This is a genomic window from Streptomyces mirabilis (assembly GCF_018310535.1).
GTDB lineage: Bacteria > Actinomycetota > Actinomycetes > Streptomycetales > Streptomycetaceae > Streptomyces.
In genome coordinates this window covers 7,506,652-7,961,326 of record NZ_CP074102.1, presented here as the reverse complement: position 1 = coordinate 7,961,326, position 454,675 = coordinate 7,506,652, and the positions used below count along the sequence as shown (strand labels likewise).

The following is a 454,675-nucleotide window of genomic DNA, read 5'->3' as shown; positions in this document are numbered from 1 at the left end:
GCTTGATTCATGGACATTGACGCAAGAGGGCCGCGGTTCGGTGCGGCCGTGACGACCGTCGTACTGGCGGCCGTTCTGATCACCGGCAGCACCTGGCTGTTGGCCTGGCAGGTACTGGCGTTCGCACTGGGCGCCTCGGGCGGCGTGGCGCGCTCTCCTTACGGCTGGCTGTTCCGGAAGGTCGTACGCCCCCGACTCGGGCCGCCGGCACAGTTCGAGTCGCCTCAGCCGCCGCAGTTCGCGCAGGCCGTCGGGCTCGTGTTCGCCGTGGTCGGGCTGATCGGTTTCACGGCAGGGCCCGACTGGCTGGGGTTCGCCGCGACCGGCTGCGCGCTGGCGGCCGCGTTCCTCAACGCGGCGTTCGGGTACTGCCTGGGCTGCGAGATGTACCTGCTCGTACGTCGGGTGACGGTACGCGCCCAGTGACGGTGAGTTAGAAGTCCGAGGTCGATCAGGGGACACGTGACGAGGATCTCGCCGCATCGCGGCACCAGGACTGGCCACTCGTCCGTTCTTCGGGCACGATCTGCGCAATGCCGTAAACCTACGGCTGCGTAACTTTCCCGCCGGGAGACCCCTTCCCGAGCAGAGAGAAAGGGTCCACCCCGTCCATGGCAGAGCTTGTCTACCGTCCTGTCGTCGGTCTCGCCCAAGTGTTGTTCAAGGCCTGGGACCTCAAGATCGACTGCAAGGGATCGGAGAACATTCCGCGCTCGGGCGGCGCCGTGCTGGTCAGTAACCACATCAGTTATCTGGACTTCATCTTCGACGGTCTGGCCACCCTGCCGCAGAAGCGCCTGGTGCGTTTCATGGCGAAGGAGTCGGTCTTCCGGCACAAGATCTCCGGTCCGCTGATGCGGGGCATGAAGCACATCCCGGTGGACCGCAAGCAGGGTGAGACGGCGTATCAACACGCGCTGGATTCACTGCGGTCCGGCGAGATCGTCGGCGTCTTTCCCGAAGCGACCATCTCCCAGTCCTTCACCCTGAAGAGCTTCAAGTCGGGTGCCGCGCGCATGGCCCAGGAGGCCGGCGTGCCGCTGATCCCGATGGCCCTGTGGGGCACCCAGCGGCTGTGGACCAAGGGCCACCCGCGCAACTTCAAGCGCAGCCACACCCCGATCACCATCCGGGTCGGCGAACCGGTGGAGGCGCCGCAGGACCAGTACGCGGGCGCCATCACCCGGCGGCTGCGCGAGCGCGTCCAGGAGCTCCTGGAGGCCGCGCAGCGCGCCTATCCGGTCCGCCCCAAGGGCCCGGACGACACCTGGTGGATGCCCGCGCACCTCGGCGGCACGGCGCCGACCCCCGAAGAGGTCAAGGCGGCCGAGGCCCGCTGAATCGTCACGCCGGGGCGTGGACGCTGTTCCACGCCCCGGGGCTGAACGTCTCCAGGAGTTCGGCCCCGTCGCACCGCACCGCCCCACCCGCGTCCGGGTGATGGGTGACGGTTCTCAGAGTGCGCTGGGGAGCGTCTTCCAGAGGTACGGCCGGTCAGGGGCGGCCTTGAGGACGCTCAGCACGACCGAGTGAGGTTCGGCGTACAGGTCCGGATAGTCCAACTCATCGAATTCGGGATCGGGCGTGAAGGCCAGCCGCTCGCCGTCCAGGGAGAACTGGGCGTCCACGCCCGGCTTGTTGCCGCGAGGGTCCTGCCGGTGCCAGGCACCGTTGAACCGTACGGCGACCAGACCGTGCACCTCGTCGAACTTCTGGTAGCAGAACGCCGTCGGGATGTCCTCGGCCCGCAACAGCGCGGCCAGGGCGTGGGCCTTGGCGTAGCAGATGCCGGTGCGCCGCTCCAGCACGTCGGAGGCACGCCAGGTGACCCGAAGATCGCCGGAGTCCTGCGAGTGCGGGATGGTGTCGCGCACGAATTCGAAAGCCGCCCGCGCATAGGCATACGAGTCCACGGCCCCCTCGGCCAGCCGCGCGGCCGTCTCCCGTACGAGCGGATGGTGATGGTCGATGACCTCGTCGGCGGCCAAGTAGGCAGACAGGTCGGCAGCGTTCTGGATCAGCTCCATGCCCGGAGAGCATAGGAATGCGGTCACCCGAGAGTCAATGACTTTTCAGGCGACCGCATATCTATGCAGGCACTGGCGCTCGGGTTACGAGTGAGCCATCTCCTCCTTGAGCGCCGCCACGAACCCGTCGACGTCGTCCTCGGTCGTGTCGAAGGAGCACATCCAGCGGACGTCGCCCGCCGCCTCGTCCCAGAAGTAGAAGCGGTAGTGCTTCTGGAGCCGCTCGCTCACGCCGTGCGGGAGGCGCGCGAAGACGGCGTTGGCCTGGACCGGGTGGAGGATCTCCACGCCGTGCACCGCGCGCACGCCCTCGGCCAGCCGCTGGGCCATCTGGTTGGAGTGGCGGGCGTTGCGCAGCCACAGGTCCTTGGCGAGCAGCGCCTCCAACTGCACGGAGACGAAGCGCATCTTGGAGGCGAGCTGCATGGACAGCTTGCGCAGGTGCTTCATGTGACTGACCGCGTCCTGGTTGAGGACGACGACGGCCTCGCCGTACAGCGCGCCGTTCTTCGTCCCGCCGAGACTCAGGAGGTCGACGCCGACCGCGTTGGTGAACGTGCGCATGGGCACGTCCAGGGAGGCGGCCGCGTTGGCTATCCGGGACCCGTCCAGGTGCACCTTCATGCCGTGCGCGTGGGCGTGGTCGCAGATCGCGCGGATCTCGTCGGGCGTGTAGAGGGTGCCCAGTTCGGTGCTCTGGGTGATCGAGACGACCTGCGGCATCGCACGGTGCTCGTCGTCCCAGCCGTAGGCCTGACGGTCGATCAGCTCGGGGGTGAGCTTGCCGTCGGGCGTGGGCACGGTGAGCAGCTTGAGGCCGCCCATGCGCTCGGGGGCGCCGCCCTCGTCGACGTTGATGTGCGCGCTCTCCGCGCAGATCACCGCGCCCCAGCGGTCGGTGACCGCCTGGAGCGCGACCACGTTCGCGCCGGTCCCGTTGAAGACCGGGAAGGCCTCGGCGGTGGCGCCGAAGTGGCTGCGGATGATCTGCTGGAGGTTCGCCGTGTAGGCGTCCTCGCCGTACGCGACCTGGTGCCCGCCGTTGGCCAGGGCCACGGCGGCGAGCACCTCGGGGTGGGCCCCCGCGTAGTTGTCGCTGGCGAAGCCGCGGACGGACGGGTCGTGGTGACGCCGGGCGTCGGTCTTCGCAGGGTTCACGGCTTCTCGGTCAGCCACAGACGGTTTCCGTTCACTTCACCGGCGGGCTGCGACCAGACGCCGGCGATGGCCTCGGCCAGATCCTCGACGTCCGTGAAGCCCGCGAACTTCGCGTTCGGGCGCTCGGCGCGCATCGCGTCGTGCACCAGTGCCTTGACCACCAGGATGGCAGCCGCGGAAGTCGGACCCTGCTCGCCCCCGGCCTTGCGGAAGTAGTCCGCCATGGCCAGCGTCCACGCCTCGGCGGCGGCCTTGGCGGCGGAGTAGGCGGCGTTGCCCGCGGTGGGCTTGCTCGCGCCCGCGGCGCTGATCAGGAGGTAGCGGCCACGGTCGCTGCGCTGCAACGCCTCGTGGAACGCGAGGGAGGTGTTCTGCACCGTGCGGATGAGCAGCAGCTCCAGGAAGTCCCAGTCGTCGAGGCTCGTCCTGGTGAAGGTCTCGCTGCCCCGCCAGCCGCCGACCAGGTGGACCAGGCCGTCGACGTGGCCGAAGTCCTTCTCGACGCGGATGGCCCAGTCGCGGGTCGACTGGAGGTCGAGCAGGTCGACCGTGTCGCCGATGACGGTGGCACCGCCGTGCCCATAGCGGGCCGCGTCCACGGCCTCCGCGAGCCGCTCGGGATCGTTGTCCGATCCGATGACGGTCGCGCCCGCGTCGGCGAGCCGGGCCAGCGTCGCGCGCCCGGCGGGTCCACCCGCTCCGGCGACCGCGATCACCGCGCCGCTGAGAGGTCCGTTGCCGTTTCCGTGTGACATCGCCTTCGCCTCCTGAACATCCCCGGTACGAGCGCTCACGCGGCGGCCCGCTCGGCGCTCGTCGCGGTGATGCCCTTGGTGGAGGCGATCACGTTCTTCAGTTTCTTGGAGAGCGCCTCATAGAACATGCTCAGCGGAAACTCGTCCGGAAGCACGTCGTCGACGAGCTTACGGGGCGGCTGGGTCAGATCGAGGGCGTCCGGGCCCTTGGCCCAGCGGGACCCGGGGTGCGGGGCGAGATAGGTGGAGACGAGCTCGTACGCCTTGAACCAGTGGACGAGCTTGGGGCGGTCGATGCCGGCCCGGTAGAGGTCCTCGATCTCGGCGCACAGCTGGTTGGTGATCTGCGGGGCGCGCTGCCAGTCGATGTGCAGCTTGTTGTCGGTCCAGCGGACGACGTCGTGCTGGTGCAGGTAGGCGAAGAGGAGCTGGCCACCGAGACCGTCGTAGTTGCGGACGCGGTCGCCGGTGACGGGGAAGCGGAACATCCGGTCGAAGAGCACCGCGTACTGCACGTCACGACCGTGCTGGTGACCCTCGGCCTCCAGCTTCACGGCCTCCTTGAACGCGGTGAGGTCGCAGCGCAGCTCCTCGAGGCCGTACATCCAGAACGGCTGGCGCTGCTTGATCATGAACGGGTCGAACGGCAGGTCGCCGTGGCTGTGGGTGCGGTCGTGGACCATGTCCCACAGCACGAAGGCCTGCTCGCAGCGCTCCTGGTCGTGGACCATCGCCGCGATGTCCTCGGGCAGCTGAAGGCCCAGGACGTCCACGGCGGCGTCGGTGACGGCGCGGAAGCGGGCGGCCTCGCGGTCGCAGAAGATGCCGCCCCAGGAGAATCGTTCCGGCGCCTCGCGCACGGCGATCGTCTCCGGGAAGAGGACGGCCGAGTTGGTGTCGTAGCCCGCCGTGAAGTCCTCGAAGGTGATGCCGCAGAACAGCGGGTTGTCGTAGCGGGTGCGCTCCAGCTCGGCCAGCCAGTCCGGCCAGACCATGCGCAGCACGACCGCCTCGAAGTTGCGGTCCGGGTTGCCGTTCTGCGTGTACATCGGGAAGACGACCAGGTGCTGGAGGCCGTTCTCGCGGTGCGCGGCGGGCTGGAAGGCCAGCAGCGAGTCCAGGAAGTCGGGCACCTGGAAGCCACCGTCGGCCCAGCGGCGCAGGTCCTTCACGAGCGCCTCGTGGTACTCGGCGTCGTGCGGCAGCAGCGGGGCGAGCTGCTCGATGGCGTCTATGGCACGGCGTACGGCCAGATCGGCATCGGCCGTGTCCGGGGCGCCCTCGGCCTCGAAGTCGATCGACCCGTCCGTGGACTGCCAGGGCCGGATCTCCTCCACGGCATCCTTGAGCACGGGCCAAGCCGGGTGCTCCACCACCCTGCCCACGGGAGGAACCTGCTCCTCCACACCCACTGGCACAAGAATTTCCGTCATCTCTCACCCTCCACGGGAGAACCTCGCGTAAGCACACCGTATGTATATGAGGTTCCTTCCCGCAAGGGGAGACTCGATAGATTATCCTGCACCACCCCAACTTCACCGCTCTTTTTCCTGCTGGATGCCGCGAAGGCGAACACTTCCGCTATGTGGCGCCGGACACACGGGCATCCGCGGGAAGCGCGGGAAGTGGCAGGAGCAACGAACCGGGGGCGCTCGGGGTCAACCGCCAGAAGACTCGCCCACGCCCGGGTGGCGCGCCCCGGCGGCAACGGCCCGCTCTCCCCTTGCGGCAGACACGCCCTGCCTGGCGTACGAGCGGGTACATCACGCGGCGGGACGATTAGGCTGCGGCCTTGCCGCGTGGGTGCCGCCGAGACCACGCGCGAGCCGAGCCGCCGTCGACGGAAGCGAGTCGAATCTTGAACTTCCTCACCATCGGTCATCGCGGAGTGATGGGTGTAGAACCCGAGAACACCCTCCGTTCCTTCATCGCCGCCCAGCACGCGGGCCTCGACCTGATCGAACTCGATCTGCATCTGAGCAAGGACGGCGCGCTGGTCGTCATGCACGACGCGGACGTGGACCGTACGACCGACGGTTCGGGGCCGATCACCGAGATGACCCTCGCCGAGCTGCGCGCCCTGGACGCCGGGCACGGTGAGCGCGTGCCCGTCTTCGAAGAGGTCCTGGACGCCGTCAGGGCGCCACTGCAGGCCGAGATCAAGGACACGGCGGCGGCGCGGGCGCTCGCCGAGGTGATGCACCGGCGTGATCTGGTGGGGCGGGTCGAGGTGTCGTCGTTCCACGACGAGGCGATCGCCGAGATCACCCGGCTCGTGCCGGGCGTCCGCACGGCGCTCATCGCGAGCCGCTACGGCGTCGATGTCGTGGACCGCGCCGTGGAGGCCGGCGCCGCCACCGTCTGCCTCAACATCCGCCGGCTGACCCTGGAGGTCGTCGAGCACGCCCGCAAGGCCGATCTGCGGATCATCGGCTGGGTGGTGAACACCCAGGACCACCTGCGGCTGGTGCGCGCGCTGGAGCTGGACGGTGCGACCACCGACTACCCCCAGATCAAACGCACCGGCCGCTTCACGGCCTGATGATCACTTCGCCGGCCGCGCCAGGGGCTTGACCAGCAGCTCGAACTGCAGGTCGTCGCGCTGCGGAATGCCGAAGCGCTCGTCGCCGTACGGGAAGGGGGTCATCCTTCCCGTACGGCGGTAGCCGCGCCGCTCGTACCAGGCGATGAGGTCCTCGCGTACGGAGATCACGGTCATGTGCATCTCCGCGACGCCCCAGGTCTCGTGGGCGTGCCGCTCCGCCTCGGCGATGATCACCTTGCCCAGGCCACCGCCCTGGAGTGCGGGACTGACCGCGAACATGCCGAAGTAGGCGTGGTCGCCACGGTGTTCGAGCTGGCAGCAGGCGACGACGGTGCCGTCCCGCTCCACGGTCAGGAGGCGGCTGTCCGGCGACTTGATGACGGCGAGCACGCCCTCGGGGTCGGTCCGCTGTCCTTCGAGGATGTCCGCCTCCGTGGTCCAACCGGTCCGGCTGGAGTCACCGCGGTAGGCCGACTCGATCAGCACGACGAGGGCGTCCACATCGGCGTCGGTGGCATCGCGGAAGGTCAGTCCGGTGGCGGCGGCGGTGTCCATGGAACGGTTCTCCGAAATCTCTGGCGCGGCTCGGGCACCGCTGAGCGTAACGCCCCTGTTGTCGGCGCCCTAGGCTCCGGGGCATGGTGCATGTACTGAGCAGTCGGATCCTTCTGCGGCCCACCGACCCGGAGCGCTCCCGCGCCTTCTACGGCGAGCGGCTGGGCCTCGCCGTCCACCGGGAGTTCGGGACGGGCCCCGAGCACGGCACGGTCTACTTCCTCGGCGGCGGCTTCCTGGAGGTCTCGGGCCGCTCCGAGGCCCCGCCCTCGCCCGCGCTCAGGCTGTGGCTCCAGGTGGCCGACGCCGACGCGGCGTACGAGGAGCTCTCGGCGGCCGGGGTCGACATCCTGCGCCCGCCGGTGAAGGAGCCGTGGGGGCTGATCGAGATGTGGATCGCCGATCCGGACGGTGTCGAGATCGTGCTCGTGGAGATCCCTGCGGATCATCCGCTGCGCTACCGCCCCGGCATCTGAGCGCACGACGCCCTGCGCCGGATGGCCACGGCCCGGGCACGGGCATAGCGTGCTGGAGGGGCCTTCTGGCGGAAGGGCGGAGGAACGTCATGAAGCTCGACAAGCCGGTGACCGGCGGTCCGTGCTGGACCGAGCTCGGGACCAGTGATCTGGAGGCGGCCAAGCGCTTCTACGCCGATCTGCTCGGCTGGCGTCCGGAGACCGACCCGCGCCAGGAGGCGGGCGGCTACACGGTCGCACACCTCGGCGACGCGCCGGTCGCGGCGCTCTCCCCGCTGTACCAGGAGTCGCAGCCCGTCGCCTGGAACGTGTCGTTCGCGGTGGCCGACGCCGACACCGCCGTGGACGCGGTGCAGGCCGCGGGCGGCACGGTCGTCCTCGGCCCGATGGACGTGTTCGACGTCGGGCGTTTCGCGGTGGCGTTCGACCCGACCGGCGCGGCCTTCCAGCTGTGGCAGGCGCGGGCCTTCCCGGGCGCGGGACTGTTCAACGCGCCGGGCGCGCTCGGCTGGGTGGAGCTGCTGACGCGCGCCCCGGACCGGGCCGTCGAGTTCTACACCACGGTGTTCGGCTGGACCGTGAACACCTCCGAGCACTACACGCAGTGGGGCATCGACGGAGCCGACTTCGGCGGCATGGTGACGATGGACGACAACTTCCCGCACGCGCTGCCGCCGCACTGGCTGCCGTACTTCGCGGTCGAGGACGTGGACGCCACCGCGAACGCCGCCGTCGGGGCGGGCGGCAGCATTCTCATGGAGCCCACGTCCGTGCCGGAGGGGCCCCGGATCGCCGTCCTGCGGGACCCGCAGGGGGCGTTCTTCGGGGTTCATGTGGCGGGCGAGGAGGGCTAGGTCCTGTCTGGACGCTCGGCCGGAACTCATGCCAGGGGAGTCACCGCCACCTGGTCGATGACCGGCGCGTACGCGGAGCGCTGTCGGTGGGCGTTGGTGGTGTCGCCGTCGAAGTCGGGCCGCTCGTCGGCGGTGAAGGTGAGGGTGTTGGTGCCCGCGTTCAGGGTGACGGGGACGGTGAGGTCCCAGAAGTTGTTGAAGTGGAAGGTGGTGGGGAAGAGGATCCGGTGCGCCGGCGCCCCGTTCACGGACAGCTCCGCGTGGCGGCAGACCGGGTCGGGATTGTAGTGGGTGGCCGGGGGCTGCTCGCCGTTGGAGTAGCGGACGGTCACGGCATGACGTCCGGTGCGTGTCGCCGTGACGGTCAGAGTGAGGGCGTTGTCCGGCCCCCGGCCGATTCCCTCGACCGCCTTCCCGCCGGTGGCGAAGGTGTGGGCGCCCGTCACCGTGGCCTCGCCCGTCACCGTGCCCTCCTCGGCGGGGTACACGGTGGTCCCGAGGCGTCCGGTTCCCGGTCCCACGCACAGCCGGTCGAGGACGAGGTGCTGCGAAGTGCCGGTCACCGTCAGCTTGTTGATGCCGCCGGCCAGGAACAGCGGGATCCCGTCCCGGTCGAGACCCCCCACCTCCACCCCGTTGACCGTCAACAGGCCTTCTCCCGAATCGAGTTGATCAACCGTCACCAGCGCCTCGCCGTCAGCGGCCGCGTGCACCCAGAACGTGGCGGTGCCTCCGCGCGGCAGGAGCACGGCACCCGGCCCGCAGGCGCCGCGGTGCTCGTACGTCACGCGGGCACCGGCGCCGAGGCCCGCGTACTCGGCCTCGTACAGCGCGGGCGCCCTCACGTGCGCGTCCCGCAGGACGAGGTCGATCCGGTCGATGATCGCGTCGCCCTTGGTGGCGCCGAGGTCGGGGTCCCGTGCGGACAGGGTGAGCGTGTGCGCGCCCGCTGTCAGCTCCACCCGGGTGTCGGTGCGCCCCCAGACGACCGGCTTGTAGCCGAGGGGGAGGCGCAGCTCCTGGGGGTCCGTGCCGTCGACACGCAGGAAGACGTTGGTGGGGCCCTGCTCCTGCACGAGTTCGTGGAGGTTGTGGGAGTTGGCGAAGACGCTCAGGTCGTACGTCCCGTCCTGCGGGACCGCGACGGAGAAGGCGACGACGAGGTCGGAGCCGGTGCGTAGTCCGCCGACGTGGTAGGTGCCCGAGGTGGCGAACCTGTCGACGTCGGAGGGGCTTCCCTCGGGCCCGTTCCTCGAGTGACCCTCGCCCGTGCAGGTCGCGTTCTGCGCGTCGTACGACCGGCGCCAGCCGATCGAGGGCGGTGCGAGGACCCCGTCGCCGCCGGGCGAGAGGATGACCTCGTAGGCGGACATCGCGTCGAGGCCGGCGAGGGGGAGGACCACCCTGCCTTCGCCGACCGGCAGTTCGAGGTCCTTGAGGCGCAACGGCTGTGCCGAGGCGCCGACCTGGCCGGTCCACGGGATCTCGTGGAGCCTGGCGTGGACCGTGCCGCCGAAGATCTCGGCGGAGACGTTCTCGAAGACGAGATCCGCGGTGCCGCCGCTGCCGCCGAACAGGGCGCGGGCCTGGCGCTTGTCCCGGTCGAGCGTGGCGACGCCCTGGAGGGTGTACTGGACGTTGGGGTGCGGCGCCCGCACCTGGACCGTGCGGCCGGTCATCCGGCCGTAGGTGTGGAACAGCCACCACTGACCGTTGCCCTTGTTCGCCTCGACCGCCGAGTCGTTGAGGTTGCCGTCGATGTTCCAGTACGCCATGTCGGCGTCGATCTTCGACTCCTCGATGGCGGAGATCCACTGGATCATCTGCCCGGGCACGGACAGGTGGTAGTTGTGCGCGTACTCGTTGATGTTGACGGGGAGGGGCCCGATCCCCAAGTCCCTTTCCATGTCACGGTACTTGGCGACGTTCGTACGGATCGCGGCGGGCGTCGACAGCTCGTGCCAGGTCACCACGTCCGGGAGGACGCCGTGGGCCTTGGCGAACTCCAGGAAGCCCCGCACCTCCTCGTACAGGACGCAGGTGTTGGGACCCGCGATGCGCGCGTGCGGGTCGAGGCCCTTGATGAGGCGGTGGAGGTCCTTCCAGGCGGCGAAGTAGTGCCGCGGGTCGGTGTGCCAGGAGGTCTTGTCGTAGCTCCACTCCCCCGTGCCGAACATGTTGCCTTCGGGTTCGTTGAACGGTACGTAGACGATGTGGGACTTGCGAGCACCCGTCGCCAGGACCTGCCTGACCTGCTTCTCCACCCTGGCCCGGTAGTCGGCGAGGCGTTCCTCGCCGGTGGTGCCGGGCCACTGGTAGGGGAAACCCCGGTAGATGTCGGTCATGTAGAGGTAGACGTCCCTGCCGCCGCAGTCCACGAAGGAGGGCAGGATTTCGAGGGCGTCGGCGCCGGGGTGCTGGAGGCCGTCCTGGGCCTTGGTCGACACCGTGCGGACGTACATGCCCTCGACCACGTTGCGGCTGGGCACTCCGTCGCCGTACAGGCCGTAGAGCGTGCCGCTCGCCCCGCCGTGGAAGGCGCCGGTGTCGGTGCCGAGGTCGATGGTGAGCGTCTCGGTGTCTGCTGCCACTGCGCCTCCGCGGTCACGCTGCTTGTTCGACATCCCGTACGTCAGCCGGAACCCCGAACCGGGCGAGCCTGAACGTAGGAGCGCCGCGCGGCTCGTGTCAACGGCGAGTGACCACGAAGCATGTGGGCCCCCGGCCCGGCTCAGACCCGCGGCACCCCGAGACGGCCTTCGAGCTGACCGAGCAACTCACCAAGCATGTCGGCGAGTTCACGTTGGCGGGCGAGGTCGATGCCGGACAGGGCCGTCGTCTCGTAGGCGAGCTGCTGGGGCAGGATGCCGTCGACGAGGTCGCGCCCCGCGTCGGTGAGCCGCACGTGCGCGACCCGGCGGTCACGGGTGTCACCGCGGCGCTCGACCAGGCCGCGCTCGGTCAGTTGCTTCAGGCGTTTGGTGACGGCGGCACCGGAGGAGAACGTCTCGCGGGCGAGCTCACTGGGGGTCAGTTCGTGACCGGTGCGGCGCAGGGTCCCGAGGACGTCGAACTCCGGACGGGTGAGCCCGGCCCGGCGCAACGGGGCGTCCTCGGCCTGCTGGAGCAGCGCGGCCGAGCGGTTGATCCGGCCGATGATCTCCATCGGCCCGGTGTCGATCCCGGGATGCACGGCCTGCCACTGCCGCACCACGGCGGCCATGGTGTCGACCGGGGGCGGGGTGCCGGGGGGTGCTGTGGCGGGGGTACCTGAGGGGACCTGGGTACCTGAGAGGACCTGGGTACCTGAGGGGACCTGGGTACCTGAGGCGGCTGGGGTGCCCGAGGGGACCTGGGTGCCAGTGGGAGCCGGGGTGCCCGAGGGAGCCCGGGGAGCGGTCTCAGCGCCCGTCGCGGCGCCGGGCCGAACGGCGGGCGTGCCCGCCCCGGCCGCCGGTGCGGACCCGGCGCCCGGCTCCGCCGACGCCGACCGACCGGCCTCCGCATGCGCTGGCGCGGGCCCCCCTGCCGGGGTACCCGCGTCGGCCGTTTCCCCGACCCCCTTGTCCGTCGACGCCACTCCTCCGAGCGGAGCACTCGCCGAGAGCCCCCGTCCGGCCGAGCGGCCTGACGGTTCGCTCCCACCGGCGCGCGCATCCGCCGACGCCGACCGCCGGGCCGCCGGACCGTCCGCACCGGCAGCACCACCGACCACGGCACCCACCGAACCCGACCGCCCAGCCGGAGGCTCGCTCATCCGCCTCGGCTGCCCCTGTGCCGCCGCGTGCCGAGGTGTCGCCGGGGTCGGAGTGCCGCTCTGGCCGAGTGCCGCGTCCGTCGCGCGCCCATCCGCTGCCGTCATGCCTGTGCGCCCTCCAAGGAGTGCAGTCCCTGCCGTCGTACCGTCGCCGCGAGCGTACGGTGTCCGGACTGCTCGGCCCGCATCACCCGCTCCTCCGGCAGGGCGCGTTGCCACCATTCGCCGGCGGCGGCGTCGGCGGTGGCGCGCAGCTCGACGACGGCGCTGGACAGCGCGCGGCGGGCGGACTCCAGGGCGCCGGGTTCGGGACGCTCGGCGTTGAGCAGGCCCGCGGCGCGTTCGCGGGCCCGCTCGACGGCGTCGAGGGCGTCCTCGATACGGTCGCCGGCCCGCCGGTTGGTGACCGCGGCCGCCGCGGCGAAGCCGACCAGCGCACCCACCAGGGTGTCCGCGACCCGGTCGGTCATCAGCTCACCGGGTTGCTGGACGCGGGCGAACTCGGTGATGAGCAGTGCCATGGGGGTCACGCAGATGCTGCCGAGCCAGTAGTTGCGGCCGATCAGGGCCTCGGCGCCGAAGTTGAGGGCGAGGCAGAGCAGGACGAGGACCGCCTGGCTGAGATGGGCCAGCGGGGCGAGCACGGCGAAGAAGAGGACACCGATCAGGTTGCCGACGACGCGCTGCACTCCCCGGCTCCAGGTCAGGGTGACGTTGGCCTGGTAGAGCGAGGCTGCGGTGACCAGCGCCCAGTAGGGGCGGCCCACGCCGAGGGCGAGCGAGGCGTATCCGGCGAGGGCACAGCCGAGCGCGGTGCGCAGGGCGATCGGGGCGAGTGGGCCCAGGCGACGGAACAAAGGGTTCGGGGGGACGGCGAGTTCGACTTCCACGCCCAGGAGTTCTTCGACGGCTCCCCCGAGGTCGTCCGGACGAGGTACGGGCCCGGCGCCCCGTACCTCGCGCGCCCACGCCCGCAGCCGCTCGGGCTCCGTGTCGGCGGGTGCGGTGATCGCCACCTCGGCGCGCACGACGAGCCGTTCCAGGGCGCGCCGGGGCGCGCTGCGGGCGCCGGAGGAGAGCAGCGACTGCCAGGCCCCGTGCACGGCGGCGGCCGCGGCGGCGCGGGCCCGTGCGGCCCCGTCACCGCTGCCCGCCGTCTCGGCGTAGGTGGCCGCGACGTTCAGCGCGTGCGCCGTCGCGCGGCGCTCGGGCCCGTGTGGGCGGACGAGCCCGGGTGCCATGCCGACGATCCACGCCCAGCCGCCCGCGGCGGCGCCCAGCGCGAGGTGGCCGGGAACCTGGCCGAGCGTCTGCGGCACGAACAGGGACGCGGAGCTGATGAAGGCCAGGACCACGTGACCGGGCGGCCCGATGCGCGTGGCGTCGCACAGCGCCTTCTGCACGGCGGCCAGCAGCGCGCCGACGGTGACCAGCACGACGGCGTTCGTCGTGAGCGAGGCCGCGGTCAGCGCGACGGCGAGGCCGCCGAGCATGCCGAGGACGACCCAGGCGAGCGCGCGGGCGCGGGCGGCGTACGGACGGTTGTGGGCGTAGAGCGCGCAGAGCGACCCGGCCATGGTGTACATCGCCAGGTCCAGCCGGCCGAGCGCGAGAAGCGTCAGATTCGGCGGGGCGACCGAGGCGACCACGCTCAGCGCGGGCTTGAACCAGATGTCGGCGGGGCGGCCGAGCCGCAGCACACCGGCCAGCGGGAGACGAGGTCCATGGAGGCGGCGGCGTACACGGGGGATCTGGGGGGTCGCACTACTCATACCTTTAATATTAGCAGGTGTTTTACTCATGAAATATATTCTCCCGCCACCACCCATCTGCGCCCACGCCTACGCCCACCCGCGCCCACCTGCGACGCACCCCCGCACGCTCCCCTGTGTGCACCTTTGCGCTCGCTTGCGCACCGCCCCGTCCGGGCATGCCCTGACCGACTGTCCGACATCAACGACTGTCCGACTCCGTCGAGCGGGGAGGTACGCGGTGCACGGACCGGCGTCACCCGGCTGGCTGCTCGTAGCGCTGTGCGCGGCGAGCGGGGCCTACTGCCTGTTGCGGATGCGCAGCGCCGTCGAGGAGCAGCGCCGCACCGCGGGCGCCGAGGCGCTCATGGGATTCGGCATGGCCGCGATGGCCGTGCCCGCGGCGGCGGCCACTCCGCCGCGCTGGACCTGGTTCGCCTACGCCGCGGTGTTCGGCGCCGCCGCCCTGCGCACGCTGTGGTCGGTCCGCAGCAGCCCGCACCATCTGCACCATCTGGTCGGGGCCTGCGCCATGGTCTACATGGCCGCCGCGATGGCCGCCTCCCCCGGGCACCACGGGCACGGCGGCGGTTCCGGGATCCCTCTGGTCACGGGGGCGCTCCTGGTCTACTTCGTCGGGTACGTGCTGCGCTCCGGGGCCCGGCTGTTGCCGGTCGCGGCGGTGGCCGGCGACTCGGGGACGCTCGGCGGCACCCCCCGGGCCCTCGGCTGGGGAGACCGCCCCGAGCTGTCACAGGCGTGCCGTCTGTCCATGGGGATCGCGATGCTGGCCATGCTGGTCACGCTCTGAGAACCGCTCCGGCCCCGGCCATGTGAAACCGTGGCGTACGTCACTTTGTCGTCGCGGGCCGTATCCCCCGGCGACGCTCCGCTCATAGGCTTCACCCCATGATGGTCCCCGCGGCACTGTTGCTGCTCGGCGCCCTGGCCGCCGTGGTCGCTCCACGACTGCTCGCCCGGGCGGACTGGCCGGACCATGAACCCGTGGTCGCCCTGTGGGCGTGGCAGTGCGTGGTGGCGGCCGTTCTGCTGTGCTGCGTCCTGTCGATGACGCTCAGCGCGGCCGCCGCGTGGGTGGCGGTGCGCGGCCATGTCTTCGCCCCCGCTCCGCACTCCGTCGTGGACGCCTACGCGTTGGGCAGGGGGAGCCCGTGGGCCGCGACGACCGCCGTGGCGCTCGCGTGCGGCGGTGCCTGGACCGCGGCGATGCTGGTTCGCGAGGTGCTGCGGGCCCGGGCCCACCGTCGCCAGAGCCGTGACGAACTCCTCCTGCGAGCACCGCTGTTGCCCGGCGAGGAGCCGGGCAGTGACCGGCTGGTGGTGCTGGAGGGCGAGCGTCCGGACGCCTGGTGGCTGCCCGGGACCGCTCCCCAACTGGTCGTCACCACAGCCGCGTTGCGCCGTCTCAAAGGGCGTCAGCTGGATGCCGTGCTCGCCCACGAGCAGGGACACGCGCGGGCCCGGCACGACTGGCTGCTGCACTGCTCGGCCGCGCTCGCCGTCGGTTTTCCGCAGGTGCCCGTGTTCGCCGCGTTCCGCGACGAGATGCACCGTCTGGTCGAACTCGCCGCCGACGACATGGCCTCCCGCCGCTTCGGCCGCCTCACGATCGCCCTCGCGCTGGTGGAACTGAACGAGGACCGGGGCGTGTTCGGCCCCTGTCCGACTCCGCAGGCCCACGTCCCGCAGCGGGTGCACCGCCTGCTCACTCCCCCGGACCGGCTGACGCCGTCGCGGCGGCTGCGACTGACGGCGGCGGCCACGCTGGTGCCGGTGATCCCCCTGCTGGTGGCGTTCGTACCGGGCCTGCGGGCGCTCGGCTAGCCGCAACAGCGGCGGTTCGGCGCCACGGGGTTGGCCTCCGGCCCCGTACGTCGGCGAGGATCACCGTATGCGCTCCCCGCCCGTCGACTCACCGCTCCGCACCTCCACCCCACGGACCGCGGCACTCACCGCGGCGGTGCTCGCCGTTCCGTCCGTGCTGCTCCTCCTGCTGGTCGCGTTCTCCTGGCGACCGCTGCTGGCCGTCGACGGCGACATCGCGCGCACCACGCACCGCTGGGCGGTCGGCGAACCCGGTGTCACCCATGTGTTCCGCGTTCTGACGGACTGGGTGTGGGACCCGTGGACGATGCGCGCGCTGGGTGCGCTGGTCGTGGTCCGGCTGGTGTGGCGGCGCTCGACGTGGTGGCCGGCGCCGTGGGTGGCGGCCGCCTGTGTGCTGGGCACGGTGGTGCAGCAGTCGCTGAAGGCGGCGGTCGGCCGGGCGCGCCCCGTCTGGCCCGACCCCGTGGACTCCGCGCACTACGCGGCCTTCCCCTCGGGCCACGCCATGACCGCGACGGTGGTGTGCGGGCTGCTGTTGTGGCTGCTCCGGCTGTACGGCGCCGGGCGCGCGCTGCGGCGCACGGCACTGGCACTGGCCTTGATCTCCGTCATGGGTGTCGGGCTGACCCGAGTCTGGCTGGGCGTCCACTGGGCCTCGGACGTCCTGGGCGGCTGGCTGCTCGGCGCGCTGGTGGTCGCCCTGACGGTGGTGGCCCATGAGCGCCGCTTCGGCCCGGAGCGTGGTTGACCGGGACGGAGCGTGGTTGACCGGCACGGAACGCGCCCCGAAGGATGCCCCTCATGACGATCAAAGGCGTGCTCTTCGACTTCTCCGGAACTCTGTTCCGTGCCGAACCGACCGAGTCCTGGCTGCGCGCGGTGCTCAGGGACGCCGATCTCACCCTGCCGGAGCGGGAGTTGACCGAGGCGGCGGACGCCCTGGAGGCGGTGGGCGCGCTGCCCGGCGGTGGCGTCGCGCCCCGACTGCCGGAGGGCTCGGAGGACTTGTGGCGCAGGCGGGACGAGAGCGCCGAGCGGCATCGGGCCATGTACACGGCGATCTCCCGCCAGGTACGGCTGCCCGATGCCCGGCTGCACGACGCTCTGTACGACCGTCACATGCTCCCGGCGGCGTGGGGACCCTATCCCGACACCGCCGAGGTGCTCGACGCCTTGTGCGGGCGCGGGGTCGCGGTCGGGGTGGTCAGCAACATCGGCTGGGATCTGCGGCCCGTCTTCCGTGAGCACGGCCTCGACCGGTACGTGGGCGCGTACGTGCTGTCGTACGAGCACGGCGTCCAGAAGCCGGACACCCGGCTGTTCGCGACCGCCTGCGACGCGCTGGGCATCGCCCCCGAGGACACGCTGATGGTCGGGGACGACCGTCGCGCGGACGGGGGTGCGGCGGCGCTGGGCTGTGCGGTGCACTTCGTGGACCACCTGCCCGCGACGCAGCGCCCGGAGGGACTGCGGCCGGTGCTGGACCTGGTCGGCTGACCCCCGCCGCTTCCAGGGCGCGCCCCTGGGCCCGACAGCCGTCGATGTCGGGCCCAAGAGCCCCTCACTCTCAGCTCTGATAGCCCTCGACCTGCGAAGACGGTCGTACGCGCGCCTCGTCCGGGTTCTCCCCGAACTCGGACTTCGCGCGTCGCTGGCGCAGCAGGTCCCAGCACTGGTCGAGCTCGCGCTCCAGTTGTCCGAGCCGCTCGTGTTCCGTGGCGCTGTCGATCTGCCCTGATGTGACGGCGTCGCGCAGCCGTCGCTCGTCGTCCACCATCGCCGTGATCTTGGCCAGGATCTGCTCTTGATCCATCTCCACCCGCCTCCTCGGCACTCCCGCCCACTCTAAGGAGGCCACGGCGGCCGTGCGACTCGCTCGGGAATCCTGCCCGCCGGGAATTCCGCTCGCCCTGCGCCCGTCCGCCTGAGACGATCCCCCGCGTCGCCCCAGGCGGACGGCAGCCCGAAGCCTCCCCCGCGGTGAGTCATGGCCCGGACGCTCTGAGTATAGTTGGCTGGCAGCCAGTCAACACAGGAGTTCCAGCATGTCCCCGCGCAGCCCGTCGGTCAATGAAGAGTTGCGGCGGCGTTCCCGGGAGCGTCTGCTGCAGGCCGCGGTGGAGCTGGTGAACGAGCGCGGCTACGAGGCGACGACGCTCGGGGACATCGCGGATCGCGCGGGATCGGCGCGCGGACTGGTGTCGTACTACTTCCCCGGCAAACGCCAGCTCCTGCAGAGTGCCGTGCACCGGATGATGCACCGCACTCTGGAGGAAGGGCTGGAGCGCGAGCCGCGTACCGAGGACGGCCGGGAGCGGCTGGCCCGGGCCATCGACGCGATCCTGGGCCTGGCGAGGGACCGGCCCGTGCTGATGCGTCAGCACATGGCGGGGATATTGCAGGGCGAGGGGTTCGTGCAGTGTCCGGAGCAGCAGCGCCTCGCGCAGCTGCTCCGGGAGACCGTCGCCGGGTACGGCTCCCAGAACGCCGACACCGACTACCCGATGCTGCGGGCGGTGCTCATGGGTGCTGTGTACGCGGCCCTGGTGCCGGGTGTGCCGATGCCCGTCCCGAGGCTGCGGGCCGAGCTGTTCGAGCGCTACGACCTCGACTGGGAGATGGGTGTCCCGCCGGACACCGAGGTGCCCGGCGGGACGTGCGACAGCGATCTGTCACGGTTCTTCACGACCGGCGGGCGACCGGACGAGCAGCCGCCTGACGATCAGTCGAAGTAGTCCGGCTGCGTCTGGACGTTGAGCTCGCGCAGGTGGACCCGCTTGGCCGGGTCGGTGCGCCGGTCGCTGAGCTTGAGGACGTCGAAGCCCTTGGTGATGTCGTTCGAGTAGATGTAGCCGTTGTAGTAGTACGCCGACCAGGAGCCGCCGACCGTGAGCTTGTCGGTGGTCAGCGGTCCGCGCTCGAAGTAGGCGATCTCCTTCGGGTTCGAGGAGTCGGTGAAGTCCCAGACGGAGACGCCGCCCTGATACCAGGCCTGGACCATGAGGTCCTTGCCCTTGACGGGGATCAGCGAGCCGTTGTGGGCCACGCAGTTCTCGGTGTCGGCCTGGTGGCGGGGGATCTTGAAGTAGTTCTTGAAGACGAGCTTGCGCTTGTCGCCCTTGCCGACGATGTCGTAGATGCCGTCGGCGCCGCGGTTCGGACCGATGGCCGCGTTGCAGGTTGCCGCCCCGCCGCCGCCCAACTCGTCGGTGAAGACGACCTTGTTCGCCTTCTGGTTGAAGGTCGCCGAGTGCCAGAACGCGAAGTTGACGTTGTCCTCGACCTGGTCGATGACCTTCGGGTGCTCCGGGTCCTTGATGGAGAACAGGATGCCGTCGCCCATGCAGGCACCGGCGGCCAGGTCCTTGGAGGGCAGGACCGTGATGTCGTGGCAGCCGGTGGTCTTGGAGACGCCCGGGTTGGTGGGCGCGCCCGGGTTGCCGCCGCCGTCCGGTCCCTCGCCCGGGAACAGCACCGGGAAGTTCACCACGGCCGCCTTCTCAGGGGCGTTGCGAGGCACCTTGATGACCGAGATGCCGTCGTGCGGGGGCTGGCAGTCGGGGAAGGTGGCGCTCGGCGAGTACGAGGCGACGTAGATGTAGACGTTCTTGCGCTCGGGCACCAGCGTGTGGGTGTGCGAGCCGCAGGCGGTCTCGACGGCGGCGACGTACTTCGGGTTCGCCTTGTCGGTGATGTCGAAGACCTTCATGCCCTCCCACGAGGACTTCTCGGTCGCGGGCTGCGTGGTGCTGGTGCAGGAGTTGTCGCTGCGCGAGGAGTCGGTGGACAGGAAGAGCAGGTTGCCGGAGACGGACACGTCGTTCTGCGAGCCCGGGCAGAGCACCTGCGACACCGTCCTGGGCGCCTTCGGGTTGCTGATGTCGAGGATGCGGAAGCCGTCGTAGTTGCCGGCGAAGGCGTACTCGCCCTGGAAGGCGAGGTCGGAATTGGTTCCGGGCAGCGCGTCCTTGGGGATGTTGGTGAGGTGCTCGATGTTGTCGGAGTGGACGATCTCGTCCTGTCCGGGTATCTCGCCGTTCGCGATCGCCGTCCTGGTCTCGGCGGCGTCGCCGCGGGACACCTTCTCCGGCGCGGCGGGGCCGTCCCCGGGATCGGGGGTCGCGGCCGCCGGGCCGGCCGTGAGCAGCGCGGCCAGGAGTCCGGCCGCGGCAGCGGCAACTCCCAGGCGTCTGCGCCGCGTTCGGGGATCGATCAACAGGGTCACTGCGTCCTCCCTTGTAGCCGTTCGCAGTTGAACGGTTCACGGACCCCAGAAGTATCGTCCGCCCCATGCACTGATCAATAGATGGCAACGCACTCGTAATGAAAGTTTTTGATCAGTAACGTTCACCTGCGTGCTAGGACGGTCATGAAACACCCGTGAGGTGTCTGGCGATTCATGTGCCCCTGGAGGTCGATGTGTTGCTCCGTCGTACGTCTCGCGCGTCCCGTGCGCTCCTGGGCGCGGCGTCGCTGACGGTCGCCCTGCTCGCACTGGGGGGCTGCGACTCCGGCTCGGCTTCCACGCCCAAGTCCACTGGGCCGGGCGGGCCTTCGGTGATCGCCCCCGGCAAGCCGGGCGAGGCGGCCGAGACCCTCTCCGTCGCGGACGCCGCGAAACAGCGCAGCGAGGACGACTCCCCCAATGCGGCGGACTTCGCCTACGCGCGGATGATGATCGAACATCACACCCAGGCCCTGGAGATGACCGGACTCGCCCCGAAGCAGGCCGCGTCGGGCCAGGTGAAGCGGCTCGCCGCGCGGATCGCGGCCGCGCAGGGGCCGGAGATCACCACGATGAAAGGCTGGCTCACGGCCCACGACGGCGACAAGCGGCCCACGGAACACCGGCACGAGGAGATGCCCGGCATGGCGACCGAGGCACAGCTGAAGCAGTTGCGCGCGGCGCGGGGCAAGGCCTTCGACGCGCTCTTCCTCAAGCTGATGATCACACATCACGACGGGGCGATCTCCATGGCCACGGAGGTGAAGGCCCAGGGCAACAACATCCAGGTCGAGGAGATGGCCGACGACGTGATCGCCCAGCAGTCGAGCGAGATCAGCAGGATGCGCGAGATGCGGTGACGCTCGACAACACTGGGTGACACCGTCGGCGACCACCTGAGCGCTCACGGCACGTACTCATGCCATGACTTCCCGTACGGATGAACACGCCCACGTGTGCCGCGCGCCGCCCCCTGTCAGCGGAGCGTCGGTGGTGCGATGCTGGAGCCATCAGCGATCTCCTATGGCTGTTCTGGTTTCGGATTGGGAGTTCCGCCGTGTTGTATGTCGCCGTCGTCGGCTCGGGGCCCAGCGGGGTCTACACCGCCCAGAGCCTCGTCCAGAGCGAGCTGTCCGAGGTCCGGGTGGACGTCCTGGACCGACTGCCGTGCCCGTACGGCCTGGTGCGCTACGGCGTGGCGCCGGACCACGAGAAGATCAAGTCCCTGCAGAACAATCTGCGGACGGTCCTGGAGGACGAGCGGGTGCGGTTCCTGGGCGGCGTCCAGGTCGGCCCGGGCGGGGTGCCCGTGACCCGGCTGCGGGAGCTGTACCACGCGGTGGTCTACTGCGTGGGCGCCGCCACCGACCGCCATCTCGGAGTGCCGGGCGAGGAGCTGTCGGGCAGCTGGTCGGCGACCGAGTTCGTGTCCTGGTACAGCGCGCACCCCGATTCCGTCACCGACGGCTTCGTGCTCGGCGCGCGCTCGGCGGTGGTCGTCGGCGTCGGGAACGTCGCCGTCGACGTGACCCGGATGCTGGCCCGCGGCGCGTCCGAGCTGAGCCCCACGGACGTGCCGCAGGCGGCGCTCAGCGCGCTGGCCGCGAGCAAGGTGACCGAGATCAGCATGATCGGGCGGCGCGGTCCCTCGCAGGCCCGGTTCACCACCAAGGAGCTGCGCGAGCTCGGCTCACTGCCGGACACCGAAGTCGTGGTGGACCCCGAGGAGTTGGCGCTCGATCCGCAGTACGCCGACCCGTCGGACCTGCCCGCCGCACAGCGCCGCAACGTGGAGGTGCTGCGGGGGTGGGCCGCCGCGCCGCCGCAGAACCGGGCCCGCCGGATCCGGCTGCGCTTCTTCCTGCGCCCGGTCGAGCTGCTTCCCGACGAGGGCGACGGCACCCGGGTGGGCGCGGTGCGCTTCGAGCGTACGGCGCCCGACGGGCACGGCGGGGTGACGGGCACGGGACGGTACGAGGACATCGAGGCGCAGTTGGTGCTGCGCTCGGTCGGCTATCGGGGCGTCCCGCTCGAAGGGCTGCCCTTCGACACGGACCACGGCACGGTGCCGCACCGCGCGGGCCGGGTGCTGCGGGACGGAGTGGTCGCGCCGGGCGAATATGTGGCGGGCTGGATCAAGCGGGGCCCGACCGGTGTCATCGGCACCAACCGGCCGTGCGCCAAGGAGACGGTGACCTCGCTCGTCGAGGACGCCCCCGAACTCGTACGGCGGGAGCTGGCCGAGGATCCCCTCGCGGCGCTGCGGGCGGCCGGGGCGGCACCGGTTCCGTGGGCCGGATGGGAGGCGATCGAGCGGGCGGAGGCGGAGCTCGGGGCCTCGCTCGGACGGGGTGTGGTCAAGCTGCCCGACTGGACGTCACTGCTGGCGGCGGCGCGGACGGCGACTTCGCACTAGAACCTCTCCGGCGGGTCGGGCGCGACTCGGTGGGCATGACACATAGCGGCAACGGGCCGGAAATCAACAAACTGTTCAAGCCCCATACGGTCTCGTGCTGTTCGGACGTTCCTCGCGCCGTCCGGCCGTCCCCGTCCCCACCCGCCGCTCCTGGAGTGCCCATGGCGACCACCGCACCCGTGCATCCCGTCGACGAGGTCCCGCCCGTACGCCACCTGGCCGCCTTCGGGCTCCAGCACGTGCTCGCGATGTACGCGGGCGCGGTGGCCGTGCCGCTGATCGTGGGCGGGGCGATGAAGCTCTCGCCCGCCGATCTCGCGTATCTGATCACCGCGGACCTGCTGGTGTGCGGTATCGCGACCCTCATCCAGTGCGTGGGCTTCTGGCGGTTCGGTGTACGACTGCCGATCATGCAGGGCTGCACCTTCGCGGCGGTCTCGCCGATGGTCCTGATCGGGACGACGGGCGGCGGACTGCCCGCGATCTACGGATCGGTGATCGTCGCGGGGCTCGCGATCATGCTGCTGGCGCCGGTCTTCGGCAGACTGCTGCGCTTCTTCCCGCCGCTGGTCACGGGCACCGTCATCCTGATCATCGGGGTCTCACTGCTGCCGGTGGCGGGCAACTGGGCGGCCGGCGGCGTGGGAGCGAAGGACTTCGGGGAACCGAAGAACCTGGCGCTCGCGGGCTTCGTCCTGGTCGTGGTGCTGGGTGTGCAGCGGTTCGCGCCGGCCTTCCTGAGCCGGATCGCGGTGCTGGTCGGCATCGCGGTGGGCCTCGCCGTGGCGGTGCCCTTCGGGTTCACGGACTTCGGCGGGGTCGGGGACGCCGACTGGGTCGGGATCAGCACGCCGTTCCACTTCGGCACGCCGACGTTCCACGCCTCCGCGATCGTGTCGATGCTGGTCGTGGCGCTGGTGACGATGACGGAGACAACCGGTGACCTCATCGCGGTCGGCGAGATGACCGACCGGAAGGTCGAGCCGCGCACGCTGGCCGACGGTCTGCGCGCCGACGGCCTCTCCACGGTGCTCGGCGGTGTGTTCAACACCTTCCCCTACACGGCGTTCGCGCAGAACGTGGGTCTGGTCGGCATGACCCGGGTGCGCAGCCGCTGGGTGGTGGCGACCGCGGGCGGCATCCTCGTCCTGCTCGGTCTGCTGCCCAAGCTGGGCGCGGTGGTCGCGGCGGTGCCGGCGCCGGTGCTTGGCGGCGCGGGTCTGGTGATGTTCGGGACGGTCGCCGCGAGCGGGCTGCGGACGCTGGCCGAGGTGGACTTCAAGGGCAACAACAACCTGACGGTGGTGGCCGTCTCGCTCGCCGTGGGCATGCTGCCGGTCGGCGTGCCGACGGTCTACGCGAAGTTCCCCGACTGGTTCCAGACGGTGATGAACAGCGGGATCAGCGCCGGGTGCCTGACGGCGATCGTCCTGAACCTGCTCTTCAACCACCTGCCGGGGAAGGCGGGTTCGGCCGGGGTCGCCGCCGAACGGGAGGCCGCCTCGACCTGAGCCCCGCCGGGCGCTCAGCCGGTCAGTCGTTCGCTCAGCGGGGCAGTCGTTCGCCCAGCCGCTCGCCCTGCCGCTCGATCGCGGCGAGGACGCTGTCGAGAAGCCCGGGGAACAGGACGTTCAGGTCGGCTGTGCGCAAGGCGCTCATCTTGGCCGTTCCCCGGTAGACCTGCTGGATCATCCCGCTCTCGCGGAGCACCCGGAAGTGATGCGTGGTGGTGGATTTGGTGACCGGCAGGTCGAAATGCGAACAGGAGAGCTCGTCGCCGACGGCGGCGAGCTCTCGCACGATCCGCAGCCGCATGGGATCGGAGAGCGCGTGCAGCACCGACTCCAGACGGATCTCCTCACGCAGGGGGTGCGGCAGGTCACGGCTGCTGCCGGCGGGGTCGGCGGTCGTCACGGTGGCTCCACTTCGTCCAGGAACCTCATTCTCGTCCAGGAACCTCAGTGTACGAGGATTGTTCGACGCCTCTCGTAGTTTGACACTTACCGTACTACGGCGCTTATCGTATGAGGTGCAGTTCGGCCCCTCGACGAACGGAGTCCGCCGTGAGCACGCTCTTCGAGCCCTTCACCCTGCGCGAGGTGACCGTCCCGAACCGGGTGTGGATGCCCCCGATGTGCCAGTACTCGGCCGCGTCTGAGGGACCCTCGACCGGCGCGCCGAACGACTGGCACTTCGCCCACTACGCCGCCCGCGCCACCGGCGGCACGGGGCTGATCGTCGTCGAGGCCACCGCCGTCTCCCCCGAGGGCCGGATCAGCCCCTACGACCTGGGCATCTGGAACGACACCCAGGTCGAGGCCTTCCGCAGGATCACCCGCTTCCTCAGGAGCCAGGGCACCGTGCCCGCGATCCAGCTCGCGCACAGCGGCCGCAAGGCCTCCACCGACCGTCCCTGGAAGGGCGGCGCGCCGGTCGGCGAGGACGCGTACGGCTGGCAGCCGCTCGCCCCGAGCGCGCTGGCCTTCGACGAGCGGCACCCGGTGCCGACCGAGCTGACCGTGGCCGGGATCCGGGAGATCGTGGGCCAGTTCGCGGACGCGGCGCGGCGCGCCCTGGACGCCGGTTTCGAGATCGCCGAGATCCACGGCGCCCACGGCTACCTCGTCAACGAGTTCCTCTCCCCGCACTCCAACCGCCGCACCGACGAGTACGGCGGCTCGTACGAGAACCGTGTCCGCTTCGCCCTCGAGGTTGTGGACGCCGTGCGGGAGGTCTGGCCCGACGACAAGCCGCTGTTCTTCCGGATCTCCGCCACCGACTGGCTGGAAGAGGGCGGCTGGAGCGCCGACGACACCGTCCGCTTCGCGGGCGAGCTGCGCGCGCACGGCATCGACCTGCTCGACGTCTCCACCGGCGGCAACGTCTCGGGGGTACGCATCCCGGTCGGGCCGGGGTACCAGGTCCCCTTCGCCGCCCGGGTCAAGGCGGAGACCTCGCTGTCCGTCGCCGCCGTCGGTCTCATCACCGACGCCGAGCAGGCCGCGAAGATCCTCGCCAACGACGAGGCCGACGCCGTGCTGCTGGGGCGCGAGCTGCTGCGCAACCCCTCGTTCGCGCGCCTGGCGGCCCATGAACTGGGCGCGGAGGTCCAGGTTTACGTCCCCGACCAGTACCACCGCTCCGTGTAGCACCTGCGCTCCGTGGCACTCGTTACCACCGCTGCGCGGACCGTCCCTGGAGCGCGCGCTAGCGTGCCGCGTTCCGGTGCAACCGTCGCAGGACCAGCGCCAGTTGGAGGCGGAGCCGGCCATGCGGGTCGTGGACCGGCCAGTCGAGCCGGTGCTCGGCCTGGGCGAGGCGGTCCTGGAGTGTGGAGTGGTGCACGTTCAGCTCCGCCGCGGCGGCGCGCAGACTCGTGCTGAAGGCGATCGCGTTCAGCGTGCTCGCCGCCCAGGGGGCCGTCGCGACGGCGTGTTCCAGGGCGCGGACGTCCGGGAGGGGTTCGGTGGTCGGGCCGACCGTGTCCGCGAGCAGTGCGAGGCCGCCCAGCTCGTCCGCGTACACCGTGCGGGGGCCGGGGTCCTGGTCGGTGCCCTCCGCGGTGAACCGCAGGGCGGTGCGGGCGGCTGCCCACGACGCCGGAAGGTCCCGTACGGGCACCGCGGGGCCGATGCCCGCGCGACGGCCTCCGGTGGTGGGCGTGCTGTCGCCGGTGGCGGGCACCGCTTCGACGTGCGGCCCGCCCTCGGCGGTCGCCACCACACGGGCGGCGGCCACGTCCCGCAGGCCGAGCCGGACGGCCGCCTGATGCCGGGCATGCTCGGTGGCGGAGGCGTCCAGGAGCACCTCGACCGAGGCGGGGTCGGCCTCGCGGGCCTCCGCCGGAGCCCGCCCGCGCGTCCGGTCGAGCACCACCCGGGCGGCGGCCGCGGCGCGCTCGAGGACCATCGCGTGGACCCCGTCGGAGACTCCCGTGCGCTCCAGCCAGACGGCAGGCGGTCCTTCCGGCGTCAATGGGGCCGAGGGCCAGGCCGGGTCGACGGGGCTGCCGTCGTCCCGGCGCATCCCGTCGGCCTCGACCCGGACGCGGACCCCACGCTCCTCGTCGACGAGCCGGGCCGGGCAGCCGGACAGCACGGCCGCGCCGCGCACCAGGGCTTCCAGACCCGCCCGGCCCTCGATCAGCCGGTCGAAGTAGGAGATCACCTGGAGTGCGGCACCCGCGTCGGGGTCGAGTGCCGCGAGCCTGCCCGCCAGCTCCTTCACCGAACTCACTCACCTCGCACGGACCCACCGGAAAGCGTCGCCCCTCATGCTCCGTCTTCCGGCGCCCGGTGCCAAGCCGTCACCGGCAAGAACGCCTGGTGGACGGGGTCAGTTCTCCAGGAGCCGGCGCAGCCAGCGCAGACGTGCTGCCTTGGTGTCCTGGGACAGGGCCGCCTGCGGCGCCATCAGGTCGTATCCGTGGAAGCCACCCGGCCACACGTGGAGTTCGGCCCGGCCGCCCGCCTGCCACAGCCGGCTCGCGTAGGCGACGGCCTCGTCCCGGAAAGTCTCGGCCGAGCCGACGTCGATGAAGGCCGGGGGCAGTCCGGAGAGGTCGTCGGCGCGGGCCGGGGCGGCGTAGGGAGAGACGTCCGGGCCGCCGCGGGCGTCACCGAGCAGGGCCGTCCACCCCATCTGGTTCGCCGCACGGTCCCACACGCCGAGACCGGCCATCTGACGGCTGGAGGGGGTGTCGTTGCGGTCGTCGAGCATCGGGCACAGCAGCACCTGTCCCAGGAGCGCCGGTGCGCCGCGGTCCCGGGCGAGCAGGGCGACCGCCGCGCTCAGACCGCCCCCGGCGCTCGCGCCCGCGACGATGATCCGCTCGGGGTCGAACCCCAGTTCCCCGGCATGTTCGGCCGTCCACTTCAGTCCGGCGTAGCAGTCCTCGACGAGGGCCGGATGCGGGTGTTCAGGCGCGAGGCGGTACTCCACCGACACCACAGCCGTGCCCAACTCCTCGGCCCAGTCCAGCATTTCCCCGACGCCGGTGCGGTTGTCGCCGATCACCATGCCGCCGCCGTGCACGTTGTAGACGACGGGCACGGCCGCGGCGGCCCGGGTCGGCCGACAGATGAGCAGGGAGATGTCCGGTGCGCCCTGCGGCCCGGGCACCGTGCGCTCCTCCACCTCGAAGGCGCCGTCCCGGGTCAGGTCCAGGTCCTCCCCTTCGGACAGTGCCATGCCCTCGCGCAGCGCCGGGATCATCTCGATGCTGAACGAGGACGGCAGCTGTTCGCGGATGATTTCGAGGGCGGCGGCGAGCTCCGGGTCGAACGGCGGGGGCGGCCCGACCCGGGAGCCCTGCGCCTCGGCGGAAGCATTGGTGGTCATCGGCTCTCCCTGCGTCCGGGCCACGTCCCTGTGACCACTGGATGTCATCGTGCCTCGCCCCCGCGGTCCCACGGCAGCGCCGGACGGCGGAGAAGTCCCGCCGAACGGCGGGATGCACCTCGCCGCCCGATCCCCGTCGCCGCTCGATTCCCGTAGCCGTTCAGTTCCCGTAGCCGTTCAGTTCCCGTCTCCGTTCAGTCCCCGACCTGTACCAGCCCGCTCTCGTAGGCGAAGATCACCGCGTGGATACGGTCCCGGAGGCCGAGCTTGGTCAGGATGCGGCCGAGGTGGGTCTTGACGGTCGTCTCCCCGACGAAGAGGCGGCCCGCGATCTCGCCGTTGGGCAGTCCCCGGGCGACCAGGGCGAGGACTTCCCGTTCCCGCTCGGTGAGGGCGGCTAGGCGGTTGCGCTGGGCGGGCGTGGACGCGGACGCGGGCGCGTGCAGGACGAAGCGTTCGACCAGGCGCCGGGTGAGCGAGGGCGCCACCATGACCTCTCCCCGCAGCACCGCCCGCACGGTCACCAGGATCTCCTCGGCCGGGGCGTCCTTGACGAGGAAGCCGTTCGCGCCGGCCCGCAGGGCCGCGTAGGCGTACTCGTCGAGGTCGAAGGTGGTGACGACGAGGATCCGGGGCCCGTGGGGCTGCGCGCAGAGGTGCTCGGTGGCGGCGAGTCCGTCCAGACCGGGCATGCGTACGTCCATCAGGACGAGGTCCGGCTCCAGGGCGGCGACGCCCTCGATCGCCGCGTCGCCGTCGGCGGCCTCGCCCACCACGGTGAGGTCCGGCTGGCTGTCGACGACCATGCGCAGCCCCATCCGGATCAGCTCCTGGTCGTCGCAGATCAGCACGCGGGACGGGGACGGGGTTGGGGACGGACCGGTCATGGAGTCGCCCCGGTGGGCTCGGGCTCGGCGACGCGCAGGGTGGCGGCGACCCGGTAGCCGCCGTCGAGTGTGGGCCCGGCGTCGACACTCCCGCCGTACAGGGCGGTGCGTTCGCGCATGCCGGTGAGACCGCGACCGGACGAGGGCAGCGGGGCGGGGAGCTCGGCGGCGGTCACGGCTCCGGCTCCTCCTGCGGATCCGGCTCCGGCTCCTCCTGCGAATCCGGCTCCGGCTCCGGCTGAGTTCTCCACCCGGACGCGGACCAGCCGCCCGGGCCCCGGGGCGCCCGTGTCGACCCGTACGTGGATCGAGGCGTCCGGCGGCGCGTGCTTGACGATGTTGGTGAGCGCTTCCTGCACGATGCGGTACGTCTGCGCGGTGAGGTCCGCCGGGAGGCCGCCCCGCTCACCGCGCAGGTCCAGCCGGGCGCGCGTGCCGCTCGTGTTGAGGCGTCCGATCAGCCGGCGTAGATCGGCCGAGAGGGGCTCGGGAGCCGCATCGGCGCCGGAGTCGGGGTCGGCCGAGGCGTCCGCGTCGGGCGTACGCAGCACCTCCAGCAGCCGGCGCAGTTCGCCCAGGGCCTCGCGGCCGGTCGCGCTGATGACGCCGAGGGTGCGGTCGACGACGGCGGGGTCGACATGCCGCATCAGTCTGCCGCCCTCGGCGTTCACCACCATCACGCTCACGCTGTGCGCGAGGACGTCGTGGATCTCGCGGGCGATGCGCGCCCGTTCCTCGGCGACGGCGACCCGGGCCAGGGCGAGGCGCTCCGACTCGACGAGTGCGGCCCGCCGCTCGAACTCGGCGAGGTAGGCGCGCCGGGCACGGACGTACTCGCCGAACACCCAGGCCCCGGCCAGCAGCAGCCCCACGGCGAGCGGGGTGAGCCAGGCTCCGCGGGCGCCCGGACCCACGTACTCCCGCTGCCACGCGGGAATCCACAGCAGTACGCAGCCGGCGGCACAGACCACCGTCAGCGCGGCGGCGCGGCGCAGCCCGCGCACGGTGAGGGTGGCCAGGACCGCGGCCAGGGCGACGGCGCCGCGCCCCGGTTCCTGTCCCCACACCTGTCCGAGGTACTGCGCCCAGAACGCCGCCGTCACCAGGGCCGCGACGAGCACCGGCCGCCGGCGGCGCCACAGCAGGGGCAGCACCAGGGCGACGTACACGCCCACCTGCACCCAGACCGGCCGCCAGCCCGGCTCCGGGCGGATGACCGGGGGCACGGCCACCAGCACGACCAGCAGGACGTCCGTCAGCCACGGGCGGCCGCGCCGCCGACGGGCCAGGGTCTCGATCAGCCGATGCACCGCCTCACGCTATGACCGGGGACCGCTCCGCCGCATCGTCCTGCGGGGCGTCACGGGGTCCTCCCGCGGTCGTACGCGCACCGGCCGGGGATACGACGTGCGGCCACCCGGCGCGCTTCCAGCATGGCCGCCATGTCGATCACCAGCGAGTTCCTCAGACGGCCCCTCATGACCGGCGCCGTGACGGCCAGTTCACGTCGGCTGGCCCACGCGATGACCGAGGGCATCGGTCTGGAGCGGGCCCGGCTCGTTGCCGAACTGGGTCCGGGGACCGGGGTGTTCACCGACGCGATCCTGGCCCGGCTCGCGCCCGACGCGCGGCTCGTCGCGGTCGAGCTCAATCCGGTGCTCGCGGCACGGTTGTCGGCCGCACGGCGCGACGAACGGCTGACCGTGGTGCGGGGTTCGGCCGCCGACCTGGCCGCCGCGGTGAGCGGACCGGTCGACGCGGTGGTCTCCGGGCTGCCGTGGACGGTCATGTCGCGGGAGCGGCGCGGGCACATCCTGGACGCCGTGAGCGAAGCCCTGGCGCCCGGCGGCCGGTTCACCACCTTCGCGTATCTGCACGCGGCCTGGACTCCGCCCGCCCGTCACTTCACCGCCGAACTGGCCTGCCGCTTCGACCGGTTGGAGCGCTCGCCGGTGGTGTGGCCGAACCTCCCGCCCGCCTTCGTGCACCGGGCCACCAGGAGGCCGTGACGCTCGGCGCAGGACGACGTATCCCGTGCCGAAGCGCCTGCGAAGATCCCGCGACGCGATGGAGACCCGACACCGAAGCGGTTGGCGAGCGGAAACCCTACATACTGTAGGGTTTGCCTCATCGTGAGCCTCTTACGTCTCGGGGGACCCCCAAATGAAGGAACGTGACGACGGTCCGGCGGCGCCGAGTGACGGCACCTTCGAGCGGATCCTGGACCGGGCTCTCCACTCCCCCGAGATCATGGCAGCCGTGGAACGCGTCGGCGTGGCGGACACGCGCGAGCGCCTGCGCGCCGAAGCCCTTCAGGCGTGCCCCTCGCTCTCCCGGACCGCCGCGGTCGAGTACGACCGGTACCTCCGGCTGCGGGCGTCCCGACGGCATGACGGACCCTCAAAGGCCTCCGTACGTGTGGGGGATGGCTCCGTGTCCGTCTCGGCGCTGCTCGTGCCGAGTCTTGGTGTCGTCGCCGCGGGTGTGTACGTCCTGAGCGGCTTCGACCTGCACGCCCTCGACGTGCGCCCGCATCTGAACGACGGGCTGATCATGGTGGTGGTGATCCTGGCCGCGGTGACGGCGGGGGCGGCGCTGGGCGACCTTCTCTGGTCGCTGGCGACGCGCGACCGCCCCACCCCGGAGGACCGCGATCCAGAGGTGAGCCGGGCCCATGAGGAGTGGCAACTGGCCCTGCTGGAACGGGGAGTGATGCCGTTTCTGCTCGGCACGCTGGACGGGACGGCCTCGGGTCCGGCCCCACTGCCGGCCCCGGCCCAACCCCCTCTTCACCCTGCGCTTCAGCCCTCGACGAGGGAGCGGCCCAGCCAGTCGGACTTGTCCTTCACCCCGGGCAGCGCGAAGAAGTAGCCGCCCCCGGTGGGGCTGATGTAGTCGACGAGCGGCTCGTCGATCAGACGCGTCTGGGTCGCCTCGAACTGACGGACCACGTCCTGCTGGTAGGAGCAGAAGGCCAGGCCCATGTCGAAGTTGCCCGCCTTGTCGACGCCCCGGTCGTAGTTGTAGCCGCGGCGCAGGATCCGGGTGGTGTCGCTCTTCGCCGTACGGGGGTTGGCCAGCCGGATGTGTGCGTCCAGCGGGATCGCCTCGCCCTTGGGGTCCTTGGCGTAGCGCGGGAGGTCGGTCTCCTGGGCGCCGTCCAGCGGTGCGCCGGTGTCACGGCGGCGGCCGATCATCTTCTCCTGCTCGGTGAGCGAGACCCGGTCCCAGAACTCGACCAGCATGCGGATGATCCGGATGACCTGGTAGCTGCCGCCGACCGCCCAGGCCGGTTCGCCGTCGGCCGCGGTGACCCAGACCAGCTTGTCCATCTCGCGGGACGAGGTCGTGTCGGGATTGGCGATGCCGTCCTTGAACCCGAGGAAGTTGCGCTGCGCGCCGGTCGGACGGGACGGGTTCTGGAAGCCGTCGATGCGCCACTTGATCTGCATCGCGCCGCGCGTGTGCCGGGTGATGTCGCGCAGGGCGTGCAGCACCGTGTCGGAGTGGGCGGCGCACAGCTGCAACGACAGGTCGCCGTGGCACTCGGCGGCGTCGAGGTTGTCGTTGGGGAAGGTGCGCATCGGCTTCAGGTGGCGCGGCATGCGGTCGGCGAGGCCATAGCGGTCGTCGAAGAGCGAGGCGCCGACGCCCACGGTGACGGTGAGGTCGTCCGCGGGCAGGTCCGGTCCCAGCAGACCGCTGTCGGAGGGCGGTGCGCCCACGCCGAGGTCGACCGGGGTGCCACCGGTGGTCAGGAAGCGGGCCCGTTCGGTGATCGTGCGCAGCAGGGCGGCCAGTTCGGTCCGGTCCTCGGCGATGACGTCGAAGGAGACGAAGACGGCGGCCGTGGGCGCGGGGGTGGTGATGCCGGCCTGGTGGGCGCCGTGGAAGGCCACCTTGCCGCTGCCCGAGTCGGCCGCCGCGGCGGGAGTGCTGCCCGCGGCCACCTGGGCCCCGACGAGCCCGGCGCCCGCCAGGGCGGCTCCGGCCGCGCCGACGCCGAGGGCGGTCTTGGTGAACGTACGGCGGCCGAAGGGGCAGGCGCCCGGCGCGGCCTGGTCGTCCTGGCTCGGGGTCGTCATCGGGGGAGGTCCTCTCCTGTGGGCACATGGTCCCGGTACTGCGGGGGCGGTGGTTCGGCGCGGGTGGGCCGACGGTCTCGGGTCGGCGCCGCTGGGCTGCTCACGCGGCCCTGGGGTTGCTCAGGCGGACTTTCGGCCGCTCACGCGGCCTTGCGGATCTCCAGGAGGTCCGGGATCGGGGCGAGCTCTTCCAGCAACTGGCCGACCGAGCCGTCGAGGCGCTGCCGGTCGGTGTCGGACAGCTTGTCCAGCGGCGTCCAGGTACCGTCCTCGGCCCGCTGGGCGAGCACCAGTTGCTCGGTGCGCCGCATCCATGTCTCGACGGCCGGGATCACCTTGGCATTGCGCCTGTCGATCAGCGGGCGGAGCAGGGTGAGCAGTTCGCGGGTGCCGTCGAGGTTGGCCTCGGTGGTGGCGAGTTCGGTGCCGCTGCCGTAGTCGGCGTTGCCGCTCAGTTCACGGTGCAGGGTGTTCTCGAGGATCTCGTGGGTGCGCAGCGGAAGGTCGGCCGGTTCGAAGTCCTGCTTCGGGAAGTCCTTGCGCAGGGCGTCCACATCGGCGGCGAGTTGCTTGGCGTACGGCGCGAGGGTGGCGGCGGACTGGCCGTGCCACAGGCCGTACTCGATGCGGTGGAAGCCGGTGAAGGCCGGGTCCTCGACCCCGCCCGCGAGTCCGGCCGTACGGCCGTTGATCTTGGCGTCGAAGTCGGCGAACGTTCCGTAGGCGGCGCCGAGCGAGGCGTACTGCGTGTGCGCGGGCAGCCAGTCCTTGCGGGCCTGGTCGAGCTTGTCGGCGTCGAGGTCGCTCTGGAGGCTGCGCGTCTTGGTCTGCAGGTCGGCCAGACCCTGGTCGACGTACGTACGGTAGGCGGCCAGCGGTGCGGCGAGGTCCTTCTCGGAGACCGGCAGTACGGCCTGGACCGAGCCGCCGCCCGCGCTGACGCGTACGGCCGCCGAGGTGACGGCCTTGCCGCCGTTGGGCACACAGCGCCAGGCGTACGAGCCCGTCCCGACGGTGGCTATCAGGGCGCGGGTGGTGCCGGGGGCGATGCCCTCGACCTCGCCGTAGACGGCGTTGCTGACCGGGTCGATCAGATAGATCTCGGAGGTACGGGAGCCGGTGTTGCGCACCTGGAAGGTCTGCCGACCCGGCTTGGGCGCGGTGAAGCCCTTGCCGCAGTCGGCCACGGACACCTCGACGACGGGCGTCCCGGACGCGGGCTTTCCGCTGCTGGCCGCGATGGTGATCCCCGCGATGAGCGCGGGCGCGGCGACGAGAGCGGCGGGGACCGTCCAGCGGGGGAAGCGACGGGGGGTGGACGGCGTGACCGCGGCGCCCTCGGCGGGAGCGGACGGCTGGTCGGGGCCGGAGGCCGCAGGCTCGGCGGACTTCTCGCCTGCGGCGGCGGGCTCGTGTTCGGAGGCGGCCCCGCCTTCGGAGGGGACCTCACCTGCGGAGACGGGCGCGGTGGACCGCTCGGCCTCGACGGCGGTCGACGCGACGGCAATCCCGGTGCCGGGGTCGGCGGGCGTCCCGGCTGCCTGCGCGACGGCGGCCGCGGACGCCGAGGTCGTCGACTCGGCGGGCTTGTCGGCCGTCGCGACAGCGACCCCCGCGGGCGCGGCGCCGTCCGGCGTCCCGGCCTGCGCGGCGGCGGACGCCACCGGCGCCGGCTTCGCCGGGGTCGCCCCGCGGACGCCGCGCACGAACAGCGTCATCACGATCGCCAGGTACGCGCCGTAGACGCCGACCTGGAGCCAGGTCATCTGCGGGGTGAGGTTGAGCGTGCCCTGGACGACGGTGACGTACCAGGAGGCCGGGTCGAGATGCGCCGACAGATCGAAGGCGTACGACGTGCCGCCCGGGATCACCGTGGCTTCCTGGAGGTCGCGCATGCCGTAGCCGAGAACGCCCGCGGCGATGACGATGAGCACGGCGCCGGTGATGCTGAAGAACCGCGTGAGGTTGATGTGCAGGACCCGCCGGTACAGGCCCCAGCACAGCGCCGCGGCGATCAGCAGCCCGACCGCCGCTCCGGCCAGCGGACCCGAGGAACTGCCCGCGGCCTGCGCGGTGGTCCACAGGAACAGCGCGGTCTCCAGGCCCTCGCGGCCGACGGCGAGGAACGACGTGGCGATCAGTACGCTCGCGCCCATGCCCAGCGCGGCGGTGACCTTCTGCTTGATCTCGCCGGAGAACGTACGGGCCGAGCGCCGCATCCAGAACACCATGGCGGTGACGAACACGACCGCGACCAGACTGAGCGTGCCGCCGAACCCCTCCTGCGACTTCCCGGGCAGGTTCGCCGCCGTGAACGTCAGCACCGCACCGAAGCTCATCGACAACCCGATGGCGGCGGCAACTCCCGTCCACACATGGGGCAGTCGGGCACGCTGGTCGGACCGTACGAGCGTGGCGACCAGAACCGAGACGATCAGTCCCGCTTCCAGCCCCTCACGCAGACCGATCAGAAAGCTGGGAAACGCGTCGTCCCACACCTCGGGCCTCTCTCCGATGCAGCAAATACCAGGCCGGACGGCCAAGGGCGGGGCTTAGTGTAGGCATGCCTAACTAACGGTCAAGAGAGCGCGCAAATCGCGACACAGCGGACGCGGACCGCACACCGGGCCCGGGTCGGCAGCATCGAGGGCGGATCGGCCGATCAGTCGGCGCGGGGGCCACGCGAGGCAGGCATCACGCCCCTGAGCTGCGGTAACGCGAGAGCGGAAGGCAAGAGCCCAGGCGTCCGCGTCGATTCGCGGGGCGCACGGCGACGGCCCGTCGGCGCGGCCGCGCCCCCGCCACGGACATTCTGTCCGTGCTTCGATTCTTACCAGCCCCTTACCCCGCGACACCGCCGGGACCAGGCAGTCTTTCCCCGCAACACCACTGACCGCCGCTCGTTAAGACCCTCGGCGGCAATCCTCACCGTGACCACAACTCACCTTTTCCTTACAGCATGTAGGGTTTCCCCGCCCTGCCCTTCTCAGGGAACACACAGAGTTCCCCGCCCCCGCTCCCGCAGCTCTCCCCCACCGCCCTCTCCCCAAGGTGATGCTCCACGGTGTCTGCACAACAGCCAGTACTCGTCCCGGAACAGAGGAACTCGAAGTCGCGCCGGCCGGACCCGAGCGGACGGTCGGCCATCGGCGCCCGGCTGCGACCACGGGCGGCCGCGGCCACTGTCTGGTACCTGCGACTGCTCGCGCTGCTCAACGTGGTGGCGGTCACGTCGCTGCCGTTCCGGGAAGAGGTGCACGAGCACAACGGAGGTGAGTTCTTCACCCCGTACCTGGCCACCGCCGGGCTGGTCTCGGCGGCGCTGGCGCTGTTCCTGGCCCTGGTGATGCGGCGCCGCAAACGGGCCGCGTGGATCTTCAACATGCTGCTGGCGGGACCGCTCTTCGGGCTGTACGTCCTGGCCCTCACGCAGGAGCAGTTCCGACGGCACGGCTTCAACTGGTTCTCGACCCTGTTCACCGGGCTCTTCGTCGTCGCGCTGCTGGTGGGGCGAAGGGAGTTCCAGGCCGTCGGGGACCGCTCCAACCCCCGGCTGGCGCTGGCCGTCGGCGCCGGTGGCTTCCTGGTCAGTGGCACCCTCGGAACACTGCTGGTGAGCGCCACCAACAAGGTGTCCGGGGCGCCGCTGAGCGACCGGATCGCGTACACGCTGCTGCGTGGGGTCAGCGTCGGCCCGCTCGCCGACCGCCTCGACTCGGTGGTCGCGCCCCGCTGGGTGGACGTGATCGTCAACATCCTGATCGCGGCGTCCTTCCTGCTCGTGCTCTATGCCTGCTTCCGTGCGCCGCGCGGGCGGGAGCTCCTCGGCGAGGACGACGAGCGACGTCTGCGCGACCTTCTCGCCAAACACGGTGAACGGGACTCGCTGGGCTACTTCGCGCTGCGCCGCGACAAGGCCGTCATGTGGTCCCCGAGCGGCAAGGCGGCGATCACCTACCGGGTGGTCGGCGGAGTGACCCTGGCCTCCGGCGACCCGATCGGCGACCCCGAGGCCTGGCCCGGCGCGATCGAGGCATGGCTGCACGAGGCGCGACGGCACGCCTGGACGCCCGCTGTGACGGGCGCCGGCGAGGAGGCAGGCACCATCTACGCCCGGCACGGCCTCGACGCCCTCGAACTCGGCGACGAAGCCATCGTGGATCTCGCCGACTTCACCCTCGAAGGGCGCGCGATGCGCGGAGTGCGCCAGGCGCACAACCGCATCCGCCGGGCCGGGTACACCGTCGGCATCCGCCGCCACGGCGACATCTCCGAGGCCGACATGGCCACCCTCATCGACAAGGCGGACCACTGGCGGGACGGCGAGACCGAGCGTGGGTTCTCCATGGCGCTCGGCCGGCTCGGCGACCCGGGCGACGGCCGGTGCGTGATGCTGGAGTGCCGCGACAGCCAGGACGAACCACGGGCCGTACTGAGCTTCGTACCGTGGGGCGACAAGGGGCTGTCGCTCGACCTGATGCGCCGGGACCGCGACTCCGAGAACGGCCTCATGGAGTTCATGGTCATCGAACTCCTGCTGCGCGCCGAGGAGATCGGGGTGCAGCGGGTCTCGCTGAACTTCGCCATGTTCCGTTCCGTCTTCGAGCGCGGCTCCCGGCTGGGGGCCGGACCCGTGCTGCGTCTGTGGTGCGCGGTGCTGACGTTCCTCTCCCGCTGGTGGCAACTCGAGTCCCTCTACCGGGCCAACGCCAAGTACCGGCCCGTCTGGGAACCCCGTTACCTCCTGTTCGAGAAGAGCAGCGACCTCCCCCGCATCGGGATCGCCGCCGCCCGCGCGGAGGGCTTCCTCACCCCGCCCGCCCTGCCCGCGCTCGGCCGACGCCCACTCCTGCGCAGGCCGGGAGGACGCTCACAACCCCCGCACGGGAGCGGGCAGGTTCCCGGACAGCAGAGGGGTTCTTCGACCAACGCCTCGTCAACCAGGTAACCCGTCGGGTCAGTTCGAGGTACGGGCGCCGGGGCACGCGCACCCGGCGCCCGCCATGTCACAGCCACCCGACGTTCACGTCGTCCGGAAACGATGCGGCCGATCACCGAGCCCGCCCCCGGACGAATCGACGCCCTCATGAAACGCATCGCGGCCGCCCCCGCCCTGGCCCTCACCCTCTCCGCGCTCTCCGTCCTCCTCCTGTCCCCGCTCCCGGCGCGGGCGGCGGGCGGTGCGTCGGGCAGTTACGGGACGAAGGCGCCGTACGCGCCGCAGCAGGACGCCCGTACGTACCAGCGGGCACCGAAGGGGTTCGTCCCGGTGTTCACCGAGAACGTGTCCCGGCACGGTTCACGCGCGGCGACGAGCGGCGAGGACGGCGAACTGACCCTCCAGCTGTGGGAAAAGGCCGAGAGCGAAGGTGAACTCACCCGCGCCGGTGCGGAGTTCGGCCCGCAGGTGCGCTCGCTGCTGGCGGCGATGGAGAAGGTCGGATACGGCAACCTCAGCGGCCGGGGAAAGCGGGAGATCCAGGGCACGGCGGCCCGCATGGCGCAGCGGCTGCCCGGACTGTTCACACGGATCGCCAAGGACTCCGAGCCGATCGACGTGGTCAGCTCGGGCCAGGGCCGCGCCGTCGACAGCGGCGCCCTCTTCGCCTCGGCCCTCGCCGACGCCGACCCGGCCCTCGGTCCCCTCATCGGCCCGGCGCGCACCGACCCCGACCTGCTCTACTTCCACAAGTCCCCGGGCGGCGCCGCCTACCGCGACTACATCGCCCACGACCAGCGGCTGGCCACCACCCTCAAGAGCATCACCGAGCAGCCGGCCACCCACCGCGCGGCCCGCGACATCCTGAGGAGGATCTTCACCCCGGCCTTCGTCCGGCGGATCTCGGCCGGGGAGTTCGCCTCCATCGGCAGCGAGGTGGACGCGGCCCAGGCGGTCTACAACCTGTACAGCATCGCCCCGGCCATGGCCGACGAGGGCAGCCGGCACCTGGAGCGCTACCTCGCCCCGCGCGACGCCGCCTGGTTCGCCTATCTCAGCGACGCCGAGGACTTCTACGAGAAGGGACCGGGTTTCACGGACAGTGACATCACGTACAAGATGGCGGACGTCCTGCTCGACGACTTCTTCAAGAAGGCCGAGGCCAAGCGCGACAAAACCAGCGACCTCGGCGCGGAGCTGCGTTTCACCCACGCCGAGGAGATCATTCCGCTCGCCGCTCTCATGCGGCTGCCGGGCAGCACGAAGCCGGTGACGACGACTCAGCCGTACACCTATGCGGACAACCCCTGGCGGGGCGGCTCGGTGGCTCCGATGGCCGCGAACATCCAGTGGGACGTGTTCCGCAAGGGCGACACCTACCTGGTGCGGATGCTCTACAACGAGAAGGAGACCGCGTTCAAGGCGGGCTGCGCGCCCGTGGCGAAGGGCAGCGCGTTCTACGACCTGGCCGAGCTGGAGCGCTGCTTCGGGCGCACGAGGTCGTGAAAGATGCCTCCATCCAGGTGACTTGGGAACTTCTTTACCGATGCCGTCAGTTCTGACAACACCGGTTCGGGGCTCGCTCCGAGCCGGTTCGAAACGATGAGTGCGATCAGTGAAGGAGCCACACCGACATGGTGTTCAAACGGCTGCTCGGGGCGATGGGTGCAGGCGGCCCCTCGGTGGACACGGTTCTCGACGGCGGCGCGGTGGCGCCCGGCGGGGTGCTGTCCGGGCAGGTTCATCTCCAGGGTGGCAGCGCGGACGTGGAGATCGAGCACATCGGGCTCGAGTTGATCGCCCGGGTGGAGGCCGAGCACGAGGACGGGGAGAGCGAGGGCGCCGTCGTCTTCGAGCGGTTCACGGTCGGCGGCGGTTTCCGCCTCGCCGAGGAGGAGCGGTACAGCGTTCCGTTCCGGGTGTCCCTGCCGTGGGAGACACCGGTCAGCGAGCTGTACGGGCAGCCGCTGGGCATCGTCCTCGGCGTGCGCACCGAGCTCGCGGTGGCCGGTGCGAGGGACAAGGGTGACCTGGATCCGCTCGCGGTGCGTCCGCTGCCGGTCCAGGAAGCGGTCCTGGAGGCGCTGGGGCAGCTGGGCTTCGGCTTCAAGTCCGCCGATCTCGAATACGGCCACATCGGGGGCACGGGGCAGCAGTTGCCCTTCTACCAGGAGATCGAGCTGACGCCCGCACCGCAGTACGCGCACGTGGTCAACGAGATCGAGCTGACCTTCCTCGCCACCCCGGCCGGCATCGAGATCGTCCTGGAGGCCGACAAGCGCGGCGGGCTCTTCGAGTCCGGGCAGGACGCCCTCACCCGCTTCACGGTGGGCCATCACGATGTCGAAGCCCGCGACTGGAACAGCGAAGTCGACGGCTGGATCAGGCAGTTGGTCGAACACCGGGCGTCGTACGGCTCCCACGCCACGTACGGCCACGCCGATCCGTATGCCGCCGCAAGCGCGTACGGGCATCACTCGGCCCATGGGTCCGGCCATGAGTCGGGCCATGAGGGCCACCGCTCCGGGCCCGGCGTCGGTACCGCGGTCGCGGCCGGCGCGGCGGGACTCGCGGTGGGAGTGGCCGGCGGCCTGGTCGCGGCCGAAGTCGTCGACGAGGTGGGCGACTTCTTCGAGGGCGACGACGACGAAGGCGGCGAAGAGGACTGAGTGCTCAGGCGCGTCCGTGTCCGGAGGCGGTGTGCGCCGCCCCCGGACACGGACCCCGTGGGCTCAGTGCGCGGCGCTCGGAGCCTCGGTCGTCGCGCGCGGGGCGGTCTGCTCGGCGGAGTTCTTGATGATCGCCGTGGGGGTCACCGGAGCGGTGCCCTGTTCGGCGGTGGCGGCGGACGCGGGGTTCTCGTCCTTCATCGCCTTGGTCTCGCTCTTGAGGATGCGCATCGACTTGCCCAGCGCACGGGCGGTGTCCGGCAGCTTCTTCGAGCCGAACAGCACGATGAGCACGATCGCCACGATCAGCAGGTGCCAGGGTTCCAGTCCGTTGCGGAGCATCGTGCGCCCGCCTTTCTTCGCTTCGGTCGAGGGCGCGCACCACTGGTCGTCACCCACTTGAAGATTGCCGCTTTGCGCAACAGTACAACCATGGGCTCGGATCGGACGGCTCCCGGTTCCCCCTTCCGTCCCCCTTCCGTTCCTGTTCCCCTCCTGTTCCGCCGCTATTCCGTGCGCAGGGCGACGGCACCGCGGGTCCGGGCGGTCCAGCCCGCCGGCAGCAGCGCGCCCAGGACGGCGATCAGCAGCCCGCCGAGGGCGAGCAGGATCAGTTCGGTCGTGCGGTAGACGGCGATGACGGACTCGGGCAGGTTCAGCCTTGCGCTGTGCCCCATGGCCGGCACGATCCAGCCGTTCAGGGCGACGCCGAGCGGCACTCCGACACCGCCGCCGATGAGTCCGGTCATGGCGACCGAGGTGACGACCATGACGACGGTCTGCCGCGGCGTCGTCCTCATGGCCGACGGCATCGACGTGGTCGCGGTGGCGGCCGACGGCGCCGAAGCCGTGGAGGCGGTCCGCCGCGCCCGCCCCCACCTGGTGCTGATGGACATCTTGGATGCCGGGACTGGACGGCCTGGAGGCCACCCGCCGCATCCTGACCGGCACGTCCGACCCGCCCCGCGTGATCATCCTCACGACTTTCGACCTCGACGACCTGGTGTACGCGGCGCTGTCCGCCGGGGCCAGCGGGTTCCTCCTCAAGGACGTCACCCCCGAACACCTGCTCTCCGCCGTCCGCCTGGTCCGCTCCGGTGACGCCCTCCTGGCCCCGACGATCACCCGTCGCCTGGTCGAGCGTCATGCCCGCCGGTCTCCCGAGACGGCCGTGCTCCATCGTGACCTGGCCCCGTTGACCCCGCGCGAGCTCGAAGTCCTGCGTCTGCTCGCACAGGGGTTGAGCAACGCCGAACTCGCCGCCCACCTCCACCTGGCCGAGGCGACGGTCAAGACCCATGTGGCCCCCATCCTCGCCGAACCCGGCCTGCGCGACCGCGTCCAGGCGGTCGTCACGGCGTACGAAACGGGCCTGGTCACGCCCGGCACCGCGGCGAGCAGCACCTGGGACCGACGAGTTTCGGCTGGCAACTCCCGCTCTATTTCTACAGTGATGTAGTTTTTTGGTGTCGATCCATCCAGTGCCGGGCGTCCACTCGCCCGGCCGACGGCAGCACGGAGGAGAGCAGCGTGGGAGTTTCCCTGTCCAAAGGCGGCAATGTCTCGCTCAGCAAGGAGGCGCCGGGCCTGACCGCGGTCCTCGTCGGTCTGGGCTGGGACGTGCGGACCACGACGGGCACCGACTACGACCTCGACGCGTCCGCGCTGCTGGTCGACGAGTCGGGCAAGGTCCTCTCGGACCAGCACTTCGTCTTCTACAACAACCTGAAGAGCCCGGACGGTTCGGTCGAGCACACCGGCGACAACCTGACCGGTGAGGGCGAGGGCGACGACGAGTCCATCAAGGTGAACCTGGCCGGCGTACCGGCCGAGGTCGCCAAGATCGTGTTCCCGGTCTCGATCCATGACGCCGACGCGCGCGGACAGAGCTTCGGCCAGGTCCGCAACGCGTTCATCCGCGTCGTCAACCAGGCCGGCGGCACCGAACTCGCGCGCTACGACCTGTCGGAGGACGCCGCGTCCGAAACCGCGATGATCTTCGGCGAGTTGTACCGCAACGGCGCGGAGTGGAAGTTCCGCGCGGTGGGCCAGGGGTACGCCTCGGGTCTGTCCGGGATCGCCTCCGACTTCGGCGTCGGAGTCTGACGCGTCCCACCGGTCCCCCGCCGTCCGCGCCTCGATGCGAATCCCCTGGGCGTGGGCGGCGGCCCCGTTCCACCCTCGTCGCCGGAACACGCCCCCAAAGGCACACGTGACTGTCAGTGCCTTGGTGCACACTCACGATGAGTTGCCGTACACCTGGGGAGGATGCCGTGTTCACGGGGATGGACGAGGTCGGCTGGGCCTCGATGAAACATGCCTATGGAAGCGCCGAGGACGTCCCGGAGTTGCTCCGGGGACTGGCCTCCGCCTGCCCGCAGGAGCGTGAGAGAGCGCTCGACGGGATGTACGGGGCCGTGCACCACCAGGGCGATGTCTACGACTCGACGCTCGCGTGCATCCCGTTCCTGTTCGAACTCGTCGGGCACTCGGAAATCCGCGACCGGGGCGGCGTCGTGGAGTTGCTCGTCAGCATCGGCGGTGGGGACGCCTTCGACGAAGGGCCGCTCGAGGACGGGGCGGGCGCCGAGGGCAACTACGCCATGGCCCGGACGGCGATACGGTCGGGCGCCGCGGCCTTCATCGGCCTGCTCGCGGACCGGGACCCGGAGGTGCGCCGGGCGGCACCGACGGCGCTCGTGCGGTTCCTCGGCCAACCGGAGCGCGTCCTCGGGCTGTTGACGGGACGGCTCGAGGAGGAAGAGGAGGAACAGGTCCGGCCGGCCCTGGCCGAGGGCCTGGGACTGTTCGCGCGCCTGCACACCGCGTCCGCCGCTCCCGCGGTGGAGTACCTGGTCGAACTCGGGGCCGCTCCGCACGACCCCGGGCTGCGGCTCGCCGCCCTCGGCCAACTCGCCGGCTGCGCACCCGATCGCCTGCCCGCCGACCTCGTGCCCACCGTCGTCGCGCTGCTCCGGGCCAGATCACGACGCACCCGGGTACCGGACCAGCCTGAGCGGCCCGACACCGACACCCTCATCGGCCATCTGCGACGCCTGCGCCCCGCCGACGAGGAGGGGGGTCATCTCCTGCGGACCCTGCACACCGCGCTCGGCGGCCGGACCGTCGACCGGATCGCCCTGCTCAAGGGGCAGTTGAGCAGCGACGAGCCGGCCGACCGGTGCAATGCCGTGTGGATGTCGGCGGGGCTCTTCCGTGAATGGCGGGGCTCGTACGAAGAGCTGGTCGCGTTGATCGGCGAGCAGGTCGTCACCGAGGAGCAGCGGTTGCGCGATGCCGCGGCCTCCGTCCTGGAGTCCCTCTTCGGTCTGGCCGCCCCGGCCGGCGACCATTTGGCCGCCCTGGTGGCGATGGGCCCCGAGCACCGAATACGCCAGTGGGAGCGCGGGGTACCGACCCTCGGCGCCCCGCTCAAGGCGCTGGCCAGGGCCGGGGACCCGCGCGCGGTGGCGGCGCTCGCCGAGGTGCTGGACGGTCCGGTCGTGCCGCCCGAAACCGGTTACGAGGTCCAGCACTTGGGCCCGGCGGCGGCCCCGCTCGCTCCACTGCTGCGCGAGCGGCTCGGCGAGGTTCCCCTCGACGCGCTCGATACGTACGACCGTGCCGTACCGCTGCTGTTCGCGCTCGGCAGGCTGGGACACGCCCCGGCGGTACCGGAGATGCTGCGGCTGCTGCACGGTGCGCCGGAGGGGCTGCGGAGCCGGGGGTGGCTCGTGCGGGCGATCGCCGACGCGCTCGGCAGATGCGGCCCGGACGCGCGGGAGGCGATACCGGCCCTGCGCAAGCTGCTGGACGGGGGATCCGCGGTGGCGGCGGCCGGTGCGCTCTGGTCGGTGGAGGGCGACGCGGAGGCCGTACTGCTGACGCTGCGAAGAGAATTGGTGGAGGAGCCGCTCCACGCACGCAACGCGGCCGAGGCCCTGGCCCGGCTGGGTCCCGCGGCCCGACCCGCCCTGCCGGCACTGCGCCGCATGGCCGACTCCGGGAAGGTGTGGCCGCGCGCGATCGCCGCGGGCGCCCTGTGGGACATCGCGGGGGATCCCAAGCCGGTCCTCCCCGCGCTCCGCTCCGCCTGGGAGCAGAACGCGCACACCCGCACCGTCCTCGCCGACTGTCTGATACGGATGGGTCCGGCGGGCTCGCCCGCCCACGATCTGCTCCGTACGGAACTCGCCACACCACGGCGGCACCAGGCTCGGGCCGGCGGATACGGCAGCCATGACATCACCGAGGACGAACAGCTGCTGCGTGCCTGCCGCGCCGCCCTGGACGCCGCGTAGAAACCGCAGCTCAAAGCCGCTTGAGCACAGCCCATCGGGGCATTGTCAGACCCCTCCCCTACTGTGATCACCATCGCCGGCAGGTGGGTTCGGGAGGGGTCCTGTCATGGGTTGGATCGAGACATCCAGTGGGTACGCCGTCACGTTGGACGGCGTACAGGTGCGGTGCCGCAACGCGGCGGGGCGCACGCTGAAGCAGGTGCCCGCGAAGCTGCGGGACGACGTGGAGGTCGTCCGGCTGCGGCAGTTGGCCGAGTGGCTGGAGCGGCATGAGCAGGAGTGCCGCTCCCAGGTGGACACCTGGATCGTCCGCTCCCTGCCCGTGCCGACGGATCTGCTGGCCCGGGTGTGGCCCGATGCCGCCTGGCAGGAGGCGCTGCGGGATCTGGTGGTGGCGCCGGTGGACGCGGACGGCACGGTCGCGCTGGAGCGCGCCGGATTCCTGCGGGACGCGGATCCGGAGCAGGGCCTCGGCGTGGTGGACCTCGACGGCGACTCGGTCCGGCTCGCCGCGCGGACGGTGGTGATACCGCATCCGGTGCTCCTCGAAGACCTGGAGGAGCTGCGGGAGTTCGCGGCGGAGCTCGGTGTCGAGCAGGGCGCGGGCCAGTTGTTCCGGGAGGTCTGGCCGCGGCCGGACGAGAGGGACGGCGCCGCCTTCGAGTGGAGCGCCTACGCGGGCGGGAAGTTCGAGGAACTGCGGCACGCGACCGCGCGGGCGGGTTCGTACGGCTATCGGGTGCGCGGCGGGTACGCGGTGTGCCCGCTGATCGAGAACGGGGTCGCGGTGGAGGCGGCCTACTGGATCGGCGCCGACTACCCGGAGTCCGAGACCCGTACCGGCGGCCTGGAGTGGCGGGCCGCGGGCGGGCGCCGGCTGCCGCTGCGGGAAGTGGGACCGGTGGCCTGGTCGGAGGGGGTTCGGATGGCGGCTTTGGTGTACGCGGGGCGTGTGGTGAACGGCGAGGACGAGGAGGGGGAGCTGTGAGCGGGGATCAGCTGCTGGAGTCGGGAGCGGTACTGCCGCTGGGCAAGGGTGCCGGCGATGTGCTGACGGCGCGGACGTACGGGCATCCCGTACTGGAGGGGCGCACGGTGGTGCGGCTGGTGCCCGAGGCGATCGGGCCCGCCGAGGACCTCGCCCTGGAGTACCTGGGCTTCGGCACCGCCGACTCGGCGCCGGTGGGCCGGGTGAGGCGCCAGTCGCTGGGGTTCCCCGCCTGGGCGCTGGTCAACGACCCGGTGAACGGGCACCATGCGCTCGCCGTGGTCAAGGAGATGGAGCGGCTCACCCGGATGGTGTCGAGCAAGCCGGGCCACGCCAAGGACGGCTTCGACGAGATCGGCACCCGGCTGGACCGCTCGGTGCCGCACTTCCTGCCGACGTACTACGAGCAGGTGGCCCGGTTGTTCCTGGCGGCGGAGTCGCGCCAGCACGCCGCGTCGTTCTTCGGCAAGGCCCGGGCGGCCGAGCAGCGGCACGCCCTGGACGTGGACGAGGACCGGCTGCGGGAGGTGTTCCTGGAGTTCGCCGGGGCGGGCGCGTTGAGCGGCAAGGCGCTGCGCGACCACGCCAAGGGGCTGGCGGCACGACTGTCCGGGGCAGCCGCTTACGAGCAGTTCAGGACACTGTCCTCGCAGCGCTGCGCGGCCGGGATCGCTCCCTACGCGGGCATGCTGGAGGATCTGCGGCGGCTGGCGAAGGGGGCGGGGCTCGATCCGCGTGCCGAGGAGGGTGCGCTGCTCGCCGAGATCCTCCCCTCGGGGGCCATGAACCGCGCGGCCGGGAGCTTCTGGAAGTCCGCGCTGCCCGCTCTGGCGGAGCTGGCGCACGAGGATCCGGCGGTACGGGAGCGGTTGTTGACGCTGATGCCGTCCACGGGCGGTGATCAGCGCGAGGAGTTCGACGCGGCGTGGCTGGCGCTGCTCGACGCCTGCGGGGCGATCGGTCTGCTGGTCGACGGCACGGTCGACGCGGCCGACTGGCTGAGCTCCTGGGACCGGCACCGTCAGCGTGGCTGGCGGCAGCGCAAGCGGCTCGTCGAGGAACTCGCCCTGGTGGAGCGGCTGGCGCCCCGGCTGATCGCCGACGGCAAGCCGGTGCGGCTGCTGCGCGAGCAGGGCTGGAACTCCTACGTGGATCTCGACCTGCTGGACACCGCCCTGGCGGCGGGTGTGCCGGTCGCCGACCCCTCGCCGGGGACCGAGGGCCTGGAACTGCGCTACTGGACGGACGACGAGCGCCCGGGCCGCCGGGATCTGGCCGCGGTCGCCGCCGACCCGCGCTTCGCTCCTCTGTTGCGCAGGGCGGTGGAGAGCCTCTCGCTCGTGGACGCACCCGCGTCCGGACCCTCGGCCCGCGTGCGGCGGCTCGCGGACCATCCGTCGCTGCGCACGGCCGTGGCGGGCTGGCTTCGGGACCGGGCCGACGAACTGGCCGAGCCGGTCGGCCTGCCGGGGCTCAAGGAGCTGCTGACCAAGGTCTCCCGCTTCTCGGCACCCGCCGCACTGGCGACGGCACCTCAGGCCGTCCGGCGGATCGTCGGCTTCGATCCCGCACCGGTCCTGGGCCGCACCCTGCGCACGGGCATCTTCGACGAACTGGGCTGGCCCGCCCTGGAAAAGGCCCTGGACACCCTCGGCAAGGTCGCCCCGCCGACGAGCGGACAACACCCGTGGCCGCACCAGCACGGCCGGTCGTACCAGTACGCGGACGCCTGGCCCGCGCTGATCGTCCGTGTCGAGACCCAGGTCGTGCTGGCCGGCCCCGACGCCCTGCTCGACTCGCGCACGCTCACCCTGCCGTCCCAGGGGCGCCAGTACGGCGAGCCGACGGTGCGTCACGTGGACGGCCAGTGGCTCATCGCGTCCGGGTACGGGAACGAACAGCGGGCCGTCTGGTCCGGACGCCCCGCCGACGTGTTCAAGCCGACGGGCCTTCCGGGCGGCTGGTACGGCGGCCACCCGGTGTCGCTCGCGCTGCCCGACGGTGGCCGCTGCTTCGGCGGCCGGCCCGTGCACGCCGGGGACACCACGTTCGCCGAGCAGCGCCGCGAGATCGCCTCGGACGGCATCTCGTACTGGGTGCTGCACGAGAACCACTGGCACGAGTACGACCCCGCCACCGCCAAGCGCGGCCGGGCGTCGGTGCCTGCGTTCTTCGACTCGGCGCTCGCCGACGCCCGCCCGGGCGTCGCCCTCACACAGTCGGACTGCCGGCTGCTACCCGTCCAGCCGGGTCTGGAGGGTTCACCGTTCGGCAGCAAGGACGGGCTGCTCGGCTGGTGGGTGACGCACGACCGGAACTCCGGTGCCTGGACGGCCTGTTCGGTCGACGGGAGCCGTAGTCCGGCGACCACCAAGGGCATTCCCGCCCCGCCCCTGCGCCTGCCGGGCGGCGCCGTCCTGCACCCCGTACAGGAGGGCTGGAACCGCACGATCGTCGAGCTGTGCGACGCGGACGGCCTGTCGATGGCCCGCGTCCAGCTGGGCGACCGCGGCAGCGTACACGCGGCGGGCACCCGCTTCCTGCCGCCGCTGTGGTACTGGCACGCCCTGCGCCCCCGCGACGAGCACGGCTCGGCCGCGCTGCGGGCCGTGACCGACACGGACGCCGCCGTCCTGCTGGCCGCCGTCCGGAACGGCGAGAGCCCGCGGGAGGCCGTGGCCCGGCTGCTGCCCGCCGTCACCGACGAGCGGCTCGCGCTCGGGGTGGCCGGATTGGTCGAGGAGACGGCCCGCTGCGCCAAGCGGATCGCCACGCTCGCCGAACGGGCCGCGCGGCCGGTCGCCGCGCCCCAGGACAAGGAGGAGGAAGTCCGGCACGCGTACGACCACGTCCTGCGCGAGGCGCTGCGGGAGCTCACCGCTCCCGGACACTTCTACGGTTACTACGGCAACGAACAGCACGCGACCACCGCCGTCGACCAACTCAGGGCGTTGCGCGAGCTGTTGGCCCCGGGCACAGCGCCCGCGAAGTTCCCGTTCGTCGGCACCGGCGTCGCCTGGCTCTCGCTGACCGGTCCCGGCACGGCGGCGGCAGCCCTGCGCGCCGCCGCGCCCACCACGCCGGAGGACCAGCGCGCCGGGCTGCTGGAATTCCTCGACGTCGTCCTGTCGGTCGGCGACGGCGTGCTCGTCGATCCCCGCGGACGACTGCGGGTCGTACAGCTCAAGGCCTCCCGGTCGGAGCGGCCGGAGCGCGTCGGGGAAGTACTGGCCTCGGGCGACCGGCGGCTGCTGATCCTGTCCTGTCAGAAGGTCGACGCGGACGACGCGTACTGGAACGCCGTCGAGTACGACCCGGCGGGCGAGTTCGGCCCCTGGGAGGGCTTCGCCCTCGTCGAGTCCGAGATCCGGGGCACGTCCGGCGACGAAGCCCTGGCGCCCGCCGTACGGCGGTTGGTGGTACTCGTGAGGGAGCGGGGACCGCTGCCCTACCGGCCGGAGCAGGCACGGGAGTTCGCCGAGCGGGTGGGGGTGAGCGCGGTGGCCGGAGCGCTGCTGCTCCTCGGCCTGCCCGGGCTCAACTCGTACGGCAAGGACGGACTTCTGCCCGCGGAGCAGCTTCAGCCGCTCGGCGCCAAGACCTCGGAGGCACAGGCCGCCCGGAGCGCACTTGGCGAACTCTCCGTCGCCGAAAGGCAGTTGTTCACCGCCGCGCTGCTCCCCGCGGACCCCGGACACATGGAGCGGCTGTGGACCGACGGTTTCGACCTGGAGCCCGTCGTACGGATCTGGATCGAGCGGCGGGGGCAGCGGCGGGCGGCGCCGCCCGAGCTGATCGCGCGGATGGTGAGCGAGATCGGTCCGGGCCGGATGCTCGACGCCGTCCTCAACCCCCAGGCTCGCCCCGAGCTGACCCGTCGCACCGAGCAGCGGATGCGGGGCAACGGACTCGAACCGCTGGACGCCGAGGCCCTGTTCACCGGATCCACCCTTGCCGCGTACGTCAGCATGCTGCGCTGGCTCGCCTATCGGCTGCCGTACGGCGATCCGCTGCGCGCGACGCTGCCCGAGACCCTGCGCATGCTCCGCGAGCGCCTCACCGACCCCGGGCTGCTGCTCGACCTCGGGGTGACCTGGGGGCATGACGGCAACACGGTGTCGACCCGGGTACGGGAGACGTTCGGGCTGCCCGCCCAGGGGGGCGGGGACGCGGAGGGCCTGCTGCGGGCGGGCCCGGCGATCGTGCTGGCGCCGATGCGGCACCGCTCGGAGTGGGACACCGTATGGCTGCGGCCGTCGGCCGTGCTGCCGCAGGCGGGCGAGGAGGGCGGACCCGATCACCCGGCCCTGAAGCTACTCGCGGGGCTGAGCCGGGACATCGGTCAACTGCAGCCGCTGCGCACGCTGTTGAGCGAGGAGTTCACCGCCCTGATCACGGCGGACGGCACACCCGGAGCCGCGCAGCACCCGGCCCACAGCGTGCCGGAGCTGGTGGCCGAGGCGGCGCAGAGGTGCGGGCTCTCCGAGGACGCGGCCGGGCTCTATCTGATGCTGCTCGCGCTCCCGGACCCGACGGACCGCAACCAGGCGGCCTGGACCGGCTGGAAGCCCACGCGGCTGAAGCGGGCCCGAGCCGAACTGGCCGCCGCCGGGTTGGTGGTGGAGGCGAAGCGGTCCCGGGCCGGGCGAGCGCAGTTCCTGCCCGGCGGCTGGCTGGAGCACAAGGCGCCGCGGCTGCCCGTCGAGAGCTGGAAGACCCCACTGCTGCCGGAGACGACTCACGGTTTCATGGTGCCGGACTGTCCGGTGCCGGAGTTGTTCGCGCGGGCCTGGCAGAGGGTCGTCGAGGGTGACGTGCCCGGGTTCGAGGAGTTCGCCGGGCGCGGTGGCCGGGGCGGCAGAGGCGGCCGGAGCGGAGGCAGGGCATGAGCGACGGACAGACCACGGCGAGCGGGGTGACGGCAGCGGGTGCGACGACCAGGACGGACGTGACAGAAGCGGTGGGCGTAACCGGTGTAACCGGCGTGTCGAGCGTGACGGGTGCGCGACAGATCGAGCTGCCCGAGGACCGTTACGCCGAGGAGTTGGCGTTTCTCGCGGCGTACGACGAGGGGCCGCGACCGCCGGGCTGGCACCTGACCCCGCGTGCCGTGGTGACGTTCGTGTGCGGTTCGGACGGCGAGACGCTGAGCGGCGCGGACGGGCGACGGCTCGTCGTGTCACGGAAGTTCGTGGGCGACCGGGGACTCGTCGAGCGGTGTGTGGTGACGCTCGCGGGCGAGCGGGGTCTCCTGCTGGTCGGCGAGCCCGGCACCGCCAAGTCGATGCTCTCCGAACTGCTGGCCGCCGCCGTGTGCGGCACCAGCGCGCTCACCGTGCAGGGCACCGCGGGCACCACGGAGGACCAGCTCAGATACGGCTGGAACTACGCGATGCTGCTCGCCGCGGGGCCGAGCCGCGCGGCCATGGTGCCCTCACCCGTGCTCACGGCGATGACCCGGGGAGCCGTCGCCCGGATCGAGGAGGTCACACGCTGTCTGCCCGAGGTGCAGGACGCCCTGGTGTCTTTGCTGTCCGAACGGCGCATCGCGGTACCGGAGTTGGCCGGTGGCCCGGACGGGGACGGCACGGTGCACGCCGTGCCGGGGTTCACGCTGATCGCGACGGCCAACCTCCGTGACCGCGGTGTCTCCGAGATGTCGGCCGCCCTCAAGCGCCGCTTCAACTTCGAGACCGTCGGACCGATCGACGACCTCGACGCGGAGACGGAGCTGGTCCGTGGCCAGGCCACGGCGGCGCTCGCCCGCTCGGGTGCCCGTTTCTGCGTGGACGACGCGGTGCTGGAGGCACTGGTCACGGCCTTCCGGGATCTGCGCTCGGGCCGCAGCGCGGAGGGCTGGGAGGTCGAGCGGCCCACCACGGTGATGTCGACGGCGGAGGCGGTGCAGGTCGCCACGTCGATGGGCCTGGGCGCCGCGTATCTCGGGGACGGCAGGGATGTCGTGCGCACCCTGCCCGGCCATCTGCTCGGCACGGTGCGCAAGGACGACCCGGCCGATCACGCACGGCTGCTGGGCTACTGGGACGGTCCGGTGCGGCGGCGCGCGGAGCAGGGCGCCGCGCTGTGGCGGACGCTGTGGGAGCTGCGCGATGACCTCGTGTGAGGCGGCGGCCGACTCGGCAGCGTCGCCCGAGGCGGCTCTGGAGGCGCTGGCCGAGTGTCGGGAGCCGTTCCTGATCGGCGTGCGGCACCATTCGCCCGCGCTCGCGGCGGCCGTCCCGGGGATGCTGTCGGCGGCGGCACCGGAGGTGCTCCTCATCGAGCTTCCGGAGGAGTTCGCGCCGTGGCTGGAACACCTGGCGGATCCGGCGACGGTGCCACCGGTGGCGCTGGCGGGGAGCCGGGAGCACGGCGGGGTGGTCTTTCTGCCCTTCGCCGAGTTCTCCCCGGAGCTGGCGGCGATTCGGTGGGCTAGGGAGGCGGGAGTGCCGGTCGTGCCGTTCGACCTGCCTCTGGCCGCACGGGACGCGGACGAGCGGGCGCGGGTGGTGACGGAGGAGCCGGACGCGGGCGGTGCGGGCGGCGGCCGTGGGCGGTTGGCGGCCGCCCTGCGAGCGCTCGCCGGGGGCCGGACGGAGGACGACCTGTGGGCCCGGCTGGTGGAGTCGGGCGCGCCGGGCGCCGGGGCGGAGGAGTTGCGGCGCGCCGCGCTGCTCGTCGGCTGGGCGTTGCGGGCGGACACAGGCGAGGACGCCGTGGACCCGTACGACCTGCGGCGTGAGGCCAATATGCGGGGACGGCTGGCCGAGTACTCGGGACGGCGCACGGCAGCAGTGATCGGGGCGTTTCACGCGCCGGCGCTGCTGCGGGCTGGTTCCGGTCCGGTGGGTTCTGGTGTCAGGCCGGTGGGTTCAGTTGCCGGGCCGGTGCGTTCGGGTGCCGGACCGGTGCGTTCGGGTGCCGGATCCGCGGAGGACGTCCCCTCGGTCATCACCTCCCTCGTGCCCTACTCGTACCCGCTGCTCGACGAGCGGTCGGGGTATCCGGCCGGCATCCGTGATCCGGAGTGGCAGCGGGGGGTGTTCCGGGCGGCCGGGGAGCCGGGGCGGCTGGACGAGTTGCTGACGGCGACGGCCGTGCGGATCTGCGCCGCCGTCCGCGAGACGGGGCATCCCAGCGGCCCCGCGGACGCCCGGGAGGTGGTGCGGGTGGCGCGGGACCTGGCCACGCTGCGCGGGCTGCCCGCCGCGGGCCGCGGGGAGCTGGTCGAGGCGGTGCAGACCGTGCTCACGCAGGGCCAGTTGCTGGGTCGGGGACGGGTGGTGGCCGCGGCCATGGAGCGGGTGCTCGTCGGTGACCGGCAGGGGAGGCTCGCCCCCGGCACGCCACGCTCCGGGCTCGCCCCGGCGGTCGAGGGCCTCCTCGCGGAACTCTCACTGCCGTCCCCCACCGCTCCCGCCCGTCGTGAGCTGCGGCTCGACGCGCTGCGGTCCGAGCTCGACCGCCGGCGCGAGATCTCTCTGCGCAGGATGGCGATCTGCCGTGTTCCCTACGGCGAGGAGGCCGGCGTCACAGGGGTCGGCGACGGCACCGCGCTCACCACACGCTGGACGGTGACCTGGACTCCCTCGACCGCTGCGATGCTGGATGTGACCGGCGTTCACGGAGTGACGCTGGAGCAGGCGGCCGGCGGCGTACTGGCGCGGCGACGGGCAGCGGAGCGGCGTGACGGCGGTCCGACCGCGGCCCAGGTGCTCGCCGGGCTCGAGGACGCGGCCCGCTGCGCCCTTCCGGGGCTCGCCTCGAAGCGCCTCGCGGAAGTCGCCGAACTGCTGCCCGCGTCCGCCTCCCTGCCCGAACTCCTCGGCGGGCTCGACCTGTTGAGCCGGATCGACGCGGGGCATGTGCCGGGGCTGCCCGCCTCTTGGGAGAAGGAGCGGATCGAGGCGGCGTACGAGGAGCTGGGCTCCGCCGGTGTCCGCGCGCTCGACGGGCTGACCGGTTCCACCGACACCGCCGACGCCCGCGCTCTGGTGGACCTCGCCACCCGGGTGGACGGCGCGGGCGGCGGGCTCCGGCTCGCGGACGCCCTCGCCCGTTTGGACGAGGACGGTACGCCGCTGATCCGCGGCGCCGCGGGAGCCGCCCGGGTGCTGCTCGGGCTGCGGGAGGCGACGGACTTCGGCACCCGGCTGGCCTCCCGTGTCGACGGTGCGGTGACTCCCGAACTCCGTTCCGACCTCGCCTCGTTCCTGCGCGGCACACTGCTCGCCGCCGGTCCGCTGCTCGAGACGGGCGAGGCCGTGGACCCGCTCCTGGAGCGCGTCGAGTCCCTCACCGACCGGGCCTTCCTCGACCGTCTTCCGGCCCTGCGCGCCGGCTTCGACGTCCTGGCGCCGGCGGCCCGGTCCCGCATGCTCGCCGCGGTGGAGGACCGCACCGGCCGCGCGGTGGGCGAGTTGCCGGACGCGGTGGCGGAACCGGGGTTCCTGGCCCGGATGGCGGCGGCGGATCTGGCGGGACGGACTGCGTTGGCGACGGCGGGGTTGGACCCCTTGGGCACGGAGCCGTCGCCGACCTCGCATCAGACCCCTCACGACAACCCCGCCGTGCCCAAGAGCCCCGCTGTACCCAATAGTCCCGCCGTACCCAATAGTCCCGCTGTACCCGGCAGCCCTACCGTACCCAGCGGCCCTGACGTGCCCGACAGTCCCGCCGTGCCCGACAGTCTCGGCCCCGGTGATCGCTGGCGGCTCCTGCTGGGCAGGGCGCGGGAGTTGACGGGGCGGCCCGGCCGGATCGCGCGCGCACTCGACGAGTTGTACGGGAGCGGGCGCGGCGAGGGGGTCGGAGAGCCCGGCGACGCCGGTGCCGGCGGCGGGAGCGAGGCGTCCTTCCCGGATGTGCGGAGCTGGTCCGAGGAGCTCGCGGCGCTCTTCGGACCCGGGGTACGGGAAGAGGTGCTGGCCGCGGCCGCCGACTCCGGACGCGTCGACGCCCTGCAGGAACTCGACCCCGCCTCGGCCCGCCCCTCGGTCGAGCTCCTGCGGACGGTCCTCTCTTACGCGGGAGGCATGCCCGAGCAGCAACTCGCGCGGCTTCGTCCGCTGGTGGCCCGGCTGGTCAAGGAGCTCACGGACGCCCTCGCCCACAGACTGCGGCCCGCCCTCGCCGGTCTCGCGCATCCGCGGCCCACCCGCAGACCGGGCGGTCCCCTGGATCTCGCCCGCACCGTGCGCGCGAATCTCGCGACGGCGCGCCGCGATCCGGCGACGGGAGCGGTGACGGTGCTGCCCGAGCGGCCGGTGTTCCGTACCCGGGCCCGCAAGGCGGCGGACTGGCGGCTCGTGCTGGTCGTCGATGTGTCCGGGTCCATGGAGGCGTCGACGATCTGGGCGGCGCTCACCGCGTCCGTGGTCGCCGGGGTCCCTGCGCTGAGCACGCACTTCGTAGCGTTCTCGACGGAGGTCATGGACCTCACCGACCAGGTGGACGATCCCCTCGGGCTGCTCCTCGAGGTGCGGGTCGGCGGCGGGACGAGCATCGCCCGGGGCCTGCGGCACGCGCGCTCACTGGTGACGGTTCCCTCCCGCACGCTGGTCGTGCTGATCAGCGACTTCGAGGAGGGGGGTCCGGTGGGCCCGCTGCTGTCCGAGGTGCGGGCACTCGTCGACTCGGGCTGCCATGTCCTCGGCTGCGCCTCGCTGGACGACGCCGGCCGACCGCGCTACTCGACCGGTGTGGCGGGGCAGTTGGTGGCCGCGGGCATGCCGGTGGCGGCCCTCAGCCCGCTGGAACTCGCCCGCTGGGTGGGCGAACGCATGGGAGGTACGCACCGATGACCTCGCTTCCCCCGGTGACGGCCGAAGTGGCGGCCGCCGCGCTGGAGTCGCTCCCGACCCGTCTGCGCAAACGAGCCGACTCGGCCGCGGCCAAGGCGGCCAACTGGCCTGTCACCGCTACGGACGCGACGGTCGTGGTGCGGGTCGACGACGCGACGACGGTCACCCTCACCACCACGGCCGGGGTGGTGACATCCGCCGAAGACGCCGTGTGCAGCTGTCTGCTCGCGCCCGCGTGTCTGCATCGCGCGGCGGTCCTGACGCTGGCACCGCTGGCGGAGGAGACGGACGGCCCGGAAACAACGGCTGTCGTTCCGTCGGACGCCGACGACTCCACCCCTGTCCCTCCCCCTGTCCCCCCGGAGACCGGGGCCCTCCGCCTCACTCTCCCGCAGTCCGCGGCGGTGCACGCCCTCCGGGCGGCCGCGACCGCCGTACTGGCTGCCGGAGTGTCCGGATCCGGTGCCGTGCACCGCGCCACGCTCCTCCATGGCGCCCACTCGGCGCGCGTCGCCGGACTCCACCGTGCCGCGGCCGCGGCCGTCCGGGTGGCACGACGGCTCTCCGAGGCGGGCACCGGGGACCCCGCGTTCCGGCTGCCCGAACTGGCCTCGGAGCTGGCGGAGTTGCTGACCGTCGCCGACGGGCTGGGCCGCGCACCGGACCCGGATCTGATCGGCACCGCACGTCGGGCCTATGTGGCGAACGGTTCGCTGCGGCTGCGCGGTCTGTTCACCGAGCCGGTGGTGACCGCTTCGGGGTACGCCGGGGCGGTCACGTACGCCCTCGCGCAGGACGGTCGGCTCCGCTCGCTGTCCGACGTGGCGCCGGGCGACGCCGACCGCGCACGGCAGGCCGCGGGCTCCGCGGTCCCCGGCGGCAGCGCCCTCACCCTGCGGGAACTGGGCGACCACGGCGGGGCGATCCTCACCGACCCGACCGTCTCGCCGGACGGGCGGATCGGCGGTGGCGGCGCGGTCCGTTCCGTACAGGCGTCGGGGGCCCGTTGGCACGAAGAGCCGCTCGACACGCTCTGGCGGCGTTCCCCGGCCGACCAGGTGGCCGCCGCGCTGAGGTGGTCGGCGGAGCCCGCCGAGGAGCGGGACGCGGGTGGTGACCTGCTCTTCCTCACCGGGACGATCACCGGCGGAGGGTTCGCCGTGGACGGCGGTCCCACGGTGCGCCTCCTGGCGCCGGACGAGCGTCCCGAACTCCCCTACGTCGAGAACCTCCGGCTTCTGGCAGGGGCCCACGGTCTGTCCATGCGCCTCGTCGCGCGGCTCGCGGCGGACCGGCCGAGCGGTGTACGCGCCCTCGCCGCGGCCTGGCAGGGCGCGGACGGTGACCCGATCCGCGCGGACCTCGGCCTGCGCCGCCTCAACCGCACCCACCTGCCCAGGGCAGGAAGAGCCGTCATCCCGTCCACGCCCGCCCCCACGCTTCCCACGGAACTCGACCTCCTGCGGCGGGCCGTGGACCGCGCGGTCGCGGGTGGGCGCGCCGTCACCGCCGCCGTGGCCGACGGCGAACTCCCCCGTCGGCTCGCCACGGTGGGTCTGACCACGGGGGCCGCGTGCGCACGGGCCCTGGTGGACACCGCGTCGGACCGGCGCCATGACGCCCTGGGCCGGCTGCGGCCGGCCGACCCGGAGGCGTACGCCCGCGCCTGGCTCGCGTCGTCCACATACGCCTCGGCCGCCACGGCATCCCTCCTCACGGCCGCATGGGCACCGGAGGGGGACCGCGATCCGGCCTGACCCCGGGGGCCTCCTCAGCCCGTCTTCCGCCCCCACAGGGGCCCGACCCGTTGCCAGTCCTCGTCCCACTGCGCCATGCGCCGCCGTTCCATGCGCCCGCGTACCAGCCGTCCGCCGATGAACGGCACACCCGCGACACTCACCCCCACCAGGACGCCCACCAGCGCGGCGCGCAGTTGGGCCTGGGAGGGCGTGGGGGGCTTGGTCACGAGGCGGCCCTCGGCGTCCGTCCATACGGTCACCGGGGTGCCCGCGGAGCTGCCGACGGACACCCGGGCCTGGCCGGCGTGCGGCGAGCCGTCCGCCGCGGTCCAGTGGACCTTCGCCCAGACCATGTCGGCGTCGTTCGCCGACGCGGTCGACTTCGGCACGTCGTCGTTGAGCAACGCCAGAACGGAGTGCCACTCGGCCCGCTGCCGGGACAGGCCGTTCTCCACGGACTGCGTCGCCAGCAGACCGGTGAGCACCCCGCCGAGCGCGGTGAGCGCCCAGGCGACGAGCACGATCCAGGCCTCCAGCGCGTCACTGCGACGCCGCAGCGGATTGCGCCGCCATCGCCACAGCCACACCTTCGGAGCCTTCGGACCACGGAATGCCGCCATCGATGGCATCCTCCTCACGACCGCACGGACATGCCACATCGCCCTCCCATACGGGATCGGTCCCTCCGATGCTCACAACGAGTCCCACGACCCGTGCGTTCCAGGAATCCGGCCATCCCTCGCCCGTGGCCGCGTCGGCCGGGACGAGACGTCGCCGATGTCCGACGCCACCCCACTGACCTGCGAAAATGCGGCGTACAGGGGAGACTGTCAGTGCCGGGGTGCAGACTGGCCGATGTCTGAGACGACGTCGTCGCGGAGGTGATCGACATGGCCGAAGTACTGCTCACCGTCGGTACACGTAAAGGGCTGTTCATCGGGCGGCGGCGCGGCGCCGCCTGGGAGTTCGACGAGAGTCCGTACTTCAACGCGCAGGCCGTGTACTCGGTCGCGATCGACACCCGCGGCGAGACGCCACGGCTGCTGGCCGGAGGGGACAGCGCGCACTGGGGTCCGTCCGTCTTCCACTCCGACGACCTGGGGCGGACGTGGACCGAACCGGCTCAGCCGGCCGTCAAGTTCCCCCAGGACACCGGGGCTTCCCTGGAGCGGGTGTGGCAGTTGCACCCGGCGGCGGCCGAGCCGGACGTGGTGTACGCGGGCACGGAGCCGGCCGCGCTGTACCGCTCCGAGGACAGAGGCGAGTCCTTCGAGCTGGTCCGGCCCCTGTGGGAGCACCCCACCCGGTCGCGGTGGGTGCCGGGCGGCGGTGGCGAGGGGCTGCACACCGTCCTCACCGACCAGCGCGACCCAGGGGCCGTCACGGTCGCCGTGTCCACGGCGGGGGTGTTCCGTACACACGACGGCGGGGCGAGCTGGGAGCCGTCCAACTCCGGTGTCTCCGCGGTGTTCCTGCCGGATCCGAACCCGGAGTTCGGTCAGTGCGTGCACAAGATCGCACAGGACGCGTCGACCCCGGACCGGCTCTACCTCCAGAACCACTGGGGTGTGTACCGCAGCGACAACGCGGGCGGCGAGTGGACCGACATCGGCGCGGACCTGCCGTCCACCTTCGGGTTCGCGGTGGCCGCGCATCCGCACCGCGGCAACACGGCGTACGTCTTCCCGATCAACGCGGACGCGGACCGCGTCCCGGCCGACCGGCGCTGTCGTGTCTTCCGCACGCAGGACGCGGGCAAGACCTGGGATCCGCTGACCGCGGGGCTGCCCACGGAGGACCACTACGGCACGGTGCTGCGCGACGCGCTCTGCACGGACGGCGCGGACCCGGCGGGCGTGTACTTCGGCAATCGCAATGGCGAGGTGTACGCGTCGGCGGACGACGGGGACAGCTGGCGGCAACTGGTCTCGCATCTGCCGGACGTTCTGTGCGTACGCGCCGCGGTCGTCGGCTGAGACCCGGAGGCCGCCTCTCGGACGACATCCGGCGTCGGTCACCCGCCGTGGTGGTGCCGACCCGACCGGTAGCGAATTCACCGTGTCGAACGGTCCCTTGCGCCGCTGGCGCGCCGATGCGGGAGGCGCGAGCATGGAGGTATGGGGATGGCGGTGAAGACGTGACGCCTGCGACTCCGGAATCAGGCAAAGGTCCCGGCGCAGAGCCCTATATCGGTACGGAAGAAGCAGCCTCGGACGCGGCGGCGATCGTCACCCTGGCCGGCACGGTGATCGGCTGGACCAGAAGCGCGGAAGAACTCCTCGGCCGTTCGGCCCGCGAGGTCGTAGGAGGCTCCGTCGGCCGTCTGGTCGACATGCCCGAAGACCCCGGCCGCGTAGCGGCGATCATGGAACGCTGCCGTGGGGGCCAGCCCTGGAGCGGAGTGGTCACGCTGTCGCATCGCGACGGCCGTCGTGTCGAAGTGAATCTGCGCGTTTCCGCGTCGTTCCAGGTCGGCGACGACGAGTGTTTTCTCGTATCGGCACGGGAGCGCATGACGCGCTGGGCCATGGGTCAGTCCGTGCTGGACGGGTTCCTGACCCGTTCGCCCGTGGGAATGGCCATCGTGGACATGGACCTGCACTGCATCTGGCTCAACAACACCCTGGAGAGCATCGGCGGCATACCCCGTGACCAGCGTCTGGGCCGGCGCCTGAGCGACCTGCTCCCGGGCCTGGAGGCGGAGACCATCGAGGGCGTGATGCGCAAGGTACTGCGGACCGGCGAGCCTGTCAGCGACTTCGAGTACCTCGGCTGGAGCTGGGCCGACCCGCGTCGGCAGCACGCCTACTCCACGTCGTTCTTCCCCCTGGTGGACGTCGAGGGCGCCGTCACGGGCATCTGCTACATGGTTCTCGACGTCACCGACCGGTGGAACGCCCGCCAACTGATCTCCCTGGTCAATGAAGCCGGCGCCTGTGTGGGCAGCACCCTGGACGTCATGGAGACGGCCCAGGAGCTGGCCGACTTCGCCGTACCCCGGTTCGCCGACTTCGCCATCGTGGATCTGCTGGAGCCGGTCCTCAGCACCGAGGGGCACGGAACCTGGCTGTCCGACGCGGGTCCGGCGACGACGGGGCTGGTGATGCGGCGGGCGGGCATGAGTTCCGTCCGGGAGGGGTGCCCGGAGGCGGTCGCCCAGGTAGGCGAACCGGTGGACTTCATCCCTCCCCCGCACGATCTCGGCCTCCTCGTGAACGGCGAGCCCGTTCTCATACCGGTGCTGAACCCCGACAACCCGCAATGGGTCGTCGAACAACCGTCCAGGACCTCGAGCATGCGCGAGTTCGGACTGCACTCACTCATCTCCGTGCCGATGCGGGCGCGGGACACCGTCCTCGGCCTCACCACCTTCGTCCGCTCGCGGAACCCGGCTCCCTTCACCCCGGACGACGTACTGCTCGCCCGGGAACTCGTCGCACGGGCGGCCGTCTGCGTCGACAACGCCCGCCGCTACACACGGGAACACCACGCCACACTCACGCTCCAGCACAGCCTTCTGCCCCATACGCTGGAGGGCGGCATGGCCGTGGACGTGGCCTCCATGTATCTGCCCGCGGACGCCAAGGACGGTGTGGGCGGGGACTGGTTCGACGTCATCCCGTTGTCCGGAGCCCGAGTCGGCCTCGTCGTGGGCGATGTGGTCGGCCACGGTCTGAGTGCCGCCGCCACGATGGGCCGGCTGCGTACCGCGGTGCAGACGCTCGCCGACATGGATCTGCCGCCCGACGAGCTCCTGGCCCACCTCGACGACCTGGTGCTCCGCCTCAGCGAGGAGGAGTCCCATGACGCGTCGGCCGACCTGATCCGGACCACGGTGATGGGCGCCACCTGCCTGTACGCCATCTACGACCCGGTCACGCGGAACTGCACGCTGGCCCGGGCCGGCCATCCGCCGCCGGTCCTCGTCACTCCGGAGGGCCGGGTCAGCTTCCCGGAACTGCCGGCCGGTCCCCCGCTGGGGCTGGGCGGACTCCCGTTCGAGGCAGTCGACATCGAGCTCGCCGAGAACAGCCTGATCGGCCTCTACACCGACGGCCTCATCGAAGATGACGAGCGGGACGTCGAGGTCGGAATGGCCCACCTCGGGGACGCCCTGTGCCCTTGCGATCTCCCGCTGGAGACGCTCTGCGCCAACGTACGGAGCCTGACCTCCACGCCGCAGTCCGACGACGTCGCGTTCCTCGTGGCGCGCACGCACGCGCTCAGCGCCGACCACGTCGCCTCGTGGGACGTGGCCTCGGATCCCGCCGCCGTGGCCGGGGCGCGCGCCCTCGCCACCCGCCAACTCCGCGAGTGGGGAATGGAAGCACTGACCATGCAGACCGAACTCGTCGTCAGCGAGTTGGTCACCAACGCGGTGCGCTACGCCCCGGGCCCTGTGCGACTGCGGCTGCTGCGCGCATCCCGCCTGATCTGCGAGGTCACCGACACCAGCAACAGCTCCCCTCGGCTGCGGCACGCCCGGACCACCGACGAAGGGGGGCGCGGCCTCTTCCTCGTCGCCCAGCTCGCGCACCGCTGGGGCACCCGGTACACACACGAGGGAAAGATCATCTGGGCGGAACTGGACTCGTAGGTGCCCGCAGCGCGGTGGTGATGTCAGCGAGGTGGTCCTCGACGGGGCCCAGGGTGATCAGGCCGCTGCCCGCGCCCGCGAGCTCCTCGGCGGCCGGCAGCAGGCGGGTACGGGCCCGCTCCAGCACGTCCCGGTCGCCGACCTCCAGCGCGACCACGGCCTCCAGGCAGCAGCACGCCTCGTACATCAGGTCGCGCGGCGGCTCCGGGAGCGCGCGCAGTGCCGCCCGTGCCTCGGCTCGGCGACCGGACGCCAGCAAGGCGAAGGGTGCGGCCCAAGGGCGGTACGGGCCCCAGTCCGCCCCCAGGTCGATCTCGACCGGCCCTGGACCGGTAGACCCCGGACCCGTAGACCCCGGACCGGTAGACCCTGGACCGATGTCGGACCACGTCCTCCTGTGCTCCACCCGCAGGCACAACAGGGCGAGCGGGAGAAGCCCACGCCCCAGGCCCGGCATCCCGGCGCCGTCCAGCCGTGCGGCGGCATCCCGGTAGGCGCTCTCGGCCCCCGCCGGTTGCCCGGACGCGGCCAGCCGCAATGCCCGGTACCACTGGGTGAAGACGCCCGCGAGCGGCAGCTCGTGGCGCTCTGCCAGCCGGTCCACGGCGGCGGCATGGCGGTCGGCCGCGGCGAAGTCGGCGAGCGCGCCGCGTGCCTGGAGCCGGATGAGGTGACCGAGTACCTCATAGGTCACCAGGCCGTGCCGGGCGGCCAGTTCGACCAGCTCCGCGCCGATCTCGTCACGCCGTGGGGCCAGGCCGGCGCGGGTGAAGGACTGCATGAATGCCCCGTTCAGCGCGAACGCCAGCAGCGCGGGATCGTCGAGACGACGGGCGATCTCCTCCGCCTCGCGGGCGGCCTGCGGGCCGCGTGGCGCTCGGCTGCCGCGCGTCTCCAGGGCGATCGTGGCCAGCAGGCGGCACCGCGAGGCCTCGTGCGCGTCGCCCGCCAAGGCGGTGAGGGCGCGCTCGGCGGCCTCGACGATCCGTCGGGCCAGCTCCGGATCGTCGCTGCGGGTCCAGATCGCGGGGACGTCGTAGGCGCCGATCACCCGGGCGGTCAGGTCCGGGTCGCCGAACTCCTCCGCCGCCGCGATGGCCTCCATGCGGTGCTGCCCGGCGGCCGCGAGTCCACCGCCCCCGGTGACCGCGAGGTTGCGGATCAGGCTCACCGTCGTCTCCAAACGGGCCCGGGCACCGGCGGCGACCGTCCGGTCGTAGGCCGCCGCCGTCCGTGTCCACAGCCGGGCCGCGGTCGCCGTCGGCCCGGCCGGAGGATCGAGCCCGGGTTCCTGGGCGAGGATGTCCGCCTCCAGACGGCGCAGCCGGGGCCCGGGGTCCACCCCCAGCTGGTCGGCCAGGACCGCCCGGGCTCTGCGCAGCACACCCAGCGCATCCCCCTGACGGTCCTGCCGGTACAGCGCCAGCGCCAGCAGCCGCCAGGCGTCCTCGCGCCAGGGGTGAGCGGCGAGATGTACGTCCAGGTCGGGTACCACCTCGGCGGCCAGGCCGAGGGCCAACTGCGTCCGGGCCCGCTGCTCCACCGCCTGGAGCCGCAGCTCGGCGAGGCGGGAGCGCTCGCCCCTGGCCCAGTCCTCCTCCTCGAACTCGGCGTAGGCGGGCCCGCGCCACAGTGACAGCGCCTCCTCCAGTCGCGGCAGCGCCTCCGTGGCCGGCAGCCGCGCGGCGCCGCCGACGGCTGTCTCGAAGCGCCAGGCGTCCACGGCGTCCCGCTCCGGGCGCAGCGCGTACCCGGGGCCGTCCGTGACCAGCAGACGGGCGGGGGTCCGGGGCGGACGGTCCGGCTCCAGGACGCGTCGCAGCGCGGCGACAAAGGTCTGTACGGCACCCACGGCGCCGGGCGGGGGATCCGTCCACAGGTCGTCGACCAGGTGGGTGACAGGGACGACCCGTCGGCGGGCCACCACCAGCCGCGCCAGCACGGCCCGGTGCCTGGGTCCCTTCAGCGCGAGCGCGCGGCCGTCGCTCTCGGCCACGGTCGGTCCGAGCACACCGAACGCGACCCCCACCCTTCTCACCTCTCCCGGCTCGCTTCTCCCGACGCCCTCGCCACGGTACTGCGCCAACGACGTGCGGACCGCTTGCCGATCGCCTGCCGATCATCTGCTGATCACCTGCTGATTCGCGCCCGGCAGGCTCGTCGTACCCCTCACCTTCCGCTTCCGCCTTCCAGAAAGGGCGAACCATGGCACCGACCATCCCCGGCTTCGACTACCGGCGCGTCCCCGTCGCCGACCATGTCGCGCTCAGCGTCGCCGTCGCCGGATCCGGCAGCCCGATCGTGCTGCTGCACGGTTTCCCGCAGACCCACCTGATGTGGCGGCACGTGGCCGCCGACCTCGCGGCCGACCACACCGTCATCTGTCCCGACCTTCGGGGCTACGGTGCCAGCGACAAGCCCGTCGACACCAGCGCCGACGGGAACGCGTACGCCAAGCGCACCATGGCCGACGACGTCGTCTCGCTCGCCCGCGCTCTGGGCCACGAGCATTTCGCGCTGGCGGGACACGACCGGGGCGCGCTGGTCGCCATCCGCGCCGGCCTCGACCACCCCGAGGCGATCACCCATCTCGCCTCGCTCGACGTGCTGCCCACGCTGGACATGTGGGACGTGATGCACGGCACCGGCGCGGCCGTCGGCTTCCACCTCTACCTGATGGCCCAGCCGCCGGGCCTGCCCGAGCGGATGATCCACGCCGCCGCGGACGTCTTCTTCGGTCATTTCCTCGACATCTGGACGCAGGACCCGAGGGCGATCCCGGACGAGATCCGTGCCGCCTACCTGGCGGCCTCCCGCGCGGCGGTCCCTTCCATCGTCGCGGACTACCGTGCCTCGGCCGGCATCGACGTCGAGCACGACCGGGCCGACCGCGCCGCCGGGAACCGGCTGCGGATGCCCGTGGCCGTTCTCCAGCAGGACTGGGGCGCGGCTCTCGGCTTCGACGCCGCCGCGCGGTGGCGCGCCTGGGCACCCGACCTGCGGCACACGACCGTCTCCTGCGGTCACTTCATGGCCGAGGAGGCCCCCGCCGATGTCGTCAAGGCCATCCGGGACCTCCTCGCCGACCACTGAGTGGTTCCGCTGCCCCGGCACCTGAGCGGATCCCCTTCCCCGGCACCTGAGCCGATCTCCTTCCCCGGCATCGTTTCGCCGCGTGCCGGACCACGCGCCGGGCGAGAATCAGGGGGTGACTGTGCCAGCTGAGACCTCGCCCCTGTCGGGGCAGACCGTGTGCGGCAAGGACACGCGCAGTCCGCTGCGCTCCTTCCTGCAGACCGAGACCGGCAGTGCCGCGGTCCTGCTGGCCGCCACGCTCGCGGCCCTCGTCTGGGCCAACATGGGGCCGGGCACGTACGAGGACTTCTGGCGCACCGCGCTGTCGGTCCGCCTCGGGGCGGGCGAAGTCTCCCTGGACCTGCGGGAGTGGGTGAACAGCGGTCTGATGACGTTGTTCTTCTTCGTCGTGGGACTCGAGGCGCGCCGGGAGTTCGACCTGGGCGAGCTGCGGGAACGCAGGAGAGTGACGCTGCCGCTGCTCGCCGGGCTCAGCGGCATGGTCGTGCCGATCGCGATCTACCTGGCCCTCAACGCGGGCCATGGCTCCCTGCACGGCTGGGGCGCCGCCATGTCGACGGACACGGCCTTCGCCCTGGGCATGCTCGCTCTCTTCGGGGCACGGCTGCCCGACAGTCTCCGGGTCTTCATCCTCACCATCTCCGTCGTGGACGACTTCCTGGCGCTGGCCGTGATCGCCGTCGCCTACAGCGGCCCCCTGGCCCTGCCCGCGCTGCTGACGTCGCTCGGCCTCTTCGCGGCCGTCGTTCTGGTGCGGCGCACACTCGGAATGCGGCTTCCCGCCCTGTACGCGGTGCTGGGCGCGGCGGTGTGGGTCGCGCTGCTCAAGTCGGGGGTGGACCCGGTCGTGACCGGGCTCGCGATGGGCCTGCTCACCTACGCCTACCCGGCCGAGCGCGTCGACCTGGAACGAGCCAGCCGTCTGTTCCGGCGCTTCCGCGAGCAGCCGACCCCGGAACTGGAGCGCTCCGTACGGCGCGGAATCGCCTCGACGCTCTCGCCCAACGACCGGCTCACGCGGATGTTCCACCCCTGGACGAGCTATGTGATCGTGCCGCTGTTCGCCCTCGCCAACGCCGGCATCACCGTCAGCGGCAGCCAGTTCGCCCATGCCTTCGCCTCGCCGATCGCCCTCGGCATCCTCCTCGGCTACGTGCTCGGCAAGCCGCTCGGCATCGTCGGCGCCACCTGGCTCACCACACGCGCCAGCCGTGGGCGTCTGCACCCGCCGGTCGGCTGGGGCGCGATCACCGCGGGCGGCACCCTGGCGGGGGTGGGGTTCACCGTGTCCCTGCTGATCGCGACGCTCGCTTTCGACGGGGCCCGGCTGGCGGAGGCGAAGATCGGCATCCTCGCCGCCGTGGTCTGCTCGTTCGTCCTCACCTGGCTGGTCACCTCGGTGATCGGCGCCCTTCCCAAGCGTTCCCGTATCCGGGCCCTGCTCGGCACGGGCACCACCATCGTCGACCTCAGCGACCCGGTGGACGTGGACCGCGACCACGTACGCGGCCCGCTGGAGGCGCCCGTGACGCTCGTCGAGTACGGGGACTTCGAGTGCTCGTACTGCGGCCTGGCCGAGCCCGTGGTGCGTGAGCTGCTCGCCGACTTCGGCGACGTGCGCTACGTGTGGCGGCACCTGCCGCTGACCGACGTCCATCCGAACGCCCAGCTCGCCGCGGAGGCCGCCGAGGCCGCGGCCCACCAGGGCGGGTACTGGAAGATGCACGATCTGCTGATGCAGCACCAGGGTGACCTGCGGCCGAAGGACCTGCTCCGCTACGCCGAGGAGATCGGCCTCGACACCGAACGCTTCCGCAAGGATCTCCGCGAAGGTACGGGAACGGCCCGGGTCGCGGCGGACGTGGAGTCCGCCGACCTCAGCGGTGTCTCGGGCACCCCGACGTTCTTCGTCAACGGCCGCCGCCACCACGGCGCGTACGACATCGCCTCGCTGTCGGCGGCGGTGCGTGCCGCGCGGCAACGGGCGGCGCTTCAAGGGGTCGGACGGCAGGACTGAGCCCCGGTCAGGGCGAGGCCGTACGGTTCAGGGCGTCTCGCGGGCGCCCTCGAACAGATCGCTCTCCCGTGTGCCGCCGGTCCACGGCGGGTGGGCCCGCAGGTACTCCTCGACCCGGCCCTCGTCCCCGGGCACGCTGAAGAGCCTCAGCAGGGCCGCGGCGTCCGCCTGGCTGGCGTGGGCCGCCAGGGCCCGCAGCTTGTGCGGCCAGAATTCGGAGACATCCACGGCCGCGGTCACGGTGTCGACGGCGACGTAGAGCGGGGTGATCCAGGCGTCGGGTCCCAGGGCGGCCTCCGCCAGCGCCCGGACCGCTTTCAGGCTCGAGAGCGACACGGCGATGTAGTACAGCTTCGGCAGGCTCCGCGGGTGCGGGCCGCCCTCCTCGTTCTGATCGCTGTGATCGTTGTGAGGGTGAAGTCCGCCGGACCGCTTGATCCGCTCGAAGGCGGCGACGGTCAGCTCGTGCGTACGGACATGATCGGGATGGTTCGAGAACCCGTTGGGCGGATACGTCACGATCACATCCGGCCGGTACTCCCGCATCAGCGCCTCGAGCCGCCGGACGACCGGTTCGCCCTCCATCCTGCTGAACGCGTGAGGATCGATGTCGTCCGCCGAGTCGGGCACGCCGGAGTCGGGGTGGTCCAGCCGGACCAGGTCACTGATGCCGAGCGCGGCCCCCGACTCGGCGAGCTCGCGGGAGCGCCGTGCGGCGACCTGCGCCGGTTCGTGGTCGCGGTCGCCGGGCTTGCTGCTGTCGGCTCCGTCGCCCTGCGCACCGTCGGTGCAGGTGACGACAACCGTGCGAACCCCGGCGGCCGCGTATCGGGCGAGCGTGCCGCCCGTCTGACTGGCCTCGTCGTCCGGATGCGCGTGGACGACCATCAGGGTAGGCCGACGGGTCTTCGGTGCGGTCATGACATAGACCCTTCCGTCGGCGGCCCACCCCACCCAAGGCCGCCTCCCCCGGGTCGGCCGCTGTGCCGCTCAAGACGCGTCCCTCGGCCCGCGGGTCAGGGCCCCGTCGAGGGGTCGGCGGAGTCCTGGGAGGTTCGCCCGCCCGCTTCGATACTTCCTTTGATGCCGAGTTTTCTGCGTGCTCGCTGGTAGAACGTCGTACCGCCCAGGCGCACGACATGAGCCGCCGCGGGGCACGCCGTCACGGTGATCCAATCGCCCGCGTCGAGATAGCCGAGCACCTCGCCGTCGACCTCGACCGCCAATCGTCCGGTCGTGGGGAGCAGTTCGAGCGTGACGTCCTCGTCCGCGGGCAGGGCGAGCGCCCGGTCGAACGACGAGTGCGCGCTGGCGGGAACGACCAGGATGGCTTCGACCCGGGGGGAGAGGATCGGGCCGCCCGCGGCGAAGCTGTACGCCGTCGATCCGGTCGACGTGGAGACGACGACGGCGTCGGCGGCGTAGCGGATGAACTCCTCGCCCTGGAGCCGGATCGCGATGGCGGCCATGCCGCTGCCGGGTACCCGTACGAGGGCGATGTCGTTGAACGCACGGACCTCGCGCCCGTCCGGGAGGCGCGTTCGTACGGCCATCCGGGCCTCGGTGGTGAACTGACCGCTGTCGATCCGGTCCAGCGCCGGCTGGAGCTCGTCGACATCGATCTCCGCGAGGAAGCCCAGCCGGCCCAGGTTGACGCCGAGCACCGGAGTGGCGCTTCCGGACAGCAGCCTCATGGAACGGAGCATGGTCCCGTCCCCGCCGAGACTGACGATCAGATCGGCCCGGGCGACGAGGTCCTGAGCCAGTACGGCCACGGCGCTGCAGTCGATACGGCCCACCTCGTCCGGCAGCCCCAGCACCTCGGCCTCGTTCTTGCGGGCCCACTGCACGACCGACTCGATGACCGGTCCCGGATTGCGCCGGGGATGCAGGATCAGGCCGATCGATCCGATCAGACCCATGAGGGTTCCCTTCCGTCGAGACGCCATGTCCAAGTAGTTCATCATTGTCCCGCGAGGGCAATTTCCGACCGATACGGCACGGAATACAGCCTGGACGACTCATACGGAAGGGTCGGCGGCGGACCGGCACCGTCCGCGGGGAGCGCGGCGCCGTCGACGTACCGCCGCGCCGGTCCCCGCCCCCGGCTCAGGCCTGGTACGGCTGCTGGGGCTGCTGCGGCTGGCCGTACTGCTGGGCGGCGTGGGCGCTCGCGGCCTGCGCCTGCAGCTGCTCCGCCTGCTCCTTGGTCGCCTTCTGCTCCGCGCCGCAGAAAGTGCACTGCGTCGCGTACTTCGACGAGATCGGGAACAGCGGCACGAAGAACAGCGTGAACTTCGTGACACGCTTCCGGAGCGTGTGCGCGGAGGGGTTGCCGCAGTGGCCACACACCAGCGTCAGTATCGCGAGCTGGTACAGGTATCCCCTGGTGCCAAAAATGATCATGCTGTTGGTCCCTCCCGGGTCGGTGCGGACGAGCTGCGGGATGCACTCGCGGAGCACAGTCTCGTGCACGTCGACGCGCTCGGCGATGGCGGGGTTGCACGATGCCGCCCGAAAATCCGACGGGAGCTCGGGCGACCGCCGGTCCCGGGACAGGGTCGCGGTGACGTCGAGCGGGGCGGTTGACGCTCCGTCACGGCCTCGCCGACGACGGTCGGATCGGGTTCGGCGTCCACGACGGTGGCGAGTCCCGCGCCTTCCGGCGGGCACCACCGCGCACCGGTGCCCGCCCCGCCCCTGCCCACAGAACCCGTACGGGACCCAAAACCCGCGCGGGTGGTACGAGATCCGGTGACCGCTCTACGGCAGGCGCCAGTCCACCGGCTGCACGCCCTGCCTCACCAACAGCTCGTTGGCCCGGCTGAACGGACGCGAGCCGAAGAAACCGCGATCGGCCGACATCGGTGAGGGGTGCGCGGACTCGATCGCCGGGAGATCCCCGAGCAGCGGCCGCAGATTGCGGGCGTCACGCCCCCACAGGATCGACACCAGCGGCTTCTCCCGCGCGACCAGCGCCCGGATCGCCTGCTCCGTGACCTCTTCCCAGCCCTTGCCCCGGTGCGCCGCGGGTTTGCGGGGCGCCGTCGTCAGCGCCCTGTTGAGCAGCAGCACCCCCTGCTCGGTCCAGGGCGTCAGATCGCCGTTGGACGGCCTGGGCAGCCCCAGGTCCGTGTGCAGTTCCCGGAAGATGTTCTCCAGGCTGCCCGGCAGCGAACGCACCTCGGGCGACACGGCGAAACTCAGCCCGATGGCCATCCCCGGCGTGGGGTAGGGATCCTGGCCGACGATCAGCACGCGGACGTCGTCGAAAGGCTGCTGGAAGGCCCGCAGGACATTCGCCCCGGCCGGGAGATAGGTCCGGCCCGCCGCTATCTCGGCCCGGAGGAAGTCCCCCATGGCGGCGATACGTTCGGCCGCAGGTTCCAGAGCCTTCGCCCAGCCTGCTTCGATGAGTTCATGCAAGGGTCGTGGTGCCACGACGTGCCACTCTACTGGCACACGCCGTGACGCATTCATACGGACGAGCGCCGCGCGCGGACCCGCCTCCCGGCGCTAGTCTTCCTCCTCGCCGAGATCATCGAGCCGGTCCGGTCGATCGCCCAACGATCGCCCGGCCGGCCGGTCAGCAGAGAGGAGGGGAGCCTGTTGCGTCCCTCCCACACGTCGGCCGGTGTGCTGGCGGTGGACTCGGGCGGCTCGGGGCTGCGGGCGGCGCTGGCCGTGCACGGGCGTGTCGTCGGCGTTCCACTGACCTCCAAGGAACCGGTCCGAACGGGCCCGCGCGGTATCGACGCCGGACATCTGCTGGAGCAACTGCTCCCGATGGCCCGGCAGTTGATGGCCGCCACCGGGACGGAGGAACTCGGGGCCGCCGCCGTCGGAGCGGCGGGTCTCGCCACCCTCGGCGACGCGCTGCGTGCCGAGCTGCCCTGCGCACTGGAGCGCGAACTCGGCGTGCGGCGGCTCGCGTTGGCCGCCGACGCGGTGACCGCGTACGTGGGCGCGCTCGGCCCCCGGTCGGGCGCGGTGATCGCAGCGGGCACCGGCATGATCGCGGTCGGCACCGATCTGGGGAGCTGGCGCAGGGCGGACGGCTGGGGCCACCTGCTCGGCGACTGCGGCGGTGGGGCGTGGATCGGCCGCGCCGGGCTCGAGGCGGCCCTGCGGGCCTTCGACGGGCGCCCCGGTGGGTCGGCGGAGCTGCTGGCGCGGGCCGAGGAGATGTTCGGGCCGGTGGCCGGGTTGCCGGGCAAGCTGTATCCGCGCACCGACCGGCCCGCCGTACTCGCCTCCTTCGCGCCCGAAGTGGCCGCGTGCGCCGCGTCCGCCATCGGCGACCCCGTCGCGCGCGACGTGCTGTGCGCCGCCGCCCGGCACCTGGCCGACTCCGCCGCCGCCGTCTGCCCGGACACCGGCGAGGACCGAGTCGCCCTCACCGGGGGCCTGTTCAAGATGGGCGACCCGCTCCTCGTACCACTGCGCGCGGAGCTGACGGAGCGGTTGCCACACGCCCGGCAGGTAGCGGCCGCGGGCACCCCGCTGGACGGCGCCGTACGTATCGCCGTCGACCTGGCGAGCGACCGGCTCACGCTCCCCCGCGACGAACACATGCTGTACGTGAGGACCGAAAAGGGCACAACCTCGCCATCCATGCCCCGAAAGGGGGATTCATCCGCCCTGTCGGACAAGTGAAGTTGCCTCCCGCGCCGGTCGACACAGGAGCACCACAGCGCCGGCGAGTCCAGTCACGCCGATCATTTCTGATCCACGCGTAACTCATCAGACAAAAGGGGACGGATACCGCTCACCTGCACCCTCCCCGAACAGGGGAGCCCAAGAAGCCAGTAACATGCGTCGCCATGAGCTCCCCCACTGGGCCCGCGTCCGGCCTGCCAGTACGAATGCCGCGACCTCGCCAGCCCGGGCGGCACCGCCGACCCGAGCCGCTGGCGGCTCCCGAGGGCGCGCCTGCGCTCGTCCTCGCGGTGCCGGGCACCTCCAGCGCGGCCACGCGCAGCCTCGCCGAGGAGGTCGTGAGCATCGCGCGCTCCGAGCTGCCCGGCCTCGACGCCCGGATCGGGTACCTCGACGGGGACGACGCCGAGTTCCCCACGCTGCAGTCCGTGCTCACGCGTGCCGCCGAGGAGCGCACCGCCCGCTATGAGCAGGCCCGTGCCGCCGGTGCGGACGTGACCGAGCCCGACGGCCCCGTCGCCGTCGTGGTGCCCCTGCTCGCCGGCCCCGACAACGCGCTGCTGCGCCGGGTCCGCCAGGCCGTCATGGAGAGCCGGATCGCGGCCGACCTGACCGACGTTCTCGGCCCCCACCCGCTGCTCGCGGAGGCGCTGCACGTGCGTCTGTCCGAGGCGGGTCTGGCGCGCGCCGACCGTGCCCGGCTGTTCACCGTGGCGACGGCCGCCGACGGCATCATCCTCGCCTCCGTGGGCGGCGAGGAGGCCGTACAGGCGGCCGGGATCACCGGCATGCTGCTCGCCGCGCGCCTCGCCGTGCCGGTGATGGCGGCGGCGCTCGACGAGGAGGGCGCGATCGCGGCCACCGCCGAGCAGTTGCGCGGCTCGGGTTCCCAGCAGCTCGCCCTGGCTCCGTACCTGATCGGCCCGGAGATCGACGCCGGTCTGCTGGACGCGGCCGCCAAGGAGGCGGGCTGCTCCGCCGCCGAGGCGCTCGGCCCGTACCCGGCGATCGGCAAGCTCGCGCTGGCCAAGTACACGACGGCGCTGGGCATCGCCCCGCAACAGCCGCAGGGCGCGCCGGCCCGCTGACCGCCCAGGCACCACCCCTCGCACGCCGAAGGGCCCGCTCCTCTCACAGGAGCGGGCCCTTCTCTCGTCGGCTCTCTCGTACGTCGGCGGCTCGCGGGGCGGCGGCGAGCCACCGCCGGGCGGGTCAGCCGAGGACCACGCAGGAGGCCGCCGGGACCTCCACCGAGCCGCCCCGTCGCGGCACCCCCGTGTCCGGGTCGACCGCGAACCACGTCACGTCCCCCGAGCGCTCGTTGGAGGCGTACAGGAAGCGCCCCGAGGGGTCGAGGGCCAGCGCGCGCGGCCAGGTGCCGCCGCAGGGCACCGTGGCGACCAGCCGCAGCCCTTCGCCCACCGCGTCGGGCGTGAGCACGGAGAGGACGTCCTGGCCGCGGGTGGCGGTCCACACGAAGCGCCCGTCGGGCGACACCACGATGCCCGAGGGGTACGCGTCACCGTCCGGGACCCCCGAGAGCACCGGCGTCTCCCCGACGGGCCGCAGAGAGCCTTCCAGGGCGCTCCAGCGGCAGACGGTGACCGTGGGCGCGAGTTCGTTGAGCACGTACGCGTGTTCGCCGCGCGGGTGGAAGGCCAGGTGGCGGGGCCCGGAGCCGGGGCGCAGCGCGATCTCGCGGTGCAGCGTGAGCCGGCCGCCGTCCAGCGCGCACACCCGCACGGAGTCCGTGCCGAGGTCGACGCTGACGGCCCAGCGCCCGCTCGGGTCGGGCTGTACCTGGTGGGCGTGCGGGCTCTGCTGGCGCCGGGTGTGCGGGCCGCGGCCCTTGTGCTGGAGCACGCTGGAGGCGGCGCCGACGAGCGTGCCGTCGTCGCGCACGGGCAGGGCGGTGACGCTGCCGGAGCCGTAGTTGGCGGTCAGGACGTGTCCCGCGAACACGCTGAGGTGCGTGGGGCCGCTGCCTCCGACGGAGACCAACGGCCCGGCGGGCTTCGGTTCGTCGCCGTCCACGCGGTACGCGGCCACCGCGCCGTCGGCCGTCTCGCTGACCGCGTAGAGCATGTCGTGGGCGGGCGACAGGGCGAGGTAGGAGGGATCGGGTACGCCGTCCACCGCGCTCAGGAGGGTCAGCGCGCCGCTGCCGCGGTCCACGGCCGCGGTGAGGACGCCGGGGCCTCCCGCCGCCGTGAACGAGCCGATGAACGCCCGCTGTTCCCGCGTGCCGCCGTCTGCCACTGCCGTTCCCCTCTCGGTCCCGCGCTCTCCGGGGCCGACGGTAGCAGTCGACGACCAACGGTCTAGACCAAGGTCCCGCCCGTCTCCCCGAGCGCCCGTGCGCGCGCCTCCGGGTGGTGGACGTACGCGGGATGCCGTTCCACGGTCTCGTAGGTGCGGTGGAAGACGGGTGTGGCGCTGCCGGAGATGGGCGGCACGATCCACGACCAGTCCGCGCCGACCCGGCGGCCCTTGCGCTCCTCGCGGCCGAGGTGGGTCAGGAAGCGCCGGGACTCGGTGTGGTGGTCGGTGACGGTGACGCCCGCGTGGTCGAAGGAGTGCAGGACGGAGCGGTTGAGTTCGACGAGCGCGCGGTCCTTCCACAGCGAGCGGTCGGTGCGGGTGTCGAGGCCCAGGCGGTCCGCGAGGTACGGCAGGAGGTTGTAGCGGTCGGTGTCGGCGAGGTTGCGGGCGCCTATCTCGGTACCCATGTACCAGCCGTTGAACGGGGCCGCCGGGTAGCAGACGCCGCCGATCTCCAGGCACATGTTGGCGAGCGCGGGCACGGCGTGCCAGCGCAGTCCGAGCGAGCGCCACCAGGTGTACTCGGGGTGGGCGAGCTCCACTTCGAGCACCGCGTCCTGCGGCAGCGTGAACCACCGGGGTTCGTCGTCGGGCTTGCCGTCGGCGCCCTGGATCACCAGCGGCAGGACGTCGAACGGGGTTCCTGGGCCGCCGGGCCAGCCGAGCCGCCGGGCCAGCGCGGTGAGGCCCGCGTTGCGCGGGTCGCCGGTCACGCCGCCGTCCGGGCGGGCGTATCCGGCGTACCGGATGAGTTGTTCGTTCCAGATCCGTGGCCCGGGGCGGCCCGGCCGGTCGGGCGCGAAGACGGTGATGAGCGCCCTGATGCGGCCCTCGCCCGCGGCCTCCCGCAGATGGTCCGCCGACGCCTCGGCGACGTCCTCGGGCGTCCGCACGTCCCTGCGGTCGCGGACGCACAGGGAGCGCCAGTACAGGCGCCCGATGCAGCGGTTGGCGTTGCGCCAGGCGACGCGGGCACCGAAGGCGAGTTCCTCGGTGGTGTGGCGGTACGTGCCGGTCTCCGCGATCTCCGCCCGCGCGGCGGCGATGCGCCGGGCCGGGTCGCCGAGGCGCTCCTCGGTGTGGCGGAGCGTGAGGAACTCGGCGGCGGCGCGCAGGAGTGCGTACGGCGGGGAGTCGCCGTGCGACGTCGGGGCGGCGGGACGGCCCGGCACGGGTATCAGGCGTCCCGCGAGACCCGGGACGGACAGCTCCGCCCGCCGGGGACCGATCGCGTACGGCAGTGCGGTCGGGGTCGCGCCGTGCGCCCTGCGACCTGCCGGAACACGGTCCAGCCAGCCGCCCGGCCCCTCGGCCCACGGCGTCGGGTACCGCGCGCTCCCGTCGTCGCCGAAGCGCTCTGCCTGTCCGGTTCCTCGCGGGAAGTCCCGCATGGTGCCACCCCCAAGCGGTTTCGCCCGCGGACCGCTCCCGCACGGTCCGCGGGTTCCGTGCGTCTGATAGCCGCGGGGTTACCCCGCCCGGGCGGTGATCCACCCTCTACGTGGTCCGTGCATCCGCCTCGCGCGTGTCAGACGCGAACGGCCCTCGAAGCACGGGGGTGCAGGAGGGGCGCGGCGAGTTCGGCGAGCGCCCGCTCGAGCCCGTGCAGGTGTGCTAGTACCGGCTCTTCCAGGGAAGGTGCGTCGGCCTGGACCGAGATGCGCCGCGGTCCGGGTGAGGTGAGTGCCTCGACGGCCCTCTCGACGCGCTCGCACGCGACGGTGAGACGGTCGTCGCTGGAGGCCACGGGGTCCGACGCGATGGCGGCGAGGCCCCGTACCTCCCGCGCGCAGGTGTTCAGCGCCGCGAGTACCTGGCGCGCCCTCCGACCACGGGCGCGCAGGGGGTTGAGCGGGTGCAGAAGGGGCGTGAGTGAGAGCCGCACCTTGTTCAGCACCGTCTCCAGCTCCGCGACGCGTGCCGCGGGGTCGGCGATGGCGGAGCCGTTCAGCCGGGCCGCGGCCTCGGTCGTGCAGGCGTGGACGCACTGGATCGCCCGCACGATCCAGGCGTCCGTCGTGGCGTGCGTGGTGATCGGCAGCACGAGCAGCACCGCCAGCGCGGCGCCGATCGCCCCGATGCCGGTCTCCGCCAGACGCAGGACGACCAGATGCTGGTCCAGCACGCCGAACATCCCGTAGAGCAGCTCGGCCATCACCGTCACCGCAAGCATCATCCAGGTGTACGAGACCGCGGCACTGTAGAAGATGACGAACACACACACGGCGAGCAGGGCCACGGTCGGTACGGGCGCACCGTGCAGTGGGACGACGGCCGAGGCCCCGAGGGCGATGCCGATCACCGTTCCGAGGACCCGGCGGTAGCCGCGGATCAGGGTCTCGCCGCGCGAGGTGGTGTTGACGAAGATCCACCAGGCGGCGCCGACGGCCCAGTACCAGCGCTCCTGGGACAGCAGGCTTCCCACGCCCAGGGCGAAGGCGGCGGCCACGACGGCCTGGACCGCCTGGCGGGTGGTGGGACGGGCGAGGCCTCGGCCGTCCGAAGGGGCGAGCGCCCCGGCGGGCTGCATCCGGCGCTCGTAGCACCACAGTCCGAATCGGACCGCCGAGGACGCGAGGAGGGCGAGCAGTACGGCGACGTACAGCTCGGGCAGTCGCGCCGGCACGGTGTGCAGGAACTGCGCCATGAAGAAGGCCATGAACCCGAAGACGCCGAGGGCATGGCCGCGCGCGCCCCAGCGCCGGGCGTACACACCGGCGCCGACGACGGCGAGGAAGGCCGCGCCCCGCGCCGTCGGGTGGTCGTGCAGGATGGCCGCGAGAGCCAGGACAGGAAGGCCCACCACGGGCAGCAGCGCCGTCGTCGCCAGCTGTCCGCGCACCGTGGCGTCGGTGACCGCGAAGAGGGCGAGCAGCGCCGCGAGTCCTCCCGCGACCGCGCCCGCGAGGGAGACACCGGTGACGCCGCACAGGGCCACCGCCAGGCCGATGCCGAGGACGGCCCGGATGGCGCCGCGCAGCCGCAGTCGGCCCGGGTCCGGTGCCACGAACACCCTCTTCAGCACTGTTTCCCCGCCCCTTGAGCTCAGCCTGTACGTCAGGCATGCAAAAGGCGCCGCGGGGGTCCCGCAGCGCCATCGACCTGTCCATCACAGCATCATCGGAGCTGTTGGCTCAAGTGGCCTCCGGAGCACTGAGCCATTGGCACAGCCACCGAGCGGAGAGGGGAGCCATGTGGATGCCATTGGCATCACTCCGTGTCGATCGGGTGCGGGGGCAGCTCGAAGCGCAGCAGGGCCCCGGTCAGGTGCGTACGCAGGTCCGTCTCCATCTCGATGTGGCGGACCTCCCCGCTGTCCTCGATGACGGTCTTCACCAGTTCCTCGATGACGTCGGGGACCTCGCGCAGGGCGTCTCCGCAGAGCAGGCACTGCTCCCCCGTGCGGGCGAGCAGCCCGTCGCGGTCGCAGACGACTCCCGGGGCCACGGCCTCCGTGTCCACGGCCAGCGTCCGGATCGCGGCCAGCGACCCCGCCCACAGGGTGTCGTCGAGTCCGACCGTCGCGTGATGCTTGGTCGCGACGGCCTCGAGGATCTCGCCGACCAGCCGCTCCTGCTCCTGGTACGCGCGGTCGGTGACAAGAACCCGTACCTTGTCCCGGATGTCGGCGGCGGTCGTGGTGTCGCGGTCGACGGTGAAGCGACCGACGAGCCGGTCGTGCAGGTCACGAGGGAGGAACTCGATGAAGGCCGGTACCTGATAAGGGTGCCCGCCGACGGCCAGCAGATCGAAGCCCCCCTCCTTGAACAGGCGCTTGAGCTCGCCGATGAGTCGCCGGTAGTGCCTTTTGCTCAGCTCGTCGGCCATGTCGCGGACCGGGTCCTCGTCGAGCCTCGCGGCGTGCTCGGGCCCCCGCAGCGTACGGTCGCGGATCGCCTCCAGCTCCCGGACCTCGTCGAGGTGGTACTCCCAGATCTGGGCGGTGGCCTCGTCCACGACGACCGCGCAGATGCGGTGGTACTCGTCGAGCACCGCCAGCATCGGACGGACGAAGGGGGCCTCGTCCACCACGACGCGTTCGTGGGTGGCGCGCGGCAGCCACACTTCCTCGTAGACGCCGTTGCCGCCGCAGGAGAAGACGACGACGGTCCCGGGCCGCTGGGGTTCCTCGCCGAGCCTCTGCTCGATCTTCGCGATGTCCTCGCTCAGCGAGAGCCGTGCGGCGTGCTCCAGCGAGTGGTCGTCCGCGAGCGGCCTGATGCGGTCCAGCAGGCCGGCCAGCCGGGCCCGGTGCGCACGACGGCCAGGCTGGTCAGGTTCCACCGGAAGGTAGAGGGAGACCAACGGGAGCCCGTTCCCCTCGAGCCGGAGAATTCGGTCGACCTGCTCCTGCGTGATCATCGTCGCTCCTCGCCGCTCCTCGAGCCTTGCGCCACCCCTCCAGGTAACGCGGTGGGCGCCGCACCGGCAAACGCGGCGCGGCGGACAAGGTGAGCACGAGGGGTGAACCTTCCCAGCGGACTCGCGGCGGGCTGAGCCATTGGTACGGTCGACGAAGATCACCCCAGGCGGCAGGGAGGCCGGCGGATCATGGCCGTGGACGAACTCGACACCCGCATCCTGCGGCTGCTGTTGGAGCAGCCGCGTACCAGCGTGCGCGAGTACGCCCGCATGCTCGGTGTCGCCCGCGGCACGCTCCAGGCCCGCCTCGACCGGCTGGAACGGGAGGGAGTGATCACCGGCACGGGCCCCTCACTGTCCCCCGCGGCGCTCGGTCACCCCGTCCTCGCCTTCGTGCACATCGAGGTCACGCAGGGGCACCTCGACGAGGTCGGCGACGCGCTGGCCGCCGTACCGGAGATCATCGAGGCCTTCTCGATCACGGGCGGCGGCGATCTGCTCACCCGCGTCGTGGCGCGCGACAACGCTCACCTGGAGGACGTGATCCAGGCGCTCATCAGCATGCCCGGCGTCGTCCGCACCCGCACCGAGGTGGCACTGCGCGAGCGCGTTCCGCACCGGGTGCTGCCCCTGGTGGAGTCGATCGGGCGAGCAACCAGAAGCTGACCGGTGACACACGGGTGATCGACCGCGCTCGGCCCCCGCTTGGCATCCTGGATCCCATGAGCACTCTCGGCCGCACTTCGGTCATCTTCGATCTCGACGGCACACTCGTGGACAGCGAGCCGAACTATTTCGAAGCCGGGCGCCAGACGCTCGCCGAACAGGGCATCACCGGCTTCACCTGGGCCGAGCACGAGCGGTACGTCGGCATCAGCACCCGGGAGACGGTGGCGCTCTGGAAGGAACGCTACGACTTGCGGCCCCCGCTCGACGCCCTGCTCGCCGACATGAACCGCCGCTATCTGGAGCTGGCCCGCTCCGCCACACACGTGTACCCGGAGATGCGGAAGTTCGTGGAACTGCTGACCGCCGAGGGCACCTCGATGGCCGTGGCCTCGGGTTCCTCACCCGCCGCCATCGAGGCGATCCTGACGGGCACCGGCCTGGCCGCCCACCTGACGACCGTCGTCTCCGCCGACGAGGTCGCGCACGGCAAGCCCGCCCCGGACGTCTTCCTCGAAGCGGCGCACCGTCTGGGGGCCGGCCCGGCGGACTGCGTGGTCCTGGAGGACGCCGCCCCGGGCGCCGCCGCCGCGCACGCGGCCGGGATGCGCTGCATCGCCGTCCCGTACGTCGCCGCGCAGGCCGACGACCCGGCGTTCGCCACGGCGGGGCTGCTGCTGCGCGGCGGTCAGGGCGAGTTCACCGCGCAGGCCGCGTACGACTGGCTCGCGCGCTCGGCCTCGGATTCCTGAGTCGCGGGCCGCCTCCCGATGTCTTCCTGAACCGCGGTCACGCCTCGACAACTTGCCGTGTCCGGCGTCGGCTCGGGAGGCATGCGGCACGATCTTGCCCCGGCGGTGGCGGCGCACCGCGTGCGCACCCCTCTCAGGCAGCAGCCTCCCTCGCCCCCTCCGCACCGGTCCCCCGCCCGCCCCCGTCACGGTGGATCGGTGTACCGGAGCCGGTGAGAGGAGCGCCTGTCCCGCCCTCCCGGGCCGCGACGATCTCCGCCGCGATGGACAGCGCGGTCTCCTCGGGCGTACGGGCCCCGAGGTCGAGCCCGATCGGGGATCTCAGGCGGGCCAACTCCCGCTCGCCGAGACCGACTTCGCGCAGCCGCCGCGCACGGTCCTCGTGCGTGCGGCGCGACCCCATGGCGCCGACGAACGCCACCGGCATCCGCAGGGCCACCTCCAGCAGCGGTACGTCGAACTTGGCGTCGTGGGTGAGCACGCACAGGACCGTGCGGTCGTCGGTCACGGTGCGCCGCAGGTAGCGGTGCGGCCAGTCGACCACGATCTCGTCGGCGTCGGGGAAGCGGACCCGGGTGGCGAAGACCGGGCGGGCGTCGCACACGGTCACGTGATAGCCGAGGAACCTGCCCACCCGTACCAGCGCCGTCGCGAAGTCCACGGCGCCGAAGACGATCATTCGGGGCGGCGGCACGCTCGACTCGACGAGCAGGGTCACGCCACCCGGGCAGCGCGCGCCGTCCTCCGACAGTTCGAGGGTGCCGGTGCGGCCCGCCGCCAGCAGGGCACGGGCCTCGGCCACCGCCGTGCGGTCCAGCTCCGGACGACCGCCGAGGCCCCCCTCGTGGGAGACGCCCGAGCCTCCCACGTACGACGTGGACGCCCCGGAGGAGCCGGACGAGCCGTCGGGGCGGACGAGCAGCACCCTCCCCAGCAGTTCTACCGGCCCCCTGGCCACCCGGGCCACGGCCGCCGCCTCGCCCCGGGACGCGACCGCCAGCGCCGCCGCGTACACCGGCCGCTCAGGCGCGTCCGCGCGCACCGGGGTGACCAGGACCTCGATGACCCCGCCGCAGGTCAACCCCACCGCGAAGGCATCCTCGTCGCTGTAGCCGAACCGCTCCAGCACCGTCCGGCCGTCCTGGAGCGCCTGGACGCACAGGTCGTACACGGCGCCTTCCACACAGCCGCCGGAGACCGAGCCGACGGCCGTGCCGCCGCTGTCGACCGCGAGGGCGGCGCCGGGGCCGCGCGGGGCGCTGCCGCCGACGCTCACGACGGTGGCGACGGCGAAGTCCCGGCCCTCCTCGGCCCACCGGTTCAGCTCGTCGGCGATGTCAAGCATCCCGGTCCCCTCCCGTGCCCGCCAGCAGCACCCGGTCCGGGCGGATCGGCAGATTCCGGTGACGTACACCCGTCGCGTGCCAGACCGCGTTGGCGATCGCCGCCGCCGCTCCGACGACCCCGATCTCGCCGATGCCCTTGATGCCGACCGGGTCCCCGGGGTCGGGATCGTCCACCCAGTCCGCCTCGATGTCGGGTACGTCGGCGTGCGCGGAGAAGTGGTAGCCGGCGAGGTCGGCGCCGACATGGCCGCCGCTTGCCCGGTCCCGGTGAGCCTCCTCGTGCAGGGCCATGGACAGGCCCCAGATCATGCCTCCGACGAACTGCCCGCGCGCGGTCAGCGGGTTGACGATCCGGCCGGCCGCGAAGATGCCGAGCATCCGCCGCACCCGCACCTCCCCGCTGGTGACATCGACGGCGACCTCGGCGAACTGCGCCCCGAAGGAGTGCCGTTCCTTCTGCTCCAGCGCGCCGACCGCCTGTGAGGTGTCCGAGCGTGCCGTGATCCCCTCGGGCGGAATGCCGCCGCCCAGGGCCAGCCGCTCGCGCAGCTCGTCCGCCGCGACCCTGATCGCCCAGGCCCAGGAGCGGGTGCCCATCGAGCCGCCGGCGATCATCGCGAAGCCGAAGTCGCTGTCCGCGATGCGCATCCGGATGCGCTCGGGCGCCACCTCCAGCGCGTCCGCGGCGATCAGGGTGAGCGCGGTCCGGGCCCCGGTCCCGATGTCGGACGCGGTGATCCGTACGGTGAAGCTGCCGTCCGGCTCGGCCGTCACGGCCGCCGTGGACGGGGCGGACAGCACGGGGAACGTGGAGGCGGCGGTGCCGGTCCCGAGCAACCAGCGGCCCTCGCGGCGAACGCCGGGACGCGGGTCACGGTCCGCCCAGCCGAACCGGCGGGCCCCCTCCTCGAAGCACGCGAGCAGGTTGCGGCCGCTGAACGGCAACCCGGAGACGGGGCCGACGGCCGGTTCGTTGCGGGCGCGCAGCGCGATCGGGTCGAGTCCGCACTTCTCGGCGAGTTCGTCGAGCGCGGACTCCAGCGCGAACGAGCCCGGTGCCTCGCCCGGAGCCCGCATCCAGCTCGGGGTCGGCACGTCGAGCCGTACGACACGGCTCTGCGAGTAGTGCGCGTCGGAGTCGTACATCGCACGTCCGAACTCGGAGCACCGCTCGACGAACTCGTGGACGGTCGAGGTGAGGCTCTCGGCCCGGTGGTCGAACGCGCGCAGCCGGCCGTCCTCGTCGGCGCCGAGCCTGACCCGCTGGGCCGTGGGGCTGCGGTAGCCGACCAGCGAGAACATCTGACGGCGGGTCAGTACGACGCGGACGGGACGCTGCAGGACGGTCGCGGCCATCGCGGCGGCGACCGAGTGCGGGCGGGTGCCCTTGGAGCCGAAGCCGCCTCCGACGTGTTCCGAACGCACCCGCACCGACTGGGGGTCGAGCGAGAACAGCTTCGCGAGCTCGTCCGCCACGAACCTGCTGCCCTGGTTGGAGTCGACGACCTCGAGCCGGCCGCCGTCCCAGCGCGCGATCGCCGCGTGCGGCTCCATGGGGCTGTGGTGCTCCTCCGGAGTGCTGTACTCGGCGTCCACGACGACGGCGGACGCGGCGAGTTCGGCCTCGAGGTCACCCTTCGTCGCGGCGGGGGCGCTCTCCGGCGCGTACACCCCGGGAAGCCCGGCGGTGAACACGACGTCGTGCGGCTCCTCGTCGTACACGACGACAAGGGACTCGGCGGCCTCCCTGGCCTGTTCGGACGTCTCGGCGACCACCAGAGCCACCGGCCAGCCCGCGAACGGGACCCGGTCGTGCTGGAATATCTGGGCGATCGGGTCGGGCACCCCGAAGGCGTTCGTGTAGTCGCCGTTGAGACGCGGGGCGTTCTCGTGGTGCAGGACGGCGACGACGCCCGGCATCGCCAGGACGGGCGCGGACTCCACCGCACGGATCCGGCCACGGGCCACGGTGGACAACACCAGCCAGCCGTGGGCGAGTTCGGGATACGGGACCTCGCCCGCGTAGCGCGCCGCCCCGGTGACCTTGGCCACGCCCTCGACGCGGGTGTGCGCGGCGCCGACGGCCCCGAACGTCGCGGTCGCCGCCGTCGTCGCGGTCGTGGTCGCGGTCGTACCGGTCATCGGGCCGCCTCCTCGGTGAGTTCGGTCAGCATCGCCACGACGAGATTGCGCATCAGGGGCACCTTGTATCCGTTGTGGGGCAGTGTCCGGGCGGCCGCGAGCTCGGCGTCCGCTGCGGCGGCGAAGGCCTCGGCGCTCGCCGGTCCCCCGGTCAGCTCCCGCTCGGCCGCTCGGGCCCGCCACGGCCGGGAGGCCACCGCCCCGAAGGCGAGGCGCACTTCGCGTACGACACCGTCGTGGACGTCGAGTGCGGCGGCGATCGAGCCGATCGCGAACGCGTACGAGGCGCGCTCGCGCACCTTGCGGTAGCGGGATCGGGCGGCGACCGGGGCGGCCGGCAGGGTGACGCCGGTGATCAGCGCGCCGGGCGGCAGAGCGGTCTCCAGGTGCGGGGTGTCACCCACCGGCAGATAGAACTCCGCGAGCGGCAACTCCCCCGGCCCGTCCGCCGTTTCGTACGAGACGACGGCGTCGAAGGCGGTGAGGGCCACGGCCATGTCCGAGGGGTGCGTGGCCACGCAGTGCGTGGAGGCGCCGAGGATGGCGTGGTTGTGGTGCTCGCCCTCGACGGCCGGGCAACCGCTGCCGGGGACCCGCTTGTTGCAGGGCTTCGCCAGGTCGGTGAAGTAGCCGCAGCGGGTGCGCTGGAGCAGGTTTCCGCCGACCGTGGCCATGTTGCGCAGCTGACCGGAGGCCCCGGCCAGCACTGCCTGGGTCAACGCCGGGTAGTGGCGCCGCACGTCGGGATGGGCGGCGAGGTCGCTGTTGGTCACGGTCGCGCCGATGCGCAGCCCGCCGCTCTTTGTGAACTGAATTCGGCCAAGGGGGAGTTCACGCACGTCGACGAGCCGGGCGGGCCGCTCCACCCCGCTCTTCATCAGGTCGACGAGATTGGTACCTCCGCCGAGATAGCGCGCGTCGGGGTCGGCGCCCAGCAGAGCGACCGCGCCGGTGACGTCGAAGGCGCGCTCGTAGTCGAACTCCCTCATGCTGCCGCCTCCTTGGTCTCGGACGACCGCGTATCGGACGACTGCGCCGCCCGCGCGACCGCCTGGACGATCGACACATACGCGCCGCACCGGCACAGGTTGCCGCTCATCCGCTCACGGATCTCCTCGGGCGTGAGCTGCGGGACCCCCGCTTCGGGCCGCACGTCGGCGGTCACGGCGCTCGGCCAGCCCGCCGCGTGCTCCTCGATCACCGCGAGGGCCGAACAGATCTGGCCGGGCGTGCAGTAGCCGCACTGGTAGCCGTCGAGGTCGAGGAAGGCCTGTTGCACGGGATGCAGCCGCTCACCGTCCGCCACCCCTTCGATGGTGGTGATCTCGCGTCCCTCGGCGGCGACGGCGAGTTGCAGACAGGAGACGGCCCGGCGTCCGTCGAGCAGCACGGTGCAGGCGCCGCACTGGCCCTGATCACAGCCTTTCTTGGTACCGGTGAGATCGAGACGCTCACGCAGCGCGTCGAGCAGGGTGGTGCGATGGTCGACGGGCAGCGTGTACTTCTCGCCGTTGACGTGCAGGGTGATGGCGCTGGACGTCGAGGTCGTGGCGCCGGACGTCGTGGGGGCCATGATCAGCCTTCTTTCGCCTGTCTGAGGAGGAAAGGAAGTCGCGAGAGGGCCGGGAAAAGGGAACACCGATGGTCCGCACTGGCCGGATCCGGCGGTATGGTGAACCTAAGCGGACAGCTGTCCGTTAATCCTGAACCTATCGGACAGCTGTCCGCTTAGCAAGGCACCCGCCGGGCAGGGCGGAGGACGAAGGAGGCCCGAGTGCAGCAGAAGAAGGCGACCCCGCTGCGCTCGGACGCGCAACGCAATCGCGAGCGCATCCTCGATGTGGCCCTGGCCGAGCTGACGCGGTCGGCGGACACCCCGCTCAGCGCGATCGCCAAGAAGGCGGGGGTCGGGCAAGGGACGTTCTACCGCAACTTCCCCAATCGCGAGGCACTCCTCCTGGAGATCTACCGCCACGAGGTGCAGCAGGTCGCCGACGCCGCGGCCCAGCTGCTCGAGTCGCGTGCGCCGGACCGGGCCCTGCGGGAGTGGATGGACCGCCTGGCCCAGTTCGCCATGACCAAGGTCGGCCTGGCCGAGGCCCTGCGCGCGACCACCCTCGCGCACGGCACCCTGACCCGGCTGGGACACGGCGCGATGTCCTCGGCCACCGCGCTGCTCCTGGCGGCGAACGACAAGGCGGGCACCATCCGCCCCGGAGTGACGCCCGAGGACTTCTTCCTCTTCATCGCCGGTCTCTGGCAGATCGACGCGGACGGCGACTGGCAGCCGCGCGCCACCCGCCTTCTGGACCTCGTGATGGACGGTCTACGGGTGGGCGCGCCGGGTTCCGCGCCGCCGGAGTGAACCGATCCGCGGCCGGCGAGCAGCCGCTCGTCCCTGCCCAGCAGCTTCCCTGCGCGCACGACGAAGCCGTCCGCCTGTTCTCCCCCGTGGCGGACGGCTCGTGTCGCGGTGTTCAGAGATCGGGTTCGGTGTCGGCGACGTAAGTGACCTGGGCCGCTGGACGACACCCGCCGGGGCGGGCGGCGGGATTCGAACCCGCGTCTCTCTCTTGACAGGAGAAGTAGCCGAAACCTTCGCACCTGAACGAGTTCACCGTAGTGGTGGACGCCGTCGCGGTCACCTGGTTTCCGGCGTGCGGCAGACGCGTGCCGGGGCGTTGTCAGTGGTGGCGTGCAGGATGGCGTGTATGACAACACCAGCCGCAGTGATCGTGGATGCCGCCGCCTACGCGCAGGCGGTCGAGGACGCCGTGAAGGCTTCGGCCGCCTACTACGCGGGCGGCACGTCAGTACTGGACGACGACACCTACGACCGGCTCGTGCGGGGCATCGCGGCGTGGGAGTCCGCTCATCCCGAGGAGGTGCTGCCCGACTCACCGACCGGGAAGGTCGCCGGTGGCGCCGTGGAGGGCGATGTCCCGCACACGGTACCCATGCTGAGCCTGGACAACGTGTTCTCGCCGGAGGAGTTCACCGCCTGGACCGCGTCGCTGGCCCGGCGGATCGGCCATGACGTCACACGGTTCGGCGTCGAGCCGAAACTCGACGGGCTCGCGATCGCCGCCCGGTACACCCATGGTCGCCTCACCCGGCTGATCACCCGTGGCGACGGGACGGCCGGGGAGGACGTCTCGCACGCCATCGGCACCGTCGAAGGCCTCCCGGCCGAACTCGCCGAGCCGGTCACGGCGGAGGTGCGCGGCGAAGTCCTGATGACCACCGCCCAGTTCGAACACGCCAACGAGGTGCGCACCGCGCACGGCGGGCAGCCGTTCGCGAACCCGCGCAACGCCGCGGCGGGCACCCTGCGCGCCAAGGACCGCGCCTACACCGTGCCGATGACCTTCTTCGGCTACGCCCTGCTGCCGCTGCCCGGCACCGAGAAGGCCCTCGCGGCGCGGCTGGGTGAGGGCGCGCACAGCGAGCTGATGGCGCGGTGCGGCGAGCTCGGCGTGAACACCACCGCCGCCACCGCCGTGCCCGGGACCACGGCGGAGACCGCCGAGCAGGTCCTGGCCCGGGTGAAGGAGATCGCCGCGCTGCGGGCGGAGTTGCCGTTCGGGATCGACGGGATCGTCATCAAGGCCGACCTCGCCGCCGATCAGGAGGCCGCCGGATCCGGTTCGCGCGCACCGCGCTGGGCAATCGCCTACAAGCTGCCGGCCGTGGAGAAGATCACCCGACTGCTGGAGGTGGAGTGGAACGTGGGCCGCACCGGCATCATCGCTCCGCGCGCGGTCCTCGAACCGGTCGAGATCGACGGCTCCACCATCACCTACGCCACCCTCCACAACCCTGCCGACATCACCCGCCGCGACCTGCGTCTGGGCGACCATGTGATGGTCCACCGCGCCGGGGACGTGATTCCCCGCGTCGAGGCTCCCGTCGCCCATCTGCGCACCGGCGAGGAGCGGCCGATCGTCTTCCCCGAGGTGTGCCCGCGGTGCGGCTCCGCCATCGACACCAGCGAGCAGCGCTGGCGCTGCGAGAACGGCCGCGACTGCCACCTGGTCGCCGCTCTCTCGTACGCCGCCGGCCGCGACCAGCTCGACATCGAGGGCCTGGGCCACACCCGTGTCGTCCAGCTCGTCGAGGCGGGCCTGGTCGCCGATCTCGCCGACGTGTTCGCCCTCACCCGCGACCAGCTCCTCGGCCTGGAACGGATGGGTGAGACCAGCACCGACAATCTCCTCGCGGCGATCGGCGCGGCCAAGGGGCAGCCGTTGTCGCGGGTGCTGTGCGCGCTCGGCGTCCGCGGTACGGGCCGCTCCATGTCCCGTCGTATCGCGCGGTACTTCGCCACCATGGACCACATACGTGCCGCCGACGCCGAAGCGGTGCAGCGAGTCGAGGGCATCGGCACGGAGAAGGCCCCGTCCATCGTGGCCGAACTCGCCGAACTCGCCCCGCTCATCGACAAGCTCGCCGCGGCAGGGGTCAACATGACCGAGCCCGGCGCCACTGCGCCCGTCATCGCCGACGACACCGACGCCGGTACCCAGGGCGCGGAGCCGGCGGGAGGGCCGCTGACCGGGATGGCGGTCGTCGTCACCGGAGGCATGACCGGCCCGCTGGAGAAGCTCAGCCGCAACGAGATGAACGAACTCATCGAGCGCGCCGGCGGCCGCTCCTCCTCCAGCGTCTCCAAGAAGACCACGCTGGTCGTCGCCGGCGAAGGCGCCGGATCCAAGCGCGCCAAGGCCGAGGACCTCGGCATCCGGCTGGTCACCCCCGACGAGTTCGCGACGCTGGTCGCCGACTACGTCGACCGGCCCCTGACGGCCGACGTGACCTGACGTGACATGGCGTGGCGTGGCGTGACAGCGTGCGGTCGCCGTCGAGGGCGACCGCACGCCGGGGCCTATGCGCCGCTCGCGTCGAGCATGTCCTCGCGCTCGACGATCTTCACGCGTTCCCGGCCCTGCGGTTCGCCCAGCGCCTTCTCCGCGGCGTCCAGGCGGTACCAGCCCTCCCAGGTGGTGAAGCGGACGTCCCGCTCGCCGAGGAACGCGTCCACGGCCTCCGGGTCGGGCGACCCGGGCGTGTGCAGACGTCCGTTCGCGTGGTCGTCGAGCAGGCTGGCGACGGTCTCGTTGGCGTCGCCCTTGGTGTGGCCGATCAGGCCCACAGGGCCGCGTCGGATCCAGCCGGTGACGTACGTCGACTGCAGGTGCTCGCCGGTCTCCTCGATCACGCGGCCGCCCTGGTCCGGGACCGTGCCCGAATCGGCGTCCCAGGGGAGCTTGGGCAGTTCGTCGGACAGGTAGCCCACGGCGCGGTAGACCGCACCGAGGTCCCAGTCCTTGAACTCGCCGGTTCCCTTGACGTTGCCGGTGCCGTCGAGGGCGGTGCGCTCGGTGCGCAGGCCGACGACCTGGCCGTTCTCGCCGAGGATCTCGGTCGGGGACTCGAAGAAGTGCAGGAAAAGCTTGTGCGGGCGCTCACCGATGTCGCGGATGGCCCAGTTCTCCAGGGTCTTGGCGACCATGTCGGCCTGCTTGTTGCCGCGCCGGGTCGCGATCGAGCCCTCGTCGTAGTCGATGTCCTCGGGGTCGACGATGACCTCGATGTTCGGGGAGTGGTCCAGCTCCCGCAGCTCCATCGGGCTGAACTTCGCCTGCGCCGGGCCGCGGCGGCCGAAGACGTGGACCTCCAGAGCCTTGTTGGCCTTGAGGCCGTCGTAGACGTTCTGCGGGATCTCGGTCGGCAGCAGTTCGTCGGCGGTCTTGGCGAGGATGCGGGCGACGTCGAGCGCGACGTTGCCGACGCCGAGGACGGCGACCTTCTCCGCTTCGAGCGGCCAGGTCCGCGCCACGTCCGGGTGGCCGTCGTACCAGGAGACGAAGTCCGCGGCGCCGTACGAGCCGTCGAGGCCGATGCCAGGTATGTCGAGGGCCCGGTCGGCCGTCGCCCCCGTGGAGAAGATCACGGCGTCGTAGAAGGTGCGCAGGTCGTCGAGGTTGATGTCCCCCGGGTAGTCGACATTGCCGAAGAGACGTATCTGAGGCTTGTCGAGCACCTGGTGCAGGGCCGTGATGATGCCCTTGATCCGGGGGTGGTCGGGGGCCACGCCGTAGCGGATGAGACCGAAGGGGGCCGGCATCCGTTCGAAGAGGTCGATGGACACACCGGGCTCGACCGCAACTGCGGACTTCAGCAGCGCGTCGGCAGCGTAGATCCCGGCGGGGCCGGCTCCGACAATGGCTACCCGCAGAGGGCGAGGCATGATCAGGTTCCCTTCGAACGGTGGCAGGGTGGCTCGTCGGGAAGCCTAAACTAAGGCAAACCTTAGTCAGTAGGCGGGCTGGATCTATGACCCCATAAGCCGATCTTATGACTCGCCGCCCGGGGAGCACAGGCCTCGAAATCGGGGGCAAAATGGGAAATGTGGGTGTCCGGCGTGTGTCAGTGGACCGCCTCGTGGAGCAGCCGTCGGGCCGCGGACTGGTGGCAATCCCACTCGCGCTGATCGTAGTGATCACCGTGGTGGACCTCCACTCCCCGACCGATGTCCACCTGGGTCCGTTGCTGGTCATCGCCCCCGCCCTCACCGCCTCCCTGGCCGGGCCACGGCTGACCGCGGTGGTCGGGGTGCTGGCCGTGGCCGCCCAGGTCTTCATCGCGGTGTTCCACGGCGGGCTGACCACCGCCAACCACATCGCGCAGATCATCGCCCTGACCGTGCTCTCCGCGCTGGTGGTCTTCGTCTGCCATGTACGCGAGCGGCGCGCCCGAGAGCTGAGCCGGGCGCGGTCGGTGGCCGAGACGGCGCAGCGGGTCCTGCTTCGACCGCCGCCCCGCCGGATCGGGCCCCTGCGCGTGGCCTGGCTGTATCTGGCCGCCGAGGACGAGACGCAGATCGGCGGCGACCTGTTCGCGGTCGCCCGCTCCGCCCAGTCCTCCACGCGGGTGATCATCGGGGACGTACGCGGCAAGGGGCTGGCCTCCATCGGCGAGGCCTCGGTGGTGCTGGGATCGTTCCGTGAGGGCGCTCACCGGTACGCCAGCCTGCCCGAGCTCACGGCGGCACTGGAGGTCAGCGTGTGCCGCGACCTGGAGGACGTGGCCGACACCGAGCACGACCCGGGCGAGCACTTCACCACCGCGCTCGTGCTGGACATCCCCGACGAGGGGTCGGAGGCCTGGATGATCAACTGCGGTCATCCACCGCCTCTCCTGCTGCGCGACCGCGAGGTCACGGTCCTGTACGCGCGCCACCCCGTCCCCCCGCTGGGCATGTGCGAGCTGCCCGCCGCGAGCCACCGCCCCGACCCGTTCACCTTCGAAACCGGTGACGTCCTCCTGCTCTACACCGACGGCGTCATCGAAGCCCGCTCACCGTCGGGCGCCTTCTACCCGCTCGCCGAGAGGGTCGCCTCCTTTCCCGCCGCCGGCCCCGACGCCCTGCTGCGGCACATCCACGACGACCTCCTCGCGCACGTCGGCGACCACCCCGGCGACGACGCCGCCCTCCTGATCATCGAACGCACCGCCTCCCATCACCCGCATCGACCGCACTTCACCACCCGCCCCGCCGACGGCCACCACCGGCTCCACGCCGGCGGATCGCCGCCCCCGTCGGCGGAACGCTGACCTCACTCCCGGGCCATGTCCGACTCCGCCGCGCTCGCCGCGGAATCGGCGCCGTCGACGAGTTTCCGCAGGTGACCGAGGTCCGCGGAGGAAGTGGGTGCGGGCTGCCGAGTGGTCTGCGTGCCCTGTGCGGTCCCCGTGCCCTGCGTGCTCTGTGCACTCTGCGCGCTCCCGCCGTGGCCGCATCCGGCCAGGAACAGCAGGGCGGCCAGTACCGCCGGCACGGTGTGGCGCGCGCGCATCAGTTCGTACGACCGTTGTCGTGGGCGCCGCACCACTTCTCGACGTCGGCCAGGTCCTTCTGGCGGGTCTCCAGGGTGGGGACCAGGGAACGCCGGAAGGTGAGCCGGTCGTTCAGGTAGGTCTCGATCTGGGTGTGCCCCGCGGACTTGGCGTTCGCCACCCGCTGCTCGAGACGGGCGATGGAGCCACGCTGGGAAGCGTCCGCGCGCAGCCGGGTGAGGATCCGGTCGATCCGCCGGTCGATCTTCGGCGCGCGCTTGCAGAGCGCCGCCGCGCCGTCGCCCGTGGGGGTGCCGGACGGCGCGGGAGTCGCGGCGTCGGCCGTGGCCGCGCCGGCGGCGCCGAACAGCGACCCGGCGGCGACCAACGAGACGACCGAGATCATGGTCTTCCTGGTGCTTGGCATGACGAACTCCTCCGCGTTCACGGGCGACTGCCCTCTCGCCCGGAAAACTAGGAGCCGTCTTTGTGGAATTCTTGTGGCCGGTCGGCGGTCGTGATCATCCAGTTGCGCGGGAGCGGAAGCGTGGCCCCCGCGTCCGCGGAGCCGTCGCTCAGCGGCAGGGTGACCTCGACGCGGGTGCCCGGACCCGTGGGCCGGTCCAGTACCCGGATCCCGCCCCGGTGCAGGGCGATCTGCTGGGCGACCAGGGTCAGTCCGAGGCCGGAGCCGGGGCTGTCCGGTCGGCGGCGGAAACGTTCGAAGACCTCGGTGCGCAGCGCGGGCGGGATACCCGGGCCCCGGTCGTCTACGACGAGGAGCGCGTCGGCGCCGCTCGCGCGCAAGGTCACCTCGACCTGCGGAGGCTGCCCGTCCGTGTGTCCGTGGACCAGGGCGTTGACGAGCAGGTTGTCCACCAGGCTCCGCAGTCCCGCCTCCCAGCCGTGCACACGCAGCCCCGGTGCGCAGTGGCCGGCCACCCGTGCGTGCGGATGGCGTCGCCGCTGTTCCTCCGTGCTCGCTTCGACGAGGTCGGCGAGGTCGACCGGGCCGAAGGCGTCCGCCTCGACGAGGTCTGCGCGGCCGAGGTCGCGCAGCATGACGAGGACCCCGAGGAGGCGTGCGTGTTCGCGGCTCAGGTCGTGCAGCACTTCGTCACGGTCGGGTCCGGCGAGTTCCGGATGCTCGGTGAGGATCTCCAGGTTGGTCTGCATGCTCATCAACGGGGTGCGCAGTTCGTGCGAGGCCGCCGAGGCGAAGGAGCGGGCGGTGGCCAGAGCCTCGGCGGTCCTGGCCGCCTGCTCGTCGTAGCGGGCCAGGACGGTCTGCAGGGTGCGCGCGAGGTCGTCGACCTCGGCGATCCGCGTCGGGGTGTGGTCCAGGCGGGTGGAACTTGAACGGGGGTCGAGGCCGCTCGCCCGGCGTTGCAGATGGCGCAGCGGTGTGCTCGCCCGGGTGGCGACGGCCCAGGCGAGCAGCCCGGACAGCGGTGCGGCGAGCAGGGCGACGGTCACCGCGCGCCGTCGGACCAGGCGTACCTGGGTGTCGGCGGCGGTGTCGGACGCGAACAGCCACAGGGTGCCGCGCACACCCGGGCGCGACCCGGTCACCCGGGTCGACAGGATCCGCCAGCTCCTGCCGTCGGCACGGAGGGTGACCGGGACGGGAGCCCTGACGGGCAGCGCCACGTCGGCCGCCGGTTGCGGGCCGCCCGTGAAGGTCCCCTCGGGGCCGGTCAGCCGTACGCCCACGTCCAGGGCCGAGGTGAAAAGCCGGCGTTCGCGGGCCTGCTCCACCGCCGCCGAGCGGTCGGCGGCGCTCGCGCGCAGCAGCCCCCGGGCGTCCTTGGCTACGGCCACCGCGCGCTCGCGCAGATGCGTGTCCTGCTGGTCGTGCAGATCAGCGGCGACCAGCCGCAGCAGCAGCCAGCCGGTGGCCAGAACCAGTACGGGCACGGTGGCGCCGACGGCCAGGGCGATCCGCGTGGACAGTCTCACGGCCGCTCCCCCGGGTCGTCGTCGCGCAGGACGAAGCCCACGCCTCGTACGGTGTGGATGATCCGGGAGCGCCCCGACGTCTCCAGTTTGCGGCGCAGATAGCTGACGAAGGTGTCCACCGCGTCGGTGCGCACCTCGAAGTCGTAGCCCCATACGCGATCGAGGAGCTGGTCCCGGCTGAGCACGATGCCTGCGTTGCGGGCGAGGAAGTGGAGCAGCTCGAACTCGCGTCGGGTCAGTTCCACCGGCCGCCCGTCGAGGCTCACCCCCCGGGCGGCGGGATCCAGGAGCAGCCCGCCGACCCGTACGGTGCCGCTGTCCCGTGGCGGCCTGCGCCGCAGCAGTGCCTCCAGGCGCAGGACCAGTTCCTGCAGGGCGAAGGGCTTGACGAGGTAGTCGTCCCCGCCCGCCTGCAGCCCGGCGATCCGGTCGGCGGTCTCGTCGAGTGCGGAGAGCATCAGCACGGGTACGTCGTTGTCCTCGTCCCGCAGTGTCCTGCACACCTCGATGCCGCTGAGGTCGGGCATCGAGATGTCCAGCACGATCACGTCCGGCGGTGTCCGCCGGGCCACCGCCAGGGCCGGCCGCCCCCCGTCGGCCAGGTCCACGGTGAATCCGCCGAGCCTCAGTCCGCGCTCCAGCGAGCGGCGGATCGCCGCGTCGTCGTCCACGACCAGAACACGGCCGCGCTGCCCACTCATCACCACTGCCCCTCCCCGCCACACCCCGGCGCACCGCCGGGGCTCGCCGCCGCCCATCGTGCATCAGCCTCGACGGTCCCGGCCCCGAGGGGTCGGCCAAGGGATCGGTGAGAATCGCCCGGGCCGGCCCCGGTTGGCGTGTGCCCTCGCAGAGCGCGGCGGTTGCGCGGGGCCTGACCCGGCGGTTGCATACGACTGTGTCGATGGGTGTGGATGCGAGCGGGCGGGTCGGCCACGGGAAACGGTGGGCGGCCAGGGCCGCGCTGGTCACGGCGGCGCTGGCGGTCCTGCTGCCGCTCGCTTACGGAGGCGTGGACGGCGTACTGCTGCTCCTGGCCGTGCTCCTCGGCGTGGCCGTCACGGCGGCGGCGCTGTGGTGGGCGCTGACCCGGCGCGGCCCGCTCCGCTGGGTGGCGGCCGTGCTGGCGGCCGTCGCGCCCGGCGCCGTGCTCACCCTGTTCGCCGTGGCCGGCCTGCTCTGGGCCGTCCCCGTGTCCCTGGCGCTGTGGACCGTGGCCGTCTGGAGCGGCCGGTACGCCCTGCGGGGCGACCGGACGCGCGCCCCGCGCCCGAAGGAACGCAGGGCACCACCGCCGCGGCGCCCCTTCCTCCTCATGAACCCGCACTCCGGAGGCGGCAAGGTGGCGAGGTTCGGACTGCGGGAGAAGGCGGAGCGGCTCGGCGCGCAGGTCGTGCTCCTCGACCCGGAGAAGCACCAGGACGTCACCGCGCTGGCCCGGGCCGCCGTCGCGGACGGCGCGGATCTGCTGGGCGTCGCCGGCGGTGACGGTACCCAGGCGCTGGTCGCGGCCGTCGCCGCCGAACACGGTCTGCCGTTCCTGGTGGTCTGCGCCGGCACCCGCAATCACTTCGCCATGGACCTCGGCCTCGACCGCGACGACCCGGCGTCCTGCCTGGACGCCCTCACCGACGGCGTCGAACTCCGCGTGGACCTCGGCTTCGCCGGCGGCCACCCGTTCGTCAACAACGCCTCCTTCGGCGCGTACGCGGCGGTCGTGCAGAGTCCCGCGTACCGCGACGACAAGATCGGCACCATCCTGGACCTCCTGCCCGACCTGCTCACCCGCCAGCGCGGGCCGCGACTGACCGCCCGCGCCGGCGACACGACGCTCGACGCCCCGCAGGCCGTGCTGGTGAGCAACAACCCCTACCGGACCAACGATCCGGCCGGTCTCGGCCGCCGCGAACGGCTCGACTCCGGGCTGCTCGGTGTCCTCGGCATCACGGTGGACAGCGCGGCCGAGGCCGCCGCGCTCGTACTGGACCCCGCGCCGGACGGACTCGCGGTCCTGACCACCCGTGAGGTGGTCATCGACGCCGACCGCGCGGAAGTCGAGGCCGGCATCGACGGCGAGGCCCTGGTCCTGCCCGCCCCAGTCCACTGCCGCGTCGAACCCGGCGCCCTGCGCGTCCGCGTCCCCAAGGAACGGCCCGGCGTACCGGAGGTCCAACCCCCTTTGGACTGGCGCCGGTTGCGCACGCTCGCGGCGACCGTGGGGCGCACGGCGGTCGTACGACATCCTGGTCGTGGCCGGGACACGTAGACGAAGGTCACAATTACATATCGGACAGTTCGCGCTCCAATCTTCACACCAGGCACACAAATTGGCTAAGTTGGCGGCAGGCCGCACGACTCCCTCCGGCGAACCTCGCCGGGTCGCGCGACCTCCGCCGAATCCGATGCCCCCGCGGCAACCGGAACCGGGACCCAACCGACCTTGGGGTGAATCGGCCCAACTGCCCTCTCGGGCAGGGGCCGTAGGGCATGCCTTCCGGAATCTTCCGCCCGAACCCGACGGCCGACCCGGTAGGCGGAGTACGGAAGGAGTACGGCTCCCATGGCGCCGGAACGAACCCCGCGCCCTGGAGGCGGCAGCCTCCCTGGCATGCCCGACTCCGCACGCGCGACGGCCGCCCTCAGTGGCGCGGACGGTCCGAGCCGCGAGGAGGTGCAGCAGCGGATCAGCTCCCTCTACGACCAGGCCGAGAACGCCGTCGGGTTCGTCAACGGGACCCGCGCGATGACCACAGGGAGCCGAGGCCGCGTCAACCCGGCGCCGGAAACCGCGCGCAGGCGCCGCGACCCCGCCCTCGACGACATCACCAAGACCTGGTTCGACGCGGCGCGCACGCAGCTGGGTCCGTCCGCGCCGGCCAGGCTGCCGGCCGACCGGATGCCGAACCGCCCGGCCGAGGCGCGGCCCACGGGCCCGGCGAAGCGGCCGGAGGACGGGCTCACCAACCGTGGGCGGGAGTTGACCGCCCGCCCCGTTCTGGAGTTGACCGCAGGCCCCTCCGCCGAGGCGGCCGCCGGGCCCGTGGCCGAGTTGACGGCCAGGGCCGTCGCCGCGCTGCCGGCCGCGCCGGAGCCCGCGCCGCAACCTGCACAGGAGGCCGCCACGGCCCTGCTGCCCGCGCTGCCCGCCGCGCCGGGGCAGTCCGCGTTGAAGACGTCCAAGGAGAAGATCCAGCGGAAACTGGCGCTGGCTCGTGAGTTGGTGTCCAAGCACGCCGCACAGTGGAACCCCGGGCCCGCGGCGATCGAGTCACGTCCGGCCGAGGGCGTCTGGCCCACCCCGGAGGATCAGGCTCGCAACCAGGCAGCGGCGGAGTGGCAGCGACAGCAGTCGACCCCGCTCGGCCCGGACATGTCCCTCGGCACCGGAATGCCGCTCGGCACGAACGTGCCCATGGGTGCGGGGATGCCTCTCGGCACGGACACGTCCATGGGTGCGGGGATGCCTCTCGGCACGGACACGTCCATGGGTATGGGAATGACGCTCGGCCCGGACATGCCCCTCGGCACCGGGATGCCCCTGGCCGCGGGGATACCTCTCGGCACGGACATGTCCATGGGTACGGGGATGCCGCTCGGCGCGGACATGTCCCTCGGCGTGGGGATGCCGCTGGCCGCGGGTGTGCCCGTCGGCACCGGCACGGTAAGCCCCGTCGGCGCCGCGGAGTCGGCGTACGGCGGGAAGGCCGCCAAGGCCCTTGCCTTCGCCCGTACGCAGATCGGCAAGCCGTGTGTCTGGGGCGCGACAGGACCGGACTCGTACGACTCCGCCAGCCTCGTCCAGGCCGCCTGGAGGGCCGCCGGGGTCGCACTCCCGCGCACCGTGCACGGGCAGGCGACCGCCGGTGCGGCGATTCCCCTGACCGACATCCAGTTCGGCGACCTGATCTTCTTCTACGACAACGTCAGCCACGTCGGCTTCTACACCGGGAACGGCATGATGATCCACGCCCCCAGCCCCGGTGCCTCGATACGCGAAGAGTCCATCTTCTTCGCCGGACAGAAGGCGATCCACAGCGCGCTGCGCCCGGCGTGACGGACGGCGCCACATCAACCAAGGCCCCAAAGCACACATAAGGCACCGGAACGGCCGAAGTTTCGCAATAGCGGATGTACGTGATCCGCGCGGACCTCGCCGCCCGGCTCGCCACCCGCGCTGACCATACTGGGTGCGCACGCCGCCTCCCACCGCAAAGTGACTCATGCCCAAGCCCTCCACCGCCCGCGCCACCGCTCCGGAAACCGTCTGGCTGGCCGGCGGGCGCCATGTCGGGCCCGCCCCGCAGGAGATCCTCAGGGAGAACCTGCGGAGGCTGAAGGCCGACGAGACGATCCACGACTTCCTGGAGGCAGAGAACTCCTCGGACTCCGAGGGGCATGTCTTCGAGGCGCGCTGGCAGGTCGACGACGCCGTCACGGTTCGCGCACGGCTCACGACGGACGGGCGCGATCACGCCGCCGAGGGAAGCCGCTGGACGCTGGTGGCCGAGGCGGAACGGCCCTGGGACCTCGCGTGGCCCTCTCCCGCGACCATGTTCTGGCCCGAGGGACACCAGATCCCCTGGGACCACGACATCGTGGCCGGGCTCCGCCTGCGGGACATCAACCCGCTGCCACAGGACGACAAGGCACTGCGCCGCCTGCTCAAGGAGGCCGCGCAGCACAGCTGGAGCATCAACGTCGTCATCCACGAGGCGATGACCACCGACGAACGCGGTCGCCTGCCGCTGGCCCGGCTGCTCCCGCCCGGTCTGCGTCACCGGGTCGTGGAACACCGCGCCGCGCCCGAGCAGTTCCAGACGGTCAACTGGGCGCTGTACGACCTGGGCGTACGGGTACCGCGCGGTGGCGCCGTGATCCTGCCCGGTTCCCCCGCCCGGCCCGGGTACGGCGAGCAGGACTCCACGGTACGAAGTGTGTTCCTCGACGGCTCGGAGCCGACGGAGCTCCTGGAGAAGGTCGTACGGTACGCGGCACTGCCCCGGCCGCTGCCGGAAGCGGCGGAGGACGCCCTCACCAGCCTCCGGGAGGACTGGAAGCTGCTGACGCTGGAGGAGGCACGGGCGCTGGTGGCTGTGTACGCCGAGGCACTCGACGCCATGACGAAGTCGCGCGACCAGTACCGCGAGGCGACCGAACTCGCGCATGCGGCGCTGGCCGACCTCCGAGACCTCCGGACGACGGCGTCCGGTGCACACGAGGCGACCGCCGGCCAGGAGGGGAACCCGCTGCACCAGCTGACACGGACGTTCCAGCGGGTCGCGGGCACCGTACGGGCACGGCGCGCGGCCCGCGACGACGCGCCGGACCGGGACACCGCCAGGGGCACTGACACCGGAACCGGCACCGGCACCCGCACGCCCGAGAACCAGCCCGGCAAGGGCGAATGATCGCTACCGGAAACCGGCGCCGGACCGAGGCCACCCGCTGAAACCGGCGTGGCACGGCGCGCCCGCTCGCGTCACGCGCCTCGCCAGAGGTTGGCGAACGCCGCGCTCTCGATGGACCGGCGCTGGCGTACCGCTTCCAGTTCCATGACCGCGTCGTTGACGGCGGCCAGCACGGTCGTCACCGCGTCGTCGGTCACGACCGGACCGTCGGCGCCCTGCTCGGCCGGAATCCCGACGGCCGCCGCGAGGGAGACGAGGACAGGCTCGTCGGCGGCCCAGCGGTGCAGTGCCCGGCGTCGGGCGGGCGAATCGACCACAACCATCCGGACGGCTCCGAAAAGCAGTCGGCGTTGGCGTTGCCGGGTCAGCTGGCCGTCCGCCTCCAGGGCGGCCAGATGGACCGCGGCCAGGCCGCGCCCCCTGCGCCACAGCCAGTCCTCGACCGGCTCGTAGGGCACCTGGCGTACGAGCGAGGACGCCGCCTCGGCCAGGAGTCGGTCTTCCGTCGTCGGCTCGGGCGCCGGCACGAGGCGGTCGCCGTCCAAGTGGACGGCGTCAGCGGCGAGGAGGTCGATCACCTCGGCTCCGGCGAGTGCGAGGGACAGGTCGCCCTGCCCCACGGGGCGGTCCGGGTCCACGTCCATGGCGGTGATCAAGAGGTCCCTGGCCGTGGTCATAGATGGCTCCCCCACACAGTCTCCGGAGGGGAAAGCCTACGATCTTCGGCGGGGAAAGCCTACGATCCTCGACCGCTCGGCGCAGCTGCCCGGAGAGCGGAGCAGGGGGCCCGTCGCTCCATGCGACGAGCCCCCTGCTCTGCGTACGCCATCCGCCCCATGAGCGGCCGGGCGTCAGCCGCGGAAGATGTCCTTGGTCTTCTCCTTCGCCTGGCGCGCGTCGCCCTTGGCCTTCTCCACACGCCCCTCGGCCGTCATGCGCTCGTTACCCACGGCACGCCCCGTGGTCTCCTTGATCTTGCCCTTGGCCTGCTCGGCCTTCGCCTTGGCTTTCTGGTCGCGAGCCATGGAACTCACCTCTCGGTGCTCTCGGCGTCAGGTGCTCACTGACCCGTGTGACCCTGGACAAGTTTTGTAAACATGCCCTGACCATGGAGTCCGGAGACCATGGAGATCGCGCACCACGCAGGAGCTACGGCCGCAGGAACTACAGCCGCCGGAGCACCGCCCCGGCCATGGCCGCCTCGCCCTTGGCGTTGGGGTGTGCGGGGGCGGCGGGTGAAGCAGGCTGCAGCGGCTCGATCCACCGGTCGGCGGGTGCCTTGCACATGTCGTGTCCGACGGTGGGTTTGTATGTGTCGACGTATTCGGCACGACTGAACCGGGCCACCGTGCGCATCATCAGGTTGAGCCGCTTCCCGACGTCACGCAGGTAGGCGAAGTCCTTGGCGGCGAACGGGACGGACGGATAGCAGCCGCTGCCGTCGTCGGGCAGGAGGTCCGGATAGCCGACCACGAGCACGCGGGCGTGCGGCGCCCTGTCGTGCACGGCGCGCAGCACCCGCGCGATCTTGGGAGCCGTCTCGATGATGTTCAGCGTCAGCTGGTCGAAGCCCGAGGAGTTGTAGTACTGCTGGCAGGGGTTGCCCGACGGGTCCTTGGAACTCAGCGCGGCACAGGTGCCGATGATGGAGCCGAAGCCGATGTCGTTGCCGCCTATCTGCACGGTCACCAGATCCGTGGAGCGCTCGACGGCGTTCAGTTGGGGTCCGTTGGTTCCCTGCGCCTTCCACATGTTGTCGGTCGTCGCGCCGGCGCAGCTCACGTCCGTGAACGTTCTGGTCGACCGCCGCGTCGCGACGAGCGAGGGGTAGTTCTGGTCGGAGCGGGCGCAGTTGGCGTCCACCTGACGAGGGATCAGAGGCCCGGAGGTGTACGAGTCGCCGAGCGCCACGTAGTCGGTTCCCCGGTGGGAGTGCGGTCCGCTCGCGACGGCGGGAGACGCGGAGGCGACACCCAGGAGAAGGACACCGCAACCGAGGGCGGCTCCCAGCGCGGAGGCGTGTCGTCGTCTTCGGGTGACATCGCCCCGGACCACGTGATGGTTCATCATCTCTCCTCCGTCGACACTGACGCGGCGTTCCTTGCACGCTCAACATCGCTTGTATACCGGCCGGTAGGTCGCTGGAGAAGAGATCTGTCACATATGCGGGAGACCCGTTCCGGTAGGGCAACCGGGCGGCGGCCGTCAGCGCGCGTCGGCGGTCTTCGCAGCGGGCTCGGGCTCGGCCTCAGTGGTCACCGGTGCCGTCGCGGTGGTCGCCGGCCGCCTGCGCAGGCCGACCGCGCTGAGCACCGCGCCGATCGCGAGGGCCACCACGGCACAGAGCAGGGCCGCGCGCAGCCCGGACAGGAAGTGGTCGGAGGCGGCCTGGCCGACGAGGAGGCCCATCACCGCGACCCCTATGAGGCCGCCCAGCTGACGCGAGGCGTTGAGGACGCCGGAGGCGATACCGGCGTTGGCCGGGTCCACGGAGCCGAGCATGGCGTTCGTCATGGACGGGACGACCAGGCCGAGGCCGAATCCGGCGACGACGAACTGCGCGATCATCTGCGTATACGCCCCCGAGTCGACGACCGGGACCGTGGCCAGGTAGCCGACGACGGCCAGGCTGTTTCCGGTGATCATCACGGTCCGGGCGCCGTAGCGCTTGACCAGCGGACCGCACGACAGGTTCGCGATCATGATGGCTGCCGTCATCGGGAGGAACGCGAGTCCGGCGCCGATGGGCGAGTAGTCCCAGACCTGCTGGAAGAAGAGGCTGAAGACGAAGATCAGGCCGTAGAAGGCGAAGTTCAGGAGTGCGCCGATGAGGGAGGTGGAGCTGAACGCGCCCCTGCTGAACAGGTGGAGGGGCAGCATCGGGTCGCCGCTGCGGCGCTCCACCGCGAGGAAGCCGATCAGCGCGACCAGGCAGACGGCCAGGCAGGTCAGCACGGTGACCGAGGACCAGCCCTGCGCGTTGGCCTCCACGATCGCTCCCGTGAACGCGCCCAGGCCGACGACGGCGAGCAGTTGACCGGGCAGGTCCAGCGAGCGGCGGACCGAGGCGTCGCGGGCGGGGGCGGGCCGGGCGTAGGCCCGGACGAGCACGATGCCGACGGCGGCGATGGGGACGTTGACGTAGAAGATCGAGCGCCATCCGAGCGAGTCCACCAGCAGGCCGCCGACGACCGGGCCGAGCGCGAGGGCGAGTCCGCCGGCCGCGGCCCAGAGGCTCACGGCGCGGGTGCGTTCCGCCGGGCCGGGGAAGTTGGTGTTCACGATCGACAGGGAGGACGGCACGATCATCGCGGCGCCGACGCCCTGGACCACGCGGGCCGTGACGAGGGCGACCAGCGAGAAAGCGGCGCCGCAGGCCAGGGATGTCACGGCGAACAGCGCGAAGCCCGTCATGAAGATCCGCCTGGGGTCGTACCGGTCGCCCATGGCGCCGGCGGTCAGGAGGAAGGCGGCGAAGGTGAGCGTGTAGCCGTTGATCACCCATTCCAGACCGGACAGACTGCCGCCGAAGTCCGCGCCGAGCGCCTTGATGGCGACGTTCACGACGCTGACATCCAGGATGACGACCACAAAACCGAGGCAGGCCGCGAACAGCGTCAGTCCCGGCCGGGCCTTGTGGGGTTGGGTCTGAGGCACGGATTTCCTTCCGACGTGCCGGAGGGCGGTGGGGGCGCGGAGCCGGGCGGTACACAGCGGACTCCGGTAGACTGTTCGTCTACGAGCGAACAATTTGAGTGTACGCAGATCATCGAACACTCTGCAATCCGTGTACGGCACGCGTCACGGACCAAGCGAGTCGGGACGGAGCGACCAGCCATGGCGGCACAGAGCCGAGAGTCGACCGCACGGGGCGGACGGGCGACCGTGGACAGCGGACAGCCGACCGCGGCCGCGAGTCACCGGACGCCACCGGTCCACACTCCTCCGCGCGACGTACCGCTGGAGGCGGCGCTGCTCGCCCTCGCCGACCCCGTCCGCCAGACCCTGGTAAGGGAGTTGGCCGGGGCCGCCGACTGGGAACGGGCGTGCGGGAGCTTCGACGTGCCCGTCACCAAGGCGACCCTCAGCCGCCACTTCGCCGTACTGCGCGAGGCCGGCCTCCTGGAACAGCGCGACGCCGGACCCAAGAGGCTCAACCGGCTGCGCCGCGCCGAGTTCGACGAGTGCTTCCCGGGTCTCCTCGACCTGGTCCTGCGCGCCGAGGGCAGGGCCTGAGCGCCGCGCGGGAAGCCCCCGCCGGTGTCACCCAGGGATCGCCCGCGGCATCCGGCGTCCTGTCCCGGACCCGCACCTCGAACGCGCCCCTTCGGAACCGCTGACGGCACAGGCCGCAACGAGCGAACCCCGCCTCCGGAGCACCGGGGACGGGGTTCTGTGGAGCGCCGGGCAGGCCTTGCACCTGCATCTCCCCACAGGAAGCGGGGCGTCTTCCTTGGACCACCAACGCGAGGCCTACCGCCGAGACTTCCAGCGGTCTGCTCAAGATCGATCATAGCGTATTCCAAGCCGCCGACGGCGCACGCGTCAGGCGGCCGACGGCCGGGCGTACTGGAGAAGGTGGTCGGCGAGCAGGTGCAGAACCGCCTGGCTGTGTTCGCTGTTGCGGTCGACGAGCCAGGTCATGTTGAGGCCGTCGATCACCGAGTGCACGTACCGAGCGAGGATCGGCACGGGCTGCGTCCACTCGATCCCGGCGTTGTCGGCGGCCAGTTCGAGCAGGGAGGCGAAGGCGGCCAGGAAGATCTCGTACTGCCTCCTGGCGATGTTCTCGAAGCCGGGATTGCGCAGCGCGTACTGGGTGAGCTCGTAACTGATCTGGTGCTCACCGGGGTTGGCCTCGAACCCCTTCCAGAACGCGTGCAGACTGTCGAGGACGCTGTCGCGGATGTCCTTGTGCGGCGCGAACAGGCCCCGGACCTCGGCGACATACCGCTCGGTGAGGGTCTCGGTGACGCGTTCGAGAAGCTGCGCCCTGGAGTCGAAGCAGTAGTGGAACGCCCCGAGGGTCATACCGGCCTCGTTGACGATCGCACGGGTGGTGGCCTTGGCCACGCCGTCACGCGTCATGACCCGGATCGCGGCCTCGAGGAGCTCGGCCCTCCGGTCGCTCGCCGCCATACGGGACACACGATCTCCCCTCTTCACCTGCGGGTTCGTCCGTCAGGATAGCCAGACCCACGGGCCGCGCGTCAGCTCGGAGCGCGGATCCGCCCGAGAAGTAAGTCAATCGTCCAAGACTCTTGACTTACTTCTTCGCGGTGGGCGACCGTATCGGCACCTGACATCTGGCGCGAGTCCCCTCTGGAGGCGGAAGTGCGACCGCAAGCCACTGTCGTTCTGGACGGATTCGGCACACTGGAGTCTCTGCGCTGGCACGACGGCGCGCTGTGGTTCTGCGACTTCGCCCACGGGACGGTGCACCGCTGGGACACCCTCGGGAAGCCGGAGACCGTGGTGGAGGTCCCCGGCCGGGCCGGCGGCCTCGGCTGGCTGCCCGACGGGCGAATGCTGGTCGTCTCGATGGACGGACACCGCGTCCACCGGCTGGAGCCGGACGGCTCCCTGGTCGTGCACGCGGACCTCGGGGACATCGCCGGCGGCCCGGTCAACGACATGCTCGTCGACGGGCAGGGCCGCGCCTACGTGGGCAACTTCGGCTTCGACTACCACGGCTTCGTCCGACAGCAGCCCAACGCCATGCTCTACGCACCGCCGGGACCGCCCAGGGCCCCGCTCGCCTGTCTGTCGCCGGAGGGCGAACTACTGGGCCTGAGCGAGCCGTTGGTGTTCCCCAACGGCTGCATCCTCATCGACGAGGGGCGGACCCTGCTGGTCGCCGAGACACTGGCGATGCGGCTCACCGCACTGCCCGTGCTGCCGGACGGACGGCTCGGCCCGCCACGCCCCTGGGCTCCGCTGGTCCCGGCCTGGCTATGGAAGTCCCTCAACCGTCCCGGGCTGCGCGGCCGGATCACCCGGCGTGTCTCCTCCCTGCTGGACCACCAGGCGATCGCCGACCGCTCCGACACCCCCATCGCCCCGGACGGCATCGCACCGGGCAAGGACGGCACGGCCTGGGTCGCCAACGCGCTGCGCGGCGAATGCGTCCGGGTCGGCCCCGGCGGCACGATCCTGGACCGCGTCGCCACTAGCCAACGCACGCTCAGCTGCCTGGTCGCGGGCCCGCGCGGCGACACCCTGTACGCCGCCACCGTCCCCACCGACGACCCGGAGCGCGCCGCACAGCTCGACGGCGCACGGCTGGAGGCGTACGTCCTGCCGTCGTGACCGCGGGCGCACGGGCCTCCCCCGACAGCGGGGCCGCCCTTCCGCTCGCGGACACACGCACTCCGTCCACGGGCCCATCCTCCGCCCGCCTCCTGGGAGTTCTCATGCACGGACATCGAACGGGCACCGGCGTCCACGACACCTCGTTCGGCAGCGGCGGCACCCACGAGGGGAGGCCGCGATGAGCGTGGTCCTGGTGACCGGCGCGGCCAGTGGCATCGGCGCCGCCACCGCGCGCGAGGCGGTGCGACGCGGCCACCGGGTCGCCCTCGCCGACATCGACCTGGCCGGGGCCACCCGCCTCGCCGACCGACTCGGCCCCGACGCCTGCGCTGTCTCCCTCGACATCCGTGACGGGGACGCCTGGGAGGAGGCCTTCGACGCCGTCGCGACCCGGCTCGGCCCTGTCGAGGTTCTCGTCAACAACGCCGGGATCATCCACACGGGATACGCACGCCAGTTGTCCCTGGAGCAGCACCGCCACATGGTCGAGGTCAACCTGCTCGGCCCGATGACCGGGACGCTGACCGCGCTGCCCCGGATGCGCGCCCAGGGGCACGGGCACATCATCACGGTCTGCAGCATGAGCTCGTTCCTGCCGCTGTCCGGTTACACCACCTACGGCGCGACCAAGCACGGGCTGCGCGCCTTCCACCACAGCGTGGCGATCGAGGAACGGGGCGGACCGGTGACGTTCAGCATCATCCACCCGCCCGGCACCCGGACGCCGATGCTGGAGCAGGAGATGGCCGACCCGAGCGCGGTGATCACCTTCGCCGAGAAGCCGCTCACCCCCGAGAAGGTCGCCTCGGTCATCGTCGACGCGATCGTGAAGAAGCCGGTCGAAGTCGTCCACCCCGCCGTCGGCGGACGCGTTCAGCGGGTCGCCGGGGTGTTCCCCCGGCTGATGTGCTTCGTGATCCCCAAGGTGGCGGCCATGGCGGAACGCCGTAGTAGGAGCACCACCGCGGCCGCGGCCGTGGTGCGCGAGCGAGGAGACAGCCGATGACCACCGACACCGCCACCACCCCGGACCGGTCCGCCCCCGCGGAACAGGGGCGCTTCGACCGGTTGCGGGCGGCGACCGCCGGCCTGGAGCCGCCCTTCGGCGTCATCGATCTGGACGCCTTCGACGCCAACGCCGTCGACCTCGAACGCCGCGCGGGCGGCAAACCGATACGGCTCGCGAGCAAGTCGCTGCGGTCGCGCGCCCTCATCCGCCGGGCTCTCGCCCGCCCCGGGTTCCAGGGCATCCTCGGCTTCACGCTGCCCGAAGCCCTGTGGCTGGCCGAGGAGTTCGAGGACATCGTCGTCGGCTACCCGACCACCGACGCCACCGCGCTGCGCCGGCTGGCCGCCGACGAACGGCTCGCCTCCCGGATCACCCTGATGGTGGACTCCGTCGAGCACCTGGACCTCGTGGACGCCGCGACCGGCCCCAGGCAGACCCGTGTCCGCGTCTGCCTGGAGCTGGACGCCGCCCTGCGACTGGCGGGCGGCCGACTCCACCTCGGGCCGCGCAGGTCCCCGGTGCACACCCCGCGGGAGGCGGCCGCGTTCGCCCGCGAGGTCGCGGCCCGTCCCGGCTTCGAACTGACCGGGATCATGGGGTACGAGGGCCAGGTCGCCGGCCTCGGCGACAACCAGCCCGGTTCCCTGCTCAAGCGGGCCGTCGTGCGCGCGATGCAGCGTTCGTCCGTCGAGGAACTGCGCCGCCGACGGGAGGCCGCGGTCGCCGCCGTACGTGCCGTCGCCCCGCTGCGGTTCGTCAACGGCGGCGGCACCGGCAGCCTGGAGACCACCACGCGGGAGGACGCCGTCACCGAACTCGCGGCGGGCTCCGGCCTGTACGGTCCCGGGCTGTTCGACTTCTACCGGTCCTTCCGGCCGGTCCCCGCCGCGTACTTCGTGCTGCCCGTCGTACGCCGGCCCTCCCCGAAGATCGCGACGCTCCTGGGCGGCGGATGGATCGCCTCCGGCCCGCCCGGCAAGGACCGGCTGCCCACCCTGGCCTGGCCCCCCGGCCTGCGCGTCACCGCCACCGAAGCGGCGGGCGAGGTGCAGACCCCGCTGCTCGGCAAGCCCGCGCAGGTCCTGCGCATCGGTGACCGGGTGTGGCTGCGGCATGCCAAGGCAGGCGAACTGTGCGAGCGGGTCGGCGAACTCCATCTGGTCAGCGGCGGCGAGGTGGTCGACACCGTACCGACGTACCGGGGTGAGGGCCGGCACTTCCTGTGACGGCCTGTCCTGCGGACAAGGTGACACCATGACCCGCGTCACCGGCCGAACCGTCCTGATCGTCGGCGCCTCCTCGGGCATCGGCGCGGAGGTGGCACGCCAACTCGCGCGCAGCGGCAACCAGCTGGTCATCACGGCACGGCGCGCCCCCGAACTCGCCTCCGTGGCCCAGGAGATCCGAGCCGCGGGCAGCGCCTGCCTGGACATCGCCGCCGACGCCCTGGACCCGGGGGCGGCCTCCGCGGTGGTGGCCGCGTGCGTCGCGGAGTACGGATCCGTCGACATCGCGCTCCTCAATGCAGGCCAGGGACCGGACATGTCCATGGACCAGGTCACCGTGGCCGACATCGCACGGATCACGGCCCTGAACTACGACGTCGTCGTCCACTATCTCGTCCCGCTGATCGCACAGATGAAAACCCAGCGCAACGGAGGCCTGATCGCTCACACCAACTCACTGGCCGGCCTGATGGGCATCCCCCGCCAGGGTCCGTACTCGGCAGCGAAGGCCGCCGCACGCACCCTCATCGACACCGCACGCGTCGAACTCGCGCCCCGCGGCATCCGGTTCACCAGCATCCACCCGGGCTTCGTCGCAACCGACCGCGTCGGCACCGACGGTCTCCCCAAGCCCTTCCAGATCAGCCAGAACCGCGCGGCACGACACGTCGTACGCGCCCTGGAAAGAGAACCGGCACAGGCGTACTTCCCCTGGACCACGACAACCCTGGTCCGCACCCTGCGCACCCTGCCCACGCCGCTCTCCGCCCTGATACTTCGAAAACTGGCCTCGCTCCAGTAGCTGGAATCGGTTCAGGGTTCGATGACGAGGCGTTCCACGAGGTCGCCGCGGAGCGTGAACCGGTAGCGCAGATCGACGGTTCCGCCGGGGAAGTCGCCTTCGAGGTGGTGCGTGGCGGTGTAGTGCGTCGCGTCGGTGCGCTCGGCCCCGGTGAGATCGATGGTGTACGTGAACTCGGTCGCCGACCGGTTCAGCCACCGCTCGATGGCGGCGGTGCCCTGGTAGGTGTTGCCGTCGTCGATCACCGTGGCGTCCTGGGTGAACGTGGCGATGGCCACGGCGGTGTCGTGGGCGCGGTGCGCCGTGAGGTAGCGGGTGATCACCTCGGGCAGGGTTTCCGGAGGGATGACTTGGGGCTGGTCGTGCTGCATGGCGGGCCTCTCGGTGGTGGCGTCTTTCAGGTGCTGTCGGTAAGGGCGGTGCACACCGTGGTCACGCCGCGCTCCGTTCCCGGGTGCGGGCATGCCGAACACCGCCGCCTCGTTACTGCTAAAATAGAACCTACTAACTTCGACTTTAGCAGTAACTGAAGGGCGGTCGCCGTGGCGAGCCGGATCAGGCTGGAGGACCGGGAGTGCCCGCTGTCCACGACGGTGGAACACGTGGGCGAGTGGTGGACGCTGCTGATCCTCCACGACGCCTTCGACGGCTACACCCGCTTCGACCAGTTCCAGGAGAACCTGGGAATCTCCTCCAGCATGCTCACGGCCCGGCTCAAGAGCCTCGTCGCGGACGGACTGCTGGAGCGTCGGCCGTACCAGACCAACCCCGTACGCCACGAGTACGTCCTGACGGAGCTCGGTCGCTCACTCCGCCCGGTGATAGTCGCCCTGGCCGCCTGGGGCAACTCCCGGCTGGCACCGCAGGACCGCAGCATGATCCTCGTCGACGCGGACAGCGGCGAGGAGGTCGAGCCCGTCGTCGTCGATGCCAGGACCGGCCGTCGGCTCGACGACAGCGACGCCTTCGTCTTCATGGCGGGCCCGGCGGCGAGCCCCGCCATGCGTGCCCGCTACACGAACGGGTCGACGACGGCGAGGTGAGCGGCCCCGACGGCTGAGCGCCGCCCCGGCGACCGCTCAGCCGGGCGGAGGGGGGCGATGGCGGCGAGGCACGTCCCGTGAGGGCAGCTCGCGTCCCAGTCGGGCGAGTGGGGACAGGGCCATCAGCGCCGGGGACAGCGTCAGGCCGGCGGCCGTCACCAGGAGGCTGGTGCGCAGTCCCCACTCCCCCGCGAGGAAGCCGCCGAGCAGCGAGCCGAGCGGGGTGACCCCCATGCCGACGAACGTGATCGTCGCGGCCACGCGGCCTTGCATCCCGTCCGGGGTGACGGCCTGCCGCACGGCCATGACCGTGACGTTCACCAGTTGACCGAAGGTCCCGAACACGAAGTTGACCGCGACGAGCGAGGGGATCGTCACCGCGGAGGGGCCGCGCAGCGCAGGCACGCACAGCATCACGCCGTCGCCGAGCGCCGCCGCCGACACGAGCACCACGCCGTGACCGAACCGGCCCGGGAGCCGGGCGGACAGCACGGAACCCAGGAGCGCGCCCGGCCCCGTGGCGGCGAGTGTCAGCCCCACGACGCCGCCCGACAGGTGCAAGTCCCGTGGCAGGAACAGCAGATAGCCGGTCATCATCGCCGCGAAGGAGAACTGGAAGGCGGCCGAGGCCAGGCCCACGGTCCGTAGGTAGGCGTCCCCGGCGACGAAGCGCAGGCCCTCGTGGATCCGGCACCAGACCCGAGGGGCCCGCCCCGAGCGCTCGGGAACCGATTCGCGGCGCCGGATCCGCCGGATCGACAAGAACGACAGCACGAAGGACACGGCGCAGGACGCGGCGGCGATCGGCGCCGACAGAAGTGACATCAGCGCGCCGCCCAGGGCGGGGCCGACGATCTGCGCCGCCGAGCGGCTGCCCTCGATCGCGCTGGTGGCCCACGTCAACCGGTCGCGTTCCACCAGTCGTACGAGAGAGGCCTGGTACGCCACGTCGAAGAACACCGACAGGGTCCCGACCGTGAAGGCGACCACGAACAGCACCGGCATGCCGAGCCCGCCGAGGAGTCCGGCCAGGGCGGCGCCGCCCAGCGCCAGGGCCCGGCCGAGGTCCGCCAGCACCATCACCGTGCGGGTCCGCCATCGGTCCACCCACGCGCCGACGAGGAGCGCGAACAGCAGGATCGGTGCCTGCCCCACCGCGCGGAGGACGCCCAACCGGCCGGCATCGGCGTCGAGTGTCAGAATCGCGATGAGCGGGAGGACCACCAGGCTCGCGTGTTCGCCGAGTTGGGAGGCCGTCTGCCCCACCCACAGCCGGCGGAAGTCCGCGTCGCGCCGGAGGGCCTGTGGAACAGCACGCCCCGAGCCGGACGCGGAGGATGGCGAGGAGGATGAGGCGGATGACGAGGACGGACAGGAGGAAGCGTCCGGCACAGGAAACCCCTTGGATCGCGCAAGACAGAGCCCGCCACCCGGCGCACGACGAGGACGCCGACGGTTCAGGTGGGGGAAGGCTCGCTGTGCCGCACATCAAGGGCAGCACGCGATGACGGGCCGCTCAGGGCCTACGACGTCAACGCGCGCTCGGACGACCGGGCATGTCTTTACTCCTCGGGGATCAGACTCGCTGCCCGCACCCTAACGTCCGGCTGATCGGCGCGAAAGGGGAATACCTACGCGGCAGTTGATGTGTTCAGGTCCCGGTTGACGGCACGGGCGGCGCCCTCGACGGTCGCGACGCCGTCGGCCATCGCGCGGTTGTCCTGGGAGAGCACGGCCATTCCGTAGTCGTGACCGCCGCCGGTGAACACACCGACGCTGTGCACCCGCCAGCCGTGGGTGTCGCGCGGCAGCCAGCCGTTCTTGACCTGAACGGTCGCCGTCGCGGGGGCCCCGGCCGGCGTCCCCCAACGCTGCTCGGGGACGACCCGGTTCATGAGCCGGAGGGCGTACGTACGCGCGTCCCGGTCGAGGACGGAGTTGTCCGAGGTGAGCAGTCGGAGCAGCTTCAGCTGGTCACCGGCCGTGACCTGGGTGTGCCCCCAGTACCCCTTGGGCCCGGGGACGGTGTCCCCCATCCCGGCCAAGCTCAGGAAGTGCTGGATGCCGGCGTGGCCGATCTGGTGCCACAGGGCGTTCGTCGCGTCGTTGTCCGACTTGGTGATCATGGCGGTGGTCAGTTCCACCTCGTGAGCGGTCAGGGCCCGGTGCTGCTCCATGGTCTGGCGCAGCAGCGCTCCCAATATCGTGACCTTGACCACGCTCGCCGAGTCGAAGGCGGTGTCGGCCCGGAAGCTGCACGAGGTTCCCGTGGTGCGGTCGTAGAGCGCGAGCGCCGTGGCACGGTCCCGCCCGTGCAGGGCACCCGCGATGTCCTTCGACAGCCGGGCCGCGAGCCCCGGCCGCTGCGAGGTGCACTTCACCTGGGAGCCGCCGACGGTGGCGGTGGCGTCGGAGGTGGCGTCGGCGGTGCTCGCCCGGGCCGGGGTGGCGGCGAAGAGCGCCGTGAGCACCGTCCCGGCGGCCGCGGTCGCGGCCAGTCCGCGCCGCGCGCGGCGCAGTGCGTGCATGTCCGGCATGAAGATTCCCTGCTCTGTGTCTGCGGTCACATCGGGAGCCCGTTCACAGGCACATCCCGATTCCCGAATGACGGCGACGCTACAGGGACGGAAGAGACCCGGGTGCACGGTAAATACCGATATGTCTGAATTCGGAGGTTTTTAACCGTGTGACATTCATCAACCCATTCATCCCTGCGGATGGTCACCGCGGCGGCGTTCACGCCTGGGGGGCCGCCGGAGCAGGAGCCTCCGGCACGGGTCGCCGGCGGCGTGGCACGGGCCCCAGCAGGACGTAGGCCGCCGAACCGGCGGCGAACGCCAGCCGGATCAGGCCGCAGACACGGTCGGAGGGCACCAGCAGCGTGCTGCCGTACAGGGAGAGCAGGGCGATCCAGCTCCACCACGGCACCAGGCGGCGCTGCCCGACCGCGTCCCACAGCAGGGTGCCGAGCAGGATCGAGGCGCTGTAGTACGTGTAGACGCTCGGGTCGAGTGCGATGCGGGCGTCGGCGCCGAGCAGCACGACCGCGGGCCAGCGGCCTCTGAGTACCGCCAGGGCGCCGAGACCAAGTCCCAGGAGTACTTGGGCCGGACGGTCCCACCAGGGCGTGGCCGGCGCCAGCACGCCCAGCCAACGCAGCGCCGAGGCAGGCTGGTTGGCGATGGTGAATCGGGCGGCGGCTGCCGAGTTGAGATGGGTGACGTAGAACGGCAGCCACGCTACGGCCACCAGGCCGACCGTCCAGAGCGCGGAGTTGCGTCGTTGCGCGGCCGGCAGGGCGAGCAGCAGAGCCGCGAACGCCAGCGCCCAGGGTTTCGAGTCCACCGCCAGCGCGAGCATGATGCCCACCGTGCGCCCTTGGCCCCGCACCAGGGCACGTACGGCCAGAGTGGTGAAGAACAACGCGAGTACGTCGTCCAAGTGGGCGAAACGGACCGCTACTTCGACCCACATCGGGATGAAGGCCACCCCCGCCACGAGCACTCGCTGCTGGAGTCGGCGGTGGTTGAGTCCCGTGCCGCGGTTGTGGTCGGCGGCGCTGCGGCCGACCAGAACCAGCATGTAGAGGCCGAGCGCGGACATCACCGCCTCAGCCAGCACCTCCGCCACGTGGGGTGGCAGCGGGGTGAACAGCGCGGCCGCCAGAAAGCTCACGGGGCCGATCTGCAACTCCGGATGGTTGGCGTAGATGGCCAGGCCGCCACCGGGAACGCCGCCGAAGAGCAGCTGGCCTCCGGTTCGCAGGTAGTGCCAGGAGATCCCCCCGTGCCTCTGCACCAACAGGAACCAGAGCAACGTCCACGCCGCCAGGACGACGATATGGGGACGTATGCCCTTGCGTTCCTGTCGCATGACCCAGGGGACGGCCCGTCCCGCGGCGCGGCCACCCGTTCCGCGGTGACTTTGCTCCAGGTCCTGCGCCCGTGTCGATCCCCCGGCGTCCTTCCGGCCCTCGTCCCACCGCACAGGCGCCTACCGCGCCGGCTGATCGGTGACGTCACTGACCGGCGCACACCGGTCCCCCACTGGAAGATCCGCGCCTTCCATCAACACCCCTTGTCGTTCCCGCACCCGCGGCACAGACCGCGGGCGGTTCCCCGCGGGCTCCGGCACTCATGCGCCTGCCGCCACGACAACCACGCTCAGGTACGAGGCACTCAACTCGTGTTGTCCGTACGGCCGGAGACATGTTCCGAGGGCCTGGTCACGGCCCTCGCGGCTTTCCCGCGCTTACGGATCAACCCTAAACATACATTCGGGCGCGACTTGCAACACAGGGGAAACACACACCCCACTCTCACCAGCCGCGCTGTTCGGCCTAGGCACGAGAGGCCGCGGCGAGGACTCCGTCCAGGATGACGTCCAGAGCCCAGTCGGTGCGGCTCGGGCCGTCTCCCGACACGAGCGTGTCGCCGAGCCGGGCGATGTGGGGGTAGCGCGCCGGGTCCGCCGTGGCGATCTTCGCGGCCAGGGCGGAGAACTCGGCCTCCTGCGTGGCGGACTTCGGGGAGCTGTGTTCGACGGCCACGGCGGTGGGATACAGCAGCAGCAGGTCCAGGGCCCAGGCCGCTTCCCGGCCCGACACCCCGCCCTCGTCGAGGAGACCGAGGATCGCATCCGCCAGCGCCATGTAGTTCGGGCCACTCGGCTGCGTGGACATCGCCATCCGGGCGATCTCCGGATGCCGGAAGAGCACCTCTCCATAGCTGGCCAGCAGCGCCTTCATCCGGTCCCGCCAGCTACCGGCCTCCGGCGCGGGCACCTTCACCGGACCCAACAGGGAGTCGAGGATCTGCGCGTGCAGGTCACCCGTGTTGCGGACGTATACGTAGAGCGACGCGGGCCCGGTGTCGAGGGCCGCCGCGATGCGGCGCATCGTCACCTTGCCCAGTCCCTCGTCACGAAGGATCGCCAGCGCGGCGTCGATGATTCCCTGCCTGGTCAGGGCGGGCTTCGCCGGGCGTTCCCGTCGGCTGATCGGAGCGGACTTCTCTGGAGTCATGCCGCACAATGGTAACGAACATGTTCGTGAAAAACAAGTTCGTATCGAACGATGCGGGCCCACGGCGCGCCGGACACCGCCGCGGGGCCGCTGCGTCCGTGCCTCACGGCGCAACGACCCCACATTCCTCACACCGCGATCCCGTTCAGCTCGGCCAGCTCCTTCTCGGGAAGGACCAGGGCGGCAGCGGCGATGTTGTCGCGCAGGTGTGCCGCCGAGGAGGTGCCGGGGATCAGCAGGATGTTCGGGGAACGCTGCAACAGCCAGGCCAGGGCGACGGCGACCGGAGTGGTCCCCAGCCGGCCGGCGACCGCGTGCAGGGTGTCCGACTGCAGCGGGGAGAAACCGCCGATGGGGAAGTAAGGCACGTAGGCGATGCCCTGCTCAGCCAGGGAGTCGATCAACGCGTCGTCGGCGCGGTTCGCGAGGTTGTAGAAGTTCTGCACACACACGACGGGCGCGATGGACTGGGCTTCCTTGATCTGCTCGGCGGAGACGGTACTGACACCGAGATGCCTGATCAGCCCCTCCTGCTGGAGCTCCGCGAGCACGGTGAACGGTTCGGCGAGCGAACCCGGCTCGGGGGCGTCGAGCCCTCCGACCCGCAGGTTGACGACGTCGAGTGCGTCCAGGCCGAGGTTGTCGAGGTTGCTGTGCACGGCCTGGCGCAGCTCGTCGCGCGACAGCGCCTTCGGCCAGCCTCCCTCGGCGTCCCGCAGCGCTCCGACCTTGGTCACGATGTGCAGCCCGGCCGGGTAGGGGTGCAGCGCTTCCTTGATGATCTGGTTGGTGACGTACGGGCCGTAGAAGTCGGAGGTGTCGATGTGGGTGATCCCCCGCTCGACCGCCTCACGCAGGACGGCCACGGCGGCGTCCCGGTCGGCCGGCGGCCCGAACACGTGCGGACCGGCGAGCTGCATGGCGCCGTATCCCATGCGGGTGACCGTCAGGTCCTTGGCCATGGTGAACGTTCCGCCGGGAAGAGACTGCGCGGTCATGTCGGTGCTCCTGTTGGTTCGGTGGGGCTGAGTGGCGGAGGGGCGGTCAGGGTCTGGCACGCGTACGAGGTGACGTACCGGCTCGGACTACCAGGGAAGGGTGCCTTCGGCGTCGAAGAAGCCCCCGGTGGGACCGTCGGGGCCGATCTGCGCCGTCCGCACGATGATCTCGGCGCCCTGCTCGACGGTCTGGATGCCGGTGTTCCCGTTCAGGTCGGTCTTGGTGAAGCCGGGCTCCACCGCGTTGATCCACATGTTCGGGAACGCCTTCGCGTACTGCACGGTGATCATGTTGACGGTGGTCTTGGAAGCCGGGTAGGCGACGCCCGGGTAGGCGTGCGCCGGGGTGCCCGCATCGCTCACACGGGCCAGCGAGGCCAGCCCGCTGCTGACGTTGACCACCACCGGGGCGGCCGAGCCCTGGAGCAGCGGGAGGAAGGCGTGGGTGACGCGCACCATGCCGAAGACGTTCGTCTCAAACGTCTCCCGCATCACGTCGGCGGTCACATCCGCGGCGCCGATCACGGAGTTGCCCTCGCCCCTCGACTCGATGCCCGCGTTGTTGATCAGTACGTCGAGCCCACCCTCGGCCTCGATGGCCTTCACGGCCGCCTGCACCGACGCGTCGTCGGTGACATCGAGCTGGACGGCCCGGGCGCCCAGCTGCTCGGCGGCCCGGCGTCCGCGTTCGGCGTCCCGGCTGCCGACGTAGACCGTGTGGCCCGCGGCGACGAGCCGGCGGGCGGTCTCGTAGCCGAGACCCTTGTTCGCTCCGGTGATGAGTGTTGTCGTCATGACTCCACCCTGCGACCGGACCATGCTCACAGCCAGTAGCCCCGCCTTCCTGGGACTGTCGGTACCAGGCTCGTACGCGTCCGGCGGCGCGCCTGGAATCTGTCTGCGCGTGATGGCGGCTCCGGCCACAGGGGCGACAGCGAGGCCCTGCCGAACCGACCGCACCACGAGTGCCAGACTGCACGACGGGACCACCGCGATCAGGTGGCCGCGGAGATTCGCGCGGCACCCCGAATCGCCCGGAAGACGCCCTAGAGCCACCCGAGAGAAGAAGAGGGACGCCCATGACCGAGGTACGTGAAGTACGGGGAACCTCCGTGAACATCCCCACTCAGGACGGCTCGGCCGACGCCTATCTGACCCACCCCGACGACAACACCGCCCACCCCGCGGTGTTGTTCTACATGGACGCCTTCGGACTGCGCCCCCGGCTGAAGGAGATGGCCGACCGGCTCGCCGGGGCCGGCTACACCGTACTGGTTCCCAACCTCCTCTACCGCCACGGGCCGGCACCGGTACTGGAACTGCCCGACGTCATCGACGCGGACCACCGTCCGGCACTGTTCGAACAACTCCTTCCGATCATCCGGGAGTTGACCCCCGAGCTGGCCATGCGCGACGCCGACGCCTATCTGTCCTGGCTGGCCGCCTGCCCGCAGGCCGCCGACGGACCGGTCGGCATCACCGGCTACTGCATGGGCGCCGGCCTGGCCCTGCGCACCGCCGGCACCTACCCCGAGCGGGTCGCGGCCGCGGCCGGCTTCCACGGCGGCCGGCTGGCGACCGATGCCCCCGACAGCCCGCACCTGCTCGCCGGCCGGGTCACCGCGGAGCTGTACTTCGGCCACGCCGACCAGGACGCCTCGCTGCCGCACGAGCAGATCGAGCGCCTCGACAAGGCGTTCACCGAGGCGGGTGTCCGCCACCACAGCAAGGTCTACACCGGCGCGCACCACGGCTACACCATGGCCGACACCGCCGCGTACGACGCCAAAGCCACCGAACGCCACTGGGCAGCCCTGCTCGACCTCCTCGACCGCGCCCTCTGAACACGTCGCTCCACCGATCACGAGGACGGCCGTCTCCGGTCGGGACCCTCAGCGTGGTTGAGCCCTTGCGCCCTGTGTACGCCTCGCACCACGTGGCGGGAACAGCCGCTCCAGGCCACTTCGTGACCATGCCGAGAAAAGCAGGGCACCGAGGGAATCCCACAGTCTTCGGCAGCGCCCGTGCAGCACCGCCAGGACTATCGCGGCGCCCACGGCGATCAGGTGCTCACGGCCAGCCAGATTGGGTTTGACGATCGACTCCCACACCATCGAGCCGCCGGTGAGCGCGAACACGATGGGGGCGCGCCGGATGACCGAGAGGTAGGTGAACAGTCCCACCACCGCGGCAGAGGGCCCGGTGTCGAGCACCTGCCCGATCTCGGGCGGCAGGCCGAGCCCCCACCAGCCCGGGCCGAGTGCGATCATCACGCGGACCGTGAGGGTGCCGGCCAAGGTGGTGGCGTACGAGATGACCAGTGTCCGGGCCCGGCCGAGGGCGAGTTCCGCGAGAGCGAAGGCGAAGAACAGCTGGGTGATGCCCGCCCACACGGGAAGGTCGAGGGCGGGCACGTACAGCGACACCGGAGTACGCAGCAGGGCCAGGGGCAGCGGCAGGGAGGCCTTCACGCCGCCGGCCAGCCGCACGATCACCGCACCGGTGGGGTGTTGGGCGAGCGCGTGGAAGAAGATGACCCCGAAGACGGCCACGAACGCCAACAGGAGTCCGGACAGCCCACGGCGCACGAGTTGCCGTACCGGATCCACGACGATGCCGTGCCACTCGCCGTACAGCGTGCGCCCGACGAACAACGCGAACCGGCGCAGTGGGCCGCGCGGCCGCACGCCCGCCTCGTCACTCGCGGCGTGCGGCAACCGGTCCTCGCCGAACCCGTCGCCGCACGCATGACCGTCCCCGCCATCACCGCGACGCTCGTCGACCGCCCAACCCAATGGTCTCTCCCCCAAACCCCCCCGCAGGACGCCTCATCGTATAGAGCGACATAGCCCGCATCACGGAGCCCCCGGCCCGTGCCTGCTCCCTGTCTCTCCGATCCGTGCTCCGTTGTGACAGGGGTGTGACGCGGGCGCCGTTGCGACGTGTTGTGTGCGGTCGTGACGATGGGACGCAAGTCTGAGCAGGGCGACGGGGCGGGAGAGCCGCGAATTCCAAGGTCACGGCTTTCGGACTACGCGGAACTGGCGGGCCGCCCGGCCGTGCCGGAGCACACGGCGTCTTCCCGGGAGCGTCCACGGACGTGCTGGACGGTCCTGAAGTGGCGGCTCGTCGACGGGAGTTCGCCGCGCCGCTGGGGGAGTTCCGCCGCACCCGGATGCTGGTGCCGCTGGACTACGGGCCCGGGCCGGCGACGTCCGCTACGAACACGACGCCCTGGGCCGCGTCGTCCTCCGCCAGAAGACCAGCCTCTCGCGCAAACCTGACACCTGGCGCTACGAGTGGGACGCCGAGGACCGGGTCACTTCGGTGGCCACCCCGGACGGCACCCGCTGGCTACTCCTACGACCCGCTGGGTCGGCGTACGGGAAAGTTCCGCCATACCTGGTCCACCCCTACGCGCTGCCCCCCTGTCCGCCGGGCGAGAAGAGCAACCCCTAAGACCTCCGTGCCACAGGATGCTCCGACAGTGAACACGGCCATCTACTCGTTCACCGGATTCGAGGCCGAGCCGGGAGCCGTCATCCCTGCCTCCTCGCCCCGTGCCGCCGATGAGCTGGACGAGAAGTGGCACCAATGCGCTTCGGCGAGTGCGCTGTACGGCGGCAAGGGCGAGTTCCCCATCCTTCCGCCCCTGTCTGGCGGGAGTGAGATCGGCTGGGCAGCAGCCACTGACCCGGTCGGCGAGCACCTGCCTTCACGCATCGCCGCGGTGACGGGCTCCCCCGAGTTCCTCGCCGTTTGGATGGACGGCCATCACCTGTGCGCCTCCTCGGCCGAGGAGGACGACTACTGGGTCGTACAGCACGAACTCTCCTGATGGCACCGCCCTGCTCGTGGACCGGACCGGACCGCGGCCCGATGCCGGTGCCAGGGGCTCCTGCGGATGCTCAGTCGGACACCGCCTCCTGCTGCGGCTCGGCCGACGCGGGCTCCGAGGTAACTGCCGTGGTGTAGAAGACCGATGAGCCCTGCTTGGTGCGGTGGGCGTGGCTCTTGGCGACCAGTCCTTCGAGGGTGGTGCGCACGACCGTGGTCTTCACGCTGCGGTCGGGGTGGGCCTGCGTGAGCGCGGTGGTGATCTCGGCGGCGGAACGCGGCTCGTTCTGCTTCTCCAGGTGTCCTCGGATCAGCTCGACAAGGGTCGGCTTGGCCCCTGCCGTGGACGCCTTCACGGACGAGGCCTTCACGGACGAGGCCTTGGCGGCGGGCTTCTTGGGCGCCGTCTTCTTCGCGCCCGTGGCGGCCGCCGCCTTCTTCCCCTTGCTCTGCTTGGGTTCGGCAGAGGCCTGGTGAGGCACGGAGGGCGCAACTGCGGCCTCCGCCCCGGGGGCTGAGTTGGAACCGCCGAGCGCATCCTGCATGTTCACCAGGACGATGTGATCGTGCTGCAGGGCACGCAACTGCTCCTGCAGGGCTTCGATCTCCGCGCCGACACGGTCCTGCTCCTTGGCATTGCGCTCAAGGTCACCCGTCACCTGGGCGATGTACTGCGACGTGAGTTCTGTGGAGTGGGAGTTGGAGCTGACTTCAGACATGACATGGGCCAATCACTCGCAGGACACAACTGCCACGGCCTGCAGCAGTGTAGAGATAGTACGCACGAGTGGAACCAGATGCTCCTGTCGCGCCGGTATGTGCGACACATGTGCTTCCCGGGCCGACTCATGTGCTAATGCCGCCGAACCGCCATGTGGCCTTCGACGGTGCAAAGTTGGCCGCTCTCGTGGCTCGTGGCCGCCGACCTCGTGAGTCTTGGCTCCGGGTGAGGTGACCGGCCGGTGTCCCCGAAGCCGACGCGAGCCGGTACCTCAGAGCCGTGTCCTTCCGCCGCCCATCCGGGCGGAGATGCGTTCGAGGCGTTCCAGGCAGGTCACCGCGTCACTCGTGCATCCCTCTTCCGGGTGAACCTCGGCGAGGGAGGCCCGTGGTTCGTCCGTGAGTTGGCGTGCTCGGCAGGTCGTCACGGACAGGATCCGTTCCCACGGCTCCGCCCAACGCGACCTCCTGATCGGCGGGTCACGAGAAACGGGCCGTGTGGGTGTCGACGGAAACATCGGGTCGGCCGGTGACCAGGGAGCCGACGGCGTTCACCTGGAAGTCTCCCGTCGCGTAACTTCAGGCGCTCGGACTACGCGCCACGACGAACCCGAGCGGCCTTGCGGGCCTCGGCCGTCTGGCGTGCCTCGGCGGCCCGGCGGGACTCGCCACCGGCGCGTCCCGGGCGGGTGCCCAGGCCCCGGAAGGGGGCACCGCCGCGCTCGGGTCGCTCCGCGACCGGCCGGCCGCCGCCGATGGGAACACCGGAGGGAGCCTGCGCGCCGGTGATCCGGCTCAACTCCGCCTCGCCGGAACGGACCTGGGTGACGTGAGGCCGGATGCCCGCGTCGGACATGAGCCGGATCATGTCGCGGCGCTGGCCGGGCAGAACGAGTGTGACGACACTGCCTGACTCACCGGCGCGGGCGGTACGGCCGCCTCGGTGCAGGTAGTCCTTGTGGTCACTGGGCGGGTCGACGTTGACGACGAGGTCGAGATCGTCGACATGGATGCCGCGGGCCGCGACGTTGGTCGCCACCAGGACAGTGAGGTGACCGGTCTTGAACTGTGCGAGCGTACGCGTGCGCTGGGGCTGCGACTTGCCGCTGTGCAGCGCCGCAGCCTTCACGCCACTGCTCAGCAGGTGCCTGGTGAACTGGTCGACGGCGTGCTTGGTGTCCAGGAACATGAGCACGCGCCCGTCGCGGGCTGCGATCTCGGTGGCGGTGGCGTACTTGTCGGCGCCGTGCACCTGCAGTACGTGATGCTCCATCGTGGTCACCGCGCCCGCCGAGGGATCGACCGAGTGGACCACCGGGTCATGGAGATATCGACGGACGAGGAGGTCGATGTTGCGGTCCAGTGTGGCGGAGAACAAAAGGCGCTGACCGTCGGGGCGCACCTGGTCCAGCAGCTCGGTGACCTGGGGCATGAAACCCATGTCGGCCATCTGGTCGGCCTCGTCCAGGACGGTGATGTTCACCCGGTCGAGACGGCAGTCATTGCGCTCGACGAGATCGGTGAGGCGGCCCGGGGTCGCGACGACGACCTCGGCCCCGGCCCGCAGCGCGGCGGCCTGCCGCCCGATCGACATACCACCGACCACGGTGGCCAGCCGCACCTTCAGCAACTGGGCGTACGGGGTGAGCGCATCGGAGACCTGCTGGGCCAGCTCCCGGGTGGGAACGAGGATCAGTGCACGCGGCTTCCGGGCCTCGGCCCGCTGTCCTGCCGTGCGCACGAGGAGCGCGAGGCCGAAGGCGAGCGTCTTGCCCGATCCGGTGCGCCCGCGGCCCAGGACGTCGCGTCCCGCGAGGGAGTTAGGCAGCGTGGCGGCCTGGATCGGGAACGGCTCGTTCACGCCGAGGCTGGTGAGCTTCTCCAGCAGCTCGACGGGGAGGTCCAGCTCACCGAAGGCCGCAACCGGGGGGAGGGCCGGGGTGATGCTCTCCGGCAGCGCGAACTCGCCCTGCGGTGCGGAGGGACGGCGCCCGTCGCCGCCTGAACGGGCGCCGGGGCGCCCCTGGCCGCCCTGCCGACGGGTCTTGGCAAAACGGTCGCTCGTACGAGCTGAGCGGTTCATGGAGAACCTTCCTCGATATGGCACGTATCGAGGAATTCTCGGCAGCGATAAACCGAATGAATTGCAAGAACGAACCGAATCCGACTTCCGGGCGGTACCCAGGGGTCCACGCTCTGCGAAATGCAAAAATGCCCGACGACATAAAGTCATCAAAGGCACTTGGAGTTTACGGGAACCACAACTGACGGCAACTTTAGCACGGCACGCGCACCCGGGCACGAAAAGTACCATTATCGACCGGCAGACCGGCAGACCGGCCGGGAGAGCCCACGCAGACCTGCTGCGCGGACTCTCCCAGGCGTCGTCAGGCCACCTGTGCGGCGGGGCGCAGCGCCGGGACCTCGATGGCGTGGGGGTACACGGCCGACCGGCGCTGGAAGGAGAGGATCTTCGGGTTCTGGATCACGCCGTCGCGAATCTCGATGGCGTTTCTGACCGTGGCGTCGGCCTCCCAGGCAGCGGGGCCGCTCATGACCTTGCGGAGATAGGGAAGGAGCGCCTCGCTGATCTCCCATGTGGCCGAGTTCCACAGGTGGGACGGGCTGTGATCCACCGCGTAGTAGTGGCAGTCCGGCCCCACCGAGGGCATGGGCTCGCCGAAGGTGGTCGGACGGGCCCATTCGAAGCCCATGCCCGCGTCACAGGCGACGTCGATGAAGAAGGTGCCCGGCCGGAACAGGGCGAGTTCCTCGTCGGTGACGAACATCAGCGGCGCGTCGGTGTCCTGCCGGATGCAGTTGACGATGATGTCGAACCCGGCCAGGTACTCCGCGAGCGGCACGGGACCGGCCGCGGTGAGGGCCCGAAGCCGCGACGGATCGTCCTCCTGCTCCTCGAAGTGGCCCATCACGACCGACGGCATCGGCGAGGCCACGGCCGCCGCGGCGCGCTGGGTGAGCACCGTGACGTCGGAGACTCCCATGGCGCCGAGGCCGGTGACCGCTCCACGCGCCGTGGCGCCGAAGCTGATGACCACCGCACGCATGCGGCGGCCATAACTACCGGTCAGCCCACCGAGCTGCAGGGCGTGCAGCACCGAGCAATAGCCCGCGAGTTCGTTGTTCTTGTGGAACACATGGACACTGAAGGCCCCCGTGGACGTCCAGTGGTTCATGGCCTCCCAGGCGACGAGGGTCAGTTTCTGGTCGATACCGATCTGGGTCATCTTCTCGTCCTGCACACAGTGCGGCCATCCCCACAGCACCTGCCCCTCGCGCAGCTCGGCGATGTCGTCGTGCATCGGCTTGGGCAGCAGCAGCACATCGCACTCCGCGAGGAGCCGCTCTCGGGAGCGCAGGCCTCCCACGAGCGGTCGCAGGGCGTCGTCGCGGACGCCGAACCGCCGGCCGTAGCCTTCTTCGAGGAAGATCCTTTCGCGTACGTCCGGGGCGATCCGGTCGAGGTGGCCCGGGTGCAACGGCAACCGGAACTCGTTCTCCTTGCGGGAGGAGGCAAGCACTCCCAGGCTCATCAGGCTCATGCGCTTCCTTGTCATTTCACTCTTGTTCATCGCGGGTGTGTGAAGCGAGGTGCCGGAGGGCCTCGGAAACAGCGTGAGAACCAAGAGGTCCGCTAACGCGGGGCGCGGGACGGAATACGGAAGACGGCGCAATTGCGCTGGCCAGGAGGCATGGGGCGGCTCATTTCCAGCCGGACCGCATGGGCCCGGGCCTTGCCGTTCCCCGAGAACGACGCCGAAACGGATGACGGCATGCGAGGTGCGCTCGGTAGCACCACCGTACCCCCGTCCCCCACGGGCGCCGCCGCCGGGAGTCAGTCGTTGTCGTCGCCCGAGTCATATGGGGATTCGGCAATGCGCTGCTCTTCCTGGAACAGGAGGTCCGCGTAGTGGGCAGTCAGGGTTCCGTCACCACAGGCAAGCGCTGCGGCGTGGGCCGCGGCGTACAGGGCCGGCGGCCTGCGCTGAACTGTGTCGAGAAGAGCCGTGCCGGTGATGAGGGACCGGTGGGCGAGGGCAGCATTGCCGGAGTCGGCGGCTGAGCGTGCGAGCTGGAAGTGTTCCTCGATGAGGTCGAAGGCCGCACCCTTGTCGCGCCAGTCGTCGTCGGCGGAGGGCGGCTCGATGTCGAAGAGTGCGGGCTGACACGGGCCAGGCTTCGGGGACGGCGGCCCGTCGAGGGTGGTGAGCGCACGCTGCAGCGACGTCCATGCCCGGTCGAGGTCGCCGGCCTGCCGTTCCAGGGCGGACAGGCGGGTGTGCGCGAAGCCACGGGCGAGGTCGGTGTCCTGGCACGAGACGTACAACCGCTGGGCGCGGGAGGCCTGCCGGAAGTCGCCGAGTTCGGCGAACTCGTCGGCGATCCAGGGAAGTTCGCCGATGTCGGCGGGCCCGATGTCATCGAGCATGCGTATGAGGGCCGTACGGGCGAGTTCCGTGCGGCCCTGGCGACGGGCGAGGTTCACCCAGGTTTCGGCAGGCTCGGAATTCGGGTCGTCGCCGAACCACTCTGGCGTGTCGAGGGCTCCGACCCAGGCCTGCAGGGCCTCGGGCTCCCAGCGGAGATCGTCCTCGCCGCTCTTGCCCGGTCGGCCGAGTGGCAGGTCGGACAGGGCGCACCAGGTGTCGAAGTTGGCGCAGCGAGCGGCGTAGAGACGGGAGAGGTCCTCCTCGCAGAGACGGCGGGCAACCAGGAACACGGCGAGGTGCAGTTCCTCGCCCATCCCGCCGAAGGGGGCCTCACTGCGGCACAGGGTCTCCTGCTCGAGGAGATGGCGCATGAGCGGCAGATCGTTGTCGCGCCGGTCGCACTGAGCCGCGCGCAGCACACCGGCGCGGCGGGCCGCGTTGGCGTCGTGCTCCGGGTCGCTCCGGCCGGACACCGGGGAGAAGGCCACCGTCGGCCAGGCGGCGCGGTCGGTACGCAGGCGAGCCAGGTCCGCCCGGCAGGCCCCGAGCAGGGCCTCCCGCAGCGAGGGGCGAGGGTGCGGGTCCAGCAGGTGGTAGGCGCTGCCTTCGTCGGCGAGCAGCAGCACGTGGTCCGGCTCGGTGCGGCGGAGTGCACGGTACATCCGGGCGAAGAGCTCGGCGGGAGGTCGCGGGGTGAGCCCGAGGCCGGTGAGGAGCTCATCGCGGCAGGCGTCGAGGGAGGCGGCGTAGGAGGCACGGATGCTGTCCTCCGCCTCGATGGCTGCCGCGGACAGTTCCTCCTCTCCGGTTTCCGGCGGCAGGTGCAGGTGGTCCCGCCATCCGGGGAGGCCGGTCACCAACTCCACTGTGTCGGCGAGGCTTTCGGCGATCAGTCCCGCACGACCCTCCGAGTCGGCGTACAGCACCCCTCCCTCGCCACAGAGGAAGTAGGTGCCGCCGGTGTCGTCGCCCGCGATCCCCTCCAGCGGCGCACCCGATGCCAGACGGACGTCCTCGCCGTGGTCGGCCCGGCAGAGGTCGAAGTCGAAGGGGAACGCTGCGAGTTCGGCCAGGCGTGGACTCCGCCGGAGCCGGTCGAGGAGGCGGAGATCGGAACGGGGCACGCGAGGGACCGTAGCAGCCCGCAGGACGGGCCCTGTCTCCTGGTCCGGACGCTCCCCTGCTGACGATCTGGTCCCGGAGGTGGGTGACGGCCTTCTCCGGCTCTCCCCGGCAGACAAGACGCCCGGCCGCGCCTGCGCGGCACAGGCGGCTGTCGGCGGCGTCATCGTCGCGTCTGCACTCGGTGAGGCATCACGTCCGCTCTCGCGCCGCGAGGTCGAGCGCGACGTCCGTGATCATGTCCTCCTGGCCGCCCGCCATGCCCCGGCGGCCGACCTCGACGAGGACGGCACGGGTGTCCGGTCCGTGGCGAGCAGCCGCGGTCTCGGCGTGGCGCGGGAAGCTGGAGTACACCCCGGCGTAGCCGAGGGTGAGGGTCTCGCGGTCGACGCGGACCTCGCGGTCCTGTGGGACATCATCATCCGCGTTGCCCTGGGCGTGGGCGGCGGCCGGCTTGCCGCCGTGGCGCCGGGCCTCGTCCATGACGGCACGGATCTCCTCCTCCAGCAGACCCTCGTCGTCAGGGTCGTCGTAGGGGCTGCCCATGCCACCCGTGGCGCGGACCTTCACCAGGTCGGCGCCCTCGCGCAGTACCCGGCGCACGGCGAGCCGGGCCGCGTCGGCGGTGTCGGCGATCTCGGACATTCCGGCAGTCAGGTCGGTACCGTCGGGCAGGCGAAGGTCAGCGTGGCCACCGGTGTGGCTGAGGATCCGTACGGCCGTGTGCAGCCGCGGACCCACGATCCGTCCGGTCTCGACGGCCGTGCGGTAGCCCGCCGACAGGCCGCCCAGATCGCGTGCGGTGGTGATTCCGGCGTCGAGCGTCTGCCGCAGTCGCGTCGCGGTGTCCAACGTGACCAGGACCGGGTCGAGTTCCGCGCGGCGGCCGGGCGGCGAATCCCGTCGATGAGCCGGGCGTTGTGGATCCGCGGGGCGGTCCGGGTGACCTCCCGCAACGTGGCATGCGTCATGGGGCGCGGTCACTCCTCCGTATCGGGAGCAGGCGAAGGAGTGTGGAATACGGAAGAAGACCTGGGGTCACGGTGCAGACTTCCCATCGGATTCCCACGGATCGCGCAGAGAAGCGCCACCCATGGGCGTGCAGGATTGTGCCGCTGCGGAAGCCGCAACAGAGCTCGACGAACTCGACCGCGGTGTCGTCCACGCCCTGCAGATCCATCCCAGGGCCCCGTGGACGCTGGTCGGTGAGGTGCTCGGGGTCAACCCGGTCACCGCCGCGCGGCGGTGGCACCGGCTGGAGGACGCAGGCCTGACGTGGGTGACGGCCTATCCCCGGCTGTCCAACTCGCGGATCGTGGTGACCGGTGTGGTCGAGGTGGACACCGAACCAGGCGTCGCCCAGGACGTGGCGCAGGCCCTCGCGGCGGACCCCGCGGTGGCGAACATCGAGCTCGCGGCGGGCGGCCGCGATCTGGCGGCCGCCGTACAGGCTCGGAGCCTGGACGAACTGGCCCGCATCACCACGATGCGTCGCAAGCCGCAGTCGCTGCTCGCCTCACGGCTGAGCCTGCGTTGCGATCTGCCCAAGCCGCTGTCGGGATGGCCGCTGTCCGCCGCGTACTTCACCTCGGTACCGGGCCGGCACGTGGAGGAGACCAGCAAGGTGCTGGCCGGGGTGCGGGAGGTCCAGTCGTGCGCGATCACGGCCGGCCCGCACAACCTGGTGATCGATGTCTGGCTTCGCGACAGGTTCTGCAGGGCGGGCCCACCTGAGCAGCAAAACCGCCGGCCCGGCGTCAGGCAGCGCCAAGAAAGCTCAACCGCACCTGACGGTTGGGATTGTCCCTGTTCGTGTCCACCAGGCACACCGACTGCCACGTCCCCAGTTCCAGCCTCCCGCCCAGCACCGGAAGTGTCGCGTGGGGCGGGACGACGGCGGGGAGTACGTGGTCACGGCCGTGCCCGGGGCTGCCGTGGCGGTGCTGCCAGCGGTCGTCCGCGGGGAGCAGGGAGTGCAGCGCGGCGAGGAGGTCGTCGTCGCTTCCGGCGCCGGTCTCGATGATCGCGACACCGGCGGTGGCGTGGGGCACGAAGACATTCAGGAGGCCGTCGCGGCCCGCCGCCACCTCTCGGAGGAAGGCCTCGCAGTCGCGGGTGAGGTCGACGACCGTTTCCGCCGAACCGGTGGCGACGTTCAGGACTCGGGTGGTGAAGGCATCGGGCATGACCCGATTCTCACCCGTCCGCGGGATTCCGCACACGACCGACGACCCGCACCCTTATACACGCGTTCCATTCCGCGTTCCATTCCGCAAGACACCATTGACCGGGCATGGAGCACCTGGCTACTTTCACCCGCATGTTGCGTTCAGCCATGCTCACCACGCGCGGTCACATCGACCTGCTGCGGGTGGCCTCCGCCGCGTGTCGCCGCGGCCGCTGACGCCCTTTCACTCCCCCGTTCCACCGCGTCCTCGCTCCGCTCCACCCGCACGTCGCGGCTCGCCCTGAGCCGCTGACGCGGCGGAGCCACGGCGTATTCCTCTCCGGCCGCTCTCCTCCCCGTGGAGCACTCATGAGCATCAGCCATGCCCCACCCAGCCCTTCCAAGCCCGATATATCGGACACATCCAAGAGTGGTGCGGCCCAGTCGGCGCCACCCGAGCTCGTTCCGATCGTCCCCCTCTCCACCCGCCACACCCGCGTGCCCCGCTGGCTGCGCCGCACCTCCGGCCCGCTCCTGCTGCTCGCGCTGTGGCAACTCCTGAGCAGCACAAAGGTGTTGACCCCCGACATCCTCGCCTCTCCGGGCACCATCGCACGGGTCGGCGGCAATCTGATCGCCGATGGTTCGCTGCCGAACGCGATGGGCGTCTCTTTGCAGCGCGTCGCGGTGGGGCTGTTGCTCGGAACCCTCGTCGGCACCGGACTCGCCCTCGTCTCCGGGCTCTTCCGTGTCGGCGAGGACCTCGTGGACGCGAGCGTCCAGATGCTGCGGACGGTGCCCTTCGTGGGACTGATCCCGCTGTTCATCATCTGGTTCGGCATCGGCGAGGCCCCGAAGATCGCGATCATCACGCTGGGGGTGTCCTTCCCCCTCTATCTGAACGTGTACGCCGGTATCCGCGGCGTCGATTCCCAGCTCATCGAGGCCGGGGAGTCCCTCGGCCTCTCCCGGTGGGGGCTCGTCCGGCATGTCGTGCTGCCGGGCGCGCTGCCCGGGGCGATGACCGGGCTTCGCTACTCCCTCGGTATCGCCTGGCTCGCACTCGTCTTCGCCGAGCAGATCAACGCGGACGCTGGGATCGGTTTCCTCATGGTGCAGGCCCGTGACTTCCTGCGGACCGATGTGATCGTGGTCTGCCTGATCGTCTACGCCTTTCTCGGCCTGCTCGCCGACTTCATCGTCCGCTCCCTCGAAAGGCTGCTGCTGCAATGGCGACCGACGTTCACGGGCCGGTGACCCTCGAGAAGGGCGCCACCGCCCAGCAGAAGACCGCGACCGATCGGCGACACCCGACCACCCAGGCCCCCGCGGTACGCGTGCAGGGACTGACCCGCTCCTTCGACGGGCGCGCCGTCATCGACGACCTCCGACTCGACGTGCGTCCCGGCGAGTTCGTGGCTCTGCTCGGCCGCAGCGGCTGCGGCAAGTCCACGCTGCTGCGCATCCTCGCCGGGCTCGACCGTGACATCGAGGGCACTGTGCTCGTCCCGCGGCGCAAGGCCGTCGCGTTCCAGGCGCCCCGGCTCATGCCGTGGAAGAAGGTGTGGCGCAACATCCTGCTGGGCCTGCCCGGCAAGCCCGAACGCGCCGTCGCCGAGCAGGCGCTGACCGAGGTCGGACTCACCCACCGCGCGAACGCCTGGCCCAAGACGCTCTCCGGCGGCGAGGCCCAACGTGCCTCGCTGGCCCGTGCGTTGGTCCGCGAACCCGATCTGCTGCTGCTCGACGAGCCGTTCGGCGCGCTGGACGCCCTCACCCGCATCAAGGCGCAGCGGCTCGTCGGCGAACTGTGGCGGCGCCGCGGCTGTGCCGTGCTGCTGGTCACGCATGACGTCGAGGAGGCCGTGCTGCTCGCCGACCGGGTCCTCGTCATGGACGGCGGTGTCATCGCGTACGAGACCCAGGTCGACCTGGACCGGCCGCGCGACATCGCCGATCCCCGCTTCGCCGAACTGCGTGCCGGCCTCCTGGAGCGCCTGGGCGTCGACACCGTCGCCTGAGCTCCCCCTCCCCACCCATCAGTCGCCCTTCGCCGTCACCTCACCGTCACTTCACCTGAACCAGTCGAACGGAATCGCCATGCGCCGACACCTCGTCCCCGCCGCCCTGCTCCTCCCTCTGACTCTGCTACTGGCCGCCTGCGGCGGGAACTCGGCCGCCGACACCGCGGGGGCCGGAACCGACGGCAAGGGTTCCCTCACGCTCAACGTCGGTGACCAGAAGGGTGGTTCCGAGGCGGTGCTGCGGGCCGCCGGAGAACTCAAGGACCTCAACTACAAGATCAAGTGGTCGACGTTCACATCCGGTCCGCCCCTCCTGGAGGCCGTCAACGCCAAGGCCGTCGACATCGGCGGCGTCGGCAACACCCCGCCGGTCTTCGCGGCCGGCGCGGGATCGAAGGTCTCGGTGGTGGCTGCCTGGCACGGCACGTCCAAGGGCGAGGCCATCCTCGTGCCGAAGGACTCGTCGCTGCGGAAGCCCGAGGAGCTCAAGGGCAGGTCCATCGCCGTGGCGCAGGGTTCGTCCGCGCACTTCCAGCTGATCGCCTCGCTCAAGGAGGCGGGGCTGAAGCTGAGCGATGTGAAGGTCAAGTATCTGCAGCCCGCCGACGCGCTCGCCGCGTTCACCGGTGGCAAGGTGGACGCGTGGGCGGTGTGGGACCCGTACACCTCACAGGTCCTCGACACCAAGCAGGGCCGGATCCTGACCGACGGGGACGGCGTCGTCAACGGGCTCAGCTTCCAGGTGGCGGCACCGAGTGCGCTGAAGGACACCAAGAAGGCCGCGGCCATCAAGGACTATCTGGAGCGGCTGCGGCGCGCCCAGGACTGGGTGTACCGGCATCCGGACGCCTGGGCCAAGGTGTGGGCGAAGGACACCGGACTGCCGTACGAGGTGGCGCTCGCCTCGGTGAAGCGCACCAACGCCAGCCGGATCGCGGTCGCCGTCGACAAGCCGCTCATCGCGTCGGAGCAGCAGATCGCGGACACCTTCACCGAGCTGAAGCTGATCCCGGGCAAGGTCGACTTCGCCGCCTTCGTGGACACCCGTTTCAACGGCGGGCTGCCGCCCTCCACCACCACGCCCCGCGTCTACAAGGACTCCTGACCACCGTCCGTCCGTACCGGTTCCCGCCCGACAGAGGTCGCGCGTCGAGTGGCTCACAGGCGTCGCCGTTCGGGAAGATCCCGCACCCCGGTCGAGTTAGTGGAAGCGTGAACAACACCGGGGTGCAGGCGCGCGAGGTCCGCGAGGTCGATGTCGTCGTCATAGGCGCTGGACAGGCAGGACTGTCCAGCGCCTATCACCTGCGGCGGGGCGGTTTCGAGCCGGAGCGGGACTTCGTGGTGCTGGATCACGCACCGCGTCCGGGCGGCGCCTGGCAGTTCCGATGGCCGTCGCTGACGTACGGCAAGGTGCACGGGATGCACTCCCTGCCCGGTATGGAGCTGGAGGGCGCGGACCCGGCGCGGCCGTCCTCCAAGGTGATCGCGGAGTACTTCGACACCTACGAGCGCACCTTCGACCTGCGGGTACGGCGGCCGGTGGACGTGCGGGCCGTGCGGGAGGGTGCAGGCGGGCGGCTGCTGGTCGAGTCCTCCGACGGTACGTGGTCGACGCGGGCGCTGATCAATGCCACGGGCACCTGGGACCGGCCGTTCTGGCCGCGCTATCCGGGCCAGGAGACCTTCCGTGGGCGGCAGTTGCACACGGCGCAGTACCCGGGGCCCGAGGAGTTCGCCGGGCAGCGGGTGGTCGTCGTGGGCGGCGGCGCGTCCGGCACCCAGCATCTGATGGAGATCGCCCCCTACGCGGCCGCGACGACCTGGGTGACACGGCGGCCGCCCGTCTTCCGTGAGGGACCCTTCACCGAGGACGTGGGGCGCGCGGCCGTCGCGCTCGTGGAGGAACGGGTCCGGCAGGGGCTGCCTCCCAAGAGTGTCGTGTCGGTGACGGGGCTGCCGCTGAACGACGCGATCCGGCAGGCTCTGGCCGACGGCGTGCTGAACCGGCAACCGATGTTCGACCGGATCACCCCGGACGGCGTCGCATGGGCCGACGGCCGTCACGTCGACGCGGACGTCATCCTGTGGGCGACCGGTTTTCGTGCCGCCCTCGACCATCTGACGCCGCTGCGGCTGCGTGAGCCGGGCGGCGGCATCCGCGTCGAGGGGACGCGCGCGCTCGCCGATCCCCGGATCCATCTGGTCGGGTACGGGCCTTCCGCCAGCACCATCGGCGCCAACCGGGCCGGGCGCGCGGCGGTACGGGACATCAGGCGGCTGCTGGCGGGAGTGACCGTCGGCGCCTGATGCCCCGTGGCCGGCTCGAAGACCTCGTGGGCTGGGTCGACCGGGCACCGGGCACCGGGCTTCAGCGCGGGGTCGAGGCGGATGGCGAGCCCGGGACCGGGGTCGAAATCGCGTTCGAATTCGAGGGGGAGGGGGAGGCGCTCCTCCGGAGCCGGTTGAATTCGGCGACGTTCCTCTGCTGTTCCTCGTAGCTGGCCGTGAACCGGGTGTCGCCCGGCTTGACCGTGACGAAGTACAGCCAGCCGCCCGGGGTGGGATTGACCGCGGCACGCATCGCGGCTTCGCCGGGGTTGGCGATCGGTGTGGGCGGCAGCCCCATGCGCTGGTACGAGTTGTAGGGGCTCTCGAGCTTCGTGTCATTCGTGGTCGTGGTCGGCGTGAAGCGGTTCAGCGCATAGTTGAGGGTCGCGTCCATCTGCAGCGGCATGCCCCGCTCCAGGCGATTGAAGATGACCCGGGCCACCTTGCCCATGTCGGCCTTGGTGACGGCCTCGGCCTGGATGATGCTCGCGATGGTGATCGCCTGATAGATGTTCATCGCGTTGCGCTGGGCGCCCGCGGTGACGGGACTGCCGCTGAACTTCTTGTTCGCGGTGTTGACCATGAGCGCCAGCAGGGACTCGGGGGTCGCCGTCTTGTCGAGGGGGTACGTCGCCGGGTAGAGGTAGCCCTCGGGGTTGCCCTCCGCGTTATTGGGCAACTTGAGGTTGGCGTTGGCCAGGGACTTCTTGGTGGATCCCAGGGGCAGCGCGAGGGCCCTGTCGACAGCCTCGTAGACCTGGCCGGTGCGCCAGCCCTCCCGGATGACGAGGGACGTGGGCCGCGTCTCCTCGTCCTCCGTGGTCAGGGTGAGCAGCGGCACCGCCACGGCGGTGGCCGCCACGACGGCTCCGGTCGCGATGAGGGCGACCCGGCCCCGGCGCGTCAGTCGAATCGTGCTCCGTGGCGGAGTGTTCATCTGCATGCGGGCACGGTAACCCGCTAAAGCCCATAAACCCGGCATATCGTCATCTTGTCGACTCCAGTTGGGCGTCCCGGTGGACGAGCGCCGCATAGCGCCCCTCCCGCTCCAACAGCTCCTCGTGCGTGCCGCGTTCGACCGCGCGGCCGGAGTCGAGGACGACGATCTGGTCGGCGCCACGGATGGTGGAGAGCCGGTGCGCGATGGTGAGCGTGGTCCGGTTGGCCGACAGGGCGTCGATGGCCTCCTGCACGGCGTACTCCGTGCGGGTGTCCAGGGCGCTGGTCGCCTCGTCGAGGATGAGGACCGGCGGGTCCCGCAGGATCGTGCGGGCGATGGCGAGGCGCTGCTTCTCGCCGCCGGAGAACCGGTGGCCGCGCTCACCCACGACCGTGTCGTACCCGTCGGGCAGTGACGCGATGTGGTCGTGGATCTGGGCCGCCCTGGCCGCCGCCTGCAGCTCCTCGTCGGTGGCGTCGGGCCTGGCGAAGCGCAGGTTGTCCGCGACCGAGGCGTGGAAGAGGTACGTCTCCTGGGAGACGACGCCGATCCCGCGGGCGAGTGTGTCGAAGTCGAGGTCCCGTACGTCGACGCCGTCCAGCGTGACGCGGCCTCCCGTGACGTCGTACAGCCGTGGCACCAGATAGCTGAGCGTGGACTTGCCGGAGCCGGTCGGGCCGACGACGGCGAGACTGCCGCCCGCGGGGACGGTGATGTCGATGCCCTCCAGGATCGGGCCGCTCTTGTCGTCGTAGCGGAACTCGACGTCCTCGAAGCGGATCTCACCCTTGACCTGGTCGAGGTGGACCGGGTGCTCCGGCTCGGTGATGTCGATGGGCAGGTCGAGGTACTCGAAGATGCGCTGGAAGAGCGCGAGCGAGGTCTGGATCTGGACGCCGGTGGACAGCAGGCTGACCGTGGGCCGAAACAGACCCTGCTGGAGCGAGACGAAGGCGACGAGCGTGCCGATCGACACGGACGGGCCGCCGAACTGGAGGGCCATGCCCGCGGCCCAGTAGATGACGGCCGGCATGGCGGCCATGACGATGCCGATGACGGACATGCGCCAGCGGCCCGCCATGTTCGACTTCACCTCGAGGTCGACCAGGCTGTCGGACTCGGCCTCGAACGCCTTGGTGAGCGAATCGCCTCGGCCCATGGTGCGGCCGAGCAGGATGCCGCTGACGGAGAGCGACTCGGTCACGGTGGCGGCCATCGCGGCCATCTGCTTCTGACGCTGGGTCGCTATCTTCTTGCGTTCGTTGCCGACGCGCCGGCTGATCCACACGAAGACCGGCAGCAGGAGCAGCGAGACCACGGTGAGCCGCCAGTCCAGGGCGACCATCGCGACGATCGTGGCGACCACGCTGGTGAGGTTGGAGACCAGCGAGGTGGCGGTGGAGGTCACGGTCGCCTGCATGCCGCCGATGTCGTTGGCGATGCGGGACTGGACCTCGCCGGTGCGGGTCCGCGTGAAGAAGGCCAGCGACATGCGCTGCAGCCGGCCGTACACGGCGGTGCGCAGGTCGTGCATGACGCGCTGGCCGACGGTCGTGGAGATCAGGGTCTGCAGGACGCCGAAGATGCTGGTGACGACCGCGCTGAGGATCATGCCGAGCGCGAGCAGGCTCAGCAGACCGGTGCGGCCCTGGGGGATCGCGACATCCAGGGTCTCCTTCAGCAGGAAGGGGGTCGCGACGGTGACCAGGGACGAGGCGCCGACCAGCAGGCCGACGATCGCGAGGCGGCCGCGGTAGGGCCGGAACAGCTTCAGGATGCGGCGCACCTGCCGTGGCTGTTCGCCCTCGGCGGGTGACGGGGTCCAGGTGGATCGGTCGGGACGCATGGGCTCCTACGGGAGGTGAGACGACGGCTACGCAGGGCAGGCAAACGATGACTGGCGGAGCCTAGCTCATTGTTACCTATACTCACAATGAACCGCATCCTGATATTGTTCCCGCATGACCACCCCCGATGCCGACGGCCTGCTCGCCGAGCAGTTGCTGCGGCTGACCCGACGTGTGCACCGCATCCAGAAGCGGCACCTGGAGCAGCGCGAGCTGGGCATCACCCCGGCCCAGTCCCGGCTGCTGCGCACGCTCGCGCACTACAGCTCACCCCCGCGCATGGCCGATCTCGCCGAGCGCCTGGAGGTGGTGCCCAGGGCCGTGACCACGCTGGTCGACGGCCTGGAGGCGAGCGGGAAGGTGCGCCGGGTCCCCGATCCCACCAATCGGCGGGTGATCCGGATCGAGGTCACGGACGAGGGGCGCGAGGCACTGCGGGAGCTGCGCGGCGCACGCCGGTCGGCCGCGGAGGAGATCCTGGCGCCGTTGACGGACGAGCAGCGCGAAATACTCGGGGGGCTGCTGGACACGCTGGTGGACGGCATGCCCAGGCTTGAGCAGCGCTGCTGAGGGGTTGTCATTGGCGCGCTCGTGGCGCAGCGTACGAGCGGCGGACAAAGCGACGGGCCGGGGCACCCGCTCCGTACGACTGGAGTGGGTGCGCGCGACCCGTTCCGGGGATCCGAGGCGGTGACCCGTCCCGGGTCGGTCAACCGATCTCGGGGGCAGGTTCCTTGGCCGACTGGGCGGGGACTTCCGCCTTGGCCGACTGGGCGGGGATGTCCGCCCTGGTCGACTGGGCGGGGATGTCCGCCCTGGTCGATTCGGACCCCGCTTCTTCCATCGGCGACTTCTGCGTCCGCGGCACGTCGTCCTCCTCCACGAACGCGATCTCGCCGTCCAGCATCTTCTTCGCCCGTTCCGTGTCGAGCGCGCCCTCCCAGCGGGACACCGCGAAGACGGCGACGCAGTTGCCGAGCAGGTTCGTCGCGACGCGCATCGAGTCCATGATGCGGTCCACGCCCAGGAGAAGGGCGACCGCTCCGGCGGGGATGACACCGAGCGAGGAGGCCGTCGCGGAGAGGGCGAGGAAGGCCGAACCCGGCACACCCGCCATGCCCTTGCTGGTCAGCATGAGGACCAGAACGACGGTGATCTGCTGGCCCAGACTCAGATCCACCCCCACCGCCTGCGCGATGAACAACGTACCGATGGACAGGTAGATCGAGGCGCCGTCGAGGTTGAAGGAGTAGCCGGTGGGCAGGACCAGGCCCACGGCGTCGTCGCGGCAGCCCGCCTGGCGCAGCTTCTGCATCATGCGGGGCATGACCGTCTCACTGGAGGCGGTACCGAGCGCGAGCAGCATCTCCTCGCGGGTGTAACGGACGAACTTCCACAGGCTGAGCCCGGTGACCGCCTTCAGAGCGACGGCTAGCAGCGCGAGGAACACCAGCGCGACCGCGTAACACAGGACGATCAGCTTGCCGTACGTCTTGATGACGCCGAGCCCGTACTCCCCCACGAGGTGGACCATGGCGCCGAACACCGCGAGCGGGGCCAGCTTCATGATGAAGCCGACGATCGCGAAGACGACGTCCTGGACCTGCTCGATGGCGGGAAGCACCTTGGGCACCTTGGAGTTGCCGAGGTGGAGCAGCGCCGCGCCCACCAGGCAGGCGAGGACGAGGACTTGGAGCAGGGAGTTCTCGGCGAAGGCCCCGACCGCGCTCTGCGGCAGCGCGTTCAGGATGAATTCGCCGGTCGACGGGAGCGAGCCGCCACCGGTCTTGCCGTCGACGGCGGAGGCGTCGAGCTTCGAGGGGTCGGCGTGCATGCCCGAGCCCGGGCCGACGACGTTCGCCGCGATCAGCCCGAGGAGCAGCGCGGCGGTGGACGCGACCTCGAACCAGATCAGGGCCTTGAGCCCGATCCGGCCGAAGGCCTTCAGGTCACCGGCCTTGGTGATGCCGACGACCACCACACAGAACACGAGCGGTGAGATGACCGCCTTGATGAGGCGCACGAAACCGTCGCCGAGCGGCTGGAAGGTCGTGGCCGTGTCCGGCCACAGCCTTCCGACGACGATTCCGAGTACGAGCGCGCAGGCGACCTGCGCGAACAGTGAGGTACGCAGTATGCGTGCGACGCGTCGCGGGGACGGTACAGACGGCGGCACGGGCACTCCTCCGAGGGGACTTCTGGTATGCGGAAACTTCCTTCCGCAGCGATCACTATTGAGGAGTTGCCGGTGCCGCCGGATACCTCTGTGTCACGTCCACGTAAATCCTGGAACAGACGTGTCGTTCCCCACCCGGGGCCCCAGCAGGCTCAGCAGTCGCTGCGGTCCCGCGTCAGCACTCCCTGCACGGTGACCAGAACGCGGTCGTAGCAGCCGTCCGAGCCGTACAGCCGGTAGCGCTCACTCGTCGTTCCGACCGCATGCCGTTGGTCGCGGGGCACGTTCGCGGTATACGTCGCGTCTCCCGCGTACGTGTCGTCGAGCCGGGACCACGTGGTGCGCCGGTCGCCGCGCGTCTCGTCGACCGCGGCCCGGTCGCCGAGCGTCAGCACGGTCCGCAACCGGTCGTCCGCGGCGAGCGTCGTGGTGCCGTCCATGGTGTACGTGCGGTGGGTGCGCGTCACGCCGACCGGTCCCCGCCCGTCGACGGTGACCGTCTCGTCGTCGGTCCAGGTGGCCTTGAGCGCATCCGTGTTCTCCCCGTCGGTCCAGCGGTGCGCGGAGGTGTTGGCGAGCGTGCGGCGCACGGTGGTCCACACCCGGCCGTGCGAGGTGTCGACGTATCCGGCGGTCGTCAGCCGGTGTCCGCCCACGGTGTCGAGCCGCTCTTCCGAACCGGGCGTGTACGTCGAGGAGTTGGTGAGGTCGCCCGCCCTGACCTCGGTGAGCGCGCCGGTCACGTGCGCGCGCTTCGCGTCCTGCCAGACGAGGACGTCGACCGGGGCGCTCCAGCCGGTCTGGCCCACGGGGACGCCCACGACGGAGACGTCGATCCGGTGCGGACGACCGTCGTTGAGGAGACCGGCATAGGGCGTGAGGTCGTATTCGATCGGCTTGATGTCGAAGGCGCGCGGGCCCGGGATCACGTACCAGAGGAAGGGGTTGGACCAGCCGCCGGTCCACACGGTCGGGAACGGCTCGGCGATGCCGGCGAGTTGGCCGTCCACCTTGATCTGCACCTCGCGGTAGGGGCCCTTGTCCGCCTTGCAGGAGTACGGAGCGGGGTCGGGCACGGTCAGGTACCAGTACTCCTCGCAGCCGCCGCCTGAGCCGGTCGCGTACACCTCGGCGACGATGCGCTCGCTGTTGCGCGGGGTGGTGAGGGTGCCGTCCTGGAGGGTGAGGACACGGTCGGGGGTCGCGGCGGACTTCACCGCGCCGCCCTCCGCGTAGAAGGTCAGGGTCACCTTCACGTCGAGGACCCCGGTGTACGTGTCGTCGACGACGTTCCAGATGAGCATCTCGACGTCGCCGCCGCGCCGGAACGTGTCGCTGTACCTGGTCACGTCCTTCTCGACGGACCACTGGATGCCGTCGGGCGAGGGCTCCGGGGTGGAGGTGCGGAGGATCTCCACGCCGCCGATGTGGAGATAGCCGAGCCGGTCGAACTGGCGTCCCTTGACCTTGCCGTCGAGCCGCAGGACGACCTTGCTCCAGCGGTCACCGCAGCCGCTCGGCGGTGTGTACGTGCCCCGGTACGGCGTGAAGTCACGGAACTGCGCCTCGGCGACCGTCACCGCACAGGACTTGGTGGCGGGTCTCGCCACCGGCGGGGCGGCGGTCAGGGGGTCGTGCCAGTCGGTGCCGAACTCGGCGGGCGTCTCGGGGGCAGTCCCGGTGGGCTTATCGGCGGCATTCCCGGTGGGCGCGTCGTGGGGCGCGTCGGCGGTCTGATCCGCCGACCGGGCGGGGGTGCCGACGGGCCGGGCAGCGTCCGCCGGTGGTGCCGCCGAGGCCGGGCCCACTCCCAGGAAGGTGCTCGCCGAGAGGATCACTCCGGCGAGCATGGACATGACGATCCGTCTTCTCATGTGCGGTGTTCTACGGGGGAGTCGGCCCGCCCCGCAATGGGCACTCGGTGACCGCACCACGTGGGGCAGCCCGGTCGGCCACGGCCGCTACACCTTCAGATCGGCCTTGTCCCCCATCACGATGACAGGGTGCTGATGCGGGTCGAGCGTCCGCAGGAGATATTCCATGGCCGACTTGGGCACGCTGACACACGCGGACGTACCGCTGCCGTGGTCCATGTGCAGCCAGATACTGCCGCCCTTCGTCTGACCCAGGGGGCGGTCCGGATTGTCCGGCGGGGTACCCACGCGGCGGTTGTAGTTGATGGCGACGACGTAGTCGAAGTCGTGCCAGTGCGACCTGGCCCAATCGCGGGGAGCCTGATAAGCCGCCGAGTGGTCGTACGGGAGCAGTGCGCCCGGGTCGTCGAGCACTCCGCCCGCGTCGGTGAGCGAGAACACCCCGACGGGGCTGCGCTTGTCACCCTCGTGATGGTCGGTGGTCCAGCCCTTCGTCCCGTTGTGAGCGTGCCAGGTACGCCGCACCTCCCAGGTGGAACCGGACTTCGCGTACAGCACGACCGTGGAGTCGGCGGAGTCCCTGCCCTCGCCGTAGACCGCCACCACCTGGTGGGAGTCGGACGGGATCCGGGCCTGCAGGCGGTTGCCGACCTCCGGTATCCGGGTCAGATCGACGGTGCGTGCGGGGGCTTGTTCGCCCTTGGCACCGGCTCCGCCGTGGTCCTTCACCGCGCCGCTCCCGCCTCCCGAGCCTCCGCAGGCCGACAGGAGCACAGCGAGGGCACCGCACGCCACGGCGGTGAACCCCGTACGCCTCGCACTGTCTTTTCGCATGCGCCCCATCGTTGCATCACGTATCGGACGAATAACCCCTACCCCCCCGACTTCTCGATCAGGCGTTGTCTTTCCGGGCACACTTTCGATGGGCCGGAGGTGGTCCCAGCCTTGTCTCGGCGCCCCTGCCCCGAACTCCTGTCTCACGAACTCGCATCCCGGCCCTCTGTCCTGAATCCGTGTCCTGGGATGAAAAATCGTTTGCCTCCGGTCCCACCATGACGCGAACCTTTCACGGTTTGCTGCCGACCCCCCACGGTCGGTCGCCGGAACTCCACGGCTTCGCCCCGGCCCCATTCCCTGACCCCACCCCTTACACGAGCCACTGGGACGTCATGCAGATTCAAGACCTTCCCTATCCCGACCCGGGTGTGCCGGACGCGCGCTCGGGTCCCCGATTCCTGTGGTGGCTCGGCCGGAATCAGCTCGGAGGGCAGTTCAAGGCCCTTGCCTGGGGGTTGCTGCACTTCGTGGCCGTCTCCGGGCTGCCGTTCTGCGTCGGCCTCGCCGTCCAGGCCGTCGTCGACCGCTCCGGCACCCGACTCGCCCTGACCGGTGGGCTGCTGGTGCTGTGCGGCGCCTGCATCGCGCTGGGCGACACCATGCTGCACCGGGCTGCGGTAACCAACTGGATCACCGCCGCCGCGCGCGTCCAGCAGCTGCTGGCCCACAAGACCGCCCAGTTGGGCTCCGCCCTGACGCGACGTGTCGCGGCCGGCGAGGTCGTCGCTGTCTCGACCGGCGACGTCGAGAAGATCGGCTGGTTCGTGGAGGCCCTGTCACGGTTCGCGGCGGCCGCCCTGACCGTCGTGCTGGTCTGTGTCGGCCTGGTCGTCTACCAGCCCGCGCTCGGCGTACTCGTCGCGGTGGGTGTGCCCGTCCTGGCGCTCGCCGTACTGCCGTTGCTGCCCCGTGCCACCCGGCGCGCGGACTTCCAGCGAGAGAAGGCCGGCCGCGCCACCGAGCTGGCCTCCGACACCGTCGCGGGCCTGCGCGTGCTGCGCGGCATCGGCGGCGAGGAACTGTTCCTCGACCGCTACCGCCGCGCCTCCCAGGAGGTCCGCCACGCGGCCGTGCGCAGCGCCCGGATGTGGTCGCTGATCTCGGCCATCCAGGTGCTGTTGCCCGGCCTACTGATGATCGCCGTCATCTGGCGCGGCGTTCACCTGGCCCGCGACGGCCATATCACGGTCGGCGAACTCGTCACCGTGTACAGCGCGGTCATGCTGCTCACCTACCCATTGCGACACTTCGAGGAGATCGCGATGGCCTACTCCTTCTCCCGCCCGTCCGCCAAGCGCGCCGCCCGGGTGCTGTCCCTGGAACGGGCCATGGACAGCGGCGGATCGCGCTCGGCCGAGGTACCGTCCGGGGATCTGTACGACCCCGCGACCGGGCTGCTCGCGCCCGCCGGGCGGCTCACCGCCGTGGTGTGCGGCGACCCGGACGCGGCGGGTGTGCTCGCCGCGCGGCTGGGTGGCCACCCCACGGAGGGGGGCACCTCGGTGCTCCTGGGAGGCGTACCCCTCGACGACTTGCCGCTCGACTCCGCCCGTACGGCCGTCCTCGTCCAGGACAAGGACCCGGTGCTGCTGTCCGGCTCGCTGCGCGAGCTGCTCGACGTGCCTTCCTCGGGTCTCGTCAGCGCCGAGGCCGCACTGACCGCCGCGCAGTGCGGCGATGTCCTGGACGCGCTCACCCAGGGGTCGTTGGACGCCGGGGACCCGATGGAGGCCCGCATCACCGAACGCGGACGCTCCCTTTCCGGCGGCCAACGCCAGCGCCTGGCCCTGGCCCGGTCGCTGATCACGGATCCCGAAGTGTTGGTCCTCGACGAGCCGACCTCCGCCGTCGACTCGCACACCGAGGCCCGGATCGCCGATGGCGTGCGCGCCCTGCGCACCGGGCGCACGACGGTCGTCCTCACCTCCTCGCCGCTGCTCCTGGACCACGCGGACCGCGTCGTTCTGGTGCACGAGGGCGAGGTCGTGGCGGTCGGCGTACACCGCGAGCTGGTACGCGGTGAGCCGCGGTACCGGGCCGTGGTGACCCGGGAGACCGATGACGAGGCCGCGCGGAGCAGTGTGCGGGAAGAAGACAGGGCCGCGCGCAGCCATGTGCGGGAAGAGGACGAGGCCGACCTGAGCGGCGTACTGAAGGAACTGGAAGAAATCGAGGAGACCGCATGATCGGCCTGGCGCCACCGGCCTACGACCCGGCGGCCCCGACGACGGCGCACACCCTGCCCGTCGGTGCCCCCGCGACCGTACGCGCCTACGTGACCGAACTCTTCCGGCGGCACCGTCGGGCCTTCCTGCTGCTCATCGCCTCCAACACGGTGGCCGTGGTGGCCTCGATGGCCGGCCCCTATCTGCTGGGCTCGATCGTCGAGCGGGTCTCGGACCACGCGCGGCAGCTCCATCTGGAGCGCACCGCCGCGCTGTTCGCCGTGGCACTCGTCGTACAGGCCGTGTTCGTACGCGAGGTGCGGCTGCGCGGAGCCGTGCTCGGCGAGCGGATGCTGGCCGATCTGCGCGAGGACTTCCTCGTACGGTCGGTCGGGCTGCCGCCCGGCGTCCTCGAGCGGGCCGGCACGGGCGACCTGCTGTCCCGCATCACCACGGACATCGACCGGCTCGCCAACGCGATGCGCGAAGCCGTACCGCAGCTCGCCATCGGCGTGGTGTGGGTGGCCCTGCTGCTCGGCGGGCTCGCCGTGACCGCGCCGCCGCTCGCCCCCGCCGTACTGGTAGCCGTGCCCATCCTGCTGATCGGCTGCCGCTGGTACTTCAAGCGCGCACCGTCCGCCTACCGCTCCGAGGCCGCCGGTTACGCCGCCGTCGCCGCCGCGCTCGCCGAGACCGTGGACGCGGGTCGCACCGTCGAGGCGCACCGCCTGGGCGAGCGCCGCATCGAGCTGTCGGAGCGCCGGATCAAGGAGTGGACGGCCTGGGAGCGCTACACGCTCTGGCTGCGCACGGTGCTCTTCCCGGTCATCGGTGTCACGCACGTGGTGATCCTCTGCTCGGTCCTGATGATCGGCGGGGTCTTCGTCCTTCAGGGCTGGATCGGCGTGGGGCAACTGACGACGGGCGCGCTCATCGCGCAGATGCTCGTCGATCCGGTGGGCCTGATCCTGCGCTGGTACGACGAGCTGCAGGTCGCCCAGGTGTCGCTGGGCCGGCTGGTCGGCGTCCGGGACATCGAGCCGGACGCGGGCGACCCGGAGATGGTCCCGGACGGGCGGGACGTGCGCGCGGACGAGGTGCGCTTCGGCTACCGGGCCGGGGTGGACGTGCTGCGCGAGGTCTCCCTGGAGGTCGCGCCGGGCACCCGGCTCGCGCTGGTCGGACCGTCCGGAGCGGGTAAGTCCACGCTGGGCCGGCTGCTCGCCGGAATCTACGCACCCCGGGACGGCCGCGTCACGCTCGGCGGTGCCGAGCTGTCCCGGATGCCCGCCGAGGCGGTCCGCTCCCACGTGGCCCTGGTCAACCAGGAGCACCACGTCTTCGTGGGCTCCCTGCGGGACAATCTGCTGCTCGCCAGGACGGGAGCGGTCGACGCCGAGCTGTGGGCGGCGCTCGGAGCGGTGGACGCGGACGGCTGGGCGCGGGCGCTGGACGACGGTCTGGACACCGAGGTCGGCTCGGGCGGGCTCGCGCTCACCCCGGCCCAGGCTCAGCAGATCGCCCTGGCCCGGCTGGTCCTCGCCGATCCGCACACCCTGGTCCTGGACGAAGCGACCTCGCTGCTCGACCCGCGCGCGGCCCGTCACCTGGAACGCTCGCTGGCCCGCGTCCTCGACGGACGCACCGTGGTCGCCATCGCCCACCGGCTCCACACCGCCCACGACGCGGACGTCATCGCCGTCGTGGAGAACGGCCGGATCAGTGAGCTGGGCAGTCACGACGAGCTGGTCACGGCCGACGGTGCCTACGCGGCGTTGTGGCGGTCCTGGCACGGGTGAGGGTGCCCTGCCGGTGCGGTCCGCGCTCGTGTGCGGCAGCGGTCGCACCGGCGCCCGGGACCTGCCTCCGTGGGCGCGCCCGCACCGCCTCGGACCGTGTGGCGTTGCGCAGTGCCGAACCGGAGTGGAAGGCTGGATAACGGCACCGGCTCGGGGAACGCCCGGGAACCACCCGGTTCGCGAAGGGCGAAGCCTGTGTCGAGTGGCCCGCGCGCCCGCCGTCGAGCGCGGTGGGATCGGGCTCGCCCGCATCACCTGGAGGTACCCGTGAACAGCGTCGACGGATGGGGAGACGACGTCTACCAGCCCGACGGATCCGAGGTACAGGACGACGCGGGGCTGCTCGACTCCGAGGACACCTTGCTCTCCGACGGTGTCGGTGACCCGCTCGACCGGGGCTGGTCCCCGCCGGAGCGGCCGTGGGCGGTGGAGCATGCCGGGGTGACCGCCGCGGAGCGCCGACAGGGCGAGACTCTGGACCAGCGCCTCGCGGAGGAGATGCCCGACGTCGCCGAGCCGGACGGAGACGGCATCGGCGACTGCCAGGGCACCGACGGCGAACCCTGGGACAACGAAGTGGGCGCCAGCCGCTCCGGTCGTCTCGTCGCCCCCAATGAAGGAGCGCACGAGGACGACGAGAGCGGGCTGATCGCCACCGACGTCGGCATCGACGGCGCCGCGGCCTCGGCCGAGGAGGCCGCGATGCACATCGTCGACGAGGACACCGCGTCCGGCTGACCGGCCCTCGCCCCCCTCCCCCAAGGAGCACCCATGCAGCAGGACAAGCACCCCGACTACCGCGCCGTCGTCTTCCGCGACCGCGCCGCCGGGTACGCCTTCCTCACCCGGTCCACCGCGACGAGCGACCAGACCATCGAGTGGGACGACGGCGAGACCTACCCGGTCGTCGACGTCGAGATCTCCTCGGAGAGCCACCCCTTCTACACGGGCAAGGCCCGGACCGTGGACTCGGAGGGCCGGATCGCACAGTTCGAGAGGCGGTACGGCGGTGCGGGGCAGGGAGCGGGCAAGGACGAGACGGCATGAGGGGGTGCCCCCCGCGCTCGGGCGCGAGGAGCAGGCACTCCTCCTCGGGCGTGCGGGGCTGACGCTCTCGCTCAGATGACGTTGAGCGCCGCCGCGCAGCCCACCCCGCCGAGCAGCATGAAGACCGGCATGAGCACCTTGAGCTCCACCCAGCTGCCGGCACGGAAGCGCATCGCCTTGGGCGGGCCGATCGGGTACCAGCGCTTGCGGCCGATCGGGATGGGCCACAGGACCGGGCAGCCGGACACCGTCAGCGCGTCCCCGATGTCGTGTACCAGGGCTCCCAGGACGATCGGCAGTCCGAGCCACAGGTACTCCTGGCCCGGTGCGGTGAACAGCCAGTCCGAGCCGTTGCCCGGCTTGTCCAGGACTCCGGCGAGGATCCAGGCGCTGGTCGCCGCCAGCAGCCAGACCAGGACGTCGCTGCTGGAGCCGCGGGCGGCCCGCCACAGCAGGCCCTCGATCGCCAGCACCATGTGCACGAAGAGGATGGCCAGGACCGCCCAGCGGCCACCTGTGATCGCAAGGGCCGCGGTGCCCGCGCCGATCATCACCGCCCACAGCCAGGTGTGCGTCAGCGTGCGATGGCCGCCATTGCGCCGTGGGTCGCCCGGCTTGCGGGTCGACTTGTAGACGGCGTACGAGAGCTTGTCGACGATCTCGCACAGGGTCCGTGAGACGGGCCCGAAGGCCCGCGAGATCGTCGCCGCCTTGTGGTCCAGGTCGGGGGCGAGCGCGGCACCCGCGCAGATCAGGGCGCCGACGAGGAGGACCGGCCAGGGCATCGTGTGACCGGCGGCGGCCGCCGCCGCTCCGACGCCGAGCCAGGCCGCGGCTCCCGAGAGTGAGTGTGCTGGTCCCATCATGGCCGTTCCCCGCCCCATTCTTCTTTCGCCGCTGTCCAGTTGCCCGCATACGCTGACGCTTCGTCGGCGCCACAGCGTAACGGTCGTGATCTTCGGACGAGCATCCGATTCCCCCATCGAGCGGGTTGACAGGCAAGATGGGGGCGTGACCCTTATCGATCAGCTGCCGCAGACCGCAGATCCCGACGCCCTCTACGAAGCCTTCGAGTCGTGGGCCGGAGAACGCGGTCTCACGCTCTACCCCCATCAGGAGGAGGCGCTGATCGAGGTGGTCTCGGGTGCGAACGTGATCGTCTCGACGCCCACCGGCTCGGGCAAGAGCATGATCGCCGCGGGCGCCCACTTCGCCGCGCTCGCCCGCGACGAGGTCACCTTCTACACGGCACCGATCAAGGCACTCGTCTCGGAGAAGTTCTTCGAGCTGTGCAAGATCTTCGGCACGGAGAACGTCGGCATGCTGACCGGCGACGCCTCCGTGAACTCCGACGCCCCCATCATCTGCTGCACCGCCGAGGTGCTGGCGTCCATCGCGCTGCGGGACGGCAAGCACGCCGACGTCGGCCAGGTCGTCATGGACGAGTTCCACTTCTACGCGGAGGCCGACCGCGGCTGGGCGTGGCAGATCCCGATCCTGGAACTGCCACAGGCGCAGTTCATCCTGATGTCGGCGACGCTCGGCGACGTCTCGATGTTCGAGAAGGACCTCACCCGGCGCACCGGACGGCCCACGTCGGTGGTCCGCTCGGCGACGCGGCCCGTGCCGCTCTCCTACGAGTACGTACTGACCCCGCTGACGGAGACGCTCACCGAGCTGCTCGCGACCAAGCAGGCTCCGGTCTACATCGTCCACTTCACCCAGGCGCAGGCCGTGGAGCGGGCGCAGGCACTGATGAGCATCAACATGTGCACGCGCGAGGAGAAGGACCAGATCGCCGAGCTGATCGGCAACTTCCGGTTCACCACCAAGTTCGGCCGCAACCTCTCCCGGTACGTACGCCATGGCATCGGCGTGCACCACGCGGGCATGCTGCCCAAGTACCGGCGGCTGGTGGAGAAGCTGGCCCAGGCCGGTCTGCTGAAGGTCATCTGCGGCACGGACACCCTCGGCGTCGGCGTCAACGTCCCGATCCGCACCGTGCTGTTCACGGCGCTGACGAAGTACGACGGCAACCGGGTGCGCACGCTCCGTGCCCGTGAGTTCCACCAGATCGCCGGCCGTGCCGGGCGCGCCGGATTCGACACGGCGGGCTTCGTGGTGGCGCAGGCGCCCGAGCACGTCATCGAGAACGAGAAGGCGCTCGCCAAGGCGGGCGACGACCCGAAGAAGCGTCGCAAGGTGGTCCGCAAGAAGGCTCCCGAGGGCTTCGTCGGCTGGACGGACAACACCTTCGAGAAGCTCATCGCCTCCGATCCCGAGCCGCTCACCTCCCGCTTCCGGGTCACCCACACCATGCTCCTGGCGGTGATCGCCCGGCCCGGGAACGCCTTCGAGGCGATGCGGCATCTGCTGGAGGACAACCACGAGCCGCGCAAGCAGCAGCTGCGGCACATCCGTCGGGCGATCGCGATCTACCGCTCGCTCCTTGACGGCGGCATCGTCGAGAAGCTCGACGAGCCGGACGCCACGGGCCGCATCGTGCGCCTCACCGTGGATCTGCAACAGGACTTCGCGCTCAACCAGCCGCTGTCGACCTTCGCGCTCGCCGCGTTCGAGCTTCTGGACCCCGAGTCCCCCTCCTACGCCCTGGACATGGTGTCCGTCGTGGAGTCCACCCTGGACGACCCACGGCAGATCCTCGCGGCCCAGCAGAACAAGGCACGCGGCGAGGCCGTGGCGGCGATGAAGGCGGACGGCGTCGAGTACGAGGAGCGCATGGAGCGGCTCCAGGACGTGTCGTACCCCAAGCCGCTGGAGGAGCTGCTCTTCCACGCCTACAACACCTACCGCAAGAGCCACCCGTGGGTCGGTGACCATCCGTTGTCGCCGAAGTCCGTTATCCGTGACATGTACGAACGGGCCATGTCCTTCACGGAGTTCGTCTCCCACTACGAGCTCGCCCGTACTGAGGGCATTGTCCTGCGTTACCTCGCGAGTGCCTACAAGGCGCTTGAACACACCGTCCCGGACGACCTCAAGTCCGAGGACCTGGAGGACCTGATCGCCTGGCTGGGCGAGCTGGTGCGCCAGGTCGACTCGAGCCTCCTCGACGAGTGGGAGCAGCTCGCCAACCCCGAGGAAATGACGGCCGAGGAGGCCCAGGAGAGGGCCGACCAGGTCAAGCCGGTCACGTCGAACGCCCGCGCCTTCCGTGTCCTCGTCCGCAACGCGATGTTCCGCCGTGTCGAACTCGCCGCACTCGACAACGTCGACGAACTCGGCGAGATGGACGGCGAATCCGGCTGGGACGCCGACGCCTGGGGCGAGGCGATGGACAAGTACTGGGACGAGTACGAGGACCTCGGCACAGGCCCCGACGCCCGTGGCCCCAAGCTGCTGTCGATCGTGGAGGAGCCGCAGAACGGTCTGTGGCGCGTCCGTCAGACCTTCGCCGACCCGAACGGTGACCACGACTGGGGCATCAGCGCGGAGGTCGACCTCGTGGCCTCCGACGCGGAGGGTCGCGCGGTCGTCAAGGTCACCGACGTCGGCCAGTTGTGAGCACAGGAGAATCCCACACATGACGAACCCAGCCGAGAGGCTCGTCGACCTGCTCGACCTGGAGCAGATCGAGGTCAACATCTTCCGTGGCCGCAGCCCGGACGAAAAACTGCAGCGGGTCTTCGGCGGCCAGGTGGCGGGCCAGGCCCTGGTGGCGGCCGGGCGCACCACCGAGGGCGACCGGCCGGTGCACTCGCTGCACGCGTACTTCCTGCGCCCGGGCCGGCCGGGCGTGCCGATCGTGTACCAGGTCGAACGGGTCAGGGACGGGCGGTCGTTCACCACTCGTCGCGTCACCGCCGTGCAGCAGGGCCGCACGATCTTCAATCTGACCGCCTCCTTTCACAAGCCTGAGGACGGAAGCTTCGAGCACCAGCTGCCGCCGGCCCGTGAGATCCCGCACCCGGAGTCGCTGCCGACGGTCTCGCAGGAGATAACCGAGCATCTGGGCGCGCTTCCCGAGTCGCTGGAGCGCATGGCGCGCCGTCAGCCGTTCGACATCCGGTATGTGGACGGACTGCGCTGGACCCCGGAGGAGATCAAGGACGCGGAGCCGCGCAGCGCGGTGTGGATGCGTGCCGTCGGGCCACTGGGCGACGAACCGCTTGTGCACACCTGCGCCCTCACCTACGCGAGCGACATGACCCTCCTGGACGCCGTCCGCATCCCGGTGGAGCCGCTGTGGGGTCCGCGCGGCTTCGACATGGCCTCGCTCGACCATGCGATGTGGTTCCACCGGCCGTTCCGCGCGGACGAGTGGTTCCTGTACGACCAGGAGTCGCCGATCGCGACGGGCGGGCGCGGGCTGGCCCGCGGGCGCATCTACGACCTGGAGGGACGCCTGCTCGTCTCGGTCGTCCAGGAGGGACTTTTCCGGGCGCTGTAGGGATACAGGAATGGGCCCGTCCCCCCGGGAAGAAGCCGTCCGGGGAGGACTCGTCAGGGCGTCGCGGGTAGGAGCGCCCCGTCAGGGGTTTCTGCGGCGCAGCCACCCGAGGAGCCTCCGTGGCCGCTCGGGCTCCACGCTCGGGGCCCGGTCGTCGAGGACGGCTTCCCGCGGTCGCGAGGCCGCCGGAGCCGCGGCCGAAGGGGAGACCGGCGTCAGCGGGGCCTTGGGGGTCGGGCGGGGTGCGGGGCGGAGCTCTCGGGCCTCGACGAGCGCCTGGCCCAGATCGGCACGGAGCCAGCTGATCTCGTCGGGATCCTCGGCCGTCATGATGCGCGAGACGAGGTGCGCGGCAGGAGTGTCCGGCGCGGCGCCGTGGGAGGCCCGCTCGGGCCGGAAGCGGTTCAGATACGCGCGCTCGTACGGGTCCCTGACAATCTCGGCCACCTGAACGGGGTCGAGCAGGGAGGCCACGATCGCGGCCCGCGCCCAGGGGTCCTCGGTCTGCCGCAGCAGGAATCCCATGTGCCGGCCGCGCCAGTTGCGAGGGCGGAGGTCCAAGCCGGCTTCCAGCTGATCGCGGAGTCCCTCGGGTGTACGGCCCTTCAGCAGCGGGACGTTCTGCTCGTCCGCCCCGAACTGGCGAAGTTCTTCGCCCAGATACAGCCAGACCACAGCCCTGTACCGGTTCAGATAGAACTTCACGGGCACCACCAGACCCAAGCGCGCGAAGCGCGTGAACCTGGCGGCCGTCACGCCCATGAGCGCTGCGCCCTCCGTGGTGCCGACGGCCTTGATGCGTTCCCGCAATGCCTCGGGGAAGCCGTCCTTGGAGCGCACCCGCTCGATCTCCGCACGGGTGACGCGGCGTCCGCCTCCCCCCTCGTCGGGAACGGTGCGGATGCATCCGAGATGCAGGGCGAGGTCGAACTCGCCGCGCTTGAGCTCCAGTTCTCGCGCGGCGCGCCCGAGCGACGATGTGGCGGCCCTCGATGCCGTGGCCTGCAAGGTGGTGGACTGCGAGGCGGTGGACTGCGTGATGGTGTTGCCGGACATGACGGTTCTCCCCCGTGGAGTGAGGTGCTCGCGCCGTCGGGCGCTTGCTTCGAGAAAAACCGTAGCCGGTTCGGCGGATCTCGCGGCGAGCCTGTGGATAACTCTGACCGCGATGACGTATCCGCAGGTCAGAGGTCTACAGAAGACGGACGTTCCGGTTGGCGGACGTCCACGCCGAGGTGTTCGCCGACACGGTTGACGAGCAGTGTCATCTCGTAGGCGACCTGGCCGATGTCGGCTTCCGCGGCGCTGAGAACACACAGGCAGCTGCCCGCGCCCGCCGCGGTGACGAAAAGTACCGCGTCGTCGAACTCGATCATCGTCTGGCGCACCTGACCGGCGCCGAAGTACCGACCTGAACCCTTCGCCAGGCTGTGCAGACCCGACGAGACCGCCGCGAGGTGCTCGGCGTCCTCACGTCGAAGTCCTGTGCTCGCGCCGGTCACCAGCCCGTCGTTGGACAGCACCAAAGCGTGCCGTACGTGTTCGACGCGCTCGGTCAGGTCGTCGAGCAGCCAGCCGAGCCCCGTGTTCTGCGCCATGCTCCATCTCCCCGTGATGCTTTTCCCCCTGGCTGGAGGATCCGACCAGCCAGCCTTCCCCACGGCCGCCCTCCGGGCAAGCAGGATGGGCGCATGGCACAGAAGATGACCGATGAGCAATGGCGGGCCTTCGTCTCCCAGGGCACCCGCACCGGAAAGCTGTCGACCGTCCGCGCCGACGGAAGTCCGCACGTGGCGCCGATCTGGTTTCTGCTGGACGGCGACCACGTAGTCTTCAACACCGCGAAAGAGAGTGTGAAGGGACGGAATCTGGCCCGCGACGGGCGGGTCGCCCTCTGCGTGGACGACGACCAGCCGCCGTTCGACTTCGTGGTGGTGGAGGGTCGTGCCGAGTTGTCGGAGGATCTGGCCGAGCTGCGTCACTGGGCAGCTCGGATCGGCGCACGCTACATGGGTGAGGACCGGGCCGAGGAGCTCGGGAAGCGCAACGGCGTGCCGGGGGAACTCCTCGTCCGCGTAAGGATCGAGAAGGTCGTGGCTTGGGCCTCGATGGCGGCCTAGGTCTCTCCTTCGAAGGTCTCGGCCCGATTTTTCCCTGGCCTCAACCGACGGAGTCGAGCAGCCGGGCGGTGTGCACCCGTCCGGCGTACTCCACGAGCCGGATGAGCACCTCCTTCCCGGAGTCGCGGTCCCTGGCGTCGCAAAGCACCACGGGCGTACCCCGGTCGAGGTCGAGGGCGCGGGACACGTCCTGGGCGCCGTAGGCGCGGGCGCCCGTGAAGCAGTTGACGGCCACCACGAACGGGATGTGCCGGTGCTCGAAGTAGTCCACCGCGGGAAAGCAGTCCTCGAGCCTGCGGGTGTCCGCGAGGACGACGGCCCCCAGCGCGCCCTGCGACAGCTCGTCCCACAGGAACCAGAACCGGTCCTGGCCCGGTGTGCCGAAGAGGTAGAGGGAGAGGCCGGACCGGATGGTGATGCGTCCGAAGTCCATGGCGACGGTCGTCGTGACCTTCCGATCCACGCCGTCGGTGTCGTCCACCGACTGACCCGCCTCGCTGAGCAGTTCCTCGGTGCGTAGCGGCCTGATCTCGCTGACCGCGCCCACCAGGGTGGTCTTGCCCACGCCGAACCCGCCGGCGACCAGTATCTTCAACGCCAGGGCGGTCGTTTCGTCGGCCGAGGCGTCGGAGTTCTCGGAGACCATCGATCACTTCTCTCGGGAGTGGCGGCAGCGGTCGGCGCCGGCCGAACGATGCCGGGTATGCGTCGGTGCGTGTGTGCGCGTGCGTGGAGTCGCGTCGTTCACCTGGATATGTAGAGCCGCGTCGTTCATCTAGAGCGCCCTCAGTCCCTCGATCACCTCGCGGAGGATCCGCTCGTCGGGCAGTTGTGCGGGCGGCACCGGGCGGCTGATGGTGACGCAGCCCAGTTCCAGCAGATCGCCGAGCAGCACTCTGACCACGCCCACCGGCAGGTCCGCGCCCGCGGCGAGTTCGGCCACGGATTGCGTCTCCGTGCGGCACAGGTCGATGAGGACCCGGTGTTCCGGCCCGAGCAGGGAGTCCTCGTCGACTCCGGGTGCGCCCTTGTCGAGGGTGACCAGGGCGATCAGATCGAAGCGCACTCCGGTGGGGCCCGGTTTGGTGCGGCCGCCCGTCATCGCGTAGGGACGGACGAGTGGTCCCGCTTCGCCGTCGTACCACTGGCTGCCCGCAAGGTCCTCGGTCATCTGCGCCGCCCGCCCTCGGTCATCCGGCGGCGGGCGGCTGCGCGGCGACCCGCGGCGGCGTGTAGAGGTGCTCGCCTACGCGCTTGACCAGCCGCGCCATCTCATAGGCCACCAGGCCGATGTCGGCCGTGACCGCGGTGAGGACGGCGAGGCACGAGCCGTCGCCCGCTGCTGCGACGAACAGGAAGCCGTCGTCCATCTCCACCATCGTCTGACGTACGCCCCCGGCGCCGAAGTGGCGTCCCGCGCCCTTGGCCAGACTGTGAAAGCCCGAGGCGACGGCGGCCAGGTGTTCGGCGTCCTCGCGCCTGAGGCCGGTGGAGGAACCCACCGCCAGTCCGTCGTTCGACAGCACCACCGCATGCCGCACTTCGGCGACACGCAGCACCAAGTCGTCCAGCAGCCAGTCGAGTTCGCCGGATCGCTGGGCGGCCCTCATGCTCGGGTCCTGGATCATGCGGAGTCTCCTTCACTGCTGTCGCTGCCCGCATCGGGGTCTGGAGTGGCGCCGCGACCGGATGTTCTGCCGCCGCCGCGCGCCCAGCCGTCGCGGTAGGCCGCCATACGGTCCCGTACGAGTTCGGGCGTGCGTGTGTCGTCGTGCTGGTGGGCCGCCACATGTGTCGGCTCCTCGGTTCGCTGTGCGCGCAGTTGGGGCGCGAGACTCGCCTGCCGTACGCGCCGTGGGAGGTCGTCGGACCCTTCGGAGTCGTCCGGAGGGCGGTGCAGCCGCAAAGTGGTGACTCCAGGTGGTGGGGTTTCCGGCGAGCCGTTCACAGGGGTTTCGGACGAGACGTTCACGGGGGGTTCCGGCGAGCCGTGCCCTGGGGGTTCGACAGCGGTCTGCACGAGGGGCACGAGTGCGGGTCGTTCGATGGGCGCCTGGACGGAGTCGTGCTCCGGGGCGGCCGACACACGCGCGTACTCGCGTTCGTCGGACCTTCCGTTGTCCGCCTTGCGGGGGGAACGTTCCGCCGCGCCTCCGTGCAGCAGCGTGGTCGGCAGCAGGACGACGGCGGTGGTGCCCCCGTAGGGCGAGGTGCGCAGGTGCACCTTGATGCCGTGCCGGGCCGCGAGCCTGCTGACCACGAAGAGACCGAGCCGGTCGCTGTCGAACAGGTCCAGCGCCTCGGACTGTTCGATGCGCCGATTGGCCTCGTCGAGTGTCTCCTTGCCCATGCCGAGCCCTCGGTCCTCGACCTCCACTGCGTAGCCGTTGCCGACCGGTTCGCCGGTGACGCGGACGCGGGTGTGCGGCGGGGAGAACTGCGCCGCGTTCTCGACGATTTCCGCCAGGAGGTGGGTGAGGTCGGCCACGGCGGCGCCGCCGACCGCTGCCTCGGGCAGCTGTCGTACCTCCACGCGCGCGTAGTCCTCGACTTCGGACACGGCCGCGCGGACCACGTTCGTCAGCGAGACCGGCATCCGCCAGGCCCGGCCGGGTGCGGCGCCGGAAAGGATGATCAGGCTCTCCGCGTGGCGCCGCATCCGGGTGGTGAGGTGGTCGAGCCTGAAGAGGTCACTCAGTTCGTTCGGATCCTCGGACCTGCGCTCCATGCTGTCCAGCAGGCTCAGTTGGCGGTGTACGAGGACCTGGCTGCGCCGGGCGAGATTGACGAAGACCCCCGAGATCCCGCTGGCCAGTTCCGCGCGTTCGACGGCGGCGCGCAGGGCCGCCCGGTGCACGGTGCCCAGGGCCTCCGCGACCTGTCCGGTCTCGTCCTCCGAGGGTGGTCCTGGCGGAGCCTCCGCGCGGACATCGATCTCCTCCCCCGCGCGCAGCTTGCGCATCGCCTCGGGCAGCTTGCGTCGAGCGATCTCGAGGGCGCTGTTGCGCAGGAGCACCAGTTCGACGACGAGGCCGCGTCCGATGCGTACGGAGATCACGAGCGACGCGGCGACGGCAGCGAGACCGAATACGACAGCGGCGCCGGCGGGTGTCAGCAGACCGCGGGTCAGAGGGTCGGCCCGGTCCGCGACACCCCGGCCCGCCTTCGCCTCGATGGCGCGCATGGCGTCCTGCACACGCGCGTGGGCGGTGTTCCAGCCGGCTTTCGACGCGGCGTCGACGGCGTTTCCGCCGGGCCTTGACGCGAGCACCTTGTCCTCGACGGCGCGTACGTCGGCGTACGCACTCCCCGTCACGAGGTCGCGCCAAGAGGCCTGTTCGGGTCCGCGCAGATCCGCGACGGCGGCGTCGGTCAGGGTGCGGCGGGTGGCGACCGCCCCGGTGAACAGCCGCAGTCGCTCACCGTCCATGGTGTGGGCGAGCCGGGCACCGGACAGCACGGTGTCCTCCTGGGCCAGCGCCTCGCCGGCCCGGGAGAATTCGAGGAGTACGCGCGCGTCGGAGCCCAGGTCGGCGTCCTGGATGCCGGTGAGGGCTCCCCCGACCGCGAAGGCCGCCGAAATGGTCCTGGTGTACTGCCCGTACGCCTCGTCCCATCCGGTACGGCGCTCCAGTACGGCGGCGCGCAGGGGCCCCAGGCTCTCGGCCCCTTTGACGAAGGCGTCGAGCCGTCCGGCCACTCCGGCGGGCAGGTCGGCGCCGTCGGCGACGGTGTTGTGGGCGCCCAGTCGCAGCTTCGCCACCGCGCGGTCGGTGCGTTCCGCCAGCGTCTTGAGATCGCTCTGTGGCTCGGAGGACGGGTCGGTCGCATGGCGGACGACGGCCGCGCGCTCGGCCTGGAGCGCGGCGACGGCGTCGTCGACCGGGGCTCGGACGGTGGAGTCCACACGCTGCAACTGCCGCAGTCGCGCGACGTCCTGGGCGGTACTCACCGTGGCGTACGCCCACAGGGCGAGCAGCGAGACGACCGGCACCATGAGCAGACAGACGATCTTGGCCCGCACCGTACGGGGACGTACGCGCCATCGTCCCGCGCGCGGGGATGCCTCTGGCGGCGTCCCTGTGGCGTCCTCGTCGGGGTCGTTGTACTCGTCGGCGGGCGGTCCCGCGTGGGCGCGGCGACCGCGCTGCGGGGGTGGGGCCGGCGGCTCGGCGCCGGCTGCAGGGGTCCTACGGGGTGTACGCATGGCCTCCTCCCTCGGAGTGGTTCGGGGCGTGTCGTCCGAGCCGTCGTGGCTCGGGCCCGCCACTAACGGGCGACGCTGTCGACCGGCCGCTGGGCCGATGCGGATGCCTCGCGCTCGCCGGCTGTCGGAGACAGCGCGACGAATGCCGAGGTCAGGAAGAGATAGGACCCGAGGCCGACGGCGAGGGGGAAGATGAACTGCATCGCCGTGGCCCCGGGAAGGGCCTCCCCGGAGGGGCTGACACGCACGCTCACCGCCATCATTCCGGTGTAGTGCATGCTGCTCACCGCCCCACCCATGACGAGGGAGGCGACGGCGACCGCGACGGGCGACCTGATGTTGAGTGCCGCCCACAGGGCCGCGGTGGCCGCGACCACGGCGATCACGACCGAGAGCCCGACGAGCACCGGGTCGTAGCGCACGGCGCCGTGCAGCCGCAGCGCCGCCATGCCCAGGTAGTGCATGCTCGCGACGCCGAGTCCGGTGGTGAGTCCGCCGAGGACGAGCGCACGGCCCCGGTCGCGGCCGTAGCCGACGGCGAAGACGCCCGCGCCGACGACGACCATCGCGACGAGCAGACTGAGGATGGTCAGCGGCACGTTGTAGCGCATTTCCGTACCGCTCACACTGAAGCCGAGCATCGCCACGAAGTGCATCGTCCAGATGCCGGTGCCGATCGCGGAGGCCGCGGTGAGGAGCCAGTTGCGGCGCGAGCGCCCAGTGGCGCCGAGCGCGCGGACCGTGCAGCGCAGCCCCAGGGCGGAGCCGATAGAGGCCATCGCGTACGACAGCACGGGGGTCAGCCAGCCGAAGGCGGCGTGGTCCAGGTGTCCCATGGCTCAGGGACGCTAGTCCGCGCAGGGGCGCACAAAGGGGGCGCATTTCGAAAGGTGTTGAAATATGACACAGACAGGTACGTGACCGATCGCGTGACGCTCGAACGTGTGCACAGCGTCGTACTTCGTGTCGGTGAGAGATCATGCGGAACATGAGCGAGGACCACACACATGTCCAGGAGTTCTTCACGGCGCGCGCGGCTGGCTGGGACGCGCGGTTCCCCGACGACGGGCCGGCCTATGCGGCGGCGGTCGGCGAACTCGGCCTGCGCGAGGGGGACCGCGTGCTCGACGCGGGCTGCGGAACCGGGCGGGCGCTGCCGCCGCTGCGCGCGGCCGTGGGGCCCTCCGGAGTGGTCGTCGCGGCCGATCTGACCCCGGCCATGCTGGCGGCCGCGGTACAGGCCGGACGGCACCGCGACGGGCAGTTGCTGCTCGCCGACGTCACTGCGCTGCCGCTGCGCACCGAGTCACTGGACGCCGCCTTCGGGGCGGGGCTGATCGCACATCTGCCCAACCCCGCCGAAAATCTGAGGGAGTTGGCGCGGGTGGTGCGGCCCGGCGGCACGCTGGCGCTGTTCCATCCGATCGGCCGAGCTGCGCTCGCGGCGCGCCAGGGGCGCCGGATCACACCGGGCGACCTGAGGGCGGAGGCCAATCTCCGCCCCCTGCTGGCCGCTTCCGGCTGGGACATGACCTCGTACGTCGACGAGGACGCCCGCTTCCTGGCGCTTGCCACACGGCGGGGCTGAGGCCTCAGACCTTTCCGGCTACCTCGGCCACGAAGGCGTCGGGGTTGTCGAACATGACGTTGTGCCCCGCACCGGGAACGGTCACCACCCGGACTCCGGCGGCCTCCAGCCCCTCCCTGTCCTCCAGTTCACCGCTCAGCGCCCCCTGCAGGTAGACACGGTCCGCCGTCAGCCCTTCGAGCAGGTGGCGCATCGTGGGGACCGTGCCGCGCGCAAGGCCGATCGCGGTGCGATGCAGCGCGCGCGGGTCGGCGAGCCGCATGGTTGCCGCCCAGGAGGGGCCGACTTTGTCGAGCACGCGCGCGTGGCCACCGCTTTCGACGTACTCCTCCTCCGAGTACGAGGCGATGCCGCTGCTGCCCGCCTTGACCGGTGGATACGGGTCGAGGTTCGCCTCCACGAGGACCAGCCTGGACACGAGCTCGGGGCGCCGACGGGCCAGCACGATGGCCACCGCGCCGCCCATGCTGTGCGCGACCAGTTCCGCCTCCGTGACACCGGCCTCGTCCAGGGCGGCCGCGAGCGCGTCCGCGTGGTCCTCCAGGGTGTAGCCGAAGTCCGCGGGCCGATCGCTGATGCCGTGACCGGGCAGGTCGACGAACAGGGTCCGGCGCCCCGCCAGTTCGGGCCGGGCCGCGATGTGGGCGTTGTAGACCGTCGAGGCCGACCCCAGTCCGTGTACGTACACCCGGGCCGGTTCAGCGCCTGTCGCCTCCGTCCAGCGGATGCAGCTTCCCTTGCCGTCGAACTCGGTCTGCCTCATTGCTCTCCCTCGGGTCCGTCTCATCGTTTCTCGCGCTTCAAGAGAATACATCGGAACCGATGTATAGAGGAAGCGATGTATAGAGGAGGTGATGTACACCGCTGGTGCGGCAGAATGCGGGGCATGCTTGAGCTGGCCATCCTCGGTTTTCTGTACGACGCCCCACTGCACGGCTACGAGCTGCGCAAGCGCATCACCGCCCTGACCGGCCATGTGAAGCCCGTCGCGGAGAGCACGCTGTATCCCGCGATCAAGCGACTGGAGAAGGCGGGGTGGCTGGCGCGGGCGACGCAGCCCGGCTCCGTGGCCGCCCCTCGTCATGTCCTGACGCTCACCGAGGAGGGGAGAAGCGAGTTGCGCAGCCGACTCGCGGAGCCCGTACAGCGCGACATCACCGACGAGAACCGCTGGTTCACGGTGCTCGCCTTCCTCAGACACCTGGCCGACCCCCCGACACAGGCCGCGGTACTGCGCCGCAGGCTCGCCTTCCTGGAGGAGCCCGCGAGCTTCTTCTACGAAGGCGACCGGCCGTTGCGCGCCGAAGAGCTCGACGATCCCTTCCGGCAGGGCATTCTCACCATCGCCCGGGCCACGAGCCGGGCCGAACTCACCTGGCTGCGGAGCACGATCGACTCACTCGAAGGGAACGTTCGCGACGCTTCACCGGACCGTCCCTCTTCTGCCGCCGCGCCTTCAACTCTACGTTGAGTAGCAGCAGGTGAACGATCAGCGATGGCAACCGCGCAGGGGGAAGGTGGCCCGATGACCGGAATGTTCGGCAGACTCCGCGAGATATGGCGCCGGAAAGCGACCGACGGGGCCGAAGGGAAACGGCCCGCCAAGCGGCGACCGGAGAAACGTACACACAATCTTTTCGAGGCGGCCGCGGCCTACGTGTCGGCCTGCGCGGAGGACGACCAGGAGCAGATCGACGAGGCCGCGGCCTGGGTGTCGCCCGAGGCGCTCTCGTTCGGGGTGAACGAGCTGGCCTGCCGTGCCGTCATCGCTCTGGCGCGGGAGCGCGACGAGTCACCCCGGACGGTGGCGCGGACGCTGCTCGGTCTGCCCGCCGTCTGACCGCGGTAGACGCGGGCCGGGCGTTTCGCCCCCGTCCAGCCGGATAACTGCAGCTCCGCGTCTGTTTCGGGCTCGTGACAAGCGCCTTCGGGTCGCATTATGGTGCGCCGACGAACGTAGCGATCGGGAGGCTGGGATGGCCGGGACGGACGATGGCGCCGTCGCCACCGGGGACGACGACGCGCTGTATGTACTGACGGCGGTGCTGTTGACGCCCGCGAAGTTCCCCAGCGTGCTGGGGGACGACTACCCGGAGGCCTGCGCGGGGCTCGACCTGGCGCCCCTGGCCGACGGGTACGGTCTCGTGCTGGGCCAGGATGGCGAGGGTGCACGGTGGACGGTCGTCATCGACGACGTCTCGCTGGTCGCCGTCGCCATCGCGTCCTGGGACTGCGGAATGGAGCACGAGTTGTCGCCCGACGAGCGCACGGTCGTCTCCGCGCTGCCCGGCTGGCCCCTGGACGTCGCCGTCGCGGCCCCCGGGGTGCCGGCACCGCACGACCCCGCGCCCGAGCTCACGGAGCGGCCCGCGCTCGCTCCACCGGACACCACCGTCTGGGGACCGGCCCAAAGGCGCCTCGGAGCCGACGAGATCGCCCTCCAGTGGGCGATCTGGCGCGAACAGATCGACGACGGCGACTTCGTCACGTCGGAGGACACCGCCCAACCCGACGACGCCCCCCGGGACGAGACCGAGAGCACCGACGGCGACAGCGACAGCGGCGAGACCCGCAGCGGTGTCCGCCGGGTGCTCGCGGAGGCGCGCTCCTACGTGGACACCCCTCCGCCCCTGGGCCGTGTCCGCTCGTCCTTCGCCAGCGGTGACGCCCGGACCCTGCGCGCGGACGGCCCCGGCTGGTCCATGGTCGCCCGGACCGACGACATCGCCTTCGTCCTCCTTGACGAGGAGCCCGGAGAGGTCCTGCCCGTCGGCCGGGGCCCGGAACTGCCCGGTCTCCTGGAGGCCCTCGACAAGATGGCCGTACGCCCCAGCTGAGCGGTCGCGCAGTGGGTCGCTCCTCGCCCCGGACGAAGCGTGGCACGCGTCCGCTCGCGGACCGTGCCGACGGCACGGTCCGCGAGCGGCGACGGAGCCGCCTGCCGCGTGCCGGGAGGCGCTGCCGATCGGCAGCGCCTCAGCGGCCGAGTTCCTTGCGGGTGACGCGGCGCAGCCTGCGCCGCTGCGAGGGATCCAGCGTCAGGTACGCGGCCGCCGGAACTCCCACCACGATCAGGAAGGCGGCCCACCAGGGCAACCAGATCAGCAGGATGAGGCCGACCGCCACACCTCCTGCGGCGATCTTCGCGTTCTTCGACATGTGTCGCCTCCTTCGCGGCTGCTGCCGCTCTCTGTCCTGAAAACGGGTCCACGCCTCTCACGGTTCCAGTGCGCGACCCTGAGACATCCCTGAGGCGCTCCCCTGACCTACCCCTGAGACCCTCCGCGCTCACTCACCCCCTGAGACCTTCCGCGGCTGCTCGGTCCTGAGGGGTTCGCCGACCTCGTGCATGTGACGCAGGGCCTGCCGGTAGGAGTCGACGAGCCCGGTTTCCGCGTAAGGAATACCCAATTCCCGACAGTGTGCGCGCACCAGCGGCTGGGCGACCCGCAGGTGGGGGCGAGGCATGCTGGGAAACAAGTGGTGCTCGATCTGGTAGTTGAGGCCACCGAGGAACCAGTCGGTCAGGGCGGCGCCGCGGACATTGCGGGAGGTGAGCACCTGGCGGCGCAGATGGCCCCAGCGCTCGCCGTCCGGGTCGGGCATCTCCATGCCCTTGTGGTTGGGCGCGAAGGCCATGCCCAGGTGCAGGCCGAACAGCGCCTGGTGCAGCGCGGCGAAGGCCAGGGCCTTGCCGAGGGACATGGAGGTGAGCAGCAAGGTCGCGTACGCCACGGCGTGGGTCACCAGCAGCAGTGCCTCCACCACCCGCTCGCGCGGCGGCTGCCTGCGCAGGTCCTGGAATCCGTGGACCTTCAGGGCGACGCCTTCCAGGAGGGTGAGCGGGAAGAAGAGCCAGGCCTGGTTGCGGGTGAGCCAGCGCCGGAAGCCGACCCTGACCTCGGCCTGCTCACCCGTGAAAACCAGGACGTCGGCGACGACGTCGGGATCCTTGTCGATGTGGTTCGGGTTGGCGTGGTGGCGGTTGTGCTTGTGGTTCCACCAGGAATAGCTCAGTCCGAGGAGCAGGTTGCCATGGACCAGGCCGATCGCACGGCCGATCCCCTTGTTGCCGGTGATCTGTGTGTGGCCCGCGTCGTGGCCTATGAAGGCCGTGCGGGCCGAGAACACGGCGAGCAGCGGTGCGAGGACGAGCACCCACCAGGAGTTGCCGATCAGGGCGACACCCGTCACGACCGCGGCCAGCGCCAGCGCGTTCACGGTGATCGCGCATGCGTACCAGCCATGGCGCCGGTCCAGGAGACCCCGAGCCCTGACGGTGCGCAGCAGGGGCGCGAAGTCACTCCCAGGACTCTGCCCGACGCCGCCCCCTGGAGGGCCTTCCACTACGGCTGTGGCGGTCTGGGGCATGACGGGTCTCCGGTTTCTCAGGGAAGGGCTGACCTGATGAAACGTACGAATCAGTGACCCTCGGCGACCATGGCGCCACCACCCGTGTCCGTACTGAGGCTTGCCCCGCCCATCGAGGGGGGTTACGTACACCCCCGCCCAGGGGAGAGCCACCTCACGGTCCGGGCATCCACGCCCGGTGCACGCAGTGCTGTACCCTCGGCGGCTCCGAGCCAGTAGTCAAACTTGAGGAATGCGTCATCGCTGTGCAGAGAATTCCTGCGGCAACGCCCGCCGAGATCTCCGAACTGGCCCAATGCTGTGCCGTGTTCATGCCCGCCGATCCGTCCCGTACCGGAAGCGTCGCTTTCTGGCGGCCCGACAGTGACGTCCCACCAGTGGTGGCCTCCGGCGTCTTCGACGACCTGACCGTCGCACTGCCCGGAGACGACGGTGTCGGGCTCGTGACCGTGCCCGCCGTCCTGCTCCCGGTGCGCGCCGCGCTGCCGGTCCTCACGCGCGCGCGTACCGCCCCGCACGCACACCGCGCGACCACGTTCTGGGGCGCGGCCGCCGTGCTCGCCCTCCAACTCGCCGCGCGGGGGCTGCTGCTGCCGGGGCTGACGGCGAGCGACCACGACGCGTGGCGTGCCGGTCCGCTACGGGCCGACGACCTGGAGCGCGTACGCGAACTCGCCGCGGCGATGCCCCCCGAGGCGCACGCCGTACCGGTGGACGGCCGTGAGCCCGTGCGGTTGCCCGAACCGGAGCGGCTGCTGCGAGCCTTCCTCGACGCGGTCATCGACGCGCTGCCCCGCTCCCCCGCCGCGTCGCCGGCCGCGGGAGGCGCGGCCTTCGCGGCGCCGGAGCCGCGGCATGTGCCGGAGCAGCGCGCCTGGGCCGCCGACGTGGCCGCGGGGCACGACGCGGGCGTACGCGTCTCGCTGCGCGTCGAGGTCCCTGGGTTGGCGTCGGTGGGGGCGGACGAGACGCGGCTCCCGTTCCGCGGGGTGCTGCAGGTGCACAGCGTGAACGACCCGGGTCTTGTCGCGGACGCCTCCGCCGTCTGGGCCGGATCGGCGGCCTTCGGCCCGCGCGCGCGGATGGACGTCCTGCTCGCCCTGCGCCGTGCGGCCCGCGCCTGGCCCCCGCTCGCGCCGTTGCTCTCGGCGACGGTGCCGGATGCCGTCGAACTCGCCGACGAGGAGGTCACCGAACTCCTTGGTGAGGGCGCCCGCATGCTGGCGTCCGCCGGCGTCGACGTGCACTGGCCCAAGGAGCTGGCGCGCAAGCTGACCGCGCGCGCCGTCATCGGGCCGCCGGACGACGAGCGGAGTCCGGACAAGGTCGCGTCGGCCGCGCCCTCCTTCCTGTCCGCGGACGCGCTGCTGGCCTTCAACTGGTGGTTCGCGCTGGGCGATCAGCAACTCACGCGGCAGGAGCTGGACCACCTCACCGAGGCGAACCGCCCCATGGTGCGGCTGCGCGACCAGTGGGTCCTCGTCGACCCGCAGGAGGTGCGCCGTGCCCGGGCGCAACAGGACCGCAAGGTCACGCCCGTCGAAGCGCTGAGCGCCGCTCTGACGGGCTCCACGGAGGTCGACGGCCGCAGGGTCGACGTACGGCCCACGGGGTGGCTGGCGACGCTGCGGGAACGGCTCTCGGACCCGGAGGGGCAGGAGCCGGTCGGGCAGCCCGCCGCGCTCACCGCGACGCTGCGGGACTACCAGGTGCGGGGCCTCAACTGGCTCGCCCGGATGACCTCCTTGGGACTGGGCGGCTGTCTCGCCGACGACATGGGCCTGGGCAAGACGATCACGCTGATCGCCCTGCATCTGCACCGGCAGACCGACACCTCGGCGGCAGGCCCCACCCTCGTGGTCTGTCCGGCCTCCTTGATGGGCAACTGGCAGCGCGAGATCGAGAAGTTCGCGCCCAGCATGCCGGTTCGCCGATTCCACGGCTCACGGCGCAGTCTGGAGAGCCTGGCGGACGGGGAGTTCGTGCTCACCACGTACGGCACGATGCGGCTCGACGCGCCGCGACTGGCCGAGGTGCCGTGGGGCATGGTCGTCGCGGACGAGGCACAGCACGTGAAGAACCCCTACTCGGCGACGGCGCGGGCGCTGCGCACCATCGGCGCACGCGCGCGTGTGGCGCTCACCGGCACGCCGGTGGAGAACAACCTCTCGGAGCTCTGGGCGATCCTCGACTGGACGACGCCGGGCCTGCTCGGGAGTCTCGGCTCCTTCCGGACGCGTTATGCGCAGGCCGTCGAAGGCGCTCAGGATCCCGCGGCGGCCGAGCGGCTCACCCAGTTGGTCCGGCCGTTCCTGCTGCGGCGGCGCAAGTCGGACCCCGGTATCGCGCCCGAGCTGCCGCCGAAGACCGAGACCGACCGTGCCGTCTCGCTCACCAAGGAGCAGGCGGGTCTGTACGAGGCGGTGGTGCGTGAGACCCTCGCGGAGATCTCGGGCGCGGACAGCATGGCGCGGCGCGGTCTGATCGTGAAGCTGCTCACCGGCCTGAAGCAGATCTGCAATCACCCGGCGCAGTTCCTCAAGGAGGACCGGCCGAAGATCCCAGGCAGGTCCGGGAAGCTGGAGCTGCTGGACGAATTGCTCGACACCATCCTCTCCGAGGGAGCGAGCGTTCTGGTCTTCACGCAGTACGTGCGGATGGCGCGCCTCATCGAGCGCCATCTCGCGGTGCGCGGCGTCGCGACGCAGTTCCTGCACGGCGGGACGCCCGTCCAAGAGCGCGAGGCGATGGTGGAGCGCTTCCAGAAGGGCGAAATCCCTGTCTTCTTGTTGTCGTTGAAGGCCGCGGGCACGGGTCTGAACCTGACGCGGGCCGAGCACGTCGTGCACTACGACCGCTGGTGGAACCCGGCCGTGGAGGCGCAGGCCACGGACCGCGCGTACCGCATCGGCCAGACCCGGCCCGTGCAGGTGCACCGGCTGATCGCCGAGGGGACCATCGAGGACCGCATCGCCGAGATGCTGCGGCGCAAGCAGCAGTTGGCCGACGCGGTCCTCGGCGCCGGAGAGGCGGCGCTCACGGAGCTGACGGACGCCGAACTGGCCGACCTGGTGGAGCTGCGAGGGGACGCACGATGACGGATCGGAACGAGGAGCGTACGTTCGCGGCGCTGCCGCCCGCACAGGGGCGGGGCTTCGCTCAGACGTGGTGGGGCCTGGCCTGGTTGAAGGCTCTGGAGGACGCGGCGCTGGACTCGGAGCAGGTGAAGACGGGCCGCAGACTCGCGCGCACGGAGGCGGTGGGAGCCGTGTCGGTGCGGCCGGGGCGCATCACCGCCGTCGTTCGGGACAGGGACGGCACCGCACACCGCTCTGACGTGCTGCTTCAGGAACTGTCCGAGGAGCAGTGGGACCGTTTCCTGGACATGGCCGTCGAACGGGCCGGGCATGTCGCGGCGCTGCTCGACCGCGAGATGCCCCCACATCTGGTGGAGGACGCGGCGGCCTCGGGAGTCGAACTGCTTCCGGGGTTGGGCGACTTGGAGGCCGAGTGCGACTGCGGGGCCTGGGACCACTGTGGGCACACCGCGGCGCTCTGCTATCAGATGGCGCGGCTGCTCGACCAGGATCCGTTCGCCCTGCTGCTGATGCGAGGCCGCGCCGAACGCAGGTTGCTGGACGAGCTTCAGTCGCGCGGCAGCGCGACCGCGAAGGATCGGGCGGACGCCCCCGAACCCGCTCAGCAGGGCGTGGACGCCGGCGAGGCGTACGCGGCCGGGGACATCCTGCCGTCCCTGCCCGCTCCTCCGGATCTGCCCGAGGTGCCCGGTCGGCCGCCCTCCCTGGACACCGAGGCCGCGCCCGCACCCGGCGTCGACCCGCCCGCCCTGGAGTTCCTCGCTGCCGCGACCGCGGCCGAGGCGCACCGACTGCTCGCCGAAGCGCTCAGGCCGGCTCACGGGCAGGAACCACCGGCGGCGGAGTTGACTGTCGAGCAGGACGCGGTTCGGCTTGCTGTGTCCGCCACTGAGGGTGCGATCGTCGAGCGGCTGGCCGGCGGATCGGGGCGCGACCGGCAGGAACTGGCGCTCGCTGTACGCGCCTGGCACCACGGGGGTGTGGTGGCGCTGGCCGTGCTGGAGGACGAGTGGGCCGTGGAGGCGGAGGCACTCGCACGCGCGCGTGCCTCCCTGGAGGCGGCCTGGGACGAGGGAGAGCGGCCGCGACTGCGTGCCACCCGCAACCGTTGGACCGCCGTCGGCACACCTGCCCAGCTGCGCCTGGGGCGTGACGGTCGATGGTGGCCGTACCGCAAGGAGCGGGGTCGTTGGACGCCCGCGGGGCCGGCGACAGGGGATCCGGCCACCGCCTTCGCGATGGCACAGGGAGACCCGGGCGGCGACCCGATGAGTGGTTGACGCCCCATGTTCACCTCGAAGTCGTACGACGTTCGGCGCAGCGGCCAACTCTGGCCGCTGACAACGAACTTGTGCCTCAGGAGGCCCGATGTCCCCGCACGCCGTCGGCCGGCGCCACGTCCACCGAACCGTCGCCGCGGGTGTACCGCTCGCGATGCTGGCTGCCCTCGTGGCGGTCGGCACCGCGAGCGCTCAGGGCTACCCGTCGCAGCCGAGGGTCACACGCACCGCGACCCTCGGCGACATCCCCCTGGGCACGTTCAGCAACGCGCTGTTGCCCGGCACGGTGGGCGACGACCGAGGCGTGGACCTCGGTGGGATCGGCAGCGATATCTACCCGGCCGGGCGCCGGGGCGAGTTCTGGACGGTCACCGACCGCGGTCCCAATGGGCAGATCAAGGTGGACGGCAAGAAGCGCCGCACGTTCCCGGTGCCCGGCTTCGACCCGGCGATCGTGAAGATCAGGGTGTCCGGTGACACCGTGAAGGTGCTGGACGCGCTCCCGATCACCACGTCCTCCGGGAAGCCCGTCACCGGGCTGTCCAACCAGGCGGGGCGCGACGAGGCACCGTACTCCTATGACGCGCAGACCCCCCTCACGTACAACCCGAACGGCGTGGACGCCGAAGGCATCGTCCGTTCCGCGGACGGCAGTTTCTGGCTCGTCGACGAGTACGGTCCCTCGTTGATCCATGTCTCCGCGCGCGGGAAGGTCCTCACACGGTATGTGCCCAAGGGGCTGAACCTGACCGGCACCGACTATCCGGTGGTCGAGGCGCTGCCCGCCGTCCTGCTGCACCGCAAGATCAATCGCGGCTTCGAAGGGCTCGCGCAGCTCCCCGGCGGAGATCTGGTGATGGCCGTGCAGAGCCCGCTCTCCCTGCCGGACGGCGACGCGGGGGACGTCTCGCGCACGACGCGGCTGCTGCGCTTCGCCCCGAAGAAGCGGGCCGTCACCGCCGAGTACGCCTACCGCTTCGACCCGGTGAACGTGGTCGACCCCAGCGAGGACGACACGTCGGAGCTGAAAATCTCCTCCGTGGTGGCTGTCGGTCGCGGTCGGCTGCTGGTGGAGGAACGCACGGACAAGGCGGCGCGGTTGCAGGTGGTGGAGCTCACGCGTGGCGCGAACATCCTCGGTGGTCCCTGGGACAGCGACAGGACGTCCCCCTCGCTGGAACAGCTCGACGATCCGGCCGCCTCCGGCGTCCCGGTGCTCGCCAAGCGTCTGGTCGTGGACCTGGGAACGGTCGCGGGGGTACCCGGGAAGATCGAGGGCGTCGCGCGCGTGGACCACGACACACTCGCGCTGATCAACGACAACGACTTCGGGATGACCGACGGGGCGGGCGCGTTCGACGTGCAGGGCCGGCTGGTGGACAGCGGTATCGAGACGACGGTCACGTACGTACGGCTGCCGCACGGGATCTGACCTCGCCACCCTTTTCGTCGGGCACGCGTGCGTGAGTCGCGAAACGGCGTCCACGCGCGCGTGCCCATCACCTCAGTGGTTTACGGCAGCGCGCCGTTCCCCAAGGTCGGGAGGAGCGACCGCAGGTCGCTCGGCAGGATGCTGCGCAGATCGCTCGGCAGCTCCGAGGGCAAGGACGAAGGCAGGACCGAGGGCAGCGACGAAGGCAGCTCGCTGGGCAGCTCGGACGGAATGCTCAGCGACGGGGAAGACGATCCCTGAGTGCCGCCGCTCTCGGTGGGCCCCTTCTTGTCGGGCGTGTTGCTGCCGCCGCGGACCACCAGCACCACGGCGACGACAGCCACGACGGCCACGAGTGCGGCGAGCGCGAGGAACAGCGGAGTACGGCGCCGCCCGCCACCAGGGCCTTCCGGGCCGTCGGGAAATCCAGCGGGAGGCTCGGGACCATCACCTCCCGGAGGGGGACCGTAGCCCTCGAAAGGGGGACCTTGGCCTCCCGAAGGAGGCCCGTAGCCTCCGGGCGGCGGGCCGAAGCCACCGTTTCCCGAAGGGGGCGTGTCTCCCGGCGGCCGGGGAGGCTGGGGCGGTAAGGGCGGGGTGGCCATACCGTCAAGACTCGCCTCGAACCGGTCAAGGGGCGACCCCTGTGCCGAAGTTGATACGGACTCATGCCGTGGATCGCATGATTCCGGAGCATTCCCCGCCGGGTCCACGCAGCGAGATGCGAGGCCTGGCCCGCCAGGCGACGGGCCAGGCCTCACCGGGGCACGATCAGCCCCGAGCGCCCAGCAGGTGGTCCATGGCGAGCTGGTCCAGCTGCTCGAAGGCCATCCCGCGCGCGGCGGCCGCCTCCACGTCGAACTCCTCGAAGGCCACACGGTCCGCGAGCAGCCCCGTCAGGCCGTCCGCCGCGGTGGGCTGCGCCAGCTCGTCGAGGCGCGACGCGCGCAGCGCCTCCTGGACCTCGGGGTCGACACGGAAGGCTGCCGTGCGCTCCCGCAGGATCAGGTAGTTGCGCATGCAGCCCGCTGCCGACGCCCACACCCCGTCGAAGTCCTCGGTCCGCGGGGGCTTGAAGTCGAAGTGCTTCGGCCCCGCGTACCCGGCGCTCTCCAGGAGGTCGACCAGCCAGAACGCCGAGTGCAGGTCACCGGCACCGAAGCGCAGGTCCTGGTCGTACTTGATGCCGGACTGGCCGTTGAGGTCGATGTGGAAGAGCTTGCCCGCCCACAGGGCCTGCGCGATGCCGTGCGGGAAGTTCAGCCCGGCCATCTGCTCGTGGCCCACCTCGGGATTGACGCCGTACAGCTCCGGGCGCTCCAGACGCTCGATGAAGGCGAGCGCGTGGCCGACGGTCGGGAGCAGGATGTCGCCGCGCGGCTCGTTCGGCTTCGGCTCGATCGCGAACTTCAGGTCGTAGCCCTGAGAGGTCACGTACTCACCGAGGAGGTCGAAGGCCTCCTTCATGCGGTCGAGGGCGACGCGCACGTCCTTGGCGGCGCCGGACTCGGCGCCCTCACGGCCGCCCCAGGCGACATACGTCTGCGCGCCGAGTTCGACCGCGAGGTCGATGTTGCGGATCGTCTTGCGCAGCGCGTAGCGACGCACGTCCCTGTCGTTCGCGGTGAACGCGCCGTCCTTGAAGACGGGGTGCGTGAACAGGTTGGTGGTGGCCATCGGCACCCGCATGCCGGTCGCGTCCAGGGCCTGGCGGAAGCGCTTGACGTGCGACTCGCGCTCGCTGTCCGAGGACCCGAAGGGAATCAGGTCGTCGTCGTGGAAGGTCACACCGTAGGCGCCGAGCTCGGCCAGGCGCTGTACCGACTCGACCGGGTCCAGGGCGCGGCGGGTGGCATCGCCGAACGGGTCCCTTCCCTGCCAGCCGACGGTCCACAGGCCGAAGGTGAACCTGTCCTCGGGGGTGGGCTGGTAGTTCATGCCGCGGCTCCTTGCTAGCTCCGACTATTTCGTCATGGCGATTAACAAATTAGTATGCGGAGGCATCTCTGGGAAGAGACGAAGTGCGATACCTGGGCCACACCGGTCCGCAAGCCCCACCACCAGGACAGATCCCGCGGAGCCGCGGAAGAGGGAGAGCCCGATGTCAGCAGCCGAGGGTCCGCTCGTCGTCGGGGTGGACACATCCACCCAGTCCACCAAGGCCCTGGTCGTCGACGCGTCGACCGGCCAGGTGGTGGCGAGTGGGCAGGCGCCGCACACCGTCTCCACCGGGGCGGGCCGCGAGAGCGACCCGCGGCAGTGGTGGGACGCGCTCCGCGAGGCGCTGCACCAGTGCGGCGAGGCGGCCCACGAGGCCGCCGCGGTGTCGATCGGCGGCCAGCAGCACGGGCTCGTCACCCTCGACGCCCAGGGCGATCCCGTACGCCCGGCCCTGCTGTGGAACGATGTGCGCTCGGCGCCGCAGGCCCGTCGGCTGGTCGAGGAGCTGGGCGGCCCGAAGGCCTGGGCCGAGCGCACCGGCAGCGTGCCCGGCCCCTCCTTCACGGTCACGAAGTGGGCCTGGCTGGCCGAGAACGAGCCCGACGCCGTCCGCGCGACCACGGCCGTACGACTGCCTCACGACTACCTCACGGAACGCCTCACGGGAGAGGGCACGACCGACCGCGGCGATGCCTCCGGTACCGGCTGGTGGGCGTCCGGCACGGAGAGGTACGACGAGGAAGTCCTCGCGCACGTCGGACTCGACCCGGCGCTGCTCCCCCGCATCGCCCGACCCGGCGAGGTGGCCGGAACGGTGCACGCCCGCGATGAGCTGCCCTTCTCCAAGGGCACGCTGGTCGCCGCCGGCACCGGCGACAACGCCGCCGCCGCGCTCGGCCTCGGACTGCGCCCCGGCACCGCCGTACTGAGCCTCGGCACCTCCGGCACGGTGTACGCCGTCTCGACACGGCGCCCCGCCGACCCGACCGGCACCGTCGCGGGCTTCGCCGACGCACGCGGCGACTGGCTTCCGCTGGCCTGCACCTTGAACTGCACGCTCGCCGTCGATCGTGTCGCCGCGCTGCTGGGCCTCGACCGCGAGGCCGTCGAACCGGGCGTCGGCGTGACGCTGCTCCCCTACCTGGACGGTGAGCGCACCCCGAACCTGCCCCATGCCTCGGGGCTGCTGCACGGCCTCAGGCACGACACGACGGGCGGGCAGTTGCTGCAGGCGGCGTACGACGGCGCGGTCCACTCGCTCCTCGGCGCCCTCGACCTGGTGCTCGACCCGGACGCGGACCGCTCCGCGCCGCTGCTGCTCATCGGCGGAGGCGCCCGGGGAACGGCCTGGCAACAGACCGTACGACGGCTGTCGGGACGTCCGGTTCAGGTGCCCGAGGCCAAGGAACTGGTCGCGCTGGGTGCCGCCGCGCAGGCCGCGGGCCTGCTGACCGGCGAGGACCCGGCCGCGGTGGCCCGCCGCTGGGGAACGGCCCACGGGCCGGTGCTCGACGCCGTGGACCGGGACGAGGAGACGCTCGCCAGGATCGCCGGGGTACTCTCCGACGCGGCCCCGCTCCTGGAACGGGAACCGAACAAGGACTGAGCAAGCACTGAGCGAGCACAGACGAGGACAGCCCCTAGGGGACCGGCCGGACGAGGACTGACGGAGGCATGACCGCACCACTGCACGAGGCCCACCCGACCGGTTCCGGCCGTCGACTGCCCGACACCCAACAGGGCATGCGCCGCCGCAACCTCTCCCGTGTCATGCACACCGTGAGCGCGGAGGGACCGCTGTCGCGTGCCGCCGTCGCCTCGCACATCGGTCTGACGCGGGCGGCGGTCTCGACGCTGGTGGACGAACTGATCCGCTCGGGGCTCCTCGAAGAGCTGGGCCCCGAGCGGCCCGGACGGGTGGGGCGACCGGGCTCGGCACTCGCCGTCAGCGGGCACGGCCCCGCCGGGATAGGCGCGGAGGTCGGCGTCGACCATCTGGCGGTGTGCGCCGTCGATCTGCGCGGTGACATACGGGCGCGGGCCGTGCGGCACGGCACGAACCGCGGCCGACCGCCCGAGCCGGTGCTCCAGGAGCTGACCGCGCTGGTGCGGCAGGTGGTCGCCGAGGCCGAACGGGAGGGGCTGTGGCCCGCGGGCCTCGCGGTCGCGGTGCCCGGTCTGGTGGCCCGCGACGCCCGGACCGTGGTTCGTGCCCCCAACCTCGACTGGCACGACACGGATCTGGGCGCGCTGCTGCCCGGAGACCTCACGCTGACCGTGGACAACGAGGCCAACTTCGGCGGCCTGGCGGAACTCTGGCTCGGCGATGCCACCCCACGCGACTTCCTGCATGTGTCCGCGGAGATCGGCATCGGTGCGGCCGTGGTCGTGGACGGACGATTGCTGCGCGGAACCCGCGGGTTCGCGGGCGAGCTGGGGCATGTACCGGTGTGGCCGGACGGGCCTCCTTGCCCGTGCGGCGGACGGGGCTGCCTCGAGCAGTACGCGGGTGAGGAGGCTGTGCTGCGCGCGGCCGGTCTGGAGCCGCGTGAGGACCGTGTCGGGCTGCTGGCCGAGCGTGCCGCCCAGGGCGATGCGGAGGTACGGCGTGCCCTGCGTGACGCCGGGACCGCGCTCGGTATCGCGCTCACGGGCGCGGTCAACCTCCTCGATCCGGAGACGGTCGTGCTGGGTGGAGCGCTGTCCGGTCTCGCACCGTGGCTGCTGCCTTCGCTGGAGGACGAGTTGTCGCGGCGCACGGCGGGCCCCGCCTGTGCCGTGTCCGTGTCACCTCTGGGACCCGAGGGGCCGCTGCTGGGGGCCGCCCACTCGGTGGTGCGGGCGGTGCTCGACGATCCGGCGGGGTTCGCGGAGCGGGCGTAGCACGATCATCGCGGTCGGCGGCGCGATGCTCAGGGTCCCTTTCCCCTCCCCCTCACGGGTGACCGAGTTGTCCACAGTCCCGGAGTTGTCCACCGACGAACGCCGTGCCCTCCCGCCCAACCGGCAAGCGCCGTACCGTAATTCACGCGAGGCGCAGCCGTCGGGCCGATGGCCGGCTGTCCGGGCGAATCGGGGGATCGGGGGGTTCAGATGTCGGGGGAGACGGTTCCAGAACTGCGGCGCGAGGCTGTCGGGCTGCGGGAGGTCCTGTTCCAGAGCATCACGGCCATGGCGCCGGCCGCGGCGGTCGCCGCGTCCATTCCGTCGGGCGCGGCCTTCGCGGGCGGCAGTCTGCCCCTTTCCGTACTGATAGCCCTCGTCGCCTGCCTCTTCACCGCGTCCTGCGTGGCCGAGCTGGCACGACTGTTGCCCACCGCGGGCTCGGTGGCCACGTACGCGGCCCAGGGACTTCACCCGGCTGTGGGGTTTCTCGTCGGCTGGGGCTATGTGTTCGTCGAGGCGCTGGTGCCACCGCTGCTGCTCCTGCAACTCGGGTTCACCACGGCGGGCACACTGCACCAGGAGTGGTCCTCCTACCCGGACGACCTGTGGTGGCCGTGGTCGCTCGCGGGCGCGGCGATCATCGCGGTCGCCGGATACTTCGGAGTGCGCGCCTCGGCTCGCTTCGGCACCGTCCTCGGCGTCTTCGAGGTGCTGGTCTTCCTTGTCTTCGCGGTATGGCTGATCGCCAAGGCCGGAGGGGACAACACGCTGTCGGTGTTCGGGACCTCTCACACGGCCAAGGGATACGAAGGCGTCAGCGGCGTGTTCGCGGGATCGGTCTACACGGTGCTGGCCTTCGCCGGATTCGAGGCGGCGGCACCGCTCGCCGAGGAGACGAAGGATCCCCGCCGGACCATGCACCGCGCGGTCCTCGGCGCGGCACTGGGGATCGGTCTCTTCTACGTCCTCACCACGTACGCCATGTCGGTGTACTTCGGCCCCGACCGCTTCGGGGGCTTCGGAGCCTCGGGCGCGGCGTCCTGGGAAGGCGTGGCCCGCGCTTCCTTCGGACTGTTCTGGGTGTTGGTGTTCCTCGCGGTGGTCAACTCCACGATCGCCAACGCCAACGCCTGCGCGACGGTCTCCACCCGCACGGCCTTCGCCCTGGCCCGGATCAAGGTGTTCCCGCGGCTCTTCGCGCACCTGCATCCGAGGCACCGCTCCCCCGTCGCCGGCGTCGCCGCGCAGTGCGCCGTGGCGGTCGCGGTTGTCCTGGGCCTCGGTCTGTACTACGACCCCGTCACGGCGTTCCTGCTGCTCGCGACGGTGATCGTCACGGTCGTCATCGGCGTGTACATCGTGGTGAACCTCGCCTGTGCGTGCTATTTTCTGCGCCGCAGACGCGAGTTGCTCAAACCGGTGCGGCATCTGCTTTTCCCTCTGTTGGGCATCGTCGCCTTCGTCCCCGCGCTGCTGACGGCCGCGGGCCTGCCCGTTTTCGACTTCGTTTCCGAACTCACCGCGCCCGTTTCGTACGCGGGACCGGTTGTCGGAGTCTGGATGGCGGCCGGGGTCGTGGTACTGATCGTCCTGTCGCGGCGCCACCCCGGGCGCATAGCCGAGACCGCCCGTGTCCACCTCGACGAGACCTCGTCCCCCGAGCCCCCCGACCTTCGGCAGAGCGGAGCCGTGCAGCCATGAGTGACCCCCGCATCCTGACCGTGCGCCCCGAACCGGGCGAGTACGCCTGGACGTTCGGCGGCGCGCCGCCCGTGGCACGCATCGCGCCGGGCACCGTCCTCGATCTGTACACGGAGGACTGCTTCGCCGGGCGGGTGCGCTCGGAGAAGGACCTGGTGTCCGAGGTGTGCGAGTTCCCGTTCCTCAATCCGCAGACCGGTCCCTTCCATGTGGAGGGCGCGGAGCCGGGCGACACCGTGGCGGTGCACTTCGTGTCGATCGAGCCTGCTCGCGACTGGGCGGCCTCGACGACGGTCCCGCTGTTCGGCGCGCTCACCTCCACACACACCACGGCCACGCTGCAGCCGCCGCTGCCGGAGACCGTGTGGATCTGGCAGCTCGACCGGGAGCGGCGCACCGCCCTGTTCAGCGCCCGGGACAGCGACATCCGGATCGAGTTGCCCATGGACCCGATGCACGGCACCGTCGGAGTGGCGCCCGCGAACCTCGAGGTGCGCTCCGCGCTGGTGCCCGACGCGCACGGCGGGAACATGGACACTCCGGAGATGCGGGCCGGCGTCACCTGTTTCCTCGGGGTGAACGTCGAGGGCGCCCTGTTGAGCCTCGGTGACGGGCATGCGCGGCAGGGCGAGGGCGAGACGTGTGGTGTGGCCGTCGAGTGCGCGATGAACACGGTGGTGATCGTCGAGTTGCTCAAGGGAGTCGCCACCCCTTGGCCGCGTATCGAGTCCGACACGCACATCATCTCGACCGGCTCGGCACGCCCGCTGGAGGACGCGTTCCGCATATCGCAGCTCGACCTGGTGCAGTGGTTGGTGCGCGACTACGGGTTCAGCGAGCTGGACGCCTACCAGTTCGCGACCCAGGCGGTCGAATCGCCGCTCGCCAACGTCTGCGACACCAACTACACGTGCGTCGCGAAGATCCGCAAGGAGTGGCTGCCCGCGCGCGAGACACACCGCGGCCTGCACGCGCAATTGCGTGACACCGCCGCGGTGCTGCGCCGCTGAGCGCGGCTGACCCTCGCCCCCCAACACCGAAAGGCAACTCCCCCATGGAACGAGCAAGTTCGTTCCCGAGCCGACGACGCCTGCTCAAGGGCGGCGCCGCCCTCGCCGCCCTCCCTTACGCGTTATTGCCCGGTACAGAGGCGACGGCGGAGACGGCGGCCGTCGACTATCCGCTCGCCGAATGGGCACCGGCGAGCACCTCCAACTACACGGCGTCCAGTCGGCCGACGGCCTATCCGCTCGACTACGTGGTCATTCACGTCACGCAGGAGACCTATTCCAAGACCGTGGCCATCTTCCAGAACCCCGAGAAGACGGTGTCCGCGCACTACCTCGTGCGATCGGCGGACGGGCACGTCGCCCAGTGTGTCAGGGAGCGCGACATCGCCTGGCACGCGGGGAACTGGGACTACAACACCCGCAGCATCGGCATCGAACACGAGGGCTGGGTGGACCGGCCCGCCTATTTCACCAACGCGCTCTACGAGGAGTCGGCCAAGCTGACCGCCGCGATCTGCGCGAAGCACGGCATCCCCAAGGACCGGGCTCACATCATCGGCCACTACGAGGTGCCGGGCACCGACCACACGGATCCGGGGCCGAACTGGGACTGGACGCGGTACATAAGGCTCGTCAACTTCGCCTGACGGAGTGCCCGCCGCGGCTCCCCGACGACCCACGCCGATGTGAGCGCCACGTGAGGAGCTCCGTCACGGTGCTTGTCCGCGCCCGCACCGGGAGTGACGATGGTCCCAGTCGCATCGCCTACCGGGAGGCCGAGTTGACCGAACCGTGGGTGGCCCTCGAACCAGGGGCCGACCCCGTCGAGCGGGTGCGGATACTGCGCCGCGCGCACGAGGCGTTCACCGAGGCGGGCACGGTGCCGCGGCCGGTGCGCTCCGTGGTGGCCGATTCATGGCGGCGGTCGGCGCGGGCCGGTGTCGCACCGGACGGCACGGCACGGGTGGAGCTCACGGACGGCGACCTGGGCTCCTACCGGGCGGAGCATCCGCTGGCCCGGGTGATGCCGCTCTTCCGGGAGCTCATGGGGACGTTCGCGGCGGACGGCGAGCACCTTCTCGCGGTGTGCGACGCGCAGGGTCGGCTGTTGTGGGTCGAGGGACATCCGGCGACGCGGCGGCAGGCGGGGCGGATGAACTTCGTACCGGGCGCGCGGTGGTCGGAGACCTCGGTCGGCACCAACGCGCCGGGAACGGCGGTTGCCGTGGACCGGCCCGTGCAGGTGTTCGCGGCCGAGCACTTCATCCGCCGGGTCCAGCCCTGGACGTGCGCCGCGGCGCCGGTGCACGATCCGCGCACGGGGCGGGTGCTCGGCGCGGTGGACATCACGGGTGGGGACGGGCTCGCGCATCCGCACAGTCTCGGTTTCGTGCAGGCGGTGGCGCGGGCCGCCGAGTCCCAGTTGGCACTGCTCGCACCGGCGGAATCGGCGGCGGACACGCTCGAGCTGACCGCGCTCGGCCGCGACGAGGCCCAACTGGTCGCGGGCGGCCGGAAGGTCAGGCTCAGCCGCAGACACAGCGAGATCCTGGTGCTGCTGGCAAGACACCCGGAGGGGCTGTCGGGCGACGAGTTGCTGTGCGCGCTGTACGAGGACGAGTCGGTGACGCCGGTGACCCTGCGCGCCGAGCTCACCCGACTGCGCCGGGTGCTCGGCCCCGGCCTGCTGGGCTCGCGGCCCTACCGGCTCATGGCGCCGGTCGAGTCCGACGTTGCGGTCGTCGAACGGCGGCTCGGTACGGGCGCGGTCACCGCGGCCGCGGCGGCGTACGCCGGTCCGCTGCTGCCGGGTTCGGGGGCCCCGGCCGTGGTGCGGTTGCGGCGCCGCCTCGCCGACGGGCTGCGTACGGCGCTCATCGCCCGTCGCGACCCCGACCTGTTGGCGGACTGGGCGCGCGCGCCGTGGGGCGAGGACGACCTCGACGTATGGCGGGCGCTGGCCGCCGTACGCCCGACGGCGGCGGTGCGGGCCCGGCTGGAGGGGCTGGAGCGCGAACAGGCCGCGCCACCGGGCCGACTGCACCCAGCGGCGTTCGCGGCGCGGCGTCGGCCGGCCGTCGGGCAAGGCTGACCTGCCGCGTCCGCAACGTCGTTGCAACGTCCGCGCTCCTAGCCTCGCGGCGAGAGCTGTCCAACGGCGGGCAGCGCTTCTCCGGGAGGCAGACCAGCATGACCCGATACGCGGCGCCCGGCACCGAGGGCGCGATCGTCTCCTACCAGGCACGTTACGACCACTTCATCGGCGGCGAGTACGTGCCGCCGGCTCGTGGGCAGTACTTCGAGAACCCGAGCCCGGTGAACGGGCAGCCGTTCACGGAGATCGCGCGGGGCACCGCCGAGGACGTGGAGCGCGCGCTGGACGCGGCGCACGCGGCCGCGCCCGGCTGGGGCCGCACCTCCGTCACCGCGCGCGGCGACATCCTGTTGAAGATCGCCGACCGGATGGAGGCGAACCTGGAGAAGCTGGCGGTCGCCGAGAGCTGGGAGAACGGCAAGCCGGTGCGCGAGACCCTGGCCGCCGACATCCCGCTGGCCATCGACCACTTCCGCTACTTCGCGGGGGCGATCCGCGCCCAGGAGGGTTCGCTCGGCGAGGTCGACGACGACACCGTCGCTTACCACTTCCACGAGCCGCTCGGGGTCGTCGCGCAGATCATTCCCTGGAACTTCCCGATCCTGATGGCGGTCTGGAAGCTTGCCCCGGCGCTGGCGGCGGGCAACGCGGTCGTCATCAAGCCCGCCGAGCAGACCCCGGCGTCCATTCACTACTGGATGAGCCTGATCGCGGACCTGTTGCCGCCGGGCGTCGTCAACATCGTCAACGGCTTCGGCGTGGAGGCGGGCAAGCCGCTCGCGTCCAGCCCGCGGGTGGCGAAGGTGGCGTTCACGGGTGAGACCACGACCGGGCGGCTGATCATGCAGTACGCCTCGGAGAACATCAAGCCGGTCACACTGGAGCTCGGCGGCAAGTCCCCGAACATCTTCTTCGACGACGTCTGGGCGCAGAACGACGACTTCCGGGACAAGGCACTCGAGGGCTTCACGATGTTCGCCCTCAACCAGGGCGAGGTCTGCACCTGCCCGTCACGGGCGCTCGTCCAGCGCGGTCACTACGGCGAGTTCATGGAGGCCGCGGTCGCCCGCACCGAGCTGATCAAGCCGGGCCACCCGCTCGACACCGACACGATGATCGGCGCGCAGGCCTCCAACGACCAGTTGGAGAAGATCCTCTCCTACCTGGACATCGGTCGGCAGGAGGGCGCCAGGATCCTCACCGGTGGCGAACGTATCGAGCACGACGGGGAGTTGAAGGGCGGCTACTACGTCCAGCCGACGATCTTCGAGGGTGACAACCGGATGCGGATCTTCCAGGAGGAGATCTTCGGCCCGGTCGTCTCGGTCACGTCGTTCGACGACTTCGACGACGCCATCAAGACCGCCAACGACACGCTGTACGGCCTCGGTGCCGGCGTATGGACGCGCGACATCAACACCGCGTACCGCGCGGGCCGTGCGATCCAGGCGGGCCGGGTGTGGACGAACTGCTACCACGCCTACCCCGCGCACGCGGCGTTCGGCGGCTACAAGCAGTCCGGTATCGGCCGCGAGACGCACAAGATGATGCTGGAGCACTACCAGCAGACGAAGAACCTGCTGGTGTCGTACTCGCCGAAGAAGCTGGGCTTCTTCTAAAGGTACGAAAAAAGGCGCCTGACCTGGACTTTTACGCGTCAGGCGCCTTTCGCTCAGCCGATTCACGGCCAGGACCGGTTTGCGCACTAACTCACAATTTCTCCCGCAGCTGTCCCGTTCCTGACCAGCGCTTACGGACCAGTCACGGACCAAACGCACGGATCAGCCCTCAGACGCTTCGCTTTGACTGATGCGTACCCACTCCTGCATGGACTGCTCGATGAGGCGGTTCGCCTGTTCTCGAACGCCATCGAGAAACCTGGCGTAGTGACGCGAGCTTGCAAGTGTGGCCAGGCGGCGTGCGGCGAGGACAGGCTCGGGATCCCGAGCGTCCACGGTGGGCGCACTCGGCGCGGTCGGGGTTCCACCGGCGGCTGGTTCGGCTTCCGGCGACGGGGCGGGACGTTCCAACGCATCGCGGTGCCTCTCTGGGCGTGCTCGGCGAGAACCTGCTCGTGCGCGGCGGCCAGGCTGCGACCGTGTCTCTCCCTGGCAATCTCCACCGCGTCGCCGGACGGGGCACCGCGCGCCCGCCACCGGCAGAGCCGTTCGTGACCTTGCCTTCCTGCGGACCCCCAGGCACGGAGATCAAGCACGCGCCCAGATCCCATATATGACACCCGTTATAGACCTGATGTAGAGTCACACTATAACGATCGTCATAGGAGGCAGTCGTGACCGTCATCACCGTGAATACCCCGAAGGGGCGCCAGAGCGTTGAGGAGCGTCGCGCGCTGGCCGAGACGCTGACGGACGCGGTGCTCGTGCCCGAGGTCGGCCAGTTCGCGCCGGCCGCGCGGGTCGGGTTCCAGGTGCACTTCGTGGAGCGTGAGCCGGACATGATGGCGATTGGTGGCCGTCTACTGGTGGATACCGGTCAGGGGCTCGACGTCATGGCGATCGACGTGGCGGTCATGGACGGGGACTGGCGCCGGGAGGTCCGGGCCGAGGTCATCGAGCGCATCCTGGCCGCGATGGCCGAAGCCTGCGGGCTGCCGGAGCCGTCGCCTGCCTGGTGGGTCAACTTCCGGGTCATCGACGAGGGCAGCTGGGGCTCCAGCGGCGGTGTCCTCTCCGTCCTTTCCCTTCTCGACAGCGGCGTGTTCACCGAGGAGAAGATCAAGGCGATCCGCACGGCGATCGACGCCTGAGCCCGAAAGCCGCACGCCGTCAGGCTCGGCGGGCGAGCGCGTCATCGATCAGGGCTTCGAGCTGCTGCGCCACCTGATCCAGGGGTTTCATGCTGCGCTTGGCGCGGCACATGGCGATGGCGCCCTCGACGGACGCCACGATCAGGGCCGCCAGCCCCGAGGCCCGGTCGTGGTCAGCACCGTGTTCCCGTAGCGCCTCGGTGAGCAACCGCTCCCAGCCCTCGAACGCGTCGGCCGCGGCAACGAGAGCCAGCGGGATCTCGTCGGCCGGGGGCTCCTCGACGGAGACCGCCAGCACGGGACAACCGGCGCGGAAGTCGCTCTCGACGACGATGCCGCGCCACAGGGCCAGGAAGGCGCGCAGCCCGGCGACGGGGCCGGCGTCCAGCTCCCTGCGCAGGAGACGGGCGACGGCCGTACCCGCGTACTGCACCGCCTCGGTGGCCAACTGCCGCTTCCCCTCCGGGAAGTAGTGGTAGGTCGAGCCGAGCGGCGCCTTGGCGTGTTTGGCCAGGTCCCGGATGCTCGTGGCGTTCAGACCGCGCCTGCTGATCATGTCGGCCGCACCGGCCACGATGCGCTCGCGCGACGGCGCGCTGGACTTGGCCAAGGCCGTACCCCTCTCTGGCTATAACGCTCGTCATAGTCTAGCGTGAACTCCGGATATAACGACTGTCATAGACCGCGAGTGCGGCACAGAGAGAGATTTCGCCATGCCGATGATCCGGCTCACCGTCCCGCCCGGTTCGCTGACCGAGCAGGGCCGTAAGACCGTCCAGCGCGACCTTGCCACCGTCCTGCTCCGCTGGGAGGGAGCGCCCGACACCGCGTTCTTCCGCGCCCAGGCATGGAGTTACCTCGTCGAACTGCCAGAAGGCGCGCAGACCACCGCCGAGGACGACGCGCCTCGCTTCCTCGTGGACGTCACCGTCCCGCAGGGCGCGCTGTCCGAGCGCCGGAAGGCGGGCCTGGTCGAGGATGCGACGAAGACTGTCCTCGGCGCCGCCGGGCTGCCCCAGGACGACGCGCTGCGGGTCTGGGTGCTGGTGCACGAGCAGCCCGAGGGCACCTGGGGAGCTGGAGGGTCCGTCATCCGCTACGCCGACCTGGTGGCACTGGCGAAGGGGCAGCGCACCGATGCGTGAACTGACCTACGTCGCGAAGCGCACCGTCGAGTGGCGCGAGGCGCCCGACCCGAAGCTCCAGTCGGACCAGGAGGCGATCGTCGCCCCAGTCGCGGCCACCTCCTGCGACGTGGACTCCGCGATCCTGGCCGGGCACGGTTTCATCGACCCGCCGTTCGCCCTCGGTCACGAGTGCGTGGCCCGGGTGGTCGACATCGGGGACGCGGTGACGGCCGTGGCCCCCGGCGATCTGGTGGTGGTCCCCTGGTCCATCAACTGTGGCACCTGCGACCACTGCCGCACCGGACTCACCGCCCACTGCACGGCCGTACCGCACATGGCGATGTACGGCGCGCCGATCGGCGGGAGCTGGGGCGGGCTCTTCTCCGACCTGGTCCGGGTGCCGTGGGCGGACGGCATGCTGGTGCCCCTGCCGGAAGGTCTGGACCCGGTCGCGATGGCCTCGGCCAGTGACAACTGGTCCTTGTCCTGGCGGCTGGTCGCACCCCACCTCAAGAACAGGCCCGGCGCCCGGGTCCTGGTCGTCGCCCGCGGCAGCATCGGCCTGTACGTGTGCGACATCGCCCGCGCACTCGGTGCCTCCAACGTCCTCTACGTCGACCCGGACCCCGAACACCGCGAGATCGCCCGCGGCTACGGCGCCGCGACCGCCGAGGCGCTCGAACCCATCCGCCACGGTTTCGACATCGCCGTAGAGGCCACCGGCCGCGTCGACCAACTCGCTCTGGCCGTCAAGTCCCTTGCCCCGGAAGGAATCTGCGAGTCAGCCGGCAACCACTTCCGCCCCGGCGAACTACCCCTCCTGGACATGTACCTCACCGGCGTCACCCTGCGCATCGCCCGCGACAACGTCCGCAACCACATCCGCGACGCCCTCGACCTCGCCCGCTCCGGCAAGGTCGACCCGGCACGGGTGGTCTCCCACGTCCTCGACTGGGAGCAAATCCCCGACGCACTGCCCGAGAAGCACCTCAAGCCCGTCTTCGTGCGCGCCGACGGCTGACCCCGACGCGACCACGGCTACAACACCCCGACCGAGAAACCCGATGAACGTAGTACCGACAGAATCCCCGGCGACGAACCCCGACACCGTAGGAACGACAGGAGAGGAACTGGACCACCAACGGGCCGCGATCGCCGCTCTCGGCCACGAACTGCGGGCCCTGGTGGACGCCACCGTACGCACCGCGGCCCCGACCGAAGTCCTGCACCAGATGACGGACGAAGTCCGCCGCATCACGGGGCAGTTGACCGGCCGACGACGTACCCGAGCGGAGATCCCGGCCGTGGACGAGTTCCCCGGAGGGGTACGGATGTACAGCCCCGTCACAGGAACCGGCAGTCCTCTCGCTCCACCCATGCAGGTGACTGCTGACAGTGGTGGCGTCGTGGGCCGCTGCACCCTCGGTATCGCCCACGAAGGACCGCCCGGCTACGGGCACGGCGGCATGAGCGCCATGCTGCTGGACGAACTCATGGGTTGGGCCTGCGCCGCCGCCGGCTTGCCCGGCATGACGGTCTCCCTGCAGGTGCGCTACCGCCGACCCGTCCCCCTGGAGACACCGCTGCGGGTCTACGCCCGGGTCACGGGCACCGAGGGCCGCAAGATCTTCGTGGACGGCTCGATCACACCGAGGAGGATCCGTCGGCCGTCGCGGTCACCGCAGACGGCGTCTTCGTCTCACCCGACCCCGGCCGCACCCGTGCCCTGTTCCCGCATGTCCCTTGAGTGCTGCCCATGTCACACACCACTGATCAGCTCAGCGCAGCTCGTGGCGCATGGCATGGGAGATGAGTTCGCCGATGAGTACGGCCGTGGCCGCCGGGCCGCGCAAGGGGGCATCCGGAAGAATTCACGTGTCGGCCACACGGAGTCCGGCTATGCCATGGACCCTGCCGTACCGGTCGACGATCGTGGCGGGGTCGTCGGCCGGTCCCATCGGTGCGGTGCCGCAGGTGTGGTGAGCGGTTCCCAGGTGGCCCGCGATCCACGCGTCCAGGTCACGGTCGTTGGCGAGTGTTCCGGGGTCGGGACCGAGGAGAGCACGGGAGACCTCGCCGAAGGTGCGGGTGTCGGTCAACGCCACTGCGGTACGGACGCCTTCACGCAGGCGGCGCCGGTCCTCGGGTGCCCGCAGGTAGCCGTAGTCGATGCGTGGAGGCCTCGCGGGGTCGGCGGACCGGAGGCGTAGCATGCCGGTCCGCCGGGGTGTCTGGGCCGACACCAGGAAAGCCAGTGGGGCGCCCGGGACCGTCACCGTTCCGCCGACCGGCGCTGCCATGGGGGTCAGGGACTGGAGGACTTCCAGGTCACCCTCGTAGGCGCCGTCGCAGGAGGACAGGTGCAGGCAGCCGCCCAGCCAGGAGTCGGTGGGTTCGCCCAGGTCCTTCCGCGGGGCCCATTCCAGTAGCACCTGGGGGTAATCGCTGAAGCGGGCGCCGACGGCGGGGGCGTCCTTGAGCACGGGCAGACCCAGGCGCTCAAGGTCTGTGCGCGGTCCGATGCCCGACAGGTGCAACAGGTGCAACAGGTGCAACAGGTGCGGGGTGACGAAGGACCCGGCGCAGGGCACGACTTCGCCCGCGTCGAGAATGGTGTGCCGTCCGCCGTGGTCGACGAGCACTCCGGTGCCACGGCCACTGCTGATGACCACCCTGAGCACCCGGCTGTTGCCGACGACGGTCAGGTTCGGGCGGTTGAGAGCGGCCCGCAGGTAGCTGACGCCGGTGTTGAGCCGCAGTCCGTCGACAGCGTTCGACGGCACCGGGCCGAAGCCCGGCGTGCTCTGCGCGTTCTTGTCCGGCTCCCGGGGGAATCCCAGCTCCTGTGCCGCGGCAGCGAACGCTGCTGCAGCGGGGTGCTTGACTTCGCCGCGCCGGACGAGCACCGGGCCGTCGGCGCCGTGGACATCGTGGGGCCCGTAGTCGAGGTCGGTCTCCAACGCTCGGGGAAACGGCAGGATCCGTTCGTAGGCCCAAGCGGGATTGCCGGCCGCCGCCCAGCGGTCGAAGTCCTCACGCCGGGCGCGGATGAAGTAACCGCCGTTGACGGTCGTCGAGCCGCCGAGGTACCGGCCGCGGACCGCCGGGTGGCCGGGCTGGGCGCCGGGGACGAAGCGTGCGTCAAGCAGGTCTGCGGGAAATCGGGAAGGTTCGGACGGAATCGGTCCGGCCTCCAACAGCACGCTGCGGTCGCTGTCCTCGCTCAGACGCGCGGCCAGCACCGCACCGGCGGCCCCCGCCCCGACCACGATCACGTCGGTCCGGCTCATCGGGCGGACTTCCGGTCGTCGTCGGTACGGACAATGCGAGGGCGCAGGGCTGCTGTTGAGCGGCCCTTGAACGCGGAGAGCCAGACACCGGCCCCGTATGCGAGGTCGTCGAGGCGGCGAGCGATGACGCTGTCAGTGTTGAACGGCAGCTGCGGCCCGTACTGTTCCGTCCCGGAGGCCGCAGAACAGTCCCGATTGAACGATGTGGAGGGGCATGGGGACCACCCCTCCACATCGTCACAGGTGACGGCAGTCAGCTCTTGCCGAGCAGACGCCAGACCTGGTTCTTCTTGGTGCTCAGTGCGCTCGCCGCATCGCAGGTCCACTGATGGATCTGCGCGCCGGCCGTGGTCGAGACGTTGCTGACGTCGACGCACTTGTGGCTGTGGACGGCCACGAGCTGGTAGTCGTGGCTGTTGCCGAGTGCGGTGACGGGATTGAGGGTGAACTGCTGGTTGGTGGCGCCGTTGCAGGTGTACTGGATGACGGTGGCGCCGTCGGCGGTGGAGGCGCCGGAGACGTCGAGGCACTTGCCGCTGGTCTCGTCGACGACCGTGTAGGTGTTCGTCTTGCCGCTGACCGGCTTGAAGTCGAACATCTGCTGGTAGCCGCCCTCGCAGTAGTACTGCTGGTACTGGGTGCCGTTGGCGGTGCTGAGGTTGGTGTCGTCCAGGCACTGGCCGCTGTTCTGGCTGACGGCGACCGTGGAGACGGTGGCGTTGGACGGGGGCAGCAGGGTGACGGTGTAGCCGTCCTTGGCGTTCGACCACGGGAGGCTCACCGAGGCGGCGTTGCCACTGACCGTGAGGGTGGTGTCGGCGATGGTCTCCGGACCGGTCACGGCAGCCCCGCTGTTGTACGGGATGCGCTGGACGACGGCGCGGACCTGGCTGTTCTCCACGACGGACGTGGTGTTGAGCCCGGTCAGATTGACGGTGACGGTACCGGTGTTGCCGCTGCTGCCCAGCAACACCTTGGCATTGCCGGCCGAGTTGTCCTTGGTGGCCAGGCCATCGGTGCCAGTGCCGGCGGTGAGCTTGACGATGTTGCCGGTCTGGGAGCCGTAGTAGCGGTACATGAACCACTCGCCGAGCGGCAGGTACTGACCGGCGCTGTTCTTGGTGAGCAGGTTGGCCTCGTTGTCGTGCAGCGCGGTGCCGGAGGCCCAGTTGCCGCGCAGGCCGTCGGCGCCGGCCCGTTCAAGGCGACCGATGAACCAGGCGCCGCCGCCCGGGGACTGCATGGACAGCGTGGCGTACTCATTGATCTGGTACGCGCGGGTGTTGGTCAACCCGGCTGCAGCGAGGGTGGAGTTGGCGCGGCCGACGTCGGTGGCGGGGTCGCCGGGTTCGTCGTGCCAGCTGTAGATGTCGGGGGCGACGTTCTTCGCCTTGACGTAGGTCAGGTATGTCGTCCACCAGCTGTTGGAGGAGTTGGGCTGGCCGGCGATGCTGGGGCCGACGATGAGCTGGGCGGGGAACGCGGCGCGGACCTTGGCGTAGAAGCGCGACCACATCTGGAGGTACTGCGTCTGTGACGCACCCCAGAAGCCGCTGCCGTCTGGTTCGTTCCACAGGTCCCACTGGACCGTCATGTTGTTGGCCTTGACGTCGCTGATGAGCTGGGTGACGAAGGCGTCGAACTGCGTCCAGTCGCCGTTGTCGCCGGGCCAGCCCTGGCTGGTGGTGCCGTCGGCGCCCCACAGGTCGTGCGGCAACAGGACGAAGGTGCCGCCGAGGGCGGCGGTGCGCTTGTACTGGGCCAGGGTGGAGGCCCAGCGGGTCTGGTAGTCGGCGAAGCTGGTGGCGTAGCCGCCGCTGTTGAGCTGGGCGCCCCCGGCTCGCATGAAGTGCCACTTGATGTCGGTGAAGAAGTGGTCCTGGGGCAGCGAGCCGTCCGGGGTCATCCCGTAGATCATGCCGGAGGCGTGGTAGGTGGGGGCGCCTCCGGCGGTGGAGAAGTCGACGGTGACGGAGGTGTCTGCGGCGTGGGCCGTGGTCGCGGGGAGGGTGACCGCGGCGAACGAGGCGAGGAGCGCGGCGATCACGGCGGTCCTGCGGCGTCTCGGGATGCCGGGTCTGCCGGGGCGTACGGCTGGGGAAAGGAAGCGAGATATGCGCATGTGCGGGTCTCCCGAAGGGGGTGCTGCCCGGGCGCGAGTCGCCCGGGGGTCTGTCAGCCGCCGACTGCCTCGGCGGTCTCGGCGCGCCGGAACTCGTGGGCCTCGGCGAGGAGGAGGTAGCTGCTGGCGGTCCAGGTGTAGGCGCGGTCGCGCAGGCCCGCGCCGGTGAGGGCGTCGAAGTTCTCGGCGAAGCCCGAGGTCTCGCACAGGGCCCGGAAGCGGGCACTGATCTCGTCCGCGAGGCGGTCGTGGCCGGCGCGGCGCAGACCGTCCTCGATCAGGACGGTGGACGGGGCCCAGATCGGGCCGCGCCAGTAGCCGTCGTCGAGGTAGTGCGGTGAGGTGGGCAGCTCGGTGGCCAGGCCGTATGCCGTGAGGTGGGCCTCGATCCGGCCTGCCAGTGCGTCGCCGATGCTCTCGGGCAGGTGCTCGCCGAGAACGATGGGCATCAGGTCGAGAAGGCTGGAGCTGGTCCAGGTGGCCCCGCTGTCTGCCGCGCGGGCGACGAAGCGGTCGCCGGTCCACAGCTCGTCGAGTATCGCCGCCTGCGTCGCGTCGGCCGTTCGTGTCCACTTGCGCGTGTCGTCCGGCAGCCCCAACTCATGTGCCAGTTCTGCAAGTTCGCGCAGTTGGAGGACAAGGAAGGCGGACAGGTCGGCGCTGACGATCACACGCTCGGGGTCGAAGGTGGTGGCGTTGTCCCAGCCGCTGTCGTTGCCGTGCTGGTAGTGGGCGAGGGCGCTCCCGGGTGCCCGCCGCAGGGTGAGCCAGAAGTCCGTCCAGCGGGCCAGCCGGTCGTAGACCTCGGTCAACTCCGCCTCGCAGAGCGGCTCGGGGAGCCGTCGGCGCAGGTGTCGCAGGGCCCAGCCGTGGATGGGAGGCTTGACGAAGTTGAAGAGGATCTCCGAGTGGGTCACCGAGTCGGGCAGCGCGCCGGTCTCGTCCTGATGGTCGAAGGGCAGGGAGAACTGGTCCAGGGCGAGTGCGGGGCTTCCGGGGGCCAGGGCAAGGGCGTTGAAGCAGTGGTCCCAGCTCCACACCTTGTCCATCCAGTGCTTCGACATCAGCACCGCGGGACGGGTGACGAAGCCCAGCGGCCGGACGCTCGCGGACCACAGCACGTAGGCGGCGAGTTCCGCGGCGGGTGTCTCGGACGTACGCCAGGGTGCGACGGAGTCAGCGAAGGCGTCGAAGGCGTGGCGCGCGGTGTCCACGACTTGGTCGAAGGGTGCCGAAGACGCGTGGGGGCGGCGCGCGGTCTCGTACTCCTCGACCGCGACCTCCCAGACCGCGCCGGCCTCGGCGCCGATCGTGACACCTCGCGCGGCGCTGCCCAGGGTCTGCGTGCCCAACGCCTCGGTCACGGTCCCCGACAGCACGGTGACGCGGTAGCGCCGCCCGGTCTCGTACGAGGTGAACACGTACGCCCCCGTGCCGGGTTCGCGGTAGAAGTAGGTGCCGCTGAACGGGGTCAGCGTGGTCGCCGCCGCTCCGATGTGCAGGCCCAGCCCGTCACCGCGCAGCCGTACGGTGTCCGGCGTTTCGTAGGCGAGGGCAATGTGGCCTTCGGCACCGGTCCAGCTGAGCAGGCTCGGTGTCGCGTGCGGTTTGGTGGCGGTGCGGTCGCCGGTGGCCATGTCGAGCGGAACAAAACGCAGCACGGCATGCATGCCGTTCTGGTGCGATACGAGGTGAAGGTCTTCGGCGTACGTCTTCTCCGCCACCACGGGTGAGATACCGAACCATGACCCGCGAGTGCTGAACGGGATGTCGTGGACGGAGAAGGCCGGGCCGGACGGGGCGGCGGTCATGAAGCGTGACTCGTTTCTGGAGCAGGAGTGGTCGGCACGTGAGCAGGGGTGATCGACCGGCCGACCGACAGACGGCTGGGAGACGTGACTCAGTGGAGGTGTCAGTCCTTGACGGCGCCGGCGGTCACGCCGGCGGCGACGTAGCGCTGGGCGAGGACGAGGATGACCGTGGCCGGCAGTGAGGCCACGACGGCGGTGGCCATGATGGCGTTCCACTGTTGGTTGTTGTTGCCGATGTAGTGGTAGATGCCGAGGGTGATCGGCTCGTGGGCGCCGCCGTTCGCGAGGGTGCTGGCGAAGACGAAGTCGGACCAGGACCACAGGAACGCGAACAGCGACACCGTGACGACGGCGTTGCGGCTCATGGGCAGCACGATCGACCGGAAGGTGCGCACGGGCCCGGCTCCGTCCGTCTTCGCGGCCTGGAGCAGTTCGCCGGGGATGCCGGACATGAACGCGGTGAAGATCAGCACGGCGAACGGCACGGCCAGCGTGGAGTCCGCGACGATCAGGCCGGGCACCGACTGGAGCAGACCGAGGCTGAGGTAGATGGCGTAGAAGCCCATCGCCATGATGATGCCGGGGATCATCTGGGCGACCAGGAAGAGGAAGTTGAGCACGCCGCCGCCACGCGGGCGGAGCTTGGCGAGTGCGTAGCCTGCGGGCGCGGCCAGTGCCACGGTGAGGACCACGGTGCCCAGACCGATGACGAGGCTGGTGCCGAGGTAGGGCAACTGCTGGTCCAGGACGGCGCGGTACCCCTCCAGGGTCCCGTGCAGGGGGATCAGGTCCGGCGGGCTCTTGCGCATGTCCTGGTCGCGGGTGAAGGACACGTTGAGCATCCAGTAGACCGGGAAGAGCATCACCGCGGTGACCAGCACGCCGATGGCCGTCTGCCACCATGTGCGGCGACGCGGGCCCGACACGGTTGCTGTTCTCGTCATGACAACCCCTGCTTCCGCTGGACCCTGACGTAAACCAGTCCGAACACCAGGGCGGCGACCACGAGCAGGTTGCCGACGGCCGCTCCGGGGCCGAAGGCGGGCAGCAGGTTGCCGAAGCCGAGCTGGTAGGACCAGGTGGCGAAGGTGGTGGACGAATCGGCGGGGCCGCCCTTGGTCATGATCCAGATGATGTCGAAGACCTTGAGCGTGTAGACCAGGCCCAGCAGCAGGGTGATCGCGGACACCGGTCGCAGCAGCGGGAAGGTGATCCGCCAGAACCGTTGCCAGGCGTTCGCCCCGTCGAGGGCTGCGGCCTCGTAGAGGCTCGCGGGGATGGACTGCAGGCCGCTGTGGAGGACCACCAGGTTGAACGGGACGCCGATCCAGATGTTCGCGATGATCACCGAGGCCAGTGACCAGCCCGGTGCGGTCAGCCAGTTCACCGGCCCGATGCCGACGGCGTGCAGGGCTGCGTTGACGACACCGGAGTCGCTGTTGAGCATCCACGACCAGGTGGACGCCGAGACGATCAGCGGAAGCAGCCAGGGCACCAGGAAGAGGGCCCGCAGGGTTGCGGAGAGCCGGAACCGCTGGTTGAAGAAGACCGCGAGGGCCAGGCCGATGGCGTACTGGAAGACCAGGCATACGGAGGTGAAGACCACGGTGTGGAGCAGGGCCGGGGCGAAGGTCGGGTCGTCGAGGACGGTGCGGTAGTTCGCCAGGCCCGTGAACGGTGCGTCGCCCTGGACGAAGGACCGGACCGTGTAGTTGCGCAGGCTCAGGTCGATGTTGCGGTAGAGGGGATAGGCGTAGAAGAGGACGAGGTAGAGGGTCACCGGGGCGAGGAATCCCCAGGCGGCCCACTGCTGGGAGGTGGGGCGACGCCGTGCCCGGGGTGGTGCGGTGGGGGCCGCACCACTGGCGTGACGCACGGGCCGCCGGTGCGGCACTTTCGTCGTGTGGCTCATCAACGGGCTCTGGTTCCCGGCTACTTGACGGCGGACTGCGCTGCGGCCAGCGCGTCCTTCGGCGACTGCGAACCACTGAGGGCCGACTGGACCGCCTTCCACAACTGTTCCGAGATCTTCGGGTACTTGGTGCCCAGGTCGTCGCTGGCGCGTCCCTTGGCCGCCTTGACCGCGTCGACCCAGGGCTTCAGCTCGGCGTTCGCCGCGACCTGCTTGTCCTGGACCTCGGTGGTGGGTGCCACGTAGGACAGCGTGGTGTCGGTGGTGAGGAGGTTGTCGGTGCTGGTCAGGCAGGTCACGATCTTCTGGGATGTGGCATAGCGGTCGGTCTTGCCCTGGACCGGGACGGTGACGAACTCGCCGCCGGTCGGGGCGGCCGCGTTACCGCCGTCGGCGGCGGGGACGGGGATGACCCCGTAGTCGAAGCCGGCCTTCTTGGCGTTGGCGAGCTGCCAGGTGCCGTTCTCGCTGAACGCGTAGTCGCCGGTCGCGAACTCCTGCCAGCTGGTCGTCTGCGTGTTGTTGAGGACCGAGTTGGGGGCGTAGCCGTTCTTCAGCCAGTCCTTCCACAGCGACAGCGCGGAAACGGCCTGCCCGGAGTCGAGCACGGTCAGTTGGGCCCCCGATCCCCAGTACCAGGGCAGGAACTGGAAGGTGCCCTCCTCCGTGCCGATCGCGGAGAACGTGATGCCCTTCTTGCCCGCCTTCTTGACCTTCGCGAGCGCCGCCGTCAGCGACTTCCAGTCCTTGACCGAGGCTATGTCCACCCCGGCCTGCTTCAGCACCTTCTTGTTGTAGTAGAGGGCGAGGGTGTTGGCACCGATCGGCGTGCCGTACGTCTTGCCGCCCGACTGTCCGGCCGCGAGGAGGTTGGTGTCCGCCTTCGAGGTGTCCAGCTTGTTGTCCTCGGTCGTGGTGAGGACTCCGGCCTCGGCCAAGGTCGACACCACTGGGTTGTCGACGATGAGGACGTCTGCGGAGTTGTCCTGCTGGGCGGCCAGCAGCGCCTTGTTCGCCAGGTCGCTGGTGTCGAACGCGGTCCGCTTGATCTTCACCCCGGCCTTGGTGCCGCAGGCATCGAGCAGCTTCGCCCACGCGGAGCTCTTGTCGAACTGCGGGTACGGGTCCCAGATGGTGTAGGTGCCGCTGTCCGCGGCCTTGGTACCGGTGCTGCCCGCACCGGAGGAACAGGCGGTGGCGGTGCCGGCGACGGCGAGGGCGGTCACGGTCGCGGCGGTGAGGCGGAGCCGTCTGAGGGAGCTGTGCATTGCGCGTCCTTCGTTTTTGGCACGGGTGTGCCGAGGGAGGGTGACGAGGGGGGGAAGGGAGCATGCCGAACAGCCACGGCGAGTGGTGCGGGCGAGCCGTGCGGTGAGGGGGGACGGGGATGCCCGTGATCCGTGGTCAGAGGGTGGTGCCGGGGCCCGAGGTCAGGGGGCCTCGGTGGACGGCCTGCCGGTGGCGGGCCCTGTGCTGGCGCGCAGCGAGATGGGGGGCGCGAGCAGGTGGTGCCGGGGCGGCGCGTCGGGGTGGTCGAGCCGCTCGACGAGGAGGTCGACGGCGTGTCGGCCCATCTCCTCTGCCGGTACGTCCGCCGCGGTGAGCTGCGGGGTCACCGTCTCCGCCCACCGGCCTGCGACGACTCCGGTGACGGAGAAGTCGCGCGGTACATGACGGCCGGCCTGGGACAGCCCGCGGTACAGGCCGCCGAGCGCGGCCTCGTTGAGGGTGACCAGGGCCGTGGTGGCCGGGTCGTCCTGCAGGATCTGTTCGAGGCAAGCCTGGCCGGATGCCGCGTCGTCCCCGCAGCAGTACGTCCGGACGGTCAGCCCGCGTTCGGCCGCGGCCTTGGTGAAACCGTCGAGGCCGCGGTGGGCCGACTCGTATCCGGCGCGCAGCAACTGCTCGGGACGGTTGACGAAGGCGACCCTGCGGTGGCCGAGGTCCGCGAGGTGATGGACGCACGCCGCCGCCAGCGCGGTGTGGTCCAGGCCGACCCACCAGGTGCCTTCGGGATGCGCGGTCCGGCCGATGGCGACGGAGGGGAAGCCGAGGGCGGCCAGGTGATCGACCCGGTCGTCCTCCAGTCTGATCTCCATCAGGATCGCGCCGTCGACCCGCCGCTCCCCCAGCAGCCGCTGGAACGAGCGGTCGCTGTCGACGCCGCTGGGTGACAGCAGCACGTCGTAGTCCTGGGCCGCGGCCGCCTCCACCACACTGCCGATGAAGTCGAGTTGCATCCCGGTGTAGTGGTTGCCGGCCGGCGGAAAGACCAGGCCGATCGTGTTGGTCCGGCCGTTGGCCAGGGCGCGCGCACTGGCGTTGGGGCGGTAACCCAGCTCGTCGATGACGCGCTGGATCTTCCGCCGGGTGTCCTCCGACACGGGGCGCTTGCCGCTCAGCGCGTAGGACACGGTGCTCCGCGAGACACCGGCCCGGCGGGCGATCTCACCGATGTTCACGGGCACTCCTTGGAAGGTCGAACCGGTTCGATGACGCCGAGACTCTGAACCAGTTGTCGAACCGGTTCGCGTGAAGTGAAGGTAGGAACAACCCCAGCCACTGTCAATACCTCTCATGACACTTCTCGTAATAGCCCTGGAATCCGGGAGGAGCTGATGCCACTCCCTGTGTCGGAGGTATTGCTGGTGGATTTCCGCGCTGCTAGGTTCCGTCGAACCGGTTCGACCCTCTTCGTCCAACGTCCGAACCCGCAGGGAATCACGGAGACCTCAGTGCGACGAAAGAGAACGACGGGAGCCGGTGCCACGGTGGCGGCGGTCCTCGCCACCCTGCTCGCCGCCCCTTCCGCAGGCACCGCTCACGCCGCGGACCCGGAACGGCTCGTCATCGATCTGGCCGCCGACACCGGCGCCTTCCACGGCGGCGCCGCCGGCTCGCTGTACGGGATCTACGGTGACGGGGCACCGAGCCGCAACCTCATCGAGGGCATGCACCTGCGCACCCTGTCCACCAAGGCGCACGACGGCCCCCAGCACCCGGGGGCGGACGCGCTGGAGGTCCTGCCGCCGTTCGTGGACTCGGGTGGCAAGGACGTCTACATCTACATGACCGACATCTACCGCGGATTTTCGTACCAGTGGCCGGGCGACAGTGGCCCCGAGCGGCTCGCGGACTTCAAGGAGAAGATCAAGAAGCAGGTCGCCCAGGTCAAGACGATGGGCGGCTATAAGGACCACGTCGTCTACGTCCCCTTCAACGAGCCCGAGGGGAACATGTTCGGCTCGGGCACGTGGAGCTACAACAACGTCTCCTGGCTCGACGACCCGCAGTACTTCTTCGCGGCCTGGAAAGAGGTCTACCACCTCATCAAGGACCAGGACCCGGACGCCCGGATCGCGGGCCCGAACACCTCTCTCCTCTTCGACCAGGTCAAGGGCTTCCTGCAGTACGCCGAGGCCAACGACGTCGTCCCGGACGTGATGACCTGGCACGAGCTGTCCAGCCCCGCCGCGGTCCGCACGAGCGTGGCCAAGTACCGGCAGTGGGAGCAGGAGGTGGGGATCGGCCCACTGCCGATCAACGTCAACGACTCGGCCGTCGAACGGCCAGTGGTGGCTGTTCGACGCCTACGGCCAGATGTCCGGCCGCACCGTACAGGTGACCGCCCCGCACCCCAACCAGCAGTACACCCTCCAGGGCGTGGCCACGCTCGACGCGAAGAAGAAGCAGTCCCGTGCGCTCTTCGGCGGAGGCCGGCCAGAACGGGATGCCGGCCTGCCGCAGGTCGTAAAGGCGCTTCGCCAGCTCAAGGGCGTGCTCGTCGAGCGTAAGAACAGGCTCACGCGCTCGCGCAACATGCGGACGAGCACAGGAGGGATCGGCACCGGCCGCGTGGCCTTGGCTGCCCGCCCTTTCAGGGAGTGCAAATCCGCATCCCCGCCGGACGGTCGGGTCGACCTGGTCTGGTCTGCCGCACCGAGCCGTTCGGCACAGTCCAACGCCCTTTGGCCGCACTCGGTGGTCAGAGTTACCACGCTCATACCTCAGCCGGCGTCTCCTTCAAGCCCGGCCGTGGCGGTTCGTCGCTCGACCCGCTGCCGGTCGAGGCCGCGCACGCTGGTCACTGCAAAGATCCACACAGCGAGCAGAATCCCGGCTTTGATGACGTTGCTGCGAGCCTGGATGGATTACGCCGTCGCCGCCTCGACATCACCTTCGCGAGGCACGCCCTTGCCGACCCGGCCGGACTCTCATCAGTCCCTCGTTGGCCCCTACTGCGTCGCCGGACCCTAGATCGCTCTTAATTTTGCAGGTCAACAGCTACTAAGCAGTTACTGGTTCGCTATTGAACCCCTCGCAACAACCATCCTGCCCGGGGTGACACCATGCCTTCGCATGGCCCCGAAACCGGGGATGAGCCTGAACCAACCAACCCTCCAGTGGCGTCTTTCGCCGCCCCCGGTCACCGCACGCCTTTCGGTCTCCCTAGCGGGGCACAGCCCGGAGTCCCCTGCCGGTTTCAGGCGCGCTTCCTGCACGCAAGAGGGCGAACCAGGGAGCGGGATCGTGCGGCACCGATGCGCGGGCGCGGGCGGAGCGTCTCCGCAGAGGTCGGGTGCACAGAGGCGCCGCAGCGGGCACAGCGACGGATCCTGACAGCATCGGCCTGTCGGTCGCGGACGCCTCCCACCTCCTGTGGATATCACACCCTGTTGAGCTCGTTCAGACGTATTCCGCCGCCGCGTCCAGCAGCCAGTCCGTCAGGTAGCCGGCAAAGGACGAACGGACCAGTACCCAGAATCCGGCCTTGGGTTCGTCCCTGGCGACCAGCACGATCTGTGTGCGGGCCAGGGTGGTCTGGGCGCAGCACCCGGCTCCGAAGACACGCGGGTGCAGATCCAGGGGGCAGCCATGTGCCAGCAGGTCACGGGCGCGTGGACCCGTGACGAGGAGGGTGGTGCGCTGGGCGGAGACGTCGATGACAGCCACGGGCTCGTCGCCGCTCGCCGCCCTGATCCGGCTCTCCAGGTCCCGCTGACCGCCGGTCGGGCCCACCACCAGCCATTCGTCGGGGCCTAGCCACACAGCGGTCAGCTCGCCGGCGCGTACGACGGTGTTGGGTTCGAGGGGCAGCTGGAGGCCCAGCGCGAGCCCGACGGCGTCCGCTGCCGCTCCCTTGGCGTCGAGCCGGACGTTGACCTGGGCCAGGAAGGGGAGTTCGGCCAGCCGGACCGCGCCCCCGGAGGTGCGCGTCGCGGCGGCCAGGCGGTCGGCGGCATGCGCCAGGGGACTGCGGCGCGGGATGGTAAGGGCGGTGTCAGCCATCGCGGCGGGCTCCCTCGGGGTCGTAGAGGACGGGGCTTGCGACGGTCACCGGAACCAGCCGGTCGCGCGCGACGGCGTAGAGCCGCTCGCCGATGCGGTCCCGGCCGCCCTTGACCAGGGCGAGGGCGAAGGTCCGGCCGAGCGCCGCGCTGCGGTAACTGGAGGTGACGTGGCCGAGCATCGGGACGGGCGGGGCGGGCAGCACGCTGTCAGCAACCAGCTGCGTGCCTTCGGGGAGGAAGGCGCCCGGATCCTCCGGGAGCAGGCCGACCAGGTGCTTGCGGTCGGGGCGGACGGCGTCGGCGCGGGCGTAGGAGCGCTTGCCGATGAAGTCGGGCTTCTTCTTCGACACCGCCCAACTCATGCCGAGGTCGTGCGGAGTGACGGTGCCGTCGGTGTCCTGGCCGATGATCGGGTAGCCCTTCTCCGCGCGCAGGACGTGCATGGTCTCGGTGCCGTACGGGGTGATGCCGAACGGGGCACCGGCCTCGTACAGCGCCTCCCACAGGGCGAGCGCCTCCCACGGCGACACATTGATCTCATAGGCCAGTTCGCCGGAGAAGCTGATCCGGCACACCCGGGCCTCGACGCCCGCGACGGTCGTGTCCCGCCACGCCATGAACGGGAAGCTGTCGTTGTCCACCGCCAGCGCCGGCGCGAGCGTCCCCAGCACCTCGCGGGAACGGGGGCCGACCAGGGCGACGGTGGCCCACTGTTCCGTGACGGAGGTGCAGTGGACGCGCAGCCCGGGCCATTCGGTCTGCAGCCATTCCTCCATCCAGTCCAGTACGGCGGCCGCGTTGCCCGTCGTCGTGGTGACCAGGAAGCGGTCCTGGGCGAGGCGGATGACGGTGCCGTCGTCGAAGATCATGCCGTCCAGGTGGCACATGACGCCGTAGCGGATCATGCCGACCTTCAGGGTGCTCATCATGTTGGTGTAGAGGCGGTCCAGGAAGACGGCGGCGTCCGGGCCCTGTACGTCGATCTTGCCGAGGGTGGAGGCGTCCATGAAGGCGACGCCGTCGCGCGCGGCGGCGCACTCGCGCAGCACGGCGGTCTCCATGTCCTCGCCATCCTGCGGGTAGTACCAGGGCCGCTTCCACTGACCGACGTTCTCGAACAGGGCGCCGTGCATGACGTGCCAGTCATGCAGAGCGGTCGTACGGATCGGGTCGTGCAGTGCGCCGCGGTCGCGGCCCGCGAGCGTGGCGAAGGAGACCGGCGTGTAGGGCGGGCGGAACGTCGTCGTACCGAGGGCCGAGACGTCCACGCCGAGCAGTTCGGCGACGACGCCGCTGGCCAGGACCCCGGAGGTCTTGCCCTGGTCGTTGGCGGTGCCGGCCGTGGTGTAGCGCTTGGTGTGCTCGACCGAACGCAGGCCGGCGCCGGTCGCGCGGGTCAGGTCGTCGACGGTGACATCGCGCTGGAGGTCGACGAAACGGGGTGCGCCGGCGGGGCCGGGGACGAGGAAGACCTGCATGGCGGGCGAGTGCGGTTCGGCGGTCACCTCGGGGAGGCGGGGCGCCTCGGAGGCGTAGCCCTCGGCCTCGATCGCGCGGGCACCGGCGGCCGCGCCCTGCGCGAGGGCCCGGGCCAGGTCGAGGACGCCGTTCGCGCTGCCCGCGACCTCGACGGCCTGGCGGCAGGTGCCGGGGACGAAGGAGCCGAGTGTGTCGTCGTAGCGCAGCTTTCCGCCCGCCTGGCTGAACAGGTGCGCTACGGGGTTCCAGCCGCCGGAGACCAGCAGCAGGTCGGCGGCGAACTCCCGGGTCCCTGCCGACTCCCCGTACGGAGCGGCCGTCACGGCGGTGAGCCGCGGGGCGCCTTCGGTGCCGACCACGGCGTGTCCGCTCAGCACCTCGATCCCGGACTCCCGGGCACGGCGCGCCCATTCCCCCGGCTCGGGCCGGGTGTCGACGATCGCCGCGACGTCCACGCCCGCCGCCGCGAGATCCAGCGCGGCGGCGTAGGCGCTGTCGTTGGTGGTGAAGACGACGGCGTGGCGGCCGGGAAGGACGCCGTGGCGGTTGACGTAGGCGCGGGCCGAGGCGGCCAGCATCACACCGGGGCGGTCGTTGTCCGCGAAGGCTAGCGAACGCTCGTGGGCGCCGGTGGCGAGCACGACGCGACGGGCGCGGATGCGCCAGACACGCTCGCGGGAGACATGCTCCGGGGCCTCGGCGCCGAGGTGACTGGTGCGGCGCTCGACGGCGAGGAGGTGGTTGTCGTCGTAGTGGCCGAAGACCGTGGTGCGACGCAGCACGCGCACCTCGGGCGCGGCTTCGAGGAGCGCGCCGATCTCTTCCGCCCAGTCGAGGAGTTCGCCCGACCCCAGCAGACTGCCGCCCAGCTCCGGCTGGTCGTCGGCGAGGATGACGCGCGCTCCGCTGCGCGCGGCGGCTGCCGCGGCGGCGAGTCCGGCCGGTCCGGCGCCGACCACGAGCAGGTCGCAGTGCGCGTGGACGGCGTCGTAGCGGGCGGGGTCCGGTTCGGTGGCGAGGCGTCCCTGACCGGGCAGGCTGCTCGCCACCAGACCGTCGTACAGTTCGACGGTCGTCGCGGGCAGCATCGGCTCGGGGAAGGGTGCCTCGATCTGGATGACGGCGTTGGGCTCCTCGACACCGGCCGAGAAGATGCCGCGCGGGCGGCCGAGCTTGATGCTCGTGCCGGCCTCGATGACGCCGTTGGCGAGGAGGGCGGAGGCGAGGGTGTCGCCGCGGAAGCCCTCGTACTGCGTACCGTCGAAGGTGAAGCGGAGGCGCTCACCGCGGTGGACTCGGCCGCCGGTGGGCAGCCGGAACGGTTGGGTGGCGACGGGAGTGGTTTCTTCCCCAAGCCCGCCCCTTCCCGAAACTGGGGCTGCCGCCCCAGACCCCGCGGGGTCCGTCGACGACTGCGGGTCCGTGGGTGGGTTGTGCCCACCTGATCCGCCCTGCAGAACGCCTGCCCACAGCCCAGGCCGGGTGGAACTGTCCGGCCTCGGCTCGCCCGAGCGGTACACGGAGAGAATCTCGTTCGTCGCCGTGTCGCGCACCGCGTTGAACCAGCGGCGGCATCCGGCCGCGTGGCTCCAGCGTTCGGCGAACGGCCCCTTGGGGTTGTCGCGGAAGAAGAGGTAGCGCGCCCACTCCTCGTCGGTCAGGGCGGCGGAGTCCTCGGGATAGGGCACGTGTGCCTGGCCGCCGTAGTGGAACTCGGCCTCGTCACGGGGCCCGCACCAGGGGCATGGGATGAGCAGCATGGGTTCGGCTCCCTAGTGGGCCACCGCGGCCGCGCCGTGCTCGTCGACGAGCGCGCCGGTGGTGAAACGGTCGAGCGAGAAGGGGGCGTTGAGGTGGTGAGGGGTGTCGTGGGCGATGGTGTGGGCGTAGACCCAGCCGACGCCCGGGGTGGCCTTGAATCCGCCGGTGCCCCAGCCGCAGTTCAGGTAGAGGTTGTCGACCGGGGTGAGTCCGACGATGGGTGAGGCGTCGGGGCTGACGTCGACGATGCCGCCCCAGGTGCGCAGCACATGGGCGCGGGCGAAGACCGGGAAGAGTTCCAGGGCGGCGGACATCTGCTCTTCGATGATGTGGAAGGCGCCGCGCTGGGTGTAGGAGTTGTACGAGTCGATGCCCGCGCCCATCACCAGCTCGCCCTTGTGGGCCTGGCTGACGTACACATGGACCGCGTTGGACATGACGACCGTCGGGTGCACCGGTTCGAGGAGCTCGGAGACGAGCGCCTGCAACGGGTGGCTCTGCAGCGGCAGTTCGATGCCGGCCATGGCGGCGAGCACCGAGGTGTGGCCGGCCGAGCAGAGCGCCACCTTCCCCGCCGCGATCGGGCCGAGCGTCGTCTGCACTCCTACGACCCGGCCGCCGACGATGTCGAGGCCCGTGACCTCGCAGTTCTGGATGATGTCGATGCCGGCCGCGTCGGCGGAGCGGGCCAGGCCCCAGGCGACATGGTCGTGTTTGGCGATGCCGGCGCGCGGCTGGTAGGTGCCGCCCATGACCGGATAGCGCACGTCGGGCGAGATGTTGACGATCGGGCAGACGTCCTTGACCTGCCGCTCGTCGAGCCATTCGGCATCCACGCCGTTGAGCCGGTTCGCCTCGACGCGGCGCACGCTGTCGCGGACGTCCTGGAGGCTGTGGGCGAGGTTGAGCACACCGCGCTGGGAGAAGAGGATCGGGTAGTCGAGCTCCTCCTCCAGTCCCTCCCACAGCTTGAGCGCGTGCTCGTAGATCCCGGCGCTCTCGTCCCACAGGTAGTTGGAACGGATGATCGTGGTGTTGCGGGCCATGTTGCCGCCCGCCAGCCAGCCCTTCTCCAGCACGGCGACGTTGGTGATGCCGTGGTTCTTCGCCAGATAGTGGGCGGTGGCGAGACCGTGGCCGCCGCCGCCGACGATCACCACGTCGTACGACCGCTTGGGCTCCGGCGTGCGCCACAGCCAGTCGGGGTGCTCGGGGAGCTCGGCGCCGGGGGTGCGGGGGCTCATCGGACTTCTCCGGCTTCTTGTGCTTCTGCTTCTGCTTCTGCTTCTGAAAGGTGCGGGTAGAGCGGGTGCTTGGCGGCCAGCGCCTCGCTGCGGGCGCGCAGGGCGGCGATGTCGGGCTCGGGCTGGAGGGCCAGGGCGATCACATCGGAGACCTCTTCGAAGTCGTCATCCGTGAAGCCTCGGGTGGCCAGCGCCGGGGTGCCGATACGCAGTCCCGAGGTGACCATGGGCGGGCGCGGGTCGAAGGGCACGGCGTTGCGGTTGACGGTGATGCCGATCTCGTGGAGCAGGTCTTCGGCCTGCCTGCCGTCGAGCGGGGAGTCCCGCAGGTCGACCAGGACGAGGTGGACGTCCGTGCCGCCGGTGAGGACCTTCACCCCGGCGGCCGCCGCGTCGGCCCGGGTGAGGCGTTCGGCGAGGATGCGGGAGCCGGCGAGCGTACGGGCCTGGCGCTCGGCGAACTCGGGTGACGCGGCGACCTTGAACGACACGGCCTTCGCGGCGATGACGTGCTCCAGAGGGCCGCCCTGCATACCGGGGAACACCGCCGAGTTGATCTTCTTCGCGAGGCCGGCCTCATTGGTGAGGATGACGCCGCCGCGGGGACCGCCGAGCGTCTTGTGCGTCGTCGTGGTGGTGACGTGGGCGTGCGGTACGGGGTTGGGGTGCAGCCCGGCGGCGACGAGACCGGCGAAGTGCGCCATGTCGACCATGAGGAGTGCGCCCACCTCGTCGGCGATCCGCCGGAAGGCCGCGAAGTCCAGCTGCCGCGGGTACGCCGACCAGCCCGCGATGATCATCTTGGGGCGGTGTTCCTTGGCGAGGCGTTCCACCTCGTCCATGTCGACGAGGTTGTCCGCCTCGGCGACGTGGTACGGCACGACGTTGAGCATCTTGCCGCTGTAGTTGATGCGCATGCCGTGCGTGAGGTGCCCGCCGTGCGCGAGATCGAGGCCGAGGATGGTGTCGCCGGGCTGCAGCAGGGCGAAGAAGACGGCGGTGTTCGCCTGGGCGCCCGAGTGCGGCTGGACGTTGGCGAACCCGGCACCGAAGAGGGACTTGATCCGCTCGATGGCGAGGCGCTCGGTGACGTCGACGTGTTCGCAGCCGCCGTAGTAGCGGCGGCCGGGATAGCCCTCGGCATACTTGTTGGTGAGGACCGAGCCCTGGGCCTCCAGCACGGCGGAGGGCGCGAAGTTCTCGGAGGCGATCATTTCGAGGGTCGACTGCTGGCGGTGCAGCTCGGCGCGGAGTGCGGCGTGGACCTCGGGGTCCAGTTCCGCCAGGGGGGTGTTCAGCGCGTTCATACGGCGTTCGCGTTCCTCTCGGCGGCCTCGACGACATTGGCGAGCAGCATCGCCCGCGTCATGGGTCCTACGCCCCCGGGCATCGGCGCGAGCCATCCGGCGACCTGGGCGGCGTCCGGGTGCACATCGCCGACCAGCCCGTGGTCGGTGCGGGTGATGCCGACGTCCAGGACCGCCGCGCCGGGGCGCAGCATGTCCTTGGTGATCAGCCCGGGCGAGCCGGCGGCCGCGATGACGATGTCCGCCTCGCGTACGTGCCAGGCCAGGCCCTTGGTGCCGGTGTGGCACAGGGTCACGGTGGCGTTCTCGGACTTGCGGGTGAGCAGCAGCCCGATGGGCCGTCCGACCGTGATGCCCCGTCCGATCACGCACACCCGCGCTCCGGCGAGCGGCACGTCGTGACGGCGGAGCAGTTCGACGATGCCGCGCGGGGTGCACGGCATCGGAGCCTCGACGCCGAGGGCGAGCCGGCCGAGGCTGACAGGGTGCAGGCCGTCGGCGTCCTTGGCCGGGTCCATGCGTTCCAGGACGGCGTTCGCGTCCAGGTGGCGCGGGAGCGGGAGCTGGACGATGTAACCGGTGCAGGCCGGATCGGCGTTGAGCTCGTCGATCACGTCCTCGACCTGCCCCTGCGTGGCATCGGCGGGCAGTTCGCGGCGGATGGAGGCGACACCGATCTGCGCGCAGTCACGGTGCTTGCCGCCGACGTAGGCATGGCTGCCGGGGTCGTCGCCGACCAGGACCGTGCCGAGCCCGGGCGGGCGACCGTCGGTGGCCGTCAACTTGGCCACGCGTTCGGCGAGTTCGCGACGGATCGCGGCGGCGGTCGCCTTGCCGTCGAGCAGCTGTGCGGTCACTGGCAGTACTCCTTCCCTCGAAGCCGACGATGTCGTGCTAGCCACGGAGGCGGGACATGGTCGGGTCGAACAGGGGCTCCTCGGCGACGACCGCCTCGACGCGCTGGTCGAAGTAGCCGATGTGCACGGTGGTGCCGGGGGTGGCGAGTTCCGCCGGGAGCCACGCGTAGGCGATGCCCTTGCCGATCGTGTAGCCGTAGGCGGCGCTGGTGACATAGCCGACGGGGCGGTCGCCGTCGTACACCGGCTCCTTGCCCAGGACGACGGCCCCCGGGTCGTCGATGGTGAGGCAGGTGAGCTTGCGCCGCACGTCGGCCTTGCGCCGCTCCAGCGCGGCCTTGCCGATGAAGTCGTCCTTGTCGAGCTTGACGGCGAAGCCGACCCCGGCCTCGTAGGGGTCGTGTTCGTAGGTCATGTCGGTGCCGAAGGAGCGGTAGCCCTTCTCCAGGCGCAGGCTGTTGAAGGCGCCGCGGCCGGCGATGACGCCGCCGAGCGGCTCGGCCGCCTGCCACAGGGTGTCCCAGAGTTTCTGGCCCTGGTCGGCGGTGGTGTAGAGCTCCCAGCCGAGCTCACCGACGTACGACAACCGCATGGCGGTGACGGGCACCGAGCCGATGTAGGCGCGCTTGGCGCGGAAGTACTTCAGGCCGTCGTTCGAGAAGTCCGCGTCGGTGAGGGGCCCCAAGACCTTGCGGGCGAGCGGTCCCCACAGGCCGATGCAGCAGGTGCCCGGGGTGATGTCACGGACTTGGACCGTGCCGTCGGCGGGGAGGTGGCGGGTGAACCAGTCGAGGTCCAGGTTGCCGTTGGCGCCGACCTGGAAGAGGTCGTGGGTCAGGCGGGCGACGGTGATGTCGCTGCGGATGCCGCCGTCGTGGTCGAGGAGCAGGGTGTACGTCACCGAGCCGACCGACTTGGCGACCTTGCCGGTGCACAGGCGCTCCAGGAAGTCGGCGGCACCGGGGCCGCTGACCTCCAGGCGCTTGAGGGCCGTCATGTCGTACATCGCGACGGTCTCACGGGTGGCCTGTGCCTCGGCGCCGACGATGGGCGACCAGTAGCGTGCGGCCCAGTCGTTGGGCGTGGGGATGGAACGGCCCTCGACCAGGCCCGCGTTGGCCTCGTACCACTGGGGGCGCTCCCAGCCGTTCGCCTCCAGGAAGAAGGCACCCAGTTCCTGCTGGCGGGCGTAGAAGGGGCTCGTGCGGATCGGGCGCGGGTCCCCCGACGGCTGGAGGGGGTGCAGGATGTCGTAGACCTCGACGAAGTTCTGGCAGTCGCGGGCCAGGACATACTCCGGGGCGAGCTGGTGCGGCTCGAAGCGGTTGACGTCGCACTCGTGCAGGTCGAAGGACGAGCAGTAGCCGTCGACCAGCCATTCGGCCATGGCCCGGCCGACGCCGGCGGAGTGGGTGACCCAGACGGCCTCGGCGACCCAGAAGCCCTTGACGTCCGGGGATTCACCGAGGAGCGGCTGGCCGTCGGTGGTGAAGGAGAACAGGCCGTTGATGCCCTCCTCGACCTTGGCCTCCCGCGTCGCGGGGAGCAGGGACTGGGTCTCGGTCCAGGCCTCCTCGAAGTCGTCCTCGGTGAACTTCAGGACCGACGGCATCTCGTCGGCCTCGTCCACGGACAGGATGTCGTCGACGGAGACCGGCATCGGACGGTGGCCGTAGTAGCCGATGCCCAGGGTGTCGAAGCGGTCGCGGTAGTAGAGATCGGCGTCCTGGTGGCGCAGGATCGGGCGCACCGCCTCCTCGGTCTGGCCCGCCAGCGCCGGTACCGGCCCGGTCCAGGCCAGTTGGTGGCCGAGGGGAGTGAGCGGGAGGTTCATGCCGACCATGCGGGCGATCTTCGGGCCCCAGATGCCGGCGCAGCACACGACGATGTCGGCGGGGATCTCGCCCTGGTCGGTGAGGACGCCGATGACGCGGCCCTCGCTCTGCCGCACGTCGAGGACTTCGTGGCGGGCGAGGAAGCGCACACCGCGCTCGGTGGCCCGGCGGATCTGCGCCTCGACGGCGAGGACGGCCTTCGCGAGGCCGTCGGTCGGTACCAGGAGGCCGCCGAGGACCTTGTCCGGGTTCACGAGCGGGTGCTGCTCGACGCACTCTTCGGGGCTCAGCAGCCGGGCCTCGATGCCCCAGGCGGTGATCCAGCCGTGGCGGCGGTGCAGCTCCGCGACGCGCTCGGGGGTGGTCGCCACTTCGAGGCCGCCGACCTGCAGGAAGCAGGGCCGGCCGTCGACGTCGAGGGAACAGAACTTCTCGACCGTGTAGCGGGCCAACTCGGTCATGGTCTTGGAGGAGTTCGTCTGGAAGACCAGGCCCGGGGCGTGCGACGACGATCCCCCGGTGGCAGGGAGCTGGCCCTGGTCGACCACGGTCACTTCGGTCCAGCCTCGCGCGGAAATCTCGTCAGCGAGCGCCGCTCCCACGACGCCCGCTCCGATGATGACCACTCGGGGTCCCGCCATCGCCGCACCTCCGACTTGAAAGCAATCAAGTTGCTGTCTGCGCAACATGCTTCAGGTTGCGCAACTCAATGTGCCTGTCACGAGGAGTGGGTGTCAAGGGGTCCGTGACGTCGGAAAACAGCCCGAAACGCGACGAGGCCCGGCAGGCTGCCAGCGCAGCCTGCCGGGCCCGTCCGGCGGGTTTCCGGGTCGCTCGTGCGTCAACGGTCCAGCTCCGGAGGGGTGCCGGAGACGGAGCCACGTCGCGCCCTACTTGATCCAGGCGTCGACCTTGTCGCGGTTGGCGTCGACCCACTTCTTCGCCGCGGCGTCGTCGGACATCTTGTCCTGGGCTATGTACTTGGCCACGGTGTTCTGGTCGTCGTTCGTCCAGTTGAAGTTCTTCACCAGGTTGTAGGCGGGGCTGCCCGACGTGGAGAACTTGGCGCTGACGATCTTGTCCAGGTCGTACACGGGATAGTCACAGGCGACCTTGGCCGCGACGGCGTCGCAGCCCGTCGTGTACTTCGGCAGGTTCACCTTGACCAGCGGCACCTCGGACAGGAACCACTGCGGCTCGTAGAAGTAGCCGATCACCCACTGCTTGTTCTTCTCGGCGGTCCGGAAGGCCTGGATGAGCGCGGTCTCGCTGCCCGCGTACACCACCTTGTAGTCCAGCTTCAGGTTCGTCACCAGCGCCGCGTCGTTGGTGACGTACGACGGGTCGCCGTCCAGGAGCTGGCCCTTGCCGCCCGACTCCGAGGTCTTGAAGTTGGACGCGTACTTGTTGAGGTTCTTCCAGTCGGTGATGTCCGGGTGCGCCTTGGCCAGCCACGGCGGCACGTACCAGCCGATGATGCCTTTGTTGCCGGTCTGGCCCGCCTCGACGGCGGTCTTCTGCCCGGAGATGTATTTCTTCTTCAGGTCGTCGTGGCCCCAGTTCTCCAGGACCGCGTCGACCTCGCCCGTGCCGAAGCCCTGCCAGGCGATCTGCTCCTTCAGGTCCTTCTTGTTGACCGTACAGCCGAGGTCGTGCTGCGCGACGTACGCGACGACCGCCGCGTCCGCCTCGTAGCCCACCCACGGATTGACCGCGAGGTTGAAGGTGCCGCACTTGCCCGAGCTCTTGGAGCCGGAGGAGGCGGTGTCGCCGACCTTCGCTCCGCCGCATGCGGTGAGAGTGAGACCGAGGACGGCCAGGCCGGCCGCGCCGGTTCGCCAGTGTCTTGCCATGGTGTCGTGCTCCTTAAGCGCTGGTACGGCGCGCCGCTGCCTGAGTGATCCGGTCGAACATGACTCCGAGCAGTACGATGGCGAGCCCCGCCGCCAGCCCCTTGCCGTACAGCTCTCCCTGCGAGAATCCGGCCACGACGTCGTAGCCGAGGGCGCCGGCTCCCACCAGGCCGCCCACAACAACCATCGACAGCACATAGATCAGGCCCTGGTTGGTCGCGAGAGTCAGGGCGCTGCGTGCCATCGGCAGTTGAACTTTGGTGATGATCTGCCAGGTGTTGCACCCGGCAGCGGTGGCCGCCTCGACGGTGGTCTCGGGCACGGCCCGCACTCCGTCGGCGGTGATCTTGATGGCGACCGGCGCGGCATAGACGACGGCGGCGACGATCGCGGTGAAGCGCGTCGCGCCGAACAGCGCGAGGAACGGCACCAGATAGACGAACGGCGGCATGACCTGCGCCGCGTCCAGGGTGGGCCGCAGCAGCCGGTCCACCAGCATGCTGCGCCCCATCCACACTCCGAAGGCGATGCCGAACACCATCACCAGCACGGTCGCCACGAGCGTCGACGCCAGCGTCGTCATGCTGTCCGACCACACGCCCGTGCCGACAAGGAGGCCCACGCACACAGCGGTCGTGACCCCGGCCCGCCAGCCGCCGAGCACCACGCCGATCCCGATCAGCGCCGCGCCCACGAGCCACCACGGGGAGTCGGTGAGCAGCGACTGGAAGGGGTTCAGCAGTCCGTTGGTGAGGGCGTCGCGGAATCCGTTCGTGATGCCCGACAGGTTGTCCTGCGCCCACGTCGTCACGCTGTCCGCCGCGCTCGCGATATGGCTGCCGGTGCTGCCCTGGCCGGGGAACTGCGCCGCCCACAGGTACGTGTGCGACAGGTACACCAGCACCAGCACGACCACCCCGCCCGCCGCGAGCAGCGGCCGGCGCCACTTGAGGAAGCGGCCGCCCGAGTTGCGGGCCTGCTCCGCACGTGTGCTCGACGCGGTCGTGACCCGGTCGAGGACGATGGCCATGATCACGATGGCCAGGCCCGCGTTGAAGGCCGTACCGACGTCGAGCGACTGCAGGGCCTGGACGACGGTCTTGCCGAGGCCGGGTGCGTCGATCAGGGCCGCGATGGTCACCATGGCCAGGGCGGCCATGATGGTCTGGTTCACGCCCATCACCACGGTCCGTTTGGACATCGGCAGCAGCACCTTCAGCAGCGACTGCCACCGGGTCGAGCCCAGCGAGTCGGCCGCCTCGACGGTGGTCTCCGGTACGGAACGGATGCCGTGCGCGGTGATACGGATCGCCGGCGGGGCCGCGTAGATCACCGTGGCGATCACGGCGGAGGCCGGGCCTATGAGGAAGATCAGGGTCAGCGGGGCCAGGTAGACGAAGGTCGGCATCGTCTGCATGAAGTCCAGGAAGGGCGTGATGATCCGGTTGAACCGGTCGGACAGCCCCGCCCACACACCCAGTGGAATCGCGAACACCAGCGCCACGAGAACCGCGGAGAGGGTGAGCGCCAGGGTGTCCATGCTCTGCTGCCACAGGCCCTGCAGCCCGAAGAAGGTGAAGCCGGCCATGGCCAGGAGCGCGACCCGCCAGTTGCCCACGGCCCAGGAGACGAAGCCCGTGATGCCGACGACACCGAGCCAGCCGATCTGCGGCACCGGGCGGTCGCCGCTCGACTGCGAGATCAGGTCCTGGACGAAGGTCACCAGGTTGTCGATGACCAGGCGGATCTCGTTGAAGAAGTAGAGGAAGAGCGGGTTGGAGTTGCGGTTGGCGCCGACCGAGTCGCTGAGGTCGTTGAACCAGCGGTGCAGACCGGTGAGGTCTGCCGCCGCCAGCGTCAGGGTCTGCTTTCCGCGCAGCACGGCGAAGAGCACCAGCCAGACGACCAGGATCGCGGCCACCATCATCGAGCGGCTGACCTTGCGCACGCCCGCAACCGCCGGCGCGGCCTCCGCCACCTGCTCGGTTTTCTCCGGTTTCTCTATGGCGACGGTCATCACATGTCGCCTTCCTGCCCGGCGACCACCGCGAGGATCTCCTCGTCACCGACGATGCCGAGCAGCTTGCCGTTCTCGACGACCTTGACCGGCTTGTCCGCCGCCAGTACGGCCCGGGTGGCTTCCCGCACCACGACGTCCGGGCCCAGCTCAGGACCGTCCAGGGCGTCGCCGTCCACCACCGGACGCATGATCCACCGCAGAGTCAGTACGTCGCCGCGCGGCACGTCCTTGACGAACTCGCGTACGTAGTCGTCGGCCGGGGCGCCTACCAACTCGTCGCCGGTACCGCACTGGACCATCTTGCCGTCACGCATGATGAGGATGCGGTCGCCCAGCTTGAGCGCCTCGGAGAGGTCGTGGGTGATGAACACCATCGTCTTGCCGACCTCGTGGTGCAGACGGATGACCTCGTTCTGCATGTCACGGCGGATCAGCGGGTCGAGCGCCGAGAACGGTTCGTCGAAGAGCAGCACGTCCGGATCACCGGCCAGCGCCCGGGCGAGACCGACGCGCTGCTGCATACCGCCGGAGAGCTGGTCGGGGTAGGAGTTCTCATAGCCGGAGAGGCCGACCAGTTCGACGACCTCCAGCGCCCGCTTGGTGCGCTCGGCCTTGCTCATGCCGCGGATCTCCAGACCGAAGGACACGTTGTCGACGACCCGGCGGTGGGGCAGCAGCCCGAAGTGCTGGAAGACCATGGAGAACTTGCGGCGCCGCAGTTCACGCAGACGCTTGTCGTCCGCGTCGCGGATGTCCTCGCCCTCGAAGACGATCTCCCCGGCGGTGGGTTCGATCAGCCGGGTCAGACATCGCACCAGGGTGGACTTGCCGGAGCCGGACAGACCCATGACGACGAAGACCTCGCCGGGCGAGACCTCGAAGTTCACGTCGCGCACGGCGGCGGTGCATCCGGTGCGGTCCATCAGCTCGCGGCGGGTGAGCCCGCACAGCTCCTCGGAGTCCGGTACCTGGTCTGCCTTCGGCCCGAACACCTTCCACAGCTTGCGCACGGATATGACCGGGGTGGGGGCCGAGTCCTGTGGCGTGCCGCGCCGCTGCGGCACCTCGGTCTGTGCTGGGGTCACGATCGACCTCTTTTCGGCGTTCAGCCGCGGAACCAGTGCTGCGGCCGGGGTTGGATGTTCTGCCAGATGTGCTTGGGCTCTCGGTACTCGTCCAGGCCGGTCGGTCCCAGCTCCCGGCCCACGCCCGAGTGCCCGAAGCCACCCCATTCCGCTTGCGGCACGTAGGGGTGGTAGTCGTTGATCCACACCGTGCCGTGGCGCAGCCGCCGGGCGACCCGCTGGGCCCTTCCGGCGTCCTGCGTCCAGACGGCGCCGGCGAGTCCGTACTCGGTGTCGTTGGCGATGCGAACGGCGTCGTCCTCGCCGTGGAAGCGCTCCACGGTGAGCACGGGGCCGAAGGACTCCTCGTGCACGACACGCATGTCCTGCCGGCACTCGTCGAGCACGGTGGGCGGATAGTAGTGGCCGTTCGCCAGTGCGGGGTCGCCGGGGCGTTCGCCGCCGCAGCGCAGTACGGCGCCTTCGGCGAGGCCCGCCGCGACATACGCCTCGACCTTCTCCCGGTGATGCGCGGAGATCAGGGCCCCGGTCTCGGCCTCGGGGTCGAACGGTCCGCCGAGGCGGATCTGCCGGGCGCGGCGGACGACCTCGTCGACGAAGGCGTCGTGGAGGGAGTCCTCGACGATCAGACGGGCGCCTGCCGAGCAGACCTGGCCCGAGTGCAGAAAGACGGCCGTGAGGGCGAAGTCCACGGCCGTCTCGAAATCGGCGTCGGCGAAGATGACGTTGGGGTTCTTGCCGCCGAGCTCCAGCGCCACCTTTTTCACCGTCGAGGCGGCGGTGGCCATGATGCGCTTGCCGGTCTCCAGGCCTCCCGTGAAGGAGACCATGTCGACGGCCGGTTCCTCGGAGAGCGGTGCGCCCACCTCGGGGCCCGCGCCCAGGACGAGATTGGCGGCGCCGGCCGGGAGCCCGGCCTCCTCAAGGGCCCGCATCAGCAGGATCGAGGTGGAGGGGGTGAGCTCGCTGGGCTTGAGGACGATCGTATTGCCCGCGAGCAGGGCGGGCGCGACCTTCCACGACGCCTGGAGCAGCGGGTAGTTCCAGGGGGTGATGAGCCCGCACACGCCGACCGGTTCGTAGACGACGCGGCTGACGGCGTCGTCGCGGCCGGTGTCGATCACCCGGCCGGCATCGGTGCCCCCGATCCCGCCGTAGTAGCGGAAGCAGGAGACAACGTCGGCGATGTCGTACTCGCTCTCCACCAGCCGCTTGCCGGTGTCCAGCGATTCGGCGCGGGCGAATTCCTTGGCGTCGCGCTCGATGAGGTCGGCGGTGCGCAGCAGCAGCGCACCGCGTTCCCGCTCGGGGGTGTGCGGCCAGGGTCCTTCGTCGAAGGCCCGGCGGGCCGCGGCGATCGCGGCCTCGGTGTCGGGACGCGTCCCCTCGGACACGGTCGCCGCGAGCGTGCCGTCAGCGGGACAGCGGATTTCCCGGTGACCTCCGGCCACCGCATCGCGCCATTCTCCATCCACATACAGGTCTGCCACGTGTGGAGCCCTTCGAGCGAATTCCGTTGCGCATCGTGCACCGTATTGCTTGTGGTGGAACACCCTGGCGAATGTGCGGACATACGTCAAGGGGTTGGCAGATGACGATTTCGCCATGCGGGCAGTTGCGCGGCCGCTCTTGACCACAAGCCGCGCCAAGCCCAACCATGTTGCGTATCGCTCACCATGTTGTGCATTACGCACCGACGGAGGCTGCACATGTCCCCTCGACCGCATCCTGGCCGTGAGTACGTCCTCACTCTCTCGTGTCCGGACAGCGCCGGACTGGTCCACGCCGTGAGCGGCTTTCTCGTCAGGAACTCCGGCAACATCCTGGAGAGCCAGCAGTTCGATGATCGACTCCAGGGCCGTTTCTTCATGAGGGTCCACTTCGACGTTTCCGATCCAAACGCCGATTTGAAAAATCTGCGTTACCGATTCGGTCCGGTCGCCGAGGCCTACCGGATTTCCTGGACCCTCTGGGACGCCTCGACACCGACCCGGACGCTCATCATGGTGTCCAAGTTCGGACACTGCCTCAACGATCTGCTCTTCCGGCAGCGCACCGGCGCTCTCAACATCGAGATCCCCGCGATCGTCTCCAATCACCGGGACTTCGAGGGACTGGCGGAGACCTACGGCGTCCCCTTCCACCACATCCCGGTGACCAAGGACACCAAGGCCGACGCCGAGGCGCGCCTGCTGGAGCTCGTGCGCGAGCTGGACATCGACCTGGTGGTGCTGGCCCGCTACATGCAGGTCCTCTCCGACGACCTGTGCAAACAGCTGGAGGGCCGCGCCATCAACATCCACCACTCCTTCCTCCCCAGCTTCAAGGGCGCGCGCCCCTACCAGCAGGCGTACGCGCGCGGGGTGAAGCTTGTCGGCGCGACGGCGCACTATGTGACACCGGACCTGGACGAGGGACAGATCATCGATCAGGACGTGGTCCGGGTGGACCACTCCCTCGATCCGGACGAGCTGGTCACGGTCGGGCGGGATGTGGAGGCACAGGTGCTCGCACACGCGGTGAAGTGGCACAGCGAAAGCCGCGTCATGGTGGACGGCAACCGCACGGTTGTCTTCCGCTGAGCCGAGCACGAGCGATGGGCGGGCCGGAATCCGGCCCGCCCATCGCTGTATACGGCCTCTGACGCCGGCTCTTGGCGCGCAGCCCCCAGCGAGGCCCGCTGCGCCCCGGGCGCCAGTGAGGCTCCCCTAGTGCCTGTCCGGCGGATCATGTCGGAGACGCGGGGTCTGGCATGCTCTCCCCCAAGCTCTTCGAGCAGGGGGGACCCCCATCGCGTCGACCCCCTCCCCGCCTTGCAGCTGGACGCACCAGACCCCGCTCACCTGCGCTGATGAGGCGCCGTAGCTCTCCTCCGACCTGATCCGCCGGACAGTCCCTGGCCTGCCAACCGGTCAAGCACAGCGCAGCGCCACCGCTCGGTCTCGGCGATCTGGTTGAAGGTGAAGAGGTGCAGGCCGGCGACCCCCGCCGAGGGAGAAGAGAGCGCGCCCGCGGAACGGGCGAGCAGCCGCTCGGGCGAGTAACCGCCGGGTGTCGCGAAGCGCAGGAACCACGAGGCGTGCTTGGTCAGAAAGCGCGTCGACTCCCCCACCCCGATCTTCGCCGCCATGGACAGCAGCTTCGCCCGCTGCACCGGCCCCGCGACGCCCACGTGGACGGGCAGGGTGATATCGCGCCGGCGTATCCGGCCGACCCAGTCACCCAGCACGCGCGGGTCGAAGCAGAGGTTGCTCACGATGTACGTGGCGTACGCGCGCTTGTCCCACATCGCCTGGATGGTGAGGTCGTCGTGGATGAGCGGATGGCTCTCGGGGTAACCGGTGATGCCGACATGAGCGAAGGGGCTGCCCAGCTCGCTCAGCCTGCGCAGCACCGGTAGTGCCCCGTCGTAGGCCCCGGCCGGCGGATCGGCGTCGCCAGCCGGGACGAAGACGTCGTCGACGCCCGCCTCCCGGAGCCGGTCGACGACATCCTTCAGGTGCGCGTCGTCCCGCAGCAGCCGCGCGGGCACGTGCGGGACGACGCGACAGCCGTGCGCCGTGAGCCGGGTGGCGAGGTCGAGCGTCGGTTCCAGGCCCTTGACCGGCGACGCCGTCACGGTGACGACGACGTCGCGCGGGACATGGGCGAGGACCTTGTCCTCGGTCGCCTTCGCGGGCAGCACCTCGTAGCGGACGCTGTGCAGCAGCGCCCGGAAGTGTTCGACGTCCAAGGTCTAACCGGCCTGCTTCTGGGCGTCGCGGTACCGGTAGTACGCGGCCTTGGAAGGGGCCAATGGGTCCTTGTCCAGGATGAGGTCGGCCGCCTTCTCCGCGATCATCATCACCGGCGCGTAGATGTTGCCGTTGGTGACATAGGGCATCACCGACGCGTCGACGACGCGCAGTCCCTCCACACCGTGCACGCGCATGCTGGTGGGGTCGACGACGGACATCTCGTCGGTGCCCATCTTGCAGGTGCACGAGGGGTGCAGGGCGGTCTCACCCTCCTTCGCGACCCAGGCGAGGATCTCCTCGTCGCTCTCCACGGACGGGCCGGGTGAGATCTCCCCGTCGTTGTACGGGGCCAGCGCGGGCTGGTTGAGGAGCTTGCGGGCGACGCGGATCGACTCGACCCACTCGCGGCGGTCCTGTTCCGTGGACAGGTAGTTGAAGCGCAGCGCCGGGTGCTCGTTCGGGTCCTTGCTCTTGATCTTCACCGAGCCGATGGCGTCGGAGTACATGGGACCGACGTGCACCTGGTAGCCGTGCCCGCCGGCGGGCGAGGAGCCGTCGTAGCGGACCGCGATCGGCAGGAAGTGGAACATCAGGTTGGGGTAGTCCACGTCCTCGTTGCTGCGGGCGAAGCCGCCGGCCTCGAAGTGGTTGGTCGAGGCGGGGCCCTTGCGGAAGAGCCATTGCAGGCCGATGAAGGGGGCGCGCCACTTCGCCATGTACGGCTGCATGGAGACGGGCTGCTTGCAGGCGTACTGGATGTACACCTCCAGGTGGTCCTGCATGTTCTCGCCGACGCCCGGGAGGTCGTGGACAACGTCGATGCCGATCGCGCTCAGTTCCTCGGCGTTGCCGACGCCGGAGAGCTGCAGCAGCTGAGGGGAGTTGATCGCGCCGCCGCAGAGGATGACCTCGCGGGCTCGCACCTGCTGGACCTTGCCGCGCCGCCGGTACTCGACACCGACAGCACGCTTGCCCTCGAAGAGGACGCGGGTGACCAGGGCGCGGGTGGTGACGGTGAGGTTGGGCCGCTTCTTCGCGGGCTTGAGGTACGCCTTCGAGGCCGACAGACGGCGTCCCCTGTGGACGTTGCGGTCGAAGGGAGCGAAGCCCTCCTGCTGATAGCCGTTGACATCGTCGGTGCGGGGGTAACCCGCCTCCTGGACGGCCTTGAGGAAGGCGGTGAACAGCGGGTTGGAGGCGGGGCCGCGTTCGAGGACGAGGGGGCCGTCGTGGCCGCGGAACTCGTCGTCGGGGTCGGCCGCGAGACAGTTCTCCATCCGCTTGAAGTACGGCAGACAGTGCGCGTAGTCCCAGGACTCCATGCCGGCATCGGCGGCCCAGCGCTCGTAGTCCATGGGGTTGCCACGCTGGAAGATCATGCCGTTGATGCTGCTGGAACCGCCCAGCACCTTGCCGCGCGCGTGGTAGATGCGCCGGTCGCCCATGTGAGGCTCGGGTTCGGACTCGTACTTCCAGTCGTAGAACCGGCTGCCGATCGGATAGGTCAGCGCCGCGGGCATGTGGATGAAGACGTCCCACGGGTAGTCGGGCCGGCCGGCCTCCAGGACCAGCACCTGGTTGCCCGGGTCGGCGGAGAGTCGGTTCGCCAGTGCGCTGCCGGCGGATCCACCGCCGACGATGACGAAGTCGTATTGCAGGGGAGCCATGGTGCCTCGTCTCGCTCGCGCCGTAGATACGCGTGGCATGCTAGTACGGGTATCGCTATACGCACTAGGTTGCGTGCCACGCAACTTGCTAGGTCTACGTTTCGACGCTGTTACTTGCACCGGCGTTGTTTACTGCGCGTATAGTTTCGCTGTGAGCAACTACAGTCCAGATACTGAAACGACAGGTTCGCAGTCCGGCGGGGTGCAGTCCGTCGACCGCGCCATCAGCGTGCTGGAGATCCTGGCCCAGCGCGGCGAGGCCGGCGTCAGCGAGGTGGCCGCCGAGATCGATGTTCACAAGTCGACCGCGTTCCGGCTGCTCGGCGCCCTGGAGGCGCGCGGTCTGGTGGAGCAGGCGGGCGAGCGCGGCAAGTACCGCCTCGGCTTCGGCATCGTACGCCTGGCCGGCGCGGTCACGGGACGCATCGACATCACCCAGCAGGGCCGCCCGGTCTGCGAGCGCCTCGCCGAGGAGATCGGCGAGACCGTCAACATCGCCGTCATGCAGGAGCACTACGCGATCAACCTCTACGAGGTGCGCGGCCCCGGCGCCGTCACCGCGCACAACTGGGTCGGCGAGCTGACCCCGTTGCACGCCACCTCCAGCGGCAAGGTCCTGCTGGCCCACATGCCCGCCAAGGAGCGCGCCGCACTACTGTCCGAGGCCGGCCTGAAGAAGGTGACCCCGCACACCCTGACCTCGAAGACGAAGCTCGAGAAGAATCTCGCCGAGGCCCGGGAGCGTGGCTACGCCTGGACTGTGGAGGAGCTGGAGATAGGGCTCCACGCCATGGCCGCGCCGGTCCGCAACCGGGACGGAGAGGTCATCGCGGCACTCAGCGCCTCCGGCCCCGCATACCGGTTCACCGAGGAGCGCATGCACGAGCTCGCTCCGGTGCTGGTCAAGGGCGCGGAGGAGATCAGCCATCGGATGGGCTACCTGGGCTGAACGCCCAGGTGCCGCCGCCGACGGCACCTTCAGCCGCCGCCGTCGACCTGCCGAGAACCGCTGCTACTGCGACTGCCCTGTCCCGAGACGCTCCTGGACCCAGTCGTGGAACTCGCCGATGTGGTGCTCGCTGGGCACCAGTACGCCGCCCTTGGCGTACAGCCGGGAGTTCATCGCGGGCTGACAGCGCTCGCACGCGTCGAAGTCCTGCCGGTTGACGCGGTCGAAGAGCTCCACCGACCGGCTGACATCCTTGCCGCTTTCGACGACGTGCTTGAGGTAGAGCCAGTCGCACTCGACGATCGTGCGGTCCGCGGCGACCGGGTACATCCGGTGGAAGATCACATGGTCGGGGACGAGGTTGATGAACACCTGCGGCCTGACGGTGATCGCGTAGTAGCGGCGGTCCTGCTCCTCGGAGACCCCCGGAATGCGGTCCAGTCCCTCGGAGCCGTCAATGGTGAAGCCCTTGACCTCGGCGCCGAACTCCGCGCCGTGACCCACGTAGTACTGAGCGGCGTACCCGTCGGCGAACTCCGGGAGTACCTCGGTGAGTTCGGGGTGGATCGTGGCGCAGTGGTAGCACTCCATGAAGTTCTCGACGATCAGCTTCCAGTTCGCCTTGACGTCATAGACGATCCGCTTGCCGACCTCGAGGTTCTCCATGTCGTAGTGCTCGATCGACTCGGTGTCGCCGAGGCGTGCGACGACGTCCTGCACGACCTCCTCGAAGGGAGGCGGGTTCTCCGCGAGGCACACCCACACATAGCCGAGCCATTCATGGGTCGCCACGCTCGCCAGGCCGTACTCCGTGCGGCTGACGTCGGGCATCTTGGTGAGGTTGGGCGCGGCGACGAGTTTGCCCGTCAGGTCGTACGTCCAGGCGTGGTAGGGGCACTGGAAGGCGCGCTTGACCTCGCCGGCCTCCTCGGTGCAGAGCTTGGCTCCACGGTGGCGGCAGACGTTGAAGAAGGCGCGTATGGAGTTGTCCCGTGCGCGCGTGATCAGGATGCTCTCGCGGCCCACCTCGACGGTCCGGAAGGCGCCGGGCTTGGCCAGATCCGAGGAGCGTACGGCGCAGAACCACATCGTTTCGAAGATGCGCTCCTGCTCCTGGGCGAAGGTCCCCGGATCCGTGTAGGAGGAGCCGGGCAGGGTGGCGATCAGGCTGTCCGGCAGGCTGGTCGAGGTCACAGTGCACTCCTCGGAGAACGTCGTGGATCGGTCATTCACGCGCCGGGAAGAGCGACTCCGGACGGCGTTTTGTATGGAGCAACGCTGCGTGCTATACGCAACAGGAGCATGAAATGCCGCATCGATGATGTCAAGATGTCGCGGCGGTGAGCTGCTTGCGCCAACGCATGAAAAGCCGCGGCTGGTTCATCGCGAGCACGGCGACCGGATGCCCGGCACGACGGTAGACGGCCAGAAAACTGCGGTCGCCCGGGACGCCTTCCTCGACCGTCACACTGTCGGCACCGGCTGAATGACCGGCGAACTGGATCTTCACGCCGTACTGGTCCGACCAGAAGTACGGCGGCCGGGGCACACCCGGCTCCGCCGCACCCCACGACAGCAGCGTGGCCACGGCCACGTCGGGCCGCTCGCGCGCACCGGTCCAGTGCTCGACGCGGCGGTGGATCCCCGCGTGGGGGTCGTACCAGGAGGCGCAGTCACCGACGGCGACCACACCGGCGAGGCTGGTGCGGCCGTCCGCGCCGCACTTGACGCCGTTGTCGAGCGCGACGCCGGATCCTTCCAGCCACTCGACGCACGGACGCGCGCCGACACCGACGACGACGGTGTCGGCGGGGATACTGCGGCCGTCCTCGAGCAGGACGGCGTCGACCCGGCTCTCCCCGCTCAGCCCCTTGACCCCCACGCCGCACAACAGCCGTACGCCGTGGTCCGCATGGAGGGCGGAGACGATGCCGCCCATGGTCTCGCCGAGCGGTCCGGCGAGCGGCGTCGGCGCCGCCTCGACCACCGTCACGTCGAGTCCGAGAGCGTAGGCGGTGGAGGCGACCTCGGCGCCGATGAATCCGCCGCCGATCACGACCAGCCGCCCGCCCAGGGCCAGTTCGTCCCGCAGGGCGCGGGCGTCGTCCAGGGTGCGCAGTGTGTGCACCCCGGCCAGGCCGTCGGTGCCGGGCAGCGTCCGCGCGGCCGCGCCGGTCGCGATGACGAAGCCGTCGGCTCGGACCTCGCGGCCGTCGGCGAGCCGCACGGCGCGATCCGCGCTGTCGAGTCCGGCGGCGCGGGCGCCGAGCAGCCACTCGGCCTGCAGATCCTCGTCGTTCGACTCCAGTGCGAGATCGGCTTCGCCGATGTCACCGGCCAGGAACTCCTTGGACAGCGGCGGCCTGTCGTACGGGCGGTGCGGTTCGTCGCCGATGATGACCAGCCGCCCGTCGTACCCCCGTTTCCGCAACGAGCGCGCCGCCGACAGACCGGCCAGCGAGGCACCCACCACGGCCACTGTCCTCACGCGGGACCTCCGGCGAGCCGGGACGCAACACAGGGCGGCAGGTTGGGTGCCTCCGTGGACGGCCGGACGTAGATCATGCCGTCCTCGATGAGGACCTCATGGGTGCGGACCGGACGCTTGGCCGGCGGAGCGTCGACGGCTCCGGTCCGGAGGTCGAACTTCGAAGCATGCAGCGGGCATTCCACCTCGCAGCCCTCCAACCAGCCGTCTGCGAGCGACGCGTCCTGGTGGGTGCAGGTGTCATCGATGGCGAAGACCTCGCCGTCATCGGTGTGGAACACCGAAACCGGCGGATCGATGTCTAGCCGGTAGGCCTCGCCTCGCGGCAGATCCACGAGAAGGCACGCGGGAATCATCATGACACCTCGGTGCGTATAGCGAAACGGATTGCGGTAAGCGCAACGTCAGTTTGAGGGCGGCCCCAAACCCTTGTCAAGGCATCCAGAGGACAGGCCGACCCCTTGTTCAATGTTGCTTTTTACGCAACGCTTTGCGCCATAGACAACACACCGCATGAAGGAGCCGGCGTGGCGATCAGCGTCTTCGACCTGTTCAAGGTGGGCATCGGACCGTCGAGCTCCCACACCGTCGGGCCCATGAAGGCCGCACGCCTCTTCGTCACCGGGCTACACGAAGACGGCCTGCTCCCCCGCACCGCCTCGGTCCGGGCAGAACTCTTCGGATCGCTCGGCGCCACCGGTCACGGCCACGGCAGCGGCAAGGCGGTACTCCTCGGCCTCGAAGGCGAGGATCCGGAAACCGTCGACACCGACAACGTGGACGACAGGGTGCACCGGATCCACGAGGCCGGCCGGTTGCGGCTGCTGGGCCGCCGGGAGGTGGAGTTCCGCGAGCGCGAGCACCTGGTACTGCACCGTCGCCGCACGCTGCCGTTCCACCCCAACGGCATGGTGTTCACGGCCCGGGACCACGATGACCGCGAGGTGAGGGCGCGCACGTACTACTCGGTGGGCGGGGGCTTCGTGGTGGACGGGAGCGCGACGGGTGCCGACCGCATCAAGCCCGACGACACTCCGGTACCGCTCCCCTTCGGCTCGGCATCCGAACTGCTGCTGCGCGCCTACGAGACCAGCCTGCCGATCAGCAGGGTGATGCTCGCCAACGAGCTGTCCCGGCGGAGCGAGAGCGAGGTGCGCGCCGGCCTGCTGCGGATCTGGAGGGTGATGCAGGAGTGCGTGGAGCGCGGCTGTTCACGGACCGAGACCACCCTGCCCGGGCGGCTGCAGGTGCCCCGCAGCTGCTGCGCAGCCTCGCCGAGGACTCCCAGGATGTGGATCCGCTGCACATCATGGACTGGGTCAACCTCTTCGCCCTGGCCGTCAACGAGGAGAACGCCTCGGGCGGTCGCGTGGTCACCGCGCCCACCAACGGTGCGGCCGGAATCGTGCCCGCGGTACTGCACTACTACACGCGCTTCGTTCCCGGGGCCGACGAGGACGGAGTCGTCCGCTTTCTGCTCGCCGCCGGCGCGGTGGGGGCGCTGTTCAAGGGGAACGCGTCGATCTCCGGGGCCGAGGTGGGCTGCCAGGGCGAGGTCGGATCCGCCTGCTCCATGGCCGCCGCCGGTCTCGCCGAGGCGCTCGGCGGCACGCCGGAGCAGGTCGAGAACGCCGCGGAGATCGGCATGGAGCACAATCTCGGGCTGACCTGCGACCCGGTCGGAGGCCTGGTCCAGATCCCCTGCATCGAGCGGAACGCCCTCGCATCCGTCAAGGCGATCAATGCGGCACGAATGGCGCTGCGCGGCGACGGCACCCATGTGGTCTCACTCGACAAGGTCATCAAGACGATGCGCGAGACCGGTGCCGACATGAAGGTGAAGTACAAGGAGACCTCGCGCGGCGGCCTCGCGGTCAACGTCATCGCGTGCTGACACGTCAACAAGTGCTGAGCGTCTTCGAATGTCGAGACGAGGCCGCCGCCGCGCGGTCGGCAGCGGTCAGAATCCGCGGTCGATCCATTCCTGAAGATGCGGGGCCTCGGCGGCGATGGTGGTCGTCTCCCCGTGACCGGTGTGCACGACCGTGTCGCCCGGCAGGGTCAGCAGCCGGTCCCGGATCGAGTCGACGATCGTGCCGAAATGGCTGTACGACCTTCCCGTCGCCCCCGGTCCGCCCGCGAAGAGCGTGTCACCGCTGAAGAGTGCCTTCAGGCCCGGCGCGTACAGGCACACTGCGCCGGGGGCGTGGCCGGGAGTGTGCAGCACGGTCAGCTCGACACCCGCCACCGTGACGACCTGCCCGTCGGCCAGTTCGCCGTCGGGTGACCGCTCCGGGTGGGTCTGCTTCCACAGCGGCAGGTCGTCGCCGTGGAGCAGGATCGGAGCACCGGTACGGTCGGCGAGTTCGGGGGCTGCGTCGATGTGGTCGTTGTGGGCGTGAGTGCACACGATGGCCCGCAGCGTGCGTCCGCCGAGGGCTTCGGCAATCGCCTCGGCGTCGTGCGCAGCGTCGATGACGACGGCCTCGGTGTCGTCACCGATGATCCAGACATTGTTGTCGACGTCCCAGGTGCCACCGTCCAGGGAGAACGTCCCCGAGGTGACGAGGTGTTCGATGCGCGCACCCGCCATGCCGGCCATCAGAAGACCACCACCGAGCGCAGTACGTCGCCGCCGTGCATCCGCTCGAAGGCCTTCTCGACCTCGTCCAGTGCGATGGTCTCCGTGACGAAGGCGTCCAGATCCAGTCGGCCCTGCAGGTAGAGATCGATGAGCATCGGGAAGTCACGGGAGGGCAGGCAGTCGCCGTACCAGGAGGACTTCAGCGCGCCGCCCCGGCCGAAGACGTCCAGCAGCGGCAGTTCGAGTTTCATCTCCGGGGTCGGTACGCCGACGAGGACAACAGTGCCGGCCAGGTCGCGGGCGTAGAAGGCCTGCTTGTACGTCTCCGGGCGGCCGACCGCCTCGATGACGACGTCCGCGCCGAAGCCGCCGGTCAGCTCGCGGATGGCCTCCACCGGATCGCCCTGCTTGGAGTTGACGGTGTGGGTCGCGCCGATCTTCTTCGCAGTCTCGAGTTTCCGGTCATCGATGTCGACCGCGATAACGGTGGCCGCCCCGGCGAGCCGGGCGCCGGCGATCGCCGCGTCCCCCACACCACCGCAGCCGATGACCGCCACGCTGTCACCGCGTCCGACGTTGCCGGTGTTGATGGCCGCGCCGATGCCCGCCATCACTCCGCAGCCCAGCAGTCCGGCGGCGGCCGCCGATGCCGCCCGGTCGACCTTGGTGCACTGCCCCACCGCCACCAGCGTCTTCTCCGCGAACGCGCCGATACCCAGGGCCGGGGACAGCTCGGTGCCGTCGGTCAAGGTCATCTTCTGCTTCGCGTTGTGGGTGTTGAAGCAGTACTGCGGCCGTCCACGCAGACAGGCCCGGCACTGCCCGCACACGGCACGCCAGTTGAGGATGACGAAGTCACCCGGAGCGACGTCGGTGACGCCCTCCCCCACCGACTCCACGACACCCGCGGCCTCGTGGCCCAGCAGGAACGGGAAGTCGTCGTTGATGCCACCCTCGCGATAGTGCAGATCGGTGTGACAGACCCCGCAGGCCTCGATCTTCACCAGCGCCTCGCCCGGGCCGGGGTCGGGCACGATGATCGTTTCCAGGCTGACGGGGGCGCCCTTCCCCCGCGCGACGACAGCACGGACCTGGTGAGTCATGGCCACTCCTCAGCTGGTACGAGACCTGATTCAAATGTTGCTTATTACGGCACGTATCTCACGTGTCGCAACACAGCATTATGGAGGGCCGGGCAGGGGTCAAGGATCCGAACACACAGAACGCCGACTGGACAGGGGTGACCCTGCCCCTCATCGGCACCCGTGCGCCCCGCAGGATCGCGACCTGTTCGCGCGGCCGGAGCTCACGTCCAGGTGGCGGATCACGCCCATGCCGGGGTCGCCGGTCGGGACACGGCGGATCTCCTCGCCCTCCGGCGGCGTGCCCTCAGCGACCGCCATACGGCCAAGTGCCGCAACAGAACCCTTCGAAGCAGCCACGGCGAAGGCCGATTCGGCCCCAGCGGTTCCGCCCCGGCCGATGACGCTGATCAAGTCGGCCAGGGCCTGTCCGGCGGATCAGGTCGGAGGAGAGCTGCGGCGCCTCATAGACCCAGGTGAGCGGGTTCTGGTGCGTGCAGCTGCAAGGCGGAGGAGAGAGCCGACGCCATGGGGGTCTCCCGCGCGAGGTTGTTTCGAGCGTGGGGGAGTCGGCGAGTGACGACAATGCGGCAGATGGGCGTGCCAGACCCCGCGTCTGTGACCCGATCCGCCACACAGGCCCTGGTAGCGCCTGGTCAGTTCGAGCCGTTTTCGCGGGCAGATCAGCGTCAGTGGGGAAGGGTCTACCTGCGTGGTCTGCTGCTGGACGGGCGGCGCAAGTCGGTGGAACCGATGGCCGCGCGGCTGGGAGAGGACGGCAACCGGCAGGCCCTGGCCCACTTCTGACGCGGTCCAGAACGCTCCCCGGATCAGTGGGTGCCGCGTCGGCGGCCCATGCAACGTGCTGATCCGGGCGCACGAGGAGCATTCCGCTGCTCAGGCGGTCCTGAAGGTCGGGCCGACTCAGGTCGACGACGGTCAGCGGAACGCGCCGTCGGTCGGCCGTGGAACGGAAGCCCGTCCTCGATGGGCGAACCGCCGCCGGGACCGCGGCCGAGGACAAGGCGCGGGCGGCAGTGCACAGTCGGATCCAAGAGACCAAGCATGCGGACCTCCCCGTCTGCACTCAGCGCACCTTGTCCTGGGCAAGACGACGCTGTACCGGCACACTGCGCGACGACCTCGTGGCATGGTTCGACATGCTCGCCGACCAAATCCGCAGCAAAGACGGCCCCCTCGTGTCCGGCCTGTTCATCGCGCTGCACTCCGGTCCCGAACCAGCGAATCAGCCAAGGCCGTTGATGACGACCGAGGCACTGCACGCCGGGACCATCTGCCTCATCTCCGGCTGGAGACCATCCTGCTTCCTCTCTCAATCCAAGATCCGGACCAGTCGCGGGCCAAAGCACTGCGCAGAACCTCTGGCGTACGCCATCTGCGCAGGTCAGCAGGCATCACACCCGTGTACCACCAGCAGACGAAGAACCTGCTGGTGTCGTACTCGTCGAAGATGCTGGGCTCCTTCCAGACACGTAAGAAGGGCGCCTGAACAGGGCAGATGCCCGTCAGGCACCCTTTTCGGCGCACACCTGAGCAGGGATTCGAAAGATGCCGACGTGGCGCAGGTCGTAGGGGCGCTTCCCCAGTGCAAGGGCGTGCTCGTCAAGGGTGAGAACTTGCCTCAGGCGGCACTCCTTCACCCGTCACCGCGGATGTCGCCAGGTTCTCCTGCCATCCCGCGTGCCGGTCAAGATCCTGCACGGATCTACCGGCGTCGGGCTGAAGTACACGCTCCGCGGCTGCCGCGCCCGTTGCCGCAGGTTCTGGCGACCAGGTATGCGACATGTGTGGTATGTGTGACAAGATGGCATGTGCGGCATTTGGTGCTGCCGGGAACTTCTCGGCTGAACCCTCGGCTGGGAGGTCTCAGACAGGCGAGAGGAGCGCATCATGATCGCCAAGCTGCTCGGCAAACTGTTCTTCACCCGCCACTACGGTGCGTACGGGGAACACGAATGGGACGGGTACGCCGGGGACGACCGGGTCTGACCGCGCTGCCGACGGGCACCCCAGGGCGCCCGTCGGCTCCCGGCCACGCTGCCGACGGTATCGGCCTGGACAGGTACCAGCGTCAGGGACGATCTCATGGGCCGAATGAATGAGCCGCCGCGGTTGCCCGAAACCAGCTTCGCGGCCTGGAGCCGCGACCGGCTGGCAGTGGCGCGCCGTGGCGCTGACGAGTGTGGGGACGTCTGGCAACTGGACTCGGGTGTCTACGTAGCCGCTACGGCCGGGCCTTGTGAAGCAGTCCTGCGTCACGCGCAGGACTTCCCCAAGGCGCCCTCGCCTCTCTTCCCGCCGTTGAAGCGGTCGAGCGGAGCACCGACGCCTGAGGAGCGTGCGCGCGCTCACGCCGCCCGCATGCGCGGACTGCGCCCGCAGGCGGTTGCAGCCCGGATCGGTGAGATTGCGCCCAGTGCCGCTCGTTTTGCCGACCAGTGGCCCACGGGCCAGGACGTCGAAGTTCTGCCCCCGGTTCGGCACGCCCTGGCGGAGATCGGCGTGCACTACCTCTTCTCCGAAGACGCTCCCACCCTGCTGCCCTTTGCCTCACGGCTCTTCCTGGCCCGGGAGGTGCTCGTACGCCCCTCACGCTGGGTATGGCCGCGCTGGATGCCCACACCGGCACGGCGGTTCCGCACACGGCAGCAAGTCGCCTTCACCAACGCTTTGCGGCCCATCGTCCGCCGGCGTCGTTCATCGGGCCGGCTCGGTGACGACATGCTGGGACAGATGCTCCGGCCCTCCTCCCGCTACGGCCTACTGCCGGAAGAGGCCATCCTCGACACTCTCCCCGGAATCACCGTCGCCACCTTCGAGACACCTTCCCGGGCAGCTGGATGGATCCTGCTCCACCTGGCCCGGTATCCCCAGGCAGCGGGCCGCGTCGCGGCCGAAGCCGCCTTGCTGCCCGCGGATCCGGCCGCCACGACCAGCACCCACCTCGACCGCCTGCAATACACCCAGGCACTGGTGCGCGAGGTGCTCCGACTGCACCCCCCGAGCTGGCTACTGACCCGGCGCGCCACGCGACAGACCGACCTCGCCGGCTACACCATCGACGCCGGGTCCACCGTTCTCGTCTGCCCCTACACCGCCCAGCGCGACGCCCGGGAACACCCCGAGCCGGACCAGTTCCAACCCGAGCGCTGGCTCGATGATTCGTGCTCGCGGGCGAAACCCGGGGTCTTCCTCTCCTTCGGTACCGGGCCGCACGGCTGCGAGGGAGCCGCTCTGGCCATGGCGATGCTGACGCTCCTGACTGCGCAGACCGCCCGTCGCTACCACTTGAGCGAGCCGCCCGGACCGGAACCCAGCTACCAGGTCACCACCTTCGAAGGTCTCACAACTGTCGGCCTGCGCCTGCGTGCCACCTCGCGCAGCTGAGGGCAGTCCTGCTTTCAGTGACAGGCCGCCTCCACCCGCGAACAGCGAACGTTGATCAAGTTCGAGTGTCGTTCCGCACACGCTTGGATGAACCGCTCATGGTTCGCCCATCGCTGTCGCTGGTCGAACTCGTTGGCGAGCATGCCCATCATGACGAGGTCGTGGTGCCGGCCGGCAGAGAAAACGTGTTCCCGCAGGCGCCCCTCCTCGGTGATGCCGAGCCGACGGGTAAGTGCCGGCGATGCCTCGTTGTGGGCGAAGATCACTGCCAGGCATTTGTGATAGCGCCGCTCGGCAAACATGAAGCGCAGCAGCAGCACCACGGCTTCTGCCCCGTAGCCCTTGCGCCGGTGGTCAGCGCCGATCGTGACATCGAACTCGAACCAGCCTGAACGATGCCCGGTGCGATGTGAGCCGACTGTGCCAACCAACTCTCCCCTGGGCGTCGTTTCGACTGCCAACCGGAAGCGGTCGTCATCGCACTTGGCAACGGCTTGCTCCGTCGCCCAGGCACGGTGGCTCTCGGCGGACCGCGGTAGATCCAGCCGGCTCCCTCGCCGCCCGTCATCGTCGGCGAAGCGCATGAAAGCTGTCCAGTCGTCGGGCTCGATAGCGCGTAGGCGTACCCGTTCACCAGTATCTGCCCGCACTTGCCGTGGCAGACGTCCCGGGCGAGCCTGTGACGGAACTCCTGCACCGTGAGCTGCCGGTTCATCAGAAGCCCGGGGCGGAGCCGATGAAGAACCACAAGGCGGCTGTGTACCACATCAGTGCGATGGCGGTGACCAGGACGCCGCCGGCGGCCGGAAGCGCCCAACCGGGCAGTCGGCGGCTGCGCACCACCAGCACCTTGGCCACGAACGCGCCGTACAGGACGCAGCCCGTGATGGAGTGCACCGCCGCTCGGCTGCTCGTGAACTCAACTCCGTAGGCGGTGATGCAGTGGTAGGAGATGGGCAGCGAGAGCAGAAAGGCAAGGAGGCCGATGAGCCGGTGTGTGGGGTGCACCCGGTGCGGCGCGGCCCCCGCTCCTGGTAGACGCCGGTACATCCACAGCCCGAGTAGCAGTTGGACGACCGCGAGTGCCATCAAAGCGCTGCCCAGGCGCGCCTTGAGGTCGTAGACGCCGGCGCCGTGCTGCCCGAACAGGCCGCTGGTGTAGTCCGGTGTGTGCGTGCGGCCGAACGCATACACCCCCACCGCGACCGCGACCGGCAGCAAAGCAGCCAAACAGGCCGCCACCGTTCGTGCGGGACGCCGCATCCGCGCGCCCGTGTGTCCGGTCATCGGTCCCCCGTCAATCGGGTTCGACCTTGCTGCCGGACGTGTTCACGACGTACCACTGTGGCGTCGGACGCGCTGCCGGGTGCGGCCGAGCCGATGTATACGGGGATGCCCGCCGACAGCGCTCCAGATGTGGGCCTGGCGCAGGCGGACGAGATCGTCCGGCTGGGACAGCCGCATGCAGCAGCAAGCGGCATGGCGCAAACCGCCGGCACTGTCGCCGCGGCCATTCCTTTCATGAGCGCTCCAAGGTGTCGGACGGCGCATCCAGGCAGCCGCGGGAAACGACCCCAGCGGACCTCTTCTCCCAGTTGGCCCCGGGTGCTCGGGTCCTGTCCACTCCAACTGGTCCGCCCGAGCAGTCGCTGCTCCCTTGGTGAGGTCCCCTTCTACCTGACTTCGGCTTGTCAGGGTGACGTCGAGTCGTCGAGGGCCAGGCCGGTTCCGGCGATGAAGCCGTCGAGGACCTCGGGCCGGTACGGGAGGCGTTTGAGCCGGTTGCGGACGAGCGTCTCCAGGCAGTCGGGGGCGACAACGGCGAGGTTGGCCAGACTGCGTTTGACGTGTGCCCACACGCCCTCGAACGGGTCGAGGTCGGGCGAGTGGGCGGGCAGCAGGAACACCGTCAGCCGCTCCCGCTCGGCGATCAACTGCCGCATCGTGCAGGAGACATGGGTGTTCGACCGGTCCCACACCGGCACGACCCGGTGCCCTGACGAGCTGGTGGACGCCGTCGATAGGAGCGATGAAGTCGCGCTCACCCATGCGGCGGCGCTTGCCTTTGTCCGCGGAGGTGAGTGCCCAGGCGGTGGCACAGCCGGGTGCGGGACCCGGGCCGCATGGCGATCGGCCCGGCGACCGACGGCCGCCCCGAGCGCCGCCCGCTCACCGTCACGACCGGGGTGTGCCCGCGCCGGCACCGTGATCCGCTCGGGCCACGGGAGGCCCGGGCCTGAACTCCGCCGTCCCGCCACAGCTGGTGCCACTGACAGGGCGATTTCCGGCTCACCCGCAGCCGCGGTGCGACCTCCGGTGGCTTGAACTGCTGCTCGAACAGCTCGGCCGACTGCATCCGTACCGCTTCCCGGCGCTGACGTCCCGCAGCGGTCGGCACGCCCCCATACCCACACCTCACCCACCAGGGAACTCCAGCGTCGGCAGCCTCGTCGGGAACCCCGGCCCAGGCACTACCCGATCGCGCGCACCGCGGCCTCGGTCAAGGTGGTCGCGGTCCGTACGGCGCTGGTGACGGCCTCGTCGGGGTCGAGCCCGCACAGATCGGTGAGGGTGAAGAGTGACTCGGCGCTCACGACCACCGCGAGGTCCCGCTTGAGCTGCGTGAACGCGTCCGGGTCCGTCGCGCCGAGCGTGCCCTCCAAGGGGAGGAGCGCATGGTCGATGAGTCCGAAGCGAATGCCCGGTCGCGTGGCCACCGTCTCGGGCCGGGTGATGGTGGCGGCGATCATCGCGCGTACCGAACCCTGCCGGGCGAGGATGCCGCGAAGGAGGAACTCGCAGGCGAAGGCGACGCGTTCGACGGCGTCGGCGGAGTCCGCGACCGGCGCGAGCGCCTCGGCGGGGGGCGGCCAGACGCCGGCCAGGGCCTCACTGATCAGCGACGGCAGGTCGGGGAAGTACCGATAGGCGGTGGCCTCGGAGACCAGGGCCGCGCGGGCGATCGCGGGCATGGTCACCTCGGCGCCCGTGCCGGTGAGATCCCGGGCGGCCGCCACGATCGCCGTCCGCGTGCGCTGCTTCTGGTTGGTGCGGCCGGTGCCCGCCTGCGCCGTCATTGTGGAACTCCTCCTGTTGACTCACCCGCATTTTAGCAGTCGCCACTCGTCGTGAGAGTCGACTTGCATTATGGCACTCGACTTCTCTATTCTCATGAGAGTCAACTCTCACGAAGGAGAAGCAATGAGCACGGTATCCGTGGTCGGCCCGGACGACGGCGAGACGATCCAGCTGGGCCCCACACAGATGCGCATCCTCGAGGACGGGAGCACCACCGGGCACCGCCTCGGAATCGGAGAGATCACCATCGCCCCGCACACCCAGGGCCCGCCGCAGCACCGCCACGCCCAGCACGACGAGGGCTTCTACGTCGTCTCCGGCACCGTGCACTTCACCATCGGGGAGACGACCCACGTGGCCCCGGCCGGGACGCTCGCCATGATCCCGCCCGGCGCCCCGCACACCTTCGCCAACCTCGGTGACACGCCCGCGGTGATGCTCAACACCTTCACGCCCGACCTGTACGTGCAGTACTTCCGCGACCTGCGGAACATGATCGCGGGCGGCCAGGAGCTGACCCCGGAGTCGACCGTCGCGGTGATGAGCCGCTACGCCACCGTCCCCGCGACCGATTTCGCGTGACGGCAATCCCCTTCCTTCTCGACTTCCCTCTCGACGCAGCCACTTGAGGAGCACCGAATGACCCGCAGCACCCACACCCTCACGCTCGACCAAGGCACCCTCGACATCACCGTCGACCTCTTCGGGCAGGAGGGGCGCCCCCTCCTGCTGCTGCACGGAGGCGGCGGCCCGCAGACCGTCACCCCGTTCGCCGGCCTGCTGGCCGAGCAGCGTCCGGCCAGGGTGTTCACGCCCGTCCACCCCGGCTTCGACGGCACTGCCCGCCCCGAGTGGCTGACCGACGTCACGACCCTGGCCCAGGTCTACGCCCAACTGCTCGACGCTCTCGACCTGCGGGACGTCGCCGTTGTCGGCAACTCGATCGGCGGCTGGATCGCCGCCGAACTGGCGACCCTGGGCAGCCGTCGCATCAGCAGCGTCACCCTCGTCAACGCCGTCGGCATCCTCGTCCCCGGCCACCCGATAGCCGACACCTTCTCCCTGACACCCGTCGAGCTGTCCCGACTCTCCTTCCACGACCCCTCGAAGTTCCGCTTCGACCCCAGCGCACTGACCGAGGCGCAGCGCGCGGTCATGGCCGCCAACCGTGCCACTCTGCAGATCTATTCGGGCCCGCACGCCATGACCGATGCCACCCTGCCCGACCGCCTCGCCAAGGTCATCCACCCGACCCTGGTCGCATGGGGCGCAAGCGACCAGGTCGTGGACGCCGACTACGGACGCGCGTACGCGCAGGCCATCCCCGAAGCGGAGTTCCGTCTGCTGGAAGGCACCGGCCACATGCCCCAGACCGAGACGCCGGAGGAATTCCTCCCGGTGCTCTGGGACTTCACCGAGGCCCACACCACCGACCGGCCGCGGCACTGACCCCGGAAAGGGCAGCCGACGTGTCTCAACCCGACCGCAGCAGACCCTCGTTGGTCCTGGCCGTCTGCTGCCTGAGCGTGCTGCTGGTCAGCCTCGACACCACGATCCTCAACGTCGCCCTGCCCTCGATACAGGAAGACCTGCACAGCTCCGTGTCGGGCCTGCAGTGGACCCTCGACGCATACACCATCGTGCTGGCCTCGCTGCTCATCCTGGCCGGTTCCACGGCCGACCGCGTCGGGAGACGACGTGTCTTCCTCCTCGGGCTCGTGTTGTTCACCGGCGGATCGGCGCTGTGCAGCCTGGCACCGTCGCTGGACTGGCTGATCGTCTTCCGCATGGCGCAGGCGGTGGGCGGCTGCATGCTCACCCCGGTCGCCATGGCCATCCTCGCCAACGCCTTCCCACAACCGCGGGAGCGGGCAAGGGCCATCGGCGTGTGGGGCGGGGTGGTGGGCATCAGCATGGCGGCCGGCCCGATCCTCGGCGGCGTACTGGTGCAGACGGCCGGGTGGCGGTCGGTGTTCTGGCTGAACGTGCCGATCGGGCTGGCCGCGCTCCTGCTCACGGCCCTGTTCGTCCCGGAATCACGCGCGCCACGGCCCCGCAGGCTGGACCCGGTGGGGCAACTGCTGGTGATCACCGCACTCGGCACACTGACGTACGCCATCATCGAGGCACCGGGCCGGGGTTGGACCTCCCCCGCCATCGTGACCTGCCTGATCACCGCGGCCGGTGCGCTGGCCGCCTTCATCCCCTACGAGAGGAGGCGCGACGAACCGCTGGTCGACCCGCGCCTCTTCCGCAGCGCGCCTTTCAGCGGGGCGACGGTGATGGCGGTGTGCGCCTTCACCGCGCTCGGCGGCTTCCTCTTCGCCAACACCCTCTATCTGCAACAGGTGTTGGGGCTCAGCGCCCTGAGTACCGGGGTGCACCTGCTGCCGATGGCGGTGCTGTCCCTCGTGTGCCCGCCACTGGCCGGGCGGATCGTGGGCAGCCGCGGCCCGCGTATCCCGCTGCTGCTCGCCGGGGCCGGCATCACCGCCGGCGGCCTGCTGGCCGTCCCCGCCACCCGGTCAGCCGACCGCTCGGACGTCCTGCTCTACGCGGCGTACGCACTGTTCGGACTGGGCTTCGGCTTCGTCAACGCGCCCATCACCCACACAGCGGTCTCGGGCCTGCCACGCGCCCAGGCCGGGGTGGCCGCCGCGATCGCCGCGACCAGCCGCCAGGTCGGCGCCGCGCTCGGCATCGCGGTGACCGGCGCCGCGATCGCCGCCGGGGCGCGCCCGGCCGCCTGGTGGATCATCGCCGGCTGCGGTCTGGCCATCCTCGCCCTGGGCATCGTGACCACCGGCCCCTGGGCGGCCCGCACGGCCGAAGGAATCGATCCGTCCGAACGCGTCCGAGTACCGCGCAATCTCCAGGACGCCCGCCCCGGAGAACATCGGTCATCAAGGTCCCCTCACCGCACGCGAGTTGACGACATGTGACCATGATGTGCTCCGCTATGCTCGGCCCCGAACGAACGACGACGGAACGAACAAACGACGACCAATCGAACGACAGCCGGCGGGCGGACAGTCCACCGGGAAGGAAACGTGAGAGAGCGCGTGATATCCGGAGATGGCGATCACCAGGCGGCGACGCGTTCGGAACACGGCTCAGGGCGGCTGATCGCCGGTCGGTATCTGCTTCACGACGTTCTCGGCAGAGGCGGGATGGGCACGGTCTGGCGCGCCCACGACCAGCTGCTGGACCGCCCGGTCGCGGCCAAGGAACTGAACGTCCTCACCCAGGGCGACGAGGATCAGCGCATACGGGTGCGTCGCGCGGTCCGTGAGGCGCGCGCGGTCGCCCGGGTGTCGCATCCCCATGTGGTGGGTGTCCACGACCTGGTCGAGTCCGAGGACCGGCTGTGGATCGTCATGGAACTCGTCGAGGGGCCCTCGCTGGCCCACGGGATCGCCGAGAGCGGACCGCTCACGCCGCAGCACACCGCCGCCCTGGGCGTGCAACTGCTCGACGCGCTGGAGGCCGTGCACGCGGCGGGCACCCTGCACCGTGATGTCAAGCCCGCCAACGTCCTGCTGCGCCGCGACGGCAACGCCGTCCTCACCGACTTCGGTATCGCGGCCCTGGACGACGGCGAGTCCCTGACGACCACCGGTGAACTGATCGGCTCCCTCGAGTACATGGCTCCCGAGCGGGTGATGGGATCGCCGGTCGGCCCGGCCTCCGACCTGTGGTCCCTCGGCGCGACCCTCGCCACGGTCTGCGGCGGGCAGTCCCCGTTCCGCAGGCCGGCACGGCCCGCGACGCTGCACGCCGTGGCGTACGAGCAGCCCGTCCTGTCGGAGCGGCTCGGCCCACTGCGCCCGGTCGTCGAGGCACTGCTGCGCAAGTCCCCCGACGAGCGCCCTTCGGCGGCCACCGCGCGTTCCGCGCTGTGGCGTGTCGCGGCGGGGGAGGCGGACGCCGGGCCGCTGCCGTCACCGACCGTGCGGGTGCTGCGGTCTTCAACCGCATTGACCGACGCGGACACCGTGACCAGCGGCCAGGGTCGACTCGTCCCGGCCGGGGAGCCCGCACCGACGGCCCTGCACACCACGTCACTCAAGCCACCTCCCCGGCAGTCGTCCCGCCCGAGGGGCCCGAAGCGGGTGTGGTGGGCTCTGGCCGGTACGGCTGTGCTGGTGGCGGGCGTCAGCGGCGGTCTGTTCCTCACCGGCGTGCTGCCGTTCAAGGAGGACCCGAGGACGACGACCACCACTCAGGTCGTCCGGTCGACGACCGGTTGGCAGTCGGTGACCAGACTGACCGTCCAGCGGGGAGACCGGGTCACCGTACGGTTCGTTTCCGGAGAATGGACGGTCGACTACCGGAACAAACCCGTGACCGGGCCGACCGGCTACGACGCGCTCACGGACCAGTCGCTGGACGGGGCGAAGAGCTGCAAGATCAAGCCCGCGGCGCCGTTCGGCACCCTGCTGGCACGCCTCTCCGACAGTCAGGACGCCCCCGTCCACACCGTCGGGCGGAAACTGGCTTTCCGGGCAGCTCAAAACGGCCCCCTGCAACTGGGGATCAACGACGCCGCCGGGTCCTGCTCCGAGGACAACAGGGGCACGCTGACCGTAGAAGTGAGCGTCACGCACCAACCTTGACGGGCGGCCGCCGCGCACCGAGCGCACGTGGCTCTTCCCTCGCCGTGCCACCTGGTCCTCCTCCCCCGATGTCGTGCAACCTGTCTGCAACCAAGCCAGGAGTTGACTGGGCCGGACCGACCGACCCTCGCGCGGAGCGGTGGCTTCCGTTTCCGCACATCAAGGTAGGGACACGCCATGGACCACCAGGAGACGACGGACGCCGCCCCGCGCGTCGAGCTGACGCCCTCGGCCGCCGAGTTGCTGCGGCGGCTGCGGGCGGTCCACGGACCGTTGATGTTCCACCAGTCCGGCGGCTGCTGCGACGGCAGTGCGCCCATGTGCTACCCGGAGGGCGAGTTCCGCACCGGCGGCTCCGACGTGCTGCTCGCCGAGCTGGACGTCGAGGGGCTCGACGAGCCGGTGACGTTCTGGATGTCGAAGAGCCAGTACGAGCTGTGGAGCCACACGCGACTGATCGTCGACGTCGTGGCGGGCCGCGGCAGCGGTTTCTCCCTGGAAGCACCCGAAGGAGTGCGTTTTCTCATCCGTTCCCGCGTCGTAGACGCCTAGGCCCTGCGGAGGCCGTCACGGTCTGCTGCAATCCCCCTGAGTCCTAAGACAGTTGACGAGACTTCAGGGGGCACCGTGACACCTCGCGACGGACGGCTCAGAACAGCACTGACGGTACTCACGGCATGGAGCGCGCTGGCCGGTGCGGCCCTGGCTGGGGCAGCACCGGCCAGCGGCGTGCAAGGCACCCACACCTGGCACGGCACGGTCGCGGACGCGAAGGCCCTCACCGGCAAGGCCGTCGCCCCGGGCATCACGTACAAGGAGTTCGACGTCCCGGCCGCCCAGGGCGTGGCACGCGCACACGTACTGAGCGTCGATCTGAGCAACCGTCATGTGCGGGTCGATCTCCTCCACTCCGCGGCCGTGGCCTCCCGGGCGGCCGTCTCCCGGCTGGCCGAGGCGCAGGGCGCCGTCGCCGGCGTCAACGGTGACTTCTTCGACATCTCCGAGACCCAGCATCCGGGGGTCGAGGCCACGGGCGCGACCGTGGGTCCGGCGATCGCGAACGGCCGCACCCTGAAGGCGGCGGTCCCGGACGGCCAGCGCTTCGGCCCCGCCCTGCCGCCCGGCACGACCACGAAGAACGTCCTCGGCGTGGGCCTGGACGGCCGGGCCCGGCTGGACAGTCTGGCCCTCGACGGTTCCGTGCGCAGCTCCCGGGGGCGGTGGGCGCTCGGAGGGCTCAACCAGTACGCGCTGCCGCAGGGTTCCATCGGCGCGTTCACCTCGGCCTGGGGCGGTGTCTCCCGCAAGCGGGCCGTCTGCGGCACCGACATCGACCGCGCCGCGCCCTGCAGCGCGGACACCTACGAGGTGACGGTCCGCCGCGGCCGGGTCGTGTCGACGGCCACCACACCCGGCAGCGGTGCCATCGCGTCCGGCACCACCGTGCTGGTGGGGCGCGAGGCGGGCGCGCAGCAGTTGCGCGAGCTGGCGAAGGGGCAGGCGGTCCGCATTCAGCACTGGCTCGTCGCGGCCGGCACCCGGATCCGGTACCGCTTCGCCATCGGCGGCTATCCGGTCCTCACTCACGGGCAGCCGCTGCCCGGTCTGAACAACACCACCTCGGCCGTACGGACCGCCGTGGGTATCGCGAACAAGGGGCGGCGCCTGCTTCTGCTCGCCCTCGACGGCGCGGCCGCCTACCGCGGCGGACTGACCATCGCCGAAGTGGCACACACCATGCGGTCGTTGGGCTCCGTCGACGCGTTCAGTCTGGATGGCGGCGGCTCCACGACCATGGTCGCGCGGATGCCGGGAGCGGGCGCGGTGAGCGTCCTCAACCACCCCTCCGGCGGCGCCGAGCGCCCGGTCCCCAACGGCATCGGGGTGTTCTCACGCAGCTGACACAGGGCTGACACGCACGTGGACCCGCACGTCAGGGGCGCAGGCTGCTCACGATGTCCGCCGTCGCGGTGAGCCCGTTCTGAATGGTCGGCGCCATGCTGGTGGTCGACAGATAGAAGCCGAGCAGTACGCAGACCACCGCGTGCGAGGGTTTCAGCGCGCCGTTGCGCAGGAAGACCACCGCGAGGATCAGGAGCAGTACCACCACAGAGATGGAAATGGCCATCGTCAACCTCCTCCGCCACGTCGACACCGCGGCTTTCGGCCGCAAGTGTCGCGTAGCGGAGGGTTCGTCCGTGCGGCTGACGTGTCCTCCGAACGTGTGGTGTCTACGCCCACTCGCACACCAGCGCGTGCACCTGCTCGTGCGCGTCCACTCGCGTGCGTCCTACGCGCACGCGTCTACTCGTGCGCGACGAGGAAGGTTTCGAGCCCGGCGAGGTCGTCGGTGTTGAAGTAGTCGATGCCGGCGGCCAGTAGTTCGCCCCACAGCGCCTCGCGTGCCGGGCCCGCCAGGTCGGGCGTCGCCCAGAACCGCACCTTCTGGTGGCGCCGATGGGCCGCCGCGATGATGCCGCGCAGCTTCGCACGCTCGGCGTCGGGGAACGGGCCGTCGCCCAGCCAGGTGAAGTTGAGCGTCCAGTTGTCCGAGATCAGCGGGATGAAGGAGGCGGGGGCCGCGCTGCCGAGGTCGGTGAGCCGGCCGTCGTAGAAGGCGCGCCGCACGCTCTGCGCCTCCATGGGCGTACGGGCGGCGCGGTCGCCGGAGATCACCGCGGTGATCGGCCCCGGGCGCACCCGGCCGTGAGCGTAGGTGGTGAACAGGTGCGGGTAGCGGCTCAGATGGCGGTCGAGTTCGAGGTACGTCGACGAGCCCTCGGTCTTGATGTCGATGAGGAGTTGCAGGGGCCCCCGGTAACCCCGGTAGACCGAGCCGCGGTTGGCCTTCACTCGGGCGGCGAGCGGGGCGAGGTAGAGGGATTCGAGGGTGCGGGTCGGGTCGAGTTCGACCGGGTCGTGGGCGACGAGGAGTTGGTCGCCGACGAGGTAGATGTCGGCCTCGACGCTGCCGAAGCGGTGGTCGAGGGCGTCGAACAGGGGTCGCGGGTGCTCGTAGTCGTTGTGCGCGTGGGCACGCCACAGGGGGCGTGTGTGGTGCTTCTCCTCCCCCGCCAGTGCTCGCGAGGCGGGCAGGGCGACCGAGCCCGCAAGGGCGGCGCCGAGGGTGGTGAGGGCTCTGCGACGGGTGGTGAGGGCCATGCTCTGCCTCCCTTGAAGGGTGCGCTAGGACCTCAGCGAGTATGCGGTCCCGGGCGGCCCAACACACCCTGTCGTGAGGGGAGTTGGCCGGACTGCCGCTGTCCGTTCACTTCACCCGCGGTGCGCACGCCGAGAGGCCCGCCCCTGGCGGGGCGGGCCTCCGGCAGATGTACGTCAGGGGGCTTGCAGGTCCACCAGTTCGGCCAGCGCCGCGCGGTGGGCTCCCGCCGTGCCGTACGCGATCGAGTCCGCCTTGGCCCGCTTCAGATACAGGTGAACCGGGTGCTCCCAGGTCATCCCGATGCCCCCGTGCAGTTGGAGGGCCTCCTCGGCGGTGTGGACGGCGACGGGTGCCGCGTACGCCTGGGCGACGGCGACCGACACGTCGGTGTCCGCGCTGCCGGTCGCGAGCGCGTCGGCGGCGGCGCGGGCGGCGGCGCGGGCGTTGACGACCTCCAGCCACAGCTGCGCGAGCCGGTGCTTGAGCGCCTGGAATCCGCCGACGGGCCGGTTGAACTGCTTGCGTTCCTTGAGGTAGCGGACCGTCTCGGTCAAGCACCAGTCGGCGAGGCCGAGTTGTTCGGAGGCGAGCAGTCCGGCGCCGCTGCGCAGGGCCCGTCGTACGGCGGGTTCGGCGGCGCCGAGGGGACGTGCCCGCACCCCGTCCAAGGCGACCGTGGCGAGCGGCCGGGTGAGGTCGAGGGACACCAGCGGGGTGACCGTCACGGCGTCCCCGTCCACCGCGTACAGCCCGCCGTCGTCCGCCGGAACCAGCAGCACATCGGCCACCGCCGCGTCCGCGATCCCCGTCAGCTCCCCGTACAGGAAGCCGCCCTCGTTCCGTACGGTCTTGTGGGCGCCGCCGGGGGGCACGGACAGCGCGACGGCGAGCGCGCCGATCGTCCGGCCCGACGCCAGCGCCGACAGCAGCCCGGCGGCCTCTTCGCCCTCGCAGGCCAGCAGCGCCTCGGTGGCGACGACGGCACTGGTCAGATACGGCACCGGCGCGACCGCACGCCCCAGCTCCTCCAGCACCACGGCGACTTCGCGGTGGGTGGCGCCCTGGCCGCCCAGCGACTCGGGCACGAGCAGGCCCGCCAGGCCCATCCCGTCCGAGAGCGCCTTCCACAGCTCGGGGTCGTGCGGGGTGTCCGACTCGGTGCGGGCGATGACGCCCGCCGCGTCGCAGTGGTCGGAGAGGAGGCCGCGGACGACGGCGCGCAGCGCCTCTTCCTCCTCCGAGTACAGCAGATCGGGCTGGGTGCTCTGTGTTGTCATCGGGCGAGGTCCTTCCACGCGACGTCCTTGTCGGTGCGCGGCTCGGACGGCAGGCCCAGCACGCGTTCGGCGACGATGTTCAGCAGGACCTCGCTGGTCCCGCCCTCGATGCTGTTGCCCTTGGAGCGCAGATAGCGGTAGCCGGCGTCGCGGCCGGTGAAGTCGACCAGTTCCGGCCGGCGCATCGTCCAGTCCTCGTACAGCAGGCCTTCCTCGCCGAGGAGTTCGACCTCCAGGCCGCTGATCTCCTGGTTGAGGCGGGCGAATCCGAGCTTCATCCCGGAACCCTCGTGGCCGGGCTGGCCCGCGACGAGCTGCTGGCGCAGCCGTTCGCCGGAGAGCCGGGCGACCTCGGCCTCCACCCACAGCTTCAGCAGCCGCTGGTGCAGATCGTGGGTGCGCAGTTCGGGACGCTCGCGCCAGGTCTTGGAGACCGGGCCGATCATGCCGCCCTCGCGCGGGATGCGCATACCGCCGATGGAGACGCGCTCGTTCATGAGCGTGGTCTGCGCGACCCGCCAGCCGTCACCGACCTCACCCAGCCGGTGCGCGTCGGGAATGCGGACGTCGGTGAGGAAGACCTCGTTGAACTCGGCCTCGCCGGTGATCTGGCGCAGCGGCCGCACCTCGACACCCGGGTCGGTCATGTCGCAGATGAAGTACGTGATGCCGCGGTGCTTGGGCACGTCCGGGTCGGTGCGGGCGATGAGGATGGCCCAGCGGGCGAGGTGGGCGCTGGACGTCCACACCTTCTGCCCGTTGACCACCCAGTTGTCGCCCTCCCGGACGGCACGGGTACCGAGCGCGGCCAGGTCGGACCCGGCACCGGGTTCGCTGAAGAGCTGGCACCAGACCTCCTCGCCGACCCACAACGGCCTGAGGAAGTCGCGCTTCTGCTCCTCCGTGCCGAAGCCGAGGATCGTCGGCGCGGCCATGCCGAGGCCGATGCCGATGCGCCGCGGGTCGTTGTCGGGGGCGCCGGCGGCTTCCAGTTCGGCGTCGACGACGGCCTGGAGGGTGCGCGGGGCGCCGAGCCCGCCGAGACCCTCGGGGTAGTGCACCCAGGCGAGTCCCGCGTCGAAACGGGCCTTGAGGAAGTCGAGCCGGTCCGTTGTCGCGGGCGGGTGCGCCGCCAGCAACTCCTTCGTACGGGTGCGCAGTTCGGCTGCGTCGGTCATGCGGCTGCTCCGTTCTCGAGAGAGGGCACCACGACGACCCGGCCGGTGGTGACACCGTCGCCGACCCGCTGCACGGCGGCCGCACCGCCGCCCAGCGGCACGCGCTCGCTGACCAGCGGCTTGATGGCGCCGCGCGCGGCCAGTTCGGTGAGCTGCTCGTGGCAGTGCTGGATCAGCTTGGGGTTCTTGGTGCCGTACAGGCCCCAGTGCAGGCCGAGGATCGCGTAGTTCTTCACCAGGGCGTGGTTGAGCGCCGGGCTGGGGATCGAGCCGCTGGCGAAGCCCACGACGACGATCCGGCCCTCGAAGGCGACGACCTTGGTGGACTGGGTGTACGCCTCACCGCCGACGGGGTCGTAGATCACGTCGGCACCCCGGCCGCCGGTGGCTTCCTTCACGGCTGCGATGACGTCCTGGGTACGTCGGTCGATGACGACGTCGCAGCCCAGCTCGCGGGCCACGGCCACCTTGTCGGCCCCGCCGACCACGCCGATGACGGTGGCGCCCGCCGCCTTCCCCAGCTGCACGGCCGCGCTGCCGACCCCTCCGGCGGCGGCGTGGACGAGCAGCGTCTCGCCGGCTTCGAGACGGGCCCGGCGGTGCAGACCGAACCACCCCGTCTGGTAGCCGATGTGCAGGGCGGCCGCCTCGGCATCGTCAAGGGAGTCGGGCGCGGGCAGCAGGGCGGCGGCGTCCGCGACGGCGTACTCGGCGAAACCGCCGTGCGGCAGCGCGGGATTGGCCAGCACGCGGCGCCCGTCCTCGGTCTCGCCGCAGATCTCCACACCGGGCGTGAACGGCAGTGGCGGCCTGACCTGGTAATGCCCGCGGCACATCAGCACGTCCGGGAAGTTGATGTTCGCCGCGCGCACCTTGAGCAGGACCTGCCCCTCACCGGGCACCGGTCGCTCCACGTCCTGGAGCTGCATCACCTGGCTCGGTTCGCCGAGCTGGTGTACTTGCCATGCCTGCATGCGGGGCCTCCACGGGACTGCTCTGTCTGACCGGGCTCGACCGCATACTAAGCGGTCGCTTGCCGATCAGGGAACAGTCGTGTGCGTCACGCCCTCACGATCGGGTCGGACGCGCCCTCACGTGCATCCGCTCCCCCTGTGGCCCGAACAGGCTCAGGAACTCCACGGGCCCCTCTCCCGTCGACCCGAACCAGTGCGGCACCCGCGTGTCGAACTCGGCGGCCTCCCCCGGACCGAGCACCACGTCATGGTCGGCCAGCACGAGCCTCAGCCGCCCCGACATCACGTACAGCCACTCATAGCCCTCGTGGGTCCGGGGTTCCGGCTCGAGCTTGCGCTGCGGTTCGAGCACCTTGTACGCCTGGAGTCCGCCGGGCTGCCGGGTGAGCGGCCAGTGGGTGCGGCCGCCGCGCACGATGGGCTGGGCGCGTACGCGCGGGTCGCGCACCGGTGGGGCGCCGACCAGCTCGTCCAGCGGCACCTCGTGGGCCCGGGCGATCGGCAGCAGGAGCTCCAGGCTGGGCTTGCGCAGCCCCGACTCCAGCCGAGACAGCGTGCTCACGGAGATGCCGGTCGCCTCGGACAGGCCGGCGAGTGTCGCGCCCCGCTCCTTGCGGATGCGCCGCAGCCTCGGCCCGACCTCGGCCAGCACCTCGTCCGTCCGGGAATCGTCATCCATGCCCTTGCTCATGCCTCTATTGCAGATTCGGCAAAGCAGTTTGTCAATGCGGCACCCGTGGGGCGACCGTCTCCGGTGGAGGTGGTCACCATGACCGACATGACCGAGAGGTACGAGGCCGTCGTCGTCGGAGGCGGCGCGGCCGGCCTGTCCGCCGCACTGGTCCTCGGCCGGGCCCGGCGCCGCACGCTCGTCGTCGACGCGGGCGAGCCGCGCAACGCGCCCGCCGCACATCTGCAGGGCTATCTGACCCGGGACGGCATGCCGCCCGCGGAGTTCCTCGCCGCGGGGCGCGAGGAGATCGCGCGGTACGGCGTCGAGCTGGTCCGGGACCGGGCGGTGGACGTGTCCCGGCAAGGCAGCGGCGAGTTCCATGTGACGCTCACGGCCGGACGGATCGTGCACGCGCGGCGGCTGATCCTCGCCACCGGGCTGGCGGACGAGCTCCCGACGGTCCCGGGTGTCGCCGAGCGCTTCGGGCGGGACGTGCTGCACTGCCCGTACTGCCACGGCTGGGAGGTCCGCGACAAGTCCTTCGGGGTGCTGGCCGCCACGCCGATGAGCGTCCACCAGGCACTGATGGTCTCCCAGTGGTCGAAGGACGTCACCCTGTTCCTGCACACGGTCGCCGAGGAGGAGCTGACGGCCGACGACACGAGGCGGCTCGCCGCGGCCGGGGTCGCCGTGGTGTCCGGTGAGGCCGCGGGGCTCGTCGTCGAGGACGACCGGCTCACGGGGATCCGGCTCGCGGACGGCACCGTCCACGACCGCTCGACGCTCTTCGTGGCGCCGCGCGCGCTCCCCCGCAACGACCTGTTCCAGCGGCTGGGCGCCGAGCTGCGCGAGACCCCGTTCGGCACGTACCCGGTGGTCGACGAGACGGGCCTGACGACCGTGCCCGGCGTCTGGGCGGCGGGCAACGCGGTGGGCTTCGCCGAGCAGGTCGTGAACGCCGCGGGCGCGGGCTACCGGGCGGCGGCCACGCTCAACGGCGAGCTGCTCTTCGCCGACCTCGACGCGGCCGTGCCCCGGAGCTGAACCGCCCGGGTGTGGACGGCGTCCCTCCGTAGCACCATGGCTCCATGCTGCTCGCCCGGCTCGCCCGTGTGTCCCGGGAGGTCGCCGCCACCTCGGCGCGGTCCCGGAAGACCGCCCTGCTCGCCGAGCTGTTCCGGGACGCCGACGCGGACGACGTGCCGATCGTGATCCCGTATCTGGCGGGCCGTCTCCCGCAGGGGCGGCTCGGCATCGGCTGGAAGCTGCTGAGCGGGCCGGTGCCGCCCGCGCCCGAGCCCTCGCTCACGGTGCGGGACGTGGACGCCCGGCTGACGGAGGTCGGCGCGGTCACGGGCACCGGCTCGCAGGCGGAGCGCAGGCGGCTGATGGACGAGCTGCGCGCGGCGGCCACCGAGGACGAGCAGCGGTTCCTGTTCGGGCTGCTCACCGGCGAGGTGCGGCAGGGCGCGCTGGACGCGGTCGCGGTCGAGGGGCTCGCCGAGGCGACCGGCGCGCCCGCCGCGGACGTACGGCGGGCGGTGATGCTCGCCGGATCGCTGCAGACGGTGGCGCAGGCGCTGCTGACGGACGGCCCGGGGGCCCTGGCCGACTTCCGGCTCACGGTGGGCCGCCCGGTGCTGCCCATGCTCGCCCACAGCGCCACGTCCGTGTCCGAGGCCGTGGAGAAGCTGGGCGCGTGTGCCGTCGAGGAGAAGCTCGACGGCATTCGCGTACAGCTGCACCGCGACGGCGACGACGTACGGATCTACACCCGCACCCTCGACGACATCACCGACCGGCTGCCCGAACTCACTTCCGCCGCGAGGGAGTTGCAGGGCACCCGCTTCATCCTGGACGGCGAGGTGATCGCGCTGGCCGAGGGCGGGCGGCCGCGCTCCTTCCAGGACACGGCCGGGCGGGTGGGCTCGCGGGTGGATGTGGCCACGGCCGCCAAGAGCGTGCCGGTCTCTCCCGTCTTCTTCGACGCGCTGTCGGTCGACGGGCGGGATCTGCTGGATATGCCGTTCGCCGAACGGCACGCGGAGCTGGCGCGGCTGGTGCCCGAGCCGATGCGGGTGCGACGCGCCCTCGCTCACGGCCCCGAGGACATCCCCTCTGCGGAACGATTCCTCGCCGAGACGCTGGAGCGCGGTCACGAAGGTGTCGTGGTGAAAGCCCTGGACGCCCCCTACAGCGCGGGCCGGCGCGGGGCGTCGTGGCTGAAGGTCAAGCCCGTGCACACCCTCGACCTGGTGGTCCTGGCGGCCGAGTGGGGCCACGGGCGGCGCACCGGCAAGCTCTCCAACCTGCACCTCGGGGCCCGCGCCGCGGACGGCTCCTTCGCGATGCTCGGCAAGACCTTCAAGGGCATGACGGACGCGATGCTGGCCTGGCAGACCGAGCGCCTCCAGGAGCTGGCCGTCGAGGACAGCGGCCACGTGGTCACCGTACGGCCCGAACTCGTCGTGGAGATCGCCTACGACGGTCTGCAGCGGTCCACCCGCTACCCGGCCGGGGTCACCCTCCGCTTCGCCCGCGTGGTGCGCTACCGCGAGGACAAGACGCCCGCGCAGGCCGACACGGTCGAGACCCTGCTCGCCGCACACCCGGAGGTGGCCCCGTGAAGGGGAAGCGCAGTGCGGGACTGCTGCTGTACCGGCGCGCCGACGACGGCCCTCAGGTGCTGCTCGGCCATATGGGCGGCCCGTTCTTCGCGCGGCGGGACGCCGGGGCATGGACCGTGCCCAAGGGCGAGTACGAGCCCGACGAGACCGCCTGGGACGCGGCGCGCCGGGAGTTCCAGGAGGAACTGGGGCTGCCGCCGCCCGACGGCGAGGCCGTCCCGCTCGGCGAGGTCGAACAGAAGAACGGCAAGGTCGTCACTGCCTGGGCGATCGAGGCGGACCTCGACCCGGCGACCGTGGTCCCGGGCACCTTCGAGATGGAGTGGCCGCCGAAATCGGGGCGGCGCCAGGAGTTTCCCGAGCTGGACCGGGTGGAATGGTTCGGCCTTGACCGGGCCGGGGAGCTGATCGTGCCGGCGCAGGCGGCGTTTCTCGACCGGCTGGCGGAGCACTCGGGCTTATAGAGACTTATGGAGAACTGCCCGCTCGAAGAACAGCCCGCTTCAGGAGGTCGGCCATGCCCATCGCGACGGTGAACCCGGCGAACGGCGAGACGCTCAAGACGTACGACGCGCTCGGCGCCGAGGAGATCGAGCGGAGGCTCGCCAGGGCCGAGACCACGTTCCGCGACTATCGCACCACGTCCTTCGCCGAGCGGGCCCGGCTGCTGCACAGGGCCGCCGACCTCCTCGACGAGGAACGGGACGACATCGGCCGGGTGATGACCACGGAGATGGGCAAGCCCGTCAAGCAGGCCCGCGCGGAGGCCGCCAAGTGTGCGAAGTCAATGCGCTGGTACGCCGACCACGCCGAGGAGCTGCTCGCCGACGAGGAGCCCGCCGACTCCGACGTCAAGGACTCCGGCGCCTCCCGCGTCCTGGTGCGCTACCGGCCGCTGGGCCCGGTGCTGGCCGTCATGCCGTGGAACTTCCCGCTCTGGCAGGTGGTCCGGTTCGCCGCGCCCGCCCTGATGGCGGGCAACGTCGGCCTGCTCAAGCATGCCTCGAACGTGCCGCAGACCGCCCTCTACCTGGAGGACCTGTTCCGCCGGGCGGGCTTCCCCGAGGGCTGTTTCCAGACGCTGCTGATCGGCTCGGGCGCCGTGGAGGACGTCCTGCGCGACCCCCGGGTCAAGGCGGCGACGCTGACCGGGAGTGAACCGGCGGGGCGCGCGGTGGCCTCGGTCGCCGGGGACGAGGTCAAGAAGACGGTGCTGGAGCTGGGCGGCAGCGACCCGTTCGTCGTCATGCCGTCCGCCGACGTGGACCGGGCGGCGAAAACCGCGGTGACGGCCCGGGTGCAGAACAACGGGCAGTCGTGCATCGCCGCCAAGCGGTTCATCGTGCACACGGACGTGTTCGACGCCTTCGCCGAACGCTTCGCGGCCGGCATGAAGGCCCTGAAGGTCGGCGATCCGCTGGACGAGGACACGGACATCGGCCCACTCTCCACCGAACAGGGCCGCGGTGACCTGGAGGAACTCGTCGACGACGCGGTGGAGAACGGCGCGACCGTGCTGTGCGGCGGCGAGCGCCCCGAAGGCTTCACGGAGCGCGGCTGGTACTACGCGCCGACCGTCCTCACCGACATCACCCCCGAGATGCGCGTCCACCAGGAGGAGACCTTCGGGCCGGTAGCCACGCTCTACCGCGCCGCCGATCTGGACGAGGCGGTGGCGCTCGCGAACGACACGCCGTTCGGGCTGAGTTCGAACGTCTGGACGAACGACGAGGCCGAGGTGGACCGTTTCGTACGCGACCTGGAGGCGGGCGGCGTGTTCTTCAACGGTATGACCGCCTCCCACCCGGCGTTCCCGTTCGGCGGGGTCAAGCGGTCCGGCTACGGACGTGAGCTGTCGGGGCACGGAATCCGCGAGTTCTGCAACATCACCACGGTATGGCACGGAGCGTAAGCGTTCCGCAGCTACGATCCCCCTGTGAACCGCGAAGTGACCCTGCCTCTGATCGTCGACGACCGCGGCACGTTGCAGGTGGCGGCCGCCGACGTCAGCAAACTGCTGCGCACAGTGGGCGGCCGGTGGCTGCACCTGGTGGAGGCCGGCCAGGACGGACTCGACGAGGACACGGTGGCGACGCTGACCATCGAACTCGCCAAACTCGCCGACCGCATCGACGTGGCCTGCATCGCGCACAGCAGTGGCGCGTCCACCGACTAGGGCCGGTCCCAAGTGAGTTGGACCGGCCCTAGTCGGTGGTCGAGTTCCGAGAGTGTCTGCCAGAACTTCGCCTCTTGACGCCCTCGCCTGCGCGAGCGCAGGCCATTTCGGCCCGCACCGCTACGCGGCACCACCACGGGTTCCTGCTTCACAGGCCCTCGTCCTCCCCCTTGCGGGAGCTGGTCTTACAGGGGCCTGCACAGGCGTCACTTCCCGCCCGTCCGGCGGTAGGCCCGGCAACTCCGCTGCCGGACAACCCGACGTTAGCAGCGACACCGCCCCTCACCAGGCCACCCGGGCAGGATGCCCCACCTCTCCACACCGAAGGATTGAGCGCGGGGCAACCGTTCGACAGTCCGCGAGCGGCTCGCAGGCCGCCGCCCGCGCCTCGTCCACCCCGCAGGCGTCAGCAAACGCACCCAGCCGGTCCTGGGCCAGGGCCTCACCCTCCGCGAAGAGGGCGAAGAAGGCGGCACTCTGCGGCTCGACGTCCGGACGCTCGGCCAGATGCAGGAACGCACGGCGGTCCGCGGCCACCACATGGCGCTGTTCGAGGGCGAGGGCGGCGAGCGTGGAACGCTGGGCCGCGCCCCGCGCGATGAGGGGCAACAGCCGGTTGGCGTGGGGGTCCGGGGCGAGCTTCGCCGTGGCGTCCTCCAACAGTTCCCTGGCCGTGCGCACCATGGCGTACTCCTTCGGTTCGGCCGTCCCGGGGCCTCTTCCCGCGTGCTCCCACACCCTCCCAAAAATCCCCGGAATGGAGTAACCCGACGAGAGATCCCCACGCTTCCGGGTGATCGTGGGTGGACCACCCCGGTGGGTGAACCACCCCCGTGGGTGAACCACCCTTCCGCCGGGGCACGAGAGTTCCCCGGAAGGCGAAAGAAGGCGCTTGTCATGGCGACTTTGTGCAGACCTTCGGTCTCCGTGCCGGAATACGTGATCACCATGGAGGAGACGCTGGAGCTGGCCCGCTCCCGTCATGAGGACCACCCCCAGCTGCCGTTGGCACTCCGACTGATCGAGAACACCGGCGTCCAAACCCGGCACATCGTGCAGCCCATCGAGGAGACGCTGAAACACCCGGGCTTCGAGGAACGCAACAAGGTCTACGAGAGTGAGGCCAAAGCCCGCGTCCCCGCCGTCATACAACGGGCACTGGACGACGCCGAGCTGCTCACCACCGACATCGACATGATCATCTACGTCTCGTGCACAGGGTTCATGATGCCCTCGCTCACGGCCTGGCTGATCAACTCGATGGACTTCAGCAGCGACACCCGGCAGATACCCATAGCCCAGCTGGGCTGCGCGGCCGGCGGCGCCGCGATCAACCGGGCCCACGACTTCTGCACGGCGTACCCCGACGCCAACGCGCTCATCGTGGCCTGCGAGTTCTGCTCGCTCTGCTACCAGCCGACCGACCTCAGCGTCGGCTCCCTGCTCTGCAACGGCCTGTTCGGCGACGGCATCGCCGCCGCCGTCGTCCGCGGCAACGGCGGCACCGGCATCCACCTGGAGCGCAACGGCTCCTACCTGATCCCCAAGACCGAGGACTGGATCATGTACGACGTCCGCGCCACGGGCTTCCACTTCCTACTGGACAAGCGGGTTCCCGGGACGATGGAACCGCTCGCCCCCGCCCTCCACGCCCTCGCGCGACAGCACGACTGGGACGCCTCCGACCTGGACTTCTACATCATCCACGCGGGCGGCCCCAGGATCCTCGACGACCTCAGCAAGTACCTCGAGGTCGCGCCGGAGGCCTTCCGGTTCAGCCGGGCCACCCTCACCGAGTACGGGAACATCGCCAGCGCCGTCGTCCTGGACGCGCTGCGCCGGCTGTTCGACGAGGGCGGCGCCGAGCACTCCGCACGCGGACTGCTCGCGGGCTTCGGCCCCGGCATCACCGCGGAAATGGCCCTGGGCCGCTGGCGCAACGCCAACGACGAGATGGTGTGAACCGAATGACCGAGAAGACGATCACCGGGCCACTGCCGCCTGTCCGGCACTGGCCCGCCCTCGACCTGAAGGGCGTGGACTTCGACCCGGTCCTGACCGAGCTGATGCGCGAGGGACCGATCACCCGGATCCAGCTGCCCAACGGTGTGGGCTGGGCCTGGCTGGTGACCCGCCACGACGATGTGCGCATGGTCACCAACGACCCACGGTTCGGCCGCGAGGCGGTCATGGACCAGCCGGTCACCCGGCTCGCCCCGCACTTCATCCCGGCCCGGGGCGCGGTGGGCTTCCTGGACCCGCCCGACCACACCCGGCTGCGCCGCTCGGTGGCCGCTGCCTTCACGGCGCGCGGGGTGGAGCGGGTCCGCGTCAGGGCCCGGCGCACGCTCGACGAGATGGTCGACGAGCTGCTGCGGATCGGACCACCCGCCGATCTCACCGAGGCGATCCTCATCCCCTTCCCCATCGCGGTCATCTGCGAGCTGATGGGCGTCCCGGCCGACGACCGGCAGGGCATGCACACCTGGACGCAGCTGATCCTGTCCTCCTCGCACGGCGCCGAGGTCAGCGAGAAGGCCAAGGACGAGATGGGCGCCTACTTCAGGAAGCTCATCGACGCCCGGAGCGGCAGCAGGGACGAGGACGTCACCTCGCTGCTGGGCGCCGCCGTGGGCCGGGACGAGATCGATCTGGAGGAGGCCGTCGGACTCGCCGTCCTCCTCCAGATCGGCGGCGAGGCGGTCACGAACAACAGCGGGCAGATGTTCTACCTGCTCATGACCCGCCCGGCGCTGGCCGACCGGCTGCGCTCCGACCCGGAGATCCGCCCCCAGGCCATCGACGAGCTGCTGCGCTACATCCCGCACCGCAACACGGTCGGCCTGTCGCGGATCGCGAGGCAGGACGTCGAGATCAGGGGCGTACTGATCCGGGCCGGCGACCCGGTCTACGTCTCGTACCTGGCCGCCAACCGCGACCCGGAGGTCTTCCCGGACCCGGAGCACATCGACTTCGAGCGCAGCCCCAATCCGCACGTGGCGTTCGGCTTCGGCCCGCACTACTGCCCGGGCGGGATGCTGGCCAGGCTGGAGTCGGAACTCCTGGTCGACGCGCTTCTGGAACGGATGCCGGGGCTGCGGCTCGCCGTCCCCCCGAGTCAGGTCCCGTTCAGGAAAGGCGCGTTGATCCGTGGCCCCGAGGCCCTGCCCGTGACGTGGTGAGCGAGCGATGACCATGACCGAAGGACTCCTCGTACCACCCGGTCACGGCCGGATCGTACAAACCCCGGCCCAGCACGTGACTTTCAAGGTGACCGGCTCGCACTCGCGCACTGCGTCCACCTTCGAGGTGCTGGTACCGCCCGGGTTCGACGTGGGCGCCCATGTGCACACGCGCAGCGAGGAGCTGTTCTACGTGCTCGAAGGCGAGCTGGACGTGCTCGCCTTCGAGCCCCGGATCCGGACCCCCGACAACTGGCAGAAGTGGGAGTCGAGTTCGGGCAGCCGGGCGGTACGGGCGACCCCGGGCACGGTCATCGTCGTGCCCCCGGGCTGTCCGCACGCCTTCTCCAACCCCACCGAGACCCAGGCGAAGATGTTCTTCCAGGCCTCCCCGCCCCCGGACCACGAGCGCTACTTCGAGGAGCTGCTCGAGATCCTGGGTTCGGGCGGTCCACCGGACCATGCGGCGATCGAGGAACTGAGGGCGAGGTACGACATCGAGCAACTCACCCCTCTGAAACACCGGTGAGGATGGCGCCCCGTCTTCAGGGGCGCGGGGCTGTGCCGGACACCTCTAGCGAATCGGCATTCCCGACAGCGTCCGCGCAATCACGAGCCGCTGAATCTCACTCGTACCCTCAAAAATGGTGTAAATGGCCGCATCACGGTGCATCCGCTCCACCGGATACTCACGGGTGTAGCCATTTCCACCCAGGATCTGGATCGCCTGACCGGTGACCTTCTTCGCCGTCTCACTGGCGAACAACTTGGACATCGACCCCTCGGCCGCGGTGAACGGCTTTCCGTTGACCGCCATCCACGAAGCCCGCCACACCAGCAGACGCGCCGCGTCGATCGACGTACGCATGTCGGCGAGCTGGAACGCGACACCCTGATTGTCGATGATCGGACGTCCGAACTGCTCACGCGTCGTCGCATAGTCGAGTGCGACCTCGTACGCCGCGCGGGCCGTGCCCACCGCCATGGCCCCGACGGCCGGACGCGACGCCTCGAACGTGGCCATCGCGGCGTTCTTCACCCGCTCACCGCCACCCGCCTTCGCGCGCTCCCGGGCACGGGCCAGGCGCTCGTCCAGCTTCGCCTTGCCGCCGAGCAGGCAGGAGCCGGGGATGCGAACGTTGTCGAGGACGACCTCGGCGGTGTGCGAGGCGCGGATGCCGTGCTTCTTGAACTTCTGGCCCTGGGAGAGGCCCGGCGTGTTCGGCGGCACGATGAAGGAGGCGTGCCCCTTGGAGCCGAGGTCCGGGTCGACGACCGCGACGACGACATGGACATTGGCGATGCCACCGTTGGTCGCCCAGGTCTTGGTGCCGTTGAGCACCCACTCGTCCTTGGCCTCGTCATAGACGGCACGCGTGCGCATCGAGGCGACGTCGGAGCCGGCGTCGGGCTCGGAGGAGCAGAAGGCCGCGACCTTGACATCGGCCGCGTCGCCGTACATCTGCGGGATCCAGGTGCCGATCTGCTCCTCGGTGCCGTTGGCGAGGACGCCCACGGCGGCGAGGCCGGTGCCGACGATCGACAGGGCGATGCCCGCGTCACCCCAGAACAGCTCCTCCATGGCCATGGGTATGCCGAGACCGGTCGGGTCGAAGTACTGCTGGGCGTAGAAGTCCAGGGAGTAGATGCCGACCTTCGCGGCCTCCTGGATGACCGGCCAGGGAGTCTCCTCGCGCTCGTCCCACTCGGCGGCCGCGGGGCGGATCACATCGGCGGCGAACCCGTGGAGCCAGTCGCGGACCTCCCTCTGTTCGTCGTTGAGCTCCATGGTGAACTCGGCCATGTCCCCTCCAGCACTGCACTAAAGTGTTACTTGCGGTAACTGGAGTCTGTTACTGATCAGTAGTAAAAGTCAACTCCCACGTTCAGCTCGGCAGCCCGTTCGATACGCATGGGCCGATGAGTGTTACTTTGCGCAGGCGTCACCGAATCACCACGGGTGGGGAGAGATCATGGACACCACACAGCGGACCGATCAGCAGAGGTCCGCCGACCGCCGCCGGCGCGAGCTGCTGGAGGCCGCCGACAGAGTGGTGCTCCGCGACGGCCCCGGCGCCTCGATGAACGCCATCGCCGCCGAGGCGGGCATCACCAAGCCGATCCTGTACCGCCACTTCGGCGACAAGGGCGGACTCTACGCGGCCCTGGCCAAGCGGCACACCGACGCCCTCCTCGGAGCGCTGCGGGCCGCGCTGGACGCGCCCGCGGAGCGCCGGGAGCGGGTGGAGGCCACGCTCGACACGTATCTCGCGGCCATCGAGGCGCACCCTCAGGTCTACCGCTTCCTGATGCACCCCACGGAGGGCGCCTCATCCGCCGACCAGGGCTTCGACCTCGGCAAGCACTCCGCGCCGCTGCTGCGCCGCATGGGCGAGGAGTTGGCCGAGGTCATCGAGGAACGGGTGGATCTCGGACCGGGCAGTCAGCAGCTGGCACGGGTGTGGGGGCACGGGATCGTCGGCATGATGCATGCCGCCGGGGACTGGTGGCTCGGTGAGCAGCCCTGCTCCCGGGCCGAGTTGGTACGGAGTCTGGCCGACCTGCTGTGGGGCAGGCTGGCCGCAGCCGGCGATCGTGTCGGGGGTCCTGGGTTCTGAGGTCGGGTGTCGGCTGCGGGCTGTATTCGGCTGCGCGCTCAGCCACGAACAGCCCGCAGCCGTCCGACAGAGCTCAGCGCCCCCAAGACGCCCGCGCCGCCTGCCTCATCACCCGGCGCCGACGCCAACCGCTCAACCGGTCCACGTACAGACCACCCTCCAGGTGGTCGTACTCGTGCTGCAGACACCGGGCGAACCAACCGGTGCCATGCACCGACACCGGCTCCCCGTCCACCGTGAAACCCTCGACAACGGCGTGGTCGTACCGCTCAGTCCCCGCTTCCAGGCCGGGCAGGGAGAGACAGCCCTCCGGCCCGCGCAGGACCACTCCGTCCGCCTCGACGAGACGGGGGTTCACCACGTGTCCCAGATGGCGGACGTCCTCGTCGTCCGGGCAGTCGTACACGAAGACCCGCGAGGCGACGCCGACCTGGTTCGCGGCGAGGCCGACGCCCTGGGCGGCGTACATCGTCGCGAACATGTCCTCGACGAGTCGGGCGAGTTCGGGACCGAAGTCCGTGACGTCTTCACACGGTGTGTGCAGAACGGGGTCGCCGAGCAGAGTCACCGGCCGGACGCGCCCTCGGGTGCCGGGGATGGAGCCGTGTCGCATGGCGGCAAGGGTACGGTCCTCATGGGCGCGCGAATGTCGCGCGGGCACCGTGGAGGTGCCGCGATTCGGGCACGTGAGTGGATCTCGATAGGCTGAGGCCCACACGGTGCCGGGGGCAGAGGCGCGGCGCGTACGCAAGGAGGATCGAGAAACGATGTCAGGCAACTCGGACCCGCTGACGCCGCGGGCCAAGCTGGCCGTGACGGCGGGCAAGGCGGCGGCGGCCGTCTCGCGGGCCGCCGGACGCGGCAGCGGATCGGTGATCGGCGGCCGGGTGGCACTCAAGCTCGACCCCGATCTACTGGCGAGGCTCGCCACCCACCTGGACGTGATCCTGGTGTCGGCGACCAACGGCAAGACCACGACGACCCGGCTGATCGCGGAGGCGCTGCGCGCCGCGGGCCCGGTCGTGTCCAACGCGCTGGGCGCCAACATGCCGGCCGGTATCACCTCGGCTCTCGCCGGGGGTTCGGACGCGAAGTTCGCGGTCATCGAGGTCGACGAGAAGTACCTCGCGGGTGTCGCCCGCGACACCGACCCGAAGTGCATCGCCCTGCTCAACCTCTCCCGCGACCAGCTCGACCGGGCCGCCGAGACCCGGATGATGGCCGAGCACTGGCGCGAGGGCCTGGCCGGTTCCAAGGCCGTCGTGGTCGCCAACGCCGACGACCCGCTCGTCGTGTGGGCCGCTTCCTCCTCGCCGAACGTCATGTGGGTGGCGGCCGGTCAGATGTGGAAGGACGACGCCTGGTCCTGCCCGTCCTGCGGCGGTGTGATGCAGCGCCCCGGCGACGACTGGTTCTGCGGCGACTGCGGCTTCCGCCGTCCGACGCCGACCTGGGCGCTGTCCGGGGACCACGTCCTCGACCCGCACGGATCCGCGTGGCCGATCCACCTCCAGCTGCCCGGCCGGGCCAACAAGGCGAACGCCGCCTCGTCGGCCGCCGTCGCCGCGGTCTTCGGGGTGCCCCCGCAGGTCGCCCTGGAGCGCATGTACCAGGTGCAGGCGGTCGCCGGACGCTATGACGTGGTGCAGTTCATGCAGCGCGACCTGCGTCTGCTGCTCGCCAAGAACCCCGCGGGCTGGCTCGAGACGTTCTCCCTGATCGACCCGCCGCCGACCCCGGTCATCCTGTCCGTGAACGCGCGGGGCGCCGACGGTACCGACACCTCCTGGCTGTGGGACGTCGACTACACCCGTCTGACCGGGCACCCGATCTTCGTGCTCGGCGATCGCAAGCTCGACCTCGCCGTGCGTCTCGAGGTCGCCAACCAGTCCTTCCAGGTCTGCGAGAACCTCGACCAGGCGGTGCAGCTCGCCCCGCCCGGTCGCATCGAGGTCATCGCGAACTACACCGCATTCCAGGATTTGAGGCGTCGTGTCGGCAACTGAGCAGCCACGGAGGACCAAGAGAATGAGTGACAACAGCCTGCGCCTGGTGTGGATCTACCCGGACCTGCTGAGCACCTACGGCGACCAGGGCAACGCCCTCGTCGTGGAGCGCCGGGCCCGCCAGCGCGGTCTCGACGTCGCCCGTCTCGACGTCCGCAGCGACCAGCCGATCCCGACCTCCGGCGACATCTATCTGATCGGCGGCGGCGAGGACCGGCCGCAGCGGCTCGCGGCGGAGCGCCTGCGCCGCGACGGCGGTCTGCACCGCGCGGTGGGCAACGGCGCGATCGTCTTCTCGGTCTGCGCCGGCTACCAGATCCTCGGCCACGAGTTCATCAACGACCTCGGGCAGCGCGAGCCGGGCCTCGGCCTGCTCGACGTGGTCTCGGTGCGCGGCGAGGGCGAGCGGTGCGTCGGCGACGTACTCGGAGACATCGACCCGCGCCTCGGCCTGCCGCAGCTGACCGGCTTCGAGAACCACCAGGGCGTCACCCACCTCGGCCCCACCGCGCGTCCGTTCGCGCAGGTGCGGCTCGGCAAGGGCAACGGCACCGGCGACGGCACCGAGGGCGCGTACAACGACACCGTGTTCGGCACGTACATGCACGGGCCCGTGCTCGCCCGCAACCCGCAGATCGCGGACCTGCTGCTGAAGCTGGCGCTCGACGTGAACGCGCTGCCGCCGATCGACGACCGCTGGTACGAGGCGCTCCGGGGTGAGCGGATCTCCGCGGCGCAGCAGCCCGCCTGAACGGTCGGCCAACAACGGACAAACGGTGCGGGATGTCCGCAGGGCGCGCTCGAGGGATACCTCAAGCGCGCCCGAGGCGTATCCGGCACGGTGTACCCAGGTCGGGCCCGCCTGACCGGGTGCCCGCTCACTTGTGCGGCCGCGTCCACCAGGCGGACGCCCGCTACGGCACCACCCCGTCCCGCCGGTAGGGTGACCGGGATTCCAGCCGGACAGCGTGGTCCGGTCCCCGGCCCACGTTGAGAAGGTATTTCGGGCTATGCGCATTGGTGTCCTCACGTCCGGCGGCGACTGCCCCGGCCTGAACGCCGTCATCCGGTCCGTCGTGCACCGCGCCGTCGTGGACCACGGCGACGAGGTCATCGGCTTCCGGGACGGCTGGAAGGGGCTTTTGGAGTGCGACTACCTGAAGCTCGACCTCGACGCGGTGAGCGGCATCCTGGCTCGCGGCGGCACGATCCTCGGTTCCTCCCGGGTCCAGCCCGCGCAGCTGCGTGACGGCGTGGAACGGGCCAAGGGCCATGTCGAGGAGCTCGGCCTCGACGCGATCATCCCGATCGGCGGCGAGGGCACGCTGAAGGCGGCCCGGCTGCTCTCGGACGGCGGCCTGCCGATCGTCGGCGTGCCGAAGACCATCGACAACGACATCGCCGTCACGGACGTGACCTTCGGCTTCGACACGGCCGTCGGCGTCGCGACCGAGGCTCTGGACCGGCTGAAGACCACCGCCGAGTCCCACCAGCGGGTACTGATCGTGGAGGTCATGGGCCGCCACACCGGCTGGATCGCCCTGCACTCCGGCATGGCCGCGGGCGCGCACGCCATCGTCGTCCCCGAACGCCCCTTCGACATCGAGGAGTTGGCCGCGCGGGTCGGCGAGCGCTTCGAGGCGGGCAAGCGGTTCGCGATCGTGGTCGCCGCGGAAGGGGCGAAGCCTCGCCCGGGCACCATGGAGTTCGACGAGGGCGGCAAGGACGTCTACGGGCACGAGCGCTTCGCCGGTATCGCCCGGCAGCTCTCCCTGGAGCTGGAGGAGCGCCTCGGCAAGGAGGCCCGGCCGGTGATCCTCGGGCACGTCCAGCGGGGCGGTACGCCGACGGCGTACGACCGGGTGCTGGCAACGCGGTTCGGGTGGCATGCGGTGGAGGCCGCGCATCGCGGCGACTTCGGGAAGATGACCGCGCTGCGGGGGACCGACATCGTCATGGTCTCGCTCGCGGAGGCGGTGGAGAGCCTGAAGACGGTTCCCGAGGAACGGTACGCCGAGGCGGAGTGCGTGCTCTGAGGGTTCGTTCGCACTGCACTGACCCCGGTCACGGTTGTGGCCGGGGTCAGTTCTACTCTGGTTCGGACAGACAGCGCACAACGTACGAATCAGGAGCCGGCGGATGGATCACAGCGGGCACGGCATGACCATGGATCTGCCGCCGTTCACGCTGGGGCGGGGGCTCGTGTGGTCCGCGGACCCGTTCTTCCTCGTCGCCTGCCTGGTGGGACTCGGCCTGTACGGCTGGGGGGTCGTGCGGCTCGCGCGGCGCGGTGACAAGTGGTCGGTCGGGCGGACCATCGCCTTCGTGCTCGGCGTGCTGACCGTGATGCTCGTGATGTGCACAAAGCTGAACGACTACGGCATGGTCATGTTCAGCGTGCACATGGTGCAGCACATGGTGATCAGCATGCTCTCGCCGATCCTGATCCTGCTCGGGGCGCCGATCACGCTGGCGCTGCGCGCACTGCCGGTGGCCGCCACGCGAGGCAACAAGGGTCCGCGTGAACTGCTGCTGATGTTCCTGCACAGCCGCTATATGCGGATCATCACGCATCCGGCGTTCACGATCCCGCTCTTCATCGCGAGCCTGTACGCGCTGTACTTCTCCCCCATCTTCGACTTCCTGATGGGCTCCAAGACCGGACACATCGTGATGATGTGCCACTTCCTCGCCGTCGGCCTGGTCTTCTTCTGGCCGATCATGGGCGTCGACCCCGGACCGCACCGGCCGGGCTATCTGATGCGGATGCTGGAGCTGTTCGCGGGCATGCCGTTCCACGCGTTCTTCGGTATCGCGCTGATGATGGCGTCCGCGCCGATGGTCGACACGTACAAGAACCCGCCCGCCTCGCTCGGCATCGACGCGCTCGCCGACCAGAGCGCCGCGGGCGGTATCGCCTGGGCGTTCAGCGAGATCCCCTCCGTCCTCGTGCTGATCGCGTTGCTCTTCCAGTGGTACGCCTCCGAGAAGCGGCAGGCCCGCCGCACGGACCGGGCCGCCGACCGCGACGGCGACAAGGAACTCGAGGCGTACAACGCCTATCTGGCCTCACTCAACGCACGCGGTCGCTGAATTAACTTTGCAATTCACCTTGCGTGAAAGGCTTTTCGGTTCAGTAGCATGGGAGGACATCGGGGGAAACCGCAGGGGGAGCGGTCATGTCAATTCGTGCGTCCATGCAAAGGGCGGTGATTTCCGCCGCCCGAAGGCTCGCTCTACTGCTGGTTTCGGTACTGATAGTCAGCGGGTGCAGCAAATCCGATCAGTTGTTCGTGGTGCGGGCCGTGGCGGCGGGGGTTTCCTCGGTCTCCCCCTTCTTCAAGGAGGACCGACAGCTCGGCACGGACATCCAGTTGCCCGAGGCCCGGCCCAGCGGTGGTGTGCAGGCCAGTAACAGCCCCGGACTGTACGGCGGGGCCCCGGACGGCAGCGCCGGAAGCGGCTCACCGGCGCCCGCACCCAGTACCGCCCCAGGCACCGGCCCTGGCACCGGCGTGTGGGGCGGCAGCACGAAACCCGGCACCTGCGCCGTGACGAAGTTGAAGAAATTCCTCACCGACCCCAAGAACTCGGCGAAGGCCCAGGAATGGGCGCGGGTCCTGCATATGAGCACCGAGCAGATCCCGAGTTATATCGATCAACTCACACCCGTCGTACTGCGTCACGACACTCTCGTGACGAATCACGACTACAAGAACGGCAAGGCGGTTTCGTACGCCGCGCTGCTGCAGGCCGGAATCGCTATTCTGGTCGACCAACAGGGACTGCCCGCGGTGAAGTGCTCCTGCGGCAATCCGCTGCTCCCCTTCGAGGGAAAGGCCTCGAAGACCGACGTGCGGTTCAAGGACGGCAACAAGAAGTGGGCCGACTACCGGCAGGACCACGTCGTGGTGGTCGAGCCGCCGCCCGGGGCGCAGGAGATCCACAAGCTCCAGCTCGTCGACGTGCACAACCCCGACCGGGGGATCGCCCGCCCGGTGGGCAGCGACGGCAGCCAGGACAAGTCCTTCAGCACCCGGCAGAAGCACGCCGTGCCACCTGTTACCGGCATGACCTTCGCCGAAGCGATCCGGCGGCTGACCGACGCGGGGCTGGGAATGTCGTACGCCGGTGACACCCTGCCGGCCGACGACGCCCAGGTGACGGCGTCCCGGCCGACCGAGGGCAGCCAGGTCGCCTGGGGCACGTCGGTCGTCCTGTCGGCGCGGTCCGACAGCCCGTCCGCGAGCGGCGGTGGCCCGGACACGCCATCGGATTCCGGCACGAGCACGGGCGGCACGAACGGCACGAACGGAACGGGCTCGGATCCCGGGACGACCCCGCCGACGCCGTCCGGGGGATCGTCCGGCCCCTCGTCCGGCCCCTCGTCCGGCGGCCCGTCGTCCGGCAGCGCCTCGCCGTCCGACAGCGGCACCGGGTCGGGTGCCCCTACGGACACCGCCACCTCCACCCCCACGAAGACCGCCACGCCCACAGACACCCCAACAGACACGAGCGGCGGTACGGGCGGCGGCACGACGTCGACCCCTCCGCACACCTCTCCGCCCGGTTCACCGACGAGCAGTGCCCCGACCACCCCCTCGGCCACTGCCCCGACCTCGCACGAACCGACCTCGACCAAACCCACCGTCAGCAGCGCGCCGCCGACGAGTGAGCCCGTGTCGAGCACACCGCCCGCCCCGGTCGACCCGGGTACGAGCGACTCCGCGCCCGGTGCGCCCACCGAGAGCGCGGTCTGACCCGCGTACGGCAACGCAGAACCCGGGGGGCTACCGGATGACAGCAGGATCAGCGCAGTCGGGAGTGGGCCGGATCATCAACGGCCGGTATCTGCTTCTGAAGCAGGTCGGCTCCGGCGGGATGGGCCATGTCTGGCTCGCCCACGACCAGCGGCTCGACTGTGACGTGGCGCTCAAGGAGATCAGGTTCCGCGATGTCCGGGAAGGGAGTGAGGAGCACGAGTCGCGGATCGCGCGCGCCCGCGCCGAGGCCCGGCACGCGGCGGTGCTGCGCGGCCATCCGCACGTGGTGACGGTCCACGACGTCCTGGAGCACGACGGCCTGCCGTGGATCGTGATGGAGTACGTGGCGGGCGCGGAGGACCTGCGGGCCTGGCTCGCCCGGCGCGGCCCGCTGGCCCCCGACGAGTGCGCCCGCGTCGGCCTCGCGGTGCTGGACGCGCTGACCGCCGGGCACGAGCGCGGCATCATGCACCGGGACGTCAAACCGGCCAACATCCTGCTCGCCCCGGACCGCGCGGGCACCCCCGGCGCGCGCATCCTCCTCACCGACTACGGCGTCTCGGTCCAGCCGGACTCCCCCGAGACCCGCTGGACCCGTACCTCCGTCCTGGTCGGCACGGCCGGCTATCTGGCACCGGAGCGGGCGCAGGGCGGGCAGCCGACCGCGGCATCCGACCTGTTCTCGCTGGGCTGCACCCTGTACTTCGGTGTGGAGGGCCACGGCCCCTTCGACCGCGACAGCCACCTTGGAGCGCTCGCCGCGGTGGTCGCGGAGGAGGCGCCGCCGTCCCGGCGAGCCGGCGCGCTGGGGCCGATCATCGACGCGCTGCTGGTCAAGGACCCCGCCCTGCGGATCTCCGCGGAGCGGACGGCGTCCGCCCTGGCCCGGATCATCCTGCCCGAGCCCCATCCGCCGACCCAGGTCGACACCGGCTCGCAGCCGGTGTGGGCGGGCCTCGTCACCTCCGACGGGCCCGGGGGTCCGGCGCCACCGGGCCGGACCCCCGGCGGCCTGTCCCGGGACCACGACTACGCGCCGCCCGCACACGACCAGAGCCCGTCCCCCGCCCGGGGCCAGGGCCTGGCCCCGCCCGCCCAGGATCCGGGGCCGGCCGCCCCCGGCCGGGAGCAGAGCTCGCTGGGAAAGGGCCGGGACCAGGGTTTCGCGGCGCCGGGTTCGTACGTCCCCACGGCCCAGGCCTCTACCGCCCCGGCGCACCACGCGGCGTACGCACCCATGGCGCAGGCAGCCGGCAGCCGTGCCGGTGCCCCGGCCGCGTACCCCCCACGCCCGGGCCAGGGTTTCGGTCCGCCGACCCCGCACCCCCCGCAGCCCGGCGCCGGTTTCGGTCCGCCCAGCTACATGGGACCCGCCGCACCCGCCCCGGACCCCGGTGGGCGGCGCGGCAAGCGGACGCTGCTTCTCCAGGTGGGCGCGGCGCTGCTCCTCGCGCTGTCGCTGACGGCGGGAGTGCTCTGGGGCGTGGCCCGGTACGGCAGGGCGCAGACGCCCATAGCCCCGTACGGCACCCAGGTCGGGCTCTCCGCACCCCTCAAGAAAGGCGACTGCGTACTGAGCGACCCGTCCCCCGCACCCTCCTCGGGTACCCCGCGTCTGCAACTGGATCCCAGCTGCGGAGCGCTGCGCCCCGACGGGCAGGTGATGGAGCTGTACAAGGCCCGCTCCTTCGAGGAGGCCGACAGCGACGGAGCGGACCGGTGCGCGGAGCGGACGAAGGCGACCGCCGACAAACTCGCCTGGCACGTCCAGAGCCTGGCCGTGGTGCCCACCCGCGAGGGCTTCGACGCCACCGGCGGGAACGTCGCATGCCTGCTGGTCGGGAAGCACGGTCCGGTGTACGGCAGGCTCGGTGGCCTCCGCCCGTACGGGATGGTGTTCGAGGACGCGACCCAGATGCAGCAGGGCGACTGCCTCGGCCATGCCCGCGGGGACGCGAGCGAATACACCCACTACGAGCTCGTCTCCTGCGACAAGGACCATGTGGGCCGGGTCTTCCGGATCACGCACCTCACCACCCTCATGCCCAAGAAGGAGGCCGATCAGCAGGCGAACGCGCGGTGCGGGGCCGACGCCCCGCCGCAGCAACTCGGCTATCCCGCCGATACCTATGTGAGTCATGGCCTGCGCAGCACAGGACTGTGGAGGAAGGGGTACTACCTGGTGGTCTGCAGCATCGAGCGTCTGGACAAGGCCCTCATGCACGGAGGCGAGTAGCCCACCCGGCCCTGGCGAACCTCGTCCCTTCGGGTGAAAATGGGCGCAGGCCACGGCCCGCGTCGCGGACCCCGCCGGGAGAAGGGTGTAATGCGATGCCCGGTTCGACGAAGGCGATGGGGGTGCTCACCGTCGGCGGACTCGTCATGGTGACGGCCTACACGGTGGCGCTCGGCAGCAACGGCTGGCTGTGGTTCGGCTGGGTGGTCCTCGGTCTGCTCACGATCGGCATGGTGGCCTCGCGCAACGCCTGACTGCGCGCACGGGTCACTGTCACTCCCTGGGCAGCGGTCCCGCCGAGTGCACCCCCGGCTGGTACTTCGGCAGCCGGGCGGTGATCTTCATGCCCGCTCCCACGGCGGTCTCGATGACGAGGCCGTACTCGTCCCCGTACACCTGGCGGAGCCGGTCGTCGACGTTGGACAGCCCGATGCCGCCGGAGGGGCTCACTTCGCCGGCGAGGATGCGGCGCAGCCGGTCGGGGTCCATTCCGGTGCCGTTGTCCTCGATCACGACCAGCGCCTCGGCGCCCGCGTCCTGGGCGGTGATGCTGATGTGGCTCTTGTCGGTCTTGCCCTCCAGCCCGTGTTTGACGGCGTTCTCCACGAGCGGTTGGAGGCACAGGAAGGGCAGCGCGACCGGCAGTACCTCGGGGGCGATCTGCAGGGTGACCGAGAGACGGTCGCCGAAGCGGGCTCTGACCAGTGCCAAGTAGTGGTCGATGGCGTGCAGCTCGTCGGCGAGGGTGGTGAAATCGCCGTGCCTGCGGAACGAGTAGCGGGTGAAGTCGGCGAATTCCAGGAGCAGTTCGCGAGCGCGCTCGGGGTCGGTGCGGACGAACGAGGCGATCACCGCGAGCGAGTTGAAGATGAAGTGCGGGGATATCTGGGCGCGCAGGGCCTTGATCTCGGCCTCGATCAGACGGGTGCGGGACTGGTCGAGGTCGGCGAGTTCCAGTTGCACGGAGACCCAGCGGGCGACCTCGCCCGCGGCCCGGACGAGGACGGCGGACTCGCGGGGCGCGCAGGCGACGAGCGCTCCGTGGACGCGGTCGTCGACGGTGAGCGGTGCGACGACGGCCCAGCGCAAAGAGCAGTCGGGCTCGTCGCACCTCAGCCGGAAGGCCTCGCCGCGGCCGGTCTCCAAGGGGCCGCCGAGCCGTTCCATGATCTCGGTGCGGTGGTGCTCCCCCAGGCCGTCCCAGGCGAGGACGGTGTCCTGGTCGGTGAGGCACAGGGCGTCCGTGCCGAGCAGGGTGCGCAGTCGGCGGGCGGACTTGCGGGCGGTCTCCCCGGTGAGACCCGCGCGCAGTGGGGGCGCGGCCAGCGAGGCGGTGTGCAGGGTCTCGAAGGTGGCGTGTTCGACGGGGGTGCCGAGGCCGCCGAGGTTCTCGGGCCGCGCGGTGCGCCTGCCGAGCCAGAACCCGGCGGCGAGCAGCGGGAGCACGGCGACGCAGAGGCCCGCCAGGAATCCGCTCACGCCGTCACCGCCCCGCTCGACGATCCGCTCACGCCTTGGCCTCCCCGCGTGCGTCGGCGTCCGCGCGCCTGTCTCCTCCGGCCAGTTCTTCCGGCAGGTGGAACCGGGCCAGGATCGCCGCCGTCCCGGCCGGCACCCGTCCTGCCGTGGCCAGCGACACCAGGATCATGGTGAGGAACCCGAGCGGCACCGACCAGAGCGCGGGCCAGGCGAGCAGTGCGTGCAGCGCGCCTGAGCCCGGGTAGCCCGCCATGGTCGCCGCGACGGCGACGAAGGCCGCGCCGCCGCCGACGAGCATCCCGGCGGCCGCGCCCGGTGGGGTCAGCCGCCGCCACCAGATGCCGAGGACGAGCAGCGGGCAGAAGGAGGAAGCGGACACGGCGAAGGCGAGTCCGACGGCGTCGGCGACGGGCAGTCCGCCGACGATCACGCTCGCCGCGAGCGGCACCACCATGGCGAGTACGGTGCCCAGCCGGAAGTGGCGTACGCCGCGCGAGGGCAGCACGTCCTGGGTGAGCACCCCGGCCACCGCCATGGTCAGTCCGGACGCGGTCGACAGGAACGCCGCGAAGGCCCCGCCCGCCACCAGCGCGCCCAGGAGATCCGCGCCGAGCCCGCCGATCACGCGGTCGGGCAGCAGCAGGACGGCGGCGTCGGCGTTCCCGGTGAGGCTCAGTTCGGGGGCGTACAGGCGGCCGAGCGCCCCGTAGACGGGCGGCAGCAGGTAGAACGCGCCGATCAGGCCGAGGACGGCGACCGTGGTGCGGCGGGCCGCGACGCCGTGCGGGCTGGTGTAGAAGCGGACGACGACGTGCGGCAGTCCCATCGTGCCGAGGAAGGTGGCGAGGATCAGTCCGTACGTGGCGTACAGCGGGCGTTCCTCGCGGCCCGCCGCCAGCGAGGTCGACATGCCGCCGTTGCTGCCCCGGTCGGCGGCCGGGACGGGGTCGCCCTTGGCGAAGGTCAGCCGGGTACCGCGCTCGATGTGGTGGACGCCCGCGGGGAGTCGGAGCCGCTCGCCGTCGTAGCGGTGGCCGTCGACCGTGCCGGTGGCCGTGACGCCCAGTGGGTCCGAGAGCTTCAGGTCGAGGCTGTCGTCGACGCGGACGACGCGCTGCTCGCGGAAGGTCGCGGGTTCGGTGAAGGCCTGGCGCGGGGCGCCGTCGGCCTGCCACGCGAGGACCAGGAAGAGTGCGGGGACCAGCAGGGCGGTGAGTTTGAGCCAGTACTGGAAGGCCTGCACGAAGGTGATGCTGCGCATGCCTCCGGCGGCGACGGTGGCGACCACGACGACCGCCACGAGCACCCCGCCGAACCAGTCGGGCGCGTCGGTCAGGACGGCCAACGTCAGCCCGGCGCCCTGTAGTTGGGGCATCAGGTACAGCCAGCCGACCCCGACCACGAAGGCACCGGCGAGGCGTCGCACGGCCGGTGAGCCGAGGCGTGCCTCCGCGAAGTCGGGCAGGGTGTACGCACCGGAGCGGCGCAGCGGGGCCGCGACGAACAGGAGCAGTACGAGATAGCCGGCCGTGTAGCCGACGGGGTACCAGAGCATGTCGGGGCCCTGGACGAGGACGAGGCCCGCGATGCCGAGGAAGGAGGCGGCGGAGAGGTACTCGCCGCTGATCGCGGCCGCGTTGAGCCGGGGGCCCACGGTGCGTGAGGCGACGTAGAAGTCGGAGGTGGTCCGGGAGATGCGCAGGCCGAACGCGCCGACCAGGACGGTCGCCACGACGACGAGGGCGACGGCGGGGACGGCGTAGTTCTGATTCACGGCTCAGCGGTCCTCATTCGCGGCTCAACAGTCATCGTCCATGACTCAGCGGTCCTCGCTCTCGACTCAGCGGTCCTCGACCAGGCGCACGAAATCCTTCTCGTTGCGCTCCACGCGCCGCACATACCAGCGGGCGAGCAGGACCAGGGGCGGGTAGACGCAGAAGCCGAGCACGGCCCACTCCAGGCTCGCACCGTCCGGCATCGCGGCGAAGACCAGGGGAAGTGGCCCGACCAGCAGGACGAGCACGGCGAACACCACCAGTGCCGCACGGAGTTGACTGCGCATCAGGGAGCGGACGTAGGTGTGGCCGAGCGTGGTCTGTTCGTCGATCTCGGTCCTGGGCCGGTAGTAGCCGGAGGTGCGGCGGGTGCGCCGGGGCACTCCCGTGACGACCACCCGGCGTTCGGTCGGGTCCTGCGGCACGCCGCTTCCCCCTCTCAGCTCGTGGTCCGGCGCATCAGCAGATCGCGCAGTTCGCGGGCGTGCCGACGGCTGACCTGGAGTTCGACGGAGTCGACGAGGACACTCACGGTGCCCGCGTCCAGGCGGAGTTCGCCGATGTGGCGCAGGGCGACGAGATGGCGCCGGTGGATACGGACGAAGCCGCGTGAACGCCAGCGTTCCTCCAGGGTGGAGAGCGGGATACGGACCAGATGGCTGCCCTGGGCGGTGTGCAGGCGTGCGTAGTCGCCGTGTGCTTCGACGTGGGTGATGTCCTCGACGGCCACGAAGCGGGTGACGCCGCCGAGTTCGACGGATATGTGGTCCGGGTCGGGCTCGTGGACGGGTATCCGCGGTGCGGCGTCCTGGAGTTGGGCGGCCCGCCGGACGGCTTCGGCCAGCCGCTCCCGCCGTACCGGCTTGAGGACGTAGTCGACGGCCTTGAGGTCGAAGGCCTGGACGGCGAAGCCCTCGTGGGCGGTGACGAACACGACCAGCGGCGGCGAGGCGAAGCCGGTGAGCAGCCGGGCGAGGTCGAGTCCGTCGAGTCCGGGCATGTGGATGTCGAGGAAGACGACGTCGATGGCTTCGGGCCCGCCGGGTCCGGATTCCAGGGCCCGGTTGATCCGGCGCAGCGCCTCGGTCGCGTCGCTCGCGCCCTCGGCGATGGAGATCCGGGGATCGGTGTTCAGCAGGTAGAGGAGTTCCTCGAGGGACGGTTGTTCGTCGTCGACGGCGAGCGCGCGCAGCATGAGAGTGGAGTGTAGGAGCGATCGGCATGCCTGGACATGTGCGGGACGTGGACGTCGTCGCCGGACATGCGGACGTTCTCGCTGGTTGCGTGGACGTTGTCGCTGGATACAGTGCCGCCATGAACAGCAAGCCCGCGATGTTCGACGAACTCGACCGCAAGATCATCACGGCCCTGATGGCCAACGCCCGGACGAGCTTCGCCGAGATCGGCACGGCGATCGGACTGTCGGCCACCGCGGTCAAGCGCCGTGTCGACCGGCTCCGCGAGACCGGGGTGATCACCGGGTTCACGGCCACGGTGAAGCCGACGGCTCTCGGCTGGCGCACGGAGGCGTACGTCGAGGTGTACTGCGAGGGTGCGGCGCCGCCCCGACGGCTCGCGGAGGTGGTCCGCAACCATCCGGAGATCACCGCGGCCATGACCGTGACGGGCGGCGCGGACGCGCTGCTCCATGTGCGCGCCACGGACGTGGACCACTTCGAGGAGGTGCTGGAGCGGATCCGCACCGAGCCCTTCATCCGGAAGACGATCAGCTACATGGTGCTGTCGCATCTGCTGCCGGAGGCCCCGGAGGCGGGCGCCACCCACGCGGCCCCACAGGATGCACTGGACGCATCAAACCTGCGCTGACCTGAGTGATTGCGCAGCGATGCTGCGCACACACGCAGCTCTCGTCTCTTGTCGCCCGTATCCCCCGTTTCCTACCTTGGAGGCACCCCCCGTCGACACCGCAGGAAGCGGAGGAACCTCTCTGTGCCCGACAGCCGTGTGCCGCGCCCTCGGCGCTTTCTCGTCTGTGAACCCAGACACTTCGCCGTGCAGTACGCGATCAATCCCTGGATGCATCCCGACGCCCAAGTGGACGTCGATCTGGCCCGTGACCAGTGGGCGGCGCTGATCGGCGCCTACCGGGCCCACGGCCACACCGTGGACACCGTGGAGCCCGTGGCGGATCTCCCGGACATGGTGTTCGCGGCGAACTCCGCGCTCGTCCTGGCGGGCCGGGTCTTCGGCTCGTACTTCCACGCACCGCAGCGCCGCCCCGAGTCCACCGCGTACGAGACCTGGTTCAAGGCGGCCGGTTTCGACGTCTACCGTCCCGAATCCGTCTGCGAGGGCGAGGGCGACCTCGTCCCGGTGGGCCGGTACGTACTGGCCGGCACCGGATTCCGTACGACCCCCGAGGCGCACCGCGAGGTGCAGGAGTTCTTCGGCGTCCCGGTGGTCAGCCTCCAGCTGGTGGATCCTCGCTTCTACCATCTGGACACGGCGCTCTTCGTCCTGGACGACGGGCCCGAGGCGAACATCGCGTACTACCCGGAGGCGTTCTCGCCCGGCAGTCGCGAGGTCCTGGCCCGGCTCTTCCCGGACGCGGTGCTCGCGACCCGTGAGGACGCGTTCACCTTCGGCCTGAACTCCGTCTCCGACGGCCGCCACGTGTTCATCGCGCCGCGCGCCGAGGCCCTCGCCGACCGGCTCGCCCGCCACGGCTACGTCCCCGTCCCCGTCGACCTCTCCGAGTTCCACAAGGCCGGCGGTGGCATCAAGTGCTGCACCCAGGAGATCCGCTCATGACCGCTCCCGCCCGTACGCGTCCGTCCTCCGCCGCCGGTCCGCGCTCCTCCGCCGACCTGATCCGCGCCGAGGAGCCCGTCCTCGCGCACAACTACCACCCGCTTCCCGTGGTCGTCGCCCACGCCGAGGGCACCTGGGTCGAGGATGTCGAGGGCCGCCGCTACCTCGACATGCTGGCGGGCTACTCGGCCCTCAACTTCGGCCACCGCAACCCGGTGCTGATCGACGCGGCCCATCGTCAGCTGGACCGGCTGACGCTCACCTCGCGCGCCTTCCACAACGACCGGCTGGCCCAGTTCGCCGAGTCACTGGCCGAGTTGACCGGCCTGGACATGGTCCTGCCCATGAACACGGGCGCGGAGGCGGTGGAGAGCGCCATCAAGGTGGCCCGCAAGTGGGCGTACGAGGTGAAGGGCGTCGCACCGGACCGGGCGACGATCGTGGTCGCCGCGGACAACTTCCACGGCCGTACGACGACGATCGTGAGCTTCTCGACGGACGAGACGGCCCGCGCCGGCTTCGGCCCCTTCACCCCGGGCTTCCGCGTCGTCCCGTACAACGACCTCGCGGCACTGGAAGCGGCCGTCGACGAGACGACCGCTGCCGTGCTGATCGAGCCCATCCAGGGCGAGGCGGGCGTGGTCATCCCGGACGACGGTTACCTGACCGGTGTCCGCGAGCTGACCCGGCGCGCCGGCTGTCTGTTCATCGCGGACGAGATCCAGTCGGGCCTGGGCCGCACGGGCACCACGCTCGCCGTGGAACACGAGGAGGTCGTCCCCGACCTGCTCCTCCTGGGCAAGGCACTCGGCGGCGGCATCGTGCCGGTGTCGGCGGTGGTCGGCCGTCGGGACGTGCTCGGGGTTCTGCGGCCCGGTGAGCACGGCTCGACCTTCGGCGGCAATCCGCTGGCCGCGGCGGTCGGCTCCGCGGTCGTCGGACTCCTGGAGACCGGTGAATACCAGAGCAGGGCGGCCGAGTTGGGCGTGGTCCTGCGGGGCGGTCTGACGGCGCTCGTGGGCCGGGGCGTGGAGGGCTTCCGCTCTCGCGGGCTGTGGGCGGGCGTCGACATCGACCCGGCCATCGGCACCGGGCGCGAGATCAGCGAGGGCCTGATGCGCGAGGGAGTTCTGGTCAAGGACACCCACGGATCGACGATCCGACTGGCCCCGCCGCTGACCATCACCGGCGAGGAACTCCAGTCCGCCCTGGGCGCCTTGGAGAAGGTGCTGACACAGGGGGTCTGACACCGGCGCCGGCAGCCGCCGGCGCTTTGGTGGGCACGCCGCGCTCCCATCGCCCGGCCGCACCACCGACGGGCGCCTGCCCCGGTGTTCCGGGGCAGGCGCCCGCGCCGCTCTGCCCGGGCGCAGCGGCTGCGCCGGGACGGCGCCGAGGTCACCCTCGTCACAGCCGAAGGAAGCGTTCCACGCGCTCGCCAGTCGCTCCAAGACACTCAACCGTGAGGAAGCCACTGCGGCCTCGACATCGACCTGTTGAGCAGTGCAGACAGGCGATCACTCGGCGGTGAGCTCTGCGAGTTGCTCGGCCGCGGTCGTGTTGCGCTGGTCGGCGAGGCGTCGCAGCTCGTCCCTGTTGTTCTGCTCGGTGGTGAGTTCGATCAGCAATGGACCGGGTGAGCCTGGATCCGGTCGGCCGGCAGCGGCAGAACTTGGATTCCGCCATCCATATGGAGCGTGCGGCGCTGTTCAGGGACTGATCAGTCGATGATCGCGGTGGCTTCGACCTCGACCAGATGGTCGGGTACGTCCAGTGCCGCCACGCCGATCAGCGTGCCCGGCGCCATCGGGGTGATCCCCAGCTTTGCGGAGGCCCGGGCGACTCCCTCCAGGAACAGGGGCATCTTGTCGGGGGTCCAGTCGACGACGTAGACGGTCAGCTTTGCCACGTCGTCGAAGGAAGCGCCGACCTCGGCCAGCGCGGTGCCGACGTTGAGATAGCTCCGCTCGACCTGAGCGGCGAGGTCACCTTCGCCGACCGTGAGCCCCTCCGCGTCCCAGGCGACCTGCCCGGCGATGAAGACCAGCTTCGACCCGGTCGCGATCGACACCTGCCGGTACACCGGGATCTTCGGCAATCCGCTGGGGTTCACCAGGGTGATGGCCATGCTGCCTGCCTCCTTGTCATGAGCGCCCATGGGCTCGCTTCCACCGAGCCAAGAGACACTCGATCTCTTGTGGTTACTCAGGAACTGTAGGAGAGTGGCCGCTGACCTGGAAGAACGCACTTTTCAGTGACTGGGGAACCTGATGGTGACCAAGCAGTTCAGGGGCTCGCCCGAGGAAGCAGACCTGAGGCGCGCGGGCTCTTTGGCGCGGGAGATCTTCTCCGACGTGGCCAATAAGTGGGCGTTCCTGATCATCGAGGCTCTCGGTGAACACACCCTGCGCTTCACCGAGCTGCGCAACGAGATCGAGGGCATAAGCCACAAGATGCTCACCCAGAACCTGCGCATGCTGGAACGCAATGGCCTGGTCGAGCGCCGCGTGCACCCCACCGTGCCGCCGCGGGTCGAATACACCCTCACCGAATCGGGCCAGGGCCTTCGAGCGACGGTCGATGCAATGTGCGGCTGGACCCACCAATACCTCAGCCACATCGAGGCCGCCCGCCGCCGCTTCGACGCCTGACGGCTGGAACACTCACACGCGCGACCCTCGGGCTCGAAGGACGCTCGCGTCCTCGCCAGGCGCCTTCCAGGTGCCCTCAAGGCGAGTGGTCGACCACCGGGCAGGGGACAAACGTGCTGTCGTTCTCGTCGATTCTCAGTCGACGGCCGAGCGGGGGTGCGGCGCGCTGGGGGCAGTCGGTGCGTTCGCAGCCGCGGCAGCCCATGCCGATGGGGGGAGCGGCGGCGGCATTGCCGAGGTCGAGTCCGTCGGCGTAGACGAGGCGTGCGGCATGGCGGATCTCCCAGCCCAGGCCGATGGCGTAGGTCTTGCCGGGTTCGCCCCAGCCTCCGCGGTGGTGGGTCAGGGCACGTGCCGTCCACAAGTAGGGCTGGCCGTCGGGCATTTCGGCGATCTGGACGTGGATGCGGCCGGGGGCCGCGAACGCCTCGTAGACGTTCCACAGGGGGCAGGTGCCGCCGGCCCGGGAGAAGTGGAAGTCGGTCGCGGACTGCCGTTTGGACAGATTGCCGGCCCGGTCGACCCGGACGAAGGAGAAGGGAACTCCGCGCAGCCGCGGGCGCTGGAGGGTGCTCAGGCGGTGGCAGACGGTCTCGTAACCGAGTCCGTAACGGTCGGTGAGGCGTTCGATGTCGTACCGCGCCTCCTCCGCCGCCGCGTGGAAGGTGCGGTAGGGCAGGATCAGCGCGGCGGCGAAGTAGTTGGCGATGCCGATCCGGGCCAGCGCGTGCGACGGTGAACCGGCGGGAAAGTCGGCGGCGGCCTGGCGGTCGAGTTCGTCGCCGTACCCGAGCAGGGCGAGCTGGGTCGCCAGACGGAACGCCCGCTGACCGGGTCGCAGGCGGCCCGACAGGTGGAGAGTGCGGGACGCCTCGTCGTAGTGATGCAGGTGATCGCCGGATTCGGCGGCCAGCCGCACGCCGTGCCCGTCGGCGAGCCGCTCGGTGAGCGGCCTTGACACCGTCGCCTCGATCGCGGAGTCCCTGTACGACGAGTTCAAGGAACCCCTCTACGCGCCGCCCCCGCTGCTCCAGCGGATGGTGGAGGCAGGGCTGCTGGGCCGCAAGACAGGCCGCGGGTTCCACGTGTACGGCCAGGAGTGAGCATTCCGGCGCGACCGGGCCGAGGGGCTCGGACCGCGTCTCCCAGCTCACCGTCCGAATGCCGGACCTGATCCGCCGCGCCGGGTGAGCGCCCCATAGGCTGGTCTGTGCAGCTGGTTCGCCCCGTCCGCCAGGCGGGATGCGTCGCAAGAGGGAACCCGGTGGGAATCCGGGACTGCCCCGCAGCGGTGAGTGGGAACGACCGCCGTCATACGCACTGGGTCCGGTGAACAGGACCTGGGAAGCGACGGCTACTAGGTGTCCTCCGTACGGAGGACGTGCCCGCGAGTCCGAAGACCTGCCCGTTGCCCGCGCGCGACCCCTCGTGCGCGGACATCCCGGTGACCTCGTGGGCGGGTCGGCGTACATATCGGGCGGACGACCGCGCTGTGCCGCGTGAGGTTGTTTCCTTCCGGTTCGTCACCCCTTCGCGCCCTCGTCCCGTCCCGGATCCCAGGGAGATGTCTCGCGAAGGAGATTTCCGTGACAGCGAAGTCCGCAGCCGCGGCAGCACGGGCCACCGTGTACGGCTACCCCCGCCAGGGACAGAACCGGGAGCTGAAGAAGGCGATCGATACGGCGGGCCGGGAGAGCACGCGCAGCGCTTTCCCGGCCCGCCGGTGACCCACCGCACCACCAGCCCCGCGCCCCCATGGAGGCCGGTGGCTCACGGTCGCCAGTACAGCGCGGGGTCGGGGTGGTTGGTGAAGCCGAGTTCGCGGTACAGCGGTTCGCCCTCGGCAGAGGCGTACAGGTCCACTCGGGCGACCTCACGTTCCCTGAACCAGTCGAGCAGGCCCCGCATGATCGAGCGGCTGAGACCGCGGCGCCGGTACGACGGGTCGGTGACCACGCCGATCACATGCCCGATCCGGCCGTTGCGCAGGTGCGGACCGGGCAGCCGCTGCTCGATGGTGGCGATCCCACAAGCGGCCAGGCCACGGTCGTCGGCGCCGTCGTCGCCGTCCACCACGAGGATCCGCACGGCATCCGCGGTCAGCTGTTCCTTCAGCACCACGGCCAGGGCGTCCAGCCAGTCGTCGTCCGCCGCCGCGGGGTTGAAGAAGTGACCGCCGAGGTTCTCGAACAGCAAGGCCCGCAGACGTACGAGCTCCACCAGGTCGTACTCCACCGCCTGTCGTACGGCCGGCCCGTTTCCCTTGCGTTGTCCCATGCCGACCAGACTGATGTAATGACCTTATGCACCTCAACCCTTACGGCGAGGACGCCGTGAACCTGGCCGCCGATCTGGCCAACCGGCGCCCGGCCGGCACCGAGGAGCTCGCGGACCGCTGCCGCGCCGCCGGGCTGGTGCTGGAGAACCCGGTCACCCCCCAAGACATCGACCGCACCCAGGACGCACTGGCGGCGTGGGAGAAAGTCGTCGATGCCACCGACGAACACGAACGCGCCGAGCTGCTCAACCGGATGCTGGCGGCCGCGGCCGCCCACCCGCGGATGACCGACCACGCCGGTAGCGGCTGGCACCTGCACTTCCGCGACGACCGGCAGGCACTCGGCCCCGTACTGTTCTCACTCATCGCCGTGGGTACCGCACTGCACCTGGCCGGACGAGGCATGCACCGCCTCGGACGCTGCGCCGTGAGCGAGTGCACCACGATCTTCGCCGACACCTCCCGCACCGGACGACAGCGGTACTGCACCCCACGCTGCGCCAACCGCGACGCGGTACGCCGCCACCGGGCACGCGGCGTCTGACGTGCGTCACGAGCCGCCCCTATCCCCCGCGTGGCCAGTAGAGCATCCTCAGGGATGACCAAGTCTGGAAGAACGCGGCCCCAGAGCCGACCCGGTAGAGTTGGAGAGATACCGTGTTCTACTACGTGCTCAAGTATGTGCTTCTGGGTCCACTGTTGAGGCTGGTGTTCCGGCCCCGGATCGAGGGCCTTGAGCACATACCGGCGTCGGGCCCCGCCATCGTGGCCGGCAATCATCTCTCGTTCTCGGACCACTTCCTGATGCCCGCGATCCTGAAGCGGCGGATCACCTTCCTGGCGAAGGCCGAGTACTTCACGGGGCCCGGTATCAAGGGGCGGCTGACGGCCGCCTTCTTCCGCAGCGCCGGACAGATCCCGGTGGACCGCTCCGGCAAGGACGCGGGCCAGGCCGCGATCCGCGAGGGACTGGGCGTGCTGCGCAGGGACGAGCTGCTCGGCATCTACCCGGAGGGGACGCGTTCGCACGACGGCCGCCTCTACAAGGGCAAGGTCGGCGTCGCGGTGATGGCGCTCAAGGCCGGGGTTCCGGTCATCCCCTGCGCCATGATCGGCACCTTCGAGGCACAGCCGCCGGGTCAGAAGATCCCGAGCCTCCACCCCGTGGTGATCCGCTTCGGGAAGCCCCTCGACTTCTCCCGCTACGCCGGGATGGAGAACGAGAAGGCCATCCTGCGCGCCGTCACCGACGAGATCATGTACGCCATCCTCACCCTCTCCGAGCAGGAGTACGTCGACCGGTACGCGGCCGTCGTCAAGGCGGAGGAGGCTGCCGAGGTCGCGGCACAAGCCCGCAAGTTCCCGCGGATGCCGTTGAGTTGAGAGACGCACGACAGGCGGAAGGGGCGGCCGGAGATCCGGCCGCCCCTTCTGTGCGTGGGGTGTTACGGGGTCGGAGTGGCGTGCGGGGTGCACGTCACATCGGCCGCGTCCGTCTTGCCGGTGAGCAAGTAGGAGTCCACCCGGGTGTTGATGCACGGGTTGACCAGGCCGGTCACACCGTGCGAGCCCGCACCGTTCTCGGTGATCAGGCGGGAGCCCTTGAAACGCTTGTGCAGTTCGACGGCGCCGGGGTACGGGGTGGCGGCGTCACGCGTGGACTGCACGATCAGGACGGCGGGCAGACCCTTGCCGGTCTTGACGTTCACCGGGGTCTGCTGCTTGACCGGCCAGGTCGCGCAGGGCAGGTTCATCCACGCGTTGGCCCACGTCATGAACGGGTAGCTCTTGTGGAGCTTCGTGTTGTCCTTGTCCCACTTCGACCAGCTGGTGGGCCACTTGGCGTCGGCGCACTCGACGGCCGTGTAGACGGCGTTGCCGTTCTCCGAGGCGATGTTGCCCACGGTGTCGGACATGTCGGGGGCGGCGGCGTCGACGAGCGCCTGGGTGTCACCGGCGACGTACTTGCTGAACGCCGTCGCGACCGGCACCCACGACGAGTCGTAGTACGGGGCGCTCTGGAAGAAGGAGATCAGTTCGGCGGGGCCGACGACGCCACCGAGCGGGCTCTTCTTCGCGGTGGCCCGCAGCTTCAGCCACTGGTCCTGGACCTTGGCGCGGGTGTCGCCGAGGTGGAAGGCGGCGTCGTTCTTGGCGACCCAGTCCTCCCAGTCCTTCCAGCGGCCCTCGAAGGCGATGTCCTGCTCCAGGTTGGCCTGGTACCAGATGTTCTCCTTCGCCGGGTTGACGACACTGTCGACGACCATGCGGCGGACGTGGCCCGGGAACAGGGTGCCGTAGACGGCGCCGAGGTACGTGCCGTAGGAGACGCCCAGGTAGTTGAGCTTCTTCTCACCGAGTGCGGCCCGGATGACATCCAGGTCGCGGGCGGTGTTGGGCGTGGTCATCTGCGCCAGCATCGCCTTGCCGCTGCGCTTGGCACAGCCGTCCGCGTACGCGGCGGCGAGCTTGCGCTGGACGCGCTTGTCGGCCTCGGAGTCCGGCACCGGGTCGGCCTTGGGCGCCTTCACGAACTCCTGAGGGTCAATGCAGGAGATCGGGGCCGAGTGGCCGACACCGCGCGGGTCGAAGCCCACGAAGTCGTACGCCTTCGAGGTGTTCACCCACAGCGGGGCCTTGGTGGTGACGCGGCGCGGGAAGCGCATGCCCGAACCACCGGGGCCACCCGGGTTGTAGACGAGCGCGCCCTGGCGCTCCGCCTTGGTCCCGGTGTTCCCGATGCGGTCGACGGCGAGCTTGATCTGCTTGCCGTACGGGTGGGCGTAGTCGAGCGGGACGGACACCCAGCCGCACTGGATCGGCTTCTCGAAGCCCCAGTCCGCAGGGCAGTCCTGCCAGTTGATCCCGGCCTTCGAGGCTCGGGCGGCGGCGATCGCCGCGCCGCGGGCCTCACGGTCCTGACCGTGACGCGAGTCGGCGGTGGCCGACGGCGCCGCGACGGCTCCGGCTATCAGGGTCGCCGTGACGAGTGCTCCGGCCGAAGCGAACGCGGTCAGGCGTCTCGTCGGTCTCTTAGCCCTCAAGTGGGACCTCCCCGTACATCGTTGCGATTGGTACGGGGATCCTTTCGGCTGTGAGGTCCCTGAGAACAGGGGTGACCGGCCTTCTTTACCATTCCGATAACCGGAGTACCAAGTCCCGTTGAGCGGAGAGTACTTATCGACTTATCGGTCGAGTGCGCGCAAGGCCTCGTCCAGTACCCGCCGCAGCCGCAGCGCGTCCGGCGCCAGGGCACTCACCAGGGCCGCGGGCCCGGCGAGCGGCATGAGGGCCGCGTACTCCCCCAACAGCCGCGCCTGCGGCGGCTCGCGCTCGAACTCCGGCCGTACGACGACGAGCTGACCCAGAGCCCGATGTCCCCCGAGTACCGCGGGACCGTCCCAGCCACCGGGTGCGCCGGGGCCGCACGACAGCTCCTGGTCCAGCAGCGGCCGTCCGTCGAGCCGCACGACAAGACGACTGGTGAGCCGTCCGGGTTGCTCGCCGACGCGCCCGAGCACCTGCTCCTCCCGGAAGACGAGCCGCGCGCCCGACCGGAGCTCGACGCGCGAGGACACATACAGGTCACTCTCCTGGGCGGAGATCAACTGCTCGGGCAGCCAGCGCAGTTCACCCCCGCCGGACACGTCGAGCCGCACATCGTAACGGGCCTCGCCCTTGGCCTGTCCCGGCAGGGCGATGGTCGCGGCGGCCGATCCGACGTGCAGCCGGGCCCCCTCCCCCACCTCCGCCTCCACGGCGAAGCGGTCACCGCCGAGCGGTCCGCTCATCGCCCCGACAAGCAGGACGCGTGCCTCGTCCCCGCTCGCCCGGGTGCGCCGCAGCGCGAGCGGCCCCTCTCCCTCCAGCACGGGCAGCGCGGTACGGCCGCGCCCGTCGGCCCGTGCGCCGATCCGTGCGGTGGCCCGCACTCCCGCTGTGGTCATGCCGTCCACGCGGCCAGCCGTTCCCGCACCCAGTCCGCGACGGCCGTCACCCCGGCCTCGGTCCGCAGCGACTGGAAGACGACGGGCAGCTCGGCCCGCTGCGCCTTGGCGTCGGCGGCCATCCGCCCCAGGTCGGACCCCACGTACGGCGCGAGGTCGGTCTTGTTGACGACGAGCAGGTCGGCGGTGGTGACACCAGGCCCGCCCTTGCGCGGAATGTCGTCCCCGCCCGCCACGTCGATGACGAAGACCTGCGCGTCCACCAACCCCTTGGAGAACGTCGCGGTGAGGTTGTCACCCCCGGACTCGACGAGGATGAGGTCCAGCGGCCCCACCTCGTCCTCCAGGTCCTCCACCGCTTCGAGGTTCGCGGAGATGTCGTCCCGGATCGCGGTGTGAGGGCACGCCCCCGTCTCCACGGCGGTGATCCGCTCCGGCGGCAGCACGGCCTCCCGCAGCAGGAACTCGGCGTCCTCCCGCGTGTAGATGTCGTTCGTGACGACCGCGAGCGACAGCTCGTCCCGCAGCGCCCGGCAGAGCGCGGCGACGGTCGCCGTCTTCCCGGACCCGACGGGCCCACCGAGCCCGATGCGCAGAGCGCGCCGCGAGCCGTCGGGCCGACGAGCGTCGGCACTGACGGCGGAGGCCCCGTCGTGGGAGTGATCGTGGTCGAGATGCATGATGGCGGCTCCGAGGTTTTGACTTTCACCCCGATACGGGGGTCTGGGGGCGGAGCCCCCAGAGGACATGGCAGAGGCGGCGGAGGCGATCCGCCTACGACGCGAAGAGCCGTACAGCCCAGGCGGCATGCGCCTGCGCACTGATCTCCAAGAGCGGAGCGGACACCGCGGGCAACGCGTCGACCCCACCGTCGGCCACGTTCCGCGCCGCGTCGGCCGCCGCACGCGCCACGACGTCCAGTTCCGGCGCGAGCCGGGCCAGCACCCCGGTGGCATCGAACGGATCAAGGCTCAGCAACCGTACGGTCGCGGTCGCCGGACCGCTGACGCTCTCGTACGCGGAGCAGTACGCGGCGTCCTCGGGCCCGAGCCCGGCGGCCCGCGCCGCCAGCCCCAGTACGACCGGCTGATGCGCTCCCTTGGGAAAGGCCCGCGCCAGCGCGTCGAGCTCCCCGGACGGCCAGGCCGCCCGAGCCGCCCGCATCAGCTGCCGCCCGAGCCGCCGCGCGGCGACCCGCAGGGCCGGCGACGGCGTACGCGCGTCCGCGGCCGAGTCCAGCAGCGCCGGATCGACCCCGAGCGCGGCCGCCGCGGCCAGGGCCGCCGACACCAGCCCCGCCGTGTGCAGTCGTCCCCGGCAGAAGTCCTCCAGGCTCTCCGCCCCGCTGATCCGCCCGGCCTTGACGGCCGCCTCGGCCCCGCCGGAGTGGGCGTGCCCACCGGCGGGGAAGCGGCCGTCGGCCAGGACGAGTAGTGCCGCGCGGGACATCAGAAGAGGAAGTAACGCTGGGCCATGGGCAGTTCGGAGGCCGGTGCGGCCTCGACCAGCTCCCCGTCGATGTGCACGGCGAAGCTGTCGGGATCGACCCGCACCCGCGGCCGGGCATCGTTCTCCCGCATGTCGGCCTTGGTCACCCCACGCGTCGACTCGATCGCCACGAACCGCTTCCCGAGCGAGAGCCGCTCCGGCAGCCCGTCCTCGATGGCGAGCGGCGCCACGAAGTTGAACGAGTTCGAGGCCGGAGCCCGTCCGATCGCCCCGAACATCGGCCGGGGCAGGATCGGCTGCGGTGTCGGGATGGACGCGTTGGCGTCACCCATCTGCGCGTACGCGATCTGCCCGCCCTTGATGACGAGCTGCGGCTTGACCCCGAAGAACGCGGGCTCCCACAGCACGAGGTCGGCGAGCTTGCCGGTCTCGACGGAGCCGATCTCGCGGGCGAGGCCCTGCGCGAGCGCCGGGTTGATCGTGTACTTGGCGACATAGCGACGTACGCGGTGGTTGTCCGCGCGCCCGTCACCGGGGAGGGCGCCGCGCCGCCGCTTCATCACATGGGCCGTCTGCCAGGTCCGCATGATGACCTCGCCGACCCGGCCCATCGCCTGGGCGTCGGAGGAGATGATCGAGATGGCGCCCAGGTCGTGCAGGATGTCCTCGGCCCCGATGGTGGAGGGCCGGATGCGGGACTCGGCGAAGGCCAGGTCCTCCGGGACGGCCGCGTTGAGGTGGTGGCAGACCATCAGCATGTCGAGGTGTTCCTCGGCGGTGTTGACGGTGTACGGCCGGGTCGGGTTGGTGGAGCTGGGCAGTATGTGCGGCTCGGAGACCACGGTCATGATGTCCGGCGCGTGCCCGCCGCCCGCGCCCTCGGTGTGGTAGGCGTGGATCCCGCGGCCGGCGATCGCGGCGAGGGTGTCGCCGACGAACCCGGCCTCGTTCAGGGTGTCCGTGTGGATGGCGACCTGGATGCCGGTGCGGTCGGCGACGGTCAGCGCGGCGTCGATGACGGCGGGCGTGGAGCCCCAGTCCTCGTGCAGCTTGAGACCGAGCGCCCCGCCCCGGATCTGCGACAGCATGGCGTCGCGCGAGACGGTGTTGCCCTTGCCGAGCAGACCGAAGTTGAGCGGGTACTGCTCCATCGCCTCCAGCATCCGGGCGAGGTGCCAGGGGCCGGGAGTGACCGTCGTCGCCTTCGAGCCCTCGGCGGGACCGGTGCCGCCGCCGACCAGCGTCGTGATGCCGGAGGCGAGCGCCTCGTCGGCGATCTGCGGACAGATCAGGTGGACGTGCGCGTCGATGGCACCCGCGGTGACGATCCGTCCGTTGCCCGCGATGATCTCGGTCTCGGGGCCGATGACGAGGTCGGGGTGGACCCCGTCCATGGTGTCCGGGTTGCCGGCCTTGCCGATGCCGGTGATCCGGCCGTCGCGGATGCCGACGTCGGCCTTGACGATCCCCCAGTGGTCGACGATCACGACACCCGTGATGACCGTGTCCGGAGTGCCGTCTGCGCGCGTAGCGCGCGCCTGGCCCATGGATTCGCGGATGACCTTGCCACCGCCGAAGACGGCCTCGTCACCGGCGAGCCCGGGGCCGCCGGAACGATCCTCTTCGATCTCGATCAGCAGGTCGGTGTCGGCGAGCCGGATGCGGTCGCCGGTGGTGGGGCCGAACAGGTCGGCATACGCGGCGCGCGAGAGCTCAGGCATCGAGGGCACCTCCGGTCTCCCCGCGCAGGCCGGGCACGACACGGGCGCCGGTGAGCGGGACGAGTTCGACGTCGACGGGGATCCCGGGCTCGAAGCGCACGGCGGTGCCGGCTGCGACGTTGAGACGCTTGCCGCGCGCGGCGGCGCGGTCGAAGTCCAGACCGGGGTTGGCCTCGGCGAAGTGGTAGTGGGAGCCGACCTGGACGGGCCGGTCGGCGGCGTTGAGGACGGTCAGCCGGGTGACCTCGCGGCCCTCGTTGAAGGCGACGGTTCCGTCGGCGAACAGGATCTCTCCGGGAATCACGGCTCTCGCTCCCCCGTCAGACGATCGGGTCGTGGACGGTGACGAGCTTGGTGCCGTCCGGGAAGGTCGCCTCGACCTGGACGTCGTGGATCATCTCGGGGATGCCCTCCATGACGTCGTCCCGGGTGAGGATCTTGCGCCCGGAGGACATCAGCTCGGCGACCGTGCGGCCGTCGCGCGCGCCTTCGAGGATGTGCGACGTGATGAGGGCGACCGCCTCGGGGTGGTTCAGTTTGAGCCCGCGGGCCCGTCGCTTCTCGGCCACGTCGGCGGCCACATGGATCAGCAGCCTCTCTTGCTCGTGCGGGGTCAGTTGCACGGCGTCCCACCTCACAGTCCTCGCTCCGGACCGTGCGGGGTCCGGTGGCCGCAGCCACCAAAACCCCTGGTGGCATGGATGGGCACGCTAGTTGGCCGTCGTTTCAAGGACGTTAACCCGGCTGTGATCCACTCATGACCGACGTGGACGCTCCTGGGCCGTCGTCGGGGCCGCCGCCCGGGACGAGGCCGTGGCTGCGACCGTATACGGCGCGATGGTCACCTGCCCTGCGGCGCGGCCGTCGCCGTCGCCGGGGCCCTACGAGGCGCCGTGCCCCCGGTGCTCGGCCGCGATGCCGAAGCGCTGGCGCTCACGCGGGGCGGACGCGACCTCGCGGACGCTGGAGAGGGAGCTGACCACCTGTTCCTCGGCGGACTCCGGGAGTTCCTCGAGCCGCTCCAGGTCGGCGGCGGAGACCAGGGCGACGAGGGGCTTGCCGTGCCGCGTCACGACGACGCGCTCACCTCCGTACACCACCCGGTTGATCAGATCGGCGAGCTCAGCCCTGGCTTGCGTCACCGGAATCTCGTAGGCCATGCCCACCAGCTTAGACCGGGCCCCCGACACCCCCGCAGAGCGGACGATCTCGTCCAGCTCCACCGAAAGCGTTCCGTTCGCACGATCGAGCGGGCGCCTCCACCGGCGGCGCACAGGGATTTTCGCTGTCAGCCGAGCCGCCTTCCCGGACTCTGTACGTCCTGTACATTTTTTACAGAACCCCTCAGAGGAGGCGCGTGCCATGAATGAACCGTCCGCCCGTCATGTCCTGCCCGAGTTCACCGAGCGGACGAGCGTGGGGCACCGGACCCTGGATCCGTACTCGAAGCTGCTCGACGAGCGGATCGTGTTCCTGGGGACACCGATCGACGACACCTCGGCGAACGACGTGATGGCGCAGTTCATGCACCTCGAATACCTGGCGCCGGACCAGGACATCGCGCTGTACATCAACTCTCCCGGGGGCTCGTTCAGCGCGATGACGGCGATCTACGACACGATGCAGTTCGTCAGCTGCGACGTGGAGACCACCTGCCTGGGGCAGGCCGCGTCGGCCGCCGCCGTGCTGCTGGCCGGCGGCGCGCCGGGCAAGCGGTTCGCGCTGCCGGGGGCCCGGGTGCTGATCCACCAGCCGTCACTTGCCGAGCCGGTACAGGGACAGGCGAGCGATCTGGCCCTCCAGGCCGAGGAGTTGATGCGCACTCGGAGGCTGCTGGAGGACATGCTCGTACGGCACACGGGGCAGAGTCCTGAACAGGTCGCCGCCGACATCGAGCGGGACAAGATCCTGGACGCACAGGCCGCGTTGGCGTACGGACTGGTGGACGGGATCATCCCCAGCCGCAAGACCTCGCGCACCGCGCCCGGTGCGAGGAACGCCACACCCGACGCGAGGTGATCCGCCGATGGTGCCCGAACTGCCCCCGCTGCCCGCGCTGACGCGAGCCGAGGCCGAGTTGATCGACCGTTACCTCGACGTGGTCGACCTGCTCGGCCGCATCAACCCGGCCAGGCCCGGAGACACCTACCGCGGGCTGCGCGCCGCCCAGGCGTTGGTCGCCAAGGCCGGCGAGCTGCGGGACGCCCTCGCGCTGATGCACCAGCGCGGCGAGAGCGAGGTGCACGCGCCGACGCTGGCACAGGCCCTGCGCGTCCTCGACGGCGAGCGACGGGCGGCCCGCGTCACTCTGCCGCCCGACGCCGACAATTGACACATCCACACCCGGGCCGCCGTGCGCGCCGAGTCGACGAGGCGTCCGGCCTGGGGTTCAAACGGACCAGATGGAGTACCCCCTGATGGAGTAGTCACAGGTCCCTTCGAGGAACCCGAAAAGTTGCGCAACGCGCGTAGCGGAAAGGCGGAATGAGACGCTCCGGTGCAGGTACGAGCGTCGTAGGTGTCCCCAACATCGCCCGAACAGAGGGTCGTCCACCCGAACGGGTGAGTGGTGAGTAACCCCACAAATCGCCGATTCCGCTCGGATTTTCCGACTGCCATGCGTGAAGATCCCTTCCGACGACAAGCCCCCGCCACAGCGGCGGGGCGGTCCGGGCGGACGCCGAGTCCTGCCGCTGCCCGGATGACCGGTCGACAGAAGTGCATCGGCAGGAGTGGAGGACCCAGCAAGACGGGTCGCCGGAGAGATCCGGGCGGTCCTTGGGGTGAAGCCGCGCAAGCGGCCGGGCTACTTCGCCAGCCCGAATCCGACAGGTCATCCTTCACAGGCGGCTGACGAAGGGTTGCGCATGACTGCGCTCAATCGTGTCCCGTCGATGTGGACCCGGGCCGGTACGGCCTCGGCGCTCACTCTCGCCGCCGTGGGCGGCAGCCTTGTGGTTCCTGGCGTCGCATCCGACGCCGAAGCGGCCACCTTGGCGACGAAGGCACTTCAGGTCGCGGCTTCCAAGAAGGGCTCCCCGTACCAGTACGGTGCCGCCGGGCCACGCCGCTTCGACTGCTCCGGGCTCACGCTCTACTCGTACAAGAAGGCGGGCAAGACGCTGCCTCGTACGGCCGCGGCGCAGTACAACAAGACACACCACATCTCCGCGTCCCACCGCAAGGCCGGAGACCTGGTGTTCTTCCACTCGGGCCGGAACGTGTACCACGTCGGCATCTACGCCGGGAAGGGAAAGATCTGGCACTCCCCGAAGACCGGGGAGGTCGTGAAGCTGCAGAAGATCTGGACGAAGAGCGTCTGGTACGGCCGGGTCAGCTGACCTGCCCGAGGGGGTGCCGCCGGCCGGCACCCCCTCGGGGTCCCACCCCCCCCGGGGCGTGAAAAGTGGACGGACCGGTTACTCGTTCATCATGGCTGAACGACCTCCCCCCGAGGAACGGAACGAGACGCCCCTCGAGCGTGCCGATCGCAACTTCGGCGAGCTGCTCCAGGAGCTGCGCGTCACGCAGACCGGTGTGCAGATCCTCTTCGCGTTCCTGCTGACGCTGGCGTTCACCCCGCGCTTCCCGTCCCTCGACACGGTGCAGCGCGCCACGTACGTCACCACGCTCCTGCTGGCCGTGGTGGCCGCCGCGCTCTTCACGGCGCCGGCCGCACTGCACAGGTCGCTGTTCCGGCAGGGCGCGAAGCCGACCATCGTGCGGGTCTCCTCCGTCCTGGCCACGATCGGGATGGGCGTGCTCATGCTGGCGCTGACGGGATCGGTGCTGCTCGTCGTGGACGTGGCACTGGGACGCGCCGCCGGGATCGCCTCGGGCGCGGGCACCCTGCTCGTCTGCGTGGCACTGTGGGGCGTCCTGCCCCGCGTGGTGCAACGTACGGTCGTCAGCGCGGCAACGGCTCCGAAAGAAGCACCGGACCGAGAACCGTGAGCGCGCTCCCCGTGACCGCCTCCAGGGCACGGCCCGCACGGCCGGCGGACGCGGGTGAGCGGCTCGTGGTCCGGGCGCGCCGGACCCTCGACGCACTGGAGCAGGCCCGGCATGAACTCGCGGGCCTCGCGGGCGGCACCCTGCCGCTCGGCACCTTCCAGACGGCGGGCCGGGCCTTCCGGGCCCTGCTGCGCGGCGCCTTCGAACGCGCCGGGCAGCGCAGACACGACAACTGAGCCGCTCCTCAGGGCTCTTGTGGGCCGCCGGCCGTCACCGGCTGGGCCGGCACCGTCCAGGGCAGGTCGATGGCAACCGTCTTGCCGCCCTCGCGGGTGGGCCGGACGACGAGTCTGCCGCCGCACTCGGCGGTCAGCCAGCGGATGATCACCATGCCGCGCCCGTTGTCCTGCTGGACGGCGGCAGGCAGACGTTTCGGAAAGCGCGGATGGCTGTCGGTGACGCCGATCCGCAGGTGTTCGTCTCGGTCGAGCCTGACGTCCACGGTGAAGGTGGGCGACTGGCCGAAAGTGTGCTGGACGGCGTTGGTGGCTAGTTCTGACACGATCAGGCGTACGGTGTCCGCGACTTCCGCGTCGCACGGCAGGCCCCATTCGGCCAGCACATCGGCGACGAAATTCCGGGCCGCGGAGACCGAGGCGGGATCGCTCGGCAGAGTGACGGATGCTTCCTGGTGATCTGCCATGGCGACGTCGTCCTTTTCCCACGGGACCGGAGTCCGACACGGAGCGGATGGTTCGAGTACGGTCCCGGACTGGTGCTTCGCGCCAGACTGCCATCACGGGGCCGGTCACGGGTGCGATCCACCGAGATATGCATATATCTGTCGCTCGATGCGGTGAACTCTGCGACGGCGGAGCGTATTTGGGCGGCCCGGAAGGAGTAAGGAGTACGGCCATGCAGCACGGTCCCGCGGTGCGCCGCCGCAAGCTCGGTGCCGAACTGCGCGCGCTGCGCGCCGGTGTGGGCCTCACCAGTGGTGAGGCGGCCCGTCTCGTCGGCTGGCACCAGTCGAAGGTGAGCCGCATCGAGACCGGTATCAGTGGGGTGAAACCGGCCGACGTGGAGCGCCTGTTGGACGCCTACGCCGTCACGGAGCCCGAGTTACGGGAGCTCCTGGTCGGCCTCGCGGGCTCCGAGGGCAATGGACGCCACCACTGGTGGCACGCCTACCGCGGGGTCCTGCCGCCCGCGTACCGCGACTTCATCAGTCTGGAGTCCCAGGCCAGCGGGATGCGCACGCTGGAGACCTCGGTGGTACCCGGACTGCTCCAAACACCCGAGTACGCGCGGGAGGTGACCCGGGTCGCCGTCGGCGGCCTGGAGGACGACAAGCTCGACGCACTCGTCGAGGTGCGCCTCGCCCGGCAGGACGTCCTGCGTTCGAATCCCCCGCTGGAACTGACCGCGGTCCTGGACGAGGCCGTGTTAAAACGCGAGGTCGGCGGCCCGGAGGTGATGGCTCGGCAACTGGAGCGACTGCGGGAGGCGGCAACCCTGCCTCAAGTGCGGCTTCAGGTACTGCCGTTCGCCGCGGGAGCCCATATCGGCGTCACCGGGCCTTTCGTTATCTTCTCATTTCCGAACACAACTGATCTGGATGTGGTTGTTCTCGACCACTTGACGAGTAGCCTCTATCTCGAACGGAAAGAAGACCTTCAGGCCTACACCGAGGCCTTCAACGCCCTTCAGTTCCACGCCCTTTCACCCGAGGACTCGTTGGACTACATCGCCGGGATAGGTGACGGCGCGTAAGGAGGCACCCCCATGACTGCACTGCCTCGGTACGTACGTTCCAGTACTTCACTCCGCCACGTGCGATGGCTGCGCAGCAGCCGCAGTACGGGAATGAACAACTGCGTCGAGACGGCCCGACCCGGCCCAGGACCCTGGGCCGGACTGGTCGCGGTGCGCGATTCCAAGAACAAGGCGGGCCCCGCCCTGCTGTTCACTCCCGCCAGTTGGGAGGGCTTTGTCGCCGGACTGAGCTGATCACGCCGACGGCGTGCTCGATCTGCGCGTCGGTGAGGTCCGCGCGAGCGGTCAGCCGCAGCCGTGAGATGCCGTCCGGCACGGACGGGGGGCGGAAGCAGCCGACGGCGAGTCCCGCCTCGCGGCAGTCGGCGGCCCACCGCAGGGCCTGTTCGGGGGACGGCGCGCGCACGGAGACCACGGCGGCGTCCGGTCGTACGGCTTCCAGGCCCTCGGCGGTCAGCCGGGTGTGCAGCGCCGTCGCCACCTCACGGGCCCGGGCGGCGCGCTCCGGCTCACGGCGCAGCAGCCTGAGCGCCGCGAGGGCCGCGCCCGCCGCCGCGGGCGCGAGACCGGTGTCGAAGATGAAGGTGCGCGCCGCGTTGACCAGGTGGTCGATGACCGCGGCGGGACCCAGGACGGCGCCGCCCTGGCTGCCGAACGACTTGGAGAGCGTGGCGGTCACGACCACGTCCGGGGCACCCGCGAGCCCCGCGGCCTGCGGGGCGCCCCGGCCGCCGTCGCCCAGGACGCCCAGCCCGTGCGCGTCGTCGACGAGCAGCGCCGCGCCGTGCTCGCGGCAGGCGGTGGCGAGTGCGGCCAGCGGGGCCGCGTCGCCGTCCACCGAGAAGACCGTGTCGGACACGGCGACGGCGGGACCCTCGTGCGTGCCCAGCGCCTTGCGCACGGCTTCGGGGTCGGCGTGCGCCACGACCTGGGTCGCACCCCGGGCGAGCCGGCAGCCGTCGATGAGGGAGGCGTGGTTGCCCGCGTCCGAGACGACCAGCGAGCCGTGCGGCGCGAGCGTGGTCACGGCGGCGAGGTTGGCCGCGTAGCCGGAGGAGAGGACGAGCGCGGACTCGAAGCCGCAGAAGTCGGCAAGCTCGCGTTCGAGTTCGCCGTGAAGTTCGGTCGTGCCGGAGACGAGCCGCGAGCCGGTCGCGCCGGCGCCCCAGCGGCGGGCGGCCGCCGCGGCGGCCTCCGTGATCTCGGGGTGGCGGGCCAGCCCGAGGTAGTCGTTGCTCGCCAGATCGAGAAGGGGTGAGTCGGCGGCGCGGGGGCGCAGGGTACGGACGAGTCCGGCCTGGCGACGCTGGTACGCCTGCTCGTCGATCCACGCGAACGGCGATCCGGCCATGCTGGTGCCTCCGGGCCCTGGGAGTGGTCGTGAGGGGGTCATGAAGGTGGTCGTTTTGTAGGCAGTGCACAGACCCTAGCGGGACGACGCGGCGCCCATGATGTGGCAATACCCACACGTCGAACCGTCTCTGTTGTGCAAACTCTCCTTGGCCGCAGCGGCTCGCATACGTCAGGATCGGATCTCATGGACCTGCTGAACACGCTGGTGGACAAGGGGCTTCGGCGCGAGCTGCCGACCCGTGACGAGGCGCTGGCCGTGCTGGCCACGTCCGACGACGACGTGCTCGACGTGGTGGCCGCGGCCGGAAAAGTCCGCCGGCACTGGTTCGGCCGTCGAGTGAAACTCAACTATCTGGTCAATCTGAAGTCCGGTCTGTGCCCCGAGGACTGCTCGTACTGCTCGCAGCGCCTCGGTTCCAAGGCCGACATCCTCAAGTACACCTGGCTCAAGCCCGACCAGGCCTCGCAGGCCGCGGCGGCCGGGCTTGCCGGGGGCGCCAAGCGGGTCTGCCTGGTGGCCAGCGGCCGCGGTCCGACGGACCGTGACGTGGACCGGGTCTCCGACACCATCAAGGCGATCAAGGACCAGAACGAGAACGTCGAGGTGTGCGCCTGCCTCGGCCTGCTCTCCGACGGCCAGGCCGAGCGGCTGCGCGAGGCGGGCGCGGACGCCTACAACCACAACCTGAACACGTCCGAGGGGACGTACGGGGACATCACGACCACGCACACGTACGCCGACCGGGTGGACACGGTCCACAAGGCGCACGCGGCCGGTCTGTCGGCCTGCTCGGGTCTGATCGCGGGCATGGGTGAGTCGGACGAGGACCTCGTCGACGTCGTCTACTCGCTGCGCGAGCTCGACCCTGACTCCGTTCCGGTGAACTTCCTGATCCCCTTCGAGGGCACCCCGCTCGCCAAGGAGTGGAACCTCACCCCGCAGCGGTGCCTGCGCATCCTGGCCATGGTCCGTTTCGTCTGCCCGGACGTGGAGGTCCGCATCGCGGGCGGCCGCGAGGTCCACCTCCGGACGATGCAGCCGCTCGCCCTGAACCTGGCCAACTCGATCTTCCTCGGCGACTACCTCACCAGCGAGGGCCAGGCGGGCAGGGCCGACCTGGAGATGATCGCGGACGCCGGCTTCGAGGTGGAGGGCGCGGGCGAGGTGACCCTGCCGGAGCACCGCGTGACGGCGGGCGGAGGCTGCGGTGCCCACGCCGAGGCCGGGTGCGGCTCGCACGCGGACGCCGGGTGCGGCTCGCACGAGGGTGGCGGCGTCTGCGGTTCCGTGCAGGTGCAGGCCGAGCAGGAGCAGCCCGCCGAAGCGCGTACGGATCTCGTCGCCGTACGCCGCCGTGGTGCCGGAACGGACCTCGCCCCCAATGCCTGACCTGTCCGAGCCGTCCACGCTGCCGGTGCGGGAACTGCTTGAGCTGGACCGACGGCACGTCTGGCATCCGTACGGCCCCATGCCCGGCCGCCAGGAGCCGCTCGTCGTGGAGTCGGCGAGCGGGGTACGCCTGCGACTGGCGGACGGCTCGGGCGAACTGGTCGACGGCATGTCGTCCTGGTGGTCGGCCATCCACGGCTACAACCACCCGGTCCTCAACGACGCGGCGCGCGACCAGCTGGAGCGCATGAGCCATGTCATGTTCGGCGGGCTCACGCACGAGCCCGCCGTACGGCTGGCGAAGCGCCTGGTCGACATCACGCCCGAGGGCCTGGAGCACGTCTTCCTCGCCGACTCCGGCTCGGTGTCGGTCGAGGTCGCCGTCAAGATGTGCCTCCAGCACTGGCGCTCGCTCGGCCGGCCGGGCAAGCAGCGGCTGCTGACCTGGCGCGGCGGCTACCACGGGGACACCTGGCAGCCGATGTCGGTGTGCGACCCCGAGGGCGGGATGCACGAGCTGTGGCAGGGCGTGCTCCAGCGCCAGGTGTTCGCCGACGCCCCGCCGGTCGAGTACGAGGAGTCGTACGCCGACCATCTGCGCGAGCTGATCGGGCGGCACGCCGACGAGCTCGCCGCGGTGATCGTGGAGCCGGTCGTACAGGGCGCGGGCGGGATGCGGTTCCACTCCCCCGCGTATCTGCGGGTGCTGCGGGAGGCGTGCGACGCGCACGACGTGCTTCTCGTCCTCGACGAGATCGCGACCGGCTTCGGCCGTACGGGCGCTCTGTTCGCCGCGGGGCACGCCGGCGTCACGCCGGACGTGATGTGCGTCGGCAAGGCGCTGACCGGCGGCTATATGACGATGGCGGCGACGCTCTGCACGGCGCGGGTGGCCGAGGGCATCTCACGCGGTGAGGTCCCGGTCCTGGCTCACGGCCCGACCTTCATGGGCAATCCGCTGGCCGCCGCGGTGGCCTGCGCCTCGATCGACCTGCTGCTCGGACAGGACTGGCAGACCGAGGTCAAGCGGATCGAGACGGGTCTGCGGGACGGGCTTGCGGAGGCGTCCTCGCTGCCGGGTGTCCGGGACGTACGTGTCCTGGGCGCGATCGGCGTCGTCCAGCTCGACCACGAGGTCGACATGACGGCGGCCACGGCGGCTGCCGTGCGCGAGGGCGTGTGGCTGCGCCCGTTCCGCGACCTCGTCTACACGATGCCGCCGTACGTCACGGGTGACGCGGACTTGGCACGGATCGCGCGCGCGGTGTGCGCGGCGGCGCGGGAGGGATGACATGGCGGTTCTGGTGATCACGGGGACGGGCACGGAGGTCGGCAAGACGGTCACGACGGCCGCCGTCGCCGCCACGGCCGTCGCGGCCGGACGCTCCGTGGCCGTCCTCAAGCCGGCGCAGACGGGTGTACGCCCGGACGAGCGCGGGGACGCCGACGAGGTGGCCCGGCTCGCGGGCGCCGTGACGACGCTCGAACTGGCCCGCTATCCGGAGCCGCTGGCTCCCGCGACGGCCGCGCGGCGAGCCTCCCTGCCCCCGGTGCGCCCGGTCGCGGTGGCGGAGGCGGCGGCCAAACTGGCCACCGAGCACGACCTCGTGCTGGTCGAGGGAGCGGGCGGTCTCCTCGTCCGCTTCGACGACGAGGGCGGCACGCTGGCGGACGCGGCGAGCCTGCTGGACGCGCCGGTGCTGGTGGCGGCATCAGCGGGCCTCGGCACCCTGAACACCACCGAGCTGACGGCTCGTGAACTGCGGCGCCGTGGTCTTGACTTGGCGGGAATCGTCATCGGCAGCTGGCCCGACTCCCCCGACCTGGCATCGCGTTGCAACCTCGCGGACCTGCCCCTCGTGGCCGAAGCCCCGCTCCTGGGTGCGCTGCCCGCGGGGGCCGGTGCCTACGACGTCACCGACTTCCGTGCGCACGCGCCGAGCTGGCTGGCGCCACGGCTCGGGGGAAGCTGGGATGCGCGCACTTTCCATGCGACGCAGGCAGCAGGCGCCCCCTAGGGGCGCGGGGAACTGCGCGCCCAGCCACAACCGCCCCGCAGCCGACCAACGACACCAACCACCCCTCACCCCTCCCCCAACAACCGCACCAACTCGATCCGCGACCGAATCCCCAACCTCGCGAACACCCCCCGCAGATGGTGATCAATCGTCCGCGGACTGAGTAGCAACCGCGCCGCGATCTCCCGGTTGGTCGCCCCGTCGGCCGCCATGCGCGCAACCATCAACTGCTGCGCGGTGAGGCGGGCTACGAGATCGTCGGCGCCCCGCACCGGGGAGACGGGCTCTCCCAGGACACGGAGTTCGGTCCGCGCCGCCGCCGCACACTGCGGCGAACCGAAGTGCTCGAACGCCTCGAGGGCGCTGTGCAGCCGGTCGCGGGCCTCCGTCCGGTGCCGCAGTCGCCGTAGCGCACCGCCGAACAGCAGCTCCGTGCGGGCGCGTTCGAAGTCACGGGTGCCCGAGGCATGCAGGTCGAGGGCGGTGCGGTAGTGCTCGACGGCCTCCGAGCCGGAGGCGAGCAGGGCCCGGCAGCGGGCGCTGAGTGCCAGGTCGTCGGGGCTGCGCACGGTACGCGCCCAGTGGTCGTAGTCGGCGTGGGCGGCCCGGGCGACCCGCGTCTCGCCGGTGCGGACGGCGGCCTCGACGTAGTGCGGTGTGGCGATGTGACGGATGGCCCGGTGCCCGTGCCCGGGGCCGAATCCGGCGAGGGCGCGCAGCCGGGCCGCGGAGGCGGCGAAGCGGCCGGTGCTCAGGTCGAGGAAGGCGAGCGCGAACAGGGCCAGCGCGGCGGGCAGGCCGAGCCCGCGTGCGAGGGCGTAGGAGCGGGCGGCCTCGGCGCGCTCCCGGCAGACGTCCTCGTCGCCGGTGACCGCGGCGAACATCGCGAGGGCCGCCTGCAGATGGCAGGCCCCGTTGTCCTGGCCGGTGGTGTACGCCTGGCGAAGGGCCTCCAGGGTGGCGGCCTCGGCGGCCCGCGGCCGACCGGTCCAGAAGTCGGCGTACGCCCGGAACTCCATGGCCTGGGGAACGGTGACCCCGTCTCCCCCGGCCCGGGCGGAGGCGGCGGCCCGGACGGTGGCGGTGGCGGCCGCGGTGTGGTCGCCGAGCATGAGCGCCGCGATCCCGGAGTGGATCAGCAGGGTGGGGTCACCCCCGGGACCGCAGCGCCCGGCCGCCGCCTTCAGCAGATCGCGCGCGTCGTCGTACCGGCCCTCGAACGCCGCGGCCAGCCCGCCCAGCGTGCCGGGCGGCACGATCCCGAGCCGGTCGGCGACGGCCGCCGCCTCCCGGCATCGGCGCAGGTCGCCGGTGTAGATCGCGGCTTCGGTGGCGCGGGCGAGGAGGTGGACGGCGGCGTGGTGGGGGTGGTCCGTACGGGCCGGCCCCGGCCCGTCGTCGGCGGAGCGCACCGCGGCTGTCAGCAGGGCGTCGAACGCGTCCGTCGCGTTGCCCGCGCGCAGCGCGAGCAGACCGCCCAGGGCGTCGTCGTCGGTGGCGGCGACGAGCCGGCGGGCACGGTCGGCGTCGCCGGACCGCCAGGCGTCGGCGGCGGCGCGGGCGAGCAGCCGGGCCCGCTCGCTCGGCTCGGGGGACAGCGCGGCGGCGCGTTCGACGAGGGCGCAGGCCAGGGCGTGGTCGCCCGCGGTGCGCGCGGTGTGGGCAGCCGCCCGGAGTTCGGCGGCGAGGCGTCGGCTGGGGCCGAGGGCGGCGGCGCCCCGGTGCCAGGACCGCCGGGGTGACTCCCCCTCGCCGCGCAGGACCCGGGCGAGCAGGAGGTGGACGGCGCGCCGGTCCGTCACGGAGGCGGTCTCGTAGGCCGCTATCCGGGTCCATGGATCGCGGAAGACGATCCCGCCCGCCGTGGCGTGGGCGACTCCGGCCACCTCGGCGGTGACGAGGGGCCGGGTGTCGAGCCGGGCCGCGGTGACGGCCCGCAGGAAGGCGTGGGTGTCGACCGGGTACTGGTCGGCCGCCGCGAGGAGCAGGAGGCGCCGGGTGGTGTCGGGCAGGGCGCGGACCTCCTGGCGGTACGCGCGCAGGAGTACGGGAGGCTGTGCCGGCAGCGGGTCTAGGCCGGTCAGCTGACGCTCGGTCAGCGCGGAGGCGAGTTCCGCGGCGGCGCGGCGGTCGCCGTGCGCGGTGCGCAGGATCCGTACCCGTACGCCTTCGGGAAGCGAGGGGCCGAGATCGGGTTGTGCGGGGCCGCGTACGGGGTTCACCGAAGTCGCCACCCGAATGACGTTACTGGTGAGTTAACTGGCAAGTAAAGACCGGCGATTTCGCCGATGCGGCGCGCGTAGACCCCGGCTGACACTCCAGGCACCCCACCCTTGTCTGGAGGCACCATGCAACGCCGCTTGCGTCGCATCGCCACGTTCTTCTCCGCCGTGGTCGCGGCGCTCCTCGTGTCGCTCTCCCTGTCCGCGGTCCCCGCCCAGGCCGCGACCCACAACCCCGTCATCTTCGTGCACGGCCTGAGCAGTTCGGCGAGCAGTTGGGACGACTGGATCGCCGACTTCAAGGCCGACGGCTACAGCGGCTCCGAACTGTTCGCGTGGTCGTACGACTGGGGCCAGTCGAACGTGACCACGGCCCAGCAGCTCTCCACCGAGGTGAAGAACGTCCTCGCGCAGACCGGCGCGTCGAAGGTGGACCTGGTCGTCCACTCCATGGGTGCGCTCAGTGCCCGCTACTACCTCAAGAACCTCGGCGGGACCTCGTACGTCGACGACTTCGTGTCCACCGCCGGCGTGAACCACGGAACCACGGTCGCGAGCTGGTGCACGTGGCTCTACACCTCGTGCGCCGAGATGTACACCGGCAGTTCGTTCCTGACCGCGCTGAACTCCGGCGACGAGACGCCGGGCAGTGTCTCGTACGCCAGTTACTGGTCGAACTGCGACGAGCTGATCAACCCGGACACCAGCGCGATCCTGAGCGGCGCCACCAATGTGGAGGTCGGCTGCATCTCGCACACCGACATGAACAACGACTACGGCGTCTACCAGCAGGTGCGCGACTTCATCGCCTGACGCGTGGGCCCACCTGCGTATGGCGTAGGTCGAGCGTCGTAGAGCATGTGGCGGACGTTCTGGGGGGACAATCCCGGTAAGACCCCGTCCTCCCGGGAGGTCCGTCATGCCCTTCAGGTCAGCCGGCTCCGCCAAGGTGTCGCGGGACGCCGTGCACCATCCGCTGTTCGCCCGCTACTACGCCCGTATCAGCGTGGCGGCCGAGACCAGGATGGGCATCGGCGCGGTACGCGACCGGCTGCTCACCGGTCTTTCGGGGCGGGTCATCGAGATCGGCGCGGGCAACGGGCTGAACTTCGCGCACTACCCGAGCGCCGTCTCCGAGGTGGTCGCGATCGAACCCGAGCGGCTGCTGCGGCAGTTGGCCGTGGAGGCCGCGCTGCGCTCCGAGGTGCCCGTGGACGTGGTGCCGGGCGCGGCGGAGGCGCTGCCGGTCAAGAGCGAGGCGTTCGACGGGGCGGTGCTCTCGCTGGTGCTGTGCAGTGTGCGCGATGTGCCGCGGGCCCTCGGCGAGGTGCGGCGCGTGCTGCGGCCCGGTGGCACGGTGTGGTTCTTCGAGCACGGCAAGGGAGACGGACGTGTGATGGCGTCCGTCCAGCGCGGACTGGACCGGACGGTGTGGCCGCGGCTGAACGGCGGTTGCCATCTGGCCCGCGACCCGATCGCCGCGCTGCGCGAGGCCGGGTTCGAACTGGGTCCCTACCGTCGGCTGTTCATTCCCGAGAAGGGGCCGCGACTGCCCACGTCGTACTGCGTGCTGGGCAGCGCGAGGCGCCCGCCGATCACGGAGTAGTCACAGACTCCACTGCCGCAGCTCCTGTGCGATCTCGTGCACCGTCGCGTCACCGCCCTTGACCAGGCGGGCGAGTTCGCGCACCTGCTCGGGCGAGGTGACGACCTTGAGGCCGCTGGCGACGAGATAGGCGTACGCGACGGCCGAGGCGAACATCGCGTTGGAACGTTCGAGCGCCGGGACGTGCAGCAGCAGCTGGAGCAACGCGGCGGCGCGGGCGTGCGGGCTGTCGTAGACGGGAATGCCGAATATCTCCGCCTCGTGTCGGCTGACGGCGGCGACGAGGGCTCCCCAGTCGGTGACCTGGGGATCTCCGGGCGTCTTCTGTTCGGCGATCATGAGGAGCCAGGCGAGGTCGACTCTGAGACTGCTCAAGGGATCAACGACGACCTTCGCGTGAGCCGTCCCGGAATGTGTCCCGTGCGCCTTCCCGGTCCGTGCCGAACTCCTCGGCGAAGACGTTCGCGTACTGCTTCATGAAGTCGGAGGCGGCGTCGACGAAGGTGTGACCGACCTCCCCGGTGTCCTGTCTGACGAGCTCTTCGATGTAGCGGTTCACGCTCATGCCGCGCTCCAGGGCCCGCTCCCGGGCCGCCCGGGCCGTGCCCTCGTCCACCCGCACGTTCAGCTGGGTCTTCGCCATACCTCGAAGCTAGCGCCGAAGTGCTAGCACCCGCAAGGGGCGACTCGCCGGAGCCGGTACCTCGGGGGGATACCGGCTGTGGGCGGGATCACACTACGCTCGGCCGGGACCGGGGAGTCAGGACGTCCATCACGGAGGAGGCGGCCTTGTCCACACCTGCTGCGGAGCACGTCGTCGGACGACGGGAGGCCGACGGGGTCGCCGCTCGCGCCCGCGGCCTGACGAAGGCGTACGGATCCGGCGAGACCACCGTCCTCGCCCTCGACTCGGTCGACGTGGACATCGCGCGCGGCCGCTTCACCGCGGTCATGGGCCCCTCGGGCTCCGGGAAGTCGACGCTGATGCACTGCCTGGCGGGACTCGACACCGTCTCGGCCGGACAGGTGTGGCTCGGCGACACCGAGATCACGGGGCTCAAGGACCGTGAGCTGACCCGGCTGCGCCGGGACCGGATCGGGTTCATGTTCCAGTCCTTCAATCTGATCCCCACGCTGAACGCGGCCGAGAACATCACGCTGCCGATGGACATCGCGGGCCAGAAACCCGACCAGAAGTGGCTGGACCAGGTCATCGACACGCTCGGGCTGCGGGACCGGCTGAAGCACCGGCCCGCGCAGCTGTCCGGCGGGCAGCAGCAGCGCGTCGCCTGCGCGCGGGCGCTGGCCTCCCGCCCCGAGCTGATCTTCGCGGACGAGCCGACCGGCAACCTCGACTCCCGTGCGGGGCTCGAGGTCCTCGGCTTCCTGCGCGAGGCGGTCGACGACCTCGGCCAGAGCGTCGTCATGGTCACGCACGATCCGGGCGCGGCCGCCCACTCCGACGTGGTGCTGTTCCTCGGGGACGGGCGGATCGTGGACGAGATGCAGCGGCCGACGGCGGAGGCGGTGCTGGAGCGCATGCGGCACTTCTCCGGGGGGCGCCCGGCCGCCGGGGGCGCCTCCGACGACGTGGTCCTGGCCGCCGACTCGGACGACGTACCTCTCGACACCCTCGACAATCTCGACACCTTCGACAAGGACTGAGGCGGCGGCCGTGCTCAAGGCGACTCTGCGGAGCTTCCTCGCCCACAAGGGGCGGCTGCTCCTGTCCGCGCTGGCCGTCGTGCTGTCCGTGGCGTTCGTGGCGGGCAGCCTGATTTTCTCGGACACGGTCACGCGTACGTTCGATCGGCTCTTCGCCTCCACCGCGGCCGATGTGACCGTGTCGCCGAAGAACGATCTCAAGTCGCGGGTGTCGACCGGTGCCACGCCGACGCTGCCCGCCTCGCTCGCGGACCGGCTCGCGAAGGTCGACGGCGTGGCGGCCACCCATGTGGACGTGAGCGTCGAGAACCTCACCATCGTCGACCGCGAGAACAAGTCGATCGGACCCACCTCGGGCGCGCCGACCATCGCCACCAACTGGCAGGTCACCAAGCGCAGCCCGGTGAAGCTGACCTCGGGCCACGCCCCGCACGGCGCCGACGAGGCGCTGCTCGACGCGGACACCGCCAAGCGCAAGCACGTGGCGATCGGCGACAGCCTGACGGTGCAGGCACAGCGCACCTTCCCGGTGAAGATCGTCGGCATCGCCACCTTCACCACCACCAACCCCGGTGCCGCGCTGCTGTTCCTCGACACCCCCACCGCACAGACGAACCTGCTCGGCAGCCCGGACGCCGCCACGAGCATCGCGGTGGACGCGGCACCCGGGGTCGCCGACGCTCCGCTCAAGCAGCGGATCGCGGCGCAGGTCGGCACCAGGACCTACGAGGTGAAGACCGCCGACGAGCAGGCCAAGGACGCCGCCGCGCAGCTCGGCGGATTCCTGGACGTCATCAAGTACGTGATGCTCGGCTTCGCCGGCATCGCCGTGCTGGTCGGCGTCTTCCTGATCGTCAACACCTTCTCGATGCTCATCGCCCAACGCACCCGTGAGCTGGGCCTGTTGCGCGCGCTCGGCGCCGACCGACGGCAGGTGCGGCGGTCCGTGCTCACCGAGGCGCTGCTGCTCGGTCTGGTCGGCTCGACGCTCGGACTCGCCGCGGGGATCGGGCTCGCCCTCGGGCTGATCCGGCTCATGAGCGCGTTCGGGATGAACCTCAAGTCCACCGAGATGGTGATCGGGTGGCCGACCCCCGTCACGTCGTACGTCGTCGGGGTCGGCGTCACCTTCGTGGCGGCGTATCTGCCCGCCCGGCGCGCGGCCGGTGTCTCCCCGATGGCGGCCCTCTCGGACGCCGAGGTCGCCGGGGTGGGACGGCCGCTGCGGACGCGCGCCCTGGTGGGCTCGGTCGTGGGCGTGGCCGGCGGCGCCGCGCTGACCGGCTGCGCCGCGGCGTCGAAGACCGCGACGTCCGCCTCCCTGCTGGGTCTCGGTGTCGTGCTCACCCTCATCGCGACGGTGATCGCGGGTCCGCTCCTTGTGCGACCGGTGATCCGGGTCCTGGGCGGTGCCTTCCCCGCCCTGTTCGGCCCGGTCGGCCGGATGAGCCAGCGCAACGCGCTGCGCAATCCGCGGCGCACGGGCGCCACGGCGGCCGCGCTCATGGTGGGCCTCGCGCTGGTCGGCGGGATGTCCGTGGCGAGCGCGTCCATGAGCAAGTCCTTCGACCATCAGATCGACAAGACGCTGGGCTCCGACTTCGTGATCCAGAACAGCAACTTCGTGCCGTTCACCACGGAGATCACGGACAAGGTGCGCGCCACCCAGGGTGCCGGGCTCGTCGTCCGCCAGCGGTTCACGCCGGTCGCGGTGCGGCTGCCGGACGGCAAGCGGGTCGAGACGACCGCGGCGGGCTACGATCCGCGGCTCGACGACGTCGCCCACGTCACGTACACCCAGGGGGACACGGCGGCGGCGCTCGGCGCCGGCCGCCTGGCGATGGACGCGGAGTTCGCGCGGGAGCACGGCGTGCGCGTCGGCAGCGCGATCCCCGTCGAGTTCCCCGCGGGGCGGAAGACCGACCTGACGGTGGGGGCGCTCACCGACCAGGGCGGCTCCGGGGGTTTCGGGATGCAGGGCGGGCTGTTCTTCGGCTTCGGCACGATCGAGAAGTACGTGCCCGGCGGGCAGGACTCGGCCCTGTACGTGAACGCGGCGACCGGCACGAGCCCCGACCGGCTGCGCGCGCAGCTGGAGCAGACGCTCAAGCCCTATCCACAGGTGCAGGTCCGCGACCAGGCCGACTACAAGAAGCTCGTGCACGACCAGATCGCCGTGCTGCTCTACCTCGTGTACGCGCTGCTCGGACTCGCGATCGTGATCGCGGTGCTCGGCGTGGTCAACACCCTCGCCCTGTCGGTGGTCGAACGCACCCGTGAGATCGGACTGCTGCGCGCCATCGGGCTCGCCCGGCGCCAACTGCGCCGGATGATCAGGCTGGAGTCGGTGGTGATCGCCGTGTTCGGCGCCGTCCTCGGCCTCGCGCTCGGGCTGGTCTGGGGCGTCTGTGTGCAGCGGGTCCTCGCGCTCCAGGGCATGAAGTCGCTCGCCATCCCCTGGACCACCATCGTCGCCGTGGTCGTGGGTTCGGCGGTCGTGGGCATAGTGGCGGCGCTGCTGCCGGCGCTGCGTGCCTCGCGCATGAACGTCCTGGCGGCCATCGCACACGAATGATGTACACGTGTCCTGTCCGCTGATGTACTCGCGTCCTGTCCGCCCCGTTCACCCCTCGGGCGCAAGTCGCCCGTGAGTGAGGAGAGTTCATGTCGCGGCCCCTACCCCCTTCCGGCCCCTCCGTCCCTTCCCGTCGCTTCCGCCCCTTCCGCTTCGGCATCAACCTGCTCGCCCCCGCGCCCCTCGACGAGTGGCGCGCCAAGTGCCGGCGGGCCGAGGAACTCGGCTACGACGTGATCCTGGTCCCCGACCACCTGGGCATGCCCGCGCCCTTCCCCTCGCTGGTGGCCGCGGCGGAGGTCACCGAGGGGCCCCGCCTCGGCACCTTCGTGCTCAACGCGGGCTTCTGGAATCCCACGCTGCTGGCCCGCGAGGTCGCCACCACGGACACGCTGACGGGCGGCCGCCTCGAACTCGGTCTCGGCACCGGCTACATCCCGGCGGAGCACCACACGGCAGGCCTCCCCTGGGGCTCGCCGCGCGAGCGGGTCGACCATCTCCAGCGCACCGTGGAGGAGTTGGAGCGCCTCCTCGGTTCGGACGAGCACCGGCCGGGAACGGTACAGCGGCCCCGCGTGCCGCTGCTGATCGGCGCCAACGGCGACCGGATGCTGCGGCTCACCGCCGAGCACGCGGACATCGCGGCGTTCACCGGGGCGCGCACCAGCCCGGGCGGCACGCTGGAGCCGATCACGGCCGCCGAAATGGACGAACGCGTCGCCCTGTACCGGGAGGCGGCCGAGGGACGCAAGGAGCCCGCCGAGCTCAATCTGCTGATCCAGATACTCGCCGTCACCGACGACCGCGGCGCCGCGATCCAGCCCTGGCTGCCCCGTATCCCGAACCTGACCGAGGACGAGGTCCTGGAACTGCCGATCGTGCTGGTGGGAACGCTGGAGCAGATCGTCGCGCAGGTGCGGGCGCAGCGAGAGCGGTACGGGCTCTCGTATCTGACGGTCCTGGAGCCCAACATGGAGGCGTTCGCCCCCGTCGTCGAGGCGCTGCGGGGCGAGTGACCGTCCGGATCGTGGAATTCGGCGCCGCACCATGGAACACATGATGGGATCGGCGCCATGACCGAGCTGCGCATACGGGCCGCGACGCCCGAGGACCTCGACACCGTGCTGGCTTTCTGGAAGGTGGCCGCCGAGGGCACGAGCATCAGTGACGACCGGGACGGCGTGGGACGACTGGTCGCCCACGATCCGGAGGCGCTGATCCTGGCCGAGGACGACGGCGAGCTGGTGGGCACGGTGATCGCGGGCTTCGACGGCTGGCGCTGCCATCTGTACCGGTTCGCGGTGCATCCCGGGCGGCGCCGCCTCGGCATCGGTTCGGCGCTGCTCGCCGCCGCCGAGGAGCGGTTCGTACGGCTCGGGGGGCGGCGCGCGGACGCGATGGTGCTGTGGCGGAACGAGACCGGGCAGCATGCGTGGCGGGCCGCCGGGTACGCGCCCCAGGAGCAGTGGCGCCGCTGGGCGAAACCGCTCACCGACTAGCGTCCAGCACCCAAGAGGGCACTTTGCCGATCCTTTACCATGGGAGGATCACCCGGTCCTCCCATGAAAGGTGTGAGCGTCCACCGATGGGCGAGCCTCCCTGTACCCGACATCGCGCGATCCCCCCGCCCCTGGCCGATCATGGGACGGAGGTGACCCGATGACCGAAGTGCTCCTCCTCCTGGTGGCGGTGCTGCTCTCGCTGGCCTGTGGCGCCTTCGTCGCGGCGGAGTTCTCACTGACCACGGTCGAGCGCAGCGAGCTGGAGCGCGCCGTCGAGCGCGGCGAGCGCGGCGCGTCGGGCGCCCTCAAGGCCGCACGGAATCTGACGTTCCAGTTGTCCGGCGCCCAGCTCGGCATCACCGTCACCAACCTGGTCGTCGGCATGCTCTCCGAGTCGTCGATCGCCAAGCTCATCGCGGGTCCGCTGGAGTCGCTCGGTGTCTCGCCCTCCGCGTCCCGCTCGGTTGCGCTGGTCATCGGTACGGCCCTGTCGACGGTCTTCCTGATGGTCGTCGGCGAGCTGGTCCCCAAGAACTGGGCGATCTCCTCACCGCTCGCCGTGGCCAAGCGGGTGGCGACGCCGCAGCGCTGGTTCAGCGCCGCGTTCCGCCCGTTCATCACGCATCTCAACAACACGGCCAACCGTGTCGTGCGTGTCTTCGGCCTCGAACCGGCCGAGGAGCTGGCCTCCGCGCGCGGACCCCAGGAACTGGTCGCCCTGGCCCGGCACTCCGCCAAGGAGGGCGCCCTGGAGGCGGACACCGCCGAGCTGTTCGTGCGCACCCTGAACCTCGCCGACCTGACCGCGGAGAACGTGATGACCCCGCGCGTCCAGGTCATCGCGCTGGACGTCCAGGCGACCTGCGAGGACGTGGCGAACGCGACACGGGCGACGGGTCTGTCCCGCTTCCCCGTCTACCGCGGCAACCTCGACTCGGTCGTGGGCGTGGCACACATCAAGGACGTGGTGGCGGTACCCGCCGAGCAGCGGCCTCGCACCCCCGCCTCCCGGATCATGCGCGAACCCCTGTTCGTACCGGAGTCACTCACCGTCGACCGGCTGCTCGACCGGCTGTCCGGCGGACGCACCATGGCCGTCGTCATCGACGAGTACGGCGGCACGGCGGGCGTCGCCACCCTGGAGGACATCGTCGAGGAGGTCGTCGGCGAGGTCCGCGACGAGCACGACCCGCACGAGACGCCCGACCTGGCCCCGGCCGGCACGGACGAGGAGGGGCGGGCGCTGTACTCGGCCGACGGGTCCGCCCGCACCGACCAACTGGCCCGCGTCGGGCTGCGGGTGCCCGAGGGGCCCTACGAGACCCTGGCCGGCTTCCTCGCGACCGGGCTCGGCCGCATACCCGCCGTCGGGGACGCCGTCGAGGTCGCCGGGTGGCGGCTCGACGTGGTGGACGCCTCCGGGCGGCGGGCCGCGCGGGTGCTGCTGCACGCGCCGCGCGACGGGGAGCAGCGCTACGACGAGGAGAGGGGGCCGCGATGACCGTCGTACAACTGCTGATCGGGCTGGCGACGCTGGTCGTGAACGCCTTCTTCGTGGGCGGCGAGTTCGCGCTGATCTCGGTGCGCCGCAGCCAGATCGAACCGCGTGCCGAGGAGGGCGACCGGCGGGCACGCAGCGTCCTGTGGGGCCTGGAGCACGTGTCCGCGCTGCTGGCGGCCGCGCAACTGGGCATCACCCTGTGCACGCTGGTCCTCGGCATCGTTGCCGAGCCCGCGATCGCGCACCTGCTGGAACCGGCGTTCCACGCGATGGGCGTCTCGCAGAGCGCGGGCCACGCGATCTCGTTCGTGATCGCGCTCGCCCTGGCGACCTATCTGCACATGCTGCTCGGCGAAATGGTGCCGAAGAACATCGCGCTCGCGGAGCCGGTGCGCACCGCGCTGCTGCTCGGACCGCCGCTGGTGGCGCTCTCCCGGGCGCTGCGCCCGGTGATCTTCACGGTCAACGCCTTCGCGAACGGCCTGCTGAAGCTGCTGCGGGTCGAGACGAAGGACGAGGTCGTCGCCACCTTCTCCGACGACGAGCTGGCCAGGCTGGTCAAGGACTCCGGCGAGGCGGGGCTCATCGACGACCGCGCTCTGGAGCGGCTGCACGACGCACTGGAGCTCGGCCGCCGACCCGTACGGGACGTGGTGCTGCCACTGGAACGTGTCGTCTACGCGCGTGTGGGCGTCACTCCGGAGGAGCTGGAGCGGCTGTCCGCCGAGTCCGGCTTCTCACGCTTCCCGGTCGTGGACGAGGGGCGCCGCATCGTGGGCTATCTGCACGTCAAGGACGCGCTGGACGCGATGCCGCGCGAGGTGCCGTTCCGGGTGGAGGACATGCGGCCCATCGCGCGGGTACGGGAGAGCACCCCGCTGGACGACGTGCTCACGGCGATGCGCCGCAGTCGTACGCACCTCGCGGGAGTCATGGGCAGCGACGGACGGATGACGGGGCTGGTCACGATGGAGGACGTGCTGAGGGAGCTGTTCGGGCAGACGGTGTGAGCGGGCCGGGCCGTCCCGGCCGTCCCCGGTGGCGACCCGACCGACCGGCGAGTATGCGTGCGGGTTAGCATCTTGTCCGCCATGCAGACGAATGCCACCTACACCAGTCTTGTCGCGGTCGGCGACTCCTTCACCGAGGGCATGTCGGACCGGCTGCCCGACGGCTCCTACCGCGGCTGGGCCGATCTCCTCGCCGGCCGGATGGCCACGCGGACGCCCGGTTTCCGGTACGCCAACCTCGCGGTGCGCGGCAAGTTGATCGGGCAGATCGTCGAGGAGCAGGTGGACGTGGCGGTCGCGATGCGGCCCGACGTGATCACGCTCGTCGGCGGACTCAACGACACGCTGCGTCCCAAGGTCGACATGGGACGTGTCCGCGCTCTCCTGGAGGAGGCCGTGGAGCGGCTCGCCCCCGCCTGCGAGCGGCTCGTCCTGATGCGCAGCCCGGGCCGCAACGGTCCGGTGCTCGAACGCTTCCGGCCGCGTATGGAGGAGCTCTTCTCCGTCGTCGACAAGCTCGCGGACCGGCACGGCGCACTGGTGGTCGACCTCTACGGGGCGCCCTCGCTCGCCGACCCCCGGATGTGGGACGTGGACCGGCTGCACCTGACGGCCGAGGGGCACCGCCGGGTCGCGGAGGCCGTCTGGCAGACGCTCGGGTACGAGCCCGAGGACCAGGAGTGGCGTACGCCGATGCCGCCGACGGCGCCGCCCGGCTGGGCCGCCCGCCGCGCCGCCGACGCCAGCTTCGCCAGGCAGCACCTGCTGCCGTGGATAGGACGACGGCTGACGGGACGCTCATCGGGGGACGGCCGAACAGGCGCCCACTTTAGCGCTGAGCTGGGCAAAGCCTTCTGGGTCACCCCTGCGGACCACACAAACCCCGGCCCTGTGACGGACTGGCGACGGGTGGGGCACTAGCTAGCGCCGCTTGCGCTTCTTCTTGTTCCGGTTGTCGGCGCTCGGCTTGGCACCGCTCGGCCGGCCGGGCGCCGTCGGGTTCGCCGCGGCCTCGCGCAGGCCGATCCGGCGAGTCTGCCAGACAGTCAGCTCCCACAACCCGATCGCGACTCCGACTCCCACGACGCCGACGGGGAGGGAGCTGAGGTCGGCATCGGCGGGCTGCGGGGCCAGCCAGCCACTCGGGTCCACCAGCAGGTCCTCGGTGGTGCCCGCGTCCTCCGTGCCGTTGCAGCCCATGCCGACGATGTTGGCGTGGGCCATCGGCCTGCCGTCGGTCCGCTTCAGCCTGCAGTGGTAGATCGGGCCGGTCTTGCCCTTGGTGGTGTACACCGAGGTGATCCGCACCTCGGTGCGCTGCCCCTGGCTCTGCATCAGCGCGGCCTGGAAGACCAGCCCGGAGCCGAGCGCGACGGCTGGTCCAGTGATCAGCCCGGCGAAGAACACCCACCCCTTGGTCGCGGTCGCCATCAGCACCGCGATCGCGAGGGCCACGGTCAGAACACCGAGGATCAGCGCCGCCGGAAACCAGTCCGGGCTGGTGCCGAGCACGCCGATGCCCACCATCAGCAGGGGGACGAGCGCGGCTGTGCGGGCGAGCCGCCGCACCACGTGCGGGGGCCAGGCCACGTTCTTCCGGGACCCGGGCGCCATCAGCGGCCCTCGAACCGGCGCAGCCCGACCCGCCGGGACAACCAGACCAGCAGCTCGAAGAGCACCAGTACCACCGGCAGGGCCCACGCGGCGATGTCGATCCCGCTGTAGTCCGTCTCGGCCAGCTCCGGCGCCGTCCAGCCGTGCGGGTCGACGAGCACGTCCTCGGTCTGCCCGACTTCCATCGGCCCGTCGCAGGAGTCATTGTCCAGCTCGGCGTGGTTGAGCGGCTTGCCGTCCACCCGCCCCAGAAGGCAGGTGTACTCCGGCCCGTGCTTGCCCTGGTACGTCTTCACCGAGGTGACCCGCACCTCCACCCGCTGCCCTTGGTGCGCCATCACCTCCGCCTGCAGCACCGGCCCCGGCCCGGACAGCGCGGCGATCCCCACGATCACCCCGCCGACGATCAACCAGCCGTTCGGCGCGGCGGTGATCAGCAGCGAGAGAGTCGCGATCAGCGTGAAGGTCCCGAGCACCAGTCCGAGCCCGCTCCAGTCCGGATTGGCGGCCAGCAACGACAGCCCGACGATCACCGGCGGACCGAAAAACGCCATCGTGGTGAGGCGGCGGACCTGCCGGGACGAGGTGGCGGTGGCTATTCGAGGCACGGCGTCAGTGTGACGAACGGGGGGCGTCAGGCTGAAGAGCGGGGTCCGTTACTACAGTCGCGCTCTCGATGAGCACCTGTGATCCGAGCGATGTGGCATGCCTGGCGCACCGGGCACCGGCCCTGGCATGAGGAGATGTTCTGGCCCGGCGAGCGTGCGACGGTCTACTTCTGCTCCTGCGGTGAGCAGTTCTGGCCCCTCACGAAGGAGGCGCCGTACCCCGACTGGCGCGACAACCCGGTCCGCAGGGAGCGAGCCGAAGTGACGTCCGAGGGCGATAGTGCTGCTGCCCTTCGCGGTGCGGTGGACGTCGTCCGTCTTGAGGGTGGAGATGCGGGTGATCTTGGCGCCGTAGAGCAGGACGAGTGCGCCGACTGCCCGGACGTCGGCGGGCAGGTCGGTGTCGCTGACGCATCGGGTGAGCAGGGCGACCTGCTCGTCCTGGTCGACGAAGTTCGCCGGTTCGCTGTCGCGCCATCCGGTGACGGACGCCCGGCCAAGCGGCCGGAGCTGCTGCCGTACGAGGAGTCCGTGGGGTAGACACCGGTGGGTAGGCGGACGGCCGAAGGGAATCCCATGCCCACCACCGTGATCAACCTCAAGGGTCATATCCACGAGTTCGGTCCCCGGCTCGAACACGCTCCCGCGGACCTCGTCTACATCGGCCGCCGCTGGACCATGGGCCGCTGGGACCTCCCGCAGCACCCGCTCTACAACCCCTTCGCCTACGACACCCCCACGAAGAAGCGCGACGGAACCCGCGCCGAGATCATGGAGAAGTACCGGGCGTATCTCCTCGAACGCCCCGACCTCCTCGACCAGGTGTCCGCCCTGCGTGGCAAGACGCTGGCCTGCTGGTGCGCACCCGAGCTGTGCCACGGCGACATCCTGGCGGAGCTGGCCGACGCCTCGTAGCGCCGCCGACTCCCGCGCCCGTCCCCGGCTGAGCGGGGGCGTCACCCCCACGGGGTCCCCCGGTGGCGTGAGCGCACTGGTGCCTGCTTGCTGGACCGAGAGGGAACGGGGGCTTCGGGAAGAGAGCGAGCGCCGATGAAGCCGAAGGAAGAACGGCTGCGGACACCGCGCGCCGCCGGGTTGGCGGGGACGGTGTTCGCCCTCCTGCTGGGGGCGGCGATCGTGCTGGTGCGGATCGCGATCCCGGCGGGGGGAGCCGCCGACGCGACCGTCGCGCCGAACGAACGGTGGGCGGTGCGTACGGCTTTGGAGATCATCCCGTTCGCGGGGATCTTCTTCCTGTGGTTCATGGGCGCCGTGCGCGCACGGGTCGGCGATGCCGAGGACAGATTCATCGCCACCGTCTTCATGGGCAGCGGACTGGTCTTCGTGGCCACCATGTTCGGGGCCGGCGCCGCGGCGGGCAGTGTGCTGAGCCAACCCTCCGGCTTCGGCCGCGACTTCGCCTACACGCTGATGACGACGTACGCGCTCCGCATGGCCGCCGTGTTCGTCTTCACGACCTCGACCATCGGTCACCGTCTCGGCGTCCTCCCCCGTCCGCTCGCCGTCCTCGGCTACCTCGCGGGGCTTGTCCTGCTCGTCGCGGGATCCTCTCTGCCCTGGTCGGAGCTGGTCTTCCCGGCCTGGGCGCTGGTCGTCAGCCTCCACATCCTCCGTGTCGGCCTGCGCACCCCGGCGAGCGGCTGAGCACCCTCTCGCGCATGCTGTGGAGCAGGGGGACGAGAACGGGCCACGGAAAGGCTGATCCTCGGTGAGGCTTGTCGTCGATCTCAACCGCTGCCAGGGATACGCGCAGTGCGCGTTCCTGGCTCCCGATGTTTTCGCCATGCACGGAGACGAGTCCCTGCTCTACAACCCCGAGGCCGAGGAGGACCGGCGCGAGGACATGGCGCGAGCCGTGGCCGCGTGCCCCGTCCAGGCCATCACGGTGGAGGCGAACTCCCTGGACGGGAACCCCGGAACCGACCGGGAGATCGGCCGGTGAGCGCCGACGGATCGCTGGACCGGCTCAAGCGTGAAGGCCGCATCGTCGTCGTCGGCGCCTCGCTGGCGGGACTTCGGGCCGCGGAGACCTTGCGTGAGGAGGGGTTCGCCGGTTCCCTCACGATGATCGGGGACGAGCCCTACGAGCCGTACGACCGACCGCCGTTGTCCAAGCAGGTCCTGCTGGGCAGGGCGACTGCGGACCGCACCGGCCTTCCCCGCCACCGCGCCATCGACGCGCAGTGGCGCCTCGGGGTTCCGGCCACCGGCCTCGACATGGCGGCCCGGCGGGTGCGGCTGGCCGACGGCGACGAGGTGGAGTACGACCGGCTGCTCATCGCCACCGGTGTACGGGCCAGACCCTGGCCCCAGGAGGACGAGGCGGAGCTCGACGGGGTGTTCGTGCTGCGGACCCGCGACGACGCCGACGCGCTGGAGCGCTCTCTCGCGCAGGGCCCCCGCCGCGTGCTCGTCATCGGCGCCGGGTTCACCGGCTCCGAGATCGCCTCCGCCTGCCGGGAACGCGGGATCGCGGTCACCGTGGCCGAGCGGGCAGACGCGCCGCTGGTCGGAGCGCTCGGCGGAGTCGTCGGCGAGGTCGCGGCCGAACTGCACCGCAAACACGGTGTCGACCTGCGCTGCGGCGTCATGGTGACCCGCTTGGAGGGCGACTCCGCGGGACACGTCCGCGCCGCGCACTTCTCCGACGGGAACACCATCCAGGCCGACGTGGTGGTCGTCTCCCTCGGCGCCCAGCGCAACACCGAATGGCTCGCCGGGTCCGGACTCGGCGCGGGTCCCCGCGGGATCGCGTGTGACGCCGGGTGCCGGGCCTTCGACATCCGGGGCATCGTCACCGACGACATCTATGTGGCCGGCGACGTCGCACGGTCCCCGCACCCGCTGTTCGGATACCAGTTCCTGTCCCTGGAGCACTGGGGCAACGCCGTCGCCCAGGCCGAGACCGCCGCGCACAACATGCTGAGCGACAGCGCGGACCGCCGCCCCCACATCTGGGTGCCCGCCTTCTGGTCCTCCCAGTTCGGCGTGAACATCAAGTCCGTCGGGGTGCCGTCGATGGGGACGGAGATCCTCATCGCGCAGGGCTCCCGCAGCGAGCACCGGTTCACCGGCGTCTACGGGTACCAGGGGCGCGTCATCGGCGCCGTCACCTTCGACCAGACGAAGTGGCTGCAGTTCTACCAGCAGCTCATCGAGACCACGGCGCCCTTCCCACCGGCCTTCCCCACGGTGGACCGCCGCCCCGAGGGGCAGCAGCCGATGCCCGCGGACTTCCCCGACCCGTCCGTGCCCACCCACGGCCCGACCGTCACCCTCAGCGGATACGCGCCGGACGACCGACGGCTGACGTTCACCCCCGCTCGGCACTGATCCGACGTTCCCTAGGACGCACCCATGACCGAAGCCATCCTGCGGCAGATCATCGACTACGCCCACCGCGCCAACCCGTATCCCCTGTACGCGGAGCTGCGCAAGACGCCGGTGTACCACGACGCGGACGGACCGTTCGTCATCAGCAGGTACTACGACATCCAGAGCCTGCTCCACGATCCGCGCATCAGCTCCGACGCCCGCAATCTGAGGGCGCCGGCGGGCGGCGGCCCGCTGGCCGCCGAGGCGGACGAGGAGACGGCCCTTCCGCCGAGCTTCCTGCGGCTCGACCCGCCCGAGCACGACCGGCTGCGGCGCATGACGAACCGGCCGTTCGGGCCGCCGCACACCCCACGGCGTGTCCACGAGATGCACGGCGAACTGAAGGACATCGTCTCCGGGCTCATCGACGGCATCGACAGCCCGGACCGGATCGATCTGGTCGACCAGTTCTCCTATCCCTTCCCCGTGACCGTGATCTGCCGGCTGCTGGGAGTGCCGCGCGAGGACGAGGCGCGCTTCCACTCCTGGGCGGACATCATCGCCGCCAGCCTCGACCCCGACCCGGGCGCCGACGCCGACGAGCGCGCCAAGGTCTCCCACAACGCCCGCACCGAGCTGGGCATGTATCTGGCCGGGCTCATCGAGGAACGCCGCAAGAAGCCCGGTGACGACATGCTGTCCCAGCTGTCCACGGCGGGAGGGCCGGACGGTGTCATGACGACGATGGAGGTCCTGAGCACCGCGGCGCTCCTGCTGATCGCCGGCCACGAGACGACGGTCAACCTCATCACCAACGGCATGCTGACCCTGCTGCGCAACCCCGACGTGCTCGAGCGGCTGCGCAAGGACCCGAACCTCGCCGTCCCCATCGTCGAGGAGCTGCTGCGGTTCGAGCCGCCGGTGCAGCTGGTGCCGCAGCGCACCACCGTCGCCGACATCGAGGTCCGCGGGGTCACCATCCCCAAGGGCGCGTCGCTGTGGCTGGTGCTGGCGGCGGGGAACCGTGACCCCGACCGCTTCGAGGATCCGGACCGGTTCAACCCGGACCGCGGGGACATCCAGCACCTCGGCTTCGGCAGCGGCATCCACAGCTGCTTCGGCGCCCCGCTCGCCCGCCTGGAGGCACAGCTCGCGCTGAGCGAACTGGCCCGCAGACTGGAGAACCCCCGGCTGCTGGAGGACCCGCCGCCCTACCGGCAGAACGCGGTCCTGCGCGGCCCGCGCCATCTGCCGATCGCCTGCGACGGCATCCGCCCCTAGGGACACCTGACCAGGGCCACCGCCGCTGACCTGGGCTCCGGAGTGTACGGACGTTCCGGAGCCCCTCCGGACGGCGGGTAAACTCCGTCCACGTGACTGCCGCGCCTGCAAAGCCCCGTATCCCCAACGTCCTCGCCGGACGCTACGCCTCCGCCGAGCTCGCCACGCTCTGGTCCCCCGAGCAGAAGGTGAAGCTGGAGCGTCAGCTCTGGCTCGCCGTGCTGCGGGCGCAGAAGGACCTCGGCATCGAGGTCCCGGACGCCGCGATCGCCGACTACGAGCGCGTCCTCGACCAGGTCGACCTGGCCTCGATCGCCGAGCGCGAGAAGGTCACGCGGCACGACGTGAAGGCGCGGATCGAGGAGTTCAACGACCTCGCCGGGCATGAGCACGTGCACAAGGGCATGACGTCCCGGGACCTCACCGAGAACGTCGAGCAGCTGCAGATCAGGCTCTCGCTCGAGCTGATGCGCGACCGCACGGTGGCCGTCCTGGCGCGGCTCGGCAAGCTGGCGGGCGAGTACGCCGAGCTGGTCATGGCCGGCCGCTCGCACAATGTGGCCGCCCAGGCAACCACTCTCGGCAAGCGCTTCGCGACCGCGGCGGACGAGCTGCTCGTCGCGTACGGCCGCGTCGAGGAGCTGCTCGGCCGCTACCCGCTGCGCGGCATCAAGGGCCCGGTCGGCACCGCGCAGGACATGCTCGACCTGCTGGGCGGGGACGCGGCGAAGCTCGCCGAGCTGGAGCAGCGGATCGCCGGGCACCTCGGCTTCGCGCAGGCCTTCACCTCTGTCGGCCAGGTCTACCCGCGCTCGCTGGACTACGAGGTCGTGACCGCGCTGGTGCAGCTGGCGGCCGCGCCGTCCTCGACGGCCAAGACGATCCGGCTGATGGCCGGGCACGAGCTGGTGACCGAGGGCTTCAAGCCGGGCCAGGTCGGCTCCTCGGCGATGCCGCACAAGATGAACACCCGCTCCTGCGAGCGTGTCAACGGCCTCATGGTCATCCTGCGCGGCTACGCCTCGATGACCGGCGAGCTGGCGGGCGACCAGTGGAACGAGGGCGACGTGTCCTGCTCGGTGGTCCGCCGGGTCGCGCTGCCCGACGCGTTCTTCGCGCTGGACGGTCTGCTGGAGACCTTCCTCACCGTCCTCGACGAGTTCGGCGCCTTCCCGGCCGTCGTCGCGCGCGAGCTGGACCGCTACCTGCCGTTCCTCGCGACGACCAAGGTCCTGATGAGCGCGGTGCGCGCGGGCGTCGGCCGTGAGGTCGCGCACGAGGCGATCAAGGAGAACGCCGTCGCCTCCGCGCTCGCCATGCGCGAACAGGGCGCCGAGCGCAACGAGCTCCTCGACAAGCTCGCCGCCGACGAGCGCATTCCGCTCGACCGCGCGCAGCTGGATGAGCTGATGGCCGACAAGCTGTCGTTCACCGGTGCCGCGGCCGACCAGGTCGCCGCCGTCGTCGGCCGCATCGAGGAGATCGTGAAGCAGCACCCGGAGGCCGCGGGCTACACGCCGGGGGCGATCCTCTGACGCGGCTCACTCCCGCGGACCTTGAGGCCGCCCGCGACCGGCTGGTGCCGGATGTCGTCGGGGACGGCCTCAAGGTGCTTTTCTGCGGCATCAATCCAGGGTTGATGACCGCCGCCACGGGCCATCACTTCGCCCGTCCCGGCAACCGGTTCTGGCCCGTGCTGCATCTGTCGGGGTTCACGCCCCGGCTGATGAAGCCGTCGGAGCAGGGCGAGTTGCCGTCGCACGGGCTCGGCATCACGAACGTGGTGGCGCGCGCGACCGCCCGGGCCGACGAGCTGTCCGCGGAGGAGTACCGCGAGGGCGGACGGCTGCTGAGCGCCAAGGTGGAGCGACTGCGGCCGGGGTGGCTGGCGGTGGTGGGGGTGACCGCCTACAGGGCGGCCTTCGAAGACCGGAAGGCCGTGATCGGCCCGCAGGAGCGGACGATCGGGGACACCCGGGTCTGGGTGCTGCCCAACCCGAGTGGGCTCAACGCGCACTGGACGGCGGCGACGATGGCGGAGGAGTTCGGACGGTTGCGGGTGGCTGCGGCCGAGGGGTAGCGGATCAGGTCACGGCGGGTCGATCTCGGTGATCACGGCCAGGAGTTGGAACGGCCACTCCTTGTCCCACTGCGAGACACCGAGGGCGACCCAGCGGTCGTGCCCGGTCGCCTTCCAGAGGTGCACATCGGGCACATGCCCGCTCACGACGCCCCAGGGCTCGGGTATGTCCTCCCCGTCCATCGTCCGGTCGAGCACGCTCGACAGGCTGAAGACCTGCGGAGGCCCCCAGCGGTGGGTGAGCAGCACCGAAAGACCGTCCCGGTCGGCCTCGTACTGCTCCGCCGTCTCCTCCCGTGCCGTGCCGTCGTCCTCCCAGAATTCCTCGCTCGTCGCTAACTCGGCGATGTGGTAGCCGGGTCCCGCGTCGCCGACGTCCGAACGGCCGTGCTCACGGGGGAAGTCCTCGGAGCACAGCCGCAGGATCGTGGCGAGGTGCTGCGCGCTGGTCATGAGGTCCAGTAAAGCGGCTGCCACTGACAATTGCCGTGCCGTCAGGCGTCCCTGCGCCGTAGGCACCACGCACCCGCCGCGAGGGCCGCCGCCGTCCAGGCCGCGGTCACCGTGAGCCCGGTCCAGGGGCCGAGTGCGCCGTCCCACGTCTCGTGGAGCACCACTTGGCCCGCCCGGTCCGGCAGGAAGTCGGCCACGCCGCCCGACATTCCGCCGATCACGAAGGAGACGATCAGGAGGAACGGGACCAGGATGCCCAGCGTGGCGACCGCGCTGCGCAGTACGGCCGTGAGCCCGGCGGCGAACAGGGCCATCAGCGCCAGGTAGAGGCCGCAGCCCACGACCCCGCGTACCCCTTCGCCCCACGTCAGCCCGCTCGCCCTGGATCCGAGGACCGCCTTGCCCACGACCAGGCTCACGAGCCCGGTCACCAGGCCGACGGCCAGCGCGGGAACCCCGATCGCCACCGCCTTGGCCGTGCACCACCGCCCCCGCCGGGGCACCGCGGCCAGCGACACCCGCAGCGCGCCGCCCCGGAACTCGGTCGCGACGGCCTGCGCGCCGAACGTGATCGCCGCGATCTGTCCGAAGCTCACGCCGAAGAGCGCCGAGAACAGCGGGTCGAAGTCCTGGTCCCCGGAGTCGTCGAGACCGGCGAGCGCGGAGAACGCCGCCGTCGCGAGGAGCACGGCGAGCAGTCCCACGACGAGGGACCGCAGCGTACGGATTTTGATCCACTCCGCGTGGAGTACGGGTGCGAAGGTCATGAACGGGCCTCCTGGGGCCGGGTGGGCGACGGTACGGCGGTGAACTCGGCGTCGGTGGCCGTCAGATCCAGGTACGCCTGCTCCAACGTGCCCTCCTCCGCCGCGAGTTCGAGGATCGGCAGGCCTGCGCCCGAGGCGAGCAGCCCGATGTCCTCCACACGTGCGTGCGGGACGGTCCACCGCCCGTCCGCCCCCTCGACGGCCTCGTGACCGTGGCGTGCGAGCAGCGCGCCGAGAGCGGCGCCGTCCGTGGTGCGCACCCGTACCCGGGGCCGCACGCGCGCGTGGATGAACTCCCGCAGGGGTGTGTCGGCGAGGAGTCTGCCCCGGCCGAGGACGACGAGGTGGTCGGCGAAGGACGCGGTCTCGTTCATGAGATGGCTGGAGACGAGCACCGTGCGGCCTTCGCGGGCCAGTCGGCGCAGCACCTCGCGGATCCAGATGATCCCTTCGGGGTCGAGCCCGTTCGACGGCTCGTCGAGCAGCACCACGGGCGGGTCACCGAGGAGTGCGGCCGCGATGCCCAGGCGCTGTCGCATGCCCAGGGAGTACGTCTTCACCCTGCGCCGCGCCACGGACGCGATCCCCGCCTCCTCCAGCACGGCGTCCACCCGGCGTTCGGAGATGCGGTTGCTCACGGCGAGCGCCCACAGATGGTCGCGCGCGGTGCGCGATCCGTGCGCGGCCCCTGCGTCGAGCAGTGCTCCGACCTGGCGCAGGGGCTCGTCGAACGAGGCGTAGGGCCGCCCGCCGACGGTGGCGGTGCCGGACGTGGGCCGGTCAAGACCCAGGACGAGCCGCATGGTGGTGGACTTTCCGGCGCCATTGGGTCCGAGGAAGCCGGTGACGCGGCCGGGAAGCACGCTGAAGGTGAGGTCGTCCACGGCGCGCCGACTGCCGTACTCCTTGGTCAGGTTCTGGACGTCGATGCTGTTCATGGCCCCAGCCTGGCGGCCTTTGCGCGGTCGGTACTCCCCCGCCGGTGGAGATCGTCTCCCCCGCTCGGGGGAAGCCGGTTGCCGGGGCCGGCTGGGACGATGGCGCGATGGCCCGCTTTCTGCGCCCGTTGCTCCTGGGGACCACCTACACACGCCTGCTGCATCTGTGGGTGCCGATGTTGTTCGTCAGCGTGTGGCTGTTCATCGACATGTCGAGGCCGTGGGTGCCGGCGGTGCTGTTGATCCCGCTGGGGCTGGTCCCGGCCGTGCGGCGGGGCGAGGGCGTGCAGGCGCGGTACATGCTGGCGCCGGACGAGCCGCAGGAGCGGGGCGACCGGGACGCGGCGATCTCGGTCGCGCCGTCGGCGACCTGGCGGGACCGGTTGCGGACCGTGCTGTGGCTCGAAGTGCGGATGGGCCTCGGGGCGGTGGCGATGGGGGTCACCGTCTGGCTGCCGGCGACCGCCGTCGAACTGGCCGGGGCCGCCTCCGGTCGCCCCGTCGACGTCACACTGCTGCCGGTGTCGCCCCCGCCGTGGGCCTGTGCCCTGCTCGTACCCGTGCCGCTGCTCGCTCTGTACGGCGCGGTCGTCGGCCTCGGCGAGCTGGTCACGGCGATCGCGCGCCGGCTGCTGGGCCCCTCTCCCGCCGAGCGCCTCGCCGCCCTGGAGGAACGCACCGAACAGCTCCTGGAACGCACGCGCATCGCCCGTGAACTGCACGACTCGATCGGGCACGCGCTGACCGTGGCGGTGGTGCAGGCGGGCGCGGCACGGGCGGCCGGCGACCCCGCGTTCACCGACCGGGCGCTGCTCGCCATCGAGGACACCGGCCGGGCCGCTCTGGAGGACCTGGAGCGCGTGCTCGGCGTGCTGCGCGAGGCCGGGCGCCCCGCGAGCGGCCGACCCACGCTGAGCGAGGCCGACCGGCTCCTGGAGTCGGCGCGCGGCTCGGGTGCGAAGGTCGACGCCGAGGTGACGGGTGCGTTGGAGACCGTGCCCGGACCGGTCTCCCGCGAGGGCTATCGCATCCTCCAGGAGTCCCTGACCAACGTGCTGCGCCACGCGGGGAGCGTGCCGGTGCGGGTCCGTATCGCGGTCGACGACGGCACTCTGGGCCTGGAGGTCCGCAATCCGCTGACGGCCGGGACAGCGGGGCCGGGCCGCGGCAGTGGCCTGCGGGGCATACGGGAGCGGGCGGCGCTGCTCGGCGGGCGGGCACGGACCGGGCCGGACGGGGGTGACTGGCAGGTACGTGTCGAGCTGCCGTTGCGCTGATCTACGCTGGCCGGATGCCGGTCACCGTTCTCCTCGTCGACGACGAACCGCTCGTCCGCGCGGGTCTGCGGGCCGTCCTGGCGGCGCAGCACGACATCGAGGTCGTCGGAGAGGCGGCCGACGGTGCCGCGGTGATCCCGCTCGTGCGGCAGCTGCGGCCGGACGTCGTCGCCATGGACGTGCGCATGCCGCTCATGGACGGCATCGAGGCCACGCGCGCGGTCCTGCGGACCGTGAGCGATCCGCCCAAGATCCTCGTCGTGACCACGTTCGAGAACGACGAGTACGTCTACGAGGCGCTGCGCGCGGGGGCCGACGGTTTTCTGCTGAAGCGGGCCAGGCCCGCCGAGATCGTGCACGCCGTGCGGCTCGTCGCGGAGGGCGAGTCGCTGCTGTTCCCGGCGTCCGTACGGCAGTTGGCGGCCGAGTACGGGGGCGGCAGCGGGAATCCGGCGGCGCGGACGGCCATGGAGCGGGCCGCGCTGACCGAGCGGGAGGCGGAGGTGCTGCGACTGATGGCCCGGGGGCTGTCGAACGCGGAGATCGCCGGGCGGCTGATCGTCGGGACCGAGACGGTCAAGTCGCACGTCAGCGCCGTACTGGCGAAGCTGGGGGCCCGGGACCGTACGCAGGCGGTCGTCGCGGCGTACGAGTCGGGGTTCGTGGCCCCGGGCTGAAACGGCGGTCCGCCGGTGGCCGAAGCGACCGGTCGGTAGCAAAGGAGGTCCCCGGCTCTCGCCGGGGCGCGCCGCGCCGAGTACGATCCGGCCAACACGCGCACGAGCTGGGAGGACGGACGTTGGGGCGGTTGACCGGCGGGGACCCCTCTCTGCTGCGAAGGATCAATTCCGCGGTGGTGCTGCACGCGCTGCGTGCCACGGACTGCGCGACGCTGACCGAGATCACCCGGGTGACGGGGTTGTCCCGGCCCACGGTCGAGGGTGTCGTGGAAGGGCTGATCGAAGCCGGGCTCGTGGTCGAGAAGGCGGCCGAGGAGGGCGCGGCACGGCGTCAGGGCCGTCCCGCGCGGCGGTTTCGGTTCCGGGCCGAGGCGGGCCATCTGCTGGGCCTGGAGATCGGTCCCCATCGCGTCGCCGGGCTCCTCGCCGATCTGGACGGCCGGGTGCTGGGCGCCATGTCGAAGGACGTGGACGAGACCGCGTCGGCGGACGAGCGGCTGGAACGGCTGCGCACGGCGGTCGCCGATCTGCTGCGCCGCGCGGGTGTCGCGCGCAGCTCCCTGCGGGCGGTCGGCGTGGGCAGCCCGGGAATCGTCGAGGCGGACGGCACCGTACGTCTGGGCACGGCGCTGCCGGAGTGGACGGGGCTGCGCCTGGGCGACCGACTGAACCGTTCCTTCAAATGCCCGGTGCTCGTCGAGAACGACGCCAACGCGGCGGCGGTCGCCGAGCACTGGAAGGGCTCGGCGACGGAGTCGGACGACGTGGTGTTCGTGCTGGCCGGGCTGAGTCCGGGGGCCGGTTCGCTGATCGGCGGGCGGCTGCACCGGGGATACGGGGGCGCCGCCGGAGAGATCGGGGCGCTCCATCTGCTCGGCCGCGGAGCCACTCCCGAGACACTGCTGTCGACCACGGACGAGCCCCTGCACCCGCTCGACGAGCAGGCCGTCGCCGAGGTCTTCGCGCTGGCCAAGGGCGGTGACCAGCGGGCCCGCGCGGCGGTCGACCGCTTCATCCAGCGTCTCGTGCACGACGTGGCGGCCCTCGTCCTCGCCCTCGACCCGGAACTGGTCGTCGTCGGCGGCTGGGCGGCCGGTCTGGACGGAGTGCTGGAACCGCTGCGGCGCGAACTGGCGCGCTACTGTCTGCGCCCGCCCAAGGTGGCGCTCTCCCTGCTGGGCGAGGCGGCCGTCGCGACGGGCGCCCTGCGGCTGGCCCTCGATCATGTGGAGGAGCAGCTGTTCGCGGTGGAGGGGACCGTGACCGCACGTCGCTGACCGGCGGTCTCACGGACGCGGGAAGCCGCCCCTGGCCTCACGGGCACGAAAGAGCCGTCACGCCCCGGAGTGTTCCGGGGCGTGACGGCTGAGACCTGGGGCCTGTCGCGCGGATCAGGCCTGGGCCGCGCCTCAGGAGGCCCGGCGCTCGGGGTCGTGGTGGATCTCCACGCCGCCGGAGTCGCCGAAGGTCAGCCGGCAGGTGTCGGCGCGGTACGTGGCCACGGAGACCGCGGCGGTGCGCCCCTCGGCGAAGTAGCGGGTCGTGACGACGAGGACGGGCGCCCCGGGCAGCCGGTCGAGCTCCTTGGCGTCATCCGCGCGGGCCGAGCCGAGCTCCACGGCGCGGTCCTGGCCCTCCAGGTCGAGGTGCTGCAGTTCGCGCAGCACGGCGCGGGCGAGGGTCGTCCCCGACGGGGCGTCGATCGCGGAGAGGCCGGGCACCGAGGACGCCGGGATGTAGAGCAGCTCGGCGGCGACCGGCTGGCCGTGCGTCACACGGGAGCGGCGGATCGTGTGCACCTGGTCGTCGGGGCCCGTCTCCAGGACGTCGGCCACCGCGGCGGGCGGGACCGCCACCTCGCAGTCCACGGACCGCCAGGCGTCGCCGACCGCACCCGGCCACACATGCTGCTCGGTTCCGACGGCCACGCCCACACGCGGCGGCGCGACGGTCGTGCCCACCCCGCGGCGGCGCTGCAGTCGCCCTTCGAGCTCCAGCTGCTCCAGCGCCTGGCGCAGCGTGGCGCGGGCGACGCCGAACCTGGCCGCGAGGTCGCGTTCGTTGGGCAGGATCTCGCCCACGGTGAACTCAGAGTCCAATGCCTCGGTGAGCACCGTCTTGAGATGCCAGTACTTCGGCTCCGGCACCGTTTCCAGCTGCGTGGTCCCCACCCTGTCCTCCGCAATCGCCGTGGCCCGGCGGCGTTTTAGCGCCCTTGTTTATTAAAGGTTCTTGCACTATCCCTGCGACCATAGGGCCGCCCCCACCCTTGGTCAAGACCAATCCTCGATCCCTTACGGATTGCGGAGGCGCCTTGCCGCACAGCGTTCACAGGGCGTTCGCGCGGGGTGATGTTCGTGACACAACGTCGAAAGCCCCCGTCCAGAAGACGGGGGCTTTCGAGGGGCACAAGGGGACCGCAGTGGCTACTGGTTGCCCAGGGACACCAGCTTCTCGGGGTTGCGCACGATGTAGACGCACCGGATCCGGCCGTCCACGACATCGAGCTGGACGGCACTGTCGGGCTTGTCGCCGGAGAGGACGAGGAGCGCGGCGCCGCCGTTGAGCTCCAGGAGGCGGTACGAGGGATCGGGGATGCCCTGCTGGGCGACGGCGTACAGGAAGCGGCCCACCTTGTCGGCGGTTTCGATGACCCGCAGCGGCGCCTTGGACAGTCCGCCGCTGTCGCCGATCAGGCGGACGTCCGGGGCCAGCAGGGACATGAGCCCCTCCAGGTCCCCTCCATCCGCCGCCGCGAGGAACCGCTCGGTCAGGTCGCGGCGTTCGGCCGGATCGACCTCGTAGCGCGGCCGTCGTTCCTCGACGTGTTTACGCGCCCGTCCGGCGAGTTGACGCACGGCGGGCTCGCCCCGGTCGAGGACGGCGGCGATGTCCGCGTACGGGTAGCCGAACGCCTCCCTGAGGACGAACACCGCGCGCTCCAGGGGCGAAAGGGACTCCAGGACGACGAGGACGGCGAGCGAGACGGAGTCGGCGAGCACGGCCCGCTCGGCGGTGTCGGGGGCGGTGTCCCCGAAGTCGGTGACGTACGGCTCGGGAAGCCACGGTCCCACGTACGCCTCGTTGCGCGACCGCACCTGACGCAGCCGGTCGACGGCGAGCCGGGTGACGATGCGCACCAGGTAGGCGCGGGGTTCGCGCACCTCGGTCCGGTCGGCGCCGGACCAGCGCAGCCAGGCTTCCTGGACGACGTCCTCGGCGTCGGCCACCCGTCCCAGCATGCGGTAGGCGACGCCCATCAGGACGGGGCGGTGCTCTTCGAAGACCTCGGTCGCGGTGTCGATGGTCACGACCCCTATCCCATCCCGGCACGCCCCGCCGTGTCCAGGCGGCACCGCCGCCTTCCGGAGCGCAATGACCGGCGGCCGGCGGGCGGTTGGCCGACTGTCGCCCGTCGAGTCGGACAGCGTGGGCGAGCGGATCCAGGTGATGGCTCCCGAGGGCTACCCGTCGGTAGCGGTTGCTGACAAGCTGTCTACGAAGACGGTTCGTCAGCGTGCCACCAGACGAGGAGCAGCATCATGTCCGCCACGGTCTCCTTCAGCCTTCCCTCCGCGCACGGTCCGCGGACCGTGACCATGTCCTACGCGCGCGTGGGCACCGGCGAACCGCTGCTCCTGCTGCACGGCATCGGCCACCACCGGCAGGCCTGGGACCCGGTCGTGCACATCCTGGCCGCCGAGCGCGAGGTGATAGCCGTCGACCTGCCCGGGTTCGGCGAGTCCCCGGCGCTGCCCGACGGGCTCACGCACGACCTCGGGACGGTGGTGCCCACGCTCGGCGGGTTGTGCGAGGCACTGGAGATCGAGCGTCCGCACGTGGCCGGCAACTCCCTGGGCGGCCTGCTGGCTCTGGAGTTGGGCCGCGAGAAGCTCGTACGGTCCGTCACCGCGATCTCGCCCGCCGGGTTCTGGTCGCCGGTCGAACGGCGTTACGCCTTCGGTGTGCTGCTCGCGATGCGGCAGGGCGCGCGGCGCCTGCCGCTCCCGGTGATCGAGCGGCTCTCCCGCTCGGCGGCCGGGCGGGCCGCCCTGACCAGCACCATCTACGCTCGGCCCGGCCGCCGTTCACCCGAGGCCGTCGTCGCCGAGACCCTCGCGCTGGCCCACGCCGAGGGCTTTGCCGACACCCTCCGGGCCGGCACCACCGTCCAGTTCACAGACGACATCCCGGGGCTGCCCGTCACCGTGGCCTGGGGCACCCGGGACCGGCTGCTGGTGCGCCGCCAGGGGATCCGGGCCAAGCACATCATTCCCCGGGCCCGGCTGGTGCGGCTGCCGGGCTGCGGTCACGTCCCGATGAACGACGACCCGGCGCTCGTCGCCCGCGTGATCCTCGACGGCAGCCGTTGAGCGACGCCGGGTGAGGCGCCACGCGCCGGAGCCCAGGGCGACGCCCGCGCCGACCAGAGCACTGCCCGCGGCCTGCGCGGCGCCGTACGCGCCGGTGCCGACCAGCGGCGCCGTGCAGGCCGCCGCGACGGGGATGAGCCCGGAGAAGAGCGTGGCGCGCTCCGCGCCGATGCGCTGCATGCCCATGTACCAGCACACGAAGCCGACGACCGTGACGACCGCCGCCTGCCACAACAGCGCGGCGGCCTCGGTGGTGTCCGGCGTCCGCAGCCACGCGCCGCCGGTGAGGCGCGCGGTGAGGATCCCGGCCACCGCCGACTCGACCGCGGCGATCCCGCAGACGGTGGCCGACAGCAGCCGGGGCCCGAGCGGGCGCAGCACCGGTACGGCGAGCACCGCGAAGCCCACCTCGCCCGCCAGCGCGCACACGGAGTACGCGATACCCGTGCCGTCGGTGCGGCCCCAGCCCTGCACGGTGAAGGCACCCACCGCGACGAGTGACGCCCCGTACAGGACCTGCCGTTGCGGCCGACGGCCCTCAAGAAGAGGGACGACAACAGCCACGACCACCGGGGCGCAGCCCACGAAGACGCCCGGAACGGCTGGTTCCGCGGTGCACTCGGCAGCGATCACGGCGAGGTTGAAGCCGACCATGCCGACGGCCGCGAGCAGCGCGAGGCGCCCCCACCGGCGTACCGCGAGCCGCCGCAGCGGTGCCGTGCCGCCCCGTCCGACCAGCGGCAGGAGCAGCACGCAGGCGAGGCCGTAGCGCAGGAACTGACCGCCCGCGTACGGGTAGTGGCCCAGGACGCTGTTGGCGGTGAAGGAGCCTCCGACGAGGACGCAGGCGAGGGCGGCGAGCAGCGACCCGCGCAGGGTGGTGTTCATGACGGTGACGCTACGAAGGGCCGCGGTCCGGTTTAAGGTCCACTTCCATGACGCCATCGGGGACCACATGACACCGTCGGGGGCCGCCTGGGAGCTGCTTGTGCCGGCCGCTTCGGCACCGGCACGCGCGCGTGGGCGCGCTTTGCAGGCCGCGCTGCGCGAGGCGGTCCGCACGGGGCGGCTCGCGCCGGGCACCCGGCTGCCGTCCAGCCGCGAGCTCGCCGCCGACCTCGGGGTGTCGCGGGGGCTGGTCACCGAGGCGTACGAGCAGTTGACCGCGGAGGGGTATCTGCGCAGCGACCGGGGCGCGGGGACCTGGGTCGGCGGCGCCGTCCGGGCGGCCCACCCACGCGCGCGTGACCTCGCGCCGCGCCCCGCCGGGGCCCGCGCCGACTTCCTTCCCGGGACACCGGACCTGTCCCTGTTCCCACGCGCCGCCTGGGCGGCCGCCCAGCGCGGGGTCCTCGCCGAGCTGCCCCACCACGCGCTCGGCTATCCGGATCCGCGCGGGCTGCCCCGGCTGCGCACCGCCCTCGCCGAACTGCTCGCACGGCGCCGCGGCGTGGTCGCGGACCCCGAGCGCGTCATCGTGGTCTCCGGGGTCGCGCAGGCGACGACCCTGCTCGGATTCGTGCTCCACGCGCGCGGGGTGCGCGCGATCGGCGTCGAGGACCCCGGAAGCCCGGAGCACGGCACTCTCTACGCCTCGGCCGGCATCGACGCCGTACCGCTGCCGCTCGACGGCGAAGGACTGGCCACCGGGCCGCTGAAGGAGTCGGGTGTACGGGCGGTGGTGACGACGCCCGCCCACCAGTTCCCCTCGGGAATCGCCTACTCGGCGCGGCGCCGCACGGAACTCCTCGACTGGGCGCGCTCGGTGGACGGCCTGGTGGTCGAGGACGACTACGACGGGGACTTCCGCTACGACCGCGCTCCTGTGGGGGCGCTTCAAGGGCTCGATCCCGAGCGCGTCGCCTACACGGGGTCGGTCAGCAAGTCGCTCGCGCCCGGGCTGCGGCTCGGCTGGCTGCTCGTACCGGCGGCGCTCGCCGAGGAGGTCGTCGAGCGCAAGCGCACCATGGATCTGGGGAACCCCGTCGTGGACCAGGCGCTCCTGGCCCGCTTCGTGGAACGGGGCGACTACGACCGGCAGCTGCGCCGCTGCCAGCGCGCCTACCGGGAACGGCGCGACACTCTCGTATCCGCCCTGGAGGAGCACTTTCCCGGTACCGAGGTGTCCGGGATCGCGGCGGGTCTGCATGTCATCGCCGCGCTGCCCGAGCGGTACGGGCCGCCGGAGTACTTCCTGGAGCGAACCGCGGCGGCCGGGGTGGCCGTGCGTCCGCTGGCGGACTACGGGCGGGTGGTCGAGCGTGCCGGCGTACGGCTGGTGCTGGGCTACGCCCACCAGTCCCCCGCGCGGATCCGCGACGGCGTACGCCTGATGGCACAGGCGGTGCGCGCCTGACCGCTTAGGGGGCGGCCGTGTGGGTGGGCAGGCCGGGGCATCCGTGGGACGTGCGCGGTCGGAGGCGGACGTCGGTGCCCTTGTCGGCGGGGCCAGTTGTTCACTTGTGGTTTCCGTGTGCGCTGCGGCGCACCAGTAGTTGTGGCTGGGCACGTTGCCCGACTCCGTCGACTCCGTCCCTGGAGGCGCATTCATGTCACACCGTCCGCACAGCCCTCTCCCGCTCCCCGGTCGCCGCGGCGTCCTGCGCGGCTCCCTCGCCGCTTCCGCGGCCCTGGCCCTGCCCACCGCACTCGGCTCGGCCCCGGCGTTCGCGCTGTCCGGGCGGCCCGAGGCGGGGTGGGGCGTCCAGGCCGGAGACGTGAGCGCGCACTCCGGCCTGGTGTGGGTCCGCTCGGACCGCCCCGCCCGGATGATCGTCGAGACGTCCGCGACCGAGTCGTTCCGCAACCCCCGCAGATGGCACGGTCCGCTGCTCGGCGCGGACTCGGACTTCACCGCTACGACGCGGCTGCGCGGACTGCCCTCCGGCGAGCAGATCCACTACCGCGTGCTGCTGGCCGACCCCGACGACCCGCGGCGTACGGGCGAGCCGGTGACCGGCACCTTCCGCACCGCGCCCGCGAAGCGGCGCCACGACGTCCGGTTCGTCTGGTCCGGTGACCTGGCCGGACAGGGCTGGGGCATCAACGAGTCCATCGGCGGTTACCGGATCTTCGACGCCATGGCGAAGGTGGACCCGGACTTCTTCCTGTGCAGCGGCGACAACATCTACGCCGACGGCCCGATCTCCGCCACGGCGCCGCTTCCGGACGGCAGCCTGTACCGGAGCGTCACCACCGAGGAGAAGTCACACGTCGCGGTCACCCTGGCCGACTACCGGGGCAACTTCCGCTACAACCTGCTGGACTCGGCGCTGCGCCGGTTCAACGCCCAGGTTCCGAACATCATCCAGTGGGACGACCACGAGGTCCGCAACAACTGGTACCCGGGCGAGGTCATCGGATCCGGCACCCCCTACCCGGCCGGCACGGAACTCGACGACCTGGCCGTCCGTGCCCGGCGGGCGTTCTCGGAGTACTTCCCGATCTCCACCATCGGCGGACGCCCGGACGGACGGATCTACCGGACCGTCCACCACGGGCCGCTCCTGGACGTGTTCGTCCTGGACATGCGGACCTATCGGAACGCCAACTCGCCCGACGACCAGACCACGGACCCGCAGGGCATCCTCGGCCGCGAGCAGCTGGAATGGCTCAAGCGCGAGCTGGCCTCGTCGCGCGCGGTGTGGAAGGTCATCGCCGCCGACATGCCGCTCGGCCTGGTCGTGCCCGACCCGGTCGAGGGCAAGCCGAACATCGAGGCCGTCGCCCAGGGCGACCCGGGCGCGCCGCTCGGCCGCGAGCTGCAGATCGCCGAGCTGCTGCGGTTCATCAAGCACCGGCGGATCACCGGGACCGTGTGGCTGACGGCCGACGTCCACCACACCTCGGCACAGCACTACGACCCCTCGCGGGCCGCTTTCAAGGACTTCGAGCCGTTCTGGGAGTTCGTCTCCGGACCTCTCAACGCGGGCGCCTTCCAGGCGAACGCCCTGGACGGCACCTTCGGCCCCGACCGGGTCTTCGTCAAGGCCCCCGCCACCGCCAATGTCTCGCCGGCGGACGGATACCAGTTCTTCGGCGAGGTCGACATCGACGGCGACAGCGGGGAGCTGACGGTGCGGCTGCGTGACCTGGACGGCACGGTGCTGTTCACACAGGTGTTGCAGCCGGGGCGTGTGGGTCAGTAACCGCGCCCAACTCCCGTACCCTCGAAGGGCTGGGCCGCGCACCGGAGTCATCCCCCGGTGCGCGCCCGCTCTCGTGACCAGGCACGTAAGCCAGGTGATCCGAGGCAGGCAAAACTAGCGCAAAAAGAACCGCAAAAAGGATAGAACGACACTTTACCGATCAGTCACAGACCGTTCGTGATCACGCAACACCACTCCTTCACAGTGGCTGCATGACTCCAGACATGTCTGATGTGACCCGGGCGAAGCACGGACGCCCCGTCCACCACTGGCGACGCGACGTGGTCGAGCTCGCCGCGCTGTTCACGGCCGTCGCGGTCGCCGACGCCGTCGCCAATCTGATCGGACACGGCCCCGACGGCCCGGCCCTGCTCGCGATCTCGTCCGTGGTCCTGGTGGCCACGGCCGGATTCCACACATGGTGGGCACGCCACCACGGTCACGCGCCGCCCGCGGGCGATACCGGTGCCCGGACACTCGCCGAGGGGCGAGAGGCCGGGCAGGCCGACCAGGCCACGGCGGGGCCGGAGGCCGTCACGGGAGCGACCGTCCTGTGGCGGATGCGGACGACGGTGAAGGACGAGCCGGGTTCGCTGGCCGCGCTGTGCGTGGCGCTGGCCCACCAGCGGGTCGACATCCTGAGCCTGCAGACGCACCCGCTCGCCGAGGGCACGGTCGACGAGTTCCTGCTGCGCGCGCCTGTCGAGCTGGCCGCGTCCGAGATCACCCGCGCCGTCTCACTGGCGGGCGGCACCGGCACCTGGATCGAGCGGGCCGACGCCCACGACCTGGTGGACGCTCCGACGCGCGTCCTGGGGCTGGCCACGCGCACGGCTTTGGACGCCGCGGAACTTCCGCTCGCCCTCCGGCAGTTGCTCGGTCGGTGCACCATTCGTTCGCTGCCCGCCCGCTCCCCCGGGTCGGGTCGGGCGAAGGAGGGAGCGCCGGTCGAAGGAGTGCTGGAAGACACGGTGATGCGGTTGCGCGCACCGGAGGGTGGGGTGATCACGGTGGAACGGCCGTATCTGCCGTTCACGCCGACCGAGTTCGCTCGGGCGCGGGCGTTGGTGGAACTGGACGCGCGGCTGGGTCCGCGCATTCCGCTCAACCAGGACATGCTGACACTGCCGGAGGGCCCCGCGATCACCGTGCGTCGCGCCGACGTCTCCGACCTCGACGCGGCGAAGGCGATGCACGAGCGCTGCTCCCCGCGCACGTTGAGCATGCGCTACCACGGGCCGGTCGGTGACGCGGACCGTTATCTGAACCACCTGCTCAGCCCGCGCTTCGGACGCACCCTCGCCGTGCAGACGGCGTCGGGGCGCGTGGTCGGGCTCGGCCATCTCCTGTGGGACGGCGACGAGACGGAGATCGCGCTGCTCGTCGAGGACGACTGGCAGCGGCGCGGGATCGGCGCCGAACTGCTCGGCCGTCTCGTGACGATGGCCGTCGAAGCGGGCTGCGAGAGCGTGTACGCCGTCACACAGGCCTCCAACACCGGCATGGTCGCCGCCATGCGCGGGCTGGACCTCCCCCTCGACTACCAGATCGAGGAGGGCACCCTCGTCATCACGGCCCGCCTGGACGCCACACCGGTGACCTCCCGCCTGCCGTACGACCAGGAGCAGAAGCAGGCGCAGAAGAAGTAGGACGGACACCAAAAGGCCCCGGGCACCTTGCCCGGGGCCTCTCTCTGGTCACCGCCCCAACGCACGGTCCAGGTCCGCCCACAGGTCCTCCACGTCCTCCAGCCCCACCGACAGGCGCAGCAGCCGGTCGCTGACCCCCGCCTCACGGCGGTCGTCGGCGGCCACGATGCGGTGGCTGATGGACGCCGGATGCTGGATCAGGCTGTCGACGCTGCCGAGGCTCACCGCCGGGGTGATCAGACGGACCCCGGCGATGACCTCGTGCGGGTCTTCGTGGACCTCGAAGGCGATCATGGCACCGCCGATCCGCGGATAGTGGACGCGGTCGACGCGCGGATCGGCGGCGAGCCGGCGGGCGAGTTCGGCGGCGTTGGCGGACGCGGCCCGGACCCGTACGGGCAGGGTCGACAGGCCGCGCAGCAGCAGATACCCGGCCAGCGGATGCAGCACACCCCCGGTGGCGAACCGCACTTGGCGCAGCCCCCGGGCGAAGTCCTCGTCGCAGGCCACCACTCCGGCCATGACGTCCCCGTGTCCGCCCAGGTACTTGGTGGCACTGTGCAGGACCAGGCGGGCCCCTTGGCCGGCGGGGCGTTGCAGCACGGGTGTGGCGAAGGTGTTGTCGGCGAGCAGCGGAACGGACCCGCAGGCGTGCGCGACAGCGCGCAGGTCGAGTTCGGCGAGCGTCGGATTGGCCGGGGACTCGACCATGACAAGACCGGTGTCGGGGCGCAGGGCGTCCGCGATACCCGCCGGGTCGACCCAGGTGACCTCGGAGCCCAGCAGCCCGGCGGTGAGCAGGTGGTCACTGCAGCCGTACAGGGGCCGTACGGCGACGACATGGCGCAGGCCCAGCGCGTTCCGCACGAGCAGTACGGCGCTCAGCGCGGCCATGCCGCTCGCGAAGGCGACCGCGCTCTCGGTTCCTTCGAGGCGGGCGAGGGCGGTCTCGAAACGGGCGACGGTCGGGTTGCCGAGGCGCCCGTAGACGGGCGGGCCCTCCGGTTCGGCGCCGTCGGCCGCGAACGCGTCGATGCGGGCGGCCTCGCCGCGGCTGTCGTAGGAGGGGTAGGTCGTGGACAGGTCGATCGGCGCGGCGTGCAGCCCCAGCCGGGCGAGGTCCTCCCGCCCTGCGTGCACGGCCTCGGTGGCGAGGGCACGCGGCGCGAGGGCACGGGTGTCCCGAACGCCGTAGGAGTCGTCCCGACCGTCGTAGGAGTCGCCCTGAGCGTCGCAGGAGTCGTCCTGAGCTTCGTATGCGTCGTGCACCACGGATTCCATGCACAGCAGACTGAACACCGGCCGGGGCCCCGGACGCACACTCCGTGTTACGTTCGGGCCATGGCCGAATCTGTCGTACTCGATCCGGTGGATCTTCATCTGCTGCGACTGCTCCAGAACGACGCACGGACGACGTACCGCGATCTCGCCGCGCAGGTCGGAGTCGCGCCCTCGACCTGCCTGGACCGGGTGACGCGGCTGCGTCGTGCGGGGGTGATTCTCGGCCATCAGCTGCGCCTCGATCCGGCGAAGCTCGGGCGGGGCCTGGAAGCCTTGCTGTCCGTGCAGGTCAGACCGCACAGCCGCGAGTTGGTCGGGCCGTTCGTGGAGCGGATCAGGGCGCTGCCGGAATCCCGGACCGTCTTCCACCTCACCGGGCCCGACGACTACCTCGTCCTGGTCGCCGTCGCGGACATGGCCGACCTGCAACGGCTGGTCCTCGACGAGTTCACGTCCCGGCGCGAGGTGGCCCGGGTGGAGACCCGGTTGATCTTCCAGCAGTGGGACTGCGGCCCGCTGCTCCCGCCCGCCCCGACCTCGACCTCGACCTCGACCTCGGCGCCGGCCTCGGCCTCGGCAAAATCGGGCTGATGCCGGCCCCATGCCCGGTCGACCGGGCTGACGCGGCACCCGTCCTCGTATGAGGATGTCGGCATGTCAGAGACGAAGAGCCCGCTGCCCCGCGAGGTCGCCGACGCGTACGTCGACGATCTCATCGCCCTCGATCCGGTCCTCGGTACCTACCTCGGTGTGAAGGAGAGTGGCGACAAGCTCCCCGACACCTCGCCCGCGGGGCAGGAGGCCGTCGCAATGCTGGCGCGGACGACGCTTGCCCGGCTCGACGAGGCGGAGCGGCAGCCGGGCGCGGACAGCGACATCGAGCGCCGCTGCGCCCGGCTGCTGCGCGAGCGGCTCACCGCCGAACTGGCCGTCCACGACGCCGACGAGGGCCTTCGGGCCGTCGGCAACATGCAGACGGCCGCGCACTCCGTGCGCCAGGTGTTCACCATCGCGCCGACCGAGACGGACGAGGACTGGGCCGCGATCGCCGAGCGGCTGCGCGCGGTGCCGACCGCGCTGACGGGGTACCGCGAGTCCCTCGCTCTCGGCCTGGAGCGCAAGCTGTACGCGGGCCCGCGTCCCACCGCGACCTTCATCGAGCAGCTCACCGAGTGGTCGGACCCGGACGGGCAGGGCCGTGGCTGGTTCGAGGACTTCGTGTCCGCGGGTCCCGACGCCCTGCGGGACGAGCTGGACACGGCCGCCCGGACGGCCACACAAGCCCTGGTGGAGCTGCGCGACTGGATGCGTGACGTCTACGCGCCCACGATCGAGGGCGCGCCGAACACGGTGGGCCGCGAGCGGTACGCGCGCTGGGCACGCTACTTCAACGGTACGGATCTCGACCTCGACGAGGCATACGCGTACGGCTGGTCCGAGTACCACCGGCTCCTCGCGGAGATGAAGTCCGAGGCCGAGAAGATCCTGCCCGGCGCGGAGACCCCCTGGGTGGCGCTCGCGCACCTCGACGAGCACGGCAGGCACATCGAGGGCGTCGACGAGGTCCAGACGTGGCTCCAGGGAGTGATGGACCGGGCGATCGACGCGCTGGACGGCACCCACTTCGAACTCGCCGAGCCGGTACGGAAGGTGGAGTCGCGCATCGCGCCACCCGGCGGCGCGGCGGCCCCGTACTACACCGCGCCGTCCGCGGACTTCTCGCGGCCCGGCCGCACCTGGCTGCCCACCATGGGGCAGACCCGCTTTCCCGTGTACGACCTCGTCTCGACCTGGTACCACGAGGGCGTCCCCGGCCATCACCTCCAGCTCGCCCAGTGGGTGTACGTGGTCGACGACCTCTCGCGCTACCAGGCCACCGTCGGTCTCGTCAGCGCCAACGCCGAGGGCTGGGCGCTGTACGCGGAGCGGCTGATGGACGAGCTGGGCTTCCTGGAGGACGCGGAGCAGCGGCTCGGCTACCTGGACGCGCAGATGATGCGCGCGGCCCGGGTCATCGTCGACATCGGCATGCACCTGGAACTGGAGATTCCGGCGGACTCCCCCTTCCACCCGGGCGAGCACTGGACCCCGGTGCTGGCGCAGGAGTTCTTCGGCGCGCACAGCAGCCGTCCGGCGGACTTCGTGGAGAGCGAGCTCACCCGCTACCTCTCCATCCCGGGTCAGGCCATCGGCTACAAGCTCGGTGAGCGGGCCTGGCTGCTGGGCCGCGAGAACGCGAAGAAGCGGCACGGCGCCGCCTTCGACGCCAAGGCCTGGCACATGGCGGCCCTGTCGCAGGGTTCGCTGGGCCTTGACGACCTGGTGGACGAACTGTCCCGGCTCTGACGGACACCGACGGCGGCCGGGCTCACGGCGACGAACGGGCCCGGCCGCCGCATGTCAAGTACGCCGCGTATCAGGTACTCCGCGTATCAAGCACGCGGAGTATCAAGTACGGGGGTATCAAGTACGGGAGTGCCGGAATCACCGGGCGTGCTCGGCATGTTCGGAGCACAGGCAGCCGACGCCCTTCTCGATCCACTCCTGGCCGACCCACTCCGGGTGCCGTTCGATCATGAGCGCCGAGATCTCCTCGACGATCGTCCGCTCGTCCACGGCGGAGTCGCGGCGGGCCCATGTCTCGTCCCGCAGCAGACGGAGGTAGTCGCGCACGTCGGCCAGCAGCCGCGTACCGCCGACCTCGCCGTGGCCGGGCACCACGATCCGGGGAGCCTGTGCCGCCAGCTTCTCCATCACCGCGATCCAGCGGGTCCCGGACACGTCGGTGTCGTGCGGCGGGAACCAGGGGAAGATGGCGAACTGCCCGGCTTCCACGAGGTCCCCCGTGAACAGGACGTCCGCGTCCGGCACCCTGACCACCTGGTCGCCCCTGGTGTGGGCCCGGCCGGTGGCCCGCAGCTGCACCACCCGCCCGCCCAGGTCCAGGTCGTACGCCTGGTCGTAGACGACATCGGGCCGCGCCAGTTCGACGCCCTGGAGCCGGCGCTCGACCGGCTTGCCGAGCCCCTTGAACATCTCCAGGTAACCCGGCCCCTTCACCTTCAGGTCCTCGGCCTGGTCCCGGTTGAGCAGGAACGTCGCCTCGCCGGCGAAGACCTGCGCCCCGAAGGCGTGCTCGGGGTGGAAATGCGTCGTCGTCAGGTAGATCCGACGTCCCTCGGCGTAGTCCGCCGCGAACTCCAGCACCTTTTCGGCGTTGCGCGGGCCCATGCCTGTCTCGACGACGAGCACGGCACTGTGGCCGCCGATGACGCCGATGTTGGGCACGAGCTGCACGTGCCGGTCGGGGATGACCACCAGGTCACGGGCCAGCTCCTGAACACCCTCGACGTGAACGACGGGATCCGTCGTCACCGCTTCCTCAGACACTGCGACTCCTCGGTGTTGCGCTGAGCCACCAGTCCAGCGCGCGACGTCCGGGGGCGTCCAACACCGATCTCGCAGCCTCGATACCGCACGGGTATCGTCGCAGTTGAGAGAGTTCGCGAGAGCGTCTCGGGAGAGCGATGGAGCGGTGATGGAGCTGCGGACCCTGCGCTACTTCGTGGCGGTCGCCGAAGAACTCCACTTCGGCCGCGCCGCCGCCCGGCTGCACATGACCCAGCCCCCGCTGAGCCGGGCCGTCAAGCAGCTGGAGACCGACCTCGGCTGCGAACTGCTGCGCCGCTCACCCACGGGCGTCACCCTCACCCCCGCCGGGGCCCTCCTCCACGACGAGGCGCGCACCCTGCTGGCGCGGGCCGACCAGGCCCGGGCCCGGGTGGCCGCCGCGGCCGGCACGGCCACCCTGACCATCGGCACCCTCGCCGACAGCGCCGAGCAGGTCGGCACCCGGCTGGCCGTCGCCTACCGGCACCAACACCCCGCCGTGCGCATCCGCATCCGCGAGGCCGACCTCACCGACCCGACCATCGGACTGCGGGCCGGCCTCGTCGACGTGGCCCTGACGCGGGCGCCGTTCGACGACACCGGCATCACCACCCGCGTGCTGCGTTCGGACCCGGTCGGTGTGGTCCTGCGCGCCGACGACCCGCTGGCCGACCGCGACCGGCTGCGCCTGGACGAACTCGCCGACCGCCGCTGGTTCCGGTTTCCGGAGGGCACGGACCCGGTGTGGCAGGCCTTCTGGACGGGGCCGCCCGGCGCCGACGGGCGCCGTGACGGTCCCGTCATCCGCACCGCCCACGAATGTCTCCAGTCCGTCCTGTGGAACGACACCGTCGGGCTGATGCCCCTCGCCCACTCCCAGGCGCTGCCCGAGGGGCTGACGGTGATCCCCTTGGCGGATGCGCCGCCCAGTGACCTGGTCATCGCATGGAACAGCGCCCACACCACCCCGCTCATCCGCTCGTTCGTGAGCCTCGCGACGGCCCTCACGCGCTCCTAGGAACGGTCAGCAGCCACAGTCCGCCGCGTCCACCGGAGCCGTCAGCGGGTCCGCCGCGCGCCGCTCGTCTCCCTCCCAGGTCTCGTACGCGAAGCCTTCGCGCACCCAGTACTCGAAGCCGCCGAGCATCTCCTTGACCTGGAAGCCGAGTTCGGCGAGAGCGAGAGCGGCACGGGTCGCGCCGTCGCAGCCGGGTCCCCAGCAGTAGGTGACGACGGGCACCGACCTGTCGAGGAGCTGCTCGGCCTGCTCGGGGATCAGCGCGGTGGGCAGGTGGATCGCACCGGGCACGTGCCCCTGGTCCCAGGACGCGGTGGAGCGGGAGTCGAGGACCACGAAGCCGGGGTCGCCGCCCGCCGCGAGCGCGGAGGCGACGTCGGAGACATCGGCGTGGAAGGCGAGGCTCGCGCCGAAGTGGGCGACGGCCGCGGCCGGTGACGCCGGGGCGACGCGCAGTACGGGGTTCGTCCTGGTCGCGGTGCTGGTCACAGTGGTGTCGACGGTCACAGTCATGGTCCGGCCTTCCCTCCCTGCCCCGGCTGACCGGCGCCTTCGCCGCACCGGCCCCGCGGGGACCTCCTGACCAGAAATCTACGGCCGGTGATCCTCTTCCTGAAGTGGCGATCCACGGCATCGCTCTTGATCGGCCGGGGTTTTCCCTGCTATCCATCGCTCATGACCGCCTATTCCCCGGACGCCACCGACTGGCACATCCTCGATGTCCTGCAGCGCGAGGGCAGGGCCAGCTTCGCGGAGCTGGCCCGTGCCGTCTCGATGTCCGCGAGCGCGGTCACCGAGCGGGTGCGCCGCCTGGAGGAGGCGGGCGTCATCCAGGGGTACGCGGCCGTCGTCGACCCGGAGAGCCTCGGTCTGCCGATCCTGGCCTTCGTCCGGCTGCGCTATCCGAACGGCAACTACAAGCCGTTCCACGACCTCGTCGAGGCGACGCCCGAGATCCTGGAGGCGCACCACGTCACGGGCGACGACTGCTTCGTCATCAAGGTCGCGGCGCGCTCGATGAACCACCTGGAGAAGATCTCCGGCCGGATCGGCACCCTGGGTTCGGTGACCACGAGTGTCGTGTACTCCTCACCGCTCCCCCGGCGCCCCCTGGGTCACTGATCCCCCGGGGAGCCTTCGGCTCAGTCCTGGACGCCTCGCTGCCGTAGGACCGATCCCGTTCTGCCCTTCACGACCTCCAACTGGGCGTGAATACGGCGCCGCAGGTCGGCGACATGGCTGACGATGCCCACGCTGCGGTCGCGCTCCCGCAGGGAGTCGAGCACGTCGAGGACCTCGTCCAGGGTCTGGTCGTCGAGGCTGCCGAAGCCCTCGTCGATGAAGAGCGTGTCCAGCCGCACCCCGCCGGCCTCGTCCGTGACGACGTCCGCGAGACCGAGGGCCAACGCGAGCGAGGCGAAGAACGTCTCGCCTCCGGAGAGCGTCGCCGTGTCACGCTCCCGGCCGGTCCAGGCGTCCACGACGTGCAGTCCGAGCCCGCTGCGGCCACGGCCCGCGCGGTCGTCGGAGTGGACGAGGGTGTAGCGCCCGGAGGACATGCGCTGAAGTCGTACGGTCGCGGCGGCGGCCACCTGTTCCAGGCGGGCGGCGAGGACGTACGACTCCAGGCGCATCTTGCGCTCGTTCTCCGCCGAGGTGCCCGCGGCCAGGCCGGCCAGGCGTGCCACCCGGTCGAACTCCTCACGCAGTGGCGCGAGCCGGCGCACGGACGTGCCCGCGCGCGTGGACAGCCGGTCCAGTTCCGTACAGCGTCGGGCGGCCTCGTCCTGGGCGGAGGCGGTCTCCCGCAGCCGCCGGGCGGCGGACTCGGCGGCCCGTTCGGCGACGGCCAGGTCGACGGCCGGCCGCTCGGCGGCGGCGGCCGTGTCGGCCTCGGCGAGCACGGCGCGCACCGCGCTCTCCTCCAACTGCCAGGCGTCGAGGCGTCGTTGGAGGTCCCGGTGGGCCGCGTCGTCGAGGAGCGCGGCGGCCGCGGCCTGGGGGGTGTCGAACCCGGCGCGGAAGGCCGCGTCGGACAGGCGTGCGTCGGCGTCCTTGAGACGCTGCGCGGTGTCCTCGGCCGTGCGCACGGCCTCCGCGGCCTCCGTGAGCAGGGCGGCCTGCCGCTCCAGCTGCGCGGCGCGCGCGGCGACGCTGTCGGCGGCGCCCCGGGCCTTCGCCAACTCCTCCTCCAGGGAGGCCCTTTCGCGGTCGTTCCGGTCGCGGTGGGAGACCCGGGCGGCGGCGCGCAGTGCGGCCTGCTGCTGGGCCGCGACCCGCCGCTCGTGCTCGAGTCCGGCCTGCGCGAGCCGCTCCCGCGCGGCGTGCAGCCCGGATCCCGCAGCCCGCGCCTCGGCGTACAGCAGCTCCAACTCCTCGGCTTGCACGGCGAGTTGGGCGGTCGGCGCGTCGCCCGCCTCGGCGCCGGCGGCCGCCAGCGCCTCGCGTACGACGCCGAGCCGGCGTTCGTCCTCGGTGGCCTGTTCGTCGGCGCGCTGGTACACGGCGAGGGCCCGCTCCTCGGCCTCCCGGTCGACGTGTCCGGCATCCTTGCGCGCGGGTGCGGGGTGTGCGGAGCTGCCGCACACGGCGCAGGGCTCGCCGTCGACGAGGCCGGCGGCGAGTTCCGCGGCGATGCCCTGAAGACGCTGTTCCTTCAGATCGAGCCAGTGGACCCGAGCGTCCGTCGCGCGTTCACGGGCGGCGAGGGCCCTGGCGTGGGCGGCGTCCGTGTCCCGGGCGAACTGGTCGCGCTGCCGGGCCGCCCCGAGCCGCGCCTGGGCGGGATCGCGCCGCTCGGCGAGCTGCTCCGCACGCGTGGTGGCCTCCTGCGCGGACTCGATGCGCGCCTGGAGCTCCGCACGGGTCGCCTCCCAGGTGGCGAGCCAGCTCTCGGCGTCCTGCCGGACGTCCTCGTCCTCGCGCTCCTGGCGGTCCAGGGAGACGCGCTCCTGGGTGAGCTCGCCGAGCCGGCGCTCCGCCCTGCGGGCCGACTCCAGTCCGCCGAGCTCCTCGGCCGCCTTGCGCGCCGCCGCCGCGAGCCCGGGCGCACCGGCTCCAACGTAGGTGTCCGGCAGGGCGAGACGCGCGCGTGCCTCGTCCGTGGACGCGCTGCGGTGCTCGGCCTCGGCGTCGTCGCGCAGATCGAGCGCGGGGGCCACCGTCTCCGCCTTGCGCGCCCGCTCCATCCGCGCCTGCGCCTCCTGATGGGCGTCGGCACGCTCCTCCAGCCGCGCGGCGCGCTCGCGCGCCTCGGTGAACCTGCGCTGCAGCCGGGCCACTTCGCGTACGTCGTCGAGTACGCGGTCGGCGGCGGCCTGCACGGACTCGGCGGCCGTACGCGCGGTGTGCGCCAGGGTGAGCCGCTCGCGGGCCGTGCTGCGGGCCACGGCGGCCCAGGTGAGGACGGCCTCGGCGAGTCCGGGCTCACCGGGCGCAAGATCGGGCGGCGGCACCTCGACGATGTCGCCGGCGGCCTGCTGCATGCGGTGCGCGTCGGCGAGCAACGCGGCGTCGCCCTCCCGCACTTCGCCCTCCGCGGCCCGGCGCCGCTCGGCGAGCCGCTTCTCGACCTCGGCGAAGCGGTGGGTGTCGAAGAGCCGGCCGAGCAGCTTGCCGCGGGCCTCGGCGTCGGCCCGCAGGAAGCGGGCGAAGTCCCCCTGGGGCAGCAGCACGACCTGACAGAACTGCTCACGGCTCATGCCGAGCAGTTGGGTGATCTCCTCGCCGATCTCCTGGTGGGAGCGGCTGAGGTCCTTCCAGGTGCCCGCCGATGCCTCGTACTCACGCAGCCAGCTCTGCGCCTTTTCGGTGGTCGTGCCCGTGCCGCGCTTCTTGGGACGGGCCCAGGGCGGCTGCCGGGTGACCTCCAACCGGCGTCCGGCGACGGTGAGTTCGAGGGTGATCTCGGTGCGCGTCGCGGGTGCCGCGTGGTCGCTGCGCAGGGTCATGCCCTGGCCGCTCTGGCGGGCGCCCGGGACCGCCCCGTACAGCGCGTAGCAGACGGCGTCGAGGACGGACGTCTTGCCCGCGCCCGTCGGCCCGTGCAGCAAGAAGAGCCCGGCGGCCGACAGCTCGTCGAAGTCGACGCTCTGGGTGCCGCCGAACGGCCCGAAGGCCGTGATGTCCAGGCGGTGCAGCCTCATCGGGCCTCCTTCGGGTCCTGCGCGTCGCACGTGTCGTGCGAGTCGTGCGTGTCGTGCGTGTCGTGCGTACGTGAGGTCACCGGGCGACCTCCCGGACGGCCTCGTCGGCGCGGACTGCGTCGAACGCGTCCCTCAATACGGCCTGTTCGTCGGCGTCGGGGCCCGCGCCGCGCACATGGGCCACGAAGTCCTCCGCGATCTCCTGCTCGCTGCGGCCCGCGAGCCGCCGGGCGTAGGAGACATCCGGGTCCTCGGGGGCCCGCTCCGGTTCGAAGACGAGGCTGAGCGTGTGCGGGAAGCGCTCGGCCAGCCGGGCCATGGGCTCGGTGGGGCGCACCGGGTCGGTGAGGGTCGCCTCGACCCACGCCTCCTCGTGGCGCGCCAGCCGCGGATCGGCGAGCAGGTCTTCCAGGTGCCCCCGGACACGGGCGAGCTTCCGGGGCACGGGACAGTCGACCCGCTCCGCACCCACGAAACCCTCCGGCCCCAGGTCCACCAGCCACATGCTCTTGCGGTGGTCGACCTCCGAGAAGGAGTACGGCAGCGGGGAGCCGGAGTAGCGCACGCGCTCGGTGATGGTCTGGCTGCCGTGCAGATGGCCCAGTGCGGTGTAGTCGACGCCGTCGAAGACCCCGGCGGGTACGGCGGCCACCCCGCCGACGGTGATGTCCCGCTCGCTGTCGCTGGCCGCCCCGCCGGTGACGAAGGCGTGGGCGAGGACGACGGAACGGGTACCCCCCGCGCGCGTGGCGAGGTCGGCGCGGACCCGGTCCATGGCGGCGGCGATGACGGCCTCGTGCCCCGCCTTCTCGACCCCGAACTCGGCCTTGACCAGGGCCGGTTCAAGATACGGCAGTCCGTAGAAGGCCACGTCGCCGTGGTCGTCGGGGAGGAGGACGGGCGTGCCGCACGCGGAGGGCTCGGTCCGCAGATGGATCCCCGCGCGGCCGATGAGCCCGGCGCCGACACCGAGCCGACGCGCCGAGTCGTGGTTCCCGGAGATCATCACCGTGGGCACCCCGAGGTCGGCGAGCCGGTGCAGCGCGTCGTCGAAGAGCTCGACCGCGGCCAGCGGCGGCACCGCCCGGTCGTACACGTCCCCCGACACGACCACCGCGTCCACGTCGCGCTCACGCACGGTCGCGACGAGGTGACCGATGAACCCGGACTGGGCATCGAGCATGTTCACCCGGTGGAAGGCCCGGCCGAGATGCCAGTCGGACGTGTGCAGAATCCTCATGATCCCCGAGACTAACGGGCGGGTCGGACATCACGGGCGGCTACTCCCGTATCGGTCCGCGCTGCCCGCCTATGCGTCCCCGTACGCCTCTCCACCCAGTTCGAACCCGGCCGTCCCGGCCGTCGCGTCGGCGAGCCACGCCCGGAAGGGCTCGACGTCGGTGTCCGGCAGCCCGATCTCGATCGTGACGGCCTCGCCGTACCGGACGTCACGGACCTCGCGCCCGGTGGACCGCAGGTCGTTCTGTATCTTGCCGGCGCGCTGGTGGTCGACCGTGACCGTGGCCAGCCGGAAGCGCTTGCGCGTGAGTGTGCCGAGGGTGTCCAGTGCCTCGCCCACCGAGCCGCCGTACGCCCTGATCAGTCCGCCCGCGCCGAGCTTGACCCCGCCGTAGTAGCGGGTGACGACGGCGACGACGTACCGCATGTCGCGGCGCAGCAGCATCTGGAGCATGGGGACGCCCGCGGTGCCGCCGGGTTCGCCGTCGTCGCTCGCCTTCTGGACGGCGGCGTCGGCTCCGATGACGTACGCGTAGCAGTTGTGCGTGGCGTCGGCGTGCACCTTGCGGACGCCCGCGATGAACGCCTGGGCCTCCTGCTCGGTGGCCGCCGGGGCGAGGGCGCACAGGAAGCGGGAGCGGTTGACCTCGGTCTCGTGCACGCCCGCGCGGGCCACTGTGCGGTACTCGTCCTGCATCACGCCAGCGTATGCGCTTCCCGCGGGTGTGCGGCACGGCGGACCCGGAGCGCGCCGCACACGCGCGTGCGGCGCGGTCCGGGGATCTCGCAGGTCCTGCGAGGGAGCGCGGTTCGCCGCGCGGAGGTCGCGGCGCGCTCAACCGCGCGCGGCGCGGCCGGTCTCCGGCGTGGACGGCCTCGGTGGCCGCGCACCAGGCGGCCCCGAGATCGCCCGATGGCGGCCCCGGCCGCGGTGGGCCGACCTCACGCCATCGGCTCCGCCGCGCACCGCGCCCGACCGAGGCGGCGGGTCCGCCGGTGATCACCTCCGGCGGAGGCACCACGCCCCCGGCCGGCCACGCGAGCGCCCCGGGGGAGGCGCCCCGAGCCCCACGTCATCGCCCCGGCGACAGCAGGACAGCCCCGGTCGCCCCGCGGCCAACCCATCTCCCCTCGCGGCCAACCCGTGTCGCCCCGCGGCCGAACCTGTCGCCGCCCCGGTCCCGGCGGGGAGCCTCCGGACGTCCGGACCCGGCTCAGGTGCGCGGGGCGAGGTGGTGGATACTCGCTCCTCGTTGCCCGAAGCCGGATCGCCGGCCCGACCGATCGCAGGGAGATCGCAGCATGACCGGCACTCAGGTGGACAGTTCGGACTCCGCGGAGCCCCTCGAACGGGAGCCCTCCGCAGCCGCGCCGCGCTGGCGGGCGTGGCTTCTGGAGGGACTCAGCGAGCAGTCGGCCAAGCACCCCGGCCCGCACGCCACCCCGGACGCCGAGCACCAGGGCCACAAATGGTGGCGGGTGATGTGCCTCACCGGCGTCGACTACTTCTCCACGCTGGGCTACCAGCCGGGCATCGCGGCCCTCGCCGCTGGACTGCTCTCCCCTCTCGCGACCCTCGTCCTGATCGCGCTCACCCTGCTCGGCGCACTGCCGGTCTACCGTCGCGTCGCCAAGGAGAGCCCGCACGGCGAGGGTTCGATCGCGATGCTGGAGCGGCTGCTGCCCTGGTGGGCCGGGAAGATCTTCGTCCTGGTGCTGCTCGGATTCGCGGCCACCGACTTCCTGATCACGATCACCCTGTCCGGGGCGGACGCCTCCGCACACGTCGTGGAGAATCCTTTTGCTCCGCACTGGATGCACGGCGGGAACACCTGGATCACCCTCCTTCTCATAGCCGCGCTGGGCGCGGTCTTCCTGAAGGGCTTCAAGGAGGCCATCGGGATCGCGGTGGCGCTCGTGGCCACCTATCTCACCCTCAATGTCGTCGTTCTGGCCGTCTCCGCCTGGCAGGTGCTCAGTCACCCGGTCAAGATCGGCGACTGGACCGACGCGATGACGGCCGAACACTCCTCGCCGCTCGCCATGATCGGCGTGGCGCTCCTCGTCTTCCCGAAGCTGGCGCTCGGCATGTCCGGCTTCGAGACGGGCGTGGCGGTGATGCCGCAGGTCGAGGGCGACCCGACGGACACGTACGAGAAGCCGACGGGCCGGATCCGCGAGACCCGCAGGCTGCTCACCACGGCCGCCGTGATCATGAGCGGCTTCCTGCTGCTGTCCAGCCTGGCGACGACGATCCTGATCCCGCAGGACGAGTTCAAGAGCGGCGGCTCCGCGAACGGCCGTGCCCTCGCCTACCTGGCCCACCAGCACCTGGGCGAGGCGTTCGGCACGGTCTACGACCTCTCGACCATCGCGATCCTCTGGTTCGCGGGTGCCTCCGCGCTCGCCGGTCTCCTCAACCTCGTGCCGCGCTATCTGCCGCGCTACGGCATGGCCCCCGAGTGGACGCGCGCCGTCCGCCCCCTCGTGCTCGTCTTCATGGCGGCCGCGGTCCTCATCACGCTGTGGTTCAACGCGAACGTCGACGATCAGAGCGGCGCGTACGCGACCGGTGTGCTGGTCCTGATGCTCTCCGCCTCCTTCGCCTCGGCGGTCGCCGTGCACCAGCGGGGCCATCGCGCCGCCGCGATCGGCTTCGGCGCGATCACCGCGGTCTTCGGCTACACCCTGGTCACCAACGTCATCGAACGCCCCGACGGCATCAAGATCGCGCTGATCTTCATCCTGGCGATCCTGATCACCTCGTTCGCCTCCCGGGTGCGCCGCGCCTTCGAACTGCGCGCCGCCGAGGTCACGTTCGACGAGGCCGCGGCCCGTTTCATCGACGAGGCCGCGGCGAGCGGACCGCTGCGGCTGATCGCGAACGAGCCGCACGAGCACAGCACCCGCGAGTATCGCGCCAAGGAGTACAGCCAGCGCGAGCAGACGCACATCCCGGACGGCCGTCCCGTGCTGTTCCTGGAGGTGTTCGTGACCGACTCCTCGGACTTCACCGCCGACCTGACCGTGCACGGCGACGAGAAGCACGGGGTGCGCAGGCTGCGCGTCGAGGGCGCGACCGTGCCCAACACCATCGCGGCCGTCATGATGCGACTGCGCGACCGCACCGGCCAGGTCCCGCACGCCTACTTCAACTGGACCGAGGGCAACCCCCTCAGCCACCTGGTCCGCTTCCTCGTCTTCGGCGACGGCGAGGTCGCCCCGGTCACCCGCGAAGTGCTGCGACGCGCCGAGCCGGACCCCGAACGCAGGCCCCGGATCCACGTGGGCTAACGCTTCCTCCGGCCCGCCGGTCCCGCTTCCTTACCCTCCCGCCGCGTCAGTTTTTCTTCTTGCCCCGCGGCACGGTCATGCCCGTGAGCAGCGCCGTGCCCGGGGCGAGCGCGTCCCAGGAGTCTCCGTGCCAGGCGAGGACCGCTGTCGCGGAGGTCGGGAACTTCGTCCGTACGTCGTCCAGCGCGTCGTCGAGGCTGTCCCCGGCCAGTTCGAGCACGAGTTCCTCCAAGCCGGGGTTGTGTCCGATCAGCAGCAACGTCCCGATCCGGTCGGGGACTTCGTGCAGGGCCGCCAGCAACTCCGGTACCTCTGCGCCGTACAGCCGCCGGTCGAACCGTACGGGCGGCGGGGTGCCCCACTGCCGCGCCGCCAACTCCCAGGTCTGGCGGGCGCGTACGGCGGTGGAGCACAGGGCGAGGTCCGGCAGACAGTCCGCCTCGGCGAGGGCGCGTCCGGCGGCCGGGGCGTCGCGGCGGCCACGCGGGGCGAGGGGCCGCTCGTGGTCGGCGACGCCCGTCGGCCATGCCGACTTGGCGTGCCGCAGGACGACGAGTCTGCGCAGCGGGCCCGCTCCGGCGCGTGCGATCACCGCTGCGCCCCGATGTCACGGGTGAGTTCGAGCCCGAGGAGACGGTCCGCGTAGGCGTACGTCTCAAAGCGGGCGCCGTCCGGCACGTCGTCCGCGTGTTCGACGCGCCGCAGCACCTCCAGTACGGCGGGTACGTCGAGGTCGTCCTCCCACGCGGCGCGCAGTTCCTGGCGTACGCGCTCGGGGACGGGCTTGGACGGCCGGGTGGCCCAGGTGGCGACGGACTTGCGCCAGCGCGCGAGCGTCTCCCGGGCGCCGTCGAGGTCGGCGGTGGCGAAGTCGACGGGCTGTCGGCGCGGGGCCGCGAGCAGGACCATCCTCAGCAGCGCCGGGTCGGCCGTGCCGTGCACCGGGGCGACCTCGACGCGGATGCCCTCCACGGCGGTGGCGCCGGGCGCGAGGACATGCAGGGCCGGGCCCGCACCGCTCCGGTCGCCCTCGGCCCGGCGGATGCCGAGCGCGTCGGCGCGCGCCCGGAGCTCCGGGGGCGGGTCGGCCACGGTGACGACGGGGGTCCCACCGAGTTCCAGGGTCCTGGCGAGCACGTCGGCGACCAGCAGCACGCGCAGTGCGGACAGATCGTCCCGCTCCACGTGCGCCTCGACGCGGGTCAGGCTCCGGCGGGCAGGGACGGCGTCGATGGGCTCGCCCGTTCGGGCGTCGGTGATACGCAGCACGGAGCGAGCGTAGGCGGGCGCGAGCCCGGGCGCAGGGAGGTCGGACCCATTCCGGACACGCGGGCTTCCCCGACTGTCCCTCCGTATGAGGTGTGAGTGGTTCCACCCCGGTGGTGTAGCCCACTGCACCAGGGGTTCGGGAGATCACTCTCTCGTGGGCGCGGCCGGGGGACGGGAGGGTTGATCCCGACGGACGACAGCCCGTCGACCTCGGAGATCTCCCCTCCTCACGCTCCTTTGGCCCGGAAGAGGACCTCACCCCCATGACCATCCGTGTCCTGCTCGCGGACGACCAAGCCCTGCTGCGGGCGACGTTCCGCATCCTGATCGACTCCTGCTCCGACATGGAAGTGGTCGACGAGGCCGCCGACGGCCGGGCAGCGGTCTCGCTCGCGCGTACCCACCGCCCCGACGTCGTCCTCATGGACATCCGTATGCCGGGCGCCGACGGCCTCACCGCCACCGCCACCATCTGCGCCGACCCCGGCCTCTCCACCACCCGCGTACTCATCCTCACGACGTTCGAGACCGACGAGGACGTCGCCCGGTCCCTGCGCGCCGGAGCCAGCGGCTTCCTCGGCAAGGACGTCACTGCGGACGAACTCCTGAGCGGCATCCGCACCGTGGCAGCGGGCGACGCGCTTCTCTCCCCCCGGGCCACGCACACCCTGGTCACCCGCTTCCTCGCCTCCCCCGCACCCAGCGCCCAGCCGGCGCTTCCCGGACAACTGGCGGCTCTCACCGCCCGCGAGCGAGAGGTGACCGCGCTGGCGGCCGAGGGAAAGTCCAACGCCGAGATCGCCCAGGAACTCGTCGTCAGCCCGCTGACCATCCGCACCCATGTGCACCGCGCCATGACCAAACTCCACGCCCGGGACCGCGCCCAACTGGTCGTCATCGCCTACCAGTGCGGCCTCGTACAGGTCTCACGGCCCCCGGAGTGAGCGAGCTCTGCCTGCGCGTCGCCCCCCTGGCCACAGTGCCCCGTCGTGGGTGAGAATGCCATATGCCAGAATCCGAGAATGTGACTTATGTCACTCACTAGGGGGCACTGACTCGTGGACCTGGACTTCACGGACGACCAGACGGCGCTTCGCGACACATTGCGCACGTTCTTCGAGAAGGAGTCGTCCACCGCGGCCGTACGGGCGGCGGAGCCACTCGGGTTCGACGCGGCGCTGTGGCGGAAGGTCGTCGACCTGGGGCTCGCCGCGATCGCCGTACCCGAGCACCTCGGTGGCGGCGGTGCCGGTTTCGTGGAACTGGCCATCGCGGCGGAGTGCCTCGGGCAGTCCCTCGCTCCGGTGCCCCTGATCGAGGCGGCGGTGGCGAACGACCTCATCGCGTCGCTGTCCGACGGAGGTTCGTCGCCGGACGCGGGCTCGTCGTCGTCCGGCGAGCCGGACGCCCGCCTGGAGTCCCTCACCGCACGCGCCGTCGCGGGCGAGTTCCTGGCGACCCTGGCCCTCCGCCCGGCGCCGGGCGACCTCGCACGGCTGGTTCCGGCGGGCGCGGTGGCCGATCTCGTGGCCGTCCTGCGGGGTGACGAACTCCTCCTGCTCCAGCAGCCGGACCGCGGCCCCGCCACGCCGGGCGGAGCCGTCCACAATCTCGGGGCACTTCCGCTCGCCGACTGCCGTATCGACACGGAAGACGCCCTGGTACTGGCGCGCGGACCGGCCGCCGTCCGCGCCTATCGCCGCGCCCTGAGCCGGTGGGAACTGCTGACCGGCGCGGCGCTCTTCGGCCTCGGCTCGAAGTCCCTCGCCATCGGCGTCGACTACGTGATGCAACGCAAGGCGTTCGGCGTGCTCATCGGCACGTTCCAGACCATCCAGCACCGCCTGGCCGACAACGCGATCGCCCTCGACGGCGCCCGCCTGCTGGCCTACGAGGCGGCCTGGGCACAGGACGAGAACCTGCCCACGGCCGACACCTCGGCGACCATGGCCTTCCTGTTCGCCGCGGAGACCGCCTTCAAGACGACGTCGGAGGTCCTGCACTTCCACGGCGGATACGGCTACACGCTGGAGTACGACATCCAGCTCTACTTCCGGCGGGCGAAGGCCTGGTCACTCGTCGCGGGCGACTCCCGCGCGGCGTACGCGCGGCTCGCGCACCGCGTCTTCGGCGCGGCACAGGCACCGGCAGAGAGGGCGGGCTGACGATGGACTTCCGCGAATTCGACGAACTGGCCTCGCACCGCGAGGCGGCCTGCGCCTGGGTCGAGGCTCATACGCGACCGGAGTGGGTGGAGGAACAGCGCCGCACCGGCACGCATCAGACGGCCGAGCTGCATGCCCTGCTCGCGCGCGACGGGATCCTCGCGGCCGACTGGGCGCCCGAGTACGGCGGGAGCGAGGTCGATCCCGGCTTCGCCCGGGCCGTGTTCGACGAACTCGGCCGCATGGGGCTCGCCTCCGACGGCTGGTCCACTACCTCCATGGTGCTGCGCACCATCGAGCACGTGGGAACCGAGGAGCAGAAGCGCGAGTACATCCCGGCCGCGCTCCGCGGAGAGCGGCTGATCGCCCTGGGGTACAGCGAGCCCGATTCCGGCTCGGACGTCGCCGCGGCGAAGACCACCGCGGTCCGGGACGGCGACGAGTGGGTCATCAACGGCCAGAAGATGTTCACCAGCACCGCCCAGCTGTGCAGCCATGTGTTCGTGCTGGCCCGCACCAATCCGGACGCGCCGAAGCACAAGGGGCTGTCGATGTTCCTCGTGCCGACCGACAACGCCGGGTACGACATCCAGCCGATCCACACGCTCGGCGGGCAGCGCACCAACGCCACGTTCTACGCCGGCGTGCGGGTCCCGGATTCCGCGCGCCTCGGCGGGGTCGACGGCGGGTGGGGCGTCATGCACGTGGCGCTGGTCCACGAACGCTCCGCGTCCAGCCCCGGTTCGGACGGCGGATCTCTGGTCAGGGATCTGGCCGCCTGGGCACGCACCGCGCGACGCTCCGACGGGACGACGGTCCTCGACGACCCCCTGGCCGCCGAGCGGATCGGCAGGATGGCGGTCGACGAGGAGGTCACCCGCCTGCTCGCCCTGCGCAACCGCTGGCGCGCCCAGAAGGGCGACCTGCCCGGTGTCGAGGGGTCGATGTGGAAGCTGTTCGCCACGGAGGCCGCCCAGCGCCACTCCAGCGACATCCTCGACATCCTGGGCGCCGAGGGCGTACTGGCCCCCGAGGCGGCCGGCGCCCCCGCGGACGGCAGGTTCGAGGAGGGCTTCCGGGCGGCGGTGGTCGGCACCATCTATGGCGGGACCAGCGAGATCCTCCGGGAGATCATCGCTGAACGCCACCTCAGGCTGCCCAGGAACCGTTGACGGTACGGGGTCCTGGGGGGCGGCGGGGCGGGGGGAACGTCGTACGGCACGCATTCCCGACCGGCGGCGCCGAGGCTCGACCGGGCCTCGGCGCCGCCAAGTCGGACCCAGGATCGCGAAACCGGTCAGGCCTTGCGAGGGACCTCGGGCGCCAGGTCGATCTCGTCCTCGGCGTGATCGAAGAAGTCGTCGGCCAGCCGATGGCACAGTGTGGCGAGCTGCTCCAGGTCTCCCGGCGACCAGTCCGCCAACGCGACCGACATCCCTCGGCAGCTCGCCTCCCGCACGCGGTCGACCGCGTCCCGGCCGGCCGGCGTGAGTTCGATGCGCTGGGCTCGGCGGTCGTTCGGGTCCGGGACACGCGTCAGACAACCGGTCTTCTCCAGCTGCTGCACCTGCCGGGTCACGTGGGACGCCTCGACGGACAGCAGGTTCGCCAGCTCACTGGGCCGCAGCGAGCCCGAGTCGGCGACCTGGCGCAACAGCGCGACGGCGGCCCGGTCCAGGGCCAGCCCGGCCAGTGCCATGAGGCGCTCATGCTGACGAACCCTGCTGGTCAGATATGAGATCCGGGTGAGCGCACGCTCGATCTCGGCCACGTCCGTCGACGCGGAATCGGCTGCTGTGGGCGGCGGTGTCGACATGGGACGACTTTAACGTCTACTTGCATAAGTTAAGCAATATCGAGTGAGGCCGAAGGGGCCTGAGGGCGCTGCTCGGGCACCGCCCGTCAGGAGTCGAGGTCGTCGGCGAAGTGCCGGTAGCCGTGCTGGTCCTGGTGGATGTTCCAGATGGTCTCCGCGAGCACGGCGGGGTCCTTCCTGGGGTGTCCGGGGCTGATCGCGCCGGGGATGACGAGTTGTGCGACGTGGATGCCCTCGTCGGCGAGGGCGCCGTGCAACAGGTGTCCGTAGGCGCTCTCGGCAGCGAAGGCGATGGAGGTGCCGGCCCGGTCGGGGTGGGGTACCGCGGCGGTGCCGCCGTTGACGAAGACGATGGTGCCGCGGCCGAGGGCGCGCATGCCGGGCAGCACCTGGCGCACGGCGGCGACGGGGCCGTACACCGAGAACTCGATCGGTCCCACGAGGTCGCCGGGGGTGGTTTCCAGGACCGGCCGCATGAACTCCCGCTGCGGGACCGGGCTGTACTGCATGACCTCGATGGGCCCCAGGGTCGCGGTCGCCGCGTCCAGCGCCGCTTCGAGCGCCTTCGGGTCGCGTACGTCGGCCGCGAAACCGCGCGCCGTCAGTCCCTCGCCCGCCAGATCGGCGGAGAGCGCGTGTGCCCGGTCCGTGGTGCGGGTGATGAGAGCGACGTCGAACCCCTCGCGGCCGAACCGCCGTGCGACGGCGACTCCGAGGCCGGGTCCGGCTCCGATGATGGCGATGGTGGTCATGGTCTTCCTTGGGGCCTCGGGGGTGGGGCAGCCTACGAGGGGCAGCATGCCCCCCGTAGGCCCGCGCCGCTCGTTTCAGTAGCGGCCGCCTTCCGGTGCGGGAAGGGCGTCCAGGTCGGCCAGGGCCGCCGCGCTCAGCTCCACGTCACCCGCGTCGGCGTTGTCCGCCAGGTACTTCGGGGTCTTGGTCCCGGGGATGGGGACGACGTACCGTCCCTGGGCGACCAGCCACGCGAGTGCCACCTGCGCCGGGGTGATCCCGGCCCGCTCGGCGATCTCACAGACCGAGGCGGCGCAGGCTCTCGTCGATCGACTTCCGTACGTGCTCGGGGCGGCCGTTGTTGACGATGACCGGGGAGTTGCCGGGACCGCCGGTCGGATCGCTCACGACCAGGCCGACCTTCGTGGCCAGTACCGCCCGCTCCCGGTGGCCGCCCGCCAGCGCCCGTCCGACCAGTTCCTCGTTGGTGTGGGGGCCTGTCGATGAGGGTGGCGCCCAGGTCGAGCGCCATGGGGGTCCCCCCCTGTCGAGCGAAGCCGAGACTTGGGGGAGGACGACCGCGACGGAGGTGGCTTCGTCGCGCGGGGTCCTCATGTCGTACGAGAAGGTCATGCCCATGCATCCCAGGCCGATCACACCGAACTCGGGTCCCTTGCTGCCCAGTGTCGTGGTGCGCATGGCGTACGTCCTCTCGGTCGGCCGTGGTGAGTTCACGCCGGGCTTGCTGGTCCGCGCCCTCGGACGGGCGAACGGTCGAGGGGCATTCCCACCCTGCTCCTCACGCGCGCCGCGTGGCAGACCGCGCTGTACCGGGGAGCGGCGTTCCCGGGTGCGACAGGGCCCCCACGCCACGGGGAATCACCGTGTGTCTCATGCTGTTGTCCGGCTGAGCACGCATGACAGGCCACGCGGGCCCATGACAGTCCTTCACACCAGACCCAGGAGGCCGACCGTGTACGGCGACCCGGCAACGATCCGCAAGATCCTCACCGAACTCGGCGACACCTGGGCGATCGTCGGTCTCTCGTCCAACGAGCGGCGCGCGGCGTACGGAGTCGCCGACGTCCTCCAGCGCTACGGCAAGCGGATCGTCCCCGTGCATCCGAAGGCCGAGACCGTCCACGGCGAGAAGGGCTACCCGTCGCTGGACGCGATCCCGTTCGACGTCGATGTCGTCGACGTCTTCGTCAACAGCGACCTCGCGGGACCCGTCGCCGACGAAGCCGCCGCCGCCGGCGCCAAGGCCGTCTGGTTCCAGCTCGGCGTCGTCGACGAGGGCGCGTACGACCGTACCCGCGCCGCCGGACTCGACATGGTCATGGACCGCTGCCCCGCCATCGAGATCCCGCGCCTCGGCTGAGCCACGTCCGCACGCCAAGCCGGTTCGCGGCAAACCCGGTTGACGGCCTGTGGTGGGGATGGGTTTGCTGCTCCGGTGTCCACACTCAGCTTTCAGCAGTCGGACGACGAGACCGGTCTCAAGGACTGGCAGTACGTCCACAATGTCATCACGCCACCCGCCGCCCTGTCGCTCGACGAGGTCCGTGAACGGGCCGGGCGCAACCACCTGGAGGTCGCGTACCTCGGCGACGTCCTGGTGGGCTGCTCGACCGTGCGTCCGCCGAAGGACGGCGGCTCGACGGCGACGGTGATCGCCCGGGTCCTGCCCGGACACCGTCGGCAGGGGTTCGGTCAGGAGCTCTACGAGCGCGGGCTGAAGCGGGCACGGGCGCTGGGCGCGGACGTGATCGAGACGGTCGTACTGGCGTCCAACGAGGACGGGCTGCGGTTCGCCGTGCAGCACGGGTTCGTCGAGATCGAGAGGTACGTGCTGCCGGGCGAAACGGCCGAGTGGGTCGACCTGCGGCTGGCCTGAGTCGGGTCGGGCCCGGCTGGGCCCGGTCACCGCGCCCGGTCGAGGAAGGCCGTCACCGTTTCCGTGAAGCGCCGGGGGTCGTCGAGCCACGGGTGGTGGCCGGCCTCCGGCTGGACGATCAGCTCCCCCTCGGGGAACAGCTCCGCCACGGCGGCGGCCACGCGCGGCAGTGGGCCACTGTCCAGTTCGCCCGCGAGCAGCAGGACCCGTGCGTCCAACGTGGCGACGGCGGCGCGGGCCACGGCGGGTTCGAAGGCGCCGGCGGAGGCGTACAGGCCCGCGGCCTCCTCGTTGGTCTGTTCGACCTCGGTTTCGGCGTGCGCCTGCGCGGTCGCGTCCCAGCGGCCGTAGAAGAACGGGGCGACGGCGTCCCAGTCGGCATCGGCCGCCGAGCCCGCCCAGATCCGTTCGTAGGCGTCGTACCCTGCCGCGAACCACGGCTCGGCCCTGCGCCGTGCGGCCGCCTCCCGGCGGTGCTCCTCGGTGAAGTCGATACCGAGGGCCCGGGCGCGCCCGGTGACCGATGTGAGGGTGCGGATGCGGTCCGGATACCGGGCCGCGTAGAGGAGCGCGAGGTCACCGGCCGCCGAGTGGGCGAGGAGATCCACCCGCTCCAACCTGAGATGCGCCCTGAAGGCCTCGACGTCGTCGACCTGCCGGTCGCAGCGGTACGTCGCCGGGTCGGCCGGGACGGCGGAGTCGCCGGTCCCCCGCAGATCCAGCAGGAACAGCCGACGGTGCCGCGACAGTCCGCCGAGATCGCCGAGGTAGGCGGAGGCACGCATGGGCCCACCGGGCAGACAGAGCAACGGCTCGCCCTCGCCCGTGACGTGGTAGGCAAGTTCGGTCCCGTCGGGGGCGGAGAAGATCGGCATTCCGTCATCCTCATGACGACGAGACGCTCGGGGCAAGCGTTTTTACACGGCGCCGAGCCCCCCCGACCAAAAAACGTCCAGGTCGGCCGATACGGGCCGACCTGGACGTCCTGGCCGGGATGATCAGACGAGGTCGAACCGGTCGAGGTTCATGACCTTGTCCCACGCCGCGACGAAGTCCTTCACGAACTTCGCCTTGGCGTCATCGCCCGCGTAGACCTCCGCGAGCGCGCGCAGCTCGGAGTTCGAGCCGAAGACGAGGTCGGCACGGGTGCCGGTCCACTTGACCTCGCCGGTGGCGTCGTCGCGGGCCTCGAAGGTGGTCGCGTCCTCGGACGTCGGCGTCCACGTCGTGCCCAGGTCGAGCAGGTTGACGAAGAAGTCGTTGGTCAGCGTTCCGGGGGTCGCGGTGAGGACACCGTGCGCCGACTGCTGGTGGTTCGCGCCCAGGACGCGCAGGCCACCGACGAGGACCGTCAGCTCGGGGGCGCTCAGGGTCAACAGGTTCGCGCGGTCCAGCAGCAGGTACTCGGCCGGGAGGCGGTTGCCCTTGCCGAGGTAGTTGCGGAACCCGTCGGCGGCCGGCTCCAGCGCGGCGAAGGACTCCGCGTCGGTGTGCTCGTCCGTCGCGTCGACACGGCCCGGGGTGAAGGGCACCTCGACGTCGTGACCGGCGTCCTTGGCGGCCTTCTCGACCGCGGCGCTGCCGCCGAGGACGATCAGGTCGGCCAGGGAGACCTTCTTGGCACCGGTGTTGAACTCCCGCTGGATGCCCTCCAGCGTGCGCAGCACCGCCGCGAGCTGGTCGGGGTCGTTGGCCTCCCAGCCGCGCTGCGGCTCCAGGCGGATGCGCGCGCCGTTGGCGCCGCCGCGCTTGTCGCTGCCGCGGAACGTCGAGGCGGACGCCCACGCGGTGGAGACCAGCTGCGGGACGGTCAGACCCGAGTCGAGGATCTTCGCCTTGAGGGCGGTGACGTCCTCGGCGCCGATGGCCTCGCCCTCCGCCTCCGGCAGCGGGTCCTGCCACAGCAGGGTCTCCGCCGGGACCTCCGGGCCGAGGTAGAGCGACTTCGGGCCCATGTCACGGTGGGTCAGCTTGTACCAGGCGCGGGCGAAGGCGTCCGCGAACTCCGCGGGGTTCTCGTGGAAGCGGCGGGAGATCGGCTCGTAGATCGGGTCGACACGCAGCGAGAGGTCGGTGGTGAGCATCGTGGGCAGACGCTTCTTCGACGGGTCGTGCGCGTCGGGGACGGTCGCCTCGGCGTCCTTCGCCACCCACTGGTTGGCGCCGGCGGGGCTCTGGGTCAGCTCCCACTCGTAGCCGAAGAGGTTGTCGAAGAAGCCGTTGCTCCACTGGGTGGGCGTGGTGGTCCAGGTGACCTCCAGGCCGGAGGTGATGGCGTCCGCGCCCTTGCCGGTGCCGTACGTGCTCTTCCAGCCCAGGCCCTGCGCCTCGATCGGGGCGGCCTCGGGGTCGGCACCGACGCTCTCCGCCGGGCCCGCGCCGTGGGTCTTGCCGAAGGTGTGACCGCCCGCGATGAGGGCGACCGTCTCCTCGTCGTTCATCGCCATGCGGCGGAACGTCTCACGGATGTCGCGGGCCGCGGCGATCGGGTCCGGGTTGCCGTTGGGGCCCTCGGGGTTGACGTAGATGAGGCCCATCTGGACGGCGCCGAGCGGGTTCTCCAGCTCGCGGTCGCCGGTGTAGCGCTGGTCGTCGAGCCAGGTGGTCTCGGGACCCCAGTACACGTCCTCCTCGGATTCCCAGACGTCCGCACGGCCGCCGGCGAAGCCGAAGGTCTCGAAGCCCATCTGCTCCAGGGCGACGTTACCGGTGAGGATCATGAGGTCGGCCCAGGAGAGGCTCTGGCCGTACTTCTTCTTCACCGGCCACAGCAGACGGCGGGCCTTGTCGAGGTTGCCGTTGTCCGGCCAGCTGTTGAGGGGGGCGAAGCGCTGCTGACCGGCGCCGGCGCCGCCGCGGCCGTCGCTGATGCGGTAGGTGCCCGCGCTGTGCCAGGCCATCCGGATCATGAACGGGCCGTAGTTGCCGAAGTCGGCCGGCCACCAGTCCTGCGAGGTGGTCAGCACCTCGGCGATGTCCTGCTTCACGGCCGCGAGGTCGAGGGTCTTGAACGCCTCGGCATAGTCGAACTCCTCACCGAGGGGGTTCGCCACGGCGGGGTTCTTGGCCAGGATCTTCAGGTTGAGCCGCTCCGGCCACCACTGGCGGTTTCCGCCGCCCTGGGTCGGGTGCGCGGCGCGTCCGTGCGCGACGGGGCAGCCACCTGCGCCCTCCGATTTCGCATCGGTGACGATTGCATCATGGTTCTCGGACATGGGAATCCTTCCGGACGGGGCGGATCACTGTGCTCAGGAACTGCGGGCGGTGGAACAGTCGGTCGAAACAGTCGAAACAGCCGGGGCACAGGCCCCCGGGGACGTCATCGACGACACCGTACGACCGGCACATGACGTAGGGGTGGCAGTCGCCGACGCGTCGCTCGAACCGGGTCGGGCTGCCGGGTTGGGCACGGCGTACGCGGCGCACCGCGATGGGTGCGCGGCGGGCCCCGAGCGCGGGGCGCCGGCGCCACTCGCGTGGGCGATGCGCCTCGCGTGGACGATGCGCTCGGGGATGCGCCCGCGGCTGAAGTGGGCGAGCTCCACCCGTCTCCTGAACCGTCACGTGCTTTCCCCTGCTGTTGTCCTGTCCCTTGGCTGCCGCCAGAACCGATCCTACGATGGACACAGTCCAAGTCAATACGAGAACCAGACCCGTACGGATTCATTCGTCAGACGATGCATGGTTAGGCTGGTGAGCATGAGTGACCTGCTCGAACGACTTCGCGGACGCGGCTGGCGAATGACCGCCCAGCGCCGGGTGGTCGCCGAGGTACTCGCCGGCGAGCACGTACACCTCACCGCGGACGAGGTGCTCGCACGCGCCACCGCCCGGTTGCCGGAGATCTCCCGCGCGACCGTCTACAACACCCTCGGCGAGCTCGTTTCGCTCGGCGAGGTGATCGAGGTGGCCACCGACGGCCGCGCCAAGCGCTACGACCCGAACGCCCACCGCCCCCACCAGCACCTGGTGTGCTCGGTCTGCGGCTCCATCCGGGACGTCCACCCCAGCGGCGACCCCCTGTCCGATCTGCCCGCAACCGAGCGGTTCGGCTTCACCGTCTCCCATGTCGAGGTGACCTACCGGGGCCTGTGCCCCGACTGCGGCCGCGCATAGGACGAGTACCGCACGCAGGACGAGTTTCAGCCAACGCACGCCGACCGACCTCTGAGCGAACCGCATCGAGACCCGATCCCCCGCACCCCCACCTCCGCTCCGGCTCACACCACCTTCGCCTCCGGTTCGCCCGGCGTACGCCTGTGGTCGCTTCCATGAGGGGATGGACCACATCACGTTCCTCGTGGCGGTCGTCATCGTCACGGCGCTGGCCTTCGACTTCACCAACGGATTCCACGACACGGCGAACGCGATGGCCACGTCCATCGCCACCGGGGCGCTCAATCCGAGAACAGCGGTCCTCATCAGCGGCGTCCTGAACATCGGCGGGGCGTTCCTGTCCACCGAGGTCGCGAAGACCATCTCGGGCGGCATCGTGGACGACACCCTGGTCACACCGGGGATGATCTTCGCGGGCCTGGTCGGGGCGATTCTCTGGAATCTGCTGACCTGGCTGCTCGGGCTGCCCTCCAGTTCCTCGCACGCCCTGTTCGGCGGACTGATCGGGGCGGTGTGGGTCGGCGCGGGCGAGCACGGCGTGCACTTCGACAAGGTGGTCGAGAAGGTGCTGATCCCGGCCGTGGCCTCGCCGGTCGTGGCGGGCGTGGCCGCGCTGCTGGCCACCTACCTCGCGTACAAGATCACCGCACGGGCTCGCCAGGACTCGGTGACCAAGGGCTTCCGGCTCGGCCAGATCGCCTCGGCCTCGCTCGTCTCCCTCGCGCACGGCACGAACGACGCCCAGAAGACGATGGGCGTCATCACGCTGACGCTGATCTCCGCGGGGGCGCTGGGCCACGACGCCGGTCCCCCGGTGTGGGTGATCGCGTCCGCCGGTCTCGCCATCGGGCTGGGCACCTACCTCGGCGGCTGGCGGATCATCCGCACCATGGGCAAGGGGCTCACCGACATCCAGTCGCCGCAGGGCTTCGCGGCCGAGGCCGCCGCCACCACCGTGATCCTCACCTCCGCCCACCTGGGTTTCGCGCTCTCCACCACACAGGTCTGCTCCGGCGGCATCCTCGGGGCAGGTCTGGGCAGGCGGCTGGCCGAGGTCCGCTGGGGCACGGCGGGGCGCATGGTGATCGCCTGGCTGGTCACGCTGCCCGCCGCCGCGCTGGTCGGCGGGGTCTCGGCGAGCGTGGTGAAGCACGGCGGCACCTTCGCCACCGTGGTGATCGCCCTGTGCGCCGCCGCCGTCGCCGCGTTCATCGTGCTCGCCTCGCGCCGCAATCCGGTGCGCGCCGACAATGTGAACGACGCCCACGAGGTCACCGTCCGTGCCGCTGTGCCGACGGCCGTCGGCACCGTCGCCTGAGCCAAGGGGAAGTCGTACGATGCATGTGGACTGGACCGCACTCGGCGAGGTCACCGCGGTGAGCATCGCCGTCACTGTCGGAGTGGTGGTCGTCTTCGCGCTCGGCGTGCTGGGTGTCACCCAGGTCGAGGCCGCACGCGAGAAGGACGCCGGCGGCACCCACGCCCTCGGCTTCGCGCAGGCGGGACTGTGTTTCCTGGCCTGCGCGGCCGTCGTCGCGTACGGAATTTACCTGATCGTGCCGCAGTTCCACTGAGTGAAGCCGGGGAGGCCGCGATGACGCCATTGCTGACGGGTCTGACCGTCGATTACAGCGACCACGACGACCCGGTACTGATCAGGTCGGACGGCAGTCCGGTGGAGACCTGGCGCGAGAACTACCCGTACCACGAGCGCATGGAGCGCAAGGAGTACGAGTGGCACAAACGCCTCCAGCAGATAGAACTGCTGAAGCTGCAGAGCTGGATCAAGGCGACCGGCCGCCGCCTGGTCATCGTCTTCGAGGGGCGTGACGCGGCCGGCAAGGGCGGCACGATCAAGCGGTTCACCGAGCACCTCAATCCGCGCGGTGCCCGGGTCGTGGCGCTGGAGAAACCGACCGAGCGCGAGCGCGGCCAGTGGTACTTCCAGCGGTACGCGGAGCATCTGCCGACCGCGGGCGAGATCGTGATGTTCGACCGGTCCTGGTACAACCGGGCCGGCGTCGAGCGGGTGATGGGCTTCTGCACGGACGACGAGTACCGGCGCTTCATGAGGCAGGCGCCCGCCTTCGAACGGATGCTCGTCGACGACGGGGTGGACCTGGTCAAGTTCTGGTTCTCCGTGTCGCAGGGCGAGCAGCGCACCCGTTTCACGATCCGCCAGGTCGATCCCGTACGACAGTGGAAGCTCAGCCCCATGGACCTGGCCTCCTTGGACCGCTGGGACGACTACACCGCCGCCAAGGTCACCATGTTCCGCGAGACGGACACCGAACAGGCTCCCTGGACCGTGGTGAAGAGCAACGACAAGAAGCGGGCGCGTGTCGAGGCGATGCGCAGCGTCCTGGCCCGCTTCGCCTACGCGGACAAGGACGAGGAGGTCGTCGGTAGCCCGGACCCGAGCATCGTGGGCGCGGCGGCGAACCTGCTGGAGGCGGGCGAGGACGACACCGGCCACTGAGCACCGAGGGGTTCCGTCAGTCGTGCGGCGGACGGTCGGTGAGGCGATGGTCGGCCAGGTTCAGCGCCTCGTCGACCACCCGGCGCAGATGGCCGTCGCCGAGTGAGTAGATCACCCGGCGGCCCTCCTTGCGGGTGTGCACCAGACCGGCGAGACGCAGCCGGGCCAGATGCTGACTGACGGCCGGGCGCGCGGCCCCGCACGCCTCGGTGAGCGTCGTGACATCGGCCTCCTGGCCGGTCAACGCGTGCAGGAGAGCGAGCCGGGTGCGGTCGCCAAGGAGGGCGAGGAGTTCGGCGGCGAGCGCGAACTGTTCCTCGCCGGGGGTACGCGGATGCGCATCATGCGCAGGTGATAGGTGCATGCGTGCGCTCATACGCACATAATGGCCCTGTGGACGCCGACACGTCCACTCCCGCGCACCGGAAGGGGACCCCCGTGAGCGACCGGCACGACGAGCAAGGCCACGACCACGGCCACAGCGACGGTCGCGGCCACGGCCACGGCCACTCCCATGATCACGGCCCGCCCCACGGCCATGACCACAGCCACAGCCACAGCCACAGCCACTTGGGGCACGACCAGCCACATCCTCACCCGCACCCCCACTTCCACGGCGCCCCTGCCGGTCTCCTCCCCCGTCTCCGTCACCTCCTCACCCCCCACTCCCACGAGACCGGCGACAAGCTCGACTCCGCACTGGAGTCCTCGGCGCGCGGTATGCGCGCCCTGTGGGTGTCCCTCGTCGTCCTCGGTACGACAGCCGTGGCGCAGGCGGTCGTGGTCGTGGTCTCCGGATCGGTCGCGCTGCTCGGCGACACGGTGCACAACGCCGCCGACGCGCTCACGGCCGTCCCTCTCGGCATCGCCTTCGTCCTGGGGCGGCGCGCGGCGACGCGCCGCTTCACCTACGGCTACGGCCGGGCGGAGGACCTCGCGGGCATCGTGATCGTGCTGACGATCGCCGCGTCCGGTGCCTTCGCGGCCTGGACGGCCCTCGAGCGGCTGATCGACCCGCGCCCCCTGCACCACATCCCGGTCGTCGCGGCGGCCGCGCTGATCGGCTTTCTCGGCAACGAGTGGGTCGCCCGGCACCGCATCCGGGTCGGGCGCGACATCGGCTCGGCCGCCCTCGTCGCGGACGGTCTCCATGCCCGTACGGACGGCTTCACGTCACTGGCGGTGCTGGTGGGAGCGGGCGGCGCGGCGCTGGGGTGGCAACTGGCCGACCCGCTGGTGGGCTTGGCGATCACGGCCGCGATCCTGCTGGTGCTGCGCGACGCCGCCCGCGAGGTGTTCCGGCGCGTGATGGACGCCGTGGACCCGGAGTTGGTCGACTCGGCCGAACGGGCACTGCGGGAGGTCCCCGGCGTGCGCGGGGTGGGTGAGCTGCGGCTGCGCTGGATCGGGCACCGGCTGCGCGCCGAGGTGGCGGTCGTGGTGGACGGCGAGGCGAGCGTGCGACAGGCGCACCGGATCGCCGTCGAGGCCGAACACGCCCTGCTGCACGCCGTACCGAAGCTCACCGCGGCCCTCGTACACGCCGATCCGGCCCCCGTGCCGGGCGAGAAGGACCCGCACCTGGCGCTGGCGCATCACAGGGTCGCCTGACCGGTCAGGCGATGCCCAGCCCCTCCAGCACCACCGCGTTCGGCAGTTCGGCGAACGCCTTGCCCGGTACCAGCAGCTTCCCGCGCCGCCGGCCACTGCCCACCAGGACGTACGGCAGCTCGACGACCGCCGGGTCCACCAGCACCGGCCAGTCGCCCGGCAGCCCGATCGGGGTGATTCCGCCGTACTCCATGCCGCTCTCGCCGGTGGCGGTGTCCATCGCGGCGAACGAGGCCTTGCGGGCGCCGAGTTGGCGGCGGACGGCACCGTTGACGTCGACCCGGGTGGCGGAGAGGACCACGCACGCGGCGAGCGTGGTCTCGCCGCCGCGTTTGCCCGCGACGACCACACAGTTGGCGGACTGGTCCAGCAGTTCCTTGCCGTAGTGCTCGACGAAGGTCGCGGTGTCGGCCCACTCGGGGTCCGTGTCGACATACACGATCTGGTCGGCGGGGACGGTCCCGCGCCAGTGGCGTACGCCGTCCGCGACCGGGCGGGTGAGCTCGTCGAGGCAGTCGGGGGCGGCCGTGGCGTGGTCGAAGTGTCCGATGGGAGCGCGCATGACGGCACGCTAACAGCCGCTCCGGTCCGCCCGGACGGGTGTCTCAGTGCACGAACGGGACCGACACCGCCATGACCATCTCCACCGGCACGTCACCCTTGTTGGCGTACGTATGGGGGGTGTTGGCCTCGAACGACACGCTCGCACCCTCGGGGACGCGGTAGTCGGTCCCGTCGACGCTGAGGGTGAGTTCGCCCGCCATGACATGGACGAGTTCGACCGTCCCCGTGGGGTGCGGGTCCGAGGGACTGCCGTCGCCCGGCATCAGCCGCCAGTCCCACATCTCCAGCGGTCCGGGCGCCTCGGTGCCCGCGAGAAGGCGGTTGTAGCTGCCCGCGTCCGTGTGCCACAGCCGTACGGCCTGCTCGGCCGGGACGATCCGGACCTTGGGGCCCTGCTCGTAGTCGAGGAGGGTCGTGATGCTGACGCCGAGCGCGTCACCGATCTTCACGACGGTACCGATGCTGGGGTTGGTCCTGGCCTGCTCGATCTGGATGAGCATGCCGCGGCTGACTCCGGCGCGGCCGGCGAGCACGTCCAGGGTGAAGCCGCGCTCGGTGCGCCAGCGCTTGACGTTGCGCGCCAGCGACTGGGTCAGCAGGTCGAGATCCGACACATTCCGTCCAATAGTCTGCGTCCAATATTCTAGATTACAGAGTTCAATAGAATGAACTATGCTGTGGTGCACCTGATCGTTCACTGAACTGTACTGCGAGGCGACCCATGACAGCGATCTTCGCTCTGGCCACCAGCCTCCTGTGGGGCCTGGCCGACTTCGGCGGAGGGCTGCTGACCCGGCGTACGCCCGCGCTCACCGTGGTCGTCGTCTCGCAGTCGATCGCGGCGGCGGTACTGGGCGCGATCGTGGTCGTGACCGGCGGCTGGAGCGCGGCGGGACCGCAGCTGTGGTTCGCGTTCGCCGCGGGACTCGTGGGACCCGTCGCGCTGCTCTCCTTCTACAAGGCGCTCGCCCTCGGCCCCATGGGCGTCGTCTCCCCGCTCGGCTCCCTGGCCGTTGCGGTCCCCATCACCGTGGGACTCTTCCTCGGGGAGCGCCCCGGGCTGACGCAGGTGGCGGGCATCGCGGTCGCCGTCGTGGGCGTCGCGCTCGCCGGCGGGCCCCAGTTGAGAGGCGCCCCCGTGCAACGGCAGGCGGTCCTCCTCACGCTGATCGCCGCGCTCGGCTTCGGCACGGTGTTCGTGCTGATCGCGGAGGCGTCCTCGTCGGTGACCGGGCTGTTCCTCGCGCTGTTCGTGCAGCGCCTGACCAACGTCGCCACCGGTGGCGCGGCGCTCCTCGTCTCCGTGCGACGCGGCGCCGCCGCCCTCCCCGAGGGCGGCTTCCCCTGGCACTCCCTGCCCGCACTCGCCTTCGTCGGCCTCGCGGACGTCGCGGCGAACGGCACGTACTCCGTCGCCGCCCAGCACGGCCCGGTCACGGTGGCCGCCGTCCTCGCCTCGCTCTATCCGGTGGTCACGGCCCTGGCCGCACGCGGCTTCCTCAGCGAACGGCTGCGCGGAATCCAGGCGGCGGGCGCGGGCCTGGCACTGGTCGGCACGGTACTGCTGGCCACCGGCTGATCAGTCCCGACCGGCTTCAGGACGACTCGGCGTCCAGCTCCGCCAGCCGCTCCACCGTCTCCTCGTCCAGCTCCGACAGCGCGAGCAGTTGCTCCGGTGTCACCCCGTCGGGAATCGGGACCGGCGCGGGCGTCCGCAGCGGCGGCTGCCAGCCGTCGACCGCGTCCCAGCGACGTACGACCCGGGCGGGAGCCCCCGCCACGACCGAGTGGTCCGGCACCGCGCCGCGCACCACCGCACCGGCCGCCACCACGACGTTCCGCCCGATCCGCGCCCCCGGCAGGATCACCGCCCCGGTGCCGATCCAGCAGCCGGATCCGATCTCCACCGGCTCCATCCGGGGCCACTGCTTGCCGATGGGCACGTGCGGATCGTCGTACGAGTGGTTCGTGGACGTCACATACACATACGGCCCGAAGTAGCAGTCGCTGCCGATCGTGACCGTCGTGTCGGCGATGACGTGGCTGCCGCGGCCGAGCACGACACCGTCGCCGACGCGCAGGATCGGGTCGGCGCCGAGGTCGAGGTCGGGCATCAGACCGGCGGTGAGGGTGACCTGTTCGCCGACGATGCAGTGGGCACCGAGATGGATCCAGGGCTCCCCGAAGACGGTGCCCAGCGGGAAGGCGAGTCTGGTACCCGTTCCCATCGCGCCGAAGCGCAGCCGCCCCGGGTGCTCGGCCGTCACCGAACCCGTGCGCTGCACCCAGGCCCAGCCCGCGTGGACGGCGCGCTGCGCGAGGCGGCGCCCCCATGATGAGAACACGTTCCTGTTGCTGGGCACCCGCTCACCGTACTCAGGGCGACCTGGGCCAAGCAGAGATCACCGCTGTGATCTTCGCCCCACCGGGGCCGGGAGCGATGGCATACGGTGCCGCTGTACCGCCGCCGCCGACGACAACGAGGAGACGCTGATGACGCAGCAGGCGCTGATCATGGGGATCGGCGGCAAGGACCCGCGGGTGGACCCGGAGGCGTTCACGGCACCGATGTCCGTGGTGATCGGGGACGTCACCCTGCACGCGGGCGCGAGCGTCTGGTACGGCGCGGTACTGCGCGCCGACTTCGGTCCGATCGTCATCGGCGCCGACAGCAACATCCAGGACAACTGCACCCTCCACGTCGACCCGGGCTTCCCGATCACGGTCGGCGAGCGTGTCTCGGTCGGCCACAACGCCGTGCTGCACGGCGCGACGGTCGAGGACGACTGCTTGATCGGCATGGGCGCCACGGTCCTCAACGGCGCGGTGATCGGCGCCGGTTCCCTGGTGGCGGCCCAGGCCCTGGTCCCCCAGGGGATGCAGGTCCCGCCGGGCTCCCTGGTGGCCGGAGTCCCCGCCAAGGTCAAGCGCCCCCTGACGGAGGAGGAACGCCAGGGCCTCACCCTGAACGGCACCTTCTACGTGGACCTGGCAAAGACGCACAAGCAGGCGCACGGAGGCTGAGGGGCGCCCCGCGGGGGCGCGGGGCCGTGTCGCTGTGCGGCTCCGCCGCGTGGGCGCGCCCAGCCACACACCACCCGCGCGCACCCGACAACGAAAACTACTCGGGAGCCGTCACCGGCTCCCGCTCCCCCGTCTCGATCTCCGCCGCCGCCTTCTTCGCCTTGCGCTTCACGATCAGCATCGAGGCAAGCCCAATGAGCACGGCCACCACGAGCCCGACCCACGAGAACCGCTTCAGCCAGGACTCGGCGACGACACCCACGTAGTAGATGACCGCGGTGGTGCCCCCGGCCCAGATGATCCCGCCCAGCACATTGGCGATCAGGAACTTCCAGTACGGCATCTTCAGCACACCCGCGAGCGGCCCCGCGAAGATCCGCAGCAGCGCGATGAACCGGCCGAAGAAGACGGCCCACATGCCCCACTTCTGGAAGGACCGTTCGGCGGTCGCGACGTGCCCCTCGCTGAAGTGCTTGGGGAACTTCGCACCCAGCCAGGCCAACAGGGGGCGCCCGCCCTTACGCCCGATGGCATAGCCGATGGAGTCGCCGACGATCGCGCCGATGCTGGCGCACGCCCCGAGGATGACGGGGTTGATGCCCGAGTGCTGCGAGGACAACAGCGCCGCCGAAACCAGGATGATCTCGCCGGGCAACGGGATGCCCAGGCTCTCCAGGCCGATGACCAGGGCCACCAGCGCATAGATGCTGACCGCGGGCACCGTCTCGAGCCAATGCTGGACGTCCAACGCCGGTTCCTCCCGAATCGCACACTTCCCGGCGTACGCCCGCGACGACGGGCGCACGCCGGGAAGCCTACCGCTCAGCCTCGCGGAGCGGCGTCCCACAGATCGCACCGATGCTCCCGGTGGACGGTCGTGCTCACCACGTTTCCGCCCCGTGAGGCGGTCCGCAGCGAGAGCACCGGACCGACGCCGCCGGGCATCGCGGGCTGCCCGTCGGCACGCGGCACCCCGCCCCTGACGAAGGACCCCCAGTACTGGATCATCTGCCGCGACAGCGCCCGCTGCTCCGCGTTCAGCGGGGTGGGGAGCCCGAAGTGTTTGAAGAGGTACTGCACCTCGTTCACATGGGTCGCCCCGAAGTCGAAGCTCGTGTGGAGATCGCGCAGCGAGGCGAACGGCGGCGAGGTGCGGTCGGCGAACTCGTACGCGTACACGGGCCCGCGTCCGGCGAGCACCGCGTCGAGCCGCAGCGCCGGACACGCCATGAGGTAGTCACCGAAGGCGGTGGCGTAGGCGAGAGTCGGCGACGGGTAACCGTCGAGCGGATAGCGCTCGAGCACCCGCTCGCCCGGATCGGCGCCCCAGGCCTCCTTCACGACCGCCGGGTACCGCTCGGCGGTGAGCGGGGTGCCGGCATGGTCGAACCGGGCGAAGGCGAACAGCCGCCCCTCGTCCTCGTTCGCCCCGTTCAGTACGGGGACCCGGGCCGCGGCCCCCTTCGCGTACGCCTCGAAGGGCTGTACCGGCAGGAAGGCGCCGCCGACGACGGGCCCCCAGTCGAATCCGCCCTGGGCGGCGAGGATCTCCGCGGACGACTTGCCGCGCAGACACGCCGCCGACAGATCGGCGCAGCCCACCTTCCGCGCGAAGGCCGCGCCGGCGGCCACGGCCGCCTCGTGGGTGCGCGCCGCGCAGTTCCCGTACGCGCCGCTCTCGACGATCCCCGCCCGGTACAGGCCCTTCGAGGTCGGCGAGGCCAGCTGGGTGCAGACCGAGCGGCCGCCCGCCGACTCGCCCGCGACGGTGACGCGGCCCGGATCGCCGCCGAAGCGGCCTATGTCGGCGCGCACCCAGCGCAGTGCGGCCTGTTGGTCGAGCATGCCGAAGTTGCCCGAAACCCCGTCGCGCGCCTCACCGTCGAGTCCGGCGGTGGCGAGGAATCCCAGCGCGCCGAGGCGGTAGTTGACGGTCACGACGACCGTGCCGGTCCGGCGGGCGAAGGTGTCGGGCACGATGTCCTCGCCCGCACCCGCGGTGAGCCCGCCGCCGTGCAGCCAGACCATCACCGGCCGGCTTCCGGCGCCTTCGGGGACGTAGACATTGAGGTCGAGGCAGTCCTCGGTGTGGCTGGGCAGCTCGTAGCCCGGGTCCCAACTGGCCGTCTGGACACACCGGTTGCCGAAGTCCCGTGCGGTGCGCACACCGCGCCAGGGTGCGACCGGCTCCGGGTTCCTCCAGCGGAGCGTGCCGACGGGCGGCTGTGCGTACGGGATGCCGAGGAACTGGCGTCCCTCGGCGGTGACTTCGCCCCGGACCAGGCCGGCGGCGGTGCGCACGACGGCCGGGTCCTGCGCGGCGTGCGCCGGGGCCGGGACGGCAAGGGCCGGGGCCGGGGCGACGAGCGCGGCGGCGAAGACCGTCGCCCCCGCCAGCAGCGTGCGCAGGCGGCCGGATCGGACGATCCGCCCCCTGTTCACGCGCCCACCTCCACGCCGCCGCGCAGCCGCAGGTCCCGCGACGACGACCCCACCCACACCGCGCGCCGCCCGGTGCCGAGGACCCAGTCGTGCCGCCCGGCGTCCCAGGACGACAGCGTGCGCCGGTCGAGGCGCACCGTCACCCGTCGCCGCTCCCCCGACCGCAGCGCGAGTCGCCGGTACCCGGCCAGCACCCGTACGGCCTGGTCGAGCCGGAGATCGGGCGACGGCCCCAGGTAGACCTGCGCCACCTCGACGCCGTCGCGCCGCCCGGTGTTGCGCACGGTGAAACCGACCTCGCTCCCCCGGACCCGCAGGTCCTCGTACGCGAACGAGGTGTACGAGAGTCCGTGCCCGAAGGGGAACAGCGGGCGCACGCCCTGCGCGTCGTACCAGCGGTAGCCGACGTGGATCCCCTCCGAGTACTCCTCGGTGCCGTTCACGCCGGGGTAGCGGTGCGGGTCGCCGGCGACCGGGTGGTGGGCGTCGTCGACCGCGAAGGACTGGGTGAGCCGGCCGCCGGGATCGCAGTCGCCGAACAGGACGGCGGCGGTGGCGGCCGCGCCCTCCTGGCCCGGGTAGTACATCTGGAGCACGGCGGCCGTGCCGTCCAGCCAGGGCATCGAGGTCGAGGAGGAGGTGTTGAGGACGACGGCCGTCCGGGGGTTGGCCGCCGCGACGGCCTTGATCAGCTGCTCCTGGTTGCCGGGCAGTGCGAGGGTGCCGCGGTCCAGGCCCTCGGTGGCGTCCTCGTAGGCGAAGAGGACGACGCTGTGGGCGGCGCGCGCGGCGTCCACCGCCTCGGCGACGTCCTGGGCGCGGGTCGCCCCGGTGACTCGCCGCAGCCGGAAGAGTTGTCCCGTGTCGGCGCCCTGGGCGGTGATGGAGACCTGGTGCTTGCCCTTCGCGAGGTCGAGGGCCTTGCGGCGGACGGCGAGTCCGTCGGGCGCCGCGGAGACCAGACCGCCGCTGAAGTACTCGCCGTAGCCGGGCAGCGGCGGGAAGAGTTCGACGCCGCCGACGAGCACCGTGGGCCGGATGCCGGAGTAGTGGATGACGAAGGTCCACTCGTCGGCGTCCGCGACGGTGAGCGTCCCCGTGTACGTCCAGGCACCTCCGGCGGGGACGTTCTGGCCCTCGGTGTCGATGCCCGAGGTCAGCGCCGCGCTCGGGATGGCCTTGCCGAAGAGGTCCTCGCCGAGCGCGTACGACACTCGGGCGCCCCCTCCCGCGCGGGAGCGGATGGCGTCGAGCGGGCTGTCGGCCTGGTCCGGGACGACGTGCGCGCTGCCGCCGCCGCTGACGAACGGCAGGGAGCCGGTGGGGCCGACGACGGCGATGCTGCGGGCGGCGGCGCCGGTCAGGGGCAGTGCGTGGCGCTTGTTGCGCAGGAGCGTCGCGCCCGCCTCGGCGACCTCCAGGGCGACGGCCGCGCCCGCCTTCGGGTCGCGGGCGGGACGGGGCGGAACGCTGCCGTCGAGCAGCCCGAAGCGGTCCATCACGGCGAGGACGCGGCGTACGGCCCGGTCGACGTAGGACTCGGCCACGGCGCCGCTCTGCACGGCCGTCTTCAGGGCGGCCCCGAAGTACGTACCGTCCGGCATCTCCATGTCGAGGCCCGCGGTGAGGGCGGTGACGGTGCTGTGGGCCGCGAACCAGTCGGTCATCACCCAGCCGCCGAAGCCCCACTGCTCGCGCAGGATGTCGGTGAGGAGCGACTTGTTCTCGCAGGCGAAGGTGCCGTTGACCTTGTTGTACGCGCCCATGACCGCGCCGGTGCGGGCGGCGACGGCCGCCTCGAAGCCGCGCAGTTCGACCTCGTGCATGGTCTGCTCGTCGACCCGCACGTCGATGGACATGCGGTCCTGCTCCTGGTTGTTCAGCGCGAAGTGCTTGACGGTCGCGATGAGGCCCTCGCCCTGGATGCCGCGGATCTCGGCCGCGACCAGGTCGCCGGCGAGCAGCGGGTCCTCGCTGAACGTCTCGAAGTTGCGGCCCGCGTACGGGGTGCGGATGAGGTTGACCATCGGGGAGAGCAGCACGTCCTGGCCGAGGGCGCGGCCCTCGCGTCCGATGACCTGCCCGTAGCGGCGGGCCAGGCCGGGGTCGAAGGCGGAGGCGAGAAGCACCGGGGCGGGCAGGGCGGTGGCGTGCCGGGTGACGCGGACTCCGGCGGGGCCGTCGGCGAGACGGAGCGGGGGGATACCGAGGCGGGGTACTCCGGGCGTGTACCCGGCCTGGCCGAGCGAGGCGGGGTCGGTGGCGCCGTGCAGCAGGGAGATCTTCTCATCGAGAGTGAGTTTGACTATCAAACCCTCTACGTGAGGGCCGGCGCCGGATCTGGACTCCGCCCGGGCGAGCGGAACGGAGCCGGTGGCGGTGGTGGCCGCCGCGGCGACCGCGATGGCGCCGCCCAGCAGACGCAGGGTCGAACGCCGGGAAAAGGTGTGGGACATGAGCCGTCACTCCTTCGGTGCGCGGGCACGTCGTCGTGAACCGCAGGTACGCGCACCAACGACAACGCCCGCGTTCGGCCCTTGAACACACCAGGCCCCAGCCCGAACATGACACGCCGTCACACAGCACGGGTACGGCGCGAAAACTATGACCGCCGGTGACTCGTGTCAATGAAATGAACAGGAACCGCCGGCACCCCGACAACAACCGAAGGAATCACGGCAAGGACGGTTTACGCCGCCGCCGGCCCGCCCGCCACCACCAGTTCCGCGTTGCGGTCCCCGGCACCGCCCGCCCAGCCCTCCTGGACGCCGCCCTTCATGCTCTCGGCAAGGCCGGGAGCGTTGTAGGCCACTTCCCGGTACAGGGAGGCGAGTCCCACCGCCGACAGGTCGTCGAAGTCCGGGGCGGTGCGGTGCGGCGCGGCGGACTCGACGAGGGTGGTGAACAGGGACACCGTCCCGTCCCCGTTGTCGGTCAGTTCGATCAGCCGGGCGTGGTGCGGATAGTCCACGTGGGAAGCGGTGTTGACCTCCCAGAAGGAGCGGGCGGGTGTCGCGTGCGGGTGCGGCGTGATCCGGTTGACGTGGCTGTGCCCGTTGATCCAGGCCACCACGTTCGGGAACCGGCTGAGCAGGGCGATGACCTCCGCTCCGTCGTGACGCGGCTCGTCCGTGCGGGCGGCGTCGGGACGGCGGGTCATGCTGGGGCTGTGGTGGTGACTGAAGACCAGGATGTGGGCGTCGTCGGCCCCGGTGTTGCGGACGAGCCGGCCGTCCGTGTCGTAGGACCGGGAGCTGTGCGCGGCCAGGGTCCTTTCCAGCCAGCGGAGTTGGTCGCTGCCGAGTGAACCCTCGTAGTGGCCGCTGCGGTACGTCGTGTCGATGCTGATGCCGAGGACGTTCTCGGCCACCTTGAAGGAGTAGTACATCCGCTCGCCGTCCAGGTTGTCCTGGGTGTAGCCGTGGCCGACCGGACCGGCACCGGTGTGGGCGGGGTCGAGATGGGCGGCCAGATAGTCGTGCGGGGTGCACAGCCGGCGCCGCTCGTCGGCGGTCACGGTCCGTGCCGAGGCCGCGTTCCGGGTCAGGATCGCCTTGAGCACCTCGCTCTTCGGATCGTCGCCCGACCCGAGCGCCTTGGCGTAGGCGGCCGCGTCCGCGGCGGGTACCGACAGCAGTTTGCGGGAGCCGACGGCGAAGTCGTTCAGCGCGGGCGACAGGCAACCGCCGGGCAGATCGTCGTGGTTGCCGACCGTGGAGTACCAGGGGATGCGCAGCCCCGGGCTGGTGATCGGGCGGGTGGCCGCGTCGAGGAAACCGGGGATCAGGGGCAGCCCGCGCCGCTTGTCCAGATCGCGCAGGTGGGGATCCCCGGGGTGCCAGTAAAGGGGGAGACCGGAGTTCTGGGCGCCTTCGTACGCCCGCGGGTCGCCGGTGTTCGGCGTGATCCGGCCGCCGTTCATCACGGTCAGGAACCACTCCAGCTCGATCGCGGAGTTGTTGTCGACGTTGTCGCCCGTGGTCATCACGAAGGCGGGGCGCAGCCTCGTGTTCGGCCCTGTGCCGAGCGCGTTCACCTGCTCGACGAGCGCGACCGCCCCGGCCACCGTCAGCGCCTCCTGCGCCCGCCACGACGAGGCTCCGCGCGAGCGCAGGAACTCGGTGCGCAGCGGGTTCTGTACGTCGGCGATATGGAGGTCGGTGAACTGTACGAAGCACGCGAGCGGGGTGCGCCGGTCCTGGCGCCCGGCGCCGGGCGTGGCGAGCTCCTTACGGACGACCAGGGGCCAGCCGGGGCCCGAGACCAGCCGTCGATAGGTGCCGGTGTGGGGGCTGCCGCCGAGGCGGGCCGTCGTCTCCAGGGTGGTCACGGCGTACGGCGCCGCCCGCGGGGTGCTGCGGGGCGGTCGCCGGACGACGCTCCGTGCGGCGGGCTCGACGGCGGGGTGCCGGCGCTGGCGCGGCAGGAGCGTCCCCGCGCTGGTTCCGGCGACGCCGGCCGCTGCCGTGGCGCCTGAGGCGAGCAGAAATCGACGACGGTTGACGGCGGCGGATACAGGTTCGGTTCCGGCCATGGGGCGACCCTCCGGTGCCTCCGAGCGATTCACTTGCTGGAACCACTCAGCCAGGCCGCGGGGACACGGGCGTGGCCTCGCCGTGAACGCCTCCGGAACAGGCGGAACGCCACTTGGCCCCGGTGTTTCCGAGGGCGTCGCCCGGCCCGCGGGAGGTCCGGCGGCGACGCGGACCATGGCGTTCCGGGGCCCTTCCGTCATCGCTCCAAAGTCCCTTGACGCGCGGCATGTTACCGATAACATCACTGAGTCTGGGAACGCTCCCAAGCCCCAGCTCGAGAACGGGACGGGAACGAGCGACCGCGCCCCACCGCACCCGCACCGCACCGCACCCGCACCCGCACGAAGTCGACGCCCTCCCCCAACCCGGACCGGAGAAGTCCCGATGCCGCATCTCCTGCGCGTCCCCGCGCCCCCCGCACCGCCCCTGACCGGCCATCTCCCCTTCGCCGACGCCCCGGGGGCGCCCGACCCCATCGAGGTGACCAGCCGCTACCTCACGCGCGGCGGCCGCCCCTGGTTCCCGGTCTCCGGCGAGTTCCACTACGCGCGCTACCCGGCACGGGACTGGGAGGAGGAGCTGCTGAAGATGAAGGCGGGCGGGGTCACCGTCGTCGCCAGTTACGTCGTCTGGATCCACCACGAGGAGATCGAGGGCCGCGTCCGCTTCGACGGCGACCGGGACCTGCGGCGCTTCGCCGAGCTGTGCGCCCGGCACGGCCTGGACTTCATCCCGCGCATCGGCCCCTGGTGCCACGCGGAGGTCCGCAACGGCGGCTTCCCGGACTGGCTGCTCGCCCGCACCCGCGCGCCCCGCACGGACGACCCCGCCTATCTGGAACCCGTACGCGGATGGTTCACGGCGATCGCGGAACAGCTGCGCGGACTCGACCGGGCACACGACGGTCCGATCGTCGCGATCCAGATCGAGAACGAGCTCTACGACCGGCCCGGCCACCTCCTCACCCTGAAGCGGATGGCCCAGGAGGCGGGTCTGCGCGCGCCGCTGTGGACGTCCACGGCCTGGGGCGGGGTCCAACTGCCGCCCGACGAACTGCTTCCGCTGTACGGCGGCTACACCGAGACGTTCTGGACGGAGGCGGACGGCGGCTGGCCGGACACCTGCCGCAAGCACTTCTTCTTCACCCATCAGCGCGACGACGAGGGCATCGGCGCCGACCTGCGCCCAACGACCGTACGCGGCGGCGACCCCGCGCTCACGGACCGCTTTCCCTGGGCCACCTGCGAGCTCGGCGGCGGCGTGGCCGTCGCCTACCATCGCAGGCCGCGCGTCGAGCCCGACGACATCGGCGCACTCGGCCTCACCAAGATCGGCTGCGGTTCGGTCTGGCAGGGCTACTACATGTTCCACGGCGGCACGAACCCGGCCGGTGAACTCACCGCCCTCCAGGAGTCCCACGCCACCGGCTACCCCAACGACCTGCCCGTCCTCACCTACGACTTCCAGGCGCCGCTGGGCGAGTACGGCCAGGTCCGGCCCTCGTACCACGCACTGCGCCTCCAGCACCTGCTGCTGGCCGACTTCGGCGACCTGATCGCCCCCATGGAGTCCGTCCTTCCCGAGCGGCAGCCCGCCTCCCAGTCCGACCGGGACACCCTGCGCTGGGCCGTACGCGGCGACGGCACCTCCGGCTTCCTGTTCGTCAACAACCACCAGCCGCACGAACCGCTGCCGGCCCACCCCGCCACGACCTTCACGGTCGACTTCCCCGACGCTCCCGCCCTGACGTTGCCCAGCGCCCCGATCACCGTCCCGACCGGCGCGTACTTCTGCTGGCCGCTGCGTCTGAACGTCGCCGGTCTACGGCTCGACTGGGCCACCGCCCAGCCGGTGTGCCGGGTCCAGGACGACGGGCGTACGGTCCTGGTGCTGGCCGCCACCGACGGCATTCCGGTCGAACTCGCCCTGGACGCGGGCACGGTCGCGTCCGTCGACACGCCCTCCGGAGCGGTCGACAAGGCGGACGGCCGTGTTCTGATCACCGGTCTGCGTCCCGGCACCGACGCCCTCGTCCAGGTGAGGACCGCGGACGGGAACGACATGGGCCTGCTCGTCCTCGACGCCACCACCGCGCGCACCGCCTACCGGGGTACGGCGTGGGGCGCCGAGCGGCTGGTCCTCTCGCCGGACAGTGTCGTTTTCGACCAGGACGAACTGCGCGTGCACAGCTCCGCGTCGCGACCCTCCTTCGCCGTACTGCCCACGCCCGCACGGCCGTTGACGGTGGCCGGGGCACCCCTGTCGGCGACGGCCGACGGCGTGTTCACCCGCTGGACGACCGAGGAATGGGCCGACGGGGACATCGCGCCCGCCGCCACCCTCGTGCGCCCCGCGGGCCCGCCGCCCACGACCGCGACCGGCCCCCTGGGCCGGGCGAGCGCCCCGGCGGACGAACACTTCGCCGCCTCCGCGGCCGAGTACCACGTCAAGCTGCCGGACGACCTCCCGCACCGGCCGTCCGGCACCGTCCTGCGCGTCCACTGGACCGGCGACGTGGCCCGCGCGTACGTCGGAGACACCCTCGTCGCCGACCAGTTCTTCTCCGGACGCGTCTGGGACATCGGCCTGGACCGGCTCCCCGCGGCGGCTCCGCGCAACCATGGGCTGCGGCTGCTGTTACTGCCCCTGGCCGCCAACGCTCCGGTGTATCTGCCCGAGCGGGCGGGCGACGTCACGGGACGGGCGGCGGTGTGGCGCGTCGAGTGGGGGACCAGCCGCGCCTGGGCGGTCCGGGCGGGCTGACGAAGGGGAGGCGGGCCCGGCGGGCCTATCCTGTGGGCCTGCCGGGCGGATCGGGACAGACCGCCGCCGAGACGTCGGAGGATGCGCCCCCATGACCCGAGGTGCCACGGACGGCGCCGTCCCCCAGGGAACCGAGGGCCCCAAGGGACGCAGCCGGCGCAGCTTCGCGGGGGCGCGCCCGGTGATGGACGACGTGGCCCGGCTGGCCGGTGTCTCGAAACAGACGGTCTCCCGGGTGCTCAACGACAGTCCCGCGGTGCGGCCCGAGACCCGGGAGGCGGTCGTGACCGCCATGCGCACGCTCGGCTACCGGCCGAGCCGCAGCGCGCGTTCCCTGGCCAGTGGCAGGACGCGGATGCTCGGGGTGATCTCGTTCGACGCGGCGCGCTACGGGCCCGCCTCCATCCTCACCGCGATCAACTCCGCCGCCCAGGAGGCCGGTTATCTGGTCAGCTCCATCGCCCTCGACACGGCCGACCGGGACACCCTGGTGCGCGCCGTGCACACGCTGTCGGCCGAGGGGGCGGACGGCCTGCTCGCCATCGCACCGCAGCGCTGGGTGGGCAGGGCCCTGGCGGAGGCGGCGCTCGACGTCCCCCTGATGGTCCTGGAGAACGACCTCGGGGACGACGCGTCCTACGTCACCGCGGACTCCCGCGACGGGGCACGCCAGGCCACCGAGCACCTGCTGAAGCTCGGCCACGGCGCGGTTCACCACATCGCGGGCCCCACGGGCTGGCTGTCCGCCGAGCGCCGCCTGGAAGCATGGCGGGACACCCTTCGAGCGGCGGGGGCCGAGGTCCCCGAGCCGCTCATCGGCGACTGGAGCGCGGACTCCGGGTACGCGCTGGGCCGCCGGCTGGCCGGGCTTGCCGAGGTCACGGCGGTGTTCGCCTCCAACGACCAGATGGCGCTCGGCGTGCTGCGCGCCCTGCACGAGGCCGGGCGGCACGTTCCGCACGACGTCAGCGTCGTCGGCTACGACGACATCCCCGAGGCCGCCCACATGCTGCCCCCGCTGACGACCGTGCGTACCGACTTCGCCGCGACAGGCCGACGTTCGCTCCAGCTGCTGCTCTCTCGCATCGACGGTTCGGCGGGGCCCCGGATCGATCACATCGAGCCGGTCCGGCTCGTCGTACGCCGCAGCACGGGCCCCGCGCCGCGGATGCCGTGACGCGCCGGAGCGGCGACGCGGAAGCCTTGACGCGCCGGAGCGACGCCGCGGTGGGAAGCGCGACCCGGCTGTAAACGCCGGGCGGGCCCGCCCGGCGCCAGGAGGTGTCGGCCGAGGGGACCCGCCGCCGTTCCGATCGCTCGGCTCAGCCGTTCGGCCGCAGGATCCGGACAACCGTCATCTCGCCCGTGACCGCGCCGTCCGCGCGCTGGATGGCGATGGTCACGGGGAACTCGGGGCGCTGACCCGCGTCGAGCTCGGCGACGACCTCCGCGGCCGGGAGGCCGCGGGTCGCGGTGGCCGTCACGGGGCCCATCGCGAGCTTCTTGTGCGCGATCTCGGCGCTGACCGCGAGCGGCACGGCGCGCGACAGCTGCTCCCCGAACGCGGCGAGGACGATCGCCCCGCTCGCCGACTCACCGAGGGTGAACATCGCTCCGGGGATTCGCCCGTAACCACACGCGGGACATCGGTTCGGGTCGGGACTCGATGCTGAGCGTACGTGTTCGGGCGTCGTACGTCATGCAGAGGCCGAACTCTCGGTACAGCTCTTCCTTGCGACACATCATCTGCAGCCATCTCGTGGGTGAAACGCCCCTGCTGCCCAGTCCAGTTGCCGATGACTTGAGGACTGGAGTCCGGGTGGGCGTCAGCGACTGCGGCGCGTATCTGTTCTCGAGAACCCAGTCCGCTCAAGTCCCCGAGCTCGCCCCACCCGACGAGGCTGAATCGTCGCCTCGGACAGGCTCCAGCCGGCAAATCTGCTTGTCGTCTACTCGAAGGCCACCGAGAAACGGTTGGTTCGGGGCGGGCGATCCACGCCGGTTGCCAGGACCGTCAACGGCCTCGTGAACCGCGGAGTCATACGGCCGGGCCGTCTGCCGGTCCAGTTCACCGGCGGTCACCCCCGCGTGGCCACGAGTAACGGATAGGCCCGGTCCGCGTCGGCACTCAACCCCAGGGCCCCAAACGGACGTTCGGTCATGATCAGGGACTGTGGTTGCGCCTCCTGACGGCATCCGGCGAATCGCGTCTTGTCACTTGCCCGATGCACCCCGATACACACGACCGCGGAGCCGGCCGGCCCGTCCACGGCCGGCCGGCTCCGCGTCCGGTCACTCCTTGGCGGCGGCGAGGGCGGCCAGCTCGCGGTCGACCGCGAGCTGGTGCGCCTCGGCGTCCTCACGCGCCTTCTTCGGGCTCCAGCGACCCGCCATCACGAAGACGAAGGGCAGGAAGAGCACCTGGCCGCCGACGCAGATCCACCACCAGTTGCGCCACTCGCCGGGCCCGTCCTTCGACGCCTTCTGGACCTTGGCGCCATACTCCTGCAGCAGCTTCAGCTGCGGCGCCGCCTTCTGCACGACACCCAGGTTCTCCGCACCGACCTCCTTGACGGCGCGGGCGCCCAGCGCGGGCGGCACCGTGGTCGGGGAGTACTTGTTCAGCTCGGCGAAGAGCTGAGGGTGCGCGTTGACGATGGCCAGCGCGGGCGCCGCCTGCACCGAGGCCGCCTTGACCTCGGCGCCGTGCTCCACGAGCGGGGTCACGGAGGTGACCAGCACCGGGATGAAGGCCGCGGAGACGGCGACCACGATGCGCACCGTCCAGCCCCACACCGCCAGGCCCGCCGCGGTCGCCGCCGGGTTGTGCTTCTCCACGGTCTCGGTGAAGCTCGCCATCCAGGGCGCGTAGGCGATGCCGCTGAAGACGCCGATGCCGATGAACAGCCAGGCGAAGGTGTAGTAGTCGGTCGTCAGGTGGGTGGCGCGGGTGGCGAAGATCGCGGTCACCACGACGGAGCCGACCGCGCCGACGATCATGAAGGGCTTGCGCACCTTCAGCCGGTCCGAGAGCAGGCCGACCAGGACCAGGGCGATGGCGTTCGCCCCCCAGTACCAGTTGGCCAGCGCGTTGGTGCGCTGCTCGCTGTAGCCGAAGGTGGTCGCGAAGTAGACGACGAAGTTGCCGACCGCCGCGTAGTACAGCAGCAGGAACACGGCGATGGCGAAGGCCGAGCCCAGCACGTCCAGGCGCATCATCTGCCGCCACTCGCCGCGGCGCACCGCCTCGGTGTCCAGTCCCTTGGCGCGCGCCTCGACCAGTGCCCGGTCCCGCAGCGACACCATGGTCTGGTCGCGCAGCGCCGGGGACAGCTCGCGCAGCGCGAAGATCGCGACGACGAAGACGACGAACCCGGCGATCGCCGAATAACGCAGTTCGTCCTGCCAGGTGGCGCTGTCGAGGGTGTTGCTGGTGACGGTGGTGACCACCAGAGAGCCGATGACCGGGCCCATCGTCCAGTACCCCATCGCGGTGGCCCGGCCGAGCTGCGGGGAGAAGTCCCTGATCAGCGCGGGGGTGGCAACCAGCACGATGCCCTCGATGAAGCTGACGAGCGCGAAGAGCACCAGATAGGTGGTCTTGTTCGCCGCGTTCGGCAGCCCGAAGAAGACCAGCAGCGCGGCGATCAGCAGCCCGTAGACCACCAGATTCGCCCGGCCCCAGCGGTCCGCCAGACCGGCCACGAGCGAGGCGAAGGCCCCGATCGCGTTGCCGATCACCGAGACCCAGACGAAGTAGCGGTACGTCATGTCGAAGTGCGTGATGATCGACGTCGCCACCGCGTACTGGATGTACAGCATGTAGTACAGGACGACGGTGGTGATGACCACAATCGCGAGATACGCCATACGGCGACCGGTGGGCGGGTAGTCCGCCAGGTCGCGGCGGTACAACCAGGCCAGCAGGCCGCGGGCGTCCGCGGCGGGCCCATCGGGCGCGGGTCTGTCGGCGTCGAACGTCGTCGGAGTGGCGGACATACGGCTCCTCCTGGGAATACCTGGAAACCGGGTGTTTGCGTCGGTGCGACGGGGGCGCGGTGCGGCCCGGCTCCGAGAGCGTGGCCAGAGGCTAGTACCGACTAGTCGGTACGCCTAGGGGTCTGCACGAGGTCATTCACCTGGTTCATCCACGGCCGCCGACGGTACGAGTGCCGAATAATCATCCGTCCTGGTCAGGCCACTGATCAGCGATGAACCGAATCCAGCCGGCTGCCAGCGGGGCAGGCGCCGCCTTGGCATGATGATCAGCCGCGCTACTGCGCTTGGTCTACCTCGCCGTCACGAACACGGTCTCCTTGATTCACCTGCTGCCGTTGAGTGAGCGCGAGAAGGCGATCAAGATCCTGGTGCTGCGACACCGACTCTCTGTCCTGCAACGCCAGGCAGCCAAGCACGCGTTCACCCACGACGACCGGTTCCTGCACGCGGGTCCGCTCCACCACCCGCAACTCGAGAAACTGCGCCACCTCCATGAGACGGCCGGAAGAGGGCGCAGAGCCTGGAGAGGCCCCCTCACACATGGTCGTCACGGGGTGGTCGTCGCGGTGGAACGCACACCGGCGATCGGGGAGGCGGACGGCGGAGGAAAACTCGGGTGCAGCGAGGGGGACAGCGGAGCCAGCGACGCGCACAGCGAGGCCGGGAAGGCGGGCTCCGCGCGCTGCACGTCCCGGCAGCCTCCGGCCGAGGTCCGGACGATCGGCGCCCAGCCCGTGTTCTTCGCCCGGAAGAACCAGCGGTCGCCCAGCCGGGACGAGCAGGCGGGGTCCGTCGAGTCGCCGCAGGCCGGTCCCGTGCGCCAGGAGAAGTCCAGCACCAGCCACTTCCCGTCGCACTTCTCCGAGTCCCGGTACGTGTGCTGGGGCGCGTCGACCGCCATCAACGCCTGGTCGTAGGAGGCGGCGGTGCAGCCGGTGGCCGGCGGTGTGCAGCCCAGCTTCCCGCACAGCCGCAGCCCGGGAGGCTTGGCACCATCGGCGGTGAAGCGCGTGTAGTTGTCGACGATCACGTCCCGGTCGCCCAACGGCTTCGGCAGCCTGACCTTTGCCGTGGCCGTACTCTCCTTGGTGCACCCGGAAGCCCTGTCCCCGGACGGCGAGGTGAAGGTGACCTGTACCCGCACGAGGTCCGCCATCGGGTCGGTGAGCACCGCCTTGAGCTTGCGCACGCACGCGTGTGCGCCACTGGGCACCTGCGCGTCGAGGAGCAGCGTGCGGCGGTCGTCGCCGAGACGGGCTCCGTTGACCGCGGAGGGCTCCATCGTGGTCCACGGGATCGGCTCGGCCGCCGCTGACGACGGTGACCTCCCGTCCCCCTGACCGGCCACCTGCGTCCCGCACGCGCCGAGGAACAGCACGGCAACGGCGCAGCACAAGGCGGCCACAGCCGCTCGACGCGTTCCAGCTGATCGCAAGAGCACTCAATCCCCCCGCAGTGCACCGACGTTGCCCCAGGCCAATATAGGGCTGGGGCCGGAAAGGCTCACCGGGTTCGGCCGGCGCGGTGTGCTGCCGGGCCGGCGCTCTGTCGTAGGCCACTTCGTGTCGTGAAGGAGCAGGGGTGACCGTAGACGCGCGTTCTGCCGCCCCCGGGGGCGGAGTGAATGCCGCAGCGCGGATGAGAGTGGACACCGCGGATGACCGGAACGGCCGAAGGGCGGTCCGGGGGGTCCAACTGCCGTGCAGCAGACCGGTGTTGTCAGTGGCGGCTGGAAGGATTGCCGTCTTGGCGGATGAGAACCTCGACCGGCGTTCTTTCCTGGTGCGGTGGAGCGAGGGGTGGGCGGGCGCATGCAATGCCGACACCTCGCGCGGCGAGCAGGACGAGGAGGCCCGGTGCGCACTGCTGCGCCTGGTAGAGCCAGACGAGACTCCCGCCCCCCGGTTGGCGGCTCTCCCCGTCTTCGATGGCCCCGAGGATCTCAGTGAGCGCGTCGACGACTACTTGTCCGGAGAATCCGCCTGACCTGCACGGATGGGGTTTCCAGCAGGCGCGAGCATGGGAACTCTCCATGGTGCGAGGGGATTGACACCTTCATCCCCCACGCCACCGTGATCTTCACGCTCATGGCGGTTTCCGTGCTCGCCTTTGTCGTCCGCGTCGTTCCAGTTTTTCCCCGCCCCGTTCGGCTGGATGCGTCCTTCGCCGAAGCGCCGCCCACTGCTAGCGTCGGGCGAACTGGGAGACGGGGGGCAGGCGGTGGCGGCAGCCGAGGTGATCGATCTGGTGGCGATGGGCGAGGACTTCGTCCGCGATCCGTATCCGGTTTACGAGGCGCTGCGCGAGCGCGGACCCGTGCACAAGGTGCGGATTCCGGAGGGTGCGGAGGCCTGGCTTGTCGTCGGGTACGAGGCCGGCCGAGCGGCGCTCGTAGATCCGCGGTTGTCCAAGCAGTGGAAGAACGCGTCGCCCACCTTTCCAATCCCCAGTCCATCTGCGGGCCCGCACATGCTCAACTCCGACCCGCCGGACCACGAGCGGCTGCGCAAGCTGGTCGTCCGTGAGTTCACTCCGCGCCGGATCGAACAGTTCGCGCCGCGCGTGCGGCAGATCACCGACGAGTTGATCGACGCGATGGTGGCGCTTCCGGACGGGCGGGCCGAACTGGTCGAGGCACTCTCGTTCCCGCTGCCAATCTCAGTGATTTGCGAGCTGCTCGGCGTGCCGATGCTGGACCGGGCCGCATTCCGCGCCTGGACCGGCACGATCCTCACCGACCCCGACCCGGGGGCGCGGCTGGCGGCGACGGATGAGGTGGCGACGTATCTCGCCGAGCTGCTGGAGCGCAAGCGCCTGGCCCCGGGCCAGGACCTGATGAGCGCCCTGATTCGCACCACCGACGAGGAGGGCGACCGGCTGTCTGCGGACGAACTGCGCGGTACCGCTTGGCTGCTGCTGGTCGCGGGGCATGAGACCACGGTCAATCTGATCTCCAACGGCGTGTTGGCCCTGCTGACCCATGCCGACCAAGTCGCCGCACTGCGCGCGGACATGACGCTCATGGACAACGCAGTGGAGGAGATGCTGCGCTACGACGGGCCGGTGGAGACGCCGACGTTCAGGTTCACCACCGAGCCGGTCGAGATCGGCAATACGGTCATCCCCGGCGGTGGTGAGCTGGTCCTCGTGGCCCTGGCGGACGCAAACCACGACCCGGCACGCTTCCCCGACCCCAGCCGCTTCGACGTCCGGCGGCCCGCCAATGGCCATGTCGCCTTCGGCCACGGCATCCACTACTGCCTCGGCGCGCCGCTTGCCCGCATGGAAGCTCGGATCGCGATCCGTGCTCTGCTGGAGCGCTGCCCCGACCTCGCCCTCGACGCCCACCCGGCCGCCCTGACCTGGCGCAACGGCATGCTCATCCGCGGCCCGCGTCAGCTGCCGGTCCGGTGGAAGTCCTGACCTCACGCGATCTTGGTGGTTAATCCCAACTCTCAAGCTGCAAGGCGGAGTTGAAGTCTGGCGAGGTGGCTATGGTTGGTGCGGTCGAGGGGGTGGCCGTTCCACCAGGCGTTGAGTCGGATGAGGTTGAGGGCGGTGGCGCTGGTGGTGTGGTCGAGGTGGGTCTTTGCGAGGCCGCGGTAGCGGGCTCGGCGCAGGCCGGTGGTGTGGGTGGCCTGGCGGATGGAGCCCTCGACGCCGGCGCGGAGTGCATAGTCGCGTTGCCAGGTTCCGTCCTGTTGCTGGGCGCGGGCGGTGCGGATGGCCTCGGTGAGCTCACGGGGGTAGAGGCTGAGCCGACGGCCCTTTCGTGAGCTGGTGCACTGCTCCTTGGTCGGGCAGGGGATGCAGTCCAGCGCGGCGAAGGCGACGACGGTCTTGGCCACGCCGTCCTGGACGACGTCGTTCCAGGTGGCGCTGATCTTTCCGGCCGGGCAGACGGCCCGCTTGCGATCCCAGTCGATGGTGAAGTCGTGGGCGGCGAAGCCTTGTTGGGCCTTGGCCTGAGGGGAGGTGTCGAGCAGGACCGGGGTGACCAAGGCGATGCCGTAGTCCTTGGCGGACGAGACGATCAGGTCGGCGCTGGGGTAGCCGGAGTCGAGGTAGTGCCGGGCAGGCAGCAGGTGGCGGCGGTGAAGACTCTGGTGGATCGTGTCCAGAGCTTTGCTGTCCGGCAGGGTGGAGCAGGTGGTCGTGACGTTGGTGATCAGGTTCGGGCCAGCCGGCCGGTCTCCGTCGGCCTGCGGGTGGCAGGTCTCCGAGACATGCAGCTTGAAGCCGTTCCAGAACAGGTCACGCTTGGCGGACCAGCGAGTGTCAGTGTCGTAGGGCGAGGCCAGGCGTATCGGGGCGGGCGGCAGGCCGTCGCCGCCGTCCTCGGCCCGCTCGCGCTGCCGGATCCGCAGCCTGCCGGCCCGGTCCGGGGTGCGGATGTAGTTCTGCACCAGCACGCACCGCAGGGTCTGCACCGCAGGCAGCTCGCGCAGCCACCCCGGCGAGGCGGGCGCGTAGACGGCCTGCAGCAGCGTGTAGCCGTCGGTGGCGTACTGCACGGCGAGTTCGTGCTGCTTGGTCTTCGAGGCGGACAGTCGCCAGTTGTCGATCCGGTCCGCGTAGCGGCGGCTCCACTCCTCCACGACCAGCACCTGATCGACCCAGTCGGGGCATGCGGCGGCCAGCGCGTTCAGGGCCGCGCGGACGCTCTCGCCGACCAACTCGAGTCGGTTCAGATCTCGCACCACGGCAACGATGTGCGTGGAGTCGGTTCGCTGGCTGCCGCCCGCCTGCACCAGATCCAGGGTCTGCAGGCGCTCCAGCAACAGGTCCAGCACACGTTCCTCCAGGCCGTGGGCGACGACACGGGAGCGGAACTCTGACAGCACGCTGTGGTCGAAGCCCGGATCCTCCAGGTTCAGGCCGAGTGCGTACTTCCAGGCGAGGTTCTCGCGAACCTCGTCAGCAGCCTGCCGATCGGTCAGATTCGCGGCCTTCTGCAGCACCGTGACCAGCGCCAGACGCCCCGGTGACCAGCCTGGCCTGCCCACCTGGCCGAACGCGTCAGCAAAGGCCGCGTCCGGGAACAGCTCCCCGAGCCGGTCACGGACCTGCACCGCCAGCGGCGCCTCCCGCCTGCCCCGATACATCGCCCGGATCGCCGCCGCGACCTGCGGATCCGGCTCAGGCCAGGACTGCGGCTGCATCGACACGACACACTCCGATCCCCCAAGGAACCACGACAAGATCAACGATCAGCATGATGCCATCCACTGGATCCGTCGCTCCCGCAGCGATCAACTCCGCGACATGACAAGCGAATTGGGATTAACCACCAAGATCTCACGCTCGCCGAATACCTCATCCATGCTGGTCAGGCTCCATGCGTGTACTCGTAGAGGATGCCGCGGCGTTGCCTGCGTCTGCGTTGCCCTTACCGAATACCTCATCCATGCAGGTGCAAGCGGGTTTCGGGTGTGCTGGCCATTGTCGCTGCAGTCCGCGCTCTCGCGCGGTTGGCGGTGTGCCCGGCATGGTGATCGGTCGTGCTGCTGAGACTGGCCACAATCCACCACCCACCTCCGGGTGGTGCGCGGCGGGTGTACGGATTCGGAACTGTGCGCCTGCCGGTACCCGACCTCGCGGTTCAGCACCGCCGGGTCGTCGAAGGCCGCACCACGGATCTTCACGGCGAGGTCGTGCCGGAGGCTCTCGGGTTCGAACGCCATATCGCGATCCTTCTGTGCAACTCGTTGCGCAGACAGGCGGCAGCGCCCGTTGGAGAAAGGACTCACCCGGGACGGCGGGGCAACTGGTCGGGCGGTAGCCGGGCCTCATGCCGCACGCTGTGGGCCCGCACACGATCGCGGGCGTCTATCATCCGCGCATGACCATGCCGCTGGGCGCCGACCCGTGCATGACCGATCTGCTCGACCGGCTCCTGGTCTCGGTGGACTCACTGACCGACGAACTGACCGCCGAGATCCTCAACGGCGAGCGCTCGTACGCCGAGGGCATGCTGCTGAGCCATGAGCAGTTGCGCGCCCCCGTGCACGACAACCTGTGCACGCTGCTGGCAGCCTTGAAAAACGGGGGTGTGCCCACCAGCATGGACGCCCCGCGGGCGGCGGGCCGGCTCAAGGCCGAACAAGGCATCCCGCTGGCCGCTCTGCTGCATGCCTTCCGCCTTGGCGGGCGGTTCATCTGGGACCGGCTGCTGGCGATGGCCCTCGGCAAGGACAGCGCGGCCTGGCTGCTGCACAGGGCCTCGGACATCTGGTTGATCATCGACGAGTGCTCCAGCGCCGCTGCCGAGGCCTACCGCGTCGCGGTGGAGGAACAGGTATGCCGTGATGCCTCCGCACGGCGCGTCATGCTCACCACGCTGCTCGACGGCACCGCGGGGAACAGCTCCAGGGCCTGGGAGGCCATGCGGGTCCTGCGGCTGGACCGCAAAGGACCGTTCCTGGTGGTGTGCGGCGAGATCAACGACGGCGTCGGCCCTCTGCCGACGGTCGAGGGACAGCTGCGGGCGGTCGACATCGACGGCGAGTGGATCCACCGGGCAGGCAGCCTGCTCGGCCTCCTCGCTCTGCCGAACGAGCAGCTGGTCGTCGCGGTGGAGGAACTCCTCGACGGCATCGCACTCTCCCGCGTGGGCATCAGCCGGCCCTTCGCCTCGCCCATGGACGCGCCGAACGCTCGACGGGAGGCCCAGCTGGCGGCCCAGTGCCTGCCGCCCGGGACCCCCGGCACGCACGTCTACGGGAGCTCGCCGATAGCCCTGCTCGCGGCGGCCTCACCCGACGCCGCTTCCGAGGTGGCCCGTACGGTCTTCGGGCCGCTGCTCACCCTGCCGACGACGGAACGAGCCGTCCTGCTCGACACCTTGGGCGTCTGGTTCGCCACCGGCGGCTCGACCACACTGGCCGCCGAGCACCTGCACTGCCACCGCAACACCGTCCTGTACCGGCTGGGCAGGATCACCGAACTGACCGGCCGGCGAACCAGCGGCGCGGACTCCTGCGCGGAGCTCTACGTTGCCCTGCAGGCCGTGCGACTGGGCACCATCTCGGAATGAGGCCTCGGCCGGCCTGGACACCGGTACGCGCGGACGCGCTCCGGCGATCACGCCGAAGGCCGACGCTGCGCGTCTTCCGGTGGTCAGGGGAACTGGCGGACTGGTTCCCGACGCCGGCAGGCCTCTGACTGTCTCCTTTCGCAGTCCCCTTTCACTGTCCTTTTTCACTGTCTCCTCATTTCACTCTCTCCTCGTGCGAATACCTGCTTTCCGTTGTGCTCGCGCACAATCTGCTGCCCCGCTTCGCTGGTGCTCGGCCCAAAGACCAGGACTTTATGCGGTTCTAGGCTCTGGTCCGCTCGCCTATGGGGAGCCGACAACTGGTTGTGCCCAGTGCTCCCTGCCGCGCTGGTCCCGAGAACGCACCTGTCTGCCGATCTCGGGAGCGGACGACTGGAAACAAGAAAGGAATGGCCGATGACCGACGTCCCTGCCAGGAGTGGCCGCACCACTGGACGTGGTGAGCGCGCGCGGGTCGGCCGCCGCGCGTTCATCGGCTATGTGCTGGGTGGAGCCACTCTTGCCGTGGCCGCCGACCTCGGGCTGGGCACACCTGCCTACGCCGCGGTGCCCTCAGCGCCCCAGATCCCGGAGCTGTACGACCTCGAGGATCTGCAGACCGACGCCGCGCTCCCCACGTCCGCGCTGATCAAGATCGTGATCAACGAGGACGGCACCGCGTCGTTCGAGCTTCCGCGGATGGAGGTCGGCCAGGGAATCACCACCTCGACAGCGATGATCATCGCCGAGGAGCTCGACCTGCCGGTCGACAAGGTGCACGTGGCCTTGGCACCGGCCCGCCCCGAGTTGATGTTCAACCAGCTCACCGGCGGATCGAACACCACGGTCTCGACCTTCACACCTGTACGAGTCGCCGCGGCGATCGCCAGGAAGGCGCTGCTGGAAGCCGCGGCGATCGAGCTCGGCTCGGCAGTGGCGCTGCTGAAGTCCAAGGAAGGGGCGATCTTCGCGCCTGACGGGTCATCAATGACCTATGGCTCTCTGGCCACCAAGGCCGCCAGCCGCACCGTCAAGGCGGTGGAGGTCGAACTCAAGGCCACTTCGAGCTTCTCGGTGATCGGCAAGCCCTACCCGCGGGAGGACGCCCGGCTCGCGGTCACCGGGCGGAAGCAGTTCACGCTGGACCTTCACGTGCCGGACGCGCTGCCGACCATGGTCTGCCGCCCACCCACTCTGAACGGCTCGCCGAAGTCGGTACACAACCGAGCCACGGTGCTTGCCATGCCGGGCGTAACGGATGTGGCGATGGTCGACACGGGAGTCGCTGTTCGCGCGGAGACATTCGGGCAGTGCATCGACGCGGTGCGTGCCCTCGACGTGGAGTGGAATCCGGGCCCGGTCGCGGGCGAGTCCGACGAGACGATCCTGGCCCGGCTGAGGAAGGCCGAGCTGCCGCTGGCGGTCCCGAAGGTCCCGCTGCTGGCGGGCACGGTGGAGGCGGACTTCACCTTCATGTTCCGCAGCAGCGCCGCGCTCGAGCCGAACTGTGCGATCGCCGACGTCCGGTCGGACCGCGCGACGGTGTGGGCGGGACTGAAGGTGCCGATCGTGGCACAGGGTGACATCGCCAAGGCAGTCGGCCTACCGCAGAACGCGGTCACCGTCAACGTCGTCACCGGCGGAGGGTCGTTCGGACACAAACTCTTCGCTGACCCCGCCATCGAGGCCGCCAAGATCTCCAAGGCGATGGGCAAGCCGGTCAAGCTGATGTGGCATCGCGCCGACGAGCCTCGGCAAGGGCGGGTGCACCCCATGGTGACCTCGCGGATCCGGGCCACGTACCTGGCCGGGCAGGTGCTGACCTTCGAACAGCGGCAGACCAGTGTGGTCACCGACTTCAGTCACGGACTCGGCGAGATGATCACGGCGACGGCCGACAGGCTGCCCACCGGGCTCGGCGCGCTGGGGTTCTCCGAGACCATCTTCACGCTGACCCAGGAACTCCCCTATAACTTCGGCGTCGTCACCCAGTTGCTCAACGAGACCGACGCGCGCTTCAACACCGGGAGCATGCGCAACATCTACTCGCCCGATGTGGCGTGTGCCAATGAACTGGTGGTCGATCAGCTCGCCCGGAAGATGGGCAGGGATCCGCTGGCGTTCCGGCTTGCGTTTCTCAAGAACGACCGGGTCAAGGCGGTGCTCCAGAAGGTCGCCGACGTGGGCAGGTGGGGCAGGTCGATGCCCGCCGGGATGGCGCAGGGCATCGCGATCCACAGCGAGTACAAGGGCGCGACCGCGGTGCTCGTCGAGATCGACTGTCGGCCCGAGACCGTGAACCGCAAGATCTACAACGCGGTCACCGGGCCGCGGGTGACCAAGGCCGTGATCGCCGTGGACGCCGGACTGGTGATCAACCCCCGGGGCTTGGAGGCCCAGATGCTGGGTGGTGTCTCGGACGGGATCGCGCTCGCCCTCACCAGCAGCCTGCACCTGCGCGACGGGCACTTCCTCGAAGCCAGCTGGGACAACTACTTCTACACCCGGCAGTGGAACGTCCCCTTTGACTTCGAGTGCATCGTGATGCCCTCCGACTCCGAGCAACCCGGTGGTGCCGGCGAAGCCGGGGTGGCCGCGTCCGTGGCCGCGGTCGCGGGCGCCTACGCCCGTGCGACCGGCACGATGCCCACCCGGTTCCCGATCAACCACGGCACGGTGTCCTTCGAGGTCAAGCCCTTCATCCCACCCATTCCCGAGTCTCCGTCCGACGGCCTGAGCCACACCTACTGAGGAGCGCACCATGAGCACGCACACCTTCATCCTCAACGGCAAGCGCGTCACTGTCGACGTCGATGACAACCTTCGACTGCTGTGGGTCCTGCGTGACGTACTGGACGTCACCGGACCGAAGTACGGCTGTGGCATCAATGTCTGCAAGGCCTGTACGTCCCACTTCAACGGCAAGGCCTTCAATCCTTGCGCGGTGGAGGTCAAGGACGTGGGGCCGGACGACGAGATCACCACGATCGAAGGCCTGCCCGACACGGTCGGCAAGGACCTGCACCCCATGCAGGAGGCCTGGCTGGAGTACGACGTGGCGCAGTGCGGCTACTGCCAACCCGGGCAGATCATGGCGGCGGTGGCCAAGGTCAGGCAGGCACGGGCTGCCGGTCATGAGATCAGCGAGTCCGATCTCGACGAGATCCGCAACATCTGCCGCTGCGGTACCTACCACCGCATCCGGGAAGCGATCAAGGCGGGCGCCGCGCACATGTGACCTGCCCCCGCCCGAGTGCGCGCCTCACAGGGCATGACGCGCACCCGCGTCAGCTCTCGCGGGGGGCTCTCGTGGGCGGGCCTGCACAGGGTGGCCACCATCAAGGGCTCCCCCCACGGCCGGCAAGGCCCTGCGCCCGACGCGGGAAGCATGCCTGGTACGCGGCGTCGCGCAGTGCGGCGACCAGACCGGACGTGTCATGGCCGCCGTCGCTGAGGTCAGGCAACTCCGGCGGCCACGCGATCGGCGACTTGGGCCTCGCCGAGGTCCGGAACGTCTGCCGCTGTGGCTCCTTCCACCGCATCCGCGAAGCCGTCGCGGTGAACGCGCAGAAGACCCAGGCCGCGGCCGAACACGGAAAGGAGCATCGTGCTGGACATCGCTGACCAGTTGTCGCGCTGGTGTGAGCAGGGTCGGACCTTCGCTGTCGCGACCGTGGTCGCGGTCCACGGCAGCGCTCCCAGACAACCGGGCGCGGCGCTGGCCGTCGACGTCGACGGCGCCGTCATCGGGAGCGTGTCGGGAGGATGCGTGGAGGCGGCCATCTACGACCTGTGCCGTGAAGCACTGGCGTCCGCCACCTGCACGCTCCAGCGCTTCGGTTACTCGGACGAGGACGCCTTCGCGGTCGGCCTGACCTGCGGCGGAGTGCTGGACATCTTCGTACAGCCCGTCATACCCACCGAGCGCGCGGAGCTGGTGGGGGCCCTGGCCACGGCAGCTGCGGCAGATGCCGTGGCAGTGGCCAGGGTCGTCCGCGGGCCGTCCGACCTGTTGGGTGGGGCGCTGTTCGTACGGGCAGACGGCTCTTGTGCGGGCGGCTTCGGCGATACGGCCCTGGAGGCGACGGCGCGTGCCGAGGTCACTGTGTTCCTGGAGACAGGGCGCACGGGCACGATCGAGATCGGTGCCCGAGGCAGCCGGTGCGGTGAGCCACTGACGCTGTTGGTGGAATCGATCGCTCCAACGCCACGTATGTTGGTCTTCGGTGCCATCGACTTCGCCGCGGCACTCGTACGGATCGGCAAGTACCTCGGCTACCACGTGACCGTGTGCGATGCGCGCCCCCTCTTCGCGACTCCGGCACGCTTTCCGGAAGCGGATGAGGTGGTCGTCGACTGGCCGCACCGCTACTTGGAGTCACAGGTATTGGACGGCCGCACCGTGATCTGCGCGCTCACCCACGACGCCAAGTTCGACATCCCGTTGCTGCAGCGGGCGTTGCGGCTCCCGATCGCCTACATCGGCGCGATGGGTTCGCGTCGGACCCACCTGCAACGGCTGGGGCTCCTCCGAGAGTCCGGTGTCACCGAGGCGGAGCTGGCACGGTTGCACTCGCCAATCGGCCTTGACCTCGGCGCGCATACACCGGAGGAGACAGCCGTGTCGATCGCGGCCGAGATCGTGGCGCACCGCCGGGACGGCAGCGGCCGGCCGCTGACACGCGTCGACGGCCCGATCCACCGCGCCACAACATCGCAGCCGTCAAATCGCCTCATCCTGTGGGGCTCGTAAAGTCATCGCTGCAGGTCAGCACCCACATCCGGGCCTGTCGGCCGCCACTGGCACGCTGCCCGGATGATCATTACGTTGCTCTACCGTGCCACCCGCCGCAACCGCACCGGGCGCCCGCCGACCGCAGCCGCGCTCAGGAAGCCGGTGCTGCGCCTGGCGACGGAGAATCCTCTGTGGGGCCATCGGCGCATCCAAGGAGCACTGACGCGCCTGGGGCACCCGATCGCCCCGTCCATAGTCTGGGAGATCCTGCACGCCGCCGGCATCGACCCGGCACCGCGCAAGTCCGGCCCCGCCTGGCGACAGTTCCTCACCGCACAGGCCGAAGGCATCCTCGCCGCAGACTTCTTCCACATCGACACCGCGCTCGGCAGGCGCATGTACGCGATGGCGTTCCTCGAACACGGCACGCGCAGCCTGCACCCCGCCGACGTCACCCACCACCCCACCGGGGAATGGGCCACGCAGCAGACCCGCAACACTGCCTCCGATCTGGGCACCCGCATGGAGTCCCTGCGCTTCATACTGCGCGACCGCAACACCAGGTACACCGCGCCCTTCGACGCCGTCTTCGCATCCGAGGACATGGATGTCCTGCTCAACGCGCCGCGAGCTCCTCGGATGAACACGCAGTGCGAGCGCGTGATCGGCGCCATCCGACGCGAGGCCCTCGATCACATCCTGGTCATGAACGAGGCCCACGCCCGGCACGTCCTCGCGGAATTTCAAGAGCACTACAACGGGCACCGGCCGCACCAGGCCCGCGATCAACGACCGCCAGACTCCGCCGAGCAGTCTTCCACCTTCCACGGCCCGAACGGCCGCAGACTCCTCCGCACCCGAATCCTCGGCGGAGCAATCAACGAGTACCGATACGCCGCATAACCTGCAGCGATGACTTTTCGAGCCCCACAGGATCGTGCATTCCTAGCCGCGCTCCTCCACCGGCTCCCGCGGCCCAAACTGCGGCAAGCGCGTGGAGACCGGAACCGACGGGCGAGTGGTCTCCTGCTGCATCGGAAACCCCACGCTGCGGCTCCTGTTCGGCTCTGCCGGTCGGCCGCGGCGCACCGGCGCCGACCGGCAGCGGCGCCGCCGACCGTCGGTCCCCGGATCAGTCCTCGATGAACCTAACCGTTACGCTCCGCTGCTGCCCGGAACCGCTGACATAGCCGACCTCGTCCCCTACTTCCCTCCACATCAAAGCCTCTCCCAACGCCGAGTACGGGCTCGGCTTCTCGCCCTCCCCGCCCGGCAGCAGGGCTATCTCGTAGCCCGTGATGCCGTCCTCGTCCTCCACACCCACCAGGCAGCCCGGAGTGATCCGCGCCCCACCCGTGAACGAGGGATCGGGCACCACCTGATCGAGCACGGCCCGAAGGAACGCCTGGCGGTCCCTCAAGGACTCGCGCCGCTTCTCGTGCTCGGCCAGCTGCCCCTTGCGTGAGGACGAGTCGACGGCAACGACCTCCGGGACGGGCAGGTTCAGCGCGTCCTGCACCCGTTCCAGCTCGCGCCTGACCCGCCAGTAGGCGTTTGTCGAGAGCCTGTCGACCTTGATACGGGGTGCGGCCGGTGCAGCCGGGCGATATGGCGCCTTCGCCTGGTCGCGGACCAAGGTCTGCACCTGCTTGCGGGACCGGTCCCTCCCCCTGCCGGTCGCCTTGGGGGTCGGCTTGGGACCCGCCTCGGCAGTCGCCTCAGGGCTCGTCTTCGGCCGCAACAGCTCCGTCGTGCAGCCATGCTTCAGCGCCGCGTCGGAGTTCGGGGAGTGGTGACGTACCAGCGCGCACTGCCGGCCGTCGACCAGGACCGGAACGTCGACCCGGCCTATCGCCGACCGGATCATGGCCTGGACCTCGTCATGGCCCAGCCGGAGCACCAGCCTCCCGTCACGCACGATCTCGACCGCATCGGCGCCGGGGTGACCGGGGGCGCCCGCTTCCGGAAGGAATCGGGCAGAGCCCGTGGCACGTTCTCCCTGGGGCAACCGGCACGAGCTGGGCGACCCTCCGCCCTCACCGTGCACAAATCCGCAGATCGGCGACCAGTCCTGTTCTTTGACTCCTGGCGGGGCGCCAGCAGTGTAACCAGCACACGAACGCGTGGGACGAGTGCCGGCTGGTCAAGGGGCTGGCGCTGCCCTCGCCCACAGGGTGTGCATATCCCGTCATTCCCAGGCGAGTTGACCGCTCGGGGTCCGGGGGCGGGGAGTCGGTACGGCGGCTTCGGTGTGGGTGATGCGGTGAGTGAGGGCGGTGTTGCGGCGCTGGGTGCGGTTGTTGGCGATCGCCCGCTCGACGGCCTCGCTCTGGCCGATGAGCATGACGCCGTTGCGGGCGCGGGTGACGGCGGTGTAGAGCAGGTTGCGCTGGAGCAGCATCATCCCTGCGGCGCTGATCATCGGGACGATGACGTAGGGGTATTCGCTGCCCTGGGAGCGGTGGACGGTCAGCGCGTAGGCATGGACGAGCTCGTCGAGGTCGGTGAAGGGGTAGGTGGCCGTCTCGCCGTCGTGGAAGGTGACCGTGAGCTGGTGGGCTTCGAGGTCGACGCCGGTGATGGTGCCGCTGCTGCCGTTGAAGACCCCGGCTTCGCCGCGGTGGGGGTTGTTGCGGACCTGCTGGATGCGGTCGCCGAGCCGGAAGGCGGCTCCGCCGTGGTATTGCTGGGGCTTGTCGTCGGCCGGAGGGTTGAGAGCCTGCTGAAGACGCAGGTTGAGGTCGGTCATGCCGGCGATGTTCTTCTTGCCGGGGCACAGGACCTGGATGTCCTCCGGGCGGATGGCGAAATGGTGCGGCATGCGGTGGGTGACCAGGTCCACCACGCGCTGGGCGATGCCCTCGGCGGTGGGTACGGGCCGGTTCCAGAACACCTTGGGGTCGTCGTGCGGGAGTTCGCCGCGCAGGATGCGGTGAGCGTTGACGACGATCGCGGCGCTGTCGTCGTGCTGGCGGAAGACCTTGGTGAGCCGGGTGCGCGGGAGGTCCTCGACGTCGAGGAGGTCGCGCAGGACTCGGCCCGGGCCGACGCTGGGCAGTTGGTTGATGTCGCCGACGAGCAGCAGGTGGCAGCCGTCGCGGACGGCGGTGAAGAGGCAGCGGGCCAGGGCGAGGTCGAGCATCGATGCCTCGTCGATGATCACGAGATCCGCGGTCTCCAGGACGCCGGCGTGATCGAAGAGGGAGTCGCCGTCGGGCGGCCGGATCAGCCGGTGCACGGTCATCGCCGCCTGGCCGCAGGTCTCTTCCAGGCGTTTGGCGGCCTTCCCGGTCGGGGCGGCCAGAGCGACGACCGCGCCGGCCTCGTCGGCGACTTCTACCAGGGTGCGCAGGGTGTGGGTCTTGCCGCAGCCGGGGCCGCCGGTCAGGACGGACAGGGGGCTGGTCAGGGCGGTGAGGATCGCCTGGTGCTGCTCGTCGGTCAGCCCAGCAGTCTCCTGGCCGGTCAGCGCGGCCACGCGCGCCGTCCACGGGGCGAGGCCGGCCAGCTCGGAGGTGGATCCGAGCAGCCGCCGTACGTGGAAGGCGAGTTGCGTCTCGTCACGGTGCCGGTGCGGCAGCATGGCAATCTCCATGTCAGAGACCGTGTCGGTGCCGTCCAGCACGGGCAGTGGCAGCGTCTCGGTGACCACCTCGCCCTGACCGCGCAAAGCCTCCAGGGCGTGGCGCAGCACCACGTCGTCGAGGATCTCCGCACTCGCCGGGTCGTCATCGCTCAGCAGATGACGGGTACGGGCGATCAGTACGCGCACCGGCAGATGGCAGTGGCCGCTTGCTCCTGCCTGGTCGAGTTCGTGCAGCAGGGCGGCCTGGAGTCGGGCGTCGCTGTGCTTGGGGATGCCGACAGCGAGCGCGATCTTGTCGGCATTGTGGAAGCCGACGCCGTGGACGTCCCGGCACAACCGGTAGGGGGTACGGCGGATGATGCGCATCGGGTCGTCGTCGGTGTCGGCGTACGCGGTGTAGATCTTCACGGCGAGCGCCGGGGTGATCTGGAGCCCCTGCAGGAACACCATGATCTCGGCGATGGCCTTCTGCTCCTGCCAGGCCGCGGTGATCCGGCCCAGCCGGACCTGGCCGATCCCGTGCACCTCAAGGAGCCGAGGAGGCTCGGCATCGATGATCTTCAGGGTCTGCTCGCCGAAGACGTCCACGATCGCGGAGGCGAGGATCGGCCCGATCCCGCGGATCATGCCCGAGGCGAGATAGAGGCGGATCGCCCGTTCGTCGGCCGGCACCGTCCGCTCGCACCGCTCGGCCTTGAACTGCCGCCCATGGCGCGGATGACAGGTCCATGCCCCGTGCAGCCGCAGACTCTCCCCGGGCCGCACCCCGAAGAGCGCCTTGCCGACCACGGTGACGCTCTCCTCGTCGCCGCCTATCACACCCAGCCGCAGCACCGTGCGCTCGTCATAGCCGACATGCAGCAGATGATCGACCACGCCCTCGACCACATCCGGGGCGTCCAGCGGCACTTGCTCGGACACGCGCACCATCTCCAGGGGTACGTACGGCTACGGATCACATGATGCTGCCGGGGTGCGGCAAGGTCAGCATGCGTCCCGGGGCAGCGGCTTGTCGCGCGCTTGGAGGACTCTCCTCACCCCAACGAGCGACAGAACCGCCAGGCCGAGGCCGTACGACCTGCACAGGAGGAGCGGCGGCCGGGCCGCCACGGGGCGGGCACGCCTCCGGCCGTCGGGCTCGCCGGTAGCCTGCTGCCATGTCCGCCAAGCGCCACCGCACCCCCGCGCCGGCCCCGCCCGCCCCCGACGCGGCAGCCCGGGAACTGGAACAACTCGCGGCCACCTACCCCGGGGACCGCGAGGAGATCCTGCTGGAGGCCGCGGACGCCTGGTGCGAGGCGGGCGAGCACGACCGCGCGCTACGGCTGTACGAGCGGCTCCTCGCTGACGAGTCCACCCACCCGCGCCTGGTGGCCGCCTACCGCATCGGTGCCCTCTTCGACGCCGGACGCGAAGCCGAGGCCCGCGAGGCCGCCCGCGAACTGCGCGGCCAACATCCACACGACGCCCTGGCCTGGCACTACGTCGGCGAGAGCTTCGAGGCCACCGACGACCCCCATACCGCCGCCGACTGGTTCACCGCCGGCATCACCCACGCCCTCGGCCCCACCGCCGACCTGACCGCCGACCTCGTCGAGACAGGGCCGCCCGGCCTCGACATGCTGCTCACCAGCCGCCACCGGGTACGCCGCCTGACCGGCGACAAGCACGACGACTGGGACGCCATCGCAGACCAGGTCCATGCCCAAGGACCCGCCCTCCTGCGCGGCACCCGCTCTCTGGACGAACTGCACAACCCACAACGCCTCTCCCCCGACGAGGACACCGACCTCGACGCTCTGCGCGCCGAGCACACCCGGCTCACCGAGCAGATCCAGCAGCGCCGCGCCGCCCTCCACACGCCCGAGATGACCTGCGCGCTGTTCTGGCCACAGCAAGAGTTCACCCAACTCCTCGAACGCTGGCCCGCGTTCGCCGACGACTACGGCACCGACCACACCCACCACCTGCGCCAGGTCGAACAACTCCTGTGCACCTACTCCGACTCCGGCATGCCCCGCCTGGGCACCGCCCGCGGCACGGTCAACGACTTCACCGCCTACGCCCGCGACGAGAACCAGGACCCCGCCGCCCCGGGCCTGCGCGCCTCCTACGCCGCCGACCTGGCCGCCCGCGGCCAGGCCCACCCCTGGCCGCCGCCCCGCAACGGCCCCTGCTGGTGCGGCGCAGACCGCAAGTACAAGAAGTGCCACGGCAACCCCGCCCTCGCCTGAGCGGAGGCCCACCCCGACGATCTACCGGTGCGCCCGCCCGGCTGCCGCCCGCTCGATGTACTGGGCAGTGACCTCGCACCGGGCGCGCCACCCACAAGGAGCGCCGAGTAGGGGCGTCCCGCGGGCATGCCCGCCGTCACGCCCGGCATGGCGCCCCACAGGCCCAGCCGGCGGCGACACGCGGCGCACCGACGCCCGCCCACCGTGCTGACTCGCTGTTCAGTCCCACCCAGCCCCGATCCAGCCAGCGTACGGAGAACAACAGATGACGACAGATGACGAAACGTCAGAAAATCCAGCACGGATCCAGCCACCGGCACGCCAACGGGGCCGACCCCAACTCGGGCCGACCCCACCTGACCTGCATGTTTGCTAAATCACCGCATCCACACAATGGCGGCCACTAAACGTTGAAGCGGAACATCGATCGCACCCCTGTGACCTGCTAAAACGCTATTTGGGCGCCACGGATCCAGCATGGATCCAGCAGCGGAACGGGAGGACTGAGCCGCCCGTTCTGCGGTCGCGCACACGACAGCGAATCGCCGGTGACACCGCCGTGGGCGACGCTACGGTGCACCATGAGCGTCGCCCACGACCACTACCCTGAGCTCCACGCCCTCGTGGAGCGCCTCACCCCGGACCAGGCCGACGAGGCCCGGCGAGCACTGCTGCGCCTGGTGGAACCGGACGAGACTCCCGCTCCCCGGTTGGCGGCTCTCCCCGTCTTCGATGGCCCCGAGGACCTCAGTGAGCGAGTCGACGACTACTTGTACGGGGAATCCGCCTGACCATGCTCATGATCGACGCAAATGTCCTGGTGGCGGCCATGAACCAGCGGGACAAGCACCATACGCGCATGCGTGACCTGCTCAACAGCCGCTCCGACCCGTTCGTCGTCACCCCGTACGTGGTCACCTACCTCCTGCAGAAGTTCGCCGGGGCTCGAGCGGAGATCCAGTTCATGGAAACCGTCGGCGACGGCCACTACCGACAGGAGGGCATCACCCCGCAGGACACGCAGCGGATCGTCGAGCTGATGCGCCAGTTCCGGGACTTCCCCCTCGGCGCAGCCGACGCCTCCGTGATCGCTGTCGCCGAACGGTTGCGGATCCGCGAGATCGCCACCATCGACGATCATTTCCGCGCCGTCCGCCCACGCGGCATCGACTACTTCACCCTGCCGCCCTGGGTCCCGTGCGTGCCGATAACTTCATCCGTGCAGGTCACTCCTGATCAAGGCCTCAGAGGGCGTTAAGTCCCTTCTCTCCCGGTTCGCGATCGCTCGTTCGTGGTACTGACCGTCGTACAGGCCAGCTGTTCGGCATGCACATGCCGAGATGCGGGGCATGGAGTGAAGACCGTATCCGAGTGACTTATCGGACGAGCAGTGGGCGTTGTCGCGACAGACTGACCCCGGAACGGGCCCGGTCGCTGACGGCGCTCGGCATGCGCTGGACATGAGTAGGCATGCGCTGGGCATGAGAGTGTGACCGGGCGTTCGCGGGCCCTTCGTCCAGTCAGCCGTCCATCTGCCGGAAGCGCGTCTCGGCGAAGGAGAACGCCGTCGGCCGGACGGCGAACGGCGGCTGGAAGGCGTGGTCAAGCTGGGCGGTGAGGCAGATGGCGAACGCCACCGCGGCGCCGACGAAGCACAGACCCACCAGGTTGCGCGGATGGGAGGCGAGCCCGAGCACCGCGGGGAAGGCGATCAGAAAGCCACCGGCCACGAGCAGGGCGACCCAGACGATCCGCGGGAAGCCGGCCCGTACCTCCGCGGCGCGGTCGGCACGGGTCTGGTAGACCGTCGCCAGGTTGGACTGGGCCGCGGACTTCGCCGCTTGCTGCTCCGGTCGCGGCGCGGGTGCCGCGTTGAGCGCCGCTCGTACGCTGTCCAGCGCGTGCCACGCCTCCATGCTGGTGTGGCCCTGGGCGAGTGCGGGGAACTCGACGCTCTTCACGTCGCCGGTATAGCGCTTGAGCAGGGTACGCACCGTGTTCCGGCCAGGGTCGGACAGGCTTCCCGCCGCCCAGTAGGTGTCGGTCAGCGCGCGGGCCTCGTCGTAAGTACGGGCCCGCGCGGTGCTCAGCGTCGACCAGCTGCCGGCCACCTGAAAGCCCGTGAGCAGCACGAACGAACTGAGCAGCACACCGCCGATGAGAGAGAGCGCCTGGCCGCTGAACTCACCGCTCGCTGCGCGCTGGCCGCGTCCGAGGAGCTTGGCGGTGACGAAGGCGAACAGGACGCCGCCGAGCGTGGCGAGAAAGCTGAGGACGTACATGGACATGACATGCTCCGAAGTGTGCGGTTGCGGCCGCAGCGGTCAGCGGCGGCGGCCGACGAAGCCGGAAGAGACCACGGCGGCGATGACGGCGGGAAGGAGAACGGCCGTCATCGTCAGCAGCCACCACGCCCCCGAGTCGTCGGGACGCGGATAGGGGGACTGCTGGACGGCTTGCGGGTTGATCACCCGCCGCGGCGGCTCACCCGGCCGTGGCGAAGGGGGGACGACGTTCACCGGTGCGTTGACGGCGGGCGGGGAGACGGCGGGGCCGGGCCGCACCGGGCGGACGTGCCGCACCGGCTGACGAGGCGGGACGGGCCGCACGGGCACGGGATGCCGCGGCGGCTGAGGCGGGGGTGAAGGGCTGGTCGGGGGCGGGACCGGTCTCGGCGCGGGCGGCACGGGAGGCTGCGGGGGCCGGGGTGGAGGGCCGCCCCGTCGGGCGCACCGACCGCCGACCGCGACGGACAATCCGCTTCCCGTCGGTCCGCCACGGCCGGGGACACCCCCGTCGCCCTCAACGACCACGATGGACAACACCATGCGCCCGTCGCCGTCGCAGATCCTCACGACGACCGCGCACCCGGAGCCGCCCGAGGGGGCGCGCGAGCATCCGAGCGACACATGGACCCCAGGACCCGAGCCGTGGAGTACGCCGCCGGATCCGCCGTATGCCGCCTGAGGTCCGGGCAGGACGCCTACGGGGCTGTCCGGACCTGGCGTGCCGGACTCCTGAGCCGGAGGAGCACCGGGCGTGCCGGTCGCGTGAGCCGGAAGAGCACCGGCCACGCTGACCACCACACCCAGCAGCACCGCGGCGGCGAACCGCCGTCCGTGGCCGCCGTCAGGCGCCCGCACCACGCGGGGTGCGGGACTCGGCGCCGCCAAGGGGCTCGCCATAGCCAGAGGGCTCGCCACCGCCGTCGGCGCGACCGACGGCGGCGGGCGATGGGGAGGGCACCTCAACGGTCGTTCACTTCCAGGCTGGTGCGGACCGCGCTTTCCAGCGCGCCCTCGATCCAGGCAGGTTTGAGACTGGTGTGCTCGCCAGCGAAGTGGACGCGTCCTTCCACGGTCCGGGTGGCGGCGTGGTGCTCGTGGAGCTGTCCCGGGGTGAAGATGACCGCCTCTCCCAGGGCGTAACGGGCCCGTGTCCAGGACTGGGTGGCCCCCACGCCGGTGAACTCGCGCCGCACCTGCGGGCCGAACATCCGCTCCAGGTTGTCCAGCGCGAACGCGTACCGTTCGCCCTCGGTGAGCGAGTCCCAGCGCATGGCGTCGTCCGACCAGGTGTAGGAGGCGAGAACCACCCCGCCCCGCGACCCCTCGACCAGGGACGGGAAGTAGGTGAAGCGGTTGGGGCTGTCGGAGACGCAACCGCCGCCGGTGAAGCCCTGGGCGCCCTTCTCCCAAAAGCGGGTCTTGAACTCCAGCAGCACCTTCGTCGCCGAGTCGTAGTGCAGTTCGGTGATGGCGCGCCGCTTCGGGTAGGACAGGGCCGGCTGGAAGTGGCAGAACCGCAGTGCGGAAAAGGGCGCGGTGACGATCGCGTAATCGGCTTCGAATGTCTGGACCGGGGCGTTGGGCGCGCCGTCACAGGACTCCTCGCTGCCGGTTTCTGCGGTCGTCTCGATCCGCACGCCCCTGGGCGTCTGGGTGAGTTTGGTCATCCGCCGGTTGAAGCGGATGACGCCGCTCAACGACTCGGTGAGCTTGTCGGTCAGGGACGCCGTTCCCCCCTCCAGTTCCCAGTAACGGGAGGTCGGATTGATGATGGCGCGGTCCATCAGCGTCGGGATGAGCGAATAGTGCAGCCGCGAGGTCATGTTCTCCAGCGTCCCGGCGGCCTCGACCTTGGCCAGCTCCCAGCCGGCGTGCTCGACGAGGAAGCGGTGCGTGGAGTAGTTGTCGAAGTCGTCGATGACCTTGGCCCATCCGGCGATCTGGGTGTCGATGCCGCCGGTCTGCGCGACCGTCACCGGCTTCAGCGCCTCGTCGACGGCCGCGGACAGGGTGGTGGCCACCGAGGTCCCGAACGAGCGGTTGACCGCGCCCGGCGCGTGGGCGTAGTCGCCGCGCGACACGCGCAATCCGTTGACCTGGATGAGGCTGCGCATGGTGGCCGCCGGCGCACGGAAATCCGTCGGCCGGCCGTTGCTCCAGATCTCCCCGGTGAACGACTTGTAGACCACCGGCGGAACGGTCCCGACGCCGCGGGCGCCGGGGGCGACGTCCGCGTTGTAGAAAAGGTGCCGTTTGACGCCGAGCTTGTCGGCGAGCGCCAGCACCATCGGATGGAAATCCGGGAGCCGCATGGCCCCCGCCTCGGCGTGCAATGCCTTGTTGGAGAAAACACCCCGGAAGGTCTTGATGCGACCGCCCGTGCGGTTTCCATTGGCTTCGACGATGACGACGTGGTGACCGGCTCCCTTGAGCAGGGCGGCGGCGACCAGTCCGGAAATTCCGGCCCCGACGATGAGGATTTTCTTCGGATGGGTCGTTTTGGGAAGGCCGTGGTCGATGAGGATCCGCAGATAGCGAAGTTTCAGATCCTCTCCGCGGTCCCCTACCAGAAGGAGTTTACGGGCGAGGTCGCGACTGGTATCCGTGGCCCGGTCGGCGGCCCTGGCCACGGAGAGGGCGTTGAGTGAGGAAGTGGCGGCGGCGGTCCCGGCGGCGAGGGCTGCGGCGGCGCCGAGGAATCCGCGCCGCCCCGTCCCCTGAGACGTTTCAGATGTCACGACGAATACGCTAGGCGGGCGCCCGGGTACCTGTCATCGGCGCGGAACCAATATGGCAGGAATTCGCCATCACCCCCGGTCAAACCTTAATAAGGATAATCATCCTTGCAATTCGAATTGCCCTTCCTCCCGACGGCTACGGTACTTCACGCACAAACTCGGACGGCATCTGCAGAAACGTCGCGAGCACGACGGATTTCTCCGTGAGATGACACACCGGAGGCTCGCGCGAGCCCGCCGTTCACCGGTGTGCGGGCAGTCGGATCCCGAAGCAAGCCCCGCGTACGCCGGGTTCTCGCAGGCGCGACGACGACATCAAGCCATCGGTCGACGACGACCGGCGCACGGCCGCGCCGCACGGCGGACGAGGTGAACGCCCTCGCCCCGCCCGAAGTCCGGTCGGCCGTGCAGCGGTTGTGCGCCGCCGTGGCTGAAACCGCGCTCCGCCCGAACGACGCGGCAAGCAGAGCGATCCGGGTCCGGCGTGCGTGCTGTCGGCGATCACGGCGAAGACGTACAGCGTCGCACCGTTCAAGGCGTGGCGGTGAAGAAGTCGCAGGCCAAGATCGCGTGGGCTTGGCCTCGCAAGAACGCGGCCCAGGTCTGACGGTCACGTTCGGGCGCCAACCCGCCCTGACCAGCTGATCAGCACCTCCCGCACAGCGGGGGAACCTCAACGAGAAGATGCAACTGCCGCAGCCTGGGCCTGGGGAGCCGGTGGAGGAGCGCGGCCAGGAAAGCGCGGTCCGCCAGGGTGACGCGCGGCCTGTCGATCTGCCGCTGCAGAACAGTCAACTGGTGACGCAGCATCAATATCTCGATGTCCTTGTCCACAGCGCTCATCGGCAGCAGCCATATGAGGGCGAACACGCTCGACACGGCGAGGTACGGCAGCGCAACAGCACGATCCACCACCCTGACAGGCCCACCCAGCGATCAACGGCCGTTCGCGAGGATCTGCAGGTCACAGGCCATGGATGGAGTTTTCGGCACCCGCACCGTCCATACCCGCATCGAGGAAGTAGAGGTACTTGGTGAAGAACGCAGGCCCGAGCCCCTGCACCGCTCCGTTCAGAACGCGATAGGCCCCGACGGCGCCCTCCTCTCGAAAAGCGTGACCGGCCTGCGCCAGCACATCGCCGACTCCCGACGTCCCCAGGATCTCCTTCAAGCGGTACGGACCGTAGCCAGTTCTGCCCTGCCCCCACACGTACGATGCCACCAAGGCCTCGGCCCAGTCCTCGCGCGCCAGAGTCTCCCGTACCGCTGCAACGACCCGCTCGCGACTGACCGTACAAATCTGGGCACAGGCTCGCTCGGCCAATCGCGCTGGCCACGGCTCGATGGCCGACCAGTGAGCAGGGACGTACTCCACAGCGTGCCCGCCGGTGCCGACGGCGTATCGAGCGCCGGCCCCATTCAGCCACGCGACCAACGCGGTGACCGCTGCGGTCGGCAACGGCCGTCGCAGCATCTCCCCATCCAGTACGTCCGCAAGATCCTGCCGTCCCACCAGCGACTCCCCTCCGACAAGATGCTCCCAGCAGCAGGGTCTGATCCACGTCACGAGCAACTTACTCGCTGATGTCTAAGCGAACCCGACAGACGATGAAGTGCGCGACCCCGCACAGCCCGCCTCAGGCCTGAACGCGCCGGGCAGCTCGATGTCTCATGAGCCCACCGGATCCCCTGCGGCGACGCCCGTTCCGGGCGGAAAATGGTTGCGGTTGCTGCCTGTTGACGCCGTGATGTCTGTGACCTTCGAGATCGTTCATGAGCCGGGCGCGGGGAGCCAGCCAACGGGCGCCTTCAATGTTGCTTCGAGCACGAGGATGAGACTTCCCATCAGCCCTTTGGCTCCCACAGGCAGCAGCTGCCCGGGAACCGAGGAGGCAGTGGTGCTCGAAGAGACTCAGGACACGGAAGAGATCATCGAGCGGGTGGCCGCGCTCGACATCGGCAAGGCCGAGGTCGTGTGCTGCACCCGGGTTCCCCGCGATGGGTCGCCGGGGCGGCGCATGCAGGAGGTCGTGACCTATCCGACGATGACCCGCTCCCTGCTGAGGATGTCGGACCATCTGCGCTGCCTGGGGGTGACCCGGGTGGTGATGGAGGCCACGTCCGACTACTGGCGGCCCGCGTTCTACATCCTGGAGGCGGCCGGCTTCGAGGTGTGGCTGGTCAACGCGAAGGACGTCAAGCACCTGCCAGGGCGCCCCAAGACCGACAAACTCGACGCGGTCTGGCTGGCCAAGATCGCCGAGCGGCAGATGATCCGCCCCAGCTTCGTACCGCCCCGCGAGATCCGCGCGTTACGGGACCTCACTCGATATCGCACCGACCTGGTGGCGGCACGCACCAGCGAGAAGCAACGCGTGGAGAAGCTCCTGGAGGACGCCCAGATCAAGCTCAGCACCGTGGCCAGCGACGTCTTCGGTTCGTCGGGCCGGGACATGCTCGCCGCGCTCATCGCCGGCGAGCGTGACCCCAAGATCCTGGCCTGTACGCCCGCCAGCGCCTGCGCGCCAAGCTCACCGCGCTGGAGGAGGCGTTCACCGGCAAGTTCACCGACCACCACGCGTTCCTGCTCACCAAGATGCTCGGCCGCATCGACGCCATCGACGCCGACATCACCGCACTGGACACACGGATCGGCGCCGAGGTCGCCCCCTACGCCGACGCCATCGCCCGGCTGAGCGAGATCCCCGGCATCAACCCGATTGCCGCCCGCGTGATCATCGCCGAGATCGGGCTGAACATGACGCGCTTCCCCACCGCCGCCCACCTCGCCTCCTGGGCGAAGTTCGCGCCCAGCGTCAAGGAGTCCGCAGGGAAGAAGAAGGGCCGGGGCAACACCGGCCACGGCAACTCCTACCTGGCGCGAGTCCTGGGCAACTGCGCCACCGCCGCCGGCAAGACCGACACCTTCCTGGGCGAGCGCTACCGCCGCATCGGCCGCCGCCGCGGCAGGAAGAAGGCCCTGGTCGCAGTCGGCCGCTCTCTCCTGGTCGTGATCTGGCACCTGCTCTCGACCCCAGACACCGCTTCCGGGACCTGGGATCCGACTACTACGACACCCGCATCGACCCCGAACGCCGCAAGCGCAACCACATCCGCCAACTCGAGGCCCTTGGCTTCACCGTCATCCTGGAGCCCGCCGCATAACGAGGGCACGGTTCGGCCCGTCGTACTTCGCTCACAGGCCGCTGACGCGCGCCTCGCGGTCGGTCCATTTTCGGATGAGACATGCAGATCGTGGAGAACACTTCGCCGGCGTCCATTCGGAATCTGCCCCGTGGCAGTCGTAGCCGAGATCCTTCTCGGTGTAGGCGCTACCGCTGCTGTCGCCCACATGGCAAATGGCGGGTCGAGGAGGTCGACTTGCCCCTTTTCAGCGTGTCGCCGCAGACGTCGGTGATGGCCAGCAGTTGGCCAACGTCGTCGAACGTCGAGGTGGAGTGGCCGGTGTCGGGGATGTCAGTCGTGATGGCTGCTCCAGGTAGTCAGCGTGTCAGGTCGGCTCGCCTCGTCCGCCGAGGAGAGCCCGGTCGCTCAGCCGCCGAAGAGGGCGACCAGATTGATGAAGACCCCGTCCTGCATCACATGGTTCTCGCCTCCAAGCGGGCTTTGCCCCCGGGACGCCGACGACTGTCTTCCTCCGGACCGTCCAGGGGCTCAGCCACGCCAACACGATTCCGGCCGTACCCACCGAAGTCCGGGACCCGCGGGGTGGGACGAGGGTCGGGAGGATGACGTACGCTGCGACCGTACGACGAGCCCACGGGGACCCGGCGTCGGCCGCGGCGACCGAGCGCATCGGAGGCGATTGCCTTGCTCACGCTGGATCTGCACCCGATCTTCCGCAACAATCGCGACATCGATGTCGCGCTGCGCCAGACCCTCTTCAAGGCGGCCGCCACCGGGATCGACGTCGTGCAGATCATCCCGGGCAAGGGGACAGGCCAGCTGAAGAAGCGGGTGCTGGCCGTGCTGGCGCAGAAGCACATCAAAAAGCTCTACGTCCGCGTGGAGACGGATGCGACCAATGTCGGCCGGGTCCTGGTCCACCTCCGATGACTCCGCCGGCGGACGCGACGGACACCGTGCGCTGGTGGAGCCGCAGGGGTCACGCGGGGCCGGCGATCGTCACGGGGTGGCAGGCCACGGCTTCGGCCCGCCACTGGAGCGGCCAGATCCTCCGAGGCAACGGCGGGGTGGGCTGAGCGCTACGACCGACGGCGGGGCATGCCGAGCCTGCCGCTCCTTGGGGTGCCGGAACCGGTCCGGGAACCCTTGGCCGTCCAAGTCCCGGCGGCCTTGCCCCCCGACATTCCGGCCTTGCGCCTGCCGATAACTCATCCGCCCAGGTCTGCGGGTGCCGATAATTCGTCCGTCCAGGTCAGGGCCCTGGCTCCCGCGCTCCGACCGCGTCCGCTGATCGCGTCAGAGGCTTCGCCGGCACCGGGCATCGACGGCATCATGGCCTCTCGTGCTGCTACGCCTGGTCTATCTCGCGGCCACGAACACCTTCGCGCTCCTGCTCCTGCGCCTGCTGCCGATGAGCGACCGGGACAAAGACATCGAGAGCCTTGTCCTGCGGCATCAACTGCTCATATCTGCAACGCCAGGTCGGCAAAGCAAGCCCACGTTCACGGACACCGACCGCGCTGTCCTCGTCGGCCGCTCCACCACCTCCCGAGTGAGAAGCTGCGCCAGCTCCTGCTGTTGGTACGCCCGGACACAATCATGTGGCGGCATCGCAACCTGCTCAAGCGACGACATGCCGCCACCTGCGTACCGAAGCGGCGCGGACGCCCACCCACGGTCCGGTCGATCCACACCCTGGTCCTGCGCCTGGCTCACGAGAATTCCTCGTGGGGCTATCGCCGGATCCGCGGCGAGCTCGCGGCGCTGGGCATCAAGGTCGCCGCCTCCACCGTCTGGGAGATCCTCCGCGAGCACGGCATCCCACCCGCGCCCGAACGGCAGAGCACGACCTGGGCCGACTTCCTGCGCAGCCAGGCCGACGCGCTGCTCGCCTGCGACCCCTTCGAGACCCGCACCCTGACCGGGGCGCGTCTGTACGTCTTCGCCGTCATCGGGCACGCCACCCGGCGCATCCGGATCCTGGGCGCCACCGCTCACCCCACCGCGGACTGGATCGTGCAGCTCGGACGCAATCTCCTCATGGACCTCGAGGACGCGGGCAGCCAGGCCCGATTCCTGATCCGCGACCGCGACTCGAAGTTCACGCAGGCCTTCGACGCCCTGCTGGCCGACGCCGGACTGACAGTCGTCACCACCGGCATACAGATACCCCGAATGAGCTCCATCGTGGAGCGCTGGATACAGACCTACCGCAGGAAGCTCCTGAACCGCACCTTGATCTGGAACCAGAGCCACCTCCTGCGTGCGCCCCACGAGTTCGAGACCTTCTACAACTGGCATCGGCCGCATCGAGCCCTGGACCAAGTCGCACCGCTCCGACCGCTACCCGAACCGATCAGCGTGCCAGCACGGATCAGGTACCTGGAGGTCCGCCGACGAGACCGACTCAGCCCAACCCTTCATGAGTACCAACGTGCCGCTTGACCAGGCCGGATGATGTATCGGCACCCGCACCCTTGACCGTGTACTCGTGGTAGTAGCCGGTGCCCTCGCAGGTGGCACCGGTGTCGGTGAGCGTGAAAGGTGCCGACCCGTTGTCAATGAAGGCAAGTACGGCCGAGCCAACGGCGATGACGACGATCGCGAGGGTGGAACCACAACCCGGGGTGAGGGCAAGGGTCCGTACGCGGCTTCCGGCAGGCGCATCGTCCGCGGCTTCCGGCTGCTGCCGGTCCCGACCCGAAGGTTCAGCTCCGGACCGGCGACAGCTCCCAGACATCATTCCTGCCCGTTACCCGTTGAGCCGCAACGTCCACACAACCGTCATCTCACCCGTGATGGCCCCGTCCTCGCGCTGTATGGCGATGCCCACCGGAAACTCCGGCCGCCCGCCCGCGTCGAGCTCGGCAATGACCTCGGCCGCCGGGCGGCGCAGGGTCGCCGTGGCCGTCACCGGCCCCATGGCCAGCTTCTTGTAGTCGATCTCGGCCCGCACCGCGAGCGGCACCGCACGAGAGAGCTGGTCGCCGAAGGCTTTGAGCACGATGGCACCGCTGGCGGACTCAGCCAAGGTGAACATGGCGCCCGCATGGGGGCCGCCAATGTGATTGTGGAAGTCCGGCTGGTCCGGGAGCCGGAGCACTGCCCGCTCCGGGGTGACCTCGACGAACTCCAGGTTCAAGGTCCGCACCATCGGAACAGCGGCGGCCAGCATTTCGCCCATCGAGGCGCTTTCAACTGTCATGAGTGAGATGTTACCGGTGAGTAGTAGGGCTGACCAGCCCTTCGCGCTCCGCCCCGGCCCGAAAGAAGCCCTTAGGGTCACGCACCCGCTCCACAATCGGATTCTTCAACTCGACACGGAACGCGGGCGTGTGGGTATGGGTCGTTACGCTCCGGCGCGCGGCCCTCCGACGTGGTCGTGAAAGTCGCTCTGGTCCGACAGGGCCACCGCGGCCTTCTCCGGTGTGGTCTCCATGAACTCGAGGTTCAGCGTCCGGGCCATCGGCACCGTGGCGGCGAGCATCTCGCCGATCGTCATCCGGTCTGCGCTCATACCTGCACGTTACCCACGAGTAGATAATCTTGACAGGCACCCACCGGTCGATCTCCGTCGCCGCGTGTGAAGAAATCGAAAAAGTGCGCCCCCGATTCCTGACCGGTACATGGCTGACGAGCTCCGGTGACCGAAACGTGTCACAGGCGCCACTAGGGTTGTGGCCCATGTGGCCAGGACAGCAGCCGCCCGGGGGCGAGCAGAACCCGCAGGACCAGAACCCGTACCAGCAGCCGGGTTACCAGCAGCCGAATCCGTATCAGCAGCCCGGATACCAGCAGACTGGGCACCCGCAGCCGGGGCAGCAGCCGGCCCTCTACGGACCCCAGCCGGGGCAGCCCCAGTGGGGAACGCCGGCCACCGCGGGCGCGCCCCAGCCACCGAGCGGTGGCGGAAACAGGACCAAGGTCATCGCCATCACGGCGGCCACCGCCGTGGTCGTGGCCGCCGGCGTGACGGGCTTCCTCGTCCTGGGCGGCGACAAGAAGGACGACAACGCGGGCAAGGACGCGTCCAAATCGCCCAGCGCGTCCGCCACCACGTCCCCCAGCGCGAGCGGAAGCGGTGACAACCCGCGCGGCACCAACGAGGAGAAGCCGACGATCGCGGGCTGGAAGGTCGTCATCAACCCCAAATGGGGCACCGCCTTCGACGTCCCCCCGGACTGGAACGTCCGCACGCCCGGCACGTTCATCGGCTTCGACGACGAGCAGAAGAATGACGGCTCCGCATACATCGGCATGTCCGCGCCCGCTTTCCTCAAGGAGAAGTGGTGCACGTCCGACGACAACAAGGACGGCCGCACGGACGACACGGCACTGGCCGCGGCCGGCACCAAGGGGGAGAGCGGCGCCAAGAACACCGACACCATCGCCCGCGGCGACTCGGCCGCCTGGGCCTTCGGCGGCTACACGGACCAGGCGAAGGCCTCGGAGAAGCTGCTGAAGATCGGCAAGCCCCAGCCGTACACGACGGCTTCGGGCATCAAGGGCAGCGTCGCGACGTCGTACACGGTCGGTGTCCCCAAGAAGGGCAAGTGCGACTCCGACGGCACTGCGACCTCGTTCGGCTTCAAGAACTCGGCGGGCGACTTCGTTTCCTGGTCGTTCTACGGCGCGAAGGGTGTCAGTGACGAGGTCCCGGACGCGACCGTGCGGAAGATCCTCAGCACGGTACGTCTGCACGGTACCCCGACGGGTTCCTGAGCCCACGCCATACGGGGACGGGCTGCCGGACGGTGCCCGGTCCTCGCGCAAACGGTTTGGCAAGCGGGGACCGCGGCGGCGATAGTCGGCCGGTGAGCTCCGCCGCCGACGCCTCCCGCCGCTCCCGCCGCCCCTCCTGGGCGGGCCGCAACTACACCCTGCTGACCGCCGCCGCGGTCGTCACCAACCTGGGCAGCCAGGGCGCGCTGATCGCCTCGGCGTTCGCGGTGCTCGAGGCGGGCGGCAACGGGGGTGACGTGGGGCTGGTGGCGGCGGCTCGGACGCTGCCGCTGGTGCTCTTCCTGCTGATCGGCGGAGCGGTCGCGGACCGGCTGCCGCGCCATCGGGTGATGGTCACGGCCAACGCCCTGAACTGCGTCTCGCAGGCGGTGTTCGCGGTCCTCGTCCTCGCCGGCGAGGCGCGGCTGTGGCAGATGATGCTGCTGTCCGCGCTCGGCGGCACCGGGCAGGCGTTCTTCAGCCCGGCGGCCGAGGGCATGCTGATGTCCTCGGTGAGCGGGGAGCAGGCCGGCCGCGCCTTCGCCATGTTCCGGATGGCGATGCAGGGCGCCGGCCTGGGCGGCGCGGCCCTGGGCGGGGCGATGGTGGCCGTGGTCGGGCCCGGCTGGGTGCTCGCCGTGGACGCGGTGGCGTTCGCGGTCGCCGGAGCCCTGCGGTCGTTCCTCGACGTGAGTCACATCCCGCCGCGCGAACCCGGCGGCGGGCTGCTCTCCGATCTCCGCGAAGGCTGGCGGGAGTTCGTCGGACGGCCGTGGCTGTGGACGATCGTCGCCCAGTTCTCCGTGGTGGTCGCGGTCGTCGGCGCCGCCGACGCGGTCTACGGTCCGCTGGTCGCCCGGGACAGTCTCGGCGGCCCTGGGCCGTGGGGGCTCGCGCTCGGCGCGTTCGGTGCCGGAACCGTCGGCGGCGCACTGCTGATGACCCGCTGGAAGCCGCGCCGGCTCCTGCTCGCGGGCACTCTCTGCGTCTTCCCGCTGGCCGCCCCGGCCGCCGCGCTCGCGGTGCCGGTCCCGGTGGGTCCCTTGTGTGCCGTGATGTTCGTGAGCGGTGCGGCGATCGAGGTCTTCGGGGTGTCGTGGATGACCTCGCTACTGGACGAGAGACCACTGCGAGAGCACGCACGTAGAACCGATGGGACCTGTTGGGACAGCCCGCGGAAGTCAACCTGGCAACTGGTCGCTGGTGTGCGGTCGCAGCTCGTACAGCGTGGCTCCGCACAAGCCGACGGGCCCCTCGTCCGCATGCCTATTGGAGAGACCACGACGATCTCGTGGTACCCGCTGCCCGCGGGTCCTCAGTCGCTCGTGATGCCGAGCGCCGTACGGATCTCGCTTGTCAGCCGCGCGTCCAGGCCGGGCACGGTCATCCGGTTCTTGACCAGAGCGAAGGAGAACCGATGCGCTGGGTCGGCGAAGGCCGTGTTGCCGCCCGACCCGCTGTGGCCGAAGCCGCCTGCCGGGCGCACCGGCTTCGCTCCGCTGTCCCCGATCACGAATCCGCCGCCCATCGTGCAGGTGGTGCCCATCATCCTGTCCACCCCGCTCGCCCACCCCGTGGTCGCCTCCTTCAAGGTCGCCGCCGAGAGCAGCCGTACCCCCTCCAGCTCACCGCCGCAGGCCAGCACCGCGTACAGACGGGCGGCCCCGCGCGCGGTCATCATCCCGTTGGCCGGCAGTGCCGTACGCCGGAAATCGTCGCGGTTGCCCAACTCCGCCACCGGCAGCACCCCGTGGGGAACGCAGTCGAAGAATGGCGCCCCGGGCGGCATCCGCTCCAGCCGCGCCGCCCAGCCGCCGTCGTAACAGGTGGCCACCCGCGACGCGAGGTGCTCAGGGACATGGAAGAGCAGCTCGTCACCGATCCCGAGCGGACCGGCCAGCTCTTCACGCAGCAGCTGGTCGCAGGTCCGGCCGGTAGCGCGGCGCAGGATCTCGGCGAGCAGCACCCCGTAGGTCCAGGCGTGGTAACCGAAGGCGCTACCGGGCTCCCACCGCGGCCGCTGCCCGGCGATCCAGTCGGCCATGGTCGGCAGGTCGAGCAGCCGCTCCGGGGTCACGTCCGCCGGCAACTGGGGCAACCCGGCCATATGGCCGAGCACCTGCCCCAGGGTGATCCGCTCCTTCCCCGCCGCGCAGAACCGCGGCCAGTACCGCGCCACCGGCGCGTCGTACGCCAGCACCCCGCGGTCCACCAGTACCGCGACCAGGGCCGCCGCCACGCCCTTGCCGGTCGACCAGGCCGGGACCAAGGTGTCCGGCCCCATCGGCCGCCCCTCGGCGACGTCGGCCGTCCCCGCCCACGCGTCGACCACCAACTCGCCGTCGCGCCAGGCCGCCACCTGCACCCCGACCTCCACGCCGGATCCCGTCAGCTCCGCCAGGACTTCCTCGACGCGCCGCTGCGCCGGGTTGTCCGGCACCGTGCTGGTGTGCACAGACCCTCCCCCCTCCGACCCGGGGGACCGCGATCACGATCGCCCGCCGACTTCAACGCGGTTCCGACCAGAACCGTTCCGGCGGTCGCTGCTTCGCACTCGCAGCCATGGTCAGCCCCGCAAAGCGATTCCCATCACACGTCCCGGCCAGAGTCACAAGGCCAATAGTGGTGAGTTTGCATTTGAAGAGGTGTTGCTCCCGGCCCCAGAACATCCCGAGGGTTGCTGAAACGGTCTGTGAACGCGGCTTGACATGGATCAAGCCGTCGTTCCTCTCACGGACGGCCGTCGGCCGTTCGGCCGGCTTGTCCGGTCATGGACGGAGATGGGCCAGCAGTTCGTCCCCGGCGGGGTAGGGGTGTTCCTGGGGCAGCAGCACGGTCGCAGCGTCCAGCTCGTTGCGGCCTACGAGGTCGTGGATCTCGCGGGCGAGCGGAGTCACGTCGCTGATGGCCACCGTCCACTCGTCCGCGTAGCGCCCTACGGCCTCGCCGGAGAGCCCGAGTTGGAGTGAGCGGTACGTCAGTGGGCGCAGGTGCAGGTCACGCTCCGGGTCCCACTGGACGCGAGCCGGTGCGCGCTTGAGCTGACGTTGCCAGGTGCCGCGGTCGGGGTGCAGCCCGCGCACATAGCTCGACAGGCACGCGTGGCGCAGTGCCCACTCGAAGCCGTCGCGGGTGATCTCGACGGCCAGAACAGTCTCCTGCCCGGCCTTCGTCGCCCAGCCGCAGCGGTACATCATCCACAGAAAAGACGGCTTGATCCACGTCATACGGTCCCGCTTCCACGCAGCGGTAAATCGGCCCTGGCGAACTGCGGGCATACCGATCTCCGGGGAGTACGCCTGGTAAACGGTGATCGTGGATGCCGTGTGGAGCGCACGGATGCCGCGCAGCGGTTGTTCCATGGCGTACAGGGTGGGGTCGACCGGTTCCCGTCGGCCATTGATTTTCGCGTATGCCGTGGTGGTGTCCCCTGCCTCAGCAAGCGCGAGGGCAGGCAAGGACCTCGCCTGCAGTACGGCCAGCGCTTTTATGACCGCATCGATGGTTCGGCCCCTTCAGCGAGACAGCTCGGCCATGGCGGCGCGCGAACGGCGATCGACGCCACGGCCGGTTGGGCTCGACTCAGGCCGGCCCGGTTTCCTCTCCGGCGCTTCGGGCGCGGGAGCGATGCCAGTCGGGCACGACGCTCCCCAGTTCGTTTCGAACGGGTCACCTAGTGCTCTGACCGGGAAGGTTCACCGGGTTGTAGGAGGCGGCAGCGTTCGCGGAAATCCGTTTCGGGGGTTGCTGCGGTGCCTCTACTGTGGCGCGGTGATGACTGAGGTGATCGTTCTCAACGGTGGTTCCAGCTCCGGGAAGTCCGGGATCGCCCGGTGTCTGCAGGCGGTCCTGCCGGATCCGTGGCTGGCTCTCGGGACCGACACGCTGGTTGACGCGATGCCAGCGTCCATGCAGGCGTCGGATGCGGGGATCGAGTTCGCTCCGGACGGAGAGGTGGTCGTCGGGCCGGAGTTCCGGACGCTGGAAGCGGCATGGATCGAGGGAGTCGCCGCGATGGCCCGTGCGGGCGCCCGGGTCATCGTCGATGAGGTCTTCCTCGGCGGAGCGGACTCGCAGCAGCGGTGGCAGAAGACTTTGCGTGACCTGCGGGTGCTGTGGGTCGGCGTCCGGTGTGACAGTGCGGTTGCCGCAGGCCGTGAGGTCGCACGAGGCGATCGGGTCATCGGGATGGCCGTGTCCCAGGCGGATGTGGTCCACCGAGGCGTGGTCTATGACCTGGAGGTGGACACCACGCATGCCGAGTCGATGGAGTGCGCACGGGCCATCGCCGCACGTGTCAGGTGATCGACAGCGCGGCTGTCTGCCGCTATGACCGGGGCGCCGTGACGATCAGGCCGCTGGGGCCAGGGGCCGTCCTCCCCAGCGGATGCCCTTCTCGCTGCGGATCCGGGAGCGTTCGCGGCGTTGGGCGGCCAGCACGTCGGGGTGGCGGGCATGGGTGTTGCGCCAGCGCAGGTAACGGTGCAGCTCGCGGGTCTGGACGGTGTGGTTGGGGTGGTGGGAGTTGGCAAGGGTGAACTGCCGCAGCGGTCCGAAGTGCGCTTCGATCGGGTTGGCCCAGGAGGCGTTGGTCGGGGTGAAGCACAGTTCGACCTTGTTCTTCTTCGCCCAGCGGCGGATCTTGTTGCCCGTGTGGGCGGAGAGGTTGTCCAGGATGATGTAGATCGGGGCGCCGTCGGGGCGGGCTGCCCGGATCGACTTCAGGGCCGTGAGGGTGTTGGCCGTGCCTTTGCGGCGGCGGTTGACGCCCCACAGGGTGTCGTCACCGACGGAGTAGCAGCCGTGGAAATAGGTGACGCCGTGGGCGCGGTGGTAAGTCGCCGGCAGCCGGTCGGGCCGGCTGCGTTGGGCCCAGCAGGATCCTGCGGTGGGCCGGATGCCCAGCGGGCCGAACTCATCGAAGGCGAACGTGCGGTCCGGGAAGTGCTCCAGGACGTGCTCGATCCGGTCGAGCTTGGCGTCGCGGGCGGGGTCGGTTGACTCCTTCCACGTCTTGGTGCGCTGGAAGGTGACCCCGCGGCGGGCCAGTAGCATTCGCAGAGCCTCACGGCCGATGCGGATCACCCTGCCGTGGACTTTGCGCAGATAGGCGGCGAGTTCGCGGATGGACCAGCGGGTGAAGGGCTGGTCGAGTGTGCGGGGGCGGGTGGTGGCCGTCTGGATGACGAAGTCCTCGTCGTCAGGGCTGAGCAGGCGGGGACGGCCTCCCGCCCACTGAGGGTCCAAGCAGGCCAGGCCGATCTCGTTGAACCGGTGGATCACATCGCGCACCGTGTCCTCGTCGGCTTGGATCAGCTGGGCGATCACCGGAACCCGGTTACCTCCGGCCGAGGCCAGGATCATCATCGCGCGCCGGTAGCGCACCGTACTGGTGCTGCCCCGGCGCACAATCTGCTGAAGCCTCTGCCCTTCCTGGTCGGTCAGTCTGCGGACCTTGACCGGCTCTGCCACCGCGCCTCCACGCACCAGATTGGATGTCGGCACACATCCAACCGCGCGCAAGTCCCGCACCGCGAACGGCAACCCGGTGAACCTTCGCGGTCAGAGCACTAGCTTGACGCCCGTCCCGGCGAGCCTGTTGTGCCATGTGACCCGTCGCTCACCTCGCAAGCCGGGCGAGCAGGCGGGCGACACCATGTCACGTCGACTCATCGGTTCCTGCTCAGGACCCGTACTTGGCCTGCGGGCCGGTCAGCCGGTCGACGACGAGTGCGAGCCAGCCGCTGGGTGGATACGGTGCCGGAGAGTCGACCTCCATGCCCAGCTCGGCGACGGCGAGGGCGTAGTCGGACTCGTCGAGGTCGAGCGTCAGGAGTTCGTGCAGCTCGCCGACGAGCCGGGCGACGAGATGGGGGTCGGTGGAGGTTCGGTAGTCGTCGACGGCCGCGTCGTGGTCGTTGAACTCGTCCGGCATGTCCTGCGAGAACCAGCCGCCGAGGAACTGGCCCAGCTCGGGGAAACGGGCGCGCCATTCCCAGTGGGTGGCGGGGGTGTCCGGGGGCGGGACCTCGCCCTCCTCGATGCTGTGCTTCAGGTGATCGGCGAGGCAGTGCAGCCACTGCCGGATCTCGTCTTCGGGCAGGCCGACGTCGGGGATCGCGTAGAACTCCCCGAGGCGCAGCCGCAGGCGCCCCGGAGGATTCTCGGCGTAGTCCCGCAGCTGTCGCTCGGCGATGGCGAGAGCCCACGGTCGCCTGTGCCAGGTCTGCCGGAGATAAGCAGTCAGGGCTTGACTGGCCTCGTCCGGGGTGTCGTCGGCCGGCTGCCCGGTGTAGGCGCGGATCACCTGGTCGAGTTCGCCGTAGCGGCGGTCGTGTTCGAGGGGGCTCAGGGGCACGGTGGTCAGCCTCTACGGGTCGTCTCTACAGGTAGATGGGGAAGGTGGCGTGGACGGTGAAGCCGTGGGGGCGGGAGGTGTCCCGCTTGAGGACCACGCGGGCCGCCCGGACATCGACAGGCTCCCGCCCGGCCAGCATCATCGCCTGCAGAAGGACGCGTCCGGCCGGCTCGGGCCGGGACGGCCAGGACGCCTCGATGGTCAGGCGCGGGCGCGTGGACTGGGCCAGCCAGCGATGGATGGCCTGTTCGTTGACGGTGACGACCTGCTGGGTGGCCCACTGGGCGGTCTCGCGGTCGGGGTAGGTGGCGGAACGGGTGCGCACCTTCGGTGTCCTCTCCTGGAAGCTGTGGGGGCAGCGATTGGCTAGTCGTCCTCGAAGCGCCAGAGCACCAGGACGTTCTCGTCCGACACCCCGATGAGACAGATGTCGATGGTGGTGCCGGCAAGGGCATTGGCATGAAAGGACGAGGCCAGGAAGTCGGCCTCTTCACCGTCTTCCGCGTGCCCATGATTGGTGAAGAAACGTGCGTCATTCCCCACGGCGTTCAGGACGTCCCGCAGACATGCGTCGCGTTCCACATCCGGTGTGCGAAGGGATTTCAGAGGGCCGTACAAAAGAGATCCGACCGAAATCAGCCCGGCCAGATCCAGGGCTTTGGGGGGTGCGACCTGCAGGATGCCGTCTCGCAACTCCGTGCGGTCGACCTGCCGGAGCACGGGATGCTCCTGGATCGCGTCCATGACGGTGTCATACCAGTCCGCGCCTTTGCGTGCTACGAGCGCGGCGAAAGACTGACCTTCGTCGAAACACCCCTGAACGCAGGCGGGCAGGCCCGTCTTCCTCTCCATCACAGATCCTCCCACGGTGTGCTCACGGCAGCGTCGGCATGGACGTATAGACCACATAGGGCGGGTGAAGGCCATTCTTATATTTAAGTACGACCTTCACTGTGTGCGTGTCCTGCGCCGCACTTGCCTGAGGGTTCCCCGCCTCAACGGTACGCCCGGTCACAGAATTGAACCCAACCGGATCTAGAGTCAGAATCGAACTGTCGCTGCGCGGCCTGGAGAGCCACCTCTTGATCTTTTCCTGATTGTCAACGCCTTCGTTCTGCTGACCTGAATTAGCAGGCGGTCCCACATATTCCAGCGCGTCTTGTGTGTATTTCTGCGCGGAAGTCAGATCGGTGAAAGTGGAAGCGGCGTCGATCGTCGGCTGATCCCTGAGTCGTTGCGCGAGCTGCTCATCGGTCTTGCCCACGTGTTTGTCGATGATGTGGCTCCTGTGGACTCCCTCCTGATTCGCCAGGTCGATCGGATACACGTGGTTGGCTTCGCTGTCCCCCGGCACCGTGTACAGCGGGTTTCCCTTGAAATCGGTCAGGGCCCGCGCACCGAACGCCTCGGCCCTGGCCGACTCGGCATTGAAGGTTGGTGCGCTCGTGTAAGCCTCGTCCAGGGCCGGCAGCAGTGACTTGATTGCATGGGCCTGGCGGTGGACGCGGTTGTTGTAGGCCGACACGGCGTCGTTCAGGGCGCCCTCGTCGATGTCCAGCACGATGCCGACCGAGAGGTCCGTGACCAGGCCCTTGCCCGCTTCCCACAGTCCTTTCACCAGGCTCTTTGCGTCCGTGACGTCCAAGTTTCTGGGATCGAGTTGCTTGAGACTGTCGATGACGGCTTGGCGGTAGATCCGGTGCACATCGTGTCTGACGTCTTCGGCCGCCTTGGCGACGGCATAGACCGCGTCGACCACGGCGTCGCACGTGTCGAACAGGACGGCGAAGACGGGGTGGCTGGTCCCCCTCTTCGTGGCGTCGTCATTGGACCAGTCGTGTCCCTCGCGGGTTTTGCCCCAGGCGGAGGTTCCCCACAACGTGCTGCAGAACGTACGCATCGCGTTGTACCAGTCCTGGTTGGTCTGGTCCGTGATGGTGCCGACGAGGCCCGTGAGCGTTCCGTCCACCATGCCGAGCGTCGTCTGCGGCATTCGCCATGTCTGGGAGATCGAGTACAGGCGCAGGTGATTGGGCAACGGCAGGACCGTCGCCGCTTTGCCCCAGCGGCACTCGTGCTCCAACAACGGCCGCATGACGGCCAGGACCGCGGCCTCCAGGCCTTCCAGGGCCTCCTGCATCCAGTCCTGACCGGCGTCGATGTCCCCCCACTTGAAGTCCGTGACGGGACCGTATTTCGGGGGTGTGGCGATGACATGGGGGATGGGCCGGTGCGTCGCGTGCCCTGCCGCAGAGGGGTGTGTGGCGGCGTCGGCCGCCGCGTAGTTGTTGGCAGTGGTCGTGAAGCCGACCGCGGCTCCGCCGACGCTCACCACGGACTTGGCCCACACCTCGAGGAACCTGTCGGCGATTTGCAGGTAGGCGGTCGTGAAGTCCTTCATGGCCGACCCTCTGCCGCCGCCGTCGGGGTACCGGGCCAGTTCGTCGAGGAACGACTTGATGCCCCGGTCCAGGGGGTCCTGCTGCCCCGCCACACCTGTCGAGACCCCGTACAGGACGGACGGGGTCACATCGATCGTTCCGCTCTGGGGGCCGGCGGAGTGGCCATCAAGCGGCTCCCCAACCGCGCAGCACTGCTCGATGTGCTGCCGCGTAGTTGGTATGGCCGGTGGCGACGTAGGCGTGGAGCCACTTCTGGGCTGCCTGCAGGTCCTGTGCGGAGCGGTCCCAGTCGTCGAGTTTCTGGACGAAGACCTCGCGGGCCTCACCCTTCCACGACAGGACGACGGGCTGGACACGCTCGTATAGGCCCTCCAGCTTGTCGTTGAGCTGCTTGAGGATGTCCTCCAGTTCGGTGTTGAGTTCGTGGAGGGTGGAGAAGGAGACGGTTATGCGGCCGTCGTCGGCGGCGAGCCTGGTCGACATGATGCCCCTTGATGTCGGCAACTGGGCGTGCGAAGCGAGTACCTGGTGTGCGGCTGCTCAGGTCAGAAGGAGTCGAGGCTGCTGCGCGGTGGTGACGGAGCACCGCCCGTCCCGATCTCCGGGTTCAGCGTGGAGAGCTTGTCGACTTCGCTGTTGATGTCCACCTGGATGCGCTGCATCTGTTCGAGCACCTCCAGGTCGTGTTCGCTGAACCCGTCCCGGCTCAGCCGTACGGCCCCCTCCAGCAGCTTCATCACTTCACGGATGCCTACGGCGTCCTCGGTGGCCGCCCGGTGGAACTCCCGGTACGCCGTGGCCGCTGGGCCGCGCCAGCCGGCCTCGATGCGGTCGACGATCGCGTCCATGCGCTTGACCTGCTTGTCGAGATGGTCCTGCATGTCGCCGAGGTCACCGGCGAGCTTCGTCAGGCCCTTCGACGACACACGCAGATCGGGGCCGCCTCCCTCGTCCGCGCTTGCACCGGTTACTCCCATGTCGCATCCCCCGACTGGTCGGCATCTTGTGTCCCAACAGACTTAAGGATCTTACGGAAGGGGCACCAGTAACGGATGTACGGGGGGAACAGAGCAAGACGACAGACAGCGGCGCGCTCAGGTCTTGGCAGACGCGACGCCGGTCAGGTACGTCGCAACCCACGCGGCCGTGGTGTCATGCGATCGGTGATCGATGCCACGGCCGGTTGGACGGAAGTTCAGGCCGATCCAGATACTCCTCCGGTACTTCCCGGCGCCGAAGCGATACCCGTCGGGCAGGATGCCCCCAGTTCGTCCCGAAGGGGGTACTTAGCTTGACCCCCGTCCCGCCCAGGCTGCAGTGCCCGTTCGGGTCCACGGGACGATACCCGTGGCGATCTTGCCATGACCCGAGCCGGTAAGGGCTCCCAGGCTCAGCAACTCCCGGTAGAGGCTACTTTCGTTCAGGCGTTGCTCGCTGCACCAGGAGATCCCCGAGGACAAGCTCTCCCGCGTCTCGGCGTACGACTGGTTCGGTTCGATCGCGATGGTCCCGCTGGCCACCGCCCTGGCGGGCCCGGCGGAAGCGGCCCTCGGGCGTACGACCGCCCTGTGGGGCTGTTCGGCGCTGGTCGTCGTGGTCACGGCGGCCGTGTTGTGCGTGCCGGACGTACGGAATCTGACCCGGCGGACCAAGCCGGTGGCCCAGGGGTCACCGGTGGCGGAGGTCGAGCTCCGGTCAGCCGATGCTGAAGGCACCGCCGGGCGGCTCGGGTGAGGCGACCGCGTCCTCGTCGCGCACGGGTGCGGCGGAGCCGATGAACTCCCGCAGCGCCGCGCCGCTTTCGACACGCGCCGGGAAGGCGTCGGCGGCCGTGCGGCGGGCGAGGGCGGCCGTGTCGAGCGGGCGGTGGGAGGCCACGAGCACCGCATTGCCGAAGCGCCGGCCGCGCAGCACACCGGGTTCGGCGATCAGGGACAGCTCCTCGAACACGGTCGCGAACGTGGCGAGTTGGGAGCGCAGGAAGACGAAGGGCGCGGCGTCGGCGAGGTTGGCCAGATAGACGCCGTCCTCGCGCAGCACGCGCGCGGCGGCGCGCGCGTACGCCGTGGACGTCAGGTGCGCCGGGACGCGCGCGCCGCCGAAGACGTCCGCGATCACGATGTCGGCGGAGGCGGGCGCGGCGGATTCGAGCCAGCCTCTCGCGTCCGCGCCGTGCAGCGTGACGCCCGCGTCCTCGGGTACGGGCAGGTGCTCGCGGACCAGCTCCAGCAGGCCCAGGTCGGCCTCCACCACGTCCTGCCGTGAGCCGGGGCGGGTCGCGGCCACATAGCGGGGCAGCGTCAGGGCTCCGCCGCCGAGGTGGAGCACGTCCAGGGGCCGTCCCGACTCCACGACCATGTCCAGGACGTGCCCGAGCCGTCGGGCGTACTCGAACTCCAGATGGGTCGGCTCGTCCAGATCGACGTACGACTGCGGTGCGCCATCGACCGTGAGCAGCCAGGCCCGCCTCCGGTCCACGTCCGGCATCAGCTTGGCGGTTCCATGATCCACGGTCCGTGTCACGGGTATCGGCTCGTCCACAGGTCCATTGTGCCGCCCCTTTCAGGAGCGCTGTCAGCGCTGCCTGACCGCCGCGCGGGCCGCGGGCTCTCCGACGGCTATCGGTACGAGTCGGTGCCCGCTCCCCTCGTAGCGGGAGCGGGCACCCTCGTCCTGCCTCTCGGCCGTCAGCCCACCGAGGTCACCGTCCCCGCGCCGACCGTCCGGCCGCCCTCGCGGATCGCGAAGCCGAGCCCCGGCTCCAACGGCACCTCGCGCCCGAGCTCGACCGTCATCGTGACGGTGTCGCCGGGCCGGGCGACCGCCCGCTCGCCGAGGTCGACGTCACCGACCACGTCCGCGGTGCGGATGTAGAACTGCGGCCGGTACCCGGTGGAGACGGGTGTCGTACGACCGCCCTCGCCCGTCGACAGGACGTACACCTGGGCCGAGAAACGGCGACTGGGGACGACGCTGCCGGGCGCGGCGACGATGTGCCCGCGGCGTACGGCGTCGCGGGGCACCCCGCGCAGCAGCAGCGCCACGTTGTCCCCGGCCTGCGCCTCGTCCATGGGCTTGCCGAAGGTCTCCAGGCCGGTGACCACCGTGTCGACGGCCGCGCCGAGCACTTCGACGCGGTCGCCGACCCGGATCGTGCCGCGCTCGACCGCGCCGGTGACGACCGTCCCGCGCCCGGTGATCGTCAGCACGTTCTCGACCGGCAACAGGAACGGCGCGTCGAGGTACCGCTCGGGCATGGGCACATACGTGTCCACCGCGTCGAGCAGCGCGTCGATCGCCGCCGTCCAACGGGAGTCGCCCTCAAGCGCCTTGAGACCGGACACCCGTACGACGGGTACGGACTCGCCCCCGTAGCCGTGCGCGGAGAGCAGCTCGCGGACCTCCAGCTCCACGAGGTCGGTCAGCTCCTCGTCGCCCGCGTCGGCCTTGTTCAGGGCGACGACGATGTGGTCGACGCCCACCTGCCGGGCGAGCAGCACGTGCTCGGCGGTCTGCGGCATGATCCCGTCGAGCGCGGAGACGACGAGGATCGCCCCGTCGAGCTGCGCCGCGCCGGTGACCATGTTCTTGACGTAGTCGGCGTGACCCGGCATGTCCACGTGCGCGTAGTGGCGGGTGTCGGTCTCGTACTCGACGTGCGCGATGTTGATGGTGATGCCGCGCGAGGCCTCCTCCGGCGCCCGGTCAATCTGGTCGAACGATACGTATCGGGTACTGCTGCCGGAGCCGCGCTCGGCGAGGACCTTGGTGATGGCGGCGGTCAGGGTGGTCTTGCCGTGGTCGACGTGACCCATCGTGCCGATGTTCAGGTGCGGTTTGGTGCGGACGTATGCCGTCTTGGGCATGGCGATACCTCGAAGCCTCTTCAGTGTCAGCGGAGCTGAGTGATGGCCCCGGCGCTCAGCGGCCGGGACGGGGACCCCAAGGACTTGCCGACCCTCCCCCTGCGGGGTCCGCCGGACGATCCGGGAAGGGTCAGCTTCGGGCGCCGTCGACGGCGGCCACGATGATCGGGACGGCAGCCTTCGGCGCATCCGCGACTGCGGATGCTGCGAGGAGGAAGGCGTGCCGGAACATGAGGCGATCATCGCCGACGTATCCGGCCACGTCGAATGGTTTTTCCCGCCACGCGGGCGGGTGTGGCAGGTGCTTCTGCCGGTGTGTCAGGGGCCGATGTTCTTGAGCGCCTCGCGTACGGAGAGGGGCGCGAGCCGCCCCTGTTCCCGGGCCACGAAGGCCCGTACCGCCTCCGGGTCCGTCTTCGCGTACTCGCGCAGACACCAGCCGATCGCCTTGCGGACGAAGAAGTCGGGATGTCCGGACTGCCGTACGCAGTAGGCGAAGAGCCGCTCGGTGTCGGTCGTCTCCTTGTAACGGAGCTGGTGGAGCAGGGCCGTACGGGCGACCCACAGGTCGTCGTCCTCGATCCACGCGTCCATGTCGCTCTTCAGCTTCGGGTCGGCGGCCACGAGGCCTCCCACCACGTGGGCGGCGAGTGCGTCGACGGTGTCCCACCAGGAGACCGTGCCGACGAGATGGCGCGTCACCGGGAGGAAACCGGAAGAGAGTTGCCTCACATGGCGGCGCAGGTAGTCGACGGCGAAATAGTGGTACTCGCGCTCCGGCAACGCCCAGCAGCGCAGGGCCACGGCGGTGCAATCGGCCTCTTCAGGGGCCGCTGTTGCGAGGAGGACCGTGCGGGACAGCACGCGGCGATCGGGCGTGGTCAGACCGAGGAAGGGGGCGACGTCCTTCAGGTACGCTCGCATGGACACGGCCCGTTGCGGATCGGCCGCCGCGCCGTACGTGGCGGTGAGCCGTTCCAGGACCGTGTCCGCGAGGGAACTGTTCGGCACCTCGAACCGCGTACCCGACGTTCCGGAACCTGTGACGCCCATGAGACGAACCATACGGCGATCACACACACGGGTCGGTTAGTGTCGCCGAATGCTCGATGCCACCACCCGCTCTGGGGGCACCGCCACAGCCGTTCCCCCGGCTCCCGTCACTGAGCTCTCCCTCGCCGCGGAGTTCGCCGTCGCCACGCCCACGGGCCTCGCCGCCCGTTGCACGAGAGTCCTGCTCTCGCCCTGGTCCCGGCTCTCCCTGCTGCTGGTGCTGCTCGCGGCGGCCGCGTCGAGCGTGCTGCTCTTCGAACCGCAGCGGCTGCTCTCCGACGGCTGGCCGCCGCAGCTCAGCGGCGCCGCGGCGGCCGTGGTGTTCGCGGTGGCGTACGGACTGTGCACCGTGGCGTTCGTACCCCGGCCGCTGCTCAACCTCGCGGCGGGCGCGCTCTTCGGCTCGCAGCTGGGCCTCGGCACCGCGCTCGCGGGCACGGTGCTCGGCGCCGGCGTGGCGTTCGGGCTCGGCCGGATCCTCGGGCAGGACGCGCTGCGCCCGCTGTTGCGCGCCCGCTGGCTGAAGGCGGCCGACGGACAGCTCAGCCGGCACGGCTTCCGTACGATGATGATGGCCCGGCTGTTCCCCGGCGTGCCCTTCTGGGCGGCGAACTACTGCGCGGCTGTCTCCCGCATGGGCTGGCTGCCGTTCCTCCTCGCCACCGCCCTGGGATCGATCCCGAACACCGCCGCGTACGCCGTCGCGGGGGCCCGGGCCTCGGCGCCGACCTCCCCCGCCTTCCTGATCGCCATGGGCTTCATCGCGCTGCCGGCCCTGGTCGGCGCGGTGGTGGCCTGGCGCAAGCGCCACCACCTGCGCGGACACTGATCAGCCTCCGGCACGGCGGCTCTCGGGAACCCCGGACGGCCCGGGTCGTCCGCGATCACACGGCCTCGATGACCATCGCGTTGGCGAGTCCTCCCGCCTCGCACATCGTCTGCAGCCCGTAGCGGGCTCCGCGCTCGCGCATCGCGTGCACGAGGGTGGTCGTCAGCCGGGTGCCGCTCGCGCCGAGCGGGTGGCCGAGCGCGATCGCCCCGCCGTGCACGTTGACCCGGGACAGGTCCGCGCCCGTCTCCTGCTGCCAGCTCAGGACGACGCTCGCGAAGGCCTCGTTCACCTCGAAGAGGTCGATGTCGCCGAGGGTGAGCCCCGCCTTGCGGAGCACCTTCTCGGTGGCCGGGACGACGCCCGTGAGCATCAGCAGCGGGTCGGAGCCGGTGACGGCGAAGCTGTGCAGGCGGGCGAGCGGGCGCAGCCCGAGCCTGGCCGCGGTCTCGCTCGACGTGATCAGCACGGCCGACGCGCCGTCGTTGATCGGGCTCGCGTTGCCCGCCGTGACGGACCAGTCGATCTGTGGGAAGCGCTCGGCGTAGGCCGGGGCGTAGTAGGCGGGCTTGAGTCCGGCGAGTATCTCCGTGGTGGTGGCGGGCCGGACACTCTCGTCGCGGGCCAAGCCCTCCAGGGGCGCGACCTCGCCGTCGAAGAGGCCGTTGTCCCAGGCCGCGGCCGCCTTCTGGTGCGAGCCCGCCGCGAAGGCGTCCATCTGCGCGCGCGACAGGCCCCACTTTGCGGCGATGAGCTCGGCGCTGATGCCCTGCGGCACCAGGCCCTCCGGGAAGCGCGCCGCGATCCCGGGTCCGAAGGGATCCTCGGTGCCTCGGACGTTCGAGCCCATAGGCACACGGCTCATCGATTCCACGCCGCAGGCGACGACCATGTCGTACGCCCCCGACAGGACACCCTGGGCCGCGAAGTGCACGGCCTGCTGGGACGAGCCGCACTGGCGGTCCACGGTGGTGGCGGGCACCGTCTCGGGAAAACCCGCCGAGAGCGCCGCGTACCGGGTGATGTTCGCGGCCTGCTCGCCCACCTGGCTGACGGTCCCGCCGATGACGTCGTCGATCAGCGCCGGATCGACTCCGGAGCGCTCGACGAGGGTGCGCAGTGTGTGGGCGAGGAGCTCCACGGGGTGGACGTGGGCGAGGGAGCCGTTCGGCTTGCCCTTGCCGATGGGGGTGCGTACGGCTTCGACGATGACGGCGTCACGCATGTTTGATCTCCAGACTCACCAAGTTTGTTTTCCAAACCCACTAGGTGACTCAACAGTAACCCAGTGGGTTGGACAATCCAACCCACCCTCTAGACTGGTGGCATGAAGGACGCCCGCCCCTGTTCGATCGCCGACACACTCGCTCTCGTCGGCGAGAAGTACTCCCTGTTGGTACTGCGCGAGGTGTCGCTCGGCGCCACCCGCTTCGACCAGCTCGTCCGCAACATCGGCGCACCGCGCGATGTGCTCACCGCCCGCCTGAAACGGCTCGTCGACGCGGGCGTACTGGAGAAGGTCGAGTACAGCGACCGCCCGAAGCGCTACGAGTACCGGCCCACCCAGGCCGGTCTGGAACTGGATCCGGTGCTGCACACGCTGATGGCGTGGGGCGACCGCCATCTCCAGGAGGGCGGTTTCCGTCCCATGATGCTGGAGCACACCTGCGGCCATGAGCTGGTCCCGCAGGTCGTGTGCCGGGAGTGCGGCGAGGTGGTCGAGCACGGCCACCTGACGGCCCACCCGCAGACCCCGGGCTGGACGGCGACGGGGCCTGCGGTGGCATAGGGACGGGCCTGTGGTGGCGCGGGCCCGGAGAAGAACCCCCGTAGGGGCTAATGGGTCCCCTTGTAGACGTCGAGGCGTCCGCACATCCCGAACTTGCCGTGCGCGGACGGCTGTTCGGACCGTACGAGGGCGTCGGCGAGGTGGGAGACGTCGCCCCCCTCCAGCCGGTCGAGCTGCTCTCCCGTGGCCGCGGCGGCGGCCTCGGCACCGCGCCGCCACCGCTCGCGCCACTCGGCGAGCCGGGGCCGCACCAGCGCGGCCGCGGCCCGGTGGAACGCGGCGAGCGGCTCGGGCCCGTCCGCCACGCGCAGCGCCCGGTAGCCCTCCAGGGCGAGGTCCCGCCGGGCCCGGGCGACCCGCTCCTGCTCCTCCTCGGGCGCGTCGGCCGGGATGGCCGTCGCGGCCGCGTACGTCTCGGGGTCGGTCAGGTACTCCGGAGGCAGGGTGAGCACGGCGTCACCCGCTTCGGGCAGGCCGTTGTTCTGCATGAGGACGGTGATGCGCAGGTCGTCCTCGTTGACCAGGCGGTGGATGGTGCCGGGTGTGAACCACGCGACCGTGCCGGGTTCGAGCGGCGTGACCTCGTACCCGGACGTCGTCAGCGTCTGCACCGCTCCGCGCCCGCCGGTGACGACGTACGCCTCCGAACAGGTCAGGTGCAGATGGGGGGTTCCGCCGGAGACCCCGTCGGCGGCGGGCCAGTCGTACACGCAGAGGTGCGAGACGGCGACGGCGCCCGGCAGCCCGCTGAACACCGGGGTCTCGTGCGCGCCGCTCACCACGGGTGCTCCCCCAGGTACTTGGCGACCTCCTCGCGCTCCCAGGCCCCGTCGGCCACGACGACGCGGTAGCGGCGGGTGAGGGTGTCGCCGGGGGCGAGTTCGAGCTCGTCGAAGAAGGCGAACGAGGGGGCGACGGCGGCGAACGGATCGTTGCGCACGAACCAGTGGGCCGGGTGGGCTCCCGCCTCCCCGGTGTGGTCGTTCTCGGGGGCGTGCGCGAAGACGAGCGTCGCGTGGCCGTCGGCGCCGTCGTGCTCGCCGGAGTACGCGAGCCAGGGCGCCTGCCGCCCCATGAGGCCGGGCCCCTCGGAGTCGGGCCCGATGATCCGGCCGTCCCGGAAGGCGCGCGGTCCGCGCCAGAACAGGCCCGTGTAGCCGGCCATCTCCCGACCCGCGGTGGTCGGGCTGCCGAAGCGCAGCGCCTCGTCCCGCCGGTTGGTGACCGCGGTCGTCCAGGTCAGCGCCCAGGAACCCGAAGCGGGATCGACGTCGTGCACCTCGACGCGGCGCTCCTCCTCGGCCCACAGCTCACCGTCGTACGGATGCCAGGTGAGGCGCTCGGCGATGACCGCGCGGCCCCCGTCCGAGACCACCTCGTCGAAGCCGACGTGTGCCATCGACCCGACACGTTCAGGGAGTTCGAGGTATCCCTCCCCGTGGACGTACGTGTTGCCGCCCCACAGGTTGGAGCCCGACAGGTGGGAGGCCGTCATCTGGAGGCCCTTGTGCCAGCGGTGGTCGTTGGGCCGGTAGTCCGTGACGATGTCGCCGGCCAGCGTCCTGAGGGGGTGCAGATACGGCTTGGGGGCCTCCCAGGCCGCCTCGGGCCGGTAGACGTAGCTCAACAGCTCCACGCCGGTGGTCGTGTCGCTGATCGTGATGCGATCACCATGGGCGTGGACGATACGCAGCGCACCCTGCGCGGACTCGGTCATGCCGACACCTCCTGGCTCACGGTGGACGCGGACTCGCCGGCGGACGCGGCGGGCGGCGCCCAACCCGGCGCGCCCCCGTGCAGGGCCGTGTAGAACGGGTCCCCGGGCCCGACCTCCCCCGCGCGGACGGTCGTGTCCGTGAACGCCGACTTGTAGAGCGCGGTGATCAGTTCCAGGCTGGTCCGCCCGTCGGCGCCGCTGCTGCGCGGCCGCTCCCCCGCGCGCATGCTCGCGACCAGCTCCCGCAGCTGCTCCAGATGCGAGCTGGGCACGTCCGTACCGAAGTCACGCCAGGCCGCCACGTCCTCGTCGGACACGTCGGGGGCCGGGGTGATCCGCCAGTTGTCGTTGCTGTGGCCGTAAAGGTGCGTGAGCTCGACGGTGGCGCGCTCGCAGTCGATACGGATGCGGCTCACCTCGTCCGGGCTCAGGACGCTGTTGACGATCGTGGCCAGCGCGCCGCTCCCGAAGCGGACGAGGGCGGTCGAGACGTCCTCCGTCTCCACGTCGTGCACCAGGCGCCCGGCCATGGCCCGCACCTCGCTCCACGGTCCCATCAGGTCCAGGAGCAGGTCCATCTGGTGGATGCCGTGTCCCATCGCGGGCCCGCCGCCCTCGGTCTCCCAGCGCCCGCGCCAGGGCACGGCGTAGTACTCGGCATTGCGGTACCAGGTGGTCTGGCAGTGCGCGACGAGCGGGCGGCCCATGGTCCGCTCGGCGATGAGGCGCCGCACGTGCCGGGACCCCGAGCCGAACCGGTGCTGGAAGACGATGGCCGCGTACGGGCCCCCGTCCTTCCCCTCCTCCGCCTCGACGGCGTCGAAGTCGGCGAGCGTCAGGACCGGCGGCTTCTCGCACCAGACCCAGGCCCCGGCGCGCAGCGCGGCGACGGTCTGGTCCCGGTGCAGGGTCGGCGGGGTGCAGATCGCGACCAGGTCCGGCCGCTGCTCCTCCAGCATGCGGTCCAGATCGGTGTACGCGTGCGGGATGCCCGCCTCGGCGCAGAACTTCTGGACGGCGCCCTCCGCAATGTCGACCGCGGCGACGATCTCCGTCTCGCCCTCCTCGGCGAGCCGGGCGAGCGCGGGAACATGGCTCCCGCGCGCGATGGCGCCCGTACCGATGACGGCGGCCCGGATACGGCGGCCCTCGAACGGGGTCGCGGGGCGGTTGGGGGCGGACTCGGTGCTCTTACTCATGTACGTGATCAGCGCTCCATCGGACGTGACGTCAGACGTTGGCCAACGCATGGTGACACCGAAGCGGAACCGGCGGCAGCAAGCGCTTTCTCTTCCACTGCAACGTATGTCCCGGTCCAGCGGCAGGTCAACACCCTGGTCACACCGTGGACCACGTTGCCCACCGGGTCGGCACAGGACCGTCACCGCCCGCCCGCCGTCCGCCCACTGCCCGCCCACTGTCTGCGCACGAAACCCCTGTGGCAGAGCTGTCCTTGGGGGACGCTACGCTGCCACCAACACCCGTGATCACCGCCCGCAGCGGCTCGGCGTGCCCGTCGCCCCTTTCCGATCAGCGCTTGGACCACCTCACTTCATGTCTTGGTTTGAATCCCTCATCCTCGGACTCGTCCAGGGGCTGACCGAATTCCTTCCCGTCTCCTCCAGTGCGCATCTGCGCCTGACGGCGGCGTTCTCCGGCTGGGAGGACCCCGGAGCGGCCTTCACCGCGATCACCCAGCTCGGCACGGAGGCGGCGGTACTGATCTACTTCCGCAAGGATGTCGGCCGGATCCTCGCGGCGTGGTTCCGCTCGCTCACGAACAAGGAGATGCGCCGGAGCCACGACGCCCAGATGGGCTGGCTGGTCATCGTCGGCTCCATACCCATCGGCGTACTCGGCCTGACACTCAAGGACCAGATCGAGGGCCCGTTCCGCGATCTGCGGATCACCGCGACGATGCTCATCGTCATGGGCGTGGTCATCGGCATCGCAGACCGGCTCGCGGCGCGTGACGAGACCGGCGGTAAGCACCGTGCGCCCAAGCAGCGCAAGGCACTCGAGGACCTGAACGTCAAGGACGGCCTGCTGTACGGCCTCTGCCAGGCGATGGCCCTGATCCCCGGCGTCTCCCGGTCCGGCGCGACCATCAGCGGCGGCCTCTTCATGGGCTACACCCGCGCCGCGGCGGCCCGTTACTCCTTCCTCCTCGCGATGCCGGCCGTGCTCGCCTCGGGCACCTTCGAGGTCAAGGACGCCACCGCGAACGGACATGTGGCGTGGGGGCCGACCATCCTCGCGACGGTGATCGCGTTCGCGGTCGGATACGCCGTCATCGCGTGGTTCATGAAGTTCATCTCGCACAAGAGCTTCATGCCGTTCGTCTGGTACCGCATCGCGCTCGGCATCGTCATCATCGCGCTGGTCTCGACGGGCGGGCTGAGCCCGCACGCGGCCGAGTCCGCGGGCTGACGGCTCACCACCCCTCAGGCGCCGGAGCGGTCCGTCCCGGGGAAGGCCAGCGCCCAGGGTTCCTGCTCGATCCGCGCGCCGTTGGCGACGTACGCGATCGTGCGGTACCAGCCCGCGAGGACCAGCAGCTCGAGGGCTTCGGGCTCGTCGAGGTGCTCCCGCAGTCCGCTCCAGGCCGCGTCGCTCACCCGGGCCGTGTCGTGCAGCTCGTCGACGGCACGCAGCAGCGCCGCCTGCCGGTCGGACCAGGCCGGGTGGTCGGGTCCGCCGGTCGCCGTGAGCGTCACCTGCCGCGGGGTGAGTCCGGCCGTCTCGGCGTACGTCGCCATGTGGACGCCCCATTCGTACGCGCATCCGGAGCGGGCGGCGACGCGGGCGATGACGAGTTCCCGGTCGGCGTCGCTCAGCAGGCCGTGGACGAGGAGGCCGGCGCCCAGTGCCCTCATACGTGAGGCGAGTTCCGGGTGGCGCTCCAGCACCTTGAACAGCATCAGGGGTTCGCGGGCGACACCGGGCGGCATCCATCGGTGCAACGCGCGGTCGGTCTCGGGCTCGTAGGGCGGCGTGACGCCGTCGATGCGCTGTTTCATGGCCGGCAGCCTTGCGCTTCTGAAATCGAAGCGCAAGGGTGGGAGGTGAGCGACTCCCGGCGAGAGGTACTCACTTGGGCACGACACCCGCGCCGAACGATTCGGCTTCCGGCATTCCGAGGCGGGGCCGTCCGGGCCCCGAGGGCCCTTTCGAGGGCACGGACGCCTCGGCTCCGGGCAGCCCCCATCAGGACTCGGACGCTCCCGCCCCCGGCCGCCCCGTCCGCGGCTCGGCCACCGGTCGTCCCGTCATGGCGGCGCTGGATCTGCTCGGCCGGCGCTGGACGCTACGGGTCATCCGGGAACTGCACGGCAACGGCGCCCCGATCGGCTTCCGGGACCTCCAGCGCCGTTGCGACGGCATGTCCTCCAGCGTCCTGTCCACGCGCCTCACGGAACTCCGCGAGGCGGGCATCGCCTCGTCGACAGCGACGGCGGCGCAGCCGGCGTGGCACCTCACCGCGCTCGGCGACGACCTGGTCGCCGCGATGGGGCCGCTGCTGGACTGGTCCCGCGCCTGGGCCGAGCGGCGGTGAGCGGATCCCGGCCGCCCCGGCGGAAGTCGGGCGACAGCGCACCCCCGACCGACGATCCGGGCGCCGTCGGCGAGGTGTTCCGGGGCGTTCGGCATCGGGGCCGGCGGGCCGTCGTACGGATCGACCGAGCCCGTTCGCGTCACTCCGCGTCGGCCGTGACGAACCGCATACGGGATGAGTAGCCGCCCGGTAGCGCAGTGTCAGTCCTTGCCCCTAGGCTGGTGCGCATGTCCCCCGATTTAATGTCCTCTGGTTCCGTGCGGTCCGCTGCAGCGCTGAACGAACAGATCCGCGCCTTGTGGATGCGCGCGGGCGGCTCCCTTTCCGCGCAGGAGCGCGCGGAGTACGAGCTGCTGGTCGTGAAGTGGGCGGAAGCGATACGCGGAGAGGTCGTCGAGGCCGCGTGAGATCGGGCATGGGGACCTGCACGAAGTCCAAGGGTCGATGACCGGCACCCTGGTCGGGGCTCACCGCCCCCCGGACACCCGCAACACCGCCCCCGTCGTGTACGACGCATCGGGCGACATCAACCACGCGATGGCCGCGGCGACTTCCTCGGCCTGACCGACGCGGCGCAGCGGAATCGACGAGGCGGCGCGCTCGGCGCGGCCCGGATCTCCGCTGGTGGCGTGCATCTCCGTGGCGATCATGCCGGGTGCGACCGCGTTGACGCGGATGCCGTCCGGGCCGAGTTCCTTGGCGAGGCCCACCGTCAGGGCGTCGACGGCGGCCTTGGTGGCCGCGTAGTGGACGAAGTCACCGGGGCTGCCGAGTGTGGCCGCCGTCGAGGACACGTTGACGATGACGCCACTCCCCCAGGCCGCCATGGACCGGGCGGCCCGCCGCGAACACAGCAGCGTGCCCAGCAGGTTGACGTCCACCACGCGCCGTAGATCGGCGGGGTCGGTGTCCGCGAGCCTGCCGAGCGGACCGGTCACGCCGGCGTTGTTCACCAAGCCCGTCACCGGCCCGAGCCGGTCCGCCGCCGTGTCGAAGAGCCGCTCGACGTCGTCCTCGTCAGAGGTGTCCACACGTACCGTGACGCAGCGGGCCCCCGCCGCGCGGACGGCGCTCGCGGTCCACTCCGCGGCGGCGCCGTCGCTCACGTACCCCACCGCCACGTCGTGGCCGTCCGCCGCGAGACGCGCGCACGTCGCGGCACCGATCCCCCTGCTGCCGCCCGTGACAACGGTGACGTGACGTGTCATACGTGCCTCCTGGTGGCGAACGGGCAACCCGGGGCCGTCTCGAGCCCGCACTGGTCTTCGATCACTCTACGATCGAGGACGCACCGCCGGGCAGGGGGCAAAGGTGCGCCGACACGCCCCCTCGTCCAGGGTGCCCCCCAGCCGAAGTCCTCCCCGCTGATGTCGAAGGCGAGAACGCTGCGACTCCTCGGCGATCCGACGGACGTCCTAGGCAACGGGGTCCGCAGCGCCGGACGGCACGCGGAACACGCGGCGTCGGGATCCCCGCAGACCGGGGACGCCCTGCCACAGCACGGCCCCGTTCGCGCGCTCCCAGCCCGCGGTCGCCCGGGACCGCGCCCACTGGGCCAGGGCAAGCGTGACCATCATGATCGGCGGCATCACTTGATGGGACGTCAGGCCGATGAACAGCAGCCAGCAGGCCAGGACACCCACGAATCCCGCCGTACGCCACAGCGACAGGCGCCGCACCGCGTCCTGCCCGTCGCGCGGTTCGGCGACGTTCTCGATCGGCACGGCATCGTCGTATGTGCGGCGCAGTCGGGCGGGGAGCCTAAGACACATCGGCAGCAGCACCACGGACACGAAAACGATCGCGACCGATCCCACCATCAGCATCTCGCGGTAGTGAGCCGTGCCGACGAGGGCGAGCAGCACGGCTTCGGACAGCACCGCGCCCGCGGCCATCATCAGCGCGGACATCCGCTCCAGATACACCACGCGTATCAGCCCGTCGCGGGCGTCACCAGCCACCGTCGTACCTCTCTCACCGCCCGGACACCCGCACGGGCAGGCAAGATCCAACTCCGGGCGGAACACAAGGTCAATACGCGACAGTTCCAGGATGCGCGGTCTTGACCACCCCTTGGCCGACGCGCGACCGAGTGGGCGAGCGGGGTACGGCGAGCACCAGGCGTAGGCAGCCGCGGTCTTTGTCCGGCTGGGACGGGTGGGAGAGGCGGGAGGAAGGACTACGGTCGGCGCCGGGGAGTCCGGTCATCGCGCTGTGTCGCGCAGGACGACAAACAGACCGCGGCTCTCCTCGCCGTTCTTCGAGCGCCAGTCGGCAACGACATGTCCTCGGGCCGCCCGGACCGCATCGACCTGGGAAACCTGCGTGTCGGGCCGGAGAACACGCATCACGTCGATGGTCACGGCGCCCGCCGACTGACCGTGCGGCCCGGCTTCTTCCATGGTTTCCACCACGATGGCGGTGCCGTGTTGTCTGTCGTCGACAACCGCCGACGCGATCACGGTTGAGAAGCCGACCCCCGTGAAGTAGCTCGTGACGGAGGGGGCCGGGGCGTTGGTCTCGCTCTGCGCCTGCGGCACGGCGCGGCCCTGGAGGAGATCGAGCAGTTGAGCGACGAGGACCGGGTCATGGGTCCCGTCGTACACCCACCGCCTTCCCAACACCCCGTGCTCGGACGTGCCGATGAGCCCCCGATCGGCTCCGTCGAGCGGCGCCCCGCGGTAGCTGAGCGGCACGTGGTAGGAGCGCGGTCGCTCGCCGGAGGTGTCCGTGACCACCATGAACTCGATTCCCACCTCCCCTTGCGGATCATCGAGCCGGAAGCCGCCGGCCTTGGTCAGGTGCGGCTCACTCGCCATGCCGATGTACCACGGCTGCCTGGGAAGCCAGGCGGTAAGGAGCTCCAGCTTGCTGGGCGTCATCGTGGTCTTGTAGATCACAGCCATGCTTCATGAACGTCGTCCGTCGGCACGAGGTTCCTCCATGACGTGCTGCTTGACGAGTTCGTACGACCTCAATCGGTCGGCCAACGCGTAGATGGGCGTCACCAGCATGAGTTCGTCCGCACCCGTCCGGTCCACCAGGTCCGTCAGGTGTTTCGCAACGGTCTCGGGTGAGCCGTGTGCCTGTTGGGCACGGAAGCTCGTCAGCGCCCGCACCTCTTGCGCGGTGAACGAGTGGGTCGCCGCCTCTCCGGGCGTGGGGAAGGGGATGTCGCCTCGACCCTTGAGGAGTCCGGCCTTGACGACATCCATCGGGCCGGCCAGCCGGGCCGCCTCCTCGTCCGTCTCGGCGCATACCGTTTCCACGCAGATCAGCACGCGCGGTCGCGCGCACCAGCGGGAGGGGGAGAAACGTTCGCGGTAGTGGCTGAGCGCGGCCAGGGTGTTGTCGGGACGAATGTGATGGGCGAAGGCGATCGGCAGCCCGAGTTCCGCGGCGAGCGCGGCGCCGGCCGTGCTCGAGGACAGCAGCCACGGCTCCGGGAGCGGGCTGAGTGCGACTTCGTCCACCAGGAAGCGCAGAGTCGACGACACGTCGTCGCGGTACTCGTCGTCCGCCGCCGGACCGGCCCCGCGGCGCAGGGCCCGCGCCGTGGATTCGTCGAAGGTACCCGGGCCGCGGCCGATGCCCAGGTCGATCCGGCCCGCGTGCAGTGCGGACAGCGTGCCGAATTGCTCCGCCAGCATGATCGGGGCGTGGTTCGGAGCGAGAACGCCCCCGGAGCCGAGACGGATGGACGACGTCAACGCGGCCGCGTGGGCGGTCAGGACGACGGGCGGGAACGCTCCGATGGCCGGAGAATGGTGATGCTCGGCGTACCAGAGTCGCAGGTAACCGAGGTCTTCAAGGCGCAGGGCGAACTCGGTGGTGTCTCGTAACGTGTCTGCGGCTCGGGCGCCCGCTTGGACCATGGCCACTTCGAGCGCGCTGAGCGGTATGGCGATCATCCGATCAGTATAGAAATCGCCCATCCGCACCAACTCCCTTTGTTTACGAGGCGGAGTTATGCACCTGTTGGCGCACGCCCCTTGGCTGCGCACCCGCCGTGGCCAACACTGAGCCGATGACGCAGCGTGTGGAGCTCGCGACCGTGATGGACCGATTCGCCGTGGACGGACTCGTCACCGAGTACGCGGTGGCCGTCGACGACGGCGACTGGGAGGCGTACCGGAGGCTGTTCGCAACGGACGGACGCGCCGACTACCGCTCGGCCGGAGGTATCGAGGGCGGCGCCGACGAGGTCGCGGGATGGCTCGCGCAGAGCATGGAGCTCTTCCCCATGCGCCAGCATCTGATCGTGAACCGGCGGCTGCGGTTCGGGTCGCTGGACCAGGAAACGGGCGACACGGCCCGGGTCCAGGCGGACTACATCAATCCGATGCGGTTCGCGGGCCACGACGGTGGGTCCACCGCGCCCGACTTCGTGTGCGGCGGCCGGTACGCCTTCGGACTGGTGCGTACGGACCTCGGCTGGCGCCTGCGCGAGGTCGTCGTCCAGGAGAAATGGCGCCGCGCTCCGCAGCCGAGCCAGGAACCCGCCGCCACCTGACCGGACGCCCCCGACCGCAAGCCGCCTGAGCAGAGCCTCCCGACCGGAAAGCCCTGGCCGGACGCCCCCTGTCGGAGATCGTCGCCGACGCGCACACTGGAGGCATCCCCCGGGGAGGGAGGCCCTGTATGAAGAGGCCCGAGCGTTGGCCCGAGCGTTGGCTGGGCAGTGGGCCCGATCATTGGCTCGCTTCCCCGTGGCGGCGCGCGATCATCGCCGCACTGGCCGGCGCGCTGCCGATGCTCGCCTTCCCCGCCCCTTCGTGGTGGTGGTTCGCGTACGTCGCCCTGGTGCCCTGGATCCTGCTGGCCCGCTCGGCCCCGACGGGCAGGCGGGCCGCGTACGACGGCTGGTTCGGCGGGCTGGGCTTCATGCTGGCCGTGCACCACTGGCTGCTGCCGAGTCTGAATGTGTTCACGGTCGTCATAGCGGCACTGCTCGGCCTGCTGTGGGCGCCCTGGGGCTGGCTCGTCCGGCGGTTCCTCGGCGGGGTGCCCTCGGCGGGACGGGTCGGGACCGCGCTCCTGGTCCTGCCCTCGGGGTGGCTGATGGTCGAACTCGTCCGGTCCTGGCAGGGCCTCGGCGGACCCTGGGGACTGCTCGGGTCGAGCCAGTGGCAGGTCGGGCCCGCGCTGCGGCTCGCGTCGGTCGGCGGGGTGTGGCTGCTCAGCTTCCTGGTGGTCGCCGTCAATGTGGCGGTCGCCGTACTGGTCGCGGTGCGTGAGTCCCGTATGCCCGCCGTCGCCGGACTGGCCGCGACGGCCGCCGTGACCTCGGCGACCTGGGTGTGGTCACCGCGCCCGGACGTGACGGGCCAGGTCCGGATCGCCGTCGTACAGCCCGGGGTGATCGGCGGCGCGAACAGTGCCGAGGCGCGTTTCTCACGCGAGGAGGCCCTCACCCGCACCCTCGCCGGACAGGACCCCGACCTCGTCGTCTGGGGCGAGAGCAGCGTCGGCTTCGACCTCGCGGACCGCCCCGACCTGGCGAGCCGGCTCGCCGCGCTGTCCCGGCTGACCGGCGCCGACATCATGGTGAACGTCGACGCGCACCGCTCCGACCGGCCCGGGATCTACAAGAGTTCCGTCCTGGTGGGACCGCAGGGCCCGACCGGCGACCGCTACGACAAGATGCGGCTCGTCCCCTTCGGCGAGTACATACCCGCCCGTTCCCTCCTCGGCTGGGCGACCTCGGTCGGGAAAGCGGCGGGCGAGGACCGCAGGAAGGGCACCGAACAGGTCGTGATGAACGTCGGGCACGGACTGCGCGTCGGCCCGCTGATCTGCTTCGAGACGGCCTTCCCCGACATGAGCCGCCATCTCGCCCAGGACGGCGCCGAGGTTCTCCTCGCGCAGTCCTCGACCTCGACCTTCCAGCACAGCTGGGCCCCCGAGCAGCACGCCTCGCTCGCCGCGCTGAGGGCCGCCGAGACCGGCCGCCCGATGGTGCACGCGACGCTGACCGGGGTCTCCGCCGTGTACGGCCCGAGCGGCGAGCGGATCGGCTCCTGGCTCGGCACGGACGCGAGCGCGGCGGTGGTGTACGACGTACCGCTCGCGCGCGGCGTCACCCCGTACGTCCGGTTCGGCGACTGGCCGGTGCACGCGGCGCTGCTGATCCTGGCGGCACTGTGCGCGACGGAGGGCTTCCGGGCGTTCAGGCCTCGGCGGACCGCTCCTGAACCGCTCGTACCACCCGCTCGCACAGTTCATGAGTCGCCAGCGCGTCACGGGCACTGAGCACCTTGCCCGCGCGCACCGCGTCGAGGAAGGCGAGTACGCCCTGCTCGATGCCGCGCTGCCGGGCCACCGGCACCCAGTCTCCGCGCCGCCGCACCGACGGCTGCCCCTTGTGGTCGATCACCTCCGCGAGGTTGACCACCTGACGCTTCGTATCCTGCCCCGAGACCTCGAGGATCTCCTCCGCCGACCCGCTCAGCCGGTTCATCACGCCGAGCGCCGTGAAGCCGTCCCCGGTGAGTTGCAGTACGACATGGTGGACCAGGCCGCCCTCGACCCGGGCCCGCACGGTCACGTCGTCGACCGGCCCAGGCACCAGGAACCGCAGCGTGTCCACGACGTGGATGAAGTCGTCGAGGACCATCGTGCGCACGTCCTCGGGCAGCCCGATCCGGTTCTTCTGCATCAGGATCAGCTCGCGGGGGTGATCGGCACACTGCGTGTACCCGGGAGCGTGACGCCGGTTGAAGCCGACGGCGAGGCTCACGTTCCGCTCCTCCGCGAGACGCACCAGACGCTCGGAGTCGGCTAGTTCGTAGGCGAGCGGCTTGTCGACGAAGGTCGGCACGCCCGCCTCCAGGAGCCGCGTCACGATCTCGGGGTGTGCGACGGTCGCCGCGTGCACGAACGCCGCGTCGAGGTTCTGCGCCAGCAGGTCCGACAGGTCGGTGTGCCGCTGCTCCGGCGGCAGGTGGAGGCTGTCGCCGACCCGGGCCAGGGTCGCGGGCGTTCGCGTCTGCAGATGCAGCTCGACCCCCGGCTGGACGCCGAGCACCGGCAGGTACGCCTTCTGCGCGATGTCGCCGAGTCCGATGCAGCCGACCTTCACCAGGGTCTCCTTCAGTTGCCGACGCGGGCCTGGCCGGAAGCATACGGCCGCTGCGGCGGCCGCCTGTCGGCGATGCCGTCGAAGCTTCGCGGGAACAGTGCCGGAGCGGCCTCGGGGACCAGGGCGGCGTTCACAGGAAAAGCCCTGGTGGAAGTCCGTGCGCTCGACGAAAATGCGGGCATGACGAAGCAGCGCACCGAACCCGCCACCAACGCCGAGGAACGGTCCATGCTGGAGGGCTGGCTCGACTACCACCGCGAGACCCTCGAGATGAAGTGCGCGGGCCTCGACGACGCCCAGCTCAAGACCGCCTCGGTCGAGCCTTCCGAGTTGTCCCTGCTCGGTCTGGTGCGGCACATGGCGGAGGTGGAGCGGGGCTGGTTCCGCAAGGTTCTGGTGGGCGACGATCCGGGGCCGATCTACTGCAGCGAGGAGGACCCGGACGGAGAGTTCCATCTCACCGACGCGGACACCTGGGACGAGGCGTACGCCACCTGGCAGGCCGAGATCGGGATCGCCCGGCGCAACGCGGCTCGTTTCGCGCTGGACGACGCCGGCGAGGGCAAGAGCAAGTTCACCCAGGACCCCATCAACCTGCGGTGGATCTACACCCACATGATCGAGGAGTACGCGCGTCACAACGGTCACGCGGATCTGATCCGGGAGCGGATCGACGGCGCCACGGGTGAGTGAGACAGGGTGATGCGGCGTCGGGTCACCTGGCGGACACCGGCGCCCTCCGCAGGGGCGGAAGGGTCACCCGTGTGGGGCAACCTCCGCTTTTCGGCTCCCCAAAGCGGGCCTGACGCAGCAGAGTTGAGCGGGTGCATCGAACGACGACCGCCGCAACGCTCCTGGTCACCGTGGCCACCGCCGCGCTCTCCGGCTGTGTGACCGTCCAGCGACCGCCCGCTCCCTCCCTGCCGACCGCGCCGTCCCGGCCGTCGCCACCGCGTCCTGACGGCAAGGCCGGGCCGCAGATCGTGCAGGCGCCGGCGCGCGAGGCGCTGGAACTCATCGGGCCGTCCCGGAAGCCGTCACCGAGCGCTCCGGCGCCGCACCGTACGCCCGTCCCGTCGCCCGCCGCCCCGCGGGCCCCTTCGCGCCAACCGGGTGCCGGGCAACACCCGCAGCCTCATCCGCACCCACGACCCCACCGGCCCGCACCCCGCACCGACGTCCCTCCCGTCGCACCCGAACAGCCGAACAGCACGGATGTGTGTGCCGTCGGCCGGAGGTACGGGGGCTGGAAGGCGGACAGTCCGGAGGCCGTCATCTGCAAGGGCACGTACGGGCATTGACACGACCGGCGTCCGCGGGACCTAGGGGCGCTGTCTCGGCGGCCCCAAGGTCTCTCCTCCGGACCCGCCGAAGGGCCCGGGCCCCTCGACGGTGCCCGGGCCCTCCCCCGGCCCTCCGTGCGACGGGCCCTCCCCGTCGAGTCGCAGCTCCAGACGGCCGATCGCCGCGCGTACGCCGTCCCCGTAACGGTCGTTCCCGAGGGCTCCGACCGCCCCGCGTGCCCGGCGCAGATGGCTGCGGGCGGCTTCGGAGCGGCCGAGTTTCACATAGTCGGCCGCCAGGTTCAGATGCAGCGACGGATAGAACGCGCGCGCCTCGAGCGACCGGTGGCGCTCGGCGACGTCACCGTCGGTGAGTTCCTCGGCCGCCGACAACGCCCTCAGGTCCCAGGCCAGTTCGTCCGCGGGATCGTCCTGCGTGTCCGCCAGGTAGTGCGCCAGGGTGCAACGGTGCAGGGGGTCGCCGTCCTCGCCGATCTCCCCCCACAGGTCCAGGAAACGCCCCCGAGCCTCCTCACGGTCGCCACCGTGGTGCAGCATGACGACCTGTCCGATCCGGGTCATCATGGCGTCCGGCGCCGCCTGCTCCTGTTGCTCCGCCACCGCGTCCTCCAGGCTCGTCGCTGTCCCTTCCGACGCTAACCGGACACACTGACAATCACGCTCAGGCGCCCCCGGACACCACTGAGCCGCCCCGGTGACGGCCGGACCGGACGCCCCCCGCACCCGGCCCGGGCCGCTTGCGGTCTCGGTCCCGGATCAGCCGAGGTTCGGAATCCGCCAGTCGATCGGCTCGTGGCCCTGCCCGGCGACCGCCTCGTTGATCTGCGTGAAGGGGCGCGAGCCGAAGAACTTCTTCGCGGAGAGCGGCGACGGGTGCGCACCCTTCACGACGATGTGCCGCTTCTCGTCGATGAGCGGGACTTTCTTCTGCGCGTAGTTCCCCCACAGGACGAAGACGGCCGGGTCGGGCCGGTCGGCCACGGCACGGATCACCGCGTCCGTGAACTTCTCCCAGCCCTTGCCCTTGTGCGAGTTGGCCTCACCGGAGCGCACGGTCAGCACCGCGTTCAGCAGCAGGACGCCCTGCTCGGCCCACGGCATCAGATAGCCGTTGTCCGGGATCGGGGTGCCCAGCTCCTCCTTCATCTCCTTGTAGATGTTGCGCAGCGAGGGCGGGGTCTTCACTCCCGGGCGGACCGAGAAGCACAGGCCGTGGCCCTGGCCCTCGCCGTGGTACGGGTCCTGGCCGAGGATCAGCACCTTCACCCGCTCGTACGGAGTCGCCTCCAGCGCCGCGAAGACCTCCTCGCGCGGAGGGTAGACGGGACCGTTGGCACGCTCCTCCTCGACGAACTCGGTGAGCTCCTTGAAGTAGGGCTGCTGCAGTTCGTCACCCAGTACGCCGCGCCAGGACTCGGGCAGCATGGCGGTGTCGGTCACGTCAAGTTCCTCCGATGTGCGGTCACTTCCAGGTCTCAGAACCTACAGGCGACCACTGACAATCGGCCCCGCACCCCGTGGGACCAGGCTACCCGCCGGGTACTGCACGTGACCTACCAGCTGGTCTTGCGGTGCAGCTCCCACATCATCATGATCGTCGAGGGGTCCAGGGCCTGCTCCCCGCCCGCGATCTCCTCGCTCGCGGCCACGAACTGCTTGCCCTGCCACAGCGGCAGCAGCCGAGCGTCGTCGACGAGGATCTGCTGGGCCGCCTCGAACTCCTTGACCACCGCTCCACGGTCGCTCTCGCGGCGCGAGGCGGGCAGCAGGGTGTCGGTGATCCGGGGCGCCGGATAGGGCGTACCGAGCGCGTTCTGCTGGCCCACGAAGGGCGCGATGAAGTTCTCGGCGTCCGGGAAGTCCGGGAACCAGCCGCGCCCGAACACCGGGTACTCGCCCTTGCGGTAGCCCTCCTCGTACGTCTTCCAGGGGCGCCCGTTGAGCGACACGCGGAACAGGCCGGATTCCTCGAGCTGCCTCTTGATCTCCTGGAACTCCGGGGCGGTCTCGGAGCCGTAGCGGTCCGTGGTGTACCAGAGGGTGAGCGGGACGCTCTCGGTGATGCCCGCCTCCGAGAGGATCTGCCGGGCCTTGGACGAACTGGGGTCCCCGTAGTCGTCGAAAAAGCCCGTGGTGTGACCGGTCAGGCCCGCGGGGACCATGGAGTACAGCGGGTCGACCGTGTCCTTGTAGACCTTGTGCGCGATCGCCGCACGATCGATGACCTGGGCGACCGCCTTGCGCACCGCGAGCTTCTTGGCCCACGGATCCTTCGGGTTGAACACGAGGTAGCTGATCTCCATGCCCGCGCCCTCGACGAGCTGAAGGCCCTCGTCCGCTCCCTTGGTCCGGAGCGAGACGATGTCCTTGGAGGCCAGGCCGCGGAACGTGACGTCGATCTTCTTGTTCTTGAGGGCGTCGACCATCTGCCCCGAGTCCTGGAAGTAGCGGATCGTCACCGCGTCGTTCTTGAGCTCGGCGAATCCCTTGTAATGGTCGTTCCTGACGAGTTCGGCCTGCTTGCCCTCCTCGTAGGAGCGCAGGCTGTACGGCCCCGACCCGAAGACCTTGCCGTCCTTGCGCAGCGAGTGCGCGGGGTAGTCGTCGGGGTCGACGATCGACATGGCCGGGGTGGCGAGGACGAACGGGAAGGTCGCGTCCGATTTGTTCAGGTGGAAGACGAGTTCGCGCTCGTTCAGTACCTGGATCCGGTCGAGGCTGCCGAGGAGGCCGGCGGGACCGCCGGGCAGGTTGATCTTCTTGATCCGGTCGATCGAGTACTTGACGGCGTGGGCGTCCAGCGGGTCGCCGTCGGAGAACTTCATGTCGGCGCGCAGCTTGCAGCGGTACACGAGGTTCGAGGTGTCCGCGAACCCACAGCTCTGGGCGGCGTCGGGCTCGGGCGTGGTCGCCCCGGAGGGGTAGCTCAGCAGTGTCTGGTAGATGTTGCGGAACAGCTCCCAGGAGCCGTCCCAGGAGGCGGCCGGATCCAGCGTGCTCGGGGCACTGGTGGTGCCCACGACGATCGGTCCCTTGTCGTCGGACGACGCCGAGGTGAGAACGCCGCACCCGGCCACCAGGGTGATGGACGTGACCGCCGCCAATTGCCGCAGACATGGGTTCCGGTTGAACACGCGCATGCTCCTCGATCTGCCGTACCAAGGGTCGGCAGACCATACCGCAGCGCCACACCGGTGAACCCGTCTTCCCGGCAGGGCACTTGATCAGCGCGTTTGTGACTACGTTGTCATTTGGCTGTACGTCTTCATACGTCGACGCGGGCGCCGATTTCGTCCATCAGCGCCCGCGTCGATGCTCCGTTCGTCCCGTCTCGTGGCTCTGGTCAGCCCACTCCGGCGTTCAGGAAGATGCCGCCGTCGACGACGAGGGTCTGACCGGTGATCCAGTCCGACTGCGTCGAGGTGAGGAAGGCGGCGGCGCCCCCGATGTCGGAGGGCACACCGAGCCGGCCGAGCGGGTAGGACGCGGCCGCTTCCGCCTCCCGGCCCTCGTACAGGGCCTGCGCGAACTTGGTCTTCACGACGGCGGGCGCGATCGCGTTGACCCGTACCTTGGGCGCAAACTCGTGCGCCAGCTGCACGGTCAGGTTGATCATGGCGGCCTTGCTCATGCCGTACGCACCGATGAAGGGCGAGGGGGCGATGCCGGCGACGGACGCGATGTTGACGATCGCGCCGCCGTTCTCGCTCTGCCAGGCCTTCCAGGTCAGCTGGGCGAAGCCGAGCGCCGAGACGACGTTGGTCTCGAAGACCTTGCGTGCCACGTCCAGGTCCAGGTCGGCCATCGGGCCGAACACGGGGTTCGTACCGGCGTTGTTGACCAGGTAGTCGACGCGGCCGAAGGCCTCCATGGTGCGCTCGACGACCGTGGCCTGGTGGGCCAGGTCGTGCGCCTTGCCGGCGACGCCGATGACGCGGTCGGCACCGAGTGCCTCGACAGCCTCCTTCAGGGCGTCCTCGTTGCGGCCCGTGATGCACACGCGGTCACCGCGGGCGACAAGGGCCTCCGCGATGCCGTAGCCGATGCCGCGGCTCGCGCCCGTGATGAGCGCGACCTTGCCGGAGAGTTCGGGGAGTGTGGTCATGTCGTGCCCTCCGGCGTCAGTTGAGCGGTCCGCCGGCCACGTACAGGACCTGGCCGGAGACGAATCCGGCGGCCTCGCCGGTGAAGAAGGCGATCGCGTTGGCGATGTCGTCGGGGTTGCCGACGCGCTGCACGGGGATCTGGGTGGCGGCCGCGGCCTGGAAGTCCTCGAAGCCCATGCCGACGCGCTCGGCGGTGGCCGCCGTCATGTCGGTGGCGATGAAGCCGGGCGCGACGGCGTTGGCGGTGACGCCGAACTTGCCGAGCTCGATGGCGAGGGTCTTGGTGAGGCCCTGGAGACCGGCCTTGGCGGCGGAGTAGTTGGCCTGGCCGCGGTTGCCGAGCGCCGAGGACGACGACAGGTTGACGATGCGGCCGAACTTGGCGTCCACCATGTACTTCTGGCAGGCCTTGGCCATCAGGAAGGCGCCGCGCAGGTGCACGTTCATGACCGTGTCCCAGTCGGACGCGGCCATCTTGAACAGCAGGTTGTCGCGGAGCACGCCCGCGTTGTTCACCAGGACGGTCGGCGCACCGAGCTCCTCGGCGATCCGCGCGACCGCGGCCTCGACCTGGGCCTCGTCGGAGACGTCGCAGCCGACCGCGAGGGCCTTGCCACCGGCGGCGGTGATCTTCTCGACGGTGTCCTTGCACGCGGCCTCGTCGAGGTCGATCACCGCGACGGCGCGGCCCTCTGCGGCCAGTCGTACGGCGGTCGCGGCGCCGATGCCGCGCGCGGCACCGGTGACTACGGCGACGCGCTGCTCAGTGGTGGACATTGCTGGTTCTCCTCGCCCTTGAAAAGCCCTGCGGCTTGAAATGCCCTGCGGTGGAATGTCCTGCGGCTCACACGGTACGCCCGTCCGGTGAGCGACCGCTTAGTACCTTCGGTAGACGTGACGCTAGAAGCCCTGGCACCCGGTGTCAACGGCACACCGCGCGGGTGTGATCCATTACCTGACCAGCAACTGGAGCAACCGCTCCGTCTCCGCCTGCGGATCGGCGGTGAGTCCGGTGTGCACGGGCCCCGGCTGCACGACCGTCGAGCGGGGCGCGATCAGCCAGCGAAAACGCCGCCCGGCATCGTCACCAGCGGCCTGACCTGCCGCTTTGCCGCCCGCGCAGACCCCCTCGACCGCCCGCAGCGCGGCCCGTACGCCGGCCACGTCGGCCTCCGGGTCCAGGGCCAGCAGCTTGGTCTCGTCCAGATGGGTGCGCACTCCGACGAAGGACTTGGCGCGGCAGTACACCAGTACGCCCGCGTTGAAGCACTCGCCGCGCTCGATCCGCGGCACCACGCGCAGCAGCGCGTACTCGAAGACGTCCCGCTCGCTCACTTGTCCCCCTCGAAGCCCTTGATACGCCCCTCGATCACACCGGCGCGCGCCAGCAGCGGCTGCGCGTAGGCACGCCGGAGGGCCTCCGGCGAGTCGAAGCCGGGTTCGTCGGCCAGCCACGCGTCGGGGATCTCCGCGGTCACCTCGGCCAGCAGGTCCTCGGTCACCAGCGGCGCCAGCTCGGCCGCGGCGGAGGCGATGTCCGGGCCGAAGGGCGCGAGCGCGTGGTCGGAGGCGTCGTAGGGTTTTGCGGCGGAGGTCGCCGCGCCCGGCCAGTGATGGTGCCAGATCATGGTGGCGCCGTGGTCGATGAGCCACAGGTCTCCGTGCCACATCAGCAGATTGGGGTTGCGCCAGGAGCGGTCGACGTTGTTGACCAGCGCGTCGAACCAGACGATCCGCCCGGCCTCCTCGGGGCTCACCTCGAAGGCGAGGGAGTCGAAGCCGATCGCGCCGGGCAGGAAGCCCATCCCGAGGTTCGGCCCGCCACTCGACTTGAGCAGCTCCTGCACTTCCTGGTCCGGCTCCCCGAGCCCCAGTACCGGGTCGAGGCCGAGTGCCACCAGGCCGGGCACACGCAGGCCGAGCCGGCGGGCGAGTTCACCGCAGACGACCTCCGCGACGAGCGTCTTGCGCCCCTGCCCCGCGCCGGTGAACTTCATGACGTACGTCCCGAGATCGTCGCCCTCGACGAGCCCCGGCAGCGAGCCGCCCTCACGCAGCGGCGTGATGTAGCGGGTCACGATGACTTCCTTGAGCATCGCCCCAGGCTACTGGGGTGGCCACGGCACCGGGCGACCCGTGGGCGCCCACGGCGGCGATGTCCCGAGCAGGTCGGCGCGTCTGTCTAACCGCTGTCGATTCGGTCAAGAAGTCCTCAGCTCCTGAACAGGGCAGACGGGCGGACCGTACCTCTGTACGGATCACCATCACGTCCGTTGAAGGGAATGTCAGCATGACCAGCGAATCGCTTCACCCCGTTCCGACCCCGGCCCGCCGCACCGTCGTGGCGGCGGTCGGTACGGCGGGACTCGCCGTCGCGCTGACCGCGTGCGGGTCGGACAACAAGTCCTCCGACTCCACCAACTCCGGCTCCGGCGCGAGCGCGAGCAGCGGGGGTACGGGCGGGGGCGACAACGCCGCGGCGGGGAACGCGGGCGGCACGGTCCTCGCGAAGACCACCGACATCCCGGAGGGCGGCGGCAAGGTCTTCGAGTCCCAGGGCGTCGTCGTCACCCAGCCGACCGCGGGCACCTACAAGGCCTTCTCCTCCAAGTGCACCCACCAGGGCTGTGCGGTGAAGGGCATCGCCGACAACGTGATCACCTGCCCGTGCCACAACAGCCAGTTCTCCGCGACCGACGGCAGTGTGAAGAAGGGGCCCGCGACGCAGCCGCTGGCCGCCGCCAGCATCACCGTGGACGGGGACTCGATCAAGCTCGCGTGACGCGGCAGGGGCCGCGCCTCAGCGGCGCGGCCGCTCGAAGCAGGCCAGCACGTCGTCGGTCGCCGTGATCGTGGCGACCAGGGCGAGCGTGTTGCGGATCATCGCGGGGGTGTAGTCGGAGGGCACCCCCGCGATGGCGTCCGCGGGCACCACGGCGGTGTAGCCGCGGTTCACGGCGTCGAACACGGTGTTGGGAACGGCCACGTTGGCGGAGACTCCGGTCACGATGAGGGTGCGACAGCCGAGGTTGCGCAGCAGCGCGTCGACGTCGGTGCCCGCGAGCGGGGACAGGCCGTGCAGGCGGCGTACGACGAAGTCCTCCTCGGCGACCTCGATCGGCGGCGCGACGCGGACCGCGGTGGTGCCCGACAGCTGTTGCACGGGCAGCCGTTCGGCCGCGCGGAACAGGCGGGCGTTGCGGTTGGCGCCCCGCCCGTCGGGCCGTCGTTCGGCGATCGCGTGGATCACCTGGACGCCGCCGCGGTGGGCGCCGGCCACCAGCCGGGCTACGTTCGCGAGCGCCCCCGACGACCGGGCCTCCTTGGCGAGTTCGGGCAGTGCGCTGTCCGGGCCGACGACGCCCTGCTGGCACTCCACGGTGAGCAGAACGGTGCCGTCCGGGTCGAGGAGTGTGCTGAGCTGTTCATGCGACGGCATGACTCCCCTTGTCGTCGAGGGTCGGGCGGGCGAGCGTAACGAGCATTGCGCACGGACGGAAGACGGCCCATGCTTTTCTGACGAACTGTCAGAGGATCTCTGTCGACGCAGAAGATCGACGCATCAGGTCGACATGAAAGAAGAGGTGACCGCATGACCGTCACTCAGCGCAGGGGTCGGAAGATCATGATGACCCCCGGCGAGCTGGACGAGTTCCTCACCACCCAGCGCACCTGCCGCGTCGCCACGGTGTCGAAGGACGGCACCCCGCACGTGAGCGCGCTCTGGTTCGTCTGGGACGGCACCTCGCTGTGGCTGTACTCCGTGGTACGCAGCAAGCGCTGGACGGAGCTGAGCCGCGACCCGCGGGTCGCGGTGGTGATCGACACCGGCGAGGAGTACGGGGAGCTGCGCGGCGTCGAGCTGTCCGGCACGGTGGAGTTCGTGGGCGAGGTCCCCCGCACCGGTGAGCTGTGCGCAGAACTCGACGTCCCCGAGACCTTGTTCGCCCGCAAGAACTTCGGCCTGGAGGAAATGCCGCACGACGGCCGCCACGCGTGGGCCCGGCTGACGCCGACAGCCATCGCCTCCTGGGACTTCCGCAAGCTGCCGCCGCTCTAGAACTCGGGCGAACCCGGCCGCCGCCAGGGCACCTCACGAGCCGACGGCACCACGGACCCGCCACGAGGCGAGAGCACCACGGACCTTCTGCGGGGCGACGGCGCTACGGAGGCAACCGCTAGCCTGCGCAGAACCTCGCGAGGCCACGTCACGGAAGAACCTCGCGAGGAGACGGCGCCGCAGACCTTCCACGGGGCAAGCCCCGGCCACCGCGAGGCGTCCGCGAGCTCCCCCACCGCAAGACGTCCGCCGGCCGCCTCGGACACCGGCATCACGGGCCGGCCCCCTGCTGTCGGACTTGCCCGAGCCGCCCCGTCACCGCCCAGGTGGTCGCTCAGCCGATGCTCTCCCCCGCTGCCCGCAGCGCCGCCACCGCCGCTCTGATCGACGGGCGGCGGTCGGCGTCCGCGCGCCAGATCACGTAGACATGCCGCCGGACGGCCTGCCGCAGCGGCACCGCGACAACCCCCTCCGGCATCGGATGGCGCCCGAGCAGCGGCGCGATGCAGACACCGAGCCCCGCGGCGACCAGCCCGAGCTGGGTGTGCGTTTCGGCAGCGCGGTGGCCGATGTGCGGCTCGACGCCCTTGGACCGCAGAGTGAACATCAGCCACTCGTGGCAGAACTCACCCTCGCCCCAGGTGATCCACTCGTCGTGGGCGAAGTCGCCGAGGTCGACCTCCGCGCGGTCCGCGAGCCGGTGGCCGACCGGCATCGCCACGTCGGCCGGATCGTCGAGGATCGGGGCCTTGACCAGGCCGTCGGGCAGCGGCATCGGCTTGTTGTACCAGTCGAGCACCACCGCCAGATCGAGGTCGCCCCTGATCACTCCGGCGACCCCGGCCTCGGGCTCCAGCTCACTGGAGCGCACCCGCAGCCCGGGGTGCTCGGCGCGCAGCGCGGCGAGCGCGGTGGGGAACAGCCCGCGCGCGGCGGTCGGAAAGGCGGAGAGCCGCAGCTCACCGACGACCTGACCGCGCTGGGCCTCCAGGTCGGACTGGGCGAGCTCGACCTGCGACAGGATGCGCGCGGCATGCTCGGCGAGCAGCCGCCCGGCATCCGTCAGACGCACCCCGCGCCCGTTCTTGGCGAGCAGCTGCTGCCCCACCTCGCGCTCCAGCTTGGACATCTGCTGGGAGACGGCCGATGTCGTGACGTGCAGCCCCTCGGCCGCGCCGCTCACCGAGCCGTGCCGGGCGAGGGCGTCGAGGGTGCGCAGACGCTCCAAATTCAACATGTAAGCAATGCTACGAGATATTGCTCGAAAAATCTCGCTTGTGCTACGAGATCGTCTGCCTCATCGTTACGTCCATGAGCGCCGTGACCACTCCCCGAACCGACACCCCCGCCGCAACGACCCCACGCCGTCGCACCGCCCTCGACTGGCGGATCCGCTTCGGCGCCCTCTCGTTGATCTGGGGTTTCAGCTTCCTGCTCATCAAGGTCGGCACAGAGGGCTACGCGCCGTTCCAAGTCACCTTCGGACGGCTGCTGTTCGGGACGGCGGTGCTCGCGGCGGCGATGGCGGTGAAGCGCGAGCGGCTGCCGCGCGGGGCCCGCACCTGGGGTCATCTCGCGGTCGCGGCCTTCCTGCTCAACGCGCTGCCGTTCTCGCTCTTCGCCTACTCCGAGCTGACGATCCCCTCCACGCTCGCGGGCATCTGCAACGCGACCTCACCCCTGTGGGGCATGGCCCTGTCCCTGGTCGCCCTCTCCGAGGACCGTCCGACCCGGCGCAGGGTCGCCGGTCTCGGCATCGGCTTTCTCGGTGTCCTGACAGTCCTCGGCATCTGGCAGGGCTTCCACGGTCTGGACGCCACGGGCACGGCGATGGCCCTGCTGGCCTCTCTGAGCTACCCGATCGGCTGGATCTACGTCCGCCGCACCCTGGCCGGCACCGGCAACTCGCATCTGTCGATGACCGGCGCCCAACTGCTGCTCGCCACCGCCCAACTGGCCCTTGTCACCCCGCTGTTCACCGCACTGCCGAGTCACTTCCCGGTCGTCCCGCTGCTCGCGATCGCCGCCCTGGGGGCCCTCGGCACGGGCCTGGCCATGCTCGTCCAGTACGGCATCGTCGCCGAGGTCGGCCCGACGACGGCTCAGATGGTCACGTACTTCATCCCGGTGATCGCCACCGCCGCGGGCGTCGCGATCCTCGGCGAGTCGCTGAGCTGGTCGACGCCGGTCGGCGCGGTGATCGTCCTCGCCGGTGCGGCACTCACCCAGGGCGGGCCACGCCGCTGACCGCGCCCTCAGGGCGTGCGGACCGACTCACACGTACCCGCGTACGGGCGCCGGTCCGACGGCGGAGGCGACGGCGTCCGCCAGCGGCTCGATGTCGTCCGGCGTCAGAGTCGAGACGGTGATCCGTATCCCGGGCGGCGCGCTCATCCGAAAGCGCGCCCCGGGCGCGACCGCCCAGCCGGCGTGCAGCAACCGCGCGACCGCCCCCGTCTCGTCCGGGACGGGGATCCACACGTTCATCCCGCTGCGCCCGTACGCCTCGATGCCACGCCGCTTCAGGGCGTCGATCAGCGCGTCCCGGCGCCGCCCGTACGCCGCCGCCACGGCCGTCACGTCCACCGCGCCGTTCGCCCACAGGTGCACGACCGCCCGTTGCAGCAGGTGGCTCACCCAGCCGGGCCCCAGCCGCTGCCGCCCGTGCACCCGGTCCATGGTGACGATGTCCCCGGTGAGGACGGCGAGCCGCAGGTCGGGGCCGTAGGCCTTGGCGACGGAGCGCACGAAGGCCCAGTTGCGGGTCACCCCGGCCAGGGGGTGCAGCGGCAGGTCGACGATCCGGTGCCCGTGGTCGTCCTCGACGAGCAGGACGTCCGGGTGCTCCTTCAGCACGGAACGCAGGGCACGCGCGCGTGGGGCGCCGACCGCGGCGCCGGTCGGGTTCTGCGCCCGGTCCGTGACGATCAGCGCGCGGGCACCGGCCTCCAGGGCATGGCGTACGTCGTCGGGGACCGGGCCCTCGTCATCGACGCGCACCGGGACCGTGCGCAGCCCGAGCGCCGGGGCGAGGTCGAACACGCTGCCCCAGCCGGGATCCTCGACGGCGACGGCGTCCCCGGGTTTGAGATGGGCCGCCAGCACGCGCTCGATGGCGTCGAGCGATCCGGAGGTGACGACGACGGGCCCCTCGGGCACGCCGTCCGCGTCGAGGTCGGCGCGCGCGAGCCGCTCCAGCTCCGCCTCGACCGCGGCCTCCCCGTACATCACGGGATCCCGGTCCGACCGTCTCGCCGCCGCCGCGAACGCCTCGGCGAGGGCGGGCAGAAGCGCCGGGTCGGGGTTGCCGTCGGCCACGTTCCGCACACCCTCCGGCACCTCGACCCGGATGTAGTCGCGTCCCGTCGTGGCGGGCTTCGAGCGGATCCGGCTGCCCCGCCGCCCCGCGGTCTCGATCACCCCGCGTTCGCGCAGGGTGCGATAGGCGGCGGCGACGGTATTGGGATTCACTCCTAGCCGCTCCGCCAACTCCCGCATCGGCGGAAGCAGTTGCCCCGGCTCAAGGTTCCCGCTACCCACCGCACGCTCGACGCTCGCGGAAATGTCTGCTGCGCGACGCCCTTCGATCCGATACTCTCCTAGCACAAAGAAGATTATGCACTAGTGCAATGGAGAGCGCAATGTCGGAGACGAGCACGCAGCCCGGGACGACGCGGCCCGCCGCCTACACCCCGACCGACCGCACCGTCCCCACCCGTTCCAAGGAGCGTGCCGCCTACGACCACGAGCTGGTCCACGCGATACTCGACGAGGGGTACGTCTGCCACCTCGGCTTCGTCCGAGACGGCGCCCCGGTCGTGCTCCCCACCCTCTACGGGCGGGTCGGCGAGCGCCTCTACGTACACGGCTCGACGGGTTCGCGCCCACTGCGGATGACCGGTCAGGCCGACCCCGGACTGCCCGTCTGCCTGACCGTGACCCATGTCGACGGTCTGGTCCTGGCCCGCTCCGCCTTCCACCACTCGATGAACTACCGCTCCGTGGTGGTGCACGGCATCGCCCACCAGGTGACGGACCCGGACGAGAAGCGGGAGGCCCTGGACGCGCTGGTCGACCAGGTCGTCCCGGGCCGTTCGTACGACTCGCGCCCTGCCAACGCCAAGGAGCTCGCCGCCACCGCCGTGATCCGCCTCGACCTGAACGAGGTCTCCGCGAAGCTGCGCACCGGCGGCCCGAACGACGACGCGGAGGATCTCGCCCTCCCCCACTGGACCGGGGTCGTCCCCCTCACCAAGGGACACGGCACCCCGATCCCCGCCGACGACCTGGCCCCCGGCATCGAGCTCCCCGACTACCTCGCGACCCTGTGACGCCGAGGCTGCCGAGGCACCGTGCGGGATCCCCCCGGTGCCTCGGCCTCATGCCTCATACCTGCCTCATGCCTCAGACGAGCGCCCGTTCCTCCTCGGGCACCCTCCGGGTGTCGCCCCGAATGCCCCGCGTCTCGGCCACCGCGAGCCCCGCGACCGAACCCAGCATCAACAGGGTGCCCGCGAGCGTCGTCATGGTCAGTCGTTCGCCGAGCAGACCGACGGCCAGCACGGCCGCGCTCACCGGCTCCAGGAGCATGATCACGGAGACGGTCGCGGACCGGACCACGGCGGCGCCCGCGAAGAACAGAGCGTAGGCCAGCGCCGTGGGGACGGCGGCGATATAGACCAGCAGGGCCAGTACGTGGGCCGGTTGGGCGGTGTGCGGGACCAGTCCCTCGGCCAGGCCCAGCGGCAGCAGGCAGACGGTGGTGACGGCGAACGTCCACACCGTCGTACCGGAGCCGTCGACGCGGCCGTCGCGTCCCCACCACCGGGTGAGCAGCGTCATCGTGGAGTATCCGGCCGCGGACACGACCGCGAGCACCACACCCCAGGGCCGCACCGTGGCACCTCCGGCGCCCAGCGCGAGCACCCCGAGCCCGCCGAGTGCCCCGGCCACTGCGGCGCTCCCCCCGCGCCCGAGCCGCTCCCCCAGGGTCAGTCGCGCGCCGAGGGCGATGAGCACGGGCCCGGCGCCCAGGGTGACGACGGTCGCCACCGCGAGTCCGGTGGCCTCGACGGCGGCGAAGTAGGCGGTCTGGAAGACGGCGAGCCCAAGGCCCGTGACACCGATCCGCAGGGCCTTGCGGCCGAGCGGCTCCCCGGCGGCCGGCGCGACCCGTCGGCGCCACCGCCGATGCCGCGGCAGCCGCACGGCGAGCAGCAGCACGAGTCCGCCCGCGCAGCGCCAGAAGGAGAGGGCGATCGGCCCCATGTCACTGGCCCGGTAGACCAGTGACGCGGCCGCGCCCGCGGTGCCCCAGGCGGCACCGGCGACGATCAGATAGAGGAGGCCTCGCCCGAGGGGCAGGCCGGAAGCAGCATGCGACACGTGTTTCTCTCCGCGGATACGCGCGGCCGCGCACAAGGCAGCCGCGCTGAAGTTCGGGAAGGACCACGTCGCAGCCCGTGCCCAGCGGGCAGGGGCGTACGGGAAGGTCCTCGGACTTCTTCTGCGGGCAGCGCGGTGCCACCCGGCATCAGGCCGGGTGGGAACTCCGGAGGGCCCGCCTCAGGCGGCCGGAGGCGGCAGAACGAGCGTCGAAGGCATGGTCAGCACCTTAGACGGCGGTCCCGTGGACCGACAACTCCCTCTCGGCGTCGCTCCCGCCGCTCGCGACCGGCCCGTCCGAGGGCTTCGCGGGCGCCGACGACTGTGCGATGAACGCGCCGACCAGCACCACCGCACCGCCGAGGATCTGCGGCGCCGAGAGATGCTCACCGAGCAGGACCCAGGCGAGCACGGTCGCGATGACCGCCTCCAGGCAGGCCACGACGCCCGCGACCTGCGGGGAGAGCCTGCGCACGGAGAGCACTCCGGTGACGTAGGCGACGACGGTCGCGATCAGCACGATCCAGCCGAGCAGCAGGGAGGCGGCGACGGACGTGCCGTTCATGTCCGCGCTGCCCCCGAGCACCGACCAGTCCATGGTCCAGGGACGTGCGACGACCGTCAGCACGAGGGTGCCGACGAGCAGGCCGTACGCGATGACGCCGAGCGGGTCCGGTGCCTCCTCACCCGCGTCGCTGCCCTGGTCGGACAGGACGAAGTAGCTGACCTGGCAGCAGGCGGCGCCCAGCGCGAGCAGCAGCCCGACGGCGTCGAAGCTCAGCCCGGACCACACCTGGACGACACAGGCGAGCCCGCCGACCGCGAGGACGACCCCGAGCGCCGCGGCGCGCGTCACGGGCCGGCGCTGCACGAACCGCACCCAGCCGAGCACGAGCGCCGGCGCGAGGTACTCGACGAGCAGTGCGACACCGACGGGGATACGGGAGATCGCGGCGAAGTAACAGGCCTGGACGCCCGCCACGGCGAGCAGTCCGAACCCGACGAGCAGCGCGGGGCGCCGCCGTACGAGAGCGCGGTGACGCACGGCCAGGGGCAGCATCACCAGGGCGGCGCCCGCGACCCGCAGCCACACCACGTGGAGCGGGTCGAGCCCCGCCTCGATCAGCGGCTTCGCCGCGACACCCGATCCGCCGAAGGCGACCGCCGACGCGAGCGCGAGGCCGAGCCCGACGCCCTTCCCACGGTTGCCCTGACTGCCCTGAGAGGTATGCACCGGCACATGATGACAGGCGACGACATGAGCGTCACCCTCAATGACACCTGTCTCAACGATTGGACTGGCAGCCCTGGTCGCCACCGCCGACGTACGTCTCGAAGTCGGGGCGGAACTCGCACGCGAACTCGTCCTCGATGTCGAAGGCGTTCTCGATGCGCAGAAGCAGCGACTGGACGTCCACACCGGCCCGTCGCAGGACCTCGACGGCCCGCGACTGCGGATCGGTGACGATCGCGGCGAGCAGATCGAGACAGCGGGCCCGCTCGTCACCGCGCAGTTCGGCACGCTCGCACGCGCTCTCCATGGCGCCGGCCGCCACCGGCGACCAGCCCGCCTCGGCCACGACCGGTGCCCAGCCCGCGTCGGCGACGACCGGAACCGCCCCCGAGTCCTCGACGCCGCTCTGCCAGCGCAGTCCGTAGCCGATGCTGCGCTGCACGAGATAGCCGAGCAGCCGGGCGACCTGCGGGGCGCCGTCGAAGACGGCGCGCACCTGGGGGTCGGCCTCCAGCAGTGAGTGCAGCAGATGGGCGGTGTCGATCTGCCGGTCGCCGTCCCGCAGCGCCCGCCTGCGCGCGCCGGAGACCACCGACGCCAGCTCGGCGGCGAGCCTGGCATCGAGTTCCGTGCGGTGGGAGCCGCTCTCGGCGGCCGGTTGCTGGGGGATACGCGGTGGCACAACCCCTACCCCATCAGTCCCGGCGACCCGGGTCATCCTCGGTGGGCAGCATCTTCACGTCCCACACAGGGTGGGCTTCCACGGGTACGTTCTCCTCCTCACGGATGACTTCGCACCGTTTCCGCCTCAGGGCGCGCGCCGCCTTGCCTCACACCCCGTGCGCAACCGTGCCGCTTCGGCTCTCGTCCCTCAGCGGCATGGAGAGCGGGTGCCGCGGCCCTCCCCGCGGTCGAAGGCAGGCAGTACGCGTACCGCGTGTACGCCCCCGAGGACGCGCCGCTCGCCGACCTGTTCCGGGAAGCGTGGACTGCCACGACGAGGGGCCCTTCCCGCGCGCATGGGACCTGTTCGACGCGGCGGTGATACGTCGGGTGGGCCGACTTCACAATTCCTGACGGTTCATCAGTATTGAATGTTCCGAGGGCTGCGGCTACGTTCCGCGACACCGTAGCTGCGCCGGGCGCAGCGCCTGACACAAAGGGGTGGTCGCATGGCCGAAGTCAGCGCGGAAGCACGCATCGAGGCGCCTGCCGAGAAGGTCTGGGCGCAGCTCACGGACTTCTCCTCGTACGGCGAGTGGAACTCGACCCACACCAACTTCCCCAAGGGCGGCCCCGCCTCACTCGAGGTCGGCGGCACCTTCCAGGAGAACATGAAGCTCATGGGCTTCCCGGCCGAGGTCGAGTGGACCATCGAGGAACTGGAGCCCGTCCGCACCCTGGCCATCCGCGGCAAGGGTCCGATGGCGGTGACCGTCGCCACCCGCTACACCCTGACCCCCGACGGCGACGCCACCTCGGTGCGGATCGACGGGGAGTTCACCGGCGCGGCCGTCTCGCTGATGGCGGGCAAGCTCAAGGACTCGGCGACGGCCGCCCTCAACGAATCGCTGCGCAAGCTGGCCGGACTGGTGACCTGAGTCCCACACCTGCTCCGAGACCCGCACCCAGCCCCCGTACATCGACAGGCGCCCCGCGGAAACACTTCCACGGGGCGCCGTCAGGTACCACAGCATGCCCGTCAGTCCTCGTCGGCGAGGATCAGGTACAGCTTCTTGCGGGCTTCGTTGATGACCGCCAGCGCCTTGTCGCGCTGGTCCTTGCTGCCGGTCTTCCAGACCTGGCCGAAGGCCTCCATGAGACCGAAGCCGGCCTGCCGGATCTCGTGCAGCGTCTCCCAGTCGACCCCGCGCCCGGCCTCTTCCCACGGCGCCTCGGGACCCGCCTCGGCCGCTGTACGGCCTTCGTCGGTGAGCGAGAACAGCTTCTTGCCACCCTCGGCCGCGCTGGTGATGAGGCCCTCGTCCTCCAGCAGCTGGAGGGTCGGGTAGACCGAACCCGGGCTGGGCTTCCATGCCCCGCCGCTGCGCTCGGCGATCTCCTGGATCATCTCGTAGCCGTGCATGGGCCGGTCCTTGAGAAGGGCCAGGATCGACGCCCGTACGTCACCGCGCCGCGCCCTGCCGCCCGGACCGCCCCGGCCGCCGCGCCGGCCACCCCAGGGGCCCGGCCCGAAGCCGAACCCGGGGCCGCCGGGGCCACCGCCCGGACCACCCGGCCCGAAGGGCCCGAAAGCCCCACGCCGCCCTTCGAAGCGGCCGCGGTCACGCGGACCGGGCCCACCGTGTCGGCCATGTCCTCGTTCGAATCCAAATTCCTGTCCTTGGGGACGCATCGCCATCACTCCATTCACTCGTTGATCGGTCGCGATGCGTCAACGATATATCGGAATAGCTCGTCTGACAAGACCCGCGGATCCGGGCAGGTCAGGGGCCGGACAGCCACAACCGGTCCAGATCCCCGGAATTGGCCTTGTCCCGCGGCCCGCTCGGGCCGCTAGCGTCGGAGCATGCGGATTCGAATCGTCGACGCCTTCACCGACCGTCCCTTCACGGGCAACCCGGCCGGGGTCCTCCTCCTCGACCACGACACCCTCCCCGAGGACAGCCGGCTCCAGAGCATCGCCCTGGAGGTCAACCACGCGGAGACGGCGTTCGCGCACCGCCTCCCCGAGGGCGGCGACGCCGACTGGGCGCTGCGCTGGTTCACCCCTGTCGCCGAGGTCGCGATGTGCGGGCACGCGACCCTCGCCACCGCACATGTCCTGCGCACCACGGGCGCTCACACGGGACCGGTGCGGTTCGCCACGCTCAGCGGCGTGCTCATCGCCACGCCCCACGAGGACGGTTCCCTGACGCTGGACTTCCCCACCGCTCCGCTCACCCCGGTCGAGGTCCCGGACGGCGTCGCCGGGGCCCTGGGCGCCGAACCGCTCACGACCTTCGACACCGGCCCGAACACCGGCGACCTGCTGATCGAGGTCGCCGACGAGAAGACGGTCCGGGGACTCACCCCCGACCACAGGGCCCTCGCCCGGTACTCCAAGCGCGGCATCATCGCGACCGCCCGCGCCGAAGACCCCTCCCAGGGCTACGACTTCGTCTCGCGCTGCTTCTTCCCGAACATCGGCATCGACGAGGACCCGGTCACCGGCAGCGCCCACACCGCCCTCGCGCCCTACTGGTCCGAGCGCCTCGGCCGCCCCGGCCTCACCGGCCTGCAGGCCTCCCCGCGCTCCGGCCTCGTCCGCACCGAGCTGCGCGGCGACCGTACGCTCCTCACGGGCCACGCGGTCACGGTCATCGAGGGCGAGCTGCTCGCGTAGCGACGCACGAAAGAGACGTACCAAGGCGTACGAGGCGTACGAGGCATACGAAAGAGACGCACGAAAAAGCCGTACAAAAAAAGGGGCGTACGAGACTGTCGTACGCCCCTTTCGGACCCGCTCACCCCGCTGCTCAGGCGGTCGGCAGCCAGCCCACCTTCCCCGCCAGCAGCGCGTATCCCACGAACGCGCCGATGTCGAGCAGCGAGTGCGCCACCACGAGCGGTCCGACCCTGCCCCACCGCCGGTACAGGTAGACGAAGACCACGCCCATCGCCATGTTCCCGATGAAACCGCCGATGCCCTGATAGAGGTGGTAAGAGCCGCGCAGCACCGCGCTCGCCACCAGCGCGGTCCCCGGCGTCCAGCCCAACTGCCCGAGCCGGCGCAGCAGATACCCGACGACGATGACCTCCTCCAGTACGGCGTTCTGCACGGCCGACAGGATCAGTACCGGGTACTTCCACCACACGCCGGGCAGCGCTTCCGGCACCACGGTCAGGTTGGCGCCGAACCCCCGGGCCGCCAGATAGAAGGCGATGCCCGTGCTGCCGATCACCGCCGCGATCGCGGCCCCCCGCCCGAGGTCGGGCCAGGGCCGCGTACGGTCGAATCCGATCACACGCAGTCCCTTGCCCTCCCTCATCAGGAAGTGCGCGACCAGTGCGACCGGGACCAGGGCCGACGCGATGCCGAACAGCTGCCAGGCCAGATCCAGCCAGGGGCGACCCGGCGCGGCCGAGGCGTTGAGGGTGGCCGCCTGATCCTTGAGACCCCCCGGTTTGGTGACCGACCCGACAAAGCTGATCAGCGCGGACACTCCGCTCGCCCCGAGCGACAGGCCGAGGACGAGCAGTGTCTCGTCCCGGAAAATCCGTCGCGTCAGCCGCTCCTCGGGAAAAGAATCGGCCACCGACCCCGCCTCCACCTGCACTCCCGCCTCCAGTTGAGTAATCCCGCCTCATCCCCATCTTCGCCCCGCTAGGGTCTCGAAAGAAGTTGCGAAGATCGTGTGCGACAGGCCGTCGGGGGGACGGACGCCGTACGGGCGTACCTCCCCCTCGCCTTCTGCCTCACGGCTGTTTCTACGGCTTTCTCGCGACTCCGGCTCATTCAGGGAGGGCACCACCGTCATGGGACGTCACAGCTTGCCCGATGCGTACGGGGCGGGCGCGGCCGACCCCCGTCCACGCGCACGCCGCCGTACGGTGGCCATCGCGACGGTGCTGGTTCTCACGGTCGCCGCGGGCACGGCGGTCGCGGTCCGTGGTGGTCTGCTCTCCTTCGGCTCGTCCTGCCGGGACAACGCCATACCCCTCAAGATCACCGCGTCCCCGGACATGGCGCCCGCCCTCAGGGCCGTCGCCGAACACGCGCGCGACCACAACATCACTTCCGACGGCCACTGCATCGCCGTCACCGTGACGGCCCGCGAGTCGTACAAGGTCGCCGACGCGCTGAGGTCGGGCAACAAGTCCGACGTCCAGGCGTGGGTGCCGGACTCCGCCCTGTGGGTGAGCCGGGTCACCGGTGAGAGCAACGCGACGCGGGTGACCGCGGCGGGCAGCGTCGCCTCCTCTCCGGTCGGCGTCGCGATGGTCCCGTCGGCCGCGAAGTCGCTGGGGTGGCCCGGGAAGACGTACACCTGGACCGAGTTGGCGGGCGCCTCGATGCAGGACGACCGGCTGAGGCTCGGTGCGGCCGACCCGGTGCACAGCGCGGCCGGCCTGCTCGCGCTGACCCAGCTCGGCACCGCCGCTGCCACCATCAAGGGAGGGGACGCCCAGGCGGCGGCCATGGCGAAGACACTCTCCCAGCGCACGTCCGACAGCGACAGCCAGGTCCTGGGCACCCTCCCGCACGACTCCTCCGGCTCCGAGCAGGGCAACCCGAACCGCAACCAGGCGCTGATCCTCTCCGAGCAGTCGGCGTTCGCGTACAACTCCTCGGCCGACAGAGGCGCCGGACTCGACCTCTTCTACCCCAAGGACGGATCACCGCGGCTCGACTACCCCTTCACCCTGGTCGACGAGTCACGGCTGAACACCGACACGAGCCGTGCCGCGCTTCGGTTCATGACGCTGCTCGGCGAGTCGGACGGGCGGCGGATCCTGGAGCGGTACGGGTTCCGCACGGACGACGAGAAGGTCTCGCCCGCGCTGGTCACTAAGGCCGGCGGCCGCGCCCCGCAGCCGTTCGCTCGCGCCCCGCTCGACCCCGCACCGGCGAAGGCGGTCGACGAGGCACTCGGCACGTGGACGATCACGGTGCAGAGCGCCCGGATCACCACGGTCGTCGACGCCTCCGCGTCCATGGCGCAGCCGGTGCCGGGCACCGGCCAGTCCCGTATGGACGTCACCAGGGCGTCCCTGCTGCAGGCCCTCGCGACCTTCACCTCGGAGGACGAGATCGGGCTGTGGAAGTTCTCCACCCGCCTGGACGGCGACCGCGACTACCGGGTGCTGGTGCCCACGGAACGCCTGGGCGACCACAAGGGCAACGGCACCCAGCGGGACAGGCTGTCGGCGGCGTTCAGCTCCCTGACTCCCGTCCCGAACGGCGCGACGGGCCTGTACGACACCACGCTCGCCGCGTACAAGGCGGCCACCTCCTCCTATGTCAAGGGGAAGTTCAACGCGCTGGTGCTGCTGACCGACGGCGTCAACCAGGACCCGGGAAGCATCTCGCGCTCCGCCCTCGTCACCCAACTGCAGAAGCTCACCGACCCGCGGCGCCCGGTGCCGCTCATCGCGATCGCCGTGGGCCCGGACGCCGACAAGGCAGAGGTCCAGGAGATCGCCAAGGCGACCGGCGGCTCCGGCCAGCAGGTCAACGACCCCACGCAGATCCACTCGGTGATCCTCAAGGCGATCGTTGCAGCGGGCAGCCAGAGCCAAGGCTGACACCCCCCAAATAACCACCACCACAGCCCGCCCGGGGCAGCAACGCAGGCCACCCTGCCCGGGGCGCAGCGCCACACCCCGCCGGACCCGGCGCACCGGCGCGGGCGGCCCCCACCCGGGTCACCACCACAGACCACCCTGCCCAGGGACACTCCCGCGGGCCATCCCGGTCCAGGAATTCCCACACAGGCCATCCGCCCCATCCACACCCACTACAGGCAGCCTGCCCCGGGGACACCGGCTCGGGGAACTCATCCCCCTCACCCCCACTACGACCAGCCCGCCCCGATCAGCCCAGCGGTACCCGCTCCGGCAGTCCCACCGGCCAGGTGTGCACGGGCTCACCGAGGTGCATCAACTCGCCGTAGCGCCGGGTGGTCGCGGCCAGCGCGGCATTCCTCCCGAGACCCTTCTCCAGCGCCTGGTGGAACGTGGCCGCCTGCCAGGTCGCCCCGTTGGCCCGCAACCGGCACCGGTCCTCGATCACCCCCAGGTAATAGTCCCGGTCGGCCGGCTCGACGCCCCACGCGTCCAGCCCCGCCGCGGCGAGCGGCAGCAGTTCGTCACGGACCAGGTGCACGGCCTCGACCTGCGCGGTGGTACCCCCGTACCGTCCCCGCCGCGGCCACTCCAGACGCGCGTCGATGCCATGGCGGCAGGCCGCGTCGAAGTTGGCCGCCGCGGACTCGAACGACAGCCGTGTCCACACGGGCCGCGCCTCCTCGGCGAGCGCACGCACGACCCCGTAGTAGAACGCCGCGTTGGCGACGACATCGGTGACGGTGGGACCGGCAGGCAGCACCCGGTTCTCGACGCGCAGGTGCGGGACTCCGTCGGCGACGTCGTACACGGGCCGGTTCCAGCGGTAGACCGTGCCGTTGTGCAGCACGAGTTCGGCGAGCCTGGGAATGCCTCCGGCGTCGAGGACCGCGAGCGGGTCCTCCTCGTCGCTGATGGGCAGCAGAGGCGGGAAGAAGCGCAGGTTCTCCTCGAAGAGGTCGTACGCCGAGGAGATCCACCGCTCGCCGAACCAGGTGCGCGGACGCACCCCCTGCGCCTGGAGCTCGGGCGGCCGGGTGTCGGTGGACTGCTGGAACAACGGCGGGCGCGACTCACGCCACAGCTCACGGCCGAACAGGAAGGGCGAGTTGGCACCGATCGCGACCTGCACGGCGGCAACGGCCTGCGCCGCGTTCCACACGTCCGCGAAGCGGGCCGGAGTGACCTGGAGATGCAACTGCACGGAGGTGCAGGCGGCCTCGGGCGCGATGGACTTCGACGTACAGACGAGGCGCTCCACCCCGTCGATGTCGAGCACGAAGTCCTCGCCGCGGGCGGCCACGATCTGATCGTTGAGCAGGGTGTAGCGATCGACGTCCGACAGGTTCGAGGAGACCAGGTCGTCACGGTCGAGGGTCGGCAGAATCCCGATCATCATGATTCCCGCGTCGAGTTCGCCGGCCTTTCGATGGGCATATGCGAGCGAGGTGTGCAGCTCCTCGGCGAGCCGGTCGAATACCCGGCCGTCCAATCGATGTGGGGCTATGTTGACTTCCAGGTTGAACATGGCAAGTTCTGTTTGAAAGTCTCGGCTCGCAATCCTTTCGAGTACTTGCGCATTCATCATCCTGGGCATGCCGTCGGGCCCGGCGAGATTCAGTTCGATCTCCAGCCCCATGAGATTCTTCGGGCGATCGAACCGCTTCTCCTCCAGCAGTCGCGCCAGCCCCGCCAGACACTGCCGGAGCTTGCCTCGGTAGTGTCGGCGATCGGACAGGTCGTACGACCCTGCCACGACCTTCTCTCCCATCGAAGCGTCCCTCCTCGAATGGGCAGACCGATCCTCCGGCCCCTGCCGTCCCGGAGGATGATGCCCAGGCAACACGATCGATAACGCCCTGTACGGCCTCGTCGACCGATACCCTGGTACCCGTTGTCCGGAGGCACATTCACGGGGCATGAACCAGGGCGCGGTTTCAGCCTGACACGATCTCGTGAAAAACGCCGACGAGAATCGGCCGACCGCTCCGACAAAGCAATCCGAGGTCACCGGCGGGGCCCGACACGGAATCGGGATGAACCTCTCGTTTCATCGACCGAATATCGCCTTGCTCTTCATATTCAGGACAGCTAGATGAAACACCATCTGAACACGTGTCGTATAAACTCCGCAAACGAGGCGGAGAGTTGGCGCTCGCGGTCCTAGGTCCTGTCGTCGAGGTGACGTGCGGCAGGCGACATCCTGTCGGCAGATCCAGCCCCCTCGCCCCTCCGACCCCGAGAGCTGACAGCGCCGTCCGCCCCCGCCCTCGCGCCACTGTGCCTGTCGAATGAGAGGCGACCCACCATGCCGCTGCATGTCCCCCCGGCTCCCTCGCCCGCCCTGCGCACCGTCCTCACGGCACTCGGTTCCCCCACCGCAGTCCGCGAGGCCCGCACCCCGTCCCTACGCATGGCCCAGGGACCCGTCACCCCCGAACTCCCGTTGCCCGTACACGTTCTGGACCGCATCACACCGGCCGGCGCCTCCACCACCCGGCTCGCCGGATGGCGCTTCCTGATCCGCTGCGGCGAGCGGTCGGTGGCCGCGGCCGACACCATGCTCACTCCCGACGGCTGGGCCTTCTCGCACTTCTTCGAAGGCCCCTACATCGCCTCCACCGAGCGCGCCCTGCGTCACGCCGAGAACATGGGCCAGCCGTACCAGCCGCGGCTGTTGTCCGTTCCCGAGCTCTACATGCTCACCCTCTGGCTGCACGGCGACTGCGCCGCGGACGGCGCCACCGGGCACCCGGCCGCCACCGATCTCCTGGTGCCGCTGGCGCCCGCGCCGCCCGGTATCGCCCCGCATCGCCCGCACCGCGTCGCCGAACTCCTCCCGGTCCTCACGCACCGGCTCACCCCCGCCCCACTGCTCAGCTCGCCCGCGTAATCACCCACCCGGAGAAGCACACCGACCGCATCGCCCCGTGCCCCGCCACCGCTGTCCCGGTCGCGGGGCACGTTGCCGACCGAACCCGTCCGCTCGTTCGGGCCCCACAGCGCTCGTACGAGGGAGAACGCCCCTCCGCCCCGACCGGACTAGCCCCATCCGGCCACCACGAACCCCCCGAAGGGACCGTGCAGTTGGACTGAACCGTCCGCACGGGTGAGG

409 protein-coding genes, 1 tRNA gene, 18 pseudogenes and 3 riboswitches are annotated in these 454,675 nt (G+C 70.8%); of the genes and pseudogenes, 207 read left to right on the top strand and 221 right to left on the bottom strand.

Annotated elements, in window-relative coordinates:
* Positions 1 to 9 precede the first annotated feature (9 nt).
* Both SMIR_RS35275 and SMIR_RS35270 read left to right on the top strand, forming a co-directional pair.
* The gene (locus tag SMIR_RS35275; protein WP_168489638.1) at positions 10 to 426 is read left to right on the top strand and encodes a DUF4395 domain-containing protein; all 417 of its coding nucleotides are present in this window, start codon (positions 10 to 12) and stop codon (positions 424 to 426) included.
* Between the two features lie 185 nt (positions 427 to 611).
* Complete coding sequence (locus SMIR_RS35270; RefSeq protein WP_075025534.1) at positions 612 to 1,340, top strand: lysophospholipid acyltransferase family protein; 729 nt, start codon at positions 612 to 614, stop codon at positions 1,338 to 1,340.
* 114 nt (positions 1,341 to 1,454) lie between these two features.
* Here SMIR_RS35270 and SMIR_RS35265 read toward each other — a convergent pair whose 3' ends face one another.
* The 4 genes from SMIR_RS35265 to SMIR_RS35250 all read right to left on the bottom strand — a co-directional run bounded on the left by SMIR_RS35265 (position 1,455) and on the right by SMIR_RS35250 (position 5,373).
* Positions 1,455 to 2,027, bottom strand: coding sequence for a transglutaminase domain-containing protein (locus SMIR_RS35265; RefSeq protein WP_168489639.1), 573 nt, complete (start codon positions 2,025 to 2,027; stop codon positions 1,455 to 1,457).
* Between the two features lie 84 nt (positions 2,028 to 2,111).
* A complete protein-coding gene (locus tag SMIR_RS35260; RefSeq protein ID WP_168500866.1) occupies positions 2,112 to 3,185 on the bottom strand; it encodes a threonine aldolase family protein in 1,074 nt (357 codons plus the stop codon).
* Positions 3,182 to 3,940 carry an SDR family oxidoreductase gene (locus SMIR_RS35255; protein ID WP_168489640.1) on the bottom strand — a complete coding sequence of 253 codons (759 nt, stop codon included), beginning with the start codon at positions 3,938 to 3,940 and terminating at the stop codon, positions 3,182 to 3,184. The genes SMIR_RS35260 and SMIR_RS35255 overlap by 4 nt, the downstream gene beginning before the upstream one ends.
* 35 nt (positions 3,941 to 3,975) lie before the next feature.
* Positions 3,976 to 5,373 (bottom strand): DUF6421 family protein, encoded by a 1,398-nt coding sequence (locus SMIR_RS35250; protein WP_212727838.1) that lies wholly within the window; start codon positions 5,371 to 5,373, stop codon positions 3,976 to 3,978.
* A 425-nt stretch (positions 5,374 to 5,798) separates the two neighbouring features.
* Between SMIR_RS35250 and SMIR_RS35245 the strand changes: the two genes are divergently transcribed.
* Positions 5,799 to 6,482, top strand: coding sequence for a glycerophosphodiester phosphodiesterase (locus SMIR_RS35245; protein WP_168489642.1), 684 nt, complete (start codon positions 5,799 to 5,801; stop codon positions 6,480 to 6,482).
* A 3-nt stretch (positions 6,483 to 6,485) separates the two neighbouring features.
* Here SMIR_RS35245 and SMIR_RS35240 read toward each other — a convergent pair whose 3' ends face one another.
* The gene (locus tag SMIR_RS35240; protein ID WP_212727837.1) at positions 6,486 to 7,040 is read right to left on the bottom strand and encodes a GNAT family N-acetyltransferase; all 555 of its coding nucleotides are present in this window, start codon (positions 7,038 to 7,040) and stop codon (positions 6,486 to 6,488) included.
* A gap of 83 nt (positions 7,041 to 7,123) precedes the next feature.
* Between SMIR_RS35240 and SMIR_RS35235 the strand changes: the two genes are divergently transcribed.
* On the top strand, positions 7,124 to 7,516 hold the full coding sequence (locus tag SMIR_RS35235; RefSeq protein ID WP_168489644.1) for a VOC family protein: 393 nt from the start codon (positions 7,124 to 7,126) through the stop codon (positions 7,514 to 7,516).
* Between the two features lie 89 nt (positions 7,517 to 7,605).
* Positions 7,606 to 8,370 carry a VOC family protein gene (locus SMIR_RS35230; protein WP_168489645.1) on the top strand — a complete coding sequence of 255 codons (765 nt, stop codon included), beginning with the start codon at positions 7,606 to 7,608 and terminating at the stop codon, positions 8,368 to 8,370.
* Between the two features lie 26 nt (positions 8,371 to 8,396).
* Here SMIR_RS35230 and SMIR_RS35225 read toward each other — a convergent pair whose 3' ends face one another.
* The 3 genes from SMIR_RS35225 to SMIR_RS35215 all read right to left on the bottom strand — a co-directional run bounded on the left by SMIR_RS35225 (position 8,397) and on the right by SMIR_RS35215 (position 13,899).
* Positions 8,397 to 10,994 carry a carbohydrate-binding protein gene (locus SMIR_RS35225; protein WP_212727836.1) on the bottom strand — a complete coding sequence of 866 codons (2,598 nt, stop codon included), beginning with the start codon at positions 10,992 to 10,994 and terminating at the stop codon, positions 8,397 to 8,399.
* 107 nt (positions 10,995 to 11,101) lie between these two features.
* Positions 11,102 to 11,593 carry a MarR family winged helix-turn-helix transcriptional regulator gene (locus SMIR_RS35220; protein ID WP_212727835.1) on the bottom strand — a complete coding sequence of 164 codons (492 nt, stop codon included), beginning with the start codon at positions 11,591 to 11,593 and terminating at the stop codon, positions 11,102 to 11,104.
* 635 nt (positions 11,594 to 12,228) lie between these two features.
* Positions 12,229 to 13,899: an FUSC family protein gene (locus SMIR_RS35215; RefSeq protein ID WP_212727834.1), complete on the bottom strand. Its 1,671-nt coding sequence runs from the start codon at positions 13,897 to 13,899 to the stop codon at positions 12,229 to 12,231.
* A gap of 220 nt (positions 13,900 to 14,119) precedes the next feature.
* Between SMIR_RS35215 and SMIR_RS35210 the strand changes: the two genes are divergently transcribed.
* The 4 genes from SMIR_RS35210 (at position 14,120) to SMIR_RS35195 (ending at position 17,223) form a co-directional block, all read left to right on the top strand.
* Entirely contained in the window at positions 14,120 to 14,689 is a 570-nt protein-coding gene (locus SMIR_RS35210; protein ID WP_168489648.1) for a DUF5134 domain-containing protein, read from the top strand.
* A gap of 98 nt (positions 14,690 to 14,787) precedes the next feature.
* Positions 14,788 to 15,723, top strand: coding sequence for a M56 family metallopeptidase (locus SMIR_RS35205; protein WP_168489649.1), 936 nt, complete (start codon positions 14,788 to 14,790; stop codon positions 15,721 to 15,723).
* Positions 15,724 to 15,790: 67 nt separating this feature from the next.
* On the top strand, positions 15,791 to 16,474 hold the full coding sequence (locus tag SMIR_RS35200; protein ID WP_168489650.1) for a phosphatase PAP2 family protein: 684 nt from the start codon (positions 15,791 to 15,793) through the stop codon (positions 16,472 to 16,474).
* Positions 16,475 to 16,527: 53 nt separating this feature from the next.
* A complete protein-coding gene (locus SMIR_RS35195; protein WP_212727833.1) occupies positions 16,528 to 17,223 on the top strand; it encodes an HAD family hydrolase in 696 nt (231 codons plus the stop codon).
* Positions 17,224 to 17,293: 70 nt separating this feature from the next.
* Here the strand turns inward: SMIR_RS35195 and SMIR_RS35190 are convergent, their stop codons facing one another.
* Positions 17,294 to 17,539, bottom strand: a complete 246-nt coding sequence (locus tag SMIR_RS35190; RefSeq protein WP_168500867.1) for a DUF2630 family protein — start codon at positions 17,537 to 17,539, stop codon at positions 17,294 to 17,296.
* 232 nt (positions 17,540 to 17,771) lie between these two features.
* Between SMIR_RS35190 and SMIR_RS35185 the strand changes: the two genes are divergently transcribed.
* Positions 17,772 to 18,461 (top strand): TetR/AcrR family transcriptional regulator, encoded by a 690-nt coding sequence (locus SMIR_RS35185; protein ID WP_168489651.1) that lies wholly within the window; start codon positions 17,772 to 17,774, stop codon positions 18,459 to 18,461.
* On the opposite strand, the gene SMIR_RS35180 is transcribed toward SMIR_RS35185, so the two are convergent.
* On the bottom strand, positions 18,449 to 19,951 hold the full coding sequence (locus tag SMIR_RS35180; protein ID WP_168489652.1) for an LVIVD repeat-containing protein: 1,503 nt from the start codon (positions 19,949 to 19,951) through the stop codon (positions 18,449 to 18,451). The genes SMIR_RS35185 and SMIR_RS35180 overlap by 13 nt on opposite strands.
* Positions 19,952 to 20,145: 194 nt before the next feature.
* On the opposite strand from SMIR_RS35180, the gene SMIR_RS35175 reads away from it, so the two are divergent.
* The 3 genes from SMIR_RS35175 (at position 20,146) to SMIR_RS35165 (ending at position 23,878) form a co-directional block, all read left to right on the top strand.
* Positions 20,146 to 20,811: a DUF305 domain-containing protein gene (locus SMIR_RS35175; protein ID WP_212727832.1), complete on the top strand. Its 666-nt coding sequence runs from the start codon at positions 20,146 to 20,148 to the stop codon at positions 20,809 to 20,811.
* Positions 20,812 to 21,008: 197 nt separating this feature from the next.
* Positions 21,009 to 22,367 (top strand): FAD-dependent oxidoreductase, encoded by a 1,359-nt coding sequence (locus tag SMIR_RS35170; protein WP_168489654.1) that lies wholly within the window; start codon positions 21,009 to 21,011, stop codon positions 22,365 to 22,367.
* A 161-nt stretch (positions 22,368 to 22,528) separates the two neighbouring features.
* Positions 22,529 to 23,878, top strand: a complete 1,350-nt coding sequence (locus SMIR_RS35165) for a nucleobase:cation symporter-2 family protein (protein ID WP_168489655.1) — start codon at positions 22,529 to 22,531, stop codon at positions 23,876 to 23,878.
* A gap of 34 nt (positions 23,879 to 23,912) precedes the next feature.
* Here the strand turns inward: SMIR_RS35165 and SMIR_RS35160 are convergent, their stop codons facing one another.
* Entirely contained in the window at positions 23,913 to 24,281 is a 369-nt protein-coding gene (locus SMIR_RS35160) for an ArsR/SmtB family transcription factor (protein ID WP_168489656.1), read from the bottom strand.
* A gap of 149 nt (positions 24,282 to 24,430) precedes the next feature.
* Between SMIR_RS35160 and SMIR_RS35155 the strand changes: the two genes are divergently transcribed.
* Positions 24,431 to 25,516, top strand: a complete 1,086-nt coding sequence (locus tag SMIR_RS35155) for an NADH:flavin oxidoreductase/NADH oxidase (protein WP_168489657.1) — start codon at positions 24,431 to 24,433, stop codon at positions 25,514 to 25,516.
* A 58-nt stretch (positions 25,517 to 25,574) separates the two neighbouring features.
* Here the strand turns inward: SMIR_RS35155 and SMIR_RS35150 are convergent, their stop codons facing one another.
* From SMIR_RS35150 to SMIR_RS35135, 4 genes are all read right to left on the bottom strand, one after another.
* Entirely contained in the window at positions 25,575 to 26,594 is a 1,020-nt protein-coding gene (locus SMIR_RS35150; RefSeq protein ID WP_168489658.1) for a helix-turn-helix domain-containing protein, read from the bottom strand.
* A 108-nt stretch (positions 26,595 to 26,702) separates the two neighbouring features.
* Positions 26,703 to 27,707 carry an alpha/beta hydrolase gene (locus SMIR_RS35145; protein WP_168489659.1) on the bottom strand — a complete coding sequence of 335 codons (1,005 nt, stop codon included), beginning with the start codon at positions 27,705 to 27,707 and terminating at the stop codon, positions 26,703 to 26,705.
* Positions 27,708 to 27,901: 194 nt separating this feature from the next.
* Positions 27,902 to 28,594, bottom strand: a complete 693-nt coding sequence (locus SMIR_RS35140) for a response regulator (RefSeq protein ID WP_168489660.1) — start codon at positions 28,592 to 28,594, stop codon at positions 27,902 to 27,904.
* Complete coding sequence (locus SMIR_RS35135; protein WP_212727831.1) at positions 28,591 to 29,904, bottom strand: sensor histidine kinase; 1,314 nt, start codon at positions 29,902 to 29,904, stop codon at positions 28,591 to 28,593. The genes SMIR_RS35140 and SMIR_RS35135 overlap by 4 nt, the downstream gene beginning before the upstream one ends.
* Before the next feature lie 132 nt (positions 29,905 to 30,036).
* Here SMIR_RS35135 and SMIR_RS35130 point away from each other — a divergent pair, with 132 nt between their 5' ends.
* A complete protein-coding gene (locus SMIR_RS35130) occupies positions 30,037 to 30,603 on the top strand; it encodes a class I SAM-dependent methyltransferase (protein ID WP_168489662.1) in 567 nt (188 codons plus the stop codon).
* A 154-nt stretch (positions 30,604 to 30,757) separates the two neighbouring features.
* Positions 30,758 to 31,465, top strand: a complete 708-nt coding sequence (locus SMIR_RS35125; protein WP_168489663.1) for a hypothetical protein — start codon at positions 30,758 to 30,760, stop codon at positions 31,463 to 31,465.
* Here the strand turns inward: SMIR_RS35125 and efeB are convergent.
* Both efeB and efeU read right to left on the bottom strand, forming a co-directional pair.
* Entirely contained in the window at positions 31,396 to 32,679 is a 1,284-nt protein-coding gene (gene efeB / locus SMIR_RS35120; protein ID WP_168489664.1) for an iron uptake transporter deferrochelatase/peroxidase subunit, read from the bottom strand. The genes SMIR_RS35125 and efeB overlap by 70 nt on opposite strands.
* Before the next feature lie 140 nt (positions 32,680 to 32,819).
* On the bottom strand, positions 32,820 to 35,177 hold the full coding sequence (efeU, locus tag SMIR_RS35115; RefSeq protein ID WP_168489665.1) for an iron uptake transporter permease EfeU: 2,358 nt from the start codon (positions 35,175 to 35,177) through the stop codon (positions 32,820 to 32,822).
* A gap of 566 nt (positions 35,178 to 35,743) precedes the next feature.
* Here efeU and SMIR_RS35110 point away from each other — a divergent pair.
* The 3 genes from SMIR_RS35110 to SMIR_RS35100 all read left to right on the top strand — a co-directional run bounded on the left by SMIR_RS35110 (position 35,744) and on the right by SMIR_RS35100 (position 40,287).
* Positions 35,744 to 37,627, top strand: a complete 1,884-nt coding sequence (locus SMIR_RS35110; RefSeq protein WP_168489666.1) for a phosphatidylglycerol lysyltransferase domain-containing protein — start codon at positions 35,744 to 35,746, stop codon at positions 37,625 to 37,627.
* A gap of 138 nt (positions 37,628 to 37,765) precedes the next feature.
* Positions 37,766 to 39,124 carry a histidine-type phosphatase gene (locus tag SMIR_RS35105; RefSeq protein WP_168489667.1) on the top strand — a complete coding sequence of 453 codons (1,359 nt, stop codon included), beginning with the start codon at positions 37,766 to 37,768 and terminating at the stop codon, positions 39,122 to 39,124.
* Between the two features lie 128 nt (positions 39,125 to 39,252).
* Complete coding sequence (locus SMIR_RS35100) at positions 39,253 to 40,287, top strand: sporulation protein (protein WP_168489668.1); 1,035 nt, start codon at positions 39,253 to 39,255, stop codon at positions 40,285 to 40,287.
* A 63-nt stretch (positions 40,288 to 40,350) separates the two neighbouring features.
* Here SMIR_RS35100 and tatA read toward each other — a convergent pair whose 3' ends face one another.
* Both tatA and SMIR_RS35090 read right to left on the bottom strand, forming a co-directional pair.
* Positions 40,351 to 40,629: a Sec-independent protein translocase subunit TatA gene (tatA, locus tag SMIR_RS35095; RefSeq protein ID WP_168489669.1), complete on the bottom strand. Its 279-nt coding sequence runs from the start codon at positions 40,627 to 40,629 to the stop codon at positions 40,351 to 40,353.
* A gap of 164 nt (positions 40,630 to 40,793) precedes the next feature.
* Positions 40,794 to 41,087: an FtsX-like permease family protein gene (locus tag SMIR_RS35090; RefSeq protein WP_211119127.1), complete on the bottom strand. Its 294-nt coding sequence runs from the start codon at positions 41,085 to 41,087 to the stop codon at positions 40,794 to 40,796.
* Here SMIR_RS35090 and SMIR_RS35085 point away from each other — a divergent pair.
* The 8 genes and pseudogenes from SMIR_RS35085 (at position 41,023) to SMIR_RS35050 (ending at position 57,136) form a co-directional block, all read left to right on the top strand.
* Positions 41,023 to 41,746: pseudogene (locus SMIR_RS35085) on the top strand (response regulator). The gene SMIR_RS35090 and the pseudogene SMIR_RS35085 sit on opposite strands and share 65 nt — an antisense overlap.
* A gap of 71 nt (positions 41,747 to 41,817) precedes the next feature.
* Entirely contained in the window at positions 41,818 to 42,393 is a 576-nt protein-coding gene (locus SMIR_RS35080; RefSeq protein ID WP_075025505.1) for a TerD family protein, read from the top strand.
* A 167-nt stretch (positions 42,394 to 42,560) separates the two neighbouring features.
* Complete coding sequence (locus SMIR_RS35075) at positions 42,561 to 44,588, top strand: HEAT repeat domain-containing protein (protein ID WP_168489670.1); 2,028 nt, start codon at positions 42,561 to 42,563, stop codon at positions 44,586 to 44,588.
* A gap of 106 nt (positions 44,589 to 44,694) precedes the next feature.
* Positions 44,695 to 45,576 (top strand): DUF4132 domain-containing protein, encoded by an 882-nt coding sequence (locus tag SMIR_RS35070; protein ID WP_168489671.1) that lies wholly within the window; start codon positions 44,695 to 44,697, stop codon positions 45,574 to 45,576.
* Positions 45,573 to 50,465 carry a hypothetical protein gene (locus tag SMIR_RS35065; protein ID WP_212727830.1) on the top strand — a complete coding sequence of 1,631 codons (4,893 nt, stop codon included), beginning with the start codon at positions 45,573 to 45,575 and terminating at the stop codon, positions 50,463 to 50,465. The genes SMIR_RS35070 and SMIR_RS35065 overlap by 4 nt, the downstream gene beginning before the upstream one ends.
* A complete protein-coding gene (locus tag SMIR_RS35060; protein ID WP_168489673.1) occupies positions 50,462 to 51,700 on the top strand; it encodes an ATP-binding protein in 1,239 nt (412 codons plus the stop codon). Before SMIR_RS35065 ends, SMIR_RS35060 begins: the two co-directional genes overlap by 4 nt.
* Positions 51,687 to 55,379: a DUF5682 family protein gene (locus tag SMIR_RS35055; RefSeq protein ID WP_212727829.1), complete on the top strand. Its 3,693-nt coding sequence runs from the start codon at positions 51,687 to 51,689 to the stop codon at positions 55,377 to 55,379. The genes SMIR_RS35060 and SMIR_RS35055 overlap by 14 nt, the downstream gene beginning before the upstream one ends.
* Positions 55,376 to 57,136 carry a hypothetical protein gene (locus SMIR_RS35050; RefSeq protein WP_168489674.1) on the top strand — a complete coding sequence of 587 codons (1,761 nt, stop codon included), beginning with the start codon at positions 55,376 to 55,378 and terminating at the stop codon, positions 57,134 to 57,136. Before SMIR_RS35055 ends, SMIR_RS35050 begins: the two co-directional genes overlap by 4 nt.
* 14 nt (positions 57,137 to 57,150) lie before the next feature.
* Here SMIR_RS35050 and SMIR_RS35045 read toward each other — a convergent pair whose 3' ends face one another.
* Entirely contained in the window at positions 57,151 to 57,738 is a 588-nt protein-coding gene (locus SMIR_RS35045) for an Rv1733c family protein (RefSeq protein WP_168489675.1), read from the bottom strand.
* A gap of 270 nt (positions 57,739 to 58,008) precedes the next feature.
* Between SMIR_RS35045 and SMIR_RS35040 the strand changes: the two genes are divergently transcribed.
* A complete protein-coding gene (locus SMIR_RS35040) occupies positions 58,009 to 59,094 on the top strand; it encodes a WD40/YVTN/BNR-like repeat-containing protein (RefSeq protein ID WP_168489676.1) in 1,086 nt (361 codons plus the stop codon).
* 116 nt (positions 59,095 to 59,210) lie between these two features.
* A complete protein-coding gene (locus SMIR_RS35035; RefSeq protein ID WP_168489677.1) occupies positions 59,211 to 61,715 on the top strand; it encodes a SpoIIE family protein phosphatase in 2,505 nt (834 codons plus the stop codon).
* Here SMIR_RS35035 and SMIR_RS35030 read toward each other — a convergent pair.
* A complete protein-coding gene (locus tag SMIR_RS35030) occupies positions 61,690 to 63,744 on the bottom strand; it encodes an AfsR/SARP family transcriptional regulator (protein ID WP_211118647.1) in 2,055 nt (684 codons plus the stop codon). The two genes, SMIR_RS35035 and SMIR_RS35030, sit on opposite strands and share 26 nt — an antisense overlap.
* Before the next feature lie 176 nt (positions 63,745 to 63,920).
* Here SMIR_RS35030 and SMIR_RS35025 point away from each other — a divergent pair, with 176 nt between their 5' ends.
* On the top strand, positions 63,921 to 64,808 hold the full coding sequence (locus SMIR_RS35025) for an alpha/beta fold hydrolase (protein ID WP_168489679.1): 888 nt from the start codon (positions 63,921 to 63,923) through the stop codon (positions 64,806 to 64,808).
* A 121-nt stretch (positions 64,809 to 64,929) separates the two neighbouring features.
* Positions 64,930 to 66,828, top strand: a complete 1,899-nt coding sequence (gene nhaA, locus SMIR_RS35020; RefSeq protein WP_212728452.1) for a Na+/H+ antiporter NhaA — start codon at positions 64,930 to 64,932, stop codon at positions 66,826 to 66,828.
* Between the two features lie 27 nt (positions 66,829 to 66,855).
* On the opposite strand, the gene SMIR_RS35015 is transcribed toward nhaA, so the two are convergent.
* The 4 genes from SMIR_RS35015 to SMIR_RS35000 form a co-directional block, all read right to left on the bottom strand.
* Positions 66,856 to 67,749: a PIG-L deacetylase family protein gene (locus tag SMIR_RS35015; RefSeq protein ID WP_168489680.1), complete on the bottom strand. Its 894-nt coding sequence runs from the start codon at positions 67,747 to 67,749 to the stop codon at positions 66,856 to 66,858.
* A 95-nt stretch (positions 67,750 to 67,844) separates the two neighbouring features.
* Positions 67,845 to 68,750 (bottom strand): NAD(+)/NADH kinase, encoded by a 906-nt coding sequence (locus SMIR_RS35010; protein WP_212727828.1) that lies wholly within the window; start codon positions 68,748 to 68,750, stop codon positions 67,845 to 67,847.
* Between the two features lie 187 nt (positions 68,751 to 68,937).
* Positions 68,938 to 69,234, bottom strand: coding sequence for a zinc-ribbon domain-containing protein (locus SMIR_RS35005; protein ID WP_099946176.1), 297 nt, complete (start codon positions 69,232 to 69,234; stop codon positions 68,938 to 68,940).
* 357 nt (positions 69,235 to 69,591) lie between these two features.
* The gene (locus SMIR_RS35000) at positions 69,592 to 70,269 is read right to left on the bottom strand and encodes a uracil-DNA glycosylase (RefSeq protein WP_168489681.1); all 678 of its coding nucleotides are present in this window, start codon (positions 70,267 to 70,269) and stop codon (positions 69,592 to 69,594) included.
* A 165-nt stretch (positions 70,270 to 70,434) separates the two neighbouring features.
* On the opposite strand from SMIR_RS35000, the gene SMIR_RS34995 reads away from it, so the two are divergent.
* Together SMIR_RS34995 and SMIR_RS34990 are read left to right on the top strand one after the other, a co-directional pair.
* Positions 70,435 to 71,484, top strand: coding sequence for an N-acetylglucosamine kinase (locus tag SMIR_RS34995; RefSeq protein WP_422664533.1), 1,050 nt, complete (start codon positions 70,435 to 70,437; stop codon positions 71,482 to 71,484).
* Between the two features lie 167 nt (positions 71,485 to 71,651).
* Positions 71,652 to 72,575 (top strand): sirohydrochlorin chelatase, encoded by a 924-nt coding sequence (locus SMIR_RS34990; protein WP_211118650.1) that lies wholly within the window; start codon positions 71,652 to 71,654, stop codon positions 72,573 to 72,575.
* A gap of 124 nt (positions 72,576 to 72,699) precedes the next feature.
* Here the strand turns inward: SMIR_RS34990 and SMIR_RS34985 are convergent, their stop codons facing one another.
* The 4 genes from SMIR_RS34985 to SMIR_RS34970 all read right to left on the bottom strand — a co-directional run bounded on the left by SMIR_RS34985 (position 72,700) and on the right by SMIR_RS34970 (position 78,171).
* Positions 72,700 to 73,746 (bottom strand): lactonase family protein, encoded by a 1,047-nt coding sequence (locus SMIR_RS34985; RefSeq protein ID WP_212727826.1) that lies wholly within the window; start codon positions 73,744 to 73,746, stop codon positions 72,700 to 72,702.
* Positions 73,747 to 73,808: 62 nt separating this feature from the next.
* Positions 73,809 to 75,200: a nitric oxide synthase oxygenase gene (locus tag SMIR_RS34980; protein WP_168489683.1), complete on the bottom strand. Its 1,392-nt coding sequence runs from the start codon at positions 75,198 to 75,200 to the stop codon at positions 73,809 to 73,811.
* Between the two features lie 137 nt (positions 75,201 to 75,337).
* Positions 75,338 to 76,834, bottom strand: coding sequence for an FUSC family protein (locus tag SMIR_RS34975; protein WP_212727825.1), 1,497 nt, complete (start codon positions 76,832 to 76,834; stop codon positions 75,338 to 75,340).
* 185 nt (positions 76,835 to 77,019) lie between these two features.
* Positions 77,020 to 78,171 (bottom strand): baeRF10 domain-containing protein, encoded by a 1,152-nt coding sequence (locus SMIR_RS34970; RefSeq protein WP_168489684.1) that lies wholly within the window; start codon positions 78,169 to 78,171, stop codon positions 77,020 to 77,022.
* A 189-nt stretch (positions 78,172 to 78,360) separates the two neighbouring features.
* On the opposite strand from SMIR_RS34970, the gene SMIR_RS34965 reads away from it, so the two are divergent.
* Together SMIR_RS34965 and SMIR_RS34960 are read left to right on the top strand one after the other, a co-directional pair.
* Complete coding sequence (locus SMIR_RS34965; protein WP_101407610.1) at positions 78,361 to 78,837, top strand: Lrp/AsnC family transcriptional regulator; 477 nt, start codon at positions 78,361 to 78,363, stop codon at positions 78,835 to 78,837.
* Between the two features lie 56 nt (positions 78,838 to 78,893).
* Positions 78,894 to 79,589 carry an HAD family hydrolase gene (locus SMIR_RS34960; protein WP_168489685.1) on the top strand — a complete coding sequence of 232 codons (696 nt, stop codon included), beginning with the start codon at positions 78,894 to 78,896 and terminating at the stop codon, positions 79,587 to 79,589.
* A 133-nt stretch (positions 79,590 to 79,722) separates the two neighbouring features.
* Here the strand turns inward: SMIR_RS34960 and SMIR_RS34955 are convergent, their stop codons facing one another.
* From SMIR_RS34955 to SMIR_RS34940, 4 genes are read right to left on the bottom strand one after another with little or no spacing between them, the layout of a single operon-like run.
* The gene (locus tag SMIR_RS34955; protein WP_212727824.1) at positions 79,723 to 80,934 is read right to left on the bottom strand and encodes an XdhC family protein; all 1,212 of its coding nucleotides are present in this window, start codon (positions 80,932 to 80,934) and stop codon (positions 79,723 to 79,725) included.
* Positions 80,927 to 83,077, bottom strand: coding sequence for a xanthine dehydrogenase family protein molybdopterin-binding subunit (locus tag SMIR_RS34950; RefSeq protein WP_168489687.1), 2,151 nt, complete (start codon positions 83,075 to 83,077; stop codon positions 80,927 to 80,929). Before SMIR_RS34950 ends, SMIR_RS34955 begins: the two co-directional genes overlap by 8 nt.
* Positions 83,074 to 84,066 carry an FAD binding domain-containing protein gene (locus SMIR_RS34945; protein WP_212727823.1) on the bottom strand — a complete coding sequence of 331 codons (993 nt, stop codon included), beginning with the start codon at positions 84,064 to 84,066 and terminating at the stop codon, positions 83,074 to 83,076. The genes SMIR_RS34950 and SMIR_RS34945 overlap by 4 nt, the downstream gene beginning before the upstream one ends.
* Positions 84,063 to 84,650, bottom strand: a complete 588-nt coding sequence (locus SMIR_RS34940; protein ID WP_168489688.1) for a (2Fe-2S)-binding protein — start codon at positions 84,648 to 84,650, stop codon at positions 84,063 to 84,065. Before SMIR_RS34940 ends, SMIR_RS34945 begins: the two co-directional genes overlap by 4 nt.
* A gap of 201 nt (positions 84,651 to 84,851) precedes the next feature.
* Here SMIR_RS34940 and SMIR_RS34935 point away from each other — a divergent pair, with 201 nt between their 5' ends.
* A complete protein-coding gene (locus tag SMIR_RS34935) occupies positions 84,852 to 85,442 on the top strand; it encodes a TetR/AcrR family transcriptional regulator (protein WP_168489689.1) in 591 nt (196 codons plus the stop codon).
* A 174-nt stretch (positions 85,443 to 85,616) separates the two neighbouring features.
* Here the strand turns inward: SMIR_RS34935 and SMIR_RS34930 are convergent.
* A tRNA-Ser gene (locus tag SMIR_RS34930) sits at positions 85,617 to 85,679 on the bottom strand.
* A gap of 109 nt (positions 85,680 to 85,788) precedes the next feature.
* On the opposite strand from SMIR_RS34930, the gene ligA reads away from it, so the two are divergent.
* The gene (gene ligA, locus SMIR_RS34925) at positions 85,789 to 87,897 is read left to right on the top strand and encodes an NAD-dependent DNA ligase LigA (RefSeq protein WP_248002829.1); all 2,109 of its coding nucleotides are present in this window, start codon (positions 85,789 to 85,791) and stop codon (positions 87,895 to 87,897) included.
* 65 nt (positions 87,898 to 87,962) lie between these two features.
* On the opposite strand, the gene SMIR_RS34920 is transcribed toward ligA, so the two are convergent.
* Positions 87,963 to 89,327, bottom strand: coding sequence for an FAD-dependent oxidoreductase (locus SMIR_RS34920; RefSeq protein WP_101407618.1), 1,365 nt, complete (start codon positions 89,325 to 89,327; stop codon positions 87,963 to 87,965).
* A gap of 152 nt (positions 89,328 to 89,479) precedes the next feature.
* On the opposite strand from SMIR_RS34920, the gene SMIR_RS34915 reads away from it, so the two are divergent.
* Positions 89,480 to 90,694, top strand: a complete 1,215-nt coding sequence (locus SMIR_RS34915; protein ID WP_168489691.1) for a PP2C family protein-serine/threonine phosphatase — start codon at positions 89,480 to 89,482, stop codon at positions 90,692 to 90,694.
* Between the two features lie 2 nt (positions 90,695 to 90,696).
* Here SMIR_RS34915 and SMIR_RS34910 read toward each other — a convergent pair whose 3' ends face one another.
* The 4 genes from SMIR_RS34910 to SMIR_RS34895 are packed head-to-tail and all read right to left on the bottom strand — an operon-like array spanning position 90,697 to position 93,576.
* Positions 90,697 to 90,936: a hypothetical protein gene (locus SMIR_RS34910; RefSeq protein ID WP_212727822.1), complete on the bottom strand. Its 240-nt coding sequence runs from the start codon at positions 90,934 to 90,936 to the stop codon at positions 90,697 to 90,699.
* Positions 90,936 to 91,343 carry a hypothetical protein gene (locus SMIR_RS34905; RefSeq protein ID WP_168489693.1) on the bottom strand — a complete coding sequence of 136 codons (408 nt, stop codon included), beginning with the start codon at positions 91,341 to 91,343 and terminating at the stop codon, positions 90,936 to 90,938. Before SMIR_RS34905 ends, SMIR_RS34910 begins: the two co-directional genes overlap by 1 nt.
* Before the next feature lie 47 nt (positions 91,344 to 91,390).
* Entirely contained in the window at positions 91,391 to 92,875 is a 1,485-nt protein-coding gene (locus SMIR_RS34900) for a sensor histidine kinase (RefSeq protein WP_212727821.1), read from the bottom strand.
* A complete protein-coding gene (locus SMIR_RS34895; protein ID WP_168489695.1) occupies positions 92,872 to 93,576 on the bottom strand; it encodes a response regulator transcription factor in 705 nt (234 codons plus the stop codon). Before SMIR_RS34895 ends, SMIR_RS34900 begins: the two co-directional genes overlap by 4 nt.
* A gap of 203 nt (positions 93,577 to 93,779) precedes the next feature.
* Between SMIR_RS34895 and SMIR_RS34890 the strand changes: the two genes are divergently transcribed.
* The 3 genes from SMIR_RS34890 to SMIR_RS34880 all read left to right on the top strand — a co-directional run bounded on the left by SMIR_RS34890 (position 93,780) and on the right by SMIR_RS34880 (position 98,283).
* Positions 93,780 to 95,141 carry a diacylglycerol/lipid kinase family protein gene (locus tag SMIR_RS34890; protein WP_168489696.1) on the top strand — a complete coding sequence of 454 codons (1,362 nt, stop codon included), beginning with the start codon at positions 93,780 to 93,782 and terminating at the stop codon, positions 95,139 to 95,141.
* A 115-nt stretch (positions 95,142 to 95,256) separates the two neighbouring features.
* Positions 95,257 to 95,427, top strand: a riboswitch (cyclic di-AMP (ydaO/yuaA leader).
* 56 nt (positions 95,428 to 95,483) lie between these two features.
* Complete coding sequence (locus SMIR_RS34885) at positions 95,484 to 96,929, top strand: C40 family peptidase (RefSeq protein ID WP_249938516.1); 1,446 nt, start codon at positions 95,484 to 95,486, stop codon at positions 96,927 to 96,929.
* A gap of 166 nt (positions 96,930 to 97,095) precedes the next feature.
* Entirely contained in the window at positions 97,096 to 98,283 is a 1,188-nt protein-coding gene (locus SMIR_RS34880) for a hypothetical protein (protein ID WP_211118651.1), read from the top strand.
* A 71-nt stretch (positions 98,284 to 98,354) separates the two neighbouring features.
* On the opposite strand, the gene SMIR_RS34875 is transcribed toward SMIR_RS34880, so the two are convergent.
* From SMIR_RS34875 to SMIR_RS34860, 4 genes are all read right to left on the bottom strand, one after another.
* Positions 98,355 to 98,960 carry a GOLPH3/VPS74 family protein gene (locus tag SMIR_RS34875; protein ID WP_168489697.1) on the bottom strand — a complete coding sequence of 202 codons (606 nt, stop codon included), beginning with the start codon at positions 98,958 to 98,960 and terminating at the stop codon, positions 98,355 to 98,357.
* Between the two features lie 174 nt (positions 98,961 to 99,134).
* Positions 99,135 to 99,308 carry a CsbD family protein gene (locus SMIR_RS34870; protein ID WP_075025472.1) on the bottom strand — a complete coding sequence of 58 codons (174 nt, stop codon included), beginning with the start codon at positions 99,306 to 99,308 and terminating at the stop codon, positions 99,135 to 99,137.
* Between the two features lie 139 nt (positions 99,309 to 99,447).
* The gene (locus SMIR_RS34865) at positions 99,448 to 100,350 is read right to left on the bottom strand and encodes an SGNH/GDSL hydrolase family protein (RefSeq protein WP_168500873.1); all 903 of its coding nucleotides are present in this window, start codon (positions 100,348 to 100,350) and stop codon (positions 99,448 to 99,450) included.
* Between the two features lie 138 nt (positions 100,351 to 100,488).
* Complete coding sequence (locus SMIR_RS34860; protein WP_168489698.1) at positions 100,489 to 101,940, bottom strand: MFS transporter; 1,452 nt, start codon at positions 101,938 to 101,940, stop codon at positions 100,489 to 100,491.
* 180 nt (positions 101,941 to 102,120) lie between these two features.
* Between SMIR_RS34860 and SMIR_RS34855 the strand changes: the two genes are divergently transcribed.
* A complete protein-coding gene (locus tag SMIR_RS34855; RefSeq protein ID WP_168489699.1) occupies positions 102,121 to 102,519 on the top strand; it encodes an ArsR/SmtB family transcription factor in 399 nt (132 codons plus the stop codon).
* A 309-nt stretch (positions 102,520 to 102,828) separates the two neighbouring features.
* On the opposite strand, the gene SMIR_RS34850 is transcribed toward SMIR_RS34855, so the two are convergent.
* Positions 102,829 to 103,422 (bottom strand): TetR/AcrR family transcriptional regulator, encoded by a 594-nt coding sequence (locus SMIR_RS34850; protein ID WP_168500874.1) that lies wholly within the window; start codon positions 103,420 to 103,422, stop codon positions 102,829 to 102,831.
* Between the two features lie 195 nt (positions 103,423 to 103,617).
* Between SMIR_RS34850 and SMIR_RS34845 the strand changes: the two genes are divergently transcribed.
* From SMIR_RS34845 to SMIR_RS34830, 4 genes are all read left to right on the top strand, one after another.
* Positions 103,618 to 104,592, top strand: a complete 975-nt coding sequence (locus SMIR_RS34845; protein ID WP_168489700.1) for an SMP-30/gluconolactonase/LRE family protein — start codon at positions 103,618 to 103,620, stop codon at positions 104,590 to 104,592.
* 181 nt (positions 104,593 to 104,773) lie between these two features.
* Entirely contained in the window at positions 104,774 to 105,601 is an 828-nt protein-coding gene (locus tag SMIR_RS34840; RefSeq protein ID WP_212727820.1) for an SDR family NAD(P)-dependent oxidoreductase, read from the top strand.
* Positions 105,598 to 106,830 (top strand): amino acid deaminase/aldolase, encoded by a 1,233-nt coding sequence (locus SMIR_RS34835; protein WP_168489702.1) that lies wholly within the window; start codon positions 105,598 to 105,600, stop codon positions 106,828 to 106,830. The genes SMIR_RS34840 and SMIR_RS34835 overlap by 4 nt, the downstream gene beginning before the upstream one ends.
* A 28-nt stretch (positions 106,831 to 106,858) precedes the next feature.
* Positions 106,859 to 107,632, top strand: a complete 774-nt coding sequence (locus SMIR_RS34830; RefSeq protein WP_168489703.1) for an SDR family NAD(P)-dependent oxidoreductase — start codon at positions 106,859 to 106,861, stop codon at positions 107,630 to 107,632.
* An 11-nt stretch (positions 107,633 to 107,643) separates the two neighbouring features.
* Here the strand turns inward: SMIR_RS34830 and SMIR_RS34825 are convergent, their stop codons facing one another.
* Complete coding sequence (locus tag SMIR_RS34825) at positions 107,644 to 108,003, bottom strand: nuclear transport factor 2 family protein (RefSeq protein WP_168500875.1); 360 nt, start codon at positions 108,001 to 108,003, stop codon at positions 107,644 to 107,646.
* Between the two features lie 171 nt (positions 108,004 to 108,174).
* On the opposite strand from SMIR_RS34825, the gene SMIR_RS34820 reads away from it, so the two are divergent.
* Positions 108,175 to 108,675 (top strand): winged helix-turn-helix transcriptional regulator, encoded by a 501-nt coding sequence (locus tag SMIR_RS34820; protein ID WP_211118652.1) that lies wholly within the window; start codon positions 108,175 to 108,177, stop codon positions 108,673 to 108,675.
* 36 nt (positions 108,676 to 108,711) lie between these two features.
* Here the strand turns inward: SMIR_RS34820 and SMIR_RS34815 are convergent, their stop codons facing one another.
* The 6 genes from SMIR_RS34815 to SMIR_RS34790 form a co-directional block, all read right to left on the bottom strand.
* Entirely contained in the window at positions 108,712 to 110,067 is a 1,356-nt protein-coding gene (locus SMIR_RS34815) for an MFS transporter (protein WP_212727819.1), read from the bottom strand.
* A gap of 239 nt (positions 110,068 to 110,306) precedes the next feature.
* Positions 110,307 to 111,203: a serine hydrolase gene (locus tag SMIR_RS34810; protein ID WP_212728450.1), complete on the bottom strand. Its 897-nt coding sequence runs from the start codon at positions 111,201 to 111,203 to the stop codon at positions 110,307 to 110,309.
* Positions 111,204 to 111,411: 208 nt separating this feature from the next.
* The gene (locus SMIR_RS34805) at positions 111,412 to 112,548 is read right to left on the bottom strand and encodes a hypothetical protein (RefSeq protein WP_168489705.1); all 1,137 of its coding nucleotides are present in this window, start codon (positions 112,546 to 112,548) and stop codon (positions 111,412 to 111,414) included.
* A gap of 466 nt (positions 112,549 to 113,014) precedes the next feature.
* Positions 113,015 to 113,698 carry a TetR/AcrR family transcriptional regulator gene (locus SMIR_RS34800; RefSeq protein WP_168489706.1) on the bottom strand — a complete coding sequence of 228 codons (684 nt, stop codon included), beginning with the start codon at positions 113,696 to 113,698 and terminating at the stop codon, positions 113,015 to 113,017.
* A gap of 128 nt (positions 113,699 to 113,826) precedes the next feature.
* Entirely contained in the window at positions 113,827 to 114,696 is an 870-nt protein-coding gene (locus tag SMIR_RS34795) for an aldo/keto reductase family oxidoreductase (RefSeq protein ID WP_168489707.1), read from the bottom strand.
* Between the two features lie 87 nt (positions 114,697 to 114,783).
* On the bottom strand, positions 114,784 to 115,491 hold the full coding sequence (locus SMIR_RS34790) for an SDR family NAD(P)-dependent oxidoreductase (RefSeq protein WP_212727818.1): 708 nt from the start codon (positions 115,489 to 115,491) through the stop codon (positions 114,784 to 114,786).
* Between the two features lie 284 nt (positions 115,492 to 115,775).
* Between SMIR_RS34790 and SMIR_RS34785 the strand changes: the two genes are divergently transcribed.
* Complete coding sequence (locus SMIR_RS34785; protein ID WP_168489709.1) at positions 115,776 to 116,540, top strand: dienelactone hydrolase family protein; 765 nt, start codon at positions 115,776 to 115,778, stop codon at positions 116,538 to 116,540.
* A gap of 48 nt (positions 116,541 to 116,588) precedes the next feature.
* Here SMIR_RS34785 and SMIR_RS34780 read toward each other — a convergent pair whose 3' ends face one another.
* Positions 116,589 to 117,350, bottom strand: coding sequence for a hypothetical protein (locus SMIR_RS34780; RefSeq protein ID WP_248003623.1), 762 nt, complete (start codon positions 117,348 to 117,350; stop codon positions 116,589 to 116,591).
* Between the two features lie 541 nt (positions 117,351 to 117,891).
* On the opposite strand from SMIR_RS34780, the pseudogene SMIR_RS44410 reads away from it, so the two are divergent.
* Positions 117,892 to 118,093, top strand: a pseudogene (locus tag SMIR_RS44410) (RHS repeat domain-containing protein); the annotation flags it as partial.
* A 90-nt stretch (positions 118,094 to 118,183) separates the two neighbouring features.
* On the top strand, positions 118,184 to 118,534 hold the full coding sequence (locus tag SMIR_RS34770) for a hypothetical protein (protein WP_212727817.1): 351 nt from the start codon (positions 118,184 to 118,186) through the stop codon (positions 118,532 to 118,534).
* A gap of 70 nt (positions 118,535 to 118,604) precedes the next feature.
* Here SMIR_RS34770 and SMIR_RS34765 read toward each other — a convergent pair whose 3' ends face one another.
* From SMIR_RS34765 to SMIR_RS43800, 6 genes and pseudogenes are all read right to left on the bottom strand, one after another.
* Positions 118,605 to 119,252, bottom strand: a complete 648-nt coding sequence (locus tag SMIR_RS34765; RefSeq protein WP_168489711.1) for a hypothetical protein — start codon at positions 119,250 to 119,252, stop codon at positions 118,605 to 118,607.
* Between the two features lie 273 nt (positions 119,253 to 119,525).
* Positions 119,526 to 119,681 carry a hypothetical protein gene (locus SMIR_RS34760; protein WP_212727816.1) on the bottom strand — a complete coding sequence of 52 codons (156 nt, stop codon included), beginning with the start codon at positions 119,679 to 119,681 and terminating at the stop codon, positions 119,526 to 119,528.
* 164 nt (positions 119,682 to 119,845) lie between these two features.
* Positions 119,846 to 121,336: a DEAD/DEAH box helicase gene (locus SMIR_RS34755; protein WP_168489712.1), complete on the bottom strand. Its 1,491-nt coding sequence runs from the start codon at positions 121,334 to 121,336 to the stop codon at positions 119,846 to 119,848.
* A gap of 304 nt (positions 121,337 to 121,640) precedes the next feature.
* Positions 121,641 to 122,816 carry a N(5)-(carboxyethyl)ornithine synthase gene (locus SMIR_RS34750; protein ID WP_168489713.1) on the bottom strand — a complete coding sequence of 392 codons (1,176 nt, stop codon included), beginning with the start codon at positions 122,814 to 122,816 and terminating at the stop codon, positions 121,641 to 121,643.
* Between the two features lie 293 nt (positions 122,817 to 123,109).
* Positions 123,110 to 124,828: a hypothetical protein gene (locus tag SMIR_RS34745; RefSeq protein ID WP_212727815.1), complete on the bottom strand. Its 1,719-nt coding sequence runs from the start codon at positions 124,826 to 124,828 to the stop codon at positions 123,110 to 123,112.
* Positions 124,829 to 125,018: 190 nt separating this feature from the next.
* A pseudogene (locus tag SMIR_RS43800) lies at positions 125,019 to 125,696 on the bottom strand (4-hydroxy-2-oxovalerate aldolase family protein); the annotation flags it as partial.
* A 223-nt stretch (positions 125,697 to 125,919) separates the two neighbouring features.
* On the opposite strand from SMIR_RS43800, the pseudogene SMIR_RS43795 reads away from it, so the two are divergent.
* A pseudogene (locus tag SMIR_RS43795) lies at positions 125,920 to 126,075 on the top strand (AsnC family transcriptional regulator); the annotation flags it as partial.
* Positions 126,076 to 126,583: 508 nt separating this feature from the next.
* Here SMIR_RS43795 and SMIR_RS34725 read toward each other — a convergent pair.
* Positions 126,584 to 127,012, bottom strand: coding sequence for a YjbQ family protein (locus SMIR_RS34725; RefSeq protein ID WP_168489714.1), 429 nt, complete (start codon positions 127,010 to 127,012; stop codon positions 126,584 to 126,586).
* A 107-nt stretch (positions 127,013 to 127,119) separates the two neighbouring features.
* On the opposite strand from SMIR_RS34725, the gene SMIR_RS45000 reads away from it, so the two are divergent.
* The 5 genes from SMIR_RS45000 (at position 127,120) to SMIR_RS34705 (ending at position 131,327) form a co-directional block, all read left to right on the top strand.
* The gene (locus SMIR_RS45000) at positions 127,120 to 127,230 is read left to right on the top strand and encodes a putative leader peptide (RefSeq protein ID WP_390931299.1); all 111 of its coding nucleotides are present in this window, start codon (positions 127,120 to 127,122) and stop codon (positions 127,228 to 127,230) included.
* Between the two features lie 132 nt (positions 127,231 to 127,362).
* Positions 127,363 to 128,250 (top strand): ABC transporter permease, encoded by an 888-nt coding sequence (locus SMIR_RS34720; protein WP_212727814.1) that lies wholly within the window; start codon positions 127,363 to 127,365, stop codon positions 128,248 to 128,250.
* Positions 128,223 to 129,014 (top strand): ABC transporter ATP-binding protein, encoded by a 792-nt coding sequence (locus SMIR_RS34715; RefSeq protein ID WP_212727813.1) that lies wholly within the window; start codon positions 128,223 to 128,225, stop codon positions 129,012 to 129,014. The genes SMIR_RS34720 and SMIR_RS34715 overlap by 28 nt, the downstream gene beginning before the upstream one ends.
* Before the next feature lie 79 nt (positions 129,015 to 129,093).
* The gene (locus SMIR_RS34710) at positions 129,094 to 130,122 is read left to right on the top strand and encodes an ABC transporter substrate-binding protein (protein ID WP_212727812.1); all 1,029 of its coding nucleotides are present in this window, start codon (positions 129,094 to 129,096) and stop codon (positions 130,120 to 130,122) included.
* Between the two features lie 107 nt (positions 130,123 to 130,229).
* Complete coding sequence (locus SMIR_RS34705; RefSeq protein WP_212727811.1) at positions 130,230 to 131,327, top strand: NAD(P)-binding domain-containing protein; 1,098 nt, start codon at positions 130,230 to 130,232, stop codon at positions 131,325 to 131,327.
* A gap of 61 nt (positions 131,328 to 131,388) precedes the next feature.
* Here the strand turns inward: SMIR_RS34705 and mltG are convergent, their stop codons facing one another.
* On the bottom strand, positions 131,389 to 132,291 hold the full coding sequence (gene mltG / locus SMIR_RS34700; protein WP_212727810.1) for an endolytic transglycosylase MltG: 903 nt from the start codon (positions 132,289 to 132,291) through the stop codon (positions 131,389 to 131,391).
* A 43-nt stretch (positions 132,292 to 132,334) separates the two neighbouring features.
* Positions 132,335 to 134,134, bottom strand: coding sequence for an ABC transporter ATP-binding protein (locus SMIR_RS34695; RefSeq protein ID WP_168489719.1), 1,800 nt, complete (start codon positions 134,132 to 134,134; stop codon positions 132,335 to 132,337).
* A gap of 115 nt (positions 134,135 to 134,249) precedes the next feature.
* On the opposite strand from SMIR_RS34695, the gene SMIR_RS34690 reads away from it, so the two are divergent.
* Positions 134,250 to 134,705: a MarR family winged helix-turn-helix transcriptional regulator gene (locus tag SMIR_RS34690; RefSeq protein ID WP_101407650.1), complete on the top strand. Its 456-nt coding sequence runs from the start codon at positions 134,250 to 134,252 to the stop codon at positions 134,703 to 134,705.
* A gap of 139 nt (positions 134,706 to 134,844) precedes the next feature.
* On the opposite strand, the gene SMIR_RS34685 is transcribed toward SMIR_RS34690, so the two are convergent.
* From SMIR_RS34685 to SMIR_RS34675, 3 genes are all read right to left on the bottom strand, one after another.
* On the bottom strand, positions 134,845 to 136,311 hold the full coding sequence (locus SMIR_RS34685; protein ID WP_212727809.1) for a cation:dicarboxylate symporter family transporter: 1,467 nt from the start codon (positions 136,309 to 136,311) through the stop codon (positions 134,845 to 134,847).
* A 152-nt stretch (positions 136,312 to 136,463) separates the two neighbouring features.
* Complete coding sequence (locus SMIR_RS34680) at positions 136,464 to 138,185, bottom strand: peptide-N4-asparagine amidase (protein ID WP_249938514.1); 1,722 nt, start codon at positions 138,183 to 138,185, stop codon at positions 136,464 to 136,466.
* 87 nt (positions 138,186 to 138,272) lie between these two features.
* A complete protein-coding gene (locus tag SMIR_RS34675; RefSeq protein ID WP_212727808.1) occupies positions 138,273 to 139,019 on the bottom strand; it encodes a hypothetical protein in 747 nt (248 codons plus the stop codon).
* 335 nt (positions 139,020 to 139,354) lie between these two features.
* On the opposite strand from SMIR_RS34675, the gene SMIR_RS34670 reads away from it, so the two are divergent.
* The 4 genes from SMIR_RS34670 to SMIR_RS34655 all read left to right on the top strand — a co-directional run bounded on the left by SMIR_RS34670 (position 139,355) and on the right by SMIR_RS34655 (position 144,033).
* Positions 139,355 to 141,208 (top strand): ABC transporter transmembrane domain-containing protein, encoded by a 1,854-nt coding sequence (locus SMIR_RS34670; protein WP_212727807.1) that lies wholly within the window; start codon positions 139,355 to 139,357, stop codon positions 141,206 to 141,208.
* Positions 141,205 to 142,986, top strand: coding sequence for an ABC transporter ATP-binding protein (locus tag SMIR_RS34665; RefSeq protein WP_212727806.1), 1,782 nt, complete (start codon positions 141,205 to 141,207; stop codon positions 142,984 to 142,986). Before SMIR_RS34670 ends, SMIR_RS34665 begins: the two co-directional genes overlap by 4 nt.
* Before the next feature lie 267 nt (positions 142,987 to 143,253).
* The gene (locus SMIR_RS34660) at positions 143,254 to 143,724 is read left to right on the top strand and encodes a DUF5709 domain-containing protein (protein ID WP_168489723.1); all 471 of its coding nucleotides are present in this window, start codon (positions 143,254 to 143,256) and stop codon (positions 143,722 to 143,724) included.
* 33 nt (positions 143,725 to 143,757) lie between these two features.
* A complete protein-coding gene (locus tag SMIR_RS34655; protein WP_168489724.1) occupies positions 143,758 to 144,033 on the top strand; it encodes a type B 50S ribosomal protein L31 in 276 nt (91 codons plus the stop codon).
* 71 nt (positions 144,034 to 144,104) lie between these two features.
* Here SMIR_RS34655 and SMIR_RS34650 read toward each other — a convergent pair whose 3' ends face one another.
* Complete coding sequence (locus SMIR_RS34650) at positions 144,105 to 144,899, bottom strand: metal-dependent hydrolase (protein WP_101407657.1); 795 nt, start codon at positions 144,897 to 144,899, stop codon at positions 144,105 to 144,107.
* A gap of 145 nt (positions 144,900 to 145,044) precedes the next feature.
* Between SMIR_RS34650 and SMIR_RS34645 the strand changes: the two genes are divergently transcribed.
* Positions 145,045 to 147,558 carry a DEAD/DEAH box helicase gene (locus SMIR_RS34645; RefSeq protein WP_168489725.1) on the top strand — a complete coding sequence of 838 codons (2,514 nt, stop codon included), beginning with the start codon at positions 145,045 to 145,047 and terminating at the stop codon, positions 147,556 to 147,558.
* 19 nt (positions 147,559 to 147,577) lie between these two features.
* Positions 147,578 to 148,444 carry an acyl-CoA thioesterase gene (locus tag SMIR_RS34640; protein WP_168489726.1) on the top strand — a complete coding sequence of 289 codons (867 nt, stop codon included), beginning with the start codon at positions 147,578 to 147,580 and terminating at the stop codon, positions 148,442 to 148,444.
* An 81-nt stretch (positions 148,445 to 148,525) separates the two neighbouring features.
* On the opposite strand, the gene SMIR_RS34635 is transcribed toward SMIR_RS34640, so the two are convergent.
* Positions 148,526 to 149,500, bottom strand: a complete 975-nt coding sequence (locus SMIR_RS34635) for a DUF6397 family protein (protein WP_248002833.1) — start codon at positions 149,498 to 149,500, stop codon at positions 148,526 to 148,528.
* A 128-nt stretch (positions 149,501 to 149,628) separates the two neighbouring features.
* Positions 149,629 to 150,042, bottom strand: a complete 414-nt coding sequence (locus tag SMIR_RS34630; RefSeq protein ID WP_168489728.1) for a roadblock/LC7 domain-containing protein — start codon at positions 150,040 to 150,042, stop codon at positions 149,629 to 149,631.
* Between the two features lie 93 nt (positions 150,043 to 150,135).
* Between SMIR_RS34630 and SMIR_RS34625 the strand changes: the two genes are divergently transcribed.
* Complete coding sequence (locus SMIR_RS34625) at positions 150,136 to 150,564, top strand: PPOX class F420-dependent oxidoreductase (RefSeq protein ID WP_168489729.1); 429 nt, start codon at positions 150,136 to 150,138, stop codon at positions 150,562 to 150,564.
* A 40-nt stretch (positions 150,565 to 150,604) separates the two neighbouring features.
* On the opposite strand, the gene SMIR_RS34620 is transcribed toward SMIR_RS34625, so the two are convergent.
* The 5 genes from SMIR_RS34620 to SMIR_RS34600 form a co-directional block, all read right to left on the bottom strand.
* On the bottom strand, positions 150,605 to 151,210 hold the full coding sequence (locus tag SMIR_RS34620) for a GTP-binding protein (RefSeq protein ID WP_095856070.1): 606 nt from the start codon (positions 151,208 to 151,210) through the stop codon (positions 150,605 to 150,607).
* 129 nt (positions 151,211 to 151,339) lie between these two features.
* Positions 151,340 to 151,735, bottom strand: a complete 396-nt coding sequence (locus SMIR_RS34615) for a DUF742 domain-containing protein (RefSeq protein WP_168489730.1) — start codon at positions 151,733 to 151,735, stop codon at positions 151,340 to 151,342.
* 19 nt (positions 151,736 to 151,754) lie between these two features.
* The gene (locus SMIR_RS34610; protein WP_054228912.1) at positions 151,755 to 152,192 is read right to left on the bottom strand and encodes a roadblock/LC7 domain-containing protein; all 438 of its coding nucleotides are present in this window, start codon (positions 152,190 to 152,192) and stop codon (positions 151,755 to 151,757) included.
* Positions 152,189 to 154,771 carry a nitrate- and nitrite sensing domain-containing protein gene (locus tag SMIR_RS34605; RefSeq protein ID WP_168489731.1) on the bottom strand — a complete coding sequence of 861 codons (2,583 nt, stop codon included), beginning with the start codon at positions 154,769 to 154,771 and terminating at the stop codon, positions 152,189 to 152,191. Before SMIR_RS34605 ends, SMIR_RS34610 begins: the two co-directional genes overlap by 4 nt.
* A 62-nt stretch (positions 154,772 to 154,833) precedes the next feature.
* On the bottom strand, positions 154,834 to 155,607 hold the full coding sequence (locus SMIR_RS34600; protein ID WP_168489732.1) for an MHYT domain-containing protein: 774 nt from the start codon (positions 155,605 to 155,607) through the stop codon (positions 154,834 to 154,836).
* A 152-nt stretch (positions 155,608 to 155,759) separates the two neighbouring features.
* On the opposite strand from SMIR_RS34600, the gene SMIR_RS34595 reads away from it, so the two are divergent.
* Positions 155,760 to 156,359: a class I SAM-dependent methyltransferase gene (locus SMIR_RS34595; protein WP_212727805.1), complete on the top strand. Its 600-nt coding sequence runs from the start codon at positions 155,760 to 155,762 to the stop codon at positions 156,357 to 156,359.
* Positions 156,360 to 156,363: 4 nt separating this feature from the next.
* On the opposite strand, the gene SMIR_RS34590 is transcribed toward SMIR_RS34595, so the two are convergent.
* A complete protein-coding gene (locus SMIR_RS34590; protein WP_168489734.1) occupies positions 156,364 to 157,122 on the bottom strand; it encodes an alpha/beta fold hydrolase in 759 nt (252 codons plus the stop codon).
* Positions 157,123 to 157,245: 123 nt separating this feature from the next.
* On the opposite strand from SMIR_RS34590, the gene SMIR_RS34585 reads away from it, so the two are divergent.
* The 3 genes from SMIR_RS34585 to SMIR_RS34575 all read left to right on the top strand — a co-directional run bounded on the left by SMIR_RS34585 (position 157,246) and on the right by SMIR_RS34575 (position 159,196).
* On the top strand, positions 157,246 to 157,830 hold the full coding sequence (locus SMIR_RS34585) for a PadR family transcriptional regulator (RefSeq protein WP_168489735.1): 585 nt from the start codon (positions 157,246 to 157,248) through the stop codon (positions 157,828 to 157,830).
* Positions 157,831 to 157,884: 54 nt separating this feature from the next.
* A complete protein-coding gene (locus SMIR_RS34580) occupies positions 157,885 to 158,199 on the top strand; it encodes a hypothetical protein (protein WP_422664484.1) in 315 nt (104 codons plus the stop codon).
* A 136-nt stretch (positions 158,200 to 158,335) separates the two neighbouring features.
* Positions 158,336 to 159,196 carry a hypothetical protein gene (locus SMIR_RS34575; protein WP_168489736.1) on the top strand — a complete coding sequence of 287 codons (861 nt, stop codon included), beginning with the start codon at positions 158,336 to 158,338 and terminating at the stop codon, positions 159,194 to 159,196.
* A 139-nt stretch (positions 159,197 to 159,335) separates the two neighbouring features.
* Here SMIR_RS34575 and SMIR_RS34570 read toward each other — a convergent pair whose 3' ends face one another.
* Together SMIR_RS34570 and SMIR_RS34565 are read right to left on the bottom strand one after the other, a co-directional pair.
* Positions 159,336 to 159,518, bottom strand: a complete 183-nt coding sequence (locus SMIR_RS34570) for a tail-anchor membrane protein (RefSeq protein WP_101407670.1) — start codon at positions 159,516 to 159,518, stop codon at positions 159,336 to 159,338.
* A 129-nt stretch (positions 159,519 to 159,647) separates the two neighbouring features.
* Positions 159,648 to 160,730: a fatty acid desaturase family protein gene (locus SMIR_RS34565; RefSeq protein WP_212727804.1), complete on the bottom strand. Its 1,083-nt coding sequence runs from the start codon at positions 160,728 to 160,730 to the stop codon at positions 159,648 to 159,650.
* Between the two features lie 245 nt (positions 160,731 to 160,975).
* Here SMIR_RS34565 and SMIR_RS34560 point away from each other — a divergent pair, with 245 nt between their 5' ends.
* From SMIR_RS34560 to SMIR_RS34550, 3 genes are all read left to right on the top strand, one after another.
* On the top strand, positions 160,976 to 163,828 hold the full coding sequence (locus SMIR_RS34560; protein ID WP_168489738.1) for an SCO1167/SCO6262 family helicase: 2,853 nt from the start codon (positions 160,976 to 160,978) through the stop codon (positions 163,826 to 163,828).
* The gene (locus SMIR_RS34555; RefSeq protein ID WP_168489739.1) at positions 163,825 to 165,108 is read left to right on the top strand and encodes an SWF or SNF family helicase; all 1,284 of its coding nucleotides are present in this window, start codon (positions 163,825 to 163,827) and stop codon (positions 165,106 to 165,108) included. The genes SMIR_RS34560 and SMIR_RS34555 overlap by 4 nt, the downstream gene beginning before the upstream one ends.
* Before the next feature lie 88 nt (positions 165,109 to 165,196).
* Positions 165,197 to 166,540 carry an esterase-like activity of phytase family protein gene (locus SMIR_RS34550; protein WP_168489740.1) on the top strand — a complete coding sequence of 448 codons (1,344 nt, stop codon included), beginning with the start codon at positions 165,197 to 165,199 and terminating at the stop codon, positions 166,538 to 166,540.
* A gap of 80 nt (positions 166,541 to 166,620) precedes the next feature.
* On the opposite strand, the gene SMIR_RS43790 is transcribed toward SMIR_RS34550, so the two are convergent.
* Positions 166,621 to 166,893, bottom strand: a complete 273-nt coding sequence (locus SMIR_RS43790; protein WP_249938513.1) for a hypothetical protein — start codon at positions 166,891 to 166,893, stop codon at positions 166,621 to 166,623.
* Between the two features lie 418 nt (positions 166,894 to 167,311).
* Positions 167,312 to 168,478, bottom strand: coding sequence for a xylose isomerase (xylA, locus tag SMIR_RS34540; protein WP_212727802.1), 1,167 nt, complete (start codon positions 168,476 to 168,478; stop codon positions 167,312 to 167,314).
* Positions 168,479 to 168,641: 163 nt separating this feature from the next.
* Between xylA and xylB the strand changes: the two genes are divergently transcribed.
* The 8 genes from xylB (at position 168,642) to SMIR_RS34500 (ending at position 178,943) form a co-directional block, all read left to right on the top strand.
* Positions 168,642 to 170,087, top strand: a complete 1,446-nt coding sequence (gene xylB, locus SMIR_RS34535; RefSeq protein WP_168489742.1) for a xylulokinase — start codon at positions 168,642 to 168,644, stop codon at positions 170,085 to 170,087.
* Positions 170,088 to 170,155: 68 nt separating this feature from the next.
* The gene (locus tag SMIR_RS34530; protein ID WP_212727801.1) at positions 170,156 to 171,364 is read left to right on the top strand and encodes an ROK family transcriptional regulator; all 1,209 of its coding nucleotides are present in this window, start codon (positions 170,156 to 170,158) and stop codon (positions 171,362 to 171,364) included.
* A 210-nt stretch (positions 171,365 to 171,574) separates the two neighbouring features.
* On the top strand, positions 171,575 to 173,068 hold the full coding sequence (locus SMIR_RS34525) for an APC family permease (RefSeq protein WP_212727800.1): 1,494 nt from the start codon (positions 171,575 to 171,577) through the stop codon (positions 173,066 to 173,068).
* Positions 173,065 to 174,078 (top strand): acetamidase/formamidase family protein, encoded by a 1,014-nt coding sequence (locus tag SMIR_RS34520; RefSeq protein WP_168489745.1) that lies wholly within the window; start codon positions 173,065 to 173,067, stop codon positions 174,076 to 174,078. The genes SMIR_RS34525 and SMIR_RS34520 overlap by 4 nt, the downstream gene beginning before the upstream one ends.
* A 44-nt stretch (positions 174,079 to 174,122) precedes the next feature.
* Positions 174,123 to 174,725, top strand: a complete 603-nt coding sequence (locus SMIR_RS34515) for an N-acetylmuramoyl-L-alanine amidase (RefSeq protein ID WP_212727799.1) — start codon at positions 174,123 to 174,125, stop codon at positions 174,723 to 174,725.
* A 134-nt stretch (positions 174,726 to 174,859) separates the two neighbouring features.
* Positions 174,860 to 176,170, top strand: coding sequence for a GAF domain-containing protein (locus SMIR_RS34510; protein ID WP_212728448.1), 1,311 nt, complete (start codon positions 174,860 to 174,862; stop codon positions 176,168 to 176,170).
* Positions 176,171 to 176,268: 98 nt separating this feature from the next.
* Positions 176,269 to 177,792: an acetaldehyde dehydrogenase ExaC gene (gene exaC, locus SMIR_RS34505; RefSeq protein WP_168489747.1), complete on the top strand. Its 1,524-nt coding sequence runs from the start codon at positions 176,269 to 176,271 to the stop codon at positions 177,790 to 177,792.
* 674 nt (positions 177,793 to 178,466) lie between these two features.
* The gene (locus tag SMIR_RS34500; RefSeq protein WP_168489748.1) at positions 178,467 to 178,943 is read left to right on the top strand and encodes a tautomerase family protein; all 477 of its coding nucleotides are present in this window, start codon (positions 178,467 to 178,469) and stop codon (positions 178,941 to 178,943) included.
* Between the two features lie 19 nt (positions 178,944 to 178,962).
* On the opposite strand, the gene SMIR_RS34495 is transcribed toward SMIR_RS34500, so the two are convergent.
* On the bottom strand, positions 178,963 to 179,553 hold the full coding sequence (locus tag SMIR_RS34495) for a TetR/AcrR family transcriptional regulator (RefSeq protein ID WP_168489749.1): 591 nt from the start codon (positions 179,551 to 179,553) through the stop codon (positions 178,963 to 178,965).
* A 103-nt stretch (positions 179,554 to 179,656) separates the two neighbouring features.
* Between SMIR_RS34495 and SMIR_RS34490 the strand changes: the two genes are divergently transcribed.
* From SMIR_RS34490 to SMIR_RS44650, 3 genes and pseudogenes are all read left to right on the top strand, one after another.
* Positions 179,657 to 180,088, top strand: a complete 432-nt coding sequence (locus tag SMIR_RS34490; RefSeq protein WP_168489750.1) for a tautomerase family protein — start codon at positions 179,657 to 179,659, stop codon at positions 180,086 to 180,088.
* Positions 180,081 to 181,091: a zinc-dependent alcohol dehydrogenase gene (locus SMIR_RS34485; protein ID WP_168489751.1), complete on the top strand. Its 1,011-nt coding sequence runs from the start codon at positions 180,081 to 180,083 to the stop codon at positions 181,089 to 181,091. Before SMIR_RS34490 ends, SMIR_RS34485 begins: the two co-directional genes overlap by 8 nt.
* 43 nt (positions 181,092 to 181,134) lie before the next feature.
* Positions 181,135 to 181,656 (top strand): annotated as a pseudogene (locus SMIR_RS44650) (PaaI family thioesterase); the annotation flags it as partial.
* Positions 181,657 to 181,941: 285 nt separating this feature from the next.
* Here the strand turns inward: SMIR_RS44650 and SMIR_RS34475 are convergent.
* The 7 genes from SMIR_RS34475 to SMIR_RS34445 all read right to left on the bottom strand — a co-directional run bounded on the left by SMIR_RS34475 (position 181,942) and on the right by SMIR_RS34445 (position 191,667).
* Entirely contained in the window at positions 181,942 to 183,360 is a 1,419-nt protein-coding gene (locus SMIR_RS34475; RefSeq protein WP_248002835.1) for a GMC family oxidoreductase, read from the bottom strand.
* Between the two features lie 253 nt (positions 183,361 to 183,613).
* Complete coding sequence (locus tag SMIR_RS34470) at positions 183,614 to 185,482, bottom strand: RICIN domain-containing protein (RefSeq protein WP_249938512.1); 1,869 nt, start codon at positions 185,480 to 185,482, stop codon at positions 183,614 to 183,616.
* 53 nt (positions 185,483 to 185,535) lie between these two features.
* Positions 185,536 to 187,293: a glucosylglycerate hydrolase family protein gene (locus SMIR_RS34465; RefSeq protein ID WP_168489752.1), complete on the bottom strand. Its 1,758-nt coding sequence runs from the start codon at positions 187,291 to 187,293 to the stop codon at positions 185,536 to 185,538.
* 101 nt (positions 187,294 to 187,394) lie between these two features.
* Entirely contained in the window at positions 187,395 to 188,237 is an 843-nt protein-coding gene (locus SMIR_RS34460; protein ID WP_211118656.1) for a carbohydrate ABC transporter permease, read from the bottom strand.
* Positions 188,234 to 189,205, bottom strand: a complete 972-nt coding sequence (locus SMIR_RS34455) for a carbohydrate ABC transporter permease (RefSeq protein WP_168489753.1) — start codon at positions 189,203 to 189,205, stop codon at positions 188,234 to 188,236. The genes SMIR_RS34460 and SMIR_RS34455 overlap by 4 nt, the downstream gene beginning before the upstream one ends.
* A gap of 20 nt (positions 189,206 to 189,225) precedes the next feature.
* Positions 189,226 to 190,473 carry a sugar ABC transporter substrate-binding protein gene (locus SMIR_RS34450; protein ID WP_168489754.1) on the bottom strand — a complete coding sequence of 416 codons (1,248 nt, stop codon included), beginning with the start codon at positions 190,471 to 190,473 and terminating at the stop codon, positions 189,226 to 189,228.
* Positions 190,474 to 190,635: 162 nt separating this feature from the next.
* Entirely contained in the window at positions 190,636 to 191,667 is a 1,032-nt protein-coding gene (locus SMIR_RS34445; protein ID WP_168489755.1) for a LacI family DNA-binding transcriptional regulator, read from the bottom strand.
* A 330-nt stretch (positions 191,668 to 191,997) separates the two neighbouring features.
* On the opposite strand from SMIR_RS34445, the pseudogene SMIR_RS34440 reads away from it, so the two are divergent.
* A pseudogene (locus SMIR_RS34440) lies at positions 191,998 to 192,937 on the top strand (cellulosome protein); the annotation flags it as partial.
* A gap of 954 nt (positions 192,938 to 193,891) precedes the next feature.
* Here the strand turns inward: SMIR_RS34440 and SMIR_RS34435 are convergent.
* The 10 genes from SMIR_RS34435 to SMIR_RS34390 form a co-directional block, all read right to left on the bottom strand.
* A complete protein-coding gene (locus SMIR_RS34435; protein WP_168489756.1) occupies positions 193,892 to 194,494 on the bottom strand; it encodes a sarcosine oxidase subunit gamma in 603 nt (200 codons plus the stop codon).
* Entirely contained in the window at positions 194,487 to 197,735 is a 3,249-nt protein-coding gene (locus SMIR_RS34430) for a sarcosine oxidase subunit delta family protein (RefSeq protein ID WP_212727798.1), read from the bottom strand. The genes SMIR_RS34435 and SMIR_RS34430 overlap by 8 nt, the downstream gene beginning before the upstream one ends.
* A gap of 12 nt (positions 197,736 to 197,747) precedes the next feature.
* Positions 197,748 to 198,980, bottom strand: a complete 1,233-nt coding sequence (locus SMIR_RS34425; protein WP_099918837.1) for a sarcosine oxidase subunit beta family protein — start codon at positions 198,978 to 198,980, stop codon at positions 197,748 to 197,750.
* On the bottom strand, positions 198,977 to 200,287 hold the full coding sequence (gene glyA, locus SMIR_RS34420; RefSeq protein WP_212727797.1) for a serine hydroxymethyltransferase: 1,311 nt from the start codon (positions 200,285 to 200,287) through the stop codon (positions 198,977 to 198,979). Before glyA ends, SMIR_RS34425 begins: the two co-directional genes overlap by 4 nt.
* Complete coding sequence (locus SMIR_RS34415) at positions 200,284 to 201,144, bottom strand: bifunctional methylenetetrahydrofolate dehydrogenase/methenyltetrahydrofolate cyclohydrolase (RefSeq protein ID WP_212727796.1); 861 nt, start codon at positions 201,142 to 201,144, stop codon at positions 200,284 to 200,286. Before SMIR_RS34415 ends, glyA begins: the two co-directional genes overlap by 4 nt.
* A gap of 37 nt (positions 201,145 to 201,181) precedes the next feature.
* A complete protein-coding gene (locus SMIR_RS34410; protein ID WP_168489759.1) occupies positions 201,182 to 203,620 on the bottom strand; it encodes a GcvT family protein in 2,439 nt (812 codons plus the stop codon).
* A 249-nt stretch (positions 203,621 to 203,869) separates the two neighbouring features.
* Positions 203,870 to 204,832: an ABC transporter substrate-binding protein gene (locus SMIR_RS34405; protein WP_101407791.1), complete on the bottom strand. Its 963-nt coding sequence runs from the start codon at positions 204,830 to 204,832 to the stop codon at positions 203,870 to 203,872.
* Between the two features lie 13 nt (positions 204,833 to 204,845).
* Positions 204,846 to 206,849 (bottom strand): ABC transporter permease, encoded by a 2,004-nt coding sequence (locus SMIR_RS34400; protein ID WP_168489760.1) that lies wholly within the window; start codon positions 206,847 to 206,849, stop codon positions 204,846 to 204,848.
* Positions 206,849 to 207,937 carry a quaternary amine ABC transporter ATP-binding protein gene (locus SMIR_RS34395; protein WP_168489761.1) on the bottom strand — a complete coding sequence of 363 codons (1,089 nt, stop codon included), beginning with the start codon at positions 207,935 to 207,937 and terminating at the stop codon, positions 206,849 to 206,851. Before SMIR_RS34395 ends, SMIR_RS34400 begins: the two co-directional genes overlap by 1 nt.
* A 20-nt stretch (positions 207,938 to 207,957) precedes the next feature.
* Positions 207,958 to 209,427 (bottom strand): aldehyde dehydrogenase family protein, encoded by a 1,470-nt coding sequence (locus tag SMIR_RS34390; RefSeq protein ID WP_212727795.1) that lies wholly within the window; start codon positions 209,425 to 209,427, stop codon positions 207,958 to 207,960.
* A gap of 219 nt (positions 209,428 to 209,646) precedes the next feature.
* On the opposite strand from SMIR_RS34390, the gene purU reads away from it, so the two are divergent.
* On the top strand, positions 209,647 to 210,519 hold the full coding sequence (gene purU, locus SMIR_RS34385) for a formyltetrahydrofolate deformylase (protein ID WP_101407795.1): 873 nt from the start codon (positions 209,647 to 209,649) through the stop codon (positions 210,517 to 210,519).
* Between the two features lie 257 nt (positions 210,520 to 210,776).
* Here the strand turns inward: purU and SMIR_RS34380 are convergent, their stop codons facing one another.
* Both SMIR_RS34380 and betA read right to left on the bottom strand, forming a co-directional pair.
* Positions 210,777 to 211,670 (bottom strand): methylenetetrahydrofolate reductase, encoded by an 894-nt coding sequence (locus tag SMIR_RS34380; protein WP_168489763.1) that lies wholly within the window; start codon positions 211,668 to 211,670, stop codon positions 210,777 to 210,779.
* A 3-nt stretch (positions 211,671 to 211,673) separates the two neighbouring features.
* On the bottom strand, positions 211,674 to 213,341 hold the full coding sequence (gene betA / locus SMIR_RS34375) for a choline dehydrogenase (protein ID WP_168489764.1): 1,668 nt from the start codon (positions 213,339 to 213,341) through the stop codon (positions 211,674 to 211,676).
* 202 nt (positions 213,342 to 213,543) lie between these two features.
* Between betA and SMIR_RS34370 the strand changes: the two genes are divergently transcribed.
* Positions 213,544 to 214,290 carry an IclR family transcriptional regulator gene (locus SMIR_RS34370; RefSeq protein ID WP_168500886.1) on the top strand — a complete coding sequence of 249 codons (747 nt, stop codon included), beginning with the start codon at positions 213,544 to 213,546 and terminating at the stop codon, positions 214,288 to 214,290.
* A 63-nt stretch (positions 214,291 to 214,353) separates the two neighbouring features.
* Here the strand turns inward: SMIR_RS34370 and SMIR_RS34365 are convergent, their stop codons facing one another.
* The 3 genes from SMIR_RS34365 to SMIR_RS34355 all read right to left on the bottom strand — a co-directional run bounded on the left by SMIR_RS34365 (position 214,354) and on the right by SMIR_RS34355 (position 217,137).
* Complete coding sequence (locus SMIR_RS34365; RefSeq protein ID WP_168489765.1) at positions 214,354 to 215,484, bottom strand: aromatic ring-hydroxylating oxygenase subunit alpha; 1,131 nt, start codon at positions 215,482 to 215,484, stop codon at positions 214,354 to 214,356.
* A 130-nt stretch (positions 215,485 to 215,614) separates the two neighbouring features.
* Positions 215,615 to 216,778, bottom strand: a complete 1,164-nt coding sequence (locus SMIR_RS34360; protein ID WP_180362723.1) for an NAD(P)/FAD-dependent oxidoreductase — start codon at positions 216,776 to 216,778, stop codon at positions 215,615 to 215,617.
* Positions 216,775 to 217,137, bottom strand: a complete 363-nt coding sequence (locus SMIR_RS34355; RefSeq protein WP_075025955.1) for a bifunctional 3-phenylpropionate/cinnamic acid dioxygenase ferredoxin subunit — start codon at positions 217,135 to 217,137, stop codon at positions 216,775 to 216,777. The genes SMIR_RS34360 and SMIR_RS34355 overlap by 4 nt, the downstream gene beginning before the upstream one ends.
* Before the next feature lie 168 nt (positions 217,138 to 217,305).
* Here SMIR_RS34355 and SMIR_RS34350 point away from each other — a divergent pair.
* Positions 217,306 to 218,672, top strand: a pseudogene (locus tag SMIR_RS34350) (L-serine ammonia-lyase).
* Between the two features lie 66 nt (positions 218,673 to 218,738).
* On the opposite strand, the gene SMIR_RS34345 reads toward SMIR_RS34350, so the two are convergent.
* Both SMIR_RS34345 and SMIR_RS34340 read right to left on the bottom strand, forming a co-directional pair.
* Positions 218,739 to 219,371, bottom strand: coding sequence for an MBL fold metallo-hydrolase (locus tag SMIR_RS34345; protein ID WP_168500888.1), 633 nt, complete (start codon positions 219,369 to 219,371; stop codon positions 218,739 to 218,741).
* An 8-nt stretch (positions 219,372 to 219,379) separates the two neighbouring features.
* Positions 219,380 to 220,465, bottom strand: coding sequence for an S-(hydroxymethyl)mycothiol dehydrogenase (locus SMIR_RS34340; RefSeq protein WP_099918851.1), 1,086 nt, complete (start codon positions 220,463 to 220,465; stop codon positions 219,380 to 219,382).
* A gap of 573 nt (positions 220,466 to 221,038) precedes the next feature.
* On the opposite strand from SMIR_RS34340, the pseudogene SMIR_RS34335 reads away from it, so the two are divergent.
* A pseudogene (locus SMIR_RS34335) lies at positions 221,039 to 221,248 on the top strand (transposase); the annotation flags it as partial.
* 31 nt (positions 221,249 to 221,279) lie between these two features.
* Here SMIR_RS34335 and SMIR_RS44645 read toward each other — a convergent pair.
* A pseudogene (locus SMIR_RS44645) lies at positions 221,280 to 221,531 on the bottom strand (aromatic-ring hydroxylase C-terminal domain-containing protein); the annotation flags it as partial.
* A gap of 1,295 nt (positions 221,532 to 222,826) precedes the next feature.
* Here SMIR_RS44645 and SMIR_RS34330 point away from each other — a divergent pair.
* Positions 222,827 to 223,852: a cytochrome P450 gene (locus SMIR_RS34330; protein ID WP_248002838.1), complete on the top strand. Its 1,026-nt coding sequence runs from the start codon at positions 222,827 to 222,829 to the stop codon at positions 223,850 to 223,852.
* A 14-nt stretch (positions 223,853 to 223,866) separates the two neighbouring features.
* On the opposite strand, the gene SMIR_RS34325 is transcribed toward SMIR_RS34330, so the two are convergent.
* The 3 genes from SMIR_RS34325 to SMIR_RS34315 all read right to left on the bottom strand — a co-directional run bounded on the left by SMIR_RS34325 (position 223,867) and on the right by SMIR_RS34315 (position 225,897).
* Positions 223,867 to 224,502, bottom strand: coding sequence for a GNAT family N-acetyltransferase (locus SMIR_RS34325; RefSeq protein WP_282190298.1), 636 nt, complete (start codon positions 224,500 to 224,502; stop codon positions 223,867 to 223,869).
* Positions 224,503 to 224,566: 64 nt separating this feature from the next.
* The gene (locus SMIR_RS34320; RefSeq protein ID WP_211118658.1) at positions 224,567 to 225,139 is read right to left on the bottom strand and encodes a DUF6529 family protein; all 573 of its coding nucleotides are present in this window, start codon (positions 225,137 to 225,139) and stop codon (positions 224,567 to 224,569) included.
* 404 nt (positions 225,140 to 225,543) lie between these two features.
* Complete coding sequence (locus SMIR_RS34315; protein ID WP_168489768.1) at positions 225,544 to 225,897, bottom strand: transposase; 354 nt, start codon at positions 225,895 to 225,897, stop codon at positions 225,544 to 225,546.
* Positions 225,898 to 225,933: 36 nt separating this feature from the next.
* Between SMIR_RS34315 and SMIR_RS34310 the strand changes: the two genes are divergently transcribed.
* Positions 225,934 to 226,092, top strand: a complete 159-nt coding sequence (locus SMIR_RS34310) for a hypothetical protein (protein WP_212727794.1) — start codon at positions 225,934 to 225,936, stop codon at positions 226,090 to 226,092.
* A 56-nt stretch (positions 226,093 to 226,148) separates the two neighbouring features.
* On the opposite strand, the pseudogene SMIR_RS44995 reads toward SMIR_RS34310, so the two are convergent.
* Positions 226,149 to 226,208: pseudogene (locus SMIR_RS44995) on the bottom strand (hypothetical protein); the annotation flags it as partial.
* A gap of 115 nt (positions 226,209 to 226,323) precedes the next feature.
* The gene (locus SMIR_RS34305) at positions 226,324 to 226,929 is read right to left on the bottom strand and encodes a TetR/AcrR family transcriptional regulator (protein WP_168489769.1); all 606 of its coding nucleotides are present in this window, start codon (positions 226,927 to 226,929) and stop codon (positions 226,324 to 226,326) included.
* A 124-nt stretch (positions 226,930 to 227,053) separates the two neighbouring features.
* Between SMIR_RS34305 and SMIR_RS34300 the strand changes: the two genes are divergently transcribed.
* From SMIR_RS34300 to SMIR_RS34275, 6 genes are all read left to right on the top strand, one after another.
* Positions 227,054 to 227,512, top strand: coding sequence for a cupin domain-containing protein (locus SMIR_RS34300; RefSeq protein ID WP_067378616.1), 459 nt, complete (start codon positions 227,054 to 227,056; stop codon positions 227,510 to 227,512).
* Between the two features lie 57 nt (positions 227,513 to 227,569).
* A complete protein-coding gene (locus SMIR_RS34295; protein ID WP_168489770.1) occupies positions 227,570 to 228,379 on the top strand; it encodes an alpha/beta fold hydrolase in 810 nt (269 codons plus the stop codon).
* A gap of 20 nt (positions 228,380 to 228,399) precedes the next feature.
* Positions 228,400 to 229,872, top strand: a complete 1,473-nt coding sequence (locus SMIR_RS34290) for a DHA2 family efflux MFS transporter permease subunit (protein WP_168489771.1) — start codon at positions 228,400 to 228,402, stop codon at positions 229,870 to 229,872.
* Between the two features lie 108 nt (positions 229,873 to 229,980).
* Complete coding sequence (locus tag SMIR_RS34285; RefSeq protein WP_349636911.1) at positions 229,981 to 231,546, top strand: serine/threonine-protein kinase; 1,566 nt, start codon at positions 229,981 to 229,983, stop codon at positions 231,544 to 231,546.
* A gap of 177 nt (positions 231,547 to 231,723) precedes the next feature.
* Positions 231,724 to 232,098 carry a DUF779 domain-containing protein gene (locus SMIR_RS34280; protein ID WP_101407810.1) on the top strand — a complete coding sequence of 125 codons (375 nt, stop codon included), beginning with the start codon at positions 231,724 to 231,726 and terminating at the stop codon, positions 232,096 to 232,098.
* A gap of 75 nt (positions 232,099 to 232,173) precedes the next feature.
* A complete protein-coding gene (locus SMIR_RS34275) occupies positions 232,174 to 233,448 on the top strand; it encodes a phosphodiester glycosidase family protein (protein WP_168489773.1) in 1,275 nt (424 codons plus the stop codon).
* A 31-nt stretch (positions 233,449 to 233,479) separates the two neighbouring features.
* On the opposite strand, the gene SMIR_RS34270 is transcribed toward SMIR_RS34275, so the two are convergent.
* The 6 genes from SMIR_RS34270 to SMIR_RS34245 all read right to left on the bottom strand — a co-directional run bounded on the left by SMIR_RS34270 (position 233,480) and on the right by SMIR_RS34245 (position 238,829).
* Positions 233,480 to 233,674, bottom strand: a complete 195-nt coding sequence (locus SMIR_RS34270; protein ID WP_054228939.1) for a hypothetical protein — start codon at positions 233,672 to 233,674, stop codon at positions 233,480 to 233,482.
* A 176-nt stretch (positions 233,675 to 233,850) separates the two neighbouring features.
* Positions 233,851 to 234,708, bottom strand: coding sequence for a phosphatidylinositol-specific phospholipase C/glycerophosphodiester phosphodiesterase family protein (locus SMIR_RS34265; protein WP_168489774.1), 858 nt, complete (start codon positions 234,706 to 234,708; stop codon positions 233,851 to 233,853).
* Between the two features lie 174 nt (positions 234,709 to 234,882).
* Positions 234,883 to 235,986 carry an acyl-CoA dehydrogenase family protein gene (locus tag SMIR_RS34260; RefSeq protein ID WP_168489775.1) on the bottom strand — a complete coding sequence of 368 codons (1,104 nt, stop codon included), beginning with the start codon at positions 235,984 to 235,986 and terminating at the stop codon, positions 234,883 to 234,885.
* Positions 235,983 to 237,164: an acyl-CoA dehydrogenase family protein gene (locus SMIR_RS34255; RefSeq protein ID WP_168489776.1), complete on the bottom strand. Its 1,182-nt coding sequence runs from the start codon at positions 237,162 to 237,164 to the stop codon at positions 235,983 to 235,985. Before SMIR_RS34255 ends, SMIR_RS34260 begins: the two co-directional genes overlap by 4 nt.
* Positions 237,161 to 238,138, bottom strand: a complete 978-nt coding sequence (locus SMIR_RS34250; RefSeq protein ID WP_168489777.1) for an NADPH:quinone oxidoreductase family protein — start codon at positions 238,136 to 238,138, stop codon at positions 237,161 to 237,163. Before SMIR_RS34250 ends, SMIR_RS34255 begins: the two co-directional genes overlap by 4 nt.
* A 94-nt stretch (positions 238,139 to 238,232) precedes the next feature.
* A complete protein-coding gene (locus SMIR_RS34245; RefSeq protein WP_248296490.1) occupies positions 238,233 to 238,829 on the bottom strand; it encodes a helix-turn-helix domain-containing protein in 597 nt (198 codons plus the stop codon).
* 87 nt (positions 238,830 to 238,916) lie between these two features.
* Here SMIR_RS34245 and SMIR_RS34240 point away from each other — a divergent pair, with 87 nt between their 5' ends.
* The 5 genes from SMIR_RS34240 to SMIR_RS34220 are packed head-to-tail and all read left to right on the top strand — an operon-like array spanning position 238,917 to position 243,614.
* Positions 238,917 to 239,855, top strand: coding sequence for an NAD(P)/FAD-dependent oxidoreductase (locus tag SMIR_RS34240; protein WP_168500892.1), 939 nt, complete (start codon positions 238,917 to 238,919; stop codon positions 239,853 to 239,855).
* Between the two features lie 44 nt (positions 239,856 to 239,899).
* Positions 239,900 to 241,438, top strand: coding sequence for an ATP-dependent DNA ligase (locus tag SMIR_RS34235; RefSeq protein ID WP_168489778.1), 1,539 nt, complete (start codon positions 239,900 to 239,902; stop codon positions 241,436 to 241,438).
* Positions 241,435 to 241,902 (top strand): NUDIX hydrolase, encoded by a 468-nt coding sequence (locus SMIR_RS34230; RefSeq protein ID WP_168489779.1) that lies wholly within the window; start codon positions 241,435 to 241,437, stop codon positions 241,900 to 241,902. Before SMIR_RS34235 ends, SMIR_RS34230 begins: the two co-directional genes overlap by 4 nt.
* 53 nt (positions 241,903 to 241,955) lie before the next feature.
* Positions 241,956 to 243,350, top strand: a complete 1,395-nt coding sequence (locus SMIR_RS34225; RefSeq protein WP_168489780.1) for an NADP-dependent succinic semialdehyde dehydrogenase — start codon at positions 241,956 to 241,958, stop codon at positions 243,348 to 243,350.
* A gap of 24 nt (positions 243,351 to 243,374) precedes the next feature.
* Positions 243,375 to 243,614: a DUF6213 family protein gene (locus SMIR_RS34220; RefSeq protein ID WP_168489781.1), complete on the top strand. Its 240-nt coding sequence runs from the start codon at positions 243,375 to 243,377 to the stop codon at positions 243,612 to 243,614.
* Between the two features lie 282 nt (positions 243,615 to 243,896).
* Here SMIR_RS34220 and SMIR_RS34215 read toward each other — a convergent pair whose 3' ends face one another.
* Positions 243,897 to 244,298, bottom strand: a complete 402-nt coding sequence (locus SMIR_RS34215) for a hypothetical protein (protein WP_211118660.1) — start codon at positions 244,296 to 244,298, stop codon at positions 243,897 to 243,899.
* A 213-nt stretch (positions 244,299 to 244,511) separates the two neighbouring features.
* Here SMIR_RS34215 and SMIR_RS34210 point away from each other — a divergent pair, with 213 nt between their 5' ends.
* The 3 genes from SMIR_RS34210 to SMIR_RS34200 are packed head-to-tail and all read left to right on the top strand — an operon-like array spanning position 244,512 to position 247,325.
* Positions 244,512 to 245,576, top strand: coding sequence for a type III polyketide synthase (locus SMIR_RS34210; protein WP_168489782.1), 1,065 nt, complete (start codon positions 244,512 to 244,514; stop codon positions 245,574 to 245,576).
* A 5-nt stretch (positions 245,577 to 245,581) separates the two neighbouring features.
* Entirely contained in the window at positions 245,582 to 246,796 is a 1,215-nt protein-coding gene (locus SMIR_RS34205) for a cytochrome P450 (protein ID WP_212727792.1), read from the top strand.
* Positions 246,797 to 246,803: 7 nt separating this feature from the next.
* Positions 246,804 to 247,325, top strand: coding sequence for a cupin domain-containing protein (locus tag SMIR_RS34200; protein ID WP_168489784.1), 522 nt, complete (start codon positions 246,804 to 246,806; stop codon positions 247,323 to 247,325).
* A 45-nt stretch (positions 247,326 to 247,370) separates the two neighbouring features.
* On the opposite strand, the gene SMIR_RS34195 is transcribed toward SMIR_RS34200, so the two are convergent.
* Positions 247,371 to 248,600, bottom strand: coding sequence for an acyl-CoA dehydrogenase family protein (locus tag SMIR_RS34195; protein WP_101407823.1), 1,230 nt, complete (start codon positions 248,598 to 248,600; stop codon positions 247,371 to 247,373).
* 169 nt (positions 248,601 to 248,769) lie between these two features.
* On the opposite strand from SMIR_RS34195, the gene SMIR_RS34190 reads away from it, so the two are divergent.
* Positions 248,770 to 249,414, top strand: coding sequence for a TetR/AcrR family transcriptional regulator (locus tag SMIR_RS34190; protein WP_054228952.1), 645 nt, complete (start codon positions 248,770 to 248,772; stop codon positions 249,412 to 249,414).
* A gap of 73 nt (positions 249,415 to 249,487) precedes the next feature.
* Here SMIR_RS34190 and def read toward each other — a convergent pair whose 3' ends face one another.
* Positions 249,488 to 250,027, bottom strand: coding sequence for a peptide deformylase (def, locus tag SMIR_RS34185; protein WP_168489785.1), 540 nt, complete (start codon positions 250,025 to 250,027; stop codon positions 249,488 to 249,490).
* Positions 250,028 to 250,181: 154 nt separating this feature from the next.
* Here def and SMIR_RS34180 point away from each other — a divergent pair, with 154 nt between their 5' ends.
* From SMIR_RS34180 to SMIR_RS34150, 7 genes are all read left to right on the top strand, one after another.
* Entirely contained in the window at positions 250,182 to 251,420 is a 1,239-nt protein-coding gene (locus SMIR_RS34180) for a MurT ligase domain-containing protein (RefSeq protein ID WP_054228954.1), read from the top strand.
* Positions 251,421 to 251,442: 22 nt separating this feature from the next.
* The gene (locus tag SMIR_RS34175; RefSeq protein WP_054228955.1) at positions 251,443 to 252,171 is read left to right on the top strand and encodes a type 1 glutamine amidotransferase; all 729 of its coding nucleotides are present in this window, start codon (positions 251,443 to 251,445) and stop codon (positions 252,169 to 252,171) included.
* A gap of 259 nt (positions 252,172 to 252,430) precedes the next feature.
* Entirely contained in the window at positions 252,431 to 253,456 is a 1,026-nt protein-coding gene (locus SMIR_RS34170; RefSeq protein WP_075025354.1) for a 6-phosphofructokinase, read from the top strand.
* 103 nt (positions 253,457 to 253,559) lie between these two features.
* Positions 253,560 to 254,513, top strand: a complete 954-nt coding sequence (locus tag SMIR_RS34165) for a cytochrome c oxidase assembly protein (RefSeq protein ID WP_168489786.1) — start codon at positions 253,560 to 253,562, stop codon at positions 254,511 to 254,513.
* Between the two features lie 212 nt (positions 254,514 to 254,725).
* Positions 254,726 to 256,180 carry a DUF6777 domain-containing protein gene (locus SMIR_RS44405; protein ID WP_283959567.1) on the top strand — a complete coding sequence of 485 codons (1,455 nt, stop codon included), beginning with the start codon at positions 254,726 to 254,728 and terminating at the stop codon, positions 256,178 to 256,180.
* Positions 256,181 to 256,217: 37 nt separating this feature from the next.
* On the top strand, positions 256,218 to 258,419 hold the full coding sequence (locus tag SMIR_RS34155; protein WP_212727791.1) for a serine/threonine-protein kinase: 2,202 nt from the start codon (positions 256,218 to 256,220) through the stop codon (positions 258,417 to 258,419).
* A 95-nt stretch (positions 258,420 to 258,514) separates the two neighbouring features.
* Positions 258,515 to 258,673, top strand: a complete 159-nt coding sequence (locus SMIR_RS34150; protein WP_168489788.1) for a hypothetical protein — start codon at positions 258,515 to 258,517, stop codon at positions 258,671 to 258,673.
* A gap of 19 nt (positions 258,674 to 258,692) precedes the next feature.
* On the opposite strand, the gene SMIR_RS34145 is transcribed toward SMIR_RS34150, so the two are convergent.
* From SMIR_RS34145 to SMIR_RS34130, 4 genes are all read right to left on the bottom strand, one after another.
* The gene (locus SMIR_RS34145) at positions 258,693 to 259,898 is read right to left on the bottom strand and encodes a sensor histidine kinase (RefSeq protein ID WP_168506672.1); all 1,206 of its coding nucleotides are present in this window, start codon (positions 259,896 to 259,898) and stop codon (positions 258,693 to 258,695) included.
* Positions 259,899 to 259,926: 28 nt separating this feature from the next.
* The gene (locus SMIR_RS34140; RefSeq protein ID WP_212727790.1) at positions 259,927 to 261,672 is read right to left on the bottom strand and encodes a sodium/solute symporter; all 1,746 of its coding nucleotides are present in this window, start codon (positions 261,670 to 261,672) and stop codon (positions 259,927 to 259,929) included.
* Between the two features lie 66 nt (positions 261,673 to 261,738).
* Positions 261,739 to 262,098 carry a hypothetical protein gene (locus SMIR_RS34135; RefSeq protein ID WP_212727789.1) on the bottom strand — a complete coding sequence of 120 codons (360 nt, stop codon included), beginning with the start codon at positions 262,096 to 262,098 and terminating at the stop codon, positions 261,739 to 261,741.
* A 14-nt stretch (positions 262,099 to 262,112) separates the two neighbouring features.
* On the bottom strand, positions 262,113 to 262,868 hold the full coding sequence (locus SMIR_RS34130) for a LytR/AlgR family response regulator transcription factor (protein ID WP_212727788.1): 756 nt from the start codon (positions 262,866 to 262,868) through the stop codon (positions 262,113 to 262,115).
* 119 nt (positions 262,869 to 262,987) lie between these two features.
* Between SMIR_RS34130 and SMIR_RS34125 the strand changes: the two genes are divergently transcribed.
* From SMIR_RS34125 to rocD, 3 genes are all read left to right on the top strand, one after another.
* Positions 262,988 to 263,500, top strand: coding sequence for an Lrp/AsnC family transcriptional regulator (locus tag SMIR_RS34125; protein ID WP_067378689.1), 513 nt, complete (start codon positions 262,988 to 262,990; stop codon positions 263,498 to 263,500).
* A 123-nt stretch (positions 263,501 to 263,623) separates the two neighbouring features.
* Positions 263,624 to 264,445, top strand: a complete 822-nt coding sequence (gene ddaH, locus SMIR_RS34120) for a dimethylargininase (protein WP_212727787.1) — start codon at positions 263,624 to 263,626, stop codon at positions 264,443 to 264,445.
* The gene (gene rocD, locus SMIR_RS34115) at positions 264,442 to 265,692 is read left to right on the top strand and encodes an ornithine--oxo-acid transaminase (protein ID WP_168489793.1); all 1,251 of its coding nucleotides are present in this window, start codon (positions 264,442 to 264,444) and stop codon (positions 265,690 to 265,692) included. The genes ddaH and rocD overlap by 4 nt, the downstream gene beginning before the upstream one ends.
* A 270-nt stretch (positions 265,693 to 265,962) precedes the next feature.
* On the opposite strand, the gene SMIR_RS43765 is transcribed toward rocD, so the two are convergent.
* A complete protein-coding gene (locus SMIR_RS43765) occupies positions 265,963 to 266,073 on the bottom strand; it encodes a DUF1387 domain-containing protein (RefSeq protein ID WP_248002840.1) in 111 nt (36 codons plus the stop codon).
* Positions 266,074 to 266,165: 92 nt separating this feature from the next.
* Positions 266,166 to 266,573 carry a RidA family protein gene (locus SMIR_RS34110; protein ID WP_168489794.1) on the bottom strand — a complete coding sequence of 136 codons (408 nt, stop codon included), beginning with the start codon at positions 266,571 to 266,573 and terminating at the stop codon, positions 266,166 to 266,168.
* Positions 266,574 to 266,715: 142 nt separating this feature from the next.
* On the opposite strand from SMIR_RS34110, the gene SMIR_RS34105 reads away from it, so the two are divergent.
* Positions 266,716 to 267,096: a winged helix-turn-helix transcriptional regulator gene (locus SMIR_RS34105; protein WP_168489795.1), complete on the top strand. Its 381-nt coding sequence runs from the start codon at positions 266,716 to 266,718 to the stop codon at positions 267,094 to 267,096.
* A 76-nt stretch (positions 267,097 to 267,172) separates the two neighbouring features.
* On the opposite strand, the pseudogene SMIR_RS34100 reads toward SMIR_RS34105, so the two are convergent.
* Positions 267,173 to 268,045 (bottom strand): annotated as a pseudogene (locus tag SMIR_RS34100) (short-chain fatty acyl-CoA regulator family protein); the annotation flags it as partial.
* A gap of 1 nt (position 268,046) precedes the next feature.
* On the opposite strand from SMIR_RS34100, the pseudogene SMIR_RS34095 reads away from it, so the two are divergent.
* Both SMIR_RS34095 and SMIR_RS34090 read left to right on the top strand, forming a co-directional pair.
* Positions 268,047 to 268,199: pseudogene (locus SMIR_RS34095) on the top strand (3-hydroxyacyl-CoA dehydrogenase family protein); the annotation flags it as partial.
* A 97-nt stretch (positions 268,200 to 268,296) separates the two neighbouring features.
* Positions 268,297 to 268,519, top strand: a riboswitch (cobalamin riboswitch).
* Between the two features lie 163 nt (positions 268,520 to 268,682).
* On the top strand, positions 268,683 to 268,823 hold the full coding sequence (locus SMIR_RS34090; protein WP_168486588.1) for a hypothetical protein: 141 nt from the start codon (positions 268,683 to 268,685) through the stop codon (positions 268,821 to 268,823).
* Positions 268,824 to 268,866: 43 nt separating this feature from the next.
* Here the strand turns inward: SMIR_RS34090 and SMIR_RS34085 are convergent, their stop codons facing one another.
* On the bottom strand, positions 268,867 to 269,373 hold the full coding sequence (locus SMIR_RS34085) for a GNAT family N-acetyltransferase (RefSeq protein ID WP_168489796.1): 507 nt from the start codon (positions 269,371 to 269,373) through the stop codon (positions 268,867 to 268,869).
* 26 nt (positions 269,374 to 269,399) lie between these two features.
* Here SMIR_RS34085 and SMIR_RS34080 point away from each other — a divergent pair, with 26 nt between their 5' ends.
* On the top strand, positions 269,400 to 269,918 hold the full coding sequence (locus tag SMIR_RS34080) for a CGNR zinc finger domain-containing protein (RefSeq protein ID WP_168489797.1): 519 nt from the start codon (positions 269,400 to 269,402) through the stop codon (positions 269,916 to 269,918).
* A 113-nt stretch (positions 269,919 to 270,031) separates the two neighbouring features.
* Positions 270,032 to 270,757 carry a lysophospholipid acyltransferase family protein gene (locus SMIR_RS34075; RefSeq protein WP_212727786.1) on the top strand — a complete coding sequence of 242 codons (726 nt, stop codon included), beginning with the start codon at positions 270,032 to 270,034 and terminating at the stop codon, positions 270,755 to 270,757.
* A 62-nt stretch (positions 270,758 to 270,819) separates the two neighbouring features.
* On the opposite strand, the gene SMIR_RS34070 is transcribed toward SMIR_RS34075, so the two are convergent.
* From SMIR_RS34070 to SMIR_RS34035, 8 genes are all read right to left on the bottom strand, one after another.
* Entirely contained in the window at positions 270,820 to 272,418 is a 1,599-nt protein-coding gene (locus tag SMIR_RS34070; protein ID WP_168489799.1) for an alpha/beta hydrolase, read from the bottom strand.
* 141 nt (positions 272,419 to 272,559) lie between these two features.
* Positions 272,560 to 273,321 (bottom strand): urease accessory protein UreD, encoded by a 762-nt coding sequence (locus SMIR_RS34065; RefSeq protein WP_212727785.1) that lies wholly within the window; start codon positions 273,319 to 273,321, stop codon positions 272,560 to 272,562.
* Positions 273,318 to 274,001, bottom strand: a complete 684-nt coding sequence (gene ureG / locus SMIR_RS34060; RefSeq protein WP_101407842.1) for an urease accessory protein UreG — start codon at positions 273,999 to 274,001, stop codon at positions 273,318 to 273,320. Before ureG ends, SMIR_RS34065 begins: the two co-directional genes overlap by 4 nt.
* 94 nt (positions 274,002 to 274,095) lie before the next feature.
* On the bottom strand, positions 274,096 to 274,770 hold the full coding sequence (locus SMIR_RS34055; protein WP_212727784.1) for an urease accessory protein UreF: 675 nt from the start codon (positions 274,768 to 274,770) through the stop codon (positions 274,096 to 274,098).
* On the bottom strand, positions 274,770 to 276,491 hold the full coding sequence (locus tag SMIR_RS34050; protein ID WP_212727783.1) for an urease subunit alpha: 1,722 nt from the start codon (positions 276,489 to 276,491) through the stop codon (positions 274,770 to 274,772). Before SMIR_RS34050 ends, SMIR_RS34055 begins: the two co-directional genes overlap by 1 nt.
* Positions 276,484 to 276,795 (bottom strand): urease subunit beta, encoded by a 312-nt coding sequence (locus SMIR_RS34045; protein ID WP_101407845.1) that lies wholly within the window; start codon positions 276,793 to 276,795, stop codon positions 276,484 to 276,486. The genes SMIR_RS34050 and SMIR_RS34045 overlap by 8 nt, the downstream gene beginning before the upstream one ends.
* 16 nt (positions 276,796 to 276,811) lie before the next feature.
* Entirely contained in the window at positions 276,812 to 277,114 is a 303-nt protein-coding gene (locus tag SMIR_RS34040) for an urease subunit gamma (RefSeq protein WP_054229180.1), read from the bottom strand.
* 258 nt (positions 277,115 to 277,372) lie between these two features.
* The gene (locus SMIR_RS34035; protein WP_101407846.1) at positions 277,373 to 277,651 is read right to left on the bottom strand and encodes a type II toxin-antitoxin system Phd/YefM family antitoxin; all 279 of its coding nucleotides are present in this window, start codon (positions 277,649 to 277,651) and stop codon (positions 277,373 to 277,375) included.
* A 202-nt stretch (positions 277,652 to 277,853) separates the two neighbouring features.
* Between SMIR_RS34035 and SMIR_RS34030 the strand changes: the two genes are divergently transcribed.
* The 5 genes from SMIR_RS34030 (at position 277,854) to SMIR_RS44990 (ending at position 280,681) form a co-directional block, all read left to right on the top strand.
* Positions 277,854 to 278,510 carry an ATP-dependent Clp protease proteolytic subunit gene (locus SMIR_RS34030; protein WP_212727782.1) on the top strand — a complete coding sequence of 219 codons (657 nt, stop codon included), beginning with the start codon at positions 277,854 to 277,856 and terminating at the stop codon, positions 278,508 to 278,510.
* A 7-nt stretch (positions 278,511 to 278,517) separates the two neighbouring features.
* Entirely contained in the window at positions 278,518 to 278,823 is a 306-nt protein-coding gene (locus SMIR_RS34025) for a hypothetical protein (RefSeq protein ID WP_101407848.1), read from the top strand.
* A gap of 377 nt (positions 278,824 to 279,200) precedes the next feature.
* Positions 279,201 to 279,355, top strand: a riboswitch (cyclic di-AMP (ydaO/yuaA leader).
* 3 nt (positions 279,356 to 279,358) lie between these two features.
* The gene (locus SMIR_RS34020) at positions 279,359 to 279,832 is read left to right on the top strand and encodes a C40 family peptidase (RefSeq protein ID WP_101407849.1); all 474 of its coding nucleotides are present in this window, start codon (positions 279,359 to 279,361) and stop codon (positions 279,830 to 279,832) included.
* A 91-nt stretch (positions 279,833 to 279,923) separates the two neighbouring features.
* Complete coding sequence (locus SMIR_RS34015; protein WP_101407850.1) at positions 279,924 to 280,445, top strand: DUF6328 family protein; 522 nt, start codon at positions 279,924 to 279,926, stop codon at positions 280,443 to 280,445.
* Positions 280,442 to 280,681 (top strand): hypothetical protein, encoded by a 240-nt coding sequence (locus tag SMIR_RS44990; RefSeq protein ID WP_422664483.1) that lies wholly within the window; start codon positions 280,442 to 280,444, stop codon positions 280,679 to 280,681. The genes SMIR_RS34015 and SMIR_RS44990 overlap by 4 nt, the downstream gene beginning before the upstream one ends.
* Before the next feature lie 8 nt (positions 280,682 to 280,689).
* Here SMIR_RS44990 and SMIR_RS34005 read toward each other — a convergent pair whose 3' ends face one another.
* Positions 280,690 to 281,148, bottom strand: a complete 459-nt coding sequence (locus SMIR_RS34005; RefSeq protein ID WP_212727781.1) for an ATP-binding protein — start codon at positions 281,146 to 281,148, stop codon at positions 280,690 to 280,692.
* Positions 281,149 to 281,360: 212 nt separating this feature from the next.
* On the opposite strand from SMIR_RS34005, the gene SMIR_RS34000 reads away from it, so the two are divergent.
* Positions 281,361 to 282,218, top strand: coding sequence for a helix-turn-helix domain-containing protein (locus tag SMIR_RS34000; RefSeq protein ID WP_168489803.1), 858 nt, complete (start codon positions 281,361 to 281,363; stop codon positions 282,216 to 282,218).
* A gap of 12 nt (positions 282,219 to 282,230) precedes the next feature.
* On the top strand, positions 282,231 to 282,455 hold the full coding sequence (locus SMIR_RS33995; protein WP_168489804.1) for a DUF397 domain-containing protein: 225 nt from the start codon (positions 282,231 to 282,233) through the stop codon (positions 282,453 to 282,455).
* Here the strand turns inward: SMIR_RS33995 and bioF are convergent.
* Positions 282,412 to 283,572 carry an 8-amino-7-oxononanoate synthase gene (gene bioF, locus SMIR_RS33990; RefSeq protein ID WP_168489805.1) on the bottom strand — a complete coding sequence of 387 codons (1,161 nt, stop codon included), beginning with the start codon at positions 283,570 to 283,572 and terminating at the stop codon, positions 282,412 to 282,414. The two genes, SMIR_RS33995 and bioF, sit on opposite strands and share 44 nt — an antisense overlap.
* A 186-nt stretch (positions 283,573 to 283,758) precedes the next feature.
* Between bioF and bioB the strand changes: the two genes are divergently transcribed.
* From bioB to bioD, 3 genes are read left to right on the top strand one after another with little or no spacing between them, the layout of a single operon-like run.
* Positions 283,759 to 284,964 (top strand): biotin synthase BioB, encoded by a 1,206-nt coding sequence (gene bioB, locus SMIR_RS33985; protein ID WP_168489806.1) that lies wholly within the window; start codon positions 283,759 to 283,761, stop codon positions 284,962 to 284,964.
* Entirely contained in the window at positions 284,957 to 286,255 is a 1,299-nt protein-coding gene (gene bioA, locus SMIR_RS33980; RefSeq protein ID WP_168489807.1) for an adenosylmethionine--8-amino-7-oxononanoate transaminase, read from the top strand. The genes bioB and bioA overlap by 8 nt, the downstream gene beginning before the upstream one ends.
* Position 286,256: 1 nt before the next feature.
* On the top strand, positions 286,257 to 286,982 hold the full coding sequence (bioD, locus tag SMIR_RS33975) for a dethiobiotin synthase (RefSeq protein WP_168489808.1): 726 nt from the start codon (positions 286,257 to 286,259) through the stop codon (positions 286,980 to 286,982).
* Between the two features lie 65 nt (positions 286,983 to 287,047).
* Here the strand turns inward: bioD and SMIR_RS33970 are convergent, their stop codons facing one another.
* Positions 287,048 to 289,216 (bottom strand): helix-turn-helix transcriptional regulator, encoded by a 2,169-nt coding sequence (locus SMIR_RS33970; protein WP_248002841.1) that lies wholly within the window; start codon positions 289,214 to 289,216, stop codon positions 287,048 to 287,050.
* Between the two features lie 114 nt (positions 289,217 to 289,330).
* Here SMIR_RS33970 and SMIR_RS33965 point away from each other — a divergent pair, with 114 nt between their 5' ends.
* Together SMIR_RS33965 and SMIR_RS33960 are read left to right on the top strand one after the other, a co-directional pair.
* Positions 289,331 to 290,017 (top strand): esterase/lipase family protein, encoded by a 687-nt coding sequence (locus SMIR_RS33965; RefSeq protein WP_168489809.1) that lies wholly within the window; start codon positions 289,331 to 289,333, stop codon positions 290,015 to 290,017.
* A gap of 106 nt (positions 290,018 to 290,123) precedes the next feature.
* Positions 290,124 to 290,810, top strand: coding sequence for a class I SAM-dependent methyltransferase (locus SMIR_RS33960; protein WP_168489810.1), 687 nt, complete (start codon positions 290,124 to 290,126; stop codon positions 290,808 to 290,810).
* Here the strand turns inward: SMIR_RS33960 and SMIR_RS33955 are convergent, their stop codons facing one another.
* Both SMIR_RS33955 and SMIR_RS33950 read right to left on the bottom strand, forming a co-directional pair.
* Positions 290,811 to 291,185 (bottom strand): hypothetical protein, encoded by a 375-nt coding sequence (locus SMIR_RS33955; RefSeq protein WP_054228993.1) that lies wholly within the window; start codon positions 291,183 to 291,185, stop codon positions 290,811 to 290,813. It abuts the gene before it with no gap.
* 4 nt (positions 291,186 to 291,189) lie between these two features.
* Positions 291,190 to 291,453, bottom strand: a complete 264-nt coding sequence (locus tag SMIR_RS33950) for a toxin-antitoxin system HicB family antitoxin (RefSeq protein ID WP_101407860.1) — start codon at positions 291,451 to 291,453, stop codon at positions 291,190 to 291,192.
* 146 nt (positions 291,454 to 291,599) lie between these two features.
* Between SMIR_RS33950 and SMIR_RS33945 the strand changes: the two genes are divergently transcribed.
* The 7 genes from SMIR_RS33945 to SMIR_RS33915 all read left to right on the top strand — a co-directional run bounded on the left by SMIR_RS33945 (position 291,600) and on the right by SMIR_RS33915 (position 299,984).
* Positions 291,600 to 292,475: an ABC transporter ATP-binding protein gene (locus SMIR_RS33945; RefSeq protein ID WP_248002842.1), complete on the top strand. Its 876-nt coding sequence runs from the start codon at positions 291,600 to 291,602 to the stop codon at positions 292,473 to 292,475.
* Between the two features lie 10 nt (positions 292,476 to 292,485).
* Positions 292,486 to 295,050: an ABC transporter permease gene (locus SMIR_RS33940; protein ID WP_212727780.1), complete on the top strand. Its 2,565-nt coding sequence runs from the start codon at positions 292,486 to 292,488 to the stop codon at positions 295,048 to 295,050.
* Positions 295,051 to 295,139: 89 nt separating this feature from the next.
* Positions 295,140 to 296,066, top strand: a complete 927-nt coding sequence (locus tag SMIR_RS33935; protein ID WP_212727779.1) for an LLM class F420-dependent oxidoreductase — start codon at positions 295,140 to 295,142, stop codon at positions 296,064 to 296,066.
* A gap of 57 nt (positions 296,067 to 296,123) precedes the next feature.
* The gene (locus SMIR_RS33930) at positions 296,124 to 296,549 is read left to right on the top strand and encodes a GNAT family N-acetyltransferase (protein WP_168489813.1); all 426 of its coding nucleotides are present in this window, start codon (positions 296,124 to 296,126) and stop codon (positions 296,547 to 296,549) included.
* Positions 296,550 to 296,709: 160 nt separating this feature from the next.
* Positions 296,710 to 298,053: a hemolysin family protein gene (locus SMIR_RS33925; RefSeq protein ID WP_212727778.1), complete on the top strand. Its 1,344-nt coding sequence runs from the start codon at positions 296,710 to 296,712 to the stop codon at positions 298,051 to 298,053.
* The gene (locus tag SMIR_RS33920) at positions 298,050 to 299,063 is read left to right on the top strand and encodes a hemolysin family protein (RefSeq protein WP_168489815.1); all 1,014 of its coding nucleotides are present in this window, start codon (positions 298,050 to 298,052) and stop codon (positions 299,061 to 299,063) included. Before SMIR_RS33925 ends, SMIR_RS33920 begins: the two co-directional genes overlap by 4 nt.
* 81 nt (positions 299,064 to 299,144) lie before the next feature.
* A complete protein-coding gene (locus tag SMIR_RS33915; RefSeq protein ID WP_168489816.1) occupies positions 299,145 to 299,984 on the top strand; it encodes an SGNH/GDSL hydrolase family protein in 840 nt (279 codons plus the stop codon).
* Here the strand turns inward: SMIR_RS33915 and SMIR_RS33910 are convergent, their stop codons facing one another.
* Both SMIR_RS33910 and SMIR_RS33905 read right to left on the bottom strand, forming a co-directional pair.
* On the bottom strand, positions 299,985 to 300,677 hold the full coding sequence (locus tag SMIR_RS33910) for a hypothetical protein (RefSeq protein ID WP_168489817.1): 693 nt from the start codon (positions 300,675 to 300,677) through the stop codon (positions 299,985 to 299,987).
* A complete protein-coding gene (locus SMIR_RS33905) occupies positions 300,677 to 301,285 on the bottom strand; it encodes a hypothetical protein (protein ID WP_168489818.1) in 609 nt (202 codons plus the stop codon). Before SMIR_RS33905 ends, SMIR_RS33910 begins: the two co-directional genes overlap by 1 nt.
* Before the next feature lie 78 nt (positions 301,286 to 301,363).
* On the opposite strand from SMIR_RS33905, the gene SMIR_RS33900 reads away from it, so the two are divergent.
* The 8 genes from SMIR_RS33900 to mug all read left to right on the top strand — a co-directional run bounded on the left by SMIR_RS33900 (position 301,364) and on the right by mug (position 307,982).
* Positions 301,364 to 301,825: a hypothetical protein gene (locus SMIR_RS33900; RefSeq protein WP_212727777.1), complete on the top strand. Its 462-nt coding sequence runs from the start codon at positions 301,364 to 301,366 to the stop codon at positions 301,823 to 301,825.
* Positions 301,826 to 301,861: 36 nt separating this feature from the next.
* Positions 301,862 to 302,200 (top strand): DUF4326 domain-containing protein, encoded by a 339-nt coding sequence (locus SMIR_RS33895; RefSeq protein ID WP_168489820.1) that lies wholly within the window; start codon positions 301,862 to 301,864, stop codon positions 302,198 to 302,200.
* Between the two features lie 135 nt (positions 302,201 to 302,335).
* Positions 302,336 to 302,950 carry a hypothetical protein gene (locus SMIR_RS33890; RefSeq protein WP_168489821.1) on the top strand — a complete coding sequence of 205 codons (615 nt, stop codon included), beginning with the start codon at positions 302,336 to 302,338 and terminating at the stop codon, positions 302,948 to 302,950.
* Between the two features lie 64 nt (positions 302,951 to 303,014).
* A complete protein-coding gene (locus SMIR_RS33885; RefSeq protein WP_168489822.1) occupies positions 303,015 to 303,248 on the top strand; it encodes a ferredoxin in 234 nt (77 codons plus the stop codon).
* Positions 303,245 to 304,639 (top strand): NAD(P)/FAD-dependent oxidoreductase, encoded by a 1,395-nt coding sequence (locus SMIR_RS33880; protein ID WP_168489823.1) that lies wholly within the window; start codon positions 303,245 to 303,247, stop codon positions 304,637 to 304,639. Before SMIR_RS33885 ends, SMIR_RS33880 begins: the two co-directional genes overlap by 4 nt.
* A 24-nt stretch (positions 304,640 to 304,663) precedes the next feature.
* Positions 304,664 to 305,902, top strand: a complete 1,239-nt coding sequence (locus tag SMIR_RS33875) for a cytochrome P450 (protein WP_168489824.1) — start codon at positions 304,664 to 304,666, stop codon at positions 305,900 to 305,902.
* 92 nt (positions 305,903 to 305,994) lie between these two features.
* Positions 305,995 to 307,437 (top strand): adenylosuccinate lyase, encoded by a 1,443-nt coding sequence (gene purB / locus SMIR_RS33870; protein WP_212727776.1) that lies wholly within the window; start codon positions 305,995 to 305,997, stop codon positions 307,435 to 307,437.
* Positions 307,434 to 307,982, top strand: coding sequence for a G/U mismatch-specific DNA glycosylase (gene mug / locus SMIR_RS33865; RefSeq protein WP_168500896.1), 549 nt, complete (start codon positions 307,434 to 307,436; stop codon positions 307,980 to 307,982). The genes purB and mug overlap by 4 nt, the downstream gene beginning before the upstream one ends.
* Positions 307,983 to 307,991: 9 nt before the next feature.
* Here mug and SMIR_RS33860 read toward each other — a convergent pair whose 3' ends face one another.
* The 3 genes from SMIR_RS33860 to SMIR_RS33850 are packed head-to-tail and all read right to left on the bottom strand — an operon-like array spanning position 307,992 to position 310,140.
* Positions 307,992 to 308,435: a hypothetical protein gene (locus tag SMIR_RS33860; RefSeq protein ID WP_168489826.1), complete on the bottom strand. Its 444-nt coding sequence runs from the start codon at positions 308,433 to 308,435 to the stop codon at positions 307,992 to 307,994.
* A gap of 41 nt (positions 308,436 to 308,476) precedes the next feature.
* On the bottom strand, positions 308,477 to 309,202 hold the full coding sequence (locus SMIR_RS33855; protein ID WP_168489827.1) for an ABC transporter permease subunit: 726 nt from the start codon (positions 309,200 to 309,202) through the stop codon (positions 308,477 to 308,479).
* Positions 309,199 to 310,140: an ABC transporter ATP-binding protein gene (locus tag SMIR_RS33850; RefSeq protein WP_212727775.1), complete on the bottom strand. Its 942-nt coding sequence runs from the start codon at positions 310,138 to 310,140 to the stop codon at positions 309,199 to 309,201. The genes SMIR_RS33855 and SMIR_RS33850 overlap by 4 nt, the downstream gene beginning before the upstream one ends.
* Positions 310,141 to 310,247: 107 nt before the next feature.
* On the opposite strand from SMIR_RS33850, the gene SMIR_RS33845 reads away from it, so the two are divergent.
* The 3 genes from SMIR_RS33845 to SMIR_RS33835 all read left to right on the top strand — a co-directional run bounded on the left by SMIR_RS33845 (position 310,248) and on the right by SMIR_RS33835 (position 313,374).
* Entirely contained in the window at positions 310,248 to 311,417 is a 1,170-nt protein-coding gene (locus SMIR_RS33845; RefSeq protein ID WP_212727774.1) for a sensor histidine kinase, read from the top strand.
* Between the two features lie 14 nt (positions 311,418 to 311,431).
* On the top strand, positions 311,432 to 312,094 hold the full coding sequence (locus SMIR_RS33840; protein ID WP_212727773.1) for a response regulator transcription factor: 663 nt from the start codon (positions 311,432 to 311,434) through the stop codon (positions 312,092 to 312,094).
* A 122-nt stretch (positions 312,095 to 312,216) separates the two neighbouring features.
* Positions 312,217 to 313,374 carry an ROK family transcriptional regulator gene (locus tag SMIR_RS33835; protein ID WP_101407882.1) on the top strand — a complete coding sequence of 386 codons (1,158 nt, stop codon included), beginning with the start codon at positions 312,217 to 312,219 and terminating at the stop codon, positions 313,372 to 313,374.
* Positions 313,375 to 313,506: 132 nt separating this feature from the next.
* On the opposite strand, the gene SMIR_RS33830 is transcribed toward SMIR_RS33835, so the two are convergent.
* Together SMIR_RS33830 and SMIR_RS33825 are read right to left on the bottom strand one after the other, a co-directional pair.
* On the bottom strand, positions 313,507 to 314,268 hold the full coding sequence (locus SMIR_RS33830; protein ID WP_168489830.1) for a GntR family transcriptional regulator: 762 nt from the start codon (positions 314,266 to 314,268) through the stop codon (positions 313,507 to 313,509).
* A gap of 255 nt (positions 314,269 to 314,523) precedes the next feature.
* Positions 314,524 to 315,408 (bottom strand): RNA polymerase sigma-70 factor, encoded by an 885-nt coding sequence (locus tag SMIR_RS33825; RefSeq protein ID WP_212727772.1) that lies wholly within the window; start codon positions 315,406 to 315,408, stop codon positions 314,524 to 314,526.
* Positions 315,409 to 315,639: 231 nt separating this feature from the next.
* On the opposite strand from SMIR_RS33825, the gene SMIR_RS33820 reads away from it, so the two are divergent.
* Positions 315,640 to 316,470 (top strand): alpha/beta fold hydrolase, encoded by an 831-nt coding sequence (locus SMIR_RS33820; protein WP_211118661.1) that lies wholly within the window; start codon positions 315,640 to 315,642, stop codon positions 316,468 to 316,470.
* Between the two features lie 534 nt (positions 316,471 to 317,004).
* Here the strand turns inward: SMIR_RS33820 and SMIR_RS45160 are convergent.
* Positions 317,005 to 317,358: pseudogene (locus SMIR_RS45160) on the bottom strand (EamA family transporter); the annotation flags it as partial.
* Positions 317,359 to 317,425: 67 nt separating this feature from the next.
* Here SMIR_RS45160 and pdxR point away from each other — a divergent pair.
* From pdxR to SMIR_RS33800, 3 genes are all read left to right on the top strand, one after another.
* Complete coding sequence (pdxR, locus tag SMIR_RS33810; RefSeq protein ID WP_168500898.1) at positions 317,426 to 318,826, top strand: MocR-like pyridoxine biosynthesis transcription factor PdxR; 1,401 nt, start codon at positions 317,426 to 317,428, stop codon at positions 318,824 to 318,826.
* 193 nt (positions 318,827 to 319,019) lie between these two features.
* Complete coding sequence (locus SMIR_RS33805; protein ID WP_168489832.1) at positions 319,020 to 320,618, top strand: alkaline phosphatase D family protein; 1,599 nt, start codon at positions 319,020 to 319,022, stop codon at positions 320,616 to 320,618.
* Between the two features lie 224 nt (positions 320,619 to 320,842).
* Positions 320,843 to 322,267: a GNAT family N-acetyltransferase gene (locus SMIR_RS33800; protein WP_249938511.1), complete on the top strand. Its 1,425-nt coding sequence runs from the start codon at positions 320,843 to 320,845 to the stop codon at positions 322,265 to 322,267.
* 48 nt (positions 322,268 to 322,315) lie between these two features.
* On the opposite strand, the gene SMIR_RS33795 is transcribed toward SMIR_RS33800, so the two are convergent.
* Positions 322,316 to 323,548: a trans-sulfuration enzyme family protein gene (locus SMIR_RS33795; protein WP_422664482.1), complete on the bottom strand. Its 1,233-nt coding sequence runs from the start codon at positions 323,546 to 323,548 to the stop codon at positions 322,316 to 322,318.
* A gap of 60 nt (positions 323,549 to 323,608) precedes the next feature.
* On the opposite strand from SMIR_RS33795, the gene SMIR_RS33790 reads away from it, so the two are divergent.
* Together SMIR_RS33790 and SMIR_RS33785 are read left to right on the top strand one after the other, a co-directional pair.
* Positions 323,609 to 324,139 (top strand): Lrp/AsnC family transcriptional regulator, encoded by a 531-nt coding sequence (locus SMIR_RS33790; RefSeq protein ID WP_168489835.1) that lies wholly within the window; start codon positions 323,609 to 323,611, stop codon positions 324,137 to 324,139.
* Between the two features lie 63 nt (positions 324,140 to 324,202).
* Entirely contained in the window at positions 324,203 to 325,894 is a 1,692-nt protein-coding gene (locus tag SMIR_RS33785; RefSeq protein ID WP_212727770.1) for a DUF885 domain-containing protein, read from the top strand.
* A gap of 138 nt (positions 325,895 to 326,032) precedes the next feature.
* Here the strand turns inward: SMIR_RS33785 and SMIR_RS33780 are convergent, their stop codons facing one another.
* Positions 326,033 to 326,938 carry an MBL fold metallo-hydrolase gene (locus SMIR_RS33780; protein WP_168489837.1) on the bottom strand — a complete coding sequence of 302 codons (906 nt, stop codon included), beginning with the start codon at positions 326,936 to 326,938 and terminating at the stop codon, positions 326,033 to 326,035.
* A 148-nt stretch (positions 326,939 to 327,086) separates the two neighbouring features.
* On the opposite strand from SMIR_RS33780, the gene SMIR_RS33775 reads away from it, so the two are divergent.
* Positions 327,087 to 327,956 (top strand): LysR family transcriptional regulator, encoded by an 870-nt coding sequence (locus SMIR_RS33775; protein ID WP_168489838.1) that lies wholly within the window; start codon positions 327,087 to 327,089, stop codon positions 327,954 to 327,956.
* Positions 327,957 to 327,962: 6 nt separating this feature from the next.
* On the opposite strand, the gene SMIR_RS33770 is transcribed toward SMIR_RS33775, so the two are convergent.
* A complete protein-coding gene (locus SMIR_RS33770; protein ID WP_168489839.1) occupies positions 327,963 to 328,469 on the bottom strand; it encodes a rhodanese-like domain-containing protein in 507 nt (168 codons plus the stop codon).
* 162 nt (positions 328,470 to 328,631) lie between these two features.
* Between SMIR_RS33770 and SMIR_RS33765 the strand changes: the two genes are divergently transcribed.
* Positions 328,632 to 329,078, top strand: a complete 447-nt coding sequence (locus SMIR_RS33765; RefSeq protein WP_101408485.1) for an Lrp/AsnC family transcriptional regulator — start codon at positions 328,632 to 328,634, stop codon at positions 329,076 to 329,078.
* Between the two features lie 20 nt (positions 329,079 to 329,098).
* Here SMIR_RS33765 and SMIR_RS33760 read toward each other — a convergent pair whose 3' ends face one another.
* From SMIR_RS33760 to SMIR_RS33750, 3 genes are all read right to left on the bottom strand, one after another.
* Positions 329,099 to 332,101: an AAA family ATPase gene (locus SMIR_RS33760; protein ID WP_212727769.1), complete on the bottom strand. Its 3,003-nt coding sequence runs from the start codon at positions 332,099 to 332,101 to the stop codon at positions 329,099 to 329,101.
* 76 nt (positions 332,102 to 332,177) lie between these two features.
* Positions 332,178 to 333,341, bottom strand: a complete 1,164-nt coding sequence (locus tag SMIR_RS33755; RefSeq protein WP_168489840.1) for an exonuclease SbcCD subunit D — start codon at positions 333,339 to 333,341, stop codon at positions 332,178 to 332,180.
* A 69-nt stretch (positions 333,342 to 333,410) separates the two neighbouring features.
* A complete protein-coding gene (locus SMIR_RS33750) occupies positions 333,411 to 334,037 on the bottom strand; it encodes a YigZ family protein (protein ID WP_168489841.1) in 627 nt (208 codons plus the stop codon).
* A 605-nt stretch (positions 334,038 to 334,642) separates the two neighbouring features.
* On the opposite strand from SMIR_RS33750, the gene SMIR_RS33745 reads away from it, so the two are divergent.
* Positions 334,643 to 336,634 carry an APC family permease gene (locus SMIR_RS33745; protein ID WP_211118663.1) on the top strand — a complete coding sequence of 664 codons (1,992 nt, stop codon included), beginning with the start codon at positions 334,643 to 334,645 and terminating at the stop codon, positions 336,632 to 336,634.
* A gap of 46 nt (positions 336,635 to 336,680) precedes the next feature.
* On the opposite strand, the gene SMIR_RS33740 is transcribed toward SMIR_RS33745, so the two are convergent.
* Together SMIR_RS33740 and SMIR_RS33735 are read right to left on the bottom strand one after the other, a co-directional pair.
* The gene (locus SMIR_RS33740; RefSeq protein WP_212727768.1) at positions 336,681 to 337,226 is read right to left on the bottom strand and encodes a SixA phosphatase family protein; all 546 of its coding nucleotides are present in this window, start codon (positions 337,224 to 337,226) and stop codon (positions 336,681 to 336,683) included.
* Positions 337,223 to 337,903, bottom strand: coding sequence for a cysteine--tRNA ligase (locus SMIR_RS33735; protein WP_168489842.1), 681 nt, complete (start codon positions 337,901 to 337,903; stop codon positions 337,223 to 337,225). Before SMIR_RS33735 ends, SMIR_RS33740 begins: the two co-directional genes overlap by 4 nt.
* Positions 337,904 to 338,166: 263 nt before the next feature.
* Here SMIR_RS33735 and SMIR_RS33730 point away from each other — a divergent pair, with 263 nt between their 5' ends.
* The 3 genes from SMIR_RS33730 (at position 338,167) to SMIR_RS33720 (ending at position 341,240) form a co-directional block, all read left to right on the top strand.
* Positions 338,167 to 338,847: a response regulator gene (locus tag SMIR_RS33730; protein ID WP_168489843.1), complete on the top strand. Its 681-nt coding sequence runs from the start codon at positions 338,167 to 338,169 to the stop codon at positions 338,845 to 338,847.
* Between the two features lie 114 nt (positions 338,848 to 338,961).
* Positions 338,962 to 340,068 carry an acyl-CoA dehydrogenase family protein gene (locus tag SMIR_RS33725; RefSeq protein ID WP_212727767.1) on the top strand — a complete coding sequence of 369 codons (1,107 nt, stop codon included), beginning with the start codon at positions 338,962 to 338,964 and terminating at the stop codon, positions 340,066 to 340,068.
* A gap of 2 nt (positions 340,069 to 340,070) precedes the next feature.
* Complete coding sequence (locus SMIR_RS33720) at positions 340,071 to 341,240, top strand: acyl-CoA dehydrogenase family protein (protein ID WP_212727766.1); 1,170 nt, start codon at positions 340,071 to 340,073, stop codon at positions 341,238 to 341,240.
* A gap of 125 nt (positions 341,241 to 341,365) precedes the next feature.
* On the opposite strand, the gene SMIR_RS33715 is transcribed toward SMIR_RS33720, so the two are convergent.
* From SMIR_RS33715 to SMIR_RS33705, 4 genes are all read right to left on the bottom strand, one after another.
* Positions 341,366 to 341,884, bottom strand: coding sequence for a MarR family winged helix-turn-helix transcriptional regulator (locus SMIR_RS33715; protein ID WP_168489846.1), 519 nt, complete (start codon positions 341,882 to 341,884; stop codon positions 341,366 to 341,368).
* Positions 341,885 to 341,970: 86 nt separating this feature from the next.
* Positions 341,971 to 342,636 (bottom strand): SDR family NAD(P)-dependent oxidoreductase, encoded by a 666-nt coding sequence (locus tag SMIR_RS33710; protein WP_168489847.1) that lies wholly within the window; start codon positions 342,634 to 342,636, stop codon positions 341,971 to 341,973.
* 75 nt (positions 342,637 to 342,711) lie between these two features.
* Positions 342,712 to 342,894: an aldo/keto reductase gene (locus SMIR_RS43760; protein ID WP_249938645.1), complete on the bottom strand. Its 183-nt coding sequence runs from the start codon at positions 342,892 to 342,894 to the stop codon at positions 342,712 to 342,714.
* A gap of 19 nt (positions 342,895 to 342,913) precedes the next feature.
* On the bottom strand, positions 342,914 to 343,315 hold the full coding sequence (locus SMIR_RS33705; RefSeq protein ID WP_249938510.1) for an aldo/keto reductase: 402 nt from the start codon (positions 343,313 to 343,315) through the stop codon (positions 342,914 to 342,916).
* Between the two features lie 274 nt (positions 343,316 to 343,589).
* Here SMIR_RS33705 and SMIR_RS33700 point away from each other — a divergent pair, with 274 nt between their 5' ends.
* Entirely contained in the window at positions 343,590 to 343,997 is a 408-nt protein-coding gene (locus SMIR_RS33700; protein WP_101407904.1) for a CoA-binding protein, read from the top strand.
* Between the two features lie 75 nt (positions 343,998 to 344,072).
* Positions 344,073 to 344,513, top strand: coding sequence for a GNAT family N-acetyltransferase (locus SMIR_RS33695; RefSeq protein ID WP_168489848.1), 441 nt, complete (start codon positions 344,073 to 344,075; stop codon positions 344,511 to 344,513).
* Positions 344,514 to 344,539: 26 nt separating this feature from the next.
* Here the strand turns inward: SMIR_RS33695 and SMIR_RS33690 are convergent, their stop codons facing one another.
* A complete protein-coding gene (locus SMIR_RS33690) occupies positions 344,540 to 345,388 on the bottom strand; it encodes an alpha/beta fold hydrolase (RefSeq protein WP_212727765.1) in 849 nt (282 codons plus the stop codon).
* Between the two features lie 123 nt (positions 345,389 to 345,511).
* The gene (gene katG / locus SMIR_RS33685; protein WP_212727764.1) at positions 345,512 to 347,728 is read right to left on the bottom strand and encodes a catalase/peroxidase HPI; all 2,217 of its coding nucleotides are present in this window, start codon (positions 347,726 to 347,728) and stop codon (positions 345,512 to 345,514) included.
* Between the two features lie 484 nt (positions 347,729 to 348,212).
* Here katG and SMIR_RS33680 point away from each other — a divergent pair, with 484 nt between their 5' ends.
* The 4 genes from SMIR_RS33680 to ppk2 all read left to right on the top strand — a co-directional run bounded on the left by SMIR_RS33680 (position 348,213) and on the right by ppk2 (position 351,108).
* Complete coding sequence (locus SMIR_RS33680; RefSeq protein WP_212727763.1) at positions 348,213 to 348,629, top strand: Fur family transcriptional regulator; 417 nt, start codon at positions 348,213 to 348,215, stop codon at positions 348,627 to 348,629.
* Positions 348,630 to 348,792: 163 nt separating this feature from the next.
* Positions 348,793 to 349,947 carry an inorganic phosphate transporter gene (locus tag SMIR_RS33675; RefSeq protein ID WP_212727762.1) on the top strand — a complete coding sequence of 385 codons (1,155 nt, stop codon included), beginning with the start codon at positions 348,793 to 348,795 and terminating at the stop codon, positions 349,945 to 349,947.
* 19 nt (positions 349,948 to 349,966) lie between these two features.
* The gene (locus SMIR_RS33670; RefSeq protein WP_168489853.1) at positions 349,967 to 350,203 is read left to right on the top strand and encodes a hypothetical protein; all 237 of its coding nucleotides are present in this window, start codon (positions 349,967 to 349,969) and stop codon (positions 350,201 to 350,203) included.
* A 20-nt stretch (positions 350,204 to 350,223) separates the two neighbouring features.
* Positions 350,224 to 351,108: a polyphosphate kinase 2 gene (gene ppk2 / locus SMIR_RS33665; protein ID WP_168489854.1), complete on the top strand. Its 885-nt coding sequence runs from the start codon at positions 350,224 to 350,226 to the stop codon at positions 351,106 to 351,108.
* A 16-nt stretch (positions 351,109 to 351,124) separates the two neighbouring features.
* Here the strand turns inward: ppk2 and SMIR_RS33660 are convergent, their stop codons facing one another.
* Entirely contained in the window at positions 351,125 to 351,484 is a 360-nt protein-coding gene (locus tag SMIR_RS33660) for an ArsR/SmtB family transcription factor (protein WP_212727761.1), read from the bottom strand.
* A gap of 62 nt (positions 351,485 to 351,546) precedes the next feature.
* Between SMIR_RS33660 and SMIR_RS33655 the strand changes: the two genes are divergently transcribed.
* The gene (locus tag SMIR_RS33655; RefSeq protein ID WP_212727760.1) at positions 351,547 to 352,719 is read left to right on the top strand and encodes a cation diffusion facilitator family transporter; all 1,173 of its coding nucleotides are present in this window, start codon (positions 351,547 to 351,549) and stop codon (positions 352,717 to 352,719) included.
* A 4-nt stretch (positions 352,720 to 352,723) separates the two neighbouring features.
* Here SMIR_RS33655 and SMIR_RS33650 read toward each other — a convergent pair whose 3' ends face one another.
* Both SMIR_RS33650 and SMIR_RS33645 read right to left on the bottom strand, forming a co-directional pair.
* Positions 352,724 to 353,281, bottom strand: coding sequence for a YbaK/EbsC family protein (locus SMIR_RS33650; protein WP_168489856.1), 558 nt, complete (start codon positions 353,279 to 353,281; stop codon positions 352,724 to 352,726).
* 43 nt (positions 353,282 to 353,324) lie between these two features.
* Entirely contained in the window at positions 353,325 to 353,897 is a 573-nt protein-coding gene (locus tag SMIR_RS33645; protein WP_168489857.1) for a helix-turn-helix domain-containing protein, read from the bottom strand.
* Positions 353,898 to 354,004: 107 nt separating this feature from the next.
* On the opposite strand from SMIR_RS33645, the gene SMIR_RS33640 reads away from it, so the two are divergent.
* The gene (locus SMIR_RS33640) at positions 354,005 to 354,862 is read left to right on the top strand and encodes a DMT family transporter (protein ID WP_168489858.1); all 858 of its coding nucleotides are present in this window, start codon (positions 354,005 to 354,007) and stop codon (positions 354,860 to 354,862) included.
* Between the two features lie 16 nt (positions 354,863 to 354,878).
* On the opposite strand, the gene SMIR_RS33635 is transcribed toward SMIR_RS33640, so the two are convergent.
* The gene (locus SMIR_RS33635; RefSeq protein WP_168489859.1) at positions 354,879 to 355,646 is read right to left on the bottom strand and encodes an acyltransferase; all 768 of its coding nucleotides are present in this window, start codon (positions 355,644 to 355,646) and stop codon (positions 354,879 to 354,881) included.
* A 130-nt stretch (positions 355,647 to 355,776) separates the two neighbouring features.
* Here SMIR_RS33635 and SMIR_RS33630 point away from each other — a divergent pair, with 130 nt between their 5' ends.
* Positions 355,777 to 356,307, top strand: coding sequence for a gamma carbonic anhydrase family protein (locus tag SMIR_RS33630; RefSeq protein ID WP_212727759.1), 531 nt, complete (start codon positions 355,777 to 355,779; stop codon positions 356,305 to 356,307).
* 97 nt (positions 356,308 to 356,404) lie between these two features.
* Here SMIR_RS33630 and SMIR_RS33625 read toward each other — a convergent pair whose 3' ends face one another.
* The 4 genes from SMIR_RS33625 to SMIR_RS33610 all read right to left on the bottom strand — a co-directional run bounded on the left by SMIR_RS33625 (position 356,405) and on the right by SMIR_RS33610 (position 363,283).
* Positions 356,405 to 357,055: a DedA family protein gene (locus SMIR_RS33625; RefSeq protein WP_101407915.1), complete on the bottom strand. Its 651-nt coding sequence runs from the start codon at positions 357,053 to 357,055 to the stop codon at positions 356,405 to 356,407.
* A gap of 74 nt (positions 357,056 to 357,129) precedes the next feature.
* Positions 357,130 to 358,749, bottom strand: coding sequence for a carboxylesterase/lipase family protein (locus SMIR_RS33620; RefSeq protein ID WP_249938509.1), 1,620 nt, complete (start codon positions 358,747 to 358,749; stop codon positions 357,130 to 357,132).
* Complete coding sequence (locus SMIR_RS33615; RefSeq protein WP_212727758.1) at positions 358,746 to 361,205, bottom strand: beta-glucosidase family protein; 2,460 nt, start codon at positions 361,203 to 361,205, stop codon at positions 358,746 to 358,748. Before SMIR_RS33615 ends, SMIR_RS33620 begins: the two co-directional genes overlap by 4 nt.
* A gap of 233 nt (positions 361,206 to 361,438) precedes the next feature.
* Positions 361,439 to 363,283 (bottom strand): TIGR03767 family metallophosphoesterase, encoded by a 1,845-nt coding sequence (locus SMIR_RS33610; protein WP_212727757.1) that lies wholly within the window; start codon positions 363,281 to 363,283, stop codon positions 361,439 to 361,441.
* Between the two features lie 385 nt (positions 363,284 to 363,668).
* On the opposite strand from SMIR_RS33610, the gene SMIR_RS33605 reads away from it, so the two are divergent.
* Together SMIR_RS33605 and SMIR_RS33600 are read left to right on the top strand one after the other, a co-directional pair.
* Positions 363,669 to 366,047: a beta-galactosidase gene (locus SMIR_RS33605; RefSeq protein ID WP_212727756.1), complete on the top strand. Its 2,379-nt coding sequence runs from the start codon at positions 363,669 to 363,671 to the stop codon at positions 366,045 to 366,047.
* Positions 366,048 to 366,138: 91 nt separating this feature from the next.
* On the top strand, positions 366,139 to 367,224 hold the full coding sequence (locus SMIR_RS33600) for a LacI family DNA-binding transcriptional regulator (protein ID WP_168489863.1): 1,086 nt from the start codon (positions 366,139 to 366,141) through the stop codon (positions 367,222 to 367,224).
* A 145-nt stretch (positions 367,225 to 367,369) separates the two neighbouring features.
* On the opposite strand, the pseudogene SMIR_RS33595 reads toward SMIR_RS33600, so the two are convergent.
* The 4 genes and pseudogenes from SMIR_RS33595 to SMIR_RS33580 form a co-directional block, all read right to left on the bottom strand.
* A pseudogene (locus tag SMIR_RS33595) lies at positions 367,370 to 367,741 on the bottom strand (DUF4442 domain-containing protein); the annotation flags it as partial.
* Between the two features lie 598 nt (positions 367,742 to 368,339).
* Complete coding sequence (locus SMIR_RS33590) at positions 368,340 to 370,046, bottom strand: MFS transporter (protein WP_168489865.1); 1,707 nt, start codon at positions 370,044 to 370,046, stop codon at positions 368,340 to 368,342.
* A 275-nt stretch (positions 370,047 to 370,321) separates the two neighbouring features.
* The gene (locus SMIR_RS33585) at positions 370,322 to 370,540 is read right to left on the bottom strand and encodes a hypothetical protein (protein WP_168489866.1); all 219 of its coding nucleotides are present in this window, start codon (positions 370,538 to 370,540) and stop codon (positions 370,322 to 370,324) included.
* Positions 370,541 to 370,593: 53 nt separating this feature from the next.
* On the bottom strand, positions 370,594 to 371,451 hold the full coding sequence (locus tag SMIR_RS33580) for a hypothetical protein (RefSeq protein ID WP_422664481.1): 858 nt from the start codon (positions 371,449 to 371,451) through the stop codon (positions 370,594 to 370,596).
* Positions 371,452 to 371,792: 341 nt separating this feature from the next.
* On the opposite strand from SMIR_RS33580, the gene SMIR_RS33575 reads away from it, so the two are divergent.
* Both SMIR_RS33575 and SMIR_RS33570 read left to right on the top strand, forming a co-directional pair.
* The gene (locus SMIR_RS33575) at positions 371,793 to 372,032 is read left to right on the top strand and encodes a hypothetical protein (RefSeq protein WP_168489868.1); all 240 of its coding nucleotides are present in this window, start codon (positions 371,793 to 371,795) and stop codon (positions 372,030 to 372,032) included.
* A gap of 267 nt (positions 372,033 to 372,299) precedes the next feature.
* Positions 372,300 to 373,469 (top strand): cytochrome P450 family protein, encoded by a 1,170-nt coding sequence (locus SMIR_RS33570; RefSeq protein ID WP_249938644.1) that lies wholly within the window; start codon positions 372,300 to 372,302, stop codon positions 373,467 to 373,469.
* Between the two features lie 32 nt (positions 373,470 to 373,501).
* Here the strand turns inward: SMIR_RS33570 and SMIR_RS33565 are convergent, their stop codons facing one another.
* Positions 373,502 to 375,208: an IS1182 family transposase gene (locus tag SMIR_RS33565; protein ID WP_168500831.1), complete on the bottom strand. Its 1,707-nt coding sequence runs from the start codon at positions 375,206 to 375,208 to the stop codon at positions 373,502 to 373,504.
* Positions 375,209 to 375,601: 393 nt separating this feature from the next.
* A pseudogene (locus SMIR_RS43750) lies at positions 375,602 to 375,721 on the bottom strand (PadR family transcriptional regulator); the annotation flags it as partial.
* A gap of 167 nt (positions 375,722 to 375,888) precedes the next feature.
* On the opposite strand from SMIR_RS43750, the gene SMIR_RS33560 reads away from it, so the two are divergent.
* The 5 genes from SMIR_RS33560 (at position 375,889) to SMIR_RS33540 (ending at position 382,720) form a co-directional block, all read left to right on the top strand.
* Complete coding sequence (locus SMIR_RS33560; protein WP_168489870.1) at positions 375,889 to 377,082, top strand: PucR family transcriptional regulator; 1,194 nt, start codon at positions 375,889 to 375,891, stop codon at positions 377,080 to 377,082.
* 417 nt (positions 377,083 to 377,499) lie between these two features.
* Positions 377,500 to 379,833 (top strand): molybdopterin cofactor-binding domain-containing protein, encoded by a 2,334-nt coding sequence (locus SMIR_RS33555; RefSeq protein ID WP_212727754.1) that lies wholly within the window; start codon positions 377,500 to 377,502, stop codon positions 379,831 to 379,833.
* Between the two features lie 10 nt (positions 379,834 to 379,843).
* The gene (locus tag SMIR_RS33550) at positions 379,844 to 380,320 is read left to right on the top strand and encodes a (2Fe-2S)-binding protein (protein WP_075025261.1); all 477 of its coding nucleotides are present in this window, start codon (positions 379,844 to 379,846) and stop codon (positions 380,318 to 380,320) included.
* A gap of 369 nt (positions 380,321 to 380,689) precedes the next feature.
* Positions 380,690 to 381,835 carry an XdhC family protein gene (locus tag SMIR_RS33545; protein WP_212727753.1) on the top strand — a complete coding sequence of 382 codons (1,146 nt, stop codon included), beginning with the start codon at positions 380,690 to 380,692 and terminating at the stop codon, positions 381,833 to 381,835.
* 63 nt (positions 381,836 to 381,898) lie between these two features.
* Complete coding sequence (locus SMIR_RS33540) at positions 381,899 to 382,720, top strand: integrase core domain-containing protein (protein ID WP_212727752.1); 822 nt, start codon at positions 381,899 to 381,901, stop codon at positions 382,718 to 382,720.
* A gap of 229 nt (positions 382,721 to 382,949) precedes the next feature.
* On the opposite strand, the gene SMIR_RS33535 is transcribed toward SMIR_RS33540, so the two are convergent.
* Together SMIR_RS33535 and recD2 are read right to left on the bottom strand one after the other, a co-directional pair.
* Entirely contained in the window at positions 382,950 to 383,735 is a 786-nt protein-coding gene (locus SMIR_RS33535) for a GreA/GreB family elongation factor (RefSeq protein ID WP_212727751.1), read from the bottom strand.
* Between the two features lie 270 nt (positions 383,736 to 384,005).
* Positions 384,006 to 386,324: an SF1B family DNA helicase RecD2 gene (recD2, locus tag SMIR_RS33530; RefSeq protein ID WP_212727750.1), complete on the bottom strand. Its 2,319-nt coding sequence runs from the start codon at positions 386,322 to 386,324 to the stop codon at positions 384,006 to 384,008.
* A 236-nt stretch (positions 386,325 to 386,560) separates the two neighbouring features.
* Between recD2 and SMIR_RS33525 the strand changes: the two genes are divergently transcribed.
* The 3 genes from SMIR_RS33525 to SMIR_RS33515 all read left to right on the top strand — a co-directional run bounded on the left by SMIR_RS33525 (position 386,561) and on the right by SMIR_RS33515 (position 388,895).
* Positions 386,561 to 387,637 (top strand): SEC-C domain-containing protein, encoded by a 1,077-nt coding sequence (locus SMIR_RS33525; RefSeq protein WP_212727749.1) that lies wholly within the window; start codon positions 386,561 to 386,563, stop codon positions 387,635 to 387,637.
* Positions 387,638 to 388,218: 581 nt separating this feature from the next.
* The gene (locus tag SMIR_RS33520; protein ID WP_168489895.1) at positions 388,219 to 388,428 is read left to right on the top strand and encodes a hypothetical protein; all 210 of its coding nucleotides are present in this window, start codon (positions 388,219 to 388,221) and stop codon (positions 388,426 to 388,428) included.
* Between the two features lie 8 nt (positions 388,429 to 388,436).
* Complete coding sequence (locus SMIR_RS33515) at positions 388,437 to 388,895, top strand: type II toxin-antitoxin system VapC family toxin (RefSeq protein ID WP_212727748.1); 459 nt, start codon at positions 388,437 to 388,439, stop codon at positions 388,893 to 388,895.
* A gap of 262 nt (positions 388,896 to 389,157) precedes the next feature.
* On the opposite strand, the gene SMIR_RS33510 is transcribed toward SMIR_RS33515, so the two are convergent.
* From SMIR_RS33510 to SMIR_RS33490, 5 genes are all read right to left on the bottom strand, one after another.
* The gene (locus SMIR_RS33510; protein ID WP_248002847.1) at positions 389,158 to 389,925 is read right to left on the bottom strand and encodes a bestrophin-like domain; all 768 of its coding nucleotides are present in this window, start codon (positions 389,923 to 389,925) and stop codon (positions 389,158 to 389,160) included.
* A gap of 36 nt (positions 389,926 to 389,961) precedes the next feature.
* Positions 389,962 to 390,219: a hypothetical protein gene (locus SMIR_RS33505; RefSeq protein WP_168489897.1), complete on the bottom strand. Its 258-nt coding sequence runs from the start codon at positions 390,217 to 390,219 to the stop codon at positions 389,962 to 389,964.
* A 665-nt stretch (positions 390,220 to 390,884) separates the two neighbouring features.
* Positions 390,885 to 392,663 carry a flavin monoamine oxidase family protein gene (locus SMIR_RS33500; RefSeq protein ID WP_212727747.1) on the bottom strand — a complete coding sequence of 593 codons (1,779 nt, stop codon included), beginning with the start codon at positions 392,661 to 392,663 and terminating at the stop codon, positions 390,885 to 390,887.
* Between the two features lie 645 nt (positions 392,664 to 393,308).
* Positions 393,309 to 393,575: a hypothetical protein gene (locus SMIR_RS33495; protein WP_168489899.1), complete on the bottom strand. Its 267-nt coding sequence runs from the start codon at positions 393,573 to 393,575 to the stop codon at positions 393,309 to 393,311.
* A 52-nt stretch (positions 393,576 to 393,627) separates the two neighbouring features.
* Positions 393,628 to 394,176, bottom strand: a complete 549-nt coding sequence (locus SMIR_RS33490; protein WP_168489900.1) for an 8-oxoguanine DNA glycosylase OGG fold protein — start codon at positions 394,174 to 394,176, stop codon at positions 393,628 to 393,630.
* Positions 394,177 to 394,561: 385 nt separating this feature from the next.
* Between SMIR_RS33490 and SMIR_RS43745 the strand changes: the two genes are divergently transcribed.
* From SMIR_RS43745 to SMIR_RS33475, 4 genes and pseudogenes are all read left to right on the top strand, one after another.
* Entirely contained in the window at positions 394,562 to 395,359 is a 798-nt protein-coding gene (locus tag SMIR_RS43745) for an IS110 family transposase (protein WP_249938508.1), read from the top strand.
* Positions 395,260 to 396,081 (top strand): transposase, encoded by an 822-nt coding sequence (locus tag SMIR_RS43740; protein WP_249938507.1) that lies wholly within the window; start codon positions 395,260 to 395,262, stop codon positions 396,079 to 396,081. Before SMIR_RS43745 ends, SMIR_RS43740 begins: the two co-directional genes overlap by 100 nt.
* A 413-nt stretch (positions 396,082 to 396,494) precedes the next feature.
* Positions 396,495 to 396,740, top strand: a complete 246-nt coding sequence (locus SMIR_RS33480) for a Smr/MutS family protein (protein WP_075032492.1) — start codon at positions 396,495 to 396,497, stop codon at positions 396,738 to 396,740.
* 412 nt (positions 396,741 to 397,152) lie between these two features.
* Positions 397,153 to 398,255, top strand: a pseudogene (locus tag SMIR_RS33475) (integrase core domain-containing protein).
* A 307-nt stretch (positions 398,256 to 398,562) separates the two neighbouring features.
* Here SMIR_RS33475 and SMIR_RS33470 read toward each other — a convergent pair.
* Both SMIR_RS33470 and SMIR_RS33465 read right to left on the bottom strand, forming a co-directional pair.
* Complete coding sequence (locus SMIR_RS33470) at positions 398,563 to 399,015, bottom strand: DUF4442 domain-containing protein (RefSeq protein ID WP_075032493.1); 453 nt, start codon at positions 399,013 to 399,015, stop codon at positions 398,563 to 398,565.
* A gap of 144 nt (positions 399,016 to 399,159) precedes the next feature.
* On the bottom strand, positions 399,160 to 399,327 hold the full coding sequence (locus SMIR_RS33465) for a hypothetical protein (protein ID WP_422664480.1): 168 nt from the start codon (positions 399,325 to 399,327) through the stop codon (positions 399,160 to 399,162).
* Between the two features lie 167 nt (positions 399,328 to 399,494).
* Between SMIR_RS33465 and SMIR_RS33460 the strand changes: the two genes are divergently transcribed.
* Together SMIR_RS33460 and SMIR_RS33455 are read left to right on the top strand one after the other, a co-directional pair.
* On the top strand, positions 399,495 to 400,532 hold the full coding sequence (locus SMIR_RS33460; RefSeq protein ID WP_212727746.1) for a DUF8017 domain-containing protein: 1,038 nt from the start codon (positions 399,495 to 399,497) through the stop codon (positions 400,530 to 400,532).
* 92 nt (positions 400,533 to 400,624) lie between these two features.
* A pseudogene (locus SMIR_RS33455) lies at positions 400,625 to 401,645 on the top strand (MFS transporter); the annotation flags it as partial.
* A gap of 202 nt (positions 401,646 to 401,847) precedes the next feature.
* Here the strand turns inward: SMIR_RS33455 and SMIR_RS44985 are convergent.
* Positions 401,848 to 402,891: a serine hydrolase domain-containing protein gene (locus SMIR_RS44985; protein WP_422664532.1), complete on the bottom strand. Its 1,044-nt coding sequence runs from the start codon at positions 402,889 to 402,891 to the stop codon at positions 401,848 to 401,850.
* Positions 402,892 to 403,300: 409 nt separating this feature from the next.
* Positions 403,301 to 403,894, bottom strand: coding sequence for a DUF4291 domain-containing protein (locus tag SMIR_RS33445; protein WP_212727745.1), 594 nt, complete (start codon positions 403,892 to 403,894; stop codon positions 403,301 to 403,303).
* A gap of 412 nt (positions 403,895 to 404,306) precedes the next feature.
* Here SMIR_RS33445 and cpt point away from each other — a divergent pair, with 412 nt between their 5' ends.
* Positions 404,307 to 404,837: a chloramphenicol phosphotransferase CPT gene (cpt, locus tag SMIR_RS33440; protein WP_168499318.1), complete on the top strand. Its 531-nt coding sequence runs from the start codon at positions 404,307 to 404,309 to the stop codon at positions 404,835 to 404,837.
* Positions 404,838 to 404,882: 45 nt separating this feature from the next.
* On the opposite strand, the gene SMIR_RS33435 is transcribed toward cpt, so the two are convergent.
* The 7 genes from SMIR_RS33435 to SMIR_RS33405 form a co-directional block, all read right to left on the bottom strand.
* A complete protein-coding gene (locus SMIR_RS33435) occupies positions 404,883 to 406,004 on the bottom strand; it encodes an IS630 family transposase (protein ID WP_249938506.1) in 1,122 nt (373 codons plus the stop codon).
* A gap of 211 nt (positions 406,005 to 406,215) precedes the next feature.
* The gene (locus tag SMIR_RS33430; RefSeq protein ID WP_168489904.1) at positions 406,216 to 406,890 is read right to left on the bottom strand and encodes a contact-dependent growth inhibition system immunity protein; all 675 of its coding nucleotides are present in this window, start codon (positions 406,888 to 406,890) and stop codon (positions 406,216 to 406,218) included.
* A gap of 25 nt (positions 406,891 to 406,915) precedes the next feature.
* The gene (locus tag SMIR_RS33425; RefSeq protein WP_075032352.1) at positions 406,916 to 407,215 is read right to left on the bottom strand and encodes an RNase A-like domain-containing protein; all 300 of its coding nucleotides are present in this window, start codon (positions 407,213 to 407,215) and stop codon (positions 406,916 to 406,918) included.
* A 41-nt stretch (positions 407,216 to 407,256) separates the two neighbouring features.
* Positions 407,257 to 407,742 (bottom strand): hypothetical protein, encoded by a 486-nt coding sequence (locus tag SMIR_RS33420; RefSeq protein ID WP_168489905.1) that lies wholly within the window; start codon positions 407,740 to 407,742, stop codon positions 407,257 to 407,259.
* Positions 407,743 to 407,764: 22 nt separating this feature from the next.
* The gene (locus SMIR_RS33415) at positions 407,765 to 409,420 is read right to left on the bottom strand and encodes an RNase A-like domain-containing protein (RefSeq protein WP_212727743.1); all 1,656 of its coding nucleotides are present in this window, start codon (positions 409,418 to 409,420) and stop codon (positions 407,765 to 407,767) included.
* Between the two features lie 37 nt (positions 409,421 to 409,457).
* Positions 409,458 to 409,775: a WXG100 family type VII secretion target gene (locus SMIR_RS33410; RefSeq protein ID WP_212727742.1), complete on the bottom strand. Its 318-nt coding sequence runs from the start codon at positions 409,773 to 409,775 to the stop codon at positions 409,458 to 409,460.
* Between the two features lie 62 nt (positions 409,776 to 409,837).
* Positions 409,838 to 410,269 (bottom strand): WXG100 family type VII secretion target, encoded by a 432-nt coding sequence (locus SMIR_RS33405; RefSeq protein ID WP_168489908.1) that lies wholly within the window; start codon positions 410,267 to 410,269, stop codon positions 409,838 to 409,840.
* A 454-nt stretch (positions 410,270 to 410,723) separates the two neighbouring features.
* On the opposite strand from SMIR_RS33405, the pseudogene SMIR_RS33400 reads away from it, so the two are divergent.
* Positions 410,724 to 411,026: pseudogene (locus SMIR_RS33400) on the top strand (MFS transporter); the annotation flags it as partial.
* Here the strand turns inward: SMIR_RS33400 and SMIR_RS33395 are convergent.
* The 3 genes from SMIR_RS33395 to SMIR_RS33385 form a co-directional block, all read right to left on the bottom strand.
* Complete coding sequence (locus SMIR_RS33395) at positions 410,988 to 411,833, bottom strand: spermidine synthase (protein ID WP_211118665.1); 846 nt, start codon at positions 411,831 to 411,833, stop codon at positions 410,988 to 410,990. The pseudogene SMIR_RS33400 and the gene SMIR_RS33395 sit on opposite strands and share 39 nt — an antisense overlap.
* A gap of 146 nt (positions 411,834 to 411,979) precedes the next feature.
* Complete coding sequence (tuf, locus tag SMIR_RS33390) at positions 411,980 to 413,158, bottom strand: elongation factor Tu (RefSeq protein ID WP_168489909.1); 1,179 nt, start codon at positions 413,156 to 413,158, stop codon at positions 411,980 to 411,982.
* Between the two features lie 318 nt (positions 413,159 to 413,476).
* Positions 413,477 to 414,211, bottom strand: coding sequence for a DNA alkylation repair protein (locus SMIR_RS33385; RefSeq protein ID WP_212727741.1), 735 nt, complete (start codon positions 414,209 to 414,211; stop codon positions 413,477 to 413,479).
* Positions 414,212 to 414,260: 49 nt separating this feature from the next.
* Here SMIR_RS33385 and SMIR_RS33380 point away from each other — a divergent pair, with 49 nt between their 5' ends.
* Complete coding sequence (locus SMIR_RS33380; RefSeq protein WP_212727740.1) at positions 414,261 to 415,040, top strand: TVP38/TMEM64 family protein; 780 nt, start codon at positions 414,261 to 414,263, stop codon at positions 415,038 to 415,040.
* A 55-nt stretch (positions 415,041 to 415,095) separates the two neighbouring features.
* Here SMIR_RS33380 and SMIR_RS33375 read toward each other — a convergent pair whose 3' ends face one another.
* Positions 415,096 to 416,265 (bottom strand): thiolase family protein, encoded by a 1,170-nt coding sequence (locus SMIR_RS33375; RefSeq protein WP_212727739.1) that lies wholly within the window; start codon positions 416,263 to 416,265, stop codon positions 415,096 to 415,098.
* A gap of 102 nt (positions 416,266 to 416,367) precedes the next feature.
* On the opposite strand from SMIR_RS33375, the gene SMIR_RS33370 reads away from it, so the two are divergent.
* Positions 416,368 to 416,829, top strand: coding sequence for a winged helix-turn-helix transcriptional regulator (locus tag SMIR_RS33370; RefSeq protein ID WP_168489912.1), 462 nt, complete (start codon positions 416,368 to 416,370; stop codon positions 416,827 to 416,829).
* A gap of 47 nt (positions 416,830 to 416,876) precedes the next feature.
* Here the strand turns inward: SMIR_RS33370 and SMIR_RS33365 are convergent, their stop codons facing one another.
* Genes SMIR_RS33365 through SMIR_RS33355 form a run of 3 tightly spaced genes read right to left on the bottom strand, consistent with a single transcriptional unit; the run spans position 416,877 to position 419,745 of the window.
* Positions 416,877 to 417,608, bottom strand: a complete 732-nt coding sequence (locus tag SMIR_RS33365; RefSeq protein ID WP_248002850.1) for a cupin domain-containing protein — start codon at positions 417,606 to 417,608, stop codon at positions 416,877 to 416,879.
* Positions 417,605 to 418,546 (bottom strand): DUF6807 domain-containing protein, encoded by a 942-nt coding sequence (locus SMIR_RS33360; protein WP_168489913.1) that lies wholly within the window; start codon positions 418,544 to 418,546, stop codon positions 417,605 to 417,607. Before SMIR_RS33360 ends, SMIR_RS33365 begins: the two co-directional genes overlap by 4 nt.
* The gene (locus tag SMIR_RS33355; protein ID WP_168489914.1) at positions 418,543 to 419,745 is read right to left on the bottom strand and encodes a Gfo/Idh/MocA family protein; all 1,203 of its coding nucleotides are present in this window, start codon (positions 419,743 to 419,745) and stop codon (positions 418,543 to 418,545) included. Before SMIR_RS33355 ends, SMIR_RS33360 begins: the two co-directional genes overlap by 4 nt.
* 355 nt (positions 419,746 to 420,100) lie before the next feature.
* Between SMIR_RS33355 and SMIR_RS33350 the strand changes: the two genes are divergently transcribed.
* The gene (locus tag SMIR_RS33350; RefSeq protein ID WP_212727738.1) at positions 420,101 to 420,976 is read left to right on the top strand and encodes an undecaprenyl-diphosphate phosphatase; all 876 of its coding nucleotides are present in this window, start codon (positions 420,101 to 420,103) and stop codon (positions 420,974 to 420,976) included.
* A gap of 14 nt (positions 420,977 to 420,990) precedes the next feature.
* Here the strand turns inward: SMIR_RS33350 and SMIR_RS33345 are convergent, their stop codons facing one another.
* Positions 420,991 to 421,566 carry a carboxymuconolactone decarboxylase family protein gene (locus SMIR_RS33345; protein ID WP_168489916.1) on the bottom strand — a complete coding sequence of 192 codons (576 nt, stop codon included), beginning with the start codon at positions 421,564 to 421,566 and terminating at the stop codon, positions 420,991 to 420,993.
* 74 nt (positions 421,567 to 421,640) lie between these two features.
* On the opposite strand from SMIR_RS33345, the gene SMIR_RS45155 reads away from it, so the two are divergent.
* Together SMIR_RS45155 and SMIR_RS33335 are read left to right on the top strand one after the other, a co-directional pair.
* Positions 421,641 to 422,102 (top strand): winged helix-turn-helix transcriptional regulator, encoded by a 462-nt coding sequence (locus tag SMIR_RS45155; RefSeq protein WP_527252128.1) that lies wholly within the window; start codon positions 421,641 to 421,643, stop codon positions 422,100 to 422,102.
* A 227-nt stretch (positions 422,103 to 422,329) separates the two neighbouring features.
* Positions 422,330 to 422,509 (top strand): hypothetical protein, encoded by a 180-nt coding sequence (locus SMIR_RS33335; RefSeq protein WP_075032584.1) that lies wholly within the window; start codon positions 422,330 to 422,332, stop codon positions 422,507 to 422,509.
* A 60-nt stretch (positions 422,510 to 422,569) separates the two neighbouring features.
* On the opposite strand, the gene SMIR_RS33330 is transcribed toward SMIR_RS33335, so the two are convergent.
* The 4 genes from SMIR_RS33330 to SMIR_RS33315 all read right to left on the bottom strand — a co-directional run bounded on the left by SMIR_RS33330 (position 422,570) and on the right by SMIR_RS33315 (position 426,013).
* Positions 422,570 to 423,310 carry an SDR family NAD(P)-dependent oxidoreductase gene (locus SMIR_RS33330; protein WP_168489918.1) on the bottom strand — a complete coding sequence of 247 codons (741 nt, stop codon included), beginning with the start codon at positions 423,308 to 423,310 and terminating at the stop codon, positions 422,570 to 422,572.
* Between the two features lie 207 nt (positions 423,311 to 423,517).
* Positions 423,518 to 424,063 (bottom strand): hypothetical protein, encoded by a 546-nt coding sequence (locus tag SMIR_RS33325; protein ID WP_212727737.1) that lies wholly within the window; start codon positions 424,061 to 424,063, stop codon positions 423,518 to 423,520.
* A gap of 243 nt (positions 424,064 to 424,306) precedes the next feature.
* On the bottom strand, positions 424,307 to 425,008 hold the full coding sequence (locus tag SMIR_RS33320) for a maltokinase N-terminal cap-like domain-containing protein (protein WP_168489920.1): 702 nt from the start codon (positions 425,006 to 425,008) through the stop codon (positions 424,307 to 424,309).
* A gap of 3 nt (positions 425,009 to 425,011) precedes the next feature.
* Positions 425,012 to 426,013 (bottom strand): LLM class flavin-dependent oxidoreductase, encoded by a 1,002-nt coding sequence (locus SMIR_RS33315; RefSeq protein WP_168489921.1) that lies wholly within the window; start codon positions 426,011 to 426,013, stop codon positions 425,012 to 425,014.
* Between the two features lie 116 nt (positions 426,014 to 426,129).
* On the opposite strand from SMIR_RS33315, the gene SMIR_RS33310 reads away from it, so the two are divergent.
* Positions 426,130 to 426,615, top strand: coding sequence for a nuclear transport factor 2 family protein (locus tag SMIR_RS33310; protein ID WP_168489922.1), 486 nt, complete (start codon positions 426,130 to 426,132; stop codon positions 426,613 to 426,615).
* A 128-nt stretch (positions 426,616 to 426,743) separates the two neighbouring features.
* Positions 426,744 to 428,354 carry an apolipoprotein N-acyltransferase gene (gene lnt, locus SMIR_RS33305; RefSeq protein WP_212727736.1) on the top strand — a complete coding sequence of 537 codons (1,611 nt, stop codon included), beginning with the start codon at positions 426,744 to 426,746 and terminating at the stop codon, positions 428,352 to 428,354.
* On the opposite strand, the gene SMIR_RS33300 is transcribed toward lnt, so the two are convergent.
* A complete protein-coding gene (locus SMIR_RS33300; protein WP_168489924.1) occupies positions 428,272 to 429,183 on the bottom strand; it encodes a Gfo/Idh/MocA family protein in 912 nt (303 codons plus the stop codon). The two genes, lnt and SMIR_RS33300, sit on opposite strands and share 83 nt — an antisense overlap.
* A gap of 180 nt (positions 429,184 to 429,363) precedes the next feature.
* Between SMIR_RS33300 and SMIR_RS33295 the strand changes: the two genes are divergently transcribed.
* Together SMIR_RS33295 and SMIR_RS33290 are read left to right on the top strand one after the other, a co-directional pair.
* Entirely contained in the window at positions 429,364 to 429,876 is a 513-nt protein-coding gene (locus SMIR_RS33295) for a DinB family protein (protein ID WP_168489925.1), read from the top strand.
* A 131-nt stretch (positions 429,877 to 430,007) separates the two neighbouring features.
* Entirely contained in the window at positions 430,008 to 430,484 is a 477-nt protein-coding gene (locus SMIR_RS33290) for a hypothetical protein (RefSeq protein WP_212727735.1), read from the top strand.
* 21 nt (positions 430,485 to 430,505) lie between these two features.
* Here the strand turns inward: SMIR_RS33290 and SMIR_RS33285 are convergent, their stop codons facing one another.
* From SMIR_RS33285 to SMIR_RS33255, 7 genes are all read right to left on the bottom strand, one after another.
* Positions 430,506 to 431,087 (bottom strand): tetratricopeptide repeat protein, encoded by a 582-nt coding sequence (locus tag SMIR_RS33285; RefSeq protein WP_212727734.1) that lies wholly within the window; start codon positions 431,085 to 431,087, stop codon positions 430,506 to 430,508.
* Positions 431,088 to 431,243: 156 nt separating this feature from the next.
* Complete coding sequence (locus SMIR_RS33280) at positions 431,244 to 431,927, bottom strand: uracil-DNA glycosylase (protein ID WP_168489926.1); 684 nt, start codon at positions 431,925 to 431,927, stop codon at positions 431,244 to 431,246.
* Positions 431,928 to 432,040: 113 nt separating this feature from the next.
* Positions 432,041 to 433,621 (bottom strand): ABC transporter substrate-binding protein, encoded by a 1,581-nt coding sequence (locus SMIR_RS33275; protein WP_168489927.1) that lies wholly within the window; start codon positions 433,619 to 433,621, stop codon positions 432,041 to 432,043.
* A gap of 209 nt (positions 433,622 to 433,830) precedes the next feature.
* Positions 433,831 to 434,592, bottom strand: coding sequence for an SDR family oxidoreductase (locus tag SMIR_RS33270; RefSeq protein WP_168489928.1), 762 nt, complete (start codon positions 434,590 to 434,592; stop codon positions 433,831 to 433,833).
* A 16-nt stretch (positions 434,593 to 434,608) separates the two neighbouring features.
* Positions 434,609 to 435,370 carry a 3-oxoacyl-ACP reductase FabG gene (gene fabG, locus SMIR_RS33265; RefSeq protein WP_054229082.1) on the bottom strand — a complete coding sequence of 254 codons (762 nt, stop codon included), beginning with the start codon at positions 435,368 to 435,370 and terminating at the stop codon, positions 434,609 to 434,611.
* Positions 435,371 to 435,544: 174 nt separating this feature from the next.
* On the bottom strand, positions 435,545 to 435,928 hold the full coding sequence (locus tag SMIR_RS33260; protein WP_168489929.1) for a DUF3037 domain-containing protein: 384 nt from the start codon (positions 435,926 to 435,928) through the stop codon (positions 435,545 to 435,547).
* On the bottom strand, positions 435,925 to 436,689 hold the full coding sequence (locus SMIR_RS33255) for a HipA family kinase (RefSeq protein ID WP_168489930.1): 765 nt from the start codon (positions 436,687 to 436,689) through the stop codon (positions 435,925 to 435,927). Before SMIR_RS33255 ends, SMIR_RS33260 begins: the two co-directional genes overlap by 4 nt.
* 194 nt (positions 436,690 to 436,883) lie before the next feature.
* Here SMIR_RS33255 and SMIR_RS33250 point away from each other — a divergent pair, with 194 nt between their 5' ends.
* Positions 436,884 to 437,375, top strand: coding sequence for a Rieske (2Fe-2S) protein (locus SMIR_RS33250; protein ID WP_168489931.1), 492 nt, complete (start codon positions 436,884 to 436,886; stop codon positions 437,373 to 437,375).
* 18 nt (positions 437,376 to 437,393) lie between these two features.
* Here SMIR_RS33250 and SMIR_RS33245 read toward each other — a convergent pair whose 3' ends face one another.
* Entirely contained in the window at positions 437,394 to 438,032 is a 639-nt protein-coding gene (locus tag SMIR_RS33245) for a cysteine hydrolase family protein (RefSeq protein ID WP_168489932.1), read from the bottom strand.
* A gap of 153 nt (positions 438,033 to 438,185) precedes the next feature.
* On the opposite strand from SMIR_RS33245, the gene SMIR_RS33240 reads away from it, so the two are divergent.
* A complete protein-coding gene (locus SMIR_RS33240) occupies positions 438,186 to 438,653 on the top strand; it encodes a pyridoxamine 5'-phosphate oxidase family protein (protein ID WP_101407952.1) in 468 nt (155 codons plus the stop codon).
* A gap of 334 nt (positions 438,654 to 438,987) precedes the next feature.
* Here the strand turns inward: SMIR_RS33240 and SMIR_RS33235 are convergent, their stop codons facing one another.
* Positions 438,988 to 439,890 carry a LysR family transcriptional regulator gene (locus tag SMIR_RS33235; protein WP_168489933.1) on the bottom strand — a complete coding sequence of 301 codons (903 nt, stop codon included), beginning with the start codon at positions 439,888 to 439,890 and terminating at the stop codon, positions 438,988 to 438,990.
* A gap of 74 nt (positions 439,891 to 439,964) precedes the next feature.
* Here SMIR_RS33235 and SMIR_RS33230 point away from each other — a divergent pair, with 74 nt between their 5' ends.
* Positions 439,965 to 440,900: a DMT family transporter gene (locus SMIR_RS33230; RefSeq protein ID WP_248002852.1), complete on the top strand. Its 936-nt coding sequence runs from the start codon at positions 439,965 to 439,967 to the stop codon at positions 440,898 to 440,900.
* A gap of 27 nt (positions 440,901 to 440,927) precedes the next feature.
* On the opposite strand, the gene SMIR_RS33225 is transcribed toward SMIR_RS33230, so the two are convergent.
* A complete protein-coding gene (locus SMIR_RS33225; RefSeq protein WP_212727733.1) occupies positions 440,928 to 442,259 on the bottom strand; it encodes an aminotransferase class I/II-fold pyridoxal phosphate-dependent enzyme in 1,332 nt (443 codons plus the stop codon).
* Positions 442,260 to 442,294: 35 nt separating this feature from the next.
* Here SMIR_RS33225 and SMIR_RS33220 point away from each other — a divergent pair, with 35 nt between their 5' ends.
* Positions 442,295 to 442,984 (top strand): pyridoxamine 5'-phosphate oxidase family protein, encoded by a 690-nt coding sequence (locus SMIR_RS33220; protein WP_225900241.1) that lies wholly within the window; start codon positions 442,295 to 442,297, stop codon positions 442,982 to 442,984.
* A gap of 73 nt (positions 442,985 to 443,057) precedes the next feature.
* On the opposite strand, the gene SMIR_RS33215 is transcribed toward SMIR_RS33220, so the two are convergent.
* From SMIR_RS33215 to SMIR_RS33205, 3 genes are all read right to left on the bottom strand, one after another.
* The gene (locus SMIR_RS33215; protein ID WP_212727732.1) at positions 443,058 to 444,038 is read right to left on the bottom strand and encodes a DMT family transporter; all 981 of its coding nucleotides are present in this window, start codon (positions 444,036 to 444,038) and stop codon (positions 443,058 to 443,060) included.
* 229 nt (positions 444,039 to 444,267) lie between these two features.
* The gene (locus SMIR_RS33210) at positions 444,268 to 445,278 is read right to left on the bottom strand and encodes an EamA family transporter (protein WP_212727731.1); all 1,011 of its coding nucleotides are present in this window, start codon (positions 445,276 to 445,278) and stop codon (positions 444,268 to 444,270) included.
* Between the two features lie 46 nt (positions 445,279 to 445,324).
* A complete protein-coding gene (locus SMIR_RS33205) occupies positions 445,325 to 445,954 on the bottom strand; it encodes a Clp protease N-terminal domain-containing protein (RefSeq protein WP_248002853.1) in 630 nt (209 codons plus the stop codon).
* Between the two features lie 490 nt (positions 445,955 to 446,444).
* Between SMIR_RS33205 and SMIR_RS33200 the strand changes: the two genes are divergently transcribed.
* Entirely contained in the window at positions 446,445 to 446,873 is a 429-nt protein-coding gene (locus SMIR_RS33200; RefSeq protein WP_168489938.1) for a type II toxin-antitoxin system Rv0910 family toxin, read from the top strand.
* Positions 446,874 to 446,974: 101 nt separating this feature from the next.
* On the opposite strand, the gene SMIR_RS33195 is transcribed toward SMIR_RS33200, so the two are convergent.
* Positions 446,975 to 447,628 (bottom strand): PadR family transcriptional regulator, encoded by a 654-nt coding sequence (locus SMIR_RS33195; protein ID WP_168489939.1) that lies wholly within the window; start codon positions 447,626 to 447,628, stop codon positions 446,975 to 446,977.
* Positions 447,629 to 447,802: 174 nt separating this feature from the next.
* On the opposite strand from SMIR_RS33195, the gene SMIR_RS33190 reads away from it, so the two are divergent.
* The gene (locus tag SMIR_RS33190) at positions 447,803 to 448,618 is read left to right on the top strand and encodes a PhzF family protein (RefSeq protein ID WP_212727730.1); all 816 of its coding nucleotides are present in this window, start codon (positions 447,803 to 447,805) and stop codon (positions 448,616 to 448,618) included.
* A gap of 133 nt (positions 448,619 to 448,751) precedes the next feature.
* Here SMIR_RS33190 and SMIR_RS33185 read toward each other — a convergent pair whose 3' ends face one another.
* The gene (locus SMIR_RS33185) at positions 448,752 to 449,552 is read right to left on the bottom strand and encodes a CPBP family intramembrane glutamic endopeptidase (RefSeq protein WP_168489941.1); all 801 of its coding nucleotides are present in this window, start codon (positions 449,550 to 449,552) and stop codon (positions 448,752 to 448,754) included.
* Positions 449,553 to 449,751: 199 nt separating this feature from the next.
* On the opposite strand from SMIR_RS33185, the gene SMIR_RS33180 reads away from it, so the two are divergent.
* Complete coding sequence (locus tag SMIR_RS33180; protein ID WP_168489942.1) at positions 449,752 to 451,521, top strand: substrate-binding and VWA domain-containing protein; 1,770 nt, start codon at positions 449,752 to 449,754, stop codon at positions 451,519 to 451,521.
* A 289-nt stretch (positions 451,522 to 451,810) separates the two neighbouring features.
* Here SMIR_RS33180 and SMIR_RS33175 read toward each other — a convergent pair whose 3' ends face one another.
* A complete protein-coding gene (locus tag SMIR_RS33175; protein ID WP_212727729.1) occupies positions 451,811 to 453,331 on the bottom strand; it encodes a glutamate-cysteine ligase family protein in 1,521 nt (506 codons plus the stop codon).
* 537 nt (positions 453,332 to 453,868) lie between these two features.
* Between SMIR_RS33175 and SMIR_RS33170 the strand changes: the two genes are divergently transcribed.
* On the top strand, positions 453,869 to 454,453 hold the full coding sequence (locus tag SMIR_RS33170; RefSeq protein WP_212727728.1) for a hypothetical protein: 585 nt from the start codon (positions 453,869 to 453,871) through the stop codon (positions 454,451 to 454,453).
* Positions 454,454 to 454,675: the final 222 nt, after the last annotated feature.

Coding starts and splice junctions, on each gene's coding strand:
- SMIR_RS35275 (WP_168489638.1), top strand. CDS start 10: ATGGACATTGACGCAAGAGGGCCGCGGTTCGGTGCGGCCGTGACGACC.
- SMIR_RS35270 (WP_075025534.1), top strand. CDS start 612: ATGGCAGAGCTTGTCTACCGTCCTGTCGTCGGTCTCGCCCAAGTGTTG.
- SMIR_RS35265 (WP_168489639.1), bottom strand. CDS start 2,027: ATGGAGCTGATCCAGAACGCTGCCGACCTGTCTGCCTACTTGGCCGCC.
- SMIR_RS35255 (WP_168489640.1), bottom strand. CDS start 3,940: ATGTCACACGGAAACGGCAACGGACCTCTCAGCGGCGCGGTGATCGCG.
- SMIR_RS35250 (WP_212727838.1), bottom strand. CDS start 5,373: ATGACGGAAATTCTTGTGCCAGTGGGTGTGGAGGAGCAGGTTCCTCCC.
- SMIR_RS35240 (WP_212727837.1), bottom strand. CDS start 7,040: ATGGACACCGCCGCCGCCACCGGACTGACCTTCCGCGATGCCACCGAC.
- SMIR_RS35235 (WP_168489644.1), top strand. CDS start 7,124: ATGGTGCATGTACTGAGCAGTCGGATCCTTCTGCGGCCCACCGACCCG.
- SMIR_RS35230 (WP_168489645.1), top strand. CDS start 7,606: ATGAAGCTCGACAAGCCGGTGACCGGCGGTCCGTGCTGGACCGAGCTC.
- SMIR_RS35225 (WP_212727836.1), bottom strand. CDS start 10,994: ATGTCGAACAAGCAGCGTGACCGCGGAGGCGCAGTGGCAGCAGACACC.
- SMIR_RS35220 (WP_212727835.1), bottom strand. CDS start 11,593: ATGGCCGCCGTGGTGCGGCAGTGGCAGGCCGTGCATCCCGGGATCGAC.
- SMIR_RS35215 (WP_212727834.1), bottom strand. CDS start 13,899: ATGAGTAGTGCGACCCCCCAGATCCCCCGTGTACGCCGCCGCCTCCAT.
- SMIR_RS35205 (WP_168489649.1), top strand. CDS start 14,788: ATGATGGTCCCCGCGGCACTGTTGCTGCTCGGCGCCCTGGCCGCCGTG.
- SMIR_RS35200 (WP_168489650.1), top strand. CDS start 15,791: ATGCGCTCCCCGCCCGTCGACTCACCGCTCCGCACCTCCACCCCACGG.
- SMIR_RS35195 (WP_212727833.1), top strand. CDS start 16,528: ATGACGATCAAAGGCGTGCTCTTCGACTTCTCCGGAACTCTGTTCCGT.
- SMIR_RS35190 (WP_168500867.1), bottom strand. CDS start 17,539: ATGGATCAAGAGCAGATCCTGGCCAAGATCACGGCGATGGTGGACGAC.
- SMIR_RS35185 (WP_168489651.1), top strand. CDS start 17,772: ATGTCCCCGCGCAGCCCGTCGGTCAATGAAGAGTTGCGGCGGCGTTCC.
- SMIR_RS35165 (WP_168489655.1), top strand. CDS start 22,529: ATGGCGACCACCGCACCCGTGCATCCCGTCGACGAGGTCCCGCCCGTA.
- SMIR_RS35145 (WP_168489659.1), bottom strand. CDS start 27,707: ATGACCACCAATGCTTCCGCCGAGGCGCAGGGCTCCCGGGTCGGGCCG.
- SMIR_RS35140 (WP_168489660.1), bottom strand. CDS start 28,594: ATGACCGGTCCGTCCCCAACCCCGTCCCCGTCCCGCGTGCTGATCTGC.
- SMIR_RS35130 (WP_168489662.1), top strand. CDS start 30,037: ATGTCGATCACCAGCGAGTTCCTCAGACGGCCCCTCATGACCGGCGCC.
- SMIR_RS35125 (WP_168489663.1), top strand. CDS start 30,758: ATGAAGGAACGTGACGACGGTCCGGCGGCGCCGAGTGACGGCACCTTC.
- efeB (WP_168489664.1), bottom strand. CDS start 32,679: ATGACGACCCCGAGCCAGGACGACCAGGCCGCGCCGGGCGCCTGCCCC.
- SMIR_RS35105 (WP_168489667.1), top strand. CDS start 37,766: ATGAAACGCATCGCGGCCGCCCCCGCCCTGGCCCTCACCCTCTCCGCG.
- SMIR_RS35100 (WP_168489668.1), top strand. CDS start 39,253: ATGGTGTTCAAACGGCTGCTCGGGGCGATGGGTGCAGGCGGCCCCTCG.
- tatA (WP_168489669.1), bottom strand. CDS start 40,629: ATGCTCCGCAACGGACTGGAACCCTGGCACCTGCTGATCGTGGCGATC.
- SMIR_RS35090 (WP_211119127.1), bottom strand. CDS start 41,087: ATGAGGACGACGCCGCGGCAGACCGTCGTCATGGTCGTCACCTCGGTC.
- SMIR_RS35070 (WP_168489671.1), top strand. CDS start 44,695: ATGGGTTGGATCGAGACATCCAGTGGGTACGCCGTCACGTTGGACGGC.
- SMIR_RS35060 (WP_168489673.1), top strand. CDS start 50,462: ATGAGCGACGGACAGACCACGGCGAGCGGGGTGACGGCAGCGGGTGCG.
- SMIR_RS35055 (WP_212727829.1), top strand. CDS start 51,687: ATGACCTCGTGTGAGGCGGCGGCCGACTCGGCAGCGTCGCCCGAGGCG.
- SMIR_RS35050 (WP_168489674.1), top strand. CDS start 55,376: ATGACCTCGCTTCCCCCGGTGACGGCCGAAGTGGCGGCCGCCGCGCTG.
- SMIR_RS35045 (WP_168489675.1), bottom strand. CDS start 57,738: ATGGCGGCATTCCGTGGTCCGAAGGCTCCGAAGGTGTGGCTGTGGCGA.
- SMIR_RS35040 (WP_168489676.1), top strand. CDS start 58,009: ATGGCCGAAGTACTGCTCACCGTCGGTACACGTAAAGGGCTGTTCATC.
- SMIR_RS35035 (WP_168489677.1), top strand. CDS start 59,211: ATGCGGGAGGCGCGAGCATGGAGGTATGGGGATGGCGGTGAAGACGTG.
- SMIR_RS35025 (WP_168489679.1), top strand. CDS start 63,921: ATGGCACCGACCATCCCCGGCTTCGACTACCGGCGCGTCCCCGTCGCC.
- SMIR_RS35015 (WP_168489680.1), bottom strand. CDS start 67,749: ATGACCGCACCGAAGACCCGTCGGCCTACCCTGATGGTCGTCCACGCG.
- SMIR_RS35010 (WP_212727828.1), bottom strand. CDS start 68,750: ATGGGTCTGATCGGATCGATCGGCCTGATCCTGCATCCCCGGCGCAAT.
- SMIR_RS35005 (WP_099946176.1), bottom strand. CDS start 69,234: ATGATCATTTTTGGCACCAGGGGATACCTGTACCAGCTCGCGATACTG.
- SMIR_RS34990 (WP_211118650.1), top strand. CDS start 71,652: ATGAGCTCCCCCACTGGGCCCGCGTCCGGCCTGCCAGTACGAATGCCG.
- SMIR_RS34980 (WP_168489683.1), bottom strand. CDS start 75,200: ATGCGGGACTTCCCGCGAGGAACCGGACAGGCAGAGCGCTTCGGCGAC.
- SMIR_RS34970 (WP_168489684.1), bottom strand. CDS start 78,171: ATGATCACGCAGGAGCAGGTCGACCGAATTCTCCGGCTCGAGGGGAAC.
- SMIR_RS34965 (WP_101407610.1), top strand. CDS start 78,361: ATGGCCGTGGACGAACTCGACACCCGCATCCTGCGGCTGCTGTTGGAG.
- SMIR_RS34960 (WP_168489685.1), top strand. CDS start 78,894: ATGAGCACTCTCGGCCGCACTTCGGTCATCTTCGATCTCGACGGCACA.
- SMIR_RS34955 (WP_212727824.1), bottom strand. CDS start 80,934: ATGCTTGACATCGCCGACGAGCTGAACCGGTGGGCCGAGGAGGGCCGG.
- SMIR_RS34950 (WP_168489687.1), bottom strand. CDS start 83,077: ATGACCGGTACGACCGCGACCACGACCGCGACGACGGCGGCGACCGCG.
- SMIR_RS34945 (WP_212727823.1), bottom strand. CDS start 84,066: ATGAGGGAGTTCGACTACGAGCGCGCCTTCGACGTCACCGGCGCGGTC.
- SMIR_RS34940 (WP_168489688.1), bottom strand. CDS start 84,650: ATGGCCCCCACGACGTCCGGCGCCACGACCTCGACGTCCAGCGCCATC.
- ligA (WP_248002829.1), top strand. CDS start 85,789: ATGACAACACCAGCCGCAGTGATCGTGGATGCCGCCGCCTACGCGCAG.
- SMIR_RS34920 (WP_101407618.1), bottom strand. CDS start 89,327: ATGCCTCGCCCTCTGCGGGTAGCCATTGTCGGAGCCGGCCCCGCCGGG.
- SMIR_RS34915 (WP_168489691.1), top strand. CDS start 89,480: ATGGGAAATGTGGGTGTCCGGCGTGTGTCAGTGGACCGCCTCGTGGAG.
- SMIR_RS34910 (WP_212727822.1), bottom strand. CDS start 90,936: ATGCGCGCGCGCCACACCGTGCCGGCGGTACTGGCCGCCCTGCTGTTC.
- SMIR_RS34905 (WP_168489693.1), bottom strand. CDS start 91,343: ATGCCAAGCACCAGGAAGACCATGATCTCGGTCGTCTCGTTGGTCGCC.
- SMIR_RS34895 (WP_168489695.1), bottom strand. CDS start 93,576: ATGAGTGGGCAGCGCGGCCGTGTTCTGGTCGTGGACGACGACGCGGCG.
- SMIR_RS34890 (WP_168489696.1), top strand. CDS start 93,780: ATGGGTGTGGATGCGAGCGGGCGGGTCGGCCACGGGAAACGGTGGGCG.
- SMIR_RS34885 (WP_249938516.1), top strand. CDS start 95,484: ATGCCCGACTCCGCACGCGCGACGGCCGCCCTCAGTGGCGCGGACGGT.
- SMIR_RS34880 (WP_211118651.1), top strand. CDS start 97,096: ATGCCCAAGCCCTCCACCGCCCGCGCCACCGCTCCGGAAACCGTCTGG.
- SMIR_RS34875 (WP_168489697.1), bottom strand. CDS start 98,960: ATGACCACGGCCAGGGACCTCTTGATCACCGCCATGGACGTGGACCCG.
- SMIR_RS34870 (WP_075025472.1), bottom strand. CDS start 99,308: ATGGCTCGCGACCAGAAAGCCAAGGCGAAGGCCGAGCAGGCCAAGGGC.
- SMIR_RS34865 (WP_168500873.1), bottom strand. CDS start 100,350: ATGAACCATCACGTGGTCCGGGGCGATGTCACCCGAAGACGACGACAC.
- SMIR_RS34855 (WP_168489699.1), top strand. CDS start 102,121: ATGGCGGCACAGAGCCGAGAGTCGACCGCACGGGGCGGACGGGCGACC.
- SMIR_RS34850 (WP_168500874.1), bottom strand. CDS start 103,422: ATGGCGGCGAGCGACCGGAGGGCCGAGCTCCTCGAGGCCGCGATCCGG.
- SMIR_RS34840 (WP_212727820.1), top strand. CDS start 104,774: ATGAGCGTGGTCCTGGTGACCGGCGCGGCCAGTGGCATCGGCGCCGCC.
- SMIR_RS34835 (WP_168489702.1), top strand. CDS start 105,598: ATGACCACCGACACCGCCACCACCCCGGACCGGTCCGCCCCCGCGGAA.
- SMIR_RS34830 (WP_168489703.1), top strand. CDS start 106,859: ATGACCCGCGTCACCGGCCGAACCGTCCTGATCGTCGGCGCCTCCTCG.
- SMIR_RS34825 (WP_168500875.1), bottom strand. CDS start 108,003: ATGCAGCACGACCAGCCCCAAGTCATCCCTCCGGAAACCCTGCCCGAG.
- SMIR_RS34810 (WP_212728450.1), bottom strand. CDS start 111,203: ATGCACGCACTGCGCCGCGCGCGGCGCGGACTGGCCGCGACCGCGGCC.
- SMIR_RS34805 (WP_168489705.1), bottom strand. CDS start 112,548: ATGCGACAGGAACGCAAGGGCATACGTCCCCATATCGTCGTCCTGGCG.
- SMIR_RS34800 (WP_168489706.1), bottom strand. CDS start 113,698: ATGACTCCAGAGAAGTCCGCTCCGATCAGCCGACGGGAACGCCCGGCG.
- SMIR_RS34795 (WP_168489707.1), bottom strand. CDS start 114,696: ATGACCGCGCAGTCTCTTCCCGGCGGAACGTTCACCATGGCCAAGGAC.
- SMIR_RS34790 (WP_212727818.1), bottom strand. CDS start 115,491: ATGACGACAACACTCATCACCGGAGCGAACAAGGGTCTCGGCTACGAG.
- SMIR_RS34785 (WP_168489709.1), top strand. CDS start 115,776: ATGACCGAGGTACGTGAAGTACGGGGAACCTCCGTGAACATCCCCACT.
- SMIR_RS34765 (WP_168489711.1), bottom strand. CDS start 119,252: ATGTCTGAAGTCAGCTCCAACTCCCACTCCACAGAACTCACGTCGCAG.
- SMIR_RS34755 (WP_168489712.1), bottom strand. CDS start 121,336: ATGAACCGCTCAGCTCGTACGAGCGACCGTTTTGCCAAGACCCGTCGG.
- SMIR_RS34750 (WP_168489713.1), bottom strand. CDS start 122,816: ATGAGCCTGATGAGCCTGGGAGTGCTTGCCTCCTCCCGCAAGGAGAAC.
- SMIR_RS34725 (WP_168489714.1), bottom strand. CDS start 127,012: ATGCCCGATGCCTTCACCACCCGAGTCCTGAACGTCGCCACCGGTTCG.
- SMIR_RS45000 (WP_390931299.1), top strand. CDS start 127,120: ATGGAGCACCTGGCTACTTTCACCCGCATGTTGCGTTCAGCCATGCTC.
- SMIR_RS34720 (WP_212727814.1), top strand. CDS start 127,363: ATGAGCATCAGCCATGCCCCACCCAGCCCTTCCAAGCCCGATATATCG.
- SMIR_RS34715 (WP_212727813.1), top strand. CDS start 128,223: ATGGCGACCGACGTTCACGGGCCGGTGACCCTCGAGAAGGGCGCCACC.
- SMIR_RS34710 (WP_212727812.1), top strand. CDS start 129,094: ATGCGCCGACACCTCGTCCCCGCCGCCCTGCTCCTCCCTCTGACTCTG.
- mltG (WP_212727810.1), bottom strand. CDS start 132,291: ATGCAGATGAACACTCCGCCACGGAGCACGATTCGACTGACGCGCCGG.
- SMIR_RS34695 (WP_168489719.1), bottom strand. CDS start 134,134: ATGCGTCCCGACCGATCCACCTGGACCCCGTCACCCGCCGAGGGCGAA.
- SMIR_RS34690 (WP_101407650.1), top strand. CDS start 134,250: ATGACCACCCCCGATGCCGACGGCCTGCTCGCCGAGCAGTTGCTGCGG.
- SMIR_RS34680 (WP_249938514.1), bottom strand. CDS start 138,185: ATGAGAAGACGGATCGTCATGTCCATGCTCGCCGGAGTGATCCTCTCG.
- SMIR_RS34675 (WP_212727808.1), bottom strand. CDS start 139,019: ATGCGAAAAGACAGTGCGAGGCGTACGGGGTTCACCGCCGTGGCGTGC.
- SMIR_RS34670 (WP_212727807.1), top strand. CDS start 139,355: ATGCAGATTCAAGACCTTCCCTATCCCGACCCGGGTGTGCCGGACGCG.
- SMIR_RS34665 (WP_212727806.1), top strand. CDS start 141,205: ATGATCGGCCTGGCGCCACCGGCCTACGACCCGGCGGCCCCGACGACG.
- SMIR_RS34655 (WP_168489724.1), top strand. CDS start 143,758: ATGCAGCAGGACAAGCACCCCGACTACCGCGCCGTCGTCTTCCGCGAC.
- SMIR_RS34650 (WP_101407657.1), bottom strand. CDS start 144,899: ATGATGGGACCAGCACACTCACTCTCGGGAGCCGCGGCCTGGCTCGGC.
- SMIR_RS34640 (WP_168489726.1), top strand. CDS start 147,578: ATGACGAACCCAGCCGAGAGGCTCGTCGACCTGCTCGACCTGGAGCAG.
- SMIR_RS34635 (WP_248002833.1), bottom strand. CDS start 149,500: ATGTCCGGCAACACCATCACGCAGTCCACCGCCTCGCAGTCCACCACC.
- SMIR_RS34630 (WP_168489728.1), bottom strand. CDS start 150,042: ATGGCGCAGAACACGGGGCTCGGCTGGCTGCTCGACGACCTGACCGAG.
- SMIR_RS34625 (WP_168489729.1), top strand. CDS start 150,136: ATGGCACAGAAGATGACCGATGAGCAATGGCGGGCCTTCGTCTCCCAG.
- SMIR_RS34620 (WP_095856070.1), bottom strand. CDS start 151,210: ATGGTCTCCGAGAACTCCGACGCCTCGGCCGACGAAACGACCGCCCTG.
- SMIR_RS34615 (WP_168489730.1), bottom strand. CDS start 151,735: ATGACCGAGGACCTTGCGGGCAGCCAGTGGTACGACGGCGAAGCGGGA.
- SMIR_RS34610 (WP_054228912.1), bottom strand. CDS start 152,192: ATGATCCAGGACCCGAGCATGAGGGCCGCCCAGCGATCCGGCGAACTC.
- SMIR_RS34605 (WP_168489731.1), bottom strand. CDS start 154,771: ATGCGTACACCCCGTAGGACCCCTGCAGCCGGCGCCGAGCCGCCGGCC.
- SMIR_RS34600 (WP_168489732.1), bottom strand. CDS start 155,607: ATGGGACACCTGGACCACGCCGCCTTCGGCTGGCTGACCCCCGTGCTG.
- SMIR_RS34595 (WP_212727805.1), top strand. CDS start 155,760: ATGAGCGAGGACCACACACATGTCCAGGAGTTCTTCACGGCGCGCGCG.
- SMIR_RS34590 (WP_168489734.1), bottom strand. CDS start 157,122: ATGAGGCAGACCGAGTTCGACGGCAAGGGAAGCTGCATCCGCTGGACG.
- SMIR_RS34585 (WP_168489735.1), top strand. CDS start 157,246: ATGCTTGAGCTGGCCATCCTCGGTTTTCTGTACGACGCCCCACTGCAC.
- SMIR_RS34580 (WP_422664484.1), top strand. CDS start 157,885: ATGACCGGAATGTTCGGCAGACTCCGCGAGATATGGCGCCGGAAAGCG.
- SMIR_RS34575 (WP_168489736.1), top strand. CDS start 158,336: ATGGCCGGGACGGACGATGGCGCCGTCGCCACCGGGGACGACGACGCG.
- SMIR_RS34570 (WP_101407670.1), bottom strand. CDS start 159,518: ATGTCGAAGAACGCGAAGATCGCCGCAGGAGGTGTGGCGGTCGGCCTC.
- SMIR_RS34565 (WP_212727804.1), bottom strand. CDS start 160,730: ATGCCCCAGACCGCCACAGCCGTAGTGGAAGGCCCTCCAGGGGGCGGC.
- SMIR_RS34555 (WP_168489739.1), top strand. CDS start 163,825: ATGACGGATCGGAACGAGGAGCGTACGTTCGCGGCGCTGCCGCCCGCA.
- SMIR_RS34550 (WP_168489740.1), top strand. CDS start 165,197: ATGTCCCCGCACGCCGTCGGCCGGCGCCACGTCCACCGAACCGTCGCC.
- xylA (WP_212727802.1), bottom strand. CDS start 168,478: ATGAACTACCAGCCCACCCCCGAGGACAGGTTCACCTTCGGCCTGTGG.
- xylB (WP_168489742.1), top strand. CDS start 168,642: ATGTCAGCAGCCGAGGGTCCGCTCGTCGTCGGGGTGGACACATCCACC.
- SMIR_RS34530 (WP_212727801.1), top strand. CDS start 170,156: ATGACCGCACCACTGCACGAGGCCCACCCGACCGGTTCCGGCCGTCGA.
- SMIR_RS34525 (WP_212727800.1), top strand. CDS start 171,575: ATGTCGGGGGAGACGGTTCCAGAACTGCGGCGCGAGGCTGTCGGGCTG.
- SMIR_RS34520 (WP_168489745.1), top strand. CDS start 173,065: ATGAGTGACCCCCGCATCCTGACCGTGCGCCCCGAACCGGGCGAGTAC.
- SMIR_RS34515 (WP_212727799.1), top strand. CDS start 174,123: ATGGAACGAGCAAGTTCGTTCCCGAGCCGACGACGCCTGCTCAAGGGC.
- exaC (WP_168489747.1), top strand. CDS start 176,269: ATGACCCGATACGCGGCGCCCGGCACCGAGGGCGCGATCGTCTCCTAC.
- SMIR_RS34490 (WP_168489750.1), top strand. CDS start 179,657: ATGCCGATGATCCGGCTCACCGTCCCGCCCGGTTCGCTGACCGAGCAG.
- SMIR_RS34485 (WP_168489751.1), top strand. CDS start 180,081: ATGCGTGAACTGACCTACGTCGCGAAGCGCACCGTCGAGTGGCGCGAG.
- SMIR_RS34475 (WP_248002835.1), bottom strand. CDS start 183,360: ATGAGCCGGACCGACGTGATCGTGGTCGGGGCGGGGGCCGCCGGTGCG.
- SMIR_RS34470 (WP_249938512.1), bottom strand. CDS start 185,482: ATGCGCATATCTCGCTTCCTTTCCCCAGCCGTACGCCCCGGCAGACCC.
- SMIR_RS34465 (WP_168489752.1), bottom strand. CDS start 187,293: ATGACCGCCGCCCCGTCCGGCCCGGCCTTCTCCGTCCACGACATCCCG.
- SMIR_RS34460 (WP_211118656.1), bottom strand. CDS start 188,237: ATGACGAGAACAGCAACCGTGTCGGGCCCGCGTCGCCGCACATGGTGG.
- SMIR_RS34455 (WP_168489753.1), bottom strand. CDS start 189,205: ATGAGCCACACGACGAAAGTGCCGCACCGGCGGCCCGTGCGTCACGCC.
- SMIR_RS34450 (WP_168489754.1), bottom strand. CDS start 190,473: ATGCACAGCTCCCTCAGACGGCTCCGCCTCACCGCCGCGACCGTGACC.
- SMIR_RS34435 (WP_168489756.1), bottom strand. CDS start 194,494: ATGGCTGACACCGCCCTTACCATCCCGCGCCGCAGTCCCCTGGCGCAT.
- SMIR_RS34430 (WP_212727798.1), bottom strand. CDS start 197,735: ATGCTGCTCATCCCATGCCCCTGGTGCGGGCCCCGTGACGAGGCCGAG.
- SMIR_RS34425 (WP_099918837.1), bottom strand. CDS start 198,980: ATGAGCCCCCGCACCCCCGGCGCCGAGCTCCCCGAGCACCCCGACTGG.
- glyA (WP_212727797.1), bottom strand. CDS start 200,287: ATGAACGCGCTGAACACCCCCCTGGCGGAACTGGACCCCGAGGTCCAC.
- SMIR_RS34410 (WP_168489759.1), bottom strand. CDS start 203,620: ATGGCGGGACCCCGAGTGGTCATCATCGGAGCGGGCGTCGTGGGAGCG.
- SMIR_RS34405 (WP_101407791.1), bottom strand. CDS start 204,832: ATGGCAAGACACTGGCGAACCGGCGCGGCCGGCCTGGCCGTCCTCGGT.
- SMIR_RS34400 (WP_168489760.1), bottom strand. CDS start 206,849: ATGACCGTCGCCATAGAGAAACCGGAGAAAACCGAGCAGGTGGCGGAG.
- purU (WP_101407795.1), top strand. CDS start 209,647: ATGTCCCCTCGACCGCATCCTGGCCGTGAGTACGTCCTCACTCTCTCG.
- betA (WP_168489764.1), bottom strand. CDS start 213,341: ATGGCTCCCCTGCAATACGACTTCGTCATCGTCGGCGGTGGATCCGCC.
- SMIR_RS34355 (WP_075025955.1), bottom strand. CDS start 217,137: ATGATGATTCCCGCGTGCCTTCTCGTGGATCTGCCGCGAGGCGAGGCC.
- SMIR_RS34345 (WP_168500888.1), bottom strand. CDS start 219,371: ATGGCGGGTGCGCGCATCGAACACCTCGTCACCTCGGGGACGTTCTCC.
- SMIR_RS34340 (WP_099918851.1), bottom strand. CDS start 220,465: ATGACTCACCAGGTCCGTGCTGTCGTCGCGCGGGGGAAGGGCGCCCCC.
- SMIR_RS34330 (WP_248002838.1), top strand. CDS start 222,827: ATGCGCGGACTGCGCCCGCAGGCGGTTGCAGCCCGGATCGGTGAGATT.
- SMIR_RS34320 (WP_211118658.1), bottom strand. CDS start 225,139: ATGACCGGACACACGGGCGCGCGGATGCGGCGTCCCGCACGAACGGTG.
- SMIR_RS34305 (WP_168489769.1), bottom strand. CDS start 226,929: ATGACGGCGCAGGCGGGCACCGGCCGCACCAACCAGAAGCAGCGCACG.
- SMIR_RS34300 (WP_067378616.1), top strand. CDS start 227,054: ATGAGCACGGTATCCGTGGTCGGCCCGGACGACGGCGAGACGATCCAG.
- SMIR_RS34295 (WP_168489770.1), top strand. CDS start 227,570: ATGACCCGCAGCACCCACACCCTCACGCTCGACCAAGGCACCCTCGAC.
- SMIR_RS34280 (WP_101407810.1), top strand. CDS start 231,724: ATGGACCACCAGGAGACGACGGACGCCGCCCCGCGCGTCGAGCTGACG.
- SMIR_RS34270 (WP_054228939.1), bottom strand. CDS start 233,674: ATGGCCATTTCCATCTCTGTGGTGGTACTGCTCCTGATCCTCGCGGTG.
- SMIR_RS34265 (WP_168489774.1), bottom strand. CDS start 234,708: ATGGCCCTCACCACCCGTCGCAGAGCCCTCACCACCCTCGGCGCCGCC.
- SMIR_RS34260 (WP_168489775.1), bottom strand. CDS start 235,986: ATGACAACACAGAGCACCCAGCCCGATCTGCTGTACTCGGAGGAGGAA.
- SMIR_RS34255 (WP_168489776.1), bottom strand. CDS start 237,164: ATGACCGACGCAGCCGAACTGCGCACCCGTACGAAGGAGTTGCTGGCG.
- SMIR_RS34250 (WP_168489777.1), bottom strand. CDS start 238,138: ATGCAGGCATGGCAAGTACACCAGCTCGGCGAACCGAGCCAGGTGATG.
- SMIR_RS34245 (WP_248296490.1), bottom strand. CDS start 238,829: ATGAGCAAGGGCATGGATGACGATTCCCGGACGGACGAGGTGCTGGCC.
- SMIR_RS34240 (WP_168500892.1), top strand. CDS start 238,917: ATGACCGAGAGGTACGAGGCCGTCGTCGTCGGAGGCGGCGCGGCCGGC.
- SMIR_RS34235 (WP_168489778.1), top strand. CDS start 239,900: ATGCTGCTCGCCCGGCTCGCCCGTGTGTCCCGGGAGGTCGCCGCCACC.
- SMIR_RS34225 (WP_168489780.1), top strand. CDS start 241,956: ATGCCCATCGCGACGGTGAACCCGGCGAACGGCGAGACGCTCAAGACG.
- SMIR_RS34215 (WP_211118660.1), bottom strand. CDS start 244,298: ATGGTGCGCACGGCCAGGGAACTGTTGGAGGACGCCACGGCGAAGCTC.
- SMIR_RS34210 (WP_168489782.1), top strand. CDS start 244,512: ATGGCGACTTTGTGCAGACCTTCGGTCTCCGTGCCGGAATACGTGATC.
- SMIR_RS34205 (WP_212727792.1), top strand. CDS start 245,582: ATGACCGAGAAGACGATCACCGGGCCACTGCCGCCTGTCCGGCACTGG.
- SMIR_RS34200 (WP_168489784.1), top strand. CDS start 246,804: ATGACCATGACCGAAGGACTCCTCGTACCACCCGGTCACGGCCGGATC.
- SMIR_RS34195 (WP_101407823.1), bottom strand. CDS start 248,600: ATGGCCGAGTTCACCATGGAGCTCAACGACGAACAGAGGGAGGTCCGC.
- SMIR_RS34190 (WP_054228952.1), top strand. CDS start 248,770: ATGGACACCACACAGCGGACCGATCAGCAGAGGTCCGCCGACCGCCGC.
- def (WP_168489785.1), bottom strand. CDS start 250,027: ATGCGACACGGCTCCATCCCCGGCACCCGAGGGCGCGTCCGGCCGGTG.
- SMIR_RS34180 (WP_054228954.1), top strand. CDS start 250,182: ATGTCAGGCAACTCGGACCCGCTGACGCCGCGGGCCAAGCTGGCCGTG.
- SMIR_RS34175 (WP_054228955.1), top strand. CDS start 251,443: ATGAGTGACAACAGCCTGCGCCTGGTGTGGATCTACCCGGACCTGCTG.
- SMIR_RS34170 (WP_075025354.1), top strand. CDS start 252,431: ATGCGCATTGGTGTCCTCACGTCCGGCGGCGACTGCCCCGGCCTGAAC.
- SMIR_RS34165 (WP_168489786.1), top strand. CDS start 253,560: ATGGATCACAGCGGGCACGGCATGACCATGGATCTGCCGCCGTTCACG.
- SMIR_RS34155 (WP_212727791.1), top strand. CDS start 256,218: ATGACAGCAGGATCAGCGCAGTCGGGAGTGGGCCGGATCATCAACGGC.
- SMIR_RS34150 (WP_168489788.1), top strand. CDS start 258,515: ATGCCCGGTTCGACGAAGGCGATGGGGGTGCTCACCGTCGGCGGACTC.
- SMIR_RS34130 (WP_212727788.1), bottom strand. CDS start 262,868: ATGCTGCGCGCGCTCGCCGTCGACGACGAACAACCGTCCCTCGAGGAA.
- SMIR_RS34125 (WP_067378689.1), top strand. CDS start 262,988: ATGAACAGCAAGCCCGCGATGTTCGACGAACTCGACCGCAAGATCATC.
- rocD (WP_168489793.1), top strand. CDS start 264,442: ATGACCGCTCCCGCCCGTACGCGTCCGTCCTCCGCCGCCGGTCCGCGC.
- SMIR_RS34110 (WP_168489794.1), bottom strand. CDS start 266,573: ATGGCCATCACCCTGGTGAACCCCAGCGGATTGCCGAAGATCCCGGTG.
- SMIR_RS34105 (WP_168489795.1), top strand. CDS start 266,716: ATGGTGACCAAGCAGTTCAGGGGCTCGCCCGAGGAAGCAGACCTGAGG.
- SMIR_RS34085 (WP_168489796.1), bottom strand. CDS start 269,373: ATGGGACAACGCAAGGGAAACGGGCCGGCCGTACGACAGGCGGTGGAG.
- SMIR_RS34080 (WP_168489797.1), top strand. CDS start 269,400: ATGCACCTCAACCCTTACGGCGAGGACGCCGTGAACCTGGCCGCCGAT.
- SMIR_RS34065 (WP_212727785.1), bottom strand. CDS start 273,321: ATGACCACAGCGGGAGTGCGGGCCACCGCACGGATCGGCGCACGGGCC.
- ureG (WP_101407842.1), bottom strand. CDS start 274,001: ATGCATCTCGACCACGATCACTCCCACGACGGGGCCTCCGCCGTCAGT.
- SMIR_RS34055 (WP_212727784.1), bottom strand. CDS start 274,770: ATGTCCCGCGCGGCACTACTCGTCCTGGCCGACGGCCGCTTCCCCGCC.
- SMIR_RS34050 (WP_212727783.1), bottom strand. CDS start 276,491: ATGCCTGAGCTCTCGCGCGCCGCGTATGCCGACCTGTTCGGCCCCACC.
- SMIR_RS34035 (WP_101407846.1), bottom strand. CDS start 277,651: ATGGCCTACGAGATTCCGGTGACGCAAGCCAGGGCTGAGCTCGCCGAT.
- SMIR_RS34030 (WP_212727782.1), top strand. CDS start 277,854: ATGAATGAACCGTCCGCCCGTCATGTCCTGCCCGAGTTCACCGAGCGG.
- SMIR_RS34025 (WP_101407848.1), top strand. CDS start 278,518: ATGGTGCCCGAACTGCCCCCGCTGCCCGCGCTGACGCGAGCCGAGGCC.
- SMIR_RS34020 (WP_101407849.1), top strand. CDS start 279,359: ATGACTGCGCTCAATCGTGTCCCGTCGATGTGGACCCGGGCCGGTACG.
- SMIR_RS34015 (WP_101407850.1), top strand. CDS start 279,924: ATGGCTGAACGACCTCCCCCCGAGGAACGGAACGAGACGCCCCTCGAG.
- SMIR_RS34005 (WP_212727781.1), bottom strand. CDS start 281,148: ATGGCAGATCACCAGGAAGCATCCGTCACTCTGCCGAGCGATCCCGCC.
- SMIR_RS34000 (WP_168489803.1), top strand. CDS start 281,361: ATGCAGCACGGTCCCGCGGTGCGCCGCCGCAAGCTCGGTGCCGAACTG.
- SMIR_RS33995 (WP_168489804.1), top strand. CDS start 282,231: ATGACTGCACTGCCTCGGTACGTACGTTCCAGTACTTCACTCCGCCAC.
- bioF (WP_168489805.1), bottom strand. CDS start 283,572: ATGGCCGGATCGCCGTTCGCGTGGATCGACGAGCAGGCGTACCAGCGT.
- bioB (WP_168489806.1), top strand. CDS start 283,759: ATGGACCTGCTGAACACGCTGGTGGACAAGGGGCTTCGGCGCGAGCTG.
- bioA (WP_168489807.1), top strand. CDS start 284,957: ATGCCTGACCTGTCCGAGCCGTCCACGCTGCCGGTGCGGGAACTGCTT.
- bioD (WP_168489808.1), top strand. CDS start 286,257: ATGGCGGTTCTGGTGATCACGGGGACGGGCACGGAGGTCGGCAAGACG.
- SMIR_RS33965 (WP_168489809.1), top strand. CDS start 289,331: ATGCAACGCCGCTTGCGTCGCATCGCCACGTTCTTCTCCGCCGTGGTC.
- SMIR_RS33960 (WP_168489810.1), top strand. CDS start 290,124: ATGCCCTTCAGGTCAGCCGGCTCCGCCAAGGTGTCGCGGGACGCCGTG.
- SMIR_RS33950 (WP_101407860.1), bottom strand. CDS start 291,453: ATGGCGAAGACCCAGCTGAACGTGCGGGTGGACGAGGGCACGGCCCGG.
- SMIR_RS33935 (WP_212727779.1), top strand. CDS start 295,140: ATGTCGCGGCCCCTACCCCCTTCCGGCCCCTCCGTCCCTTCCCGTCGC.
- SMIR_RS33930 (WP_168489813.1), top strand. CDS start 296,124: ATGACCGAGCTGCGCATACGGGCCGCGACGCCCGAGGACCTCGACACC.
- SMIR_RS33925 (WP_212727778.1), top strand. CDS start 296,710: ATGACCGAAGTGCTCCTCCTCCTGGTGGCGGTGCTGCTCTCGCTGGCC.
- SMIR_RS33920 (WP_168489815.1), top strand. CDS start 298,050: ATGACCGTCGTACAACTGCTGATCGGGCTGGCGACGCTGGTCGTGAAC.
- SMIR_RS33915 (WP_168489816.1), top strand. CDS start 299,145: ATGCAGACGAATGCCACCTACACCAGTCTTGTCGCGGTCGGCGACTCC.
- SMIR_RS33910 (WP_168489817.1), bottom strand. CDS start 300,677: ATGGCGCCCGGGTCCCGGAAGAACGTGGCCTGGCCCCCGCACGTGGTG.
- SMIR_RS33895 (WP_168489820.1), top strand. CDS start 301,862: ATGCCCACCACCGTGATCAACCTCAAGGGTCATATCCACGAGTTCGGT.
- SMIR_RS33890 (WP_168489821.1), top strand. CDS start 302,336: ATGAAGCCGAAGGAAGAACGGCTGCGGACACCGCGCGCCGCCGGGTTG.
- SMIR_RS33875 (WP_168489824.1), top strand. CDS start 304,664: ATGACCGAAGCCATCCTGCGGCAGATCATCGACTACGCCCACCGCGCC.
- SMIR_RS33860 (WP_168489826.1), bottom strand. CDS start 308,435: ATGACCAGCGCGCAGCACCTCGCCACGATCCTGCGGCTGTGCTCCGAG.
- SMIR_RS33855 (WP_168489827.1), bottom strand. CDS start 309,202: ATGACCTTCGCACCCGTACTCCACGCGGAGTGGATCAAAATCCGTACG.
- SMIR_RS33850 (WP_212727775.1), bottom strand. CDS start 310,140: ATGAACAGCATCGACGTCCAGAACCTGACCAAGGAGTACGGCAGTCGG.
- SMIR_RS33845 (WP_212727774.1), top strand. CDS start 310,248: ATGGCCCGCTTTCTGCGCCCGTTGCTCCTGGGGACCACCTACACACGC.
- SMIR_RS33840 (WP_212727773.1), top strand. CDS start 311,432: ATGCCGGTCACCGTTCTCCTCGTCGACGACGAACCGCTCGTCCGCGCG.
- SMIR_RS33820 (WP_211118661.1), top strand. CDS start 315,640: ATGTCCGCCACGGTCTCCTTCAGCCTTCCCTCCGCGCACGGTCCGCGG.
- pdxR (WP_168500898.1), top strand. CDS start 317,426: ATGACACCGTCGGGGGCCGCCTGGGAGCTGCTTGTGCCGGCCGCTTCG.
- SMIR_RS33805 (WP_168489832.1), top strand. CDS start 319,020: ATGTCACACCGTCCGCACAGCCCTCTCCCGCTCCCCGGTCGCCGCGGC.
- SMIR_RS33800 (WP_249938511.1), top strand. CDS start 320,843: ATGTCTGATGTGACCCGGGCGAAGCACGGACGCCCCGTCCACCACTGG.
- SMIR_RS33795 (WP_422664482.1), bottom strand. CDS start 323,548: ATGGAATCCGTGGTGCACGACGCATACGAAGCTCAGGACGACTCCTGC.
- SMIR_RS33790 (WP_168489835.1), top strand. CDS start 323,609: ATGGCCGAATCTGTCGTACTCGATCCGGTGGATCTTCATCTGCTGCGA.
- SMIR_RS33785 (WP_212727770.1), top strand. CDS start 324,203: ATGTCAGAGACGAAGAGCCCGCTGCCCCGCGAGGTCGCCGACGCGTAC.
- SMIR_RS33775 (WP_168489838.1), top strand. CDS start 327,087: ATGGAGCTGCGGACCCTGCGCTACTTCGTGGCGGTCGCCGAAGAACTC.
- SMIR_RS33770 (WP_168489839.1), bottom strand. CDS start 328,469: ATGACTGTGACCGTCGACACCACTGTGACCAGCACCGCGACCAGGACG.
- SMIR_RS33765 (WP_101408485.1), top strand. CDS start 328,632: ATGACCGCCTATTCCCCGGACGCCACCGACTGGCACATCCTCGATGTC.
- SMIR_RS33760 (WP_212727769.1), bottom strand. CDS start 332,101: ATGAGGCTGCACCGCCTGGACATCACGGCCTTCGGGCCGTTCGGCGGC.
- SMIR_RS33755 (WP_168489840.1), bottom strand. CDS start 333,341: ATGAGGATTCTGCACACGTCCGACTGGCATCTCGGCCGGGCCTTCCAC.
- SMIR_RS33750 (WP_168489841.1), bottom strand. CDS start 334,037: ATGCAGGACGAGTACCGCACAGTGGCCCGCGCGGGCGTGCACGAGACC.
- SMIR_RS33745 (WP_211118663.1), top strand. CDS start 334,643: ATGACCGGCACTCAGGTGGACAGTTCGGACTCCGCGGAGCCCCTCGAA.
- SMIR_RS33730 (WP_168489843.1), top strand. CDS start 338,167: ATGACCATCCGTGTCCTGCTCGCGGACGACCAAGCCCTGCTGCGGGCG.
- SMIR_RS33720 (WP_212727766.1), top strand. CDS start 340,071: ATGGACTTCCGCGAATTCGACGAACTGGCCTCGCACCGCGAGGCGGCC.
- SMIR_RS33715 (WP_168489846.1), bottom strand. CDS start 341,884: ATGTCGACACCGCCGCCCACAGCAGCCGATTCCGCGTCGACGGACGTG.
- SMIR_RS33710 (WP_168489847.1), bottom strand. CDS start 342,636: ATGACCACCATCGCCATCATCGGAGCCGGACCCGGCCTCGGAGTCGCC.
- SMIR_RS33705 (WP_249938510.1), bottom strand. CDS start 343,315: ATGCGCACCACGACACTGGGCAGCAAGGGACCCGAGTTCGGTGTGATC.
- SMIR_RS33690 (WP_212727765.1), bottom strand. CDS start 345,388: ATGCCGATCTTCTCCGCCCCCGACGGGACCGAACTTGCCTACCACGTC.
- katG (WP_212727764.1), bottom strand. CDS start 347,728: ATGTCCGAGAACCATGATGCAATCGTCACCGATGCGAAATCGGAGGGC.
- SMIR_RS33680 (WP_212727763.1), top strand. CDS start 348,213: ATGAGTGACCTGCTCGAACGACTTCGCGGACGCGGCTGGCGAATGACC.
- SMIR_RS33675 (WP_212727762.1), top strand. CDS start 348,793: ATGGACCACATCACGTTCCTCGTGGCGGTCGTCATCGTCACGGCGCTG.
- SMIR_RS33670 (WP_168489853.1), top strand. CDS start 349,967: ATGCATGTGGACTGGACCGCACTCGGCGAGGTCACCGCGGTGAGCATC.
- ppk2 (WP_168489854.1), top strand. CDS start 350,224: ATGACGCCATTGCTGACGGGTCTGACCGTCGATTACAGCGACCACGAC.
- SMIR_RS33660 (WP_212727761.1), bottom strand. CDS start 351,484: ATGAGCGCACGCATGCACCTATCACCTGCGCATGATGCGCATCCGCGT.
- SMIR_RS33650 (WP_168489856.1), bottom strand. CDS start 353,281: ATGCGCGCTCCCATCGGACACTTCGACCACGCCACGGCCGCCCCCGAC.
- SMIR_RS33640 (WP_168489858.1), top strand. CDS start 354,005: ATGACAGCGATCTTCGCTCTGGCCACCAGCCTCCTGTGGGGCCTGGCC.
- SMIR_RS33630 (WP_212727759.1), top strand. CDS start 355,777: ATGACGCAGCAGGCGCTGATCATGGGGATCGGCGGCAAGGACCCGCGG.
- SMIR_RS33615 (WP_212727758.1), bottom strand. CDS start 361,205: ATGTCCCACACCTTTTCCCGGCGTTCGACCCTGCGTCTGCTGGGCGGC.
- SMIR_RS33610 (WP_212727757.1), bottom strand. CDS start 363,283: ATGGCCGGAACCGAACCTGTATCCGCCGCCGTCAACCGTCGTCGATTT.
- SMIR_RS33605 (WP_212727756.1), top strand. CDS start 363,669: ATGCCGCATCTCCTGCGCGTCCCCGCGCCCCCCGCACCGCCCCTGACC.
- SMIR_RS33600 (WP_168489863.1), top strand. CDS start 366,139: ATGACCCGAGGTGCCACGGACGGCGCCGTCCCCCAGGGAACCGAGGGC.
- SMIR_RS33590 (WP_168489865.1), bottom strand. CDS start 370,046: ATGTCCGCCACTCCGACGACGTTCGACGCCGACAGACCCGCGCCCGAT.
- SMIR_RS33585 (WP_168489866.1), bottom strand. CDS start 370,540: ATGGAGGTGGCGCAGTTTCTCGAGTTGCGGGTGGTGGAGCGGACCCGC.
- SMIR_RS33570 (WP_249938644.1), top strand. CDS start 372,300: ATGGGCGAGGACTTCGTCCGCGATCCGTATCCGGTTTACGAGGCGCTG.
- SMIR_RS33565 (WP_168500831.1), bottom strand. CDS start 375,208: ATGCAGCCGCAGTCCTGGCCTGAGCCGGATCCGCAGGTCGCGGCGGCG.
- SMIR_RS33560 (WP_168489870.1), top strand. CDS start 375,889: ATGACCATGCCGCTGGGCGCCGACCCGTGCATGACCGATCTGCTCGAC.
- SMIR_RS33555 (WP_212727754.1), top strand. CDS start 377,500: ATGACCGACGTCCCTGCCAGGAGTGGCCGCACCACTGGACGTGGTGAG.
- SMIR_RS33550 (WP_075025261.1), top strand. CDS start 379,844: ATGAGCACGCACACCTTCATCCTCAACGGCAAGCGCGTCACTGTCGAC.
- SMIR_RS33540 (WP_212727752.1), top strand. CDS start 381,899: ATGATCATTACGTTGCTCTACCGTGCCACCCGCCGCAACCGCACCGGG.
- SMIR_RS33525 (WP_212727749.1), top strand. CDS start 386,561: ATGTCCGCCAAGCGCCACCGCACCCCCGCGCCGGCCCCGCCCGCCCCC.
- SMIR_RS33520 (WP_168489895.1), top strand. CDS start 388,219: ATGAGCGTCGCCCACGACCACTACCCTGAGCTCCACGCCCTCGTGGAG.
- SMIR_RS33515 (WP_212727748.1), top strand. CDS start 388,437: ATGATCGACGCAAATGTCCTGGTGGCGGCCATGAACCAGCGGGACAAG.
- SMIR_RS33510 (WP_248002847.1), bottom strand. CDS start 389,925: ATGTCCATGTACGTCCTCAGCTTTCTCGCCACGCTCGGCGGCGTCCTG.
- SMIR_RS43740 (WP_249938507.1), top strand. CDS start 395,260: ATGCTCGGCCGCATCGACGCCATCGACGCCGACATCACCGCACTGGAC.
- SMIR_RS33470 (WP_075032493.1), bottom strand. CDS start 399,015: ATGACAGTTGAAAGCGCCTCGATGGGCGAAATGCTGGCCGCCGCTGTT.
- SMIR_RS33465 (WP_422664480.1), bottom strand. CDS start 399,327: ATGAGCGCAGACCGGATGACGATCGGCGAGATGCTCGCCGCCACGGTG.
- SMIR_RS33460 (WP_212727746.1), top strand. CDS start 399,495: ATGTGGCCAGGACAGCAGCCGCCCGGGGGCGAGCAGAACCCGCAGGAC.
- SMIR_RS33445 (WP_212727745.1), bottom strand. CDS start 403,894: ATGGAACAACCGCTGCGCGGCATCCGTGCGCTCCACACGGCATCCACG.
- cpt (WP_168499318.1), top strand. CDS start 404,307: ATGACTGAGGTGATCGTTCTCAACGGTGGTTCCAGCTCCGGGAAGTCC.
- SMIR_RS33420 (WP_168489905.1), bottom strand. CDS start 407,742: ATGGAGAGGAAGACGGGCCTGCCCGCCTGCGTTCAGGGGTGTTTCGAC.
- SMIR_RS33410 (WP_212727742.1), bottom strand. CDS start 409,775: ATGTCGACCAGGCTCGCCGCCGACGACGGCCGCATAACCGTCTCCTTC.
- SMIR_RS33405 (WP_168489908.1), bottom strand. CDS start 410,269: ATGGGAGTAACCGGTGCAAGCGCGGACGAGGGAGGCGGCCCCGATCTG.
- tuf (WP_168489909.1), bottom strand. CDS start 413,158: ATGCCCAAGACGGCATACGTCCGCACCAAACCGCACCTGAACATCGGC.
- SMIR_RS33385 (WP_212727741.1), bottom strand. CDS start 414,211: ATGGGCGTCACAGGTTCCGGAACGTCGGGTACGCGGTTCGAGGTGCCG.
- SMIR_RS33380 (WP_212727740.1), top strand. CDS start 414,261: ATGCTCGATGCCACCACCCGCTCTGGGGGCACCGCCACAGCCGTTCCC.
- SMIR_RS33375 (WP_212727739.1), bottom strand. CDS start 416,265: ATGCGTGACGCCGTCATCGTCGAAGCCGTACGCACCCCCATCGGCAAG.
- SMIR_RS33370 (WP_168489912.1), top strand. CDS start 416,368: ATGAAGGACGCCCGCCCCTGTTCGATCGCCGACACACTCGCTCTCGTC.
- SMIR_RS33360 (WP_168489913.1), bottom strand. CDS start 418,546: ATGACCGAGTCCGCGCAGGGTGCGCTGCGTATCGTCCACGCCCATGGT.
- SMIR_RS33355 (WP_168489914.1), bottom strand. CDS start 419,745: ATGAGTAAGAGCACCGAGTCCGCCCCCAACCGCCCCGCGACCCCGTTC.
- SMIR_RS33350 (WP_212727738.1), top strand. CDS start 420,101: ATGTCTTGGTTTGAATCCCTCATCCTCGGACTCGTCCAGGGGCTGACC.
- SMIR_RS33345 (WP_168489916.1), bottom strand. CDS start 421,566: ATGAAACAGCGCATCGACGGCGTCACGCCGCCCTACGAGCCCGAGACC.
- SMIR_RS33335 (WP_075032584.1), top strand. CDS start 422,330: ATGTCCCCCGATTTAATGTCCTCTGGTTCCGTGCGGTCCGCTGCAGCG.
- SMIR_RS33330 (WP_168489918.1), bottom strand. CDS start 423,310: ATGACACGTCACGTCACCGTTGTCACGGGCGGCAGCAGGGGGATCGGT.
- SMIR_RS33320 (WP_168489920.1), bottom strand. CDS start 425,008: ATGGCTGTGATCTACAAGACCACGATGACGCCCAGCAAGCTGGAGCTC.
- SMIR_RS33315 (WP_168489921.1), bottom strand. CDS start 426,013: ATGATCGCCATACCGCTCAGCGCGCTCGAAGTGGCCATGGTCCAAGCG.
- SMIR_RS33310 (WP_168489922.1), top strand. CDS start 426,130: ATGACGCAGCGTGTGGAGCTCGCGACCGTGATGGACCGATTCGCCGTG.
- lnt (WP_212727736.1), top strand. CDS start 426,744: ATGAAGAGGCCCGAGCGTTGGCCCGAGCGTTGGCTGGGCAGTGGGCCC.
- SMIR_RS33295 (WP_168489925.1), top strand. CDS start 429,364: ATGACGAAGCAGCGCACCGAACCCGCCACCAACGCCGAGGAACGGTCC.
- SMIR_RS33270 (WP_168489928.1), bottom strand. CDS start 434,592: ATGACCACACTCCCCGAACTCTCCGGCAAGGTCGCGCTCATCACGGGC.
- fabG (WP_054229082.1), bottom strand. CDS start 435,370: ATGTCCACCACTGAGCAGCGCGTCGCCGTAGTCACCGGTGCCGCGCGC.
- SMIR_RS33255 (WP_168489930.1), bottom strand. CDS start 436,689: ATGCTCAAGGAAGTCATCGTGACCCGCTACATCACGCCGCTGCGTGAG.
- SMIR_RS33250 (WP_168489931.1), top strand. CDS start 436,884: ATGACCAGCGAATCGCTTCACCCCGTTCCGACCCCGGCCCGCCGCACC.
- SMIR_RS33245 (WP_168489932.1), bottom strand. CDS start 438,032: ATGCCGTCGCATGAACAGCTCAGCACACTCCTCGACCCGGACGGCACC.
- SMIR_RS33240 (WP_101407952.1), top strand. CDS start 438,186: ATGACCGTCACTCAGCGCAGGGGTCGGAAGATCATGATGACCCCCGGC.
- SMIR_RS33235 (WP_168489933.1), bottom strand. CDS start 439,890: ATGTTGAATTTGGAGCGTCTGCGCACCCTCGACGCCCTCGCCCGGCAC.
- SMIR_RS33230 (WP_248002852.1), top strand. CDS start 439,965: ATGAGCGCCGTGACCACTCCCCGAACCGACACCCCCGCCGCAACGACC.
- SMIR_RS33220 (WP_225900241.1), top strand. CDS start 442,295: ATGTCGGAGACGAGCACGCAGCCCGGGACGACGCGGCCCGCCGCCTAC.
- SMIR_RS33200 (WP_168489938.1), top strand. CDS start 446,445: ATGGCCGAAGTCAGCGCGGAAGCACGCATCGAGGCGCCTGCCGAGAAG.
- SMIR_RS33195 (WP_168489939.1), bottom strand. CDS start 447,628: ATGCGTCCCCAAGGACAGGAATTTGGATTCGAACGAGGACATGGCCGA.
- SMIR_RS33190 (WP_212727730.1), top strand. CDS start 447,803: ATGCGGATTCGAATCGTCGACGCCTTCACCGACCGTCCCTTCACGGGC.
- SMIR_RS33180 (WP_168489942.1), top strand. CDS start 449,752: ATGGGACGTCACAGCTTGCCCGATGCGTACGGGGCGGGCGCGGCCGAC.
- SMIR_RS33175 (WP_212727729.1), bottom strand. CDS start 453,331: ATGGGAGAGAAGGTCGTGGCAGGGTCGTACGACCTGTCCGATCGCCGA.
- SMIR_RS33170 (WP_212727728.1), top strand. CDS start 453,869: ATGCCGCTGCATGTCCCCCCGGCTCCCTCGCCCGCCCTGCGCACCGTC.